397 protein-coding genes, 1 tRNA gene, 3 pseudogenes, 1 riboswitch and 1 other annotated feature (1 of these 403 cut by a window edge) are annotated in these 409,010 nt (G+C 49.7%); of the genes and pseudogenes, 295 read left to right on the top strand and 106 right to left on the bottom strand.

Annotated elements, in window-relative coordinates; translation table 11 throughout:
* Positions 1-249: 249 nt before the first annotated feature.
* The 5 genes from fsa to KNP03_RS05180 all read left to right on the top strand — a co-directional run bounded on the left by fsa (position 250) and on the right by KNP03_RS05180 (position 4,942).
* The gene (fsa, locus tag KNP03_RS05200; protein WP_214826124.1) at positions 250-900 is read left to right on the top strand and encodes a fructose-6-phosphate aldolase; all 651 of its coding nucleotides are present in this window, start codon (positions 250-252) and stop codon (positions 898-900) included.
* Positions 901-927: 27 nt separating this feature from the next.
* On the top strand, positions 928-2,181 hold the full coding sequence (gene murA / locus KNP03_RS05195) for a UDP-N-acetylglucosamine 1-carboxyvinyltransferase (protein ID WP_214826122.1): 1,254 nt from the start codon (positions 928-930) through the stop codon (positions 2,179-2,181).
* Positions 2,182-2,198: 17 nt separating this feature from the next.
* Entirely contained in the window at positions 2,199-3,170 is a 972-nt protein-coding gene (glpX, locus tag KNP03_RS05190; protein WP_214826120.1) for a class II fructose-bisphosphatase, read from the top strand.
* Between the two features lie 85 nt (positions 3,171-3,255).
* Entirely contained in the window at positions 3,256-4,182 is a 927-nt protein-coding gene (locus KNP03_RS05185; RefSeq protein WP_214826118.1) for an ATP-binding cassette domain-containing protein, read from the top strand.
* Positions 4,172-4,942, top strand: coding sequence for an ABC transporter permease (locus KNP03_RS05180; protein ID WP_214826116.1), 771 nt, complete (start codon positions 4,172-4,174; stop codon positions 4,940-4,942). The genes KNP03_RS05185 and KNP03_RS05180 overlap by 11 nt, the downstream gene beginning before the upstream one ends.
* 40 nt (positions 4,943-4,982) lie before the next feature.
* On the opposite strand, the gene KNP03_RS05175 is transcribed toward KNP03_RS05180, so the two are convergent.
* Positions 4,983-5,933, bottom strand: a complete 951-nt coding sequence (locus tag KNP03_RS05175; RefSeq protein ID WP_240544431.1) for a C40 family peptidase — start codon at positions 5,931-5,933, stop codon at positions 4,983-4,985.
* A 380-nt stretch (positions 5,934-6,313) separates the two neighbouring features.
* Between KNP03_RS05175 and rho the strand changes: the two genes are divergently transcribed.
* From rho to KNP03_RS05125, 10 genes are all read left to right on the top strand, one after another.
* Positions 6,314-7,654, top strand: a complete 1,341-nt coding sequence (gene rho, locus KNP03_RS05170) for a transcription termination factor Rho (RefSeq protein ID WP_214826114.1) — start codon at positions 6,314-6,316, stop codon at positions 7,652-7,654.
* A gap of 82 nt (positions 7,655-7,736) precedes the next feature.
* Positions 7,737-7,979, top strand: a complete 243-nt coding sequence (locus KNP03_RS05165; protein WP_214826113.1) for a type B 50S ribosomal protein L31 — start codon at positions 7,737-7,739, stop codon at positions 7,977-7,979.
* A 99-nt stretch (positions 7,980-8,078) separates the two neighbouring features.
* On the top strand, positions 8,079-9,311 hold the full coding sequence (locus KNP03_RS05160; RefSeq protein WP_214826110.1) for a cation:proton antiporter: 1,233 nt from the start codon (positions 8,079-8,081) through the stop codon (positions 9,309-9,311).
* Between the two features lie 97 nt (positions 9,312-9,408).
* Positions 9,409-10,020: a thymidine kinase gene (locus tag KNP03_RS05155; RefSeq protein WP_214826108.1), complete on the top strand. Its 612-nt coding sequence runs from the start codon at positions 9,409-9,411 to the stop codon at positions 10,018-10,020.
* Positions 10,021-10,101: 81 nt separating this feature from the next.
* Positions 10,102-11,172: a peptide chain release factor 1 gene (gene prfA / locus KNP03_RS05150; RefSeq protein ID WP_214826254.1), complete on the top strand. Its 1,071-nt coding sequence runs from the start codon at positions 10,102-10,104 to the stop codon at positions 11,170-11,172.
* The gene (prmC, locus tag KNP03_RS05145; RefSeq protein WP_214826107.1) at positions 11,169-12,044 is read left to right on the top strand and encodes a peptide chain release factor N(5)-glutamine methyltransferase; all 876 of its coding nucleotides are present in this window, start codon (positions 11,169-11,171) and stop codon (positions 12,042-12,044) included. Before prfA ends, prmC begins: the two co-directional genes overlap by 4 nt.
* Entirely contained in the window at positions 12,010-13,020 is a 1,011-nt protein-coding gene (locus tag KNP03_RS05140; protein ID WP_214826105.1) for an L-threonylcarbamoyladenylate synthase, read from the top strand. Before prmC ends, KNP03_RS05140 begins: the two co-directional genes overlap by 35 nt.
* A 21-nt stretch (positions 13,021-13,041) precedes the next feature.
* Positions 13,042-13,542, top strand: a complete 501-nt coding sequence (locus tag KNP03_RS05135; RefSeq protein ID WP_214826097.1) for a low molecular weight protein arginine phosphatase — start codon at positions 13,042-13,044, stop codon at positions 13,540-13,542.
* Positions 13,543-13,546: 4 nt separating this feature from the next.
* On the top strand, positions 13,547-13,987 hold the full coding sequence (gene rpiB, locus KNP03_RS05130; RefSeq protein ID WP_214826095.1) for a ribose 5-phosphate isomerase B: 441 nt from the start codon (positions 13,547-13,549) through the stop codon (positions 13,985-13,987).
* Positions 13,984-14,526, top strand: a complete 543-nt coding sequence (locus tag KNP03_RS05125; RefSeq protein WP_420827877.1) for a TIGR01440 family protein — start codon at positions 13,984-13,986, stop codon at positions 14,524-14,526. Before rpiB ends, KNP03_RS05125 begins: the two co-directional genes overlap by 4 nt.
* Before the next feature lie 51 nt (positions 14,527-14,577).
* Here the strand turns inward: KNP03_RS05125 and KNP03_RS05120 are convergent, their stop codons facing one another.
* The 4 genes from KNP03_RS05120 to KNP03_RS05105 form a co-directional block, all read right to left on the bottom strand.
* On the bottom strand, positions 14,578-15,105 hold the full coding sequence (locus tag KNP03_RS05120) for an NAD(P)H-dependent oxidoreductase (protein WP_214826091.1): 528 nt from the start codon (positions 15,103-15,105) through the stop codon (positions 14,578-14,580).
* Entirely contained in the window at positions 15,102-15,755 is a 654-nt protein-coding gene (locus KNP03_RS05115) for an SDR family NAD(P)-dependent oxidoreductase (RefSeq protein WP_214826090.1), read from the bottom strand. Before KNP03_RS05115 ends, KNP03_RS05120 begins: the two co-directional genes overlap by 4 nt.
* A gap of 49 nt (positions 15,756-15,804) precedes the next feature.
* Entirely contained in the window at positions 15,805-16,242 is a 438-nt protein-coding gene (locus KNP03_RS05110; RefSeq protein WP_214826088.1) for a MarR family winged helix-turn-helix transcriptional regulator, read from the bottom strand.
* A gap of 82 nt (positions 16,243-16,324) precedes the next feature.
* Complete coding sequence (locus KNP03_RS05105) at positions 16,325-17,110, bottom strand: alpha/beta hydrolase (protein ID WP_214826081.1); 786 nt, start codon at positions 17,108-17,110, stop codon at positions 16,325-16,327.
* Positions 17,111-17,241: 131 nt separating this feature from the next.
* Between KNP03_RS05105 and glyA the strand changes: the two genes are divergently transcribed.
* The 21 genes from glyA (at position 17,242) to mreB (ending at position 36,336) form a co-directional block, all read left to right on the top strand.
* Entirely contained in the window at positions 17,242-18,495 is a 1,254-nt protein-coding gene (gene glyA, locus KNP03_RS05100; protein WP_214826079.1) for a serine hydroxymethyltransferase, read from the top strand.
* Between the two features lie 4 nt (positions 18,496-18,499).
* Positions 18,500-19,447 carry a hypothetical protein gene (locus KNP03_RS05095; protein ID WP_214826077.1) on the top strand — a complete coding sequence of 316 codons (948 nt, stop codon included), beginning with the start codon at positions 18,500-18,502 and terminating at the stop codon, positions 19,445-19,447.
* Between the two features lie 139 nt (positions 19,448-19,586).
* The gene (locus KNP03_RS05090) at positions 19,587-20,282 is read left to right on the top strand and encodes a response regulator transcription factor (protein WP_214826075.1); all 696 of its coding nucleotides are present in this window, start codon (positions 19,587-19,589) and stop codon (positions 20,280-20,282) included.
* Between the two features lie 2 nt (positions 20,283-20,284).
* Positions 20,285-21,520 carry a sensor histidine kinase gene (locus KNP03_RS05085; RefSeq protein ID WP_214826073.1) on the top strand — a complete coding sequence of 412 codons (1,236 nt, stop codon included), beginning with the start codon at positions 20,285-20,287 and terminating at the stop codon, positions 21,518-21,520.
* Between the two features lie 114 nt (positions 21,521-21,634).
* On the top strand, positions 21,635-22,111 hold the full coding sequence (locus KNP03_RS05080) for a hypothetical protein (RefSeq protein ID WP_214826071.1): 477 nt from the start codon (positions 21,635-21,637) through the stop codon (positions 22,109-22,111).
* A gap of 140 nt (positions 22,112-22,251) precedes the next feature.
* Positions 22,252-23,466, top strand: coding sequence for a hypothetical protein (locus KNP03_RS05075; RefSeq protein WP_214826069.1), 1,215 nt, complete (start codon positions 22,252-22,254; stop codon positions 23,464-23,466).
* A gap of 109 nt (positions 23,467-23,575) precedes the next feature.
* Positions 23,576-24,205, top strand: coding sequence for a uracil phosphoribosyltransferase (gene upp / locus KNP03_RS05070; RefSeq protein WP_214826067.1), 630 nt, complete (start codon positions 23,576-23,578; stop codon positions 24,203-24,205).
* Between the two features lie 658 nt (positions 24,206-24,863).
* On the top strand, positions 24,864-25,091 hold the full coding sequence (locus KNP03_RS05065; protein WP_214826065.1) for an AtpZ/AtpI family protein: 228 nt from the start codon (positions 24,864-24,866) through the stop codon (positions 25,089-25,091).
* On the top strand, positions 25,088-25,495 hold the full coding sequence (locus KNP03_RS05060) for an ATP synthase subunit I (protein WP_214826063.1): 408 nt from the start codon (positions 25,088-25,090) through the stop codon (positions 25,493-25,495). The genes KNP03_RS05065 and KNP03_RS05060 overlap by 4 nt, the downstream gene beginning before the upstream one ends.
* Complete coding sequence (atpB, locus tag KNP03_RS05055; protein WP_214826061.1) at positions 25,495-26,232, top strand: F0F1 ATP synthase subunit A; 738 nt, start codon at positions 25,495-25,497, stop codon at positions 26,230-26,232. The genes KNP03_RS05060 and atpB overlap by 1 nt, the downstream gene beginning before the upstream one ends.
* A gap of 65 nt (positions 26,233-26,297) precedes the next feature.
* Entirely contained in the window at positions 26,298-26,519 is a 222-nt protein-coding gene (atpE, locus tag KNP03_RS05050) for a F0F1 ATP synthase subunit C (RefSeq protein WP_012727360.1), read from the top strand.
* 71 nt (positions 26,520-26,590) lie between these two features.
* Positions 26,591-27,118 (top strand): F0F1 ATP synthase subunit B, encoded by a 528-nt coding sequence (gene atpF, locus KNP03_RS05045; RefSeq protein WP_074035884.1) that lies wholly within the window; start codon positions 26,591-26,593, stop codon positions 27,116-27,118.
* The gene (locus KNP03_RS05040; RefSeq protein WP_214826059.1) at positions 27,118-27,651 is read left to right on the top strand and encodes a F0F1 ATP synthase subunit delta; all 534 of its coding nucleotides are present in this window, start codon (positions 27,118-27,120) and stop codon (positions 27,649-27,651) included. Before atpF ends, KNP03_RS05040 begins: the two co-directional genes overlap by 1 nt.
* 18 nt (positions 27,652-27,669) lie before the next feature.
* Positions 27,670-29,178, top strand: a complete 1,509-nt coding sequence (gene atpA / locus KNP03_RS05035) for a F0F1 ATP synthase subunit alpha (protein WP_214826057.1) — start codon at positions 27,670-27,672, stop codon at positions 29,176-29,178.
* Between the two features lie 36 nt (positions 29,179-29,214).
* Positions 29,215-30,072 (top strand): ATP synthase F1 subunit gamma, encoded by an 858-nt coding sequence (gene atpG, locus KNP03_RS05030; protein ID WP_214826056.1) that lies wholly within the window; start codon positions 29,215-29,217, stop codon positions 30,070-30,072.
* A gap of 34 nt (positions 30,073-30,106) precedes the next feature.
* Entirely contained in the window at positions 30,107-31,525 is a 1,419-nt protein-coding gene (atpD, locus tag KNP03_RS05025; protein WP_214826054.1) for a F0F1 ATP synthase subunit beta, read from the top strand.
* Positions 31,526-31,553: 28 nt separating this feature from the next.
* Entirely contained in the window at positions 31,554-31,964 is a 411-nt protein-coding gene (locus KNP03_RS05020; protein WP_214826052.1) for a F0F1 ATP synthase subunit epsilon, read from the top strand.
* Positions 31,965-32,112: 148 nt separating this feature from the next.
* Entirely contained in the window at positions 32,113-33,303 is a 1,191-nt protein-coding gene (locus KNP03_RS05015; RefSeq protein WP_214826050.1) for an EAL and HDOD domain-containing protein, read from the top strand.
* Between the two features lie 203 nt (positions 33,304-33,506).
* Positions 33,507-33,725: a DUF1146 family protein gene (locus KNP03_RS05010; RefSeq protein WP_214826048.1), complete on the top strand. Its 219-nt coding sequence runs from the start codon at positions 33,507-33,509 to the stop codon at positions 33,723-33,725.
* A gap of 241 nt (positions 33,726-33,966) precedes the next feature.
* Positions 33,967-35,268, top strand: coding sequence for a UDP-N-acetylglucosamine 1-carboxyvinyltransferase (murA, locus tag KNP03_RS05005; protein WP_214826046.1), 1,302 nt, complete (start codon positions 33,967-33,969; stop codon positions 35,266-35,268).
* Positions 35,269-35,349: 81 nt separating this feature from the next.
* Positions 35,350-36,336 carry a rod shape-determining protein gene (mreB, locus tag KNP03_RS05000; RefSeq protein WP_214826044.1) on the top strand — a complete coding sequence of 329 codons (987 nt, stop codon included), beginning with the start codon at positions 35,350-35,352 and terminating at the stop codon, positions 36,334-36,336.
* Positions 36,337-36,449: 113 nt separating this feature from the next.
* Here the strand turns inward: mreB and KNP03_RS04995 are convergent, their stop codons facing one another.
* Positions 36,450-37,226, bottom strand: a complete 777-nt coding sequence (locus KNP03_RS04995; RefSeq protein ID WP_214826042.1) for a LytR/AlgR family response regulator transcription factor — start codon at positions 37,224-37,226, stop codon at positions 36,450-36,452.
* A 354-nt stretch (positions 37,227-37,580) separates the two neighbouring features.
* Here KNP03_RS04995 and KNP03_RS04990 point away from each other — a divergent pair, with 354 nt between their 5' ends.
* The 4 genes from KNP03_RS04990 to KNP03_RS04975 all read left to right on the top strand — a co-directional run bounded on the left by KNP03_RS04990 (position 37,581) and on the right by KNP03_RS04975 (position 42,342).
* Positions 37,581-39,512, top strand: coding sequence for a HAMP domain-containing sensor histidine kinase (locus KNP03_RS04990; protein WP_214826040.1), 1,932 nt, complete (start codon positions 37,581-37,583; stop codon positions 39,510-39,512).
* An 89-nt stretch (positions 39,513-39,601) separates the two neighbouring features.
* Positions 39,602-40,375 carry a flagellar hook-basal body protein gene (locus KNP03_RS04985; RefSeq protein WP_214826038.1) on the top strand — a complete coding sequence of 258 codons (774 nt, stop codon included), beginning with the start codon at positions 39,602-39,604 and terminating at the stop codon, positions 40,373-40,375.
* Positions 40,376-40,386: 11 nt separating this feature from the next.
* Entirely contained in the window at positions 40,387-41,169 is a 783-nt protein-coding gene (locus tag KNP03_RS04980) for a flagellar hook-basal body protein (protein WP_214826036.1), read from the top strand.
* Positions 41,170-41,235: 66 nt separating this feature from the next.
* Positions 41,236-42,342 carry a glycerate kinase family protein gene (locus tag KNP03_RS04975; RefSeq protein WP_214826029.1) on the top strand — a complete coding sequence of 369 codons (1,107 nt, stop codon included), beginning with the start codon at positions 41,236-41,238 and terminating at the stop codon, positions 42,340-42,342.
* Between the two features lie 17 nt (positions 42,343-42,359).
* Here the strand turns inward: KNP03_RS04975 and mscL are convergent, their stop codons facing one another.
* Positions 42,360-42,740, bottom strand: coding sequence for a large conductance mechanosensitive channel protein MscL (gene mscL / locus KNP03_RS04970; RefSeq protein ID WP_214826027.1), 381 nt, complete (start codon positions 42,738-42,740; stop codon positions 42,360-42,362).
* Positions 42,741-42,935: 195 nt separating this feature from the next.
* Between mscL and KNP03_RS13595 the strand changes: the two genes are divergently transcribed.
* The 5 genes from KNP03_RS13595 (at position 42,936) to KNP03_RS04945 (ending at position 46,749) form a co-directional block, all read left to right on the top strand.
* Positions 42,936-43,220: a DNA-directed RNA polymerase subunit beta gene (locus KNP03_RS13595; RefSeq protein WP_214826016.1), complete on the top strand. Its 285-nt coding sequence runs from the start codon at positions 42,936-42,938 to the stop codon at positions 43,218-43,220.
* A 13-nt stretch (positions 43,221-43,233) separates the two neighbouring features.
* Positions 43,234-43,656, top strand: coding sequence for a 3-hydroxyacyl-ACP dehydratase FabZ (gene fabZ, locus KNP03_RS04960; RefSeq protein WP_214826014.1), 423 nt, complete (start codon positions 43,234-43,236; stop codon positions 43,654-43,656).
* Between the two features lie 11 nt (positions 43,657-43,667).
* Positions 43,668-44,117, top strand: coding sequence for a hypothetical protein (locus KNP03_RS04955; protein WP_214826012.1), 450 nt, complete (start codon positions 43,668-43,670; stop codon positions 44,115-44,117).
* 99 nt (positions 44,118-44,216) lie between these two features.
* A complete protein-coding gene (locus tag KNP03_RS04950) occupies positions 44,217-45,635 on the top strand; it encodes a methyl-accepting chemotaxis protein (protein WP_214826010.1) in 1,419 nt (472 codons plus the stop codon).
* Positions 45,636-45,699: 64 nt separating this feature from the next.
* Positions 45,700-46,749, top strand: a complete 1,050-nt coding sequence (locus KNP03_RS04945; RefSeq protein WP_214826008.1) for a C45 family autoproteolytic acyltransferase/hydrolase — start codon at positions 45,700-45,702, stop codon at positions 46,747-46,749.
* Between the two features lie 36 nt (positions 46,750-46,785).
* On the opposite strand, the gene KNP03_RS04940 is transcribed toward KNP03_RS04945, so the two are convergent.
* Positions 46,786-47,010, bottom strand: coding sequence for a GNAT family N-acetyltransferase (locus KNP03_RS04940; protein ID WP_214826005.1), 225 nt, complete (start codon positions 47,008-47,010; stop codon positions 46,786-46,788).
* Positions 47,011-47,091: 81 nt separating this feature from the next.
* On the opposite strand from KNP03_RS04940, the gene KNP03_RS04935 reads away from it, so the two are divergent.
* Positions 47,092-47,370 carry a hypothetical protein gene (locus KNP03_RS04935; RefSeq protein ID WP_214826003.1) on the top strand — a complete coding sequence of 93 codons (279 nt, stop codon included), beginning with the start codon at positions 47,092-47,094 and terminating at the stop codon, positions 47,368-47,370.
* Between the two features lie 4 nt (positions 47,371-47,374).
* Here the strand turns inward: KNP03_RS04935 and KNP03_RS04930 are convergent, their stop codons facing one another.
* The gene (locus tag KNP03_RS04930; RefSeq protein ID WP_214826001.1) at positions 47,375-48,001 is read right to left on the bottom strand and encodes a class I SAM-dependent methyltransferase; all 627 of its coding nucleotides are present in this window, start codon (positions 47,999-48,001) and stop codon (positions 47,375-47,377) included.
* Between the two features lie 322 nt (positions 48,002-48,323).
* Here KNP03_RS04930 and KNP03_RS04925 point away from each other — a divergent pair, with 322 nt between their 5' ends.
* Positions 48,324-48,500 (top strand): hypothetical protein, encoded by a 177-nt coding sequence (locus KNP03_RS04925; protein WP_214825999.1) that lies wholly within the window; start codon positions 48,324-48,326, stop codon positions 48,498-48,500.
* On the top strand, positions 48,497-49,588 hold the full coding sequence (locus KNP03_RS04920; RefSeq protein WP_214825997.1) for an ABC transporter ATP-binding protein: 1,092 nt from the start codon (positions 48,497-48,499) through the stop codon (positions 49,586-49,588). The genes KNP03_RS04925 and KNP03_RS04920 overlap by 4 nt, the downstream gene beginning before the upstream one ends.
* Before the next feature lie 55 nt (positions 49,589-49,643).
* Here the strand turns inward: KNP03_RS04920 and KNP03_RS04915 are convergent, their stop codons facing one another.
* The 4 genes from KNP03_RS04915 to KNP03_RS04900 form a co-directional block, all read right to left on the bottom strand.
* A complete protein-coding gene (locus KNP03_RS04915) occupies positions 49,644-50,732 on the bottom strand; it encodes a GGDEF domain-containing protein (RefSeq protein ID WP_214825995.1) in 1,089 nt (362 codons plus the stop codon).
* Positions 50,733-50,820: 88 nt separating this feature from the next.
* Positions 50,821-50,964: a hypothetical protein gene (locus KNP03_RS04910; protein ID WP_214825992.1), complete on the bottom strand. Its 144-nt coding sequence runs from the start codon at positions 50,962-50,964 to the stop codon at positions 50,821-50,823.
* Positions 50,965-51,053: 89 nt separating this feature from the next.
* Complete coding sequence (locus tag KNP03_RS04905; protein ID WP_214825990.1) at positions 51,054-52,223, bottom strand: sensor histidine kinase; 1,170 nt, start codon at positions 52,221-52,223, stop codon at positions 51,054-51,056.
* A gap of 152 nt (positions 52,224-52,375) precedes the next feature.
* Positions 52,376-53,896, bottom strand: a complete 1,521-nt coding sequence (locus KNP03_RS04900) for a multicopper oxidase family protein (protein WP_420827876.1) — start codon at positions 53,894-53,896, stop codon at positions 52,376-52,378.
* Between the two features lie 123 nt (positions 53,897-54,019).
* Between KNP03_RS04900 and KNP03_RS04895 the strand changes: the two genes are divergently transcribed.
* Positions 54,020-56,050 carry a heavy metal translocating P-type ATPase gene (locus tag KNP03_RS04895; RefSeq protein WP_214825988.1) on the top strand — a complete coding sequence of 677 codons (2,031 nt, stop codon included), beginning with the start codon at positions 54,020-54,022 and terminating at the stop codon, positions 56,048-56,050.
* 58 nt (positions 56,051-56,108) lie between these two features.
* A complete protein-coding gene (locus KNP03_RS04890; protein WP_214825986.1) occupies positions 56,109-57,083 on the top strand; it encodes a F510_1955 family glycosylhydrolase in 975 nt (324 codons plus the stop codon).
* Between the two features lie 78 nt (positions 57,084-57,161).
* On the opposite strand, the gene KNP03_RS04885 is transcribed toward KNP03_RS04890, so the two are convergent.
* Positions 57,162-58,568: a sensor histidine kinase gene (locus KNP03_RS04885; protein ID WP_214825984.1), complete on the bottom strand. Its 1,407-nt coding sequence runs from the start codon at positions 58,566-58,568 to the stop codon at positions 57,162-57,164.
* Positions 58,565-59,239 (bottom strand): response regulator transcription factor, encoded by a 675-nt coding sequence (locus KNP03_RS04880; protein WP_214825982.1) that lies wholly within the window; start codon positions 59,237-59,239, stop codon positions 58,565-58,567. Before KNP03_RS04880 ends, KNP03_RS04885 begins: the two co-directional genes overlap by 4 nt.
* A 415-nt stretch (positions 59,240-59,654) precedes the next feature.
* Here KNP03_RS04880 and KNP03_RS04875 point away from each other — a divergent pair, with 415 nt between their 5' ends.
* Positions 59,655-60,140: a DUF305 domain-containing protein gene (locus KNP03_RS04875; RefSeq protein WP_214825980.1), complete on the top strand. Its 486-nt coding sequence runs from the start codon at positions 59,655-59,657 to the stop codon at positions 60,138-60,140.
* A 93-nt stretch (positions 60,141-60,233) separates the two neighbouring features.
* Positions 60,234-61,091 carry an SDR family oxidoreductase gene (locus KNP03_RS04870; protein ID WP_214825979.1) on the top strand — a complete coding sequence of 286 codons (858 nt, stop codon included), beginning with the start codon at positions 60,234-60,236 and terminating at the stop codon, positions 61,089-61,091.
* A 59-nt stretch (positions 61,092-61,150) separates the two neighbouring features.
* On the opposite strand, the gene KNP03_RS04865 is transcribed toward KNP03_RS04870, so the two are convergent.
* From KNP03_RS04865 to KNP03_RS04845, 5 genes are all read right to left on the bottom strand, one after another.
* The gene (locus KNP03_RS04865; RefSeq protein ID WP_214825977.1) at positions 61,151-62,683 is read right to left on the bottom strand and encodes a methyl-accepting chemotaxis protein; all 1,533 of its coding nucleotides are present in this window, start codon (positions 62,681-62,683) and stop codon (positions 61,151-61,153) included.
* A 156-nt stretch (positions 62,684-62,839) separates the two neighbouring features.
* On the bottom strand, positions 62,840-63,481 hold the full coding sequence (locus KNP03_RS04860) for a TVP38/TMEM64 family protein (protein WP_214825975.1): 642 nt from the start codon (positions 63,479-63,481) through the stop codon (positions 62,840-62,842).
* A gap of 47 nt (positions 63,482-63,528) precedes the next feature.
* Positions 63,529-63,957, bottom strand: a complete 429-nt coding sequence (locus tag KNP03_RS04855; protein WP_214825973.1) for a DUF1801 domain-containing protein — start codon at positions 63,955-63,957, stop codon at positions 63,529-63,531.
* Complete coding sequence (locus KNP03_RS04850) at positions 63,957-64,292, bottom strand: DUF2200 domain-containing protein (RefSeq protein WP_240544480.1); 336 nt, start codon at positions 64,290-64,292, stop codon at positions 63,957-63,959. Before KNP03_RS04850 ends, KNP03_RS04855 begins: the two co-directional genes overlap by 1 nt.
* Before the next feature lie 59 nt (positions 64,293-64,351).
* Positions 64,352-65,038: a haloacid dehalogenase type II gene (locus KNP03_RS04845; protein ID WP_214825971.1), complete on the bottom strand. Its 687-nt coding sequence runs from the start codon at positions 65,036-65,038 to the stop codon at positions 64,352-64,354.
* An 82-nt stretch (positions 65,039-65,120) separates the two neighbouring features.
* Between KNP03_RS04845 and KNP03_RS04840 the strand changes: the two genes are divergently transcribed.
* From KNP03_RS04840 to KNP03_RS04820, 5 genes are all read left to right on the top strand, one after another.
* The gene (locus KNP03_RS04840; protein WP_214825962.1) at positions 65,121-65,711 is read left to right on the top strand and encodes an FMN-binding negative transcriptional regulator; all 591 of its coding nucleotides are present in this window, start codon (positions 65,121-65,123) and stop codon (positions 65,709-65,711) included.
* Between the two features lie 134 nt (positions 65,712-65,845).
* Entirely contained in the window at positions 65,846-66,883 is a 1,038-nt protein-coding gene (locus KNP03_RS04835) for an iron-siderophore ABC transporter substrate-binding protein (protein WP_214825960.1), read from the top strand.
* 8 nt (positions 66,884-66,891) lie between these two features.
* The gene (locus KNP03_RS04830; protein ID WP_214825958.1) at positions 66,892-67,899 is read left to right on the top strand and encodes a FecCD family ABC transporter permease; all 1,008 of its coding nucleotides are present in this window, start codon (positions 66,892-66,894) and stop codon (positions 67,897-67,899) included.
* Positions 67,896-68,927 (top strand): FecCD family ABC transporter permease, encoded by a 1,032-nt coding sequence (locus tag KNP03_RS04825; protein ID WP_214825956.1) that lies wholly within the window; start codon positions 67,896-67,898, stop codon positions 68,925-68,927. Before KNP03_RS04830 ends, KNP03_RS04825 begins: the two co-directional genes overlap by 4 nt.
* Positions 68,928-69,761 carry an ABC transporter ATP-binding protein gene (locus KNP03_RS04820; protein WP_214825954.1) on the top strand — a complete coding sequence of 278 codons (834 nt, stop codon included), beginning with the start codon at positions 68,928-68,930 and terminating at the stop codon, positions 69,759-69,761.
* 72 nt (positions 69,762-69,833) lie between these two features.
* Here KNP03_RS04820 and KNP03_RS04815 read toward each other — a convergent pair whose 3' ends face one another.
* Positions 69,834-70,583 (bottom strand): SDR family oxidoreductase, encoded by a 750-nt coding sequence (locus tag KNP03_RS04815; protein WP_214825952.1) that lies wholly within the window; start codon positions 70,581-70,583, stop codon positions 69,834-69,836.
* Between the two features lie 138 nt (positions 70,584-70,721).
* Here KNP03_RS04815 and KNP03_RS04810 point away from each other — a divergent pair, with 138 nt between their 5' ends.
* The 5 genes from KNP03_RS04810 to KNP03_RS04790 all read left to right on the top strand — a co-directional run bounded on the left by KNP03_RS04810 (position 70,722) and on the right by KNP03_RS04790 (position 73,211).
* A complete protein-coding gene (locus KNP03_RS04810) occupies positions 70,722-71,276 on the top strand; it encodes a TetR/AcrR family transcriptional regulator (protein WP_214825950.1) in 555 nt (184 codons plus the stop codon).
* 95 nt (positions 71,277-71,371) lie between these two features.
* Positions 71,372-71,794: a cytidine deaminase gene (locus KNP03_RS04805; protein WP_276313794.1), complete on the top strand. Its 423-nt coding sequence runs from the start codon at positions 71,372-71,374 to the stop codon at positions 71,792-71,794.
* Between the two features lie 95 nt (positions 71,795-71,889).
* The gene (locus tag KNP03_RS04800; RefSeq protein WP_214825948.1) at positions 71,890-72,207 is read left to right on the top strand and encodes an ArsR/SmtB family transcription factor; all 318 of its coding nucleotides are present in this window, start codon (positions 71,890-71,892) and stop codon (positions 72,205-72,207) included.
* Positions 72,208-72,283: 76 nt separating this feature from the next.
* Positions 72,284-72,712: a DMT family transporter gene (locus tag KNP03_RS04795; RefSeq protein WP_214744477.1), complete on the top strand. Its 429-nt coding sequence runs from the start codon at positions 72,284-72,286 to the stop codon at positions 72,710-72,712.
* 16 nt (positions 72,713-72,728) lie between these two features.
* A complete protein-coding gene (locus KNP03_RS04790) occupies positions 72,729-73,211 on the top strand; it encodes a DMT family transporter (RefSeq protein WP_214825946.1) in 483 nt (160 codons plus the stop codon).
* A gap of 38 nt (positions 73,212-73,249) precedes the next feature.
* On the opposite strand, the gene KNP03_RS04785 is transcribed toward KNP03_RS04790, so the two are convergent.
* Complete coding sequence (locus tag KNP03_RS04785; protein ID WP_214825944.1) at positions 73,250-74,011, bottom strand: MBL fold metallo-hydrolase; 762 nt, start codon at positions 74,009-74,011, stop codon at positions 73,250-73,252.
* A 118-nt stretch (positions 74,012-74,129) separates the two neighbouring features.
* Between KNP03_RS04785 and KNP03_RS04780 the strand changes: the two genes are divergently transcribed.
* Positions 74,130-74,546 (top strand): Lrp/AsnC family transcriptional regulator, encoded by a 417-nt coding sequence (locus KNP03_RS04780; RefSeq protein WP_214825941.1) that lies wholly within the window; start codon positions 74,130-74,132, stop codon positions 74,544-74,546.
* 29 nt (positions 74,547-74,575) lie between these two features.
* Here KNP03_RS04780 and KNP03_RS04775 read toward each other — a convergent pair whose 3' ends face one another.
* Positions 74,576-75,466, bottom strand: a complete 891-nt coding sequence (locus KNP03_RS04775; protein ID WP_214825939.1) for a helix-turn-helix transcriptional regulator — start codon at positions 75,464-75,466, stop codon at positions 74,576-74,578.
* Between the two features lie 75 nt (positions 75,467-75,541).
* Between KNP03_RS04775 and KNP03_RS04770 the strand changes: the two genes are divergently transcribed.
* Positions 75,542-76,060, top strand: a complete 519-nt coding sequence (locus tag KNP03_RS04770) for a dihydrofolate reductase family protein (RefSeq protein ID WP_214825931.1) — start codon at positions 75,542-75,544, stop codon at positions 76,058-76,060.
* Between the two features lie 33 nt (positions 76,061-76,093).
* Here the strand turns inward: KNP03_RS04770 and gntK are convergent, their stop codons facing one another.
* The 4 genes from gntK to KNP03_RS04750 form a co-directional block, all read right to left on the bottom strand.
* Positions 76,094-77,593 carry a gluconokinase gene (gene gntK / locus KNP03_RS04765; protein ID WP_214825929.1) on the bottom strand — a complete coding sequence of 500 codons (1,500 nt, stop codon included), beginning with the start codon at positions 77,591-77,593 and terminating at the stop codon, positions 76,094-76,096.
* A 16-nt stretch (positions 77,594-77,609) separates the two neighbouring features.
* On the bottom strand, positions 77,610-78,953 hold the full coding sequence (locus KNP03_RS04760) for a GntT/GntP/DsdX family permease (protein WP_214825927.1): 1,344 nt from the start codon (positions 78,951-78,953) through the stop codon (positions 77,610-77,612).
* A 99-nt stretch (positions 78,954-79,052) separates the two neighbouring features.
* Positions 79,053-79,934 (bottom strand): phosphogluconate dehydrogenase (NAD(+)-dependent, decarboxylating), encoded by an 882-nt coding sequence (gene gnd / locus KNP03_RS04755; RefSeq protein WP_214825925.1) that lies wholly within the window; start codon positions 79,932-79,934, stop codon positions 79,053-79,055.
* A 137-nt stretch (positions 79,935-80,071) separates the two neighbouring features.
* A complete protein-coding gene (locus KNP03_RS04750; RefSeq protein ID WP_276313793.1) occupies positions 80,072-82,516 on the bottom strand; it encodes a bifunctional diguanylate cyclase/phosphodiesterase in 2,445 nt (814 codons plus the stop codon).
* Positions 82,517-82,687: 171 nt separating this feature from the next.
* Here KNP03_RS04750 and KNP03_RS04745 point away from each other — a divergent pair, with 171 nt between their 5' ends.
* The 6 genes from KNP03_RS04745 to KNP03_RS04720 all read left to right on the top strand — a co-directional run bounded on the left by KNP03_RS04745 (position 82,688) and on the right by KNP03_RS04720 (position 88,167).
* Positions 82,688-83,536: a MurR/RpiR family transcriptional regulator gene (locus tag KNP03_RS04745; RefSeq protein ID WP_214825923.1), complete on the top strand. Its 849-nt coding sequence runs from the start codon at positions 82,688-82,690 to the stop codon at positions 83,534-83,536.
* A gap of 82 nt (positions 83,537-83,618) precedes the next feature.
* Positions 83,619-84,005, top strand: a complete 387-nt coding sequence (locus tag KNP03_RS04740; protein ID WP_214825916.1) for a hypothetical protein — start codon at positions 83,619-83,621, stop codon at positions 84,003-84,005.
* Positions 84,006-84,068: 63 nt separating this feature from the next.
* Positions 84,069-85,655, top strand: a complete 1,587-nt coding sequence (locus KNP03_RS04735) for an FMN-binding glutamate synthase family protein (protein WP_214825914.1) — start codon at positions 84,069-84,071, stop codon at positions 85,653-85,655.
* A gap of 179 nt (positions 85,656-85,834) precedes the next feature.
* Positions 85,835-86,845 (top strand): ATP-grasp domain-containing protein, encoded by a 1,011-nt coding sequence (locus tag KNP03_RS04730; protein WP_214825912.1) that lies wholly within the window; start codon positions 85,835-85,837, stop codon positions 86,843-86,845.
* An 81-nt stretch (positions 86,846-86,926) separates the two neighbouring features.
* The gene (locus KNP03_RS04725) at positions 86,927-87,541 is read left to right on the top strand and encodes a flavodoxin family protein (protein ID WP_214825904.1); all 615 of its coding nucleotides are present in this window, start codon (positions 86,927-86,929) and stop codon (positions 87,539-87,541) included.
* Positions 87,542-87,582: 41 nt separating this feature from the next.
* Complete coding sequence (locus tag KNP03_RS04720) at positions 87,583-88,167, top strand: hypothetical protein (RefSeq protein WP_214825902.1); 585 nt, start codon at positions 87,583-87,585, stop codon at positions 88,165-88,167.
* Positions 88,168-88,229: 62 nt separating this feature from the next.
* On the opposite strand, the gene gnd (KNP03_RS04715) is transcribed toward KNP03_RS04720, so the two are convergent.
* Entirely contained in the window at positions 88,230-89,123 is an 894-nt protein-coding gene (gnd, locus tag KNP03_RS04715; RefSeq protein ID WP_338082704.1) for a phosphogluconate dehydrogenase (NAD(+)-dependent, decarboxylating), read from the bottom strand.
* 49 nt (positions 89,124-89,172) lie between these two features.
* Positions 89,173-89,385, bottom strand: coding sequence for a hypothetical protein (locus tag KNP03_RS04710; protein WP_214825899.1), 213 nt, complete (start codon positions 89,383-89,385; stop codon positions 89,173-89,175).
* A gap of 418 nt (positions 89,386-89,803) precedes the next feature.
* Here KNP03_RS04710 and KNP03_RS04705 point away from each other — a divergent pair, with 418 nt between their 5' ends.
* The 5 genes from KNP03_RS04705 (at position 89,804) to KNP03_RS04685 (ending at position 94,446) form a co-directional block, all read left to right on the top strand.
* The gene (locus KNP03_RS04705) at positions 89,804-90,760 is read left to right on the top strand and encodes an LCP family glycopolymer transferase (protein ID WP_214825897.1); all 957 of its coding nucleotides are present in this window, start codon (positions 89,804-89,806) and stop codon (positions 90,758-90,760) included.
* Between the two features lie 73 nt (positions 90,761-90,833).
* Complete coding sequence (locus KNP03_RS04700; RefSeq protein ID WP_214825895.1) at positions 90,834-91,679, top strand: YihY/virulence factor BrkB family protein; 846 nt, start codon at positions 90,834-90,836, stop codon at positions 91,677-91,679.
* Between the two features lie 105 nt (positions 91,680-91,784).
* Complete coding sequence (locus KNP03_RS04695; RefSeq protein ID WP_214825893.1) at positions 91,785-92,708, top strand: LCP family glycopolymer transferase; 924 nt, start codon at positions 91,785-91,787, stop codon at positions 92,706-92,708.
* Between the two features lie 78 nt (positions 92,709-92,786).
* On the top strand, positions 92,787-93,977 hold the full coding sequence (locus KNP03_RS04690) for an alpha-amylase family glycosyl hydrolase (protein ID WP_214825891.1): 1,191 nt from the start codon (positions 92,787-92,789) through the stop codon (positions 93,975-93,977).
* A gap of 124 nt (positions 93,978-94,101) precedes the next feature.
* On the top strand, positions 94,102-94,446 hold the full coding sequence (locus KNP03_RS04685; RefSeq protein ID WP_214825889.1) for a hypothetical protein: 345 nt from the start codon (positions 94,102-94,104) through the stop codon (positions 94,444-94,446).
* A gap of 22 nt (positions 94,447-94,468) precedes the next feature.
* Here KNP03_RS04685 and galE (KNP03_RS04680) read toward each other — a convergent pair whose 3' ends face one another.
* Together galE (KNP03_RS04680) and KNP03_RS04675 are read right to left on the bottom strand one after the other, a co-directional pair.
* A complete protein-coding gene (galE, locus tag KNP03_RS04680; RefSeq protein WP_214825887.1) occupies positions 94,469-95,488 on the bottom strand; it encodes a UDP-glucose 4-epimerase GalE in 1,020 nt (339 codons plus the stop codon).
* 24 nt (positions 95,489-95,512) lie between these two features.
* Complete coding sequence (locus KNP03_RS04675; protein ID WP_214825885.1) at positions 95,513-96,832, bottom strand: hypothetical protein; 1,320 nt, start codon at positions 96,830-96,832, stop codon at positions 95,513-95,515.
* Positions 96,833-97,031: 199 nt separating this feature from the next.
* Between KNP03_RS04675 and KNP03_RS04670 the strand changes: the two genes are divergently transcribed.
* The 22 genes and pseudogenes from KNP03_RS04670 (at position 97,032) to KNP03_RS04560 (ending at position 123,025) form a co-directional block, all read left to right on the top strand.
* On the top strand, positions 97,032-97,757 hold the full coding sequence (locus KNP03_RS04670; protein WP_214825879.1) for a YveK family protein: 726 nt from the start codon (positions 97,032-97,034) through the stop codon (positions 97,755-97,757).
* A complete protein-coding gene (locus tag KNP03_RS04665) occupies positions 97,750-98,466 on the top strand; it encodes a CpsD/CapB family tyrosine-protein kinase (protein WP_214825877.1) in 717 nt (238 codons plus the stop codon). Before KNP03_RS04670 ends, KNP03_RS04665 begins: the two co-directional genes overlap by 8 nt.
* Positions 98,467-98,481: 15 nt before the next feature.
* Complete coding sequence (locus KNP03_RS04660; RefSeq protein WP_214825875.1) at positions 98,482-99,249, top strand: tyrosine-protein phosphatase; 768 nt, start codon at positions 98,482-98,484, stop codon at positions 99,247-99,249.
* Between the two features lie 214 nt (positions 99,250-99,463).
* Positions 99,464-100,363: a UTP--glucose-1-phosphate uridylyltransferase GalU gene (gene galU / locus KNP03_RS04655; protein ID WP_214825874.1), complete on the top strand. Its 900-nt coding sequence runs from the start codon at positions 99,464-99,466 to the stop codon at positions 100,361-100,363.
* A gap of 15 nt (positions 100,364-100,378) precedes the next feature.
* Entirely contained in the window at positions 100,379-102,271 is a 1,893-nt protein-coding gene (locus KNP03_RS04650) for a polysaccharide biosynthesis protein (protein WP_240544429.1), read from the top strand.
* 17 nt (positions 102,272-102,288) lie between these two features.
* Positions 102,289-102,939 carry a sugar transferase gene (locus KNP03_RS04645; RefSeq protein WP_214825872.1) on the top strand — a complete coding sequence of 217 codons (651 nt, stop codon included), beginning with the start codon at positions 102,289-102,291 and terminating at the stop codon, positions 102,937-102,939.
* Positions 102,940-102,959: 20 nt separating this feature from the next.
* On the top strand, positions 102,960-104,156 hold the full coding sequence (locus KNP03_RS04640) for a glycosyltransferase family 4 protein (protein WP_214825870.1): 1,197 nt from the start codon (positions 102,960-102,962) through the stop codon (positions 104,154-104,156).
* Positions 104,157-105,179: a polysaccharide biosynthesis protein gene (locus tag KNP03_RS04635; RefSeq protein WP_214825868.1), complete on the top strand. Its 1,023-nt coding sequence runs from the start codon at positions 104,157-104,159 to the stop codon at positions 105,177-105,179.
* Positions 105,176-106,288, top strand: a complete 1,113-nt coding sequence (locus tag KNP03_RS04630; protein ID WP_214825866.1) for a polysaccharide biosynthesis C-terminal domain-containing protein — start codon at positions 105,176-105,178, stop codon at positions 106,286-106,288. Before KNP03_RS04635 ends, KNP03_RS04630 begins: the two co-directional genes overlap by 4 nt.
* A gap of 7 nt (positions 106,289-106,295) precedes the next feature.
* Complete coding sequence (gene wecB / locus KNP03_RS04625) at positions 106,296-107,420, top strand: non-hydrolyzing UDP-N-acetylglucosamine 2-epimerase (RefSeq protein WP_214825865.1); 1,125 nt, start codon at positions 106,296-106,298, stop codon at positions 107,418-107,420.
* Complete coding sequence (locus KNP03_RS04620; RefSeq protein ID WP_214825864.1) at positions 107,417-108,556, top strand: glycosyltransferase family 4 protein; 1,140 nt, start codon at positions 107,417-107,419, stop codon at positions 108,554-108,556. The genes wecB (KNP03_RS04625) and KNP03_RS04620 overlap by 4 nt, the downstream gene beginning before the upstream one ends.
* Before the next feature lie 34 nt (positions 108,557-108,590).
* The gene (locus KNP03_RS04615) at positions 108,591-109,694 is read left to right on the top strand and encodes a glycosyltransferase (RefSeq protein WP_214825863.1); all 1,104 of its coding nucleotides are present in this window, start codon (positions 108,591-108,593) and stop codon (positions 109,692-109,694) included.
* Between the two features lie 6 nt (positions 109,695-109,700).
* On the top strand, positions 109,701-111,050 hold the full coding sequence (locus KNP03_RS04610) for a hypothetical protein (protein ID WP_214825862.1): 1,350 nt from the start codon (positions 109,701-109,703) through the stop codon (positions 111,048-111,050).
* A gap of 444 nt (positions 111,051-111,494) precedes the next feature.
* Positions 111,495-112,769, top strand: coding sequence for an oligosaccharide flippase family protein (locus tag KNP03_RS04605; protein WP_214825861.1), 1,275 nt, complete (start codon positions 111,495-111,497; stop codon positions 112,767-112,769).
* Entirely contained in the window at positions 112,762-114,843 is a 2,082-nt protein-coding gene (locus KNP03_RS04600; RefSeq protein ID WP_214825856.1) for a heparinase II/III family protein, read from the top strand. Before KNP03_RS04605 ends, KNP03_RS04600 begins: the two co-directional genes overlap by 8 nt.
* Positions 114,844-114,991: 148 nt before the next feature.
* Positions 114,992-116,407 (top strand): annotated as a pseudogene (locus tag KNP03_RS04595) (nucleotide sugar dehydrogenase).
* Positions 116,408-116,646: 239 nt separating this feature from the next.
* Positions 116,647-117,696 carry a nucleotidyltransferase domain-containing protein gene (locus tag KNP03_RS04585; protein ID WP_214825846.1) on the top strand — a complete coding sequence of 350 codons (1,050 nt, stop codon included), beginning with the start codon at positions 116,647-116,649 and terminating at the stop codon, positions 117,694-117,696.
* On the top strand, positions 117,693-119,558 hold the full coding sequence (locus KNP03_RS04580) for an asparagine synthetase B family protein (RefSeq protein WP_214825844.1): 1,866 nt from the start codon (positions 117,693-117,695) through the stop codon (positions 119,556-119,558). The genes KNP03_RS04585 and KNP03_RS04580 overlap by 4 nt, the downstream gene beginning before the upstream one ends.
* 157 nt (positions 119,559-119,715) lie before the next feature.
* Positions 119,716-121,446 carry an ABC transporter ATP-binding protein gene (locus KNP03_RS04575; RefSeq protein ID WP_214825842.1) on the top strand — a complete coding sequence of 577 codons (1,731 nt, stop codon included), beginning with the start codon at positions 119,716-119,718 and terminating at the stop codon, positions 121,444-121,446.
* A complete protein-coding gene (locus tag KNP03_RS04570) occupies positions 121,433-122,338 on the top strand; it encodes an HPr kinase/phosphorylase (protein WP_214825840.1) in 906 nt (301 codons plus the stop codon). Before KNP03_RS04575 ends, KNP03_RS04570 begins: the two co-directional genes overlap by 14 nt.
* Position 122,339: 1 nt before the next feature.
* The gene (locus tag KNP03_RS04565) at positions 122,340-122,618 is read left to right on the top strand and encodes a lasso peptide biosynthesis PqqD family chaperone (RefSeq protein ID WP_214825838.1); all 279 of its coding nucleotides are present in this window, start codon (positions 122,340-122,342) and stop codon (positions 122,616-122,618) included.
* Positions 122,615-123,025 carry a lasso peptide biosynthesis B2 protein gene (locus KNP03_RS04560; RefSeq protein ID WP_214825836.1) on the top strand — a complete coding sequence of 137 codons (411 nt, stop codon included), beginning with the start codon at positions 122,615-122,617 and terminating at the stop codon, positions 123,023-123,025. Before KNP03_RS04565 ends, KNP03_RS04560 begins: the two co-directional genes overlap by 4 nt.
* Positions 123,026-123,061: 36 nt before the next feature.
* Here the strand turns inward: KNP03_RS04560 and KNP03_RS04555 are convergent, their stop codons facing one another.
* Positions 123,062-123,931 carry a tyrosine-type recombinase/integrase gene (locus KNP03_RS04555; RefSeq protein ID WP_214825834.1) on the bottom strand — a complete coding sequence of 290 codons (870 nt, stop codon included), beginning with the start codon at positions 123,929-123,931 and terminating at the stop codon, positions 123,062-123,064.
* Positions 123,932-123,936: 5 nt separating this feature from the next.
* Positions 123,937-124,389 carry a sigma factor gene (locus tag KNP03_RS04550; protein ID WP_214825832.1) on the bottom strand — a complete coding sequence of 151 codons (453 nt, stop codon included), beginning with the start codon at positions 124,387-124,389 and terminating at the stop codon, positions 123,937-123,939.
* A gap of 293 nt (positions 124,390-124,682) precedes the next feature.
* Between KNP03_RS04550 and KNP03_RS04545 the strand changes: the two genes are divergently transcribed.
* The 11 genes from KNP03_RS04545 to KNP03_RS04495 all read left to right on the top strand — a co-directional run bounded on the left by KNP03_RS04545 (position 124,683) and on the right by KNP03_RS04495 (position 138,372).
* A complete protein-coding gene (locus KNP03_RS04545; protein ID WP_214825831.1) occupies positions 124,683-125,834 on the top strand; it encodes an ROK family transcriptional regulator in 1,152 nt (383 codons plus the stop codon).
* A gap of 163 nt (positions 125,835-125,997) precedes the next feature.
* Positions 125,998-126,441: a hypothetical protein gene (locus KNP03_RS04540; protein WP_214825829.1), complete on the top strand. Its 444-nt coding sequence runs from the start codon at positions 125,998-126,000 to the stop codon at positions 126,439-126,441.
* Between the two features lie 24 nt (positions 126,442-126,465).
* On the top strand, positions 126,466-127,767 hold the full coding sequence (locus KNP03_RS04535; RefSeq protein WP_240544428.1) for an ABC transporter substrate-binding protein: 1,302 nt from the start codon (positions 126,466-126,468) through the stop codon (positions 127,765-127,767).
* A 66-nt stretch (positions 127,768-127,833) separates the two neighbouring features.
* The gene (locus tag KNP03_RS04530; protein ID WP_214825824.1) at positions 127,834-128,790 is read left to right on the top strand and encodes a carbohydrate ABC transporter permease; all 957 of its coding nucleotides are present in this window, start codon (positions 127,834-127,836) and stop codon (positions 128,788-128,790) included.
* A gap of 12 nt (positions 128,791-128,802) precedes the next feature.
* On the top strand, positions 128,803-129,588 hold the full coding sequence (locus tag KNP03_RS04525) for a carbohydrate ABC transporter permease (protein WP_214825822.1): 786 nt from the start codon (positions 128,803-128,805) through the stop codon (positions 129,586-129,588).
* A gap of 18 nt (positions 129,589-129,606) precedes the next feature.
* Positions 129,607-131,595 carry a beta-galactosidase gene (locus tag KNP03_RS04520; protein WP_214825820.1) on the top strand — a complete coding sequence of 663 codons (1,989 nt, stop codon included), beginning with the start codon at positions 129,607-129,609 and terminating at the stop codon, positions 131,593-131,595.
* Positions 131,592-133,658: an alpha-galactosidase gene (locus KNP03_RS04515; RefSeq protein ID WP_214825818.1), complete on the top strand. Its 2,067-nt coding sequence runs from the start codon at positions 131,592-131,594 to the stop codon at positions 133,656-133,658. Before KNP03_RS04520 ends, KNP03_RS04515 begins: the two co-directional genes overlap by 4 nt.
* A 22-nt stretch (positions 133,659-133,680) precedes the next feature.
* Positions 133,681-134,865: a galactokinase gene (locus tag KNP03_RS04510; RefSeq protein ID WP_214825816.1), complete on the top strand. Its 1,185-nt coding sequence runs from the start codon at positions 133,681-133,683 to the stop codon at positions 134,863-134,865.
* Entirely contained in the window at positions 134,862-135,869 is a 1,008-nt protein-coding gene (galE, locus tag KNP03_RS04505) for a UDP-glucose 4-epimerase GalE (protein ID WP_214825814.1), read from the top strand. Before KNP03_RS04510 ends, galE (KNP03_RS04505) begins: the two co-directional genes overlap by 4 nt.
* Complete coding sequence (locus KNP03_RS04500; protein WP_214825806.1) at positions 135,866-137,395, top strand: UDP-glucose--hexose-1-phosphate uridylyltransferase; 1,530 nt, start codon at positions 135,866-135,868, stop codon at positions 137,393-137,395. The genes galE (KNP03_RS04505) and KNP03_RS04500 overlap by 4 nt, the downstream gene beginning before the upstream one ends.
* 14 nt (positions 137,396-137,409) lie before the next feature.
* Positions 137,410-138,372 (top strand): aldose epimerase family protein, encoded by a 963-nt coding sequence (locus tag KNP03_RS04495; protein WP_214825805.1) that lies wholly within the window; start codon positions 137,410-137,412, stop codon positions 138,370-138,372.
* Between the two features lie 48 nt (positions 138,373-138,420).
* On the opposite strand, the gene KNP03_RS04490 is transcribed toward KNP03_RS04495, so the two are convergent.
* A complete protein-coding gene (locus tag KNP03_RS04490; protein ID WP_214825803.1) occupies positions 138,421-139,767 on the bottom strand; it encodes a PDDEXK-like family protein in 1,347 nt (448 codons plus the stop codon).
* Positions 139,768-140,636: 869 nt separating this feature from the next.
* Between KNP03_RS04490 and KNP03_RS04485 the strand changes: the two genes are divergently transcribed.
* Together KNP03_RS04485 and KNP03_RS04480 are read left to right on the top strand one after the other, a co-directional pair.
* Entirely contained in the window at positions 140,637-141,116 is a 480-nt protein-coding gene (locus KNP03_RS04485; protein ID WP_214826244.1) for a transglutaminase domain-containing protein, read from the top strand.
* A 156-nt stretch (positions 141,117-141,272) separates the two neighbouring features.
* Entirely contained in the window at positions 141,273-144,119 is a 2,847-nt protein-coding gene (locus KNP03_RS04480; RefSeq protein WP_214825801.1) for an Ig-like domain-containing protein, read from the top strand.
* A gap of 48 nt (positions 144,120-144,167) precedes the next feature.
* Here KNP03_RS04480 and KNP03_RS04475 read toward each other — a convergent pair whose 3' ends face one another.
* The 9 genes from KNP03_RS04475 to KNP03_RS04435 form a co-directional block, all read right to left on the bottom strand.
* The gene (locus KNP03_RS04475) at positions 144,168-144,848 is read right to left on the bottom strand and encodes a DUF4956 domain-containing protein (protein ID WP_214825799.1); all 681 of its coding nucleotides are present in this window, start codon (positions 144,846-144,848) and stop codon (positions 144,168-144,170) included.
* Between the two features lie 12 nt (positions 144,849-144,860).
* Complete coding sequence (locus KNP03_RS04470; RefSeq protein ID WP_214825796.1) at positions 144,861-145,559, bottom strand: polyphosphate polymerase domain-containing protein; 699 nt, start codon at positions 145,557-145,559, stop codon at positions 144,861-144,863.
* Positions 145,556-147,283, bottom strand: a complete 1,728-nt coding sequence (locus KNP03_RS04465) for a CotH kinase family protein (RefSeq protein ID WP_214825794.1) — start codon at positions 147,281-147,283, stop codon at positions 145,556-145,558. The genes KNP03_RS04470 and KNP03_RS04465 overlap by 4 nt, the downstream gene beginning before the upstream one ends.
* Before the next feature lie 12 nt (positions 147,284-147,295).
* Positions 147,296-148,732 (bottom strand): exopolysaccharide Pel transporter PelG, encoded by a 1,437-nt coding sequence (pelG, locus tag KNP03_RS04460; RefSeq protein WP_214825792.1) that lies wholly within the window; start codon positions 148,730-148,732, stop codon positions 147,296-147,298.
* Complete coding sequence (gene pelF, locus KNP03_RS04455; protein ID WP_214825785.1) at positions 148,695-150,134, bottom strand: GT4 family glycosyltransferase PelF; 1,440 nt, start codon at positions 150,132-150,134, stop codon at positions 148,695-148,697. The genes pelG and pelF overlap by 38 nt, the downstream gene beginning before the upstream one ends.
* Entirely contained in the window at positions 150,131-151,768 is a 1,638-nt protein-coding gene (locus KNP03_RS04450) for a DUF2194 domain-containing protein (protein ID WP_214825783.1), read from the bottom strand. The genes pelF and KNP03_RS04450 overlap by 4 nt, the downstream gene beginning before the upstream one ends.
* Before the next feature lie 9 nt (positions 151,769-151,777).
* Positions 151,778-152,647 carry a hypothetical protein gene (locus KNP03_RS04445; protein ID WP_214825781.1) on the bottom strand — a complete coding sequence of 290 codons (870 nt, stop codon included), beginning with the start codon at positions 152,645-152,647 and terminating at the stop codon, positions 151,778-151,780.
* A complete protein-coding gene (locus KNP03_RS04440) occupies positions 152,637-154,775 on the bottom strand; it encodes an NAD-dependent epimerase/dehydratase family protein (protein ID WP_214825779.1) in 2,139 nt (712 codons plus the stop codon). Before KNP03_RS04440 ends, KNP03_RS04445 begins: the two co-directional genes overlap by 11 nt.
* Positions 154,776-154,973: 198 nt before the next feature.
* A complete protein-coding gene (locus KNP03_RS04435) occupies positions 154,974-155,621 on the bottom strand; it encodes an acetyltransferase (protein ID WP_214825777.1) in 648 nt (215 codons plus the stop codon).
* A 241-nt stretch (positions 155,622-155,862) separates the two neighbouring features.
* On the opposite strand from KNP03_RS04435, the gene KNP03_RS04430 reads away from it, so the two are divergent.
* The 19 genes from KNP03_RS04430 to KNP03_RS04340 all read left to right on the top strand — a co-directional run bounded on the left by KNP03_RS04430 (position 155,863) and on the right by KNP03_RS04340 (position 175,448).
* A complete protein-coding gene (locus tag KNP03_RS04430) occupies positions 155,863-156,708 on the top strand; it encodes an aldolase/citrate lyase family protein (protein WP_214825775.1) in 846 nt (281 codons plus the stop codon).
* Complete coding sequence (locus KNP03_RS04425) at positions 156,705-157,613, top strand: NAD(P)-dependent oxidoreductase (RefSeq protein ID WP_214825773.1); 909 nt, start codon at positions 156,705-156,707, stop codon at positions 157,611-157,613. Before KNP03_RS04430 ends, KNP03_RS04425 begins: the two co-directional genes overlap by 4 nt.
* A gap of 182 nt (positions 157,614-157,795) precedes the next feature.
* A complete protein-coding gene (locus KNP03_RS04420) occupies positions 157,796-158,851 on the top strand; it encodes a glycosyltransferase family 2 protein (protein WP_214825771.1) in 1,056 nt (351 codons plus the stop codon).
* Positions 158,852-158,863: 12 nt separating this feature from the next.
* Positions 158,864-160,021 (top strand): glycosyltransferase family 4 protein, encoded by a 1,158-nt coding sequence (locus tag KNP03_RS04415; RefSeq protein WP_214825769.1) that lies wholly within the window; start codon positions 158,864-158,866, stop codon positions 160,019-160,021.
* A 135-nt stretch (positions 160,022-160,156) separates the two neighbouring features.
* A complete protein-coding gene (locus KNP03_RS04410; protein WP_214825767.1) occupies positions 160,157-160,933 on the top strand; it encodes a YveK family protein in 777 nt (258 codons plus the stop codon).
* Entirely contained in the window at positions 160,896-161,597 is a 702-nt protein-coding gene (locus KNP03_RS04405) for a CpsD/CapB family tyrosine-protein kinase (protein ID WP_214825765.1), read from the top strand. Before KNP03_RS04410 ends, KNP03_RS04405 begins: the two co-directional genes overlap by 38 nt.
* Positions 161,598-161,625: 28 nt before the next feature.
* Entirely contained in the window at positions 161,626-162,897 is a 1,272-nt protein-coding gene (locus tag KNP03_RS04400; protein WP_214825763.1) for a glycosyltransferase, read from the top strand.
* Positions 162,840-163,760: a glycosyltransferase family 2 protein gene (locus KNP03_RS04395; RefSeq protein WP_214825761.1), complete on the top strand. Its 921-nt coding sequence runs from the start codon at positions 162,840-162,842 to the stop codon at positions 163,758-163,760. Before KNP03_RS04400 ends, KNP03_RS04395 begins: the two co-directional genes overlap by 58 nt.
* 18 nt (positions 163,761-163,778) lie before the next feature.
* Entirely contained in the window at positions 163,779-164,843 is a 1,065-nt protein-coding gene (locus KNP03_RS04390) for an EpsG family protein (protein WP_214825759.1), read from the top strand.
* Positions 164,844-164,858: 15 nt separating this feature from the next.
* Entirely contained in the window at positions 164,859-166,400 is a 1,542-nt protein-coding gene (locus KNP03_RS04385; protein ID WP_214825757.1) for an oligosaccharide flippase family protein, read from the top strand.
* Positions 166,401-166,576: 176 nt separating this feature from the next.
* Entirely contained in the window at positions 166,577-167,602 is a 1,026-nt protein-coding gene (locus tag KNP03_RS04380; RefSeq protein ID WP_214825755.1) for a polysaccharide biosynthesis protein, read from the top strand.
* Positions 167,584-168,786 (top strand): polysaccharide biosynthesis C-terminal domain-containing protein, encoded by a 1,203-nt coding sequence (locus tag KNP03_RS04375; protein ID WP_420827875.1) that lies wholly within the window; start codon positions 167,584-167,586, stop codon positions 168,784-168,786. Before KNP03_RS04380 ends, KNP03_RS04375 begins: the two co-directional genes overlap by 19 nt.
* Positions 168,698-169,849 carry a non-hydrolyzing UDP-N-acetylglucosamine 2-epimerase gene (gene wecB / locus KNP03_RS04370; protein WP_214825754.1) on the top strand — a complete coding sequence of 384 codons (1,152 nt, stop codon included), beginning with the start codon at positions 168,698-168,700 and terminating at the stop codon, positions 169,847-169,849. Before KNP03_RS04375 ends, wecB (KNP03_RS04370) begins: the two co-directional genes overlap by 89 nt.
* A gap of 3 nt (positions 169,850-169,852) precedes the next feature.
* The gene (locus KNP03_RS04365; RefSeq protein ID WP_214825753.1) at positions 169,853-170,983 is read left to right on the top strand and encodes a glycosyltransferase family 4 protein; all 1,131 of its coding nucleotides are present in this window, start codon (positions 169,853-169,855) and stop codon (positions 170,981-170,983) included.
* 13 nt (positions 170,984-170,996) lie between these two features.
* A complete protein-coding gene (locus KNP03_RS04360; protein WP_214825752.1) occupies positions 170,997-171,722 on the top strand; it encodes a WbqC family protein in 726 nt (241 codons plus the stop codon).
* 1 nt (position 171,723) lies between these two features.
* Positions 171,724-172,887, top strand: a complete 1,164-nt coding sequence (locus KNP03_RS04355) for a DegT/DnrJ/EryC1/StrS family aminotransferase (protein ID WP_214825751.1) — start codon at positions 171,724-171,726, stop codon at positions 172,885-172,887.
* The gene (rfbA, locus tag KNP03_RS04350; RefSeq protein WP_214825750.1) at positions 172,884-173,861 is read left to right on the top strand and encodes a glucose-1-phosphate thymidylyltransferase RfbA; all 978 of its coding nucleotides are present in this window, start codon (positions 172,884-172,886) and stop codon (positions 173,859-173,861) included. The genes KNP03_RS04355 and rfbA overlap by 4 nt, the downstream gene beginning before the upstream one ends.
* Complete coding sequence (rfbB, locus tag KNP03_RS04345; protein ID WP_214825749.1) at positions 173,761-174,816, top strand: dTDP-glucose 4,6-dehydratase; 1,056 nt, start codon at positions 173,761-173,763, stop codon at positions 174,814-174,816. Before rfbA ends, rfbB begins: the two co-directional genes overlap by 101 nt.
* Before the next feature lie 14 nt (positions 174,817-174,830).
* Positions 174,831-175,448: a sugar transferase gene (locus KNP03_RS04340; protein WP_214825748.1), complete on the top strand. Its 618-nt coding sequence runs from the start codon at positions 174,831-174,833 to the stop codon at positions 175,446-175,448.
* A 55-nt stretch (positions 175,449-175,503) separates the two neighbouring features.
* Here the strand turns inward: KNP03_RS04340 and KNP03_RS04335 are convergent, their stop codons facing one another.
* The 3 genes from KNP03_RS04335 to KNP03_RS04325 all read right to left on the bottom strand — a co-directional run bounded on the left by KNP03_RS04335 (position 175,504) and on the right by KNP03_RS04325 (position 177,708).
* Positions 175,504-175,968, bottom strand: coding sequence for a PgaD family protein (locus KNP03_RS04335; RefSeq protein WP_214825745.1), 465 nt, complete (start codon positions 175,966-175,968; stop codon positions 175,504-175,506).
* Positions 175,926-177,185 (bottom strand): poly-beta-1,6-N-acetyl-D-glucosamine synthase, encoded by a 1,260-nt coding sequence (gene pgaC / locus KNP03_RS04330; RefSeq protein ID WP_214825744.1) that lies wholly within the window; start codon positions 177,183-177,185, stop codon positions 175,926-175,928. Before pgaC ends, KNP03_RS04335 begins: the two co-directional genes overlap by 43 nt.
* Before the next feature lie 283 nt (positions 177,186-177,468).
* Positions 177,469-177,708 (bottom strand): hypothetical protein, encoded by a 240-nt coding sequence (locus KNP03_RS04325; protein WP_214825742.1) that lies wholly within the window; start codon positions 177,706-177,708, stop codon positions 177,469-177,471.
* A 125-nt stretch (positions 177,709-177,833) separates the two neighbouring features.
* Between KNP03_RS04325 and KNP03_RS04320 the strand changes: the two genes are divergently transcribed.
* Together KNP03_RS04320 and KNP03_RS04315 are read left to right on the top strand one after the other, a co-directional pair.
* Positions 177,834-179,075: a UDP-glucose dehydrogenase family protein gene (locus KNP03_RS04320; protein ID WP_214825739.1), complete on the top strand. Its 1,242-nt coding sequence runs from the start codon at positions 177,834-177,836 to the stop codon at positions 179,073-179,075.
* Between the two features lie 281 nt (positions 179,076-179,356).
* Positions 179,357-180,091, top strand: coding sequence for a DUF3784 domain-containing protein (locus tag KNP03_RS04315; protein WP_214825733.1), 735 nt, complete (start codon positions 179,357-179,359; stop codon positions 180,089-180,091).
* Positions 180,092-180,115: 24 nt separating this feature from the next.
* Here KNP03_RS04315 and KNP03_RS04310 read toward each other — a convergent pair whose 3' ends face one another.
* Complete coding sequence (locus KNP03_RS04310; RefSeq protein WP_214825731.1) at positions 180,116-182,815, bottom strand: EAL domain-containing protein; 2,700 nt, start codon at positions 182,813-182,815, stop codon at positions 180,116-180,118.
* A gap of 114 nt (positions 182,816-182,929) precedes the next feature.
* Entirely contained in the window at positions 182,930-184,690 is a 1,761-nt protein-coding gene (locus KNP03_RS04305; protein ID WP_214825729.1) for an SH3 domain-containing protein, read from the bottom strand.
* Between the two features lie 282 nt (positions 184,691-184,972).
* Between KNP03_RS04305 and KNP03_RS04300 the strand changes: the two genes are divergently transcribed.
* Positions 184,973-186,814: a putative bifunctional diguanylate cyclase/phosphodiesterase gene (locus tag KNP03_RS04300; RefSeq protein ID WP_214825727.1), complete on the top strand. Its 1,842-nt coding sequence runs from the start codon at positions 184,973-184,975 to the stop codon at positions 186,812-186,814.
* 50 nt (positions 186,815-186,864) lie between these two features.
* Here the strand turns inward: KNP03_RS04300 and KNP03_RS04295 are convergent, their stop codons facing one another.
* Positions 186,865-187,311, bottom strand: a complete 447-nt coding sequence (locus KNP03_RS04295) for a helix-turn-helix domain-containing protein (RefSeq protein ID WP_214825725.1) — start codon at positions 187,309-187,311, stop codon at positions 186,865-186,867.
* A 319-nt stretch (positions 187,312-187,630) separates the two neighbouring features.
* On the opposite strand from KNP03_RS04295, the gene KNP03_RS04290 reads away from it, so the two are divergent.
* The 9 genes from KNP03_RS04290 (at position 187,631) to KNP03_RS04250 (ending at position 198,121) form a co-directional block, all read left to right on the top strand.
* Positions 187,631-187,843: a hypothetical protein gene (locus KNP03_RS04290; RefSeq protein ID WP_214825723.1), complete on the top strand. Its 213-nt coding sequence runs from the start codon at positions 187,631-187,633 to the stop codon at positions 187,841-187,843.
* Between the two features lie 73 nt (positions 187,844-187,916).
* On the top strand, positions 187,917-188,057 hold the full coding sequence (locus tag KNP03_RS04285) for a YvrJ family protein (RefSeq protein WP_214825721.1): 141 nt from the start codon (positions 187,917-187,919) through the stop codon (positions 188,055-188,057).
* A 26-nt stretch (positions 188,058-188,083) separates the two neighbouring features.
* Positions 188,084-188,296 (top strand): hypothetical protein, encoded by a 213-nt coding sequence (locus KNP03_RS04280; protein ID WP_214825719.1) that lies wholly within the window; start codon positions 188,084-188,086, stop codon positions 188,294-188,296.
* Between the two features lie 27 nt (positions 188,297-188,323).
* Positions 188,324-188,536: a DUF2922 family protein gene (locus KNP03_RS04275; RefSeq protein WP_214825718.1), complete on the top strand. Its 213-nt coding sequence runs from the start codon at positions 188,324-188,326 to the stop codon at positions 188,534-188,536.
* Between the two features lie 110 nt (positions 188,537-188,646).
* On the top strand, positions 188,647-191,361 hold the full coding sequence (locus KNP03_RS04270) for a hypothetical protein (protein ID WP_214825716.1): 2,715 nt from the start codon (positions 188,647-188,649) through the stop codon (positions 191,359-191,361).
* Between the two features lie 120 nt (positions 191,362-191,481).
* Positions 191,482-193,380: a methyl-accepting chemotaxis protein gene (locus tag KNP03_RS04265; protein ID WP_214825714.1), complete on the top strand. Its 1,899-nt coding sequence runs from the start codon at positions 191,482-191,484 to the stop codon at positions 193,378-193,380.
* Between the two features lie 194 nt (positions 193,381-193,574).
* A complete protein-coding gene (locus KNP03_RS04260; protein ID WP_240544426.1) occupies positions 193,575-195,287 on the top strand; it encodes a methyl-accepting chemotaxis protein in 1,713 nt (570 codons plus the stop codon).
* A 240-nt stretch (positions 195,288-195,527) separates the two neighbouring features.
* Positions 195,528-197,261 (top strand): methyl-accepting chemotaxis protein, encoded by a 1,734-nt coding sequence (locus tag KNP03_RS04255; RefSeq protein ID WP_338082703.1) that lies wholly within the window; start codon positions 195,528-195,530, stop codon positions 197,259-197,261.
* 110 nt (positions 197,262-197,371) lie between these two features.
* Positions 197,372-198,121, top strand: a complete 750-nt coding sequence (locus tag KNP03_RS04250) for an SDR family NAD(P)-dependent oxidoreductase (RefSeq protein WP_214825712.1) — start codon at positions 197,372-197,374, stop codon at positions 198,119-198,121.
* Between the two features lie 311 nt (positions 198,122-198,432).
* Here KNP03_RS04250 and KNP03_RS04245 read toward each other — a convergent pair whose 3' ends face one another.
* The gene (locus tag KNP03_RS04245; protein ID WP_214825710.1) at positions 198,433-199,308 is read right to left on the bottom strand and encodes a tetratricopeptide repeat protein; all 876 of its coding nucleotides are present in this window, start codon (positions 199,306-199,308) and stop codon (positions 198,433-198,435) included.
* 126 nt (positions 199,309-199,434) lie between these two features.
* On the opposite strand from KNP03_RS04245, the gene KNP03_RS04240 reads away from it, so the two are divergent.
* On the top strand, positions 199,435-199,659 hold the full coding sequence (locus KNP03_RS04240; protein WP_214825708.1) for a DUF3221 domain-containing protein: 225 nt from the start codon (positions 199,435-199,437) through the stop codon (positions 199,657-199,659).
* Between the two features lie 19 nt (positions 199,660-199,678).
* The gene (locus tag KNP03_RS04235; protein ID WP_214825706.1) at positions 199,679-199,843 is read left to right on the top strand and encodes a hypothetical protein; all 165 of its coding nucleotides are present in this window, start codon (positions 199,679-199,681) and stop codon (positions 199,841-199,843) included.
* A gap of 11 nt (positions 199,844-199,854) precedes the next feature.
* Here the strand turns inward: KNP03_RS04235 and KNP03_RS04230 are convergent, their stop codons facing one another.
* Positions 199,855-200,997 (bottom strand): hypothetical protein, encoded by a 1,143-nt coding sequence (locus KNP03_RS04230; RefSeq protein WP_214825704.1) that lies wholly within the window; start codon positions 200,995-200,997, stop codon positions 199,855-199,857.
* A gap of 136 nt (positions 200,998-201,133) precedes the next feature.
* Here KNP03_RS04230 and KNP03_RS04225 point away from each other — a divergent pair, with 136 nt between their 5' ends.
* The 5 genes from KNP03_RS04225 to KNP03_RS04205 all read left to right on the top strand — a co-directional run bounded on the left by KNP03_RS04225 (position 201,134) and on the right by KNP03_RS04205 (position 204,470).
* Positions 201,134-201,694 (top strand): AAA family ATPase, encoded by a 561-nt coding sequence (locus KNP03_RS04225; RefSeq protein WP_214825702.1) that lies wholly within the window; start codon positions 201,134-201,136, stop codon positions 201,692-201,694.
* A 166-nt stretch (positions 201,695-201,860) separates the two neighbouring features.
* Positions 201,861-202,574, top strand: coding sequence for a GntR family transcriptional regulator (locus KNP03_RS04220; RefSeq protein WP_214825700.1), 714 nt, complete (start codon positions 201,861-201,863; stop codon positions 202,572-202,574).
* 62 nt (positions 202,575-202,636) lie between these two features.
* Positions 202,637-203,338, top strand: coding sequence for an ABC transporter ATP-binding protein (locus KNP03_RS04215; RefSeq protein ID WP_214825698.1), 702 nt, complete (start codon positions 202,637-202,639; stop codon positions 203,336-203,338).
* Positions 203,338-204,111, top strand: coding sequence for an ABC transporter permease (locus KNP03_RS04210; protein ID WP_214825696.1), 774 nt, complete (start codon positions 203,338-203,340; stop codon positions 204,109-204,111). Before KNP03_RS04215 ends, KNP03_RS04210 begins: the two co-directional genes overlap by 1 nt.
* Entirely contained in the window at positions 204,108-204,470 is a 363-nt protein-coding gene (locus KNP03_RS04205) for a VOC family protein (RefSeq protein WP_214825694.1), read from the top strand. The genes KNP03_RS04210 and KNP03_RS04205 overlap by 4 nt, the downstream gene beginning before the upstream one ends.
* Before the next feature lie 64 nt (positions 204,471-204,534).
* Here the strand turns inward: KNP03_RS04205 and KNP03_RS04200 are convergent, their stop codons facing one another.
* Genes KNP03_RS04200 through KNP03_RS04185 form a run of 4 tightly spaced genes read right to left on the bottom strand, consistent with a single transcriptional unit; the run spans position 204,535 to position 206,103 of the window.
* Complete coding sequence (locus KNP03_RS04200; RefSeq protein WP_214825692.1) at positions 204,535-204,924, bottom strand: nuclear transport factor 2 family protein; 390 nt, start codon at positions 204,922-204,924, stop codon at positions 204,535-204,537.
* Positions 204,921-205,253, bottom strand: coding sequence for a DMT family transporter (locus KNP03_RS04195; protein WP_214825690.1), 333 nt, complete (start codon positions 205,251-205,253; stop codon positions 204,921-204,923). The genes KNP03_RS04200 and KNP03_RS04195 overlap by 4 nt, the downstream gene beginning before the upstream one ends.
* Before the next feature lie 12 nt (positions 205,254-205,265).
* Positions 205,266-205,574 carry a DMT family transporter gene (locus KNP03_RS04190; RefSeq protein ID WP_214825689.1) on the bottom strand — a complete coding sequence of 103 codons (309 nt, stop codon included), beginning with the start codon at positions 205,572-205,574 and terminating at the stop codon, positions 205,266-205,268.
* Between the two features lies 1 nt (position 205,575).
* On the bottom strand, positions 205,576-206,103 hold the full coding sequence (locus KNP03_RS04185; protein ID WP_214825687.1) for a TetR/AcrR family transcriptional regulator: 528 nt from the start codon (positions 206,101-206,103) through the stop codon (positions 205,576-205,578).
* 149 nt (positions 206,104-206,252) lie between these two features.
* Here KNP03_RS04185 and KNP03_RS04180 point away from each other — a divergent pair, with 149 nt between their 5' ends.
* Complete coding sequence (locus KNP03_RS04180) at positions 206,253-206,828, top strand: zinc dependent phospholipase C family protein (protein WP_214825685.1); 576 nt, start codon at positions 206,253-206,255, stop codon at positions 206,826-206,828.
* Here the strand turns inward: KNP03_RS04180 and KNP03_RS04175 are convergent.
* A pseudogene (locus KNP03_RS04175) lies at positions 206,825-207,399 on the bottom strand (anthranilate synthase component II). The gene KNP03_RS04180 and the pseudogene KNP03_RS04175 overlap by 4 nt on opposite strands.
* Complete coding sequence (trpE, locus tag KNP03_RS04170) at positions 207,396-208,727, bottom strand: anthranilate synthase component I (RefSeq protein WP_214825683.1); 1,332 nt, start codon at positions 208,725-208,727, stop codon at positions 207,396-207,398. Before trpE ends, KNP03_RS04175 begins: the two are co-directional and overlap by 4 nt.
* A gap of 54 nt (positions 208,728-208,781) precedes the next feature.
* Positions 208,782-209,014: a binding site (T-box leader), on the bottom strand.
* 220 nt (positions 209,015-209,234) lie between these two features.
* Here trpE and KNP03_RS04165 point away from each other — a divergent pair.
* The 4 genes from KNP03_RS04165 (at position 209,235) to KNP03_RS04155 (ending at position 214,632) form a co-directional block, all read left to right on the top strand.
* Positions 209,235-209,609, top strand: coding sequence for a nuclear transport factor 2 family protein (locus tag KNP03_RS04165; protein ID WP_214825677.1), 375 nt, complete (start codon positions 209,235-209,237; stop codon positions 209,607-209,609).
* Positions 209,610-209,818: 209 nt separating this feature from the next.
* Positions 209,819-211,129, top strand: coding sequence for an Ig-like domain-containing protein (locus tag KNP03_RS04160; protein ID WP_214825675.1), 1,311 nt, complete (start codon positions 209,819-209,821; stop codon positions 211,127-211,129).
* A 191-nt stretch (positions 211,130-211,320) separates the two neighbouring features.
* Positions 211,321-211,443: a hypothetical protein gene (locus KNP03_RS13540; protein WP_276313791.1), complete on the top strand. Its 123-nt coding sequence runs from the start codon at positions 211,321-211,323 to the stop codon at positions 211,441-211,443.
* A 651-nt stretch (positions 211,444-212,094) separates the two neighbouring features.
* On the top strand, positions 212,095-214,632 hold the full coding sequence (locus KNP03_RS04155) for a hypothetical protein (protein ID WP_214825673.1): 2,538 nt from the start codon (positions 212,095-212,097) through the stop codon (positions 214,630-214,632).
* A 385-nt stretch (positions 214,633-215,017) separates the two neighbouring features.
* Here KNP03_RS04155 and KNP03_RS04150 read toward each other — a convergent pair whose 3' ends face one another.
* Positions 215,018-217,102, bottom strand: coding sequence for a heparinase II/III family protein (locus KNP03_RS04150; RefSeq protein ID WP_214825671.1), 2,085 nt, complete (start codon positions 217,100-217,102; stop codon positions 215,018-215,020).
* A gap of 294 nt (positions 217,103-217,396) precedes the next feature.
* Here KNP03_RS04150 and KNP03_RS04145 point away from each other — a divergent pair, with 294 nt between their 5' ends.
* The 14 genes and pseudogenes from KNP03_RS04145 to KNP03_RS04080 all read left to right on the top strand — a co-directional run bounded on the left by KNP03_RS04145 (position 217,397) and on the right by KNP03_RS04080 (position 239,220).
* Entirely contained in the window at positions 217,397-219,475 is a 2,079-nt protein-coding gene (locus KNP03_RS04145; RefSeq protein ID WP_214825669.1) for an alginate lyase family protein, read from the top strand.
* Between the two features lie 254 nt (positions 219,476-219,729).
* Positions 219,730-221,793 carry a bifunctional metallophosphatase/5'-nucleotidase gene (locus KNP03_RS04140; RefSeq protein WP_214825667.1) on the top strand — a complete coding sequence of 688 codons (2,064 nt, stop codon included), beginning with the start codon at positions 219,730-219,732 and terminating at the stop codon, positions 221,791-221,793.
* A gap of 158 nt (positions 221,794-221,951) precedes the next feature.
* Positions 221,952-224,600: a glycosyltransferase gene (locus KNP03_RS04135; RefSeq protein ID WP_214825666.1), complete on the top strand. Its 2,649-nt coding sequence runs from the start codon at positions 221,952-221,954 to the stop codon at positions 224,598-224,600.
* A gap of 9 nt (positions 224,601-224,609) precedes the next feature.
* Positions 224,610-224,921, top strand: coding sequence for a hypothetical protein (locus tag KNP03_RS04130; protein ID WP_214825664.1), 312 nt, complete (start codon positions 224,610-224,612; stop codon positions 224,919-224,921).
* Positions 224,922-224,963: 42 nt separating this feature from the next.
* Positions 224,964-228,029 carry a CgeB family protein gene (locus KNP03_RS04125; RefSeq protein WP_214825662.1) on the top strand — a complete coding sequence of 1,022 codons (3,066 nt, stop codon included), beginning with the start codon at positions 224,964-224,966 and terminating at the stop codon, positions 228,027-228,029.
* The gene (locus KNP03_RS04120) at positions 228,026-230,209 is read left to right on the top strand and encodes a glycosyltransferase (protein WP_214825659.1); all 2,184 of its coding nucleotides are present in this window, start codon (positions 228,026-228,028) and stop codon (positions 230,207-230,209) included. Before KNP03_RS04125 ends, KNP03_RS04120 begins: the two co-directional genes overlap by 4 nt.
* A gap of 127 nt (positions 230,210-230,336) precedes the next feature.
* Positions 230,337-231,626: a nucleotide sugar dehydrogenase gene (locus KNP03_RS04115; protein WP_214825657.1), complete on the top strand. Its 1,290-nt coding sequence runs from the start codon at positions 230,337-230,339 to the stop codon at positions 231,624-231,626.
* 15 nt (positions 231,627-231,641) lie between these two features.
* The gene (locus KNP03_RS04110; RefSeq protein WP_240544425.1) at positions 231,642-232,439 is read left to right on the top strand and encodes an ABC transporter permease; all 798 of its coding nucleotides are present in this window, start codon (positions 231,642-231,644) and stop codon (positions 232,437-232,439) included.
* Between the two features lie 7 nt (positions 232,440-232,446).
* A pseudogene (gene tagH, locus KNP03_RS04105) lies at positions 232,447-233,223 on the top strand (teichoic acids export ABC transporter ATP-binding subunit TagH); the annotation flags it as partial.
* 166 nt (positions 233,224-233,389) lie between these two features.
* Positions 233,390-234,490 (top strand): non-hydrolyzing UDP-N-acetylglucosamine 2-epimerase, encoded by a 1,101-nt coding sequence (gene wecB, locus KNP03_RS04100; RefSeq protein WP_214826237.1) that lies wholly within the window; start codon positions 233,390-233,392, stop codon positions 234,488-234,490.
* Positions 234,491-234,567: 77 nt separating this feature from the next.
* On the top strand, positions 234,568-235,044 hold the full coding sequence (locus KNP03_RS04095) for a hypothetical protein (RefSeq protein WP_214825645.1): 477 nt from the start codon (positions 234,568-234,570) through the stop codon (positions 235,042-235,044).
* Between the two features lie 37 nt (positions 235,045-235,081).
* A complete protein-coding gene (locus KNP03_RS04090) occupies positions 235,082-236,512 on the top strand; it encodes an MBOAT family O-acyltransferase (protein WP_214825643.1) in 1,431 nt (476 codons plus the stop codon).
* A 12-nt stretch (positions 236,513-236,524) separates the two neighbouring features.
* Positions 236,525-237,748, top strand: a complete 1,224-nt coding sequence (locus KNP03_RS04085; RefSeq protein ID WP_214825642.1) for a DHHW family protein — start codon at positions 236,525-236,527, stop codon at positions 237,746-237,748.
* Positions 237,749-237,786: 38 nt separating this feature from the next.
* Entirely contained in the window at positions 237,787-239,220 is a 1,434-nt protein-coding gene (locus KNP03_RS04080) for a glycosyltransferase family 4 protein (RefSeq protein ID WP_214825640.1), read from the top strand.
* Positions 239,221-239,277: 57 nt separating this feature from the next.
* On the opposite strand, the gene KNP03_RS04075 is transcribed toward KNP03_RS04080, so the two are convergent.
* Positions 239,278-239,571: a hypothetical protein gene (locus tag KNP03_RS04075; protein ID WP_214825638.1), complete on the bottom strand. Its 294-nt coding sequence runs from the start codon at positions 239,569-239,571 to the stop codon at positions 239,278-239,280.
* 191 nt (positions 239,572-239,762) lie between these two features.
* Here KNP03_RS04075 and KNP03_RS04070 point away from each other — a divergent pair, with 191 nt between their 5' ends.
* The gene (locus tag KNP03_RS04070; RefSeq protein WP_214825636.1) at positions 239,763-240,272 is read left to right on the top strand and encodes a YdcF family protein; all 510 of its coding nucleotides are present in this window, start codon (positions 239,763-239,765) and stop codon (positions 240,270-240,272) included.
* A 20-nt stretch (positions 240,273-240,292) separates the two neighbouring features.
* On the opposite strand, the gene KNP03_RS04065 is transcribed toward KNP03_RS04070, so the two are convergent.
* The 3 genes from KNP03_RS04065 to KNP03_RS04055 form a co-directional block, all read right to left on the bottom strand.
* The gene (locus KNP03_RS04065) at positions 240,293-242,149 is read right to left on the bottom strand and encodes an acyltransferase family protein (RefSeq protein ID WP_214825634.1); all 1,857 of its coding nucleotides are present in this window, start codon (positions 242,147-242,149) and stop codon (positions 240,293-240,295) included.
* 287 nt (positions 242,150-242,436) lie between these two features.
* Positions 242,437-243,621, bottom strand: coding sequence for a chromate efflux transporter (chrA, locus tag KNP03_RS04060; protein ID WP_214825633.1), 1,185 nt, complete (start codon positions 243,619-243,621; stop codon positions 242,437-242,439).
* 4 nt (positions 243,622-243,625) lie between these two features.
* Positions 243,626-243,934, bottom strand: coding sequence for a PadR family transcriptional regulator (locus KNP03_RS04055; RefSeq protein WP_214825631.1), 309 nt, complete (start codon positions 243,932-243,934; stop codon positions 243,626-243,628).
* A 194-nt stretch (positions 243,935-244,128) separates the two neighbouring features.
* Here KNP03_RS04055 and KNP03_RS04050 point away from each other — a divergent pair, with 194 nt between their 5' ends.
* Entirely contained in the window at positions 244,129-246,822 is a 2,694-nt protein-coding gene (locus KNP03_RS04050) for an HD domain-containing phosphohydrolase (protein ID WP_240544473.1), read from the top strand.
* 88 nt (positions 246,823-246,910) lie between these two features.
* Here KNP03_RS04050 and KNP03_RS04045 read toward each other — a convergent pair whose 3' ends face one another.
* Genes KNP03_RS04045 through KNP03_RS04035 form a run of 3 tightly spaced genes read right to left on the bottom strand, consistent with a single transcriptional unit; the run spans position 246,911 to position 250,075 of the window.
* Entirely contained in the window at positions 246,911-248,011 is a 1,101-nt protein-coding gene (locus tag KNP03_RS04045; protein WP_214825629.1) for an ABC transporter permease, read from the bottom strand.
* On the bottom strand, positions 247,998-249,131 hold the full coding sequence (locus tag KNP03_RS04040; RefSeq protein WP_214825626.1) for an ABC transporter permease: 1,134 nt from the start codon (positions 249,129-249,131) through the stop codon (positions 247,998-248,000). The genes KNP03_RS04045 and KNP03_RS04040 overlap by 14 nt, the downstream gene beginning before the upstream one ends.
* Before the next feature lie 11 nt (positions 249,132-249,142).
* Positions 249,143-250,075 carry an ABC transporter ATP-binding protein gene (locus KNP03_RS04035; protein WP_214825624.1) on the bottom strand — a complete coding sequence of 311 codons (933 nt, stop codon included), beginning with the start codon at positions 250,073-250,075 and terminating at the stop codon, positions 249,143-249,145.
* Positions 250,076-250,219: 144 nt separating this feature from the next.
* Between KNP03_RS04035 and KNP03_RS04030 the strand changes: the two genes are divergently transcribed.
* Positions 250,220-250,615: a hypothetical protein gene (locus KNP03_RS04030; protein WP_214825623.1), complete on the top strand. Its 396-nt coding sequence runs from the start codon at positions 250,220-250,222 to the stop codon at positions 250,613-250,615.
* Between the two features lie 29 nt (positions 250,616-250,644).
* Here the strand turns inward: KNP03_RS04030 and KNP03_RS04025 are convergent, their stop codons facing one another.
* From KNP03_RS04025 to KNP03_RS04005, 5 genes are all read right to left on the bottom strand, one after another.
* Positions 250,645-251,400 (bottom strand): ABC transporter permease, encoded by a 756-nt coding sequence (locus KNP03_RS04025; RefSeq protein WP_214825621.1) that lies wholly within the window; start codon positions 251,398-251,400, stop codon positions 250,645-250,647.
* Positions 251,400-252,248: an ABC transporter ATP-binding protein gene (locus tag KNP03_RS04020; RefSeq protein ID WP_214825619.1), complete on the bottom strand. Its 849-nt coding sequence runs from the start codon at positions 252,246-252,248 to the stop codon at positions 251,400-251,402. Before KNP03_RS04020 ends, KNP03_RS04025 begins: the two co-directional genes overlap by 1 nt.
* Complete coding sequence (locus KNP03_RS04015; RefSeq protein WP_214825617.1) at positions 252,245-252,451, bottom strand: PLD nuclease N-terminal domain-containing protein; 207 nt, start codon at positions 252,449-252,451, stop codon at positions 252,245-252,247. The genes KNP03_RS04020 and KNP03_RS04015 overlap by 4 nt, the downstream gene beginning before the upstream one ends.
* A gap of 115 nt (positions 252,452-252,566) precedes the next feature.
* Complete coding sequence (locus KNP03_RS04010; protein ID WP_214825615.1) at positions 252,567-252,980, bottom strand: universal stress protein; 414 nt, start codon at positions 252,978-252,980, stop codon at positions 252,567-252,569.
* Between the two features lie 78 nt (positions 252,981-253,058).
* Positions 253,059-254,540: a SulP family inorganic anion transporter gene (locus KNP03_RS04005; RefSeq protein ID WP_214825613.1), complete on the bottom strand. Its 1,482-nt coding sequence runs from the start codon at positions 254,538-254,540 to the stop codon at positions 253,059-253,061.
* Between the two features lie 203 nt (positions 254,541-254,743).
* Between KNP03_RS04005 and KNP03_RS04000 the strand changes: the two genes are divergently transcribed.
* From KNP03_RS04000 to KNP03_RS03960, 9 genes are all read left to right on the top strand, one after another.
* Complete coding sequence (locus KNP03_RS04000; RefSeq protein WP_214825611.1) at positions 254,744-255,070, top strand: ArsR/SmtB family transcription factor; 327 nt, start codon at positions 254,744-254,746, stop codon at positions 255,068-255,070.
* 19 nt (positions 255,071-255,089) lie between these two features.
* The gene (locus KNP03_RS03995; RefSeq protein ID WP_214825609.1) at positions 255,090-256,376 is read left to right on the top strand and encodes an arsenic transporter; all 1,287 of its coding nucleotides are present in this window, start codon (positions 255,090-255,092) and stop codon (positions 256,374-256,376) included.
* A gap of 16 nt (positions 256,377-256,392) precedes the next feature.
* On the top strand, positions 256,393-258,051 hold the full coding sequence (locus tag KNP03_RS03990) for an FAD-dependent oxidoreductase (protein ID WP_214825607.1): 1,659 nt from the start codon (positions 256,393-256,395) through the stop codon (positions 258,049-258,051).
* 167 nt (positions 258,052-258,218) lie between these two features.
* A complete protein-coding gene (gene pulA, locus KNP03_RS03985) occupies positions 258,219-261,140 on the top strand; it encodes a type I pullulanase (RefSeq protein ID WP_214825605.1) in 2,922 nt (973 codons plus the stop codon).
* Between the two features lie 110 nt (positions 261,141-261,250).
* On the top strand, positions 261,251-262,327 hold the full coding sequence (locus tag KNP03_RS03980) for a nitric oxide synthase oxygenase (protein ID WP_214825603.1): 1,077 nt from the start codon (positions 261,251-261,253) through the stop codon (positions 262,325-262,327).
* 14 nt (positions 262,328-262,341) lie between these two features.
* The gene (locus tag KNP03_RS03975; RefSeq protein WP_214825601.1) at positions 262,342-262,761 is read left to right on the top strand and encodes an RDD family protein; all 420 of its coding nucleotides are present in this window, start codon (positions 262,342-262,344) and stop codon (positions 262,759-262,761) included.
* 125 nt (positions 262,762-262,886) lie between these two features.
* Positions 262,887-263,738: a DegV family protein gene (locus tag KNP03_RS03970; protein ID WP_214825599.1), complete on the top strand. Its 852-nt coding sequence runs from the start codon at positions 262,887-262,889 to the stop codon at positions 263,736-263,738.
* A 19-nt stretch (positions 263,739-263,757) separates the two neighbouring features.
* Positions 263,758-264,084 carry a thioredoxin family protein gene (locus KNP03_RS03965; RefSeq protein ID WP_214825597.1) on the top strand — a complete coding sequence of 109 codons (327 nt, stop codon included), beginning with the start codon at positions 263,758-263,760 and terminating at the stop codon, positions 264,082-264,084.
* Positions 264,085-264,193: 109 nt separating this feature from the next.
* Positions 264,194-265,084, top strand: coding sequence for a DUF5996 family protein (locus tag KNP03_RS03960; protein WP_214825595.1), 891 nt, complete (start codon positions 264,194-264,196; stop codon positions 265,082-265,084).
* 58 nt (positions 265,085-265,142) lie between these two features.
* Here KNP03_RS03960 and KNP03_RS03955 read toward each other — a convergent pair whose 3' ends face one another.
* From KNP03_RS03955 to KNP03_RS03945, 3 genes are all read right to left on the bottom strand, one after another.
* Positions 265,143-265,868: a DUF4261 domain-containing protein gene (locus tag KNP03_RS03955; protein ID WP_214825594.1), complete on the bottom strand. Its 726-nt coding sequence runs from the start codon at positions 265,866-265,868 to the stop codon at positions 265,143-265,145.
* An 84-nt stretch (positions 265,869-265,952) separates the two neighbouring features.
* Positions 265,953-268,274, bottom strand: coding sequence for an ABC transporter permease (locus KNP03_RS03950; RefSeq protein ID WP_214825591.1), 2,322 nt, complete (start codon positions 268,272-268,274; stop codon positions 265,953-265,955).
* 13 nt (positions 268,275-268,287) lie between these two features.
* On the bottom strand, positions 268,288-268,986 hold the full coding sequence (locus tag KNP03_RS03945) for an ABC transporter ATP-binding protein (protein WP_214825589.1): 699 nt from the start codon (positions 268,984-268,986) through the stop codon (positions 268,288-268,290).
* A 161-nt stretch (positions 268,987-269,147) separates the two neighbouring features.
* On the opposite strand from KNP03_RS03945, the gene KNP03_RS03940 reads away from it, so the two are divergent.
* Together KNP03_RS03940 and KNP03_RS03935 are read left to right on the top strand one after the other, a co-directional pair.
* Entirely contained in the window at positions 269,148-269,978 is an 831-nt protein-coding gene (locus tag KNP03_RS03940) for a DegV family protein (RefSeq protein ID WP_214825587.1), read from the top strand.
* 143 nt (positions 269,979-270,121) lie between these two features.
* On the top strand, positions 270,122-271,804 hold the full coding sequence (locus KNP03_RS03935) for a sensor domain-containing diguanylate cyclase (protein WP_214825585.1): 1,683 nt from the start codon (positions 270,122-270,124) through the stop codon (positions 271,802-271,804).
* 42 nt (positions 271,805-271,846) lie between these two features.
* Here the strand turns inward: KNP03_RS03935 and KNP03_RS03930 are convergent, their stop codons facing one another.
* On the bottom strand, positions 271,847-272,488 hold the full coding sequence (locus tag KNP03_RS03930; RefSeq protein ID WP_214825583.1) for a homing endonuclease associated repeat-containing protein: 642 nt from the start codon (positions 272,486-272,488) through the stop codon (positions 271,847-271,849).
* 452 nt (positions 272,489-272,940) lie between these two features.
* Between KNP03_RS03930 and KNP03_RS03925 the strand changes: the two genes are divergently transcribed.
* From KNP03_RS03925 to KNP03_RS03915, 3 genes are all read left to right on the top strand, one after another.
* Positions 272,941-273,753 carry an undecaprenyl-diphosphate phosphatase gene (locus tag KNP03_RS03925; protein WP_214825582.1) on the top strand — a complete coding sequence of 271 codons (813 nt, stop codon included), beginning with the start codon at positions 272,941-272,943 and terminating at the stop codon, positions 273,751-273,753.
* An 80-nt stretch (positions 273,754-273,833) separates the two neighbouring features.
* Positions 273,834-273,976, top strand: a riboswitch (FMN riboswitch).
* A gap of 155 nt (positions 273,977-274,131) precedes the next feature.
* Positions 274,132-275,196, top strand: coding sequence for a bifunctional diaminohydroxyphosphoribosylaminopyrimidine deaminase/5-amino-6-(5-phosphoribosylamino)uracil reductase RibD (ribD, locus tag KNP03_RS03920; RefSeq protein WP_214825580.1), 1,065 nt, complete (start codon positions 274,132-274,134; stop codon positions 275,194-275,196).
* A gap of 229 nt (positions 275,197-275,425) precedes the next feature.
* Positions 275,426-276,241 carry a ZIP family metal transporter gene (locus KNP03_RS03915; protein WP_214825578.1) on the top strand — a complete coding sequence of 272 codons (816 nt, stop codon included), beginning with the start codon at positions 275,426-275,428 and terminating at the stop codon, positions 276,239-276,241.
* A gap of 53 nt (positions 276,242-276,294) precedes the next feature.
* Here KNP03_RS03915 and pruA read toward each other — a convergent pair whose 3' ends face one another.
* Positions 276,295-277,839 carry an L-glutamate gamma-semialdehyde dehydrogenase gene (gene pruA / locus KNP03_RS03910; protein WP_214825576.1) on the bottom strand — a complete coding sequence of 515 codons (1,545 nt, stop codon included), beginning with the start codon at positions 277,837-277,839 and terminating at the stop codon, positions 276,295-276,297.
* A gap of 171 nt (positions 277,840-278,010) precedes the next feature.
* Here pruA and KNP03_RS03905 point away from each other — a divergent pair, with 171 nt between their 5' ends.
* The 3 genes from KNP03_RS03905 (at position 278,011) to KNP03_RS03895 (ending at position 280,863) form a co-directional block, all read left to right on the top strand.
* Complete coding sequence (locus KNP03_RS03905) at positions 278,011-278,814, top strand: nuclear transport factor 2 family protein (RefSeq protein WP_214825574.1); 804 nt, start codon at positions 278,011-278,013, stop codon at positions 278,812-278,814.
* A gap of 12 nt (positions 278,815-278,826) precedes the next feature.
* The gene (bcp, locus tag KNP03_RS03900) at positions 278,827-279,264 is read left to right on the top strand and encodes a thioredoxin-dependent thiol peroxidase (protein ID WP_214825572.1); all 438 of its coding nucleotides are present in this window, start codon (positions 278,827-278,829) and stop codon (positions 279,262-279,264) included.
* 237 nt (positions 279,265-279,501) lie between these two features.
* Positions 279,502-280,863 carry an alanine/glycine:cation symporter family protein gene (locus KNP03_RS03895; RefSeq protein ID WP_214825571.1) on the top strand — a complete coding sequence of 454 codons (1,362 nt, stop codon included), beginning with the start codon at positions 279,502-279,504 and terminating at the stop codon, positions 280,861-280,863.
* A gap of 39 nt (positions 280,864-280,902) precedes the next feature.
* On the opposite strand, the gene KNP03_RS03890 is transcribed toward KNP03_RS03895, so the two are convergent.
* Positions 280,903-282,606: a methyl-accepting chemotaxis protein gene (locus KNP03_RS03890; protein WP_214825569.1), complete on the bottom strand. Its 1,704-nt coding sequence runs from the start codon at positions 282,604-282,606 to the stop codon at positions 280,903-280,905.
* A 217-nt stretch (positions 282,607-282,823) separates the two neighbouring features.
* On the opposite strand from KNP03_RS03890, the gene gatC reads away from it, so the two are divergent.
* From gatC to KNP03_RS03845, 9 genes are all read left to right on the top strand, one after another.
* Positions 282,824-283,114: an Asp-tRNA(Asn)/Glu-tRNA(Gln) amidotransferase subunit GatC gene (gatC, locus tag KNP03_RS03885; RefSeq protein WP_214825567.1), complete on the top strand. Its 291-nt coding sequence runs from the start codon at positions 282,824-282,826 to the stop codon at positions 283,112-283,114.
* Between the two features lie 11 nt (positions 283,115-283,125).
* Complete coding sequence (gene gatA, locus KNP03_RS03880) at positions 283,126-284,568, top strand: Asp-tRNA(Asn)/Glu-tRNA(Gln) amidotransferase subunit GatA (RefSeq protein WP_214825565.1); 1,443 nt, start codon at positions 283,126-283,128, stop codon at positions 284,566-284,568.
* Positions 284,569-284,580: 12 nt separating this feature from the next.
* Positions 284,581-286,011 (top strand): Asp-tRNA(Asn)/Glu-tRNA(Gln) amidotransferase subunit GatB, encoded by a 1,431-nt coding sequence (gene gatB, locus KNP03_RS03875; protein ID WP_214825563.1) that lies wholly within the window; start codon positions 284,581-284,583, stop codon positions 286,009-286,011.
* A 63-nt stretch (positions 286,012-286,074) separates the two neighbouring features.
* Positions 286,075-287,073, top strand: a complete 999-nt coding sequence (locus KNP03_RS03870; protein ID WP_214825561.1) for a diacylglycerol kinase — start codon at positions 286,075-286,077, stop codon at positions 287,071-287,073.
* Between the two features lie 55 nt (positions 287,074-287,128).
* The gene (rlmD, locus tag KNP03_RS03865; RefSeq protein WP_214825559.1) at positions 287,129-288,487 is read left to right on the top strand and encodes a 23S rRNA (uracil(1939)-C(5))-methyltransferase RlmD; all 1,359 of its coding nucleotides are present in this window, start codon (positions 287,129-287,131) and stop codon (positions 288,485-288,487) included.
* Between the two features lie 208 nt (positions 288,488-288,695).
* Positions 288,696-289,829 carry a hypothetical protein gene (locus KNP03_RS03860; RefSeq protein ID WP_214825557.1) on the top strand — a complete coding sequence of 378 codons (1,134 nt, stop codon included), beginning with the start codon at positions 288,696-288,698 and terminating at the stop codon, positions 289,827-289,829.
* Positions 289,830-289,956: 127 nt separating this feature from the next.
* Complete coding sequence (locus KNP03_RS03855; RefSeq protein WP_214825555.1) at positions 289,957-290,547, top strand: dihydrofolate reductase family protein; 591 nt, start codon at positions 289,957-289,959, stop codon at positions 290,545-290,547.
* Between the two features lie 137 nt (positions 290,548-290,684).
* A complete protein-coding gene (locus KNP03_RS03850; protein ID WP_214825553.1) occupies positions 290,685-291,518 on the top strand; it encodes a hypothetical protein in 834 nt (277 codons plus the stop codon).
* 145 nt (positions 291,519-291,663) lie between these two features.
* Positions 291,664-292,470 (top strand): GNAT family N-acetyltransferase, encoded by an 807-nt coding sequence (locus KNP03_RS03845; RefSeq protein ID WP_214825551.1) that lies wholly within the window; start codon positions 291,664-291,666, stop codon positions 292,468-292,470.
* A 132-nt stretch (positions 292,471-292,602) separates the two neighbouring features.
* On the opposite strand, the gene KNP03_RS03840 is transcribed toward KNP03_RS03845, so the two are convergent.
* Both KNP03_RS03840 and KNP03_RS03835 read right to left on the bottom strand, forming a co-directional pair.
* Positions 292,603-293,250, bottom strand: a complete 648-nt coding sequence (locus KNP03_RS03840) for a response regulator (RefSeq protein ID WP_214825549.1) — start codon at positions 293,248-293,250, stop codon at positions 292,603-292,605.
* Positions 293,237-294,445, bottom strand: a complete 1,209-nt coding sequence (locus tag KNP03_RS03835) for a sensor histidine kinase (protein ID WP_214825547.1) — start codon at positions 294,443-294,445, stop codon at positions 293,237-293,239. Before KNP03_RS03835 ends, KNP03_RS03840 begins: the two co-directional genes overlap by 14 nt.
* Before the next feature lie 135 nt (positions 294,446-294,580).
* Between KNP03_RS03835 and KNP03_RS13495 the strand changes: the two genes are divergently transcribed.
* Entirely contained in the window at positions 294,581-295,462 is an 882-nt protein-coding gene (locus KNP03_RS13495) for a CPBP family intramembrane glutamic endopeptidase (RefSeq protein ID WP_214825545.1), read from the top strand.
* A gap of 414 nt (positions 295,463-295,876) precedes the next feature.
* A complete protein-coding gene (gene metG, locus KNP03_RS03825) occupies positions 295,877-297,514 on the top strand; it encodes a methionine--tRNA ligase (RefSeq protein WP_214825543.1) in 1,638 nt (545 codons plus the stop codon).
* A 46-nt stretch (positions 297,515-297,560) separates the two neighbouring features.
* Here the strand turns inward: metG and KNP03_RS03820 are convergent, their stop codons facing one another.
* A complete protein-coding gene (locus KNP03_RS03820; RefSeq protein ID WP_240544423.1) occupies positions 297,561-298,205 on the bottom strand; it encodes an excalibur calcium-binding domain-containing protein in 645 nt (214 codons plus the stop codon).
* 225 nt (positions 298,206-298,430) lie between these two features.
* Between KNP03_RS03820 and KNP03_RS03815 the strand changes: the two genes are divergently transcribed.
* From KNP03_RS03815 to KNP03_RS03765, 11 genes are all read left to right on the top strand, one after another.
* Positions 298,431-298,859: a hypothetical protein gene (locus KNP03_RS03815; RefSeq protein WP_214825527.1), complete on the top strand. Its 429-nt coding sequence runs from the start codon at positions 298,431-298,433 to the stop codon at positions 298,857-298,859.
* A 116-nt stretch (positions 298,860-298,975) separates the two neighbouring features.
* Positions 298,976-299,968 (top strand): tRNA dihydrouridine synthase, encoded by a 993-nt coding sequence (locus KNP03_RS03810; protein WP_214825525.1) that lies wholly within the window; start codon positions 298,976-298,978, stop codon positions 299,966-299,968.
* A gap of 131 nt (positions 299,969-300,099) precedes the next feature.
* Complete coding sequence (locus KNP03_RS03805; RefSeq protein ID WP_214825523.1) at positions 300,100-300,645, top strand: RNA polymerase sigma factor; 546 nt, start codon at positions 300,100-300,102, stop codon at positions 300,643-300,645.
* Positions 300,642-301,385 carry a hypothetical protein gene (locus tag KNP03_RS03800; protein WP_214825521.1) on the top strand — a complete coding sequence of 248 codons (744 nt, stop codon included), beginning with the start codon at positions 300,642-300,644 and terminating at the stop codon, positions 301,383-301,385. Before KNP03_RS03805 ends, KNP03_RS03800 begins: the two co-directional genes overlap by 4 nt.
* A gap of 13 nt (positions 301,386-301,398) precedes the next feature.
* Positions 301,399-301,554, top strand: a complete 156-nt coding sequence (locus KNP03_RS03795) for a hypothetical protein (RefSeq protein WP_214825519.1) — start codon at positions 301,399-301,401, stop codon at positions 301,552-301,554.
* Between the two features lie 160 nt (positions 301,555-301,714).
* The gene (locus KNP03_RS03790) at positions 301,715-302,368 is read left to right on the top strand and encodes an SIMPL domain-containing protein (protein WP_214825517.1); all 654 of its coding nucleotides are present in this window, start codon (positions 301,715-301,717) and stop codon (positions 302,366-302,368) included.
* Complete coding sequence (locus tag KNP03_RS03785; protein ID WP_214825515.1) at positions 302,365-302,835, top strand: hypothetical protein; 471 nt, start codon at positions 302,365-302,367, stop codon at positions 302,833-302,835. The genes KNP03_RS03790 and KNP03_RS03785 overlap by 4 nt, the downstream gene beginning before the upstream one ends.
* Positions 302,836-302,856: 21 nt before the next feature.
* Positions 302,857-303,327 carry a flavodoxin family protein gene (locus KNP03_RS03780; protein WP_214825513.1) on the top strand — a complete coding sequence of 157 codons (471 nt, stop codon included), beginning with the start codon at positions 302,857-302,859 and terminating at the stop codon, positions 303,325-303,327.
* Positions 303,328-303,436: 109 nt separating this feature from the next.
* On the top strand, positions 303,437-303,838 hold the full coding sequence (locus KNP03_RS03775) for a hypothetical protein (RefSeq protein ID WP_214825511.1): 402 nt from the start codon (positions 303,437-303,439) through the stop codon (positions 303,836-303,838).
* Between the two features lie 85 nt (positions 303,839-303,923).
* The gene (locus KNP03_RS03770; protein WP_214825509.1) at positions 303,924-305,039 is read left to right on the top strand and encodes a M14 family metallopeptidase; all 1,116 of its coding nucleotides are present in this window, start codon (positions 303,924-303,926) and stop codon (positions 305,037-305,039) included.
* A 265-nt stretch (positions 305,040-305,304) separates the two neighbouring features.
* Complete coding sequence (locus KNP03_RS03765; protein ID WP_214825507.1) at positions 305,305-305,733, top strand: CBS domain-containing protein; 429 nt, start codon at positions 305,305-305,307, stop codon at positions 305,731-305,733.
* A 34-nt stretch (positions 305,734-305,767) separates the two neighbouring features.
* Here the strand turns inward: KNP03_RS03765 and KNP03_RS03760 are convergent, their stop codons facing one another.
* From KNP03_RS03760 to KNP03_RS03745, 4 genes are all read right to left on the bottom strand, one after another.
* Positions 305,768-306,877, bottom strand: a complete 1,110-nt coding sequence (locus tag KNP03_RS03760) for a low temperature requirement protein A (RefSeq protein ID WP_214825499.1) — start codon at positions 306,875-306,877, stop codon at positions 305,768-305,770.
* Between the two features lie 86 nt (positions 306,878-306,963).
* Positions 306,964-307,599: a DegV family protein gene (locus tag KNP03_RS03755; protein ID WP_214825497.1), complete on the bottom strand. Its 636-nt coding sequence runs from the start codon at positions 307,597-307,599 to the stop codon at positions 306,964-306,966.
* A gap of 16 nt (positions 307,600-307,615) precedes the next feature.
* Positions 307,616-308,563, bottom strand: a complete 948-nt coding sequence (locus KNP03_RS03750) for an LLM class oxidoreductase (RefSeq protein ID WP_214825495.1) — start codon at positions 308,561-308,563, stop codon at positions 307,616-307,618.
* Complete coding sequence (locus KNP03_RS03745; RefSeq protein WP_214825493.1) at positions 308,547-309,776, bottom strand: MFS transporter; 1,230 nt, start codon at positions 309,774-309,776, stop codon at positions 308,547-308,549. The genes KNP03_RS03750 and KNP03_RS03745 overlap by 17 nt, the downstream gene beginning before the upstream one ends.
* Before the next feature lie 263 nt (positions 309,777-310,039).
* Between KNP03_RS03745 and KNP03_RS03740 the strand changes: the two genes are divergently transcribed.
* The 4 genes from KNP03_RS03740 (at position 310,040) to KNP03_RS03725 (ending at position 313,034) form a co-directional block, all read left to right on the top strand.
* The gene (locus KNP03_RS03740) at positions 310,040-310,363 is read left to right on the top strand and encodes a winged helix-turn-helix transcriptional regulator (protein WP_214825491.1); all 324 of its coding nucleotides are present in this window, start codon (positions 310,040-310,042) and stop codon (positions 310,361-310,363) included.
* Between the two features lie 80 nt (positions 310,364-310,443).
* The gene (locus KNP03_RS03735) at positions 310,444-310,947 is read left to right on the top strand and encodes a cupin domain-containing protein (protein ID WP_214825489.1); all 504 of its coding nucleotides are present in this window, start codon (positions 310,444-310,446) and stop codon (positions 310,945-310,947) included.
* Positions 310,944-311,837, top strand: coding sequence for an aldo/keto reductase (locus KNP03_RS03730; protein ID WP_214825487.1), 894 nt, complete (start codon positions 310,944-310,946; stop codon positions 311,835-311,837). The genes KNP03_RS03735 and KNP03_RS03730 overlap by 4 nt, the downstream gene beginning before the upstream one ends.
* Positions 311,838-311,966: 129 nt before the next feature.
* A complete protein-coding gene (locus KNP03_RS03725) occupies positions 311,967-313,034 on the top strand; it encodes a TIGR00341 family protein (RefSeq protein ID WP_214825485.1) in 1,068 nt (355 codons plus the stop codon).
* Between the two features lie 33 nt (positions 313,035-313,067).
* Here KNP03_RS03725 and KNP03_RS03720 read toward each other — a convergent pair whose 3' ends face one another.
* Complete coding sequence (locus KNP03_RS03720; protein WP_214825483.1) at positions 313,068-314,762, bottom strand: M3 family oligoendopeptidase; 1,695 nt, start codon at positions 314,760-314,762, stop codon at positions 313,068-313,070.
* A 208-nt stretch (positions 314,763-314,970) separates the two neighbouring features.
* Between KNP03_RS03720 and KNP03_RS03715 the strand changes: the two genes are divergently transcribed.
* Positions 314,971-315,471: a PTS sugar transporter subunit IIA gene (locus tag KNP03_RS03715; RefSeq protein WP_214825481.1), complete on the top strand. Its 501-nt coding sequence runs from the start codon at positions 314,971-314,973 to the stop codon at positions 315,469-315,471.
* A gap of 90 nt (positions 315,472-315,561) precedes the next feature.
* Positions 315,562-316,161 carry a helix-turn-helix domain-containing protein gene (locus KNP03_RS03710; RefSeq protein ID WP_214825478.1) on the top strand — a complete coding sequence of 200 codons (600 nt, stop codon included), beginning with the start codon at positions 315,562-315,564 and terminating at the stop codon, positions 316,159-316,161.
* A gap of 46 nt (positions 316,162-316,207) precedes the next feature.
* Here KNP03_RS03710 and KNP03_RS03705 read toward each other — a convergent pair whose 3' ends face one another.
* From KNP03_RS03705 to KNP03_RS03695, 3 genes are all read right to left on the bottom strand, one after another.
* Positions 316,208-316,633, bottom strand: a complete 426-nt coding sequence (locus tag KNP03_RS03705) for a hypothetical protein (RefSeq protein WP_214825471.1) — start codon at positions 316,631-316,633, stop codon at positions 316,208-316,210.
* Positions 316,634-316,697: 64 nt separating this feature from the next.
* Positions 316,698-317,891, bottom strand: coding sequence for an ABC transporter permease (locus KNP03_RS03700; RefSeq protein ID WP_214825469.1), 1,194 nt, complete (start codon positions 317,889-317,891; stop codon positions 316,698-316,700).
* Positions 317,881-318,771, bottom strand: a complete 891-nt coding sequence (locus tag KNP03_RS03695; protein WP_214825467.1) for an ABC transporter ATP-binding protein — start codon at positions 318,769-318,771, stop codon at positions 317,881-317,883. Before KNP03_RS03695 ends, KNP03_RS03700 begins: the two co-directional genes overlap by 11 nt.
* Positions 318,772-318,889: 118 nt before the next feature.
* Here KNP03_RS03695 and KNP03_RS03690 point away from each other — a divergent pair, with 118 nt between their 5' ends.
* Both KNP03_RS03690 and KNP03_RS03685 read left to right on the top strand, forming a co-directional pair.
* The gene (locus KNP03_RS03690) at positions 318,890-319,834 is read left to right on the top strand and encodes a ring-cleaving dioxygenase (RefSeq protein ID WP_214825465.1); all 945 of its coding nucleotides are present in this window, start codon (positions 318,890-318,892) and stop codon (positions 319,832-319,834) included.
* 2 nt (positions 319,835-319,836) lie between these two features.
* On the top strand, positions 319,837-320,436 hold the full coding sequence (locus tag KNP03_RS03685) for an alpha/beta hydrolase (protein WP_214826227.1): 600 nt from the start codon (positions 319,837-319,839) through the stop codon (positions 320,434-320,436).
* A gap of 5 nt (positions 320,437-320,441) precedes the next feature.
* On the opposite strand, the gene KNP03_RS03680 is transcribed toward KNP03_RS03685, so the two are convergent.
* Positions 320,442-320,930, bottom strand: a complete 489-nt coding sequence (locus tag KNP03_RS03680; protein WP_214825464.1) for a hypothetical protein — start codon at positions 320,928-320,930, stop codon at positions 320,442-320,444.
* A 346-nt stretch (positions 320,931-321,276) separates the two neighbouring features.
* On the opposite strand from KNP03_RS03680, the gene KNP03_RS03675 reads away from it, so the two are divergent.
* The 5 genes from KNP03_RS03675 (at position 321,277) to KNP03_RS03655 (ending at position 325,419) form a co-directional block, all read left to right on the top strand.
* The gene (locus tag KNP03_RS03675; RefSeq protein ID WP_214825462.1) at positions 321,277-322,332 is read left to right on the top strand and encodes an acyltransferase family protein; all 1,056 of its coding nucleotides are present in this window, start codon (positions 321,277-321,279) and stop codon (positions 322,330-322,332) included.
* Positions 322,333-322,406: 74 nt separating this feature from the next.
* Entirely contained in the window at positions 322,407-322,742 is a 336-nt protein-coding gene (locus tag KNP03_RS03670; protein WP_214825460.1) for an Asp23/Gls24 family envelope stress response protein, read from the top strand.
* Positions 322,743-322,943: 201 nt separating this feature from the next.
* Positions 322,944-323,609, top strand: a complete 666-nt coding sequence (gene pgmB / locus KNP03_RS03665; protein WP_214825458.1) for a beta-phosphoglucomutase — start codon at positions 322,944-322,946, stop codon at positions 323,607-323,609.
* 219 nt (positions 323,610-323,828) lie between these two features.
* Entirely contained in the window at positions 323,829-324,239 is a 411-nt protein-coding gene (locus KNP03_RS03660) for a Rok-like winged helix domain-containing protein (protein WP_214825451.1), read from the top strand.
* Positions 324,240-324,366: 127 nt separating this feature from the next.
* The gene (locus KNP03_RS03655) at positions 324,367-325,419 is read left to right on the top strand and encodes a glycosyltransferase family 4 protein (protein ID WP_214825443.1); all 1,053 of its coding nucleotides are present in this window, start codon (positions 324,367-324,369) and stop codon (positions 325,417-325,419) included.
* 31 nt (positions 325,420-325,450) lie between these two features.
* On the opposite strand, the gene KNP03_RS03650 is transcribed toward KNP03_RS03655, so the two are convergent.
* Both KNP03_RS03650 and KNP03_RS03645 read right to left on the bottom strand, forming a co-directional pair.
* Entirely contained in the window at positions 325,451-326,464 is a 1,014-nt protein-coding gene (locus KNP03_RS03650) for an LCP family protein (protein WP_214825441.1), read from the bottom strand.
* A gap of 41 nt (positions 326,465-326,505) precedes the next feature.
* A complete protein-coding gene (locus tag KNP03_RS03645) occupies positions 326,506-327,147 on the bottom strand; it encodes a YigZ family protein (RefSeq protein WP_214825439.1) in 642 nt (213 codons plus the stop codon).
* 178 nt (positions 327,148-327,325) lie between these two features.
* Between KNP03_RS03645 and KNP03_RS03640 the strand changes: the two genes are divergently transcribed.
* The 17 genes from KNP03_RS03640 to KNP03_RS03560 all read left to right on the top strand — a co-directional run bounded on the left by KNP03_RS03640 (position 327,326) and on the right by KNP03_RS03560 (position 342,172).
* A complete protein-coding gene (locus KNP03_RS03640; RefSeq protein WP_214825437.1) occupies positions 327,326-328,450 on the top strand; it encodes a sensor histidine kinase in 1,125 nt (374 codons plus the stop codon).
* A gap of 22 nt (positions 328,451-328,472) precedes the next feature.
* Positions 328,473-329,165: a response regulator transcription factor gene (locus tag KNP03_RS03635; RefSeq protein WP_276313790.1), complete on the top strand. Its 693-nt coding sequence runs from the start codon at positions 328,473-328,475 to the stop codon at positions 329,163-329,165.
* A gap of 95 nt (positions 329,166-329,260) precedes the next feature.
* Positions 329,261-330,109, top strand: coding sequence for a DegV family protein (locus KNP03_RS03630; RefSeq protein ID WP_214825435.1), 849 nt, complete (start codon positions 329,261-329,263; stop codon positions 330,107-330,109).
* A gap of 51 nt (positions 330,110-330,160) precedes the next feature.
* Positions 330,161-330,868 (top strand): trehalose operon repressor, encoded by a 708-nt coding sequence (gene treR, locus KNP03_RS03625; protein WP_214825433.1) that lies wholly within the window; start codon positions 330,161-330,163, stop codon positions 330,866-330,868.
* Positions 330,869-331,061: 193 nt separating this feature from the next.
* Positions 331,062-332,510: a PTS system trehalose-specific EIIBC component gene (treP, locus tag KNP03_RS03620; protein WP_214825431.1), complete on the top strand. Its 1,449-nt coding sequence runs from the start codon at positions 331,062-331,064 to the stop codon at positions 332,508-332,510.
* An 80-nt stretch (positions 332,511-332,590) separates the two neighbouring features.
* A complete protein-coding gene (treC, locus tag KNP03_RS03615) occupies positions 332,591-334,225 on the top strand; it encodes an alpha,alpha-phosphotrehalase (RefSeq protein WP_214825419.1) in 1,635 nt (544 codons plus the stop codon).
* A gap of 121 nt (positions 334,226-334,346) precedes the next feature.
* On the top strand, positions 334,347-335,504 hold the full coding sequence (locus tag KNP03_RS03610) for a DEAD/DEAH box helicase family protein (RefSeq protein WP_214825416.1): 1,158 nt from the start codon (positions 334,347-334,349) through the stop codon (positions 335,502-335,504).
* Positions 335,501-336,169: a ComF family protein gene (locus tag KNP03_RS03605; RefSeq protein ID WP_214825413.1), complete on the top strand. Its 669-nt coding sequence runs from the start codon at positions 335,501-335,503 to the stop codon at positions 336,167-336,169. Before KNP03_RS03610 ends, KNP03_RS03605 begins: the two co-directional genes overlap by 4 nt.
* An 18-nt stretch (positions 336,170-336,187) precedes the next feature.
* On the top strand, positions 336,188-336,574 hold the full coding sequence (locus tag KNP03_RS03600) for a flagellar protein (protein ID WP_214825410.1): 387 nt from the start codon (positions 336,188-336,190) through the stop codon (positions 336,572-336,574).
* A 23-nt stretch (positions 336,575-336,597) separates the two neighbouring features.
* On the top strand, positions 336,598-336,849 hold the full coding sequence (locus KNP03_RS03595; RefSeq protein WP_214825407.1) for a flagellar biosynthesis anti-sigma factor FlgM: 252 nt from the start codon (positions 336,598-336,600) through the stop codon (positions 336,847-336,849).
* A 115-nt stretch (positions 336,850-336,964) separates the two neighbouring features.
* On the top strand, positions 336,965-337,321 hold the full coding sequence (flgN, locus tag KNP03_RS03590; protein WP_214825405.1) for a flagellar export chaperone FlgN: 357 nt from the start codon (positions 336,965-336,967) through the stop codon (positions 337,319-337,321).
* Positions 337,322-337,333: 12 nt separating this feature from the next.
* Complete coding sequence (gene flgK, locus KNP03_RS03585) at positions 337,334-338,824, top strand: flagellar hook-associated protein FlgK (RefSeq protein ID WP_214825402.1); 1,491 nt, start codon at positions 337,334-337,336, stop codon at positions 338,822-338,824.
* A 6-nt stretch (positions 338,825-338,830) separates the two neighbouring features.
* Positions 338,831-339,766 carry a flagellar hook-associated protein FlgL gene (flgL, locus tag KNP03_RS03580; RefSeq protein ID WP_214825399.1) on the top strand — a complete coding sequence of 312 codons (936 nt, stop codon included), beginning with the start codon at positions 338,831-338,833 and terminating at the stop codon, positions 339,764-339,766.
* A 6-nt stretch (positions 339,767-339,772) separates the two neighbouring features.
* Positions 339,773-340,348: a DUF6470 family protein gene (locus tag KNP03_RS03575; RefSeq protein WP_214825396.1), complete on the top strand. Its 576-nt coding sequence runs from the start codon at positions 339,773-339,775 to the stop codon at positions 340,346-340,348.
* Positions 340,349-340,363: 15 nt separating this feature from the next.
* A complete protein-coding gene (fliW, locus tag KNP03_RS03570; RefSeq protein WP_214825393.1) occupies positions 340,364-340,801 on the top strand; it encodes a flagellar assembly protein FliW in 438 nt (145 codons plus the stop codon).
* Entirely contained in the window at positions 340,801-341,028 is a 228-nt protein-coding gene (gene csrA, locus KNP03_RS03565; protein ID WP_214825390.1) for a carbon storage regulator CsrA, read from the top strand. The genes fliW and csrA overlap by 1 nt, the downstream gene beginning before the upstream one ends.
* An 88-nt stretch (positions 341,029-341,116) precedes the next feature.
* Positions 341,117-342,172, top strand: a complete 1,056-nt coding sequence (locus tag KNP03_RS03560) for a GGDEF domain-containing protein (protein ID WP_214825388.1) — start codon at positions 341,117-341,119, stop codon at positions 342,170-342,172.
* Positions 342,173-342,227: 55 nt separating this feature from the next.
* On the opposite strand, the gene KNP03_RS03555 is transcribed toward KNP03_RS03560, so the two are convergent.
* Positions 342,228-343,142 (bottom strand): YitT family protein, encoded by a 915-nt coding sequence (locus tag KNP03_RS03555; RefSeq protein ID WP_214825385.1) that lies wholly within the window; start codon positions 343,140-343,142, stop codon positions 342,228-342,230.
* 117 nt (positions 343,143-343,259) lie between these two features.
* On the opposite strand from KNP03_RS03555, the gene KNP03_RS03550 reads away from it, so the two are divergent.
* Complete coding sequence (locus tag KNP03_RS03550; RefSeq protein ID WP_240544421.1) at positions 343,260-343,553, top strand: putative quinol monooxygenase; 294 nt, start codon at positions 343,260-343,262, stop codon at positions 343,551-343,553.
* Between the two features lie 35 nt (positions 343,554-343,588).
* Here KNP03_RS03550 and KNP03_RS03545 read toward each other — a convergent pair whose 3' ends face one another.
* The gene (locus KNP03_RS03545) at positions 343,589-344,086 is read right to left on the bottom strand and encodes a hypothetical protein (RefSeq protein ID WP_214825382.1); all 498 of its coding nucleotides are present in this window, start codon (positions 344,084-344,086) and stop codon (positions 343,589-343,591) included.
* Between the two features lie 157 nt (positions 344,087-344,243).
* Between KNP03_RS03545 and KNP03_RS03540 the strand changes: the two genes are divergently transcribed.
* The 13 genes from KNP03_RS03540 (at position 344,244) to KNP03_RS03480 (ending at position 353,650) form a co-directional block, all read left to right on the top strand.
* Positions 344,244-344,729 carry a hypothetical protein gene (locus KNP03_RS03540; protein WP_214825379.1) on the top strand — a complete coding sequence of 162 codons (486 nt, stop codon included), beginning with the start codon at positions 344,244-344,246 and terminating at the stop codon, positions 344,727-344,729.
* A 56-nt stretch (positions 344,730-344,785) separates the two neighbouring features.
* Positions 344,786-345,613, top strand: coding sequence for a GNAT family N-acetyltransferase (locus tag KNP03_RS03535; RefSeq protein WP_214825366.1), 828 nt, complete (start codon positions 344,786-344,788; stop codon positions 345,611-345,613).
* A gap of 9 nt (positions 345,614-345,622) precedes the next feature.
* A complete protein-coding gene (locus tag KNP03_RS03530) occupies positions 345,623-345,952 on the top strand; it encodes a hypothetical protein (protein WP_214825363.1) in 330 nt (109 codons plus the stop codon).
* Positions 345,953-346,074: 122 nt separating this feature from the next.
* On the top strand, positions 346,075-347,364 hold the full coding sequence (locus tag KNP03_RS03525) for a methyl-accepting chemotaxis protein (RefSeq protein WP_214825360.1): 1,290 nt from the start codon (positions 346,075-346,077) through the stop codon (positions 347,362-347,364).
* Between the two features lie 332 nt (positions 347,365-347,696).
* Positions 347,697-348,464, top strand: coding sequence for a flagellin N-terminal helical domain-containing protein (locus tag KNP03_RS03520; RefSeq protein WP_214825357.1), 768 nt, complete (start codon positions 347,697-347,699; stop codon positions 348,462-348,464).
* Positions 348,465-348,770: 306 nt separating this feature from the next.
* Positions 348,771-349,538, top strand: coding sequence for a flagellin N-terminal helical domain-containing protein (locus KNP03_RS03515; protein ID WP_214825343.1), 768 nt, complete (start codon positions 348,771-348,773; stop codon positions 349,536-349,538).
* A gap of 188 nt (positions 349,539-349,726) precedes the next feature.
* Positions 349,727-350,083: a flagellar protein FlaG gene (locus tag KNP03_RS03510; protein ID WP_214825340.1), complete on the top strand. Its 357-nt coding sequence runs from the start codon at positions 349,727-349,729 to the stop codon at positions 350,081-350,083.
* Positions 350,084-350,095: 12 nt separating this feature from the next.
* Entirely contained in the window at positions 350,096-351,574 is a 1,479-nt protein-coding gene (gene fliD / locus KNP03_RS03505; RefSeq protein WP_214825337.1) for a flagellar filament capping protein FliD, read from the top strand.
* Between the two features lie 12 nt (positions 351,575-351,586).
* Positions 351,587-351,961, top strand: coding sequence for a flagellar export chaperone FliS (gene fliS / locus KNP03_RS03500; protein WP_214825336.1), 375 nt, complete (start codon positions 351,587-351,589; stop codon positions 351,959-351,961).
* The gene (gene fliT, locus KNP03_RS03495; RefSeq protein WP_214825334.1) at positions 351,958-352,311 is read left to right on the top strand and encodes a flagellar protein FliT; all 354 of its coding nucleotides are present in this window, start codon (positions 351,958-351,960) and stop codon (positions 352,309-352,311) included. Before fliS ends, fliT begins: the two co-directional genes overlap by 4 nt.
* A gap of 118 nt (positions 352,312-352,429) precedes the next feature.
* A complete protein-coding gene (locus KNP03_RS03490) occupies positions 352,430-352,615 on the top strand; it encodes a hypothetical protein (protein ID WP_214825332.1) in 186 nt (61 codons plus the stop codon).
* Positions 352,616-352,763: 148 nt separating this feature from the next.
* Positions 352,764-353,414: a DUF4352 domain-containing protein gene (locus tag KNP03_RS03485; RefSeq protein ID WP_214825330.1), complete on the top strand. Its 651-nt coding sequence runs from the start codon at positions 352,764-352,766 to the stop codon at positions 353,412-353,414.
* A gap of 59 nt (positions 353,415-353,473) precedes the next feature.
* Positions 353,474-353,650 (top strand): hypothetical protein, encoded by a 177-nt coding sequence (locus KNP03_RS03480; protein ID WP_214825328.1) that lies wholly within the window; start codon positions 353,474-353,476, stop codon positions 353,648-353,650.
* 1 nt (position 353,651) lies between these two features.
* Here KNP03_RS03480 and KNP03_RS03475 read toward each other — a convergent pair whose 3' ends face one another.
* The 9 genes from KNP03_RS03475 to KNP03_RS03435 all read right to left on the bottom strand — a co-directional run bounded on the left by KNP03_RS03475 (position 353,652) and on the right by KNP03_RS03435 (position 359,768).
* A complete protein-coding gene (locus KNP03_RS03475; RefSeq protein ID WP_214825325.1) occupies positions 353,652-354,200 on the bottom strand; it encodes a DUF998 domain-containing protein in 549 nt (182 codons plus the stop codon).
* A gap of 1 nt (position 354,201) precedes the next feature.
* Positions 354,202-354,702 (bottom strand): DUF1572 family protein, encoded by a 501-nt coding sequence (locus tag KNP03_RS03470; protein ID WP_214825323.1) that lies wholly within the window; start codon positions 354,700-354,702, stop codon positions 354,202-354,204.
* Between the two features lie 147 nt (positions 354,703-354,849).
* A complete protein-coding gene (locus tag KNP03_RS03465; protein WP_214825321.1) occupies positions 354,850-355,515 on the bottom strand; it encodes a DUF2225 domain-containing protein in 666 nt (221 codons plus the stop codon).
* A gap of 9 nt (positions 355,516-355,524) precedes the next feature.
* On the bottom strand, positions 355,525-355,968 hold the full coding sequence (locus tag KNP03_RS03460) for a YaaR family protein (RefSeq protein WP_214825319.1): 444 nt from the start codon (positions 355,966-355,968) through the stop codon (positions 355,525-355,527).
* A 23-nt stretch (positions 355,969-355,991) separates the two neighbouring features.
* Positions 355,992-356,816: a flagellin N-terminal helical domain-containing protein gene (locus KNP03_RS03455; RefSeq protein ID WP_214825317.1), complete on the bottom strand. Its 825-nt coding sequence runs from the start codon at positions 356,814-356,816 to the stop codon at positions 355,992-355,994.
* Positions 356,800-357,180, bottom strand: coding sequence for a flagellar protein FliS (locus tag KNP03_RS03450; RefSeq protein ID WP_214825315.1), 381 nt, complete (start codon positions 357,178-357,180; stop codon positions 356,800-356,802). Before KNP03_RS03450 ends, KNP03_RS03455 begins: the two co-directional genes overlap by 17 nt.
* Positions 357,177-357,467: an EscU/YscU/HrcU family type III secretion system export apparatus switch protein gene (locus tag KNP03_RS03445; RefSeq protein ID WP_214825313.1), complete on the bottom strand. Its 291-nt coding sequence runs from the start codon at positions 357,465-357,467 to the stop codon at positions 357,177-357,179. Before KNP03_RS03445 ends, KNP03_RS03450 begins: the two co-directional genes overlap by 4 nt.
* Before the next feature lie 9 nt (positions 357,468-357,476).
* Positions 357,477-359,228 carry a hypothetical protein gene (locus KNP03_RS03440; protein ID WP_214825310.1) on the bottom strand — a complete coding sequence of 584 codons (1,752 nt, stop codon included), beginning with the start codon at positions 359,226-359,228 and terminating at the stop codon, positions 357,477-357,479.
* A gap of 33 nt (positions 359,229-359,261) precedes the next feature.
* Entirely contained in the window at positions 359,262-359,768 is a 507-nt protein-coding gene (locus KNP03_RS03435) for a competence protein ComK (RefSeq protein ID WP_240544420.1), read from the bottom strand.
* 260 nt (positions 359,769-360,028) lie between these two features.
* Here KNP03_RS03435 and cspD point away from each other — a divergent pair, with 260 nt between their 5' ends.
* The 12 genes from cspD (at position 360,029) to KNP03_RS03375 (ending at position 373,977) form a co-directional block, all read left to right on the top strand.
* Entirely contained in the window at positions 360,029-360,226 is a 198-nt protein-coding gene (gene cspD / locus KNP03_RS03430) for a cold-shock protein CspD (RefSeq protein WP_012726946.1), read from the top strand.
* A gap of 312 nt (positions 360,227-360,538) precedes the next feature.
* Positions 360,539-361,102: a ribosome hibernation-promoting factor, HPF/YfiA family gene (hpf, locus tag KNP03_RS03425; protein ID WP_214825308.1), complete on the top strand. Its 564-nt coding sequence runs from the start codon at positions 360,539-360,541 to the stop codon at positions 361,100-361,102.
* A gap of 141 nt (positions 361,103-361,243) precedes the next feature.
* On the top strand, positions 361,244-363,766 hold the full coding sequence (gene secA, locus KNP03_RS03420) for a preprotein translocase subunit SecA (RefSeq protein WP_214825306.1): 2,523 nt from the start codon (positions 361,244-361,246) through the stop codon (positions 363,764-363,766).
* A gap of 54 nt (positions 363,767-363,820) precedes the next feature.
* Positions 363,821-364,921, top strand: coding sequence for a peptide chain release factor 2 (prfB, locus tag KNP03_RS03415; protein WP_214825304.1), 1,101 nt, complete (start codon positions 363,821-363,823; stop codon positions 364,919-364,921).
* A gap of 61 nt (positions 364,922-364,982) precedes the next feature.
* Complete coding sequence (locus KNP03_RS03410; RefSeq protein WP_214825302.1) at positions 364,983-365,840, top strand: YitT family protein; 858 nt, start codon at positions 364,983-364,985, stop codon at positions 365,838-365,840.
* A gap of 108 nt (positions 365,841-365,948) precedes the next feature.
* Positions 365,949-366,284 (top strand): cytochrome c551, encoded by a 336-nt coding sequence (gene cccB / locus KNP03_RS03405; protein ID WP_214825300.1) that lies wholly within the window; start codon positions 365,949-365,951, stop codon positions 366,282-366,284.
* A 107-nt stretch (positions 366,285-366,391) separates the two neighbouring features.
* Entirely contained in the window at positions 366,392-367,999 is a 1,608-nt protein-coding gene (locus KNP03_RS03400) for a BCCT family transporter (RefSeq protein WP_214825297.1), read from the top strand.
* 366 nt (positions 368,000-368,365) lie between these two features.
* A complete protein-coding gene (ftsE, locus tag KNP03_RS03395; protein WP_214825295.1) occupies positions 368,366-369,052 on the top strand; it encodes a cell division ATP-binding protein FtsE in 687 nt (228 codons plus the stop codon).
* On the top strand, positions 369,042-369,944 hold the full coding sequence (gene ftsX / locus KNP03_RS03390) for a permease-like cell division protein FtsX (RefSeq protein ID WP_214825293.1): 903 nt from the start codon (positions 369,042-369,044) through the stop codon (positions 369,942-369,944). Before ftsE ends, ftsX begins: the two co-directional genes overlap by 11 nt.
* Positions 369,945-369,969: 25 nt before the next feature.
* Positions 369,970-371,289: a murein hydrolase activator EnvC family protein gene (locus KNP03_RS03385; RefSeq protein WP_214825291.1), complete on the top strand. Its 1,320-nt coding sequence runs from the start codon at positions 369,970-369,972 to the stop codon at positions 371,287-371,289.
* Positions 371,290-371,390: 101 nt separating this feature from the next.
* Positions 371,391-372,794 carry a S41 family peptidase gene (locus tag KNP03_RS03380; protein WP_214825289.1) on the top strand — a complete coding sequence of 468 codons (1,404 nt, stop codon included), beginning with the start codon at positions 371,391-371,393 and terminating at the stop codon, positions 372,792-372,794.
* Between the two features lie 43 nt (positions 372,795-372,837).
* The gene (locus tag KNP03_RS03375) at positions 372,838-373,977 is read left to right on the top strand and encodes a PDZ domain-containing protein (RefSeq protein WP_214825287.1); all 1,140 of its coding nucleotides are present in this window, start codon (positions 372,838-372,840) and stop codon (positions 373,975-373,977) included.
* 88 nt (positions 373,978-374,065) lie between these two features.
* On the opposite strand, the gene glpK is transcribed toward KNP03_RS03375, so the two are convergent.
* Positions 374,066-375,586: a glycerol kinase GlpK gene (gene glpK, locus KNP03_RS03370; RefSeq protein WP_214825279.1), complete on the bottom strand. Its 1,521-nt coding sequence runs from the start codon at positions 375,584-375,586 to the stop codon at positions 374,066-374,068.
* Between the two features lie 27 nt (positions 375,587-375,613).
* Complete coding sequence (locus KNP03_RS03365; protein ID WP_214825276.1) at positions 375,614-376,321, bottom strand: MIP/aquaporin family protein; 708 nt, start codon at positions 376,319-376,321, stop codon at positions 375,614-375,616.
* A 502-nt stretch (positions 376,322-376,823) separates the two neighbouring features.
* On the opposite strand from KNP03_RS03365, the gene uvrB reads away from it, so the two are divergent.
* The 3 genes from uvrB to KNP03_RS03350 all read left to right on the top strand — a co-directional run bounded on the left by uvrB (position 376,824) and on the right by KNP03_RS03350 (position 382,902).
* A complete protein-coding gene (gene uvrB / locus KNP03_RS03360) occupies positions 376,824-378,794 on the top strand; it encodes an excinuclease ABC subunit UvrB (RefSeq protein WP_214825273.1) in 1,971 nt (656 codons plus the stop codon).
* A complete protein-coding gene (gene uvrA, locus KNP03_RS03355; protein WP_214825270.1) occupies positions 378,795-381,668 on the top strand; it encodes an excinuclease ABC subunit UvrA in 2,874 nt (957 codons plus the stop codon).
* 64 nt (positions 381,669-381,732) lie between these two features.
* Positions 381,733-382,902, top strand: a complete 1,170-nt coding sequence (locus tag KNP03_RS03350; RefSeq protein ID WP_214825261.1) for a DUF4097 family beta strand repeat-containing protein — start codon at positions 381,733-381,735, stop codon at positions 382,900-382,902.
* Positions 382,903-382,945: 43 nt separating this feature from the next.
* Here KNP03_RS03350 and KNP03_RS03345 read toward each other — a convergent pair whose 3' ends face one another.
* Positions 382,946-383,290 (bottom strand): hypothetical protein, encoded by a 345-nt coding sequence (locus tag KNP03_RS03345; RefSeq protein ID WP_214825258.1) that lies wholly within the window; start codon positions 383,288-383,290, stop codon positions 382,946-382,948.
* Positions 383,291-383,438: 148 nt separating this feature from the next.
* Between KNP03_RS03345 and hprK the strand changes: the two genes are divergently transcribed.
* The 13 genes from hprK (at position 383,439) to KNP03_RS03280 (ending at position 394,279) form a co-directional block, all read left to right on the top strand.
* Positions 383,439-384,377: an HPr(Ser) kinase/phosphatase gene (gene hprK / locus KNP03_RS03340; RefSeq protein WP_214825255.1), complete on the top strand. Its 939-nt coding sequence runs from the start codon at positions 383,439-383,441 to the stop codon at positions 384,375-384,377.
* Positions 384,377-385,195: a prolipoprotein diacylglyceryl transferase gene (gene lgt, locus KNP03_RS03335; protein WP_214825253.1), complete on the top strand. Its 819-nt coding sequence runs from the start codon at positions 384,377-384,379 to the stop codon at positions 385,193-385,195. The genes hprK and lgt overlap by 1 nt, the downstream gene beginning before the upstream one ends.
* Positions 385,195-385,845 carry a pyrophosphatase PpaX gene (gene ppaX / locus KNP03_RS03330; protein ID WP_214825251.1) on the top strand — a complete coding sequence of 217 codons (651 nt, stop codon included), beginning with the start codon at positions 385,195-385,197 and terminating at the stop codon, positions 385,843-385,845. The genes lgt and ppaX overlap by 1 nt, the downstream gene beginning before the upstream one ends.
* Complete coding sequence (locus tag KNP03_RS03325; protein ID WP_214825249.1) at positions 385,838-386,320, top strand: acyltransferase; 483 nt, start codon at positions 385,838-385,840, stop codon at positions 386,318-386,320. Before ppaX ends, KNP03_RS03325 begins: the two co-directional genes overlap by 8 nt.
* 296 nt (positions 386,321-386,616) lie before the next feature.
* Positions 386,617-388,089, top strand: coding sequence for a tetratricopeptide repeat protein (locus KNP03_RS03320; RefSeq protein ID WP_214825246.1), 1,473 nt, complete (start codon positions 386,617-386,619; stop codon positions 388,087-388,089).
* Positions 388,090-388,158: 69 nt separating this feature from the next.
* Positions 388,159-389,112, top strand: coding sequence for a thioredoxin-disulfide reductase (gene trxB / locus KNP03_RS03315; RefSeq protein ID WP_214825243.1), 954 nt, complete (start codon positions 388,159-388,161; stop codon positions 389,110-389,112).
* A 123-nt stretch (positions 389,113-389,235) separates the two neighbouring features.
* Positions 389,236-390,108, top strand: a complete 873-nt coding sequence (gene rapZ, locus KNP03_RS03310; protein ID WP_214825241.1) for an RNase adapter RapZ — start codon at positions 389,236-389,238, stop codon at positions 390,106-390,108.
* A gap of 2 nt (positions 390,109-390,110) precedes the next feature.
* Positions 390,111-391,106 carry a gluconeogenesis factor YvcK family protein gene (locus tag KNP03_RS03305; protein ID WP_214825238.1) on the top strand — a complete coding sequence of 332 codons (996 nt, stop codon included), beginning with the start codon at positions 390,111-390,113 and terminating at the stop codon, positions 391,104-391,106.
* Between the two features lie 24 nt (positions 391,107-391,130).
* The gene (whiA, locus tag KNP03_RS03300) at positions 391,131-392,084 is read left to right on the top strand and encodes a DNA-binding protein WhiA (RefSeq protein WP_214825236.1); all 954 of its coding nucleotides are present in this window, start codon (positions 391,131-391,133) and stop codon (positions 392,082-392,084) included.
* Positions 392,085-392,169: 85 nt separating this feature from the next.
* The gene (locus KNP03_RS03295) at positions 392,170-392,406 is read left to right on the top strand and encodes a CopG family transcriptional regulator (protein WP_214825233.1); all 237 of its coding nucleotides are present in this window, start codon (positions 392,170-392,172) and stop codon (positions 392,404-392,406) included.
* A gap of 94 nt (positions 392,407-392,500) precedes the next feature.
* On the top strand, positions 392,501-393,013 hold the full coding sequence (locus tag KNP03_RS03290) for a DUF2179 domain-containing protein (RefSeq protein ID WP_214825230.1): 513 nt from the start codon (positions 392,501-392,503) through the stop codon (positions 393,011-393,013).
* A 76-nt stretch (positions 393,014-393,089) separates the two neighbouring features.
* Complete coding sequence (locus KNP03_RS03285) at positions 393,090-393,521, top strand: hypothetical protein (protein ID WP_214825227.1); 432 nt, start codon at positions 393,090-393,092, stop codon at positions 393,519-393,521.
* A gap of 62 nt (positions 393,522-393,583) precedes the next feature.
* Positions 393,584-394,279, top strand: a complete 696-nt coding sequence (locus KNP03_RS03280) for a MerR family transcriptional regulator (protein WP_214825224.1) — start codon at positions 393,584-393,586, stop codon at positions 394,277-394,279.
* A 41-nt stretch (positions 394,280-394,320) separates the two neighbouring features.
* Here the strand turns inward: KNP03_RS03280 and clpP are convergent, their stop codons facing one another.
* Both clpP and KNP03_RS03270 read right to left on the bottom strand, forming a co-directional pair.
* Positions 394,321-394,896, bottom strand: a complete 576-nt coding sequence (gene clpP, locus KNP03_RS03275; RefSeq protein WP_214825222.1) for an ATP-dependent Clp endopeptidase proteolytic subunit ClpP — start codon at positions 394,894-394,896, stop codon at positions 394,321-394,323.
* A gap of 151 nt (positions 394,897-395,047) precedes the next feature.
* A tRNA-Arg gene (locus KNP03_RS03270) sits at positions 395,048-395,120 on the bottom strand.
* Between the two features lie 117 nt (positions 395,121-395,237).
* Between KNP03_RS03270 and KNP03_RS03265 the strand changes: the two genes are divergently transcribed.
* The 14 genes from KNP03_RS03265 to KNP03_RS03200 all read left to right on the top strand — a co-directional run.
* Complete coding sequence (locus tag KNP03_RS03265; protein ID WP_214825219.1) at positions 395,238-396,383, top strand: RNA polymerase factor sigma-54; 1,146 nt, start codon at positions 395,238-395,240, stop codon at positions 396,381-396,383.
* On the top strand, positions 396,380-396,646 hold the full coding sequence (locus KNP03_RS03260; protein WP_214826221.1) for a glutaredoxin family protein: 267 nt from the start codon (positions 396,380-396,382) through the stop codon (positions 396,644-396,646). Before KNP03_RS03265 ends, KNP03_RS03260 begins: the two co-directional genes overlap by 4 nt.
* 109 nt (positions 396,647-396,755) lie before the next feature.
* On the top strand, positions 396,756-397,784 hold the full coding sequence (locus tag KNP03_RS03255) for a sugar-binding transcriptional regulator (protein WP_214825216.1): 1,029 nt from the start codon (positions 396,756-396,758) through the stop codon (positions 397,782-397,784).
* Between the two features lie 58 nt (positions 397,785-397,842).
* Positions 397,843-398,850 carry a type I glyceraldehyde-3-phosphate dehydrogenase gene (gap, locus tag KNP03_RS03250; RefSeq protein WP_214825213.1) on the top strand — a complete coding sequence of 336 codons (1,008 nt, stop codon included), beginning with the start codon at positions 397,843-397,845 and terminating at the stop codon, positions 398,848-398,850.
* A 97-nt stretch (positions 398,851-398,947) separates the two neighbouring features.
* Positions 398,948-400,132, top strand: coding sequence for a phosphoglycerate kinase (locus KNP03_RS03245; protein ID WP_214825210.1), 1,185 nt, complete (start codon positions 398,948-398,950; stop codon positions 400,130-400,132).
* A gap of 18 nt (positions 400,133-400,150) precedes the next feature.
* A complete protein-coding gene (gene tpiA, locus KNP03_RS03240; protein ID WP_214825207.1) occupies positions 400,151-400,903 on the top strand; it encodes a triose-phosphate isomerase in 753 nt (250 codons plus the stop codon).
* The gene (gene gpmI / locus KNP03_RS03235) at positions 400,904-402,442 is read left to right on the top strand and encodes a 2,3-bisphosphoglycerate-independent phosphoglycerate mutase (protein ID WP_214825205.1); all 1,539 of its coding nucleotides are present in this window, start codon (positions 400,904-400,906) and stop codon (positions 402,440-402,442) included. It abuts the gene before it with no gap.
* Between the two features lie 37 nt (positions 402,443-402,479).
* A complete protein-coding gene (eno, locus tag KNP03_RS03230; protein ID WP_214825203.1) occupies positions 402,480-403,772 on the top strand; it encodes a phosphopyruvate hydratase in 1,293 nt (430 codons plus the stop codon).
* Positions 403,773-404,093: 321 nt separating this feature from the next.
* On the top strand, positions 404,094-404,972 hold the full coding sequence (gene galU / locus KNP03_RS03225) for a UTP--glucose-1-phosphate uridylyltransferase GalU (protein ID WP_214825201.1): 879 nt from the start codon (positions 404,094-404,096) through the stop codon (positions 404,970-404,972).
* Between the two features lie 24 nt (positions 404,973-404,996).
* A complete protein-coding gene (locus KNP03_RS03220) occupies positions 404,997-406,205 on the top strand; it encodes a glycosyltransferase family 4 protein (RefSeq protein WP_240544464.1) in 1,209 nt (402 codons plus the stop codon).
* Positions 406,202-407,542 (top strand): glycosyltransferase, encoded by a 1,341-nt coding sequence (locus tag KNP03_RS03215; protein ID WP_214825197.1) that lies wholly within the window; start codon positions 406,202-406,204, stop codon positions 407,540-407,542. Before KNP03_RS03220 ends, KNP03_RS03215 begins: the two co-directional genes overlap by 4 nt.
* A 48-nt stretch (positions 407,543-407,590) precedes the next feature.
* Positions 407,591-408,478 carry a YitT family protein gene (locus KNP03_RS03210; protein ID WP_214825194.1) on the top strand — a complete coding sequence of 296 codons (888 nt, stop codon included), beginning with the start codon at positions 407,591-407,593 and terminating at the stop codon, positions 408,476-408,478.
* A 73-nt stretch (positions 408,479-408,551) separates the two neighbouring features.
* Positions 408,552-408,776, top strand: coding sequence for a preprotein translocase subunit SecG (secG, locus tag KNP03_RS03205; RefSeq protein WP_214825180.1), 225 nt, complete (start codon positions 408,552-408,554; stop codon positions 408,774-408,776).
* Between the two features lie 100 nt (positions 408,777-408,876).
* On the top strand, positions 408,877-409,010 hold the beginning of the coding sequence (locus KNP03_RS03200) for an alpha/beta hydrolase (RefSeq protein WP_214825177.1). It continues 607 nt past the right edge of the window; 134 of the gene's 741 nt are visible here — the first part of the coding sequence; its start codon is at positions 408,877-408,879; the stop codon falls past the right edge of the window.

Genomic DNA, 409,010 nt, shown 5'->3' with positions numbered 1-409,010 from the left:
CGGGGTTAGCCTGATCAGGTTTCGACCGTTAGGTCGGATAACTCAGGAATCCTCCACCTCTAAGCGAAGCGTAGGTGGGGGTAGTTCAAATAGGTAGACCGGATGCGGTCAGTAAATTGTGGTGACAGGTCATCATCGCAGTCCCTTGCGCCTCAATCGTTGCTCGAATCGGACAAAGGGTAGTAATTCGGGTGCGATTTCCTCATAATAGGGAGTGTAAGCGAATACATCTTAAAGGAGGAGACACACATGCGTTTTTTCATTGATACGGCGAATGTGGAAGACATCAAGAAAGCCCATCAAATGGGTGTAATCGGGGGCGTGACGACGAACCCTTCACTCGTTGCGAAAGAAGGTGTGGACTTCCATACACGGCTTCGTGAAATCTGTGAGATCGTGGGGGATCTTTCAGTCAGCGCGGAAGTTATTGCACTTGATGCGAAGGGTATGGTGGAAGAAGGAAAGGAACTTGCCGCGATCGCGCCGAATATTACGGTGAAGGTACCGATGACACCGGACGGGATGGAAGCGGTGAAGCAGTTCAAAGAACTCGGAATCAAAACGAATGTCACACTCATTTTTAATGCGAACCAGGCCCTTTTGGCGGCTCGCGCGGGTGCGTCATACGTGTCGCCGTTTATCGGACGACTCGATGACATCGGACAAGACGGTCTTGAACTCGTGGAGACGATTGCGAACATCTTTGCGATTCACGGCATCGAGTCAGAAATCATCGCGGCGTCAGTCCGTCATCCTGTCCATGTGACGAAAGCGGCCCTTCTTGGAGCTGACATTGCGACAGTTCCATACAAAGTCATCGAACAAATGATGAAACATCCGCTCACAGACAAAGGGATTGAGCAGTTCTTGGCGGATTGGAACAACGCTCAGTCTAAATAAGTCCGTCGTAGAAAGGTTTTGATCAACGTGGAAATTTTGCATATCGTTGGACAGCAAAAGCTAGAAGGAACAGTGGAAATCAGCGGGGCGAAGCAGAGTGCCTTACCTTGTCTCGTCGCGTCACTGCTGACAGAAGAACCGGTCACCATTGAAAACGTTCCAGCCATTGAAGACGTGGAAGTGATGATCGGGCTATTGCAAGAACTCGGCGTTCGGGTTGAACGTGACGGGGAGCGGATGACGTTTCATTCGAATGAAGCAGTCGCGATGCCGCTCCTCGGTTCAGAAACGAGAAAAGTGCGCGCCGCTGTCTATTTGCTCGGTGTATTTGCCGCGCGTTTTGGGAAAGGCGCAGTCGGTTTACCTGGGGGATATGCGATTGGTCCACGACCGATTGATCTGCATTTAAAGGCGCTCGAACGACTCGGTATCCACGTAGAGAATGAATCGGGTCTCTACCATGTCCGAGTCGAAGAGCTCGCCGGAAGTCGCATTTATTTAGACCTGCGCTCGTTCGGTGCGACGGTGAGCGCCATGCTCGCCGCCGTTCTCGCGAAAGGGACGACCGTGATTGAAAACGCGGCCTGTGACCCCGAAGTCGTCGATGTTGCAACGATGCTGACATCGATGGGGGCACATGTCAGCGGGGCCGGGACCGACGAGATTCGCATCAAAGGCGTCGACAAGCTGCATGGGTGTACGCATTCGCTCATTCCAGACCGGCTAGAGGCCGCCACATACATGATTTATGGAGCCGTGGCGGGGGAAGTCACGGTGCAACCCGTGATTCCGACTCACTTAGAAGGTGTCATCCAAAAGTTGATCGACTTTGGGGCAGACATTGAGGTGGGCGAAGAGTCGGTTACGGTCCGGGCGAATCAGTTCCTGCCGACGGATATACGGGTGTTTCATTATGCCGGGTATCCGAGCGACCTTCAGCCGATTATGTCGGCAGCCCTGCTAAAAGCTGACGGGACAAGTGTCGTCACGGACAAACTGTATGCCCAGCGTTTCCGTCATATCGCGGAGATGCGTCGGATGAATGCGCAAATAACGTTAGAAGACGCGTCGGCCGTCATTCGTGGCGGGAACCAGCTGGCGACAGCGGAAATGGAGAGTTCGGATGCGCGAAGTGCAGCCGCGCTCGTGCTATCTGCTTTACAAGCGGGGGGAGAGTCGACGGTCATCTATGCGGAGAAGTTGAACAATTCATATGTCGACTTTGTCGGCAAATTAAAACAGCTCGGAGCTCTCGTTTGGGTGGAAGAGGAGACCGAGTAACAAAGGGGAGATTTCGGGTGGAACGAAGTTTATCGATGGAATTGGTCCGGGTGACAGAGGCGGCTGCGCTCGCCTCGGCCCGTTGGATGGGGAGAGGTTTAAAGATCGAAGCGGATGACGCTGCGACAACGGCGATGCGTGACGTGTTCGACACGATTCCGATGAAAGGGATCGTCGTCATCGGGGAAGGCGAGATGGACGAGGCACCGATGCTCTATATCGGTGAGAAAGTCGGGAATGGCTATGGCTCGCGTCTCGATGTCGCCGTCGACCCGCTCGAAGGGACGAACATCGTCGCAACCGGGACATGGGGCGCACTCGCTGTCTTGGCTGTTGCGGATGCGGGAGACTTACTCCATGCGCCGGACATGTACATGGATAAGATCGCGGTCGGACCGGAAGCGGCAGGTCTCGTCAGTTTAAACAACTCTATTGAAGAAAACATCGAGATCGTGGCGAAAGCGAAAAATAAAAACCCCGAAGACGTCGTGGTGACGATCTTAAATCGAGATCGCCATCAAGAAATCATTCAGCGTGTCCGCGATACCGGGGCGCGCATCAAGTTGATTCCTGACGGCGATGTGGCGGCAGCGATCAACACGGCCTTCTCCAAAACCGGGGTCGATTTGCTTCTCGGGTCAGGCGGGGCGCCGGAAGGCGTGATTGCGGCGGTCGCGATGAAGTGTCTCGGGGGAGACTTCCAAGGTCGTCTCTTACCGGAAGACGAAGCGCAAAAGCAGCGCTGTCATGACATGGGGATTGAGGATACGGATAAGATTCTGCTCCTCGATGACCTCGTCAAAGGAGAAGACTGTATTTTTGCAGCGACGGGTGTGACCGATGGCGAGCTGTTAAGAGGAGTCCAGTTCACCTCACAGGGCGGGCAGACTCACTCTGTCGTCATGCGGGCAAAATCGGGAACAGTCCGGTTCGTCGAAGGGAACCACTCGTTGAAGAAAAAACCGAAGATGGTCATGAAACCAGAATAACCGATTGCCGTGGACGAACATTCGTCTGCGGCTTTTTAGTTATGAACACATCAAAACGGGAATGGGAAGGCAGGAGGTGTGACCGATGATTGAAGTGGAATCACTGGTGAAGACGTACGGAGAGGTCGCCGCAGTGGATGAGGTATCCTTTTCCGTAAGAGAAGGGGAAATCTTTGCGTTTTTAGGGCCGAACGGGGCGGGAAAGTCGACAACCGTGCAGATGTTGACGACGCTCGTCCGTCCGACGGCAGGACGGGCCGAAGTGAATGGATTCGATGTGGTGAAACAGGAAAAAGACGTCCGGCTATCCATCGGGGTCGCACTGCAAGAGACGGGAATCGATAAAGTGTTGACCGGTCGAGAACTCCTGGTCCTTCAAGGTCGTCTGTTCAAGATGTCGAAAGAGGAAGCAGAAAAACGGGCGGAGGAGCTCCTGGCGATTGTTTCCCTGACGGAAGCGGCAGACCGGCGTAGCGGCACGTATTCTGGCGGGATGCGGCGCCGGCTGGATTTGGCGCTTACACTTGTCCATCGTCCGACCGTCCTTTTTTTGGATGAACCGACGACGGGACTCGACCCGGCCAGTCGCATCGAGATTTGGAATGAGGTACGTCGATTAAATCAAGAGTTTGGGACGACCATTTTCTTGACGACTCAATATTTAGAAGAGGCGGATGAACTCGCCGACCGGATTGCGATCATCAATCACGGGAAAATTGTGAGTGAGGGGACCGCGGATGAGTTGAAGCGACTGGTTGGTGGGGAGACGATTGCCATGGCGTTTCAAGACGCAACGGATGCAAAGCGGGCGGCGGAGCGGTTTGGTCATGAGGCGGAAGGGACGAACGTCTCGTTCGAGCTGAAACAGTATACGTTGATGGACGTCATTCGTTCCTTAGATGAAGCTGGTTTACAGCCGGAGCGCTTGACCGTGAAACAACCGTCACTTGACGATGTCTTCTTGAAAGTGACCGGTGAATCGTACGAAGGAGGCGAGATCCGTGTGGACTGAGACGTGGTTGTTTACGAAACGGAGCTTGTTGACGACGATCCGGAACCCTTTTTCATTTATTCCGAACTTATTGATCTCGGTCTTTTTCCTTCTCGTCTACACGAGCGGATTATCGAGTGTCGCCTCATTGCCGCAGTTTGAAGGGAGCGACTACTTGAACTTCATCTTGCCGGTATCCATCGTTTCGGGTGCGGTCGGAGGTGCGGGCGGTACCGGACAAGCGCTCGTCCGGGATATTGAGAGTGGGTATTTTGCCCGACTGCTGTTGACCCCGGCGACACGGACGGCCATCGTGCTCGGTCCGATGATTGCGGGCATGCTGCAACTGTTCGTTCAGACGCTGCTAATTTTCAGTGTCGCCTTTTTGCTCGGCTTGACGATTCCGGTCGGTGCACCAGGATTCTTTTTCACCGTGCTGCTTGCGATTGGTTTCGGCTTAGGGTTTGCCGGTTACTCGGTCGGGGTCGCCTTGAAGACAAGGAACGCCCAGGCGGCCCAAGCGGGCACCTTGCTCTTTTTCCCGCTCATCTTCTTATCGACAACATTCGTTCCAAAAGAGTTGATTGAGGCGGAGTGGCTGAAAGTAGCGGCGACGTTCAATCCGACAACGTATATTTTCGAAGGGATGCGGGCTGTCTTGACCCAACCCGAGATCGATTGGGGAGCGCTGTCAGCTGGACTGGCGGTCGCTGGAACGATGAGCCTCATCATGATCGTGTTTGCCGCGACGAACGCCCGAGGCGCGCTGAAGCAAAAATAAAAACGACTCGGTTCCCATGAACCGAGTCGTCGTTGATTTTTTAGAGGTAAGTCCCGGCACCGACGTAACGGGCGCCCCAGTAACCTGATCTGAAGCTCGCGTATTTCACGCCGCCTGTTTCTGAGTTGATCATTTGTGTTTGGCTAAGTGCCATACCGACGTGGTGAATCGTTCCGCCTGAATGGGAGAAGAAGACGAGGTCTCCAGCCTGAATAGAAGACGTCGAAATTTTCTTCGCACTTGCGTATTGCTGACGAGAAGAGCGTGGAAGTGTTTTTCCGATTGCTTTCTTGTAAACATAGCCCGTGTAGCCAGAGCAGTCAAAACCAGAAGTTGTCGTTCCGCCGTAACGGTAAGGTGTGCCGAGGTATTTTTTTGACTCGGCGACAAGTTTCGAACGGACGCTCGAAGACGATGTTGAAGCAGTTGCCTTCGAAGTCGTCGATGTATTTGGCTTCAAGTATGAATATTTTGAAGCCGCTGAGATGTAAGCTGCCTTGCCTTGGTAGTTGATTTTATAGAACGCCCCGACTTTACCGAGGTATGTGTAACGTTGTCCTTTATTCATCTTTCCGATGACTTGTGAAGCGTAAGAAGCCGACGAGCGGATGCTCACCCCGTTCATTTTCGAATAAGCGAACGTCGGAACAGTCGGTTGCGATGTCGAAGTGGTCGACATTTTGGAAACGGTTGACGTCCGTGGCTTCAAGTAAGAATATTTCGAAGACGCAGAGATGTAACTCGCTTTGCCTTTATAATTAATTTTGTAAAACGATCCGGTTTTACCGAGGTATGTATAGCGTTGCCCTTTGTTCATCTTTCCAACGACTTTTGAAGACGAGTAGGACGGGGCTGTTCGGATATTCAAACCGTTCACTTTCGAGTAAGCAAAGGTGCCTGTTGCGGCTTCTGCTTGTTCACCGGTTGTGAACGCAAGACCCGAGAAAGCGACAGCGGCAGCGATGACGATGGATGCAATACGCTTAAACATAATGTAATTCCCTCCGTTTTTTAATAAGACCAGACCTATATGACTCAACTATCTGAATGTACGATTTTCAAGCACATCAAAGGGGTGAATAATACCCGATTTAGTGTGCAAATAAACTATATCATGTGGGTGTACACGAACATTTTTCAATAACAAGACAAAAAAGCGTTTTCTTGTAACACGATTGAAACAATATGTGGATATAACTCTTCTTTTGTTACAATGTCGCAGAAAGACGTGTGAGTTTTTGAGAATAAGGGAAATGAGGCGGGAGTACGTCGATTTTCAACCGTGACGACTCTGCAAAAATGTGGTTAGATGATTGCAGACAGCTCAAGTATGATGAACGATAGAATGATGTAGAAAGATAGGTGACTTGAATGAGTCAACAGACTGAACCGAACAAAAATTACACACTCCGTGAACTCGAGACGAAGACGTTGAAAGAACTTTATGAGATTGCGAAAGAAGTCAACGTCCCGAACTATCGAGAGGCTCGTAAACGCGAGTTAATGTTTCGAATTTTAAAGTCGCAAGCTGAATCGAAGGACCTTTATTTCCTCGAAGGCATATTGGAAATCATTCCTCCGAATCCACAGTCCCAAAATGATGGGGGCTTTGGCTTCCTCCGTCCGATCAACTATTCCCAGTCATCCGAAGATATTTATATCGCGGCCTCACAAATCCGTCGCTTCAATCTGCGTAACGGAGACCTTGTCACTGGAAAAGTACGTAAGCCAAAAGAAAATGAACGATTCCAAGGATTGCTCAGTGTCGAAGCGGTCAATGGAGAGTCGACGGAATCGACACGCTCTCGTGATTATTTCCCGGCGTTAACCCCGATTTACCCGGAACAGCAGATGGTGCTCGAGACCGAACCGAACCACTTGTCTGTGCGTGTCATGGACATGATTGCACCCGTCGGATTCGGTCAACGCGGATTGATTGTCGCTCCGCCGAAAGCCGGGAAGACATCACTCTTAAAAGAAATCGCGAACTCGATTACGACGAACCATCCAAATGTCGAGTTGATCATCTTACTCATCGATGAGCGGCCGGAAGAAGTGACCGATATTCAGCGTTCCGTCCCAGGGGCGGATGTTGCCTTCTCGACGTTCGATGAGACACCGGAGAATCATGCACGCATCTCTGAACTGGTCCTCGAACGGGCGATGCGCTTGGTCGAACATAAAAAAGACGTCGTCATCCTGCTCGACTCGATCACGCGATTGACCCGTGCCTATAACTTATCGGTCCCACCGAGCGGTCGGACGCTATCCGGCGGGATCGACCCGGCGGCGTTCCACAAACCGAAGAAGTTCTTTGGTGCGGCCCGGAACATCGAGGACGGCGGCAGCTTGACCATTTTAGGGACGGCGCTCGTCGATACCGGCTCGCGGATGGACGACGTCATTTACGAAGAGTTCAAAGGGACCGGGAACATGGAACTTCACCTCGATCGGAAATTGGCGGAACGTCGGATCTTCCCTGCGATCGATATTCGTCGCTCAGGTACCCGTAAAGAAGAGCTCCTGCTCGGGAAAGACGAACTCGACACACTTTGGACAATCCGTCGCACCATGAACGAGTCGCCGGACTTCGTGGAACAATTCTTACGTCGTGTGCGTGAGACGAAGACAAATCTCGAGTTTTTCGCGGCGCTCGAAGCGGATAAGAAAAAGAGTCGCCGTCCCGTGAAAAAAGCGAAAACGGACTTGTAAATCACATACTGGGGTGCTATTATATTCTAGTGAACTTTCTCTAGGTTGAAAGAATACTTAGGGCCGAAGGAGTTGAAAAGCAATGAAACAAGGAATCCACCCAGAATACCGTAAAGTCGTATTCATGGACTCGACGACAGAATTCAAATTCATCAGTGGTTCAACTCGTTACTCTAACGAGACAATCACAATGGAAGATGGAAATGAGTACCCACTCATCCGTGTCGATGTATCTTCTGACTCGCACCCGTTCTACACAGGTCGCCAGAAATTCGCATCTGCGGACGGTCGTATCGAGCGCTTCAACAAGAAGTACAAACGTTAATCGTCAAGTTGTATGCACACCGCCTAGGGATTGCCCTTGGCGGTTTTTTGTTTACAGGACTCGGGTAAAGAGACGAAATAATGTCGTTAGGGGGCCAACATGGAATTCATACTTATTAGTATCAGCTTATTGATCGGGGTCGGCATCATGTCACAATGGCTGGCTTGGCGATACCAAATTCCAGCCATCATCATTATGACAGTAGCGGGGGTCATCGCTGGACCCATCCTAGGTCTGTTCGATCCGCGTGTGCTGCTCGGTGATTTATATAGTCCAATCATTTCCTTCGCGGTCGCGATCATTTTGTTCGAAGGGAGTCTTGGGCTTCATTTTATTGAAATCAACCAATTCCGAAAATCGATCGTCAGAATCGTGACGATCGGGGTCGCCTTATCGTTTGTCGGAGCGTCTTTGTTGATCCAGTATGTCGGAGGGTTACATTGGGTCGTCGCCTGGACGATGGGGGCACTCTTCGTCGTGACTGGACCGACCGTCGTCATTCCGTTGCTCAGGCAGGCCCATTTGAAAGACCGCGTCGGGGCGATCTTGAAATGGGAAGGGATCATCGTGGACCCGGTTGGTGCCTTGCTCGGCCTGTTCGTCGTCCGTTTAGGCTATATCGTCTATGAGAGCATGGACTTATGGACGCAGCTCTTGTTTGCAGGGGCTTGTATTGTCGGGATCGGCCTCGGCTATATTTTTGGTCACGTCTTGATGGGCTGGTTCGTCGGTGAAAAAGTTCCTCGTTACTTGCGGGCTTCTGTCACACTGACGGCGGTGCTCGTGCTGTTCTCGCTGAGCGAACTCATGATGCATGAAGTCGGGTTGCTTGCCGTGACAGCGATGGGGATGACGATGGCGAACACGAAGCATCGCGATGAAGAAATTATCGAAGAATTGCAATCGTTCAAGGAGGACATCTCGATTTTGCTCATCTCATCCGTCTTCATCTTGTTGACGGCCTCGCTCTCGCGCGAGGAATTGATGAACATCTTCCAGTGGCCGCTCTTGTTGACAATCGCCGGGATCTTATTCCTTGTCCGTCCGATTGCGATTTATTTATCGACGATTCGAACAGACCTCCCGCTCGCAGAACGCGGCTTTATCGGATGGATCGCCCCGCGTGGGATTGTCGCCATGACGGTGGCGGGGTTCTTCGCGGAAGAAGTGGCCCATCTCGGGATCGAAGATGCAAAACAAATGTTGCCGCTCACCCTTGGCCTCGTCTTTATCTCAGTCGCGCTTCACGGGTTGACGATTCGCCCGCTCGCGCGCAAGCTGAGATTGATTGATGTGAAAAAAGAAGCGGATGCGGAAGAAGAACGGAATTAAAGGGAATAGCTAATTTTTGTAAGAAGTCAACCCTTTTCCTAAACGAGAAAGATAGGTATAATCGGATAGCGATTATCGATGGAGAGGGCGAAGAGAAATGATGCATGTGACGAACCGCTATGGTTGGATTGAAGTAATTTGTGGGAGTATGTTTTCAGGGAAGTCGGAGGAATTGATTCGTCGAGTCCGCCGGGCTCATTATGGAAAAATTCCGGTTCAAGTGTTCAAACCAGCAATCGATGACCGGTATCATGAGGAGAACGTCGTCTCACATACCGGAAATTCGGTCGTGGCCGTCCCGGTCGGCTCTAGCCAAGACTTATATGACGCGGTGAAGGAAGAGACCCAGGTCATCGCGATTGATGAAGTGCAATTTTTCGATGAAGGCATCGTTGATGTCATCGAACAACTGGCTTCTGAGGACAAACGTGTGATTTGTGCGGGCCTTGACATGGACTTCCGTGGTGAGCCGTTCACGATGATGCCGGAACTTTTATCGCGCGCTGAATTCGTCACGAAGTTGCAGGCAATCTGTTTGTCGTGTGGCGCACCGGCCTCACGAACACAACGACTGATCGATGGAGACCCTGCCCGCTATGAAGACCCGGTCATTTTGGTCGGTGCTTCAGAATCATATGAACCACGGTGCCGTCATTGTCATGACGTCCCGAACAAACCACGGCCGGTCCGCCATACGGTGGCTGACTGAGTGAACGACGAACCGCCTCTGGCGGTTCGTTTTTTGATATACTGAAGAGAGTTTGATTTGACGGAGAAAGGACGGATCATCATGTTTGACCGTTTGAGTGTATTGGAAGAACGATATATCCAATTGAATGAAATGCTCGCTGACCCTGAAGTGCTCAGCGATTCGACAAAATTGAGACAGTATTCAAAAGAACAGGCCCAGTTGGAAGAAACGGTCCAAGCGTATCGCCTGTACAAAGAGAAAAGCGAGGCGTATAAAGAAGCGAAGCTCATGCTGGAAGACCGGACGATGGATGCAGATATGCGCGAGCTGGCAAAAGAAGAGATGACGCTTCTCGAGCCGGAAGTGAAAGAGCTCGAAGCGAATCTCCGGATCTTGTTGCTCCCGAAAGACCCGAATGACGACAAAAACGTCATCGTTGAAATCCGCGGTGCAGCCGGAGGGGACGAGGCGGCGCTGTTTGCGGGCGACTTATATAAAATGTATACACGTTTCGCGGAACGTCAAAATTGGAAAACTGAGCTGATTGATGCGAACTATACCGAGCTCGGCGGCTTCAAAGAAGTGACGTTCATGATCAACGGGGCAGGCGCCTATTCGAAGCTGAAGTTTGAAAATGGGGCGCATCGCGTCCAACGGGTCCCTTCTACCGAGTCGGGTGGCCGGATCCATACATCGACGGCGACGGTGGCGGTATTGCCGGAAGCAGAAGACGTTGAAGTCCATATCGATATGAAAGACGTCCGGGTCGATACGTTTACGTCATCCGGTCCAGGCGGACAATCGGTCAACACGACCCAGTCGGCCGTGCGATTGACGCATATCCCGACCGGTCTCGTCGTCTCCTGTCAGGATGAGAAGTCCCAACATAAAAACAAAGACAAAGCAATGAAGGTCCTTCGGGCGCGCCTATATGACAAAATGCAGAGCGAGCATATGGAAGAACTATCGGCGCAACGGAAGTCGGCTGTCGGGACAGGAGACCGTTCGGAACGGATCCGGACCTATAACTTCCCGCAAAGCCGTGTTACGGATCATCGGATCGGGTTGACGCTGCAAAAGCTCGACCGGGTGCTCGCAGGCGAACTTGAAGATATCATTGACGCCTTGATCATGGACGAGCAGGCACGTCTGATGGAGGATGCGGAATGACACGAATCGCCGCAGCACTTAAACAGACCGAGCAAACGCTCGCCGAAGCGGGGAGAGACCCGGCAGCGGCGGAGTGGTGGCTCATGCATGTCCTCGAAGTTGACCGGACCGGGCTACTCGTACGATTGTCAGAAGAACTGCCTGAAGCGTCGGAGTCGGTCTTTCAAGAAGGGGTGAAACGTTTGTTGCAGGGAGAGCCGGTCCAGCATTTGATTGGACGGGCCCCTTTTTACGGGCGCTCCTTTGAAGTGAACCGGGACGTGTTGATCCCGAGACCGGAAACGGAAGAATTGATTGAGTGGGTGTTGGACCAAGTCCAAGGAATTGAAGCCGATGACATCGTCGACGTCGGGACGGGAAGTGGAGCGATTGCCATCACACTCAGTTTAGAGCTTGGAAAACGGGTTCAAACCGTTGATATTTCCCCGGAAGCGATTGCCGTGGCGAAACGGAACGCAGCGACACTCGGTGCGGACGTCCTGTTCCATGAAGGGGATTGTCTGGCGCCGATCGCCGATGATTCGATTCGCGTACTCGTCTCGAACCCTCCTTATATCGAGGCCGATGAGCTTCTCGATGAGACGGTTGCTGCGTATGAGCCGCATCTGGCCTTGTTCGGAGGGGTGGATGGTCTCGTCATGTATCGGAAACTGGTCGCAGAGTCGATGCGCGTCTTACGTGCCGATTGGCAGTTGATTGCGTTTGAAATCGGGTATAACCAAGGACAAGTTGTGAAATCATTGCTTTCAGAACGTTATCCTGAAGCAGAAACGGGTATTTTAAAAGATATAAACGGCAAAGACCGTATCGTCTATGCCGTGAGGGAAGGGATTGTACATGGAAACGAAGTGGATCAAGCCAACAGAGATTGAAGAAGGGGTTCGCCTTCTTCAAGCGGGAGAAATTATCGCCATTCCGACAGAAACCGTATATGGTCTCGCTGGGGATGCCATGAACGATGTGGCGATTCGGAAAATTTTTGAGGCGAAAGGTCGACCGTCGGACAATCCGCTGATCGTACATGTCGCTTCTGTCGAACAGACGAAACAGTTTGTCGATACGATTCCTTCTGTCGCCAAGCGCTTGATGGATGCGTTTTGGCCAGGCGCTTTGACGATCATCTTGCCATCGAACGGCCGGGCATCATCGCTCGTAACGGCAGGGCTCGACTCGATCGGCCTTCGGATGCCGAATCATCCGGCGGCGCTGGATTTGATTCGTGCCTCGGGTCTTGGATTAGCGGCACCGAGTGCGAACCGTTCAGGTCGACCTTCCCCGACGTCCGCAAAACATGTGGCGGATGATTTGACGGGGCGAATTGCCGGCATCGTCGACGGAGGACCGACTGGGATTGGAGTCGAATCGACCGTCATCGATTGTACGGGTGAAACGGCAACCATCTTACGTCCCGGCGGCGTCACAAAAGAAGCGATCGAGGCTGTCATTGGACCGGTCGCACTGGACGCCAACTTGAGTGATGAAACAGCAGCGCCACGATCACCAGGAATGAAGTACACGCATTATGCCCCGACCGCCCCAGTGTTCCTCGTCAATGGGGGACGGGACGCGCTCGTTCAAGTCATTGAGGAGCGGCAGGCGGCAGGGAAACGGGTTGGCGCGCTTGTATTCGACGAAACGACGACACCGGCGGAGGTCACCTATTCCCTCGGTACATCGATGGAAGAGGCGGCCAAGCGGTTGTACGACGCGCTTCGGCGATTTGATGAGACAGATGTGGAAGAGATTTATGTGAACCAAATTGAACCAAAGGGGGTCGCACTTGCTGTATATAACCGTCTGTACAAGGCGGCTGGCGGCAAAATCGTACACCCGACTGAAAAGGCCTAAAGACATAGAGGAGGACACGCGATGTCGATGAAACGCGTATTATTCATATGTAGTGGCAACACGTGCCGCAGCCCGATGGCAATGGCTCTACTCCGTTCAAAAGTGACGGAGGATGATTTTGATATCCGTTCTGCGGGTTTGCGGACGATGCAAGGATTTGACGCCTCTGAAAATGCGCTTCAAGTGCTCAGAGAACGTGGCATTGAGCTGGAGCATGTGACCCAGACGTTTGATGAGGTGTTGGGAAGTTGGGCGGACATCATTTTGACGATGACACGTGCGCACCGTGAACAGATCCGGGATACATACCCGGATTTGGCAGAGCGCACATTCACGCTCTATGAATTCGTGACGGGGCTCGAACGGGATATCAATGACCCGTTCGGTGGATCGATGAACGTCTATCGCCAAGTACGGAATGAACTCGAGCCACTCGTCAACCGACTTGTGTTAAAATTAACGAATGATGGGTCAAAGGTGACGAAACCACCGAGACGCCTACCAAAGAAGACGGGGGAATGAACGAATGAAAATTGCAATTGGCGCCGACCATGGCGGCTTCAACTTGAAAAAAGAGATCGTGACATTACTTGAAGAACTTGGTCACGAATATAAAGATTTCGGGACGCATTCGGCGGACTCAATCGACTACCCGGATGTGGCAATCCCTGTAGCGGAAGCTGTCGCAGCTGGCGAATTCGACCGTGGTATTTTGATTTGTGGAACAGGAATCGGGATTGGCATCGCAGCCAACAAAGTCAAAGGGATTCGTGCCGCGCTCGTTCATGACTCGTTCAGCGCGAAAGCGACACGTCAGCATAACGATTCAAACATCATGACGATGGGTGAGCGTGTCATCGGACCAGGTCTCGCAGTTGACTTGGTAGCGACATGGCTGGAGACAGACTTCGAAGGTGGTCGTCACTCAAACCGTGTCGACAAGATGAGCGCCTACGAATCGAAGTGAGTCCGATGAAGACGGAGCTTTTGGGATTATTGACGGAGTTGCACGAACGTTTTCCGTTAAATGAGGACAAAATTCTCGTCATCGGCTGTTCGACGAGCGAAGTGCTCGGGAAGACGATTGGAAAGGCAGGCTCAATCGATGTCGCCGCCGAGTTTATCGAGGCGTTCCTCGAATTCCGTGATCGAACAGGGGTCCACCTGGCGTTTCAAGGATGTGAGCATATTAATCGGGCGCTCACGGTGGAGCGCCGGACACTCAAACAATTCGGACTACCGGAAGTGACGGTCGTCCCGGTCCGTTCTGCGGGAGGGGCAATGGCGGAGAAGGCGTATGCAAGCTTTGATTCGCCATGTGTCGTCGAATCCATCCAGGCGGATGCGGGAATCGATATCGGTTCGACACTGATTGGAATGCACTTAAAACCGGTTGCCATCCCGGTCCGGTTGTCAACCAAGTACCTCGGCGAAGCGTACGTCACGTTCGCCGTCACCAGACCGAAACTGATTGGTGGGCCGCGTGCTCAATATCCAACCAAATAAAAAGGCATCGCATTCAGGTTTGCCGACCGAATGCGATGCTTTTTTCTGTTTTCATACAGGTAATGTAACGACATAGTTGGCAAGACGCATGGCACTCGCTTGTAAAGCTTCATCTGACAATGAACGTACACCGCCCTCGATATAGGGAGGAAGATATGTCATGCCTGTCAGATTTGCCATCGCGTGAAACGGTGACAACAACTCCTCCATCGTGAAACGGTTGTACCCATCCGGTTGATAGGCCTCAGCGGGACCACCGGTTGAGACGGCCAGTAAAAATTCTTTCCCATGTAATTGTGTACCCGATTGTCCGTAAGCCCATCCATAGGAGAGGACGACATCTTGCCATTCTTTTAAAATGGCCGGGCTGCTGTACCAATAGAACGGGAATTGAAACACAATTCGGTCATGAGACAGAAGCAGTTGCTGCTCGCGCTCCACATCAATGTTGAAGTCAGGGTATACCGCATATAGGTCATGAACAGTCACATCATCCAGTTGTTCAAGAACCTCTTTCCATGTTTTATTGACACGAGACGTTTCTAAGTTTGGATGGGCGAGGATGACGAGTGTGCTCATGCTTGGTCTTCCTCGTACATGCGCTCGACTTCGGTTTGCTGGACATGCATGTCATATAACGCTTCCGCGATGCGTTCCGGTGCGAAATAAGTACCCTCTTGTACGAACCCTTTGATGGTCAACGTCCCGACGTAAACCGACGAGTCGGCCAGCTCTTCGTGAAGGCTGTAAGCGAGATTACGAAGTGCGGCTTTTCCGATGGCGAGTGACGCATAGTCTGCCGATGGATAGAGGGCGAGGCCACCACCCGTCAATAAAATCGATCCGCCGTCCATATATGGAGCGGCAAAACGTGCGCTTATCAATGCACCGAGTACGTTCACTTCGAAGTCGCGGATGACGTCCGCAGAAGAGAGGGTGGTCGGACGACCTGGTGTCGCGGCCACAGCGTTGTAGACGACAGCATCAATCGAACCGAATGTGTGATGGATTTGATCCATCACCATTTGTAAATCTGCTTCTGAACGTGTATCGACCTCGAATCCTTTTGCCGTATATCCTTTTTGACTGAGTTGTGTTTCATAGTCTGCTAATCGATCGGCATTTCGGGCGAGAAGTGCGACTTGGTAGCCGTTTTTAGCAAATTGTTCTGCGGTATGGAGTCCGATTCCTGGTCCTGCTCCGATGATGACTGCTGTTTTCAATGACATGATGATGTCCTCCTTGATAGTTGTATATACACATGAAAGTGTAAATTTTTTATTTTTTTTCGAGTTGTTCATTTGCCTCGTGCAAGGTCTTACTGAGAAGTTCGCTTTCTTCTTTCCCGAGAATTGAGGCATAGTTCGCAAATAACGTCTTCAATGATTGGCGGAATTCTGTATAAGTTTCTTCTCCGGATGACGTCAACGTAATGTGCGATTGTTTGCCAATCACCTCGCGTTGAATCAAGCCTGACTTCTCTAATTTATCGAGGAAACGCGTACTCGTTGAAGGCGCGAGTGATAAGCGTTCGCTCAATTCCTTTTGGGTGATCCCAGGATGGAAATGCACGACGAGCATCAAATAATAGTAAGACGGGGCCAATTCGCCATCAATTGCCTCGTCGGCAAGCTTTGAAATGTTGCGTGCGAATCGACTGGCCGTGAAGTAAAGACAATACATCAAAATGTCATCTTCTTCTTGAATAGGTTCCATCGAATCCTCCTTCCTTCAACGTTTGTATATACAACTTAAAATAAAATGAGGCAAGTGTCAACGATGGACACTTGCCTCATTTTTATAACTCTTCCCCAAACAAATACGACACGACCATCGGGAAACGCTCACGCCAGGCGAGCTCGTTGTGCACGCCTTCTTCGATGACCTCGAAGCGGATGTGCTCCACTTTGTCTTTGAGGAGGTTGTATATACGTTCGCTCGACTCACGGTACATCTCGTTCGTCGGGCCGTTCTCCATCGGTTCCTCGACTTCTTTTTCCCCGACGTCCAAATACATCCGCTCGACGCCTTTTAAGTCGTTCGCCTCGATGAACTGTTCCAGTTCGGTCTGGTTGAACCAAAACGCCGAAGACAGCGAAGCGATTCGTTTGAAGATTTCCGGATAGACCGTAGCGGCATATACAGAAATGAGGCCGCCCATCGAGCTTCCAATCATCGCTGTCTCGTCAGGGAGCGTCCGGTAGTCCGCATCGATCTGCGGCTTTAACTCCTGGGCAATATATTCAATGTAGGCGGAACCTTCGCCACCGAGCACGATGTCTTGCCCGAGAAGGCTCTCACCGATATATGGATTCTCCCACGGTCCGTATTCATCGAGCCGTTTTTCGCCCGGGGCGCTGTCGATGGCGACAACAATCAAATCTCGTTTTGAGGCGTCCAAATATTCTCCGACACGCCAACTCATGTTGTAGCTCGCGTCCGCATCGTCAAAACAGTTCTGACCGTCGTGCATGTAGAGGACGGGATAGCGTTTGTCCGACGTCTCGTAATCGGCCGGAGTATAGATTCGGATGGTCCGATCGCGATCGAATGGGGTGATGGTGATTTGCTTCGTTTGAATCATATAAATCCTCCTTTGGGTCACATCTTCTCTAATCATACCCGACTTTCAGACAGATTATTGCGATACCCAAAAAAACGAGCGTGTGGTACGATGGGGGTGTTGATTTTTAGACAATTAGAGGGGGTTTCCACATGGTAAACACGACGAAGTTAAAAGTGCAGGATGCGGAATTGTTCGAGGCGATGCAACAAGAGCTCGGACGTCAACGTGACAACATCGAACTCATCGCTTCAGAGAACTTTGTCTCCGAGGCGGTCATGGAAGCACAAGGTGGCGTATTGACGAACAAATACGCGGAAGGCTATCCAGGACGCCGTTATTACGGGGGCTGTGAATTTGTCGACGTCGCGGAAAACTTGGCGCGCGACCGTGCGAAGGCGTTGTTCGGTGCAGAACACGCAAACGTACAACCGCACTCGGGTGCACAGGCGAACATGGCGGTCTATTTCACGGTGCTCGAAGCAGGAGACACGGTTCTCGGGATGAACTTGTCGCACGGTGGACACTTGACGCACGGAAGTCCGGTCAACTTCTCGGGCGTGCAATATAACTTCGTTGAATATGGTGTGGACAAAGAGACAGAACACATCGACTATGACGTCGTCGCCGCACTCGCGAAAGAGCATCAACCTAAATTGATCGTGGCAGGGGCTTCGGCTTATCCACGTACGATCGACTTCGCGAAATTCCGTGAGATTGCAGATAGCGTCGGGGCATATCTCATGGTCGATATGGCTCATATCGCCGGACTCGTCGCGGCAGGACTCCATCCGAACCCTGTCGAGCACGCGCACTTCGTGACGACGACGACCCACAAAACCCTCCGTGGTCCACGTGGCGGGATGATCCTCTGTAAAGAAGAGTTCGCAAAAGCAATCGACAAGTCGATCTTCCCTGGTATCCAGGGCGGTCCGCTCATGCACGTCATCGCTGCAAAAGCGGTCGCATTCGGTGAAGCGCTCCAGCCGGAGTTCAAAGATTACCAACGTCAGGTCATCACCAACGCTCAGGTGCTTGCGGAAGGATTGGAAGAAGAAGGGCTCCGCATCGTTTCTGGCGGGACGGACAACCACCTTCTCCTCGTCGACCTTCGCGGCATCGAGATTTCGGGTAAAGCGGCAGAGCACGCGCTCGATGAAGCCGGAATCACGGTGAATAAAAACACGATTCCGTTCGACCCGGCCTCTCCGTTCGTCACAAGCGGAATTCGTCTCGGGACGGCGGCGATGACGACACGCGGGTTCAAAGAAGACGATATGCGTGAAGTGGCACGCCTCATTGGTCGTGTCTTGAAAAATCATGAAGACGAGTCGGTCCTTGCAGAAGCGCTCCAAGATGTGCGTGCGCTGACGTCGAAGTTCCCACTCTATCCAGAACGAGGGTAAATCAATGGACGTACGGACACTAGCAGAACGAGAACTTGCTGAATTACCGCTTCTCGACATGACAGAATGGTTGGTCCGAAAAGGGGAACATGACCCTTCGTTCCGTCTCGTCGCAAGCGAATTCGGTGTTGTGACGACGCTCCTCGACCATGGGTATTATGACGAGGCGAGCGAGCGCATCATCCCGCTTCTCGGAATGAAAGTGCCGGCGGCATTCTATCGACTCGGGCTCGCGCTCGAAGTGAAAGCGAACGGGAAGAAGGCGGCGAAACGCCGCTTTCGTTCGTTCTCGTCCGCAGTCATGCAGCATGCAGACCTGTCAGAGTGGAGACAAGCCTTCAAGTTCGAGAAAAAGTGGCTCGGTCTTCCGCTTGCGGTCGCCATCGCGGGCGCCAGTTTGGCGCTTTGGCCGGATACAGAGCCGCCGGTTGCCCCACCTGCCGCTAAGGAAGAACCGGTAGTGGAGACGGTGACAGAAGACGAGGCGTTTGCGAAGCGGCTCGAGGAGCTCGAAGCAGAAGTCGAGCGTCTCGAGAAAGAGAACGAGAAGCTCCAAGCGAAAGAGGAAGAACAGACGGAGGAGGAAGCGCCAGCCGCTACGAAAGAAGAGGTTGCTGTCGTTCCCCTCACGGAAGTCGAACAATTGGTGCAGGACAAACAGTATGAGAAAGCAGATCGTCTGCTTGATGGACAAGCGAAAAAAGGGCAAGAACAAGCCGTGGCGTTTTACCGCCTTCTTGTCGACAATAAGCTGGACCAGGCAGAAATCGCCGATTATGCGGATTACGTGAAGCGCTATCCGGATTCAGGTTATAAAGTGGACGTGCTCTGGATGAAAGGGATTGCCGAAAAGAAAGCGGGCGACCCTGCTTATCGGGACACGTTGACAACCGTATCCGAAATGGACGGGACATATTGGGCGCCGATTGCGAAATCGGTGCTGGAAGAATAGGAGGTACCGCGCGAGCGGTGCCTTTTTGTATGCTTACAAAACTCAGGAGAGGGCCTTCGTTTTTACAGATTTCAATTCGGGAACAGGATAGCGATACGTCAGATGATTTGTCTGGCGATGCCAAGAAAGGATGAGCGAGATGCAGACCATCCTCGTCGTTGAAGACGATTCAAAAATCGCAAGGCTGTTGGAGCTTGAATTGACCCATGCCGGGTACGACGTCGAAGTCGTACAGGACGGGCGGACCGGATTGAAGCGGGCGGTCTCGGGGGAGGTCGATCTCGTCTTGCTCGATATCATGTTGCCCCAGATGAGTGGATTGGAAGTGGTGCGACGCGTAAAAGAAGAGCAGCCGCTTCTGCCTGTCCTGCTGGTGACCGCCCGAGGTGACCGGTACGACAAGATCAGCGGGCTCGATCTTGGGGCGGACGATTACATCACCAAGCCGTTCGAAATCGAGGAGGTGTTGGCACGAATCCGGGCGTTTCTACGAATCCGGGCGTTTCTACGAATGCGTCGTCTTGTTCATCAGGATCGGACGGAGCACGTCCTGACGTACGAGACCTTGAGGGTCGATGTCAACCGTCACGAGGTGCACTGTGATGGTAAAAAAATCGAGTTGACGCGACGGGAGTTTGATTTGCTCGTCTATTTTTTAGAACATCCGGAACGGGTGCTGACACGGGATCAACTGATCGAACGGGTATGGGGATTCGATTATTTTGGAGAGACGAACGTCGTCGATGTCTACGTTCGTTATGTCCGAAAGAAGCTGAATGGATCCTGGATTCAAACGGTTCGAGGGGTCGGCTACATGTTGAAACGTGGTGAATAAAAATGACGTTACGAACTAAAATTGCCTGGGCGATGACGATCTTCATGTTTGTGTTGCTATCGAGTTTGGTTGGTGCGACCTGGTTCATGGCGCGACATGAAATTGTCGGTGCCCGGTATGATGTGTTGCGGCAGGCACTGAATTTATTAGAAGAAGACGTTCGAAACCGAGATGCCGTCCTGTCACTTCATGAGGACAGTGTCGTGCTCGAACGCCAAGAAGGGGGTTCCTGGGTCGTGACGGGCGGAGAGGTTCCAGCAGGAACGACCTTCCCCATTAATTATGACGATCCCGCATTGATCGACGATTGGTTTGTCATGGCGACGACGAATGGGCTCGCCTTTGGATTTCGTGATGAGGCGGTGAGCGGAACGTTACGAACGTTGGCGACGGTACTGTTTGCCATGTTTGTGATCGCGGTATTGTTGACGTTCATTGGGACATGGTGGATTTTACGTCGTGGTCTACACCCGCTTCGCAAGTTACATGACACGATGGAACGGATCACGAAGTCTGGTAAATTGGAGACGCTCGAGGTGGAAGCGCGTCACGACGAAATCACCACGTTATCGCATGGCTTCAACCATATGATTGCCCGGGTAGAAGAGACGATGGTGCAACAACGCCGTTTTGTCGCAGACGTCTCCCATGAACTGAAGACGCCCCTCACGGTCATCGAGGGTTATGCTAGACTGCTTGAACGCTGGGGCCAAACCGACCCGGCCGTTCGAGATGAGGCGATTGACCATATCTTATCCGAATCGAAACGGATGCGGGAGAGCCTGATTGAGCCCATGCTTGAGTTGAACCGTCTCAGTTCCGTGGAAATGGAACAGGAGGCGATTGACTTAACGGAATTGGGTAGGCAGTTGGCGGACCGGTTTGATCACGCTCACGGGAAACGCATCCCGATCGAAGCTGAAGGGGAATGGTGGGGTCATCGCGAGTCGTTGCAGCGGGTGCTCACGATTTTCATCGACAACAGTTTGAAATACGCGACCGAAACGGAAGTTTTTATGACACCGCACGAGATTCAAGTACGCGATTGCGGTCCCGTACTGGATGAAGATCAGAGGAGGAAGGTATTCCATCGGTTTTATCGTCTGGACGAGGCACGAGATCGGAGTGGGAGCGGTCTTGGTCTGTCCATCGCCGAGGAGGTAGCGCAGGTGAACGGATGGACGGTAGGCTGCAAACCGAACGTTCCAGACGGCAGTATTTTCTATGTAATCAGATGAAGAAATGTTCGTGTTCTCTCATCAAACTCTCATGAAACCTTCTCCGTGCTCTAACGTCTTTTGTGTACGATGAACAAGTAGAAGTAGAGTCGGTGGAACGAGGAGGGATCAATGATGAGACGAGCAGGGTGGATTGTCGGGGCACTTGTCGCAGTAATGGCATTGATCGGCATCGGGTTGTATGTCAGTGGCAATCAGACGGACACTGTCATTGTGCCTCAATCGGTGAATCAAAGTGAGGGTGAACAGGCAGGGAATGGAGGAGCGGATGATTCCGCAGATTCAGACGCTACCGCTTCTTCAACGGACGACAGTACGGCACCGGATCGTGAAGATTACAAATTGTATGGCACACTCGTTGCATTGAACGAGCAGGATGTCACAATTAGTTTTAACGGAAAAGAGTCGACTTACCGCTTGGCTGCCAAGCATGAAATCGACGAGGACACACCGCGAGTCGGGGACCGGGTCAAACTGGAATTGAACCAACGTGACGAAGTGACGGAAGTGGACCGTGAAACAGAAGAAGATGGCGATTCGGAGGATTCCACTGAGTCTGAATCGGATTCAGAAAGTGAAGATGATGAGTAAAGGATGCTCTCGATTTTTCGAGGGCATCTTTTTTGTCTGTTCCAAGATTATGGAATCCTCATAAAATTAGGAGTGTGATATGATGGAAAAAGAAAAAATTAGGTGGTTTCCGCCTAATTGGGAATGGAGTGGAGGAATCGATGCGTCCGTATTGGATGTCCCTGGTTTGTTGTTCGTTGTTGGCTGGATGTGGGTCTTACGAAACGAACGCGCTCAATCTGCGTCCGCTTGCCACGTATGCGATTGAACAAGAACCGGACATCTCATTAGATTTAGAAACGCAACAGAAGTTGCTTACATACTGTGAACAAGAACCGACTGACATTTTGCCGACAAGGCGGGCAGAGGTTGCGAGAGCGGTCTTTTATCATCCGTTGTATCAAGACCTGGGGAAGAAGACGATCAAATATTGGGCGAGCGGGGCCGACCGTTACGTCACTTGTCTGAACAGTAATGAAATTGTGGAACGAACGTTTAAAATTGACCCGGTTGACGAGTATGAGACACTGACAGAACGGTTTACAGAAACCGAAGGGACGTCAGAACTCCGGTTCGAAAAAGTGACCGATGTGGCGGAAGTGGCGCGACAATTCCGAATCAATGACGCCCATGAGACGATTCTTCCGGATTCTGCGTACCGTTATGTGACGCCGGACACGGGTTCTTTTTATGTGACGTATGAGACGATACGGGGAGGGCGTACGCTTGATCCGATCCTTGAGCCGGGTTTGCTCCCGTTTGAGAGTGGGAACAACGAAGGGTACGTATTTTTGACGAAGCGGGCGGATGATCGGATCGCGCTTCAAATTGGAAATGCCGGGTCTCTCCGTCGCGTCCTCTTACCGAATCTGTTTATGGGAGAATGGATCAAAATCGATGCGAGAGAAGAGGAAGTCAGCTTAAAGAGCGACCATCGTCAGCTATTGCGACGGGTCGTCTTTTCAGACCGCCCCGTCGACATCGACATAGCACGGGAGTCGTCCGTATCCTTGTCCAAGACATATGGGACGGTCCTTGAAATTTGGGGGCATGTCCGACGACCGGTAGTCAACAAGATGTCTCGCCCGCCGGCGAGCGGGACGACCCGTCTTGCTTATTATTCGTCTGACGGAAAAGGAATGGTGTTAGACGGGCCGAAGACAGAGGAGCTCTTTCAATCTCTAAAACAGGTAGAAACGGCGCAAAAACCTTCGACGGCAAAACGCCAGGGACAATTGACGATTTATGAGGCATTGACGGAACAACACTTTACCGTCTGGTTGTCAGCTGACGACTTGATCTATTTGGTCGATCAGCGAACGAAGTACTCATACGTCCTCCCGGTCGAAGAATACGACGCATGGATTGCGTCGTGAATCGCCAAAAGAGCTTGTCTGACCTTTTGGAAAATAGAAGTTGACTCTACCCATCTCATAAGAGTTAGGGTACAATGCTCGAGAGAGATTGAGAGAGGAGTGAAACAAGATGGGAAAAGTACACGTTTATGACCATCCATTGATTCAGCACAAAATGACGATTATGCGCAAAGTAGAGACGGGGACGAAGCAGTTCCGCGAGCTCGTTGACGAAGTTTCTTCATTGATGGCTTATGAAATCACACGCAGCCTACCCCTCACAGATGTAGAAATCGAAACACCTGTAGCCGCATCGACACAAAAGATGATTGCCGGCAAGAAATTGGGAATCGTCCCTATTTTACGTGCAGGACTCGGTATGGTGGATGGGTTCCTCAAAATGATGCCAAACGTCAAGGTCGGTCACATCGGTCTTTATCGTGACCCGGAGACACTTGAGCCACATGAGTACTACCTCAAGTTACCGACAGACGTCACAGAGCGTGACTTCATCGTCGTGGACCCGATGCTTGCGACAGGCGGATCGGCAGCTGATGCAATCGCCTCATTGAAAAAGCACGGAGCGAAATCAATCAAATTGGCATGCCTATGTGCAGCTCCTGAAGGTGTCGAGCGTGTTCAAGCAGAGCACCCGGACGTGGAGATTTATCTCGCGGCACTTGATGAAAAATTAAACGACCACGGTTATATCGTCCCAGGTCTTGGTGACGCAGGTGACCGTTTGTTCGGTACGAAGTAATAGACGAGATGGAAGACGCGAATGCGGCTTCCATCTTTTTATGTCGAGACGTAATTATTAAAATCTCAACAGACACAGAATAGACACAAAATCCCATGCGGATTTTAAGCAGATAAAACTGGGTAACGACAACCCTCTTCTTATTTAAATATAAACCGCGTAAAACGAGCAGGAGAAGACGGGTGAAAGACAGGTGAGATGGTGTATGATTTTCCTCACTGGAAAATGGACAAAATCACTCGACATAGTAAAAAAAGAATCGTTATACTGGTACAGGACGATGAAAACGATTTCAAAAAGAAGTCAATCGAACATTGCGTACACTTTTGTGAACGTCCTCGGAATTTCATTGTCTTTTCCAAAACGTGGAGGTATAACTGAACTATTCTTCATCTGATTCGCTTTGTGAAATGTTATAAAAACAACAATTTTATTTCAATGTTTTTTCACACTTTCTTTAAAAATAGCGCATTTAATTTAGTTTATGAAGTGCGTAAAACTATTGATATGACTTGATTTAAAGCGCTTTTATAATTGTGAAATTCATTGACTTCTTATGCCATTTCTATTACTCTGAACTTGTGTGACTTTTGACGGTCACGCGAGTGTGAATCAGTGAAGAAAGTGAAAGCGCATGATGCGCGAAAGGGGGACTGGGATGGCGAAAAAAGACAATCGTTACCTGTCCTATGCCTCACTCGCTTCACAAATCTCGACAGCACTTGCTGGACCGATCGTCATCGGTTATCTCGTCGGTCAGTACGGCGAAAGACGTGAATTTTGGGGCACGTTTGGTTGGAATATGTCAGTGATCATCGGGATGATTCTCGGAATCACGGCGTTAGTTCTCACCCTTCGGAGTTTGTTGACAGGAGAGGACGAATGAATACGATTCAAGCAGACAGACAAGCACAAAAGAAATTGATGAAGCGCTATACAAAGTGGTTTACCGTCTGGTTTTCGATTTTGCTAGTCGGAGCGTTCATCGTCCCGGTGTACAAAGCGGTATTTTTAGGGTTGTTCATCGGTGGGGTCGGAAGTCTCATCATTCTACATATGCAGAATCGAAGCGTCATTCGCATGTATGACGTCATCGAGCATGGACGACGACCAAAGTCGCATGGGACCGTTTCAAGAATGGCGGTCGGTGCGTTAGCAGTGATAGTCGGTCTTCTTTACGAAGATCGGGTGTCCGTGATTGCGGTGGTAACTGGTCTAATCGCCGGCCACATCATACAATTTGGCGAGTTCACACTTGCCCAGCTCAGCAGGAAAAGAGGTGAATATTAATGGGTCATGAGTTTCCCACATATTCTCTGCACTTTGGGGACTATACGTTATACGGGAGCTGGACGAACGTCATTACAGTGCTAGTCGCAGCGTTACTCGTCTTCGTATTCGCCATCTGGGGGACAAGACGTTTGGCAATGAAGCCGACCGGCAAACAAAACTTCATGGAATTTTTCGCGGAGTTCGTACGCGGAATCATCGCCAGTGCGATGGACTGGAAGACAGGAGGACGCTTTATCGGATTTGGGATGACGTTGATTTTGTTCATTCTCTTCTCAAACTTGATGGGTCTACCGTTTAACGTCATTTCCGGACACTATCTGTGGTTCAACTCTCCAACAGCCGATCCTTACGTAACCTTGGCGTTGTCGACACTCGTCGTTGCAATGTCGCATTACTACGGGGTGAAACTGCACGGATTGAAGCACTACTCGATGGAGTACGTGAAACCAGTCTGGTTCTTACTTCCGATCAAGTTGATCGAGGAGTTTGCGAACACGTTGACGCTCGGTTTGCGTCTATACGGTAACATCTTTGCCGGTGAAATCATGATTACCATCATCTTGGGACTCGCGATTACAGCCGAAGGGGCATTAAACCCGCTCGGCGCCATCTTTGCGGTCTTCCCAATGATTCTATGGCAAGGTTTCTCAATCTTTATCGGGGTTATCCAATCCTACATTTTCCTGACGCTTGCAATGGTGTACATCGGGCACAAAGCTTCGGCCGAACATTGATTCGGACATCTCGCCAAAGCGTTACAAACAAATTATTTACTTAACTTTTAGGAGGAATATACACAATGGAACAACTTAATCTTCTCGCAACAGCACTTGTTATCGGTCTTGGAGCACTCGCAGCTGGTATCGGTAACGGTTTGATCGTATACGGAACAGTACAAGGACAAGCACGTCAACCAGAACTCAAAAACGAACTTCGTCAAACAATGTTCATCGGTATCGGTTTGGTTGAGGCCCTCCCGATCATCGGTGTGGCTGTCGGTTTCCTTCTCCTCAACTCTTGATTCCGAGTTAACGAGAATAGCATAAGAGGGAGCGCGTCTCCCTCACTTATTTAGTCAAGAGGAGGGTATGCATGGATACGATGATGATTGCAGCTGGTGCTGGCGGCGAAGGCCTCCGCATTCTGGATATGATCTTTACAATTTTCACATTCCTCGTACTCTTGGCCCTGTTGAAGAAATTTGCTTGGGGACCACTCCTTGGAATGATGAGACAGCGTGAAGAGTATGTAGCGAACGAGATTGAACTCGCTGAAAAGAGCCGCAAAGATGCGGAAAACTATGTCGTCGAACAACGTGATGCACTCAGTGCGGCGCGTACAGAGTCGAAAGAAATGCTCGACGCAAGCCGTCGACAAGCAGAAGCGGAACAAGCACGCTTGGTGGAGCAGGCGCGTTTGGAAGCCGAACAAATTAAAATCGAGGCAGAGAAAGCGATTGAGCGTGAGCGCGAGCTTGCGAAACAATCACTTCAAACCGAAGTCGTCACACAGGCGCTTTCGGCAGCACGCCACGTCCTTCAATCTGACCTTAAAGGCGATGAAGCGAAACAACGTGCCCTCGTCACAGACTTCCTGTCTAAAGCGAAAGGTGCGAACTGATGAACGCATCATTAGCAAAACGCTATGCCAAAGCGCTCTTCGACTTAGCGCGGGAACAAGGCACGCTCGACCAAGTCGAAGCGGAAGTGCGTCTGCTCGATGAAGTGCTCCACGCGACTCCTGAACTCATGGATCTCTTAACGAATCCTGCAGTCAGTGACAGCGAGCTTGCACAGCTTTTAAAAGACAGCTTTGGTGATATGACGGCGATTGTCGTAAACACACTTCTAGTCATGGTCGAGAACGACCGTGCGGCGGAGGTTCGCGCATTGCCACGTTACGTCCGCGATTATATCAATGACTACCGTGGGATTGCAGAGGGTATTGTCACAAGCGCCTACCCGTTGTCGGCAACAGATTTGAAAGACGTCGAACTCGTCTTCGGAGAGAAGCTCGGGAAGACGCTCCAATTGAAGAACGTCGTCGATGAAGAAGTCATCGGTGGGCTACGTGTCCAGGTCGGATACACGACGTACGACGACACGATCGAAACGAAACTTACACGCCTCGAGCGTGAATTGTTGAATGCGTAAGAAATAGGGGTGAATTCAATGACAATCAAAGCTGAAGAAATCAGCGCCCTGCTAAAAGAACGAATCGCTTCGTACGGTTCTGAAATCGAAGTCAGTGAAACAGGTACAGTCATTCAAGTAGGTGACGGTATCGCTCGTGCACACGGACTCGATAACGTTATGGCGGGGGAACTCGTAGAGTTCTCTAACGGCGTAATGGGCTTGGCGCAAAACTTAGAAGAAGGTAACGTCGGGATTATCATCCTTGGCGATTACAAAGGCATCAAAGAAGGCGACTCTGTCAAACGTACAGGCCGCATCATGGAAGTACCAGTTGGTGAGGCACTCCTCGGACGTGTCGTTAACCCGCTCGGACAACCAATCGATGGTCAAGGACCAATCGTAACAGACAACTATAACCCGATTGAGCGTAAAGCTTACGGCGTTATGGCACGTAAATCTGTTCACGAGCCACTTCAAACAGGAATTAAGGCGATTGACGCCCTCGTTCCAATCGGTCGTGGTCAACGTGAGCTCATCATCGGTGACCGTCAAACAGGTAAGACTTCGGTTGCCATCGATACAATCATCAACCAAAAAGAAGAAAATATGATTTGTATCTACGTCGCGATCGGTCAGAAAGAATCGACTGTTCGTGGTGTAGTTGAGACGCTTCGTCAAAACGGCGCCCTCGATTATACAATCGTTGTTTCAGCATCGGCTTCACAGCCAGCGCCACTTCTTTACCTCGCACCATTCGCTGGGGTATCGATGGGTGAGTACTTCATGGACCGTGGACAACACGTCCTCGTCGTATATGATGACCTCTCGAAACAAGCGGCTGCTTACCGTGAGCTCTCGCTTCTTCTCCGTCGTCCTCCAGGCCGCGAAGCCTACCCAGGGGATGTCTTCTACCTCCACTCACGCCTTCTTGAGCGTGCGGCGAAGTTGAACGACGAACTCGGCGGCGGTTCATTGACGGCACTTCCGTTCATCGAGACACAAGCATCGGATATCTCAGCATATATCCCGACAAACGTTATCTCGATCACGGATGGTCAGATCTTCCTTCAGTCGGACCTCTTCTTCTCTGGGGTACGCCCAGCGATCAACGCCGGTCTCTCGGTATCACGTGTTGGTGGTTCGGCACAGGTGAAAGCGATGAAGAAAGTTGCTGGTACACTTCGTCTTGACCTCGCGTCATACCGTGAGCTCGAAGCGTTCGCTCAGTTCGGGTCAGATCTCGATAAAGCGACACAAGCGAAGTTGAACCGTGGTCAGCGTACGGTTGAAGTCTTGAAACAAGACTTGAACGCACCGCTTTCTGTAGACAAGCAAGTCATCATCATCTACGCGCTCACGAAAGGTCATCTCGATGACATCCCAGTCGAAGACATCCGTCGTTTCGAAAAAGAAATGAACGCATGGCTCGACCAAAACCGTAAAGACCTCTGCCGTGAAATCCGTCAGACAGGAAACCTTCCTGCAGACGAGGCAATGGTCGATGCAATTACGGAATTCAAAAAGACGTTCTCGCCATCGGTTTAATCCGGTGACGAGCGTCTATTAAGGTGGTGAATCGAAATGGCATCATTACGTGAGATCCAGACGCGGATCACCTCGACCCAAAGCACGAAGCAAATCACGAAAGCGATGAACATGGTGTCGGCATCGAAGTTGAACCGGGCCCAAGGGAACAACGCCAACTTCAAGCCGTACATGGACAAGTTGCAGGAAGTCATCTCGTCGATCGCCGGTGGTACATCAGGCGCGACGCATCCGATGCTTCAAGTACGTCCTGTCAAACGGACCGGCTACATCGTCATCACGTCAGACCGTGGACTCGCAGGCGGATACAACGCCAGCGTGTTGCGTGACGTGTACCGTGAACTCAAAGACAAGCACACATCAACAGATGAGTATCGTCTTTACGTGATCGGAAAAGTCGGTGTCCAGTTCTTCAAATCACGCAACATTCCGGTGTACAGCGCGATGACAGGGCTCAACGACCAACCAACTTTCGTCGAAGTCGCAGAAATCGTCAAACAGACGGTTGGTGCCTTCAGCGAAAGCGAGATCGATGAATTGAAGCTTTGCTACAACTCATTTATCTCGGTCATCAGCCAGGAAGTGAAGATTCAACAATTGCTCCCACTTGGGAATATCGAACAGTCCGCATCAGATATAATGTATGAATACGAACCAGAAGAAGAAACGATCTTAGCGGCGCTCCTTCCACGTTATGCGGAAGGACTCATCTACGGTGCACTTCTCGATGCGAAAGTATCGGAACACGCAGCCCGGATGACGGCGATGTCGAATGCGACGGATAACGCGGATGAACTCATTCGCGGACTCAAACTCAAATTCAACCGCGCGCGTCAAGCAGCGATCACACAAGAAATCACAGAGATTGTCGGAGGTGCGGCGGCGCTTGAATAAGCGCACGCCCTCTAGATTGTAGGAGGCTAACACGATGAACGAATACGGCATTAAAGGCCGCGTAGTCGCAGTCATGGGCCCAGTTATCGACGTTAAGTTCGACAACCATTTACCGAACATCTACAACGCCCTCAAAGTCACACACGTGGCAACGTCGGCAGAAGATGTCAGTGTTGACTTGACGCTCGAGGTAGCTGTTCACCTTGGCGACGATACGGTCCGTACGATTGCGATGGACTCAACCGACGGCGTTCGCCGCGGCATGGAAGTACTTGACTTAGGTTCACCGATTTCGGTACCAGTTGGAGAAGCGACACTCGGACGCGTCTTCAACGTCCTCGGTAACCCGATCGATGATAAAGAAGTGGCAGCTGACGTGCTTCGTGCACCGATTCACCGTCAAGCGCCGACATTCGACGAATTGTCAACGAAAGTTGAAATCCTTGAAACAGGGATCAAAGTCGTCGACCTTCTCGCGCCATACATCAAAGGTGGTAAAATCGGCCTCTTCGGTGGTGCCGGTGTAGGGAAGACCGTCCTCATCCAGGAACTCATTAACAACATCGCGCAAGAGCACAGCGGGATTTCTGTATTCGCAGGAGTCGGTGAGCGTACGCGTGAAGGAAATGACTTGTTCCACGAGATGACGGACTCAGGTGTTATCAAGCAAACAGCGATGGTATTCGGTCAGATGAACGAACCGCCTGGCGCACGTCTCCGTGTTGCCTTGACTGGTTTGACAATGGCAGAATACTTCCGTGATGAGCAAGGACAAGACGTTCTTCTCTTCGTCGATAACATCTTCCGTTTCACACAAGCAGGTTCTGAGGTATCGGCCCTTCTCGGACGTATGCCATCGGCGGTAGGTTACCAGCCGACACTTGCTACGGAAATGGGTATGCTTCAAGAGCGAATCACATCGACTGCTAAAGGTTCGGTTACTTCGATCCAAGCGGTTTACGTACCAGCCGATGACTACACGGACCCGGCTCCGGCAACAACGTTCGCCCACCTTGATGCAACAACGAACCTTGAGCGTCGTCTCTCGGAGATGGGGATCTACCCAGCCGTTGACCCGCTTGCTTCGACTTCACGTGCCCTCTCTCCTGAAATTGTAGGGAAAGAGCACTACGAAATCGCGCGTGGCGTTCAACAGACGCTTCAGCGTTATAAAGAACTTCAAGACATCATCGCCATCCTTGGTATGGACGAGTTGTCAGAAGACGACAAACTCACGGTACACCGTGCACGTCGTATTCAATTCTTCTTGTCACAAAACTTCCACGTAGCAGAGCAGTTCACAGGTCAGAAAGGCTCGTACGTACCAGTTAAAGAGACAGTACGCGGCTTCAAAGAGATCCTCGAAGGTAAACACGACGATCTTCCTGAAGATGCATTCCGTCTCGTTGGTCCAATCGAAGACGTCATCGAAAAAGCGAAGACGTTGGTCTAAGACCTACGCGGAAGGGGGAAACTAGACGATGAATACTCTTCACGTCAACGTCGTCACCCCGGATGGTGCAGCCTATGAAGGGGACGCACGGATGGTCATCGCCAAAGCGGCAACAGGTGAACTCGGTATTTTACCGAAACACGTACCGATGGTGACTCCGCTCGACGTCTCAGTTCTTAAACTGCGCCACGAAGATGGTGGACGCACGCTGATCGCAATCAGCGGCGGTTTCATGGAAGTTCGTCCCGATACGGTGACGATCTTGGCTGAAACGGCTGAACTTGCGGATAAAATTGACTATGATCGCGCTTCTGCGGCGAAAGTTCGAGCTGAACGTCGTCTTCAGGACACGAAGCTCTCAGAACGTGAATTCCGCCGTGCGGAACTCGCGCTCAAAAAAGCGATCAACCGCTTAAGCATTCGCGATATGAACGACTAATAAAAAACTCCCACACCAGAGCGTGTGGGAGTTTTTTTGTGGTACAACGCTAAAGAACGTGCGATGATGGAAAGTGGTGGAAATAGTAGAAAATGTACGGGTTAAAACCGATAATAAAGATGGGAACTATCGTAAAGGAGAGTAAAAAATGAAAGTTTACGTTGCGCGACAACCAATTTTTGACCAAAAATTACGCGTTTGCGGCTACGAGTTGTTATATCGCCGCAGCGAAAAAAATATTTTCGAGAATGTTGATGATTCTTTGGCAACGGCTGACGTCATTCATAACGCCTATCTCGTCTTCAATTTTCGTGAGCTGACAGAAGGGACACGGGCCTTCATTAACTTTCCTCAAATACTAATTGAAGGGGAAGTACCCTCTTTATTACCTCGGCAATCGCTCGTCGTCGAAGTGCTCGAACACGTTGAGCCGACGGAGAAAGTGTTGGATGCGTTGCGGTCATTGAGGAAAAAGGGATATACGATTGCCCTTGATGATTTTGTGTTTGAAGAAAAGTATCGTCCGCTCATTGGACTGGCCGATATCATTAAAATTGATTATCAGGCGACACCGGTCGAACAACAGAAGAAAATCATCAGTGCCCTCGGTCACCGTGTCGAGTTTTTGGCTGAGAAAATCGAAACGAAGAGCGAATATGATACAGCGAAGCGACTTGGATACAAAATGTTCCAGGGCTACTATTTCAGTCGTCCGACGGTCGTGCACGGGGCGGAAGTTCATCCTCTCCGACATACATTGACCGAAGTGTTGAAAGAATTAGACCGTCCGGAGCCGAATTTTAAACGAATCGCCGGTCAAATTGAACGAAGTGTCGATTTGTCTTACAAGATGCTGCGTTCGGTCAACACGGTTTACCAAAAAGGGAGACGTACCATTCGCTCGATCGAACAGGCGATCGCCCGCATCGGATTAGACGAGATGCGACGTTGGTCCTATTTGATGTTGCTACGTGAGATGCAAATTTCAGAGTCGAAGGAATTGATTAAACAGAGTGTCATCCGGGGAAAAATGATGGAATTGATTGCAGAAGAGACAATGGTGGGTGTGGCACCATTTGACGCCTTCATCACCGGAATTTTTTCGTCGCTTGATATCATCTTGGATGACTCGATGCAGACCTTGGTCGAAGAGTTACCAATTGAACGGATGGCCAAAGCGGCCTTACTCGGAGAGCGCAATGTGCTGCGGGAATTACTTGAGAGCGTGATCGCCTATGAACGCTTGACAGTACCGGTAAATGAAGACGCTCCAGACTGGTCCCGGCACTACATTGAAGCGATTCGATGGTCACGTACGCTTGACGAATCCGGAGAATAATGTTTGAAATATGAAAGGTGCGTCAATTAATGTAGTAAAGGCCTTGCGCCGATGACGCCCTTTTCGCATGTGGTTGAAGAGAGAAAGTGAGTTGATAGGATGCATCCATTCGCTCAAACGGTAAGACACTAGGTCTTTTTTTCTCTAACACGTCGTGATATGATTAAAAATGGTACGAATTTTGGAAAAGAGGGGAATCGTCGATGATCAATACCGTATTATCGCTCGTGATTTATGTCGTAGCGATTTACGTCGCCTGGTGGGCTCTTTTACCCGTCAAATGGGACAAATTGCTCAACCAAGTGAGAAGTCCGCAGGCAGCTGTTCTGCGCGTCCTCGTTGCCGTCGTCTTCGGTTCACTGATCGCCCAGTTCTTCTTGGAGTACATCCGATTAGCACAGGCACTCGCACCCATGCAGTAGGTAAAACAACATTTAAAAAATTGTAATCCTGCTGTAACGACTCCTATATGTTTATCATGTAGGATGAATTCGTCTGACATGGTAGCTTGACATCAGATTTGGCTTGATTTTATGATAATTTCTTCTGATGCAAGTACACCACGTTTCGCAAACCATTCTAATAATCGACATACCTACATCCGGAAAACGGATATCGACGCATCATATAAAAAAACAATGAAGTTGGAGGACAAAGAGAGATATGAAGGATTTGATTGTAGTCCGTGGAGGACGTAAACTGTCAGGTACTGTACGCGTTGAGGGAGCAAAAAACGCCGTACTCAAAACATTGGTTGCCACTCTTTTAGCTAGCGAAGGAAAATCAGTACTACAAAATGTACCACGTCTCGCTGATGTTTATACAATTAACAAAGTACTTCGTCACCTCGGTGCAGAGGTTGCGTTCAATGAAGAGAAGAATGAAGTTACTGTCGACGCGTCGGGCACAATCAAAGATGAGGCGCCACTTGAGTATGTTCGCAAGATGCGTGCTTCAATCCTTGTTATGGGACCTCTCCTTGCACGCCTCGGCCATGCACGTGTTGCGATGCCGGGCGGATGCTCGATTGGATCACGTCCAATCGACCTCCACTTAAAAGGCTTCGAGGCGATGGGTGCGAAGACGGTAATCGGGAACGGTTTTGTCGAAGCGTCTGTTGACGGTCGCCTGAAAGGTGCGAAGATCTACTTGGACTTCCCATCAGTCGGTGCAACTGAAAACATCATGATGGCAGCTGTCCTTGCTGAAGGAACAACGGTCATCGAAAACGTTGCAAAAGAACCGGAAATCGTCGACTTGGCGAACTTCTTGAACGGCATGGGTGCACATGTCCGTGGAGCGGGTACAGAAACGATTCGAATCGAAGGTGTAGAAACACTTCGTGGGGCAGAACACTCGATCATTCCTGACCGAATCGAAGCAGGGACATTCCTCGTCGCTGGTGCGATCACAGGAAGTGACATCGAAGTCATCGGTGCAGAACGTGAGCACCTTCGCCCACTCATTTCGAAAATGGAAGAAATGGGCGTGAAATTTGAGGATACTGCGGAAGGTATGCGTGTTATGGCACCGGATGAATTGAAACCGGTTGACGTGAAGACAATGCCACACCCTGGTTTCCCGACGGATATGCAATCACAGATGATGGCGCTCGTATTAAAAGCCGGTGGCACATCTGTCATTACGGAAACAGTATTTGAAAACCGATTCATGCACGTCGAGGAATTCCGTCGTATGAACGCCGACATTAAAATTGAAGGCCGTTCAGCAATCGTAAAAGGCGGGGTTCGTCTCCAAGGCGCAGAAGTCGTCTCAACAGACCTACGTGCTGGTGCAGCTCTTGTCTTAGCAGGTCTCATTGCAGATGAAGAGACACGAGTCGGAGATTTATATCATATTGACCGTGGATACGTTGACTTCCACAAAAAACTTCAAGCGCTCGGTGCAGACATCGAACGGATCGAAGGAACAGTCGAAGTTGCTGAGGAAATGGTCCAGAACTAATTGTTTAGCATGAATTCGAGAGCGAGGAGAGACTCTTCTCGCTCTTTTCAATGAAGAAATGAACGGAGGAACCCACACACCATGTTTTCTAAAGATATCGGGATCGATTTAGGGACAGCGAACGTTGTCATTCATGTCAAAGGAAAAGGAATTGTATTGGATGAGCCATCTGTCGTTGCCATGAAACGATCGACAGGGAAAGTGCTCGCCGTCGGAACGGAAGCGTATGAAATGGTCGGCCGTACACCGGGCGATATCGTCGCCATCCGTCCACTTCGTGACGGCGTCATCGCTGACTTCGCCACGACAGAAGAAATGCTTCGTCATTTCATCGAAAAAATTCACGTACGCGGTTTCTTCGGTGGGATTCGCATGTTGATCTGTACACCGGCGAATGTGACACCGGTTGAAGAGAAAGCGATTCGCGAAGCCGCAGAAAAAGCCGGGGCGAAAGAAGTCTTCCTCGCTGTGGAACCGAAAGCGGCAGCCGTCGGTTCGGGCATGGATATTTGGAAGCCGGTCGGTCATATGATCATCGATATCGGTGGCGGGACGACGGACGTTGCCATCCTCTCGATGGGCGACATCGTCTGTGGCGAAACAATCAAAATCGCCGGAGACCGTTTTGACACGGACATCCTCCGTGCAATCAAAGACAAGCATAAGCTCATCATCGGAGAGCGGACGGCTGAACAAATCAAGAAAGAAATCGCGACGGTCTTCCCGGGAGGACGTAACGGTTCGATGGATATTCGCGGACGTGACATGGTACGTGGATTGCCACGTACAGTGACCATCACTTCGGAGGAACTCCGTGAGGCGATGGCAGAGTCGGCGAATGAAATCGTGGAAGCAACGAAGCGTGTATTGGAACAGACACCACCAGAACTCGCGGCAGACATCATCGACCGCGGCATCATCATGACAGGCGGCGGTTCGCTTCTTCACGGGATCGACCAACTCGTCGCAGAACGTGTCGGTCTTCCGGTAATGATTGCTGAAGAACCAACACTTAGCGTGGCGCACGGTACGGGCATCATGCTCGAGCATTTAGACAAAATGAAATAATGACGCATCCCGATTCTGTTCGCCGGAATCGGGATGTTTTCATGTCCCAGGGAATAATAACCGAAAAACATGACAAAACAGGCAACGTTCCAATCAAAGGAAGTTGCCTGTTTTTAATGCCAGCTATAATCTTTATCGACAAAGAGTCGCGTATTGACCTCCGATATAGGAAACGGTTTGTCTGTCGCGGCGAGCCACTCATAATAGTCACACCGGCAAGTATCTAAATGAAGCGAGTACCCGTTGTTCATCGTTTGGACGGAAGCGTCCATTTGATATTCAGTGAGCGTTTTCTTCAAGCGATATACGAGATTGTACACATTGTGGAGCGCGCGTTGCGGATCGTCGATGTTCGGATAGAGTGCCTCTGCAATCAACCATTTGTTCATGACCTGATTCTGGTGGAAGAGCATATAGGCGAACAATTCCTCCGTTTTCTGTGTCGGCCATTTAATAAATTCACCGTTTGACGTTGTGACCGAAAAATGGTCAAAACATTGAATCGTACAGGAACGCGTCGGCTTCGTACGGTGTGTCGCCTCGTATCGGCTCGTGACCCGCGGAACGAGGTCACGAATCATTTGGGACGTGATCGGTTTAAGCAGGTAGTGGGTAGCGTGAAGTTCAAACGCTTCGACTGCATAATGGCGATGCGCCGTCGTGAAGACGACCTGGGTTTGCGCCGGTAAGCGTTTCGCCAGTTCAATCCCGTTTATCTGTGGCATTTCAATATCTAAGAAAATGAGGTCGATTTCTTGTGTGTTCAAGTAATCGAGTGCTTCCATCGGATCGGAAAACGACCCCATCCAATCGAAAGCAGGCTCCTCGTATATGAATCGTTCCATCATGTGAAGGAGGAAAGGCTCATCTTCAATCAAAATCGTACGCATTATCGGTTCCATCCTTTCTATAAGTGAAGGTCAGAAGAGACCATCGGATGTGAAATGTGTGCTACACCTTGCGTTCGTGCGATTGCCTTGCCTTTTGTGACGGGTGACAAAGTCGTGAGGTTTGACAACAAGTCATGAAAAGAAGACGGCTACATCCTTCAAGCATTTCTATTAGGTATATCACCGAGAGCTTGTGAGTTTTTTGTGAGAAAGACACGTTATACTCGACCTTGGCGATATATTGCTTATTCAGAGAATGTCTCTTTAGCGTACAGGAAATCATCTGCTTTGAACAGCTAGACGGGTTATCTCGATAGATTGGAACGAAAGAATTGACTGAAGGAAGGGTTAATCATGAAACAATGGATCGAACAGCGAATCAGTCGCCAAGTGTTTGCCGTCTTTTATTTATTGATTGCGTTGGTTACACTCACGTCGATTGGGACGTATTTATATACACAGAGAACGATTGATACGACGACTGCCGAATTGGAACGAATCAGTTCTCAACGGTCGCATGCCACGAACCTTTTTGAAACGTGGCAATCGATGCAGTATGAGATGCGTGGACACGTCCTCCTCGGGGAGCAGGCATTGCTCGACCGGGCCCGGTCGGCTGCCGCTGACATCGAGGAACAGACCGCCTGGTTTGAAGGACAGGCGAATACAAAAGAAGAACAGCAATTTGCGGAAGATGCGCGACTGCTCTTTACGATCTATTCCACACGGGTCATGCCCGCGTTGGAGCAATACGTCAGGTCGAAAGAGCGGGGGGAGATTGACGAAGAGTTTTTACAAATGAAAACGGTCGGGCAGTTCATGCCGAGAAATGACACGTCTACTCAGACGCGATTTCAATTGAACTCAAGCGGTGCGGCGGACATGAGCGCGAGCATCGTCGACATGGAGTCGGTGTTCACGGATTACCGGACGACGTTGGACGGGCAGGAGACGGCATTACGTGCCGCCTTATCCGGACAGCTGGCAAACGCGCAGTGGTTATGGTTGCTCATCTTGCTTGGTTCTATCCTGATCTTGTTTGCGGCGATGCAACCGTACATCATACGATTGACGCGTCATATCCAGGTGTTGATTCGAAACAGTGAACGACTCGCAGCGGACCCTTATGCGGCCCTCGTTCCGGTCAAACCGCTGAAAAATGAAGTCGGCCAGCTGGCAAGCGCGTTCACGGACATGGCAGAATCGCTTATCGCCCAGCATGTTGAAATCAATCGGGAGCGTGAGAAGACGGCACGAATCGTCCACACGATGCGGGACTCCGTAGTGTTTGTCGAGCTGGCGACGAATGAACGGTACGGGAACAGTGCACTGTTTGATTTGTATGATTGCCCGGTACCTTCTGAGGATCGGCATGATTTGTTTTCTCTAGCCCCATACTATGAACAGTTCTATAAAGAAATCGACGATCCGGAAGGGTTGGACCGCTTTACACACCGTACGAAAAATTTAGGACTGTTCGATGAGACGTTCACATACACGATGCACGGCGGAAAACGAACGGTTCGCATGTATGCCGAGCCGATTGAGGTGCAACAAGTTCGTGTGGGTGTCATGTTCGTCTCCCGGGACATCACGAAAGAAATGGAGACGGATCAATTGAAGACGGATTTGGTCTCGACGGTCTCTCACGAACTGAGAACGCCGTTGACATCAATTTTAGGATTCGCCGAACTGTTGGAGAAGCGGGAAGTCGAAACGGAGAAGCGAACGAAGTATGCCCAAATGATCAGCCGTGAGACAAGACGGTTGGAAGAACTCGTCAACGATCTATTGGATGTGCAGAAGATGGAGGCGGGGATTGGGAACGAAGTATTCACGGTTGAACGATTGTTCGATTTGCTGTCGGACGTCATCGAAGTCCATGCCGGGTCAACCGAGCTGCACTTCTTCCATTTCAATTGTGATGAGTCGATTTTCGTTGCCGGAGACCCGGCGCGACTGAAGCAAGTGTTCTCCAACATTGTGAACAATGCCATCAAGTATTCTCCTGCTGGCGGGAATATCACGATCGATGTGACGTGTGACAGCCGTTCGATTCAAATTGCGTTTAAGGACGAAGGTCTCGGTGTGGGCGCGGGTGATTTGGAACGATTATTCGACAAGTTCTACCGCGCGCAGTCTGATGATCTCCGGGACATCCGGGGAACGGGTCTCGGTCTGGCCATCTGTAAAGAAATCGTGGAACGACATGGTGGCACGATCTCTGCTCAATCCCAAATCGGGGAAGGAACGACGATGCTCGTTCAACTTCCAACGGTCAAATAAATTTGAGTTTTTTTAAAAAACGGTGAATGCTTCCTTCCTTTGGTACGATATAAAGAGTGAATACGTTAGAGGACGAAAGGAAGACGATCATGTTACGCGGATTATATACGGCGGCGGGCGCAATGAACGCTTTGCAGCGCCAACAAGAGATATTGAGCAATAACCTCGGCAACGTACGGACACCAGGTTTTAAAGCCACAGACGGTGTCGTCCGTTCATTCCCGGAAATGTTGCTCGCCCAAGTGAGTAACCCGGATAATGGAAAGTCGCGTGTCCAAGGTGAAGTGGGGACCCTCTCGATGGGTGTCTACTTACAGGAGACGATGCCTCAGTTCACAGCGGGCAGTGTGACGGAGACGAGCAGCCCGACGGATGTGTATTTAAGACCGGCAGCCGGTACAGCCGGCGTCCCGATGTTTGCCGTCGAGCAGGAAGGGGAGACACGCTATACGACGAACGGTCGGTTCTCGATTGATGAGGACCGTTTCCTCCGCTCATCAGACGGCGGGTACATCCTCTCGAGCGAAGGTGAACGCATCCAGTTGCCATCGAGTGAGTTTCAATTGGCTAAAGACGGGACCATCACATCGCTCGGTGAAAACGTGGCGACGCTCGGAGCCTTCCAAATCGATGATTTGACGACACTTGAACAGGTCGGGAATGATTGGCGTGTGACGGGAGAGGCCCCGGCTCAGGCACCGGTCGAGTTCCAGCAAGGATTCATCGAGGAAGCAAACGTCAACCTCGACCAGACGATGGCCGATCTCATGATGACGTATCGCCAGTTCGAGGCGAACCAGAAAGTCGTGCAAGCATATGATAAAAGTGCCGAGCGTGCGATTGAAATCGCTCGGGTTCGTTAAGGAGGAACGGCATGCAATCGATTTATAACTCGGTCAACTCATTATCGCAACTTCAGCGTCAGTTGGACGTGACGGGACATAACCTCGCAAACGTTGACACGGTCGGCTTTAAGCGCCAACAAGGTCATTTCGCGTCACTTTTATCGCAAGCCTATGACAACCAGCCTCGTCCTGAGTATGAGGTCGGACGCGATACACCGAACGGAATTCGGATCGGGGTCGGTGGGCATGTGGCCGACATCACCCAGCAATTCAATATCGGACAAGTCCGGACGACCGAACGGGGACTCGACGTCTTCTTGAAAGCGAGTCGTCAGTTCTTTGTCGTCGAGACACCAGACGGGGTGGGCGTGACCCGGAGCGGGAACATGCAACTCTCTGTCGGTGAGGAGACGACGCTCGTCGATGTGAACGGAAACGCGTTACGCGGTACCGATGGCAATCCAATCACGATGCCGAACGATGCCACGAACCACCGTGTGCGTCAAGACGGCGTCGTCGTGGCACGTGTGAACGGCGTCGAGCAGGAATTCGGACGTCTCGATATCGTCGAGGTCCGCAATACGTCTGAGCTCCGTCCACTCGGTGAGAACGTCTACGCAGCCGATCTGGAGGCCGACGTCGACCGTCCGCTCGGTAACTTGTTGATCGAAGGAGCACTCGAGTCTTCGAACGTCGATATGACGAAAGAGCTGACCGATATGACGATCACGCAACGCGCCTATCAGATGAATTCACGGGCACTCTCCATGAGTGATCAGATGATGGGGCTCGTCACCTCATTACGTCCGTAATAGAAGCCGCTTCTCCTTGGAGAGGCGGTTTTGTTTTATACTGAAATGGAAGAGAGGGGGATGGAGATGGAAATCATCGTGGCAATGGATTCGTTCAAAGGGTCGCTTTCGAGTATAGAGGCGAACCGGGCCGTCGCGCAGGCGCTCGTGGGGCATACCGTTCATGCGATTCCGGTTTCGGATGGCGGGGAAGGTTTTTTGGATGCTTGGCTATTGTCGCATCCACATGCCGTCGAGATTGCAGGAGAGGTACGCATGCTTGACGGGACGACGCGTTTGGCACGATATGGCTGGGACGCGGAGGACCGTCACGCCGTGATCGAAGTGGCCGAGGCGACCGGACTAACGCGGGTCGATCACTTGGATCCCTGGCGTTACAGCTCGTATGGTACGGGGATGCAAATCGTTCAGGCATTGGACCGGGGAGCGAAACGGGTGACAGTAGGATTGGGTGGAAGCGGCACAATCGATGGTGGGAAAGGGTTGCTTGAGGCGATGGGCGCCCGTTTTTTGGACAGCCGGGGCCAGACCTTACCTACAATTCCACATCGACTGGAGGAGGTCGCCTCAATCGATTGGTCGAACCTGCACCCGGGTGTGAAGGACGTCGATTGGTGGATGGCCTCAGACGTGTCAAACCCGCTGATTGGAGAACATGGAGCAGCGGCTGTATTCGGACCTCAAAAAGGGCTCGTTCCGGAAGATGTGGCGCGATATGATCATATCCTGCAAACCTATGCGGCATGTTTTGATCACCCGTTCGCTGAATCGAAGGGAGCAGGAGCGGCTGGAGGGATTGGTTTTGCGCTCCTTCAGTTAGGTGCGACATATGTAAGTGGGATCGAGGAAGTCATCCGTTGGTCGGCGCTTGAAGAGGCATTGAAGTCGGCAGACTGGCTGATCACAGGGGAAGGGATGTTTGATGCGCAGTCGCTCAACGGGAAGGCGCCATATGGCCTGGCCCGGCTGGCCAAACTGTATGACGTACCGACGCTTGTCTTTACCGGACAGTCGGATTGGACCTCCCACCCGGAGGCGGGGATTGTCGCCGTCTTTCCGATCGTCTCCCGCGTCATGACGCTTGCGGAAGCGAAGTGGGAGGCAGCCCCATTGTTGACGGGAGCGGTAAGGCGCGTCTTTCACGTGATTGAAAACACGCCTGGACCAAAGTAGTCCAGACGTGCGATTCATTAGAGGGTGCGATCTTTTAACAAGTCGCGGATCTCCGTAAGAAGCTGTTCTTCCTTTGTAGGGGTAGGAGCCACTTTTTCTTCGATTTCTTTTTCCTGTTGCAACCGGTTGATGACTTTGACGATCAAGAACAGGGCGACAGCAATCAAGAAGAACGAGACGATTTGCTGAATGAAGTTCCCGTATAGCACATCGACCCCGAGGACGGAAGCTTTCAGGCTTGAGAAGTCGATCCCGCCGATCACGATGCCGAGAAGCGGCATAAAGATGTCATTGACGAGCGAGTTGACGATTGCCGTGAAGGCTGCACCGAGTACGACAGCGATGGCCAGGTCGATGACATTGCCCCGCATCGCGAACTTTTTAAATTCTTTCCACATACACAATCCTCCTGTCAGTGAATACCATAAGGGTAGCATAGGTAGCGGTCGAATCGAAACAGGAGAGACTCCGCCTCGAGGGTGCGTGCTTGTTCGACATTTCGCAATGGGGTACACTTAATAGGTAGCAATTTATTCGTTTTATTACCAGGTACTAATATGTTATAATCAATTCAGCTGAAAGGATGGTTGGACGTGGCGAACGAAGAACAAAAAGGTTCTGAGGAACAGACGGGTTCGAAAGTAGAACAGACGAGTTCAACAGAACAAGAGCCGAAACAACGGACAGAACGGGTACGATTATCGAACAATCGCCGCTTCCCGATTTTGTTGCGGGTGCTCGTGGTCTTATTGTTAGCTGTTGCGATGCTCGCGCTAGGAGCGGTCATCGGATATAGCGTCATTGGCGGGGGAGAGTGGAGAGATGTGTTTGACATCGACACGTGGCGCCATATCACCGATTTTTGGCTAACCTCTTAAAGGCGGTGAACCCATGTACACAATCGAACAAATAAAAGAAGTCATTCCACACCGGTATCCGTTTTTACTGATTGACCGAATCATCGAGGTCGAGGAGAAGAAACGAGCTGTCGGATTGAAAAACGTCACGGCAAACGAAGAGTTCTTTAACGGGCACTTCCCGGATTATAACGTCATGCCAGGTGTCTTGATCGTAGAAGCACTCGCACAAGTCGGGGCATTCGCGATGTTGAAAGACGAATCGAATCGAGGCAAGCTTGCCTTTTTCGCCGGAATCGATCATTGTCGATTCAAGCGTCAAGTCGTGCCAGGCGACCAGTTGCGCCTCGAAGTCGAAATCATGAAAATTCGTGGTCCGATCGGCAAAGGACGTGCCATCGCCACGGTGGACGGAGAAGTCGCTTGTGAGGCAGAACTCACTTTCGCCCTGAAGTGAGGAGAAGCAGGATGCGTGCAATCGTAATAACCGTGTTGGTCGGCCTGATGACTGTCGTAGGCTGCCAACAATTACAGACAGAAAAACCGAACGACGAGAACGTGGTGTACGAGCAAAACGTGGAGGAAACGATGATTGCAAAACGGGCGGGTCAATCCGATGCCATCGCCGTCTCTCTCGAACGGACGAACAGCTCAACGATGCTCTTCACGATCCGGATGCTTGAAAATCGTCGTCTCGATCCGACAACGGTCATCAGTTACGAGGTCGATGGAAATCGCATCGCCATTCCGTTTGGCGAATTGATTGCGGAGCGGGAAGAAGATATTCGGACGTATGAGTATCAAGTAGACGTCGACCCGGATCTGTTCGTGGCCGAGACGCTCCCACTCTTCCATATGGCGGAAGAAGGCGAAGCGGAAATCACGGTCCCTCTTGAAGTGGTCAACGGAACGAATTGAAATATTGTGACGGACAATTCACAAAGATTGTCCGTTTTTTTGTGTAATCATTTCCATTTTTACCGATAAAAACAGTGATTAGACTGTGGAGGGAATAATATGAAAAAAGCACAAGGACCATTGCTTCAAACTCAGATTTTGGCGATGATGATTGTATTTATCGTGCTATTGATTGGATCGATCGGCTGGTTCCAAGCCTACAGCACAAAACAGACCGTTCTCAGCACAGTACGTGCCGTGTCTCTCGAGGACGATACACGGATGAGTGACACGATTGATGCGGATACATACGAGGCGTTCATGGCGAATCCGGAGAAGATTGACGCAATCACCTCGAACATTTTAGAAGACAGCTTTTTGACCATTGCACTCGGCATTGCGCTCCCGCTCGCGATTGCAGGTTTCTTATTCTGGCTGTATTTTGTATGGAAACTGCGACCGCTTCAAGCATTGGAGCGGGTTGCCTCGTCGATTGCAGATGGGGATTTAGTGTCCGCCTCGCTAGAGGTGGAGCAGATTCGCGTCCGATCAAATGATGAAGTCAAACGTCTCACGTCCTCGATGGACCAAATGACTCACATTTTGCGAGACCTGATCGCCAATTTACAAGCATCCGCCCAGACCGTACATGATGAAAGCGGGCGTGTATCGAGCGTCTCAAAAGAAGTAAATGAGGCATCGAGTCAAATTGCAGGGACGATGGAGACCATCGCCAGCGGAGCCGAGGCTCAGAGTGAATTGACGATGAAGCTGTACGGCCATATGAATGAATTCTCTTCGTTTGTCGAACAGACAACAGCAGACGGACAGGATGTCAGCAAACAGGCCGATGTCGTCAGCAACATGACGACAGACGGATTGGCGTACATGGACAATGCTGTTGAAAAAATGATGAACATCCGGAATCAAGTCCAGCGCTCGCAGACTCAGGTGAAAGATTTTGAGCAGCAGGCAGACGAAGTGACGGCGCTCGTCACGATGATTCATCAGATTTCACAGCGCACGAACTTGCTGGCATTAAATGCGGCCATCGAGGCCGCGCGTGCCGGGGAGCATGGAAAAGGATTTGCGGTCGTGGCCACTGAAATCCGTAAACTTTCCGACAACGTCGCTGAGTCGGTCGGCGAGATCTCGGCAATCGTCGGCAGCGTGAAGCAAAACTCCATCACGCTCGGCCAGACGTTCCAGGAGAGCGTCGAAGCTGCAGAAGAAGGAAAAGTGACGCTCGAGTCGACGAAGCAAGCCTTCAATGAAATCGAACAAAGCGTCCGTCACATGCAACAGTTGACGGGTTCGATGCAAGGTCAGTTGGACCAGGTGAAGGCAAACCAACACAACATTCAGCATGGCCTGTCCGAAATCGCCTCGATTTCAGAAGAGAGTACGGCCGGCAACGAAGAAGTCGCGGCGTCGACCGAACAGATGTCCTCGACGAGCGAGACGATGAACCGTCTCGTCGAAGAGTTGTCGCACACAGCCGCTGCGATGCAACAGATGAGCCGGCAGTTCAAGATTTGAAGCAGGCTCACTTCAGACAGACCTCCCGCGTGTCCGCTATAATGGGCGCAAGGGAGGTTTTTGCATGCAACGGGTCTCAAGTGAACTCACACAATTTCGCGGCAGTCATTATGACTTTGGCCGCTTTCAGGGAGAATATATTAAAAGAAGTAAACTGCTCGAGAATCGGACCGACCAATGGAAGCTGCGTGTCCCGCGTTTTGAAATCGATGCGACTGCGGCGAAAGAGGCGTTCGACCGGTTTGCCCCGAAAATTTGGGAGGAGCTGCTCGGTCTTCAAGACGAACTGAAGCTGTCTCTCCAGGAGACGCTCCTGCACTTCGGACATTTCCGGGTCAATAATCCGGTGAGTGGTTGCTCGATTTTGACGGGGGACAACTTCCTCGTCCGGAACTATGATTACCATCCGATGACCTATGACGGACGCTTTAACGTCTTCCAGCCGGACGAGGGGTATGCGGTGATTGGACCGGTTTCCCGCGTGACCGGTCGCATGGATGGGATGAATGAAAAAGGACTGACAATGGGATACAACTTCATCAATCGCCGTCGTCCCGGGGACGGATTCGTCTGTCAGATGATCGGCCGTCTCATTCTCGAGACGTGTGCGAACGTCGAGGAGGCGGTCGACCTGTTAAAAGAGATCCCGCACCGCGGCTCCTTCACGTATGTCGTGCACGATCGCTCGTCAAAAACGCGCGTCATTGAAGCGACACCGCGTGACATCAAAGTTCGGGAGTCGACTATTTGTACGAATCATTTCGAACTTCTCCAGCACGAGAATCGTTACCATCTCGACGACTCGACACGACGGATGATGGAAATCAAGATGGTCCATCATTTGATTCAAGATGCCGAGAGTGCGTTCCGGCTCATGAACGATTCCGATAAAGGCGTGTTCTCCGATTTATATAAAAGCTGGGCCGGTACGATTCATACGGCTGCCTATTTCCCTGAGACGCTCGAGACATGGTTTGCGCTCGGTGGGGACCGGGAACCGATCGTCTTTCAATTTCAGGAATGGCTCGCCGGAAAGGATTTCGACTTGGATACCCTCGACGGGGAAATCGAGACGGACATCGAGTTTGCGAATTCGGTACAGTTATGGCGCTGATTGAAGCAGGCGAAGGAGACAAAATCCTTCGCCTTTTTACGCCTCAAACGTGAGGCAATGCGTAGCATTTAGATATTCTGTTGCAGGTGAGAATCCAATCGCTCCGTAAAATGCGTGATCCCTTGCCGTATCAGTATGGAGGACGAGGTGGAGAAAATAAGGCTTCGTCTGCTCGATGATCGCAGAAACGAGCGTGTGACCGATACCGGACCGTCGATGATCGGGATGTACATAGAAGCGACGAATGGTGTGGTTAATCATCGGGTTCTCCAATCGGATGAACGCATTTTTTCATCATATGTAGTCAAAATTAGGGAATAGAGAAAAGAGGAGGAGATATTCATGAAAAAAATAGGACTGATCACAATCTTAATTGGCATGGTGTTCGCTCTCGGTGGATGTGTGCCCGGAGACGGCACCTACACGTCGGACCCGGCCGGATTCTTCTGGGGCATCTGGCACGGATGGATTGCCCCGATTTCGCTTATCCTTGCATTATTCAATGACTCGTATCGCATTTATGAAGTGAATAACACGGGCTGGTTTTATGATTTAGGCTTTTATATCGCGGTCATCAGCGGATTTGGCGGCTTGGCATTGACCCGGAAAAATCGGATGTGACGACTCAGTCGGGCTTTCTTCCGGTAATTGCGGCTGTATGATAGTCACGGGAATCGGGACCACGCTCGATGGAGACATCATGATAACCCATTTTTTGAACCGAAGGGATGAACTGGTCATGGACCGACGTTTCAATCCCATCCCAGTGGATATCCCCTTTACCGTCACAATACGTGATGACAAATGTTCCACCCGGTTTCAACACACGATCGATTTCAGCTAACACCAGCCCGATGTCCTGCCAAAAATAGAGGGTATGGACGCTGAAGATGCAACCGACTGACGCGTTTGGAAGCGGAATGGATTGAAACTCACCCTGCAGAACGTTTACCCGTTTAGCTTGTAGCGCACGGTTGTTTCGTTTTTTTGCGGAAGCAACCATGGTCGGAGAACGGTCGAGACCGATGACTTGAACGTCCGGCCATTTTCGCAGGCTCGAGGCCAATGCGTCTCCTGCTCCGCACCCTAATTCAAGGATGGTGGAGGATGGCCGAACGGAAAGTTGATTGAGCGTCCACGCTACCTCGATACGATGTTGACGGACCATTTTTTCTCCGATATACGTACCGACGATGCCGCGAGGGCGCTCATATTGACTGTCGATCCATTGCTTGAAAACCTGTGGGAGCATGACAAACTCCTTTCTTAATATGGAAGTAGACTGATTGTAGCATATTTCATCATAAGGAGTAGCGGAGCTTCAGCTCATGTTGACGAATTCGAATACTATTCAATCTAAGGCCGATTCACGATGAATCGGTTTTTTACGTGGGATTTACGAAACTTATCTGTTCCTTCATGGTCATTTAACAAATAAACCTTAGTATAGAACGTGTGAGACCCCCTCACAATCGTACATCATCGTGTAGAACCTTTGAGTGATCAACAGAAGCCCGTACGTCGATGACGTCTCGTTTCGGTTGGTCCTTTTTTTTCAGAAAGGATGAATGAACGTGAACAACAAGACCGAAAACACCACATCCCTTCAGGAAGAGCGTCTCTCAATTGAACCTGTGACTTTCCCGATTATTGCGCATCAGGTCATCGTTCAACCGATTCTTACAGACCCGACGTTCTCGGACGCTTTCCAAGTGTCGCAGGGGGAATGTTCGTTTGAGAAGCAGACATGACCTCCCTCCAATTACAGCATGTATCCAAATCGTATCGGCAAGAGGAAGTCGTTCGTGATTTCACCAGTACGATTGAGGCAGGGGAATACGTGGTCGTCACAGGACCTTCCAATGCGGGAAAAAGTACGTTGCTGAAATTGATAGCTGGCAAGGAGCTTGTGTCGAGTGGGGTGATTCGCATGAATGGCGTGGCGACGAACCGACTGGGTGCGAAAGAACGGACCTTGCCCATCCTGAATCGAATCGAACCGCTCGCTCACTTCTTCAGCGTACAGCGATATCTCATGGGGAGCAGATCCAAAGAGGAAGCTTTTGCGGGAGAACGGCAGCATCGATTTCGAAAGGTCAAGCAGTTGCTTGAACTTGAGGAGGATTTACTTAAAAAAAGAGTGGGGCAACTTTCATCAGGGGAGCGTCAACGTGTCATGTTGGCGAAACTATTCATGAATGAATCATCAATTTTTATAGTGGATGAGCCACTCACGCGCGTTGATTTGTCACAGCGATTGCGTATCTTTCGCAAGATTCGGGAGTGGCAGAGACAGCAGGGGATCACTTTGATTCATGCAACGAAGAATGAACAAGAAGTGATGTTGGCCGATCGGGTGATGATTCTGAACAAAGGGAAGATTCAACAAGTCGGAAAACCGTTAGAAATATATAATCGACCGTCGAACATTGTCGTGGCTTCCTGGTTAGGGTCGCCACCGATGAATCTGGCTGCTGTCACCCGGAACAATCGGGGATGGACGACTACAGATGGTCGTTTCTTTCCGATGAACACGAAAACGGAAAAACGAAAAGCCATTTTAGGGATTCGACCGGAACATATCCAACCTGCCGGTGATGAAGTGACGTTTTATGCGATAATCAAGCGGATTGAAATCTTTGGGGCTGAAACCGTCCTGACCTTCCCAATCGGGGAGGATGAGTGGAAGGCGAGATGGACAGGGGAATGGCCACTATCGATTGGGGAAAAAGTCGGTTGTCATGTCCTGGCGTGTCACATGACATGGTTTGATGAGGAGGGTGAACGACTGGAGAACCCGCGTCAGAGACTATTCGATTTACTTGAATTCACTCATTGAGCCCATAGAAGCGTATACGTCAAATCCCGCCAGGACAGCGCCTTGGCGGGATCAATTATGTACAGGGCACGAGTGGACGCGAGTCGACTTTAGAGATGACGACACGGTTTCGGCCATTTCGTTTGGCTTGATATAATGCGGAGTCCGCGACATCGACCATCCGTTTGATGGGAAGGGCGGTGCCGTGAGAGACGCCGACGGAAGCCGTGATGTGAATTGGCGGGAAATCGTTCAAGAAGAAGACGGCAGCCGCAATCCGTTCCCGAATCCGGTTCGCGACTTGATCAACTTTGTCCGGTGTCAAATCGTACATGAGGATGACAAACTCTTCGCCGCCGATGCGTGCGACCGTGTCATGGACTCGCGTCTCGGCCTTTAAAATCTCGGCGAACTGTTGGAGGACAAGGTCTCCGTTCCCGTGTCCATACGTATCGTTCACATGCTTGAAATGATCGATATCGATAGCAAGTACGTTATATGTACGGCTCTCCTCTTCGAGGGACTCGGTACGGCGATCCCAGACCCGGCGGTTGAACAGGCCGGTCAAATGGTCGCGCTCGGACGATTGTTTATATTCGATGGCCCGTCGTGTCGTACGTTCTAGATCGAGTGTCAACACACTGGAGAGCGTCCCGACGAGGAGCCCGACCGTCCACATCGGAAACATGAGGGAGCCATAGATCGGACTCCAACCGATGTTGATCCAGACGACAACCGAGATGACGAAAAGGGCCCACACATTCAAGACGATGCTCTGTAAGAAAAGCCTCTCTTTGAAGCGTTGGTGCAACCATACCATGCCGAGACTGAGAAGGAACGTCGCGACAAAGGCGAGTGCGGCTTCCTTGTTCACGCCAAACAAGAAGCGTGTGCTGGCGATGATCGACGTCGCCAACATCAATGGACGCCGTTCTCCGTAAAACGCCAATAAAATGAGGGGTAAGTAACGTAAATCAACCCGCATCGTCGTATTGACTTCAACTGCATTGTACATGAGAAAAAGCCCAAGTCCTCCCGCCAGAAGACCGTTCAGCATTCCGCGTGCGCCAGCTGAGTAAAACAGGTCGGAATGATAGATTTTCGAGATGATGTAAAACCCGGTAAATGCGATACAAGCGTTAAAGAGTAAAGCGGTAACCGTCATGCTTTCACAACCTTTTAGTGAACTATACTCTAACGGTATCAGGCTTCAAAAAAATGTCAATTCATTATTGCCAAAAAACAGTGATTTATTACGCTTTTTTCTTCGTTCCGCGAAACGCAAAAAACATCGCAAGTCCGATGCCGACGCCGAGCCACCAGTTGTCGAGTGTCAAACCGAAGATGACTGCGAACACGACGGCGACCGGTACGGCTAAATAACCTCGTTGTTTCATCACTTTCACCCTTTCCGTTTCCTTATTCACATTCGCCTATTCCCTCTCTCAAATGTAGCGTAACCGACTCCACAAAACAGGTTTGGTCCTCATGAACCAAACCTGTTTTCATAGATTTCTTTTTCAGAAGCCAAAATCGAAGGTCTTGTGTGGAGCTCAATCGAAAACTTTGTACCTTCCCCGTAGACGGAATCAGCATGAATCCCCCATCCGTGAGCTTCAGCGATCCGTTTACAAATGCGTAGCCCGAGCCCGGTACCTTTGATCGGACGATGGGCATCGGAGTCGACCCGGTAGTATTCATCGAATACGTGGGGGAGGGCATCGGCCGGGATCCCGATTCCGGAGTCTTGAACCGACAACACCAGTGTTCCGTCCGCTTCATGTACCCGTGTATGGACGGTGCCGCCTTTTGGTGAGTACTTGATGGCATTGCCAATTAAGTTGTGGAGCATCTGCCGGAACTTTTCTTCGTCTGCCTCGACGGTCACATCCGGTGCTTCCCACGTCACTTCGTGTTGAGGAGAAGTCGTTTGGTAGCTCTCGGTGACGTCTTCGAGCACGGGTTGAACCGGGAACGTCGTCACGGTCAGCTGTTCAGCCGAATAGCTGACCTTTTGATAGTCAAGGAAGTTATCGACGAGCCGCTCTAACCGTTCGGCCTCATGCTTGACGTGTGCCAGCATGTTGTACGTCTTCTCGTCCCCGTCATGGTTGGACATCAACAGCTCGGTATACCCGTTGATCGCGGTGAGCGGGGTGCGGAAGTCATGGGACAGTTCGGCGAGGAACGAATCCTTTCGCTCTTCAAATCGAACGGCATCCGTCTGGTCACGCCACATGATGAAGACACCTCGTGGCGTGCGCGTGAAGTTGAAGATGAGCTGGAACGTCCGGTCTTTCAAGTGCAGGCGACGTGACGTCATGCTTGGGTAGTGACCGGATTCATTTTCAAGCAACTCCTCAAGCAAGTGAGCGACCTGTGTTGAATCGGCGTTGTGGCGAGCGAATGCCTCAAAGAAAAAATGCATCATCGTTTCCGTATTGGCGAAACGCTGCGTTTTCATCGATGGACAGAGTCTGCGAAGGTGGTGGTTCGTATAAAGTTGATGGCGGGCAAAATCGATGTAGCACACGGCATCCTGTACCTCTTCTACAATCGACGCGATTGAAAAAGCGCGCGGTGCTCGCTTCTGCCGGGCAGATTTTTTCTGCCGGGCGAGCCGTTTTCCAATTGGCGTAGGTCGTCTGCGACTCATCGAATGACCTCCCTTCTGAACATGTATAGTCCTTCACATCTAGTATACGCTATTCGGGCAGAATTCCCTACATGGGCGAAGGTCCTATGAAAAAAGTGTCGTATTCGGGACAAACGCACAAAAAGCATGCTGGAAGACAGCATGCCTGATTTTTACGGATTGACAAGAAGTTGACCCATCATACCATTTTCTTCGTGTTCAAGAATATGGCAGTGGTACATAAAGAGACCGGGTTCAGTGAAGGTCATTTCAATTTTGACTTTCTCGCCCGGTTCGACGGCGACCGTGTCTTTCCATCCGCGTTCGTTATCAGCAGGCGGTTGACCATCCCGGCTGAGGATCCGGAATTGTACCCCGTGGATATGGAACGGATGAGTCATCCCGCCCATCATATCTTTCCGGTTGTAGATTTCCCATACCTCGGTGCTTCCTTGCTTGACCGAAATGTCGATCCGGTCCGGATCATACGTTTTCCCATCGATGCTCACCATGTGTCCCATCCCGAACAAGGTCAATTGCCGGTCCGCTTTGACGGAAGGTTGGTCCTCGGCAGGAGTCTTCGATCTCAGGTTGACCGGTTGTTGGGTCAGGTCCCCGATGTTGAATGTTGTGAAGGCGACTCCGTTTGCTTCGATTGCAACCGTGTCCCCGGTTTGTTGATCAGAGAAATCGAGTAAGAGTTCAGCCCGTTCTCCAGGGGTAAGCGTTAACGTATCAAGCTGCACCGGTTCATCCAACAGCCCGCCATCTGTTGCGATTTGGGTGAAGGATTGTCCGTTTGATAGCGAAAATGAAAATTTGCGGGCATTCGATCCGTTGACGAGCCGGACGCGTAACGTTTCGGTCGTCACGTCAAATGTCGTGTTGATGGCCCCGTTCGCGAGGAGCGTGTCGCCTACTGTACCGTCTACATTCATCTGTGCATCGTAATCGAGCTGTCCATCTTTCGTGAATAAACGGTCTTGTACAATGAGAGGAATGTCATCGACTCCGTACTCATGGGGGAGTGCACCCTCTGTCTTCGGGTCGGTCACATAAAGGAGACCGGCCAGCCCTTTATATACCTGTTCGGCGGTTGCCCCCATCGGATGGGGGTGGAACCAAAGGGTCCCCGGGTCTTGATTGACGTCGATTTTGACCCGTGCCTGTTCACCTGATGCCACACGTTGATGGGGTCCCCCGTCCATCTCGCCTGGAACAACTAATCCATGCCAGTGGAAAGAGGTCTCCTCCTTCAACCGGTTCACCGTATCGATATAGACAGTTTTTCCTGTCGGCAACTCAATCATCGGCCCGAGCAAATCTCCATTGTAACCGAGAGTCTCAGAGGGTTTTCCGCTTCGGAAGAATTGGTGCGTGCCTTCGTTCGCTTCCAGCGTGTAATAAACCGCGCCGTCCGTGACCCGGTCAGCTTTTAATCGGTTCGGAATCGGGAGTGCTTGCTCGGGTTCATCGGACGAGGAGAGCGCGGAGCTCGACCCGTCCCCCATAAAACCAAAATCGTCCATCATGTTTCCGTTCATATTTTCATCAAACGACCCGTTCTCCATCATATGGTTCATCGGACCAAAATGAAATCTCCCATTGAAAAGTAATAACATGAGCACGAGGATGATGCCAATCAAAACCCCCGTCACGATGAGCCAAATCGCTCCTTTTCTCAATCGAAACACTCCTTCGTAAATCAGACTTCATTCTACATTTACCACGTAATTGTGAAAGAAACATGAAAGTCAAAATCCGTTTCATGATATACGGGATAGGGGTACAAACGTCTCTATAAGGAGGAGATGGGAATGGAACAGGCACATCACCACGAACATCATGAAGAGACACAAGAATCACATCATCAGGATCACCGTCAAGGCGGACATCACGGACATCATGATCATGAGCATATGATCGAGGACTTCAAACGGCGATTCTTCGTCTCCGTCGGATTGATGATTCCGATTCTGATTTTGTCCGATATGATTCAGGAGTGGTTCGGTTTTGAGCTGGACTTCGCCTATGAAAAGACGATCCTATTCGTGTTGGCAACGATTGTTTACGTGTACGGAGGTTGGCCGTTCTTAAAAGGAAGTCTGGACGAGCTGAGGGACAAGAATCCGGGTATGATGATGCTGATCGGTCTGGCCATCAGTGTTGCTTACTTTTACAGCGTCGCTGTCGTCTTTGGATATGGCAGTGGACATGACTTCTTTTGGGAGTTGGCTAGCTTGATTGTCATCATGCTCCTCGGGCACTGGATTGAGATGCGTTCGGTCATGGGAGCCTCGAATGCGCTGGAACAACTCGTCAAGCTGTTACCGAGTGAGGCACACCGCATCGACGGAGACAAGACAGAAGACGTACCGGTGTCTGAGTTGAAAGAAGGCGACCGCATCCTCGTCAAACCGGGAGAACAAGTGCCGGTCGACGGGACCATCATCAAAGGACGGTCGACGATTGACGAGTCGATGTTGACAGGGGAGTCGGTGCCGGTTGAAAAGAATGAGGGGGAGGAAGTCATCGCCGGGTCCATCAATCAGGAAGGAAGTATGACGATTGAAACGACCGGAACCGGAGACAGCACGTATCTCTCGAAAGTCATCGAGTTGGTGAGTGAGGCCCAACAATCGAAATCACGCGCCCAAGGATTCGCCGATCGGGCTGCCAAATATTTGTTCTATATCGCCGTAGGAGCAGGTGTCATCACGTTCATCATTTGGTTCCTTCTCGGCTATTCTGTTGGGACCGCTGTCGAGCGGATGGTGACGGTCATGGTCATCTCGTGTCCGCACGCCCTGGGGCTTGCTTCTCCGCTCGTCGTGGCGGTATCGACCGCACTTTCAGCGAAGCAGGGACTCTTGATCCGCAACCGGACACAGTTTGAAGAAGCCCGTCGCCTGAACGCGGTCATCTTTGATAAGACCGGGACGTTGACCCAAGGAGACTTCGGTGTCACGGATGTTTATCCGAGTGCATCCTATTCAGAAGAAGAGGTATTGCATCTTGCGGCATCGATCGAGACAGAATCACAACATCCCCTTGCCCGGGGTGTATTGCGTGAAGCAGAAAAACGGGAGCTGAAACTGTCAGAGGTGGACGACTTCGGGTCGATGACGGGTGTCGGATTAGAAGGGAAGGTAGAGGGGGCACATGTTCAAGTTGTCAGTCCCCGCCATATCCGTGACAACGGGATTGATATCGATGAAGAGACGTTCGCGAAGCTTTCAGAAGAAGGGAAGACGGTCGTCTTCGTCTTGAAAGACGGGGAATGGGTCGGCATGATTGCCTTGGCCGACATGGTGCGTGAGGAGGCGAAAGAAACCGTCGAAGCACTTCGTGAACGCGGGGTGCGCTCGATCATGTTGACCGGGGACAATCAAAAAGTCGCACACTGGGTCGCGGAACAACTCGGCATCGACGATGTGTATGCAGAAGTGTTGCCGGACGACAAAGCCAATCAAGTGAAAGATGTGCAAGCGGACGGAAGCAAAGTCGCGATGGTCGGGGACGGGATCAACGACGCGCCAGCCCTCGCGCAGGCGGACGTCGGGATTGCGATCGGAAGCGGGACAGACGTGGCGGTTGAGACTGCGGACATCGTCCTCGTCCAGAGCAATCCGAAAGACGTACTGTCCATCCTGGACCTGTCAAAAAACACGTATAGAAAAATGGTGCAGAACCTATGGTGGGCAGCGGGCTACAACATCGTGGCGATTCCACTCGCCGCCGGGGTCTTGGCTCCGTTCGGCATCATCCTCTCGCCTGCCATCGGGGCGGTGCTCATGAGTCTCAGTACGGTCATTGTCGCAATCAACGCGCGAATGCTCCGGATTTAACAACTTTTTCACCTTTACCAAATATGCTAGGATGGATGGCATAGATGGAGGGATTAAGATGAAACATAAAGTGATCATACCGTTGCTCATGACACCGCTCTTGCTCGCCGCGTGCGCTGCAGACGAGACGAACGTCGAGCAATCGGAGGATGTGTCAGAATCGCAATCTGAAAATCAAGCTGAACAGACAAATCAGGCAGAAGAGGACAACTGGCAACTCCTGAAGGGGGAGGAGACCGTTTCGCATATCCACGGGGCCGGCTTTTGGCAGGAAGATGCGCGTCCGGTCATCGCGACGCATGCCGGTCTGATGGAACATCGTGAGGACGGCTGGTACGTGTTGACGAAAAACCGGCACGACTATATGGGCTTTGAACTCGTCGAAGGCGGGTTCTATGGAAGCGGGCATCCGGACCGACGGACAGACTTTAAAAATCCGATGGGCGTCATCCATGGTCAACACCACGGGTCGACTCTCGAGGAACGGTCTCTTGCAGGTGAGGCGGACTTCCACTATATGAGCGCCGGATATGCAGCGGATAGCTTGTATGTGTATTTAGAAGAGGCGACGAGTGAACTCGAAGCAGGCTTCTACCGTTCATTCGATGGCGGTGAGACGTTTGAACCGATGAAGTTGGATGGCGTCGACGGACGTCAGCTCGCAGGCATCGTGGCGGACGCGACAGAGCAAGAACGTGTCTTCATGTATGGTCCTTCGGGGATGATTGAATCGACGGATGGCGGCGATACGTTTGAACCGCTGATCGAAAACGAAATGATCGTGACGGCCGCTGCCGACGCGGGACGTCTTGCCTACGTTCGGAAAGTGGACGCATCGTTTGAAGGGGTCCTTTACGATATCGAGGAGAAGAAGGCGACGCCTTTCGAACTCCCGGAATTGGCGGAAGGTGCTGTACCGATTAAAGTGGCCGTTAAAGGCGAACGGATTTTACTTGTGACGTCGGATAACAGCGTCTATGAGTATGCGAATGACAAGTGGAAACCGTTGTTAGAAGCAGGTGAAATAAAATAAATCAGACATCCCTCGTGAAGTGAGCGATGTCCGGTGAAAAGACGAACGGGTGCGTTTTGCACGATTCCGTTCGTCTTTTCAGTTTGGTGTCGATTTTAAGAGTGGCAAGCTGACGGTGAACGATGTGCCGGTCTTATCCGATTGGACGTTTAACGAACCGTCATGGAGATGGACGATTTGATCGGCGATGGCCAGCCCGAGTCCACTCCCGCCAGTCTGACGGGAACGGGATTTCTCGACGCGATACAGACGGTCAAAGATGTGAGGCAAATCTTCCGGTGGGATTCCTTTCCCGTCATCGCGTAACGTCAACCGGAGCTCATTGGTTGTGACATTAGAAGAAAACGTCACATGCTTGGCCTCACTGTGCTCGATGGCATTATGTGCGAGCGAGCGAAACACTTGCAACATGCGGTGGCGGTCCAAGGAAAGAGACAACCCGTTCTTTTGACCGGTAGGCTGATGCTGGAATTGAATCGATGTCATCCGGAACATGGTGCTCATCATGCGACCGACGTCCGCACAAAATGTGTCGACGTCGACTTCTTCCCGTTGCAACAAAAACGTGTTCTCATCGAGCTGGGCGAATTGAAACGCGTTCTCCACGAGTTCTGTCAGGGCACGGCTTTCTTCAAGAATCGTCTGGATGGACTGTTCTTTCAATGCATCAGGTGTATTCGCTTTCGAGGCGATTTCTGCATAGCCGCGCAAATAGGTGAGCGGGGTCTTAATTTCGTGTGACAAATCAGACAGGAATTGATTCCGTTCTTTTCGAAGACGTGACAGCTCGGTCGACATGGATTCGATGGACCGGGCGAGCTCACCGATTTCGTCGACCCGGTTCGTCGGGAGTTGGAGATTGTCCGGGTCGGTCAGGACCCGCTCGGTCGCCTGTTTGAGTGATTGAATCGGTCGTGAAATCAAGCGGCTCAACAGGATGAACGTCAGGATGGTCGTGACGAGAGCAATCGCAGTGATATAGATGAATCGTAATTGGAGACGGTGACTGATCCCGTGAATGATTTCAGTCGGCATGAACATATAGACATATCCGTAACGCGTGCCCGCCGTCTCACCGATCGGTGTCCGCACGGCCAGATACGCCTCGTTTTCCCAGTCCTCCTCGAGGACGGTCGTCTCATCCATCACCCCGGTGGCGGCTTTAGCGTCCACGATTCCGCTCAAGACGGACGGGAACTGACGGGAGGTGCGTAAGATTTCCTGATCCGGGCCGGTGATGGCGACTTTTGTATCGGTCTCGCTTTCCATTCTCGCAACGTGCCCGATCGTCTCGGCATTAAAACTCGTGCTCAAGACGCTTGCGTGACTCTCGGCCCGCGATTCGAGACGATCAATTTCTTCGACGACGCGCTCCCCGAGCAAGGTGTGATAAAGCAATAAAAAGAGCACTCCTTCAATCAGTAAGGTCGACAACAAGAAGATGAGGCTGATTCGGAACGGAAGACTGTTACGACTCGCCTTCATCCGGAGCGCTCCTCGGTCCAGCGATAGCCGCGGCCCCATACCGTCTTCAAATAGTCATCAATCGGGAAACCGGCTTCGCCGAGCTTATCCCGAATCATCCGGATGTGGGCATCGACCGTACGTGGGTCGGATTCAGCGGAATAAGGCCAAACGAGATCGTATAAATCCATCCGGTTGAATAGCCGGTTCGGGTGCTGGAGGAACAGCTTTAAAATTGCCGTCGCTTTCGGTGTCAACACGATTTCGTGTTCCTCGTACAGGACCCGGCCGCTCTCCTCGTCATAACGCAGAGGTCCATAACTGGCACTCGTCACCCGGCTTCGGCGCAAGACGGCACGGATACGGGCCAGCAGCACATTTCCGTCAAATGGTTTGGTTACGTAGTCGTCCGCTCCGGCATCGAGTCCGCGGATTGTCGTCTCATTATCCGACCGGGCAGTTAAGAGGACGACCGGTAAGTCCGGGTCAAGGGTCTTTAACTGTTGGCAGAGCGTGATGCCATCGACTCCAGGCATCATAATATCGACAATAACTAAATCAGGTCGTTCTGAAAGTTTTTCGAGCGCGGTTGGGGCATTGCTTGCCTCGATGCAGGAATACCCGTCTCCTTCTAAAAACAGGCGCAACAAATGCCGCATCTTCTCCTCGTCATCGACAATCAGGATGTTCACATATGTTCCTCCTCGTTTGGTTCCCTATCGTTTTTGTTCGTGTCATTTCTCTTAATTCCTGCCGCAGAGAACAGGGACATGAATCGTAACTTGCTCATCGTGACCGTATCTGTTCTCGAAAAAGACAGCGAGAAAGAAAAAAATATTTTTTAGTGGTTTTCCCTGTGATGGAAGCATCACTTCTAGATTCATTCGGTATAGGCGCAAGCAGGTTGTATCAGTGCATTGCGTCCTATTCTGTGGATTCAGCCCTTCTTCTCTAAAATCTCTTCTCAATTCTGACAGTGTACCCTTCAATTGTGAAAAAGACGTGAAAGCCCGCTCCGAAGCTATTGTGAGGTAAGTCACGCATGTTTTAGCCGTTATGAAAACGGTAAAAGAACTTCTAGACTCATAACAGAAGGGACGGAGTTAGATGAAATCTTACGGTAAATTCGGGATTATGATTTTTGTATCCACATTTCTCATGTACTGGCTCATGTATTTGAACGTTTTCCAAATCAGTCATATTTTCTATAGTCAAACCCGCCTTTACATGGCGCTCATCATGGGTTCGGTCATGGCGTTCGTCATGCTGTTGTTCATGTGGGGCATGTATAAAAATAAAACGGTCAACTTCATCATCCTCGGAACGAGTGTTCTTGTCTTCAGTGTATCGCTTTGGCTCGTTCGAAGCCAGACGACGGTGGACGATGTCAGTTGGATGAAAGCGATGATTCCCCATCACTCGATTGCGATTTTGACGAGTGAACGTGCCCAAATCGAAGATCCGCGTGTCCGGGAGTTGGCGGACGGGATCATCGAGACACAACGCCGCGAAATCGATGAGATGAAACAACTGATCAAAGATTTGGAAGAAAAAGAAGAGGCGAAAGAAGAGCAAGAGGAGAATGAAGAATAAGCGAGACGTGCGGCATTTGACCGCACGTTTTTTGTTATAGCAGGAAGGATAACGGGAATAAACGTACAATCATGGATCAAAGGGGATGAACGAATGAAATATTTAGTGACCGGCGCGACCGGGAAGCTCGGGTCGAAAATTGTAGAGAAGTTATTGCTCTCCGTCGCACCCGAGGATCTCGCTGTCAGCGTCCGGGACCCGGAAAAAGCGGACGCCTTGAAGGAAAAGGGAGTCGATGTCCGGCACGGTGATTTCGATCAGCCGGAGTCGCTCGACAAAGCGTTCGACGGGGTCGAGCGGTTGTTGATCATCTCGACGGACGGGGACAACGATACCCGGGTCCGCCAACATACGAACGCGGTCGAAGCGGCGAAACGTGCCGGTGTGCAGTTTATCGCCTATACGAGTATCGCGGACGCAACGGACAGTGAAAATTTGATGGCGCCTCCTCATGTCGTCACGGAAGAAGCGATTCAGGAGTCGGGCATCCCTTACGCCTTTCTTCGGAACAACTGGTACTTAGAAAACGAGTTACCGAGTATCCAGGGTGTCATCGCCGGTGCGCCGTGGGTGACAGCGGCCCGTGATGGAAAAGTCGGATGGGCACTTCAGGAAGACTACGCCGAGGCAGCGGCGAACGTGCTGCTCAAAGAACAGCAGGATAGCGCCGTTTACGAGTTGTCAGGCCCGCTCCTCACGCAACGGGAACTGGTCGATGCACTGAGCGATGTCCTTGGGCGCGACGTCCCGTTCCAGGAGTTGAATTTGGAAGCATACGAGGAGACGATGCGCGGGGCAGGGGTCCCGGAATCGATGCTGCCGCTCGTGGTCGGGATTCAAAAGAGTATCCGGCAAGGAACTTTGGAAGTAAGCGACAGCGACTTCGAACCGGTACTCGGCCGTCCGGTCACACCGATCCGGGAGGCACTTCGACAATTGATCGAGGACTGAAAAAAGTAACGAAAAAGACGATGAGCGCGCTCATCGTCTTTTCATGTGTTGCCGATGTGTTATTCCGCCTGTGATCGTTCTTCCAATTGCCCAGTGACGTCTTCGAGCGTGTTCGCCGTGGCGGCGAGACGGTCGGACATCGAGCTGAGCTCTTTTTGGATGGCGACTTGTTCTTCCGTGGCTGCGGCGACGTGATGAATTTGTTGTTGCAATTCGTTCGCAGCATGTTTCGTCGATTCGAGACGGGTTTCGAGCGCCTCCATTTGTGACGTGACAGCGTGGCGTGTCTCCTGAATCGATGAGATTTGACCATCGATTTCGACGACGTCAGTGCTCAATCGACCAAAGACCGCGGTCACGTCCTCGGATACCGTCTGACAGTTTTCTGTCGCTTGTTTGAAGGTTGAGGCTGATTTCGAGACGATTGTCGTGTCTTCCATCAGTCCGCCAAGTACACGTGTCATCTCAGACGCATATTCACGCGACTGTGCAGCGAGTTTCCCGACCTCTGCTGCGACGACGGCGAAGCCGCGCCCGGCTTCCCCGGCACGGGCTGCTTCGATGGATGCGTTCAAAGCGAGCATGTTCGTCTGTTCGCTGATCGTGCCGACTTGTTGCAGGATGCCTTGGATCTCGGTCGAGCGGTTCACCATCGTGGCGACGACCTGTTCAAGCTGTTCGGACTCGGCGATGATCTCATTCACTTTCGCTTCCATGAGACGCATATCTTCATTCCCGGCGTTGGCATCTTTAGCGATGCGGGAAGAGGCGGCTGCGGTTTGCGCCATCCGTTCCTGGATGAGGGCAGTGAGCGAACGAATCGATTGGATCTCGTCAGCGCCTTTGACCATCGATTCCTGTTGAGACGAAGCGTGGGCGACGATTGGGTCGACCGTGACCGCAATCTGTTCACCGGACTGGAGCGACTGGTTGGCAGCGGCCTCGAGTTCATGTGCATGCTCTTTCAATGATGAGACGAGACGGCTCGCGTCAGCAACCGTCTGTTGAAGCAAGTAGCGTGTCTCCGCCTCTTGTGCTTCCGCGCGACCCGTTTCCGTATTGCGGACCTTGATCTGTGCGACGATGGAGATGCAGAGTAACAGCAGGTACATCGCATGGATAAGTAACAAACTGAACGGATAGTCGCTCGTCCCGCAAATCATTTCAGGGAGCAGGAAATAACCGGCCAAGTGCTGGACGACAAAAATAGACGTACTGATGATGATCAAATCCATGCGGCGCATGTAGGATAAGACGGCTAGGACGACAAAGATTGAGAAGTGATACTCCGCAAGTCCCTGTCCACCGGCGATGGTCGAGATGCTCGTGAACGTGAGGGTGAGCATCATCCAGTAAGGGAACGTGTGCGTCCACTTTTTCGTCGTGACGACCATGAACCCGTAGAACAGGATCGGGATGAAGAACAGCACCCATGTCAGACCTGAGTAGGCATACCCGTCCCCTCCGTTTTGAAGGATGGTATAGGTGTCAGCGAAATTGGTGAAACGGTGTAACACGTGAACGATGATCGACGTGAATAGCATAATAAACGTCGACAACAGCATCAATGAATTTCGTTTGTTAGAGCTCATGTTCATTCCTCGCAATCTGGTCATAGTGTGTGGGGTAGCTATGTTATTATCGGACAAACGTCCCGATTGTTTACCGATTTTGCACATTGGCGCAAAAAGAAAAGGAAGCGGCGGCTTCCCGGGTGGTTGTGCGAGCGAATGGGTGTTTTTGGATGCTTATTTAAGTCCGAGCCAGCGTTTGACCGGCTCGCGGAACAAGTACGTGATGACGAGCAGACTGACGAAGACGGAGACTGCGATCAGGAACGTTTTCATGCTGCCTGAGGCGAGACTCGCCCCAAGGAAGCTATAGGCAAACGTCCCGGGAATCATGCCGAAAAACGTCGCAATTAGAAAGGCGCGAAAACGAACCTTGGCGATTCCGCCCGCATAGCTCAGTAAGTCAAAGCTGACGATCGGGATGAGCCGCAAAATAAAGACATACCAGAATCCGCGCTCCTCCATTTGACTGAACATCTTTTCTGACCAGGGATAGCGTTCGACGTTCAGGACGGAGCGCCCGAACAAACGCCCCATTACGTAACCGGTCGTCGCCGCGGCCGTTGCACCGATGAGGATGTAGAGGACACCGGGCCAGACGCCGAACGCGAGTCCGGCCCCGAGCGAGAGGACCGATGTCGGAAGGAACGCGACCGGTCCGATGGCGTACAGGAGGATGAACAAGAGCGGACCCCACCAGCCGAACGATAAGACGAGATCCCGGATATCGGCCGGACGTAGATCATAATGAAAATGGGTGATGTAGAAGATCACACCGAATCCGGTCAAAAACAAGCTGATTTTGAGCCAGCGTGGCATCCTTGTCCCTCCTTTCTCCAATCGGCTGTGAAAAAACCGAGGCTGTTCTAGCCTCGGCTTCCTGCGTACACGTCAATCCATTGCGCGGGCGTCATCTGTTCGACGAGTTCCCCGACCAGGTCGAACGGGATTCGTTTGACGTTGTTGAACCGGATACAGCTTTTCCCCATGTCGAGCTTCGTCGGGACGCGCTCGGCGTACTGTTGCTCGAACCAACGGAGCAGTTCCGGATTCGAATAAATCCCCATATGATAGAGTCCGATGTGCCGCTTTTGGGCAATCACACTGATGAACGGTAAAGGCTTCCCCGGGGTCACATGATAGCCGGGAGGATAAATCGAGAGCGGGACGACGTAATGAACCCCATGGCCGTCGGTCGTTTTCTCGAACCCTTCCGGTAAATGCTCGTCGATCACGTCAATCAGGTGTGTAAAGGAATCGAGTCGTTCCGCATCGACCAAAGTCGTGTAATCCATCACATCTCACTCCCTCTCAAAATCTTGGTCATGGCTTTTCCTTTGGCCAGTTCATCGATCAGCTTGTCTAAATACCGGATCTCCCGCATGAGCGGCTCTTCCACTTCTTCGACGCGGACACCGCAGACGACGCCTTTGATCAGAGAGCGGTCATCATTCATCACCGGTGCGTCGTGGAAAAACGTTTCAACATCCACATTCGCCTCGATTTGGCGATCGAGTGCGGTCTGGTCATATCCGGTCAACCAGCGGATGATCGTATCGACCTCATCCTTCGTCCGTCCTTTTCGCTCGGCTTTCGCGACATAGCTCGGATAGACGCGTGCAAACGGCATAGTATAAATACGATGTGCCACTTCAATCCCCTCGTTTCCATCGTGATAGATTGAGTGTCTCATATTTTGTCGGAAGATGGGGAGACCCATTCCAAAATTCCGGACAAATCATCATAGACAGCATCCGGCTCCACATCAAACTGTTCGAACGGCAAGTGATTCCGGTTGATCCAGGCGGCATGAAAACCGAAGTTTTTCGCTCCGGCGATGTCCCATCCGTTTGACGACAAAAACAGCACTTCGTCGCGTCGGAGTCCGGACGACTTGAACCAGTGCATATAGGAAGCAGGGGACGGTTTCGCCTGTTTGATCCGATCGATGCTGACGATGTCGTCAAAGTACGATGTGAACCGGGCGTTTTGAATCAATGTCGTGAGCATCTCGTCTGTACCGTTTGAAAGGACGACGGTCTGATGATCGGTTAGCTTTTGAAGCACCGATTCGACTTCGTCGTATGGATTCAAATGCGCGTACGTTTCAATCAGACGTTCTTCCATCGTTTTATTCGAGTTCACGTCATGAACGGCGAGTGCATAACGGAGGGCATCGCGGGTCACCACGTCAAAATTCTCGTACCGGCCCATGATGTGTCGCCAAAAGAAGTATTCGAGCTGCTTCGTGCGCCAGACGCGGCTGATGTCCTCACCTTTACCGGGAAACGCTTCATCGCAAGCATCTTTCACGGAATGCACATCAAATAACGTGCCATACACGTCGAACACGAACGCCTTGATCGTCGGTTTCATCAAAATTCCTCCTTACATCCTATTCTCTCTCGTTATACCCGTCTTTCAGGAATATAATGGAGTAAAGAAAAGGGGGTTCATCATGTATATCCAAAATCGCTATTCCGTGCAGGAACAAGAGGACATCATCGCGTTTATCAAAGCCCATCCGTTCGGCATCGTCGTCACACACGACGGTGGCAAACCGATTGCGACACACGTACCGCTCCGATTTCATGAAGAGACGCGCCACATGACGACACACGTCTCAAAAGCCAACCCGCAATGGAAGACGATCGAAGGACAGGACGTTCTGGTCATCTTACAAGGGCACGACGCCTACGTATCGGCTTCCTGGTATGGCCATGAGGACGTGTCGACGTGGAACTATCAAGCCGTTCATCTATACGGGAAGGCGACATTGTTCTCGGAAGACGAACTGATTGCTGATTTGGCCGGGATGCTCCGGGAGCATGAAGGGGACCGGGAACAGGCGATTGTTTGGGAAAACTTGTCCGAGTCGGTGCAGCGACAGATGAAAGGGATCGTCGGTTTCCGGATTGAGATTGAGGATATTCAAGCGACGTTCAAACTGAGTCAAAACCGAAACGATGCGGATCATGAACGAATCGTCTCGGAGCTCGAAAAAGAAGGAAAGCCGATTGCGGACGTCATGCGTAAGCAGAGAAGATGAACGAAATCCGTCTTGTTCAAGGCGGATTTTTTTGTTTGGACGCCTCTTTGACATATTGACAGGGCAGAAGTCGATGTCTATACTCTTAATTGATAATGATTATCAATATCAAAAAAAGAAAAGAGGAATGAGGCATGAAACAACCTTTTAAGAAAGCGCTACATACATTAATTTTTACGTCACTTTTGACGCTCATCCTGGCAGGGTGCGGCTCGGACGACATTGGGTCTACCACAGAAGATGAGAACAAGGCAGAAGGCTATCCGATTACCATCCAGCACGCGTTCGGTGAGACGGTCATCGAAGAAAAACCGGAGCGTGTCGCCACCATCGCCTGGTCGAACCAGGACGTCGCACTTGCACTGGACGTCGTGCCGGTCGGATTCTCGGCCGCGAACTACGGTGTCCAGGACGGCAGCGGCATGCTGCCTTGGACGGCTGAGAAATTACAGGCTCTCGGGGAAGAAAACCCGAATATCTATCAGGATACGGACGGTCTCGACTTTGAGGCGATTGCCGACTCAAATCCGGACGTCATCCTGGCCGCCTACTCCGGTATCACGCAAGAAGACTACGATACGTTGAGTCAGATCGCACCGGTCGTCGCTTATCAAGAAACGCCATGGGTATCGTCATGGCAGGACACGGTTCGCTATGATTCGATGGCGATGGGTATGGCAGAGGAAGGCGAACAGCTCATCGAGGACACGGAACAACTGATTCGGGACAAGGCGGCGTCTGTGCCCGAGATGAAAGGGAAGAAGGCGGCATTCGTCTCGTTGAGTGAAGACGATCTGTCGAAGTTTTATATTTATACTACGGGAGACCCACGCGGCGCCTTCATCGAAGAGCTCGGTATGGAATATCCACAAAACATTCTCGATGAGGCTGAAAAAGCGAACAGCTTTTACTTGGAGCTAAGCAAAGAGAACGCGGACCTGTTAAATGACGTCGACCTATTCGTCACGTATGGGAATGAGGAGACGCTCAAGGCGTTGCAGGCAGACCCGTTGTACAGTAAAGTACCGGCCATCGAGCGCGGATCGGTCGTCTTGATCGAGAACAACACACCGCTCGCGGCTGCCGGGACCCCATCCCCGCTTTCGATTGAATACACGATTGATGCGTATGTATCACGTGTATCGGACGCCCTCGCGAAAATCGGAGAGTGACGTCAAACATGAAAGCGATGCATGGACCGAAGCATTTGCCCATCCTCTTGACCGGAGCGCTCATTCTGCTCGTCGCCTGCATTTTTGCTTCCCTTGCCTTTGGTTCCCGGACCATCGGGTGGCATGAACTGTTGGACGGTTTGTTTCGTCCGGCCGTTCAGTCCTATGAGGCGGACGTCGTCCGGCAACGCATCGTCCGCACGATTTTCAGCCTGATGTGCGGGGCGGCGCTCGGTGTGGCTGGCGCGCTCATGCAGTCGGTCACACGGAATCCGATTGCCGACCCGAGCATCCTTGGCGTCAATACAGGTGCGGCGCTCGCGGTCGTCATCGGGCTCGCCTTTTTCAATCTCACGTCGGGGACTGCGACGATTTGGTTCGCACTCATCGGAGCGCTTGTGACGGCGAGTTTCGTGTTTGGGATCGGGTCGCTCGGAAGGGGGGGGGCGACACCGCTCAAGCTGGTCCTGGCAGGTGCGGCGACGAGCGCTGCGTTGTCCTCACTCGTCATGGCGCTCATGATCCCCCGTTCGAACGTCATGGACCGGTTTCGATTTTGGCAGGTCGGGAGCGTCGGGGCGGGGAATATCGACTCGATTTGGACATTCTTCCCGCTTCTCGCGTTCGGGCTGTTGACGGCGTTGATCGTGGCGCCCTCTTTGAACGCGCTGGCGCTCGGGGAGGAGATGGCAAGAAGTCTCGGCGTTCGAACCGGTCTCGTGAAGCTTCTGGCTTCAATGGCAGGTGTCGTCCTCTGCGGGGCGGCGACAGCGCTTGCCGGACCGATCGGGTTCATCGGGCTTTTGGCCCCGCACGTGATCCGTCTCGTGATCGGACCGGATGAACGAATCCTGATCCCGATGTCGGCGATGGCCGGGGCCGTCATCTTAACTTTCTCCGACGTCATCGGACGATGGATTGGCAGTCCGGGGGAGCTTGAAGTCGGGATCGTCACGGCGTTCGTCGGGGCACCGACGTTGATTTTCTTGACGATGCATGTGAAAGGACGAGAATGATGCAACAAACCATCGATCAAATCAGACAAGGCAGGGTGCGTCGACATCACCGATTCACTTTCGTGACAGTACTGCTTGCAGGACTGACGCTCTCCTTGAGTGTTGTGATGATCATGCTTGGAAACACGGTCTACCCATTCGCTGACGTCGTCCGTGTCCTTCTCGGTGAAGAAGTGCCGGGAGCGAGATTTGCGGTCGGTGTGCTCCGTTTGCCGCGCCTTTTGGCCGGTTTGTTCGCCGGGGCCGCGTTCGGCGCCGCCGGAACGGTCTTTCAGACGATGCTCCGTAATCCGCTCGCCAACCCGAACGTCATCGGCATCACGACCGGTTCGAGTGCGGCGGCTGTGTTCAGTATCGTCGTCTTACAGGCGAGCGAGGCGGTCATCTCGATCGCGTCCGTCGTCGGGGGACTGCTGACGGTACTCGTCATTTATCTGTTGTCCAAGGGTGCGTCCTTCTCGATCGGTCGTCTCGTCCTGGTCGGCATCGGCATTCAGGCGATGCTGTCGGCGGTCATCAACTATCTGCTCCTCATCAGCAGGCAACAGGACGTCGCGATGGCGATGCGATGGCTCACCGGAAGTTTGAACGGGGTGAAGCTGGATGAACTGCCCCCGCTTATGGTGACCGTCGGGATTGGGCTTCCGGTCTTGCTCGTGTATTCACGTCAACTTGAGATGCTCGAACTTGGCGAGATGACGGCGACGAGTCTCGGAATCAATACGAATCAGACCCGCATCGTCTTGCTTCTTGCGTCTGTCCTCATGCTTGCCCTTGCGACAGCGACGACCGGACCGATCGCCTTCATCGCTTTCCTGGCAGGTCCGATTGCGAAACGACTCGCCGGTCCCGGTCATTCCTCCATCATTCCGGCGGTGTTCGTCGGCATGCTGATCGTGCTCGCGGCCGATTTGATCGGTCAGTTCGCCTTCACGGCACGGTATCCGGCCGGAGTCATCACCGGAATCATCGGGGCGCCTTATCTATTGTATTTATTGATACGCATGAACCGGAAAGGAGATTTGTAAATGCCGGGGATCATGAAAGTGGAACACGTGACTTCAGGGTACGGGGAGCAGATGATTTTAAACGACATCAGTCTCGAGATCCCGAGTCACCAAATTAGCATCATCATCGGAGCGAACGGGTGTGGGAAATCGACCTTATTGAAGACGATGGCCCGTCTCATCCATCCGACGTCCGGGCACGTGACGCTGAATAACAAACCGATCACGAAAATGGCACCGAAGCGATTGGCCCGTGTCCTTGGCATGTTGCCGCAGTCTCCGATCGTCCCGGAGGGGATCACGGTCTCCGATCTTGTCGGACGGGGGCGATACCCGTACCAGTCTTTCATGAAAGGGTGGTCGCAAGACGATTACGAGGCGGTCGCCGAAGCGATGGAGATGATGAACATTACCGAATTCGCCGACCGTCCGATTGACGAGCTCTCGGGTGGGCAGCGGCAGCGTGTCTGGATTGCGATGGCGCTCGCGCAACAGACCGACATTCTATTTCTGGATGAACCGACGACGTTTCTCGACATCACGTATCAGGTGGAAATCCTGGATTTATTGACCGACCTGAATCGAAAGTTCGGTACGACGATCGTCATGGTCCTGCACGACATCAACTTGTCGGCCCGATATGCGGATTACCTGTTCGCGCTCAAACAAGGGCGACTTGTCGCGGAAGGGAAGCCGGCGGACATCGTCACATCTGACTTGATCCATCAGGTGTTCAACCTGCGCTGTTCGATCATGGTGGACCCGGTGTCAGGGTCCCCGTCGGTCGTGCCGATCGGGCGCCATCATGTCCGGGAAGATGAGGATGAGCTGGCGACAAAGCTCGAGTGGGTGTAGCGGATCGGTTCAATGAAAAAAGGAGTGTGGTTCGACTAGGCGGACCATACTCCTTTGTTTTATATGAAGAAATCAATAAGCGGTCCAACCACCATCGATCGCCACGACCTGTCCGTTGACGAAGCTGGACTCATCCGAACCGAGGAACAAGGCAAGCTGGGCAATCTCTTCCGGTTGTCCCACACGTGGATTGAGGGCCATCCCGAGCTGTTGACGTCCGATGCCGACTTGGCTAATATCGGTCATCGTCGAACCGATATTGGTTGCGACTGCGCCGGGTGCGATCCCGTTACAGCGAATATTTTGGTCGGCGTACATAAAGGCTGTGTTTTTCGTCAATCCGACGACGGCGTGCTTCGATGCCGTATAAGCTGCGCCGGCTCGTGCCCCGTATAAGCCGCCGGCTGAAATGTTATTGACGATCACGCCGTGCCCTTGCGTTGTGAATAGATCGACGGCGATTCGCATCGCCTTCATGACAGAGACCGTGTTGACGGCGAACACTTTGTCCCACCGTTCATTAGAGATTTCGCCGACCGGCTCCATCCCGTCCATGATTCCGGCGTTATTGACGAGGATGTCCACCTGACCATACGTTTTCACCGTCTCATCGAACAAATGCTGGAGTGCCTCTTCTGATGTCACATCCGTCTGGATGGCGACCGCTTCACCTGATATGCCTTCGGCGACCGCCTGGGCCCCTTCGAGGTTCATGTCCGAAACGACGACCTTTGCGCCTTCTTTCGCATACAGCTCTGCGATTGCTTTCCCCATCCCGGATGCCGCCCCGGTAACAATCGCCACTTTTCCTGATAACCGCATGTAAACTCCTCCTTTTATTGAACAAGTGTTCAATAACTATTATAATAGTCTTTAGAAAACGCTTACAATCATCAATAAAACGAGATGTGTTCAGTAATCAACAGTTCTCCTAAGAAGTGTTGAAAGGAGTGAAAAAAAATGAAACCGGACTTGCGTGTCCAGAAGACGAAACAAGCGCTCCACACGGCACTCGTCGAGTTATTGACGCATCGTTCGATCGATCAGATGACGATCTCAGAGCTCTGTCGCGTCGCGAACGTCAATCGGGGGACGTTCTATTTACATTACGACCGGGTCGAGGATGTGTTCGAGGAATATTTTCAAGAAATCACGGCCGACCTGGCTACTTCCTATGAGGAACCCTATCGCCACGTGAAGTTCCTGAATCCGCGCGAGCTCGAACCGTCGACGGTTCGCATCTTCCACCACGTCAAGACGTATGTTGACTTTTATCGAATCGTGTTCTCAAAGCAGGTTCCGCTCGCCTATTACTACTTATTGTTCGAAGAAATTCGAAAACTGCTCCTCCGTGACACGGCCGCCCATCAAGTGGAGGAAATCGATCACGAGTTGTTTTGTTCGTACCAGGCGAATGCGATTGTCGGCATGATCATCTGGTGGGCGGAGCAAGGCTTTCAAAAGGAGCCGGCACTGCTCAATGAGCAATTGGTGAAGATTTTGCGACAATCGTGAAAGCGTTCCAGAAAAGCCGTTGACTTCTCCATAGGCTAGGTGTATGCTAAAAATCCTGCCCAAAATCGAGGCACGGGAACTGGCAGCAGTTCATTATGAATCAGAGAGGACATGATTCCATGAACCAACAACAATTAGTCGAGCGCGCACGCCAATTAAAGGACAATGCGTATTCACCATATTCGAAGTTCCGCGTCGGAGCGGCACTTCTCATGAAGGACGGCACGGTCATCGATGGCGTCAACGTCGAAAACGTCTCGTTCGGAGCAACAAACTGTGCAGAGCGTACAGCCATTTTCACAGCCGTCGCGCAAGGATACAAAAAAGGTGACTTCGAAGCGGTTGCCGTGTCTGGGGATACGGAAGACTTCTTGCCACCTTGCAGTATCTGCCGCCAGGTCATGGTTGAGTTCGGAGGTCCTGACTTTAAAGTACTCCTCACAAACGGCAACGCCGATGTGAAAGAAGTGACGCTCGGGGAGCTCGTCCCGCTCGCGTTCACAGATTTGGATATGTAAGTATCGATCCCTCAGACTTCTGAGGGATTTTTTTAGTTGGATTGATGAAAGCCATTCCTTTTGACATTTCGAGAATTATCGAATAACATGAGCGTATGAAAAATGCTGTGGAACTATTTAAAGTGTTGGGAAATGAGACGAGGCTCGAAATGTTGCATTGGTTGAAAGAACCGATGCGTCACTTCGACAAACCGACAGCGCATCTTACGAAAAATATGAGCGAGAAAGGAGGCGTATGCGTTGGGGATATCCAGGAAAAGACTACGTTATCCCCATCGACGGTCTCACATTATTTAAAAATGATGCAAAGCGTTGGCTTGTTAGAGTCTGAGCGACACGGGCAGTGGACGTACTATCGAAGAAATGAAGAAGTGCTCCAAGAACTGTCTCGGTATATCGGAGAAGATCTTTGACTCTTTTCCACGCTTTTAATTTCGACTTTTCTCGAAATGTAGATATAAGCAGTGTATGGAAATGGAGGAAGGCAGTATGAAATCAATCTTTTATGTCCTCGCTTTTTTAGCGGGTGTGGCGCTCAGCCTTGAAGGAGCGATGTATGCGAGTTTAGGAGAAACGATTGGAAAACTTGAAAGTAGTCTATACAACTTTGCCGTCGGTACGATTATTTTAGGTGTGGCGTTATTATTCTTCGGTAAAGGCAAATTGTCGTATACGAAAGAAGCGCCGAAGTGGCAGTTGACAGGTGGACTACTTGGATTGATTTATCTCACGATTCTTGTCGTCGGGATTCCGTTGATTGGAGTCGGTATGGCAATGAGTAGTGTCGTCGTCGGTCAATTGATCATGTCGATGGTAATCGAACACAACGGTTGGCTTGGAAGTCCGAAAGTGACAGTACGAAAAGAAAAAATCATTGCGGTCGCACTGATGATCGTATCGTTATTCTTAATCTATTAATCGGGAGGTTGCAAACATGTCTATCTTATTATTGCTCGTCACCGTTCTTGGAGGCGCGCTCCTCAGTGCTCAATCTTCTGTGAACGGCGCGTTCAGCCGTAAAGCCGGTACATTAGAAAGTGCATTTTTAACATTCATTACGGGAGCCATGATGTTGTTCTTACTCGTTTTGTTCTTTGGCAGCGGGAAGATTTTAAGCATTTTAGACGCTCCGATTTGGCAACTTAGTGCCGTGTGGCTCGGGGTAGGTTATTTATTTTTGACGATTTTAGCAGTACCAAAAATCGGTGTCATCGCAGCAAATCTAGCCGCTATCATCGGTCAACTGTCGATGGGAATGGTAATTGACCATTTCGGATGGTTCGAAGGTGCTGTGATTCCATTCGACACGAAACGGTTGATTGCGTTGATTTTGATGATTGTCGCATTGCGGTTATTGTATGTAGGGAACGTAAAACAAGCGAAAGAAGGGCCTACTTCCAAATCGATTGCCTCATAATAAAGTCTCCTGGAAGGTCATCTTCCAGGAGACTTCTGTTATAGACTGATTGATTCACCGTCTTCAGGAACAAATAGTTGGTTGGCAAATTCATGTTCTTGTGCATAAGAGCGTAAGTCAGTCCGTGACAAGTTCCAGTGGTTCACTGCCTCCATATGGACCGCAATGATGCTAGCTTCCGGGGCAGCTTCTGCTACATGACGTACGTCCACTTCATTCATGACGAGCGAGCCACCTTCTAAGAATTGATTGTCTCCCGCATTGACGACGATCACCTCTGGGCGATGCGATTGAATGGTTTCAGCGACACCATCATACCAAACTGTATCCCCAGCAACGTATAACGTTTTTTCAGTTTTATGTGTAAAGACGACACCGCACACTTCACCAGTCAACGATAAGATGTCGCCTCGACCATGCTCACCGACCGTTTTGGAGAGATGAACATCTTCGAATTCGGTCGATTCAGTCAGCACGCGAACGTCTTTGAATCCATCCTGTTGAATCGTGTTCTGGTCTGCCTCGTTTTGAACGAAAATCGGAAGCTCTTTTGAAAGTGCTTCTTTTGCGACTTCGTCATAGTGGTCGAGATGAAGATGAGTCAAGATGACGGCGTCAATTCCATGTAGAAGATTTTCAATCGAAATCGGCAATTCAACGAGTGGGTTGTGCTCATCTTGACGTGCCGAGTTTGGGAAAGGTGGATATGTGCCTTTCTTCGCAAGAAACGGATCGATGAGAAACGTCTTTCCAGCATATTCAAGGCGGAGTGTCGCATTTCGGATTAATTGAATGTTCATAGGTGATTCTCCTTTTTCCATGTAGTATATATGTAGTGTAGAACGTACCCGTTTTGTAAAACATCACTTCATTCAAGTCTTTTTATCGATTTACTTGAATGATGAAAGGAGTGAACACATGGACGCAACAGATCGCCGCATCATTGAAGCCTTGCAACAAAATAGTCGGATGACGATGAAGGAATTAGGAGAACTTGTTCACTTGACGGGGCAAGCAACAGCCACACGGGTTAAAAAGTTAGAAGACCTTGGAATCATCGAAGGGTACACGATTCGAATCAATGAAGAACGAATCGGTCTGCCGATTCATGCGATGATTACGATTTACACGACAAGTACATTTCATGATCCGTACCTTCTCTTTCTTAAAGAGCATCGGCAATACGTGCGACATAACTACAAGGTGAGCGGGGATGGCTGCTATCTACTCGAGTGTCGCTTCCCGACGAATCAAGAACTGAATGCTTTTTTAGATGGACTCAGCAAATACGTGAACTACAAACTATCACTCGTCATTGACCAAAACACCCAGTGAATCGTTGGATTGGATTCACTGGGTGTTTGTTAAATGTACATATTCCTTAAACGCTCCGCATGCCCCTTCATCATTTCTCGCAACTTACTTGGCGATTTGACCTCCACTTCAGCCCCTGCTTTCAACAACTGCCTCGACAAAAACGGCAGTTCTTCTTCGGGTACCGCCCACTCATTTAACTCATCGATATCGGGTAATACATCTTCAAGCAAACGACGACCGAGTGGGGTTAGTTCGAGTTGAACGGTCACACCGCCCCGTTCATCATTTGCCTGGATTAAGGTCAGCAAATCCTCCGATTCAAAAGTCTCCTCTAGAAGACGAACCGCCTTCACTCGATCGATTCGGTATTGCCGGAATCCGAGTTCGGAGAGCCCGAAGACGTACCATTTTAAATCGAGGAGTGCCATGCCGACCGGAGCGACGGTGAACGTACGTGATCCGTTCGTCGTTCGATACGTCATCTCTACCTTGTTTCGACGTTCGACCGCCTGATAGATGTCTTTCGTGAACGGAGCCTTTGGAATCTGTTTGTTCCCGAGCCATAGGATGTTTCGTTCCAATCGATGAATCTTCGTCTCCAAGTCTTGCGGTAGCTCGTTCACGTACCAATCGGACAGCGTATTTCTTACATCACCAAATGGCACGTCCGAGATTTGTTCCATCCATTTGAGCGTGAGGTATAGGGCGACTGCTTCTTGTTCGCGGAGGTGGAGCGGTGGCAACAACCGGTTCGGTAGCATCTCATAGCCACCACCGATCCCGGGCACACTCCAGATCGGATAACCAAGTCCCTCGAGCGACAGCATATCCCGCTGAATCGTCCGGATAGAGGCGCCTGTCTCTTGAGCCAGTTCTTCAGCGGTGAAACGTCGTCCGCGATTGAGTAGTCGAATCAGTTGTAGATGTCTTTTTTTCATACTCATCATTCCCGTCATCTTTTGTCGTATTTAGTCGTTAAGCTGAAGGTATCACGAATCAAGGAGGAACACATGATGCCGAATGTCGTATTATACATTGCGATGAGTCTCGATGGGAAAATCGCCCGGTCGAACGACCAGCTCGACTGGTTGTTTGAAGTAGATGGGGAAGGGGACAACGGATACGCCGAGTTTTTCAAGACGGTCGGTGCCGTCGTCATGGGACGGAAAACCTACGAGGAAGTGCTGCAACTGTCACCTGAGCAGTATCCGTACCCGGACATCCCGAATTACATCCTGACACGGAACTCGAATCGGGAAGCCGAGTACGTCACGTTCACGGATGAACCGATCGAGCAACTCATGGAGCGTTTGAAAGAAGAGGTCGAACAGGATATCTGGCTCGTCGGGGGCGGAGAAGTAATCCAGTCCGCAATGGAACAAGGGTTGATTGACCGCTACGAGATCGCCATCGCCCCGGTCGTGCTCGGCGAAGGGATCCCGCTTTTCCCGGAAGGCACGAAAGAGACGAAGCTGAAGCTGATGGGTCAGCGAACGTCTGGACAGTTCGTCATGATGACGTACGAGAGATGAAAAAAAAGCCGAACCCTATGGGCTCGGCTTTTCTCATACATGCTTCCGCTGAAACGCGGAGATGGCATCATACTCTTCCTTGAAGTGGCGTGACAGCCGAATGTAGATCGGCAACAGCTCCCGATAAATGCTCGTCGCTTCAGCATCCGGACGATGTTCATGGGTCACTTGCGGGACGGCGGTGAAGTCGTCGATGTCGCCGAACGCATAGTGCCCGAGCATGACCGCACCGAGGCACGAGCTCTCATGACTCTCCGGGACGACAACCGGCGTGTCGAAGATGTCAGCCATCATCTGGCGCCAGAGCTTCGATTGGGCAAAACCGCCCGTCGCATGGATTCGGCTCGGTGCACCCGTCATCTCGTCTAGTGCCAACATGACCGTGTACAGGTTGAAGATGACCCCTTCGAGCACGGCGCGGATAAAGTGCTCGCGCTTATGATGGATGCTCAGCCCAAAGAAAGAACCGCGTGCGTTTGAATCCCATAACGGGGCCCGTTCGCCCATCAAATACGGATGGAAGAGTAAACCGTCAGCCCCCGGCTTGACCGTCTCGGCGATTCGGGTCAACACGTCATACGCATCGATCCCGAGCCGTTTCGCGGTCTCGACCTCACTCGCCGCGAACTCGTCGCGGAGCCAGCGCAGGATGATCCCGCCGTTGTTGACGGGGCCCCCGATGACCCAATGCTTGTCGGTCAAGGCATAACAGAAGATCCGGCTTTTCGCATCCTCGACCGGCTCGCGGACGACTGTCCGGATGGCACCACTCGTGCCGACGGTCACGGCGACGACACCCGGTTCAAACGCCCCGACCCCAAGGTTCGAGAGTACCCCGTCGCTCGCCCCGATGACGAGCGGGAAGTCCCAACCGAGCATGTCGGCGATGTCTTCTTTAAGAGACAGGATCGCGGTCGTCGGGACGAGCGTCGACAGACGGTCCGGAGTGACGCCGGCGATGGCGAGCGCTTCCGTGTCCCAATCTGTTTCCTTCAGATTGAACAAGCCCGTCGCCGAGGCGATGGAGTGGTCGACGACGAAGTGACCCGTCAGACGGTAGAAGACGTACTCTTTGATCGAGACGAACTTTGCCGCCCGCTCGAACAGGTCGGGCATCTCGTGCTTCATCCAGCGGAGCTTGGATAATGGGGCCATCGGGTGCACCGGTGTGCCGGTCCGCATATGGAGCCCCGTCGCATCGAAGTCGCGTTTGATTTCTTTCGTATAGCCGTTCGCCCGGCTGTCCGCCCAGGTGATACTGTTCGTGAGCGGGTGACCGTGTTCATCGAGGGCGATCAAGCTGTGCATCGCCGAGCTGAACGAGGCGAAACGGACCGGTCCATCCGCCTTGGCCCGGACGGAGCTGATCGCTTCAAGCACGGCCCCGTAGATGACGACCGGATCTTGCTCGGCCGTCTCCGTATCGGGAGTGAGGAGCGGGTACAACACGTTGTGCACCGCCAGTTGGGTTTCGTTTTCGAACAGGACGGCTTTCGTGCTCGTCGTCCCGATATCGACACCGATTGTATACATGCAGTCACTTCCTAACTTAGATAATGAACAAACTGATCAAGAACACGACCGCGAAGCCGGTGAGTCCGATGATGGTCTCCATGATCGTCCATGATTTGAGCGTATCTTTCACATCGAGCCCGAAGTAGCGGTTGACGAGCCAGAATCCTGAGTCGTTCACGTGCGAGAGCACGGTCGCACCAGACGCGATGGCGATGACGATCAAGCCGAGTGCAGCCCCTGTGATGTTTTGAATTTCAAGTAGCGGCGTGATGAGTCCAGCCGCTGTGACCATCGAGACGGTCGCCGACCCTTGGGCGACACGGACGACGGTCGCAATCAAGAAGGCGAGGACGATGGCTGGGAGCGGAGAGTCGGCCATCATGTTCCCGAGCACTTCGCCGACGCCTGAGTCGATCAACACTTGCTTGAACACGCCGCCGGCACCCGTGACGAGAATGATGATCCCGGCCGGTTCGAGTGCTTTCGTCGCGATCTCCTGTACTTCGTTGCGTGAATAACCACGGCGTGTCCCGAGGAAGATGAACGTCAGGAGCGTCGCAATCGTCAAGGCGACGAACGGGTGTCCGAGGAACGTCAGGATCGAACGGACTGTGTTTCCTTCTTCTAACAATACCGCAGATAACGTGTTCGCGAGAATCAGGACGAGCGGGATTGAGATGAGCGAGACGATCAATTTGAATCTCGGCAATTCTTTTGAGTCATCCAACGGTTCGAACTCCATATAGTCCGGAATCGTGACATGAATCTTCTTAGCGATATACTTCCCGAAAACCGGTCCGGCTAAAATCATGGCTGGGAGCCCGGCGAGCGCACCGAACAAGATAACCCAACCGAGGTCGGCACCAATCAAGTTGGCGACGGCAATCGGACCCGGTGTCGGTGGGATGAAGCTGTGTGTGACCGCGAGACCGGCGAGGAGCGGAATACCATAGTAAAGAAGCGAGCGACCTGTCTTTTTAGCAAGTCCGTAGACGATCGGTACCAAAATGATGAAGCCGACATCGAAGAAGACCGGGACGGCGACGATGAATCCGGTGATCCCGAGCGCCCATTGCGCTTTGTCTTCACCGAACTTGTTCACGAGTGTCTGGGCGAGTCGTTCGGCACCGCCTGATACTTCAAGCATCTTCCCGAACATGGCGCCGAGACCGACGACGACGGCGACGAAGCCGAGCGTGCCGCCCATCCCGTTTTGGATGGAGCCGATGACGTCCCCGAGTGGCATGCCTGCCGCGACTCCGACGAGAAGACTGACGAGCAGGAGTGAAACGAATGCGTGTAATTTCGTGCGGATAACTAAGAATAAAAGTGCAAAAATGCCTGCTAAGGCGATTAAAATCAATGTAGAGCCAGACATATGTAGTTCCCCCTTTGAATGTGTTGTAACCGTTTACAGCTTTTCATAAAGGAAAAGGCCAGCCCCTGACCCTTTCCTTTCCCCATTCTAAAATCCTGTTTACTTCTTGACGACGGCATGGCCCCCGAACTCGTTACGGAGCGCGGCGACGACCTTGCCGGAGAACGTGTCCTCCTCGAGCGACCGGTAGCGCATCATGAGCGACAAGGCGATGACCGGTGCCGCTGCCTGCAGGTCGAGTGCCGTCTCGATTGTCCATTTGCCTTCGCCGGACGAGTGCATGACGCCACGGATGTCATCGAGCTTGGCATCTTTTTGGAAGGCGCTCTCCGTCAACTCCATGAGCCACGAGCGGATGACCGAGCCGTTGTTCCAGACGCGGGCGACTTGTTCGTAGTCGTAGTCGAACGGGCTCTTCTCCAAGATGTCGAACCCTTCGGCGATTGCCTGCATCATGCCATACTCGATGCCGTTATGAATCATCTTCAGGAAATGACCGCTACCGGCAGGTCCTGTGTACAAGTAGCCTTTTTCGACCGACAAGTCCTTGAAGATTGGCTCAATGGTCGGCCATGCCTCCTTGTCCCCGCCAATCATCGTGCAGGCGCCATTTCGGGCACCGTCCGTTCCGCCACTCGTGCCGCAGTCGAAGAATTTGATGTCTTTCTCGGCGAACTGTTCCGCCCGAGCGACAGACAGCTTGTAATTCGAGTTCCCGCCGTCGATGACGATGTCACCAGGTTCGAGTCGGTCATACAGCTCGGCGAGCACCTGCTCTGTGACCTCTCCTGCCGGGACCATCGACCAGATGACGCGTGGTGTGGACAACTGGTCAATGACGTCCTCGATCGACGACACGATGGTGAACGCCTCCGACGTGACGTCCCCGACGTCCGTCCCGATGACGGTATGCCCGTGGTCGCTCAAATTGAGCGCCAAGTTGTAACCCATCTTTCCTAATCCAATCAAACCGATTTCCATTTTTTCACCTCTGAAAAAGAATTTTTTTCCGTCTCTCCATCATCATATCAAAATAATTTCGATTTTCAAGTTTAATTACGGAATTTTTTTCTTTTTCTATATGAAAACCCGACCTCCATGAAGAAGGTCGGGGGTCATCAGCCTTGAATCGTTTGACGGTGTGTGCGGAAAAATCGTTCGATTTCGTCTGCCGGGAGCGGACGGTTGTAGTAATACCCTTGTGCCTGATTGCATGATTCGGCTTTCAGGAAGGCGACTTGCTGCTCCGTCTCAACACCTTCGGCGATGACGTTCAATCCGAGCTCGTGCGCCATCCGGATGATGGTTTTGACGAGCGCGGCGTCTTTCAAATCGTTCTCGATGTTTTTCGTGAAGTGTTGGTCAATCTTCAGCGTATCGATCGGGAAGAGTTTCAGGTAGCTGAGCGACGAATAGCCCGTACCGAAGTCGTCAATCGATAAGTGGATCCCGAGGGCGACGAGTTCATTCATCGTCTCGATGGCCCGGTCGGCGCTCTGGATGACGCTCTCGGTCAGCTCGAGCTCCAGGTACTGCGGCTCGAGTCCGGACATGTCGAGTGCCCGGGCGACGACGTCGGATAAATCCTTTTGTGCGAACTGGACAGCCGAGATGTTGACGGCGACGCGGAACGGATCGATGCCCGCATCCTGCCACGCCTTCGTCTGGCGACAGGCCTCGTTCAGGACAAACTCGCCGAGGCGATGGATGCTTCCGGTCTCTTCTGCGATTGGGATGAATTCCCCGGGGGAGATGAAGCCGTACTCGGGGTGCGTCCATCTGACGAGTGCCTCGACGCCGATGACCGTCTCGGAGTCGAGACTGATCTGTGGCTGGTAATGGACGGTGAATTCTCCGCGGTCGATTCCTTTCCGGAGCGCCATCGACAAGTTTGACCGTCTCGAAACGGACGCGTTCAGTTCATCCGTGAAGAACTGATAGCCGTTCTTGCCGTCGGCCTTCGCCCGGTACATGGCGATGTCGGCGTTTTTGATCAGCTCTTCCGCTGACTCTCCGTCTGACGGATAGAGACTGATGCCGATCGATGCCCCGGTGAATACTTCATCTTGTTCCAACGTAAAGGACGGGAGCAGGACATCAAGCAACGCCTTGGCACGGTGGGCGGCGAGGCTGCTGCCCGTCTTTGGAGCGAGGAGGATGAATTCGTCTCCTCCGAGCCGGGCGAGCGTGTCCGTCTTTTGAATCACCGATTGGATCCGGGATGTCACTTGTTTTAAGAACTGATCACCGATCGAGTGACCGAAACGGTCGTTGATCACTTTAAAGTTGTCCAAATCGATATAAAAGAGAGCGAACGGTTCTTTTTGAGCTTGTCCGAGCAGGGCATCGAGCCGGTCACTGAAGAGGCGACGGTTCGGGAGTCCGGTGAGCGGGTCCAAATAGACGAGGTCGTTGATTTGCGCCTCGATCCGTTTCCGTTCACTGATGTCCCGGATGATGCTGCTGAAGAAGACACCTTGATCGGTCTCCCATGTGCCGAGCGACATCTCGATTGGGATCTCCGATCCGTCTTTTTGAAGGCCGATCAGCTCGACCGTCTGACCGATGACACGTTTTTCTTTCGTTTCCTTGTAGCGGGCCATCCCCCGTTCGTGCGCTTCCCGAAACCGTTCCGGGATAATCGTGACGATGGAGGCCCCAATCATCTCTTCAGACGGGTAGCCGAATAGTTGCTCGGCGCCATGGTTCCACTGGATGATGCGGCGGTCCTGGTCGGCGACGATGATCGCGTCAGAGGCGGATTCGATGACCGATTCAAATTTGAGTTCGAACGCTTCGGACTGCACCTCGATTTGTGTCGCGGTCCGAATCGAAATGTAAAGAAGCAAAAACAGCGTCATGACGCTTGCGGCGATGACATAGGCGAGCAGGGTGCTGTCGACCGAGTAGCCGCTGTTCGAAGCGGCCGGCGCGTCAAGCGGGGTGAAGCGGGCGGCACTCATCCCGATATAGTGCATGCCCGAGACGGCCAAACCGATCAAAACCGAGCAGACGACACGGCGCCAGTGGAAGCGCGGGATGTTCGGCAAATAGAACAGGATATAGAGACCGACCAGCGAGGCGGCGAATGCCACGACAACGGAAGCCGTCCACATGACCGGGTCATACGAAAGCACCGCGTCCATCTGCATCGCCTCCATCCCGATATAATGCATCGAGACGATCCCGAGACTGATGAAGACCGCACCGATGACGAGCTGATGCGGGCGAGTTGTCGGGTGACTGATCATCCAGAAGGCGAGAGCAGACGAGATGACGGCCGGAACGATCGAGACGAACACGATGCCGAGATGATAGGAGACGTCGACATGAAGATGAAACGCCAGCATGCCGATGAAATGCATCGCCCAAATCCCGAGTCCGAGACTGAACGCGCCGGCGCTCACCCAACGGAGGCGTGAGGCGTGTTTGGCATATTTTAAACGACTGCTTATATCGAGCGAAATCGTTGCGGAGAAGATGGCTACCGCGACGGACAGAATGACGAGTGTGATGTTATAGGAGCTACTGAGGTGATGTTCGATGGATAACAGTCCTTTCAATTCAAATAGTACAATGAGTGAACAAATTCAAAAATGCTTTCCTAGCGTAGCACATTCACAAAATTGTCGAATCCTCATTTTTTCAAGGCGGGTCAATGGTTTCTGCAGGTCGCACATTGCGGAATTTTTTTCGAAACGGTATCGTAAAAGGAGAGAAAGGGTGATTCCAAAATGGAGACGATGAACGGGACGGCCCGCATCCGCGGCGCCTATTCGACACTGAGTAAAAAGGAACAACGCATTGCCGATTATATTTTGAAACAACCGGAACAAATCATTCACCATACGATCAACCAGGTCGCCGACGACCTCGACGTCGCCGAGTCGACCGTATTCCGTTTTTGCCAGCGTGTCGGCTTTAAAGGATATCAGGCGCTGAAAATCGCGCTCGCCTCGGATATCGTCGCACCGCTACAGGACATCCATGAAGACATTACGCCGGAGGACACGGTACTCGAGATCGCCGAGAAGATTTTTGCGACGAACGGGAAAACGATCGAGTCGACCCGGCAAATCCTGGACGGTGAGGCACTCGAGCGGACGACTGAGCTGATGCTTTCGGCGCGCCGCATCGAATTTTTCGGAAACGGCGGGTCGGCCGTCGTCGCCTTGGACGCCTACCACAAATTCGTCCGGAGCGGTCTCTTCGTCACGGCGAACCTCGAGTCGCACATGCAGCTCATGTCGGCGTCACAACTGACGACAGAAGATGTCGCGGTCCTCATCTCGCACTCAGGAGCGACGAAAGAGACGCTCGACATCGCCAAGCTGCTCAAAGAGCGGGGGATTCCGACGGTGGCGATCACGAACTATGCGAAGTCGCCGCTCTCGAAGCTCGCCGACGTTTCCTTATATACGGTATCGCAAGAGACGGCTTTCCGATCGGAGGCGCTCGCCTCGCGGATCGCGGAGCTCAGTCTGATCGACGCCTTGTTCACGGTCGTCATGATGCGTCGCGGGGAGGCGGCACGGACGTCCCTTCAACAAATGCGTGAGGCGATCTCGATGCGTCGAATCTGACGAAAAGAGGGTTAGGTTCCGTCAAAAGGTGGAAATTATAAACCTTGAGAGTAGCGCGAGGCCTATAGAGAGAGGTGTACCGATGAACCATATCGATTTTTTGTCTACCGACCATTACAACGAGTTCAAACGGTTGGCGCAACGGCTCACGGATCCCGGAAACACCGGACGGGAATATTTTGCTGCGCTCTACGTCATCGCCGGAAACGAACATGTACGGGACCATTTGCTCCCTTACATGGATCTGGAAGCAGGAAAGATTCGCACATCGACGATTATCGATGAGAATACATTTACGAAACAGGAGTTCGTCCTCGCGAAACTCGTGATTCATCTATATAACCATAAAGAGTGGGTCCTCCCGACCGAGCTGATTTCCCTTTCGACAGAGGATTATAAGCTTGCGATGCAAGCCATCACGCTTTGCCGGAACGAACAGTTTGACGGAGTGACCATCCCGAACGCTTGACGGCACCCTGTTCCCTTTATCGGGGACGGGGTGTTTTTGATTTCGAATGAAGGAGGAGAAAAGATGGCCTTAAACACATCGATGCTCGCGATTTTGCTGGTGCTTCTCGTCATCATGATGTCGACCCCGCTCTTGTTCGTCTTCTATATCTGGCGGCGTGACCGGCATCAACGGGAGCATGCCGTCCTTCGTAACTTTCCGATTCTCGGGAAGATGCGCTACGTGTTCGAGATGATCGGTCCCGAACTCCGGCAGTACTTATTTTTGAACGACAATGAAGCAAAGCCGTTTTCGCGGAACGACTATGAGGCGGCCGTCATTTCCGGGAAGTATAAATCCCGCATCATCGGGTTCGGATCCGAGCGTGATTTCGAGGAAGGAGGCTTTTACCTGCAAAACGTCCTCTTCCCGACGAACCGGGAGGAGCTCCGGATCGACAACCGGAACAAAGTCCGGACGTGGCTGTATGAGGTCGATGAGAATAACTTGTTCACACGGAAAGAACATCTCGTCGAACGGGACGTCTCGCCATATCTCTTGCGGGAAGAAGATGCAATCATCATCGGCGAAGGGACATGCCGGGAGCCGTTCCGGGTACGCGGACTGATCGGACAGTCGGCGATGAGTTTCGGCTCACTCGGGGAACGGGCGATCTCGGCCCTGTCGATTGGACTCGGTCGGGCGACAGGGACGTGGATGAACACGGGGGAAGGGGGGCTCTCTGAGTATCATTTGAAAGGCGGCGTCGACATTATCTGTCAGATTGGACCGGCGCTCTTCGGTGTCCGAAACGAGGACGGTTCGTTCTCGGTCGAGGCGTTCAAAGAGAAGAGCGAGATCCCGCAAGTGCGTGCTTTTGAACTGAAGCTCGCCCAAGGCGCGAAGACGCGTGGGGGACATATTGACGGCTCGAAAGTCACGCCCGAGATTGCCCGCATTCGGAAAGTGAAGGCCGGGGAGACGATTGACAGCCCGAACCGCTTTTCCCAGTTCAAGACGAATGATGAGATGCTCGCCTTCGTCGAACAGCTCCGTGAGATCGGGGGCAAACCGGTCGGCATCAAACTCGTCGTCGGAAAGCTCGAGGACATCGAGTCGCTCGTCATCGAGATGGCGGCGTCGAACCGCGTGCCTGACTTTATTACCATCGACGGGAGCGAGGGCGGGACGGGGGCGACCTATCTCGAACTCGCCGACACGGTCGGTCTGCCGCTCAAGGCGGCCCTTCCGTTTGTACATCGTCTCCTAGTCGAGCACGGTCTCCGGGACCGGGTCAAGCTGTTCGCTTCCGGCAAGCTGATCACGGCGGACAAGATTGCGATCGCCCTTGCGCTCGGGGCGGACCTCGTCAACATCGCCCGGGGACTCATGTTCAACGTCGGGTGCATCCAGGCCCAGGTCTGCCACACGAACCGCTGCCCGGTCGGGGTGGCGACGACCGACGCGAAACTACAGCGTGCCCTCGTCGTCGACGAGAAAAGTTTCCGGGTGACGAACTACATCATCTCGCTACGGGAAGGATTGTATAACATGGCGGCCGCCGCCGGGGTGGATTCGCCGACGAAACTGTCGGCGGAGCACGTCCTGTATAAATATCCGGACGGGGAGACGGCAGCAATCGAGGCGCTATTAAGATATAAAAAAGAGTAAGGAAAACCCAATCAAATCAACATAACGCCGACATATTTGAAAAGATGCGCGGGTATAATCAATCAACGGAATGGGATGCTTGGATTTTTTGACAAGGCATCCTTTTCGATTACCTCGTACATCTCTCGGGGAGCAGTCTTTCTTCGCAACCGATGAGGCATCACAGAAGGGAGTCTCACATGAAAAGGTATAACGTTTTGCTGTTAAGTGCCGGAAGACGCGTCGAACTTGTGCAATCTTTTAAACAGGCTGCCGAGAGACTCGGGATCGCTTCTACCATCATCGCAGGGGACGTCTCGGAGTATGCCCCGGCGTTATTCATGGCAGATCGTGCAGTCCAATTGCCGCGAATCAGCCACCCCGACTATATCGGGCGCATCATGGCGGTTTGTCGGGAGGAGGACGTCTCCCTGGTCATCCCGACGATTGATACGGATTTGTTGCTGTTGGCTGAGAACAAACAGATGATCGAATTGGAGACGGGGGCCATCGTCCTGATTTCTCCAGTCGAATCCATCAAGATCTGTCGGGACAAAATCCGATTCCAACGCTTTTTAGAAGACCATGGATTCGGTGCACCGAGAATGATTGAGGTCGAAGGACTGGACCCTACCCAGATGCAGTTTCCTTTGTTCATCAAACCAAAGAGCGGCAGTGCCAGCATCCATACATTCAAAGTGAACAACGAGGGAGAACTGCGGACCTACTTGAACGTGATCAAAGATCCGATCCTGCAGGAGTTCATCACGGGTGAGGAGTATACGGTGGACGTGTTCGTCGACTTCAACGGAAAGATCATCTCGGTCTGTCCACGTCTCCGCATGGAAACACGTGGCGGAGAGGTCTCAAAAGGGAAGATCACAAAAGACCGCGTCATCATCGAGGACGTGAAGCGACTTGTCGCGGCCCTCGGCGGCATCGGACATTTGACTGTCCAATTAAAGAAAGACGGTCAGGACATCAAATACATCGAGGTGAACCCGCGTTTTGGCGGGGGTGCGCCGATGAGCATTCAGAGCGGGGCGGATTCGTGTGAATACCTGTACGCCCAACTATTGGATCAGGAATTGACGTATCACGAGGATTACGAGGACGGTTTGATCTTTTTGCGTTTTGATTCGAGCATCTGCATCGGACCGGACGGAAAACGAATGGACGGACCGGCGGCTGAGGTCGAGTCCCGTGTATAACTAGGCAGCCACTCGTGAAGAACGGGTGGCTGTGTCTTATTGGTACATAGACCGCTGTTCAACACAGGAAGGAGAATCACGATGAAAGCATTGTTTTTGAACTGCACGCTGAAAGGGGACGAGACGAGATCGCACACGGAAGGATTGATCCGTGACATGATCCCGCATTTGGACAGACTCGGGGTCGACTCGGAGATTGTCCGTGTCGTCGATTACAAGGTCGCCTTCGGGGTCACCGAAGATGAAGGCGCCGGAGACGAATGGCCCGTCATCTTTGAAAAGGTGAAGGCAGCGGAGATCGTCGTCATCGGCACGCCGCTTTGGCTCGGTGAGAAGAGTAGCGTCGCCACCCAAGTCATCGAACGGTTGTATGGTGGGAGCGGATTGAAGAATGAGAAGGGACAGGCCATCTACTACAATAAAGTCGGCGGCGTGGTCGTGACGGGAAACGAAGACGGGGCGAAACATGCGTGTGCCTCCATTTTGTACGGCCTGTCCCATATCGGGTTCACCGTGCCGCCGAACGTGGATACGTACTGGGTCGGGGAGGCGGGTCCGGGAGCGTCCTATCTCGATGCCGGCCGCGACAATGCGTTCACGAAATCACACGCGAAGACGATGGCGTATAACCTCTATCATTTCGCGAAGATGTTGAAGAAAACACCGATTCCTGCAGAAGGGAATACGATGCGCTGACGGGAAATCATTCTGTCAGTGAATGAAGAAAGGAGCATGCAATGAATACATTTCCGGATCTACATCAATATAGACAGATGCTTGAACTGTTTCAAGGAGCGAATGAGCGTTTTTTAGGGGAACAAGAAAATTTAATCGCCAGTCGTGTATCAGAGAGGACATTATGTGGTCAGCTCATGATTTACCTCAACGACCGGTTGAGAAGGTTGGAAGGCTATGATCGATACTATGTGGATGTGGAATACAACAGAAATTTCAATCGTCAAATTAAAAGGATCCTCAATCACAGAAATGAAGCGGTAAGCGTTACTTGCGACTTAATCGTGCATAGTCGGGGAGAAGTTTCGCAGCAGGACAATTTAGTGGCAATCGAAATGAAAAAAGTAAAAAATCGTGCCGGTGAACGCAGTCGGACAATTATGACTGACCAGGAACGTTTGAAAGCTTTAACACGGCCCTCATACGACAATGACTGGCATTTTGATGGGTATGCATTACCTGAATATATTTGCAGGTATGTTTTAGGTGTCTACTATCAAATCAATTATCATCAACGGACGATTTGGATTCAGTATTATCGGAATGGAGAAGTAGTGGACGAACAGACGATAGAAGTGAATATATGAGTCTCAATCACATGAAAAACCTCAGTCATTCATTTATCTGAACGACTGAGGTTTTCATGTGATTATTCTTTCTTCTCCACCGCATGCCCCCCGAACTCGTTTCGGAGCGCGGCGACGACCTTGCCGGAGAAGGTGTCTTCTTCGAGCGAACGTTGTCGCATCATGAGCGACAGTGCGATGACCGGGGCCGGCACGTCGTACTCGAGTGCCGTCTCGACCGTCCATTTCCCTTCACCGGACGCATGCATGACGCCCCGGATGCCGTCCAGTTTCTCGTCCTTATGGAACGCGCTCTCGGTCAACTCCATGAGCCATGAACGAATGACCGAACCATGATTCCATACACGGGCAACTTCTTCATAGTCGTATTCGAACGGACTCTTCTCGAGAATTTCAAACCCTTCCGCGATGGCCTGCATCATCCCGTACTCAATCCCGTTGTGGACCATCTTCAGGAAATGCCCGCTTCCGCTTGGGCCTGCGTACAAATACCCGTGATCGGTCGAGACGTCGTCGAACAGCGTCTCGATCTTGCCGAACGCCTCCAAATCCCCGCCAATCATCGTACAGGCTCCGTTGCGGGCCCCGTCCATGCCCCCGCTCGTCCCGACGTCAAAGAAATAGATGAGCTTTTCTTTGAAATGTTCCGCGCGTCGGATCGACTGTTTATAGTTCGAATTCCCACCGTCGATGACGATGTCACCGGGTGAGAGTAACTCATGTAACGTCTGTAACACGTTTTCGGTCACCTCGCCGGCAGGGACCATCACCCAGACGACGCGTGGGGGTTTCAGTGCCTCGACCACTTCTTCTAACGATGCTTTCGTCTCGAACTGACTCGTCGCCACGTTGCCCGGGTCGTACCCGATGACCTCGTGACCGTAGTCCGTCAAATTCAGGGCGAGGTTCAGTCCCATCTTCCCTAGCCCGATCATCCCGATTTCCATTCGTTCCACCCCTTTTAAAAAGTTGTCCTGTAAAAGGGTTACCCGAAATCGGGCTCATTCAAAAGAGCGGCTTGACCGGATCGACCCGGAAAGCGAGAATCGACTTCATCTCGATTTTCCGTCCGTCACTCAAATCGATGTGGTCCTTCATCGGATTCTTCATCTTCAGCGTCTGTTCAAACGTTTGGATCGCATCATATTTCGAACTGCCATAGACGATAAACTCGCACTCCTCTTGCTCTACTAGAAAACACGTGACGACATAACGCATCGACCAATCCCCTTTTTAATAGTATGGAATGACAATACAAGTACGTTTCAACCATATTTTACAAGAAATAATGCGAATGTACCAATCGGTTTTCTGAAAATAAGGAAACAGTCCTAAATTTTCCACTAAACTTTCACGATGCGGTACAACATGCCTACAAATCCGAACACGAAAGTGCAACTTTTCACATCTATTAAGAATAAATGCGTTCAGGTAAAGTCAGGATAGAAGAGGAGAATCGGCAGAGAGGGTAAAAAAACCATACAATTTGCCGATGAATGACATAAGGAAAGGTTCGACAGCTACCGACGTCATTTACCTAATTTATAAATTTTAGGGAAAAACGGAAAGTGCTGCGTGTTAGAATAAACTTTGTGTCACAGGATGATTCAATACAGGTTCGGAAAGGTGCTACGTCATGGAAGAGCAAAAACCTAAAAAAAGAGTCAAGAAACGTCGTAGAAAAGTATCGCCCGTTAAGCGAATCGCGCTCATTGCGGGCTTGGTGATCGGGGTGTTCCTGCTCGTCGGAGTCGGGATGGCCGCTTATTTATACAATCAAGTGGATTCGACGGTCGATCGATTGAACGAGTCGGCCGGTCTCAGTGAAGAACGGATGAACCAGCAGACGATTGTCGACAAGAAGCCGACGTCGGTGCTGCTTCTCGGGGTAGACCGCCGTGCCGAGGAACAGGGTCGGAGCGACTCGATCATCGTCATGACGCTCAACCCAAACTCGGATAAGAGCGCGATGCTCAGCATCCCGCGCGATACGAAAACGGAGATCATCGGGAAAGGGACGGAAGACAAGATCAACCACGCCTATGCCTTTGGTGGTGCCGAGATGGCGATGGACACGGTCGAAGACTTCCTCGGCATCCCGATCGATTACGTGGCGGAAGTGGACATGAAAGGGTTCCAGGACGCGGTCAACCTGTTCGGTGGCGTCGAAGTGACGAACAAGTTCGCCTTCACGTCAGGGGAATACACGTTCAACCCGGGTTCGATCCAACTCGACGGGGCGGAAGCGCTCGCGTACACACGCATGCGTTATGACGACCCGAACGGCGACTTCGGTCGCCAGGAGCGTCAGCGTGATATCATCACGGCGCTCGTCGAGAAAGGGAAAGACGACTTCTCGATCGCCCGCTTCAACAACATGCTCGACGTCCTCGGCAACAACGCCAAGACGAACATGACATTCAAAGACCTCCGGACGTTATCGAAAGATTATATGGAAGCGTTCAAAGACCAGGACGTCCTCCGCCTCGAAGGTAGCGGCGGTAAGGAAAGCGACGGCATCTATTACTGGCATCCGGACGAGGCCTCACTCGAAGACGTGAAGGACTACCTCGGTGAATTGATGGAACAGTGACAGACGGCACCCGATTCAGCGGAATCGGGTGCTTTTGTTTGTGGCATAATATAAGAAAAGAGAGGTGACCCGCGTGCTCGACAGACTGACCCGACTCGCCATCGATATCCGGCATCGCTTTAAAGACCATCACATCAACGATTACAGCGCGACGCTCGCGTTCTTTTGGTTTCTCGCCATCTTCCCGACATTTTTCGTCCTCTTCGCCGTCATGTCGTGGTTTCAGATAGAGGAGGCGCTGTTGATCGAACAGATCGAGACGCTCGTCCCGGGCTCGAGCGTGCGGGAGATGCTCTCGATCGTCTACGACGTGAGCGGCCGACTGAACAGCGGCCTGTTGTCGGTGAGTGCGATCCTCGCTTTCTGGTCGGCCTCGAACGGGGCGGCCCGGCTCGTCAAACTGACCGTCTTTGCGTACGGGGAGTCCGAGGCACGGAACTACTTTTGGCGCCGCATGATCGGGGTGTTGACCATCCTTGCCGGCAGTATCGGTGCGGTCATCCTCATCGTCTTTCACGTCTTCGGTCAGGAGTTCATCGAGCTCATCTATACGTTCTATCCGGAAGTCGAGGAGTTCGACCGGCTCTCGACGCTCACCCGGTATTCGGTGTCGACCGTCGTATTGATCTTCGCCTTCTCGCTCTTTTATAAGATTGCCCCGCAGCAACGAGTCCGGTTCATCGAGACGCTCCCCGGAGCGGTCTTCGCCGTCATCTCATGGCAGCTGTTGTCGACAGGGTACAGCATCTACGTCGAGCGCTTCTCGATCCTCGGGGACACATACGGGACGATTGGCGTCGTCATCCTGCTTCAGATCTGGCTTTATTTGACGGCGGCGACGATGTTGATTGGCGCGGAGATCAACGCCGCCTGGCCCCATCATATGATTCGGGAGCCAAGAAGGCGTCACTTCCCATAAAAAGGGGAAAGAAATGATTAGCATTTTTTGGGGACATGCTATAATCCCACGGAGTTGGTGGGAAAAGGATATTATCATTTTATTTTAGGGGGAAGGTGTGACCAAATGGAGCAACCAAAGAAGAAATCGAAGTGGAAACGTATACTCGGGATCACGCTAGGCGTCCTTTTCGTCATGCTCGTCGCCGGGGGACTGTTCGTCTGGTCGATGGTCGACGAGGTGAGCGATACGGTGACGAAAGTGAACGACAACCTACAGATCAGCCCGGAGCGAAAACAGGTCGAAACGATCGAGGAGGAGCGCTCGGTCTCCATCCTCCTGCTCGGGATCGACCGGCGCGGCACGGAACAGGGGCGGAGTGACTCGATCATCGTCATGACGCTCAACCCAAACACGGATGAAGGGGCGATGCTCAGCATTCCACGTGATACGAAGACGGAGATCGTCGGACGGGGCGTCCGTGACAAGATCAACCACGCCTACGCCTTCGGCGGAGCCGAGATGGCGATGGACACGGTCGAGGATTTACTCGATATCCCGATCGACTACGTCGTCGAGGCGGACATGCTCGCCTTCACGGAAGCGGTCGACGCGCTCGGCGGTATCACGGTCATGAACAAGTTCGCCTTCGACTCGGACGGCTATTCCTTCCCGGTCGGGGAGGTCAACCTCGACGGGGACGCGGCCCTCGCTTACACGCAGATGCGCTATGATGATCCGAACGGTGACTTCGGACGCCAGGCCCGCCAGCGTGACGTCATCACGGCACTGATCGAGAAAGGGCGCTCGGACTTCTCGATCGACCGGATGACGAAGCTGCTTGACGTCGTCGGGGAGCGGGCGAAGACGAACCTTGAGTTCAACGAGCTCGTGGCGCTCTCAAAAGACTATATGAAGGCGTTCCGCAACGCGGGCACGCTTCAAATCGAAGGGAGCGGCGGACTCGAGTCGGACGGCATCTATTACTGGCATCCGGATGACGCCTCGCTCGCTGACGTCCAACAGGAATTGAAACGTTTGATGGAATAAGTCGTCCTCGCGGGCGGCTTTTTTGTGTTTCAAAACGCTTGAGATGTGGGAGAAATAAAGAGATAAGGAGGGAACGAGATGGACTGGAACCGGATTGACGCAATCATCACAAAATGGGGTACCCCTGAAAGGGACGAGTGGCGCCGCCTGTTTGATAAATGGGATGGGCACCATTGGCACGACCGCGACCGACCGAACGAAAAAACGAACGTGCTCCTCGTCGACGCAAGTCTCGTGACGACAGACGGACGACCCGACATGGGTGCGCTCTATGAGTTTTTAGAAAGTCAGGTCCAGGCCTCGGTGAGTGACTTATACCTCGTCTCGCTCTTCCCTTACATCGGACGGCAGACGGACACCGCGGTCGACCCGCGCATCCGGCTTTATGAAGACCTCGGGCATTTCGCAGACGATTTCGGTCTCATGTACGACCTCGACCCGGTCATCTTCAACGAGCGGCAGTTCGACGTGCTCGCCGAGACGAATGCCCTCATTGAACGACTCGCCTACGGGGCGACGAAGATCCGTGTCCACGCCCGGTCGTTCCGGGGCATGACGACGGAGCAGGTGAAAGACGTGCTCGCGCTGTGGCATGAGGTGCTGCATCACTATAAACCGAACGGACAGCTCATCCTCGCGGACGACGCGATGGACGATGCCCATCCGTTTTTCAAGGAAGTTGACGCAATCTGTCACTTCGATTTGGCGAGCCATATCATTCTTGCTTTCGCGCAAGGGGACGCGACGCGGCTCGTCAATCGTGTCCGAAAGATCGATGCACCGCCGGAAGGAAAGACGTACTTTAATTTCCTGTCGACGGCCGAGCGTGACCCGTTCGAGAAAAACTTGGTCGAGGCACCGCCGGAGGCAATCCTCGCCGCCCACAGCATCCTGTTCTCGCTTCAAGGCATCCCGTCGCTCGACTACCGGACCGTGTTCGGGGTAACGGGTCCGACCGACCGCGACACGCTCGTCCATGCTTTGAAGACGGATGGGGAGCGGTTGAAACTGTTCTCGGGCGTACTCAGTCAGGCGAACGTCAAGCGGGTGCAACGGGCGTTGTCCCCGTACGCCTCGCAGCGCGTCCTTGACACGGACACTCGTTTGTTCGCGATCGAACGGAAGATGGAGGGCGAGACGATTCATTTGTATACAAATGTCAGTGCCGACGAAGTTGAGCTCCACGTAGAAGGGACCAGTTTATTCACGGGTGAGCCGGTCGATGCGGTGACGCTCCCACCGTACGGATATATTTGGCTCGAGATTTAGGTCTTTTGAATCAAATGTTCTGAAAATTCAATAGGTGTATTGACGCATGGAATCATTTGGGTAGAAAATGGAAATGTAGGGATTTATTACGCAACTTAGAATGTACATCAAAGGAGCGGATTTCATGGATTCATCTTTGTTTTTGATGTTGTTTCGTCTCACGATGCAATCATTTCTGTACTGGATGGTCGCTACCTTGTTCCTTGCCCTAGCCGTTTATGTCGTCATGTACTTCTTTGACCGGGAGCGCGCGACAGCATACCGGTCCCTCTGGCGAAGAGTCTACTACTCCGCCTTCATCGGCTTCACGGTCTTCGGGTACCTGTTCGGAGAGTTCGTCCTGAACGATACGTGGAAGCTGATCGGTGTGGCGTTACTCATCGTCGCCTTCGATTTCGGTTTGATGCCGTCCCAAGCGGACGCAGAAGTCGAAATGGAAACAAAAAACCGGCTTACGAAAGAACCTTGAGGTTCGCGTAAGCCGGTTTTTCTTATGAACGGTAACCGTTCGGGTTGTGGGATTGCCATTTCCAGGCGTCACGGCACATCGCGCGGACGTCATGACGTGCTTCCCAGCCGAGTACTTCCTTCGACTTCGTCGGATCGGCGAAGCAGGCCGCGATGTCACCGGGGCGGCGCGCCGTCACTTTGTACGGGATGGCACGGCCGCTTTCAGCCTCAAACGCCTTGACGAGGTCAAGCACGCTATAGCCGGTGCCGGTCCCGAGGTTGAACGCCTCGGCACCCGTATGATTCATGACATAATCGAGCGCCTTCAGGTGACCCTCGGCGAGGTCGACGACGTGGATGTAGTCGCGGACACCGGTCCCGTCCGGTGTGTCGTAGTCGTCACCGAACACGCTCAACTCATCGAGTCGGCTGACGGCGACTTGCGTGATGAACGGCATCAGGTTGTTCGGGACATCGAACGGGTCCTCTCCGATCTGACCGGATACGTGGGCACCGATTGGGTTGAAGTAACGGAGGAGGGCGATGCTCCAATCGCCATCCGAGACGGCGACGTCGCGTAACATGTCCTCGATCATCAGCTTGGTACGTCCGTAAGGGTTCGTCGCCCGAAGCGGGAACGACTCGTCGATCGGGGTGCGCTCCGGCATCCCGTATACAGTCGCCGATGAACTGAAGACGATCCGTTTCACATCGAACGCCTGCATCACTTCGAGCAGGACGGTCGTGCCGACGACGTTGTTCTCATAATAGCGAAGCGGTTCACGGACCGATTCACCGACCGCCTTCAGACCGGCGAAGTGGATGACGGCATCGATCGTGTGAGTCAAAAAGATCTGTTCTAACAAAGCACGGTCTAATATATCCCCTTCGTAAAACGTCACGTCTTTCTCTGTCAGCATCTCGACGCGGGACAACGCCTCGCGGCGGCTGTTCGATAAGTTGTCGATCACGATGACGTCGTGATTCGACTCGAGTAATTGCAGGACGGTATGGGTACCGATGTAGCCGGCACCGCCCGTCACGAGAATGGTTGGACTCATATTTTACATTTTCCTTTTAGTCAATTAAATCTCAGATAAACGGATCCGGGTCGTGCCGGATGCGCCGATGAACAGGCGGAGCGAATAGCGGTCGCTTTCAAAGACGACGGCGTCTTCGGTCACATACGTTGGTTCACCGATTTGAAGCAAGACGTCTTTTGTCTGCCCGGTGTTCGTCCAGTCGATGGCCATCACCTCGCCGTTTTGAATGGTGAAGAAGATGCCGGAATAAAACGCGTAGTCGTTTAACGCGTCTTCATCGCGACCGAACGGTTCACCGATTTCGGCATACAATTCTTCCTCGGTCATCTGTAAGTAATCTTCGGCGGACTTTTCGATATACGTCTGGTCGACACCCGTCTGAATCCAGGTGAGGAGTTGCGGGTCACTCAGTACGGGCCCGGTCCATTCGGTCGTCACGTCAGATTTTTTGGCCCAGGCTGTTAAGTCGTCTGTACCGAGGTCGAGTAATATGTAGTCTTCTTGTTCCTCAAGCACCGGATAGTGGTCACCGATATCCGCGATGTACGTCACGTTCGTGCTGTCAGGGGCGCTCAAGAGTGACGTGTTCTTCACATTGATCCAGACGTCGTTCGTTTCCGGAACGGCCACGACAGGTTCGTCCTTGACAGGAGGTGTCGTCGTTGCGGTCTCATTCGAAGTGTTGAACAGATCCGCGAGTAGCGGGTAGGCGAAATAGCCGCCGCCGAGCAGGATCATCGTGATGAAGATCCCAATCATCAATCCACCGCTTTGACGCCGGCGCGGGCGGGCCGGTTCGATATGACGCTGGTACTTCAAACGTTCCGCGCGGGATGGCATCGGCGTTTCGGCGACGTAACGTGGTTTGACGGTCGGTTGGACCGGTTCCTCATCAGGAAGGAGCGTTGTCGCGACAGCCTGATCGGCTAATAATTCTGAATCGGTTTGCTCTTGTTGGAGAGAGGGTTCGTCCGTCGGAATTGGTGCTGGACTGGATAAATCTTCTTTTTCAATAAATGGACCTTGATGAGTCGGAACGTCCTCAATGGAATGTTTCGGAACAGATGCGTTTGCATCATTTTCAAAAAAAGGTAAATGATTTTCGTCATGTCGCTCGAGGATCGCGACGTAATAAGAAAGAAAAATGAGGTCTGTCTTGCCGCTTTTAAGCCAGGATGTGAAGTCATCAGCCGTCTTCGACTCGTTCGAAATCGTCTCGTCGGTCTCGCCGGTCAGTTCATTAAATGAATCGGAAAGTGGCTTTCCATCAGCTAAATTGCTTGTGATTTGTCGTTGAATCGACACACGCGTTTTGGTGTCGAGCGTTGCGTACAATTGGAGTAGGCGCTCACTTACATGCACTTCGGGTCTCCTCCTTTTCATAAGTTCTACTATTAAAAGTTTAACAAAGTTTACATGGCAAAAAACCCATTTTTTTAAAATTGGGTCATCATGAGGAGTGGATTTTTGCTATAATATTTTGGGATTGGTAGTTTAAATATTATCTGCGGGATTTTTCCAGTAGTTACCTTACAGGGTTAAAGGAGAGAAGGACGGACATATGAACGAAGAAACGATTTCCCTAGGAGAATTGTTCTCCATCTTAAAGCGTAGCAAATGGTTGATTTCAAGTTTAACGATTTTAGCGGCAATTATTGCCTTTTTGGTCAGTTCATTTATTATCAGCCCGACGTACGAGGCCTCAACTCAGGTGCTGGTGGCCCCTAAACAATCACAGAACAATATGATGGTCGATACAAGTCAGATCCAATCGTCGATCACGCTTGTGAATACATATCGAGTCATTATCCAAAGCCCGGCTATTCTGGAGCAGGTACAGGAGAACGTCGTCGGTGCCCCGGAAAATATCGGGAACTTGATTTCAGTAAACAGCGAGCAAAACTCGCAAGTCATCAACATCACCGTCCAGCATACGAACCCGATTATCGCGACGGATATCGCGAACGAAATCAGCCGGGTCTTCTCGAAAGAAGTACCGGAGCTCATGAGTGTCGATAACGTCAAAGTCTTATCGAGTGCCTCGGTTCCGATGTTCCCGGTTAAACCGAACATTGTCTTGAATACAGCGATTGCAGCTGTTCTCGGAATGATGATCGGGGTGGCGATGGCGTTTCTCAAAGTGGTGCTCGACCGCCGAATCAAGACGGAACAGGATGTCGAGACGATTCTTGAACTCCCTGTGCTTGGGTCGATTCCAGTCATCGAGCGTGTCGAAATGATGCAACAACGTCAAGCGAAAGCGAAAGGTGAAGAGGTCCATGTTTAAGTTGTTTAAGAAGAAAAACAAGCGGATTCAATATGATAAAACCGGGCGTGACTTGATTACGGTCCATAAACCGAAGTCTCCCATCTCGGAGCAATACCGGACGATTCGGACAAACCTCGAATTCACAGCGGTTGACGAAGATTTTCAAACGGTAGCCATCACGTCCTCTACTTCAGGGGAAGGGAAATCGACGACGTCATCAAACCTTGCGGTCGTCTATGCTCAGCAAGGGAAACGTGTCTTGTTGATGGACTGCGACATGCGCCGTCCGACAGCACACTTCACGTTCCGTCTTCCAAACGGGATTGGACTTTCAACGGTCCTTGCGAAGAAGACGACGATGGAGAAAGCAATCCATTCGACACAAGTCGAAAACTTGGACTTGTTGGCGGCGGGACCGATTCCGCCGAACCCGTCAGAACTCTTATCTTCAAAAATGATGGACCGCGTACTCACCGAACTAAAAGAGCACTACGACATGATTATTCTTGATGCCCCGCCAATGATGCAGGTAGCGGATACCCGACTCCTCGCACGAAAAGTCGACGGTGTCGTCCTCGTTGTAGGATGTGACAAGTCAGATCGGCAGATGGTCGTCAAAGCAAAAGAACAGTTGATGCTTGCAGATGCCCACATTTTAGGGGTCGTATTGAACAAGCGGGAACCACAGGGCAGTGACGATTACTACTATTATTATGCGTACGAATAAAAGGAGAGACACGCCATGATTGATATCCATTGTCACTTGCTTCCGGCCGTCGATGACGGTCCGGGCACAGTCGAACAAGCAGTCGAGATGGCGAAACGCGCAGCACAAGAAGGGGTGACCGCGATTGTGGTTACCCCTCACGCGTTTCACCCGCAATTTGAGACAGAAGACTTAAATGTTCAAAAAGCGGTCGACAATCTACAACAAGTGTTGAACCAGGAAAACATTAAGATTGACCTGCACCCGGGACAAGAGATCCGTGTGTTTGGCGACCTCGTACAATCATTGGAAGATGGAAAAGCGTTGTCACTTGCCGGATCCCGGTATGTCCTCGTTGAATTCCCGAGTGACACGGTCCCGGCGTATGCCGAACAGCTTTTCTTCACTTTGCAGGCGGAAGGCTATACCCCGATCATCGCGCATCCAGAGCGCAACAAAGAGTTTGCGACGAATCCGAAGCGTTTGATGGATTTTGTTTCGTCAGGTGCATTGTCTCAAGTGACGACGGGGAGTCTTACAGGTGAATTCGGGCAAACCGTACAAGAGCTCGCTTTTGTATTTTTACGAAATGGACTCAGCCATCTCGTCGCATCGGATGCCCATAGCACGGGTCGTCGGACATTTTATTGGGAAGCGGCACAGGATGCGGTAACGAACGAACTCGGACACGAAAAATGGGAGACCCTCCTGACGAACGCTGAAGCGGTCATCAAAGATGAGTTCGTTTTCGTCGATCCACCTGTCTTGCCCACAAAAAATTGGCGAGGAAAATGGAAAAAATAAAAACACGTTATTTTTTGTAATTTAAGTAAATGAATATATAAAAATAGGACCATTGTCGAACATTGTCGAGAAAAGTTAGGTACTAATTCCCTTTCTTTGGTTTTTAAGTTGGGTCAATCGTGATACTATTAAAATATATTTTAAAAGGATGTTGTTCACATCCTTTTTTCTATATTTGACGAAATTATACATAACTATTCATAGGAGGGGCATGATGACCGTTAAAAAAGTAAAAAAAGCAGTCATTCCGGCAGCGGGTCTTGGGACACGTTTCTTACCGGCAACGAAGGCGATGCCAAAAGAGATGCTACCCATTGTCGATAAACCAACAATTCAATACATCATTGAAGAGGCAGTCGCTTCAGGGATTGAAGACATTCTAATCGTGACGGGGAAAGGCAAGCGTGCAATCGAAGATCATTTTGATTCAGTTCCGGAACTCGAACAGACGCTCATTGAAAAAGGGAAGTCAGAGTTTTTAGCGCTCGTTGAAGAAACAACGAATATCAACATTCATTTCATTCGACAATCGAAGCCGATGGGGCTCGGTCATGCGGTGCTCCAGGCGAAGGCTTTCGTCGGCGATGAACCATTCGTTGTTATGTTGGGGGACGATATTGTTCAGGCGGAAGTGCCATGCACACGTCAGCTGATTGAGGAATATTACAAGACTGAGAGATCGATTATCGGAGTCCAACCAGTATCTCGCGAAGTAACGCATCGTTATGGCATCGTCGACCTAAAAGAGTCGATTGCAGGTGGGTTACATAAAGTTGAATCATTCGTAGAGAAACCAGCGCCGGGTACTGAGCCTTCGAATCTAGCGATTATGGGACGCTATCTATTCACTCCGCAAATTTTTAAATTTTTAGAAACACAAAAGGCAGGTACTGGTGGTGAGATTCAATTAACAGATGCCATCACAAGATTGAATGAGATGCAAAATGTGTTTGTTTATGAATTTGATGGCAAGCGCTATGACGTAGGCGAAAAACTCGGGTTTATTCAGACGACGCTCGAATTTGCATTGAATCGAGAAGATTTACGTGAAGATGTATTAAAAATGATGACACAATTGATTGAAGAACAAACGACAGTAAAAATCACTATTTAGAAGGAGGGAGAATAGTTGTCGATACCCCAATTAGGTAGAAAATCTTTGCGTACGGGTGTACTTGTTGTTTTAGATATTGTTGCAATCTTATCAGCGATGCTCATTTCTTATTTTTTCTTGTATCCACTAGAATTTATTCAAAATATCGATCGCAATCATTTTATGGAAACGGCGATTTCGTACAGCGCCATCTTTATCGTAATGGCAGGGTTCAGTCGCTTATATCGTGTCGCATGGCGATTTGCGAGTATGACGGAAGCAATTCGCTTAGCATTGACACTCGCCTCTAGCACGCTCATTTTATACATACTTCAGTTTGCCGTGTACGGGGAAGCAATGGAACGAATATTGTTCCTAAGTTTTAGTCTTTCATTGTTGATGTTAGGTGGCATTCGTCTTGGGTCGCGCATTTATATCACGTGGAGACAGGACCAACTTTCAATATTGCGTGGACGAAAAATGAAGCAAGGAAAAGACGAAAAACGGACGTTAATCATTGGAGCCGGACAAGCAGGACGGATGCTGGTTCGCCAGATGAAACATTCAGATAATCACCGTATGAATCCAGTGGGCTTTATTGATGACAATAAACATTTGCAAACATTAACCGTGAATGATGTCGCAATACTCGGAACAATCGAGCAACTCGAAGAGGTTGTGGAGAGTGAAGCGATTGAAAAGATTGTATTTGCGATTCCTTCGATGGGTTATCAGGAACGACTGGCAGTCATTCAACGGGCAAAACAAGTTTGTACGAATGTACATACGCTTCCGATGATTGAAGAAGTAGCTGCGGGTAAAGTTTCAGTCAATCAGATGCGTGAAGTTTCCATTGAAGACCTCCTCGGCCGTGAGCCGGTCGAGTTAGACATAACAGGGATTCAAGCAGAGGTCGAAGGGAAGACTGTTTTGGTGACAGGTGCTGGGGGATCGATTGGATCCGAAATCTGTCGCCAAATCTTAAAATTTAAACCAGACCGGTTAATACTTCTTGGTCACGGAGAAAATAGTATCTACCTAATTGAACGAGAATTACGCGAAGCAAAAGTGAAGGCAGAACTTATCCCGGTTATCGCGGATATTCAGGATGTCGATCGTTTACGAGAAGTATTTATGACGTATTCGCCACATCTCGTATTCCACGCTGCTGCGCATAAGCATGTTCCTTTAATGGAAGCAAACCCGCACGAAGCGGTGAAAAATAATATTTATGGCACGAAAAATGTTGCGGAGATGGCCGATGAGTATGGTGCCTCACGCTTCGTTATGATTTCGACTGATAAGGCGGTCAATCCAACGAACGTGATGGGCTCAACGAAACGGATTGCGGAGATGGTCGTACAGCACTTGGCAAAATCGAGTGAAACAAAGTATGCGATTGTTCGATTCGGTAACGTGTTAGGTAGCCGTGGATCGGTTATTCCGCTATTCAAATCACAAATCGCAAAAGGCGGACCGGTTACAGTGACACACCCTGATATGACACGCTACTTTATGACGATTCCCGAAGCAAGTCGACTCGTGATTCAAGCGGGAACGCTCGCGAATGGCGGTGAAGTGTTTGTTCTTGATATGGGTGAACCTGTCAAAATTGTAGATTTGGCACGTAACATGATTCAACTAAGTGGTTTTACAGAAGAACAGATTGCGATTCAGTTTAGTGGAATTCGTCCTGGCGAGAAAATGTATGAGGAGCTGTTGAAGGAGGGGGAAGTTCACCCTGAGGCAGTCTATCCGAAAATTTTCACGGGGATTGTTACAGAAGAGTCTGATTTACAAGGGAAGCTAGAAAACATGAATCAATTAATGACAAGTGAGGGACTCAGTTTGTACCTCGTAAACTGGGCCAATGATAGCCTTGATTTAGTTGAACAGAGCGAGACAGCACATTTAAAAGAAACAGTTTAAGGCTTGGAGTGTGAATGATGACATATATTAAGTCAAAAAAGAGGCTGGGATTTTTATTATCTTTGATAGGGCTAATTATCTTATTGCCTCTATTTATCGGAATAATGATTGCGATTAAGTTAGAGTCAAAAGGACCTGTATTTTTTAAGCAAAAACGTGTAGGCATCCATCAGTCACATTTCAATATACTGAAATTCCGAACAATGCGAATTGATACACCTAAAGATACCCCAACCCATCTACTTTCTAATCCGGATCAATACATCACGAAGACTGGGAAGTTTTTGCGTAAAACCAGCCTGGATGAGTTACCACAAATCATTAATATTCTTAAAGGGGACATGGCTGTGATTGGCCCTCGTCCTGCCCTTTGGAATCAATACGATTTAATTGAAGAGCGTGAAAAATATGGGGCAAATGATGTTCTTCCTGGGCTTACTGGGTGGGCTCAAATCAATGGTCGAGATGAATTACCCATTGAATTTAAGGCTCAACTTGATGGGGAATACACCAAAAATATGTCGTTTTGGATGGACGCAAAATGTTTTGTTGGAACAATATTAAGTGTGGTAAAGAGTAGTGGTGTTGTAGAAGGTGGAACTGGAACGATGATTAAGCAAGTAGCTAGTGGATTAGAAAACATACCTACAGAAAAAAATGAACAGTAATTTAGGAGCATATTGACTGTATGAAAATATTAGTGGTTTGCCAATATTATTACCCGGAACCATTTAGAATCACAGACATCTGTGAATCGTTAGTAAAAAACGGGCATGAAGTGACTGTGCTAACGGGGCTTCCGAATTATCCTGAAGGTATTGTGCTAGATGAATATCGATATGGCAATAAAAGAGTAGAGAAAATCAATGGAGTAAATGTTATTAGATGCTTCGAGATAGGGCGAGGCAAGAGTAATCTCAGGTTATTTATTAACTATATTAGTTTCATTATATCAGCTTCAATCAAATCACTTTCTTTGAAAAAAAAATATGATGTAGTCTTTGTTAATCAGCTTTCACCGGTCTTAATGGCTATCCCAGGTATTATTTATAAAAACAAAAATAGAAAGAAGCTCTTGTTATATTGCCTGGATTTATGGCCAGAGAGTTTGGTTGCAGGCGGAATTACTGAAAAATCTTATATATATAAATTTTTTAAAATAATCTCTAAAAGAATTTATAATTCCGCAGACGAGATTTTTATTTCTTCAAACTTATTCAGAGATTATTTTGAGGAAATACTAAATATAAATGATAACAATATATCATATTTACCACAGTATGCAGAGAATCTTTTTTTAGAGAATGTAGAAATGGATCGAAATGAAAAAATAAACTTTGTTTTCGCTGGGAATATAGGTGATATGCAAAGTGTAGATACAATTGTGAAAGCAGCCAATGAAGTGAAGAATAATAAAGACATAGTATTTCATATCGTCGGGGATGGTTCGAAGTTGAAAGAATGTAAAAACTTAACCGAGAAGCTGAATCTGAAAAATATCGTATATTATGGAAGGTTACCGCTTTCAAAAATGCCTCAAATTTATGGAATGGCAGATGCCATGCTAATCACTTTGAAAAACAATTCTAATATTTCATATACTTTACCGGGGAAATTACAGTCATATATGGCCGCAGGTAAACCCATAATTGGTGCTATAAACGGAGAAGCAAATCAAGTGATTAAAGAGTCTAAATGTGGATTGGTTTGTGAGGCAGAAGATTTTAGTGCTTTAGCTCATTTGATTACAAATTTTCACAATAGTACATCTAGTGAAAAGCTGAGTATGTCGAAGAATTCTTATAGCTATTATGTTAATCACTTTTGTAAAGCACATTTTATGTTGAAGCTGGAAGAAAAATTATGTGAATTAGGAGAAAATTAAATGTTTAAAGGTAAAGTACTACTTATTACTGGTGGAACAGGCTCTTTTGGCAACGCCGTAATGGAACGATTTCTTGAGACGGATATCAAGGAAATTCGAATTTTTTCTAGAGATGAGAAAAAACAAGAAGACATGCGAAAGAAATATCAAAGTAACAAATTGAAATTTTATATCGGTGATGTTCGCGATCAAAATAGTGTGAAAAATGCAATGTATGGTGTAGATTATGTATTTCATGCTGCTGCGTTGAAACAAGTTCCTTCTTGCGAATTTTTTCCTTTAGAGGCTGTTAAAACAAACGTGTTGGGAACTGAAAATGTTTTGAACGCAGCAATTGAAATCGGAGTCAAAAAAGTTATTTGCCTTTCGACTGATAAAGCGGCTTATCCAATTAATGCAATGGGAATTTCAAAAGCAATGATGGAAAAAGTGTTCGTTGCAAAGGCTAGAACAATCGATGCTACACAGACATTAATTTGTGGAACTCGTTACGGAAACGTTATGGCTTCTCGTGGCTCAGTCATTCCGTTATTTATTGAGCAAATTAAGAATGGTGAACCACTTACGGTAACAGATCCTAACATGACTCGCTTTTTAATGAGTTTAGAAGAGGCTGTTGAGCTTGTTGTGTTTGCATTTAACAACGCAGTGGCAGGGGATATTATGGTTCAAAAGTCTCCAGCATCAACTGTAGGAGACTTAGCGATAGCTTTAAAAGAATTATTTGAAGTTGATAATGAAATCAAAGTGATTGGTACGCGTCACGGGGAAAAAGCCTTTGAGACTTTATTAACTCGAGAAGAACACATTGTAGCTGAAGATTTAGGCGGATTCTATCGGGTCCCTGCGGATACTCGTGATCTAAACTATGATAAGTATTTCAGCGAAGGAGACGAACAGCTTACTCAAGAGACTGAATACAATTCGAACAATACAGAGCGTCTCTCAGTTGAGGAGATTAAGCAGAGATTGTTGACATTGGATTACGTACGGAACGAACTCGAAAAGCGGATTAATGTATGAATATTTTAATTACGGGTTCGAATGGGTTTGTCGGTAAAAATCTAGTTGCTGAATTGAAGAATCAAGGCTATGAACACTTGATGCTTTGCAATCGTAACACGACAGAAGAAGAACTACTTTCGTTTACACAGAAAGCTGATTTTGTTTTTCACTTAGCAGGTGTAAATCGACCTAAAGAGGGTGCTGAGTTTAAGTCAGGGAACCAAGGTTTTACACAGAAACTAGTAACATTACTTTCAAAGCGTACTATTAAACCGTCAATCATGTTTGCTTCTTCAACTCAGGCAGAGTTATCTAATCCTTATGGAGAGAGCAAACGTGAGGCAGAAAAAATTGTTAGAGAATATGGTCAAGAAAATGGTGTGGAAGTAATGATTTACCGATTCCCCAATCTTTTCGGGAAATGGTGTAAACCGAACTATAATAGCGTAATCGCAACGTTTTGTCATAATATTTCTCGAGATATTCCTATTCAGGTGAATGATCAATCGACAACTTTGACTGTTGCCTACATAGACGATGTGATTACAAGCTTGATTGCTTTGCTGAGAGAAACAGCACTAGAAGGTGTAAATGAATTCTATAATGTTACACCAACATATGATGTAACACTTGGACGTTTAGTCGATTTGTTAACATCCTTCAGACAATCAAGAAACGATTTATCTATTGCCCAACAGGATGATGTATTGGTAAAGAAATTATATAGTACATATTTAAGCTATTTACCTGAACGAGATTTCTCTTATGAATTGAAGATGCATAAGGATGAAAGAGGTTCATTTACGGAATTTATGCGAACATCAGATCGAGGTCAAGTATCCGTCAATATTTCTAAACCAGGCATTACGAAGGGGAATCATTGGCACCATACTAAAAATGAAAAGTTTCTTGTAGTCAGTGGGCAGGGAGTGATTCGGTTTAGAAAAATCGAATCAGCTGAAGTCATTGAGTATTTTGTGAGTGGAGAAAAGCTTGAGGTAGTTGATATTCCAGTAGGTTATACACACAACATCGAGAACCTGGGTAATCAAGACATGGTTACATTAATGTGGGTAAATGAGCCTTTCGATCAAAATCGACCAGATACATATTACTTGGAGGTTTAAGTTTTATATGAAGAAATTAAAAGTTATGACGATTGTAGGTACAAGGCCAGAAATCATTCGTTTGTCCGCGACAATTAATCGTCTTGAAAGTTCAGAAGCAATTGATCATGTGTTGGTCCACACGGGACAAAACTATGATTATGAACTAAATGAAGTGTTTTTTGAGGATTTCAATTTAAGAAAGCCAGATTATTTCTTAAATGCAGCTAATGGAACGGCGACGGAAACGATTGGACATATCTTAATTGCGATTGATCCAATTTTAGAGAAAGAACAACCCGAAGCAGTATTAATTTTAGGAGATACAAATAGTTGCTTATGCGCAATCGCAGCGAAGAAACGTAAAATTCCAATTTTCCATATGGAAGCGGGAAATCGTTGTTTTGATCAACGTGTTCCAGAAGAAACGAATCGGAAGATTGTTGATCACATTTCCGATATCAATTTAACGTATAGCAGTATTGCCCGTGAATACCTATTAAAAGAAGGGTTATCAGCGGATCGAGTTATTAAGACTGGAAGCCCAATGTACGAGGTACTAGAATCGAAACGTGAAGAAATTTATAAGTCTGATGCACTGAGTCGTTTGAACTTGGAAAAAGATAAATATTTTTTGGTTTCAGCTCATCGAGAAGAAAATATAGGATCTGAAGAAAAATTTTTTCAGTTAGTTGAGTCTCTAAATGAGATTGCTGAATTATATAAATACCCAATTATTTTAAGTACACACCCAAGAACACGGAAAATGGTTGAAGAGAAAAATGTGAAATTTCATGAAAATGTCCAATTACTTAAGCCGCTAGGTTTCATTGACTATAATAACCTTCAAATTAATGCGAAAGCGGTACTTAGCGATAGTGGAACGATTAGTGAGGAAGCCTCTATTTTAAATCTTACAGCGTTAAACTTAAGGGCAGCGCATGAAAGACCAGAAGCAATGGAAGAGGCAGTAGTAATGATGACTGATGTCAACGCCAAGCGAATCTTGACGGCATTAAAGTTCTTAGAAGAGTCTGATTACCAGCCTCAATTGGTTAATGATTATAATGTTGAAAAAGTTTCTGAAAAAGTAGTGAAAATTATTCTATCGTATACACAATATGTCAACGAAGTTGTTTGGAGAAAACAATGAAGAAAATTTTAATATTCACAAGCGTATACGAACCAGGAATAAAAGGTGGAGGACCAATTAGGTCAATCAAAAACATTGTTGATAGATTATCTAATAGATTTGAATTTAGTATTGTTACTCAAGATCGAGATTTGGGTGACACTCAACCATTTGAAGAAATAGAAACAGAAAAATGGGTTTCATTAGGTAAAGAAAAAGTATTTTATACAAGAAAATCAAAGCTGACTTTCAAAAAAACTTTAAAATTAATTAAAGAATCACAGTGTGATTATATTTATCTTAACAGCTTTTTCTCTTTCAAATTTAGTATCTTGATAGTTATCCTTCAAAGACTAAAATTTATGGACGCTAGTATAGTGTTAGCTCCAAGAGGAGAGTTTTCCCCGGGTGCTTTAAATATTAAGAAAAATAAAAAAATGCTATACATTTACTTAATTAAAATTTTTTCAATGTACCGAGATGTTTATTGGCATGCAACGAATGAACTTGAAGTGGAATATATTAAGAGGATTATTGGTAATACCAATAAAATTCATATTGCGTCCAATTACATAGAATTTTCTGCGTTTTCACCAAAGGTTTCCTTAAAGGAACCTGGTAGTTTAAAGCTTCTGTTTATATCTAGAATTAGTCGAAAAAAAAATTTATATGGCGCACTAAAAATACTTTCTAAAATTACAACTAGAGGGAACATTGTATTTAATATTTTTGGTCCTCTCGAAGATATAGAATATTGGAAAGAATGTGAAACTGTAATTAACACTTTCCCGGAAAATATCAGAGTGAATTATTGTGGGGTTTTAAAAAGAGAGTCCCTTGATGATGTTATTAAAAAACACGATTTTTTATTCTTCCCGACCTTTGGTGAAAACTTCGGACATGTTATTGCTGAATCACTTATGTCTGGGACACCAGTAATATTGAGTGATCAAACTCCATGGAGGAATCTACAGGAATATAATGTGGGGTGGGATATTTCTCTTGAAGACTTGGAAGAGTTTGAAGAAGTAATTACGGAATGCTTAAATATGGATCAAAAACTGTATTCAACCATGATTGAAAATTCTCAAGAATTTGTTAAGAGTATATGTAATCCTAAAAATCTAGATGAGAAATATATAGAGCTTTTCACATGATGAATTATAAATCAAAGGTGATGACCAGACTATTATGACTAAAATGTTAATGCTTGTATACAATGATTTAAACCGTGATGCTAGGGTCCAACGTTCATATAAATCTTTATGCGAAAAATATGATATAACAGTAGTTTCAGTGGGAAATCAAGAAACAGAACTTTACAGTAAAAACAATATCGTAATAATGAATGCCGGAAAAACATCTATTTCAAATTATTTGAGTTATGTGAAAGCAGTTATCAGAATTTCAAAGAGTGAACAATTTGACTTAGTATACGGTCATGATTTTTATTCGGCTTTACCAATGTTCATGATGAAATTAAAAAGAAAAACTTTTAAATTAATCTATGATGCACATGAGTTGTATTTCCCAAATAGCCAAGAATTTTTTTCAATGAGAGATTACTTTTTTTACTTCTTTGAGAAAAAAATAATTAAAAAATCAGATTTAGTAATTTGTGCCCAAGAAAAACGTAGTGAAATTATGAAAAAACACTATGAATTGAAAGAATATCCTTTGGTAGTCGAAAATATTTCTATTTTAAGTGATCGAGAAAGTGATAAAACCAGACAGATATTATCAGATAATAAATATTTTTTCAGTACCGAAGCAACCTGTATTGTTTATGCCGGTGTGGTTACAAAATCTAGAAGAATTGACAAACTAATTGATGCAGTAAATGAATTGGGGGAGAGTTACAAACTTCTCATTGTAGGAGAAGGCGACTATTATGGGGCTTTACTTGAAAAAATAGAGAAATTGAATAACAAAAATATTATTGCTGTTGGTAGCATGGCATATAATGAATTAGGTGCATTGTTAAAAAAAGGAGACGTTGGATATCTTTATTATCCGAACGAAGGACTTAATAATAAATACTGTGCACCAAATAAGATATACGAATATGTAAGTGTAGGATTACCGATAATATGCAATGAAAATATTACATTAAAAAATATTGTCGAGGATAAGCAGATAGGTGTAAGCAGTGATGATATAAAAAAAGCTATAAAGCTAGTTGTACAAAATCATGAGATATTTAAAAAAAATACTATCGAATTTAATAACTCAATAGTTAAGAGTAGTGACGAAAAAAATGTAATATCTTATATAAATGAAGTATTAACGAGGTAATTTCAAATGGGAAACTTAGAGATTTCAGTTTTAATTATTATTCTCATGTGTAATGTGTTGGTGTTTTTCTTGTGTATATCTCAAATTCCTAAGGGTATGAGAAGAGTATATTTTGTGTTTTCAACAGTCCCGATATTCTTTTATTCTGGTTTAGGAATTGCATTCGATACAATTGAAAATGATTACCTTGGGAAATATATTGTATTTTCTTCTGTCTTTATGATTACTCTCTCATTTGTATTAAGAAAACATATTACTTTAATGAATGAAAAAAAAATAAGTGAGAACCTTAAATTTGTTACATTACACGAATCAAGCCTATCAATTCATGAATATGAAATAAAAAACAAATGGATATTCAACATAGGAACGTTTATCTTTTTCATGACATTGTTTATTTTTTTAATTATTCCAGAAATTAGAGTAAATCAACTTTGGTCTCCTCCCACATCTTTAGTCAAAGATATCGTTGGAAGGAGAGAGGCCATAAAGAGTAATACAATACTTAATATTGCTCTAATGCTGAACACCGTTTTTCTTCCGTTCTTTATGGTCAAACTGTGGGATCTAAAACAGAATAAAAGAAAGGTAAGCATGCTGGCATTAGTGGGATTATGGGTTTATCTTGAATTCTTGCAAGAAGCATACTTAGGTAGATATGAGATGATTCTATATTCTATGTTTGTATTTCTAATTTTGACTTTAAATACAAAAGAAAGATTTGATATATCAAAAAAACAAATATCACTTATTTTGACGGCCATTGTAATTTCCGTACCTTATTTATTAACTTATCAATATTCTAGGATTGGGATGTCGATGACAAACTTTTCTTTTGCAGACGCGATAGTAGAGTTAATGACTATTGAAGTTTTGTTTCCGAAGTATTATCCAGAAACCAGCTACTTATCAAGTGCTATTTCGCCAATAAGTTATCTATTATGGATTTTATTACTTCCTATTCCGTCATTTATTTTCCCGGATAAGAGTCAGCTAGGTGTACTGATAAATCAACAATTTTCAACTTTCATTCTAGGCGTAGATTACGGATCTGATGATTACTATGGGTTATTGCCTTCCATATTGGGAGAAGGAATTTTGATATATGGGGATTACTTTTATTGGATTCATGCAGTTTTTTTAGCAACATTTATAGGTTTTTTATGCAAAGTGATGGAGAGGAAACCGGAATTGATTATATTGAGTTTGTTTTTTGCAATAAAAACAATAACTATAGCTCGGGGTGGAACTCAAGGATATATTGGTCTAGTAGTAAACTCCCTATTTATCTATTTTCTTATGGAATTTCTGATTATAAATTGGCGAAAAAGTGTTAAAGGGAAATTCTTTGTCTAGGTTTGTCTATAATGAAGAAGATAAATTATAAATCAAGCGCAATAATAAGGCGTATTATTATAGAATGCTTCGTGTAGAATGGGTCACTACAACTTATATTATTAAGTAAATCTTGAGACAAGGTCATCCATCTTTTAACATTAGAAAGTAAAACAGAAGTTTACCGAGAGGTGGTGAGGTCCAAACTGCATATTACGAGAAAGCTTGGACTTGCTCACTCGATCGTCTTGTGAGTGAACTTCACGACAACTCTTCGGACAGTGATTTCAAGACGATGACAACGCGACAGAGGCGAGCCATGGGTGATGGATATTTTATCCACCTAAGTGAACTCCTATATTTTTTATGTATAGTGAGTTTTTTAATAAACCTTTTTTGTAAATAAGGTGTTAAAAAACTCAATTCATGGAATTACGTATTAGTATATATTAGAAAGGGACAACAATGATTCCAAAAGTTAGTGCAATATATAATAAGAATAATCACGATTTTTTAAAGGTATTTTCTTTTGACATATTATCGAAATTATTTATGGGGTTATCTGCAATAATAATCATAAGAATATTGACTCCTATAGAGTATGCTCAGTTCGTAAGATTTTCGACACTATCCAATTTCCTTTTAGGCGTTTTTGGATCTGGAATTGCACTTTCATTTGTGAGGTATGCTTCGGAACAAATCTCTCGTAAAAATAGAGAAGTAGTTTTAAGTTTATATATCCTCTCATCAATATTTATATTTAGCGTTTTTTTAGTCACATCATTATTTATCCCTTTTATCAGCTTAGGATTTAATGCCTCTGTAACTGTAGTTTCTTGTTCGATAATATACGGATTTCTTTTGTCCATGATTCGTTTGAATCAATCATATTATCAAGTTCAAGAAGCATTCTCAAAATCCGGCATTGTTGACAATATGAAAAATATCATTATTTTTTTGTTATTGCTTTCTTCATTTATATTACTTGATATTAGCATTTACCTAATTATTGGATTTTATCTATTCGCAGGAATAATTACACTTATTGTTAGTTTTCAAAAAATATATTATCCCCAAAAAAATGAGAGAAAAAAAATAAAGCTGACTCTTTTGACAAAAATGTTTCGAGAAAGTTATTGGCTAATAATTTACGGCGTCATACTGAATTTATTTAATCAAATGGATATTTTTATGTTATCCAGTTTAGCCGATGACCATGATGTTGCCGTGTATGGTGTTGCTTTTAGGTATTATGCTCTTCTTTTGACATTATTACCATCGATTCAAGCTGTTTTAAGAGTACGGACTTCCAAGAAAGAATATATAGATAATAAAAACATAAGATATGAGTTTACAATAAAATGGATTAAAAAAACATCTAAGGTCGCAATACCTTTTTGTTTATTTGTTATTGTGGTAAGTGAGTTTTTATTTCCAGTATTGAATGGGAACGGTTACAATGATGCTATTTTGGTGTTTCAAATTTTAACATTAGGTGTCGGAATGAGCTATATTTTCGCTCCGAATGTGAATATTGTGATGTCATCTAAAAAGTATAAAGAACTATGCTTCTTTGCTTGTATATCATTATTTATTAACACCTTTGGTAACCTTATTTTCATCCCATTGTATGGAACGACTGCTGCTGCGGTATCAACGATTATATCACAAGCGATTCTAAATGTTCTTTCTACTTTATTGGTACTTGTTGATTCAAGAAAGGATTATAAAAATGGATAAACTTAAACCGTTGATTACATTTTTGGAATCGAGCGAAATAATTAAAAGAAATATGTTGATTAAGCTGGTAAGAAATAAAAAAATAACTCGTCTGCTTAAAAGAATGAATTACATAGGGGATATCTCATCTCAGTTAGTAACAATAAACAGAATGATTGATATTAAAAAAGTTGATTTGAAAGAAATTGAGACTGAAAAGTTTGATTTTTTAATGAGAATGTATTTGTCTCACCGTTTTGACGTTCTAGGTAGTGGATGGGTTTCAGCTTCATATGATTCAGTTCCCCTCGGTTTAGAAGGAATAAAGTATAGTAACCAAAAGAAGACATCACAAATTATTAATGAGCTTGATATAACGGTTACTCCTGATTATAGAAGAATCGATTGGAGTAGGGACTTAAAAACAGGTTTTAGTTTTGACAATAGGGTACATTCTGATCGAATTAGGTCCAAAATTCCTCGTGGTGTAGATATAAAAGTTCCTTGGGAACTTTCTCGTATGTACCATCTTCCACAAATTGCATTATACGCTGTGAAAAGAGTAGAAGTTAGATCCAAACTTATAAAAGAATATAAAAATCAACTTATCGATTTTTTCGAAACGAATCAAATTGGCTTCGGGGTTAATTACTCTAATCCAATGGAGGTTGCAATTCGTTCTGCAAATATACTATTAAGCTATGACATTATTAAGCAAGTAGATGATAATAACGATTTAGATGATTTATTTAAAGCTGTTTTCATTGAGCAAATGGTACTTCATGGGAGATTTATAATTAATAATTTAGAATATAATTATCGGGGTGGAGAAAACGGAAACCACTACTTGGCCAACTTATGTGGTCTAATTTTCATCAGTTCCTTCATTGAAACAGAAGAATCACAAAAGTGGATGAGTTTTGCTGAAGAAGAACTTCGGAAAGAAATTAGTAATCAATTTCTAGAAGACGGGTCTTTTTTTGAAGGTTCTACTGCTTATCACAGATTGTGTACAGAAATGGTTTTTTATTCTATAGCGATATTGATCGAGAACAATCGAGACATAGCTGAAGAAATTATAGTGAAGGTTAATAAGATGATAGATTTTTCTTTGTTAATTAGAAAGGGAAATGGGGAGTTCGTGCAAATTGGCGATAATGATAGTGGTAGGTTGTTCAAGTTGAACCCTCGAGGTCAATTTATTGATGTTTATAAAATAGCAGATATAAATAAAAATCTCCAAGAGTACACGAATCTGTATCAAGATGAAAATGTGATTTTTAATGAAAATGAGTTATTAATAGACTCCGTACTTGCCAGTGCTTATGCTCTTACAAGGTATAAGTCATTGTCTACAATAGCTGAAAACTATAAACTCGAGTACAGCTTGCTTAATAGCATACAAGGAACTAAAAAAAGGATTTTATACAAAGACTCGCATGAGAATTCAATTGACGTGATTGAAAAGGAGATTGATTTGAGAGAGTTATCATTTCAAGATTCAACAATAATAAAGTTTAAAAACGACAAAATGAGATCAGTTAGCGTAAGGCACGCACCAGAATTCGGAGTTCATGTTTTTGAAAGTGAAGGCGTTCAATTGTTCATTCGAAGTTATGTCGACTATAAGAAGTTAAGAACTGGTCATGCACACAATGATTTGTTGCACTATGAAATTTATTGTAATGGACGAAGTTATTTTTCGGACAGCGGGAGTTACATTTATACACCGATTATAGAAAAAAGAAATTCCTTTAGACAATCGAGTGCACATAATGTTCCGAAATATAGTGAAGAGATTACAGATTTTGTAGGTCTATTTAAGGTAAGACCACTATGCTCTGGAGAAATAATTGTATTAAACAACAATGAGATTGGGATTCTTCTTGAATTTAGGAACATAAAGCACTATAGACATTTTTATATACACGAAGATTATATTGTAATTAATGACTATGGGAGTGAAAAATTCACTTTAGACTACGAGAAAAATGCATACCTTTCAAAAGGTTATGGGATTTTACAAGAGAGGACTGATAATGTTTCAACTGAAGATATCGAAATTATCAAATCTAACGTGTGTGTTTATTCTTAAAAATAGAATATTAATATGATGTTACTCTTGTATATCAGAAGATAGAGAATTAATGGCGGTGATACCATAAATAGTAAAGGATTTTTATGTAACTGATGATTTTTTGGCGCATTTTGTACTGAACCAGGACACGGAAGGAGAAAAAATGTTGAAAATCACAATTGCTGGGATTGGTTATGTTGGATTATCTAACGCAATTCTATTAGCTCAAAAGAATGAAGTGGTAGCTTTTGATGTTGACAAAAATAAGGTTGAAATGGTAAATGAAAGAAAATCTCCAATACGTGATACTGAAATTGAGTTGTTTTTAAATACTAAGGAATTGAACATAGTTGCAACAACGGATAGTTTACTAGCGTATAGAGATGCAGATTATATAATTATTGCTACTCCAACCGATTATGATCCTGTACGGAATTATTTTAATACGCGCACGGTTGAGAGTGTAATTGCGACAGCTATCGCTATTAACCCAGATGCGATTTTGATAATAAAGTCTACTGTACCAGTTGGTTATACGGAAGCAATTAAAAAGAAATTTCATTCTAATAATATCATTTTTTCACCAGAATTTTTGCGTGAAGGTCAAGCGTTACATGACAATCTTTATCCGTCTCGCATCGTTGTCGGTGAGCAATCAGAGCGTGCGGAAGTATTTGCGAGCCTATTAAAAGCGGCTGCCATTAGAGAAGATATACCGGTATTATTGACTGATTCAACTGAGGCGGAATCAATTAAGTTGTTCTCGAACACCTATTTGGCAATGCGCGTTGCCTTTTTCAATGAGCTGGATACGTATGCAGAAGTGCGTGACCTTAACTCTAAACAAATTATAGAGGGGGTTGGTCTGGATCCACGTATCGGCGTACATTACAACAATCCTTCATTTGGTTACGGCGGTTACTGTTTACCGAAGGACACGAAACAACTTCTTGCTAATTATAAAGATGTTCCGAACAATATCATAGCAGCGATAGTCGATGCGAACCGGACTCGTAAAGATTTCGTCGCCGATTCTATTTTGAAACATAATCCGAAGCGTGTTGGGGTGTATCGACTAACAATGAAAACTGATTCTGATAACTTCCGTGCATCTTCTATTCAAGGAATTATGAAACGTATTAAGGCAAAAGGGGTCGAAGTAGTTGTGTATGAACCTGCTCTAAAAGATGACTTGTTTTATAATTCACCAGTCATTAAAAACTTAGATACATTCAAAGAAATAGCTGACGTGATTGTGACAAATCGCTTGCATCCTGAACTCGAAGATGTTGTTGAAAAAGTGTACACTCGTGATTTGTATACTCGAGATTGAAAAATGAGGTGGATGGTTAATCATAGCCAATAGTATGTTTTTTTTGATTCTTAACCTTTGGAGGCGAGTTTCATTCTCGTTGACCACAATGAGTTCAATGCGTTTGATTTCGCGGAGCTTCAGGCGTCAATGCGTCGTCCGATGATCTTCGACACACGCAACATCGTCAAAGCGAACGGTGAAGACGTGGCAGTCGTCAACTATGGTAACCCTCATATCTTTAAAAACAAAACAACTGTTAGAATATGATAATCAATCGGGGTTAGGATGACTTTTTCATCCTAGCTTTTTTTTAAAATTGAACAAATTCTAACGCTATTATCAAGTGTTTTCTGTTAAAAAATTACTGAAATAACATCGAAAGTGCTAAAGCTTCTACGTTTCCTTCCGATATAAAAAGTATGAAAACTTTAAAATTAACAAATCAGGGGAATCAGAAATTCATACGTTTGCAATCTTTTATCTCTCAACTTCAGAATGAACCCCCTATGAATCAAGATAGTTACTCCACGCAAGAGTTTAACGAAGATTTAACCTTCCATCGAATTCTGCCAAACTCACTCAACCAAAGTGCTATCTCAACAGACATAAAAAAAATACAAACGGTTACTTCATTTCAAACGCTCCTCTCCAAACGACAACTGCTCTACTTGAGTGCCGCCTTTCAACAGGCGGACTTACCGATGCTTTGCTTGAAAGGTCCTGTCATCTTAGAGAAAGCATATGCGGGACAAGCTAATCGCATCATGCGGGATTTGGATTTACTCGTTCATTCGGATCGACTTGAAGAAGCGGCAAGCTTACTCCTACAACAAGGCTATGTGACGGAACATGATTTAGGCGATATCGAGTTCCGAAAAAAGGAGAATCACTACGTTTTTGTACATAAAGATCACCGTCATGTCGTGGAATTACATTGGAAACTATTTCCAAACATTCTTGAAGAGCCTGACTTTCACTTGTTGTGGGATACGCGAGGCTCCATACAACTCGGCGAACAGTCCGTTTATTGCTTGAACAATGAAATTCTATTCGCGTACTTGATTATTCACGGGACGAAACATGGCTGGTTCCGTCTTAAATGGTTATTTGATATTCATCAGTTCTTGAAGCTGCCACTCGATTGGTCGCAAGTTTCGGCATTGACGGATGCTTGGGAGATTCAACATATGATGGGACAGGCGATGATATTAGTTCAAGAGCTGTTTCATCAAGATGTTCCCCGCGAATTACAACCGTACATGCATTCTAGTAAAAGCAAGCGGATGACACATAGTGCGTTAAAGATGATGAGCGAAAAGCTTGATGCTGAACAAACGAGTCTACACTTCAAGAACTATCTGATTTGGAAGAAGTATTATTTCTTGATACGGTCTCCGGAGAAAAAAAAGCAGTTTTTCTTGTATCACTTTATCCCGACTCAACATGACCGAGAAGTACTTCCGCTACCGAAATCGTTACACGCACTGTATATCCCGCTACGCCCACTTACTGTGTTGATGAGACGTTACCAGGCGAAGCGAGAACACATGTCATGAATGCAATTTTTGGCGTCTTTGCCTCGTCACCTTCATCGAGTGTCAAAAGAACGGTATCGACCCTTCAATCGACCTATACGAAACGTTATGCCTTTGACCGCTCCCGAACAGAAATCGGAGAAACATGGGGAATGGGTGCGATGGAGCAATGGATTACCGGTGAGGCGGAACAGTCACCACAACCGTATCGATTGGATTCGATTGTCGTTGTCGCCGACGCGATGCTCGATTACCGGGATCAACTCATCAACCAATTGGAACTTTCGCATGAGGATGAATACGCTGACGTGGAACTGATTGCGCATGCGTATCGAAAGTGGGGCATCGATTGTGTCCAGCAGTTTCAAGGGATCTATGCGTTTGCGATTTATGACGAAATGAGTGACGAACTGTTTATCGTTCGTGACCGGTTGGGGGAACGGGCGATTTGTTACACCGTTCAAGAAGGTGAGCTTGCCTTTAGCACGACACCGAAGCCGCTCGCGACGCACTACCATTGTGAAATCGATGAGGCATATGTAGAGCAATACGTGGTGTTTCCGTTACGTCTAACGAGTCACGATGCATTCCGCACGCCTTGGCAAGGGATTCGCTATATTCCACCTGGTCACACATTGCGCTATAAGAACGGACGAATTCGCTTGGATCAATATTGGACTTATCCGAAACATTCCAAACGGGAATTCGCTTCCGAAGAGGCATGCTATCAGGAGTTGGACCAAATATTGAAGGATGCGACAGCGACCTGCATGCGAACGGATGGAGAAGTCGGAATCATGCTGAGTGGGGGGCTTGATTCAACGACAGTCGCTGCATTCGCTGAACCAACGTTACGACAACAACATAGATCACTGCATGCCTTCACCCATGTGCCCCTTGCTGAATATGAAGATTCTGAAGAAGTGCTGGGAAATGAACGTCCTCTAGTGGAAGAATTGCTATCGAATTATCCAGGTATTCAGCCGAATTGGGTTGAAAATCGGGAACGAAATAGCTTCAATACGATAGATGATTGGTTACATATCCTTGAGATACCATATATCTTTTTTATCAATGCACCGTGGATGCTTTCGATTCATGAACAGGCACAAGCCACTGGCGTAAAAGTCATGCTGAACGGTAAACATGGGAACTTCACCATCTCATACGGTCCTCTATCGACGTACTACGCGGAAATTATAAAGACGATGCAAATATCAAAAATCATGACCGAGTTTCGTGAGCTTGTACGGATGAATCAAAATCCGCTTCAATCGTTGAAGCAAATGATAGGTCCTGTGTTGTTTAAACATAGAGAGTATCGCAACGTGAAGAATTTCTTTCAACAGCACACATCTCAAGTACATTCAGAAAAGGTCCAACAAAAACTATCGTACAGTCATCTCGATGTGTACACACCAGATGTGAAAAAGAGAAATGAACGCATGTATGAAGCAGATGATTTACATCTCCGCGGGGTCCTATCGACGATGATTTCACTTCATTTTGGATGTGTCATTCGCGATCCGCTGTCGGATATTAATCTGATTAGCTTCTGTGCGAGTTTACCGTCTGAGTACTTCGCATCAAAAGGAGTCTCTAAACGGCTCGTCCGTTCATTGATGAAAGAACGTCTGCCGCATTCAATCTTAAAGTCGACACGAAGCAGGGGCAAGCAATCTGCTGATTGGAGTGTGCGCCTCGCTCATGAAAAAGAAAAAGCTCTGTCTGAACTAAAGACAACAAGTCTTTCTCAACCGTATTTTCAAATATTTGATATATCGATTCACCCTTGGGAGTCTTTGATGAACGATGTCTGGAAAACAAGCTTGCTATTTCGGATGATTGCAATTCAAAAATTTAAAGGAGGTGATTCGTTATGAAATTAGAATGGACAACACCGGTTGTTGAAGAATTGGATGTAAAAGAAACTGCAGCTGCAGGAATGTTTACTATGGACGCAACCGATTTCTCATCATAATTAAAAGGAGCCTTCTCACATCTGTGACGAAGGCTTCTTCCTTAACAGAAAGCGAGTAGATGATGCACGGATTAAATCATTTTAATGACGCCAAGGCGTTCATTCAACATATACAGCAACAAGTGAACAAACAAATCTGGTACGTGGTTGCGTGGGGGAGTCTGAACGGTTTTCTGACCGGACTCGGGATCTTACTCATCCTCCCGCTATTATCCCTGACAACGATCGAGGTACCGAATTCGGTTGATTCGATTGGGTTCCGCTTTCCGGACAACTGGTCTTTCGGTGTACAACTGACCGTCGTGCTCGGCCTCTACTTCCTTTTGATCAGTCTGAGCGTATGGGTCAATCGAAAAGCGACGCTGGCGAGTGTGACCCTTCTGCAAAAGTACGTAAAACGGTTGCGGGATGAGCTATTTCAACACATTTTCCAGTCCAGTCTCGCGGACGTGTGGATGGATTCGCAAAGCCGCTATTCGAGTCTGTTCACGGTAGAAATCGGACGAATCAGTCTTGGGGTACAAGGGATCGTTAACCTCGTGACGACGCTTCTCGTGGCGCTTCCACAGATTCTAATTGCCTTTTATTTATCCCCCGGATTGACGACCTACGTCATGATCGGCGGAATCCTGTTATTTATCGGGCTCTATCGATCGATGAAGCGGGTGCGCCAGCTCGGGCACTCGTTGCAGCACTTGAATCTCGGCTTACAGCAGGCCGTCCAGGATCAACTGAACGGACTAAAAGAGATCAAAAGCTATGGGGCCGAAGTCCAGCATGTCGCAGACTTCCAACGTACGACCGACCAGATTCAACAGAATCTCATCGACTATACGTCCCAGCAGACGAGAGCGGACAGTTTCTACAAAGTCGGCGCCGCACTCCTTATCAGCCTGTTCTTAGGGATCGGGTTGTTGGCATTTCATTATGAAATGGCCTCACTTCTCGTCATCCTGCTCATCTTCAGTCGTTTATGGCCGGCCTTCTCCAGTGCGCAGCGTCACATCCAATCGGTGCTGACCGCACTCCCGAGCTTTGAGGTATATCAACATACGGTCAGTCGATTGCATCAGGAAGAGACTGGCGAACCTTCTGAAGCATTGATGTTTGAACAGCAGTTACGTTTTGAGAAGGTGTCTTATCGCTATCCGAATCATGAGCAGGATGCGTTGAAGGAAATCGATGTGACGATTCAGGCGGGGACGATGGTGGCACTCACGGGTCCTTCCGGTGCAGGGAAAAGCACAATGGTCGATCTGTTGCTGCAATTTATCGAACCCGACTCCGGTCGGATTGTAGTGGACGGTCAGCCGCTCACGACAGCGGATCGCGCCGCCTGGCTTTCTTCCATCGCGTATGTCCCGCAGCATCCATACTTGTTTTACGGGACGATCGAAGAAAACATTCGCAAGTGGAACCCTGATCTGTCGGATATCGAATTAGAGCAGGCACTCCAAATGGCGGACGCGACGTTCGTATATGAGTTGCCGGACGGTCTCCAGACACGGATCGGAGACTTCGGTCACTCTTTATCCGGCGGGGAGCGGCAACGCGTCGTATTGGCCCGTGCTTTGGCGAAGCGACCACGCTTATTGATCATGGATGAGGCGACGCGCGCCGTCGATGAAGCGCAGGAATCAAAGATTTTTGAGACGCTCCAAGCGTTAACCGGTGAGATGACGATCGTGTATATCACGCATCGCCGTGACATCGCACGTCTCGCCGATCAAGAGATTTGTCTGACCGGTGGAAGGATTGTTGAACGAGGTGAAGTGATTGAATCAGTATAAAGTATTCGGATTGCAGGTGGCATCGGAGATCGAGCTGGACGAGGTGCCAAAAGGGAATGGAGAAATCGACGTACATATTCGGAGAGCGGTCGTCGAACGACCGAAGGACGCGGTGTATGAAAATGAGGTATTCGGAGTAAAAGAACAGCTGTTTTATCTCCAAATCGAAGGGGTCGGGCGATTCCAGGTGGAGGACGGGGTGCGAATACTCGTCGATTCGGACCCGGAGGCGACAACCGAACAGTTGAAGTTATACCTCCTCGGTTCTTGTTTAGGGAGTTTACTTCACCAGCGTCACGTGTTGCCTTTACACGGCAGTGTGCTCGACGTGGCAGGAAGTGGAGTGCTTATCACAGGTTTATCCGGTGCCGGAAAGTCGACGATTGCGAATGCGTTGATCGCGAGAGGCTATCCGTTCGTGACAGATGACGTGGCAGCGGTGACGTTTGAAGCGGAGACACCGTTCGTCCATCTCGCCTATCCGTCGCAAAAACTATGGGAAGACGTCGTCGCAAGGTGGGATATCGGAGCGGAACGGATCGTCAATCGCCACGTCGAAGGACGGACGAAATTCTCAGTGGTTCGTAAACGCGATTTCGCGACACATGGTGTCCCGTTACGCTATATGATCGAAATCGTTCCGACGGATGACGTGACAGATCTCCAAATGACAGCCGTCACGGGGATGGAAAAAATCAAGACGCTGATTTCGCATACGTATCGGACCGAGCTGGTGGCGCACCTGCGTCCGAACGGGGCGTATTTGCAACACATCATGCAACTCGCCGGTCAGATTCAACTATTTCGTGTGAAGCGACCAATCGGTGTGCCGTTAGAGAATGAGATTTGTCATCAAATTTTAGAACAAGTACAAGTAGGAGTGGAAGTATAAGATGAACGTAACGGAATCAACAAAAGTGAAACAAAACCCGAACATGCTGACGACAGAAATGGACGGCGAAATCGTCATGATGAGCATCACGCACGGGAAATACTTCAGCATCGGCAAGACCGGCGTAGCAATCTGGGAGCAGATGGCGACGGAACGTACGATTGGTGAAGTCGTAGACCAATTGTGCGAGCGATATGAAGTGGAGCGTGGCACCTGCGCGCAAGATGTCATTCGTTTCGTAGAAAAGATGGCATCGAATGAGATTGTCCTCACGCAATGAGGAAACGATACACAGTCAAAGAGTGGGGGACGGCGTTTGAGGCGTTTATCCTGCTAGGGTTCGCCAGAGCAATCGTATTAACGCTCCCATTCTCTTTCGTCTCGAAAAGTTTGGGCCAGACGACGCCGGTCGAGAGAAAAACGCAAGCCCGTTCTTCCGCTTCGCTTCGTCTCGCAATCCAACGGGCGAGCCGCTACACGCCGTGGACGAGCAACTGTCTCGCGCAATCGTTGACGGCTTCATGGATGATGCGGGTGCGGGGTATGTCTTCGGTGACGTATCTCGGCGTGCGTCGGGATCACACCGGCGCACTCATCGCCCATTCATGGACACAATCAAATGAAGACTTTGTCACAGGGGCGAAAGGGCATGAACTCTTCCATGTGACGCAAACGTTTTATCGCTAAAGAACGGACGGCAAATCAATGCCGCCCGTTTTTGTTTTATCCGTTCAACCCTTCGATCGCCTTTCGTGTCTGTTCACGTGTCACGTGAAGATAACGCTCGGTCGTCTCGACGCGTTCATGCCCGAGCAGTTCTTTCACGACCATCAAGTCATGCATGTTGTTGTAGACGGTCGTCGCGAAGCTGTGACGGAGCTGGTGCGTCGTCAGTTCGATCCCGAGGTGTTTCTCGGCGATTTTCTTTAAATCCTCATTGACGAAGTTCGCGCGGACGGGTGTCCCTTTCGGCATGAGGAAGACGAGATTGGAGTTCCCTGCTTGCGGACGGTCCTTCTCGATATAGTGCGACAGTTCCTTGGCGAGGCGCGCGCTCATCGGGACATGCCGCGCCTTGTCGCCTTTCCCGTTAGCGACCAAAATCATCTGATGCCGGAAATCGAGGTGATGGAGCTCGAGGGCGAGCGTCTCACTGATCCGCAGTCCCGCGTCGCCGCCGACGAGATAGATGGCGTAGAGTGTTGCGTTTCGTGCGTAATGGAGAATCGTCTCGAACTGGTCGCGGGAGATGATCGTCTGTTGTCTTTGGACCGTCGAACGCGTGACGATATGCTGGAACGGGTTTTGTTTCACCCAGCGTTTTTGAAGCGCGAACGTGAACAGGCTCCGGATTGCCATGATATACGTCCGGACCGTGTTATCCGCGAGCCCGTTCAAGGACGCCTTATACGGACGGGCGTGTTTATCTTCCATGACGTCCTGGATATAGACGACCCCGCGTGCGGATACGAACGTCTCGAAACGACCGAGCGTGTTGCGGTACGTCTTCAGTGTCGTCTCCGGCTTTTCTCTCCGTACTTCCAAATCCTCCAAAAAGCATTGAATCGCGTCATGCAGCAGCATCTTCTTCATGTTCCTCACTCCTTCATTAGAATCGCTTGTCTCAGCTCCCGCTGCACGTCCGCCTTATACGCCCGGAGTCGGCTCGGCGAATAAGGGAGGGTGCTCTCGGTCCCGTCGATCAAGTGGCAAAGGAGCTCGAAATGCCGTGGGGACAACACACTTCGTTGCTCATCGAGCCAGTCGAAAAACCGGCGTTCGGAGTCGATACAGGACTCGGGCAGACGCTCGGCCGCGACCTCGTGTTTCAAGTGCCGGGCGTTCTTCTGTTGCTGGTTCAAGATGGCCCCGCGAATCCGTTGAAAGCAATACGTCTTCGATAACGTGCACCCACGGTTCAGCGCCTCCCATAACGCGATCCGTCCGATTTGGGCGCAGTCATCGATTTCGTTCGGATGGATGTTCAAGTGGCGGATGACGTAATGGATCATCGGTTCCCACTCCTGGATTTGTTCGTCAATCGTCTTCATCGGTCTCTTCTTTTCCGAGCGCTCTATCCTGATTCCTAGGTAAGACCGAGTATAATCGTTGTTCTTCCCGCTGTGCGAACGCCCCTATGCGCCTCAAGCGCAGGGCGGCTGTCTGAAATCCACCTATGATGAGTGTAGGAGCTCGTGAGGCTGGCGGTGACAACACGTAAAAGGTAAAGAACAACGATTCTTTCCTTTTTTAACGGGGATGTTATATTTTGGACAAAAGCGCTTTCATTAAATCTTGACATGCTATAATGGGAGGAAAATGAGAAGAAATGGGTGGAATGGTTATGGGGAAAACGACACCACGCAACTCGAAATGGATGCGGACATATAATCGGGCGCTCATCCTCCGACTGATTCGGCTCGATCAACCGGTGTCACGGGTCGAACTTGCGAAAAAGACGAACCTGACGAAACCGACAATTTCGAACATCGTCAATGAACTGAAAGAGGAGGGGCTCATCAATGAGCGGGAGCTTGGCGTTTCCAGTGGGGGACGTCGTCCGATCATGTTAGAACTCGCAGCGAGTGACCGCTTTGTCATCGGCATCGATGCGACGCAACGTCGACTGCATGGTGTTGTGACGAACATTCATGGCGAATTACTTGATGAAGCATGGCACGGTGAGCGATTTGATACGAACGAGGAATTCATCGACGCGATTGTGGCGCTTTACACCCAACTCGTAAAACGGACGACGGGAGAAGTCATCGGACTAGGCGTATCCGTCCACGGCATGGTTGAGGCGGGTGCTGGAATCGTCTTGTTCGCGCCGCGTTTCCACCTTCACGACATCCCACTAAAACGTGAACTCGAAGCACGTCTTGGTCAAAACGTATTTGTCGAGAACGACGTAAGGACACTTGCCCTTGGGGAGTTGTATTTTGGTGAAGCGATCGGCATTGACGAGTTTTTCTATATTTATGCCGGATACGGGATCGGGGGAGCATACGTCCATGGTGGTGAGCTGATTGACGGAGAGCATCATATCGCCGGAGAGATTGGGCATATGCGGATTATGCTTGACGGACCGATCTGTTCATGTGGCAACCGGGGCTGTTTGGAGGCGATTGCAGGAGAACGCGCGATTTTGACTGAAACTCGCCAACTAGCACACGACCTGACACTCGACGCACTTCGCGAATCGGTCAGCACGAATCCAGACGTCAGAACGTTATACGAGAGAGCGGGCGAGTATATTGGGATTGCTACGCTCAATATGATTCATTTATTGAACCCGGGGCGTATTTTGCTTGGCGGTCCTCTTTTCAGTTACGCGCCACACGTCGTGACGAATATACAAGAACGGGTTGCCCAGACCGCGCTCACGCTCGATGCCCGACAGACAGATATTCGAGTCGTTCCTTGGAGCGCAACTCATGGCGCACTTGGAGCCGCTGCCCTGATCACGAATCAAATGTTCGGTGAGATTCAATAAAGCAATCGTCTTTCCAAAGTGGAGAGACGATTTTTTATCTTTCTCAAAAGAAAGCGTTTACAGAACGAAATAGCGCATGGTATAGTCTATGTGTAGTTAGATAATAAAATTAATTTACTAAGTAAGGGGTGACACTCTCAAAGGTACGTCTGGAGGGGTAACGATGCAAAAAGAGACACCATTGAAAGATCAGTTCCATCAGATTTTCGGTCGCTACGGGGCGACTCGCTTGTTTGTCCGACAGGATGCGCACTTTGCTGAGGTGGAGACGTTCACCGGGAATGCGAACTGTGTCATCACCCGCTCACGCCGGGACGGTATTTTTCGTCTCTATGACGAGGAGACACGTGATATCCGACTGTTTCGGGCATCGAACCTCTCGCATGATGTGACGTTCGACGACATGGACAGTTTGTTCGAACGTCTCCTTTGGCTCTTAAAAGAACAGGATGCGTTACCGTTCGGGGCGGATTTATATGTTGTCGGACCATACATAGGTAGATCGAAATTAGACTTGGAATTGATTGCGTACACGTTGACCCGACTTGGAGACCTACCGATTCCGGAAGAGCTCATTCGGGAACTATGCCACCATCTTGTGGCGTGACTACACATCCAAAGGAGAATGAACATGAAAAAAACGACGATCGCACTTGCATCATCTGTACTTGTCCTCTCATCTTTGCTTGCCGCATGTGGTGACGATGAAACATCAGCTACGACAACTGAGGACGGAAAACCGGTCATCAACTGGTGGGGCTGGGCACCGCAGCCAGAAGTCGGAGAAGCGCTCGCGAAAGCGTTCAATGAATCGCAAGATGACTATGTCGTCAAATTTAAACGTCTCGAAGACTATGAGCAACAGCTCCAGGTTGCGATGCTCGGAGGAGATGGACCTGATGTCATCGGTCTGAAGGAACCAATGATTCCACAATATAAAGACCGTCTCGTGCCAACGAAAGACTACATGGACAAGGCAGCAGGAAAAGGATGGAAAGATAAATTCATCGAACTTGGAATTGAACAGACAACCGTGGATAGTGAACAGTTGGCAGTGCCAGTTGGCTTTACAGGACAGTCGTACCTCATGTACAACAAGACGCTCCTCGACAAATACGGTGTGACACCACCAAAGACATATGATGAGACGGTAGCGGCTGTTGAAAAAATCAATGCGTCTGGTGACAAAGTGATTCCGATGCAACTCGGTGCGAAAGACGCGTGGGTGGATGTAGACGTATTTAACGTCTTGAGCCATCAGGTCGCCCCAGGATACATCCAAAAAGTACTCGCAGGAGAGGCAAAATGGACAGACAAAGAAATGGTGGAAACCGCTGAACTTTGGCAGCAGTTGTTTGAGGATCAAGTGTTCCAGGAAGGGGCATTAGGTCTCGCCACATACATGGACGGAATGAACAACTTCTTCGACAAAAAAGCGGCGATGTGGATCATCGGATCGTGGGAGGCCCATTCGATGACTACAGCTGAAAAACGTGACAAATGGAACAATTTCGAAGATGAAATCGGTTTCGTTCCAATGCCGAACTTGGCTGGAGGAACAGAACAACCGGTAATCGCCTCAATTGATATGGCGCTCGGGATTAACAAAGAGTCTGAGCAAAAAGACGGAGCGGCTGCATTCATTGCCTACATGACACAGGGTGAAGGTCAGTCTCTCTACATGGAAAAATTCGAGATGGCGCCTGCGGTCAAAGACATCAAGGTGTCTTACGAGGACAAGTTCACGTCTGATGTGGAGCGTCAATCGTATGAAATCTTGAACGAAACGGTCAAGAACGCGGTGGCCGGACGAGGAATTCGTGATCCGAAAGTGTATGATACGCTTGGTAAAGAACTCCAAAACATTGCGGCAGGTCAGGATGCAAAAGAAGCACTTGCAAGAATCCAAGCCATTGCCGACCAATCTAAATAATCAAACGAGCGCCAGTAGCCAGTCTTGCTGGCGCTTCATTTTTTGAACCGAAAGTGAGGGAAATCCATGCAACACGCAACCGATTTGACAAAGAAGTCGAAGCCGAATCTCTCAAGTGTGCCCCCGGCCACACCGAATAAGGTAAGGAAACAGGAACGGCTAAAACAGAATTTAATCGGATGGGCATTCGTTGCCCCGACTGTACTGTTCGTCATTGCTTTCATTTATTACGGAATCTTCTATAATGCCTTTCACTCGCTCTTTTCCTGGGACGGGATTTCGTTTGAAAAGACGTATATCGGATTCGAAAACTTTGGTCGTATGTTCCAAGACCCTGAATTTTATAATGCACTGAAAAACACTGGAATTTTCACGGCTCTCACGGTGACTGTTCAGGCCGGACTCGGTTTGGTGTTGGCGTATTTACTTCATACAAAAGGGGTCGGACGCACTTTCTTCAAATCGGTGTTCTTCTTCCCGGTCGTACTCAGTCCGGTTGTACTCGGTGCGGCATTTTCCCAGATTTTCGATTTTCAGTTCGGCTACATTAACGAATTCTTAAGAATGGTTGGGCTTGGTGCTTTCGAACAAAACTGGCTCGGGGACCAGGATGTCGCCCTCTATTCTATTATCTTGATTAACATCTTCCAGTGGACAGGCTCATCGATGATCATGTACTACATGGCGATGCTCGCCATCGAGCGGGAAGTGTTCGAGGCGGCAAATATCGATGGGGCAGGCTTCTGGCGCACGCTTTGGAGCGTCGTCTTCCCGAACTTGAAAGGGACAACATTCACGCTGACAATCCTCGGGGTCATCGGTGGACTAAAGACGTTTGATATCGTCTGGATTTCAACACAGGGCGGGCCGGGTAACTCGACCGAGGTCATCTCGACGTACCTGTTCCGAAAATCGATGCTTCACCAAGAGGTCGGTTACGCCAGTGCCGTCGCCATCATCTTACTTGCGATCGCACTCAGCATCACGTACTTCCAAATGCGTGTACAGAAGAAAATGGACTGAGGAGGAGAACGGATGGAATTGCAAACGAAAAAAGGAAGATGGTTCACGAATATCGGTTTGTCTGTCATGGCCGTGATTTGGTTGTTCCCAATCTTCGTCATGTTCAAAGAGAGCTTACGTGTAAATGGATTCGATAACTATATCGCGACGCTCGAAAATCCAAACTTCCCACAGTTCGTCTTTAACAGCTTCATTGTCGCATTTTTCATGATTTTGCTTTCAATCTCACTTCTCGCCTTCGCGGCATTCGGATTTTCAAAACTTCAATTTGCCGGTAAGCGACTCCTTTTCAATCTCGTGTTGGCTGGTCTTATGTTACCGGTCGCTTCACTCATCGTCCCACTCTTTTTCACGTTGCGAACGCTTGACGGGCTTAACAGTTATTGGGGATTGATCGGAGCAGAGATTGCATTCTTCCTGCCGTTTGGATTGATGCTCATCAAGAGCTATTTTGATGAATTGCCGAATGAATTGATGGAGGCCGCACACATCGACGGGGCATTGACTCTCCAAATCTTTTATAAGGTCATGTTGCCGCTCGCAAAACCGGCGCTCGCTACGGCGACAATCTATGCATTTCTGAATTCGTGGAATGAATATCTAATGGTACTCACGTTCATGACCAATCCGGCTAAACAGACGGTCACGATGGCACCGACCTTCTTCACAGAAGCGCTCGGTGGTGACCCCGGAAAATTGTACGCCTCGCTCGTCTTGATCAGCTTGCCGACGATGGTGTTTTATATCTTCTTCCAACGCTTCTTGCAAAAAGGAATGACTTCGGGAGCGGTCAAATAATCGATTGAGGTGAACAGTATGTATTTAGGAGTAGACTACTATCCAGAACAGACAGACCGTGTACTTTGGGATGAGGACATCCGCTTGATGAAAGAGCTTGGTGTCAATGTTATCCGAATGGCCGAGTTTGCATGGACGATGATGGAACCGGCCGACGGCGAGTTTGACTTCTCGTTTTGGGACGAGGTCGTCGAGATGTTCGGCGAACACTTTGACATCGTCCTCGGCACGCCGACGGCGACACCGCCCGCGTGGCTCATCGAGAAGTATCCGGATATCCTCCCGGTGACGAAAGACGGCGTCCGTATCAGCTTCGGTGCCCGCCGTCATTATACGGTCAACAGCCCCGTCTACCGCGAGTACTGTGAACGAATTACCCGCAAGATGGCGGAACGGTACGGAAGACACCCGCGTGTCATCGGCTGGCAGACGGACAACGAGTATGGACACGAACAGTCGGACCGTTCGTACGGTGACGTCGATCAAGTGGCGTTCCAGGAATGGCTGAAAGAACGTTACGAGACGCTCGACGCGCTCAATGCGGCTTGGGGGACCGTCTTCTGGAGCCATACATATACGGCATGGACACAGATACCGGTCCCTCGCACCGTGTTCCAGGAACATAACCCGTCGCTCCTCGTCGATTTCGACCGGTTCTGCTCGGACGCGTACCGCTCGTTCAACAAACTTCAAGTCGACACGCTCCGTCCACTCATCCACGAGGACGCGTTCATCACACATAACCTCGTCTATAGTGACATGGCGATCAACCAGCAACAGATGGCCCAAGACCTCGACTACGTCTCGTTCGACAACTACCCGGTCTGGGGCGGGTTGCCGGAACCGAACCGTTTCGAGAAGACGGCGCACGACCATGACCTTTGCCGCTCGTCGAAACAAGGGAAAGGATTCTGGGTGATGGAGCAACTCAGTGGGGCACAAGGATGGAGCCGCATCGGCTACTTGCCGCGCCCAGGACACATCCGCCTATGGACACATCAAGCCGTTGCTCGTGGCGCAGAGGCGATCGTCTACTTCCGATTCCGTGCCGCCGACTTCGGGACAGAAGAGTTCTGTCACGGCATCATCGACCATGATGGGAAGCCGAAACGGAAGTTCGAAGAAGTGAAGCACGTCATGTCAGAATTGCACGCGCATGGCGACATGATCAACGCGGCTGCTTATAACGCGGACGTCGCCGTCTACTTCGACCAGGAGAACCTATGGGCGTGGACGCACCAACCACACTCGGACGCCTTCCACTTCAAACAAGAGTTCGTCCGCTTCTACGGTGCGGCTGTCCGCCAAGGTGTCAACACGGATATCGTCTTCCCAGGGGACGCGCTCGACTCGTATAAACTCGTCATCGTCCCGCTCTATTTCCTCGGAAATGACGTATTCGATGAGACGCTCATCGACTATATCGAGAACGGTGGGAACGTCATCTTCACATATCGTACAGGTGTGAAAGACCCGCTCAACCGTTGCCACAACTTGACGCTCCCAGGCAAGTTCGCCGAATACGCCGGGATTGAAATCGATGAGTATGAGAGTTTACAAGCTGTCCAGTCGAACGAGGTCCGCCTCGGCGACCAAGTGTCTGAGGCGAACATCTGGTGCGACCTGGTCACGCCAAAAGGTGCCGAGGTGCTAGCGACTTACGGGCAGGCGTTCTATAAAGGGACGGCAGCCATCACGCGCCATACGTATAAAGGCGACGTGACGTATATCGGCTCATCGGTCGACGATGCGATGCTCGACACGGTTTATCACGAGGCGTTCACACGCGCCGGAATCGATGCGCACCGACTTCCGGACGATGTCGAGAAAGTCGATCGCCACGGCGACGGACAGTTAATCCGTTTCTACTTAAACCACTCGACCGAAGTCACGTCGTCCGTCGAACTCGACGGCACGTGGCAGACGCTTGACGGGGAGACGATGACGGGGACACTCGAACTTGAACCGCTCGCGGTCGTCTTACTCAAACGGGAGGTGGAGGCATGATCGTTCATCACGACAATCGTTTCGCTCTCATCGGGACGAATCTCACATACGTGTTTGATGTCGATGCACGAGGTCGTCTCGTCCATCAATATCTCGGTGGACGCCTGCATGAGTCAGATATCAAAGAACTACCGGATGCGCGCGTGTTGCACTCGTCGTTCGAGACACCGGAAGGGGTGGCCGCTTACGAGTTCACCTCGTTCGGAGACCTCGTCTATACGGAACCGACTTTGAAGAGTCATACCGAGACGGAACGGTTGCACGCGTTCTCGCTCGGGGACGTGCGGATCGAAGGAGAGACGCTCGAGATTGAATTGTTCGATTCGATTCAATCCCTTCACGTGACGCTTCAGTTCACACTCTATCCGGCGTACGACATCATCGCCCGCCAAATGACGGTCAAAGCAGGCGAAACGGTCACGCTCGAAAGCGCGCAGTCGTTCAGTCTCGGACTCATCGAGCGCGACATGCGACTCAGCCATTTCAGCGGTGCATGGACGAGCGAGTTCCAGCTTCAGCAAGGACCACTCCTCCCGGGCAAGAAGACGATCGAGAGCCGGCGCGGGTTGACGAGCCATCAGAGCAACCCGTGGTTCGCACTCGACAGCAGCGCGACGGAGACACATGGGGAAGTCGTCTACGGATTTCTCGGTCACTCCGGCAACTGGGCAATTCATTTCGAGAAAGACCAGTTCGGCTTCACACAAGTGACGGGTGGGATTAACCCGTTCGACTTCGCGAAGACGCTCCAAGCGGGTGAATCGTTCACGACCCCACCGGGCTATATCGGTTATACGCAACGCGGGTTCGGCGGTATGAGTCAGAACGCCCACGACTTCGAGCGTGACGTCATCATGCCGGAAGCGACGCGTGACATGTTGCGCCCGGTCCTCTACAACTCGTGGGAGGCGACCTATTTTGAGGTCAGCGAGGACGGACAGAAACGTCTCGTCGACGAGGCGGCCGCGATCGGCTGTGAGTTGTTTGTCGTCGATGACGGTTGGTTCGGTGAGCGCCATTCGGACGCGGCTGGACTCGGGGATTGGCACGTCAACGAGACGAAGTTCCCGAACGGGCTCGACCCGCTCGTCCGCTACGTCGAGGAGAAAGGTCTCCAGTTCGGGCTATGGGTCGAACCGGAGATGGTCAACCCGGACTCAGACCTGTACCGGGCTCATCCGGAATGGATTTACTATACGGACGGACGCCCGTCGACGACGTCACGGAACCAGTTCGTCTTGAACCTCGCCTTGCCTGAAGTTGAGGCACACGTGACGGCATGGCTCGACGAGTTGCTCGGACGACACGACATCCGTTACATCAAATGGGACATGAACCGTGCCTTCTCCGAGCCGGACAGCCCACACCTGCGTAACGCCAAGGAATTATGGCTCCGTCATGCGGAAGCGGTATATCGCATCCTCGACACGTTACGGGAAAGACATCCGAGTGTCGCGTTCGAGTCATGTGCCGGTGGCGGTGGACGGATCGACCTCGGTGTCCTCTCGCGAGTCGAACAAGTTTGGACGAGCGACAACACGGACGCACTCGACCGTCTCGCCATCCAGGAAGTCTTCTCATACGCCTATAACGCCAAGATGATGAGTTGCTGGGTGACGGACGCGCCGAACTGGTTGAACAATCGTTCGTTGCCACTCGGGTATCGGTTCGTCAGCGCCATGCAAGGGACGCTCGGCATCGGCGGCAACCTGCTCGAATGGACGAAAGAAGAATTGACAGAAGCGAAAGAATGGATCGCGACGTATAAGAAAATTCGCCCGCTCGTACAACACGGGACGAGCCATCGTCTCGCCTCGCTCAAACGGGACGGCTACCACGCCGTCGGCTATACGGACGGGGAAGACTACGTCGTTCTTGTCAACGCCGACCGACGTCAATACGGGAAGAACCGCTTACGCGTAAAACTGCGCGGACTTGACCCGGAACGAACGTACGAACAAGAAGGGCGTCGCGTGAGCGGACGCTATTTGATGGAACAAGGCATAAACCTCACACAACAAAAAGACTACGATGCGTATTGCCTGGTCATTCACCCGGCATGAGCGATGGAAGGGATGAAGCCGTATGCTTTCATTTGACATGGAACAGCTGAAACAACAATTCGAGGAGGTGTTCACCGCATCTGCGGACCGGGTGTTCTTCGCACCGGGTCGTATCAATTTAATCGGCGAGCACACCGACTATAACGGAGGGCACGTCTTCCCGTGTGCGATTACGTTCGGGACGTATGGACTCGTCAAAAAAAGGGAGGACGACTTGATTCGTGTCTACTCACGCAACTTCGAGGATGTCGGCATCGTTTCGTTCCCTGTGACGGACGGGACGTATGAGGTGAGCCACGACTGGGCGAACTATATTAAAGGTGTCGTCACGTTCCTTCGACAAGACGGGCACGACATCCATGGGTTCGACTTTCTCCTCGCAGGCAACATTCCGAACGGGGCGGGTCTCTCGTCATCGGCCTCCCTCGAACTCGTGACGGCTTATATGTTGAATGAAGTCTACAATCTCGGTATCGAACGGCTTGACCTCGTCCGCCTCGGACAACGAGTCGAAAACACGTTCATCGGCGTCAACAGTGGCATCATGGACCAGTTCGCCATCGGGATGGGCAAGGCCGGGCAGGCGATGCTCCTCGATTGTGAGACGCTCCATCACGACTACGCGCCGATTCAGCTCGATGGGTACGATATCGTCATCATGAACACGAACAAACGACGCGAGCTCGCCGACTCGAAATATAACGAACGTCGACGTGAATGTGACACGGCCCTCGGCTTGATTCAACCAAAATTCGAAGTGGAGTCACTCGGACAGCTGTCGATGGAGGCGTTTGAAAAAATCGCGATTGACTTGCCGGAGACGCTTCGCAAAAGGGCCCGTCATGCCGTCTCGGAGAACGAACGAACGAAACTTGCGTATACCGCTTTACAAGAAGGACGACTTGAGACGTTCGGTCAGTTGATGAACGCGTCACACGCGTCGCTTCGTGAAGATTATGAAGTGACGGGGCTTGAGCTCGATACGCTCGTCGCAGCCGCGCAAGGATGTGACGGTGTCATCGGTGCCCGCATGACAGGGGCCGGATTCGGTGGCTGTGCCATCGCCATCGTCCGACAGACAGATACGAGCGCTATGATCGAACAGACGTCCGCGAAGTACGAAGAGACGATTGGTTACGCGCCGACGTGTTACGTCGCCTCGGTCGGGGACGGCGTCCGAGAACTCGTAGAGGAGGAAGTGAAATGAGTGTACTTGTCGTCGGCGGTGCCGGCTATATCGGATCACATGCCGTCCGAGCCTTATTAAAAGATGGGGAGGACGTCGTCATCCTCGACAATCTTCAGACCGGACACGTCGAGTCGATTCCGCAGGATGTCCGTTTTTATGAAGGGGACTTACGTGACCGCACGTTCGTGAAGGATGTGTTTGCGAAAGAAATGATCACGGACGTTCTCCATTTCGCAGCAAACTCGCTCGTCGGCGAATCGATGACGGACCCGCTCGCCTACTATGACAACAATGTCTTCGGAACTCAGGTGCTCCTCGAGACGATGCGGGACGCAGGGGTGAAGCGAATTGTCTTCTCCTCGACGGCTGCGACATACGGCGACCAGACCGTCATGCCAATCGACGAGACGGCGCTGACGAATCCGACGAATCCGTACGGGGCGACAAAGCTCGCGATGGAGTCGATGATTCGCTGGTGCGACCAGGCACATAGCATTCGCTCGGTTGCACTCCGTTACTTTAACGTCGCCGGCGCGATTGCGACCGGTGAAATCGGAGAAGACCACGACCCGGAGACACACCTCATTCCGATCGTCTTACAGGTCGCAAACGGACAGCGTGACGCCATCACCGTGTTTGGCAACGACTATGCGACAGAAGACGGCACATGTATCCGTGACTACATTCACGTCCAAGACCTCGTTGACGCGCATCTGCTAGCACTCCGTTATTTAAGGGAGGGCGGTGAGAGCGACGTATTCAATCTTGGAACGGCGAACGGACTGTCGGTGCTCGAGATTATCGAAGCGGCACGACGCGTGACAGGACATGACATTCCGGTTCGACTCGGGGAACGCCGCGCCGGTGACCCGGCGAAGTTAATTGCCTCGTCCGAAAAGGCGAGACATACGCTAGGCTGGATGCCGAGCCGCTCAAATGTCGAGACGATCTTGACGGACGCGTGGAACTGGCATGCGACGTATCCTGATGGATACCGGACTGGAAAGGAGGTTGAGAAATGATTGATGCGACGATTGAAACGCTTGTCGAAGCAGCCATCCGAGAAGATTTGATTGAAGAGCAGGATCGAATTTATTCCCGGAATCGCATTCTTGCCAAGCTGAGAAAACTGGATTTTACATTACGGAGTACGAGGCAGAGAGCGGAAATTCCTGAGTTGTTAGAGATCCTGACGCTTAATGCGATAGATGCAGGGATCATCGAAGACTTATTAGAAGAGAAAGACAGATTCAAGGCAGAGGTCATGGACGTATTCGTTTCAAAACCTTCAGAAGTGACACGTACATTCAATGTTTTGCGTGAGATTGATGTGAAATCAGCAACCGATTACTTCTATCAAATGAGTCGAGCGTCAAACTATATACAGACAGAGCGAATTGCCAACAACATCACATATCAGGCACCGACCCAATACGGCACACTCGATATCACAATCAATTTGTCGAAACCGGAGAAAGACCCGCGTGAGATTGCACGAGCACGCCTTCAACCAACACCGGCGTCAAATTATCCGAAGGGCTTGCTTGCGATTGAAAATGAGGGATATTCCGGTCATATGAACCATCCTGCAAGGGCAAATCATCGAATCATTCCACTTACTTTGGGTGGAGAAAAGTGGTCTTTCCAATACTCTCCATACTTATATTACAATGAGCACTCCATTTTGTTGTCGAATGAAATACGCGATATGGTCATCGACCGAGGAGCATTTGAGCGTTTACTCGACTTCATCACGCAGTTCCCGCACTATTTCGCAGGATCGAACGCGGACTTGCCAATTGTAGGTGGCTCGATTTTGACACACGACCATTATCAGGCCGGTCGTTATCGGTTTGCGATGGATGATGCGCGCGTCGTTTCAACATATCATTCTGAACGGTATGATCAAGTCGATATCGAAACCTTGTATTGGCCACTCTCGGTCGTCAGACTTCGTTCCCGTCAAAAAGAGCAGCTTGTCATGTTAGCGAACCAGTTACTCGGCTATTGGCGCAACTATGAGGATGAATCGAGCGAAGTCATTCCTTATACGGACGACGTCCCGCATAACACGGTCACTCCGATTGCGAGACGGCGGGACGGGTATTATGAACTCGACCTCGTCCTTCGGAACAATCGGACGAGTGACGTGCATCCGGACGGGATTTTCCATCCGCATGCTGACGTGCACCACATCAAGCGTGAGAATATCGGCTTGATCGAAGTGATGGGACTCGCCGTGTTACCAGCACGCCTGAAGACAGAACTCGAACAAGTCGTCCGTTATGTGGCGGGCGAGGATGTCCATGTTGAAGCGATGCATCAGGAATGGGCCGATGCGTTGCGGAAGAAGTCCGGCGACCCGAAAACGATTGTCAATCAGGCGGTCGTCGACAAGTTCGTGAAAGGACTAGAAGACGCCGGTGTCTTCAAACAAACGGAAACGGGGCAGGAACGGTTTGATGTGTTCGTACGTTCGCTCCTGAGTCATGTCGATAAAGTGGAGTACGGAACACCAAGGTCGGGAATGAGAGAGAAAACGAACTAAAGGTGGTTGTACGAGTGAAACAAGCGACGATTCAAAACGCCAACGGCATGGTACTATCCGCCATCGATTATGGTTGTGCGATGACGGATCTGACGGCCCCGGACCGAAATGGAAAACTCGACTCGGTCATCTTGAAGTATGGGGACGTCTCTCAATACTTAGAAAACCCAGTCTATCTCGGATCGGTCGTCGGGCGAATTGCCGGACGGATCCGTGACGCGGAGATTGATGGCGTCGCCTTGACCCCAAGCGAGGCGCCCCATCATATCCACGGAGGAGACAAAGGCATCACGGCCCGTCACTGGGAGATGGATGCCGACGAGCAGTGCATCCAGTTCACATATGTGAGCCCGGACGGGGAAGAAGGGTATCCCGGAAACGTCTTCTTCAAAGTGTTGTATGAACTGACAGATGACAATGAACTGATCGTCACGATGACGGCGGAGACGGACCAACTGACGTGGGTCAACCTGAACCATCACAACTACTTCAATCTCGGGGGACACCCGACCATCCACGACCATGAGCTGACGTTACCAGCCGATTCGGTCGGGGTGCTCGATGCGGAATCGCTGCCGACAGGAGAGTTGCGTGACGTAAGCGGGACCCCGTTTGATTTCCGGTCCGGGAAAGCGGTCCGAGAGGCGCTCGAGTCAGGAGACGATGCCATTACAAAAGCCGGAGGGCTCGATCATCCGTTCATCTTGAGGGACGGGGAGACGAGGCTACATGACCCGGTGAGCGGACGGACGATGACAGTCGAGACGAACCAGCCGGTCATGGTCGTCTATACGGGCAACTTCCTCAGTGAAGAGACGCCGGTGACGCTCGACGACCGACAAAAACATAGCGCGATTTGTCTCGAGGCACAGGCGTTCCCGGATGCCCCGAATCATCCAGATATCGCGACCTCGATCGAACTGAAACCGGGTGAATTGTATCACTCGCGGACGGTCTACCGGTTTGAGGTGGAATAAAAAACAGGCACCAAAGCAGGCGGATCCGCCATGCTTTGGTGCCCTTTTTTATAGAGTCGGTAAGACGTCTACAACCGTCATGTCGAGTTGTTTGAACGATTGGCTTGTGACAAGCGATGTCATCGCCTCTTTGACCTTCATCGGATTCATCCAGTCCGAGACGGGAATCGTTGCGACGTGGATCTTCGTATATTTCTTTCCTTCGAGCATGCCCGATGGTCGGAACGTGACACCTCGTTCGCTAAGAGCCTGAAGCAACTTCAACCGGACCGGATAGTCGAGCGGACCGACCTCGACATGGATTTTCAAGTCATCGTTCCACTCCCGGGAGAACCAGACGATCAAACCGTAACCGAGCCAGTAAGCTTTCCCGAGTCGTTCCATCTGGGACAACGGTTCAACCCAGGCCGGTGGGATGAAGTTTGGGACACGGGCGTGGGGACTATATGTCCCTTCGGCGAGCTGTTGTTCTTGTACGAACGACAGGAATCCTTGATACATAATGTTGCTGCCGGTCTTGAAGACATAGTCGATCGTCTTCTGTTTCTTCGCATAGATTTTCGCCAGATGCTCTCGCTGGTTCGGAGTCATGCCATGGAGTGCTTGAACGGCATCGCGGAGCTCGATTTGCTTTTGCCGTTGCGTGTTCGCATAGGCATTCGCACAGATCAAATGAATCGCGCCCGCATGATTTTGATAAATCTTCATGGCCGTCTCCATCATCTCGTCGTCCTCGACGTACCGTTCTTCCAACAACGCGATGTAGTACGTCAAAAAGTCATAGATGCTGTCGGCGATCGTCTCTTTGTTCAGGCTCAGCTCCTGGCTGATGATGTGCAGAACATCCTCATATGCGAGCATCCAATAGGCCTCATGGGACGGGGCCTCACCGGACAAGGTCAGGAAGACAGGGAGGACCTGCCATTTTGAATAGCGTTCCGTCACACTCGTTAAATAGCGGTCAAGTTGGTTGTTTGACTCGGCGGAGTGGAATTTGTTCTCGATGAGTAAGATCAAGTTCATTGACGGGATTTCAATCAACAAGTCGATCGCCCCGTTCCCGTTCGTTGACCATTCCCGATGGACGACGACGTCGGATAAGGGGGCATGGAGGAACGGAAGATAGTCGATGCCGTCAATCTTGTCTTCGTTCTCTGACTTGGTCACGAGATTCATCAAGACTTTTCGTAAGAAGAAGCTTCCGAGACGATGGTTCTCGTTCGGATCGAACAGCCAGGCGAGAACGTTCGAGTGGCGGATCTCATACTGATCGACGCGTAGTACTTTTAGTGGGTTGAACTGATGGAACTGTTGATGCAGACGGTTGAAGTCTTCATCATTTTCGAGTTGGAGGATTGTATCGAGTTGCAACTTGTTATTGAGGACAGGATTCATACAGTAGCTCCTTTTTATGTGATATCGGATTAATTAAATCATATATTCATTTGATACCGACGCAAAAAAATGTATTCGGTTCAATGCCATGATGATCCATCGATTTCTCTACGAAATGGTTTATAATGACAAATGAAGAACTTTATATTGAATGAGGTGGATGTCATGCGCTCGGTCATTTTTGGAATCGGTCTATTCTTAATGTGTCTTTCGTTGAGTTACCTGTTAGTGAAAAGTACGCTGCAATACTGGATGATTCATCGACGATTACGGATCAGCATGGCGTCCTTTCGAAAAGAGTGGAATGACGTAAAGCACCCCCCAGCTGGTCAGTTCGACCTTCTCAATCTTGTGTTCCGGTCAGCGATCTTCCAGTTGTATCCGAAGATGAAGATGAAACGGAAACGCTTGGAGCAACTCGTGAGTGGTGAGTTGAAGCGGATGGTGAAATACGGATGGGGTGCCTCCTTTTCAGTGTTCGGTCGAGGACTGCTTGCAACGGTGATGATTGGGATGAGTGTGTTCAGTGGGCATGTTGTCTGGCAAGACGCGAAACAGTTTGATGTCGCGGCCTGGCTCGAGCCAAAGCAAGTGAACAGCGAGGCAAGTGCCCTCGGTAAGACATTCAAATTGCCTTATGAAATCCGCTCCCCCAAGACGCTTGGTACGGCAATCGCGTTTCATATGAGTCGTTTTGATGATCACTTCACGATTCAGTACACAGGGGATGCGACGAATATGAAGCAAACGCTCGATGCCGCCTGGGAATGGGTGGAACAAAACCACATCTATATCTATCGATTGCAGCGAGGTGGTGAATCGGAATTTCGTGAACAGAATGGGTCCGTCGACATCACGATTCGACTTGAATACGATATGACCGCAGAAGAGGCCGAACAGGTACAGGCTCGCGTCGATCAAGTCATCGCCCAAATGCCAAAACAGCTCAGTCAAGTGGAGAAAGTGAAGTATATCAACGACTACGTCGTCATGAACACAACCTATCATTTGGACAGTCAGGCGAGTCCCTACACGCCTATTCGATTTTATTGAACGGAGAAGGCGTCTGTGAGGGATATGCGTTGACGACGCTACTGTTGCTGGAGGCGGCAGGGCTGGATACGAAATACATATCAGGAAAAGCGGGGGATGGCCTCCATGCATGGAACCTCGTTCAAGTAGACGACGAGTGGTACCATCTCGATACGACGTGGAACGACCCCTTGCCGGACCGTCCGAACGAGGTCGGATACGATTATTTCTTAGTATCTGATGCGACGATGCGTCAAAATCACACGTGGATGACGGATAACTATCCGGTGACGGCAATCGATGATTACATTGAATAAAAGTGAAAAGAGTGGGAACACCACTCTTTTTTTGTGAACTATACACCTGTTTTTGCAAAAAATGGTCAGTTGGTTTTTGAGAAAAATGATATATTATTATATGGAAATTATAGGGGGTTTAATTAGACATACTTCGATGAGAAAAGAGGAGAACGAATGAAGAAATGGTTGATTCAAATGCTCATCATCGTCTTCGTGATGAGTTCGCTGTCACTAACCGGAATAGCGATGGAAGACACTGAAGCACCGGAAGTCATAAGTTACACGTTGCCAAACAAAGCGTTCACAGTTGGAGAAACGATTGAGATTGAGGCACATGTAGTAGACAACGTTACGGAAACGCCTAGAGTCAATTTTTACTTGCTAAAACCAGTCACAAAGACACCCCTTCACGTAAGTATGAAAGCCGTGGGGAATGGAATTTACAAAGGAAGTATTCAAGTGACCGAAACAATGCAGGCAGGTCGTTACAGGATGGAAGATGTGTACGGAGAAGATGAATTCGGTAATCGTGATTCCTTACGGTATCATGGTGAAGATCAGTGGTTCGAAGTGTATGGAACGACATCGGATATCGAACCTCCAACATTATTGGACTATACGCTAGGGAATCGTGCCTACACGGTCGGTGACGTCATCGAAGTGACCGCTCATGTTGAAGACGACTATACAGAAACCCCTCATGTGTCTTTTTCAGTTAAAACACCGATTACCGGGAAGCGGCTTTATATCCCCGTAAAGAAACAAGAGGATGGGCTTTTTAAAGGAACACTCGAAGTGACAGACAATCTGGAGTCAGGCCGTTATGTCATAGACCAAATATACCTCATGGATATTGAACGTAACTTTATTCATATAAATCGAGAAGAAGGGGATGACCGGTGGTTTGATATATCGGGTACGAATCCGGATGTGGAAGCTCCGAAACTCTTGAGCTATTCGTTGGAAAATAAGAAGTACACAATTGACGACATCATCAACGTAACAGCTCGAGTCGAGGACAACGTAACAGCTAAGCCACGCGTGTGGATGACACTGATCAATCCGGTTACCGGGGCAAAGATTAACCATGAAATGGACGCACAAGGAGACGGTGTCTATAACAAGATGATCCCAGTGAAAGATGGAATCGCGACCGGACGTTTTGTCTTACTCGAGGTGTGTACCAAAGATGATCAATCGAATTTTGCCTGCCATAAGCCGGAAGAAGGAGATGATCAGTGGATTGAGATTCAGTATCCAGAAACCGATACGATTGCGCCGGTATTTGATCACATTCCAACGCAAACAATTGAACTGTATGAAGGGGATGTGAAACCTTTTCAGATTGTTGCGACGGATGATTTAAAGTTAAAATCGGCTACGGCACGATTCGTAAATGAGAAGAATGAGACCGTCACCGTCACTAGTTCAAATGTCGTGGCGGAGGGATTTTATTTTGATGTGGCTCACAGTGATTTTCCACAACAGGATGGGGAGTGGAAACTGCAATCACTGAGTCTATACGATTTAAACGAAAATCAATCAACTGTGACAGAAGGATTGGATGTAGTGGTCAAGACGTGGGACAAGATTGAACCGCTTGACGCCATCATTGTCACATCAAACGAAACTTGGGAACGGACGACGATTAATCAAGATGTGTACCTCATGCCAGGTGTCACTTTGAAGTTAGGAGAAGGAACGGTTCTGAATGGGACGCTTCATAATGAAGGACGTTTACGTTTACTCGGAGGCGTTAGTGGAAGTGGTGAGATTCGAAGTGGTGGCTATATGATCATCGACAGTAACCCGGGATCAGATAGCTTGACTACGATGTCAGGAACGAACAGCATCACGAAGAAACACCGGTTTTATGACCATCTACCGTTTCGTTTAAGCGTGAGTCCCGTACCGGGGGAAGAGAATCTGATTTCTGTATCAGGGGTCTTTATTCCACTCGCGACGCTTTATCTCAATGGAGAGCCACTTCAAACGAAAGCGGATAAAACATTTGGATTGACGATGCCTGTACCGGAAGATGGCTTGCTGCGCTTTTCGATGACTTCGCAATTTAAAGAGTCCTATCAATGGACGCATCGCGTGACCGCAACGGACTTACCTGTGTTCATGGATTCGGTTCCGCTCAAAATAAGCGGGTTTACCGAAGGACGGAAATATTATCGATACATTACCCCGAGATTCGAAGAAGGGACCGCCACATTGAACGGACAGCCCTATACGTCGGGGACGACCATCAAGGAACCGGGCAAGTATACACTCGAGTTGGATGATGGGTTTGGGAACAAGCTGGTCAAACAGTTCACGATTGACCGGACACCTCCTGTCATTGATGGAATCAAGCATCGACAAGTCACGAATCAAGATGTCTTCATTCACTATAACGAAGGCCTTGCGACCTTGAACGGGCGACGAATTTACAACAACAGAACGGTCAGCGAGGCAGGTCATTATATCCTGCGCGTCACCGACCAAGCCGGTAACATAACAGTTCGTGAGTTCACAATTGATACGGTAAGACCGGATCGGCCGACGCTCCGTACGGTGACGGACCAATCGACACGCGTCACAGGAACAGCCGAAAAAGGAGCGCTCGTCTATATTACTTACAATGGGCAGACGTACCGGACGAGAGTGAGCAGCAGAACGGGCATCTACAGATATTACTTGAATACGACGAGAGTCGGAGCGACCGTGTCTGTAAAGGTTCAAGATCGTGCAGGCAATTTCTCGCTCCCACGATCGATGAGGGTGCTGAAAACGTTCCGAACGTTCACGGTCAACCCGGTGAGATCCCATCAGTCCGCAATCACAGGGAACGTGCGCCATGGGGCGTTTGTCCGGGCCTATGTCGGATCGAAACTGATTGGAAGGTCAGGAGGCAACTCGCGAGGAATGTATACAATGTACATTCGTCCTCAAAAGGTAGGGACCCCAATCACGATCTATATCAGCAAACAAGGTTATCAAACGATCAAGAAAACAATCATCGTCACGCGATAAATGGCAAAGGCATCTCCCGAAATTTCGGGGGATGCCTTTTTGGTTTCATTACACCGCATAATCTCCGTTGTACTGGACAAGCGAAACGTCGCGGACTTCTTCGATTTCGTTCAAGCGGTTCATGAAGGCCGTGTTGTCGATCTTCAGACGCACCTCTGCCGTCAATTCGACGACATCTTTGCGGACGATCTTCGACTTGAGCGTGTAGTCGAGCTGTTGGAGCTCACGGCGGACCTCGTCATGGCCGTCCTCATAATAATGGATGACGAGCAGGTACAGCGTGTCCGTATGCTTTTTACGGGAAAGACCGACGATGACCCCGCCGATCACGGCTGCCCCGAAGAGTGTCAGGAAGTAGAGCCCGGCACCACTCGAGATTCCCGCTGCGATCGCCCAAAACATGAAGACGACGTCGAGCGGGTCTTTGATCGCGGTCCGGAAACGGACGATACTGAGCGCCCCGACCATCCCGAGGGAGAGGACGACGTTCGTCGAGATCGTCATGATGACGAGTGACGTGATCAACGTCATAACAAGGAGCGTCGCGTTGAAGCTCGGGCTATACAACACGCCGCGATACGTCGTCTTATAGATCATATAGATGAAGCTCCCGGCGACGAACGCGGTGAGAAGCCCCAGCATGACGTCCACGATTGACAGGTTACCGAACGTGAACTCGTTTAAAAAGCTGTTTTTAATAATGTCATTGAAGTTAACTTGTGTATCCATATGTTCTCACTTTCATAAACCATGATATCGGATGCTAGCCATGCGGCAGTGGACGTACTTCGAGATGGAAGAACGTTGATGGGCGTCGAGTTGAAGCACCTGGCGGATATAGTCCGGCAAAAATTCATCGTACTTCACTTCAAGAATCGTCTTCGGATAGTCGAGCACTTCCTCGGACACCGGTGACGGTTCGAACAGGTCGATGCTGTTCGTCACGAAGCTTAGTTCTTTATCGAAGGTGATGCGGACGTTCCCGAGACTGCCGATGTACGCCTCGCGGACGTAATCGACGATGACGCGGGGACGCATGACCGTACTCGTCAAATACGTATAAAACTCGTGATAGAGCGGTTCTTCCTTTTCGAGCAGGAAGTCATACTCCCAGTCCAGGATCTGTTCATATTCGCCCCGTGTGATCGGGACGGAAGATTTTAAGATGTACTCGCCCTGACGGCTCTTTTTCTCGAGTTTGATGACGTCTTCCGAGTAGTTGTACGTGCGGATACGGAATTTTTTACGACGGAAGATGCCACTGTTCTTTTGGATCAGGTCGTGGTCGTACACGTTGTCAAAATAGAGGCTGCGGATCAAATAGCCGTCCCGTGTGACAGAGTGCTTGTCCTGCGTCAGGATCGTCGCAACTTTATCACGGAGCGAGGCATAGTCTTTTTCATTGATAAAATATTTTAATTCATGTCGAAATCGTTTCATGATGCTTCTCCTGGTATGACAATTTGCTGAATGCCCCAGTGGAGTTTCCGGTCGTTGTCGCGATAGTAATCGAACGGAATCTGTTCGTTGCCTTCGGCGTCTGTAACCGTGACACGCCAATAGTAACGTCCAGGGTCAAGTGCAGACATTTCATAGGCGAACGTTGTCATGTCGTTTTGCTCGGCGATGAGTGAAGTGAAGTCGGGGGTCCGGCTCAATTCGAAATGGTATGTCAACTCATCGTTTTGTAAGTCGTACGAAGCATCCCACCGGAAGACATCCTTCTCTTTTTCACGTGCGTATTGCAAGAATATCGGCATCGGTTTTTCAAGGGAGAGGAGGAACTCCTCTTCATACATCGTCGTGATGGTTTCGAGTTTACGGAAGCTCGGTTCATACGCTGTGGCTTCGATATCCAAGAATCGAAGGTCCGGCTCACTCGTCACCACCGGTTCAACGACCGGATAGAATCCGTCGATGAGTTGCTTCGTCGTCTCCGGATTGATCGTCTCGGTCAATTCTTCCACTTTCGCCTGCAATGCCGCTACGTTTTTAGGATCTTTCAAATAACGACGGTGGAGGACCGTTCCCCAGTAGCGTTGAATGCCCCGTTGCCAGCTCGGCATCGGGTCAGTCCGTTCGGTGTCCCGGCCTAGCGCTTTATCGAAGTCCCACGGCATGAAATACCACTTCTCCGAGTTGAGCGGGCTATATAAATAGTAGTTCGTCGACATCGTGTCATAGTTTCCGAACAGGATGTTCGTCCCGAGCCACGTCAAATAGTTGTCTTCGTCGAAATATTTGTCAAACACTTTGTCGAACGGCTGGGACAGGTCATTCAAGTCGTCGAGCATCGTCAACAGTTCCTCGTGATTGTCCGAGCCGTTGATTTTTAAGACGGACTCGAACGTCTTCTTGTCGTAATCCGGGTCACTCTTCAACTTCAGGGCATCCGGATAACGGTGGAACTCAAAGTTTTCTGCTTTATACAAATGACCGTCCGGGTTCAACCCGCGGGCGGCGAGCCCGTCCTCGTTCAATTGCTCGACATGCGTAAAGAGTCCGTAATCGACGAACTCGTCGGCGACTGCAGGGTTCGTCATGTCGCGTACGTGCAACTGAACGAAGTTTGTGCGAAGACTCGAGATATCGTCAAGCATCTCATAATAAGAGAAGGCGAGACGGTTCCGGACCCGGGTCCGGTCATCGGCATGCTTGTTCAAGTTGAGTACGCTTTGGCCATACCATAGTCCGGCACTGTCCTGGAGACGGATCTTGTAAGATTTTTGAGGCTCGAGGCGGCTCGAACGCCCCCGCAGTTGAATCGTGGCGTTGACCGTCTGATCATCCAACCAATGAATCCCGTCCGGTCCTTCGGCATCTCCGGTTTCAAAATGGATGAACAGTTTCGGGCCACTTTCGAGGTTGCTGTATTGCTTGTAGGACTCATTTAAATCGAACAGCGTCAAATCGTTTTCCGGGACGGAGGCTTGGTCGAACACGGTCACGTAGACGTGTTCGAGTTTATTTCCGTCGTGACGGTCATACACGCGTTTATCTTCTTTAAAAGTCGGATCCAGGACAGCCGTCTCCGTGTCCGTCTTCTTTTCGGAAGAGACGACAGTCGGTGTCGAAGAAGATTTCAAGGCGGCTTGTAAAGCCAATAAGATAAGGAACAGAACAAGGATTCCAATCATTGTCTTCGGATAAGGCAAACGCTTCATATCATAACTCCTTTAAGACAAACTGCCGATGCGTCGCAGGAATGTCTCGGTCTTCGTGGTGATTTCTTGATAGACGATTGGTTGCGAACAGAACGTCGTATAGTCGATCTCGTTTAAGCTCCGGATCAAGAGGCGTGTTCCCCATAAGAAGGAGAGGAGCGCCGAGATGAACATGCCGACTCCATAAATGTTGTAGCCGAGAACGAGCCAGAGGGTGACCCCAAAGCTCGAGAGCGCATAAAACGCGGTCAACTGGATCGCCGCACGCCGTTCATCGAAGTAAAGCAAGATCAGGAAGATGGTGATGACCATGCTCAAGAACCAGCTTCCGAGGACGACGATGATAAAGATGTCGATCTGGTTTTGCGTCATCCCGAGGAACGGGAGAATGCGTACGCCGAGGAAGAGGAAGATGAACGTGACGAGCATCTGGACTTGCGCCATGAGCAACAGTTCCGAGCTGAGGACACGGTACATCTCCCGCTTGGCGTTTTGGATGTCCTGGAACGGATAGCCGTTCAAGATGCGTCCATAGTATTTTTTATACGACGTGTAAAACGTCGTTTCGAGCGTCACCATGAATAAGACGAGCGATGGGAGGACACTCAAATACGCATAAAACACGGGCGTATCGTAGTAGGGTGCCATCAAGTACGTCTCGGCGACGACGATGGCCCGGTCCCCGAACCAGGTCGCGAGGTTGTGCCCGTACAGTCCGAAGTAGTAAGCCGTCCCAATGAAGAAGAGGAGCGGGTACTTCTCGAGATAGACGAGGAAATAAAAGTAGTTGCGGTCATTCACCTGGAAATAGTGGTGGATGTCACGGAACAAACGGATCAGGATGACGAAGAACCCGATGTTCAGCCCGATGAAGACCGAGGTCGCCGACGGATGGCCGAGCGGTGCGGTCAACAACCAGATGAAAAACGCGGCGACAAGCGTTCCAATCAAATAGCTCGACACGATTTTTTTAAAGTCCTTCAAAGCAGAAACATACATCGATAAAATCCAGATCACGGATAATTGCGTGAAGTACAAGTATGTAACGAGCTTATAACTGAACGGAAGCGGAGAACCCGCATAAAAAATGACCGTGATGATCAGTCCGAGCGTGACGATCAGACTGACGAGTCCATATAAGGAAGACAGGACGTGTTCTTCTTTTTCAAGAAACGTCTGGTCGGCGACAAAACGGGAGATCGAGAACAAAAATCCGCCCGTCAACAGCTGGGAGAAGATGAACGTGTATTGAACGGCCGCCATATAGACGTTCACTTCATGTGCCCCTACGTTCAAGTATAACAGCCATTCACGGGAGGCGGTGATCAATAAAATGGATAAAAACATCGGACCGACGGCCGTGATGGCCGAATAGCCATACGCCCGAAGCTGTCCGAAAAATCCTGATTTGTCATAGAGACGCTTCAACTGAAATCCGATTCCGGCCATGACGTTCTCCTTTCTCATAATACGAGCGGTACGCCTCGATCATCATCGGCAAGGTGTAATGGTTCGTGACACGTGCCCGTCCATTTTCCCCGTAAGTCTGACGAAGTTGCGGTTGCTCCAATAATTTGATGATCTCATGGGCGAGCAGGTGGAAGTGCATGACCGGGACGGTCGTACCGGCTCTGCCGTATACATCTTCCGGTCCTTCGAGGAGCTCGCGGCATCCTCCGACGTCTGTCGAGACGAACGGGATTTCCATGGCGAGCCCTTCTAAGATGACGAGCGGCTGCCCTTCACTGATACTCGACAGGACGAGGACGTCCATGAAGGACAGGTAGTCTTTGACGTTGGCCGGTCCGGTGAAGTGAATATTTCTCAGCTCGAGCATCTCGACCAATTCGAGACACTCTTCGTAGTACTCTTCATCCTCATCGAGCGGGCCGATGATGTGAAAGTGTGCCTCGGCGAACGTCTCTTGGACGATGGCGAACGCCTGGAGCATCGTCTTGATGTCTTTGATCGGGACGACGCGCACGATGGCCCCGATATGAAGACCGCTCCGTTTCTCCCGTGTGTCGGGAGAAAACCGGGTCACATCGATCCCGTTCGGAATGAGGAACGTCTTCTCAGGTGGGCACCCGAGCTCCAGCTGAATCTCGCGATTGCCTTCAAACAAGGTGCTGACGTCGTCCGCATAGCGGTACGCACAGTTCGAGAGACTGTAGAAGTAGTCGATCCAGACATCTTTGAAGTACCCCTTGATCCAGGAGGCTTTGATGATTTCTTCTTCACGCTCGCGCGTGTAAATCCCATGCTCCGTCAACAGGAGCGGCTTGTCGTATTGGTATTTGGCGAGTGCACCGAGCACACCCGCGTATCCCGTCGACACACTGTGATAGACGTCGGCCGGCGGGAGCTTTTGGTCGATACAGACGAACAGCGGCAGTAACATCGAGCGGAGTGCCCAGAACATGTCCGTGAACGGGACCTGCATGAAGCGCTTCTCACAAAGGATCGTCACGATGTCAAAAAAGTCCTTACTGCCTAGGAAGTTCATGACCGAGTCGATGCGTCCGCTCGTGAAAAAGCGGAAGAGGACGTCCCAGTCCGTTTGCCGGTCTGACATGAGCGATAGGAACGCATTTTTTTCTTCCTCGGTCAATTTATACCGTTTCCCCGTGACGATTTCCTGGTCCAAATAGTCCCCGAGATGAATCTCCCGCAACTCCACCAGGTTGTTCGGGAGCGTGTACTTCGGCTTACTTCCTTTTAACTCTTTCGCAGAAATCGAAAAGACGATGAATTCGTGCTCGGGCATTTCCGTGATGAGCGACTGGATCCAACTCGAGACGCCACCGGTCACGTGAGGGTAGGCCCCTTCTGAAATCAAACAAATTTTCATACGTCTCCCTCCAATCGAATCGTGAAGGACAACGCGTCGGTCCGGACGAGATACAGGTCGGGTCCGATTCGTTCCACTTCACAGTTTTCTACATCGGTGACCCGACTTGCGGCGTGGAAGTAAAAATAGGTTTCGCCCGCCATCTCGTCGAGTGTATACGTGTAGCTGTTTCCAGACTGTTTTGAATAGATTTTACCGTTATAGAAGTGGTGGTTCGCACGGGCGTCCGAGGCAGTCATCGTCCGAATCCATGGCACTTCTTTCTGTTGAGCGGTCAACAGCTGTTTAAATGATTTTATATACGCCTCTCCTTCAGCCGCCGACGTGAGGGCTTTCGGATTCAGCTCCATCGAGACGAAACCGCTCGAGACGAGTTCGTTGAAGAGCCCCCATTCCGTCCATGCCGGGTCTTCGAAGTCGAGTGAGGTCGTCGACAGGGCGAGGGTGCCTTCTTCTTCAAATGGCATTTGACTCAATCCGACCTCGACCGAAGCATCCGGTAACGCATCAGGGACAGCGACGTCCGCAGTCAGATAGACCGATTGTACGTTCAAACCGGGAAGGGCGTAGTCAAACTGTTGTTTTGTTGCTAAAAACTGAGCGTCGGAAGCGCCGAGGGCGGCAATCTCTCCACCGGACCGGAGCGTTTCCCGGCCGTAGAGTGCTAAATCTTCGGAATACGCCGACGTCGAGCGGGTCGGGTTCAATGACGGGCTTGTCGTGGCGAGGACATAGTTCAAATCGTACTTCGCCTCTAAGCGTTGCATGTCCGCCCAAAACACGTTTCGATAATAGTCGCGGTCGGTCATCGACTTCGACAGCCGCCGTTCGTTCGAGCTGAGGAACGGGAACTCCTTGACGGTCGTCACTTTCGCATTGATCACGGGGCGGAGGAACGGGGCCCCCTGGTCCAATCCGATGAACAGTGGTGCCTGTTTCGTCACTTCGTGCATCATCGTCCCGTTGAAGACGATGAATCGGCCTTCCCCGTAAACTTGCGACCATAGGAGCGGGATGTCTTCTGAAGACGTCGCCATCAAATGGGCACTCGGGTCGAGACGGACCGCGAGTGATGAATTGAGGAGTGCCTCCGTATCGAATGACTGACTGGTCGATTCATTGAAATACGGTGAGGTGAGACGAACCCCGGTCGTCTCGACAAACGTCCCGATTTCAATCAATCCGATCTGACGATACACTTCCATCAACCGTGTGCTCGGAGACGGACGTGTCGCGAAAAAGACGGTCCCGCCCTCATTCACATAGTCGAGCAGGATATCCCGGTCTTGAAGCCGATCCAAATGCTCCGTCGCAATGATGACCGCATGGACCGGAGGGAGTGCAGTGACGTCCTCGATATGGGCGGTGGTCACTTGTTTTCCAGTATTCTCAAGCCGGTCCGTCAATATCTCGCCGAGCCGGACATCGCCTTTACTGTCCAATAAATAGAACGTATCGACCGTACCATCGTTGGCAGATATGGTCTGTGAGGCCACCGGTGGGTATGTTGCCTCCATAAAAAGAGGGATCTTCAATACATAATCCGAACGGATGATGGCGAAGACGATCCCGATAAGGGCGATGAACGCCCCGATTAAATACAGTCCTTTTTCAATCGTGAATGTATGCTTCATAGCTTACCCCTATATCCAAAACCGTAGTTGATCGAGCCCTTCCGGTGAGAGACGGATATCAGAGGCCCGGAGTGCGTCGACAGTTTCGTGCAGTTGTTTGACATTTTTCATCGCGTAGTGGACGTGCATCGCCTCGAAGTACGCCATTTCCCGGTGCGGGTGTTGGCGTAAAAACAGTTCGCTCGCTGAAAGCGCCTGCTCATACTCGTCGAGGGAGAGGGCGGTCCGGATGCGTTCGACATGATACTCGGGGGCGATGGTTCCACCGAGCTCGATTAAAGCGGTCAGTGCATGCAAGTATGTGTACGTATATTTCATTTGTGTGCGGCGGTCCAAAAACTCCATGTCGATCATCTGTTTTAAAATTTGAAGATAAGACGTCAACACATCCAAATCTTCCGGGCGTTCATTCAACTCTTGTTCGACGTGGCGGAGCTGCTTGGCTAACAGTGTCTTTGCCTGCTGCAAGGCGGTCGCCGCATAGTGAGATGTCTCATTGTCCTCGCTCTTCAAAGCCGCCGCCAGGAGCGGGGCTTGTTGGAGGAAGTCGTTTTTCAGGACGTTCATAAGCGTTTTGCGTTTTACCTGGTTCGAGTTCAACACGAGTGCATCCTGTAAAGAGATCAAGTTCGTCTCGATCGTTACGTCCGGACGCTGAAGGGAGACGTCTTCATACGTCTCCTTTCGTAGCAACCAATCCGGTAACTCCGCGTCCTCCCCTTTAGAGCGTTGCAAATAATAGATGATGCCCCAGCTGAAAATGGGGATCGCCAAGAGTAGAAGAAAGCTCGGTAAGAAATCTTTCCGTTGTTTAAGGACGAATAGGATCAGGACGATCAAGGCGACGAAGTAATGGGCGTACAGTAAATTAATCCACATAAAGCGCATCCTCCACCACGTCCGCTTGAATCGCTTTATGAGCGAGACGGTCGATGACGATTTGAGACTCCTCTCGCGTAGCGTTCGACAAGAGCGCATAGAGACGGCCATCGGTACGATATCCGAGGTAGTCGGTCGTTCGTAGCGTCGTTTCAACACTTCGCGCGACTTCTTCAGACGCGGCTTCCTGAATGTGGAGTAACGTGTACGGGATGTGTAACTCCCGTTTCGCTTGCTCTTTTTGGACTAAAATCCGTTCGAAGTACTCGGACTTCAAGGCGTTCGTGTCGGCAACGTAGCGGTCAAATTGAACCGCGTCAATATAACCGAACGAGCGATCGAGCGATGTATTGATCAAACGGGTCATGACATCGATCAGGTTACGGTAAGACAACGTCAAGTTTTGGAACGGTACGTCATAACACAAGATGATGGCGAACACCTCGCCTTGTCGAACGAGCGGAGCACCAAAAACAGCCTCTCCCGGAGAGAGGGACGTGTTGAAGACGATGTCTTTCGAGCGGATGACGTCCTGGACGACCGAATGTTCATCGATCTGCAAGGAGTTGTGCGGTGCAAACGATGAGGCGGCAGACTTCGCCGCAAGACGTGCGAATGAAGACTGATTAATGACATAAATCGCGAACTGGTCGGCCTTCAACGTCTTCTCGAGGACGGAAATCGATCCGACGAACAAGCCTTCTGGCTCCAGGCTATCGAGCGACCGGGTCGCTTCGTACACACTGCCGATACTTTCTTCTGAGTGAAGGATTTGCTGCTGCAACTGGTTTTTAATCGTGAGTGTTTCTTCATAGATATCGTTCAAAAACACGTGTCGCTCGGTTGTCGCGGCTAACTCGTCTTTTAAAAATTGAATCTCGATTTTGCGACGTTCCATCACGTAACTGACGACGAGACCGATCAATAAGTAAATCGTGAACACGGCGAGAATCGTGTTGTCGACGAATAAGGACAAGACATTGCGTCCCGTGGCGGCATGTTCATAGAAATGGACACCGACCGCCATAATCGACGCCAACAAAGCTTGCGACTTGCCAAATAACAGGGCGGCGAGCAGGACATAGATGAACCAATAGTCTGGTGTGTCGACGATTGGGGTCATGATGAGCGATCCGACGAGGAACATCGCAAACAGTGTCAGGTTCTCGACGGACCGTAAAATCGGATTCGTGAACAGTTGTTTCCATCGGCCCGTGGACGTTTCCGTCGCTGCTCCATCTGTCTGTTCAGTTTTTTCGTAATATTCGCGTGTGATGGCGAATCCTTCTTGTGGCGTAAAGCGCGGCACCCAGTCCAGGTCCGCTGTCAGCTTGCGATTCTCCAATTGAAGACTGTGTTGCGGTAAATCGGTATTTTGAAATACCGGCGTGACACCAAGTAACGTTGTCACGTCTTCGGCAGAGGTCAAGGTGTTCGACGACAGGTTGTATACCCCTTGCAGTTGACTGATGACACTGCGGTACATCGCATCGACGACGTCACCGACAAAAATCAGGTCGAACCGGTCATCGCGATGTGCGGACAAGGTGATGTCTTCGTCTGTCATAGTTGCTTTCATCACATGGTGCAGGAATCGGCTTTCGTGACTCGTCTGCTGTTTTGGTCCATATACATGGGGGAGTCGGAATACGAGTGTAGACAGTTGATGCAACTCTGACCATTGCGCACAGTAGGCTTCCCCGTGAAGTGCGTCTAGTGCCATCGGTGTAAGAGGATTCGAAGGAGAGTGTTCGGTGACACGGTCGTTTGAAAGGTGTCCGTACACCTCACTCGTTGAGCAGTAGAGGAACTGTTTGACATGGTATTTTTCAGATAAAGTCAGTAAGTTCAAGAGCCCGTTCATGTTGGATTGGTTACTTGCGCCCCCAACGTTTGGAACCCTAGGGTTTGCGCAGTGAATGACGACATCGAACGAGTACGTCCGGAAGAATGATTCACATTTGTGATCGGCGACATCTGCAATCAACGAACGATGCTTAAAATCGATGTGTTGCTTTGATCCCGTCGACAGGTTATCGAGGATGTGGATATGGTGACCTTCTTTGAAAAAGCGTTCCGCTATGGCGCTCCCCAGGAAGCCATAACCACCGGTGATTAATATGTTCATAAGATGACCCCTTCATCGTTCTTGATCAGGAAAAATGTTAAATATGTATGAAATATTATAATATGAAGAAGAATTCATTTACCTGATACTCAAAAGATTGTCATACTTTTTGTCGAGAATGGTCGAAAAACTATTTTACATTAAAAAATATAAAATAAAACGGTATTTCTCATGACGCTTGAGAAATACCGTTTTTGTTTATAAATATTTTTCGTCCACGAAGCGTTGTTTCACCGGTCGAGCGGGGGTGCCGTAGGCAAGGACGTTGTTCGGCAGGTCATACACGACCGTGGCCCCGGCACCGACGACGGTGTCGTGACCGACGTGAAGGTTGTGGATGACGGTCGCGCCCATCCCGACAAAGGAGCGTTCGCCGATCGTCACGTTGCCACCGAGGTGCGCACCGGGCGCGACCGCAGCGAAGGGTTCGAGTGTACAGTCATGGTCGACCGAGGCCATCGTGTTGACGACACTATGGGCGTGGAGAACCGTATTCATATTGACCACACTGCCGGCCATGACGGCGACGCCTTGTTCAATCTGAACGTGTTTCCCGATGATGGCGTTCGGATGTACCGCGCTAATAAATTCGAAATCCGGCATTCGTTCTAAAATTCGTTGCGCGACTGCAGCCCGCTGATCATTATCCCCAATGCCGATGATGCCTTTTCGAATCACCGAGGTGACACCAATCGATCCGAGAATGGGGTAGCCGTAAAGAAATTTTCCGATGAGATGCGGGCTATCGTCATAAATGCCGGCAATCTTATAAATTCCCTTGAGTTCAATCATGTCGATGATGACCTGTGCGTGGCCGCCTGCGCCGAAAATGACGATCCATTCCATCCGACGTCACTCCTTTTGACGAAAATTGTCGAATTGTAATTGTGTACGATATATATTGCCGAATCCCTTGACTTCAAACAAAACGAAAAAGAAATAGCGACCACAAATTTGTGGCACATTTCTTGTACATCTTTGTGAAAAGACTCACTCATTTGTGAAAACATGTTACGTATTTCTGTTTCATTTTTTTAGGCGCAGGTTATCAATTTAAGGTAATGAATCGAGGAGGGGAGAAACGGTTATGTCACTGTCATTTATGTACATCACGAATCAGCCGGCAATTGCGCAATTAGCTGAACAAAATGGGGTTGATTGGATTTTCGTGGACTTGGAGTTGAATGGAAAAGTAGAGCGTCAAGGGCATTTGGATACGGTTATTTCGCGCCATACGATGCGGGACGTTAGTCGGCTACGTTCGGTGTTGAAGCACGCGAAGCTGCTTGTACGGGTCAACCCGATCTTTCCGGGGTCCCGTTTTGAAGTCAATGAAGCCATCCATCGTGGGGCGGACATGATTATGCTTCCTTATTACAAGACGGTTGGTGAAGTAGAAACGTTAATTGAGCTTGTAGCCGGACGTGCGCAGGTGTGTCTGTTGTGCGAAACGAAAGAGGCGGTCGAATGCATGCCCGAAGTCCTTCAATTACCGGGCATTGATTGTATTCATCTCGGCTTAAACGATCTTCATTTAAGTTACGGACAATCCTTCATCTTTGAACCGCTCGCTAACGGTCAGGTCGATCAAATCCTGTCACAAATTCGAAACGCCGGTATTCCATACGGGTTTGGCGGGATCGCTCGAATCGGGGAAGGGAAGTTACAAGCAGAAAGAATACTTTCGGAACATATTCGCCTCGGTTCATCGCTCGTCATTTTGTCCCGTAGTTTCTGTAATATCGGAGCAGTTGAAAACGTGACTTCACAGCAAGCGCAACTGTTCCAGCAAGAAGTATGGAAAGTACGGGCATACGAACAACGGCTCCGAAATGCATCGCCGGAATGGCTCGAACAGAATCGATTGGCTCTGATTGATGATGTCCAAAGCATTACGGCAAGTATTCTCCAGAAGAAAGGGATTTTATTATGAACGCTTTGGTGACAGGGGTCCGGTTGTCCCCTGCTCAACAACACATGCTCGAACAGTTCGGTTATGAAGTGACTCTTTTAAAGTATGAGACAGAGGTCACAGACATCGAAGTGTCAGATGTTGAGGTGCTCATCTGTCAAAATGTCTTTGCCTATCGGGATGTGAGTGATTTTCCACGTTTACGTCTCGTCCAGGCAGTGAGTGCAGGTCTTGATCGGCTTCCGCTTGATGAGCTCCGTGAGCGCGGCGTTCATGTGTATAATGCCGGGGACACCTATGCGGTACCGATGGCGGAATGGGTCGTGTGGCAATTACTTGATTTTATGAAGCATGGATCGGTATTTCGTGAAACGCAAATGAATCGGGAATGGAAAAAAGAACGACAATTGCGTGAGTTGACGGGGAAAAACGTTGCCCTTTTGGGAGTAGGAAATGTCGGTCAGGCAGTGGCGAAACGACTACATGCCTTTGACATGGTGATTACGGGAATCGGGCGCCGGGAACAAGATGTTCCGTTCGTCGACAGATATGTATTGATGGATCAAATGATTGAAGTGCTGCGTGAGAGTGACGTCATCATTTTAGCGCTTCCTCTAACAGATGAAACCTATCACATCATTGATGAGACAGCGATTGCTGCGATGAAAGAGGATGCCATATTGATCAACGTTGCCCGTGGTGCCATTATCGACGAACAGGCACTCGTGTCCGCTTTACGGGAAGGGAAATTTTTTGGCGTCGCCCTTGATGTGTTTGAATCAGAACCGCTCTTACCGGACAATCCATTGTATGACTTTGAATGGGTGACCCTCACCCCGCACAACTCTTATGTGTCGGATCGGGTGAATGACCGACTGTTTGAGAATATTATGGGAAACCTGAAATGCGAACAAATGAAGCGATGAGTTTGAGCCGGCTGATGACAGTCGGTTTTTTCATTTGTGATAATTCACTAAAAAATTATTAACGACTCATCCCATTTCGGATTTATCCAAAATTTTGAATGGGAACAACGAGATAGAGTACTTCGTTCCAATATGACGTAAAACTTCATCATGATCTTACATCCTAGAAGGAGTGACCATTCATGCAGCGTGTTGAACCGCTCGTCAGTATTATCGTCCCTGTCTACAATACAAGTGATTATTTACACCAGTGCTTGGATAGCCTGGTCAATCAAACGTATCCGAATCTCGAAATTATTTGTATCAATGATGGTAGTAGCGATTGCAGCCTCGACATCATGATGGAATACGATGCGGATTCGCGTGTTCGGCTCATCGACCAGACCAATCGCGGCTGTTCTTTTTGTCGAACCCGGGGATTGGAATTGGCGAAAGGGGAGTACCTGATGTTCGTCGACAGCGACGATTGGCTCGACTTGGATGCCATCCGGGTACTCCTTCGTCATGCAGAACGGGAACAAGCGGATGCGGTGATGGGCACATATGTCCGTGAGTACGGGGACCGGTCACTTCGGAAGAAAATTTTTGAAGAGTCTTACTTATCGTATGACGCAAAAGGCACGAGACGTTATGTTCACCGTCGTTTATTCGGTTTGATTGGAGAAGAATTGGCCCACCCTGAAAGTGTCGATTCCTTGAATTCGAATTGTTTCACACTGTATCACCGGGACCTCGTCAAACATCTCAAATTCGGAGCGGGTCCATACGGGACATTCAAAGACCTCTACTTCCAAATCGAGGCACTCGAACATTGTAAGCGATTCGTTTACATCGATTATCCAGTTTATCATTACCGGAAAACCGATGCCCGTTCCGTGTCGAGCGCCTATAAGAAGGATCTCGTCGAATCCCGCCTGCATTTCTTCCATGTCTTAATGCACTATATCGAAACGCACGATTTAGGCGAGGAGTACCTAAAGGCGCTCTACAATCGGATTGCCCTCAGTATGATTGGAATCGGCTTAAATGAGTTGTCTTCTTCCAAATCGCTTTGGGCACAGGCTGAAGCGCTCCGCCAAGTGTTGCGTCAAACAGAATACAAGCGGGCCTATTCCCAAATCGATTTTCACTACTTTGATATGAAATGGCGTACGTTCTTCCAGTTGTGCAAACGGGAGCAGACCGTTCCACTCGTCTTAATGTTGCATGGGGTCGATTATTTGCGGAAGCGGGTTTAAGGAGGGGATCGTATGAAACGGATGCTCATGGTCGCCTCGGTCGTCTCGATGATTGAGAGCTTCAATCGTGATAATATCCGGATGCTGCAAGACATGGGGTACGAAGTACATGTCGCGACGAATTTTGAATGGGGAAGCATGTATTCCGAAGAAAAGATTGCCCGAATCAAGGAGGACTTGAGACAAAACGATGTGATGCTCTTCCAAATTGATTTTGAGCGGGACGTCAAAAAAATGAATGGACACGTACGGGCTTACCAACAATTAAAACGTGTCATGACCACACATGACTACGACTTCGTCCATTGCCATTCGCCAATCGGCGGTGTCATCGGTCGGCTTGTCGCGAGACAAACACATACGCCCTGCATGTATACGGCGCACGGGTTTCACTTCTTTAAAGGCAGTCCGTCCCTCAACTGGATGCTCTATTACCCGGTTGAACGGACGCTTGCCCGGTTGACCGACACAATTGTCACGATTAACGAAGAAGACTTTACACGTGCTCAGTCGTTTAAGACGTCGCATACGTTTCGAATTCCGGGGATTGGAGTCGATACGAAACGAATCGAACAAATTGCCATCAATCGCCCGCAAAAGCGCCGTGCACTCGGTATTCAAAGGGAAACAGATTTTGTACTCCTGTCTGTCGGTGAACTGAACGAGAACAAAAATCATGAGACGATCCTTCGAGCGATCGCTTCTTTGAACGAACCGACCATTCGATATTTAATTGCCGGGACAGGGGAGCATCAATCCAATTTAGAACGTTTGATTCGTGAACTCGGTCTGACGGATCAAGTGCGTTTGCTCGGTTTTCGGGACGATGTCATCGAGGTGATGAAAGCATCGGATTGTTTCGTCTTCCCGTCGAGACGAGAAGGACTGGGGATGGCCGCGCTCGAAGCGATGGCCGCCGGTCTCCCGCTCATCACTTCAAACGTGCACGGCATCAATGATTATTCGGTGGAAGGGGTGACGGGTTATAAATGTGCACCAAATGATGTTGCAGGTTTCGCCCGGGCGATTCAAACGATGCAACTCGATTTTGATTTGTCTCACCAGATCGGACTTCGTAATAGTGAGTCGGTGAAAGAGTTTGATGTGACTCGATCCCAATCGGAAATGAGACGGATTTATTCAGAGTTCGGCCGTCACAAAGCGACATGATAGTTTATGAAAAGTTGGTTAGCATTTCTTTCGAATTACGACAAAGTGAAGGGTAAGTAGTAACAATACAAGATCGGAACAGACCATAAACCACACTACTACATGCAATCTATTTGTTCGAAGGAGGGTTTGACTGTGAACAGCCAGACGATGTTATTATCTGAACTACTCGCTGTATTCAAAAAAAGCAAATTGCTCGTTTTCATCACGATTTTATTGATGGGGGGCGCGGCTTATTATTTGAGCCAGTATGTAATTGAACCGAAATATGAAGCATCCACTCAGGTCTTGATTGTTCCGAAACAGGAGGCCGGTTCAAATGTAGTGGACAGTACGCAAGTTTCATCCTCTCTGTCATTGATCAACACGTATCGGGTCATCATGCGGAGTCCGGCAATCTTGAACGATGTACAAGAGCGGGTCACAAATGCGCCTGAAGACATTAGTGAAGTACTTGTCGTCGAGAGTGAAGAGGACTCGCAAGTCATCAATATCGTTGTGGAGTACACGGATCCAGTCGTCGCCGCGGAGATTGCCAACGTCATCACGGACGTCTTCGCCAATGAAATTCCGGCACTCATGAACATCGATAATGTCCGTGTCTTGTCGCTCGCAGAAATCCCGAACTCTCCTATCTCACCGAACATCATTCTGAATACACTGGCCGGTCTGGTTGTCGGATTTGTCGCGGGTGGCGTACTCGCTCTCATCCGTTATACGTTCGATAAACGGATTCGAGACGAACATGAATTGGAACTACTGTTGTCCATGCCTGTTATCGGAACGGTTCCTGTGATTGAAAAGCGAGACATGGCGCCATCTCGGGCGCAAACACCGCCGGGGGCGGTGACGACGACGAAAGGAGAGAAGCCACATGTTCAATCCCCTAAAAAAGCACGACAAAGTTCGTGAGACACGCCGCAGTTTGATCACGTTAACGAATCCACAGTCTCCAATCTCTGAACAATATCGAACCATTCGTACGAATCTTCAGTTCACGGCTCTTGGGGAAAAACTGCAAACGATTGTCGTGACGTCCGCCTCTCCGGGTGAAGGCAAGTCGACAACCGCGTCCAATTTGGCTGTCGTCTATGCACAACTCGGTAAACGGGTGCTGTTGATTGACTGTGACATGAGAAAACCGACGGTTCACTTCACGTTTCAACTCCCGGCGCGATTTGGTCTGTCGACCGTCCTCGCGAAACGGGTCACGTTTGATCGATCCGTCCAATCGACGCAAGTATCGAAACTACACTTATTGCCGGCAGGACCGATTCCACCTAACCCGTCTGAGTTGTTGGCCTCCGACATGATGACGGAGATATTGGAAGACGTGAAAAAACATTATGACCTCATCATCCTAGACGCGCCACCTCTGATGCAGGTAGCGGACAGTCGCATATTGGCGAGTCAGGCAGACGGTACGATTCTCGTGGTCAGTTCGGATAATTCAAACCGCGATTACGTCGTGAAAGCGAAAGAGCAGCTCGTCATGTCAGGAGCACACATGCTCGGCGTGGTCATGAACAAGCTCGAAAAAGGAAAAGATCGTCACTACCATTATGCTTACGATTAAGCTACGTCCGGAAAGAAGGTGAATGCTTATGCGAATCATTCACATCAATGCAATCCACGAGGAAAAAAGCACGGGCAGGATTTGTAAAGAGCTTTCCGTCATTGCGGAACAACAGGGGCATGAGAGTTCGGTCGCCTACGCGACCGGACCGGAGACAGGGACCGGCTTCCATATCGGATCGGATTTCGATCAAAAACGCCACGCCTTGCTGTCGCGGATTACAGGGAAACAAGGATACTATTCCAAACATGCTACGGAAGAACTCGTCGAGTATTTAACGGATCAGCGACCGGATATTGTGCATTTGCATAACTTACATTCCAATTATCTACACTTTGAGACGCTGTTTTCCTGGTTATCGAAAACAGACACTGCGACCGTCATGACGTTACATGACTGTTGGTTTTACACCGGAAAGTGTACCCACTATTCGAAAACCGGGTGTGACCGTTGGATGACAGGGTGCGGGAGTTGTCCACGACTTGCCCTCGACAACCCGAGTTGGGTGTTCGATCGTACGGCCGAGATGTGGGCAGATAAAAAACGGTGGTTTGAACAGATTCCACGCCTTGCAGTCGTCGGTGTATCCGACTGGATCACGAATGAAGCAAGACTCTCATTTCTGGGACAGGCGCCGATTTTACGGCGGATTTACAACTGGGTCGACACCTCACTGTTCCACCCGCGCGATACGAGTGTCCTTCGTCATCGGCTCGGTTTAGAGGACCGTTATATCCTTCTCGGAGTGGCCAGCTCCTGGGACGATTCGAAAGGATTGGCCGACTGGATCACCTTAGCGAATCGTTTGCCGGAAGTCAGTATTTTGTTAGTCGGAGAGATGAAGGAGGAAAACCTTCCATCGAACATCCTCTCCATTCCCCCGACAAATCGTGTAGAGGAACTGGCTGAATATTATGCGTTGGCAGACTTGTTTTTGAACTTATCGCAGGAAGAGTCATTCGGAAAAGTGACGGCAGAAGCACTCGCTTCAGGGACGCCGGTCATCGTCCTAGAGGCGACAGCCAACCCGGAACTCGTTCCGGCCGCTTGCGGCTTTACCGTTCCACCAAACGATTGGAAAGGTTTGATTGAAGCCATCAGACACGCCAGAAGCAATGGAAAAGCAGCTTACGGCGATGCTTGCGTCCGACACGCGCATCGTGAATTTAAAATGGAGGATCGCATTAACGATTATTTAGCGGTATACGCACAGCTCATGAATGGGAAAGGAAGGGATTCAACATGGCACAGCCCCTCGTCTCCATCGTCATCCCGGTCTACAATGGAGCAGACTATTTAGAAGAGACGATTGAAAGTGCGCTCGCCCAGACATATGAACGGGTAGAAGTGATTGTAGTGAATGATGGGTCGACCGATGCCGGTGCGACTGCAGCGATTGCCCGAAGCTTCGGTGACCGGATCCGTTATGTCGAAAAAAAGAATGGAGGCGTGTCGACCGCTCTCAATCGGGGCATCGAGGAAATGAAAGGGGAGTGGTTTTCCTGGCTTAGTCATGATGACTTGTACACCCCGGAAAAAATTCAACATCAAATCGACCAACTTGAGAAACTGGGTGAGAAAGCCGAACACACGATTTTATCGTGTGGCACAGACTTGATTGATGAGGTCGGCCGACCGATTTACCGTCCACGAAAGCGGCCAAAAGGTGCCTTTACAAGTGAGGAGATGTTCGACTATTTACTTCTCGAAGCCTGTCTCTCCGGATGTGCGCTACTTGTGCCGAAACAGGCATTTGAAAAAGCCGGCGGTTTCCCGACCTCCTATCGATACATCCAGGACTGGGTTCTTTGGGTAGAAATGGCGTTGGCGGGCTATTCATTTGTAGTCACAAAAAATCCTTACGTCAAATCCCGTGTCCATGCTAAGCAACAGACGAAGCGTATCGCTGATTTGGCACCGATCGAAACCACTCAGTTTTTCGAAGGGTTGTTAGGACGGTTGCAACACGCCGGTTTAAGAAAGACCGTGTTTCAAGCTATCTACCGTTCTACTTCTCCAGAAACCCGAGACGAATTGATTCAGCGATTTCGGGGGGATGAATCATTGTCCGTTTGGGAACAGCGATGGTTACAGGGGAAATCGTTTATTTACCATCGGGCACGGCATATGTACCGTGGCGTCATGAACTTACGTTATCGCTAAAGAAGGGAGGCGGTCGCCATGCTCATCTATCTTGTGAATATTGTCCTCCTCATCGCCTGGGCGGCCCTGCTTTTGCGTGACGATGGGATCAAACACGGAAAATTGTTATTTGTGGCGATTGCGACAGGGCAGTGGATTGTCCTTTCAGGATTTCGGCATTTTAGTGTCGGCGCAGATACACTCCAGTACAAATGGATGTTCGACCAGACGAAGTTCGCGTCGTGGGAGCATCTGATGGATAATTTCGTCCGAGGGGTGACCTCAAGCGGAGAAGATCGTGACCCGGGCTATTTTCTGTTGCAAAAGGCGACGCAGCTGGTGACGGAGAACTACCAATGGTATCTCCTGATCGTGGCTATTCTATTTCTTGTTCCATTCGGGATTTGGATTTATCGGAATTCGACAGAACCGTTACTTAGTTTCTTGATTTTCTCTACACTGTTCTATGCATTTTTTGCCATCACAGGACTTCGCCAGACCATTGCGACGGCAATCGCCGTACTGATTGGGTACACATTCATCAAAACGAGACGATTCTGGCCATTTGTCGCGGTCGTACTGGTGGCGGCAACAATCCATAAATCGGCGCTCGTTTTCTTACCCTTCTACTTTGTGGCCACCAAACAATTGACGAAGCGATACTTGTTGACGGTAGGGGTACTCGTTCCGGTACTCTTTTTGTTCAAAGGGCAGTTGTTCGAATTATTCCGTTTGATCAGCGGTTATGATCAATACGACTATTACACTGGGGCAGGGACGTTAAATTTCTCGCTCATTCTGATTTTAATCACCGTCGTTTCCCTATGGCGACGGGAGGAGATGATTGCCAACAATCCGAACGTCGTTCACTATTTGAACGCGATGATTCTTGCACTCTGTTTCCTTCCACTTACGTTCATCAACCCGTCGATGATGCGAATCGTTCAATACTTCTCGGTGTTCATTATGCTCCTCATTCCTGAGTTGCTGCGCTCGTTCGAACGCCGTGAACGTCTACTCGCCTATTACGTGGCCATCACGATGTTGTTATTCTTGTTTGTACGAAATGAACCGGTCTACTTATTCTTTTGGCAAAACAAGTAAAGGAGGCGAGAGCGGATGGCGACAAAAGTGGAATTCGATGAACAGCGCAGTTCCAGACAAATCAAAATCGGAGCCTTGATGTCCTATGCCGCCATCGGCTTCAACGTATTGGCAGGGCTCATCTATACGCCTTGGATGATTGCCGAGATTGGACAGGCGAGCTATGGGTTATACATGCTGTCGATTTCTCTTGTCAGCATGTTTGCACTTGATTTTGGATTGGAAGCCGCAGTGTCCCGTTTTTTATCAAAATATCATGCACTTGGCGACACGGAGGGTGCGTCCAGGTTTCTCGGGGTCGCATTTAAGCTGTTCGCCGCGATCGCGGTCGTCATCGGCTTGATCCTGACTGGGGTCTATCTCATGATTGACACGATTTATGCCAGTCTCTCCCAGGCAGAGGTCGCCACCCTGAAGACGCTCTTTATCATGGTCGGGTTTTATATCGTCGTCCTCTTCCCGATGAAACCGTTCAACGGGATTCTCGTCGCGAACGAACGATTTGTCGTCTTGAACTGGTTCAATCTGTCTGAAAAAGTGTTGACCGTACTGTTGATGATTGGCGCCTTATTCCTGGGATATGGTCTATACGCGCTCGTATTCGTCAACGCCTTCGTCGGACTGTCCATTTTCATCGGTAAAGGGTTTTACTTGATGCGCCGTACAGATACCGTTGTAGCGCTACTCTATTCAAGTCGCAGCATGTACCGTGATATTTTCTCCTTCTCCTCCTGGACAACGTTGATTGCGTTGGCACAACGTTTTATCTTGAACATCACTCCGACGATTCTCGGGGCGGTGGCGGGCAGTGCCTCGATTGCGCTCTTTTCTGTCGGGATGGTGATTGAGGGATATGTGTGGACCATCTCGTCTGCGATTGGTTCGCTTTTCTTGCCGAAAGTGACACGGATGACGACGAGTAACCGACAGAAGGATTTAGAAAATCTGTTGATTCGGGTCGGACGGATTCAACTGTATATTGTCGGCTTGATCATTGTCGGTTTTGCAACGATGGGACAAGAATTTGTAAGATTGTGGGTTGGAGAATCATTTAAAGCATCCTACATCGTTGCGCTCTTGTTGATTGCTCCTGGGTTCATTACACTGACGCAAGAAATTGCCTATACGACGCTGATTGCAATGAATCAAATCAAATACCGGGCGTTTGCTTCGATGATTGTCGCCTCGATCAGTGTCGTCTTGTCGCTTCTCTTATCTCCACATTACGGTGCAATCGGAGCAGCTGTCGCCATATTGATTGGAAATGTGTTCGGCACAATCCTGTTCATGAACTGGGTGTATATTCGAGTCTTACAGTTAAATATGTGGCGCTTTTTCAAAGCCAGCCACTTAAAAATCTTCCCTGCGCTTCTATTGTTAGGGGCAGGTGGATGGCTGATGCAACGATATGTTCCCGTAGACTCTCTATTCCTCTTCCTGGTTAAGGCCGGGTTGCTGGCAATCGGTTATGTGTCGTTCCTCTGGCTCTTTGTATTCCGACCTGAAGAGAAACGATTATTGTCGAGTTTAATCCCCGGTTTATCCAAAGCATCCTGAACAGGATGCTTTTTTCGTTTGTTTATGAAAATTCGACAGCATCATATTTCAAAAAAATGATACACATATCTTTCCAATTATTGAACGAGAAGGGTATCACGTAACTATCTACTTCATTGCAATAGTTTTCCAATCAAGCGTAGAACCATTTGACATCAAGAAGGAGAGGATCTGCAATGTTCAAAGATAAGACGTTACTGATTACAGGAGGGACTGGATCATTTGGGAATGCCGTGATGCAGCGCTTCTTGAAAACGGATATTAAAGAAATCCGAATTTTCTCCCGCGACGAGAAGAAACAGGATGATATGCGCAAACTGTATCGCGACGACAAGCTCAAGTTTTACATTGGGGATGTTCGCGACATAAACAGTGTGCGAAACGCCATGTATGGTGTCGATTACGTCTTTCATGCGGCAGCGCTCAAACAAGTTCCTTCTTGCGAGTTCTTCCCGTTAGAGGCCGTCAAAACGAACGTCCTTGGAACGGACAACGTACTTACAGCAGCGGTTGAACAACAAGTGAAAAAAGTAATTTGTCTCTCAACAGACAAAGCCGCCTATCCAATCAATGCAATGGGGATTTCGAAGGCGATGATGGAAAAAGTATTCGTGGCCAAGGCGAAAGCCGTTCGAGATGACCAAACCCTCATTTGCGGAACTCGTTACGGCAATGTGATGGCGTCACGCGGTTCGGTCATCCCTCTCTTTGTCGAGCAAATCAAGCGAGGAGAGCCGTTGACGGTGACAGATCCTTTCATGACACGCTTCCTGATGAGTCTAGAAGACGCAGTGGAGCTCGTCGTCTTCGCCTTCAATCATGCCCATGCGGGGGACATCATGGTACAAAAAGCTCCCGCTTCAACGATTGGAGTACTCGCCCAAGCTTTAATCGAACTATTCAAAGTCGACAATCCAATCAAAGTGATTGGAACACGGCATGGTGAAAAAACATACGAAACGCTGTTGACCCGAGAAGAGAACGTCGTCGCAGAAGACATGGGAGGCTTCTATCGTGTACCGGCCGACACGCGTGACTTGAACTATGACAAGTATTTCAGTGAAGGAAGTCGGGAGTTGACTGTGGAGGGAGAATACAATTCGGCGAATACGGAACAGTTGAACGTCGAGCAAGTGAAGCAACTTTTGCTCACACTCCCTTACATTCAACAGGAATTAGCGAGATGGGTGAAAGTATCATGAACGTACTCGTGACTGGAGCGAACGGATTTGTCGGGAAGAACATGGTCGCCAGTCTTGAAGCAGCCGGGCATCGTGTACTTCCATATACTCGTGAAACAACACGGGAAACGTTTGATCTGTATTGTCGACAAGCAGATTTTGTTTTCCATTTGGCCGGAGTGAACCGGCCGGAGACGGAAGCGGAGTTTTTTGAAGGCAACGCGGGGTTAACAGAACGCTTACTCTCAACCCTGACGTCCGCTGAGAATATGGCGCCGGTTGTTCTCTCCTCCTCTGTTCAAGTCGAGTTTGATAACCCGTATGGACAGAGCAAGTTGGAAGCAGAGCGTCTTCTGTTGCGGGAGCATGAAGAAAATGGACGTCGAATCCACATTTTCCGTCTTCCAAACTTGTTCGGGAAGTGGGGAAGACCGAATTATAACAGCGTCGTCGCGACGTTTTGTGATCGGGTAGCGCATCATCAGCCTGTAGACATTCATGATCCGGACAAAACCATTGAACTCGCCTACATTGACGACGTGGTGGCGGCGTTTATGAATTTATTAGAGACGCCAGGAACCATCTTTCAAGAGGTAGCCACTCATGAGCCAATCACATTGAAGCGGATTGCAGACTTACTGTATGCGTTTCGGAACAGTCGCTGTGACTTATCACTTCCTGAGTTCGACGACGTGTTCGTGAAACAGCTCTATAGTACGTATGTGAGTTACTTGCCGGTCGATGCGTTTGCTTATGACTTACACAAACATGAAGACGAACGGGGGTCGTTTACCGAGTGGGTCCGAACGCCGGATCGGGGGCAAGTGTCGGTTAATGTCACGAAACCGGGCGTCACGAAAGGAAATCACTGGCACCATACGAAAACGGAAAAATTTTTAGTCGTCAGTGGGGAGGCGAAAATCCACTTCCGTAGAGTTGGCGAAGAGGCGGTTCATACGTTCTTTGTGACAGGTGAGATGGCGCGTGTCGTCGATATACCAGTCGGTTACACGCATAGTATCGAAAATGTTGGAATCACCGATCTGGTGACGGTCATGTGGGTAAATGAACCGTTTGACCCGGCCCATCCCGATACTTATTTCATGGAGGTGCAAGATGAAGCGACTCAAAGTCATGACCATCGTCGGGACACGTCCCGAAATCATTCGGCTATCGGCCGTCATCCAAAAACTCGAACAATCTGAAGCCATCGAACATGTCCTCGTGCATACGGGTCAAAACTATGACTACGAATTGAATGAGGTGTTCTTCCGAGACTTTGGTCTAAGAAAACCTGATCATTTTCTAAATACGGCAACCGGCAGTCCGATGGAGACGATCGGCAATATTTTAATTCATGTGGACCCGGTGCTGGAACGTGAACGACCGGATGCCGTGTTGATTTTGGGAGACACGAATTCCTGTCTAAGTGCCATTGCCGCCAAGCGACGGAAAATTCCAATCTTTCATATGGAGGCTGGAAACCGGTGTTTCGATCAACGGGTACCGGAAGAGACCAACCGAAAAATTGTCGACCACACAGCCGATATCAATCTGACCTACAGTGATATCGCCCGTGAGTACTTATTACGAGAAGGTCTACCGGCAGAACGGATCATTAAGACGGGCAGTCCGATGTTTGAGGTACTCACTGCCAAACGAAAGGAAATCGAACAGTCGGACGTTCTCGAACGGCTTGGTCTCATACAAGAACGATACTTCGTCGTCTCAGCTCATCGGGAGGAAAATATTAATTCGGACGTAAACTTCATGGCACTTGTTGAGAGTTTGAATGCGATGGCCGAAACGTATGATCTGCCAATCATTGTGAGCACACACCCCCGGACGATGAAGCGTATCAATGAAATGAACATCTCGTTTCACCCACACGTACATCTGTTAAAGCCGCTTGGATTTATCGATTACAACCACCTCCAATTGCATGCGAAAGCTGTACTGAGTGACAGCGGGACAATCAGTGAGGAGTCCTCGATTCTCGGATTGCGTGGACTCAACATCCGTGAGACGCACGAGCGGCCCGAAGCAATGGAAGAAGGGGCAGTGGTGATGGTCGGTCTTGAAACAGAACGGATTTTGCAGGGGCTGTCGATCGTGTTGACTCAACCGAAACCACGAATCGTCAGCGACTACAGTATGCCGAATGTATCGGACAAAGTCGTTCGAATCCTGCTCTCTTACACGGATTACGTCCGGAGAGAAGTTTGGAAAGGCAGTGTCGACCCGAGGCAAACGGTGAAGGAGAGATAAACGATGAAACAAAAGCTCGTATTCATTAGTAACATCGCTTCCCCATACCAGGTGAAACTTTGTTATGCGTTAGAGGAATACTTTGACGCTGAGTTCTGGTTTTACGAATATACCGATTCCAACCGACCGGACTGGTGGAAGATTCCGCTCGGAGACAAGTGCAAAATCTTGAAGTACTCCAAACGGTTTCCGAAATTAAGTTATTTGTCACTCAGCTTGCTTCCTGAACTACTCCGATTCAAACCGGATATCATTTTACTCGGTGGATTTATGCCGGCCCATGCATTGATCACGAAAGTAGCCAAGCATCTTGGCATTAAAACGGTCGTGATGAGCGAACCGTTGCGCCCCCTTCAAAATGATGATGACCCGTCCGACAATCTGATGAACCGGGTCGAACATCCAACAAAAACGAAACTGCTTCATTGGATGTTTAAAGATGCGGATCTTTACTTCGGAATGGGAACGGTCGCGGTGGATCAATTCAAGCGGGAATTAATGTTCGATCCAAATAAAGTCGTGCATGCGACGTACGCACAAGATATTGATGCCTATTTCGACCACGGATTACGTCGTAAAACATCTGGAGACACCTTTAAACTCTTATTTGCGAATCGACTCGTCGAAAGGTATCAACCGCTCCTCGTCCTAGAAGCGTATCGAAATTTATCGAAGCGCTATTCTCTTGAACTTTACTTGAACCATTCGGGTCAGCAACTCGAGGCGTGTAAAGCATATATCGAAGAACATCAACTGGAAAACGTTCATTTTCTCGACGAAATCAAGGCGTGGGATGAGATGCCACGGGTGTATGAACAAGCGGATATCCTAATCTTGCCTGCGACGTACTCAAATGGGAACGGAACGATTATCGAAGCCCGTGCTTCGGGGATGGGGGTCGTACTCAGTAAACAGATCAACAACATTTCGCACCACTCGGTTGACGGGAAAAACTGCTACATGTGTGACGTGTCTGTTGAGTCAATCGAACAAGGGATTGAACAATACCTGGCACATCCGGAACGATTGATTGAACACGGGAAGTTATCACGGGAATTGGTGAAATTTCACCGTAATGACGTCACGGCGAAAGGATACTACGAGACGCTACGAGACAAGCAAATCATTTCATAAAAGGAGAACGCTTATGAACGTCGCAATCATGCAGCCTTACTTTTTCCCGTATATCGGATATTTTCAGCTGATCCATGCCGCCGATACGTTCGTCGTATACGATGATGTGCACTTCATTAAAAAAGGGTGGATTCATCGAAACCAGATTTTGCTGGACGGTGAGCCTTACCCGCTTGTTCTCCCGATTCGAAAAGCGAGTCAGAATCGATTGATTAGTGAGCATGAGCGGGCACTTCCAGACGAAACGGTTGAAAAACAACTGGTTCTCATCAGGCAAGCGTATCGAAAAGCTCCTTGTTTTGATCTGGCGATGCCGATTATCGAGAAAGTACTCCGTTATCCGGAAGTCAATGTGGCGCGTTATTTATTGCATGGCCTCAAAGAGGTGGCTGAATATATCGGACTCCAAACAAACTTTCTTCTCTCGTCCGAATTGGAATCAACCGGTGAATTGAAAGGGCAGGAGAGAATCGTGGAACGCTGCCGGCAACTTGGGGCTACCCATTACATCAACGCAATCAACGGCATGTCGTTATACGATGCAGAATCGTTTGAACGTCACGGCATAGCGCTCTCTTTTCTAAAGTCGGAGAGTGAGCCATATGAACAAGGAGACGGCCCGTTCTATCCAAACCTCTCTATCCTTGATGTGATGATGTACAACCACCCGCAGGAGATTCGTAAACGGATTGAACAATACACATTGCTCTCATCACATCGCGTCACTGAGGAGGTGTAACATGGCACACACTGTCGGCATACCAAGCGGGACACGCTCATCCCTTCCCAAAAAATCATCAGAGAAGATTGCTGTCGTTCAATCCGCCCTCCCTGACTTCGATGAGTATGTAGAAGAAATTCGTGGGCTGTGGGAAACAAAATGGCTGACGAATAACGGGGAGAAACATCAACAGCTCGAGGAAGGACTCCGTTCCTATATGAACGTCAACAACATTGCGCTATTCACAAACGGCCACTTGGCTCTTGAAGCCGCGATCGAGGTGTTAGGACTGACCGGCGAAGTCATCACTACGCCATTCACGTTCGCTTCGACGAGTCATGCGCTCGTTCGGAAAGGGTTGACTCCAGTCTATGGGGACATTCGTCCAGACGATTATACGCTTGATGCGACAAAACTCGAGAAACTGATTACGTCGAAAACGTCTGCCATTATGCCGGTACATGTATATGGAAACGTCTGTGACGTTGAAGCCATCGAAGTCATAGCGAAAAAGCATGGGTTGAAAGTGATCTATGATGCGGCGCACACGTTCGGTGTCACGGTCAACGGAAGAGGGATTGGAACGTTCGGGGACGTGTCGATGTTTAGTTTCCATGCGACGAAAGTGTTCCATACGATTGAAGGAGGGGCGTTGACGTTTAACGACCCTGAATTGAAAGAACGCTTCGAACGTATTAAAAATTTTGGAATCACGGGTCCGGAGACTGTTCACGAACCTGGTGGAAACGCCAAAATGAACGAGTTTCAGGCGGCGATGGGACTTTGTAATTTGCGCTACGTCGATGAGACGATTGCGAAACGAAAAGTTGTTCGTGACGCCTATGACGAGTGCTTGAAAGAGGTTCCTGGCATTCGACTATTGAAGTCACAGTCTGGTGTCGAGACGAACCATGCCTACTATCCGATTGTTTTCACCGGTGACCAGAACCGAAGAGATGAGCTGTTCCAAGTTTTCGCTGATGCGGGCATCTTCACACGGAAGTATTTTTATCCGCTCGTGACGGATTATGAATGGATTGGAAACCGCTACGCCAGTCAACGAACGCCTGTCGCGAGATCGATCGCAGAACGTGTCCTGACACTACCACTTTATCCCGACCTTGCGCTTGATGACGTCAAGCGGATTTGTGACATCTTGGCAGAAAGGATGATGACGACATGAAAGGAATCATTTTAGCGGGCGGAAACGGTACACGCCTCTATCCGATGACAAAAGCCGTATCGAAACAATTACTGCCGATTTACGATAAACCGCTGATCTATTATCCAATGTCTGTTCTGATGTTGGCCGGCATTCGCGAGATTTTGGTCATCTCTACACCGAAAGATATCGGTGGCTATGAAAGGTTGTTTGGAGATGGCCATCAGCTTGGGGTCGACATTTCTTATAAAGTGCAAACAAAGCCTGTCGGTTTAGCGGATGCCTTTATCTTGGGAGAAGAGTTCATCGGGGATGATTCGGTATGTCTCATCCTTGGAGATAACGTTTTTTACGGGCCAGATTTAACGAGTTTCTTACGGGACGCACAAGCGAAAACGACAGGAGCAACCATTTTTGGTTACCCAGTCAAAGATCCCCGGGCCTTCGGGGTCGTCGAGTTTGATGAATCGCATCGTGTTGTCTCGATCGAAGAAAAGCCCGCGCATCCAAAATCCAACTATGCTGTACCGGGCCTTTACTTCTATGACAATCAAGTTGTGGAATTTGCAAAAAATGTCGAACCTTCGCCCCGGGGAGAGTTGGAAATCACATCGATCAACAATATGTATCTTGAGCGAGGGGAATTGAATGTGGTCTTGTTCGGAAGAGGGATGGCGTGGCTTGATACAGGAACACCCGAGGGCATGATTAAAGCATCCATTTTTGTTCAAACCGTGCAGGAGCGACAAGGCTATTACATCGCCTGTTTAGAAGAAATTGCATGGCGTCGAGGATTCATTACGCGTGAACAGTTATACGATATTGGATTGACGTTAAAAATGACGGATTACGGACAATATCTTATCTCACTCGTGGAGGAAGGGGAGCAGGCGAATGCGTACGATCCTAGTGACTGGCGGAGCCGGGTTCATCGGTTCGAATTTCATAAAACACTTACGGGAAAAACATCCGACGTACCTCATACTAAACGTTGATGTCTTGACGTATGCGGGCAATTTGGAAAATCTCAGTGAGTTCGAGACGGATCCACTATATGAGTTTCATAAAATCGATATCCGCAATCGTGATGCGATGGAGGCGCTCTTTCTTTCTTACAAAATTGATGAAATCGTACATTTTGCTGCTGAGTCGCACGTTGACCGCAGCATTTTGGAACCGGAATTGTTTTTAACGACGAATGTGCTTGGGACACAAGTGCTGCTAGATGCTGCTCTTCGTCATTGGAAGCTCGCTCCGGATGATAAACATAGTCGTGCCTATCGAGAGGGGGTTTGTTTCGTTCATGTCTCAACGGATGAGGTATATGGTTCGCTCGGGGAGACGGGCTTCTTCACCGAAGAGACACCTCTTTCCCCGAACAGCCCGTATTCGGCTTCAAAAGCTAGTTCGGACCTTCTCGTTCGCTCTTATCATGAGACGTATGGACTCCCTGTGAAAACGACACGTTGCAGCAATAACTATGGCCCGTATCAATTCCCGGAAAAGCTGATTCCACTCATGATTCATAACTGTATGACGAACCAGCCGCTCCCGGTGTATGGGGACGGGGGACATGTCCGGGATTGGTTGCACGTGCGCGACCATTGTGAGGCAATCGATCTCGTTCGTGAGAACGGGCGGTTTGGAGAAGTCTACAATATCGGGGGACATAATGAGAAAACAAACCTTGAACTTGTACGTACTATCATTCAGGCGTTTGGTCTCTCGGAAGATCAGATTCGGTTCGTGAGCGATCGCCCGGGTCATGATCGTCGCTACGCAATCGATCCTACCAAAATGAGGATGGAGTTGGGGTGGAGTCCGCGTTATCGTTTCGAGGAAGGAATTGAGGAGACGATTGAATGGTATAAGACGCATCCTGAGTGGGTGGAGTCGATTGTATCGGGAAGTTATCGTTCATACTATGAATCGATGTATTCATCGCTTTAGGAGGTGAGAGGAGTATGTATGCACGTTACATCAAGCGTCCACAGGATTTGTTGCTAGCCGTCCTTGCCCTGGTCGTCCTCAGTCCGCTCCTCCTCATCGTCGCCTTGCTCATCAAATGGAAGCTCGGTGGACCAGTGTTATTCAAACAAAAACGTCCCGGTAAAGACGGGGTCCTCTTTGAGATGGTGAAGTTTCGGACGATGACGGATGAGCGCGACGAAAACGGTGAGCTGTTGCCGGATGACCTTCGATTGACGGCATTCGGGAAGACGCTTCGGGCGCTCAGTGTAGACGAGCTGCCAAGCTTGATCAACATCGTCAAAGGGGATATCTCGATCGTCGGACCACGTCCCTTACTCGTTGAATACTTGCCCCTTTATAACGAGGAGCAACGCCGCCGTCATGAAGTGCGGCCGGGTCTCACCGGATTGGCGCAAGTGAACGGGCGTAATCGGGTGACGTGGCCGGAACGTTTTGCCTTGGACGTCCAATATGTCGATGACATCACGTTTTGGAACGATTGGCAAATCATCTTCCGGACGGTGTATAAAGTGTTCAAACGGGACGGCATCTCCTCCGAAACGTGTGCGACGATGGAATGGTTTACCGGCAATGAGACGACAACCAAATAAGACGTCCCCGTTCAATCGAGGACGTCTTTTATGATGCAACGGCAAGTTCCGCTTTTTATTGATCCAGTTCTTTCACCGGATTCTTCTCGAACACAATGACTTTGTCCCGTTGGAGACGGTCGATCTCATCGGGCTCGATCAGCTCGAGTTTCAACCAATCTTCGCGCGTCGTGTCAGTCGGAGCCTTTCGTCGAGCGAGGGGGCCGAACCGTTTTTTATTGTAGGTACGCCATACGTAGAGGGCGCAGGCCGAGATGAGCAGGGCCAAAGCACCGAAGCCGAGCAGTTCCCGGATGTCGCGGTTCGTCACGTTCAGCATCGCCTTCAACGAAGCAATCAGACCTCCGTCTTGGTTGAAGAGGGCGCTCCCGAAAAACCAGGTGACGACGAGCGTGTAGGCCCAAAAGATGAGCGTCAAGGTGATCTCGATGAACGAGCGGACGAATGAGCGTTTCGTTTCGACGAGCACGTCCTGTCCTATAGGCTGCTCCGTCTCGTGCCGCGGTCTGGTGAATTCCATGTGGCATACCCTCCTCTCAAAGTAGAACGGATGGCACGTGGTGTCGCGGCGATGACGACGAACGTGTTCAACATCCAATAAATGGCCGGATACCAGGCAGCCCATACATAGTAGCGGAACACCTTGTCGTACCGGGCGTCATTCCAAAGGGAGATGATCAATTGGATGTGACTGATCAACACGAGAGCGAACGAATTATACGTGAACCATATGAGCATGTCCCGAAGCGTGTCGGCGGTCACGAACAAGTAGAGTGTGACGATGAGCCAGGCGTATGCCCAGATCACGCTGATGACCTGTTCAACATAGACCGGCCAGATCCGGCGTTGACGCCAGTCTTTGAAGATATCGAAATGGCGTAACACGACTTCCTGTCCGCCTTGGGACCAGCGGACACGTTGGCGCCAAATCCCGGACAAGGATTCCGGGACGAGCATCCAGCAGAGCGCACGCGGCTCATAGCGGATGTCCCAAAATTGACGTTGGAGCTTCCATGAGACGGCGATGTCTTCTGTGATCATGTCACGGTCCCATAACCCGACCGAAAGGAGGGCTTTTTTCCGGAACATGACGATGACCCCGGAGACGGTCATGATTTTACCCATGACGCGTTGGGTCCGTTTGATCGAGCCGATGATCGAGGCGTATTCGACGATCTGCATCCGGCTGAGTAGCGTATCCCGGTTCCGGATTCGTGGGTTGCCGGTGACTGCACCAACCCGCTCTCCTTTTTCTAAGAAATGACGAACGAGATAATACGGAGCTTCTTCAGCCAGGAAGGCATCCGAGTCGACACAGAGCAAATACTCCGAATGCGCAGCATGCGCGGCCATATGTAGGGCGTTGGCCTTCCCGCGGTTTTCATGGCAGTCGATGACACGCAGACGTTCGTGCCGGTCCGCCAAATCGATGAGGATTTGACCGGTCTGATCTGAACTTCCGTCATTGACGGCGATGATTTCAAGGTTCGGGTACGTGAGGCGATCCAAATAAGTGATCGTCTCTTCGATTGTTTGTTCCTCATTATAGCAAGGGACGAGGATGCTGATGAGCGGCCATTCCCGTTCATTCAAATCCAGTTCCTGCTCACGTTCGCGCGTGGCGCTGAACAGGAGAGCGCCTGAAATCCAAAAGAGCGCCATGATGAATGGATACCAAAAGACGAATTGCGCCAACGGTTCAATCCATGGGGCGAATTCTAACAAATAAAAAGTCATGAACAGATTCCTTTCCAAACAACAAAGGGCAACGGTGATGGAAAAAATGCTTTTTTACACATTTTACCTAATTTAAGAAAGATTATACGGAATATAATCTGCATCTGTCCATTTCAGTGATCTCAAAAACCAGAAAAGTTTTTTGTGACGAAGACGTTTTTCTCCTACCGTGAAGGGGAGCCTGTCGAGACAATGGTCTGACTCATGTCTTGTCTAAAGATTTTGAACAGGAGAATAGCCGGTTGTGTAGAATGATACAAAAAGAAAAAGCGTTCGACTGACGTCAAACACTTTTCTTCATACGTCGTTTCCGATCAACCTGCATTTTCCACACCACCAGACCGACTACCAGCAGAAACGGGGCGAATGCCCACGGTTTTGCCTCAAGAATGGCGACGAGCTCAAAGATGGAGAGCCATCCGCTCACCATCATCAAAATGAGAAGAAATGTTTTCAGTCCCCCCCGGACCGGTAACCAAACGTACACCACTAACGTAACCAAGAAAAAAGCGATTAAAGCCATGCGTCTATTCCTTTCGCGCACCATTTTGACTCATTATAGCAGAGAACATCGGGAGAGTGTTAGAAGCTTCCCTTCGCTTATTCCTTTCACTATGCTAAAGAAAGATGATTGAAGGAGGAACTTACGTGAAATTTGGAATCATTGGTTTAGGATATGTCGGGTTGGCGACGCTCTGTGGTCTCGCCAAAGCCGGACACGAAGTCATCGGAATCGAGGCGGATGATACGAGGTTACGTCTCCTTCGGGCAGGTCATGTGCCGTTTCATGAACCGGGTATGGCGGACGTGCTGTCGGAGCATGCGGACCAAATCACCTTGACGAATCAAATCGGTGACGCGGAACAAGTCGATTATCTCGTCCTGGCCGTCGGAACACCGAGGAAAGAGGATGGCAGCTCGGACTTGTCCGCAATTGATGCGGCGTTGTCTGCCGTCACGACAAGACAAAAAGTCGTCATCCGGAGTTCGGTACCACCGGGGACGACGGATCTGTTATCCGTCATGTATCCGGCCCATACTTTTGCGGTCGTTCCTGAATTCTTACAGGAAGGACGTGCGCTTGCCGACGTGTTGAAACCAAGCCGGGTCGTGATCGGCTGTGAGGATTTAGAAATATCAGAAGAACTTGCCTCCATTTACGGTCGACTTGGGGTCCCGATTGTCTGTACGACACCGGTCAACGCCGAGTTGATCAAATATGCGTCGAATGCCTTTTTGGCGACGAAAATCAGCTTCATGAACGACTTGTCTCAGCTCGCCGATCAAGCCGGTGCTGACATTTCGGTAATTGCCGACGGGATGGGGCTCGACCCCCGGATTGGACGGTCGTTCCTGAACGCGGGAATCGGATATGGCGGTTCATGTTTTCCGAAAGACATGGAGGCACTTCTCCATGTGGCCGAAGCGAACGGGGTCGATTTACCGATCATTCGCACAGCGGCCAAGACGAATGACAACCAGATGAAATATGTGCTATCGAAACTGGATATCCAACCTGACATGCGCGTGGCCATCCTCGGACTGGCCTTCAAGCCGGGGACAGACGATTTACGCGACGCCCCGTCTCTCCAGCTCGCGCATCACCTCACCGTAAAACAGGTCGATGTCATCGGCTATGACCCGATTGCGAAGTGGCGGTATCCACAAGCTGAAACTGTCGAAGAGGCGTTAAAAGATGCCGATTATGCGATATTGGTGACCGAGTGGGACGAGTTGGTGAATTTGACGCCTGACGTATTTGCTGGCATGCGGAAACGTCGACTCATCGATGCCCGTAATGCCTGGAAGTATGCCCGTGACCCGGGAGAGGTCGAGTATGAGGGAGTCGGTCGGATGCAGCGTCCGTCCAACACACCGACGTCCAATTGATAAGAGCGAGACCGTGCCGAACGGTCTCGCAGACTGTGGATAAAGTATGGGTCTACGGTCTTTTTTTGTGCCCAATCCTGAAACGGCTCGCTTTGCTTGCTGTTCCCGCAGGAGTCTCGCCTGCCCGTGCTTGGGCCCCTCCTCCAAGAGGATCCGACGATCAACAAATCGACACACTCTGAGCCGAATCGAACGTCGTTGGAGATGGTCTTGTTTTTGTCATCACTTGAGGGAACGTTTCATCTCCTGTTCACGTATGATAAGGAGAGGAGGGATGTAGGATGTGGATTTTGGCCATTGTGGCACTGTTTCTATTTTTACTCGGCTTCGCGGTCGACCGACTTGGATGGCATAGACTCATCTCGGGCTATCATACGATGACAAAAGAAGAAAAAGAACGTGTCGACTTTAAGAAAGTGGCACGGCTTGTCGCGTGGATGTGTTATGGGATCGGATTAACCTTTTTGTTGATAGTGGCAATCGACGTGTATCAGCTCAACCTGCCACTCGAACCGGTCTTTGTTGTCTTGTTCGTGTTCATCGTGGCGATGATGTGGCGCATGCAGCGATATGACGGCAACATCTACGATGAGGACGGTCGCATCCGACCGGGCGGGAAAAAACGTCTCATCCCCGTCGTCCTCGTCTCGCTTCTGCTTCTCGTCGGAGTGCCGGCGCTTTTTCTCTGGTTCAGCCAACCGACAGAAGTGACCGTGACAGTGGACACCTTCACCATCGAAGGCGCATACGGACGGGAAGTACCGATTGACGACATCACGAATGTCTCGTTGACGACGTTGCCTGACATGAAGCGACGGACGAACGGCGCGGCCACAAGTACACGATTGACCGGACACTTCAAGTCAGAAGATGACGAGGACGTCCTCCTGTTTGTCGACCGGTCCGTCGATGAGGTGATCCGGATTGACTGGACGGACAAGCCGATTTATATGAATTTGGCGACGACAGATGAAACGGTTCAATTGTACGAGACGTTAGCAAATCAGCAAAAGTAAATCGGTGCAAAAGAAAAGGGGCGCTCACGTAACGGAGCGTCCCTTTTCTGTGACCCACGTCTCGAACGTCGCACTGTCGAGAGCAGGGGAGAAATAATAACCTTGACCGAGTGCGACCCCTTCGCGAATCACGCGATCGAGGTCTTCCTCCGTCTCAATCCCTTCAGCGAGAGAGGTCAAGCATTGTTCGTTCGCAAATCGCGAGACGGCACGCAGGAAGGAGGTGCTTTCTTTCGCTTTTCCACTGACATACATGCGGTCGATTTTGACTTCTTGAATCGGCAAGTGCCAGATGGCTTCGAACGAGGCATATCCTGTACCAAAGTCATCGATGGACAGACAGAAACCGAGGTCGGCAATGTCTTCGAGCCGTTCGAGCTCGCTGGCATACGACATGATATCGGACGATTCGGTCAACTCGATTTTGAGAAGGTCCGGCAACCATGGGTAAGCCTCAATCGACTCCTGCAGCTTCGTCACAATCGACGGGTCGACCGAATGGGCGGACAAGTTGAAGGAGAGCGAGATGTCTGCAAACGGTGTGTCACGCCAGGATACGAGCTGCTTGATCGTCATGTCGAGAATATGATGGGACAGCCAGAGAATCTGGTCTGAACGCTCGGCAATCCGGATGAATTCGTTCGGCGGTACGGTCCCGAGCTCTGGATGATGCCAACGTGCGAGCACCTCGGCCCCGACGATCCGTCCGGACTTCAACTCGACTTGCGGTTGATAGACGACAGTCAGGTCACGTTTTCGAATCGCATCCGGAAGCGCCTGTTCAATCTGTGCTGCCCACTGCATTTGGGCAAGAATCTTGGAATCATACCAGACAGACGGTGTCCGGGTCTCTTTGGCGTGTTGCAGGGCTTTCATCGCTTCAAATAAGCAATCGTTGTAGGTTGATGACGTCTCAGTCGCCCCGATTTGGATATGGACGTTTTGACGCTTCTGATTGATGATGAGTTCTGTCGGGAAGAGCTCCATCAGCTCATGCTCATCCTCGGCGGTAAATCCTTTCACGTAAAGCATGAACGTATCATCGCGGTAACGTCCGAATAAGTGCTGGGCATACTTGCCGAGACGGTCTTCCACATGACGCGCAAACTCGGTCATCATCATATCCGCGTAGACCGGGTCATACCAATCGACAAGGTGATGGTAATCATGGAGCCGGATCAAGACGAACGACCCGTCGATCTCCTGTTGCTCCCACGCCTGAATGAAGCCGTATTCGTTGTACAGGTCAGTCGCCAGGTCGAAGCGGACGAGCCGATCGACTTTTCGCTCCCGCTCCACACGATCGGTCTCATCTTCGAAGATCAAGTAATACGTCATCATCTCTCCGCGTTTGAGCGGGGTGATTTTCACGTTCAAGTAACGGACATGCTCACCTTTCAGATGCAAAATGAACTGGGCGCTCGTCACCTGGTCCCGTACGCCTTCGATCGCCTGCTCGAACAGACGGCGGCCGGTGTCCGTGAACAATTGATTGATCTCATATAAATTCCGTTCCCCGAAGAACTGACGGAACATCTCATTTCGTTCAATCAAGTTGTAAGAATCGTCCATCAACGCGATTGCCAGCCCGGTCTCGGAGAATAGGGACGACCAGCGCTCGTGATAACGGACTAGGTCCTGCGACTGGGTCTCAAGCTCATGTACGGTCGAGTGGACACTGACGGCGATCTCCCGTAGCTCGTCCTCGATGCCGCGGAAGTCGTGACTTTCCGGAAACATGACATCGATCGGCTCAAGTCTCGGGTCGATGGCGAGGGCGCGTGCCTTCAAATGTGCCAAGTCGTGATTGTACCGGTTTCTCGTATAATACAAAAGCCCGATCAAGGCGAAGGAGAGTAGCACCGTGAAGATGAAGGATGAAGTGGCGAGTGTGCTGTACCGCGTGCGCTCCTCGAGCAATTGTGTCTCCGCGAGGGAGCGAATCGACCGAAGCGCCGTGTAGGCATCTTCGTAGACGTTCGTCGCATTGACGTAGCGCGCCTCGAGTGTCACTTCTCGGTCAGCCATGCGGGAAAACGATAAGCCGCTCTCCACGAGGTCCGTCACCGCTTTTGTTTGGAGTGCAGGATTCGCCTCGACAATCTCCTGAATCAGTTCCGCTTCATTGACGATCAAGTTGACCGCGTTGACGAACCGTTCTTCATTCAGCTTCTCGTCGAGTAGGATATCCGTACTCCGCATAAAGATCATCTGGATCCGCATGATCGCGTCCGTCAGTTCATACGCGATGTTCGGCTGATTCGTCTGTTCGAGTGCCTGGTATAACCATCGACGGTTGATGGACTCGATGACGTCGACAGGGGCCTCATCAAAGTTTTTCTCTTCAAGGATTTGGTCAAAGTTAGAGGAGAAGGCGTGTAAAATCTCACGCTCCCGTTCATTCATCCCGGAATCTTCACCTTCCCGGAGACGCTCGTTGTATTGAACGGCTCGTTCCTGGTAGGGCGTCGATAAGAAAGAGGTCGTCTGCTCCGAGCTCTCCTCGTACATCGTCGCCGCTTGGTAGAGGACGAGATAAGACTCTGCCCCTGCCAAGTCCGTCGCTTGATTTATATTGGTGATCGTCCGGTCGACCGCCTCGTTCTTCTCGTGCCAGTAAAAACTTGTCCCAAGCCCGAAAAGTAAGACACCGATCAAACAAGCGATCGCAAGGATCATCGTATAAGTCCGATATGGAATTTTTGCAAAGTGGGGTTTACCCATTTGGCACCTCCTTTTTCTCTTCATTAGTTTACTGCCGATTTCGAGTCGTGCGGATAAAATCCTGCGAAACAACAAAAAACCCGACTTTCGTCGGGTTTGTGTTCGTGACTTTTGTCACGGTCTCTTATAGCCGAGAAGCCGTGACTGCCAATACGGCTCTTTACTTAATTGGTTATATCCGAGACCGGACGAGCCTGCATGGATGAACGTATCGGAATTGATCATAATCCCCATGTGCGATGGACCGGAAACATACGTATTTTCGAAGAAAATGATATCTCCAGCTTGCGGGACGAACGATTTGTCCAGCTGTGGACCGAAGTACGTGCTGTTCCAATAGTGCGAGACATTCGTCCTCGGGATGCTGACACCTGCCTGATTGAAGGCGTAATAGATGATGCCTGAACAATCGAAGCCTCCGTTTTCAGGACTCGATGAGGCCCAGACATACGGCGTGCCGACGTAACGCTTCATCACTTCGATTGTCGCAAGACGTGTCGCTTGGGCGCTTTGCCCTTTCACTTGGGTGACCGTTGACTTGGCGACAAACCCTGTCGATAAACGATAGTGTGTTGCCGTTTCGCCGATGACGTTCAACAGTTCACCACGGAGTGTCGTACCGACGACTTGACTCGTCTCACTCGCTTGTGCACGGATTGCTGTCGGACGGTACGTATAATACGTATGTGCGTCATACGCCCCGTCGACCCATTGCTGTTCGGATCCGGATCCTTTCGGGACAGTCTTGACGTAATCCGACGAGACGAACCCGGTCGTATTGCCGATATAAATTTGATGCCAGCCGTTTGATGTCTGGACGACGCGGAGCGTTTCACCGGCTTTCACGCTACCGATGATGGTCGCGTTTGTCGAGGCACTGGCCCGTACATTGAGTGACGGTGTGTTGACGACATAGTCGACCTCGGCATTTCCCGCACCGGCGTCCCCGTCGTTCGGCGTGACCGGGGCAGTTGGTGAGGTCGTCGTTTGTTTCAAATACCCGGCGCTCACATAGCCCGATTTCCCGTTATACGTGACATAGTACCAGTCCCCTGTCTTTTTCGACGCCTGGACCGTCGTACCGTTCGGGATGGTCGTGACGAGCGCGTAACCGATGCCGGCGCCTTGACGTACATTCAAGTTCGCTGTCGTCACGTAGGTTCCTTTGACACTGTCTTCCGGGGTTGATGCCGGCTTCTCCGGTGTGACCGTCGATGCTGAAGTCGTTAAATATGTACTCGCGACATAGCCTGTACGCGAACCGTATTTCACTTGTGACCAGGAGCCTTCCACTTTCAAGACAGTGACCGTTTTTCCTTTTGGGATGGTCGTGAGGACGGTCGTTTTCGTCGACTTCGCCGAACGCAAGTTCAAGTTGGCTTTCGTTGTGGCGGTCGTGACCTCAGTAGGAGCGGACACCGGTGTCGCCGGTTTGTTCGTTGTTTCTTTTTGTAGATAGGCGTTATGTACCCAACCCGTTTGACCACCGTAGGTCACTTTCGTCCATGATCCTTTCGTTTGAATCGGCGTAAGCGTCTGACCTTTCGGGATGGTGAGGAGGACACGGTGCCACGTCCCTCCGGCGAGCCGCATGTTCAAAGCAGCGGTCGTCGTCATACGTGACGTACTGGCAGTCGTCATCTTGGACCCGCCCGAGAGCCGGAGCGTCTGCCCGATCCGGATCCGATCGGACGTCAAACCGTTCAACGATTTGAGCGTGCTGACCGAGATGTCATAGGTGCGGCTGATGGACCAAAGTGAATCACCAGAGCGTACGGTGTGTGTACTTGCGGCTGCGGCTTCGTCTGTGTGAGCGAGTACGCTGACAGTGGCGAGTGCTGCGAATGAATACATGAGACCGGACTTTGAATCCATAAAGTCACTTCCTTTCTGAACCTTACAACGTATACGAATCGACAAGTGAGACAATACAATTTCATTGTACGTTGTGACGAAATCAGGAAGCAATGGGAGAACGGGTCATGAACGGACAGATAATTGAAAAGAAGGTCAATTTTTTATAAAAGGTAATAAATGGTATTTATAACGGTTGAGAATGTGACAAAGCATTGACTTTCTGTTGAATTTTGGAAAACGTTGTAGGCATCAATTCATGCTATTATTAGTTCAAATAAAATTTGATGAGGGAGCAGACAGATGATCGAGAAGAACTTTTCCACCCGAACCTATCGACAACATCAAGAGAAGCTGTTCGAACTCGTTCGTATGCCCGAGGTGACGGAGGAGGGCGTTCAGGAAGCCATCCAGGCCATGTGTCAGATCGTCGTCGACATGCTGGCGGTCGATGTGGTATCTGTCTGGCAGTTTGATTCCTCTTTTAAGACGTTGACACGTCAAGTTACCACCTCTCGGGAAGCAGAGATGGGTCATCCGGAGCTCAAAATCCATCGCGACGCCGCTCCAACCTATTTCGAGGCACTTCAGACGAATCGCGTATTGTCGTTTGAAGACGTCCATCGTCAACCATGGGTGCGGGAGCTGTACGAGGCGTACTTTAGTGAAGGCAAACCGGTACATTCCATGCTGGATGCCCCGATCTATGTCAACAACCGGGTAAAAGGGGTCCTGTGCTGCGAAACGTTTACGCCCCGGGAATGGACATATATTGAAGAGATGATTGTGAGTACGTTGACCGACTTTATCGCAATCCTTTATTTCCGTCTCGATCGACGGAAGGTGGACGAGCATGTGCGACGCCTTGCATACACGGATGAGTTGACAGGTCTATGGAATGACAACGGGTTTATTGAAGAAATCGATGCGTATCGTCATAGACAAACGGATCGTCCCGGGTCGCTCATTTATATGAAAGTGGACGACTTCCGGTCGATTGAGGACGCGATCGGTCTCGAAAAATCCGATGTCATCGTGAAGGAAGTGGCCAGACGATTACGTCATCTTGTCGATCCGTCGCGCTTATCCCGAATTTCACAATCAGGATTCGCCATCTGGACGCCGTTTGGTGACCGGGACGAGGCGTATGCGATGGCCGAACGGTTATGCGAGGCGGTTGTCCGTGATCTATTCGTGATTGATGAACTGGAGGTCATTTTGACGATGAGTGCGTTCATCTCCATGGAGCATGTGGGGCGCTCGACGCTCGAGATGATTCATACGACAAGGGTGGCGGCGAGTGAACACGGGTCGAAACGAGCGGGTATCGTGTTTTATGAGGAAGAGATGGGGATGAAAGCGGCCAACCGGCTCCTGCTGGAGATGAACTTACGAAAAGGGATTGCCGGGGAGGAGTTCCTCCTCTTTTACCAGCCGAAGATCGATGCGGCGACAGGTCGTTTGAAAGGGTTCGAAGGATTGATGCGTTGGATGCATCCGGAGAAGGGATTGATTCCGCCGCTTGACTTCATTCCGCTCGCCGAATCGACAGGTGTCATCATCGACTTGGAGGAATGGGCCTTCGTGACAGCCTGCCGTCAGCTGAAACAATGGCATGACCGGGGAGACCGCTATGAGTTGGCGCTAAACTTATCCGCCCGCCACTTCTTATCTGAAGGGGTCGTCGAGAAGTTCGTTGAAATCGCCAGAGAAGAAGGGGTGTGCCCGAAATATTTGACGCTTGAAATCACAGAGAGCGTCGGAATGGAGAACCAAAAACATGTCATCGACCGATTCGTGGCTTTTCGGGAAGAAGGCTTCTCGGTATCGATTGACGACTTTGGGACCGGTTTTTCGGCATTCGTCTATTTGAAGCACTATCCGATCCATGAAATTAAGATTGACCGGCAATTCATTCAAGTGACCGAGAACGATCCGACGGGAAACGTCATCGTCCAATCCATCGTCGAGCTCGCACGCGGTCTCAATCTGAAGACCGTATGTGAAGGGGTCGAGACGAGTGAGCAGCGGGATACATTGCAGGCGCTCGGTTGCGACGAAGTACAAGGGTATTACTTTTCGCGTCCGTTACCTATTCACGAACTCGAACAGTGGATTGACCTCTATGAAGTCAGTCCACAATAAAAACCATTCTGCAGGACGAGACGTCCCTGCGGAATGGTTTTTTTGTGCAATCATGCGAGCGACGCTTCATACTCATCGAGCTCAAGTTGTAGTATGTACGTTAATTCTTTATGCGCCAATTCAGAGAACCCCGTCTTTTTGACGTGCGTTCGTGGACGCAATCCGCATTCCAAAGCGATGTCGACAATCGTGCGAATCTGATTTTCCGTATAAAACCGTTTGCGCCCGAACGTAAACGGCGTCGGTGGCAATACACCATCGGTTTCCCATTTGATCAACTGCTGCTGGCTACGCGGAATACCCGCCACACCGAACGCGCGACTCAATTCTTTGAGGGGATAGACGATCAAATGTTGGTCTTTATACGAAATTGGTTTTCCGTGAACTGGACGGTAAGCATCCCATTTGGTTGCCGAAAACGTCAAGTCGTTTTTTTGGTCGATGTCGAGTTGAGCGGAAGGAATGGAAGAGGTTCGTGCAAAGTCTAAGCTGTTCATGTTACATGTCTCCTTCTTCAGGACTGACTGGTCATTTCAAAAATGTCCTCTACCGTATCGTACCCCATTTTCAAGTTTTTAACTGACAGTTTTTTCAAACCGGGGAAATGATTCGTAGGACTTTAGACGTATTTTTGAACAAAGTCAGCCGAAGAATAAGATACCCTAATTGGTATGAAAAAACAAGCGAAGTCGCCAATAATCGGAAAATGAATAAATATTCAGATAATATAGGACTTCTGTCACGGAAAAGATTTCTAAAATAGAATGAGCAATTACCACCTCCTTCCGGTTAATAGGGGCGAAGGAGGTGAGACAAATGGCGATGTTTCGAGAGTATACGACTGTGTTTTATTTGGACACGCAACGGCTGGTCGACGGGAAAGAAAAACGGCGACGCGTCCGTTTCGGTCCGCTCAATGAACAGATGGATGAAGCGGCCATCAAGCAATTCGGAGATCAGCTCTCCCCACTCTTGGCGGTCGAGTCGGTCACGTATGTCGTGTCACGCGAGTTTGGCGTGACAGTCTAACATGGAGGAATTCACTTATGACAATCCCCACTCGTCCCGCCGCCGGTTGCCGGCACGATGAGCAGGTGGTCACATGAGTTGGCCAGAACTCATCTCAAACCTCGGGTTTCCAATCGTCGTCTCACTCTATTTGCTCCATCGGATCGAGACGCGGCTTGAGCGCATGATTCAGCTGCTGGAACGATTGGATTCCTCGTATTCACCCGAATCCTAATTCATGACTGAAAGGAGCCATCCCCTATGGCACTCTTAACGGAAAAGAAAGCGACTCTTGTCTTGACGACGCATCACGATCTCGAAAGTGTAAAACCGACGAAAAAAACACAACGTTTCGGTCCGGTTCGTCCGTCCCTCACCGCGGATGAAGCGGATGCATTCGGGCAACTCGTGATTGCCTTGGTCGTGCAGGAAGAAGCGGACCTTCGTGTCGTCCGTGAATACGATTTAGTCTAACCCACACCCCTAAGGAGGAAATAAACCATGACTGAAACTAAATTAGAAATTTCATTTGTAGATGCCTTCAACAAAGTTGTTCGTTTTCGTTTGAACAATGTGAAGCAGCCGATCGATGCGCTCCAGGTCGAGGCACTTGCGGACTTTATGGTCGCGAATGACCCGCTCGCAAAAAACATTACGAAGTGGACAGAAATCAAAATGATTGAAGACACGCAAACCGTGTTGAGCGCGAAATAACGTGAAGGGCACCGTCAAAAGACGGTGTCTTTTTTTAGCTTTTAAATTTTCTATTTAGCAATTATATTAAGAAGAGATAAAATTAATTAAAATAAGGAAGGTATTGTAAATTGAAACATAAATATTTTTTGATTCTATTGTTTTCACTGTTCTTCTTCGGTTCAGCGAACGGCGTGAGCGCCACAAGCAAATTTGAGACCGGTGTCTACATGGACCAGCCGGTCAGCCCGATTAAAGGAACTTCCTATTATCTTGACGAACGGGCAGGAACGACACGTATACATGACCTTAAGTCCAACACGACGATCCCTGTCGATTATGAAGGGAATTTAGCAGTGTATGGAGAGAGCGGATTTAACGCCATCTATACATATACGCCAAGTGCGGACGGGACAGAGTTTGTCGTCGACCCTGAACAAGATGACTGGCTCCTACGTGTGAAGACCGACGGTTCGACGATGCCGATGATTCAGCCGACGCATTCGGCGACGCTTGAATTGCAGGCGTATGATGTACAACGTAATGTGGTGATTTGGAAAGATGCGAGTACCTATGCGGTGACTGTGAGCGACCTCGAGGGGAATGTTCGTTGGCAACAGGAGGCGACACGTAAAACGAAGCCTTTTCTGTCGCAGACGACGGATGAAATCGTACTCGTCGAGCAGTATGAATATAGCGTGACGAAGGTTTCGCTCTTGACGGGAGACGTTGTGTCCACGTCAACGATCCCGAATTTCATTCAGCAGATGCGTGTGGAAACTTCGACGAACAAGCTTTTTTTGACGACATCCGGCGATTTATTCGTTTATGACATCGAGACGTCTACGCTCAGTCGAGTGGACAGTCGTTATGACAGTTTCTCTTCAATCTCCTCGGTGATCTATCATAATGGGCTATATTACGCTTTTAATTCAAGCGATCGACTCTATGTGATTGACCTTGCCAAAGGTACGATGCAGGAACGGAGAATGAACTCTGGTGACGGGTACGTCCTCCTGGAAGGTGGGTTCATGATCCAGGACCGTCGCTGGTTATTAGACCTTGATCGACTGGATGACATCCCGACCGCGGTATACGCTAGTTTGCAGGCTGTCGAACCAGAGGGAGACGGGAACTTCTGGCTGGGAGAGGCGTATCGTTTGGCTGCCATTCTGTATACGAGTGACGGGACGCGGCACGCCGTCCCGATTTCTGAAATCGGTCCAGCCGCCGAAGTGATTGACGCAACGCGAACATTTGAAGAAGGGGGAATCGTTCCTTCTTTTGATGCCCCGTTCGGATTTTCTGTGCAAATAGGGTGGTTGGAGAGCAAGTATGTGTGGCTTAAGCCGGTCGAGAAATGGCCACTTCAAATCGATCCGTTGCTTGACGGAGGTCCCCTAGGAGAAATCACGGGGACGACCGTACCGAATGCGACAGTTTACGTAACGTGTGAAAAAGCAACGTATTCGGATTGTTCCGGAACAGTTCAGTCAGATGAAGACGGTCGTTTCACATTCTCGCGAGGCATCATCCTGGATAATCAAACAATCAAAATCTATGCGGCTGATGCACGGGAATATCTTGATGCGACAAAAGCATCGATCAAACAGGAACTCGTTCTTGCTCCGAAAGTAGTCGATCAACCGACAGAGGTGTTATCAAATACCCGGATTGAAGGCGTGACGATCCGAACTGAGCCGTTTGCTACCATTGAAGTCCGTCAAATCAACTCGAAGACGGACTATACCGTAAAAGAAGTGAAGGCCGATGAGGACGGGATTGCTCACTTGACGACATATGACTCGAGTCAGCCGTGGACGTATTACGTCTTCTTCCGAATCGTTGGAACGGACCGCCCGTATGAAAAGGTTGCGGTTATTCAAGATTATCCGATGCCGTCCGTCACGTGGATGAAGCCGCCTAAAACGGGTGACACGACGTTGACGGTATACAATGACAAGCTGAATCCGTTGCTGGCCCTGTATCGGAACGGCTGGACGGAAACGACGAAACGACTCGTCCCCGGATTGAATGTCATCACATTGAAAGAGCCGCTCCGTGAAGGACAGACCCTCAAATTGGTCGCGAGCTTCCGTCCGGAACTCTCTCAGACGTTCGAACAAAAAGTGACGAGTGATCTACCGAAGACGCTCTCTGTAAAGGACGTGCTCCTCACATATTCGACAGCGACGTTTACGATTGTGACGGACCCGAATGCCGATGTCCGTTTCCTCCTGAATGGCCGAACGCTTGGCACAACACTAGTCGGAACGAATCGATACCGGGTGCTCGCCAAATCGGGTTCGACCATTGTCATCGAATCCGCATACGGTACGAAGCGGAAGACGCTCACGTATACCTTGCCGCGAGCGACCATCCAAGCGTTTAAACCGACAGATGAATTGACGAAATGGACGGGCAAGACGTTGCCCTATGCGACTGTCCGTTTAAAAAATGGAACGAAAGTCATTGCGACGGCTAAAGCAAATTCGACGGGAACGTACACGCTCAAATTTAGTCGTCAACGTGCGGGGACGAGGTTAGTGTTCGAAGCCAAGGCCGGCATCCATCGCGATGCCAAGTCGGCAATCGTCAAAGCGGGGGTACGTCCGACGGTTCGTGTCGGGACGATCCGTTCGACGACGAAACGAGTGGCTGTCCTTACGAACGTCCCGTATGGAACGGTTTACGTGTACAATGGGAAGAAACTCGTCGCGAAAAAATCTATTGGATCAACGACGACGAGTGTATATATCGGTTCGCAACGACGAGGCTCGAAACTCACGTTTAAAGTCGTGACGCCGGCGAATCGCTCGAATCAAACGACAAAAACCGTATATTAAGTTGGAAGGAAACTCTTGCTGTTTGAGTTTCCTTTTTTTATTTTGGTCAATCCTCTTCACAATTTTCTGATAAAAGTCGATAAAAGAAGAAACGTTGCAAAATGAGAGGGGTATACATAGATGGCATGGAAACAGAGATGGTCTCAAGCCGTTAACCGATTGAAGCGGAAGCCAACCTTTAAATGGAAACCGACATTCAAACGGAAACCGGTCCTCAAGTGGAAACGATTGAAAAAAGGTGAACTACAGACATCGTTCGGTGCGACCTTTATGAAACTGGTGAAAAAAATTGACGAGATGAACATCGGGAAGGATTTGACAATCCGCAAGAAATTGTGGGGGCTCATCGTCCTGTCACTCGTGATGGTCATCGGTGTCGGCGGCTACGCGCTCGTGTCTTTAAAGGATGCGAACAACCAAGCGGACGACATCGTCAATAATTGGAATAAAGGGCTCGACTATGCCCATGAACTGAATACGCTCGCGGCGAACTATCGCACGCTCGAACTCGACCACATTGTCTCAGACGATGCGGCGGTGAAAGAGGAATTGCGAGGAAAGATGACAGCGATTCGGGAAAACATCAACACAATCGCCCCGAAATATGAAGCACGTGCTGTGAACGAGGAAGACAAAGAACTCTTCCACAACTTCTCGCGTCAATGGGAAATGTACCAACGGGTTTCCGATAATATGCTGAAGTTCAGTGATTCAGGGAACTTGGGAATGGCGCGTGCTTACTACGACGCGCAATCACAGTCCACGTACGATAACTTTACACAAAGATTGACAGAGCTCGTCACATATAACTCGGAAGGTTCGGCACGTGTCGGGCAGGACATGGAGAAAGAGTTCATGCAGTCACTTGCCGCCCTGTTGGTCGTTACAGTCGGCGCGCTCGCCATCCTTCTATTCTTAGGGTTCAGCTTACTTCGTTCAATCGTGCGTCCGATGCAGACACTTCAGACGCGTTTTGACGAACTTGCGACACAGGGCGGAGACTTGACGATGACGATCCCGGTGACGTCAAACGACGAAATCGGACAGGTGAGCCGTTCGTTCAATACATTCCTCGGGACTCTCCGGGAAATCATGATCGATGTGGACGAGACGGCAAAAGTCGTGCTCACTTCTTCAAAAGAAGTGTCCGCGGAAGTGACGCGTCTTAGTCATTATATGGAAGAAACGTCTGGCACTGTCGAAGAGTTGACTGCCGGTATGGAAGAGACGGCAGCCTCTTCTCAAGAGATGAGTGCATCGACGACCGAGATGGGAAGTTCAATCGACTCGATCGTTGACTTGTCGAATGAAAGTGCGGAGACAGCGAGCCAAGTCGAGGCCCGGGCCCATGAGATGCGCCAACAGGCGATCGGTTCGAAGACTGAAGCCGTGTCTATCATTGAGAACAAACAGGCAGAACTCGCAGAAGCCATCAAAGGGGCGCAATCGGTCGAAGAGATCCGCGTCTTGACGACCGCGATTCTTGCCATCGCCGACCAGACGAACTTACTTGCCTTAAACGCTTCGATTGAAGCAGCGCGTGCAGGGGATGCGGGACGAGGTTTTGCGGTCGTCGCTTCCGAGATTCGTAAACTCGCGGAGAACTCACGTCAGACGGTGAACGAGATTCGTACGGTCTCCAATACAGTAATCGATTCGGTCGAGCGGTTGAATACGAGCTCGGCAGATATGTTGTCCTTCTTGAACACGAGTGTACTCGCAGACTACGATCGCCTTGAGGCGGCGGCGACGCAATATGAACAGGATGCGACCGTGTTCGGACAGACGGCGAAGACGTTTGAAGGGAATGCCCTCCAACTTCGTCATATGACCGACAACATCCTCGGCGTCATCCACGAAGTGGCGACAACGGTGACGGAAGGGGCGGACGGCACACAGTCCATCTCCGAGAAAGTACAGCTTTCAGTTGAACGCTTCAACGACGTCCAAATGCGGATGGCGGAGACCGAGCAACGCGCAAGTGAGCTCTCAAACCGTGTCGCACAATTTAAACTGTGATTTACCGAAAACATTCAGACACCTTTTGTGTCTGAATGTTTTTTTGTGTCTAGTTTTCGACCGATTAAATCTAAAATTTGGTCAATGAGTTGTCGAATGTCAATAGATTGGTATAAATTAGGTCGATGCGTCCGATAAAGGGAATGCAACACACAAAAATAGAGAAAAAGAGGTGGAAGAGGTAGTATGCCTCGATGAAAGTGAAAAAAATGCTTAGACAGCGTACATTGACGCAAAAAATGTTTGGTGGGATCGGGTTGATCCTCCTATTGATTGCATTCGGTATGGGGTATAACCTCCTGACGCTTCATAACACGACGAGTCGCTATGAAGAGATGATTGCAAAAGATGTCATGCGAATGAAGGCGGCCGATGCTTTGTCCCTCGGGATGACACGACAAGCCTATGGACTCCGTGGCTACATGTTGAACCAGGACCCGTCGCATCTGGATAAAGAAAAATTAGGTTCGACAGGGAAGGAAGCAGCCCTTCGTGAGCTGATTGACCTTTCCATCTCGCAAGAAGAAAAAGAAACGTTTGAAAAGTTATTAGATTTCGCCCTCGAATACGATGGGATGTCAAAAGAATTGATTGCGGCCATTGACGCGAAAGACGACCGCGAGATTGAACGGCTAGGACTTGAAGTCATGCCGGATGTGACCGTATTCATTACCGAGCAAGGTCAAATCATCCAAAAAGAAACGGCAGAGGCAATGCTGTTGAAACAAGAAGAGTTGACGAAGTCGAGTCAACAGTCCTTCCTTTATTCGTCCATCATCGCCGTTGTCATTTTTGCGCTGACGATTTTGGCCGGCTACATGATCAAACAAATGGTGACGTCCCCGCTTCGTCAATTGGCAATCGAAGTGGATGTCGTCGCAGAAGGCGACTTGACGCGGGACGATCTACAAGCACTCACCCAAGATGAGATCGGACAACTCATGACCGGATTCAACCGAATGAAAGGCAGTCTGCGTGAGTTGATTGAACGCGTCAGTCGCAACACGCAAGAAATCACGGCGCAATCGGAAGAGCTGTATGCGAGCACGGAAGAGATGTCTTCCCAAACGGAAGAAACGACCCGTTTGATCGACCGGGTCGTCGAAGAGACGATCGCGCAGGCGAAAGAGGCAACAGGCAGCGCGCAAGCCGTTGCTGCGGCTGACGAAGGCGTCGGTCAAATCGCAGGTGCCATCGGTTCAATCAATGAAGATGTATCGAGAAGTCTCCAACTCGCCGAGGATGGCGGCTTGACGATGGAACAAGCGAAGCAGGAAGTGCTCGCCCTCGATCAGGAGACGCGGGTGACCGGAGAATCGATCGCGACGCTAAAACAACAGTCGGATGAAATCGCCTTGATCACGGAAGTCATCCAGTCTATCACGGACCAGACCAATCTGTTGGCGTTGAACGCGGCCATCGAAGCGGCACGTGCCGGTGAACAAGGGAAAGGGTTCGCGGTCGTCGCAGAAGAGGTGCGGAAACTGGCCGAACAATCGAAGCAATCCGCGACCCAAATCGCGGGGTTGATCGAATCGATCCAAACCCAGTCGAACGCGGTATTGGACCAGCACGCAATCAGTGCGAAACGCGTCGAGACGAATACGGTCTTGCTTGAAAAAGCGACCACTGCCTTCCAGCAAATCGTGCGTCAGTTGCAGACTTCGGTCGACAACACATCGCATATTCGTGTCGCATCGAATGAGATTGCGGTGACAACGAAACAGGTCGCGACTTCTTCACTCCAAATCGCCCAGGAAAGCGAGGAGATGGCCGAAACGATGCGTAACGTCGGAGAGACGGCGGACGCGCAGCTTGCCATGATTCAGGAGTTGAACGGGGTCGCCGAATCACTCGGAAACATGACGAGTGAGTTGCAGGGTCTGATCGGACAATTTACAACTTGATCGCTGAAAGCCATGGTTTTTTCAAGCCATGGCTTATTTTGTTACGAATTCATGAAAACCCTTTCAAAAATTAGGGAATGTTTTTGGTTATTGGTACAAATCGAAGTTGTTCAACCGATATATAGGTTGTACTGATTATTTTTTATAGGAATCGAGGTGGAATGAGGATCTGATCCTCATATGTACATGAAACGACTGAAAAAGCTATCCTTGAAGACCCCCTCTTTCAAGAAGCCTAAGGTGAAAGAGAAGAACGGAACGTCGAAGAAACCTTTCTTCCTGAAGCGACTGTCTTTGACGAAGAAACTGTTTGGCGGGATCAGTGTCATTCTTCTCGTCATTGCTTTTGGGATGGGTTACGCTGTATGGAACTTGCAGCAAATGACCGGTGAGTATGAGCATGTCATCGAGCAAGACGTGATGAAGATGAAGGCGGCGGAACAACTTTCGCGTGGCATGATTCTTCAGGCGTACGGTGTACGTGGTTATGTCCTATCACCTAAAGAGGACCGGCTCGCCCAAATCGAACAAGGCGGGAAGGAAAAGAAAGAAGCCATCATTCAGCTCCTCAATTTAGCTGAAACGGAAGAAGAGACGAACGAAATGAACACGCTCTTGTCCTATGCGAGTGGATATGACGATTTGACGGTTCAATTGGTCGATGCGGTCGATGCCGAGGACACAGAGAAAGTGGAACGGTTGATCACGAAAATCATGCCGGATATGACGGTCGCTATCACCTCAAAAGGGGAGACGATTCAAGCGGAAGCTGAGAAAGCGATGACTGATAGCCAACAGGAATTGGCGGCGATGAGTGAGCTCTCGCGCTGGTACATGATCGGAATCGCTATCTTAACCTTCATTTTGGCTCTTGTCGCGGGTGTGATCCTGCAACGAATCGTGACACGTCCGCTTCGTGCCTTATCAGCAGAGGTCGGTGTGGTCGCAAACGGCGATTTGACGCGCGAAGATTTGCAAGCGCTTTCGAAAGATGAGATCGGTCAACTCATCGTCGGCTTTAACCAGATGAAAGGAAACTTGCGTGACCTGATTGACGAGGTCAGTCGAAACGCGCAAGAAATCACCGCACAGTCCGAGGAACTGTACGCGAGCACCGAAGAGATGTCTTCCCAAACGGAAGAGACGACACGCCGCATCGAGCAAGTCGTTCAAGAGACGATTGTTCAATCTGAGGAAGCGACACGAAGCGGTCAGGAAGTGGCAGCGGCAAACCTTGGCGTCGAGCGGATCGTCACATCAATCGGGACGATCAGTGAGGACGTGGAAACGAGTCTTCAACTGGCCGAACAAGGGGAACGTTCGATTCGTCAGGCAAAAGATGAAGTTCTCGCGCTCGAGGCGGAAACGATTGCGACGGGTGAATCGATTACCGCACTCAAGCAACAATCGGATGAGATTGCTTTGATCACGGAAGTCATCCGATCCATTACCGACCAGACGAACTTACTCGCACTGAATGCCGCCATCGAAGCGGCACGTGCAGGTGAGCACGGCAAAGGGTTTGCAGTCGTGGCCGAAGAAGTCCGGAAACTTGCGGAGCAATCGAAACAATCTGCTATGCGAATTGCCGGCTTGATCGAATCGATTCAAACCCAGTCGAATGCGGTACTCAACCGTCATGCGATGAGTGCGAAACGTGTCGAGACGAACACCGAATTGCTCGAGGAAGCGACGACATCATTCCGACAAATCGTCGGTCAGTTACAGGCATCGGTTGAGAATGCTTCCCATATCCGGGCCGCTTCGAATGAGATTGCCGAGACGACACGACAAGTCGCATCCACGACGGCTTCAATGGCGTCTGGAAGCGAATCGAACGCTTCGGCGATGCGTGAAGTCGGTGAAACTGCAGACGCGCAGCTCGCGATGATTCAAGAATTGAACGGTGTCGCGGAATCACTTGGTCATATGACGGGTGACTTGCAGACACTGATTGGAAAATTTACAACGTAAACGATGAGTCCCGACCAAAAGTCGGGACTTTTTTTGAACCGGTCGGTGCGATTAGTCTCTCAAAAAGAAGGGAAATGAAGAAGGGTAAAAAACATAAAGGAGCGGATCTGATGAAATATACCGTCATTACAGGAGCAAGTTCCGGAATCGGCTATGAAACGGCGAAGCTACTCGCTGAAAAAGGCAAATCACTGGTCCTCGTCGCGAGACGCACGAAAGAGCTCGAGTCGTTGCGTGATGAAATTAAATCGATTTCACCGGACAGTGATGTGTTGATCGAGTCAATCGACTTATCCTATAGCGAGAACGTGTATGCGCTATATGAATCTTTGACAAACCTCGATATCGAAACGTGGATCAACAATGCAGGATTCGGAGACTTTGACCTCGTCCAGGACGTAGACTTAGGAAAAATTGAGAAGATGCTCCGCCTGAACATCGAAGCGCTCACGGTCCTTTCGAGCCTTTATGTCCGCGATTACCATGACGTCGAAGGGGCGCAGTTGTTGAACGTGTCTTCAGCTGGTGGATATCGCATCGTCCCGAATGCCGTCACCTACTGTGCGACGAAGTTTTACGTCAGCGCCTATACGGAAGGACTCGCTCAAGAATTGATTCATAACGACGCCAAGCTTCGGGCGAAGGTGCTCGCACCGGCTGCGACGGAGACCGAGTTTGCGGATCGTTCCCGTGACCAGGAAGGATTTGACTACAGTCAGAACGTGCCCAAGTATCATACCGCACGCGAGATGGCTGAGTTTTTATACCAGCTACTTGAAAGCGATCAAATCGTCGGGATCGTCAATCATGAGGACTATTCGTTCAACTTACGGGGACCAATCAAACCGTATGCGGGATAAATAAAAAAATCTCGTCCGGAGATGGACGAGATTTCAGACTGTAGACAATGTATAAGTCTATGGTCTTTTTTTGTGCCCAAAACGGGCGTGGCTCGCTTTCCTAGGGGCAAGCAGGGAGCCGCATCGCGACTGCGACGCTGCTGGGTCTCCCTTTGCTTGCTGTTCCCTCAGGAGTCTCGCCTCCACGTTTTGGTCACTTCTTTGTCGCCCCTCCATATATAATGGTGTGAGAAGAAGACATGGGGGGCGAATCAAACGTAGTAGAAGAGACGATCCCACGACGGGAACTAATCTTCGGACGAGTTTTTTGTTTAATTCGAGTGAATCGAATACCCTCCGGTGAAACGATATGTCAGGCGACGAATCCAGTAGCGGATTTGCAGGTGTGTGACATAGTAGCGTGAAGTGTTCGGCAAAATGACATTGTCGACATACTCTTTAAACATCGTTCGAAACACCTTGTCTGAACTGTGATCATAGGTCGCACTCCACATGCCGTGGTCTTCTACTTCAAGCAAGAGCCCGATCATTTCATCAGTCAACGGCTCCCCTTCGTTCAGTTGACCGGTTAAGGCACTGACCCGGCTACTGCACAGCTGGGCATAGAGGGAGTGGGCACGAGGGTCATGCGGATGGGCGAACAAATAATTGAGCGCGACTCGGGTCAACTCCTCATTCATCTCGAGTGGTACGTCGTCAAATACTTGGAAAAATTCTAAGAGCATGCTCACGGTATCATCCGCGAATCCGGCGAGGCGGACATAATGCAATAAGTGAAGCCCCGACTCTCCGTAAAACTTCCGATTGAAGTAATGGATGGCGAGGGCACGTCTTGGCATCGGCACATCGGGATAACGCTCGACAGCCCGAAGGAAATGCTGTTCTGCTTCAAATGTGAATCCAGATTCCTCACTGATGTGACCATTCATTAAGTGAATCAGTGGGTGGTCACCGAGCAAACTTGCCTCATCGACGAGGCGTTTCGCCTGGTCGAGCTCTCCTTCACGGATGAGTGGATAGGCACGGACGACTTTGAAAAACGGATCGTCCGGAAATGCCGTCTCGCCGTTAGTTGCGAGCCGATCAATCGTTTCGGCGTTATACTCGTCCACCAGTTCTTCGAGGAGGATCATTTCCCAAAAAGTGCGCTGGAGTTCCGGCGTATGTAAATCGATGGTGTGCTTCATTCTGTATTCTCCTCACGAGTAGTGGTGTGGCTTCATTATACTGGTTGGGGAAGAGGGAAGATAGAATGGTTTCGAGAAAAAGGGGAAAAGTTAACTAATCGGATTATCAGGAAAGGAGAATCGAAAATGGCAAGCTTCACCGGATATATCGTCGAGGTGACAGAGGAATTTATACGCGTCGCACCCCGACCGGATACAGACCGGTTCGACGGTATCGTGTTTCGCATGGATGAACAATTCACACATCGGGAGCCGCTCGTCGTCGGCCAACAGGTCCGGGTCAAGCATGATGAACAGTTGACGCGTTCCCTGCCACCACAGGCGACGGCGCACCGAATCGATGTGTTATGATGAAGTCGAGGTGAACGAAATGGGACAACGAAACTTCTTATGGCTCGGGGTGGTCATCGGCTTCAGCGCCCTTGTCGTCTGGCTGTTGCAGGACAAAATACCGTTTTGGCTGCTATCGATCCTGCTCCTTTCACTCGGAGCCGTGCTCGGAAATCTCCAACGACGATTCACGCGAGACAAATGACAAGCACACCATCATGCGGATGGTGTGCTTGTTGCTTCTTCTTCGGCCGGTGGATCGTTCGTCGCGTCCTCACCTGATCCATCTTCTGGATTGTCTGGGTCTGCCGGTTCGTCGGGCTCGGTTGTCGGCGGATCGTCCTCTACAGGTTCATCTGTTTCCGGCGGATCAGCCGGTTCGGTCGGCGGTTCCTCCGGATCGGTCGGTTCGTCGGGTGTGACGTCCGGTTCGGTCGGTTCTTCCTCGGTTACGTCTTCATCTGATGTGTCGTCTTCAACCGGGGTTTCCGGTTCAACCGAGTCTTCTTCAGCCGGCTCTTCGGGTTCAGCTGCCGGTTCTTCAGATTCGGCAGAGGGTGTGTCCGTTGCGGGTGCATTTGGTTTTTTATCAGGTTCATCTGTCAAATCAGGTGTGATGGGTGCAACAGGTGCGAGTTCGACGGGAGGTGGAGATGGGGTGTCGGCCTCTAACAATTTTCGGACATCATTTTCAAATAAGGCTGTCGGCAAGGCGATTCCTCGCAAGTGGATGGCGACGACGCGGCCTGAGTCCGAGACGAGCGGACTGCCGATGGCGTTGCGTGGAAGGTCGAAGTTGCGTGTGTATCCATTTTCAGAAAAGCTGACGGTACCCGTGATGCGTTCTTTCATCGTAAGGGTTAACAAGGTTTCTTTTTCAGAGGCGATGGCTTGGGTGAAAAGGAACGGGGTCTCCTCGGTTTCTGCGATTCGGATGACGGCGATCAGCGGAGTTCGTCCGACGACTGTACCCGACACGGATTTCCCGTCGTGGTACATGATGATGTTCGTCAATCCCGCAACGTTTGACGCGGCGGTCAACACGTCACGCGGACTAATCAAAAATCCGGTCCCGTAACTGACGGTGTATAGACTGCGCTGGAGATTCGCGAAATCAACGGTCGTCGCTTCATCCGCTGAAGCGGTATCCTCCCCGAAATTAAGGGTGACTTTATCTGCGAGCGAGTCACTTGAGCGCAACATATCCTCGAAATAGGCATTCCCAACGACAGCGACAAACGCAATCAGAACGACTGTGAGCGGGAGGGCAAGTAACCAATAAGGGCGACGTGAGCGATGACCGCACGCCGGACAGACAAGTTTGGAGCGGGTCTTTGTTCCACAACGGGGGCAAGTCACAACGACACCTTCTTTCTAAAAAGTTCGATGTTATGCATATACCTTCAAACAGATAGAGGTAAACAAATATTTAGGGTGGGTAACACACCCGGCATCGCGTGTTAAGATGGAGAGAAAAGTAGGTAGGGGAGACAGCATGAAATTTGTAATCTTGATTGGTCCACAGGCAGTCGGAAAAATGACCGTCGGACAGAAACTGGCCGAGCGGACCGGATTGACCTTGTTCCATAACCATATGACGATCGATCTCGTCGGACAATTTTTCAACTATGGGACGGAGGAAGGACGCCGGCTCGTGAAATTGTTTCGTCAGGAATTGTTCGAGGCCGTGGCTAAAAGCGATTTACCGGGAATGATTTTCACGTTTGTGTGGGCGTTCGACATGAAAGCGGATTGGGAGTATATCCAACAGGTGACGGCTTTGTTTGAAGAACACGGGGCCGAAATCTATTATGTGGAGCTCGAGGCGGATATGGAAGAACGGCTCGTTCGCAACACGACCGAGAATCGCTTGTTACATAAACCGTCGAAACGGGACATCGTTTGGTCGGAAAATGATTTAAAACAGTCGATGGAGAGGTATCGATTGAACTCTTATCCGGGAGAGCTTGAGGTCAAACACTACTTACGAATCGATAATACCCATCTCGATCCCGAAGCGGTCGCCACAGAAATCGAGCAATATTTTGGTCTATAAGGAAGTCCCCCGTCGTATGTTTTGGCATGCGACTTTTTTGTGTCATCTCGAAAACGTGACAAAATAATCGGGTAAGAACAATTGAAAATACAAATTCAATGTTTTGTATCGACATTTGTATGGTAATAAAACATGTAGAGTACGAAAATGAAAAGGGGATGGCGGCATGTCTCAATCGACACTTCAAACGGCGATCAAAGAAGAGCTATTGTCTCGTATCAAGGACGGACGTTTTAAAGAAGGCGAAAAATTTCCGACTGAGCATGCACTTTGTGAGGAGTTTGGCGTCAGCCGAACGACAATCCGGGGAGCGCTAAATCAACTGACAACGGAAGGGTATCTCTTACGTCAACAGGGACGGGGTACGTATGTTGCCGGTGAGACGGGACAATCTTCAGCTGCCTCCACGCCACATTACTCAGCCCAACTGGCTTTTCAAGGGAGTGAAGGACAAGTGTCGATCCTCGATTTGTCTGTCATCTCGGCGACGGGACAACTCGCCTCTGTTTTTGAAGTGAGCATGCAGACACCGATTCAAAAAATCGAACGGCTTCGCCATGTGGACGAGGAACCGACGCAATATGAATTATCCTTTATCCCGTGGAACGTCGCCCCGGGGATCACGGAAGAACAGGCGGCGTACCCACTCTATCAGACCCTGTCTACCGGTCACGGTGTCCGGGTCGCCAAGACGACGGAAGCGCTCGAGTTTGTCCTTGCAGACGAACGGCTCAGCGAGTTGTTGAACTGTCCGGTCGAGACACCCTGTTTCCATATCGAGACGGTCACCGAAGACGAGATGGGAAGGACGATTGAATATTCTCGCTCCTATTTCCGTGGTGATAAAGCGGGATTCGTCATCGAACGGAATTACATGTGAACCATCCTACCTGATGCACGCATCAGGTCCTTTTTTGTACAAGCATTGTAGGAGGAAACGATATGCATATTATTGAATTCAAAGAGGTAAGCCACCAGGACATCCTCCATCACGTGAGCGGTTACTTCCGAGAAGGACGGATCACGACATTCGTCGGACCGAGCGGGGCCGGCAAAACGACTTGCTTAAAACATATCAATGGGCTTCTGTCCCCGGATGAAGGCACGATTTTATTCAAAGGGGAAGACATTCGTGAGATGGATGTGCTTGAGTTACGTAAGAAAATCGGCATGGCGTTTCAAAGTGCGCCGATGATCCAAGGGACGGTGTATGACAACCTGAATTTACCGAAAGCCATCTTTCATGAGACGCTTGAACGGGACCGGGCCGAAGACTTATTGCGTCGTGTCGATTTGAGTGAGGCGATGCTCGACCAGCCCGTCAAGTCACTTTCAGGTGGGGAGCGGAGTCGGGTCGCCATTGCCCGGACACTTGTCAACAAGCCGGACGTGCTCTTGCTCGATGAGATCACGGCCAGTTTGGACTACCGGACGGTGAAAGAAATCGAACGGCTCATCCGGAAACTCCAGCAATCGTATGGGGTGACGGTCATTTGGATCACCCATGACCTCGACCAGGCGCGACGTGTCAGTGACGACATGTGGTTCTTGAAAGACGGGAAATTGGTGGCGTTCGGAGAAGCCTCATTCATCGACGAGTCGGACGACCCAGCCATCCAACGGTTTGTAAGGGGGGAAGCGTGATGACATTTCTGGAGCTTGCCACGGCGCTCGTGTTCGTCGCGATTCCGATTGCGTTGACGCTGATCTTGAAGCTCGGGCTCGAGCGGGATATCGTCATCGCGACGGTGCGTTCGACCGTTCAACTTTTGATTGTGGGCTATATCCTGACGTTTGTGTTTGAAAGTGAGAGCCCGATCTTTATGTTGCTCATGATTGTGCTCATGATCGGGGCGGCGACGCAAAACATCATCAAAAAAGGGGATGGTATCCCGGGCATCACTTGGATGATTCTATTGTCCCTCGTCGTCATCGAGACCCTCACGATGGGACTCATGCTCGGACTTGGGATTATCCCGTTCGAGCCGGAAAAGGTGATTCCGATCAGTGGGATGGTCATCGGGAACAGCATGGTTCTCTCGTTGCTCTTCTTAAACAAGTTCAAGGACGAGGTCGAGCGGAGTGATGAGGTCATCGAGCTCATTCTCTCGCTTGGCGGGACACCGAAAGTTGCCATCGACCGCAGTCTGAAGAATGCCATCCGCACGAGTATGATTCCGACGGTCGAGGCACAAAAGACGATGGGTCTCGTTCAACTGCCGGGGATGATGAGCGGGCTGATCATCGGTGGGGCTGACCCGATGGAAGCGGTCCTGTATCAACTGTTGATTCTATTCTTAATTTTGACGACGGCCTCGATCTCGGCGACGCTCGTCGGCTATTTGGCGTATCCACGCCTATTCAATGATAAAATGCAGTACGTCGGTTTGACGTACCGGAAGGGGAAAGCATCATGATCACAGGAATACATCACGTCCAAATAACGATTCCAAAAGGAGCGGAGGAACAAGCGAAAGCTTTCTATTGCGACGTCCTCCGCCTAAAAGAAATCGAGAAGCCGGATTCATTGAAAGGACGCGGCGGGTTTTGGCTCGAGGTCGGTGACCGCTCGGTGCACGTCGGAACGGAAGATGGTGTCGACCGTTTTTCGACAAAAGCGCATATCGCTTACTCGGTGACGAACTTGTCAGAGTGGGGACCGATTTTAGAAGCGGAAGGGATTGAACGGATGGAAGGGATTCCGATTCCCGGGTTCGACCGGTTCGAATTCCGTGATCCGTTCGGAAATCGGGTCGAGATGATTCAGGCGCTGTGAGGCGGGTAGAGCGATGAAGAAATACTTGTTTGTACTGTCGGATTAAAACAAAGGAAGACTGAGATCAAAAATCCTCAGTCTTCCTTTGTTTTGTGGTACGGATCTCATCCGGAACGACGGTCCCTTGATGAAACCGCATCTTCCACCGGCCCTCGTCTTTGGTCCAAATCGAGCTGCGGAGCGTTTCCCGATCCAGTTCATGGTTGAGGATCCGATAGGTCACGAGGACATGTTCTTCAGACAATGGATGGATAGAAAAGTCAGAGAGCGTCGCGTCAATCGAAGGAAGCTGAAACGTCTGAGCGTCCCAGTCCTGAAACAACAAGCGACCGGAGCTACCGATTTCAAAAAAGTCTTCTGTTAATAACGTTCGGAGTTTTTCCGTGGAGGAACGGACCTCCGGCGTTAAGAGTTGTTCCTCAAGAGACTGGAGGTGGGCGGACAATTCATTCATGTGGTGACCTCGTTTCGGTTTTGATTCATGACGATGACCCCAAGTACGATGAACAGAAGGCCTAAGCTGTTTAAAACGGACAATACTTCTCCATAGATGAACACCCCGATCAATCCGGTCGCGACCGTCCCGAGTCCTGCCCAGACACTGTAGGCGATACTGAGCGGAATTGTTTTCAAAACGATGCCCATTAGTGTGAACGAAAGGGCAAAGCTGACAAGAAGAACGACGCTCGGAATAAGATTCGTGAATCCGTCTGACAGTTTCAACATCGATGTCCCGAGCACTTCAAATCCGATGGAAACGAATAAGAGAATATACGCCTTCATTTCAATCACTCCTCACACTTTCATCAACACGAGACCCAAAATGACCAAACCGATGCCGACGACACGCTGCCGATCAATCCGTTCTTTGAACACGAGGAATCCGATCACGGCCGTGAGTGCCGTGCCGATCCCGCTCCAAAACGCGTAGGCGAAGCTGAGAGGGAGAGAAAAAAGAGCCAGCGATAGTAAATAAAACGCCGTTCCGTAACCGAGAGCGACGCCAAGGACCGGAAGGCGGCTCGAGACGGTCGTATTCCATTTCAGCATGCTCGACCCGAATAATTCGGACAAAATCGCCCCCATCAAATAGACAAAGCCCATCTCAGGCACCTCCTTGCATTAACTCCTCACACGCCTCCCGAATCAACTTTGCCGCGCGGTCTTTGAAGGACGCGCTATATCCATAAAGGACGGCGAACCAGAATCCGTCACATAATAACCGAAGCTTCAAAATCGCATCCTGGTCCGGACCATCCGCTTTGAACTGCTGGTCCCACGTTTGGTAGGCGTCCTGCCATAAAGCCTCACTTTCCGGATCTTCCTGCGACGAAATGAAGACCGCAATCAAATCGGTGTCTTCCCGGTCGACGTCCCGAAGTGTCGCTTCCGCATAGGCGCGGGTGAACGGGTACGGACCGTCTGTCAGATGTTCATCGATTCGCCGTTCGAACGTGTCGAGGGCGAGTGCGTTCATCTGACGCAACAAGTTCGCCTTGTTGGTAAAGTGATATAAGACCCCTGCCTTTGTCATACCGGCACGTGTAGCCAAACGTTCTAAAGAGAGCTGACTGATCCCATCTTCCCGAATCATCTCAGCAGCGAGATGGAGTAACCGTTGTTTGTTGTTCATAACATCACCTCGATAACGTAACTTTACTGACCGTTTAGTAAAGTCTACATTAACAAATCGGAAACAGAATGTCGAGCGGGAAGGAATCGGTGAGTGGGATGAGAATGAAGGTGAGTGGGATGAGAATGAAGAGGAGAGGAGGAATGAAGATGGGATCACATTTGATGCACCTCGTCATTGCGAATGAGGTGCTCTCACATTTAGAAGGGATGAATGAGATCGATTTTTTACTCGGCAATCTCGCACCTGACGCAGTCGATGCAAAAGCAGGGACGCATTATTACGCGGGACGGCATGATGACTTGTCACGCCGACTCGACATCGAACAATATTGGATTGACAGTGAGGGAGAAGAACTGTCCTATCGTCTCGGTGTGTATTGTCATCTCGTGGCCGATGAGATTTGGCTTCAGGGATTTTACAAAGGGTGGCTCAAACAGCTTATTTTAAGCAATCCATCAAAGCAGGCAGCGTATTATAAAGATTTTGATGCGTATAATGCGCAACTTGCGAATCGTCTCGGAGGATTTGACTTTGACAGATTGAAACGACAAGCAGTCGGGGGAATGCATGATCTTGTATCGAAAGTAGAACGGGATGCGCAGGAGACTGAAAAAGGGCAAATGACAATGTTTTTGCCCCATCAGTTTGAAGGATATGTCGACACGTGCGTACTGCGTTGCAGACAGATGGTTCAGCGGAAAATGGAAGAGGTGAGGGGTTAGACCGAGGTGACGTTCCTCGGTCTTATTTTACATTCATCGACGAATCGTTTGATCATCTCTTGTCCATCCGGTGTGCCAATCGACTCCGGATGGAACTGGACGCCATACGTCGGATGAGTCGGGTGTTCAAGGGCCATGATGACGCCATCCGTCGTCTCCGCGGTCACGATGAGCTCGGTCTCTTTTACGACGAGTGAGTGATAGCGCATGACGTCCATCGATAACCCTTCAAATAGGACGCCTGGAACCGTATTGATTCGTGAAGCTTTCCCATGCATGACCTCATTCGCCCGACCGACGATGCCGCCGAACGCCTCGGCGATTACCTGATGACCAAGACAGATTCCGAGAATCGGAATGAATCCGGACAATTCCCGGACGACTGCAAGCGAGACATCGGCGTCTTTCGGACCACCGGGACCGGGGGAGAGGATGATACCGTTCGGGTTCATGCGACGGATTTCTTCTATAGTATGCTCATCGTTCCGGATGACACAGACGTACTGAAGCGGGCGACGTCCTGATAGACGTTATACGTGAACGAGTCGTAATTGTCGATGAGGAGAATCATGCGAACACCTCCAAAAGAGATTTGGCTTTATGCAACGTTTCTTCATATTCCGATACCGGGTCTGAGTCATAGACGATGCCGGCGCCGGCCTGAACGTGGGCCGTGTCGCCTTGGATGACCATCGTCCGGATGGCGAGAGCGAAGTCGAACCCGCCCCGGACGTCGAGATAGCCGACCGCCCCGGCGTATACTTCCCGTTTCACGGTCTCGAGCTCATCAATCAATTGCATCGCCCGAATCTTCGGAGCACCCGAGACGGTACCGGCCGGAAGACAGGCACGGAGCGCATCAATCGGCGTGACATCCTCCCGCAGTTCACCTTCGACTTCGGAGACGAGATGCATGACGTTTTTAAACCGTTCGAGCTCGATGTGTTTCGGGATGGTGACCGTGCCGACTTTGGCGACGCGTCCGATATCGTTTCGACCGAGATCGAGAAGCATCCGGTGCTCGGCGAGTTCCTTCTCGTCCTTTAGAAGTGACTCCGCGTGACGCACGTCTTCCTCAACGGTACTCCCACGCGGACGGGTCCCCGCAATCGGATTCGTCGTCACTTTTCCGTTCTCGACACGGACGAGACTTTCCGGCGAAGCGCCGAGGACGATGGCTTCTCCGAGGTCGATGTAGAACAAATACGGACTCGGATTTTGTTTACGTAGCGTCCGGTAAAAGTGGAACGGGTCACCGGTGAATGTGGCATCGATGCGTTGTGATAAGACGAGTTGGAACACCTCGCCCGCGAGAATTGACTCTTTCGCCTGAAGGACACGGTTGATGAATTCATCTTTCGTCGTCAAAAGCTGTTCGCTCGTCCGGACGACCGGTTCGAGTTGATGCGTCTCCGGCGTCTCGAGCTGTTCGCGGATGGACTCGAGTCGATCGGTCGCGTCGGCTTCACCCATATCGAGCAAGATGACTTGTTCCTCCAGGTGATCGTATAAGACGACGGTCTCATATCGTTGGAAGAGGGCGTCCGGTAAACCACGTGTCTCGGTCGGTGTATTCGGAATCGGTTCATACACCCGTAGTAGATCGTAACCGATATAGCCGACGGCACCCCCGATGAACGGATACGGTGCCTCGATATCGTTACGCATGATGCGTTCAGATAGGGCGTGGAGCGGGTCGTCCGCATAGATGGTGCCAGTCGAATCTGTCACGTCGTTCCCGTCGATCCGAATCGTCTCGACCGGGTTCGCTGCGATGATTGAATAACGACCGTGCTTACCTTCTGCCCGGCTCTCAAGCAACACCTTTCGTTCACCTTGTAGCCGATGGAAAATTGCCACCGGTGTCAGTTCGTCGCCATTGATGATGAGTTGTTGCATCGAAATCTCCTCCTTAAACTAAAAAACCTCCCCGCCCTACATGTCCGATTGGACATGAAGGACGAGGAGGTTTCCCCGTGTTGCCACCTTCGTTGAAAGACGCCTTGTCTTCCCACTCATCGCGAACCATCATTCGCTGTCCCCGATAACGGGAGGACCCGTCAGAGCCTACATGTCGGTCTGAACGCTCAAAAGCCCATTCACGCAAGACACGACACCGGTTCGCATCGACCACCGGCTTTCTGGAGACGTCCCTTCGCGTTACTCTTCTTTTTCATCGCGAGTTCGTATAAATGTTAACGTAACTTTATCGAGATAGGAGGGAAATGTCAACTGCCAATCGTGTCGAGTTTCATACGAAATTGCACGCTGTCACCACGGAGACATAGCGAAAAAGATTGTTCATTTCGAAAAAGGGGAATGAAGCAGTGAACGAACGTTCAGAATTCGACTCGTTCGTCGTAAAAAAAAATATGCTATGATGGACGATGAAAGGAAGGGACACCAATGGAAACACTCAACATGAAACAACTTTCTGATGACCGTTCCACTTATCAAATAGGTGGAGATCTCGAGGCGATGCGGGCAATCATGCACGATTCATTCCGTTATGTCGATTCGAGCGGACGTCAGTTCGATAAAGAAACATTTTTGGATCAGTTTGTCGACCCGGCAACGATTCAATGGATTACACAGGAGACGGTGACATTCGATGAAACCGTGAAGGGAGATCTTGCTGTCGTGCAGTTGCTCCTTGAAGAGCGCTTCATCCTCGGGACGAATGCTTATGAGGGACGCTTCTGGGCGCTGCATCTCTATGTGAAAGAAAATGGCATCTGGCTTTGGCAAGGTGGTCAAGCCACGATGATCAACGAAGGATAATCGTGAGAACGATCCGTTGATTTGTGAACTACCCTATGAAAGTTGGCATGAAGCCCCAACTTTTATAGGGTGTTTTTTATTAAATGAAAGGAAAGGAATTTTCAAAAAAAAGTACCTAATTTAGAAAATTCTTGTACACTTTTTTATCAGGGGATAATATAATAATATTGTAAACGATTGTCATTAATTTTTAGGAGGACTTATCCAGAATGAAGCAACCAAAGTATTTAGCTCTTTTCCTTGCGGGAACGCTCGCGCTCGGAGGCATTGTCCCTTCAGCAATCGTCAACGCTGAGACGACAGAAGACGTCACTGCACCTGACACCCCGGTTCTATCAGCACCATTACATACATCCTCTTCTCTCACGATTACAGGTGAGATTGGTACGAAGGCGGAAATTCTCATCAATGGGAAAACGTATGTCCGTCTTGTGCAAGACAATGGTGAAGCGATTTTTAACATGAGCCCACAATCTGTCGGCAAAGTCATCGATGTTCGTCTCGTCGATGCAAGCGGCAACATCAGTGAAACAGCACGTGCAATCGTGGCTGAAGACCCTGCAGCACGTCCGGCAGCACCGGTCATCAAACCATTGACCGAGACATCACGTGAAGTACGTGTCGTCGGTGAACCGGGACAATACGTTGTCCTCACAGTAGGTGATAAGACATATAAAGGGAAATTCGATGCGAATGGCCTTTACCGTCGAGTCATCACACCGCAACCTGCAAAATCTTGGTTAGAGGCACAGACGATTTCGACAAAAGGCGCAAAGAGTGACACGTCGCTTCGGAGCGTATACACGGATCGTTATGCACCAAAACCTGCCCGTCTCACGAAGTCTGTCACGGCAGCCATGCACGGGGTCTTCGGGAAAGCAGAACCTTTCTCGACAGCAGTCGTGACAATCGGGGACAAGACTTACTCGGCACCGGTTATGTCACATGGCGGTTTCATTGTAGAAATCCCTTACCAAAAGATGGGTCAAAAGATGTCACTCGTCATCGTGGATGGCGCCGGTAACGTCAGCAAGCCAAAAGAGATCACGGTTCAGCATAAGCTTTACCATGACTTCCATCGGGTCTACTTTGACGGCATGAAGTTGACACTTCCAAAAGAGGCATTCCGTGCCTCAGCTGACACACGATATACTGAGACGTTGGCACCTGTCTTCCTCGGTCATCCATCGAAGGCGAACATGAACTTCCTTCTCAACTATATGGCGGAGGATGGTGAAGTCATCGGATTTGAGAAGATGACGATTCGTGTCGGCCGCGCGGTGTACACGCAAGACATCCCGGCAGATGAAGTCGGATATGAGGCGTACGAAGATGGAACGGTGGAAGAATCTTATGTGTTCAAACCAAACGCAGACCTTATCCGTTTCGTAGACCGGTACGTCCGTCCGGAAAACCGGATCGTCGTGACAATCGAAGGCAGTGACTACGACCTCGAGTTCAATCTTGCGGGTGGAGAAAAGCGCGCGTTCATGCAGTCTCTTGAATACGCAGGATACTAATAACTAGGACCGGTGGAAACACCGGTCTTATTTTTTTTGACAATTTGAAATGGGAACGAATCGAAGTGTAAAAAGGATTCACTAAATAGAGAAGAAACCATTCATTTTTTGAAGAACTTATTCGTAAGTTCAATTTGCGGAGACGCTTGAATGAATTTGGAAAAATGAATTTGAAAAGGGGAGCCGTATGCATGGGCGGACGTCACAATCGGATCGTTGTGAAAGTCGAAGGGGCTAACGGCGATCTGGAGTTCAAACTTGCGGGTGCAGAGAAGCGTGCGTTTATCAAATCACTCCAATATGCAGGATACTAACACAGGAGACCGGTGGGGACACCGGTCTTTTTGTATGGACGGAAAGAAGTCACTCCACCTTCACGAGTCAAAATGGAGAGATGACCTGAGAGGGCGAAACACAAATTCCCTTTGATTGGGATTGGGGTTTGATAAATGGTTTATAATGGTTTTAACAATCAGGTCAATGATTTTGATAAATGGAAATCTTTAAGGTAATCATTGGACTTTCAAAAACTATAATGTAAATTAAATGCTAAAGGTAATAAATGGTATATTTATATCGATAAATTCAATTTTGATACTAAATCGCATGAAATCAACAAAAAACGACTTAATTCGACATTTCCAAAAAAGGTAAAAAAGAAAATGAATTAAACTAAATTATCCAAAATTCAAAAACGTTACCAAATTTGCGAAAAAAAACGCTTGTGCCAATTGGAAGTGTTATGTATATTATGGATGTAAGGTTTTCCAAGAACAGTCTTGGTAAATTGTTCAAGAAAAATTCTTGAAGAGACTTCTACCGGGGGAGAACGCTCGGTCTTGGGAAGGGTCGGATACATAATCATTAATTATTTTATTCGTTGTTATGGACGCTCGACTCCAAACGGGATCGTTTGTGCAAGGACGGTAGAAAAACCTATCTACCTAAGGGAGGATTTACATCAGATGGCTAAGAAGAAACAATTCGTTACTGCAGCGGCAGCGTTCGCAGTAGCAGCATCAGCAGTAGCGCCTGCAATCACAGCAGACGCGGCATCAACAACGGTCCGTCTTTCATCGGACTACGTGCGTGGAGGAAACCTTGACGCAGCACTCGACAAAGAGTACCACGGTGGCGAGATCCACTGGTACAAATCATCAATCGACATGAACAAACTTGGCGTGTTCCAAACTGCTAAAGGTTTTGTAAAAGGCCAAGGCATCCGCGTTGAGAAGAAACTTCGCGTTTTGAACCACGCACAAGAAATCGTTCCAGCTGAAGAACTCGTTTTCGAACAAGGCGTTCCTGTATCAGGAATCCGTATTCAACCAGTTCGTTTCGCGGATGGCGTAGAATACAACAAGGTTGTTTCGTACCGCGGATTCTCAACTGAAGAAGCGGGTGAGTTCGAAGGAACATTCACATACGCAAACCGTGCATTCGGTACAGTTACACAAACTGTCAAGTATAAAGTCGTTTCATCTGCACCTGCATTGGAATCAGTTACTGCAGTAGATGTAAACAAAGTAGAAGTGAAGTTCGACAAGCCAGTCGATCCAGCTAAAGCAACTGTGAAATTGACTAAAGGTCTTGCGAACTACAACGTAACAACTGAGTGGAACGAAGCGAAAGACGCTGTCGTCATCACATCAGTATTGAGCAAACTCAGCCCAGCTGACTACACTGTAGTCGTTACAGGTTTGACTGACGAAGCACTTTCTGCTGACGTGAAATTCGAAGCAGAAAAAGCAGCTGCACTCGAAATGTCTACTGAAAAAGTTGACATTGCTGGTAATGCAACTATTTACTTCAACGTTCTTAACCAATACGGTACGCCGTTCACAACTGTAAAAGCTTCTGACCTTACAGTTGCGCTCAATGAATCACTCGAAGGCGTTACTAAACTAGAAGCAGCAATGCCGGCTATTTCTACTGATAAAGCTGGAAACCTTAAAGTTGCTACAACTATTTCTTATGATGCAAGCAAATTGAAAGCGGGCGAGACATTCAACGTTACTGCGGTATACAAAGGAATCGTTCTTTCTGGAGACGTGACATTCGTTAACCCAATCGACCTCGAAACACTTGCGTTCGGTGCAGTATCACCATTGAAAGACAAAACACGCATCACGGTCGGCGAAGAAAACCTCGTTGTAGATTACACAGCTGTTGATCAGTATGGTGCTGCTTACGAGTTAACTTCAACAGACTTGAGCGGAATCAAATTCGTATCTTCTAACTCTGCAGTCGTCGATGCTTCTTCGATCGAAATCGTAGAGAAAAAGTTGACGCTTGATGCTGGTTCTGAAGCTGGAACTGCAATCATCACTGCAATCATGCCTGGCGGTAAGACAGCTCAATTCTCAGTAACAGTTGAAGCAACTGCTGCTGTGAAGACGGTCGTACTTTCAGCTCCAACGGCATTGCTTGCTGATGAAGAAACAGCTTCACTTGACCTCGTTGCTTACGATCAATTCGGTCAAGTCATCGCCAACAAAGACCTCTCAGGTGTTAAATTCACTGAAGGTTTCGCAATCAACGCGAAAACTGGCAAGTTAGAAGGTGCTGTTGAAGAGAGCAGCGCATTCAAAGTGGCTGTCCTTTCAACTGAAGATAAGGAACTTGCAGCAGTAACATTCGCAGTTGAAGCGAAAGCTGTTGCGAACACAATCTCTGCAATCAACTTCGACTCACTCTTTGAGGTCGGTGCTTCTAAAGCAATCACACTTGATGATGTTTCAGTGAAAGACCAATACGGTCGTGACTTCGAACCTACATCGATCACGGTAACTGCAGTTGACGCTGAAAACGACAACTTCACAACTTCTGGTAACACATTCACAGCTGCGAAAGCTGGTAAAGAAACGTTCACTGTCAAAGTTGAAAACAGTGAAAGTGCAGTGAAAAATATCACGTTGACTGCGATTGAAGCAAAAGATATCGTTTCATACGAATTGGCTTCACTTGGCACAATCTACAACGCTGCTGATTACTCAGTTGACGCTCAATTGATGGGTAAAACTGCTGACGGTAAATCAGTCATCCTTAAAGATGACAAGATTGCGAAGTTGACTTCAAGCAACGAAGCGGTGGCAACTGTTTCTGGCGTTAAAGTAACTGGATCACTTTCTACAGATGTTGCTTCTGGAACTTCTACAATCAAGGCGTGGAGCGCTGACGGTAAACTTCTCGGATCTTCAGTTGTAACGGTTACAAACGCAACTCCTGAGTTGTACTCAATCGTCGCTAATGAACAATTTGAATCAAATGTAGCATCGGTATTCACTTCTAAAGACCAATACGGTCACGACTTCGATGAAGCGGGTACTTGGTACTTCACAAGCACAGCTGCGAACGGTGGTACTACACCTGCAACTGCTGGTACCCAAACTTTCTCAAACGCTGATACGGATGGATTTGAGCTTGAGGCTGGCGACTACGCAGTGAAGTTTGTCTCAGAAGACGGACTTACTGTTGCGACGACAACAATCTCAGTAAAATAATTGGATTTGCCGGTTTGAATAATCTGGTGTTAAATCCCTAGAGACAAGGGTTTCCTTCAAAAGTGAAGGGAACCCTTGTTTATTTTTCTAATGATTACCTTCGAGTTTGTCAGGTGGCTCTCATGTTGAACCAATGTCTTCGATAGAAGCATCGATTCGCCGTTGTTTGAGGCAGTCGCAATTACTACAGAGAAGGGTTGGCTTCAATGACGATCTACTTTGGATGCTGTACGGAAAGTTGTGAAAACAACCATCTGTTTTACAATCTATATCGTTTCTGGCAACGCCGAAAACGGCCTCAGATCCTTTAAGTTCAGGACTGAAGCCGTTTTGACGTTTGTTATTTATTGATCAGAGGGCACATCATGTAGCAGTGGCTCTGTTTTTACATCGGTACTTCAATTTGTCGTTTTTCGTTATTTGAGAGGGTGTACGTCACGATATAGTTTGAACCCGATCCCTTCACGCTGGCCGACCGGATTGTCGTGTTCGACTGGTCGAGCCGGATGAGCGTGAGGTAGCGTACGTCTTTCCCGGTGTTGTACGAGATGACTTGCGGGCGTGGTTTCCATTCGTAATCCTCGACGGCGACGAAACTGGTGCTGTTTCGCATCGAGGCGTTCTTCAAATTGAGCTGCATGAGCTGGATTGTACGCCCGCTCGTGTCCCCATATAGTACGTTCTGTGTCGCCATCGAGCTTCGGAGAAGTTTCAACCCTTCCGCGAGATGGAAACGTTGCACGTACTTCGCTGAGGCGGGGGAGGTGATCCGGTCGTAAACCACGAGAGTCTGCTCCCGGTCATAGACGAGCGTCCGGCGGTGTGTCGCGTCTTTACCGATCAACTGACTTTCACCGACGGAGATCAGCGTCGAACCGGTGTTGCGGACCTGGAGGATTCGACTTTTCTTCCGCATGGCTGCCGAGAGGTCGAGGTTTTCGCCTTCTCGATGAACCGTATTGTGTGCCTCGACCCCGAAGACGCTTCGACGTTCCGGTCGGTTCGTGTAACCGTAGCGTCCCGTCTCGATGATGAAGTCGCGGCCGAGTCCGTACACATCGATGCTTAAATCGTCGGCGTGCTTATGGGCGTTGCTGTGAAAACCTGCCGTCATCATGACTTGTGTCGCCTGATTGAACGCGCGTGGAGGAGAAGACCAATACTCACGCATGAAACTGAACTGATTGCTGATTCGTTTTGCAGTAAACGGCGGGCGTGTTCCGCTCTTTCCTTGGGTGACCGCATAGGTGAGTTCGGGGAAATCTCCGATATGCGGGATGATTGACGTGGAGCGCTTGCTCCCTGACGTGTCCCCGAAAATCGGCAGCGTCCCGTTCGGTTTTACCATGTAAGTCAATTGTTTGGGCATCTGTTCAACCCGCTCCATACTTGCCGGCAGGGAGAAACGGTTACTGTCTGCCCAGATGACGAACCGGTCCAGCACGCTGTACATATAGGCCTGATAACCGGGGGAATGCTCTAAATGAACGGCGTCGGATGTGATGCTATGACGGATTTGTTTATCGAGCCGACGGGTGGCGAGTGTTTGCCACCAGGTGCTGCGATCAAATTGTGGGAATGTCTGGGCAATCGCGGTCAAAGCCATGTCCTGGAAAATCCCGTGATTATGGTAAGTCTTATAAAATCCTGAGGTCGCCAACAAGGTGCCGTGGTCATGGATCGTCCGCAACATCAACCCGGTAAATGCCGTGTCTTTATACAAGGATGAAGATTTATAGGACTCCCAAAAATTCAACAAATGGAACGTTCGAATGGCGGTGCCGTGGTCATTATATGCCCAACGGTTCTGTTTATAAGTATTCATCGGGTGCGCTTTCGTCCAGCTTTTAACGACACGCATCCCGTATTTTAAATAGGCTGTATCGCCCGTATCATCATACGCTTGCGTTAATTGATTCAACACCGTCAAATAGTGGATTTGAAACGGATAGGAGTTGCTCGGCGTACTTGGGATATCCGTATGCCAGTTGAACGTGTCGATGTTTTTGACAATCAGTTGATTCGGTGCAGACGGGATGTACCAGTCTCCACGAATGGCACGGTCGGCGTATTGGATCGCTTTCGATGATGGCAGACGCTCGTACTCATACGGTACGTGGGGAGCCTTCTGTTTCATATATTCGTGAGTGAGCCGCTGCATCCCACTCGACTTCAAGCTCGTTTCGGACAAAGGTTCTACGAACAGGAGCTTTGCCTGGCTTTTCTTTATGTAAATCGTTCGATCACCAGTTACTGCGACATAATACCAGCCCGATGTACTGATCGCCTTGTACCGTTTTGTCGTCGGATAGGAGGTGACTGCGGTCAATTTATGATTTTTCACCTCGTAAACCGTCGCATTCGGGATGGACCGGATATGAAAATGGTTTGTGGAAGCATGAACTGATCCTTCAAGGGTAACGAAACTCCATATACCGCTCAAGAAAAGGATGAGAACCATTCGTTTCATAGCTACACCTCACTAGAATTAGATTTACTTCTTTTTCAAAGTATACCATGAGAAGAATATATTTCCTTAAACTCGAAAAAGTTGGTCGTTTTCAGTGATGCCCGTAACACGCTGCTCAGGTCTTTGCATTTCGAATATTGGATCTACCGCCCGCTCCGTCCAGACCTGACTTTGAGAAGCGGTGCGATGTGGACTGATATTGGCGAATCATTAAGTAATAGACAGCGCCTCTTGATTTCCACCTTTTTCTAAGTTAGAATTTTCAAATATGAATACTTACAAATGAGGGAACGAATGGAATATTCAATTACAAAACAACTCGTCGCACAAATCAGTGACTCGGTCCTGTCGCGGGGGGCTTCAGATTGGGAAGTCGTCATCTCGAAAGGGACGATGCTGAAGCGATGGAGGGGTAGACAAATCGTATCAGACGGCTATTTGGCGGTCACCCGAACAGGCCGTGTCATTCGACCTTTTAAAGGATACTATGTCGTTCGTCTTCAAGACAGGCAAGTATTGGTGAAAAGGAGTGATGCCATGCTCGTCATGACGCATCCTTTTACAAAGACGAGACTGTCGGACAAGATGGACCAGGTGCTCATTCATGACTATATCCATCAAAAACGTTTACTTGCCCCGTATGTGTACGAACGATTAACAAACGAACAGGCGGTGCGGTTTGCCGATCAGGCACTTGAAGGAAAATGGTACATCCCGGCGGCGCGGCAGGCGCTGGAAGTAGAGGACGTAGAGGGATTTAATTGTGCCGTCACAGTGAATGAAGCGAAAAACAACTCGTTTCGGCTTCAACTCCATTACTTGACGGTCGTCAACCAACTGACGCGTGCTTACGGGGTAACAAACGAGGAAGCGTATTTGGACTATGCACTCACTGTGATCCTTCGTTGGACGGCAAAGCATCCGGTATCCATGCAGCAACACAATCAGGACGCCTATCACGAGCACGGGACAGCGATTCGGGTCTTTCACCTGATTGGGTTTATTGAAGCGTTTCGACAGTCTTCACGTTGGCACGACCATGAGGTGACTGGGCGACTGCTGAAAGTCGTTTACGATCATGCGGTCCTGCTGTCGACAGCGGATTTTTACCGTCCCCGTCACAACCACGGCCTGTTTCAGGATATGGCACTTTTCGCGATTGCGTCTCACTTTCCTGAATTTGACCGAAGTGAGGAATGGGAACGGATTGCGCGTGCCCGGTTTGAGGACCAACTTGCATCCTGTTTATCGGAAGATGGCACGCACCTCGAACATTCTCCTGGATACCACGTTTACGTTTACCGTACGCTGACCGGCTTCAGTGAATGGGCGCACATCAACGGCTTCGAGTTACCCGAACAGTTTGAGCGAATTCATCAAATGCCGGGACGTCTCTTGCATCTGGTGAAACCGAATCGAACCCTTCCGATGCTCGGGGATACAGGGGGACAGATTCGTGGACTGGATTTAATACCGGACATGGCGTCACATCCTGATCTCGCGTATGCGGTGAGCGGGGGGCAGTATGGTGTATGTCCGACTGAACGGATGATGAATTTGGGATCGCAGTATGCAGTCATGCGTGAATATTGGCAACACCCAAAGCGTCCGATGCGCGATGCGACACACCTCGTCATGACAGCCGGTTATCACGGGAGTGCTCATAAACATGCGGATGACTTAAGCCTGGAGTTATACGGGTTAGGACGTGACTTTATCGTCGAGACGGGGCGGTATGGTTATGCCGATTGTTCAGAACGCGCACAGGCGTTACGGGTCGCTGCTCACAATACGGTGCACCGACTCGGAGATGAGCTTGACCTGGCTGTCGAGTTTGTCGGGGAGAGTGGGATTTTGTCGGTGGAAGAGGCGGGGAAGGCGATGGTCGCGACCGGTATGAGTCGATTAATTGGGAAAGGCGCGATTCATACACGTACCATCGCTTATGATCAGGCGCGTACCCTTGTGGTTTACGATCAGGTCAAATCACCCGAAGCGGATTTGTTTGTTCAACGCTTCCATCTTGCACCGGACCTTCGGCTCGTTCGAGGGTCATGTGAAGAACAGGACGTTCGGTTCGGTGATGACTCTGGACGGACTATTCAAATTGTTCAGCTGTTCCGTGAAGAAGAATCGCATATGTCAATAGAAGAGAGTCACATCTCAATCCGGGACTTCCAGTGGATTCCGCGCCGTCAAGTCGCTTCTATTGAATATGGAGATGAGATTCGGTATTTGACATTGATTCGCCTTGACCGGACCGGGAAAGCAGTCGTCGATACGCAAGTCAAACGATTGTCTGATTGTTATGAGGTCTCTTACTGGCTAGAAGGAGGGACAAGGCATCGGATTTGTGTTCCGTTGAACGAATAGGGGATAAAAGGGCATGCACTTTTTTATCATCAACTCACTGGAATTTTTTTGTATGTAAAAAGTCTGTAAAAAGTTAAAAAAATTAAACTTATGATTGTTAATTGTTTCAATATCCGTTACGTTAGAACTAGAGCGGATTGTACATATGGGGGAAGAATGAACGACTTTGGGGCAATTGAATCAAAAATGGAGTCGAACAGTGTAAGCGCTTTCTTCAATATGTCCTCTTCGCAAATTCGAAAGGGGAACTGGACATGGCAAAGAAAAGAACACGCAAGTTGTATACAGCGCTCGCAGTAGCCGCTGTATCGACGGCATCACTCACACCTGCTGTTGTAACGGAGGCGGCATCGAAAGTACCGGTTGTAAAAGCGAAATCAGCGTATGTTTATAGTGGGGATTTGGACAAGACGTTAGATGATACATACATGGGAGCTCCGATCCATTGGTACAAATCAGGTGTCGATATGGAGAAATTAGGGACTTTCCAAACGGTTCGCGGTGTTGTAAAAGGGATGGGGAAATACATCGAAAAACGTGTTCGTGTACTTGACCATCCGATTGAAATCATTCCTCCATCTGAGCCACTCGTCTTCAAACAAGGTAAACCGGCTCTTCGTATTTTGATGCAGGAAGTTCGGTTTGCGAGTGGGACATATACGAAAGCTGTTCGTTGGAGCGGTATTCATACGGATGAAGTCGGCGAATTTGTCGCGACGGCTACATACACAAACCGTGGCAAAACCGTCACTGTTGAAGTGCCGTACACGGTCGAAGGATATAAACTCTCGCTCATGCACACAAACGATACGCACGCTGCATTGAAATATGCACCAAACCGTGCGACAGCGATCAAGCAAGTGCGTGCTGAAAATCCGGATACCCTCTTGATCGATGCAGGGGACGTCTTCTCAGGGTCGCTTTACTTCAATGAGTTCAAAGGCCAAGCGGACCTTAAATTGATGAACTACATGAAGTATGACTTGATGGTACCAGGGAACCACGAGTTTGACCTCGGCGAAGCAGATGGAAACGATGAGCTTGCAGATTTCGTCAAATATGCGAACTTCCCGTTCGTCAGCTCGAACGTAGATTACTCGAGCGACCAGTATATGAACAGCCTCTTCCGCGACCAAACGACAGAGAAGCCTTATAATGGCCGACTGTACGAAGGTGTCATCAAAGTTGTAGACGGGAAGAAAATCGGATTCTTCGGTTTGACAACGGAAGAAACCGCAACGATTTCTAGCCCGGGTCCAGTTCAGTTCCAAAACTACATTGAAGAAGCGAAAAAAGCGGTTGAGACGTTCGAAGCGATGGGTGTCCATCAAATCGTTGCCGTCACGCACATCGGCTTCAATGACAACCCGAACGTGGATAACGACTTGTTGCTTGCAGAACACGTGGACGGCATCGACGTCATCGTCGGTGGACACTCGCACACACGTCTTACGGCACCGGTCGTTATCACAGAAGGCAAAACAGAGCCGACGGTCATCGTTCAGGCAGACCAATACAGCCAATTCCTTGGGACGCTTGATGTCGAGTTCGACAAAGACGGAAAAGTTATCAAGCACGCAGGTAGCTTGATTGACGTTCGTGGTCTCCAGCCAGATCCTTATGCGGTCAACCTTCTTGCACCATTTAAAGAAGTGGTTGATAAGATCAGCAATGACCCAATCGGCGTCTCGCTCTTAGCACCACTCGAAAACCCGCGTGACGAAGGTGATGTCAACGCACCAAGCGTACGTAAAAACGAAACACCGCTCGGTAACTTGATCACAGACGGTATGTTCGAGAAAGCACTTGAATATGATGCAAATGTCATCGGTGCTGTTCAAAACGGTGGCGGGATCCGTGCGGCCATCGATGCAGGAGACGTGACGACTGGTGAAGTGTTGACGACCCTTCCGTTCGGTAACACGCTTGCCATCATGGACTTGAAAGGTAGCGAGTTGCTCGCAGCATTCGAGCGTAGCGTCAGCGTTTACCCAATCGAAAGCGGTGGCTTCCTCCACGTATCTGGATTCAAAGTATTGTTCGACAGTTCGAAACCGGCTGGCGAACGCATCGTCGAAGTAACGTATGACGGCGACAAGAAGATCGACCCGAACGCAATGTATAAAGTGGCGACGAACTATTACACAGCTCAAGGTGGCGACAACTACCAAGAGTTCAAAGCTGCATTCGAAGATGCACGCGTAACGGACCTCGGTCTCATCGACTGGGAGAACTTCCGTGATCACTTGATCAGCCTTGGAAATAACATCGACCCACAAGTAGAAGGACGCATCGTAGACGTAAACGTTGCCCCATAATGAAAAAACACGCGCCATACACTTGGCGCGTGTTTTTTTTGTCGTTTTCGGGAAGAATCAAACCGTTGCGGTTGAGCGAATTGCGACCGGCATATAACTCTGTTAAGATACGGGAAGATAAAGAAATAATGACTACTTAAAAAAGGTGGAGCGGACGTATGGATGTAAAAACGACGTTGCGGGATGTGCAGGCGCACATCGCGTGGTTGAAAGAAGAGAAAGAACGGCTGAATCGAAATGAGGCACTCACCGGTGATGACCTGATTGCCCTAGACGAATTGCCTTCTTTGTCGAGACAGGCACAACGCCTGCGTCTTGACGACAAATTGTTCGCCGAGCAACAAGAAAAGTTGACAGAAGAACTCGAGGCAGCTCGCGCCCGTTTCCCGAAGGTGGAAGCGAGAGGGAGCAAGTCAAACGGTACCCGTTTTTATGAGAAAGCAAATGTTCATGTCGCTTTCGTCGGACCGACGAAGCGGGCGGCAGAGCTTGATCGTCTTTGTCATGTCCACTTGTTTGACAATGTGACAGGATTTTTAGAGATCGAGGCGACACATCACCTCGACTTTCTTTTGATTTCAGCTGCACTCGTGAAAGATGAGACAACGGCATTCCATCATATGGGAACACCGCGCTCGCATTCACGCCATTGGCTCGGCAACTTAATTCGTAAAGCTCGACAAAAAGATATTCGTGTCGTTTTCGAAACCACGCTCGACACGAACCACTTCGATCGTTTTTCCTCTCTGGCTGCTCAATGTGACTATATTTTCACTGCGAATGAAGAACGTGTAAACGATTATATAGAAGAGGCCGGGCATGAGCGTGTCTTTGTCATTCGCCCCGGTGTCGATCCGATCCGCTTTAACCCAATCGGGATGACGAAGCAACAAGCAGATCGCGTCGTCGCCACGAATGACTTCCCGGTCCGCCGTTTCTCAAAAGATTTGGAAACGCTGGCGAAAGGTGTGCTTGATGCAGATAAGCCACTTTATGTAGTGCGTGAGGCGGATGAACAAACAGTTTCTCTAGCCCCGGCATCGCTTCGAGATGCTTTGGTCCATGGGTCAACCGAGGACATCGAAGAGCTCAAAGCATCGTCAAACTGGATCCTTCATGTCAATGAGGTGAAAAATAGTCCGTCGATGAGTGCCCAGGCCATTTATGATGCACAGGCACGAGGGAACCTGGTCTTAACGAATTACAACGTCGCTGTGAACAACGACTTCCCGAACGTGTTTATCGCTACGAGTGCGCTTGATGCGAAAGGGATTTTAGAGATGTTCCAAACGGATGAAGCGCGCCTTGAACACCAGCTGTCAGGCGTACGAAACATCTTCTCGAACCATACGATCTATGACCGGTTCAGTGAGATGTTGTTTGCGCTCGGAATCAACCGTGAGATTCGCCGTGAAGTTCTCGTCGTCGGACGAGGGGATGAGGCCACGCTGAACGAACAGTTCGAACGACAGTCTTATCCATACAAACGCTTTGTACTGGAGTCTGAGTTAAAAGAAGAAGACCTCGAAGATATCGATTTTGTGACGGTGTTCGATGATCGCTATCATTATTTAGACTACTATGTAGAGGATCTGATCAATGCCTTTAAATATACGGATACGCCGTTCGTCACGAAAGGCAAGGCGGGGGCTGAACACGAATTCGTTGATGGCTACGAGGATGTTGCGCTCACGGTCTTTGCCTCCGATGTGTTTACGCTTGAACTTTTAAACGGCCAGGCGGTTGTCGAAGGAACAGGCTATGCAATCGACCGGTTCGAACTGCTTTCAGCAGAGGACACACTCGTTCCGAATCCACCGGGGGATTACGCACTATCGATGATTGTTCCGATTTATAACAATGGTCGTTATTTGTATAACAAATGCTTCTCGAGCCTGCTCCGTAGCTCGATTTTTGAAGACATGGAAATCTGGCTCGTCGATGACGGTTCGACCGAACGTGAAACAACCGGCTATATCGAACGTCTCGTCCGGAAGTACCCGAATGTGTATACGTACTCGTTCAATGATGGCGGAAGCGGGAGCGCCTCGCGTCCTCGTAACAAAGGGGTCGAACTCGCGACCACGCCGTATATCGCCTTCCTTGACCCGGATAATGAAGCCGTCAACGATGGGTATGCCGCCCTATATCAAATTATGAAAGATGATGAAACACTCGACCTTACAGTCGGAAGCATGTTGAAGCTTGCCGCAAATGAAGCGATGATTGAGTTGAATGACCTCGAACCGGGAGGGGTACGGGTATTAGAAGACCCACGTAGCTATCTGCTCGAACACCACTTCAAGGTTCAAAGTATCCAAACGATGGTCATCCGCAAAGACTTCCTGCAACAGAATAACTTGGAGCAAGTCATCGGGGCAGTCGGACAAGACTCGCTCTTCTTCCAGGAGATGTTCCTCAATGCAAAACGGGTTGCGTTACTTGATTTGACGATTCACGATTACTATGCGGCCGTTGCCGGGTCAACTGTGAACACGATCACGAAGAAATACTTCATGAAGTGTGTCATCCGTGAGACGGCGCGTGCTAAAGCGTTTGCCCGGGAAGGGGTACTGGATGAGTATCGTGACACACGATTCGAGCGCTTTTTCTCGATGTGGTATCTCGTCTTCTTACGTCGAAGCAAGCCTGAAGAGTTTTTCGAGAATGCGGAACAGCTCTATCAAATCGTTGAGCAATACCGTCCAATTGAATTGAAGTCGCCAATCGTTCGACAGTTCGTCGACTTGTATGAGGCAGGGCAAAAACAGGAATTGAAGCGTCTCTATTTTGACGCATACTTGTGAGGTGAGAGCATGAGCAGTGAGCTTGAAAAAGAAATTGGTCTATTAAAGCAGCGGGTCAAGCAACAAGATGAAGAGATTCGTCATTTAAAGCATGATGAGCGGATGCTTCGTCAAAAACATCGTCGACTCGTCCAAAAATATGGTGATTTATTGTATACGTTCGAATGGACGGCCAAGACGATTGAACAAAAAGAACGCGCCATACAGGATGCAAACAAAAAGTATGATGCGTTGAATCACAAGTACCGCCGTCTCGTGAATTCAAAAGCCGGAAAAGCGATTTTGAAAGCGCAGGCTGTCGCAAGACGCATTCGCAAATAAATGACATGATTCGATGAAATCGATGATTTGGAGGATATGAGGATGGATTGGCAGAAAAAAGCACGTCGCGCCGCTTACCTTGGGGTACAACGGTCGAAGCGACTTGGGCGTAAAGTGTTGAACAAACGTCCTAAACGATCACATACGTTGCGAGAAGTCGTACCGAACTGGTATGCACGTTCCCCTTACGTACACGTAGAAGGAACAGACCTTGTTTTCTCAGGAGACGAACCGGTCACATTAACGTACCGTCCGAATGCAAATTCAGATATCATCTCGGCGAGCGACCTGGTCGCGTCAGGCGACAAGACATTCACCGTAACGATGCGTGTCAAGTCACGCGAGGGACTGCTCCCGACGCTACGTCTCGAAATCGTCCGAAAAGGTGGCCGTCAGCGTTTCGTGACGGTACATGACGGTGATCAGGTGGATGTGACGCTCGGGATGGGTGAACAAATCGTCCGGGCACACCTAGAGGTCGAAGGGAGCGGGGCGTTCAGTCTTGTCGAGCTTATGCTCGGCCAGCGCTCTCTTTGGACGGTAGAAGGTACGGCGGCGAACGTGTCTCTTGATGCGTTTGACTTCTTGTATCCGCTCACCTCCACGTCGCTTCGTTCGCTCAAACCGCAAAGCGAGGTCGCGCACTTTGAAGGCGAAACCCTCGTCGTCAAGGCAGAAGGCAATCAATATACCCATTACGGTGTCGATGAAGTCGCGTTGCCGAACGTGGACACTGACCGGGGTATTGACTTTGAAACAGGGGACATGGACGACGATTTATATCGTTTCTATCTAAAAGGAGACCGGACGGGAACGGCCGACGCGTCCCTTTTTGTGGCGACCTACACGAAGTCGGGTCAGGATCGTCTGATCGAAGTACCGCTCGGCTTGAGCGGGATCGTCCGCATCGCCCCATCGCATTCATCCATCCGTTATTTCGTACGGGTGAACGGTGCCGGCTCGCTTGAGAACCTTCATATCGGAATGATTCGGGAGAAGAGCGTACGACGTGAGGACTTGTTGTCACTCAAACCGGACATGTGGACAATCCCAGCGCCAGACCTGATCAAATTGAAGAGCCGCGACGACCAACTCGTCGTCGATTTGAAAGGGAAGGATGATCAGCGCCGTTATATCTCCTATGCCGAGATGAACAACAGCTTCAAACTGCTTCCGACTGAGTTCCCTTACGAGGTGAAGGCGAACAGCCGTTACCGCGTCACGCTTGACGGTGTGGCAGATGAAGGGGCGAACGTCGTCCTCTATATCATCGCCTACTCGGCGACAGAGCGTCAGATCATGCAGCAGGTTCAAATCGGAAGCGAGAAAGTGTTCTACTTCGATCGCGGGATCCGCTTCCTTCGCTTTGCTCTCCGAGTCGACGGAATCGGAGAGGCCCGGATCGATCGGATCCGTGTCGCTGAAGAGCTCGTCAGTGACGGGACTGAAAATCCGACTTGGGTCGACGTCCGGGAAGCACGCTTCTTCGCACCAAAACCACGTGAGCTCCACGAATTGAAAGTGGCTGCCATCTTCGATGAGTTCACGATGGCCTCTTATAAACCGGAGTGTCAGCTCATCACGTTCACTCCGGACAATTGGAAGACCGTGCTGCTTGATGAACAGCCGGACGTTCTCATCGTCGAATCGGCGTGGAAAGGTAACGGCGGTTCGTGGGAGAAGAAAGTCGTCAAATACGGTACAAACACTTGGGAAGAGCTGGACGCTCTTCTGGCGTGGTGCCGTTACCATAATGTCCCGACCGTCTTCTGGAACAAGGAAGACCCGATCCATTACGACCGCTTCATCGAGACCGCGAAACGGTTTGATTACGTGTACACGACCGATTTGAACCGTGTCCCTTCCTATAAGGAAGATTGCGGACATGACCGGGTCGACGCGTTACCGTTCGCGGCACAGCCGAAAGAGCATAACCCGATTCGCCTGCCTGGCACGCGTGAGCCGTATGCCTGCTTCGCCGGATCTTATTATGCGAACCGTCACGAATCAAGGAAAGCAGACATGGACCGTTTGTTCGCTGCGGCGGACAAATACGGACTCGCCATTTATGACCGCAACTACGCGGTCAACCAACGTGGCGAGAGCGACCAGCTGCAATTCCCGGAACAGTTCCGTCACGCGATTCGCGGCAGTTTGAAATATAATCAGATTGCAAAAGCGTATAAAGGGTATAAAGTGATGTTGAACGTGAACTCGGTCAACGATTCACCGACAATGTTCTCACGCCGTGTTTTCGAAGGTCTTGCCTGCGCAACACCGGTCGTCAGTACCCGTTCGGTCGGAGTCGATGCGATGCTTGGGGAGTATGTGTTCCTCGACGACGGCTCGTCGGACTTGGATGAGACGTTCCGTCGCCTGATGACAGATGACTCGTTCTACGAAGACATTGCGATGCGAGGAATGCGACACGTGTTGACGTATCACACGTACACGCAACGTCTGGCAAAAATCATTCAGGATGTAGGAATCCCGTACCGGGTCGACCATGAGAAGATCGCAGTCGTTGCGTTCATCAAATCGCGCGAAGAGGCAGAACGTGTTGTCGCTCAATTCGAGGCGCAAGCTTACGAACACAAGCACTTGATCCTCTTCCTCGACAAGTTCGAAGACCATATCGATGTGTATAATACGTACAACACGCCATCGGTCTCGACTTATATGCGCAGTTATTTGACGCATTACACGTCCTTCACGGAAATCGTCGAGTCATACGATTGGGTCGCACACCTCAAGGCTGACGATTACTACGGTCCGAACTACTTGAGTGACTATTTGCTCGCGGCACGCTACGCCGAAGCGGACATTTTGACGAAAGAGGATTATTACTCGTATGAAGGGGAGCTCGTCAAACACGATCACGATGAATCGTATCGTTACGTCTTTGACGCGACACCATCACGCTCGATCGTCAAACCGACGGCACTCCGTTTCTATACGGTCGATGAGGCACTCTACTTGTTCGAGCAGGATGACAGTCTGAAGGAGCTTGCCCGGTCTGGAAAACGCATTTTCAGTGTCGATCCGTATCAATACGTGAAAGCCGGTGCCGCAATGGATGAAGCGGCCCGCCAGGAGGTAACGTTATGACGCAACAATCACTTCGTATCCTTGTCTACGGAGACGTTAATTTGAATTTGATCGATGGCTCGGCGATTTGGCTCACATCGGTCGTTCACATGTTGAACCAGGACCCGAACATCGAGGTCGATGTTTTGCTCAAGCGTTCAATCGTCAAACCCGAAGTGACAGCCTCCATCAAAAAACTCGACCGTGTCCATTTCATCGATGTCTTCAGTGAAGACTCTCCGAAGAAAAACGAGCCGTATTATGAGAAGAAAGTGCTTCAACCAGAAGAAGCGGCCCAACTCATTCACGAGCTCGTCGAGACGAACGGGTATGATATGGCGTTCATTCGCGGTTTCCAGTTGGCTCACGCATTGACAGAGTATGAAGACACGATGAAGAAGACGTGGACGTATCTCACAGACTTCACGCACGATTCTTCTGCGGCATCGCAAGAGGAGCTGGCCCGTTTGAAAAAAATCGCGGACCGTTCTGCACGGATGCTCTGTCAGACGGCCGAGATGAAGGCGTACTTCGAGACGTTTTTACAGACGCCGAAGCCGTTCCTCATCTTGAACCCGATGATTCCGAACATGCGCGAAGAAGCGCCGGCGTTCAAACGTCAGGGGAAACGCCTCGTGTATACAGGGAAGTTTGCGCCACTTTGGTACTCGGCTGAGATACTCGATGCCCTTCAAAAGGTACGGACGCGGATGACGGATGTCGAGTTGAAGGTCGCGGGTGACAAGTTTAACCAGGACCCGAACAATCCGAATTTCCGGAAAGAAGTGACACATCGTCTGCAACATGATGAAGGGGTGCACTGGTTGAAAGGGATTCCCCGGTCAGAGGTTGAGACGCTGATTGAAGAGAGCGACCTTGGCATTTCGTGGCGTCATCCGGATCTGGATGACAGTCTCGAACTCTCGACGAAACTCCTTGAGTACGGGGCGCTCGGAAAACCGGTTCTCCTCAACCGTAACAAGATGCACGAAATGCTTCTTGGGTCGAGTTACCCGCTCTTCGTCAACTCGGAAGAAGAGTTCATCGAAAAAGTCGAGCTCGCCTTTACGCATCCGGCGATTTACCGGGATGCGGCGGAACGCTTGTACAACATGGCGAAAAACTATACGTTCGCAAGCACGTTCTCTCGTCTCCGCGACGCAATTTGGGAGATGCGCAAGACGACCATCTTGTTTGCAGGACATGATTTGAAGTTTATCCGCATGTTCATGGAGCGTTTTGAAGCGGACCCGGGCTATCGCGTCATTGTGGACGAATGGGACGGACACAAGATTCATGATGTGAATCACAGTAAAGACTGTCTTGCTCAGGCGGACATCATCTTCTGTGAGTGGGGACTCGGTAATGCCGTTTGGTACTCACAGCACAAGTTGCCACATCAGCGACTGATTGTCCGGATTCATCGGCAGGAGAAAGAGACGCCGTTCCCTCGGGAATACGCACTCGATAACATCGACCGGATCATTCTCGTGTCACCGTATATGTTAGAAGAGATGAATCGACTGTTCGCGATTCCGCGCCATCAGATGACGGTGATCTATAATGCGGTTGATGCAGAGAAGCTGGATCGACCGAAGCAAGAACAGGATTTGACGTTCCATCTCGGCATGATTGGCATGAATCCGAAGCTGAAACGTCCTGACCTTGCACTGGACGTCTTAGAGCGGTTGCTTGAGACGGACGACCGTTATCATCTCTATTTCAAAGGGCATCATCCAAAAGATGTGTACTGGATTGGGAAGCGGGAAGAGGAAAGTGCTTATTATGAGGCGCTCCTGAAGCGAATCGAGGAGTCGAAGCTTCGGGATCACGTCCATTTCGACGGACATGGAAGCGATGTCGACACATGGCTCCAAAAAATCGGGTTTGTCTTCTCGACGAGTGACCTGGAAAGCTTCCACCTTGCGCCGGCTGAAGCGATGGCATCGGGGTCTTACCCGCTGATTCGTCACTGGACAGGGGCCGAGACGATTTATCCGGATGAGTTGCTTGTCGAGGATCCAATGGAATTCGTCGACACGATTCTCTCTTATAAAGAAGATTCGAAGCGATTGATTGAAGATGCCCGGACGCATCAACAGTACGCCCGCAAGCATTTCGCACTCGATCGTCTCTATAAAGAGATGGAGCAAATCATCTTAGGAAAAACGCACGAACAATTTGCGAAGACATTGTCATGAAAATGTAATTGCACCAAAGAATTGTTCAAGAGTATAATGAGTATTGTTTTATTATCGAATGTGAAATAAAATGATGGACAATGCGCTGTTTAAAAAGCGCATCAAAACATTTGGAGGTTACGACACAATGAAAGTATGTACAGTAGGTCTTGGATATATCGGATTACCGACATCGGCTGTCTTTGCGAACTATGGCGTCGACGTCGTCGGAGTCGATATTTCACAACATGTTGTTGATAAATTGAACCGTGGTGAAATCCACATTGAAGAGCCAGGTCTCGGCGAAATGGTCGCAGACGTCGTGGCAAAAGGGAAGTTCCGTGCATCACTCACACCTGAGAAAGCAGATGCATTCATCATCGCCGTCCCAACACCAAACAATGCGGACGAGCATAAATCTTGTGACTTGACGTACGTCTTGGACGCGACACGCAAAGTGTTGCCGTTCGTTGAAAAAGGCAACGTCATCATCGTCGAGTCGACAATCGCACCACGTACGATGGACGACTTCGTCAAGCCGCTCGTTGAAGAAGCTGGCTTCGTCGTTGGTGAGGACATCTTCCTCGTTCACTGCCCAGAGCGCGTATTGCCTGGACAAATCCTTCATGAGCTCGTACACAACAACCGCATCGTCGGTGGGATCACGACAGAATGTGCAGAAGCAGGCGCACGCGTCTACGGCACATTCGTTGAAGGTGAGATCGTGAAAACGGATGCGAAGACGGCAGAAATGTCAAAACTCATGGAAAACACGTTCCGTGACGTCAACATCGCACTCGCGAACGAACTTGCAAAAGTATGTAACGACCTTGACATCAACGTCCTTGACGTCATCGAGATGGCGAACAAGCACCCACGTGTCAACTTGCACAGCCCGGGTCCTGGTGTCGGTGGACACTGCCTCGCGGTTGACCCATACTTCATCGTCGCGAAGTCACCTGAGCTCGCGAAGATCATCAACTTGTCACGTGAGACGAACGTCTCGATGCCACACTACGTCGCAGACAACGTTCAAAAGTTGACTGCTGGAATCGAAGACGCGAAAGTCGCGGTCTTTGGTGTGACATACAAAGGAAACGTCGACGACATGCGTGAGAGCCCAGCGGTTGAAATCGCTGAAATCTTGCTCGACCGTGGTGTGAACATCTCGGTTCACGATGCACACGTCGAGAAGTCGACATCTAGCCGTTTCGAGCTCGTCTCGAAAGAAGAAGCGATCAAAGATGCGGACCTCGTCCTCGTTCTCGTTGACCACAATGAGTTCAAAGCGCTTGATTTCGCGGAGCTTCAGGCGTCAATGCGTCGTCCGATGATCTTCGACACACGCAACATCGTCAAAGCGAGCGGTGAAGACGTGGCAGTCGTCAACTACGGTAACCTTTACAAATATACAAAGGAAACGAATCTCGTTCTTTGATTCAGGTGAATGAACATGTTTAAATCCGCGAAAGCTATTCTTTCAGAGCTAAAGTCGAGTCTCTACTTGATTTTCCGTCTCGCCACGTACGAGACGAAAAGTAACAACTCGATGCAGTACCTCGGATTTTTATGGGAGTTCGTCACACCGTTATTGCAGATTGGAGTTTATTGGTTCGTATTTGGATTTGGTATTCGAAGCGGCAGGCCGATTGATGGCGTGCCGTTTCTGCCATGGTTGGTCGCCGGGATTGTCGTCTGGTTCTTTATTGCCGCGGCAATCACCTCGACGGCCCGGTCCGTGTATTCAAAAATTGGCATGGTCTCCAAAATGAGCTTCCCAATCTCGACGATTCCGGCATACGTCCTGCTCGCGCTCTTCTACCGCCACGTGGCGTTGGTCGGCGTATCGTTTATTTTAATGTGGGCGTTCGGATTCCCGATGGGGCTGCATTCGCTTTGGTTTATTTATTTAGCGTTTAGTGCACTGGCACTACTCTATTCACTTGCCTTGATCACATCCGCGCTTACGACAATCGTGCGCGATATTCAAAACCTGCTCCAGTCGATGATGCGGATGTTGATGTATTTGACACCAATTTTTTGGGTGCCGCCGGCGAAGCTCGCGAATATCCTTCAAGTCAATCCACTTTACTACTTAGTCGAAGGATATCGGTCTATGTTCCTCGGGACAGACTGGTTGGCGACTAACTGGGCTTACGGCCTCTATTATTGGGCCATCGTCCTCGTTCTCTTCTTCGTCGGGTCGATGATTCACTTACGATTCCGTCGACACTTCATCGATTATATTTGAGGAGGACATTATGTATCAGGTTAAATTCGAAAACGTATCGAAGCGATATACCCTATACAACAAGCCGACCGATAAGCTGAAGGAAATTTTCTTCAGCAAGGCGGGAGGCAAACAGTTTTATGCACTTCGGAATGTCTCGTTTGAAGTGCCGCCAGGAGAGGTAGTAGGGATTATTGGAATCAACGGGTCCGGAAAGTCGACGATGTCGAACTTGCTTGCGGACGTCATGCCCCCGACTCATGGGAAGATTGAGCTTCACGGAAAGACGGCACTGATTGCCATCTCTTCCGGACTCAATGGGAACTTGACGGGACTCGAGAACATCGAACTCAAAGGGTTGATGCTCGGGATGACGAAGCAGGAAATCATCGATCTGACACCGACGATCATTGAGTTCGCCGATATCGGGGACTTCATTCATCAACCGGTCAAGACGTATTCGAGCGGAATGAAATCCCGTCTCGGGTTTGCGATTTCCATCAACGTTGACCCGGATATCCTGGTCATTGATGAGGCGTTGTCTGTCGGGGACCAAACGTTCACAGACAGATGTCTCACGAAAATGAACGAGTTCAAAGATCGCGGCAAGACGATTTTCTTCATCAGCCACTCGGTCTCACAGGTACGTCAGTTCTGTACACTCGGGCTCTGGCTCGAGTTTGGCGAAGTCCGTGAGTACGGTCCGGTCAATGAAGTCGTCCAGGAATACAATAAATTCTTGAAATGGTTCCGCAGTCTATCGAAAGAACAACAGGATGCGTTCAAAGCCGACAAGTTGAAACGTCGTACAACAGTCGTCGACGCAACAGAACTCGGTGAAACGTACATTCTGCCACCGCATACGGAAGAACAACTAAAAACACGTCATGCCTCGGTCTCCGTATCGAGCGATGTGACGTAAGGATTTGGGAGGAGGAAGCACGGGGATGTTATACCGTGCGAAACGACCTATGAAAAAAGTCATGACCGTCTTTGGGACGCGACCAGAAGCCATCAAAATGGCACCACTCGTACTCGAGTTGAAGAAACGTGAAGGGGTAGAACCGATTGTTGTCGTAACGGCACAGCACCGTCAAATGCTTGATCAGGTGCTTCAGTTGTTTGAGATCAAACCGGACTATGACCTCGACATCATGAAAGATAAACAAACACTTTACGATGTCACGTCACGTGTACTGAAAGGAATGGGCGAGGTCATCGCCGAAACGAAGCCGGATATCGTCCTAGTCCACGGAGACACAACGACGACATTTGCGGCGTCGCTTGCAGCTTTCTACAACCAAGTCGCTGTGGGTCACGTCGAAGCGGGTCTTCGCACGCATAACAAATACTCGCCATTCCCGGAAGAAATGAACCGCCAATTGACAGGTGTCATGGCCGACCTTCATTTCGCTCCAACCGACACGTCACGCGATAACCTCCTTCGTGAAGGGAAAAAAGAAGAGACGATTTTCGTCACAGGGAACACCGCGATCGACGCGCTTAAGACGACGGTCCGTGATGACTATGCGAGCGAATTGCTCGACAGCATCCGTTCACAAGGTCGCCGTCTCGTCATGTTGACGGCACACCGCCGTGAAAACTTGGGAGAGCCGATGCGCAACATGTTCCGTGCCGTGCGTCGCTTGATTGAAAAATATGACGACATCGAAGTCGTGTATCCAGTCCACATGAACCCGGTCGTCCGTGAACTCGCGAACGAGATTCTACACGACATCGACCGCGTTCACTTGATCGAGCCGCTTGACGTCTTTGATTTCCACAACTATGCGGCGACGTCACACTTGATTTTGACAGACTCAGGCGGCGTTCAGGAAGAAGCGCCATCACTCGGTGTACCTGTCCTCGTTCTTCGTGACACGACAGAGCGCCCGGAAGGTGTCGCAGCAGGAACGCTCAAGCTCGCGGGAATCGAAGAAGAGAACATCTTCTCGCTCGCGGACGAGCTCTTGTCTGATGAAGCAGCGTACAAAGCGATGTCACAAGCATCGAATCCTTACGGTGATGGTGAGGCGTCACGCCGAATCGTCGATGCCATCCTTGCTAACTAAATGAAAACGAATAGAGTTGTTTTGTGCCCCGCACAGCAACTCTTTTCTATATCATCCTTACATTTGGAGGTGCTTCCATGACAACGAAGCGGATTCGTCCCGCGATTTATCACTATTATCCACGCGGAACTCAAAAGAACAACTTGTCAATGCGCGAAGAAGAATACAAGACGGAAGTCACATTCTTACCACAAACATTAAAAGACTCTATTTATGTTCAATTGTTCGACTTAAAGTTTGAAATCCCACCGTCTAAAATCTTCCTGAATGATGCCAAGATGGAAGAAGGCGAAGAGATGGAAGTGAAGACGTCCATATATGTCGAAGGCGATCGCACCGTTCGACTCGAACTGTACGTCATGCAGTACTCAGATGATGAGCGATTATCGAATAAACGTTTCCCGCTCACGTTAAACCCAGGGAATAATCCGATTGAGGAAGTCGTCTTGCAAGTCGATGGGGCCAAATATTTCAAGATGTCTTATAAATACATCGTCGAAACACTCGACCCGGCCACTGTACGATTTGATGACCTCTATGTAACATTTCATTAATCGGAACAAGTCTTAAAGGAGAAAGGGACCACTCGGTATGTTATTTAGTTCCACGGTATTTTTATTTTATTTCTTACCCGTCGTGCTACTCGTTTATTTTGTGTCACCACGCTGGTTAAAAAACACAATTTTACTTTTGGCAAGTTTATTCTTCTACGCCTGGGGTGAACCGAGATTCGTCTTAATCATGCTTGCTTCGATTTTGATGAACTATGTGTTCGGGTTTATGGTCGACAAGTATCGGGACGATGCGAAGAAAATCAAATGGACGATGAGTCTCATGGTCATCGGGAACTTGGGAATGCTCGGAGTCTTCAAATATGCGAGCTTCTTCGTGGAGAACGTCAATTCGGTGTTCGGTTTCTCACTGAATGACCCGGAGATTCCACTTCCGCTCGGAATATCCTTCTTTACGTTCCAAGCGATGAGTTACGTGATCGATGTCTATCGGAATGATGGACGACTACAGAAAAACCTATTTGATTTGGCACTGTACGTCTCGTTCTTCCCGCAGTTGATTGCCGGTCCGATCGTACGCTATCAGACGGTAGCCGATGAAATTGTGGACCGTCGGGAGACGGTGGACGATTTCGTTTCGGGAATTCAACGCTTCGTCATCGGACTCGGGAAGAAAATGATCCTGGCGAACAGTTGTGGATATGTCGCAGACCAGGTATTCGGGCAATCGGCAGGTGATTTGTCGACGACGCTCGCCTGGATTGGAGTCATCGCCTATTCCCTTCAAATTTATTTTGACTTCTCAGGTTATTCGGATATGGCCATCGGTCTCGGACGGATGTTCGGTTTCCACTTCCTTGAGAACTTCAACTATCCATATATCTCGAAGTCAGTATCAGAATTTTGGCGTCGTTGGCACATCTCACTCGGGAGTTGGTTCCGTGACTACGTCTATATTCCACTCGGTGGGAACCGGAACGGGGCATGGAAGACGTATCGCAATCTGACGATCGTATGGTTACTGACCGGGGTATGGCACGGAGCGAGCTGGACGTTCATCGCGTGGGGACTTTATTACGGGGTCTTCATCATGCTGGAACGGGCATTTCTCGGAAAATGGATTGCGGCGTGGCCGGCGTGGTTCGCCCATGCGTTTACGCTCTTTATTGTCATTATCGGTTGGGTATTCTTCCGTGCCGATGACTTCACATATGCCATCGATTATCTCCAGGTCATGTTCGGGTTACATGGTGGTGAACTGTTCGACCAAACGGCCTATTTCTATATCGTGCAGTATGGAACGATTCTCGTACTTTCGATGATTGCCGCGACGCCACTGCCGAAGTATGCGGTCGCGCGTTTCATGCGTCATGAAGTGAATACGGACCGTCCTGTACTTGCGGTGAGCGCAGGGTTAGCCCGTGCGGCGTACATCTTATTCATCTTCGGAATTTCGATTTCGTATGTCGTATCGAGCACATTCAACCCATTTATTTATTTCCGGTTCTAAGGAGGGCTGACAATGGAACAACAAACCAAAAGCGATTTAGTTCGTTCAAAAAAACGACGCATCTCTTGGGTGGTCAACAGTATTCTATTGATTGGCTTCCTCGGAACACTGTTTTACGGATTGGCCGTATATGCGTTTGGGACAGAACAAGCGCGTTCTTCCAGCGAAGGGCGGATGCTTGCCCAGCGACCTGAGGCATCGGCTGAAACCATTTTAGACGGCACGTATATGGAACAATTCGAGAAGTCGGCGAACGATCAGGTTTTCGAACGCTACTTCTGGATTGAAACGCAGGCCTGGGTACAACGAAATGTGTTGCAGCAACAAATGAATAATGGGGTCATCAGCATTGATGGCGTATTATATGCACCAGCCCCGCGCGCAAGTCGTTACTCTTCACTCGGAGTGTTCTTCAAAGACTTCAAGAAAGAAATGGATGAAGCCGGGATTTCCTATTACTTTGCTTCGGCACCGAGTAAGCCGGTTTATGCAACGCGACAAAACTTATTCCCGCCGTATATCGAATCAGCGGACGGAGCAAACCGCGGCCAGCTCCATGAACGGATTGAAGAGGCGGGCATCCCGCTCATCGATTTAGAAGATACGCTCGGGGACAAGCCCGGAAAAGAAATCTATTTCAAAACCGACCACCATTGGCGTCCTGAAGGAGCATTTTTGGCATACGGTCAAATCATGGAAGCGTTGAAAGAAGAGTTTCCGGATGCGCCGGTGTTGACAATGGACGACATGGAGCAAAAATCGGTCGATGGCCCATTCTACGGGTCTCACGCGCGTGAGATCTCGATGCCATACGTCGAATCTCCAGATACATTCACTTACCTCGAGCCAAAAGGCGGCGTCACGACGACCGTGTGTCATAATGGGGATGAGGATTGTGGGCATAGCGTACTGGACAAAGATGTCTTGAAAAATCCGAAGAAGTTCACGAATTACTACAACTTGTTCATGGGTGACAACTATGCCCAGGCGAAAATCGAACAGACTGACCCGAAAAACGATTATCATATTCTTGTCTTAAAAGACTCGTATGCCAACCCGGTACTCGGTTACCTCGGTGAATCATTTGGAACGGTCTCTGCGCTCGATGTACGCTACTTCGACGATTATGACGTCAGTATTTCGGATTACGCAAAAGAGAATGATGTCGATGCTGTGGTATTCGTACACAATGACCGGATTACCGGTCTCGGTTCAATGTATCGAGCAGGTTTGTAACGCGGCAGTTTAACTTGAAAAGAAAGTAGGTAGCGATGATGAATATTTTGCTTCCGGTATTTTTCCATTCCGCAATGGGTGGTCTTCATTTACACATTTTGTCCTCAGTCAAACATGTATTACGTGAAGGACATGACGTGACTGTAGTATGTAAACCAGGCCCGTTCGCCGAAGAAGTTCGAACATTAGGTGGACAAGTCATCGAGACAGATTATTCAACCGATGATGTGAAACGTGTCATCGAGCAGGTCCGAGTTCAATCTTACGATGTGGTCTATGCCCATCCGTTCGATTCTCGTCAACTCGGACTGGCGGTGGCGGAAGCGAACCAAATTCCGTTCGTCCTTGTCATCCATGGCATGTATCACGATGATATTCAGCAATACCACCAAAGTGTATCGCGCATCATTGCTGTCTCCGAACAAATTGCTGCTTACTTAGTTGAGATTTGTCCGGAGGTCGAAGAAAAAGTACAAGTCATTACAAATGGTGTGTCGGATTCATTCGTTCCGACTGACGAATCACAACCGTCGGAACGGCTGGTTGGATTGTTCACATCACGTCTGGATGCAGACAAGCTCTTTATTTTAGACGTCTTCTTAGATGCGCTAAAAGACGAACGTGTGAAATCGTTACCGATTGATTGGATCGTCATTGGTGACGGCACACAACGCGAGAAATACGAAGCCCGGTATGAAGAAGCGCTCGCAGGAACAGGACAGAGCATGGAATGGCTCGGATGGTTGAATCAAGAAGAGTTACCACAGGCCATGCGTCGTGCGGACTTCATCATAGCGCCAGGACGTTCAGCCCTTGAAGCGATGGCTGTCGGAAAACCGACAATCGCTGTCGGAAGCAAAGGGTATCAGGGACTCGTTACACCGGAGACGTGGCAATCGATTGCGGGTACGAATTTTGGTGGTATTGGAACAAAGTATGATGGCTATACGTCTGGTCAAATCGGAGACGAGATCCTGCGATTAGTGGACGAGTCATTCAGACGTGAGATTGCATCTTTCTCTGTTAAATTAGTGGACGAACATTTCCGTGACGAGCAGTCACAACGACAATTGGTCGAACTGTTTCAGGCAGTGATGAGTGAAGGCGGTCCTGTTGTGGATTTTCATGACATGTACCCATTCCATCGTTACGAACAGTTACACTATTTCCGTTCTTCCCACTTGTTGGAAGGGAAGCTTGAAACGAAGGAAAAGCAACGTGTTAAAATCCGTGACGAACGGGACGAAGCACGTCGCAATACGAATCAAGTCAAACGTGATTTAATCGCAGCAAATCGAACGGTTCGCGAACAAGAAAAAACAATCAAAGCACTGGAAAAAGAGCTTGAAACGTTGAGACAGTCAGCGCAAGAGACCGTACAGCAACGTGATGAGTTTCAATTGAGTGCTGAAGAATTGAGATCCCAAATCGAACGTGTCAAAAAGCACCCAATCGGGAAGTTTTTTGCATGATGGAGCGGGGATAAAAAAATCCGGAGAGCCTTTGCAGGCGTCTCCGGATTTTTGATATCAATGGAAGGTAAAGCGAGCGGATCCGATAGATGACACAAGTCGTGTTGCGGCCCGCAAGCAATCCAGTTGTTTGCTGTATACACGGTTTACATCCTCGAAGTCGGAAGGGAGCTGTGCAGAGTCGAGTGGACCGTGTTGCATATAAGGCGATTCCCCTGCACCGAACGGAGTCGGGTGAATCACGAACTTATATTGTGTCGGGTCGAGCTCGATGACCTCGATCTCGGCAAATAATTGCGTGTCCCGCTTGTACAAAAAGCGGGTCGATAACCATTTTTCTGAATTCTTCACACTTCACCAGTTCCTCCCTGAAAAGTATTACCTCTCTCATCATAAAACAAATTATGGATGTTTGGAACTGAATTTTCATAGAAGCTTAAATAATTTTTACTATATTTTGAAACAGTTGTTTGGATTGTGTGCAAATTGACCGCAGTTTGAGTAAAGTGAGGACAGAGCAAATATGAAGCGAGGGGTTTGGAATGACGAAACAACAGGCGGATGGGACGTATCGATACGTCCTCGTCCTCGGGGCGAAGGTAAATGGCAAGTCCCCGTCCCGGGCACTTCGTCGGCGAATTGACGCTGCGGCATCTTACGCAAAACGGTTCCCTCATGTCGAACTGATTGCTACAGGAGGACAAGGACCGGATGAAGGAATGGCCGAGGCACTTGTGATCAAGCGTGAACTTCAGGTCCGGGGGATTGCACCGGAACGCATTCACATCGAGACGACATCGACTTCCACGTATGAAAATTATGCGCACAGTCAATTGATTTGGAAAGGCGAGCCTGGGCTTACCATCGTGACGAATGACTTTCATGTCCGGCGCGCCCGATTGATCGGCAAACTATATTTCGGACTCAAAACAGATGCCTTATATGCCTCGACGCCTTCACTTACGAGGGTGAAGTATACCGTTCGAGAGGTTCTTGCGTACGTGAAGCTTTTTATCCGTTATTTCATCTGGAGGCGGACCATCAAAAAATAGGCGTTTGCGAGAGCAAACGCCTATTTTGTCGTACATTCAATATGTTCAGTTAGCAGGTCACCGAACGCTGTTGCCCCTTCAACGTTGAGATGGACACCGTCTCCTTCGAAATAGGCCTCTTTGCCAATCGAGGACTCGTGCCAATCGATGAGGTCGACCTGGTCATGAAGTTCGCTCGCGCGTTCAAGCTTTTCATTGACCTCACTTTCCCATGGTCGCGGGACACGGGTGTTGATCAAATAAATTCGATCTGCCCGCTCAAACTTCTCAATCAATGTTTCAAGTTGTTCCATCTTGAAGGCACCGTTTGTTCCAAGGTGAAGGAAGACGACATGCCCTGGTGCGTTATACGAACCGTATTGATCGGCTACGTCCAAGGCGTCCCTCACTTGTCTGCCGATTTCTGCATCGATTTCCATGTTCGGGAATGCGTCGGCAAGATACTCGTTCAATCCGAGCATGACCGAATCCCCGATGGCGAGCGCAGGTGGACATGCCTGAGCCTCAGCAGATGCTGGCTCAGACGGTTCGACCGGTAGTTTTTCTTCTTCATCCCGTGGTGAATGGTTTTCAGAAGAATCATCTGTCGGGTGTTCCGGCTCTTTTTCATCTGGAACGTCCTGTTTGATGGCAGCAGGTACTTTGACGATTGGAATCTCTTCTTTTTCTTCCTTCGGCTCCGAGAATGCCAAAATCGTCAAGTTGCCAACGAGAACGAGCGAGAGCGCCGTGACGAGGGTCGTCGCAGCAATTCGCCCACCCGGATGTGACGCCGTAGAAACCATTTGACGAAGTGTCGCTTTGAACCCGTTCTTTCGAATCGGCGTTTCTATGAAGCGGTAAGAACCTTCTGCAATCAGGAGGGTCAACACGACTTGACTGAGCGCAAGTACCGGTTGAAACGTCCCGAGCTGTTCGAGCGGTGTCGATAGGATGATGACCGGGTAATGCCACAAATAAATCCCGTACGTACGTTGCCCAATTGCGCGCAGCCAGGTATTCCCGAAGAAACGGGACCAAATCGTCGACGGGTGGGCGCTGGCGGCGATGAGTAAGCCGGAAGCAAAGGCGATCAATAAAAAGCCACCATAGTACAAGAACCCGTCATAGGCGCTCACGTTCACCATAATGATCAGGAGCGTGAGAAGCGACAATCCACCGGCGACATTCAAAATGTGGCGACCGATCGTCGGCATCTTATGCTTGAAGGTGTCAGGCCGCCAGCCAAAGGCGAGCATGGCGCCAACGAGGAGCGCGAATAAACGGGTATCTGTCCCGTAATAGACGCGACTCGGATCTGACTCAGGCACGTAACGAAACGCCATCCATCCGGCGGATATGAACAACAGCATTGCCCCGAGCTGAAGCAATCGTTTGCGGAACGCGAGCCCGAAAAGCAACAAGAGCGGCCATACCGCATAAAACTGCTCCTCGATTGAGAGCGACCAAAGGTTTTGGAGTGGTGACGGTTTCCCAAAACTCTCAAAGTACGAGACGTCATGGAAGATGTACCACCAGTTGTTCACGTAAGCCAGTGCAGCCAGCGAATCCTGACGTACCGTCTCCAACAGTGCTTGATCAACTATCGTCACATACGACATGACGAGCGACAGCATGAGAAGAAGGGCAGGCAAGAGACGACGGAAACGGGCGATATAAAACCGCTTCAAATCAATCGTGCCGGTTTTCGTCCATTCCCGTATCAAGATGCCGGTGATCAGGTAACCGGATAGGACGAAAAAGACATCCACACCGAGGAATCCTCCCGATATGTAAGGTGCATTTAAATGATATAAAATCACGGACAGGACAGCGAACGTGCGCAAGCCGTCGAGTCCAGGCATGTAGGTCGATTTTGTATGATGCAACGGTTGCATGTCCCCACTTCCTTTCTATCTACTAAAAGTGGACATTTCCCTTTTTTTAGAATCCATTCTTCAGTATAACGAGCATCGATTGCGCAAAGGTTTCAAAAGATTAACAATCAAATATCACGTCCTACTTAAAAAACTGGACAGATGATCAGACAGGCTTGTGCACATAGAAACAGGACGAGTCGTCAAGGCGAGATGTCGTCTTAATGGTCCTGGTGTCATACGATTGATCGACAAAAAACCGTAGACGAAGGATGTCTACGGTCGAAGCGGGAACAGGTTCCTTAAATTTAGAGTGTGCCGATGATCATCCCGCCGACTACACCGACGAGTACAAGGACCCAAGGCGGGAGTTTCCAGTAAGCAATCATGACAAACAGGAAAGCGGCAAAGACGAAATCGACTGCATCGTGAATCGTACTCGTAAAGATTGGTTGATAAAAGGCTGCAACGAGGATTCCAACAACGGCGGCGTTCACCCCAACCAATGCGCCGGCCACTTTTGGATGATGACGAAGGGCGTTCCAAAAAGGGAGTGCCCCGAGAATGAGGAGGAACGCCGGTAAAAAGATGGCGAACGTCGCGAGCAGTCCACCCGGGACACCGGCAATGACCGTCCCGAGATAAGAAGCGAACGTGAAGAGCGGACCAGGTACGGCCTGGGCAGCCCCGTAACCGGCAAGGAACGCTTCTTCACTTAAAAAGCCGGCAGGCACAAGCTCGCGCTCAAGGAGCGGCAAGACGACGTGGCCGCCTCCAAAGACGAGTGCTCCCGCACGATAAAAGCTGTCAAATAACGCGACGGCCTGCAGCTCCACCGTTTCCCGTAACAGCGGTAGCACGATGAGCAAGGCGCCAAAAATCGAAAGAAGCGTCGCGCCCAGACGTTTAGAAAGTGGAAAGGCTGTCGATTGACCGGTTGAGCTCTCCGGTTTGAATAACCGGTATCCGACCAGTCCGGCGATGAGAATGACGAGTACCTGACTATAGGTGGTCTGCCATAACAGGACCGCGGCGAGAGCGAAGAAAGCGATCGTACGTGTCTTCGTGTTTGTCGTCAATTTTCCGGCCATTCCCATGACCGCATGGGCAACGATGGCAACAGCGACGACTTTCAACCCGTATAACCATCCGGCATCTGTCACATCTAAACCGGATACGAATAGGGCGAACAAGATCAAGGCGATGACGGATGGGGTGGTGAACCCGATGAATGACGTGATGCCCCCTAAAACACCGCCCCGCACGATCCCGATGCCAATCCCGACCTGTGAGCTCGCCGGTCCGGGAAGGAACTGACAAAGCGCGACGAGGTCGGCGTAGGCTTTCTCGTCCATCCATTTACGACGTCTTACATACTCCTCGTGAAAATAACCGAGATGGGCGACCGGCCCACCGAACGAGGTCAACCCGAGTCGGGTCGATACGATTAGAATTTCGAGTAACGTTTTAAGCGTCACACGTTGTGTAGTCATACCATCACTCCTTGATTTCTTTGAATAGCTCATAAGCTTTTTGACGGGCCTCTTTTAAAATGAGGAGTCCTTTCTCCGTCGTCGCATAATTCTTTCGGACATGACCGTCGACCGTCTCGTTTGTTCGAACGAGAAGACCGTCTTTCTCCATTCCATGTAAGATCGGATACAAGGTTCCGGCACTGATTTCATAGCCGTGGCCTTTTAATTCTTCGACCATCCATGCCCCATATACCGGATGTTCGGCAGCATGATGCAAAATATGAATATGAATAAAACCTAAAAAGAGCTTACGCAGGACGCGGTCTTCCAAATGAATTCACTCCTTAAAATCGAATTTCGATATCGGATTTCGAAATCAGTATAACGTGAATCAAAAACCGGAGCAACAGATGAATGTTTGGAATTGAAGCGGTCATCGAAAGGTTGTTTCGGAAAAAATAGGGAATGAAGCGAATATGCGGTAAACTAACATAGAGAGATAACGTGAAGGAGTGAACGGACGTGATGAATCAAGATCAATCTTCATACACCACGCTGTTGCGGCATATGCCACAAGGTTACGTCGAGTTCAAAGTCATTTACGACGACACTTCTGAGCCGATTGATTATGAGTTCCATGAAGTGAATCCTTCGTTTGAGAAGATCATGAAAATGAAGCGAGATCATTTTATCGGTGCACGTGTGACAGAAATGTTGAAAGACTTTGAATACAGCGAACGGGAATGGCTCGTCCAAGTCGCCCGGGTCGTGAGTGATGGGGGAACGGTGACGTTTGAGCACTTTTCACGTCGTAATAAGGCCTGGTTTGAAATGTCTGTTTTCAGCGAACGTCCCGGATATGTCACGACGACTTTTCATGACATTACACGTCATGTCCAAGAGAACAATGCCCTCAAGCAACTCGTCAACGTCTCCCATCGGTTTGTGTCGACGGGACGTGATTTACTGATTAACCAGCATTTTCTCGATCAAATTCGGGATTTCACCGGAGCGAAGGCGGTCTCACTCAACTTGATGGATGAGGATGGAGACCATTACACGACCGTTGCCTTGTCTGGAGTCGATGAGATGATTGAGAGAAGCTTGGACATTCTCGGATTTCATCCGGTTGGGAAAAAATGGCCGATTACTGCAGAAAGACGGAAATTGTACGAACAAAATAATCCGCTCCAGTTTGAGACGCTCGATCCGTTGATTGATGGAGTATTGCCGAAACGGCTCGTCCGGAATCTGATGCGCATTTTCTCGTTCGGAGAGATTGTGCTCTTTAAGATTGAAAAAGACGGCATCTTTTACGGCGATTTGACGATTGTTATGGAGAAAGACAAGCCGGCGAACCGGTTGGGGCTCGTCGAACTGTACTTGGTCCATGTCCTGGAACAATTGACAAAAGCGGATCATCAGGTGGGCGAGACGAAACAATCCATGTTTGAAGGGTTTGCTACCGTCGACCTCGAATGCATTCTCTCCCTGGAAACAAGAAGTGTACTTCATCTGAGCAAGTCTTGGGAGCGAATCCTCGGGTTCACGCTGGAAGACTTGGAGAACATGGATATACGTGAATTGGTTCACCCGGACGATGTCGAGAAGACTGAAGCTTCCTTCCGGGCACTGAAGAGACATGGAGAACAGTTCCGGTTTGTCAATCGTTACCGAACGGTGGATGGGGAATACCGTTCCATCGAGTGGCATAGTAAAGTACAAGGAAATTATATTTACGCAGTCGCAAAAGATGTGACGGACCGGATTCAACTGGAAGAAAAGCTCGCGGAACGCGACCGCTTACTGACGAAACTCTCCGATCAGGTACCGGGAGCGATTTATCAGTTCGAACTGTTACCGGACGCGACGTTCAACTTTCCGTTCTTTAGCCGGGGTTTGGAAGAACTGCTCGGGATCACGTCAGAGGAGATCATGGCGGATGCAGATGTGGTATTTAGTCAAATCCATCCCGAGGATTTTCCGCGGGTCATGCGCTCAATCGAAAAATCTTATTCTGAATTGACGATTTGGGACGCCGAGTTCCGTGTCTACACACGGGACGGGCGTTTGGTCTGGATTTTAGGGTCGTCACGTCCGGAAAAGATTGCGGACCACCACGTGCTTTGGCACGGATACATCGGTGACATCACCGAGAAGAAAAAATACGAAAAAGAAATCGAATACTTGAGCTATCACGACCAATTGACCGGTGTCAAAAACCGTCGTTACTTTGAAGAGACACTCTCTGAATTCGATGAAGAAAGACATTTTCCGCTCTCTCTCATCGTCATTGACATCAATGGTCTGAAATTGACGAATGACGCGTTCGGTCACCTGATTGGAGATGAGCTGTTGGTCAAGGCGGCCAGCATCTTAAAACAGGAGCTCCGTGTGAAGGATCAAGTCGCCCGCATCGGAGGCGATGAGTTCGTCATCCTGTCTCCGGACACGACGCTCGAAGAGGCGAAACAGATTTCAGACCGGTTGAGCCGACTGTTCACACAACAGACGGTGGAAGGTCTGCCGATTTCCGCTTCCTTCGGTGAAGCAGTGAAAGAGGATTTCACACTTTCGCTAACGGACGTCTTTAACTTGGCGGAAGACCGGATGTATCATCATAAAGTGTCGGAGAAACAGAGCCGACGTCACCATTCGATTCAACTGATCATGCGAACGCTTTACGAGAAAATACCACGCGAGGAGGCGCACTCCCAACGTGTCGCGAACTACTCCGGGATGCTCGCGGAAGCGATGGGATTCACGGGATCCGAAGTGAATGAGATTCGGACAGCCGCTATCCTGCATGATATCGGGAAAGTGGCCATTAGTAACGAGATTTTAGACAAGTCCGGTCCACTGACAGATGCGGAGTGGCGGGAAATCAAGCGCCACCCCGAAATCAGCTATAATATTTTGAGCACGGTGCCCGAATACATGTCGTTGTCAGAAATCGTGTTGGCCCATCACGAACGGTGGGACGGGAAGGGTTATCCGAAAGGGCTTAGCGACTACGAGATTCCACTCGCCTCGAGAATGATCGCCATCGCCGACACATTCGATGTCATGGTGACGGGAAGACCGTACCGTCAGGCAAAATCATTAGAAGAGGCGTTACAACTGATTCAGAATGAGTCCGGGGGACAATTTGACCCGGCGCTTGTCGAAATTTTCTTCAAAAAAGTTGTGCCGACAATAGACCTTGCAAAGACCGACTAAATCTGTCGGTCTTTTTTGATGCGGGTGATTGTGAAGAAATCAAAACGAAAAATCGAGTCCTCCTCTAGACAGGGGGACTCGATTTGATTTAGGCAGTGAGCGGGCGTTTTTTCAGGACGAGCAACGTAGTCAGGAAAACGACTCCCGTCATCATAATCAAAACGCCGAGAGACAGGAACGGGAACTGCCCTTCATACATCGTAATGACCCCGTCGTTCAGCCAATACGTCGGCAGGAACCGTCCGACAAGCGTGAGTGATTCAGGGAGCCAATTGAGGCTGATGAACGCACCGCCGGTGATGGCGGAGGCCATCGTGACAGAGATTTGCCAGATGTTCGCTTTTTCCCGATTCGAGGCGGCAACGGCAATCAAGGAGCCGATGGCGAGACATGTGAGCAAATAGGTCGAGAAGAGCGCGAGTAATGTCGGGAAGTGTTCATACACATCCTGACCGTATAAGGCAAGGCTCACACCGAGGAGCAGCAGGACATAGACGAACCCGACGATGTAAAAAGCGAGCAACAATGAAGCGAAATAGCGCCGCGGCGTGACGGGTGAGGCGAATAAACGTGCATAGATGGACTCGTCCCGGTCGTCTGCGACAAAAATCGGGATAAACTGAAGAAACGCCGACATCATAATGAACGACAGCAATCCGAAGAAAGCTTGGGTACGAGCCGTCGTGGCGACACTCTCTTGAAACGGTTCAGTCGACAACGTGTAGCCGTTTTCGCTTTCCCGGTCGGCGAGGGCGATGAATTGATCCGGATCGTAATCGCTCGCGATGAGTAATTGGCGTTCCCGGGAGAGGTGTCCGTTTAACGCTTGTTCGATGAGCGCGGCGTCACTTCCTTCGATTGCGGAGAAGGATAGTGTCGGTTGTTCTCCGGCGAATAGCTGATCTGTGAAACCTTCCGGGATGACAAGGACGATGTCTTCACCTTCTAGTAACACATCTTCACTGTTTGATTCGAGCAGGGTGACGCGTCCGAAACGTTCTGCCTCTTCAATCAATCGTTCTGCCATCAATCCTTCATCCCGGTCGACGACGCCGACGGAGGCGTTCAAGCTCGAAGTGCCCCCGACGAAGGAGAGGATGAGGGCGAAGCCGAACATCGAAACGAAAGTGAAGACCCAAAGTCCTTTCTTCCTCAGCATTCGTTTGGCGACGTGTTTAATGAGCACCATGGCGTTTCGCTCCTTTCGCGAGAAGATAGCTGATCGTGCCAAGGATGATCAAATGAATCCCGAGGAGTCCGAGGCTTTGCCAGAAGACGGTGGTGTCCCCGTCACGTAATAGGATGGCAAGCATACCGTCCCGCATAAAGATCGGCATGAACACGTACTCGGCCCACGGTGCGTAATGAAGCGTGACTTGATCAAATCCCGGCACGTACCCGCCGGATAAGATCATGATGATCGCGACAAATCCATTGACGACCGCGTCTTTCGTCGTATAGCTCAATTTCGGCAGGCTGACGATGACAAACCCGACCGTGACACCATAGGCGGTAATGGCCAGCCAGGACAGGAAAAGGGTCCCGAACTGGACGTTTGATAAATCGAACGTGCGGTAAACGAAATGACTGAACCAAAACAACAGAATGAGCTGGAGCAGAATGATGACGTAACGGCTGACGGTTCGGGCGAGCCGATATTGAATCGTTTGGACCGGTGCCGCCTGAATCCGCAAGTAACTTCCTGTATTCGGTTGTTCTTCCCGCGCCATGGCCGTGATGTAAAAGGAGCCGAAGAGGGCGGTCATGATCGAGATGGTGACTGTGAAGTACTCAAGTGAACTCGGTGTCTTCCCTGATAGGTCGACGCTCTCGCTGTCGAGCCAATTTTCGTTTTCATACGGGGCAGCGACACCAGACTCGGCAAGAGAGATCTGTTGGTTGGCAATCGCGGTGTACTGCGTCAGAATGGCCTCCAGCACGTCAAACTCGATTGTGGCCGGTTCTTCGTAGAGGAGCGTCAAATCACTTCCGTCTAACTGCAGGATGACATCCGCGTCTCCATCATTGACGCCCGTTTCGGCTTCTTCGAGACTGTCGTACGGGACGAGGCGAATGAACGCTTGAATGTCCTCATCCGTTAAAAACGATTCGAGCGGTTCGCGATATTGGTCGGTCGAGGATTCGACGTAGGCGACATCGGTAACGGGAAGTTTAAATTCGTCGCTGAAAACCGCCGACAGCATCGTCCCCAGTCCGAAAATTAAAATCAAAGGGAAAATCAGCATCCAAAAGATTGTCGCCCGGTCACGCATCCGCTGTTTGACATCGTATTTGATGAATGTCCACATAGGTGTGCCTCCTATTCCCGGAGCGTCTTGCCCGTCAAAGCGAGGAAGACGGTGTTCAAAGAGGGACGGTCGACGGTAATGGATGTGAAGTGAACATGTTCTTGATGAAGCGTGTCTAGAAGCGGGGCAAGCGGAGTATCTTTATCGAGTGATACTTCGATGAAGGGTTCCTCATACTCGACTTTTTGCACGTGTTCGAGTGATTCGATGCGTTCGAGTAAATTTGGCGTCAACGCGTCCACTTTGATGCGAGCGGTCTCGAGCGTCATGACGCGGTCCTTCAACTCATCTTGTGTGCCTTCTGCGATGATTTTCCCTTCATCGACGATGGCGACGCGATCGCACAGCATCTCGACTTCTTCCATATAGTGTGACGTATAAATAATCGTGGCACCGCGACGGTTCAATTCCCGGATGTTTTCAAGAATCGTGTTGCGGGATTGCGGGTCGATGGCGACGGTCGGTTCATCCATGAAGATGAGTTCAGGCTCGTGAACGATGCCGCATGCAATATTGAGGCGCCGAAGCAGACCACCGGACAACTCAGGCGGCCGCTTTTTTTGATGGGCCGTCAATTCGACGAAAGCGATGGCAGCCTCCGTTTTTTGTTTTGCTTCCGTCGGACTGAAGCCATACAACTCCGCAAAGAATTGAATGTTTTCATAGACGGTCAATTGATCGTAGACGGAGACGTGTTGCGGGACGATCCCGACCCGGCGTTTGATGGCGAGCTCATCTTTTGGCATCGATTGGTCGAAGATTCGAATGGTGCCGCTGTCGGCCGGGTACAGGTTGAGCATGACCGAGATGGCGGTCGTTTTGCCGGCGCCGTTTGGTCCGAGTAAACCGAACAGCTCACCCGGCTCCACCCGAAGGCTAAGATCGTTCAAGGCGACGGTGTCACCGAATCGTTTTGTAATGTGGTCGAGTTCAATAATCGGCATGAGGATGCTCCTTTCGCTGAAGCAATAACGGGGAGGACGTATAAAGTTTTCTTCCCGTTTGCAGGAATTTTGAATAGTGTATCGAAAGAGGTATAATAGTCGAATAATTCAGAAAATTAACCGTTGTGAAGCGAGGGACCCGACATGAAAGGATGGCAGTTCAATAAAAAAGAAGGCGAGTCGTTCCCAGACGAAATGGCATGGGCCTTATTTTGTACGGTCGAACCGAAACGAATGGATTCGTCGTTACCGTTTTACTACGATGAATCTATCTTTCGGTTCACCAACGGGGAAGAGACGTTTTATTTTAAAATTTCTCCGAGTTATCATGAATTCGAGGTCAATATTAAAAATCGGGATGGCGATTTATTGTACTATCAGTTGCTCCGTACGGTCGGGAAGGTCGAGATTTTGGAAGACCGGCGTGATCATGGTGAGCTGCTGATTGTCATGACAGAAGACCGTAAACGGACCGTGACGACAATCGAGTTGATGGTCCGTCCGCGTTTTCGTGTGTTGATCAAAGAGCATGATATGTAAGAAAACGAGCTCAAATCGAGCTCGTTTTCTTATGTCTTACTTAAAAATTGCAACTTCTTCGACGCGAGTGTAAGGGCAATGCCCATCACGAGAAGACTCGTTAGAATCGGCCACAATGGCTCGATGTCCCCAATCAGTACTTCGCCTGACAGTGGACCGAGTCGCCAAGGCATCCAGTCAAGGTCAATCCAACCGATCAGAATCGACATGATGAAATGAAGTCCTAGCGTGACGACCACTGCGACGACACCACTCTCTAGAAGAGCGGCGACGAGAAAGAAAATGGACAGTTGGACGACGAAATGCAGAGAAAGGAGTAACGTCGAAATGAAGAAATCACCCACATCAAATGCATCAAACAAAATCATCGTATAGTATGCGGCCGAGGCTTGAGCAAGGACGAGTCCGCCGAGCGTCAACAACGCATAATGCCCCCATTTACTGATGACGATTCGTGTCGCAGGAATATGGAGCGACTTCAGCCAGGCGAGTGTCCCGTTTGTCCGTTCTTGACTGAACGTGTGCATCGCAGACAATAAGACGACGAGCAGACCGATTTGTCTCAATTGCTCACTGACGGCGACGAGTACTTCTTCCGGCGTCGGTGTCGGGATTTCAATCACCGACCCGTCCGGGAAATTACCGCCTGAGGCGAGGATGTCCGGAAGAAAATAAAGCGTGACCGGCTGCATTGCTGCCAATAGCATGAGGGCGATCGGAATCCAAATGAGTCGTTTGTTTGACCAGGCCTCTCGCCATTCGTGTTTGAAAATGGCCATACGCATCAGGCGTTCACCTCCAGGAAGAGCGACTCGAGGCTAGGATGCCCGACATGGAGCGATTGAATGGAGACACCCAGTTCAAGTACACGATTCAAGATCGCACGTTCAGACAAGTGGCGGTCAACCGTTTCAAATCGCCAGGTCGTGCCGGACCGGGTCACTTGTTTCACGCCGGAAAGGTTTTCCCAATCCTTCTCGGTCGTCGGATCGTCGAACAAACGCAGCTCGATCGATGACTTTTCCCCGAGAAGGTCGGTGACGGTCCCTTCCATGAGTAACTTCCCTTGCCTTAGCAACATGACCCAGTCACTTGCTTCCTCTGCGTCCGGTAACACATGTGTCGAGTATAGGATCATCCGCTCACGCTTCAAATCGCTCAACAAGTCAAGGACCTCCCGACGACCGCGCGGGTCAAGGGCGGAGACCGGTTCGTCCAGTAGCAATAATTCAGGATCATGGACGAGCGCCTGCGCGATGCCCAGACGTTGCCGCATGCCTCCGGACAAATTCGAAGCCGGGCGGTCAACCGGTTCCAAACCAACCCGTTGCAATAATTTGACCGGGTCGACCTGTTTTGTGCCGGTCAAATCCGCCGCGTACTGAAGCGTCTCGACTGGTGTGAGGGACGGATACAGGGCAGGTCGCTGCGGTAAGTATCCGATTCGGATGGATTCATGGCCGTCGATGTCGCCGGCTGTCGGTGCGGTGACACGAGCGAGGAGATTGAGGAGCGTCGTCTTGCCGGCACCATTTTCACCGAGTAACGAGGTGCAGCCGGGGCGCAAAGTAAAGCTGACATCCTCAAGTGCCGTGAACGAACCGAAGCGTTTGGTGAGATGGTTCACCTTCATCGTTTCGTCCGTCCCCATAAGAAGTAGACGATTGGCCCTAAAATGTTGATAAAGAAGATGACGAGCAACCAGACCCATTTCGGTCCGTTCGTTTCTTCCCGTTTCGACAAGTCGATGAGTGCGACGACGAGCAAAACGAGTTGAAGGATAAAGATCGGTAACAAAATAAGGAGCATCCTGTTCGGATCATTCAGAATTTCCATAACCATTCCTCCTGGTTCTATATATGTACTCTTACAGTGTACATTCAACACATAAGTGATTTCACCTGTTTTCAATAGAAAAAATCCCCATCTCCGAAGAGACAGGGATGGTTTGTCATTTGACGATGATGACCGGTGCGAGCGCACGCTTTGCCATTTTGTGACTGACACTGCCGAGAACAAATTCCTGGAAGGTGTTCAATCCACGGGAACCTACGACGACGTATTCGTACGGTTCGTGATTCGCATACTTGACGAGCTCGACGTCTGGTTCGCCGCGAAGCTCGATATATTCGTACTCGACGCCTTCCGCTTCTGCCAAATCAAACAACGGTTTGAGCATCTGCTTCCGTTTCGTCTCCAAGTCAATTTTTCCAGTCGAGTTCAAAGCGGCCTCTTTTGATTCTCTTGCACTGATCACATGCACGATATCAATCGATGCGTTTGCCGCCTTGGCGAGCTGAATCGCTTTTTCAAGCGCACGTTTCGAGTGGGCAGAACCGTCTGCCGCTAAAAATACCTTTCCCATGAAAAACGCCTCCTCTTTCGCACGTACTACTTATAGTATAGGCGATGTGATGCAATCACGGACAGAGAAAATGGAAAATCAGTGTCCGGCGTTTGCATCCTGCTGTTTCAAGTGAAGGGCGAGTGTGTTAAGAAGTTTCTCTGAATCCTTGTTCAAGTTGAGGAGCTCCGGCTCGATGCCGACTTCCCGATATTTGAAAACGACTTTATCGATGGCGCCGATGGCCGAGTCGTCCCATAAATGTGTGTTGGCGAAATCGATGGTCACCTGTTTGACGCCTGCTTCCACATCTTCCGAGATGTCGAATTGGTTGACGAACTCAGAAGTTGACGCGAAGAAGAGCTGACCGTTCACCGTGTATTCCGCGCGGTCGGCAGACACGTGTCGACCTAAGTCGATTTTTGAAATCTTGGCTGCGAATAGAACCGCCGCCGTCAAAATCCCACCGAGTACACCGAGTGAGAGGTCATGCGTGAAGACGGTCACGATGACGGTGACGAGCATGACGACGGTGTCTGATTTTTGAGCCGTACGCATCGCCTTTAATGAACCCCAATCAAATGTCGCATAGGACACGAAGAACATGACGCCGACGAGGGCACCGACCGGGATGAGCATGAGCACATCACTGATCGTCATGATCATGATAAAGAGGGCAAGTCCGGCGGTAAATGTCGAAAGACGACCCCGTGCACCGGAAGAAACGTTGATGACCGACTGTCCGATCATCGCACATCCTGGCATGCCGCCAAAGAAGCCGGCAATGATGTTCGCGATCCCTTGTCCGCGGGATTCACGATTTTTGTTCGAATCTGTGCCTGTCATGTCATCGACAATCTGAGACGTCAAGAGCGATTCGATCAATCCGACAAACGCGAGTGATACAGAGTAAGGCAAGATAATCGTGAGGGTTTCAAGCGTGAACGGTACGTCCGGGAATAGGAAGTCCGGTAGTGTTGCCGAAATCGTCCCCAACTCTCCGATATTTTTCGTATCAAGTCCGAGCGTGATTGCGAGAATCGTCATGATGATGATGGCAACGAGTGGCGCCGGAATGGCTTTCGTCACGCGTGGGAATAAGAAGATGATGGCAAGCGAACCGGCGACGATGGCCCAAATGATCCAGTTCTCCCCTTCAAAGTTTGATAACTGCGCTTGGAAAATCAAAATGGCGAGCGCATTGACGAACCCGACCATGACCGCCCGTGGGATGAACTTCATCAAACGTGCGATACCAAGATATCCGAGAACGATTTGAATGATTCCGGCTAAAATTCCGGCTGCGAGCAGGTACTGGAGTCCGTGGTCCGATACGAGCGAGACGACGACGAGCGCCATCGCACCGGTCGCAGCAGAAATCATGGCAGGACGACCGCCGGCGATCGAGATGACCATGGCGATGATGAACGAGGCATACAGCCCGACCATCGGATTGACTCCTGCGATGAGCGAGAAGGCAATGGCTTCTGGGATGAGCGCGAGTGCGACGACGATCCCGGCTAAGATGTCGGCTCGGACATTTCCGAACCATTCGTGTTTCAACGTGTTCAATCTTTCCAAAAAAACACACCTTTCTATAGATAGTAAATGATTTGATTCTCGACTCTCACGAAAATCAAATGAAAGCATCCGTTCATTTTCAACGTGTTTCATCATACCCAATTCTTCTTGAAATGACAATTGCTTCGATTAAAAAACTATGGTAATTTCATAACGGGAACGTTATATAACGATTTCGTTATACAGAAAGGAAGGGAATGGACATGCATACGGTGGAAGAATTGAGTAAAGTGCTGAAGGTGCTCGGTGACCCGACACGTTTAGCGATGCTCAAACAGATGGAGACGGATGAGCAGTGTGCCTGTAGCTTCGTCGACTGCTTCGACATCTCACAACCGGCCATCAGCCGTCATTTAAAAATGCTCCGTCAAGCGGGATTGTTACTCGAACGTCGGGACAAACAATGGATTCATTATCGGTTGAACGAAGCGAGTCCATTCTATCCCCTCGTCATGGAGTTGCTCGGACAAGTCGAACTTCACGACCCGACCGGTACGTCTGCTTCGACGTGTAACGTTAAATCATCATAGTTAATTGGAGGAAGTTGTTGTGCAGTGGATTGCTAGTTTGATTTTTGTTGTTACCCTGTTTTTGATCATTAAACAGCCGAAAGGTCTTGGCATCGGCTATTCAGCGATTGGGATGGCTGTCATCGCCTTACTCACCGGGGTCGTCCATCTCGACGACGTCGCCACGGTTTGGGGCATCATTTGGAATGCGACCTTCACGTTTATCGCCGTCATCCTCATCTCTCTTATTTTAGATGAGATTGGATTTTTTGAGTGGGCGGCACTACATATGGCGCGGATTGCCGGTGGCGGTGGCGAGAAACTCTTTGTCTACATCACGCTGCTCGGTGCCCTCGTTTCGGCTCTATTTGCCAACGATGGGGCAGCCCTCATCTTGACGCCGATCGTCCTCGCGATGGTACGGGCACTCAAATTACCGGATGCGGTCGTCTTGGCTTATGTCATGGCCTCCGGATTCATTGCCGATACGGCGAGTTTGCCGTTTGTCGTCTCAAACCTTGTCAATATCGTCTCGGCTGACTTCTTTGGCATCGGTTTCGCAGAATACGCGGCACGAATGGTGTTCGTCAATGTGTTTGCCGTAATCGGGAGTTTGCTTGTCCTGTATCTCTACTATAAGAAGGACATTCCGAAGCAATATGATTTATCGAAACTCGTCGAGCCGGCTTCGGTTATCAAAGACCATACGATGTTCCGTTTATCATGGGTCGTCCTCGGTCTTCTTGTGATCGGATATTTCACGAGTGATGTCATCGGGATTCCAGTCTCGCTCATCGCGGGTGTCATTGCCTTGTTCTTTTTAGTGATGGCGAACCGTTCGTCAGCGGTCGAAACGAAACAAGTCGTCAAAGGCGCACCATGGGCCATCGTCTTTTTCTCCCTCGGGATGTATATTGTCGTGTACGGTTTGCAAAACGTCGGCCTGACACAAGTGCTCGCGAACTTCATCGACTGGTTCGCCGTGAATACGTTTGGCGCGACCTTCGGCATGGGCTTTTTGGCGGCCATCCTGTCTTCGGTTATGAACAACATGCCGACCGTCATGATTGATGCGCTTGCGATCGATTTGACGAGTACGACGGGGCAGATTCGGGAAGCATTGATTTATGCGAACGTTATCGGATCAGATTTGGGTCCGAAAATCACACCGATTGGGTCCCTTGCGACGTTACTATGGTTACACGTCTTACGCACGAAAGGCGTCAAGATTGGCTGGGGACAATATTTCAAGGTCGGTATCATCCTGACGGTCCCGACACTCGCGATTACGTTGATTGGATTATATATCAGCTTACTACTATATTAATGAAGGAGTGGATTATATGAAGTTAGTCATCATTGGTTCGGTCGCAGCCGGTACATCGGTCGCAGCGAAGGCACGGCGTAACAACGAAGAGGCGGAAATCACCATCTACGATCGGGATTACGATATCTCGTACTCCGGCTGTGGGATTCCTTACTATGTCGGGGGAGAAGTCGAATCGCGAGACGATTTGACACCGCGAGACGCCGCTTTCTTTAAAAAACGTTATAACATTGATGTCTTGACGCGTCATCACGTGACATCCGTCGATCCGGAAGCAAAAACACTCACGGTTGAAAACCTCGAGACGAACGAAACGTTTACAGACACGTATGATGTGCTTGTGCTCGCGACGGGGGCGACGAGTGTCGTACCTCCGATTCCGGGTGTTCAGGCAGACAACGTCTTCCCGATTCGAAACATTCAAAACGCGGAAGCGACACGGACATTTGTCGATACGACGAATCCGAAGCATGCAACCATCATCGGGGCCGGTTTTATCGGACTCGAGATGGCGGAGCAACTGAAGCTTCGCGGTATAGACGTCACAATCATCGAACGTGTGCAGCAAGTGATGCCACCGCTCGACAAAGACATGGCATGTCGTGTCGAGGATCATCTTGAGAAAAACGGCATCGAGCTCATGCTCGGAGAGACGGTGACGGAGCTTACAGGAGACGGGCATGTGGAGCGCATCGTCACAGAGAGTGGGAAGACGATTGACACCGACATGGTGATCTTGTCGGTCGGGGTTCGTCCGAACGTTGAACTCGCGATGTCGATGGGGGTCAAGATTGGTGAGACCGGTGCGATTGCTGTCAACGAGCGGATGGAGACGAATCTGCCGGGAGTCTATGCAGCAGGAGATGTGGCGGAAAGCTTCTCCATCGTGACGGGCAAACCGATTTGGCGTCCGCTCGGATCGACGGCGAACAAGATGGGCCGGACTGCCGGAGACGTCATCACCGGAGGCGACCTCGAACACCGGGGAATTCTCGGTACGGGTATTTTCAAAGTGTTCGGTCTTGCGGTCGCCCAGACCGGTCTATCTGAAAAAGAGGCACGTGAACTCGGTTATGAGGTGGAAGTGCTACACAATACGAAACCGGACAAACCGGAATATATGGGTGGCAAAGAAATGACAATCAAAGCGGTCGCTGACCGTGCGACTCGTCGTCTGCTCGGAGTTCAAATCGTCGGTTTCGAAGGAATCGATAAACGGATTGACGTCTTCGTCACGGCCATCACGTTCAAGGCGAAAGTGGATGATTTGTTCCATCTCGACCTCGCCTATGCACCGCCGTTCTCGACAACGAAAGACCCGGTCATGTATACCGGGATGGCTCTCGCGAACAGCATGAACCAATCGGCTCGATTGATCACGCCGGCTGAACTTCAAAAGCGCATCGATGCTGGGGAAGACATGCAAATCATCGATACGCGTGCCGCTAAGCAATACGAGGTGACCTGCGTCGACTGCGCGGTCAATGTCCCGCTCGGTAAGTTGCGTGAAGCGGCACAAGACCTCGACAAACAGAAACCGACCGTCGTTTACTGCAACAAAGGCGTGACTGGAAATGCGGCACAAAATGTGCTCCGCAACCTCGGATTCACAGACGTCTATAACTTGTCAGGTGGAAACAAGAATTATCAATTGTTCAAAAAATACGGCAATTGATTGAATATCAAGACGGATTTGAGACTGTAGGCGAACAAATCGCCTACAGTTTTTCATGTTAATCCAGTTTAGCACTTTATCAGAATAACGTTGAAGTTGCGAAGGGAAACGTTTACAATTTTTAATGTAAGCGTTTTCTTAAATTTGTGCTACAAGGAGGGACCCTCATGGTCAAAAAACATTGGAAACCAGTGTGGGCAGTTGTGCTAACGTTTGCACTAATTCTGTCGATGTTTCCACTGGCAACGTCTGCCTTGGATAAAGGGGAGTCGACTTTGGTCGTCGTTCACTACCAAGAAGCACCAGACAATGAAACGGATTGGAACTTATGGCTTTGGGCGAACGGCCCGGATTACTTCCCGAATAAAGGATTTGCCTTCAATGGCGAGGACGAGTTCGGAAAAGTGGCGGCGTATGAATTCCCGATCGACTCACCTGAGCGAATCGGTTTGATCGTCCGCACAGATAATTGGGAGAAAGACAAAGGGTCAGAGAATGACCGGTTCATCACGAACAGCATGATCCAGGACGGCGTAGCGGAAGTGTGGATCAAGTCAGGTGATGCGACGGTCTATCCGATCAACCCGAACGGGGAGACGTCCTCGACGGAAGTCGATATGAAAGTTCACTATTTCCGGTACGACAATACATACACGGACTGGGGTCTTTGGACTTGGCCGGACGGCGGTAACGGACAGAGCACCGCATTCGAGGAAACCGATGCATATGGTGCGGTCACGACCGTGAAGATGGCAAACCCGGAATCAAAAAAATTGATGGGATTGATCACGAAAAAAGGTGAATGGACAGAGAAAGATGGTGGGGACCGGTTCGTCCTCAGTGCCGCGCAGGAGATTTGGCTCGTCGAAGGCGATTCGACCATCTATTATTCTGAGCCGGTGATTGACCGGTCTCCAAAAATCGTTTCGTTCGTAGCGGATACGTTCCGTCAGGCGACACTCACAACGAACCGTGTCATCGATGATTCGTTTATCGATGGATTGACCGTTGAAGGGGCGAAAGTCGCTTCTGTCGAGCAGACAGATGACAAATCGGTCACGCTTCAATTCGAAGAAGACATCGATTTATCGACGGTCATCACGGCGACACATTCTGAGTTTGGAATGGGCGTATTGCAAGCAGGGAAAGTACTTCGTTCAGAAGAGTTTGACGCGAAATACGCCTATGACGGCAAGCTCGGCGTCACGTATCAGAAGTCAAAAACGAACTTTGTCCTATGGGCACCGACTGCACAAAACGTCGAGCTCGAACTTTGGGACATGCCGGCCGACCGTCCGGCGACGGATGCCGATTTGACGAAAACGATTGCCATGAAGCGTGGCGAACGCGGGACGTGGGTGGCCGAAGTTCGTGGTGATTTGGATGGAACGGGTTATACGTACCAGGTCACACATGCGACAGGAACCGTCCGCGCGGTTGACCCGTATGCGACAGCCGTCGGCGTGAACGGTGATCAGGGTGTCATCGTCGATTTGAAAGAAACGAATCCGAAGCATTGGAACTCGATGAAGCCGAAGCTTCAGCAATCGACAGATGCCATCATCTACGAGACGCACGTTCGTGACTTCTCCATCTTTGATGTGACGTCAGATTCACTCGACTCAGGCATCACGAACAAAAAGAAATTCCTTGGCGTGATCGAGACGGGCACGCGTCTTCTCATCGATGGGAAGAAGACAACGACAAAAACAGGACTGGACCATGTGAAAGACCTCGGCGTGACACACGTCCAGTTCATCCCAGTCTATGACTTCAACACGGCTTCTGTCGATGAGACGAACCCGATGGCGACGTACAACTGGGGCTATGACCCGAAAAACTATAACGCACCGGAAGGTTCTTACTCAACGAACCCGTACGACCCGAAAGTACGAATCACGGAAATGAAACAAATGATTCAAGGGCTGCATGACAACAACTTACGCGGTGTCATGGACGTCGTCTACAACCACATGTTTGACGGCCAAGCCTCAAACCTTCATAAGATTGTTCCGGGTTACTATTACCGCTACACGGAAAATGGTGATTTCGCGAACGGTACTGGGGTCGGAAACGATACGGCTTCTGAACGGAAAATGATGCAAAAACTTATTGTGGATTCAGTCGTCTATTGGGCGAAGGAATATCATTGGGACGGATTCCGATTCGACTTGATGGGTATCCATGACGTCGGCACGATGAACAAAGTACGTGAAGCACTCGATCACGTCGATTCATCCATTCTTGTTTACGGTGAGGGTTGGGATCTCGGCACACCGCTCGCTGCGGAACTCAAGGCAAACCAAAAGAATGCGGCTCAAATGCCGGGAATTGCGCACTTTAACGACAACATCCGCGACGGCTTGAAAGGCAGCGTCTTCTTCGACGGAGACAAAGGTTTCGTCAACGGAAAAGCGGGTCTCGAGAACCGCGTCAAGACGGGAATCGTCGGGGAGATCGCCTACAGCGACACTATCCATGGGTTCACTGCAGAGCCGACTCAAGCGATCACATACGTCGAAGCGCATGACAACCATACACTTTGGGACAAACTTGAATTGACGAATCCGGAAGCTTCGGAGGCGGACCGCACGAGCATGCACCGTCTCGCGTCAAGCATCCTCATGACGAGCCAAGGGACGACATTCCTTCACGCGGGACAAGAGTTCATGCGGACGAAAGAAGGCGACCACAACTCGTACAAATCACCAGACTATATCAACCAATTGGATTGGAAACGGGCGGCAGACCGCGAGGCGGACGTCCAGTACATGAAAGGGTTGATTGCCATGCGGAAAGACAATCCGGGTCTTCGTATGACGAAGGCGAGCGACGTCAAGCAGTTCCTGACGTTCCTCGATTCAGATCCTGCTGTCATCACATACGTGATTGATGAAGAGGCGCCAGGACAGAAGACAGATTTGTTCGTAACGCATAACGCCAATCCGACTGCGGTCGACATCACACTTCCGGCTGGGAAGTGGAACGTCATCGTCGACGGGGACACGGCGGGAACGGCGACGCTCGACCGCGTGTCGGGTACCGTCACCGTACCGGCATATCATACGTATGTCTTGTCACAATTTTAAGAGAAGAGGCGGTCCGAACGATTCGGACCGCTTTTTTATGCACGAAAGTGGCGAAAACTCATGGTTTTCACTAAGATGAGGGAGACAGACTAGAAGAGGAGCGCGACATGATGGACCGATTACAGGCAGCCCGACACTTTTTCTCACAACTCGACGGGGACCAAAGCGAGCGGCTCGAGGCGATTGAGCTCGAATTGGCGACGACCGGCACGTACACGCTGACAACAGAAGAATTGACGGCCGGAGCCATGCTTGCATGGCGCAACTCGAACCGCTGCATCGGGCGCTTGTTTTGGCAGACGCTCCATGTGATCGATGCGCGAGAGGCCAGTTCGAGTGATGAGGTGTTCGAGAAAATCGTTGCGCATCTGCGTTATGCGACGAACGGTGGAAAGATCCGCTCGACGATGACTGTCCTTCCGAATGAATATAAAATCCTGAACACCCAACTCGTGCGTTATGCCGGCTATGAGACCGGGGAGGGGGTTATGGGCGATCCTTTATCTGTCCGGATGACAAAACAGGCACAACGACTCGGGTGGGTCGGAGAAGGGACGGCGTTTGATGTCCTCCCCCTTATGATCACGGACGGACAGGACGTCCGCCTCTACGAATTGCCTGAAGACGCCGTACTGGAAGTGGAAATCGTCCATGAAGCGTATGATCTGTTTGACGGAAAAACAATCAAATGGCATGCTGTCCCGGCCATTGCGGATATGGAACTCGAAATCGGGGGACTCCGCTTCACTTCGATTCCGTTTAATGGGTGGTATATGGAGACGGAGATCGGGGCGCGCAACTTGGCGGATGTGGACCGGTACAACCTGCTTCCGCTCGTCGGGAAGTCGCTCGGTCTTGATACATCGAAGGAACGCACACTTTGGAGAGACCGCGCACTCGTCGAATTGAACCTTGCTGTGTTGCAGTCGTTCGAGCGTGAAGGTGTCACCATCGTCGACCATCACACGGCGACCAAACAGTTCAAACGGTTCGAGAAAAATGAAGCCGATGCCGGGCGCGACGTGACGGGGCAGTGGAGTTGGCTCATCCCACCGCTTTCCCCGGCGACGACGCACATTTTTCACGGGCATTATGAAAATACAATCAAGACCCCAAACCTGTTCGCAAGGAGCGGGTGTCCGTTCTCAGGGTTTCATCAGCCGGCAAAAGAGGAATTGAAAGGCTAGAACCGAGAGAAAGGATGATTGCTGTGGCAGTCCCATTATGGAAACGCGCCGTCGCGGGTCAAATCGACCAAGTCATTTTTCAAACACCGGCGAAGTTGATCGAAAAAGCTGTCCGGAAAAAGATTTGGCCTGACAAGGACGTGAAGCGCTACTATTTACCGACCGTCGTGACGATGGCAGGAGAGGTTTGCATGTTGTTGAATCAACACGGACAGACGATCGGCGATCGGGTCGTCGGGATAAAAGTGGTCAGTGCGGACGGACGCCCCCTCACTCTTGAGCAAGTCGTGAAACGTACGCTCTACAAAGATGTCGTTTATCCGGCGACACTCGGCATCCCGCTCATTCGTGCCGTACAGCGGATGAAGTCAAACAAAGACCTCGAGTTACCACATGATGAGTTCGCCGAGACGAAACTGATTTCGACGCGATAAGCGCGGGCAGAGCGACCGAGGTCGTTCTGCTTTTTTGATGCTGACCTGTCGGGTAGGAATAGGGCGATCAAATAAGGTATAATGGTAGTGGAAAAAAATGAACGACCATTGGAGGATTTTCAGTTATGACAAAAATCGCATGGATTACCGATAGTATGGCCAATTTCTCAAAAGAAGAGGCAGCCCAACTCGGTGTCGATATCGTCCCGATTCAATTGATTGTGGACGGGAACGGCTACAGTGAGACGGACCTTTCGCTTGAGAGCCTGCATCGGTTCATGATTGACCAAAAGAAAGAGGCCAAGACATCTCAGCCGATCTTCGGAGATTTTATCGCGCGATATGAGCGTTTAAAAGATGAGGGATACGATTGTGCCATCGCGGTGCATTGCTCGAACGGGTTGAGTAGTACCGCGAAAAATTCGAGCGCGGCGGCAGAAGCAGCTGATTTCAAAGTATATGCGATCGATTCGCATGCAGCGCTTGAAGCGCAACAAGAACTCGTTCGCATCGGGATTGCGGCAGAAAAAGAAGGAAAATCGGTCGAAGAAATCGTTGCCTTGCTTGAAGCGTGGCGCGATAAGAAAAACTTCTTCATGATCATCGGCAACATGGAGACGATGCGCCGTGGCGGTCGTGTATCCTCAGGTGAGATGTTCCTTGCGAACATTTTAAACATCAAGCCGATCATCACCCTCGATGAGACGGGGAAAGTCATCCCGTTCAAAAAAGCCCGCTCGATGAAAAAAGCGTACGCGGAAATGATTTCGGAGCTTGAACGACGTCATGCCGAAAAAGGCGTCAAAGACAATCGTGTCTTTGTCCAAACGGCGCTCGCTCCAAAAATGCAGGACGACCTCGTCGCCTTGATTCAGTCAAAATTGCCCGACCTCGAAATCGTGAAAACCCGGTTCTGCCCGTCAATCGCGGTCCATGCCGGATTTGAGACGGTCGGCGTCCTTTGGCTCGACGCATAAATCTGAGGAGGAATGAAAGATGGAAGCCGTGACAACCTTATCCGGATTGAACGAACGGATTGCGAGCACAGAACAACTGCTCGTCTACGTTTCACATCCGGGTTGCAGTGTCTGTCATTCGCTGAAGCCTCAAGTGAAAGACATGTTAGCGCAGTTCCCGCAAATTGAAGCCGTGTCGGTCGATTCGGACGAAGTGCCGGATATCGCCGGTGCGTACTCCATTTTTACGGTCCCGGTCGTACTCTTTTTCATCAACGGAAAAGAGATGTTGCGGCGCGCACGATTCGTCCCGATTGGTGAACTTACTCACCAGCTTGAGCGAATGCAGGAAATGAGAAATGCATAAACCAGCCCTTCTTCCTAAACAGGATGAAGGGTTTTTTTGTAGGTGAACGGGTAAAGACCTGCATCGATGAATAATTGAATGGGAAGACGTGCAGAAAGGAAGGTAGAACATGCAACTTCTGACACACTCGGAGTGGGATGGGACGAAACAGACGCTCCATTTGATTTCACAGTTGCTCGGGAAGATTCGACTCCAGCTCGCACCCCCAGAACCGCAATGGGGACATGTTTCCTTACCAATCACGGTGAACGGCTTTACGACCGGTCTATTGTTTGAAAAAGAACGTGCCCTGCAAATTGATGTCGATGTGCTGACGTCGCGAATCGAGGTGTGCGTCGACAATCGAACCCATTCCATCTCAATTGAAGCTGGCAAGTCAATCAAATCGTATTATGACGCATTATTCAACAAGTTACGATTTGAAGGGATTCAGGTCACCATCAATCCGAAACCGCAAGAGATGGCATTTACCGGTCTTCTTGATACCGATGAGACCGCGTTATCTTACGATGCGTCGCATGCGAGACTTGGATTAAGAATGTTTCAAAAAGCTGCGCACGAACAGCTCATCTATTTGTCTAAGCTTCGTTGCCGTAAAGTGAAGCCGGCTTTGTTTTGGGGGACGTTTGACGTATCCTCCATCATCGTCTACAGTCGGGAGCACCCGTATCCGGAGAACAAAATCATCGAGCGCGTCGCCTTTGATGAAGCCATGGTGGAATTCGGTTTTTGGCCTGGTGATCCCATGACTGAGCGTCCGAGTTTTTTCATATTGCCGTATCCGTTTCTCTTCAAACCGCTTCAGCAGAAGACGTTAAAGCCGGACCCCGCATACTATGATCCTGAGAAGAGTGAGTTCTTTTTGCATATAGAGAAGTGGTCGTCAGAACAAATTCAGGAATTTTTTAGTTCTTCTTTTGAGATTTTGATGGGGGAAGTGGGGTGGGAGCGTCATGAGTATTTCTTTTTGCCGCTCAAATTGGAGGATGAAACACGCTGAACAGATAAAAACGAAAAAACGATCCGTCAATGTCTCGAGGCATCGACGGATCGTTTCATTATTCTGCTGCTTGCGGTACGAGGTAGATCAAACCGAACGGGTTATGCAACAAGTTGTCGATTGTCGTCCGCTCATCTTCACCCATCTCGACCGTGAAGGCACGTCCGTCCTCGAAAGTGAAATGGTCGCCATCACCGAACATCGCTCCTCCTGAAATCAGGTGGAAGTTGAACGAGTGAATCACGTGGATGGCATCCTCGATGTCGAGTGTCATCGGTACGGCCACGTCCGCATGACCGAATGCTTTCATTCCCCACGACATATAGGCATTCTCCTCTTCCGTGATCGCTGTAAGCAAGGAGTAGTCGAGGGCGAGGTCCTCTTCTTTTGACTCCTGCCATTCGTCTTTCGAGAACGCAACACCTGCCGACTCGACCATGACGCCAAGTCCGCCCGCGTTCAAGACGGCGTTCGCTGCACGACGGGCTGCGGCAACGTCACTGATGTCATTGACATCGACAATCAAATACACGATATGCGTATGGCGGGCGAGTCCTTTCGCGATTTTCGGTGTGAATCCACCAGAGCTCGCGTGAATCATCGCCTCGGCAAGTGCCGGGTCGCGATCGACGACTTCAATGGTGAATGCTTTTCCTGTCTCATCTTCTACTAATAACAATCCGGCCATCGTATAGCCTTCACTATGTAAACTGATTTGTTCGCTGACGGCATCGGTCGATGACCAATTCCCTGGAATGGCGAGCATGACTTGTGTACGGTTCATTTCAATCATCCTTTTCTGAAGAAGTTAGGCCCCTCCTCGGGAGAGGCCTAGTCTATCTTCTATTATGCCCTATTTTCGGACAAATTATTCTTGATACGTCTTCAATACTTCCTGGAGTGGGATTTGGTCAATCTTCCGGCGGCTGACGAACGTGCTCGTGAAGAAGAGCACAGCGACGGCGCCGAGTGTGTAGACGACATAAATCCATTCGAATTCGAGCGGTAAGACCAGACCGTAGTCCTCAGCAAAGACGACGATGATGATGCGCAGTGTCAGAAGCGCCAGCGGAATGCTGATCAGCGCCGATGCGAGCGCGTACATGAAGTAGCTATTTAAAATCATCGAACGCACTTCCCGTTTACTGTAGCCGATTACTTTCAAGAGTGAAATGACGTAATAGTTCTTCTCGACGGTGAGTGCGGTCAAGACGAACAGGATGCTGAAGGCGATGAGGGATGCTCCGCCGATCAGGACGTTCATCATGAAGCTCATATATTCATTGATTGACTTCGACTGCTCGATCAGTCCTTCGCGTGAAACGATAGTCGGGTAGTCCGCTTCATCGGGTCGTGCGGTCGAATAAATTCCGTTGAAAAAGTCACTTGTGGCGCCGTTTGTCAATTGTTCGCTCAGCGTGGAAAGCGGCAAGTAGCCGAAGTCACCGGAGAATTCATTCACGATTCCGATAATCGGGTACGTCAGCGTTTCCCCGTCAAGGTCGACGTCAATGTCTTGCCCTGTCTCAAGTCCGAGTTTCATAGCCAGTGGCATCGAGATGATGATGCCGTCGTCTTCAAGTGTCAGTTCGTTTCCGTCCTCGTCGCGAAGCGGATAGAGCGTGTTGTCATCACTGAGACCTTTTAAGGTGATGAGTTTATCCTCGACGAAAGCGAACGGATACGTCAGGAACGGCTCTTGCCCATCCTTTAATACAGGTGCCCCGTTCGTATACGCTTCATATTCGTAATCGGCATCGTTCAAACCACCGACCGTCATCCGATCGACCGCACCGTTCATCATGAGTGCGAAGATGATGAGGAGGGTTGAGAACAATATACCGAGGAAGAAGATGAGGAAGCTGCCGGTGCTTTTTACGGCGTATAGATATTTGAATTTGGTCTTCCCGCTCGCGCGCTTCAACATCCGGCTGACGAGGCGACTCAAACGGTTAAGCGAAACATTGTCGCGAGGGGAGAGGAGGGTGAGTGCACTTTCTCCCATAATCTTATAGATGACTGCCCCGGCGACGAGCGCGAAAAAGAAGAGCGGGGCGAATACTGCCGTCAGGAAGACGAGCGGACTTTGGGCAATTGTGATGGATGGCAATAAATAAAAGTCGAGATAAAGATTTTTCAATGGATCTGCGAAATAGAGTCCGAGGAAATAACCGATGACGAGCATGAACAGCGAGAAGACCAGGATCAAAAGCAAATACGGTGCGGCGATTTGCCGACGGCTGTATCCGATTGCCTTCAATAATCCGATTTGTCCACGTTCGGCCTCGAGCATGTTTGAAATCAGGATGGCGACGATGATGACTGCGATGGAAACGATGAATAAGCTCAGTCCGAGCGCCATCACTTTTCCGGAAGAAATCTCACTATAAATCGCCCCGCTCCGAATGATGTTCTCGGTCTCCATAACCGAAACGACGAACGGTAAATCGATATCGGTGTTCACTGTCTCGTTCGTCGTACCGGACAGACGGAACGACTCAGGAGCATTCGTCTTTTCAAACGCATCATCCGTCATCAAGAGTAAGGTTTGAATCCCCGGATCGAGGTTGAACAGATTGTCATCGAATAAAGGGAGTGTGTAGTCAGGGAATAAGACGAAACCGCTCACTGTGAAGGGAGATCCGAGATCGATCGTATCACCGATGGCGATTCCATTTTCTTCAGCATATTTTTTATTGATCGCGATTTCGTCATCCGCGGTCGGGCGTTTCCCGTTTTCCAGATAAGATGTGTTGATTGAATCCGCCTCTTTTAAGATGAGTCCGCGATGCTCCGCTTCATCGAATGAATAGGTGACGGATTTAAACTCGCGAAGTTCGAGTGTCGCCTCCGGCATTTGATCCGATACGGCATCGATCCGTTGGTTGATCAAACGCTCGAAGGTCGCCATGTCCGCTTGTTTGATGGCATCAAGAGTGAAAATACCAGAAGCCGCGAGTGCGGCGAGTTCCGGATCTTTGAGTTCTTCTTCGGTGACCCGGTTCAACATCTCGACGGCGAAGTCTTCTTGGTTCGATTCATCAAGGTATTCCTCTGTCGGTACCTCGATGCCGCTGATGCCGTAAAACATCATCGTATAGGTGAGTGAACTCATGACGATAATGACGGCGATGGCGAGGAGCTGCATCCATTTTTTACTGAGTGTCTTCAATACGTTTTTATAGAGCATGCCGTCACCTCCTTTATCCCCAAGGAATATCGCGTGCCGCGATGCGGGTCTCGTTATGCGTCAACTCGACGATGCGTCCGGAATTCATTTTAATGACGTCGTCTGCCATTTCGCTAATGCCGGTGTTATGGGTAATCACAACGACCGTCTTGTGGTACGCCTCGTTCAATCGCTCGAGCAGTTCGAGTACTTTTTTCGAATTGTCCTCATCGAGTGATCCGGTCGGCTCGTCACAGAAGACGATGGCCGGATTTTTGGCAAGACTTCGAGCGACGGACACTCGTTGCTGTTCACCACCGGATAGTTGATAAGGATATTTATCGTGCGATGTGGAAAGTCCGACTTGTTCAAGTAATTCGTCGATGGGGAGTGGGTCCTTCGTCAGATCGGCGCCGATCTGGACATTCTCGTGAACCGTCAAGTTTTGGAGCAAATTGTATTGTTGGAAGATGAAGCCAAGGTGTTCGCGCCGGAATGTCGTCATCTGTTCCGGTGAGAGATCGGTCAGCACGGTGTCATCAAACGTGATTTTACCTGACGTCACGGTGTCGAGTCCGCTGATCACATTCAATAACGTACTTTTTCCGCTACCGCTCGGTCCAAGAATGACGACGAACGCCCCGTCCTGGATCGTCAAGTTAATGTCTTTCAAGGCAGCCGTTTCGACGTCGCCTGTTTTGTACACTTTATTGACGTGCTCGATTTGAATCATGCACTAAACGCCTCCTTTGCTCGTTACTTATAGTGTACCCCTTTCAATCTATGAATGGGCAAAGGGCTTCGAGTTGTTTTGAAAAATTAGTGAAACGGTTACAACTGTGATAAAATAATAATACCAGGTACTAATAAACTTTTTTTGAGGAGAATTATTTTATGAAGATTGCTTATATTACGGATAGTACGGTTGTTCTTCCCGACGCTATTCAGAATCATCCGGACCTTTATATTGTTCCGCTCTATGTGGTCAAAGGGGATCAGCCTTATAAAGACGGAATCGAAGTCGATGCGGAGACCGTATACGAATGGATCGATGCGGGAGAGCGCGTCTCGACGAGTCAACCAGCCATTGGAGACTTCGTTACGTTATATGAAGAATTGAAGCAGACATACGACATGGGTATCGCGATTCACTTGTCATCGAATTTGAGCGGGACCTATTCGGCATCGGTACAAGGGGCGGATATCGCCGAGTTTGACCTGGTCGCCTTCGATTCGAAGGCCGGGATTTACACGATGGGACTCATGCTCGAAGAGTTGATTGAACGTGTGGAGCGCGGGGACGAGCTGGAGGCGGTCAAGTCCTACATGAACGAACGGGTCGAGGATGTCCGAATCGAGTTGACGATTCAAAACTTGACCCAGATGCAAAAAGGGGGGCGCATCTCTAAATCGAAAGCGCTCATTGGAAACATGCTCCAAATCAAGCCCGTACTTCGATTCGAAGAGGGATTGATTGTCCCGTATCAGACGGTTCGCACGTATAAAAAAGCACAGGCTCACTTGTTCGAGGTCATTCGTACTGCCATCGAAAAAGGGGAATGTAAGGAACTCTCCATTTTCCATGGAAACGTCCCGGAACTCGCTGAGGAATGGAAACGGAAGCTCGGAGAGACCATCCCGATTCGAGTCGACACACTCGCCCCCCTATTAGGTGCACATACGGGATCAGGGTCGATTGGGATTTCGTATTTAAAGGCAAGATGAATGGACAGGGCGAGGTCAAATGACGTCGCTTTTTCTTTTGGTAATTATTTGAATTTTTCATTGTCTAAACTTTCAAACATTTGCTGGAATGTTGTGGAGTAAACGTTCATACTAGAAAAAATGGGCGAAAAGGAGGGAAGACGATGCGATTTCGAAAATATTTGATTCGTAGCTGGCTATCGTGGTCGCTCGTCTTCATCGGCGTCACGTATATGACGGGGACGCACCTCGATTCATTTGAATGGCCGCTGTTTTGGTTCATCTATACACTTGGCGCGCTGTTCGTCATGAATCCGCTCAAGCGGCGGCATCTCCATTTTACGTTTCATGAGATGTTCGTGTTCATGACGTTTTTCTTATACGGTCTCGCACCGGCACTCCTGATGGGACAGTTGCTCCTATTGACGTTTCAGGCACGCGCGTTCAATCGAAGAGTCGGTCGCCGGCGTTTTCTGCATTTTTATCCGCTCAATACGGTCATTGAGTCGTTGCTCGTTCTTCTCCCAGGGCTTGCCTATCTTCGAATGGGGGGCGATATTGGGGTACCGGTTCATTTGATGCAGCAAGGAGGCGCGTTGCTGGCGTTCCTGGGTGTTCTGTTCGTCGTCCTCGGTCTCAGCTTCTCCTTGTCTTACTTCATGGTAGGTGAGCGGATCCCACTTCCGATTATGTGGCGGCTTCTTCGCTTTGATTGGCTCGTCGTCTCCGTCGAGCTGTTGTTCACGATGCTTGCCATCGAATCGTACCATTTGTTCGGATATGTGGGAGTGACCATCACATTCTTCGTGTTGTCACTTCTTAAGATGACGTTGTCCAAAGCGACAGAGACCGAAGAGACCAACTCGAAAGTCGATCAAATCGAGCGGTTGAAAGAGCAGCTGTATCGTGTCGACAGCGAACAGTTGCTGATTGAAAAATTTTGGAACGGATTGCGGGAAATCGTCGAAGTTGAACGTGGCTGGCTCCAGGTGAACCGGGGCGGGGAACGGGTATTTTATGATTTGGCAGGGCGAGTCATTGGACCGGTCCAGGATGCGTACACAATTGAACGATATCACGACGAGAGTGAACCATGCTTCGTCTATGACTCGTTGCATGAATGGCATCCGGAGCTTCAGCTCCACCAGTCAGAGTTGCATCATTCCGCACTGGTCATCCAACCGGTTTGGAGTGCCGAAACGAGCGTCAGCTGTATGATCTCGACAACAGCGAACGGTGCTTATGAAACGCCAATCGCGATTGAGATCCATCGACTGCTCAAGACATTCTCTTGGTCGATCGAGCGGATCGATGAACGGAAGCGGCTCCAACATGAAAGTTTGACGGACCCGCTTACGAGCCTGCATAATCAACGGGCGCTGCGTCGTTGGACGAAGGAGCGATTGGGCGATCCGTCCTCTTATCCACTGTCACTCTTTTTGATCGACCTCGACCATTTTAAAACAATCAATGATACATACGGTCATGCGTTTGGGGATGAGGTGTTGATTGAGGCGAGCAACCTGTTTCAACGAAATGTCCGCGCGAGTGACTTAGTGACCCGTTACGGCGGCGAGGAGTTCGTGTTCGTCTTTCCAAGAATGGATGAGGCCGCAGCGATTCTGGTCGGGGAAAAAATTCGATCCGGCTTGAAGAAACATGATTTCGGGACGGAGACAAAGCCGGTCCACGTGACGGCAAGTATCGGAATCGAGACCATTCATGAATTCGAAGAACTCGACACGATTCTGCGAAACGCAGACCGAGCGATGTACGTCGGAGCCAAGTTCAAGGGGCGTGACCGGGTGGCTCATTACCGGGACTTGTCGTCCGAAACGACAAGATAAAAAAGGAGAATCCGAGTCGGATTCTCCTTTTACTATAAAAAGTTATGAGTTCAAATCAAAAATTTCAGATTCAACCGCGTGAACGGCGGCTGACCAAGAGCCGTAACGATGTAAGATGGCTTTTGTAGAGGGTTTATTGTTGCGTTTTGCCCATTCCCGGTACGCTTCGAATGAAAGAGAGAAGCCCATTTCGTGAATGGCCTCGCGTAGCGCAGTTGAAAGTTCAGACTTCGAATACGTCACACTGGCTTCAAGACCAGCTTCGGCACAGGCATCATGCCACGAACCGAACGTCTTGACGATGTGATAATGGCTCGGTGCCTTCGGATGAAGCTTCCGCCATTCCTGGTACTTCTTCAACGTGATAATCGATCCCATATCGCGCGAATAAAGCGCGAGCGTCTCGATAATATCCTCACGTGTGTATTTTGGCATTTTGTCCGGCACTTCGACAGTAGATTCTCCATGCCATTCATAACCTGCGATGGCGAGGGCTTCAGCCCATGACCCGAACTGACGAATGATGGACTCCGGAGATGGCCAATTTTGTTCCATCGCGAAACGGCGATAGACAGATCGGCGTGGTCGCTCTTTCAACAAATCCCCGAGAAGGCGGATGCAGTGGATCATCCGTTGTTGTTCGGTAGACAAGTGATGCGACTTAGTGGATAGCGATTGACTCAATGATGGTTCCTCCTTCCGTGGACTCAATTTCGAACCGACAATGGTGACTAAAATGCTTCTACAATCATACTATCGGATTGTTTTTTAGATTTATTAACGTATTTTTGAAGTTTTTTGGACATCTTCCAACAAAGTGGTAGGTCAAAAGTCACAAAAATGTATTTTAAAAGATGGTAACAACTCTATTACAAATTAAATCGAATTTGGACTGAAATGTAAACAAAAAGTTTTATACACACATAATTGTAATATTTTTTCAAAAAAGTACCCAACTGGAGAAATGGGGTCATCGCCTTCGCTCCAGATGAGTACCTCTCTATAATAAATTTAATTTTCAGACTAATCAATCAAAGAATTGAAATTATACAAAAAATTTTTAACGACTGGTCAATGAAACCGTCGTTCTGCTAAAATAATCGCATTGAGTGAAAAAGAAAAGAGGACAATTGATCATGACCATTTGGTTATTTTATACGTTACTCGGATTGATTCAAGGATTTACTGAACCGATTCCGATTTCGTCAAGCGGACATCTTGTTATTTTCCAAGAATTATTTAACATCGATTTACCTGGTTTATCATTTGAAGTGTTCGTCAACTTCGCATCACTTCTCGCGGTGTTGACCGTCTATCGAAAAGATGTCGTCCGTCTCATCGTCAGCCTATGGACGTTCTTATTTAAGAAAGACCGCACAGACGAGACGATGGTCGATGTGAAATTCATCGGGTTGTTGCTCGTGGCGACTGTACCAGCCGGTGTACTCGGTGTCGTATTTGGAGATTGGATCGAAGAAGCGTTAGGCGGGGTTGCGACCGTCGGATATACGCTCATCATCACGGGGCTCGCCTTGTGGTTCATTCGAAACATGCGGGGGAACAAAGGAGATGGGAGTATCACGCTGCGTGACGCGGTGCTGATCGGTTTAGCCCAGGCGGTCGCGCTCATCCCGGGAATCAGTCGTTCAGGGGCAACGATCGTGATGGCGATGCTCCTCGGAATCAAACAGGAGTCAGCGCTTCGTTTCTCCTTCTTCCTCTTCATTCCAATCAGTGTCGGGACGATGCTTTTGGATGGACCGGAACTCTTCACGAATCCGGAGACGAGAGACTTGTTCGGTCCGCTCATCTTGGCGTTCATCGCCTCATATTTATTGACGGCGATCTCCTTGAAATGGTTCCAACACATCATGGCAAAAGGCGAGTTGAAATACTTCTCTTTCTATTGCTGGATTGTCGGGCTGCTCGTCGTGTTATTTCTCGCATAACGCGGGCGTCACTCTTTGGAGTGGCGCTTTTTGTTTTGTCAAAACAGAGGAATTGAGATAAAGTGAGGGCGTACAAACAAATATTCCTTCGGGGTCGGGTGCAATTCCCAACCGACGGTGATGGGCCATTGCCCTCAGTCCGTGACCCGGGCGCACGTGTGCGAACGGTGGATCTAGTGAGATTCTAGAGCCGACAGTATAGTCTGGATGGGAGAAGGAAACATAAAAACAGGTCCGCGTGACCTGTGCTTCGTCGTACGCTTTTCTGTATGAAAAACGTTTATTTGGGGTGACCGAAAACGACGAAACCCTCCCACCAAGACCCTAAGGAAACGATTTCTTAGGGTCTTTTGTTTGTGCAAAAAAGGAGGGAGAACGATGGAACAGTACATGCAACAAGCCATTCAGTTGGCTAGGACCGGGGACGGTCAGACCGGTATCAATCCTCTTGTTGGGGCAGTGCTCGTAAAAGACGGTCGAGTGGTCGGTCTCGGTGCCCATCTGAAGGCGGGCGAGGCGCACGCTGAAGTACACGCCATTCGTATGGCCGGTGCGTCCGCATACGGAGCGACACTCTATGTGACGCTTGAACCTTGCTCGCATTACGGAAAAACACCGCCTTGCGTCGATCTGATTATCGAAGCCGGGATTAAGCGTGTTGTCGTAGCGATGGAAGACCCGAATCCGCTGGTTGCAGGAAAAGGAATCAGAAAGTTGAAGGGATCGGGCGTCGATGTTCACGTCGGTTTGCTGGAAGAAGAGGCGCGTGCGTTGAATCCGGCATTTTTACGATCGATCGAGACGAAGCGTCCTTACGTCATCTTAAAAACTGCGACCAGTCTCGACGGAAAAGTGGCGTTGGACTCGGGTGAAAGCAAATGGGTGACAAGCCCTGAAGCCCGTCGTGACGTACATGAACTCCGCTCGTCCGTCGATGCGATTTTAACCGGGATTGGGACTGTGCTCGCAGATGACCCGGATCTCACGGCACGCCTCGAACGACCAGCACCTCAACCGCAGCGGATTGTCCTTGACCGTGACCTGCGCTTGCCTTTATCGAGCAAACTTGTTCGAACGGCAGACGCCATTCCGGTACATGTGTTCACGACGTCAGACGATCAAGAACGTCTGGCGCATATGGCCTCCACCGGGGTTCACATTCATGAGTACTCCTCGCTGGGGCAAGTACTTGAACAGCTTTATGCGAACGGGGTCGGCCGATTGCTCGTCGAAGCGGGTCCGACGCTCGTCACCTCTTTACTCGATGGTGGGTATGTGGACGAGTGGTGGGTCTATCAATCACCACGGGTATTTGGTGGAAAGCAGAGCGTTTATCGCTCGCATCATGATGGACCGATTCAGGCGATTGAGCGGTTTGATGTGCAATCAACCGAAATCGTTGGACCTGACATCAAACTCGTTTTACGAAAGGGGCGCGTTTGATGTTCACGAGGATGCTCGAAAAAGTCGGAATGGTGAAAAAAAGGTTAGGTGAGCCGGCGACGTCAGCAATTGAAATGGCAAATTTATTGCGAACGGTATAAATCATTCCGATGCATTACGGGAGAGCGGATTCGCTCTCCTTTTTTGATTTAACGGAATAGGGATTATGTCTCGTTAAAGAACGGGAAAGGAATAGCGATGGATGATTCGGTGGAAGGAGAGGAGCGCGATGGTGGAGTGGATCGCTGAACAGAACCCTGTCGTTCAGGCGCTACTCGGGACACTGTTTACATGGGGATTGACTGCGCTTGGGGCAGCTGTCGTATTCATGACGAAGACGATGAATCAACGGCTGATGGACGGCATGCTCGGGTTTGCAGGTGGTGTCATGATTGCCGCGAGTTATTGGTCGCTATTGGCTCCGGCCATCGAGATGGCCGAACAGGATCCGTTGCCGGCCTGGTTACCGGCGACCGTCGGCTTTCTATTAGGGGGCGCGTTTTTGTCAGGTGTCGATAAGTTGCTCCCTCATTTGCATCCAAATGCCTCCATGATGGAGGCGGAAGGAATTCATCCGCAACGACGGAAGCGAAGTACGTTGCTCGTCTTGGCGATCACGTTACACAACATACCGGAAGGATTGGCGATCGGGGTGGCTTTCGGAGCAGTCGCCTCCGGATTTCCGTCCGCTTCGATTACAGGGGCGATTGCCCTTTCCATCGGGATTGGGATTCAAAACTTTCCAGAAGGAGCGGCGGTCTCGCTTCCGCTTCGTCGGGATGGATTATCTCGCCGTAAAAGCTTTTTCTACGGTCAGCTATCGGGGATGGTTGAGCCGATAGCTGCGGTCGGCGGTGTCTTGGCGGTCCTCGTGATGGAGCCGTTGTTGCCGTTTGCTCTTAGCTTTGCGGCGGGGGCGATGGTATTCGTGGTCGCGGAGGAAGTCATCCCGGGCTCACAAGAGAACGGTCATAAAGACTTGGCTTCCCTTTGCCTGATGCTCGGGTTCACCATCATGATGATTTTGGATGTGGCGCTCGGATGAACGACTCAACAAGAAAAGCCCGACTCATGCGAGCCGGGCTTTCCTGCTTGGACTTAGAATGTCTCTGAAGTTGTCTTCGCTTGCATGTGGAGTTGGATGTAATCCGGACCACCTGCTTTTGAATCCGTTCCTGACATGTTGAATCCTCCGAACGGCTGGTAGCCAACGATGGCACCTGTGCAACCACGGTTGAAGTAAAGGTTACCGACGTGGAAGTTTTGACGAGCATATTCTTGGTTCATGCGGTCACGTGTGAGCACCGCGCCAGTCAAGCCGTACTCTGTGTTGTTCGCGATGTCGATCGCTTCTTTGAAGTCTTTCGCTTTTGTGAAGGCGACGACTGGTCCGAAGATCTCTTCTTGCATGAGACGCGCTTTCGGGTCAACGTCTGCGACAACAGTCGGCTCGACGAAGTAGCCTGTAGAATCATCAGCTTTCCCACCTGCGACGATGCGTCCTTCTTCTTTTGCGACATCGAAGTACGATGTGATTTTCTTGAAGGCCGCTGCATCGATGACCGGACCCATGAAGTGTTCATTCTTCTCCGTGTTCCCGACAGTGAGGTCGTTCGTGAGTTCGACGACACGGTCGAGCACTGTATCATACACGCTGTCGACGATGACGGCGCGTGAACAAGCTGAACATTTCTGACCAGAGAAACCGAAAGCTGATTTGACGATTGATTGTGCAGCGAGTTCGAGATCCGCTGATTCGTCGACGACGATCGTATCTTTTCCGCCCATCTCTGCGATGACGCGTTTGAGCCAGATTTGACCTTCGTTCAACTTCGAAGCACGTTCGTTGATGCGCAAGCCCACATCACGCGATCCTGTGAAGCTGATGAAGCGTGTCTTCGGGTGGTCGACGAGGTAGTCACCGACTTCTGCGCCTGGTCCCGGGATGAAGTTGAGGACGCCTTTTGGAAGACCTGCTTCTTCCATCACTTCGACGAATTTTGCAGCGACGATCGGTGTCGTCGAAGCTGGTTTCAAGAGAATCGTGTTACCGGCAACGATTGCCGCGACTGCAGTCCCTGCCATGATCGCGAACGGGAAGTTCCATGGGCTGATGACGATCCCGACCCCGAGTGGGATGTAGTCATAACGGTTGTATTCGCCCGGACGGCTCTCGACTTTCTTACCAGGTTTAAGTTCGAGCATTTGACGTGCATAGTACTCCATGAAGTCGATTGCTTCTGCCGTATCCGCATCTGCTTCGTTCCATGGCTTACCAGCCTCTTTGACGAGATAAGCCGAGAACTCGTGCTTACGTTTACGGACAATGTTCGCCGCTTTGAACAAGACGTCCGCACGTACTGCCGGATCGACATGGCGCCACGTGTCAAATGCAGTGAGTGCTTCTTGCATCGCACGTTCTGCGAGTTCTTGGTTCGCTTTTGAGACGCGACCGATCACTTCTTCTTTGTTTGCCGGGTTATAAGACGTGATTTTCTCATCCGTCGTAACTTTTTCCCCACCGATTACGAGCGGATAGTCCTTCCCGAGCTCACCGTTCACTTTCTCGATTGCCGCTTGAATCGCCGCGGCGTTCTCTTTGTTTGTAAAGTCTGTGAATGGTTCGTGTTTGTATGGAATCATTCTCGTTCCCCCTTTAAGTGATGTTGAGCGTTAAAGCGCTTACGTCTGTATTGTATCGAAATTATGGGCGAAATCCTAGTGAAACAATTTTCCAAAACCACGTGCCGTTGGAGTGAAAAAACGAGTCGTGGTAGGATGAGAGAGAACATGGTTGAAGAAAGGAAGAACTTCATGAAAAAGTGGCTCATTCCGTTCCTGCTCGTCTTCACGCTCGGCGCTTGCGGGAACGCTGAAGAGACCTCGCCCGAAGAGGTGAAGGCACCGCTGCCTGAGTCTGTGGAGGAAGTATATGCGGCGTATCAGGAAGCACTTGAAAAAGGGGACGCCGAGTCGTTGGCGGCACTCGATTATGACGGGGAACGGACCGATATTCCGGCAACGGGTGCCGTCACCCGGGAACTGTCGCCGGGTGACATTTTCGAGAGCTGGGTCAATGAGGAAGAAGATGTGGCCTTCCTCGTACATGAGATGGTCGATGAGGACGGTAATCCGCTGCCAAACCGGTTATCGAAAGTCGCCGTCAAACAAGAAGACGGATGGAAGCTCGTCGTGACACCGGCCGCCCTGCCGAAACGAATCATTGCCGAAGTCGGGGAGATGCTCGTTGGAATCGAGGCGAGCGAGTACGGCGTGAACGCGGAAGCGAACGCGCGGCTTGCCGAGGTGCCGGAGGAGGAAGCGGGACCGATTTATGACCGCGTCAACGCCCAGACAGACTATATCGCGCTGGAGGCGGACAATAACGTCTTCCTGCTGCTGGCGGAAACCCTTACTGTCGAAGAGAATCAAGAAACGATGGAAGGATATTTCGAAGCGTACGAGGCGTGGTATATACAAAATGAACAGGCGCTTCGCGATGCAGCGTCGATTGAAGATCCGGTAGCCTACCTGGAGGCGCTGGATCCGTTGAAATTAAAATTAGAACAAGCGATTGACGGATATGACGAGGAACTCGTTGAACCGTCCTTTGGTTAAGGAGGAGACAGTATGCGCGCACCAACATTCACATTACCGAACCAATCGGGAGAGAACATCTCCCTAGAGGATTACCGGGGTCAACACGTCGTTCTATATTTTTATCCGAGAGATTCGACACCGGGTTGTACGACTGAGGCTTGTGACTTCCGTGATGCGATGCCGAAGATGAAAGGGGCGGTCGTCATCGGGATTTCTGCGGACAGTCAAAAGAAACATCAAAACTTTATCGCTGAGAACGACTTGCCGTTTGATTTGCTCGTCGATGAGGAGCATGAAGTGTCAGAGTTGTATGGTGTCTGGCAGTTGAAGAAAAATTACGGGAAAGAGTATTACGGCATCGTCCGATCGACTTTCCTGATCAACGAAGAAGGCGAAATCGTCCGGGAATGGCGCAACGTTAAAGTGAACGGACATGTGGAGGAAGTCGTCGAAGCATTGTCTAACTAAATCTGATTGAAGGCACCGGTTTCGTAGAGAAATCGGTGTTTTTGTAAATTCTTATTTTACAATCATATTTCAACAAAGTAATTTTAAAGCCTATGATACTGGGGATGAAGTACTTTTGTTACAAATAGATGACATTAGAATAACGTTTCTTCACCATGCCTCACCTTGACTCATTTGTGAATGTTCTGAAAAATAATAGAGGAGCGCTCAAATCAGATACAGGAGGAGAGCAACAACGTGAATCAAATTGAAAGTTGGCTGTCGAGTTTATCCAATCTCGTATGGGGGCCACATTTACTGATCTTACTCGTCGGGACCGGAATCTTCTTGACGATTCGTCTTGGATTTATACAGGTGACGCGACTTGGGGTCGGGTTGAAAGAAGCATTTATTCCAAAACAAGAGAAAGAGCAGAAACGGCAACGTGGAGACATCTCCCACTTCCAGGCACTCATGACCGCTTTGGCGGCAACGGTTGGGACAGGGAACATGGTCGGGGTCGCGACTGCGATCGTCCTTGGCGGACCGGGAGCCGTCGTGTGGATGTGGTTATCCGGCTTCGTCGGGATGGCGACGAAATACGCCGAGGCCATTTTGGCCGTGAAGTACCGGGTCGTCGATGAACGAGGCGAGATTGCCGGTGGACCGATGTATTACTTAGAACACGGGCTAAAGAAAAAGTGGCTCGGGATGTTGTTTGCCCTATTCGCCTCGGTCGCCGCATTCGGGATCGGGAACGGGGTGCAGACGAATTCGATCAGTCTCGCCTTGAACAACTCGTTTGACGTGCCGATGCTCGTCACCGGAATCGTCATGATGGCGTTAACGGCATTCGTCATTTTAGGCGGTGTCAAATCAATCGGGAAAGTGGTCGGTGTATTTGTACCGTTCATGATTCTAGCATATGTCGGAAGCGGGCTCGTGATTCTCATCATGAACCTTGAATTGGTACCGGGTGCCTTGTCGACGATGTTCTCGAGCACGTTCAGTGCGGAAGCCATTGGCGGGGGTGCGTTAGGTGCCGCGATTCGCTACGGGGTCGCGCGCGGTGTGTTCTCTAACGAGGCAGGACTTGGATCTGCACCGATCGCGGCCGCGGCAGCGAAGACCGACTTCCCGGGACGGCAGGCGCTCGTCTCGATGACACAAGTATTGATCGACACGCTCATCGTCTGTTCGATCACCGGGCTCACGATTGTCATGGGCGGACAGTATACGGAAGGACTCGAAGGCATCGCCTTGACCCAAGCGTCGTTCGCGCACTTCTTAGGGCCGATTGGTGAGATCATCGTCACCGTCTCGCTCGTCTTCTTCGCGTATTCGACCGTCCTCGGCTGGTGCTATTATGGGGAACGCTCAGCCTATTATTTACTAGGGGAAAAAGTCATCGTCCCGTATCGGGTCTTGTACATCTTAGTCGCCGGACTCGGTGCGATGACGACGAACTTGAATTTGATTTGGTCCATCTCGGATGTGTTCAACGGTCTCATGGCGATCCCGAACTTGATCGGGCTCCTGTTCTTATCAGGTGTGGTCGTCGCCGAGACGAAACGGTTCGAACTTGAACGAACAAAAGAAACGCAGCAGACGGCTGCATAAAAATAGGCCCTTCCGCTTTTATACGGAAGGGCCTATTTTTTAAACTCTGAACTGACGAATTAGCGTGTCGAGTTCTTCCATCTTCTGTTGAGATTCTTCCGTCGCACGGTTCAGCTCACTGAATCGCTCGACAGACATCGTCACTTTCTCAGCGATTTCCTGCGTGCCGAGCGCCCCGTTGTTCACGGTCGTGGCGACGTCTTGGATGACACCGATCATGTTTGACGTCAACATCTCGAGTTCGCCAGCTGCCGCTGCGAACTCCGTCGCGGTCGTTTCGAAGCGTCCCGCGTCCTCGCTGTACTGCCCGGCTGCTTCCTCGAGCTGATCGTAATCTTTCAAAACGTTCGTATCGAGGAACTGTAACATCTCCCCGGCGCTTCCGTTCAAATGGTCAACCGAGTGCAGGACGGTCGTCGAGATAGCCTGGATCCGCTCGACGGTCGCGCGACTCGTCTCAGCCAGTTTCCGGATCTCATCAGCGACGACAGCGAAACCTCGTCCGGCTTCCCCGGCACGTGCGGCTTCGATTGAAGCGTTCAATGACAACAGGTTCGTCTGCGCGGCGATGTCGAGAATATCGTTTGTGAGGGTGGCGATCTCACGGACGGCTTTCGCGTCTTGCATCGCTTTTTCTAAGTTTTGTCGCGTCGATTGAAGGACGCCGAGGGCATTCGCTTTAGCGTCGACCGCATGAGACTTCAATGCGATTGCGCGTTCGTCGACACGTTTTGCCTCATGTTTCCGTTCATCCGCCATCGTCACGATGCGGTGAATCGTCCGTTCCATGTCAGAGGCGGAAGCATTCATTTCCTGCGCACTGGCGGCTGTCTGTTGCATGCCGGCCGTCAAGTCTTCTGTTGTGGAGGCCGTCGTCGCCATGTATGTATCAAGTTCTTTCAATTCGTCATACATATGCGTCGATTGCTGCGTCACACCGGTCGTCACGTCATTCACCTGCAAGATGAGCTGGCGGAGGTTGGCGATGAACTGGTTGAAGTCGCGGGCAAGCCCTGCGAACTCATCCCGGCGTTTCACCGGAATCGCGGTCGTCAAATCGCCTTCACTTGTCGCAAGCTCATGCATTTTCGTCTTGAACTCTTTGAGCGGTTCGAAAATCGAACGGAAGATAAAGAGCATCATGAGGACGGACAAGACAGCTGCCACGCCAAGGACGATGATCAAGGTCATCTGGACGCGCTCGAATAACTGCTCTGCGGCGGCCGTGTCGGTTTGAATCTCACCCCGGTTCAAGTTGACGAGAAGACCGAGCGAGTTGGAAAGCGTGTCAGCACTCGCGTCGGCCGTATCCCGAATATAGGCCTCTGCTGCTTCGGCACCTTCTTCATTTGAAATGCGAATCAATTCGGTCGCAATGGTCTGATAATTGGCCCAATCGGAACTGGCCTGATCGAATAAGTCCTGGTCTTCCTGTTCGATGATGGTCGCCTCGTAGCTGTCCATGCGTTGTTCGAGGATCGAGACAGAGGCCTGGATGTCACGTTCGATGTTTTGTTTCGTCACCGGGTCCTCGACGAGGGAGTGACGAATCAAGTGGCGGCGGAGTTCCAGCAATTGTTTGTCCACCTGATGGATTTGGTCAATCCCCGGCACCCACGACACCGTCATGTCATGTTGCGCCGCTTTTGAAGCGTTCAATGCATACCACGAGAAACCGCTTACACCGAGCAAAATTAAAAACATGATGGTGAAGGCGGCAATCAGTTTATTCCGAATCGACATACGATTCCTCCTCACGAAAAAAGTCTACTATAATAAGAATAATCAGAATGACAGAGTTACCGAATAGTGGATTTGGGAAATGGGTCAATGTTCGGGCTGTATTTACTTACTTTGTTAAAAAGATGTCGATTTTTGACGAAATAGATTTCCTTTTTTGTCTTATAAAAAAGTGGTATGATAATGAACGATGTATTGAAAACTGTTGGAGGTGGGAATTATGGCTCGAATCACAGAAGCTGAGGTTCGGCACGTTGCCGGACTTGCCCGACTTGCGATCACGGACGAAGAAGTGACGCACTTCACGGAGCAATTGACAAAAATCCTCGAGTTCGCCGAACAACTCGATGAGCTGGATACAACGGGCGTCGAACCGACGACCCATGCCCTAGATTTGAAAAACGTAATGCGCAAAGACGAGGTCCGTCCATCGCTTCCACGTGAGGAAGTTGAACGGATGGCACCTGACTGGGAGAACGGCCAAGTCCGTGTCCCTGCGGTCTTTGAGTAAGGAGGCCCTACATGAGTTTATTTGACCACGGTGTAGCCAAGCTGCATACGTTATTAAAAGAAGGCGAAGTCACGGTCACGGACCTCGTCAAAGAGTCGTTCGACCGGATCGAAGCGACAGATGACAAAATCGGTGCGTTTTTGACGCTCAATGAGGATGCGTTTGAGCAAGCGAAGCGCATGGATGAGCTCGCGAAATCATCAGACAACCCGCTCTTCGGGATGCCGATCGGCGTGAAAGACAACATTGTCACAAAAGGGATGCGCACGACATGTGCCTCGACGTTCCTCGAGAACTTCGTCCCGGCCCACGACGCGACGGTCGTCGAGCGTCTTCATGACGCCGGTTCCGTCACAATCGGGAAGCTCAACATGGATGAGTTCGCGATGGGTTCTTCAAACGAGAACTCAGCGTTCAAACCGGTCCGTAACCCATGGGACCCGACACGTGTTCCAGGAGGTTCTTCAGGCGGTTCAGCAGCATCGGTCGCAGCTGGACAAGTCCTCTTTAGCCTCGGTTCGGATACGGGTGGTTCGATTCGTCAACCGGCCGCTTATTGCGGTGTCGTCGGAATGAAGCCGACATACGGTCTCGTCTCGCGTTTCGGCCTTGTTGCCTTCGCGTCTTCACTCGACCAAATCGGTCCGCTCACGCGCACCGTTGAAGACAATGCTTACTTATTGAATACGATTGCGGGACATTGCGACATGGATTCGACGTCAGCCGAGGTCGAGGTGCCGGATTATACGGCAGCGCTCAACCAAGATTTGACGGGGATGAAGTTCGCCCTCCCGGAAGAGTTCATGGCAGAAGGCGTCGCGCCTGGTGTCCGCGAACAGATTGAAAAAGCGATTGAGACGCTCAAGTCTCTCGGTGCGACAATCGAGACGGTATCGATTCCGACCGTGAAGTACGCACTCTCGGCTTACTACTTGCTCGCATCATCAGAAGCCTCATCGAACTTGGCTCGTTTCGACGGCATCCGTTACGGACGTCGCGCCGAGGCGGACACGCTCGAGGAAGTGTTCACGTATTCTCGTGAACAAGGTTTCGGGGACGAGGTCAAACGCCGCATCATGCTCGGGACATATGCGCTCAGCTCTGGTTACTACGATGCGTTCTACAAGAAAGCCCAACAAGTCCGTACGCTCATGAAGCAGGACTTCGCAAAAGTGTTCGAAGAGTACGATGCCATCGTTGGACCAACAGCTCCGACGACAGCGTTCAAACTCGGCGAACAGCTCGACGATCCGCTCACGATGTACGCGAACGATATCATGACGATTCCGGTCAACCTGGTTGGTATCCCGGCCATCTCGGTCCCGGCAGGTCTTTCAGAAGGACTTCCGGTCGGTCTTCAAATTATCGGGAACTACTTTGATGAATCAACACTTTACCGCGTGGCCCATGCTTTTGAACAAGCAAACGGCGGTTTCAAGATGCCACAGCTCTAAGGAGGACGTACGATGAACTTTGAAACGATCATCGGGATCGAGGTGCACGCCGAGCTGAGCACGAAGTCGAAGATTTGGTGTGGCTGCTCACGCACTTACGGTGCCGAAACGAATACACAGACGTGTCCGATTTGTCTCGGACACCCGGGCGTCTTGCCTAAATTGAACGAAGAAGCGGTCAACCTCGCCATCAAGGCGGCAATGGCACTCAACTGTGAAATTGCGACAGATACGAAGTTCGACCGGAAGAACTACTTCTATCCGGATACGCCGAAAGCGTACCAAATCTCGCAATTTGACAAGCCGATCGGCTCGAACGGTCACGTCGATGTCGAAGTCGATGGCGAGATGAAACGATTCCGCATCGAGCGCGTGCACTTGGAAGAAGATGCAGGGAAGATGAACCACACGGGCGAGAAACACTCGGTCGTCGACTTCAACCGGACCGGTTCACCGCTCATCGAAATTGTCAGTGAAGCGGACATGCGCTCACCGAAAGACGCGGTCGCGTACCTCGAACGTTTGAAGGAAGTCCTTTCGTTCGCTGGCGTCTCGGACGTCAAGATGGAGGAAGGGTCACTTCGCTGTGACTGTAACATCTCGGTCCGTCCATTCGGACAGGAGAAGTTCGGGACGAAGACGGAGCTCAAGAACTTGAACTCGTTCTCAAACGTCTTGAAGGCGCTCGACTATGAAGAAACGCGTCACCGCAAATTGCTTCTCGCAGGTGGCGTCATGCGTCAAGAGACGCTCCGTTACGATGAAGCGGCGAAAAAGACGATTCTCATGCGTGTCAAAGAAGGGGCAGCGGACTATCGTTACTTCCCAGAACCGGACCTCGTCCGTCTTGAAATCGATGAGGCATGGAAAGAGCGCATCCGTGCGACGATTCCGGAGATGCCTGCGGTCCGTCGTGAGCGCTATATGAGTCAGTACGGATTGTCAGCGTACGACGCAAAAGCCCTCACGTCATCGCGCGAGTTCTCGGACTTCTTCGAGGCGACGACAGCAGCCGGTGCCGAACCGAAAGCAGCGGCGAACTGGCTCATGGGTGAAGTGCTCGGACACTTGAACAAGTCAGGTGAGACGGTCGAAACGATGAAGTTGACGCCGGACGCGCTCGCAGAGCTTATCCGTTTGATCGCAGAAGGAACGATTTCGTCGAAAATCGCGAAACGTGTCTTCACGGCGATGATGGAAGAAGGCGCAGAGCCGAAAGCGTATGTCGAGGCGAACGGTCTCGCACAAATCTCGGATGAGAACCTGCTTCGCGGTTACATCCTTGAATTGTTCGAAGCGCATCCGCAAATGATCGAAGACTTCAAGAACGGGAAAGACCGTGCGAAAGGCTTCATCATCGGACAAATCATGAAACAGACGAAAGGGATGGCGAACCCGGCACTCCTCGATGGCTTGTTCCACGAAGAGATCGCAAAACGCTAAGCAGACGGCGAGACACTTGTGTCTCGCTTTTCGCTCGAGTTGAGCATAGGGGAGAGAATCAATATGCAACGGAAACGTGCACGGGTCATCTATAACCCGACATCTGGAAAAGAAGTGATCAAACGGGAACTCCCGTATATATTGAACCGCCTTGAGGATGCGGGTTATGAGACGTCGACGTATGCGACAAAAGCAATTGGTGACGCCACATTAGAAGCCAAACGGGCATCGGAGGCTGAGTTTGACCTCATCGTCGCCGCTGGTGGCGACGGTACGTTGAACGAAGTCATCTCCGGCCTCGCACCGCTCGAGAATCGACCAACGATCGGACTCATTCCGGTCGGGACGACGAATGACTTTGCCCGCGCCATGCGCATCCCGCTCAGTGTCGTCGGCGCGCTCGACGTCATTTGTGACGGTTTCGAGATGCCGGTCGACCTCGGTGAGATCGAAGGCGAGAAAGGTGATATCCACTATTTCATCAACATCGCCGGAGGAGGCATCATGACCGAGCTCTCGTACGAGGTCCCGTCGAAGTTAAAGACGGCGCTCGGTCAGCTTGCCTACTACGTGAAAGGGATGGAGAAGCTCCCGCTCATCAAACCGACCTATATCGAGCTCGAGCACGATGAGGGGACGTTCCAAGGGGAAGTTATGGTCTTCCTGACGTCGAACTCGAACTCGGTCGGTGGATTTGAGAAGATTTCTCCGCACGCTTCATTGAACGACGGACTGTTCGACTTGTTCGTCCTGCGGAAATGTAACTTGTTCGAGTTCATTCAAGTCGTTCGACTGTTGCTCCGTGGCGAGCACTTGTCGAGCCCGCTCGTCGAGCATGTGAAAACGAGCCGTGTCAAGATGAAGACGACCGAACCGATGAGCTTGAACATCGACGGGGAGTACGGCGGGGAGTGTACCGGCGAGATGCGGAACTTATTCCGTCATTTGACGGTGCTCGCACCGAACGCCCGCATCCGGGAGATGGAAGAATTGAATGCCCAATATGAGCGCGAACAGATGATCAAGCAATTGTTCAATGTTTCGCTCGACAAAGCAGAGTGAAAAGATAGGAATGACGACATCAGTCATTCCTATTTGTAATGGAAGGAGCATGCATATGCTGCCAGTGAAAAAGAATGACCGTCTCGACGTCCACATCCATGACTTGACGCACGAAGGAGCGGGTGTGGCCCGTGTTGACGGCTATACGTTGTTCGTACCGAACGCCCTGCCGGGGGAGACGGTCGAAATCGTCGTGACGAAAACGAACAAACAGTACGGGTTCGCCCGTTTACTTGAAGTGAAAGAACCGAGTGCGGACCGGGTTGAGCCGCCGTGCCCGATTTTCTATCAATGCGGAGGCTGTCAGCTCCAACACTTCAGCTACGAGGGACAACTCCGTCAAAAACGGGCCCGCGTCGTCGAGGCGCTTCAGCGACTCGGTCAATTCGACGTGCCGGTCCATGACACGATTGGGATGCCGGAGCCATGGCGCTATCGCAACAAGGCACAGGTCCCGTTCAAGCAGGAAGGCGAGCGTCTCGTCGCCGGATTTTACCGTCCACGTTCGCATGACATCGTCGAGATGAACGAATGCCTCATTCAGGACGAGCGAAATGATGAAGCGGTGCAGGTCGTCCGCGACGTGTTAGACGCGCGCGGTGTGCCGGCGTATGATGAGAAGACCGGGCGTGGCGTCATCCGTCACGTCATGGCACGCTACGGGTACCATTCAGGTGAACTCATGATCGTCCTCATCACGAAGACGACAAAAATCAAAGGTGTGAATGAGATCGTCGCCGAGATCGTCGAGCGTCTTCCGGACGTGACGTCGATCATGCAAAACGTCAACCCGGACAAGACGAACGTCATCCTCGGGTCAACGAACAAGCTGCTCTACGGTCATGAGACGATCGAGGATAAGATTGGTGGACTTACGTTCACGATTTCCCCGCACTCGTTCTTCCAGGTGAACCCGGTTCAGACGGAGAAGCTGTACGGGAAGGCGCTGGAGTACGCACAATTGTCTGGTACAGAGCAGGTTGTCGACGCCTATTGCGGCATTGGGACGATCAGCTTGTTCCTCGCCCGGAAAGCGGCACACGTGTACGGTGTCGAAGTCGTACCGGAAGCAATCGAGGACGCGAAACAAAACGCCCTCGTCAATGAGATCGACAACGTGACGTTCGCGTGTGGAGCGGCAGAGGAAGTGCTCCCGCAGTGGAAGAAAGACGACATCGACCCTGAGGTCATCGTCGTCGACCCGCCACGTAAAGGGTGTGCCGAGTCGTTCCTCGAGACGATGGTCGAGATGGGACCGAAGCGGATCGTCTACGTGTCATGTAACGTCGCGACACAAGCGCGCGATATGCGTTACCTCGCTGACCGCGGCTATCGCTTGATGGAAGTGACACCGGTCGACATGTTCCCGCATACGGCGCATGTGGAGACGGTGGCATGGATGGAGAAAGAGTAGAAAAGGTATATAGTGAAGCGTGTTATGAATTCCTCCAAACAGGTAGTTTGGGGGAATTTTTTAGTGCAAATTTGTACGAGGGACAAAAAGGTTTAATATTTTTTACCTTGCGTTTCAACTATCCTTAATTCACCATTATTTATAGATATAAATCCATAATGTTACAAATGAAATTGGATTTCAACAGTTGAAAAAGGGGTGAATATAAGTGGTTGACGTTTTTAAAGTTGCCGAAGTACTCGTTGAGAATGCAAAAGAAAACTATGGGAAGGACGTTGGAATAATAGCCTATTACGGATCCTATGCTATTGGAGAAGCATCGGAGACTTCTGACCTGGACATGTTTTACATTCCGGATGAGGGAAAAACGGTTCCGCTCTACAGCTCTTTCATCTTTCAAGAACTGCCTTTCGAGTTTTGGCCGGTCTCCTGGGAATACGCTGAAAAAATTGCTTCTGGAAAGCAAAGCTACGCGGTGGCACCCTCACTGATCGCAAACGCAAAGGTGCTTTACGCAAGGTCTGAAGAAGATTTGAAAAAGTTTAACGCTCTTCAGAAGCGGATAGAGGAGTTACAAAAACCTGAGAATAAACGAGCGATGATGAAAGAGGCAGAGGAAGTGTACAAAGTCATCCCGTTCTACTTTGAAAAACTGGCCTTGTCGATCAAAGAGAACGATGTCACTTCGATCAAGACGGCCGCATTAGAATTTATTGATACATCTGTAGATTGTCTGGCTCTCATGAATCAAACCTACTTCAACCGAGTGTGGTGGGCGAATGATGAAAAGCTTCAATCCTTTAAAATTAAACCTGAAAAACTATTGGAATCGATCCGGACCATATCAACTTCTGAGAATTTTCATGAAATTGAAGAAACGGCACTGAGGCTAAAGGAAGAGATAAGGGAATTGTTACTGGCCGAACAAAAACGACTCGGGGAAAGAGAGCCGTTTCAAGAGGTATTCAAGGGGTATTATCCTGGAGTTTTTGAATATACGAATAAAGTACGTTCAGCATGCAACAAGAAAAATGAAATCGCTATGTTCGCAGCTGCGACGAAACTACAGAATGAAATGTCTTTGATGCTTTCCAGTTCTTATGATGAAACAGACGACTCAAGCCTTCGCATCTATAAAGAATACAGAAAAACCTATGATGATTTGGAACTACCGGATGTAGCATCTCATTTGCACCGTGGTGATTTTGATATCGTTTCTGAGAAAATACAGGCGCTTGACGAGCGGGCCATGAAACTGATGAAGGGAAATGCGGTCGCAATCAATCAGTTCGAAGAATTAGAAGACTTAAGAGTATATATAAACGAAGCATCCAATGAATGATTGACGCATTCTTGTAACTGCATGTGAATGCGGTGGTGATGATGGAGAAAGTAGAATAAGATGAGATAAAGCAGCCTTCGATTGTTGGAATCGGAGGCTTTTACAGTCAAATGAGGGGGGATTGAAAATGAGAAAAATTATTGTGTTGGAACATCTGTCGTTGGACGGCGTAATCCAGGCACCGGGTGGGAAAGACGAAGACTTGAGCGGAGGGTTTACGCACGGAGGCTGGACGGCGCCATTTGCGAGTACAGAATTAGGGCGACTGGTCCGGGGGCAGATGCATCGTGAGTTCGATTTGTTGTTGGGAAGAAGAACCTATGAATTATGGGCAGACTATTGGCCAAATCATGCAGAGATTTGGCCGGAAGCGAACACTGCCACCAAATATGTGGCTTCAACGACACAAAGTAATTCGTTGTGGGGACCGGACGTATTTCTATCCGAACCGGTTGAGGAATTAAAAGAATTAAAGCAAGCTGATGGACCGGACTTTCATGTATGGGGAAGCAGTGAACTCGTGCAGACCTTGTTGCACCACAATCTCGTCGACGAGTGCTGGTTCATCCACTACCCGATCATCATCGGTTCCGGAAAGCAGTTGTTCCCGAATGACGGTCTGAATCCTCTTACTCTCGAGGTGATTGAGCATCATTCCCTTCCGAACGGGGTATCAGTCGTGCACTATAAGCGGAACGTTGATGTAGAGAGTGCGTGAATGAAATGACATGGATAGACGTCAACAAGGCGTCTGTCCATTTTATTTAACCCAGAAAGAAATTTTACCTAGATGAACCGACCGGATTTTGTACACTGATTTTACGAAATTAACTAAACAAGATCGGGGATTGGAGCATGAAACATCATCAATGGATTAAACGGATATTGAAAAAGGGACGCGAGTTGTTCAGCAATCAAGGTTCAGAGAATGAAGCGACGTGTTCAGGGCAAGGCGACGCCCCGTCCTCTCAACAAAACGCGATTCAACAGGTTGATGTCGAGACCTTGCACGTGTTTACGTTAGAGGACACCAAGCCGGAGACGGCAATTGAGGAAGCTTCTCCTAAAGAACGGGAAATGAGAGTGTATTCGAATGGCTGGAGAAAGTCCTATGATGATCCGGAACGCGTCATTCGTGCATTCTCAAGACTTCGTGTGAAAGAAGAATTCAAATTAGAGGCCTACCAATTCGTAGAAGGAGACAATGGGAACGGGGTCGTATGGGCCATTCCGGCAGAACAATCCTTGCCGGAGCCTGAGGCGTGTGAACGATTAACGGAATATTTTTTGTCTCCACCGAAGCCGCGTGTTGCGCTCGACGATTTCATGGAGGCGATTGAAGGGGACGCGAGTCCGCTGTCTTATCTCCAGGCTGCCATCGCCTATCACGAGCTTCATGAATTTGGCGCGATGTGGCACGGGGTGTCCTGGTGGGAGTTTGAAATTTTGACGTCAGACAATACGTACGAATGGGAATTCACAGAGGGGTATTCGATGCCAGACTTGATGGATCCGCATTTTTATTATAATTCAGCAGGAAAACCGGTCGTCGTCTTCCATACATTGAACCCGATTGGGAGTGCCTCCCTCAGCCGCTATGAACATACATTTGAATCGAACCGTTACGGGATGAAATGTGAAAGAATCGAGCTTGGTTATGCCAAAAACGCTAGAATCATGATTTTTTAATCAATTCGTGACGACGATCCCTATTCACATACGAATAGGGATTTTTTTTGCCGTGATATCCGAAAGGAAAGAACTCCCCGACTAGCGAATTCTTTCTTATCCGAAGAAAGCTGTGCACGTACTTTAAACGAATGGGGACCATCGAATGAACATTCAAATCATCAATCCGAATGAGGACCAGTACGGCAATGCGATGGAAAATATCTTTCTGGCTTTTGATGAGCGGGAAGAGTTTTTGGGGAACGCCTTTGTCTATCCTTCAATCAACATGCATCAAACGGGTGACACGCCTTATTTATTGTTCATCCAGGTAAACACGGATCAGGAAGACGTACGGCAACCTCTTTTTGACCAAGTGTACAATCGGGCCAAAGCGTTGCGAGCATTGCAGCCTGACTTGAAGGCACGTATTTATACAGGCTTCGAGCCGGATGAGGAGAAGCTTGCGTTTTACGTGAAAAACGGATTTGACCCGCAATACACCGTTATCATGGAAAAGGAATTAGAGGCGATGCAGACAATCCGTCTTTCAAAAAAACTGAACGTGGAGGAAATCGACACGGAAGACGAGGACGTGCTGGCAAGCTATAAGTCGATGTATGATGACCTATTTGTCACACCACTCGACCTTGATGACTATGAAGCACAGTCCGAAAAAGAGCATTTCCGAAACTTCGTATTCTCCATCGACGGTGAGGTGGTCGGCGGTTGTACCATCTTCGAGGATGAGGGTTATGGGCATGTCGAGACGTTATATGTGATGCCGTCGTATCGCGGACAAGGCATGGGGAAACAGATCATGCAGTTTATCTTCAATTACTTCAAGTCGGTTGGTTTAAGCAAGTCGAAATTAGAAGTATGGGAGCTCAATCAAGCGGCGGTCAAGCTGTATCAAGGATTGGATTATAAAATCGTAAACACACATCTGATGTTCCCGGGAGTGGACGGGTGAGGTAGAAGTATTTAAAAAACTCCATCACGAAACAAGAAAAATACGGAATTTTGAACTTTACAACCGTCTTAAAACGTAAATGTATACAAAAAACCATGCCTCTTCGCATCCGTGAGCGCATGGTTTTTCGACTTAAATCAATTTTTCTTCTTGTGCTTTTAAAATTGCCTGGACGCGGTCTTTGACATCCAATTTACTATAGATGCTAGATATGTAGTTTTTAACCGTCCCTTGAGACAAGAACAGCTTTTCAGCAATTTGTTTGTTTGAAAGACCGATTGCTATACAGGTAAGCACCTCTTGTTCTCGATCAGTCAATTGAAAGTCAATCGTTGAAGACGGGTTGCTGGACACAGGAGTTTGTAGTTCCTGTACGAGTGCTTGCGCTAAATGCTGAGGTAATAACGTACCGCCGCGATGAATCAATTTGATGCCCGCCATCAAATCATTTGGATGAATAGCTTTCAATAAATAGCCTTCCGCCCCGATAGAAAGGGCTTCGACAACTTGATTCACTTCATTGAACGTAGTCAGCATAATCACTTTGACTTCGGGCCACCGCTGTTTCATCAATTTCGTTGCTTCAATTCCGTTTAACAGTGGCATATGGATGTCCATTAAAACGATATCAGGTAATTGTGTTTCACAACATTGAATGGCACTGCTCCCGTTATCGGCTAAGTCAATGACAATTAACTCTGGGTCTGTATTTAAAACAAATGCCAGACTTTCACGAATCAGTTCTTGGTCGTCGACCAACAATAGTTTAATTTGATCCAAATGAATCCCTCCTAATCGGAATCTGACAGCGGATGGTGACCCCGTCTTCCTGTTTAATTTCGAATGTTCCGCCTATTTCTTGGAGTCGTTGTTTCATCTTGGATAATCCGAATCCTGGAGTCGCTGACGACATGGCTTTCCCGTTATTATAAATGGATAAGGACAGATGGTCAGGTTGGAAGTGGAGCGAGACACGGATGTAGGTTGCTTCTCCGTGGCGTTTAGCATTCGTCAGACATTCCTGCAGATATCGTTGAAAGACGTGTTTTATATGTGGTGGAGCTTCATATTCAGTACCGGACCATTCATAGTCGATTGGTGTTTCGGTATGTGTCGAGAAGTCCAAGGTCAGCTTTTCAAGCTGCTTGGTAAGGAGCGACTCTTCATCTGCAGGTGCGATTTGATGGATCGTTCTTCGTATTTCGGAGAGTCCGGTTCGGGCAACCTCGGATAACGTAGCCAGTTTCTCCTTAGCCAACTCGGGTTGTCTGTCGATCATAAAGATTGCGGCATCGAGACCGATGGCGACTGAAGTGAAATGATGTCCGATGGTATCATGCAAATCTCTGGCCATTCGATTTCGTTCCTCCGTCAAGGCTAACCGTTCAATCTCATTTGCGTAGTGTTGAAGTACTTTATTTTGTTGCTCAATTTCATTTAGTTGTTGAGCATTGGCAGCAAGAAGTTGTTTGAAGCGTTTTTGAGATGCAGTAATCCGGTTAAATCCAATTCCGATACTGAAGAAAAGCAGGATGTCGATGTACTGAATGAAAAATGTGAAACTGTGATCCATCGTCCAAATTCGATTGAGCGGAATTGCGATGAGAAAAAGGGGGATGGTCCATTTTGAGGTGTCTCTAGTCATCATGTATCCGACCATCAACATCGGCATCAAAATGACTGACGTGCTCAAGTAAACACCCAAGATATTGTTCACGAGAATAGAGAAAGCTCCCGTCACGACCAACTCGGTCAACAGATAATGTTTAACATGAAAATAATGAGGGCGCCAAAAGAAAAGTGGCAGGAAGAAGCCGAGAGAGGTAAACAAAAAGAAGGTTTGATAAGAGAGTTGTCCGAGCTGTTCCTGTTCCACGTAATAATAGATGAGTCCCGTTCCATACCAACTGGAACGTAAAGCAAAGATAAACCAATCCGTTCGAGTCCAGTGCCAGGCAACGCGAGTTGTTTCCATCTTCATCCCTACCTACTTAAACAAATTTTATCTATTTATTATCGTATCACACAAAAAATATGACTCCAATCACTACAGTCATATGACTTTTGGGCGATACGATTGAGATAGAAAAAGTGAAAGGAGATGGTTAACGTGAAACGTTTTGTAGCGACATGGCGCATTGTGCTGGCAATCGTCATCACCTTTTTGATTTTTGGAGTGATTGCGGGGGGACTTCAAGCTTTCGGAAAGTTTGATGACATGCTAACTAACTACGTGTGGATGCAATCGATGTTTGCTTTGGTCGGGGCGCTCAACACATTTGCCCTGCTCGTGTTGTATCAACGGGTCAATCGGAAAAATCCTATACAATTGGGATTTTTGTTAAACCGAAAACATATGGTGTTCAGTTTGTTTTGTGTTATCATCACACTTTTTACAGTCGTCGGTTTTGTTATCATTCTCGATTTACAGAATAAGGTGAGCATCACATTCGAGTGGGAAACGTTTTTAACCGCCAACTTTATCAAATTTCTATTTATTGGTATGGTCGGCTGGTTCCTTGCAGCACTTAAAGAAGAAGTATTGGCAAGAGGGTACTTTATGGCGAATTTAAATTCGTTCGGTTTTTGGAAAATGCTTTTCATCTCATCTTTCCTCTTCATGGCGATGCACTTTGTGACGAACGGATTTGATGTCATGAAAGCAGGAAGCTGGTTTCTCGGTGGGATTGTGTATGGATACATTTACTTGAAAAGTGGGTCGCTCATCGTGAGCACGATTGTCCATGCTGCCCATAATCAATTAAATGATTTGGTTATCCACGGATCAGAAGCCGCTTTTATTTGGTTGGATGCAACGGTTTCATTATCGGACAAGCTCGCTTATGAATTCGTATTGAGCGCACTTCTCATTCTCTTGACGAACGTCATGTATGGTAAAAACGGGTGGGTCACACCAGCTGAAAACTTACAAACGTTATGGCAATCAGAAGTTCGTGAAACCCGATCAGATACGACTACTGTCGTTTTGTGAGATTGAAAAGGAATCGAGATGCATGCTGACAAAAAAGTATTGCGGTAGGAAAATCTCGTTTGCTAAACTAATTAAAACATCATAACCCAATGCGTTGAAGAGAAGAGTAGGTCGCTGAATACATGTACAGAGAACCCCAGTAAGCTGAGAAGGGGGAATGGATACGTGACTGAACATGGTCTTGGAGCATTCGCACCGACAACTATACAGTTTAGACTGCGACGGATGCACCCGTTATCGTGCCAGGATATAATCAGGTTTTTCTGACGTATCTGTTGAGGTCTGTCTCGTAAGGGGCGGACAAACCGGGGTGGTACCACGAAGCGTCAGCTCTCGTCCCTAGGAATATTTCCTGGAGGTGAGAGCTTTTTTGTATTGAATGGAATGAATCCAAAAACTTCGGAGGTGCGAAAGATGAATGTATTGATTGGAGGAGCATGGCCGTACGCCAACGGTTCCTTACATGTAGGACATGTCGCAGCTTTACTGCCGGGCGATGTGTTAGCAAGATATTATCGATTAAAGAATGTGGAGGTTTGTTATGTTTCCGGCAGTGACTGCCACGGGACACCAATCCAAGTCCGGGCGACTCGTGAAGGCGTAACCCCGTCTGCAATTGCGAATCGCTATCATGAAGAGTTTAAAGACTGCTTCGAGCGACTCGGTTTTTCCTATGATGTTTACAGCCAGACAACGGACGAGGCGCACAAGCAGTTTGTTCAACAATTTTTCCAAGCGCTTGTTGAAAAGGGATTTGTTTACCCAAAGACCGTTGAACAGGCGTATTGCGGGTTCTGCCAACAATTTCTTCCGGATCGATTCGTAGTCGGAACGTGTCCGGATTGTGGGAGTGGGGCAAGAGGGGATCAGTGCGATCATTGTGGAAAGATTGTCGAACCAATCGACTTACACAATCGGCGATGTAGCATTTGTGGCGATACACCAACGTTCCGAGAGTCAGAACAATTTTATTTTGCCTTGTCTACCTTGCAAAAATTTATCGAAACTTATGTAGATTCGGCGACAGGTTGGAGAGAAAATGCGTACAATCTGTCTCGACGATATATAGAAGAAGGATTAATTGATCGGGCTATCACCCGGGATTTGGATTGGGGCATACCTGTACCGATTAGTGGATTTCAACAGAAGAAAATTTATGTATGGGTCGAGGCGGTATTAGGGTATTTATCGGCAAGTCAGCAATGGACGAAACAACATTACACGGAAACGAAGCGATTTTGGTCGGATGATTCGCTCCATTATTACGTACATGGTAAAGACAACATCCCATTCCACACGGTGATCTTACCGGCACTACTTGAGGCACATGGAGATTACCATCTTCCAGACCGCATCGTTTCGAGTGAATATGTCACGTTAGAGGGAAAGAAGCTATCCACGAGCAAGAACTGGGCAGTATGGGTACCTGACTTGCTTCAACAGTATCATCCTGATTCAATCCGCTATTTTTTGATTGCAAATGGACCTGAAAAAAGGGACGGGGACTTTTCATGGCGTGAGTTCATCCATAGTCATAATGGAGAATTACTTGGGGCATTCGGAAACTTCGTCAATCGAAATCTCGTCTTCATTCAAAAGTCATTTGACGGTCGCATTCCAAACGGTACGTGTGAGTTGAACGTCTCCAGACAACTAGAAGAAGTCTACGATACAGTCGGGGCTTTGATTGAAGAGGGACGATTTAAAGAGGCGTTGGAAACGATTTTCACGTTGATTCGATTTGCGAATAAATTTTTTGATGATGCAAAACCTTGGGTCACCGTGAAAGGGGACAGGCAAGGCTGTGCAGACACGTTATATACGTGTGTTCAAATCATCGGAAATCTCTCAATCTTGCTGTCACCATTCTTACCGTTTTCTGCGAAAACCATTCAAAGAATGCTCTCCATAACAGAAGAAGAGTGGCAACCGATTGTTATTGAGGGCGGTCTACAATTGGAACATGTCGAGGTGTTATTCGAACGAATTGAGAAAGAAAGGATTGCTGTCGAATTAGGAAAGCTAAAAGAAACCTTGAGCGTACAGCGTTGAACAAATCAAAATCGGCCCCTTACGGAATAGGAGGCCGACTTTTTAATCATTCACATGCCCAACCGTCTTTGTCACGGTCCATCTTCGACTGGTAGGCCGGATGGCTGGAAGAGACGCCTCCCGGATACGTGCCACGTAAGTCGGTACAGTTTTGGAAGTATTCGGTCTTGGTCGTGGACTGAGCATTCGATTGCGTGTTGGACTGTGTGTTCGTGGAAGCTTGAGCTTGTTGTTCGAACTCTTTTTTCGCCTTGGCGATTGCGGCCTCCGTTTTGGCGGCCTCCTCTTGACGGACGGCTGCAATCTCTTCATCGGCCCGTTCTTCCGCGGCGGCTTTTGCGCTTTCTAGGTCTTCATCGAACTGTTCCCGCAATTTCTGCTCCATGTCTTTAATAGTTTGCTCGGTCGCGTTTTTTGCCTCTTCTAGCTGCTGAAGCAGTGATGCGTTCTCTTTCTTGAAGTCATCGAGCTGCGTTTGCAGGTTATCTTTTTCGGACAAAAGTGTCGTCATTTTCTCTTCAATCGTAGCCAAATCGTCTTCGTATTTCTCGGCACTGATCATGTCCTCCCCGCTACATGCACTTAACAATAAAACGGTCAGGATAACAGAACCCATCACCCATGCCTTCTGTCGCCGAGCGTAGAAGAACACTATTCCGATTAGTAAGACACCAAACCAACCCCACTCCATCTGAAGCCCTCCATTCCTCATGCCAAATTCGCCCATCTCGTTATATTAATCGTATATAGAATTTATCTCGTAATCACAAGCGAATCTGAATGTTATGAATGGGTTATTGTGATTTCACGGGAATTGTCACGAACGTCACGAGGAGTTTGATTCCGAAGAAGCGAAATGGAGAAGGGACACGACTTTTTTGGTGCAGACGAGCGATTGGGACAAAGGAGGAGGACAATGAAACAATATGTGATGAAACAACCGAAACGGCCCTTGTCTTTTCAAGGTGCGGTTGTGTCCGACGTCACCATCATGAACGATACCATCCGACTTGAGTTTGAAAACGGGATTGAAGATCGGTTCAAACAACGTGCCGAATGGACATCCCGTGCAGTCGTGACCATCCCGCGAATCGATTGGAATCAATCGACGCTCACAAGGTTTGCGGATACGACATATGAGATGCTGTCGATGAAGACGGTGCGTGACATCGTGAAGAACGGGCGACTGGAGATCGTCGGAGAATTGTTCGGACCCAACCGATTGTTGTTGAGTTGCATGTGGATGACCGACACAGCTTATTTGACGATGGAACTAAGCATCTACTACACGGGGGATTTCATTGTTCAATGGGAATCAGCCGAAGTCGAAGGACTGGTCTTATAAAACGACCGGTCCTTATTTGTGTGCGGAAGTAAAGTCAGTTGATACAATCCGGCAGACATAATAGAATAGATAAGTGATTTTATTGGACTGTATTTTAGAAAGGAACTGATTTTACGATGAAAGAGAACTTCTGGCGCGACCTTCCGCGTCCATTTTTCATACTTGCACCGATGGAAGACGTGACCGATGTCGTCTTCCGCCACGTCGTCGCCCATGCCGGCCGACCGGACGTGTTCTTCACCGAGTTTGCGAACTCAGACAGCTATTGCCACCCGGAAGGGAAAGGTAGCCTCCGCGGTCGCTTGACGTTCACTGAGGACGAGCAGCCGATGGTCGCCCATATTTGGGGAGACAACCCGGAATATTTCCGTCAAATGAGTATCGGCATGGCCGAGATGGGCTATAAAGGGCTCGATATCAACATGGGTTGCCCGGTCCCGAACGTCGCACGTCGCGGGAAAGGGAGCGGCCTCATCCTTCGTCCGGAAGTCGCGGCAGAGCTCATTCAAGCGGCAAAAGCAGGCGGACTCCCGGTCAGTGTCAAGACGCGTCTCGGATATTCGAAGCTCGACGAATGGCGTGACTGGTTGACGCACATCCTGAAGCAGGACATCGCCAACTTATCGATTCACTTACGGACGCGCTCTGAGATGAGTAAGGTCGATGCCCACTGGGAGTTGATCCCGGACATCGTCAAGCTGCGTGACGAAATCGCACCGGACACGCTCATCACAATCAACGGAGATATCCTCGACCGACAGATGGGACTCGAGCTCGTTGAGAAATATGGTGTTGACGGAGTCATGATCGGTCGCGGGATTTTCAAAAATCCGTTCGCGTTCGAAAAAGAGCCGCGTGAACATTCGATGGAAGAACACCTCGATCTGTTACGCCTCCAGCTCGACCTGCAGGACAAATTCCAGGAGGAAGTGCCACGTTCGATTTCGAACTTGCACCGTTTCTTCAAGATTTATGTCAAAGGATTCCGCGGGGCGAGCGAGCTCCGTCACAGCCTGATGGAGACGAAGTCGACGGACGAGGTCCGCGCGTTGCTTGACGCCTTCGTCGAAAAGTATAAACAAGAAGAGGCAGCGCTCGCTGCAGAATAATATCTAGGGTTCAGCCTCGGCTGAATCCTTTTTTGTATGGAGTTTAACTTTTTTACGAAAAGTTGTGACGCCTTAAGGGGAATATCGGTCATTGATAGTGAAGAACGTTACGAGAAAACGAGGTGGACGAAATGGACGATCAAGTGATCATCGATTGGTACTGGCAACGCTCCGAATATGCGATTGTTGCGACGAAGCGGAAATATGGCCGGTACTGTCAGACGATATCATACAATATTTTACATAATCGGGAGGACGCTGAGGAATGTGTGAATGATACATATATGAAAGTGTGGGAGGCGATCCCGCCGACCCGCCCTCGGCGATTAGGCGCATTTTTGGCTAAGGTTGTCCGTAATCTATCGCTCAATCGCTACGAGCTGTATCATGCGAAAAAGCGAGGAGTCGGTGACGTGCCGCTCGTCTATGAAGAATTAGAGAACGTGTTGACGTCCTCGAGTCACAATGATGAGGACATCGTCGAAATTTTGAATGATTTTTTGATGACACTTCCCGAACAGACACGGCGTGTCTTCATGCAACGATATTTCCATTTTTATTCAATCAAGGAAATCGCCAAGATGAATCGGATGGGAGAGAGCAACGTCAAAATGATATTGATGCGGACACGTACACAGTTGAAACAAGTGTTGGAGTCGGAAGGAGTGGCGTTATGAATGAGACACGGTTGGCCCGATTGATCGGTGAGGTCGATGAACGTTACGTGGAAGAATCAATGCCGGCGCATCAAAAAAGACGACGAGGTGTCATATTGGGAGGCGGACTCGTGGCGGTGGCGGCGCTACTTTTTTCCGTCATCACAGCGGATATTTGGAAGGAGGAGTTGGCGCTATCGAACTCTTCGAAAAGCATGGCTGTGTACTACGTGGACGAGTCTGACGTAAATCGTGAGGTGAGTCAAGCGAGCTTGGTGAGTATGACCGAGGAGGAGCTGTTCACGAAGTGGAACCCGCAGGTTATTAAAGGTGAAGTACAGAAAATCGACCATATCGAACTCGACTTCAACGGTCAATCTGTCTACCAGTCACTCGTGACGCTCCTCGTGACGGACGTCTATCGCGGGGATATGAGAGCGGGAGAAAACATCGTCATACGAACGCCCTACATCGGCTCAGACGTGTATCAAACCGACACGGATGTTGTCTCACAACTACAGGTTGGGATGAATGGTATTTTTATGCCCATACGCTATGATGAAACGTTCATTTGGGAGCAGAACGGGGCGACCCTTCAAGTGAGGGACGTCTCGGAGTACGGATTCCCGGACGGGGAGCGTTATCTATTTTTAGATACGGCAGACGGGCTCGTCTTCATGCGTGACGCTTATCCGTCGCTCTCCGAAGCGCAGACGCTGAGTGATGTAGAGGTGTTCATGCGTGAACGATTCAAAAAATGAGGAGATGAAAGGGATGGACTCAAAAACTGCAATTGGACTCGGTATGGTGATGGGGGCTGGGATTGGTCTTGTCGTGTCAATCGTCGTCGGATTTGACATCGGAATCGGGATTGCAATCGGCGCAATGATAGGTCTTTTAGCGGGCACGTGGAAAGCAAACCATCCTTAACTTTTCCAATTTTTAGTATGAAGAAGGATGAGTAGAACGGGATGCCGAATAACGTAGTGACAGAAAATCAATCCGTAACTTCGATAAAGTGGGGACTCGTTGTGATGACGCTATGTACGTTGACGCGTGGGCGATTAACGGGTGGGAGGAGTAGATGAGAATGGAACGGACAATCACGGTAAGAGGAACAGGGAAGGTTTCATTGAAGCCTGACCTGATCGTCATTCAAATGGAGATGGTCTCCAGAGATCCGAACTACGAAAAGACGATGACCCTGGCCGCGACGACTGTCGCACAACTTCAAAAAGCAATCGTGAAAGCCGGGTTTAAAAGAGAGGACCTCAAAACGAGCGACTTAACCATCGATACGGAGAACGAACATTACCGGGACGAAAACCATGAATATAAGACGCGCTTTGTCGGCTACGTGTGTAAACAGAACATGAAGTTAGAGTTTGAGCTGAATACGAAACGATTGTCGCACCTCATCGTGCAAATCGGGGATTCAGCTGTCGAGCCGAAACTATCGATTCGTTTCACGGTGAAGGATCGAGACGTCGTTGAGGATCAGTTACTCATGAGTGCGGCCGAGAGTGCGAAAAAACGGGCTGCTTTGTTAGTGAAAGGGGCCGGAGCCGAATTAGGTGAGTTGTTGACAATTGATTATTCCTGGAACGAGCTTCGCCTGCATTCGCCTACGCTCATCCAATATGAAGAAAAAGTTTCGCTTTTTGCAGAAGAGAGCATGCCGGAGATCGAACCCGATGACATCAATGTGAGTGATTCGGCGACATTTGTCTGGAGTCTAACATGAAACGCGTCATTGGGCTCCTCCTGTTCCTGTTGTTCCTGTCCCGTACTGCATCCGCATTATCATGGGCATACGCTTTTGTCGTCTATGACGGTCGGGTGTATGAGGTGCTGAATATGCCGATTGCGGTTTCCGAATTGGGGGATGTAATTGGAAAGGTGGAGACCGCAGTGAACGATGAGACGGGACGCTATTACGGGAATGCATCCAACTTTTATGAAGTCGGTACAGAATATCGGGAAGTGCGCGGACAATCGCCCGACCAGGTCATCGCGGTCGAAGAGGATGGCGTGTGGAAGCGAGCAGAGTATCGTTTTGATTCGCCGTACCACGTGAGAGAGCTACTCGATTTGCTCGGATACGTCCTGGTTGGCGTCGGTTTGTTCGGAATGATTTATCTCTTGATCAAATGGCGACGTTCCCTCAGAAAACGTGATTTCTCCTCGGATGAAACGGGAAGGGATTCATAAGTGCAAGAAAGGGGAACTCACATGAACGTTTTAATTATTTTTGACTCACTTTATGGTCATACGGAAAAAATCGCGCATGCGATGCAACAAGAGCTAGAAGGAGAGCATAAAGCAAGAATGGAACATGTCCTGCACTACGGGTCATGTGATTTGGCGCATGTCGACTTGGTCGTGGTCGGTTCGCCGACACATGGGGGATATGAGACAGAGGACATCAAAGTGTTTCTCGATGCGCTATCGGACAATGCGTTGCGAGGGAAGCGGACAGCAGCCTTCGACACGAGCGTCGTCAAAGAGGATCAAAATCCACTCATCAGTAAAATCATCGACTGGTTCGGTCACGCGGTCAATCGAATCGAAGGGGAGATGGAGGAAAAAGGTGCAGAACACGTCATCAAACAATCCTTTTTCGTAGACGGGGAGACCGAGGCACTGAAGGAAGGGGAATTAGAACGAGCTCGGGCTTGGGCGCGTGAACTCGTCAAACCGTAAGAAAACGTATTCTGACACAGAATGCGTTTTTCTTTTGTTTCTGACGCGGAGCATAGAAAAACGGGTAAATATATATAAGTAATCGAATTCCTATAAGGAGCTGAGGAGAATGAGAAAGATGGAGCGGGATGTCCTTGTCGGTTGGTTTGTCGTCTTGCTTGTCGTCGTCGCTCATTTTTTGATTACCGTGTCACTCGGAAACACATACTTCGCTGAATCGACGTTGAACCGTATGCTTTGGTTCACGAGCTTTCCGGCGTTCTTGATTGCTTTTGGCATGGCCTTTTTCAAAAAGACGAATACCGTGACACAAGCAATCCGCCGGGGTGTGATTTGGACAGCTGAGCTGATTCTTGGGTTTAGCGTTGTGGCATGGGTGTTTGGGTCGTTCGAAGAGTTGTTCGTCAGTCCTGGTGTCTATTGGATGTTTGGCGCCGTGCTCATCGCACCGATTGTCTTTTTGATGGCGTTTCGTCGTCAACAGCGGGGCGGGAGACTGCGGACACCGTGAAGCGATGCGCCTCCTTACAAGGGGGCGTTTTTAGTTGGCGTCTGTTTGGGAATGGAATAGGAAGGATAGAATGGAGGAGAGTGCGATGAGCCATTATTTTTCATCATCATACGAAGAATCACGGGAGAAATTTATCAACTTGTTACCGCACGTCAAGCGCTATTATCCGAAAGCTGAAGTCATTTCCCATTCCATCGGTGAAGACACGATTGACTTGATTCTAGGGGAGCCGACACAGGGCCGGGAATCGTTGCTTCTCATGACAATCGGGGAGCATGGGATTGAAGGGTACGCTGGAGCGGCTGTCACCCATCAATTCATCGAGACGCAATTATCCAACGTGCGTCACGAGACGACCGGAGTTTGTTTCATTCATGCGATTAATCCATGGGGGATGAAACATTTTCGACGGGTCAACGAGCATAACGTGGACTTGAATCGGAATTATGTCATTGACCGCGATCACCTGCCGCGGAATATCAATCAGGAGTATGAACGGATGCGCCACCTGTTCGTGCCGGATGGTGTGATTGACAATTATCATGAGGCGCGTGAGCATATCTATTCGTTTCTCGGATCTGGGATTAAGCTAGATGGGTTTGAGGCGATGAGTTCCGCAAAAGGGATGGGACAGTACCAATTTCCGAAAGGTGTGTATTACGGCGGTGAGGAGGATGAGCCTTCTGCCATCTTCTTGAAAGGTGTGCAACAGGATTTGCTGGAGCGTTACGACAAGGTGATCCATATGGATTGGCATACCGCTCTCGGACCGACGAACGAAGTGACGATGGTCATCAGTGAGCGGGACGGACGGAACGAGGATGATTTGAAGCAGACGTATAAATTGAAAAATGTGAAGACATTTGACCCGGACGAGGTGCTCGGCGATTCGACGAATCATTTCTACTACGTACGAGACACAGAGTTTCCTGAGAAACGGCTCGTGTCGGCGTTATTTGAATTCGGGACGTTCGGGACGTCGACGAAAGCATCGATCCGTGAATTTCTGACCATCATTCTTGAGAATCGTCTGTACTTTGAAGGAACAAAGGATCCGGAAGCACGAAACGGGATCCGTAACGAATTTATGGCGATGTTCTACCCAGACGATGCCTCATGGCGGGAAGCGGTCCTTCGGGAAGGGGCGTCTGCCATCGAGCATGTGTTAAAGGCAGAATCTCTATGGAAAACAGGAGAATGATTGCACAAAAAATGTCTCGATCAGGGGCATTTTTTGTGTGGAGACAAGGATAAGAAGCGGCGGTTCGGGGTATAAACTAATTGGAGTAACTTTCCAAATTATAGGTTGTGAAACAGAATGCTGTAATTGAATAGAAGGTAGCCATCTTATGACGTTTTTTTGTGAAAGGCGGGTGAAATTTAGATGGGATGGCTCATATATTTCAGTCTGTCCCATCATTCATGTTACAATAACGAGGTGGATTACAGATTGAGGAGAGATTTAAATGAATATCGCTTTCTTTTTATATCCGAAAGAAGACGTCAAATATCTGGACCCTGAATCAACGGTACGACAAGCATTGGAAAAGATGAAACACCATCGTTTCACCTCTGTACCGCTCGTATCGGAAAATGGGTTTTATGCAGGGACGATGACTGAAGGGGATTTGTTGTGGGCGCTCGCTGAACAGCTTCGCGGGGAAGAAGACTATGAGAAAGTGCTCCGGACACGTCTAAAAGACATTAAGCAACGCGTACGTTACAAACCGGTCGCGATTACGGCTCAAATCGAAGAGCTCGTCGATGCAATCACGGATCAAAACTTCGTACCGGTCGTCGATGACGGAAAATATTTCATCGGCATCATTCGCCGCCGTGACATTATCGAGTATTACTCGTCAAAGTTGAAACAACTTGAAAATGAAGTGAGATAAAAACAAGCCAGAACCGGCGCGGTTCTGGCTTGTTTTACATTTCCTCTCGTTTTGTTTTTAGAAAGGGAAGTGGGGCAATCATTGCAAGGTAGTAAATAAAGGTGATGACGAGTAATAAAATGATTGCGGGTAAATATGGGGCGATGAGTGGGATGACGAGTAGGACCGCGAGAGCCGCGAGTCGCTTCCAGGACACCTTGAAGAACAGACGATTGAAGTAAATGACACCATATCCAAACAAAACAATCGCGACATACAACGTGATCCGGTGTGCTAAATCAAGTGTTTGCATCGGATCGTGTACGATTGTGATTTTGACGACAGCGAGCAAGATAATACCGAGGAACATCGCAAAGTGGGACCAATAGAATCCGGCTTTTGCAGCTTGGTCTCGTTGATTGATATCCATCTCGTGAAACTGTTCTTCTCGCTCTGTATCATCTTTAACGTAGGAGTACCATAACAACACGGTCAAACCGAGAGCGAGTACCATTGTCAAGACGACATCGGAAGTTAAATCTTCATCAATGGCGGCTCGACCAGTCGAAGCAATCGTTTCACCAAGAGCGATAACGAGAATCAGGTAATGTCGCTCTAAAAAGTGCCAAGGGGAAACAGCAAATTGTCCTTTATTTTTTTGAACGAGTGGTCCGAGAACAGCGACTGCTGCGACAATTCCCCATACAATTAGTCGCACGTCACCACTAAATAAAGAGGAGACAAGGACGATGATTGCAAAGATTAAATTGTAGGGTACAATCGCAGACATTGCTTTCTTGGTCTCATCGTTACTGTGGAGTAAGAACAGAAGGGAATGTGTGGCGACAATGCTTAAAAAGCCTAATCCAAAAATGAAACCATTTTTCCCGTATGCTTCAGGAATTGCGACCGAAATCAACATAAAACCAACCATACCGAGTGCTAAAAAGATCCGATGATTACGCTCGGTCAATTCTGTCGTATTGGTCAACCAAATATATCCTTCAAAGATGTACCAAATAAGTGCTAAAAGCACGAAGACCTCTAAAAATGTATGAAAATCTAAGTGATGTTCTAACTTTAAAGTCAACTGAATGAATGTGAAGACGAATACCAAATCAAAAAACAGTTCAATCTTATCGACTTCTTTGTTTTGTGTAGCCATAGAGTCCTCTCCTTTTCCTAAGTCACTACTTGTTTACCCACCTCGGTATAAAAAAATCCTTCATTTTTGAAATGAAGGATTTTTGGTCAAGTATCTTCAAGGTGTGAGATGTTAATTCCGTATGAAAAGTTTCTTTCTGGTGCAAGCAATCTTGCCGAAGAATCTAAACGTAAATGTTCAGGAACGGTCGTCCACATCAATTGTGTTGGTCGTTCGTTAACAGAAGTCATTACATTATTTGAGAAACGAAAAATGTCCTCTGATGTGTATAGATATTCTTCGCGTCTCTCCACTACTTCGCGAAGTTTCGCACCCGAGTCTTGTAACGAGACACCTTGTTTGCGAAGCTCGATTGCCTGATCAACAATGAACGCCTGCCCGTACAAAAATGACTTTGTATCAATCAATTGTAACGGAACATCATACTCCTTTGAAATCAAAAGAGATTCTTGATAATTGACTGTATAGTGAGCATTCGATGTTAAATAGAGAATCCCACGATTAAGACGGCGTGCCTTACTAAACATACGATGAAGTTGTTCTCGAAGGTCAGGAAGTAAAACAGCATTCCGTTTTACGGCTCGTAACCGTTCTTCAAAGAAATGATGTCTTTCTCCGTTCTCGTATAAAAAGCAAGTGAGTGCACCGGAAACGGGGAGTATCTTGTCCGCATGATGCATATAGCGGATTGATGCGGCATCTGTAATGACTTGATAATCCATGAAATCTCACCTTTCTTTAATCGAGTGGTGGAAAATGTGGTAACACATATTCTCCTAATTCATCGATGACTTCTTCAGCCGGACGTTCTCCGTCGAAGAGGGCGAAGAAGAGGTGATTCACGCCGATGGCACGATACGCTTCGAGCAATTTGATTAAATGATTGCGACCGAGGCGGAAACCGAGACGAATCGGTGTCGGGGGCTCGTCTGGGTCATGCGTCAGATCAAGATGCATCGGCATCGAAAATGGACGGAAGGCGCGGCCATTCGCTTCACCGCTCGCGCGCCAAGCGTCGAGCACTTGTTGCTGCGCGAAAGGTGCCTGCGGATAATACATCCAACCGTCACCGTTCGCTCCGAGCCAGTCCATGTCCTGTTGTGCGAATCCGGTAATCATCGTCGGGATCCGTTTCTTTGGACGCGGTACGAGGGTGGCCTGTTCGACTTTCCCATAAGGTGAGTCAATCGTTGGGTAGTTGTAGTAGAGCGCCTGCTCCATGACACGAAGCGATTCTTTGAACTGGTCGCCGCGTGTCGGGTGATCGACTCCAAGTCCTTTGAAATCGGCACGACGGTCACCCGAAGAGATGCCTAAAATCAATCGTTCCGGGAACAACGCTTCAATCGTTGCGACTTCCTTCGCTGAGCGAAGAGGGTGACGTAGCGGCAAGACGAGCGCGGACGTACCGAGCGCGATGTTTTTTGTTTGACCGAGTAAGTGTGTGCCATAAATCAACATGTCATAGATTTGACCGACGGCAGGGTCTAAGAAGTTCGGGTCTTTTAGTAAGACGTCCCGTAACCATAGCGCTGTGAAGCCATAGTCGTCTGCTTTTTGGGCAAGCTCGACTTGGCGTTCGAGTGTCGGGGTACGCATTTTGAAATTTTCTAACGGGATGTGGAGGCCGAGCGTAAGCTCGCCCTCCCGATACATCCGGTTGTAGCTTTTATGATTGTTGAACATAAGCGCCTCCTTCGTTTGCTTCCAAACGACGTGAGATGGCAGTCAAGATGACAGCAATGATGACCATGATGCCACCGACCCAAGGTGTGTGGACGAGTCCGATTGAATCGGCGACGATTCCACCGATTGTCGCGCCAAGGGCAATCCCGACGTTGAAGGCCGCGATGTTGAGTGCGGATGCCACATCGACAGCAGCGGGTACATATTTTTCAGCCAATTGCACGATATACAGTTGAAGTCCAGGCACGTTCATGAAGGCGAGGAGTCCCATCAAGACGATGGCGATCAGACCGGCCACTTTGAATGGAATCATGAACGACATGAGGACCATGACCGCTGCATGAACGATAAACATATAGAACAACGCTTTCGCCGGATTTTCATTTGCGAGTTTACCGCCGACCGCGTTCCCAATCGCGACCGCGATTCCGTAAACAAGTAAGACGACACTGATCATACTCGGACTGATGTTTGTCACGTCTTGCATGATCGGTGTCAAGTACGTGAACGCGACGAACGTTCCACCATAGCCGAGTGCTGTGATCAAAAATCCGAGCAAAAGACGACCGTTTGTGAGTAGTTTCTTCATATCTGAGAATTTCGCCGGTGGTGACTGTTTCAAATCCTTCGGAATCAGGAAGACGATTGCGATGATGGAAATGACACCAAGAGCAGCAACGGCAAAGAATGTCGCGCGCCATCCGAACGCTTGTCCGATGACCGTTCCGAGTGGGACACCTGTGACGGTCGCGACAGTTAAACCGGTAAACATGAGTGCGATGGCACTCGCTTTTTTATGCGGTGGTACGAGCTGTACGGCAATCGTTGCACCGATTGAGAAGAAGACACCATGCGAGAAGGCGGTGATAAATCGGGCGACAATCAAAAGTTCAAAGCTGGTCGACAGGGCAGAGACTAAGTTTCCGCCGATAAAGACGACCATGAGTGCCATGAGTAATGTTTTCCGGTTCATCCGGTTCGTGAGTGCTGTTAAAATCGGTGCACCAACGGCGACGCCAATGGCATATCCTGAAATAATGAGACCCGCGAGTGTGATCCCGATGTTTAAGTCACTTGCGATGGATGCGAGCAATCCGACAGGAACGAACTCGGTCGTCCCGATGCCGAAAGCGCTAATGGCGAGGGCGAGTAACGCCAATCCTCCATTTTTAGGTGCCTGTTCTTCAACAGGTTGCGTGTAAGGTTGATTCATGAGTAGTTCCTCCTGGTTGATGAAAAATGTTTTGGAAGTCGAGGGCCCTTCGTCTCCGGATAGCAAAGACATTTCGCTTTCCTCAATCGTTCAGTACGGTCGAAAAAGTACCTTACCGTCTCAAGAGGATGCTACGAGCGAAATGAACTTGTATGGATTTGCTATAGTTGCTATCATAAGTGCATGAAAATTGTTTGAGAAGTACGTACTTTTTAGTGCGGTAGGCACCAAAAAGTGCCTATGGAGGAATTGGAGGAACAAACATGGCATATAACATTCCGGTTGAAGCGACACTTGACGTCATCGGCGGCAAATGGAAAGTCGTCATTATGTGTCACTTGATCAAAGGAGAGCGTCGGACGAGTGAACTTCGTAAACTCATGCCGAACATCACACAAAAAATGCTCACTCAGCAGCTTCGGGAACTGGAAGCGGACGGAGTCGTCGTGCGTACGGTGTACGAACAAGTTCCCCCGAAAGTCATCTATTCATTATCCGATTACGGTTGGTCACTCAAGCCCATTTTAGACGCGATGTGCGCCTGGGGAGAGTGTCATATCGAGCAGACCGGGGAAGATATTTCATAATGAAGTCGGTCGTCCATCACGGACGACCGTTTTTTGTTGCGTCAACTCGGGTACAAAATCAGAGACAAGGAGGGAGTAAGATGGACATGGTCACCTTTATGTTCGGGGACGATGGGTCGATTCCGAACAATCCAAACTTTCCAGTGTTGATTTATCGAGCCGTGTTCGACGACCCTGGAGGCATGCAAGGGACGTTCGAACATAACGAGTGGACGAACAGTTGGGTAAATGGAGTCTTCGATTACCACCACTATCACAGCAACACGCATGAAGTGCTCGGGGTGATAAACGGAAGTGCCACCCTGCAACTCGGTGGCACGAACGGGGACATCGTTCGAGTGAAGGCCGGGGACGTCATCATCTTACCAGCAGGAACGGGACACCGCCGTCTTGAGGCGAGTGCTGATTTTCAAGTAGTAGGTGCCTATCCGGAAGGGCACGACTACGACACGTTGACGGGAAGACCGGAAGAACGGCCTGACAATGTGAAGCGGATTGAGCAATTAGGGAAGCCGCGATTCGATCCTGTCTTCGGGACGACAGGACCGATTCATGAGGCATGGACGAAGGAGGAAAACGAATGAACGATCGACTTCCACATTCATTACTACTAGCGGCATTGAAACAACATACCGTCCAATTGAAGGACGGGCGGGAAATGCGTGCCCTCGGACAAGGGACGTGGCGTATGGGAGAGGACCAATCGAAACGGGATGCAGAGATCGAGGCGCTCCGCACCGGGATTGACTGTGGTCTCCATGTCATCGACACGGCCGAGATGTATGGAGAAGGGGAATCGGAAAAACTAGTCGGCGAAGCGATTCAGGACCGGCGAGAAGACGTCTTCCTTGTTTCGAAAGTGTACCCGTATAACGCGTACGGGGACAAGTTGGTGAAAGCGTGCGACGATACGCTTGGACGACTCGGGACAGATTATTTGGATCTTTACTTACTTCATTGGCGGGGGGACGTACCACTCGAAGAGACGATCGAAGGAATGGAAAAATTGAAAGAAGCCGGGAAAATTCGGGCGTGGGGCGTCTCAAACTTCGACGTGGATGATATGAAAGAATTACTGGCGCTTCCGAACGGGAAAAACTGCGCGGTCAATCAGGTACTTTATCATCTCGGGAGTCGAGGCATTGAGTATGATCTCCTGCCTTACATGGAAGAACAGGGAATTCCGGTCATGGCCTATTCGCCGCTCGCCGAGGGGAGTGACGCGAAAGACAAGGTGTTCGAGAGTAAGGAAATCAATCGCCTTGCCGACATGTACAGTGCCTCGGTCGCACAAATTCTTCTCGCGTGGACTGTGCGCAGTGGGAACGTGATTGCTATTCCGAAAGCCGGGCAGGCGGGTCATGTAGAAGAGAATGCTGCGGCCATGCTCCTTGATTTGGAGGAAGAAGACTTTGAAGTTCTCGATGAAGTCTTTCCACCCCCGACAGAAAAAGAACCGCTTGACGTGATTTAATAGTCTGAACCGAGTCGAATCTGACTCGGTTTTTTTGAATGGGAACCGATTGTTGGTGGTGAGATGGGGGTACAGATTAGCAATTGCCTGTGTGACGTGCGACGACATGACAAGGGAGCTGTGAAATCTATGGAACAGACGTTTACCGCGGAAGAATTCAAAGAGAAGATGTACTCGAATTTGAAAGTGCGACCGAGTGATTCGGTCATTTTGATGTGCTCCATCTTTATCGCGTCGATTGGACTAAATATGAACTCGATTCCCATCATTATCGGGGCGATGTTGATTTCACCTCTCATGACGCCGATTTTAAGTATCGGTCTCGCCCTTTCACTTTATGATATGAAACTACTCCGGGCAGGGGTACGTCTGCTTCTCGTCCAAGTATTCGTCAGTCTGACGGTCGCCACAATTTATTTCGCGATTTCCCCCATCACGTATCCGAGTAACGAAATCATCGCCCGGACCGAACCGACGATTTGGGATGTCATCATCGCGTTTGCCGGAGGGACTGCGGGGATTATCGGGGCGCAAAAGAAAATGAGCAACAATATCGTCCCGGGTGTCGCCATTGCGACAGCGCTTATGCCCCCGCTTTGTACGGTCGGGTATTCGATTGCGACACGCAACCTTGATTATTTGATCGGTTCGAGTTATCTCTTTATCATCAATTGTTCGTTCATTGCGATTGCCACGTTCATCGGGGTCAAGTTCATGGGCATTTCACAGGAATTGACCAAGCAGGATGTGAACCATAAAAAGATTAACCGTCTGTTGATCGGACTGTCTGTTCTAATCGTCCTGCCGAGTATTGCTTCTGCGACCACGCTCGTACAAGACAGCATCATCCGGACCGGGATCAACAATTTTGTCGAGAACGAGTTCTCAGACGCCATTATCATCAGTCAAGATTATGAAGAAGACCAAAAGCAGCTACTCCTGACGACGACGGGGAAACGGATCAGTGAGGAGGAGTTGGCCGAACTGGACGCGAAACTACCCGAATACGGGTTAAACAGCATTGAATTGACGGTGACGCAAGTGCCTGACTTCACCGAGTTATCCGGAGAACAGGCAACGAGGATTTTACAACAGTATTTAGAGAGCCGACTGCAACAGTTCAACCTGTTCGACAGCCGTCAAATCGATTTAGAAGACTTGCCGTTCGAGCTGCAAAATGAACTCAATCCAAACTAAAAGACCATCGATTTTTTTCGATGGTCTATCTTGTTAGTTCGCGAGCGGGTGCTTCAAGAGGTAGTCTTCGATCTGGTCGATTGTTTCTTTTAACACGCCGTCTTTGAACGGAGATTTGAGTCCTGCGAGTTCGACGAGCTCGAGGAATGAACGGCTGCCGCCTGCCTGACAAAGTGTGAGGTAGTCGCTCCATGCCGCCTCGCGGTCTTCATGCATGCGCACCCAGAACTGGAACGCACATACTTGCGCGAGCGTGTAGTCGATATAGTAGAACGGGCTTTGGAAGATGTGTCCTTGCTGGTGCCACCATGCGCCAGACTCGAGATAGTCGTTTGTCTCGTAGTCACGGTGCGGAAGGTAGACCTTCTCCAAGTCGCGCCATGCTTGACGGCGTTCTGCCGTCGTCATGTCAGGATTCCGGTAGATGACGTGCTGGAACTCATCGACGAGGACGCCGTAAGGGAGGAACGTCATGCTGCCTGCCAAGTGATTGAACTTGTATTTGTCGACCTGGTCGCCGAAGAAAAGCTCCATCCATGGCCAGCAGAAGAACTCCATCGACATCGAGTGGATCTCACATGCCTCGTAAGTCGGGAAGGCATATTCCGGAGTAGTTAAATGACGGCTCTCATACACCTGGAAGGCGTGACCGACCTCGTGTGTGAGAACATCGATATCACCAGCCGTCCCATTGAAGTTCGAGAAGATAAAAGGTAAGCCCTCTGATGGTAAGTACGTGCAATAGCCACCACCGGCTTTGCCTGGCTTCGCCGTCAAATCGAGAGCACCGCGTTCCTGCATGTACTGGAAGAACTCGTCTGTCTCTTTTGAAAGCTCATGATACATCTTGTTCCCGCCCTCGATGATGAATGACTCATCGCCTTGCGGTGTCGCGTTGCCATCCGGGAAAACGAATGACTCATCGTAATAGTAGAGCTTGTCGACGCCGATTCGTTGCGCCTGCTTTTCTTTTAATGAAGAAGCGAGCGGGACGATGACGTCGCGCACTTGTTTACGGAAATTGTCGACCATCGACTCGTCATAGCCGACACGTTGCATCCGCGCGTAGCCGAGCTCGACGAACGACGGGAAACCGAGCGTGTGGGCGATTTCGGTACGTACCCGTACGAGTTCCCCGTAGATCCGGTCGAGTTCTTCGCCGTTGTCTGCAAGATATGTATAACGGGCGACGGATGCAGCTTTTCGGACGTCACGATCGGGTGATTGAAGATATGGACCGAACTGTGACAAGTTGAGCGTCTTGCCGTCAAACTCGATTTGCGCAGCAGACATGACTTTTTGATAAGCTGTCGCGAGACGGTTTTCCTCCTGGAGTTTCGGGATGAGCGACTCTTCAAACGTTTCGAGCGCACGCTCGGCGAGAGAGAACAGTTGACTGCCCCATTCCTTTTCCAGGTCTTGGCGAAGATCGTGATTCGTCAAGACGCGATAATACGCCTGAATCTCTTTTTCATAAACCGGTAAGGCATCGTCGAAGAAAGCTTGTTCTTCTTCATAGAACGTGTCGCGTGTATCGACCGAGTGTCGGATCGCGATGAGCTGACTTTGTGTCTCAAAGTCGTTTCGTTCCTTGTTGATTTGGCGAATCAATTCATTCGCTTCTTCGAGTGTGCTCGCTTGCTGTAATTCGGCAGAATAGTCCGACAATCTGCTGTTCAAAGCGTCCAAGTCGGGCCGTTCGTATGACAATTTTGTGAAAGTCGTCATTGTAAGCGCCTCCATTGTGTGAATTTTTTACAAAGTGTAAAAAGGGCTTGCAAAAGCGATTACACACTCGTATTCTTACGATGTGTAAAACGAATTCGCGCTACCTTATTATCACTATACCGTGAATCAGGTAGGGATTGAAGTAGGAGCTTTTCGGGTATAAAAGCTAAGACTTTGATTGAATAGAACATGTTGGAGGGATTAAGCTATGGGATTCTTTAAAAAACTTTTTGGTGGTAAAGAAGAACAACTCAACGCGGTTTCACCGCTTACAGGAAAGGTCATTGACATCACAAACGTTCCTGACCAAGTGTTCTCACAAAAAATGATGGGTGACGGCATCGCGGTCGAACCGACAGAAGGTAAAGTCGTCTCACCAGTAAGCGGAACGATCGCAACGGTCTTCCCGACGAAACACGCGATTGGAATCAACGCAGACAACGGTGCGGAGTACTTGATCCACATCGGTCTTGATACAGTTAACCTAAAAGGTGAAGGCTTCGAGACTCACGTCACAGAAGGCCAGGCAATCAAAGCGGGCGATACGCTCGTCACGTTCGACCTTGACTTCATCAAAGCGAATGCGCCATCAACAATCACACCGGTCATCATCACGAACCATGACAGCTTCGGCGTGAACAAACTTGTTGCAGAAGGCGACAACGTCACGGCTGGATCGACAGAAGTCGTTGAATTGACGAAAAAATAAGATGAACCGACTTACTCGGAGGCGCTTGCTTCCGAGTATTTTTTTGTGGTTTCGGGAATTATACTATACATAGAAAAGGGGGAGAACGAGATGGACGGAAAAAATGCACCCTACCGGGGATATGGGGATCGGATTCGGATTTTACGCGAGCGGGCCGGCTTGTCAATCGAGACACTTGCGGAACGGATTGGTGTGGCCCCGTATTTTATTCGCCGCACCGAACTGAGCGAGGTGTATCCGACGATGCCTTACATAGAGGCGCTCGCCGAAGTGTTGAAGATTGACCCGAACTATTTGGCACGTCATATTTGGACCGGGGAATCGTTGAAAGTATTGATGAAAGGAAAGGTTCCGGAGCTCGAACAGATGAAGTTGGCCTATGAAGAGGCGATGCACGGGAAGTCGGTTGAGGAGATGCAGCGACAGCTCGAGGAGCGGATGCGCATCTTTGACTTGATGCACGAGGAAGAGCTGCATCGCATTTTTAAAGAAGATGAAGAACCGACGACGCACCACGCACTCGAGGCTCTCGTCGATGCGGTACTCGATGTGGGCCGCTCGCACGGCACGACTCGTCGTATCGTTCCGTTTGCCCGATACGTGGAACAACTCGTCCCGGACCCTGTTTCGGACAACTCGTTCCAATATGCAGAATTCGGGGTCGTTGAGAAATCGTATAAGCTGCAGTAAATCAAAAGCGGGTCAGGAGCAGTTGCTCCTGACCCGCTTTTTCGGATTAGCGCATTGGGCGCGCTTCATACCGTACTTTCGGTCGTGTCCCAGCAAGTAAGAAGCCGAGGACGATGTTCAAAATTGTGAGCACCCATCCGACATAACCGAACGTATAGGCGAGACTTGCAAGCACGGTCTGCCAGTCGAGCAGGTTTGCGGCGTCACCGCGGAACGTGAAGCGGATGACGGTAAAGCCAATGAGTGTCGTTGCTGTAATCATGATACCGACCCATGCACCCCCGAAGCGAGATGTTCTTGGACGTCGGCTGACCGGATACCAAAAGGCAAGCGTTCCGAGGAACGTGCTACCCGCATAAGCGAGCAGGATTTGCCATAAGGCGTCCGCATCTAAAAAGACTGTATAACAGATGAACGTCGCGAGCGTCGTCATAAACGTAAAAATCAAAGCTGCGAGTAATCGTGATCGCATAGTTCGTTTTCCTCCTCATTTTGCACATTCTTTAGAGTATACGAAAACGAAATGGCTGTAAACGCTATTGACGGTTTTGTAATATTTGTCGCCATTGTTTAATGGCATTCGTTCCGTAGAACAGGACCCCGCCGCGATAGAATTTCGACCCGATCCAAAGCGTCAGTCCGATGGTTCCGACCAAAAGACCGATGGATAGTGCGACTTCCCATACCGCCACGTCCACGAGCATGACACGCAGGAACATGAGCATCGGGGCGAAGAACGGTACGAAGGATAGAACGGTGACGATGGTCGCATCAGGATTGTTCAATCCGAAAATGGCGACAAAGAACGCGACGACGAGTAACATGACGACCGGCATAATCATCTGCTGTGCCTCTTCAACCCGGCTGACGAGTGAACCGAGGACGGCGAAGAGAGAGGCATACAGTAAGTATCCGAGCAGGAAGAAGATGAGCATGTATGCGACGGCGCGTGTATTTCCGGCATTCTCGATGACCGATGTTGCCAACTCACTACCGCTGGCGCTCACGTACCCGAACCCAAGGAAGAAGCCGATCTGGAAGATGGCAAGTGTCCCGATGGCTGTGATTTTCGCCAGCATGTGCGTGATCGGGTGGGTCGTCGAAATGATGAGCTCCATGACACGGGAAGATTTCTCTGTCGTGACTTCGGTCGCAATCATTTGTCCGTACGTGATAATCGAGATGTACAGGAGCATGAGCATCGCGTAGACAAGCGCTGAAGCGGAAGACAACTCATCCGAGTTCTCCCCCCCGCGGCCGAGATAGGACTCATCGAGCTGGATCGGCTCATTCAACGCGGCGATCACAGTTGGATCGACGTTCGACGTTTCAATCAATTCGGTGTTTCGTAATTGTAAAAGGGCGGTCTGGAGCATCGTCGTGAACTCTGTCTCCGGACGTTCCGAAATCACGCGGACCGCATATTCATCGATGAACGCGACGACGTCTACTTCTCCGTTGTTGATTTCATCCCGTGCTGCCGCTTCGGAAAGGTCACGGGACGTGACATCCTCGTAGCCGATGGCTTGTAATGTCCCGACCACGTCCGGATTGTCCGTGACGACGACGGCACTGGCTTGTTCCGAATCCTCAAACACGGAAAAAATCTTATCGGCGTTTGTAAATGCGAAAATGAAGAGAAGGGTCAAGACTGTTGAAACGACGAATGCTTTGGAACGAATCCGTGACTTCAGGGTAAAGGTATAAAGGGGTCTGAAATTATGAAGCATGTTCGCCGACCTCCTTGATGAAGATATCATTGAGTGAGACGGGTTGGCGCATGAACGTCTGGACGTTCGCACCATGACGGACGAGCGTTGCCAAAATGGCGTCACTGTCCGCAAACGAATGAATGCGGACGAGATGCCCGTTCTGATAAGGGGTGATGGACTCGACGACCGGCAGTGCTGCGATTTTTTCAATTTGGTCCGTTTCGATGAAGAGGGCCGGTTCAGCATAGCGCCCTTTGATTGTCGGGACGTCGCCGCTGACGACAGCCCGACCGGCTTTTAAGATGCCGACATGTTGACAGAGTTCTTCGACGTGCTCCATCCGGTGACTGGAGAAGAGGATCGTCGTCCCCGTGTCGCGTAGGGCGAGGACCTCCCGTTTTAAGATTTCCACGTTGACGGGGTCCAGTCCGCTGAACGGTTCGTCTAAAATGACGAGCTCCGGATTGTGAAGCAAGGCAGCGATGAGCTGGATCTTTTGCTGGTTCCCTTTTGACAACTGCTCGACCCGCATCGTCTCATATTGTGGAATCTCAAGACGTTCGAGCCACGTTTTGACGGCTCGCTTTGCTTCTGCCGCGCGCATCCCTTTCAGACTTGCCAAAAATACAAGTTGCTCACGAATCTGGGCTTTAGGATAAAGTCCCCGTTCTTCCGGTAAATAACCGACGAGACGATGGTCGACTGCTTTTCCGTCCCACGTAATTTGGCCTTCCGTCGGCTTCAAAATGTCTAAAATCATACGAAATGTCGTCGTCTTACCGGCCCCGTTCGCCCCGAGCAGGCCGAACATCTCGCCTTTTGGGACATGGAACGATAAATCGTCGACGGCCGTGAAGTTCCCGAACTGCTTCGTGACCCGTTCGATTTGTAATGCCATAATATGTACCTCCTTTTGATTTTCCCTCTACACTCTATGGTACGACAACGCGAGCAAAAAGTTTCACATTTTCGTGAGAATGAATTACCTTGAAGTTAAGATAAAGGAGTGGGTTTGGATGAACACACAATCAACGGGGATCCATCATATCTCATCGATGGTGAAAGACCCGCAACGAACGCTTGATTTTTATGGACAAGTGCTCGGGCTGAGGCTCGTGAAGCAAACGGTCAACTACGATGACCCGGGGATGTATCACTTGTATTTCGGGGACGAGGTTGGGACACCCGGCACAATCATCACGTTTTTCCCAATCCCGGGAATCGGACAAGGACAAGTCGGGAGCGGACAGGTCGGAGTGACGGCTTATCTGGTGCCGCCGGGAAGTTTATCGTTCTGGGAAGGGAGATTGCAGGAGCAGGGAGTACAGACAGTGGCGACTGAACGTTTCGGTGAAGCGTCCCTGCTGTTTGAAGATCCTGATGGTCTCGTCGTTGAACTTGTTGAACGGGACAGTTCGAAACGGACGAAGTGGCACGTAGCGGGTGTATCAGGTGAAGAGGCCATTGTGGGGTTTGCCGGGGCGACTCTTCTTTCAAAAGACCCGGAGGGGACGGTTCGTCTTTTGACCGAGCTATTCGGTTTTGAACGACTCGAAGAAGATGAGGAATGGATTCGTTTGAAAGGGTCGGCAGACTATGGAAATATCATTGACGTGAAAAAAACTGTGTTGCCAAACGGAGTACCGGGTGCAGGGACCGTACACCACATTGCGTGGCGTGTAGCGGACGGTGAACATTATGCGACATGGCAAGATGCGATTTTTGACCTTGGGCTTCGACCGACAGAAGTGAGGGAGCGGAATTATTTCCAATCCGTATATTTTCATGACACCGGACGAATCCTTCATGAACTTGCGACCGATGTACCAGGATTTCAAATTGACGAAGAAATCGAAGAACTCGGCCAGGAACTACAACTTCCGTCCTGGCTTGAAAAAGAACGCGCTCAAATTCGTCAATCTTTACCCCCAATCGTAATCCCGAAAGGAGAACACAAATGAGTATGATTCATCAATTTATAAAAGGTTCGACCGACACGACGTTAGTCTTATTACATGGTACAGGCGGGTCTGAACAGGATTTGATTCCGCTTGCGCGTGAACTATCGCCAGAGGCGAACATTTTGACCTTAAGAGGGGATGTCATGGAGAATGGCATGTCTCGTTTCTTCCGTCGCCATGCAGAAGGTGTGCTCGATCTTGAGGATTTGAAGAAACAGACGGAGCGCTTCCTCGACTTTTTGGATGAAGCGGCCACGAAGTATGAAGTGGACCGGAATCGCATGATTCCACTCGGGTACTCGAACGGGGCCAACTTGATCGGCTCGGCGCTATATCGTCAGAATGCATTCAAAGCTTCGTTATTGTTTCATCCAATGGTCCCGGACCGGTCGCTTTCGGTACCGGACTTGTCCGGGGCGAACGTATTCATCTCTGCAGGTGAGCGTGACCCGATTTGTCCCAAAACAGAAACAGAAGAGTTGACGTCTACACTCCGACAGGCGGGAGCAGAAGTCGAACTCTTCTATCATTCGGGTGGTCATGAGCTGAGAATGGAGGAAGTCACAGCTGCACGGACATGGATTGACCGTTTCATCGACTGAAAAGGTCAGGCCATTTTCTTCGGTTTGTTAGACCCGGAGTAGACAACGAGGACACCTCGATCAATTAAATAAGCGGCAAACAGGTGTTTTGCCTCTTCTGCTCGTACGGTTCGGTCGATTTGCATAAACAATCGCCCGAGCTTTTTTTGTGACGTGCGGGTGAGGAGCCAAATCGAGTCGAGGGTGTACTGCCAGCTTTGAAGGGTGTCACCTCCGATGTAGAGGTAGCGGTTTTGAGTACGTTCAAGTAAATAGTTGAGCCACCAGACATCCCGAGAGAGTTTTGCGGCAATGCCGATTAGGAAAGAAATACTGACGAAAGTGAGCCCGGACAGCACAGGGTGGAGGGCATAGAACCAAGCGCGAACCGGCTCGAAGGCGACGAGTAGAAGTCCGACGGAGAGGGCGCTGATTAACCACCAAAATCCGAAGTTAGAGAATGAACGCTTAGGATCATGCACCATGTGATGTCGATTTCGAATGACGGAAGCCATTCTCTACACCTCCTTTTTAGAATATTCTGAATATTTAGTATCACTACTATACTATACTCTACCCTGTCTCGTCTATTTGAATACGCGCTGAACGTGTTGAATTGGAGTATTTTTTGTTGAACGGGCATGTGAACGATGAAAGAAGGGAATCATGACAGGGAAGACATAAAAATTTTATCAAAACGATATGTCACAGCAGAGAAGGATTCAGTATGATGATTGAAGGATTTTTTTGCGGGTACATTAGATGAGGACGGTTTTGCCACTTGATCGGATGAATCATCTTAGGATCGAAGGCGAGGCGCGGTTCATTTTCTGACTACTTTAAAGAACTAGAGGGAAGATTATGCGAAATCATTGGTACGATAACATTAAAGGGGTGCTCATCCTGCTTGTCGTGTTCGGTCACTTATTGACCGATGTACGGGGCGCATATGATGATATTTTGCCGAAATGGGTGTATTTGTTCTTATACACATTCCACATGCCGTTGTTTATCATGTTGAGCGGTTACTTCTTCCGGGAGAACCGTTATTTGCGCGTCATTCAGTTGTTCGTCGTCTATGTGATCTGGCAGGTCATATTAGGTTCTTGGTTCGCTTTCACAGAAGGGATTCCGATTTTTTCGATTGAAAATCCGGGCTTGAATCTATTAAGACCGTATTGGGCGCTTTGGTATTTGATGGCCATCATCGTATGGTACATCATCACTCCTTACGTGACACAACTGAAAGGATACGTGCTCTATGCGCTCCTTTTTGCCTTGCTCTTCGGGTTTCAGGCAGAAGCGACAGGCTTTTTCGCCCTTCGAAAAGTGATCATGTTCTATCCATTCTTTTTAATCGGGAACTGGATGTCCGAACGAAACACGCTCAACTTTTTCGAGTTGCCGAAACGAGCCGAACAGCGAAATCGGTACAGAATCGGGGGGGCCGTTGTGTTTACGTTACTCACTCTGGGGCTCTTCGTGTCGATGAGCGTCCAGCAAGCCGACGCATTTTACCATATCGGCAACTTGTTCAAATTCCGGTTCGCCTATGACACGGCGGTCCCGGAGGCGATGTGGAGCGGTCCGTTCGCGTTCATCATCGTCTATACCATCTCCATCCTGATGTCGATCAGCTTTGCGCTCATGATCCCGGGACGTGAGTTGCCGGTCTTTACCCGGGCCGGAAGGTACAGCCTCTATGTGTATTTAGTTCACGTCTTTCTTGTTGTGGCGTGGCGGGCATTCGTACCGGCAGGATTCATGCCGACGTCATGGATGCAGTTGCTTGTTCTGTTAGGCGTCGCCTTCGCGATTGTCGTGATTATCATCAGTCCGCCGGTGGTGCGTCTCTTGCGCCCGCTCGTCGACATGGATATACGAAGAGTCCAGAACACAAAAGGTGTAAAAGGGTAAAGTCTTTTCTAAACGCTTGTTTTCCGCTACACTTTATAAAGAGGAATCGAAACTAGAGTTAAGGAAGTGACACCATGCCATACGAACACGGAATGAACAGCACAGAAGGTGACGTAAACGTCTCACGCCACGTCGTCGAAATGATTGCCGCGGTCGCGGTCAAAGAAACAAAACATGTATCGTTCACCCAAGAAGACACGAAATTGTCGGAACGGGCACTCATGAAACATGTGAAAGTAGAGGAGTCTGAAGAAGGAATCACGATCAACTTCTCGGTTTATATCGCATACGGTCAGTCCATCATCAAAACGGTGACGGCTGTCCAGGAGCGGATTACACAAGATATGGACACGATGCTTGCGATGGCCCCGCTCTCAGTTAACGTGAAAGTGGTCGGCATTCAATTATGACAAGTGAGGGGAGGCGCGCCTTCCCTCGCTTTTTTTGATTTTTAGCGAAAGCGGTTGCATCAAGATAACGTTTTCATTTATAATAGAAATCGAACAAGTGCAACCGTTTGCATCACTGACCAAACGTGCGACGGGTACTTGTCAAGTTCCCTAAATGTAGTCAGACGACACAAGCAGGAGAAGGAAAGGCGGAAAGTATGTATGTCAACGATTGAAGCAGTCATTTTTGATTTGGACGGTGTCATCACTGACACTGCGGAGTACCATTACCTCGCTTGGAAACAGCTCGGTGAAGAGCTCGGCATTCCATTTGATCGCGAGTTTAACGAGACGCTCAAAGGCGTGAGCCGCACTGAATCCCTCGAACGTATTCTTGCGCTCGGCGGGAAACAGGACGCATTCACACCGGAAGAGAAAGAACAACTCGCACAAAAGAAAAACGAGCACTACGTTGAACTCATTCAGCATATTTCATCTAACGATTTGCTTCCGGGCATTGTTTCATTCCTCGATGAAATCAAAGGTGCTGGACTCAAAATCGGAATGGCTTCCGCTTCAAAGAACGCATTTGCGGTCGTTGACGCACTAGGTGTCCGTCATTACTTCGATCACATTGTCGATGCAGCAACTGTCGCCCAATCAAAACCACACCCCGAAGTGTTTTTGAAAGCCGCTTCTGCCCTTGGCGTGAAACCCGAACTCGCGATTGGCGTTGAAGACGCGGCTGCAGGCGTCACTGCGATCAAAGCGGCAAACATGTTTGCTGTCGCCGTCGGGGAAGAATCGATGCTCGGTCATGCGGACCTCATCGTCTCTTCTACTGATGAACTATCTCTCGGACGAATCCTCGAACGCGTCGGAGTGTAACAAGACTACAATTATCTTCCGTGAGATGACGACTGCCCCGAACAGTCGTCATCTTTTTTTGGGTCAAAAGTCCCGAATATACAAAAATGCCCAAAAAGAGATGACAAGTTCATTACAAATCCGTTACACTTTGATAGAACTAAACAAGGGATAAATAGGAATTCCTGAATTAAAATAGGTAAAAATTATACATTAATGGATTTAGAAGGGGATTTATGTATGGAGTCTGTAAACGCTAATGATCACATTTATCGCGAACTCATGGAGATTGAAGAATCTTATCGTCAACTGCAACGACGGGCAGAATACCTGATTGCTGAGCTCAGTCGCGGCGCGAGGGAAGACGAAATGACAGAAGATTCAACGAAACGCATGCGTCCACGACGAGTGAATCAGCGGTACCCGCTTGAAGTATATGTTCATCAAGTCACGGATTTATTAAGAGAGAGAAAGACGATGAATGTACGAGACATTCAGATGGAACTCGAACTTCGGTACCGTCATCATATTAGCAACATATACCAATTGATGGTTAAAATTGAAGGGTCGAATCCTGAAGTGAAAAAAATCGGACGTGGTCTTTATACATATGAGCCCGTACCAGAAGTTGCGGCGACAACGTCCTTATAATCTTTTGAACCGACGAGGGACGCCTCGTCGGTTTTTGAATGTAAACGGACTGACACGGACGCCTTTCTTTAAAATATGATATAATTCGCCCGAGTCTATTTTTTTAGAAGAGAGGAACTGTCGGCCCATGCTTTGGATTGCCATGTTGGTCAGCTTCGTTATGGCCATATTGATTACACCGCTCGTTCGTCGATTTGCTTTCCTGATTGGGGCAGTCGATCATCCGAACGCACGAAAAGTTCATTTGCGAACGATGCCACGAATTGGTGGTCTGGCGATTTTTATCGCTTTTTTTATCGGGTATGCACTTTTGCTCCCGACGAGTCGATATAACGATGCCATCTTGATTGGGGCGGTGGTCATCTTGATGACGGGTCTGATTGATGACCGGTTCCAGTTGTCGGCCCGGGTTAAGCTCATGGGACAAATGATTGCAACGGTCGTCGTCTTACATTCAGGGATGCGCATCGAGTTGATCAATCTGCCGTTTGACCAACAATTGTACCTTGGTTCATGGAGTATCCCGATCACGGTCCTCTGGTTGATTGGAATCACGAACGCGATTAACCTGATTGACGGTCTCGATGGTCTCGCGGCGGGGGTTTCGAGCATCGCACTCGGGACAATCTCGATTTTGGCCATCATTCAAGGGAACGTTTACTTGACGATGATGGCGTTGCTTCTCTTAGCGAGTACACTCGGGTTCCTTGTCCATAACTTTTACCCGGCTAAAATCTTTATGGGAGATACAGGGGCACTGTTTCTCGGATATATGTTGGCGGTCTTTTCTTTGATTGGTTTCAAGAACGTGACACTTTTCTCACTCGTCGTGCCGGTCTTGTTACTTGGGCTTCCGATTTCCGACACGATCTTTGCGATCGTCCGACGGATTGTCCAAGGCCGTCCACCGATGTCTCCTGACAAATCGCATATGCACCACCAGTTAATTGATATGGGCTTCACGACCCGGCAAGCTGTGCTCTTGATGTACGGCATGACCCTGTTCTTTGGAATTGCGTCCATCCTATTTGCAAAGACGACGATGGTCGGAGCGGTGGTCACGTTTATCGTGGTGCTTCTTGTCATTGAATTGATTGTTGAATCGACAGAGTTGATTCATCCCAACTATAAACCGATTATTCGATCATCCCGGCGACTACTCGGTCGTCCGAAAGAATAGGAAAAAGCGTCCGCTCGAAGCGGTCGCTTTTTTAGTAGGTCGTCGTCTCGGTCATCGAGTCGTCCGTCTCCTCGGATGGGGTCTCTTCTGCTGTAACAGGAAGACCAAGTTCGGTTTGTAATAAGGCCTGCTTCTCCTGGAGGTCAGTCGAGTCAAGTTCATAATAGTACACACCGTCGAGCGTCAAATCGGTCCCTTTCAATGTCTCACGATTGAAGGCGCGAAGAGACTTCGCATAAGGCTGAAGTTGCGACGCCTCGGCGAGTGACATGTTCGTTCGAATGTTTTCGCCGACGGCGTTCATGATCCGGTTGAGTTTCGTGAATGAATTGATCGTCGTTGCCTCGTTGATGATGGCCTCAATGACTTGCTGTTGACGTCCGGCGCGGCCGATGTCACCTGCGGGGTCCTGTTTACGCATCCGTGCATAGGCCAATGCCTCTTCTCCGTTGAGCGTCTGGACACCTGGTTCGAGTTCGACATTTCCGGTCGCTTGTCCAGAAATCGGAATGAGCACATCGACTTCCACACCACCAACGGCGTCGACGAGGTCTTCGATCCCATCGAAGTTGATGGTCGCATAGTAGTCGATTGGGATGTCGAGCAAGTTTTCCACCGTGGCGATCGTTGCGTCAATCCCGCCATAAGCGTAGGCGTGATTGATTTTGTCTTTGAACGGGGTGTCTTCCGATTCGAGGATGATATCGACATACGAGTCACGAGGGATACTGACTAACGTAACTTGGCGGGATTCCTTATTGAACGTCGCCACAATCAAAGAGTCGCTCCTTCCTTCCTCCAGCGAGGCGCCGCCATCGACGCCGGCGAGAAGGACAGAAAAATGATCTTTCGTCAGATCGACCGTTTCCTCTCGTCGTTCAGACTTATCACCGCGCTCCAGTTTCTCGTTCGTGTTCTCGGCCGTCTCATTCGCCTTAAAGACGAAGTAGCCGAACGCGGAGCCACCAACGAGCAAGAGCACGCCGAATACGATGAGGACCACCTTCCAAACATGCTTTTTCTTGCGGGGGGGTGTTGGTTCCATGTCAATTCCTCATTTCAGTCGTTTCTTTCATTATAGGTGTTTTATCGTTTGAAATCACGTTCGATGATGCGAACGTCCTGGGTCTCGAGTACCCCCTGACCGTTTGTTAAGTCGACGAGCCATGCAAGAGCCTCCTCGGTTTCTGCCACCGGTACGGAAAGGTGAAATGTGACGAGGTCGGCGTACACCATATCGTCCAACAGGTAGGTCGATTGTCTTACTTCATTTTCGACCTTTCCAATCCATGTGTAGTCGACTGTGAGCGTGAGTTGTTGCATGGGGAGGCGCTCGACGATTCCGACTGCATCCAGTCCTTCACTGACCGCACCGCCATAGGCACGGATGAGTCCGCCACCCCCGAGCTTGATGCCGCCGAAATAGCGGGTGACCACGACGACCGTGTCTTTCAGATTTCGTTTCCGTAACACCTCGAGCATCGGCATGCCGGCCGTGCCACTCGGTTCACCGTCATCATTGGCTTTTTGGTGTTCACTTCGTTCTCCGATGATGTAGGCCGAACAGTTGTGGCTCGCGTTCCAATGTTCCTTTTTGACTTGTTGGATGAAGAGTTGGGCCTCTTCTTCGGTCGAGACTCGTTTGAAATGTGCGATAAATTTTGATTTTTGGACAATGACTTCGTATTCTCCGGTTTGTTTTATAGTATAATTTGGTTCAATAGACATTTCTGAAAATTCTCCTTTCCATTTTTTAATATTTTTTTTAGAATTCAAGTAGGCGCAGTCGCTTCGTGCGACGAATGGATTTATGAGAAACCTATCAAATCAACTGTAAACGAATGTTTATATTGACGATACATAGGAATAGATGAGGACTAACTACCGAACTTTAGGGGATGGCATCGTGAATCATATTACCGATCGTACAGCATTAGAACACATCATAACAAATATGATTGAAACGGTGACGGAAAGTAAAGAGGAGATCGTCCGTATAACCGAAAGTTCAGCTACTGAATATTCCGAGATTCAAAAAGAATTGAAGGAATTGACGGATAAGATCGAGTTCTATATCGAGGAATCTGAACGTCTCGACCGACTCGTGAAAGCCGCAAAAAGTAAGTTGGTACAAGTTAGTAAAAAGTTTCACATACATAGTGAGCAAGAAATCCGTGAAGCTTATGAAAAAGCGAACCAAATGCAGCTTGAACGATTTTTGATCCAAAAAGAAGAGATGGGTGCCCAACAACGACGCAATGACTTGGAACGGCGCCTGCTTATTCTCGAGGATACGATTGAACGGGCCGAAAAACTGATTGGTCGGGTCAGTGTCGTCTTGAACTTCCTGCGCGATGACTTGCAACAAGAGTATTCGGATATGATGAAAAAGCAAGAGATGGCAATCGGCGTTTTCGAAGCGGCGGAACGCGAGCGGCGCCACCTCGCACGAGAGATGCACGACGGCCCGGCGCAATCGCTTGCCCATATCTTGATTCGGGCAGACTTGATTGAAAAGACGTTTGATAAGCGTGGAAAAGATGAAGCATTCGCAGAGTTACACGAATTAAAGAGGCTGATTCGTGGCGCACTCGTCGACGTTCGTCGTTTGATTTACGATTTGCGTCCGATGTCATTGGATGACTTAGGGTTCTTGCCGACACTTGAACGTTACTTGCATCAGACGGAAGAATATACGACGATTAAAACACGACTCAACTATCGCGGGTCGCGGGCACGGTTGCCAGAAAAACTGGAAATCAACGTGTTTCGTCTCGTGCAAGAAGCGGTACAGAATGCCATCAAGCATGCGAAGACGCCTGAGATTGTCGTGAACGTCGAACAGGCAAGCGATGTGATTCACATTCACGTCCGGGACCATGGGGTTGGCTTTATTCCAAGTTCAATTGGAGAAGAGTCGTTCGGTATCGTTGGGATGCGCGAACGTATTGAATTGGTGAACGGAAGTATCACCATCGATTCGGAAGTCGGCAAAGGGACGGTCGTCCGGATGTCGATTCCGATTCCGTGAGCACACAAGGGGGAAGACAATAATGGAAATGACACAGACACGCATCGCCATCGTCGATGATCATGAATTATTCCGTGAAGGATTGAAACGGATTTTTGATTTGGAGGACGAGTTCGTCGTCGTCGCAGAGGGCCGTACCGGTCGTGAGGCAATCCGCATCGCGGGAGAAATGAAACCTGAAATCTTGATTCTCGATATTAACATGCCGGACATGAACGGAATCGAGGCGACGAAGCAATTGTCCGTCTTGTCCCCGGAAACGCGTGTCCTCATCTTGTCGATTCATGATGATGAGTCATATATTACCCATGCCTTAGAAGCAGGGGCTTCGGGCTTTTTATTGAAAGAGGTAGCGTCGACTGAGCTCATCTCAGCCGTCCGTTCTGTGGCACGTGACGGGGCATATTTGCATCCGAAAGTGACGACGAACGTCTTAAAAGATTACCGCCGTTTGCTTCAATTCAAAGGCGAACAGGCAGGACGAAATATCGAAAACCGAACGGACGACCCGGTCTATCAATTGTTGTCACGTCGTGAAATCGAAGTGTTGCATCTCTTGGCGGATGGTCGCTCGAACCGCGACATTAGTGACATGTTATTTATCAGCGAGAAGACTGTGAAAAACCATGTCTCTTCTGTCCTTCGCAAAATGGAAGTAAATGACCGGACACAGGCCGTTGTCGATGCGATTCGACGAGGGTGGGTCGAGATTTGAGCGTCACCGATGCTTTACCTCGTTTTTGTGTTACAATATGGAATGGAATCCTAACATAATTGGAAAAATGAAACGACGTAAAGTGAGGATATAGTATGGGAAACATTGCGATTTTGACCGACAGTACCGCCTATTTGTCGGACGATTTTTTGACGCAACATGACGTCCATGTTGCACCGCTCAGTGTCATTTTTGACGGGGAGTCGTACCGGGAATCAATCGATCTGTCGACCGAGGCGTTTTATTCGCGAATTGAGGCAGGGAACTTGCCGACGACTTCTCAACCGATCATCGGTGAGACGGTCGAGTTGATCGAGCGCTTGCCTGAAGATGTGACAGACGTCATCGCCATCACGCTCTCGAGCGGAATCAGTGGCACGTACCAGTCGATGGTCGCATTGGATGATATGGTCGATGTAAACGTCCATGCGTTCGACTCTGAGATTTCTTGTATGCCACAGGCGTTTCTTGTCGAAGAGGCTGTCCATCTTCGTGACACCGGTGCATCGGCGGAAGAAATCATCGCCCGTTTAGAAGCAGTGCGTGAATCAATCCGTGCGTACTTCGTCGTTGATGACCTTGACCACTTGCAGCGGGGTGGCCGTCTCAGTGCGGCTCAAGCACTTGTCGGTTCATTCTTACAAATTAAGCCGGTTCTTCACTTCCAAGACAAACTGATTGTTCCTTTCGAAAAAATCCGGACCTATAAGAAAGCGGTCCGACGAATCGAAGAAATGATGGATTCGTCAATCGAAGGTGATGGTGAAGGATACTGCATTGGAATCATTCATGCGAATTGTCCGGAACGGCAGGCCGAAGAGCTTGCTGCGATGAAACAAAAGTTTCCGAAAGCACACATCACGGGTAGCCATTTCGGACCGGTCATCGGTACACACCTTGGACCGGGTGCGATCGGCATCACATGGTATCGCCGCGAATGGTAAACAGAAGACGACCGTTCACGGTCGTCTTTTTTTGATGGGGGAGGGAGAGCGATGGCGAAATATCGCCAGATTTTTGAACGGTTGGCAGAAGAGATGCGAAACGGAACGAGACCGGCAGACTCCAAGCTTCCGTCTGAGACGGAGTTGATGCATCAGTTTGACGCGAGCCGCGGCACGGTTCGAAAAGCGCTCGATTTGTTGCAGGAAAACGGCTACGTCCGCAAACATCATGGGAAAGGCGTCTTCGTCCTGAAACGGGATCAGATCGAGTTTCAGTTCAACGGAATCGTCAGCTTCTCGGAAGTCTACGCCAGCATGCTTGGGCGGTCGATTCAAACCAAAGTGACGTCTTTTGAGGAGTTAGAGGCACCAGCATGGCTCGCGGAACGGATGAACATCGCCCCAGATACAATTCTTTACCGGATCGAACGGGTCCGGAATTTCGATGGGGAGAACGTCATTTTAGATATTAATTATTTCGTCAAAGATCTCGTTCCGGGGCTCACCGAGGAAATTGCTGGACGTTCCATCTACTCGTATATCGAGAGCGAGCTCGGACTCCAAATCAGCTACGCCAAACGGAAGATTGCGGCTGAAAATGTGACCGAGTTGGACCGGTCACGACTCGACTTGCATGACTATGAATATGTAATCGTTATTACGAACGATACGTTTCTTTATGAAGGCCAACAATTTGAATATACCGAATCCCGTCACCGACTCGACAAGTTCCAGTTCAGTGACGTGGCGCGTCGTTGACCCTTTTTCTTTGGAAAAGGGTCTTTTTGTTTCAAGAAAAGGAGATAGGGAAATTCAGGAAGGGAGACCGAACGGGACTTCAAACTTATCTATATAAGTTGTTGACGCAACTTATATAGATGAGTTATACTTTGTTTGTACTCATAAGTAACCGTTTTCAAAACATGTTTCCAAACAAAGGAGGACAATCGAAATGAAGGCAGATTATCGTCAAATTGCCGCGGAACTGTTGGAGGCCGTCGGTGGAAAAGAGAATGTCGACAAGGCGGCACATTGTGTCACACGTCTTCGTCTTTCGTTAAAAGACCAGTCAAAAGTCGATGAGCCGAAAGTGAAAGAAGTCGATCTCGTTAAAGGGGCTTTCGAGAATTCCGGCGTCTATCAAATCGTGATCGGTGCCGGTGATGTCGAACGCGTCTATGCCGAGTTCATCAAATTGGCGGGGCTTGAGGCTGCAACGGTCGCAGAAGTAAAATCAGCAGGTGGCAAAAAAATGAATCCGCTTCAAAAACTCGTCAAAGTGTTCTCAGACGTCTTTATGCCGATCATTCCAGCCATCATTGTGGCCGGTCTTCTCATGGGGATCAACAACTTGCTCGCGTCAGAAGGACTCTTCATCGACGGAAAGACGTTGATTGAGGAATACCCGAACTTACAAGGGTTATGGGATCTCATCAACATGATGGCGAACACGTCCTTCGTCTTCTTACCGGCGCTTGTCGGTTGGTCCGCGACGAAACGTTTCGGAGGAAGCGAAGTGCTCGGGATCGTCATGGGTCTCTTGCTCGTTCACCCGGACCTATTGAATGCATGGGGTTACGGTACAGCGGCGCTTGAAGGGGAAGTGCCGACATTCGATATTCTCGGCTTGTTCGAAATTGAAAAAGTCGGGTACCAGGGTCAAATCCTACCGGTCCTTGCAGCGGCCTATATTTTGAGTCAGATCGAGATGTTCTTGAAAAAACGTGTACCGAACGCAATCCAGCTCTTGGTCGTACCGATTACGACCATCGTTGTCACTGGATTCCTTGCACTCGCAATCGTCGGGCCAATCACACGTGGTCTTGGTAACTTGATTGCGACTGGACTCGTCAACACGTTTGAAGCGGTACCGGTCGTCGGAGCACTTCTATTCGGATTGTTCTATGCACCGCTCGTCGTCACAGGGATGCACCACTTGTTTATCGCCATCGACCTTCAGTTGATTGCCGATACAGGCGGTACGTTCATCTGGCCAATGATTGCACTCTCAAATATCGCGCAAGGTTCTGCTGCACTCGCTATGTTCTTCGTGTACAAGCACAACGCGAAGCAAAAGAGCATGGCATCGACTTCAGCAATCTCGGCATATTTCGGAATCACGGAGCCGGCGATGTTCGGGGTGAACTTGCCGAACAAGTTCCCGTTCTACTCTGCGATGATTGGTTCGGCGACAGCCGCGATCTTCATCACGTTGAACGATGTGCAAGCCATTGCCATCGGGGTCGGTGGACTTCCTGGATTCCTTTCGATTTTCACAGATAAGATCCTTCTCTTCATCGTCGGGATGTTCATCGCCATCATCGTGCCATTTGCGCTCACATTTGTCTTGTCGAAGCGCTACATGAAGAAAGGTGAACTTGAAGAAAATAAAGTCGCATAACGATTACTCGGGAGGGAGGGACGGCAGTTCTTCCCTCTTTTCAATTGGAATGAAAACTCTTACAAAAGGAGATGTCGTCTATGACACAGAAAAATTGGCGCAAATCAGTCGTCTATCAAATTTACCCGAAAAGTTTTTATAGCCCCGAAGGAAATGCCACCGGGTCAATCCGCGGGGTGACGGCGAAGCTCGATTACTTGGCAGAGCTCGGCATCGAATATATTTGGATGACGCCGGTCTACAAATCACCCCAGCACGACAACGGATACGACGTGAGCGATTATTATGACATCGACCCGTCATACGGGACGATGGAGGATTTGGACGAGCTCATCCGGGAAGCCGAGGCGCGGGGCATCGGTCTCATGATGGACATCGTCGTCAACCACTCGTCGACCGAGCATGAATGGTTCCAAAAATCGCTCTCCGGTGATGAACGGTATCGGGATTACTACATCTGGCGCGATGAACCGACGAACTGGGAATCGAAGTTTGGCGGCAACGCGTGGAAATATGACGAAAAGAGCGGACAGTACTATCTCCATCTGTTCGATGAAACCCAAGCCGACTTGAACTGGGAGAACGAACAGATGCGTGAAGACGTGTATGAGATGATGCGCTTCTGGCGTGAGAAAGGAATCAAAGGGTTCCGTCTTGACGTCATCAACTTGATCTCAAAAGAACAGGACTTCCCGGAAGATGACTCGGACGGACGAAAGTTCTATACGGACGGACCACGCATCCATGAATATTTAAAAGAGATGAACCGGGAAGTGTTTGACGGTCATGACGTCATCACGGTCGGTGAGATGTCTTCGACGACGCTCGATCACTGCGTACGTTACTCGAACCCGGATGAGAACGAACTCAGCATGACGTTTAGCTTCCACCACTTGAAAGTCGACTATCCGAACGGGGAAAAGTTCGTCGCGGCTCCGTTTGACTTCATCCAACTGAAAGACATCATGTCGACGTGGCAACAAGGGATGCACGGAAAAGGATGGAACGCCATCTTTTGGTGCAACCATGATCAACCGCGTGTCGTCAGTCGTTTTGGAGACGATACAAACTACCGTGTAGAGAGTGCGAAGATGCTCGCAACGGTGCTCCATGGCCTTCAAGGAACACCATATATTTATCAGGGCGAAGAAATCGGAATGACGAACCCGGGCTTCGATGACTTGAATGAGTACCGTGATATCGAGACACTCAATATTTACAAGCTGAAACGCGAGGAAGGCGTGTCGCATGAAGACATGATGGCCGCCATCAAGCAGAAGTCACGGGACAATTCACGTACACCGATGCAGTGGGATGCAAGTTCGCATGCCGGTTTCACCGATGGCAAACCGTGGATTAACGTGGCACCGAACTATACGGAAGTGAACGTCGAGAAGGCGCTCGATGATCCGAACTCGGTGTTTTATCACTACAAGAACTTGATTGCATTACGAAAAGAACTTGACGTCTTGACGGACGGGGACTATACGTTACTCACACCCGATTCGTTGGATGTTTGGGCATATACCCGAAAGACCGACCGCGAGGAACTCCTCGTTGTCGCAAACTTTTATGAAACCGAAACGACGTATGAGATGCCAGAAGGCTTCGAGCGGGTGAACGTTGTCAGTCATAACTATGACGTGCCTGAGCTCGACGGGAAGACGCTATCTCTCCGTCCGTACGAGGCGATCATGTTCTATAAAAAAGTTTGAGGAGAAGACCTGACTCATAGAGTCGGGTCTTCTTTATTGATTGCGGGTCTATATGGTAAACAAACGAGTTAGTCAGTCGACGGACAGGTGTGCTAGCGTGTGTCTGAAAGGAGTGCTTTGAATGGGGGAACTTGTCATTGCGCCGACTGGTAAGCGGGCCATCCGATTTGGAGTTTGTCAACGATGCCTCAGCACGGACGTTCGTCACTTCACTTGTCATCATGGACGCTGCCGTTATTGTCGCAACTGTCTCTTTCTCGGTCGCGTCTGTGCGTGTGACCGTCTTGAGGAACGAGATCTCTCGACTGCTGCTCAATCAACCGAACTGACGATGCCCTTTGAGTTGGCACCAAGACAACGAGCCGTGTCTGATCAGTTGCTCTCTTGGTGGGAAGAAAAGAAAACCGGACTCGTCCATGCTGTCTGCGGTGCCGGGAAAACCGAGATGACGTTTCCTGTCATTGAGCGGGTTGTCAATGAAGGGAAGCGCGTGCTGATCGTTTCCCCTCGAAAAGATGTCGCGATTGAATGGGCGGAGCGGCTTGAGCGGGCGTTCACCGTACCGATCACCCGAAGATACGGAGGAGGGGACCGGGACTCCATCGGCATGATTACTGTCGCGACGGCACCGCTTCTGCTGAATTTGCGGAATCTGTTTGACTACGTCCTAGTTGATGAGTCGGATGCTTTTCCGTTTGCGTTTGATCTGACGCTCTGGCGGACAATTGTTCGCGCCGGAACTGGTGTCTTTCTATTCGTGACCGCGACGCCGACTGGATGGCAACGATTATTTCCAACCGTTCATCTGTCACGTCGATATCATGGACATGACTTACCGGTGCCGCTACTGATTAAACAGACGGATCGTTCAATCATTGATTTTTGTCAACGTCACGAAGGGAAACCGCGATTGTTGTTTGTCCCGACAAAACCGGACCTCGGCCGTTATGCCGATCGACTGAGGGCGTGCGGATTGACCTGTCGGACCGTCTCCGCCGAGACCGAAGACCGGGGTGAAACACTTCAATGGGTGCAGGAAACGTCCGGCATCGTCCTGGCGACTTCGATTTGGGAGCGGGGGATGACGATTCGTAACGTCCAGGTGGGAGTGTTAGAAAGTGAGCACCGTTTGTTTTCGATGCGGGGATTGATTCAAATGGCTGGACGGGCAGGGCGGAAACCGGATGCACCGACAGGCGAGGTCACATTCTTTTATCAGGAACGGACCTATCATCAAGATTTTGCAATCTCTGCCATCAAGGAGGCGAACCGACGTTGAATTGTATCGTTTGCAGAAAACCGATGCAGGCGTCTTGGAGTCCGGCAACATTCTTTCAACGAGATTGGGTGTGCCCGGAATGTGAGAACCAGTTGACTCCGCTAGGAACGGGTTGTCCAGCCTGCGGTCAACCGAATGACACGGGCGGCGTTTGTTCAGACTGCATCCGATGGTCTGCGCTCGGCTTAGATCTGTCAGTGCGCTCGCTATTTGCGTATGATGAGCAAGGGATCAACTGGCTTCACCGTTTCAAATTTGGTGGAGACGTCGCCCTGGTCGAGCAGGTCCGATCAACTCTCAGGTCTTTGCGAGAGCGGGGAACGACCTATGTACCGATTCCGCTCAGTGAAAAGCGACTTCGAAGCAGGCGGTTCAATCAAGCGGAATACCTTGCGCGGATGATCGGTCCGACTCAAAACCTGCTCCTTAAAGAAGAGGTTTTGAGTCAACGAGAATTTGGGAAAGAAAGAAGACGACATCGTTCCAATCCGTTCACTGTACAAAAACAAGTGAAGTGTGGCAAAATCGTTCTCGTAGATGATGTCTATACGACGGGGACAACGCTCCACCAAGCCGTTTTTGCATTGCACCAAGCTGGATATAAAGAAGTTTCGGCGATTTGCTTATTCCGGGCGCTAAACAAATCGAAAACACGTCCGATATAAAGAGCAGAGGTGAATGCAATGGATGCAGCAACATGTCACATGTGCGGACGTTTATTTATGAAACAGACTCGTTCGCCATATTGTCCATCATGTAATGAAGTCGATTATCAAAACTTTTTGAAAGTCCGCGATTTCATTCGTGAACCAGTCAACAAACAAACGACAATCGGAGGACTCGTCGAAGCGACAGGTGTCTCTGAACTTGATATCACGCGATATATCCATGAAGGACGCTTGATTATCAAGGATAACCCGGCGCTAGCCATTGGCTGCGTTCGTTGTGGTCAACCGACAAATGAAGGAAAAATTTGTGCGCGATGTCAGGACGACATGCACAAAGAACTTTCGATTTTACAGGAGAGTATGACCAAGCAGTCAACTGTCCGCGCTTATCGTTTGGATTAACAATAGGAAGAGGGGGGAGACGCATGCGCATCGATTCAGCCAAGTGGGTACATTTACCGAACACTTATGAAAAGAAAACGCAAGCCGAGCCGAAGCCCGAGCCGTCACGCCAAACGGACCAACTGTCAATATCGGCCGAAGCCCGCGCCCGGTTTGAAGAACCGGTGAAACATCCGGATCGTCTTGAGAAAATCAACGCCTTGAAGGCGGAGATTCACGCAGGGACGTATTCACGGGACGCGCGCGAAATCGCCAAACGCTTTCTACAAGGATGAATGGAAGCAAGGTCCGCTTGAGGCCTTTGCACTGAATAACACGGCACGGAAGCTGACTAAATGAGGGGATACCCTTTCTTTAGTCGGCTCTTTTTTTGAAAAAAGGGAGAGACCTATGCTCACATTACATAAACGACTATTAGAACTGGCTTATGAAAAAGAACAATTGCTCATCCGAAATGACATGGCCGCCTTTAGTGCGCTTGTGAAAGAGGAAGCGAAACTCGTTCGACAAATCTCACAAAAAGAAACAGAACGACTTCAAGGTACGGTTGTTTTGGACGATGAAGAGAAAGAAGAGCTAAGAACAGTGGTATTCGAGTTGAAACGGCAAAATGAGTTGAATGCGCAATTACTCGAACAATCGCTTCGCTATATCACATGGCATTTAGACATGCTTATGCCGGAAGCAGATGATTTCACATATGGCCAGCAAGCGTTCGAAACACGCTCGTTCAGCCGGGATGTTTAAGGAGGAAGTTTGATGGGTTCAACATTTATGGGATTAGAGACGGCGCGTCGCAGTCTATCGACGCACCAATGGGCACTCCAGGCGACCGGGAACAACGTCGCCAACGCCTCGAACCCGGGGTATTCGCGCCAACGCCTCACACTCGGGATGACCGAACAATTAAGTGTCAACTTTGGCGGCACGAAAGTGGGGCAATTCGGGACAGGGGTGCGAGGAGAGACGCTGGCTCGAATCCGAGATTTGATGATCGATCAACAATATCGTGACGAATCGGTCAAAAATGCTTTTTATGCGACAAAAGAAGCGGCATTCGGACGGATGGAAGACATCATCAACGAACCATCTGAGACTGGACTCGCCAAGTCACTTGATTTGTTTTGGTCGTCACTGCAAGACTTGTCGGTCAACCCTGAAGACACAGGAGCACGTAGTGTCGTCCGCCAACGTGCGATGACGCTTGCTGAGACATTCAACTACATGTCTTCTTCACTGACGAAAGTGCAGGATGATTTGAAGGCAGAAGCGAATGTCGTCGTGAAAAAAATCAACGACTTGTTGACGAAAATCAGCGACGTCAACCGTCAAATCGGCGATGCGGAACCGCTCGGCGCGCTTCCGAACGAACTGTACGATGAGCGGGACCGCTACATGGATGAATTATCTCAGTATGTGGATTATAAACGCGTTCCTGTCGACTATTTAAATGGGGAGACGCGCGGAAACTCACAGCGTGTTGCCGAAGGGCGGATTGACATCCGTGTGGTCATCGGTGGAACCGAAGTGAAGCTTGTCGATGGCATCGCAGGAACGGTCGGGAAGTTTGAAGGATTGACGATGACGGATGCAGGTGGCACAAGCACAGCATTGACGCAAGCGGACATGCCGAACGGAAAATGGAAAGCACTTGTCGAGATGTACGGTGAAGCGTCGGGTCCGGAATCATACGATGGAGCGTTTACGATGATGCTGAAAGACTTGGATGAGATGGCTAGCGTATTTGCGACAGCGTTCAATACAGCTCATGGGAACAATTTAGATGCAGACGGTCTGCCGGGTACGACAAACTTCTTCGTCGACACGACAAGTGCCGCGACGATTCGTGTCGGTGACGGGATCATGACAAACCTTGATAAAATCGCTGCGTCAAAGGATGGCAACATCGGGGACGGAAGCGGGGCGCTCGCCCTCGCGAATTTGAAGGCGTTGCCGCTTAGTTTTGCGGGTTCGGTCACAACATCGACTTCAATCGGCAAATATTATCAAAACGTTATCGGAAACATGGCAGTAGCGGCTGATCAAAATGGTCGTCTGGCAGCAAGCACCTCTGCACTGATGGCAAGTTCTGATCAGCGTCGGCAATCGGTAAGTGCGGTGTCGCTCGACGAAGAGATGACGATGATGATCCAATACCAACATGCATATAATGCTGCGGCTCGAAACATCACGGCTGTAGATGAGATGCTCGACAAAATCATTAACGGCATGGGTGTCGTAGGGAGGTAATGACTGATGCGTGTCACACAAACGATGCTCACACAGACGAACTTAAAACACTTATCGAGTAGTTATAACACGCTTGCCCGCGTTCAGGAACAACTCATTAGCGGGAAACGGATTCAAAAGGCATCGGAGGACCCGGTCGTCGCGATGCAGGGAATTCGTTACCGGACAGAAGTACGCGAGGTCGACCAGTTCCGTCGAAACGTTAGTGAGGCAACGAGCTGGATGGATTTGACCGACTCGACGCTCAATGAAGTGACCGAGGCGATCAAGCGAATTCGTGAACTGACGACACAGGCAGCGAACGATACGTATGATGCGTCACAACGGGCGATTATGAAAAGTGAGGTCGATCAACTCGTTGAACATATCGGTTCACTCGCCAACTCGAAGGCGGGAGAAAAATATATTTATAACGGGACAAAGACCGACCAACCGCTTGTCAATCTAGACAACTTAAAAGCATATTTGAACGACTCGACGCTTGATGTCAACTCAATCTACACAGATGCCGCCGGTGCGCCGACAACTTCAGGGAAAATCGAGTTCGAAGTGTCGAAAGGGATTACGATGCAAGTGAATATGCAGCCTGAAACGGTATTTGGTAAAGAGTTGTTTGAAGGGCTCCGGAATTTAAGTCTGTTGTTAAACAATCCGGCGACGGGTGGAGCCGATTTGTCAGCCGAGCTCGAAACACTTGATACGCTTGGACAAAGTTTGATCACCGAGCGTGCCGAACTTGGAGCACGTGCGAACCGGTTGGAGCTTGTGGATAATCGACTTCAAGATCACGAAATCATTGCCAAGACGATCATGTCTGACAATGAAGATATTGACGTCGAGAAAGTCATCATGGAGTTGAAGTCTCATGAAACGGTTCACCGCGCCGCTTTATCGGCCGGTGCCCGAATCATTCAACCGACACTCCTCGATTTCTTACGGTAATCTGCGATGAATCTCGCTAGACTTGACATGCGGCAAACGTATGCCGCCATCCAAATGACGTCGAATCGACCGGTTCTTGAGATGCGTCAAGGTCGCGCCGACCTGTCGATTACACAAGGTAAGGCGGAGATGACACAACAGACGACGGCCGGGACCCTTGAAATCGATTCTTCGGTCGCCCGAAGTGAGAGCAACCTGAAAGGTGCGTTCGAGTTGGGGCATTATCTCGCTCAAAAAGGAGAACAAGGAGCTCGGGAGGCGGCGATGAACATCGCACGTGATGGCGACCGTCTGATGCGTATCGAGAACGGGAATCCGATTCCGAGTATCGCAGCCGAGAAAGTGAACGACCCCTATCCAATCGTTGAAATGGGCTATATGCCGAAATCGCTTGATCGCGTGAAGTTGACGTATACGCCTGCGGATGTAAAAATCGAATGGAACGTGACACCACCCCAGATTGATGTATCACTCACCCCGACGGATATCTCGTTCACACCGTGGACGACGGAGATTTCGCTTCGACAGGAAGCGTCTCTCGAGATGTGGCCGGTTGGGGGGATGTATGATGAGACGCGTTGAAAGTGAGGACAATCCATGTTCATTGAAACAGATTATTTTGGAAAGATTGAAGTGAGTGAAAACGAGACCATCACATTCGTCAGTGAGATTCCCGGTTTTCCGGAGTCGAAGACGTTTGTTTTGATCCCATACGGCGACGAGCTACCGTTTTGGTCACTTCAATCCGTTGACGAACCGTCATGTGCCTTTGTCGTGACGAACCCATTTTGGCATAAAGCGGATTATGCATTCGAATTGACGGACGGTGCGAAGGATCAACTTGGCATCGAAGAGGCAGAACATGTGTCTGTCTACTCGATCGTGACACTTCGTGACCCGTTTGAGACATCGACCATCAACCTACAGGCCCCGATCGTGATTGAAACGAAAGAACGTCGAGGGAAACAAGTCATCCTGGATGACGCCTACCCATCTCGTTATCCGCTTAGTGGCGAGAAAACGGAGGTGCGCTGATGCTCGTATTGAAGAGAAAACAAGGAGAAGCGATTCATATCGGTGACGATGTCACCCTCACTGTCCTTGCGATTGAAGGAGACCAGGTGAAGCTCGGTATTGATGCTCCGCGTCACATCGATATTCATCGACATGAAGTATACGTTCAAATGCAAGAAGAGAACGAGACGGCACGGGAAAGTGCGAACTTGATGAAACAAATGGTCCAGAAAAAATCGGAAGCATGAGCTTTCGATTTTTTTCATACGGACACCTTTTTATCGTGACAGCGCTTGCTTGTTTGGGATAGGATGGAAACCGGAAGGAGGGGAAGCGATGGGATCGGTCATCAATCATTTTTTTATTAATATCAGTATCATCTTCCTTCTCATGTCGCTGACCTTATATGTGATGCGGAGCGTATTGCCGATACAGCCGACGTCACCTTTGTTCGTCCGTTTCTGGTTTGGGGTATCGAACGGCATGACGGCGATTTTACTGGCGATCAATTCGTTTGAACTCGGAGAGGCACGAATTGATTTACGTTTGATTCCAATCGCGCTGGCGGCAGCTTATGCTGGACCGTTCGGTGTGCTCGTCACGCTTGCCATGATTTTCATCGGGCGGATGACGTTGGATGGAATGAGCGCACCATTTATCGACTCGATTATCTTATTTGTGGTGTTATTCCTCTTTTCGCTCATGCTCGCCCGTCTGACCATCCATCGGCGACGTTTGTATGCGGCATATATTGCCATCGGTTCTCTTCTCGTCTTGATTCGTGTGACCGGAAGCATCGATTCGCATATATTTGTGAAGGTGTTCATTCCGTACTTTATTATGTTGTCTCTCGGTGCATGGCTCTGCTATTGTGGGGCGAAGAAATTGGAGACGCACCTTTGGATGTTTCTTCTACATACCCATCGGGCGACAGTCGATGAGTTGACGGGTCTTGCGAACCGCTATCGCACACTGGAGCATATGAATGAGTTCGAGACTTCGGGGCAACCCTGGTCTTTACTCGTCATCGACGTGGATCACTTCAAGCAATTAAACGATACATATGGTCACCGAGCAGGCGACGACGCATTGCGTCATATCGGTCAGACACTGCAACACCATTGTCCGTCAGACGGTTTTGTGGGCCGTTATGGTGGCGAAGAGTTCATCCTTGTGATGGAAGGAACGGTAGATTTGAAGTCCGTTGCAGAAAATCTGGTTCAGAAGGTACGATCCACACCGTTCCTGTTCGGAGAAACAGAGATCCCGATGACCGTTTCAATCGGGGCCGCGATGACGAGCCACGAACCGAGTATGGTCGTGTTCGAGCGAGCGGACGGCGCTTTGTATCAGGCCAAACGGAATGGTCGTAATCAGGCTTATCTTGCCTAAAAAATCCTCATAAACGTTGGCGCGTGTCGTCCAACGTTTATGAGGATTTTCGTGTTTAGTGGATGTTTTTCTTTTTAAATTGTCCGCCACGCACATCGTGAATGTTGCCAATGGCGAGAAATGCTTTTTCATCATAATCGTCGAGGATATCTTTCAGTTTGGTTTCCTCTAAACGGCTGATGACGGTGAAGACGACTTTCTTCCCGTCCCCGGTGTAGGCTCCTTCTCCATGAAGGTACGTCACCCCCCGACCGAGACGGTCCATGATGGCCTGACCGATATCATCGGGTGCTGAAGTGATGATCCATGCGGCCTTCGACTGATCGATCCCTTCGAGGACGACATCAATCGTTTTAAATGCGATGAAGTAGGTGAGGAGCGAGTACATGGCCCGGTCCCAACTGAAAACGAAACCAGCCGTCCCGAGGATGAAAATATTGAAGAACATGACAATTTCCCCAACGGAGAACGGGAGGCGGTTCGTGAAGGCGACCGCTAAAATTTCAGTACCGTCCAGCGATCCGCCGGCCCGGATGACCAGTCCGATCCCGGTTCCGAGCAAAAATCCGCCAAAGACGGTCGAAAGCAATAAATCGTCCGTGAACGGTTCAATATGATGAAGGACGATGGTGAAGCCTGACATGAGTAAGATGGCCGTCAACGTGACGACAGCGAATGTTTTCCCGATTTGACGATAACCAAAATAGATGAACGGGAGATTGAAAAGAACGAGCCAAAGGGCGAGTTTTGTTTCGGATAAGTAAGAAACGATGATGGAAACCCCGACGATTCCACCATCAATGATCTGATTCGGCACGAGGAATGCCTCGAGGCCGACTGCGAAAACAAAAGAACCGAGCAGCAAAAGGACAACTTTTGCGAAAAGTTCAGATGCTTTGATGGGATTGTGTTCGCGCCTTAAACGCTGCACTTCCTCCGGGGATGGGGAAGGCATGACCGTACGCTGCATATCCATTCGCCCCTTTCCATTTTCTTTAGTATAACAAACCTCACATCAAAGTGAGGTCGGAAGGCAGGAAATCTGACATAGAAAGTGGAATGAATCAGTGCAAGGAGAAAGGGGAGAATGAAGATGTATGCATTGATTGGAAAGTTAGTGACACGTTCGGGGAATCGTGACAAACTCGTCTCCATCTTATCGGAAGCCGCAAAAGAAGTAGGGGGGATTGCAGGGTGTGAGGCGTATCGGGTCCACGTCTCACTCGATGAGCCGGACACGGTGTTCGTCTATGAAGTATGGAAGAGTGAAGAGACACATCAAGCGTCACTCACTATTCCTGAAGTGAAAGCATATATCGATCAGGCAAGACCGATTCTTGAGAATGTCGAACGAATCGCCACACTTGAACTCCGGTCATAAAAAATCCTCGCCCGATTTCGGGCGAGGTTTCAACATCATGACGTCGCTAAGCTGTCTTTGACTTTCTCGTAAAATTCGTCCATCATGCCGGTGCGGCTACCGAGCTGGCAGATGAGTTCGAGCGTCTCTTTATAGAATTTTTTAACGAGACCTTTGTTTTTAATTCCTTCCATTGAAGCGAGCGTCTTGTCGAGGTTTGTCAAAATCTCTTCAATCTGCGCATCAGAATCCGGTTTGACGACTGTCATGTTCTCCGGGATGCTGACGACTTTTTCTTGACCCTGATGGCGGAAAGACGCACCGAAACCGAGGTTTTCAATGAAAAGGTGTGGCATCACTTTCTGGCCGAAGAAATGCTTATGCCAGTCGCTCGCCTTCATCGTATCCATATCCTGTTTGAATGTAGATGCCGTTGAAACATATTGTTTGAACAAATCCGTCATGAATTTTTCGATGACCGGGATTTGAAGGGCGAAGACGTTTTTTAAGAGCGCGTCAAGCTGTGAGCGCGTCAATTGTGATTCATTTGACATGTCAGTTCCTCTTTTCTATTAATACGTTACTTCCATGGTATGGGATTGATGGACAGGCGTCAACGCATCGCTAAAAGTTTTTTCAGAATATTTAATGAAAATGGAGAAAGTTGTGGGATAATCAAATCAAGACATCGTTCAGTGAGGAGTGATTCAGGTGAACAAGACAATGAAATGGGCAGTAGCTCTCGGTGTAACAGGCGCGTTAGTGGCCACAGTCGGAGTCGTCTCGTCCCGGGGACGGACAGAGGAGGCGACGCAGACGATTCGTGACCATGCACTCGGATACGAAATCATTTTGCCATCCAAAATTGTTGCAGCCATCGAGCGCGGGGATGTTTATATTGAGAAAGCACAAGACGTCGTCGATATCGGAGACACGAAAAGCTACGGCACGTTCGACCTTTATTACAATGTCGAAGACGGGGACGATCAGCTCTTGTTCCATTTGGACTTGATTGACCGGGAAATGTCGCAACAAGCGTTCGTGCAGGAAATTGGCTACGGAAACTACCTCGGATCAAACGACAAGACATTTTTCTGGGTGGAACCGACTGAAGCCGTTCCAGGAGCAGAAGCCCATACAGACGCAATCTCTGAACTGCTCGAGACACTTCCTGACCTTGAATTTCGGACGATTTAACAAGCTCGCGAATGCGGGCTTTTTTCTTTGTGCTACAATACGGGTGAGGTGATGTTATGAATTGGACAGTAGAAGAAGTGAGACAGGCAGATGACGTGAAAATGCTCGAGGAAGCGGTCAATACGCACGACGGAATCGACGTGAAACTCGGTCATGAGTCGATCGGACAGAACGACTATGCAATTTATGAAGGGGAGACACTCGTCGGGTACATGATGCTCTTCCCGTATCTTCCGAATGAGTACGAGGTGAATGCCCTCGTGCATCCGGAATATCGTAAGCAAGGCGTCTTCACGGCGCTTCTCGGGACGGCACAACAAGATGCGAAATTGAACGGTTGTGAGGCATTCACGTTTGTGATCGACCGTAACTCGAAGTCCGGAAAAGCGGTACTCGACCATCTTGGGGCGACCTATCAGTTCTCTGAATACAATCTGATCTTGAAAAAAGCCGAATTGTTTTTAAAACCGGACGAAGTGTCGCTCCGTGAAGCGACAGCAGAAGACCGGCCGCTCATCATCGCAACGCTAAGCGAGGCATTCGGCGACCCTGTCGATGTGACAGAGAATATCTACCAGCAGATCGATACGCCGGACCGGGTGACGTACATCGGGGAAGTGGTTGGCAAGCCGATCGGTGTCATCCGTGCCCTCCTCACTGGAGACGACGCGGCGAGCATCCATGCGTTCGGTGTTAAAGCGGGTGAACAAGGAAAAGGCTACGGGACAAAGATGCTTAAGCAGATGGTCCAACAACTGTTCCGCATGGGGCGTACGAAGGTCGAGCTTGACGTCGAAACAGAAAACAAGGCGGCGCTTGAAATTTATAAGCGGGCTGGATTTGCAGAAAATGGCGGGTATGAGTTTTACATGATCGAACTGTGAGGTGAAGACATGTTGAAAAATTTAAAATGGCTCGGTGCGGCGTTCGAAGCATTTCTCGGCATCCCGATTCTCGGTGGACTGTTCATCATCGGAATGGGCTATTCACCGCTCGGGTTCATGTTTTTCTACCATCTCGTCGTGTTGATTTTATCGTTTAGTCGCCATGATCGCTTCTCGTATGGAGCGGTCGTCGGGCTCACGGCTTCCGTTCTCGGGTTTATCCCGATTGTCGGGATGCTCCTTCACTGGGCGGCCTCCATCTCGCTTGCTGTCGATGCAGCAACGACGCGACGGGAGTCCCGTTTGGACCAAAAGGATTCATACGACGACCCGTTCTAAAAACGTGCTCCGCGTGAGCACGTTTTTTCTCATTGACCAAACGTTCAACTGAAAACGCTGTACAATCCAACGCAACCGGACGATATAGTAGGTGATGAAAGACAATGGAGGAGGAACATTCAGTGAAAGTATTTAAAAACTTTACGACGCAGCTGCTCATGTGGATTTTGGTCACATCCTTTATTACAGGTGGCGCGGTCGGCTTCATCACGCTTCAATTAACCAAGATGGATATGGTAGAAGGGGAAGTCATGCTCGTCGGGACAGGCGTGGCCTTACTCATTTCAGTACTTGGCGGAATCATCATTTACTTGATCGCGCGGCGTCCGTTAAAGGCGGTCGAATCGGCTTCTAAGAAAGCGGTCGAAGTCGGGAACGGGGATTTAACGGTCCATTTCGCAAATGAGAAGACGACAGAACGGACAGAAATCGGACGTTTACTTCTTTCGATGGATGACATGGTGGATCACCTTCGTGAACAAGGATCAAACATGCGTTACACAGCCGATCAGTTGACGGGTTCGGCGCAAGAAATTGCAGCGGCTGTACAAGAAGGGAATGTCGCCGGAGAAAGCATCCGTACAGCGATGGATTCACTTAATAAGATGTTAGAAGACAATGTCAGCGCCACGTACAATTCGATGGATTTACTCGGGGCCGTTGCACGTACGATGGAGAACATCCGTAAAGAAATGTCATCTGCGCTCGACTCAGCAAGTGAGATGCAGCAAGAGGCAGAGAGTGGGAAAGGTCTTGCTTCATCTTCAGTCAATGCGATGCATGCGATTGCGGGTAAAGTGGAACAGTCTTCGACACTCAACAGTCAGTTGACAGAAATGACGGGAGAAATCTCGCGTATCACAGACGTCATCAGTGATATTTCGGCACAAACGAACTTGCTCGCATTGAACGCATCGATTGAAGCGGCACGTGCAGGGGAGCATGGTCGCGGTTTCGCGGTCGTTGCGGCGGAAGTGAAAAAGCTTGCGGAGCAAACCGCGAATTCGACTCAAGAAATCACAGATCTCATCGTGGATGTGAAGCGTCTCGTAGGCGATACGTCTTCTTCGATGGCAAACGTGAAAGCGGAAGTGGAGACTGGTGTCGGTCTTGTTGAGAAAGCAGGGGGCGCATTCGCGTCAATCCACAACTCAGCAAACTCGGTATACAGTCACGTGCACTCGGTCGATGCCCTTCTTGACGAGTCACGCGCTCAAATCGACTCAGTCGCGACGAATTCAGCAGGAATCGTCGGTATGGTTGAAGATGCATCCCGCTATGCGACAGAAGTCACGTCGGCAGCAAGCCAGCAAGCGGCAAGTCTCGGTGAGGTGAACGGTGCGATGGGAGAACTCGTACGGGTTGCAGAGAGTTTGCAAAATGAGACAGAACAAATGAAAGTCGAAGCATAAGATAGTGAGAGGAAACGGCCCAGCGATGGGTCGTTTTTTTTTATATGATGATTTTTTTGAAATGATGGTCGCACGATTCGAAAGCCCGGTGTAGATCGTACTTCGAGAGAAGCTGGAGGTTTTAACAACGCCTGAAGTGACGTAATGAAAAATAAAAGAAAATCAAAAAATGGTATAGAGACTAAACAATCAGTTCTTCACTCCGATATAGAGTATGGGAGCGATCAATCGTTCCAACAAATGTGAGGCGAGGGGCCGGCCTAAACCTTACATGCTCGGACAAAAGGATTTGGAAGGGCAGAAAAAACTCAAACCTATGGAGGGAACTTACAATGATTATCAACCACAACCTTAACGCAATGAACGCACACCGCAACATGGCATTCAACACGACAAACGCTGGTAAAGCGATGGAGAAATTGTCTTCAGGTCTCCGCATCAACCGTGCTGGTGACGATGCTGCAGGTCTCTCGATCTCTGAAAAAATGCGTGGCCAAATCCGCGGTCTCGATCAAGCATCACGTAACGCACAGGACGGAATCTCATTCATCCAAACAGCTGAAGGTGCATTGAACGAAGTCAGCGCGATCATGACACGTATGAAAGAACTCTCAGTTCAAAAAGCAAACGGCACATACAACGCAGACGACGTAGCAAACCTTGACCTCGAGATGGACGAAATCGGTGCAGAAGCAGACAAAATCATCACAGACACTGAGTTCAACGGAACAGCAGTCTTCGCTGGTACGATCAACGTAGTCGTCAGTGACGATGACACAGACGTATTCGCAGTCGGTGTCGCTCAAGCTGCGCTCGGTTTGACTTCAGGTTCTGCAACAGCTGATATCGAAACAGCGATCAACACAGTCAACACGTCACGTTCGACACTCGGTTCGCAACAAAACCGCCTCGAGCACAAGATCAACAACTTGAACGTTACTGCTGAGAACCTTCAAGCTGCGGAATCACGTATCCGTGACGTTGACATGGCGAAAGAAATGATGAACTTCACGAAGAACAACATCCTCAACCAAGCTTCACAAGCAATGTTGGCTCAAGCGAACCAACAGCCGCAAGCTGTTCTTCAATTGCTCCGTTAATCCTTTCGGATCAAACAATGCATGACCCCGTCCACGAGACTCTTTGTCTCGTGGATTTTTTTATGGGAATTGGCGAGGCGAAAGAAGAAAAATCGCTGGATTTTCTAAATGCTTCATATGATTTTTAAAGCTGAAATGAAAAAGATAAAAAAGTATTAAACAGTTGTGCGCTTGAACCGATATAGAGTATGGAAACGCTAAACCGTTCCAACAAATGTAAGGTGAGGGGCCGGCCTAAACCTTACATGCTCGGACAAATGGATTTGGAAGAGCAGAAAAAACTCAAACCTATGGAGGGAACTTACAATGATTATCAACCACAACCTTAACGCAATGAACGCACACCGCAACATGGCATTCAACACGACAAACGCTGGTAAAGCGATGGAGAAATTGTCTTCAGGTCTCCGCATCAACCGTGCTGGTGACGATGCTGCAGGTCTCTCGATCTCTGAAAAAATGCGTGGCCAAATCCGCGGTCTCGATCAAGCATCACGTAACGCACAGGACGGAATCTCATTCATCCAAACAGCTGAAGGTGCATTGAACGAAGTCAGCGCGATCTTGACACGTATGAAAGAACTCTCAGTTCAAAAAGCAAACGGCACATACAACGCAGACGACGTAACGAACCTTAACCTTGAAATGACTGAAATCGGTGCAGAAGCAGACAAAATCATCACAGACACTGAGTTCAACGGAACAGCAGTCTTCGCTGGTACAATCAACGTAGTCGTCAGTGACGATGACACAGACGTATTCGCAGTCGGTGTTGCTCAAGCCGCACTTACTTTAACTGCAGCATCTACAACGGCAAACATCGAAACAGCGATCAACACAGTCAACACGTCACGTTCGACACTCGGTTCGCAACAAAACCGCCTCGAGCACAAGATCAACAACTTGAACGTTACTGCTGAGAACCTTCAAGCTGCGGAATCACGTATCCGTGACGTTGACATGGCGAAAGAAATGATGAACTTCACGAAGAACAACATCCTCAACCAAGCTTCACAAGCAATGTTGGCTCAAGCGAACCAACAGCCGCAAGCTGTTCTTCAATTGCTCCGTTAATCCTTTCGGATCAAACGACGCATGACCCCGTCCACGAGACTCTTCGTCTCGTGGATTTTTTTAGTTTTATATGAGTCAAAAGAAGAATTTTGTTTTCTGAATGATTTTACTTTGCAGGAATCACTATAAACTCGCTGCATCTGTGTCGATATAGTATACGAGAACCTAATGATGAGGAGTAGAGAATGATGAACTCGAGTATTTCTGAAATCCGACTTCACCTGCCTCCTTCTGTATTGCCATTTGAACAAACCAAAAACGTGTTCGTCGAAGCGAATCAGAATCGTCTTGCAGACGAAGGGGTAGTCATTCTACCTACACCTCAACACGTCACGAAGTTGGAAGTGGCAATCGAAAAGGCAAACCAAGTGCTAGAACAACAACATACTGGTTTAAAATTTTTGAAGCATGAAAAGTTAAATGATTATTATGTACAGATCGTAGATATGAATGATGAAGTGATTCGGGAAATCCCGAGCAAAAAGTCGTTAGATTTCTTTGCGGCGTTCATGGAGTTCAATCGATTGTTTGATGAACGAGTATAAAGGAGGAGACCTATGACGACACCTATCCGATTCGGGGGTATGGCGAGTGGGATTGACACGGATTCCATCATAAAACAGCTGATGACAGTGGAACGGATCCCGGTTGACAAACTCGGTCAGAAAAAACAACTGACGACGTGGAAAATCGACGCCTATCGAGAAGTGAACCTATCTCTTTTCAATTTACGGAACACAGCCGTCGACTTATCATTGAGTAGCAACTTTTATGCAAGAACGGCTACGTCGTCCGATGCAGGACGGGTTGCGGTCACGGCGAAACCGGCCAGCGGGACTTCGTCTTTACAAATTACATCTGTCGATTCATTGGCAAAAGTGGCATCTACGTATAGCAACTCGGCAACGAATCTTGTTGATAAGAATGGTGCTGCCATCACAAAGGCGACAAAGCTCACAGATTTAACGGGTGTCACGGACCCGACCGCCATGACGGTCAAGTCTAGCGTCAGTGGTTCTGCTGTTTCTCTCGGACTAAGTATCGATGCGACAGTCGAAGACTTTTTGACGGCAGTGAACGCGAAAACGACAGGAGTGTCTGCGTTCTTTGATGATGCGACGGGAAAACTGTCACTTACGTCAAGACAAACCGGTGCAGACGCGACGATTTCGTTTAACGACGCAAACTTCGTTTCGGCGTTTAAAATTACAAACGATGTGACCGGAACAGACGCTCAATTCACGGTCAACGGATTAGCTCTCTCAAGACCAAGTAACAGTGTGACGATTGATAATGTCACATTTACGTTGAACAAGGCCTTTACGGCTGCTGAAGGTCCTGTCACGATTTCGACGAAGACCGATACACAGGCAGTTTTTGATAAAATTAAATCGTTCGTCACGCAATACAATGAAACAATGGATCTTATGAATTCGAAGTACAGTGAAGAACAGTATCGTGACTTTCAACCGTTAACCGACGCTCAACGGGACGAGATGAGCGAGGATGAGATTAAAAAATGGGAAGAGCGGGCGATGAGTGGTTTGTTACGCGGAGACTTCATGCTCCGTTCGGGTACAGACCAGCTTCGCACGGCATGGTCGTCAACCGACGTCACAACTTCTGGACCGAACCAATTGTATCAAATTGGATTGTCGACAGGAAAAGACTTCCGGGCAGGCGGTAGAATCGAAATCGATGAGACGAAATTGAAAACGGCAATCGAGGACGATCCTGAAGCGGTCTATAAGCTATTCACGGATGCCACCAATGGTCTTCTACCAAAAATCCGGGACATCGCGGGTGATGTCCGGACCAATATTACAAGTGTCGCTGGATCCAGTGGACGAACGCTCAATGCCTATTCACTAGGTAGAGAGCTTAGCTCACTCGATACGCGTATCGATCGAATGAATCGACAACTCATTGATAAAGAAAATGCTTACTACCGTCGCTTTGCTGCGATGGAAAAAGCAATGAACCAAGCAAACGCGCAGGCAGGGTATCTCCAGCAATTCATGGCTGGTGGAATGTAAGGAGGAGTACACATGGTAGCCAATCCGTACGCGGCATATCAAACAAATGCAGTCACAACTGCGAATCCACAGGAACTCACGCTCATGCTCTATGATGGAGCACTCAAGTTCACACGACTTGCTAAGCTTGCGATTAGTCAAGGAAATCCGGATTTGAAAAACGTCAACATCCAAAAGACACAAGCGATTTTTCAAGAGCTTCGTTTGACACTCAATAAAAACATCGCCATCTCAGCGAACCTGGATTCGCTCTATGATTACTTACTTCGTCGATTAGTAGATGCGAATGTCAAAAATGACATGACAATCCTTGACGAGGTGCTTGATTTCACGACAGAACTTCGTGACACATGGAAGGAAGCGATGAAACTCGCGAAAGAGTCATGAGACCGATTGATGAAATCATCCTTAAAACGCAGCGGTTAAAAGAGTTACTTGCGAAAGTGCCGGAGGAGCCGACATATGACCAATGGATGGGGCAAATCCATGAACTGTTGGACGATCGGGACCAACTGTTATCTGCGCACGGGCCTGATTTAGAAAAGGCGGACCAAGGCGTTATCCGACAACTGGTTGACGATAGTCAAAAGATTGCCCGTTTGATTGAGGCGGAACATCAACGCCTCGGGATGACGCTCGGGACAGCACGACAAGAACGGAAGACGGTCAAATCGTATGTCGATCCGTATGAGGATGTCGAATCGAATTTTGCGGGATTGTTTGACCAACAAACATGAGAGTCTGGGATTTTTCCAGACTCTTTTTGTCTAGATGCAAATAAGACTGTTTTCCGCTATAATCGGGTAAACATCACTGTAGCCGTTGCTTCTTTTCTGGAAAGAGGAGGGAAACGAGATGCGTGAGAAAGAGGTAAAACCCGTATCGTCGCGAAAACGCCGTTACTTCGTCTACGGTCCAGAGGGAGCGTACGATGAGTATGTGGAGCGTGATCCGAAACTCGAGGCGTATACTGAGGATGACGCACCACTTGAGGACGGTCCCGACCCATATGAAGAAGAAGAGCTGAAGTCAAGAGGATAGATGGTCAAGTCAAGGTTCATTTATGGACCTTGACTTTTATTTTTATAGGGGAGGGACCGTGTACTTTTTCTTCCCACGCTAAACGTTGTCAATTCGTTATATTCATCCTATCAACCACCACTTTTAAATTCAAAAGGGAGAGATGAAGATGAATATGAAACGATTTGGCTTTATGATGACGGTACCGTTCGTGTTACTGGTCGGATGTGGAGACGGAGAAGAATTGAAGACAACCGTGACGGATTCTGAGGAAGTTGTAGAGACAGACGCAGAGACAGAGACAGAGACAGGGACATCATCAGTTGAAGACTCAGGGGCAGAAGAGACGGAAACTTATGAAAGTGAGCTTGGCGTCAATAAGATTCATATGAAAGACAAAGAACTTGCCATCACTGAAACGATGGGGTCTGTTCAATTTACGATCAATCAAGTTCAAACATCCCGTCTGGCAGTTTCACAAGAGTATCAGGATATGTTTGAAGGGGAAGAAGAAGTGACGGTTATCGCTCTAAATATGATTGCCGAAAATACGGTGGATGACACAGTCAGTTTCCATCCTAATCAGGCAACACTCGTTACCAATACAGGAGAGCAAGTAACTCCGGATCTTTGGTTTTCGGATGATGTCGGGGGAGAGTTTCTTGGGAAAGTGAAAAAAGAAGGGAACGTCTTGTTCTTCGTGAAAGCACAACCGGAAGAGTTGACAGAATTAAAGGTAGTCGTCGATGGTCCATTTGATGAAAATTACAATCAGTTGGCGAATGATCGATACGAATATAAGGTGGACGTAACCAAGTAACTAGAAACGTGCCGAACGATGGTTTCGGCACGTTTTCTCATTATCCGAATGCATGAAGGATGGTAGATGAAGAAGAATTTGAAAGTAATCGCATCCGTTATCATTATTCAGAACAAATCATTTCACATGTAGAAGAAGCAGTCGATAAGGTGATGACAAGGATTCGAGATCAGCAATTTCCTTTTGACGGATCATTGGAAGAAAGAATAATCGATCTTGCCAATTCGAAAAAATAAATCATCTTTGGTAGTGATTCGGCACTTTCATATAAAAGAACAACCACCAAAACGCACTGATGAACATGACGCGTTGGAGTATGCCCATGACTTCGGGTATGGCAAACATGCCAATCGGGATGATGATGGCGACACCGGCAAGTACAAAGGCGATGATTCGCTGTGCGCCTTGAGTCATGAACCCATGTCCTGCCGTTAGTAAGGTGAACAGAAATCCCGTTGCTGTCGCGAATACAGAGTGCCATGTATCTTGCCACGCAACCGTCTCTACCCCATCGACGAGGGGTGCGTGGTGAAAGACCCCGGTTAAGATCAGGCTAAGACCAAATAATCCGCCAAGCACACGATGATACCAGACGTTCGTTTTCCAAGCCGCGTATCCTGCTGTCGCGCCGAGCAAAAAGAACGTGCTGTTCATCACCCAGGAGTGTGGAGAGCCCTGAGCTCCCAGGTGACTCGTTGTATGACGGAGGAATGAGTAACCCTCAAAGCTGAAGAAAGGGAGTACCGTAGAGACAATCAGAAACGTGAGGAAGGCGAGACGTCGCATGTTATTTACGTTGATGGGGAAGTGGGATCGTTAAGACATCCCATTCGTTCCCGGCAAATAGCTTTGATAAGTAGACGATTTGTCCGACATGATAGCCGTAATGCGACACTTGACGTTCGATTGCATCGATTACGCCATGTGATTCGCCACGAATGAGGACCTCTTTCCCTAGATCTTCAGGGGAGAGGGCGGCCAACACATTATCCAACAGCTGCCACCGTTCCTCCCAGACGGTCATCAACTCATCCCGAGACAAATGCTGGTCTTCAAATTCTGCATCCCGGTTCCGGTCCGGTTTTTCTCCATCTGTCGTCAAAAAATCAGTCCAGCGTGACTTCATGTTGTTCGCCATATGCTGAATAATCAGGGCGAGGGACAGTGTGTCCGGTGCGAGCGTGCGATGCAGGTCTTCATCGTTGACTTGAACGAGGGCCCGCTCGGCGAGTTGTTTTTGACTCTTGAATGTAGCACGGACCGTGTTGAGATACTGGGTTTCAAACATCGTATAGCCTCCTATAAAAGATTTCTGTAATCATTCCTCTATACCCGAAAGCTGAATACGCGAACAGCATTTTCGTTATTTGTCAGAGAGCGGGTGAGCGTGTCTTGTTGCGTAAAAAAACGTGGAGCAAGTGCTCCACGCCGATGTTTATGTATGTTCCAGTCTAAAATCTTCCCAATGACTCCGCGCCTGGTTACGAATGCGTTCTGATACTTCTTTTGTACTCAACAGAATACCGTACCAGCGTCTTGCGTCTTCATAAAAACCGAGTGCGGCAGACAGATCTGCAATTCTCAGCATGAGTTGGTCATAAGGAAGTCCGGTTCTGACCGGGTCGGTATATCCTTCTTGCACCTCATTGTATTTATCGAGCGTTCGCTTCATCCATTCTCTTTCTGCACGTTTGTCGCCAATTAAGCGGTGCATCCAAACGAGTCGCATTCCGAGCATCGCGACCACAGAAGGCTTTTGTCCACTCAATTGAGCGGTCATGACCGCAAATTTATAAAGCAGAATGACGTGCTCAGGAGTCCGGTCCCCTTTCAGCACGTCAGCGTTCACTAGTTCAAAGTAGTGTGTCTCAAGTGCCTCGCGGTTATGTTTCCGGACTTTGTCGAATGAGTCATGGAAAACGAGATGACAATGGTCACACACGGTTGGTTCGTATAAATATGGATTCGGTCCGTCATACGTCGTATAACCGTCTTTCTCAACTTCTCGAGGACGGATGTGCCGTGACAAGACGCGTGGTGTCTTACTTTCTTTCAAGCAATACGGGCATTTCACTTTCTTCGAAAATATATGTTCTGCCATACCTTCACCTCACACGTATACGTTAACGAGGAGTCCACGGATCTCCCCGACTTGATCGAGCAAGGACAAGCGCGAAGCTTCTCCTGAGATGACCTGGTCCGTCAGCGCGAGCAGTTTTTGGTCAACCTGCTCAACAATCTTATAGATTTTCGCCCGACCTCGACGATTGAAACCCCGTTTGTCTTCGAGCCGCAATGCGGCGTCCACGGCGTCCTTCATAAAGTCTTTGATCATCTGTTTGTATTCGGCGAGCGACTCGACCGTTTGGCTTTCGGCTAGTAGCTCACCTTGTTCGTGAATCGCGGCGATTTGCCGTTGGAAGCGTTCGTGCTCACGGTCCTCCCGCTTTTGTCCGATGACGTTTTGAAATGAGATGCCAGGTTCGGTCTCAGGGCGTTTTGCTTTGCTGGCCCCGAGTAGCGATTGTGTCTCCATGATGCGACGAATGTCCATGTGGCAACCGTCCTTTCCTTAGATTAGTTCAATAATTGTAACACGCCTTGCGGTAAAGCGTTAGACTGGGCAATCATCGCCATCCCGGATTGATTCAAAATGTTGAGACGGGCAAAGTCCATCATCTCACGAGCCATGTCCGCGTCGCGGATTCGGGATTCGGAAGCTGTCAAATTTTCTGAGCTGACCGTGACCACGTTGTAGCTCGCCTCGAGTCGGTTTTGGATGGCACCGAGCTTCGAGCGTTCGAGTGAAACTTTGTTGATGGCTTCATCAATTTGATCAATTGCAGCCATCGCACCACCCATTGTCGTCACATCGACGCCGTCAATACCGAGAGCAGTAGAGCGCATGTCTTCGACGTTTAAAATGACCGCCTCATCTTTTCCGGCACCGATTTGGAAGAAGAGGGAGTTTGCACCTTGCATGTAGTCCCCGTTCATAATCTTTTTCGAGTTAAACTCCGTCGTCTCTGCGATTCGTGTCACTTCTTCACGTAATGAAGAAATCTCTTCTTGGATCGCCTTTGAATCCTCGGTGTTCAATAATTCATTTGATGCTTGAACTGACAATTCGCGCATCCGTTGAAGCAACGCGTGCGTCTCGTTCATCCCGCCCTCAAGCGTTTGTGTGAGCGAGATCCCGTCAAGCGTATTGCGTTCTGCCATCGAGAGGGAGTCCAGCCGCATCCGCATCTTCTCGGAAATCGCAAGTCCAGCCGCATCATCCGAAGCTTTGTTGATGCGAACACCGCTCGATAAACGGTCCATCGTCTTCTTCATCGTCGCCTGATTGAGTGACAAAGACGTATACGCTTTTAATGCCTGAACGTTATTGGTAATTTTCATAACCGTTCCCTCCAGTCGTTACGGGTTGTTTTTTTGCTCGATCCATTGCCTCGCTCCATGTTTGGTCCAGCTCATGAGCGAGCGTGTGGAGTTCAGAGATTTTACTTAAGTCCTGGTCAATGATCGCCTCTACGCTGGCGTTTGCCATGTACAGGTAAATTTCATCAAGCTGTGCCGAGATGATGCCGCCCCCGTCGTGCAGTCCTTGATGGAGCTTCGCAAGCAATTCACGAGCTTGACGCAAGTGGCGGTTTCGCTCGGCGATGGTTGTGTTTTTTGCGTTCTCATAATGATATACGAGCGCATGCAACATCGCTTGCGTTAATTCTTCTGAAGTCATTTCATATAAGCGGGTCGGGTTCATCCTTCGTCTCCTTTAATCGAATCCAATTCTTCAATCAACAACAACACTTCTGCCATCACATCGTAAAGCTGTGGGGGGATGGCGTCCCCGAGGTCAAGGTCGAGAAGATGACCGAGTAAGGAATGGTCATGCTCGACGGCAACTCCGCGTGCGCGCGCCTCGTCTAAAATTTTATCGGCGAGGGCCCCTGTACCGCGTGCGACAACGACGGGCGCTTTGTCCGTCGTTTCATCATAGCGTACAACCGCGGCCGTCTTTCGCTTCGTTAAATCCATGCGTTGATACATATTGTCCTCCTACACTCTGAAGTCGTAGCCGGTTGTCGGTGCGACTTTCGGTTCCTCTACGACTTTTTCAGCTTTCGTAAGGGGTTTAAATTGCGTCGTCACACTTTTATATCCGACCGCCGTAAGCGTCTCCTCGATTTTTCCAAGAAGAGGGCGTGCGAGCCGCTCGACCGTTACATCATCATGTTCGAGCGTGAGTCGCAAGTTGCGGTCTTTCGCTTCGAGTTTGACCCCGATTTCACCAAGCCTTGGTGTTTCGAGGCGGATATAAAGGACGCTGTTTTCCCAGTCGACGACGTCTCCCGATTCCTTATTCTGAATGTGGACGTGAATCCCGGTATCGACTTCCTGTACTTTCGCCGGAAGGGCGAACAGAAGTTGATGGAGCTGTCCACCATCGAGCCGGTTGAGTGTTTGTTGAACCTGTAAAAACGAGGCGAGCCGCTGTGCTTCCGGGTTCGTTGTATCACTTCGTACAGACAGTGCGGAAGCCTGTGCATTTGATGCTTGCGCTTGTGCCTGAACACGCTGTGCCGTCTCTTGAACGATCCGTCCCGATAATGTCGAGTCGAGCTTCAGTGGCATGATGGCAGGCATCTCGCCGGCGCGTGTCGCACCAGTCGGAATATATTCCAGTCGAACCTGATTTGGTGCGTAACGGAAATCATTTAAGGCGGACCGGACTTCTTTGACGATTTTCGCACTCTCAGCAGGTTGTGAAGACAAAAGCGACAACGCGACATCGAGCTTTGCCGTCATGGCGACGAGCTGTTTTTCTTGGACAGCATCTGTATGCAGGAGCGCCTCTGTCTTTTGTACGAGTTGTGAAAGTCGTGTTGACACGGTTTCGAGAGCCGGTCGTGCCGCGTGGGGATTGGACTCGACCAAAGAGGCGACTTGTCCAAGCTGTTTTGTCAATGTCACCTGTTCGTTCCGGAAAGTGTTCGTCACGGTAGCAAGATGGTTCGTCACTTCTTTCACCATGACCTGACGTCCCCCGGATGCAGGTAATTGTGGGAGTTCACGCGGTTCGGGACGGTTCATTGGAACGGAAAATTCCTGAATGAGGCGATTCGCCGTTTCAGGAGTCGGTGTCACACGCTCGCTTACCGGTCGGGAGAGGTTGACGAGTTCAATGTAGCGCTCCTTTTGTGGATAGGGTGCCTCCACCGGTGGGGGCGTTATATGTTGCTTCGCCTCACTCAATGACAAGACAGCGATTTCTCGAGCCATGTCACGTGGCACGGTCGGTGTATCAAGCGTCTTCAAATGCAGCATGACGTCACGCATGTCCCCTTTGAAAGCGGACTCGAGCAAGCGGATCGTATCCTCGTTCATCGGCAATCTCCCTGATTGGAGAAGACGGCTCACAGCACTTCGCACTTCCGGTGGAAGACCGGATAACAGTGTCTGAATTTTGGCGTCGAGTTTGCTGGTGGATGTCGTGGTTGATTGCTCGACGGTTTCCTCTTTCGGTGGGACGACCGTTGCAATCAAGACTCCGTCCTGCTCGGCGAGTGTCACTTGGAATGGGTTCGTCTTCGGGAGCCCGTCTTTAAACGTCAGCTCGACTTCTTCCCCGTTGATTTTTACGATAGCTGAGTCGGGACCGGTTTGTTTGACCATCTCAGCCTTATAAGTACGGTTTGTCTGGATACCGGGCAAGACCGAGCTGATTGCGGTCGTCTGGGCTTGGATTTGCATAGTTGTCACCTCGAATACTATATCGACCTCTTTTTGAAAAAATGAAGTGTTACGCATGAAAAAACCTCCCGTCTTTTGACGGAAGGCTGATCAGGATTCGAGCACGGGGCTCATGTTCAGTTGTTGGAACCTGGCGACAAGTTCGCCTGTCGCTTTCAATTGGTTTCTGAGGACATATGGCGTCGCATTTGTCGGGATTTCTCGACCATCTTTTGTGAGGATCGTTCCAGTCGGTACTCCTTCAACGGTTGAGATATCTCGAACGTGGGACCAGGCGTACCATTCACAATCGTCTCGCTTCGGAGATTTTGTCGGGAAGAAGACAAGTCCGGACGTCGGTTCGATGACGACGGGAACTTTTCCTTTTACGCCGGCGACGCGTTTGGCGACGAAGATTCGTTCCTCGATCGAGCTGTTGTACTGTCGGCAAGAAAGCTGCAGCAACTGGTACGGTCGGAGCGGGGTCGAAATTTCGGTGCCATCCTCGAGAATGATCCGTGACTGCATAATGAGGTCGAAACAAGGGAGTATCGCCACGGTTCGCTTTGTGATGCGGTATTTTTCCTCGGAATAGTAGGAGCGCATACGCTGCACCATCCTCCTCGTATTGGATTTTCAGGATCGGCTAATTGTTCTGTGGCACAAACCTAAATCATCCTCTATATGATATATCACAAAAAATGTAAATTCAATAACGCTATATGAAAAAGAGGGAAAAATAATTCCAATGAAAACCAAATAACAAAACGTTTACAAAAAATTGAGAAAGTATTTGTCACGCTTACAAGAAGGTGGTAAAATTACCGATAGAGGGTAAACCTCTGTATTCTCCAATGGTGAAAGGAATGGATTTACACATGGTAGGTAAAGTAAAATGGTTTAACTCAGAAAAAGGTTTTGGATTCATCGAAGTTGAAGGCGGCAAAGACGTGTTCGTACACTTCTCAGCAATCCAATCTGAAGGCTACAAATCACTTGACGAAGGTCAAGACGTAGAGTTTGAAATCGTTGATGGCGAGCGTGGCCCACAAGCGGCTAACGTTGTAAAATTATAATTTCAAACCTGTAAGCCAGCTCCCTCGGGGGCTGGCTTTTTTATTTTGTTCGAATAATAAAAAAGCAAAAATTTTGAGTTTAAAAATAAAGAGATTGGGTAATCTTCTTTTATACCTTCCGTCGGAAAAGGGAACGCAGGATTCGGAACAAAATTGTCATTATTTTCTGATGATAACGTTTTCATTTACGGCGAAATCAGGGTATACTAATAGTGAGCCACCTGGTTCCACTTTCTTTTCGAAATGAAGCAGGAGATTCCGTTCAATATGACGAATCATTGGTTCAAGCGGTTATTTTAAGGAGGAGTTCAGATGATTTATAACATTCGCGGCGAAAACATTGAAGTCACACCAGCAATCAAAGACTATGTCGAGAAAAAGCTGGAGAAGTTGACTCGGTATTTCACAACTCCTACGGATGCACAGACGGCTTACGTCAACTTGAAAGTGTATAATGAAAAGCAAAAAGTAGAAGTGACGATCCCGATGCCGAACTTGTTGCTTCGTGCCGAGGACATCAACCTTGACATGTATGCGGCAATCGACCTCGTCATCGATAAATTGGAACGTCAGATTCGTAAACACAAAACGAAGCTCAACCGTAAAGGTCGCGGAAAAGAAGGTGGCGTCGGTGAGTACTTCAAGTCACTTGAAGGACCTGAAGACGAACCGGTTGTCTACGATGAGGACGAGGCAGAACTCGAACTCGTCCGGACGAAGCGATTCACGCTCAAACCGATGGACACAGAAGAGGCGATCCTTCAAATGGACATGCTCGGTCACAGCTTCTTCGTCTTCTCTGATGCAGAGACGGGAAACACGAACGTCGTCTATCGTCGGAAAGACGGTAAGTACGGCTTGATCGAACCAGAATAATTGAATTTGAACTTATACGGCCCTCCGGCTTCCGGAGGGTCGTTTCGTTGTGCCTTTCCTTGAAAGGAGGCATCACTTCGGTTAAACTGTACATTAGGGAAAAAACATGCATTTTTTAGTAAGTGCAGAGGAGATATGAGTATGGCGAACTTTTTGAAAGAGTTATTTGCTCCACAGAAACGAATGTTGAAAAAAGCAGAGAAAGCGGCCGACCTGGTCGAGTCGTTCGCCGAACCGATCAAGGCGTTAACGGATGAACAACTTCAAGCGAAAACTGAAGAGTTCCGGGAACGTCTCGCCAAAGGTGAGACACTCGACGATATCCTGCCGGAAGCGTTTGCGGTCTGCCGTGAAGCATCGGAACGCGTGCTTGGCATGCGTCATTATCGCGTACAGTTGATCGGGGGCTATGTCCTTCATAACGGTGACATCGCGGAAATGAAGACCGGTGAAGGGAAAACACTTGTTGCGACGCTTCCAGTTTATTTGAACGCACTCACTGGCCGTGGCGTACATGTCGTAACGGTCAACGAATATTTGGCGAAACGAGACAAAGAACTCATGGAGCCGCTTTACTTCGCGCTTGGTCTTTCAGTCGGACTCAACGTCTCGAACATGGACCGTGTCGAGAAACAGGCAGCCTACAACTGTGATATCACGTATTCGACAAACAACGAACTCGGTTTCGACTACCTCCGTGACAACATGGTGTTGTATAAAGAAGACCGTGTACAGCGTGAGCTTTACTTCACGATCGTCGATGAAGTCGACTCAATCCTCGTCGATGAAGCGCGGACTCCGCTCATTATCTCAGGATCTGCTCAAAAATCGACGGAACTCTACACTCGTGCGGATGCTTTCGTGCGGACATTGAAAGAAGAGGAAGATTATACAGTCGACGTGAAGACGAAATCTGTCCTGTTGACGGATAAAGGGGTCGACCTCGCGGAGAAATTCTTTGGCATCGACAACTTATTTGCCATCGAACACGTCGCGGTCAACCACCACGTCGGACTCGCGCTCCGTGCGAATGCGGTCATGCATCACGATATCGACTATATGGTCCGCGATGGACAGGTCATGATCATTGACCAGTTCACGGGACGTGTCATGGACGGACGCCGTTATTCTGAAGGGTTGCACCAGGCGATTGAAGCAAAAGAAGGCGTCGAGATTCAACGTGAATCGATGACCCTCGCAACCATCACGTACCAGAACTATTTCCGGATGTATGAAAAACTTGCCGGGATGACGGGTACGGCGAAGACGGAGGAAGAAGAATTCCGTAACATTTACAACATGCAAGTCGTGACGATCCCGACGAACAAGCCAATTCTTCGTGAAGACCGTTCTGACTTGATCTTCAAGTCGATGGAAGGGAAGTTCAAAGCCGTCGTCGAGGAGATTGCTGCGGTTCATGCGACAGGGCAACCGGTACTCGTCGGTACGGTCGCGGTTGAAACGTCAGAATACTTGAGTAAGCTCTTGACGAAGAAAAAGATTCGTCACGACGTCTTGAATGCGAAAAACCACGCACGTGAGGCTGAAATCGTTGAAAATGCCGGTCAAAAAGGATCGGTCACAATCGCGACGAACATGGCTGGTCGTGGTACCGACATCAAGCTCGGTGAAGGCGTCATCGAACTCGGAGGTCTTTATATCATCGGGACAGAACGACATGAGTCACGCCGGATTGATAACCAGCTCCGCGGTCGTTCAGGTCGTCAAGGGGACCCGGGTAAATCCCAGTTCTACTTGTCACTCGAAGATGAGTTGATGCGTCGCTTCGGAACAGACAGTCTCCAAAACATGATGGAGCGCCTCGGGATGGATGACACGCAACCGATTGAGAGCCGTATGGTATCGAAAGCGGTCGAATCGGCTCAAAAACGGGTTGAAGGAAACAACTATGATGCCCGGAAACAACTTCTCGGGTACGATAACGTCATGGCTGACCAACGGAAAGTCATGTATAAAGACCGGGCGAGCATCCTCGAGAACGATTCTGTTTCAGACATCGTTCGTTCGATGATTGCCCAGACGGTCGAACTCGGTGTCGGTCAATATACGCCGATTGAACTCGTTCCGGAAGAGTGGAACATCGATGAGCTTGCGCACTGGTCGAACCAGACGCTCGCACTCGAAAAGCCGGTTGAAGGAAAAGACTTCTACGGGAAAGAACGGGAAGAAATCATCGAACTCCTCATGGAGCGTACAACGGAACAGTACGAGGCGAAGCGTCAAATCGCACCGCCTGAACGCTTCAATGAGTTCGAGAAAATCATCGTTCTCCGTGCCGTTGACTCTCACTGGATGGCTCATATTGACCACATGGATCAACTACGCCAAGGAATCCATCTTCGTGCATATGGACAAAATGACCCGCTCCGTGAATATCAAGCGGAAGGGATCAACATGTTCGATGCGATGAACGCGGCGATTGCGGAAGAAGTGACAGGCTTTGTCCTTCGTGCCGAAGTCGGTGACAATCTCCGTCGTGAGAAAGTCGTCGAGGAGGAAGTCGCAGTCTCCGGTAAAGACGAAGCACCGGTCAAGAAGAAACCGGTCCGTCGTTCGAAAGAAGAGAGCATCGGGCGAAACGACCCATGCTGGTGCGGTTCAGGCAAGAAATATAAAAACTGTCACGGTAAACAACAGGCTTGATTTTTAAAGAGGCGGGTCCGCTCGCCTCTTTCCTACGGAAAGGTGAATCACACTATGGAAATTTCAGATATTCGGAACGAACTCGAGGCGATGGCTAAACGCCTCGAAAACTATAAGGCTTCCCTCAACTTGACGGAGAAGCAGGCTCGGATCGCCGAGCTCGAGAATGAGATGACGTACCCTGATTTTTGGGACAACCAGGAAAAAGCGCAAAAAGTCATCGATGAATCGAATGGACTCAAAGCGATGGTCGACAAATATCAGGACCTTGCGAACAAGCACGAAGACGGTGAAGTGACGCTTGAGCTCATCAAAGAAGAGCCGGACGCTGAGATGCAGGAAGAACTCGCAGAGACGATCAAAGCGCTTAAAGGAGAGTTTGACGAATTCGAACTCGAGATCCTCTTGAACGGACCGTACGATGCAAACAATGCGATCCTTGAGCTCCACCCGGGTGCAGGCGGTACCGAGTCGCAGGACTGGGCATCGATGCTTCTTCGGATGTATCAACGCTTTGCGGACAAGCAAGGATGGAAAGTCGAGACGGTCGATTATCTTCCAGGTGAAGAGGCGGGCGTCAAGTCGGTCACACTCCGTATCGTCGGACACAATGCTTACGGCTACTTAAAAGCGGAGAAAGGGATTCACCGTCTCGTTCGAATCTCGCCGTTTGACTCGTCAGGCCGTCGTCATACGTCGTTCGTATCATGTGACGTCATGCCGGAATTCGATGACGACATCGAGATCGAAGTGCGGACAGAAGATCTTCGCATCGATACGTATCGCGCGTCAGGTGCCGGCGGTCAGCACATTAACACGACCGATTCGGCCGTTCGGATCACGCACGTGCCGACTGGCGTCGTTGTCTCGTGTCAGACCGAGCGTTCGCAGATCAAGAACCGTGAGTCCGCGATGAAGATGTTGAAAGCGAAGCTTTATCAACGTGAACTCGATGAGCAACAACGGAAGCTCGACGAGATTCGTGGGGAGAAGACAGACATCGGTTGGGGTAGCCAAATCCGTTCATACGTCTTCCACCCGTATTCGATGGTCAAAGACCACCGGACGAACTATGAAGTCGGAAACACAAGCGGTGTCATGGATGGCGATGTCATGCCGTTCATCGATGCCTACCTACGCAAAACAAATATGTGACGCAAGTGGCTCAAGGGCGGATGTCCTTGAGCCACGTTGTGTGTAAAGGGGAATTTCTTTAATGAAGCAAATCGTCAAAGACTATCTTTATTTGTTGACCGGTTCGATTTTTGTCGCCTCGGCGTTCAGTTTGTTCCTCCTTCCGAATAATTTGGCTTCAGGTGGGGTGAGCGGGATCTCGGTCATCACGTATGAACTGTTCGGGATCTCCCCGGGGGTGTTCCAACTCGTGGCTAACGTCCTGTTGCTGATCATCGGCTGGGTCATTCTCGGTCTCGGCTTTGGTGTCAAATCGCTCGTCGGTTCGATTTTCCTTCCGGGCGTTATTCTTTTTTATGAAGTGATCGATGCGGGAGCGGCAGTCAACGAGCCGATGCTTGCTGCCATTTTTGGAGGGGTCGGCGTCGGCGTCGGATTGGGTCTCATTTTCCGTGGACGGGCCTCGACCGGGGGGATGGACTTGATCGCCCAGATCTTACATAAGTTCACCCATATCCCGCTCTATTTATGTATCGCAATCCTCGATGGGGCGGTCGTGTTGACCGCTGCGCTCACATTCTCGTTCACAACAGGTCTCTACGCCTTGATCGCGTTATTCATCACGGTAAAAATGATCGACTTCGTCCAGCTTGGCTTTACGCAGGACAAGATGGCGTACGTCATCTCCGAGAAGCGTGACTTCATCATCCGGGCGGTCTTTGATGAGCTCGATCGCGGGGCGACTGAAATTCAGGCGATCGGTGCCTACTCGCGTCTCGACCGGCCGATGCTGCTCATCGTCGTTCGTCAAAGCGAAGTGAGTCGATTGAAAGAAATCATCCGCCGAATCGATCCCGATGCCTTCCTCGTCTTCAGCGAAGCGCACGAAGTCATGGGACAAGGATTCACGTCGGATAAACGGTATATTAACGTCCCGTAAGTTGTGGAATATTTGTGTACTTTTCGTGAGATTAGGTTAGAAAGCGATTAGGAACGGCTATAATGGTAATTGTAGGTTATTTCTACAACTTAGGAGGGGAACGTGGTTATGAAAAAATGGATGATGGCCATCGGTCTCGGCGCGATGCTTACGCTTGGCGCTTGTGGCGGCGGCGACGAAGGAAACACATCGAGTGACGGGGATTCGGACTCGAACACAGCATCAGTTGACGCAGAAGCGGTGTTTGCACAAAACTGTGCAGCCTGCCACGGTCAAAACCTTGAAGGGATGAGCGGTCCCGCTTTAACGGATGTGGGTTCACGCTTGTCAGCAGATGACATTGAAAATATCATTCGAAACGGTCAAGGCGGAATGCCTGCGAACGTGATCCAGGATGATGAAGAGATCACGGCCGTTGCTGCATGGCTCGCTGAGAAAAAATAATGGATGAAAACCACGGGTCAACCCCGTGGTTTTTTGTTTGGGGTAGGAGAAAGGAGGGAATTATTGTTAGGGTAATCATAGATGATGCAGAAATGGAGTGAGTAGAATTGAAGACGAAACTGATTGACTGGCCGACTTTTATCGGCTCTTTTGTATTGCTATTGGGGGTGACGTTACCGCTAATATTCTTCCCGGAAACAGGGAAAGCCTGGGTTAGTGCCGCTAACGAGTACATGACGTCTAACTTCGGGATGCTGTACTTAGCGATGGGACTTGGCGCGTTCGGGTTTTTGATCTTTATTGCCTTTAGTAAAAATGGACATGTCAAGTTAGGACGTGAAGATGAAGAACCTGAATTTAGTACATTCTCATGGGCTGCGATGTTATTCGCGGCCGGAATCGGATCCAGTATCTTATACTGGTCGGTCATCGAATGGGTGTACTACTATGAAGGACCGCCGTTCGGATTGACACCGGAGTCGACCGAAGCAATCCAATGGTCGACGGCGTACGGGATGTTCCACTGGGGGCCGATTGCCTGGGCAATCTACACGTTACCGGCCCTTCCGATTGCCTACTTTTTCTATGTCCGGAAGAAATCCGTCTTGAAAGTGAGTGAGGCGGTTCGGCCGGTGCTCGGGAAATGGGCTGACGGTGCAGTCGGTAAAATCATTGATATCTTATTCATTTTCGGTCTGTTAGGAGGGGCAGGGACAACGCTCGCGCTAGGTACACCGATGATTGCAGAAGGCGTGAATGAGTTGACCGGAATACCTGTCACACTCGGGATGCAAGCCGTCATCATGCTCATTTGTACGGTCATTTTCGCGATTAGTTCCTATATCGGACTAAAAGGCGGGATCAAAGTGTTGAGTGACTTGAACATCTGGCTCGCACTCGGGATTTTGTCATTCGTATTCGTCTTCGGTCCGACCCGATTCATTTTAGAGACGACATTCAACGGAATGGGAATCGTCATGGATAATTTCTTCCGCATGGCGACATGGATGGAGCCGTTCGGAAACTTCGGCGGATTCGCGGAAACGGGCTTCCCGGAATCATGGACTGTCTTCTATTGGGCTTGGTGGCTCGTATATGCACCGTTCGTCGGCTTGTTCGTCGCCCGGATTTCACGTGGCCGGACGATTCGAAACATGATTTTTGGAACGATGGTTTACGGAACGCTCGGTTGTATCCTGTTCTTCGGGATTCTCGGGAACTACGGACTATACCTCCACTTGAGCGGAACGTTTGACGTCGTCGGATACATGGCAGCGAATGGTCCGGCACCGACGATTATCGCGATCATCGGACAGCTGCCATTTGGTAAAGTAGTCGTCGGGGTATTCACAGTGCTTGCTATCATCTTCTTGGCGACCACATTCGACTCGTCCTCTTATATCTTGGCGTCGGTCACACAGAAGCACGTGGAAGATGAGCCAATCGTTTGGAACCGTCTATTCTGGGCGTTCGCTTTGGCAATCATGCCGCTCACGCTCATGTTCCTTGGGGGCTTGGACACTTTGCAGACGGCGAGTATTGTCGGAGGGTTCCCGTTGATTTTCATCATGTTCCTTCTGGCCTGGTCGTTCGTCCGAGTATCGAGTCGTGATATTAAGGCTTCTGAGGATTATGAATCACCAACGATTCATATTAAATATCGCAAACGGAAAAAATCTCCGTTCGATGCATTGAAAGAAAAACCGCATGATTAAATAAGGCGATTTTGTGAAAGGTGTTCCTTCGGGGACGCCTTTTTGAATGTCCGCTTCAAGGTGGAGCAGACAAGGATGAAGCCGTCTTTCAACGTGACAATTTCCCATTGAACTCAATTGAACTGAAATACTCCTGTAATGGTGTTTTAAAAGTCGGGTTGATATAATTATAGTCGCTTGACCTGTAGCCTAGATGAATTTTTGGTCAGGCATAGGGAAGAAAAGAGACCTTGACAGCTGAGGTGTTTTTCCTGTAAAAAGGATGCTAGGCGAAATATACAGTAACTAAAACAAAATCATTCAATGTCATTATTCAACTTCGTCATAGATGCATAAAAAAATTCGAAAAAGGGTAGGGAATACGTTATGATCTCGATGCAAAAAGTCAGTAAAGTATATCCGAACGGTGTCGTCGCTATGGACGACCTCGATCTAGAGATTCGCGACGGTGAATTCCTTTATGTCGTCGGTCCTTCCGGCGCCGGGAAATCAACGTTCATGAAAATGATTTATCGCGAAGAAAAACCGACGGGTGGTCAATTGTTAATTAACGGCCTTGATGTCGGAAAATTGAAAGACCGTCATGTGCCAAAACTTCGTCGCCAGCTCGGCGTCATTTTCCAGGACTTTAAATTGCTTCCATCACTTACAGTGTATGAGAACGTCGCTTTCGCACTTGAGGTGGTCGGTGCCGATACGTCTTCTGTGCGCAAACAAGTTATGGATGTATTGAACCTCGTTGGATTGAAAAACAAAGCGCGTAACTATCCGGATGAACTTTCGGGTGGGGAGCAACAACGGGTTTCAATCGCACGAGCGATCGTCAACAAGCCGAAGCTCATCATCGCCGACGAGCCGACCGGTAACCTTGACCCGGAAACGGCATGGGGAATCATGGATGTGTTTGAAGAGATTCACCGCCGCGGCGCTACAATCGTCATGGCGACACACAACCGTGAAATCGTCGACAAAATCCGCCATCGCGTCATAGCGATTGAGAACGGAAAAGTAGTACGCGATGAAGAGAAAGGAGCATATGGCTATGATGTTTAAGACAAGTTTGCGCCATTTGCGTGAAGGGCTCAAAGGAACACTTCGAAACGGCTGGATGTCGTTTGCGGCCATTAGTGCCGTGACGATTACGTTGTTGCTCGTTGGGGTGTTCGCTCTCATCATGTTCAACGTGAACGAAATTACAGATAACGTTGAAAACGATGTTGAAGTTCAAGTATTTATCACACGTGAAGCGGATGAAAGTTCGGTAGAAGAACTGGGACAAAATATTGAACAAGTACCCGGCGTTTCTACGGTGACATTCAGTTCGAAAGAAAATGAGTTGAAGAAGTTCCAAGCACAACTCGGAGAGAACGGCGAAGCATACGGAACGGTTGAGAAAGACAACCCGCTGCATGCCCGCTATATCGTGAAAGCGCAAGATCCGGAAGAACTCGAGGCAGTTGCAAAATCTGTCAGTGAGCTCGACAATGTTGATGAAGTGGCATACGGACAAGAGTATGTCGATAAGATGCTTGCCTTCTTCAATGGGATCCGCATCGGTGGACTCGCATTGATCGTCGGTTTGACATTGATGGCGATGTTCTTGATTTCAAACACGATCAAGATGACAATCTTCTCACGTCGCCGCGAGATCGAAATCATGCGTCTCGTCGGAGCGAAAAACAGCTTTATTCGCTGGCCGTTCTTCATCGAAGGACTTTTCCTTGGCGTCTTCGGTGCATTGATTCCAATCGCCGTCATCTATTTCGGATATGACGTCGCATATAGTGCTTTACAACCATCGCTTGATCAATTGAATAGTGATATATTTAAGTTACTTGATCCATCGACGCTCACGATGCAAGTGTCAGGCGTTTTACTTGCACTTGGCGCGTTCATCGGAATTTGGGGATCGACGACATCACTTGGTCGTTTCTTGAAAATTTAACTTAAATATAAGGAGGAGTTGGCGAATGAAACGTTCGCTTGCGCTAGGGTTATGTGTATCATTGATTGCCATGCCGGTCATGGCAACGGAGAAAGACACGTTAAAAGCTCGACAAGACCGACTTTCCGATCAATTGGAGGAGTCGAAAAAAGCGCAGGCGGAAACAGATGCCGAGCTGAAAAGTACGGAAGCAGAACGGGAGGCGGTCGCGACTCAACTTCGAGTCGTCGATGAACGCTTGAATGATTTGAGTGAACAAATCGCCGTCCAACAGCAAGAAGTCGATTCGGCACGCGACAGCCTGGAATCCACTCGCCAACAACTCACAATCCAAGCGACATACTTGGATGGACAGAAGGCGCTTCTCAATGAACGCCTTCGTGTCTTACAAGTACAAGAGGACCGGTCCTACTTGCAAGTCATCTTTGAATCCCGTTCATTCGGTGATTTTGTGACAAGGTTTATGACAGCCAGGACGATTGCAGAACAGGACCGGGAACTCTTACATAACTATATGGGTGAAGTCGAGCGACTCGAATCACTCGAAACGACACAGCAGACACAACTTTCGTTTTTAAAGCAAAAAGAACGGGAGTTAGTTGTCACCAAACAAGACCTTGACCGTATGGCTGAGAAAAAGCGGGGGCTCCTTTCCCAGTTGGATGAACAAGTTGAATCGCTCGAGCTCGAAAGAATGACACGAGAAGAAGAGCAGTCGGTCATGGCGGAACAGAACCGAATCATCGAAGAACAGCTCGCAGCCATCGCGACGGCAGAACGGGAACGGGCGGAAGCTGAAGCGCGAGCGAAGCGGGAAGCCGAGGAACGTGCGCGAGCAGAAGCGAAAGCGGAAGCGGCTCAAGAGAAGGAAAAGGAAACGTCGACCGATCCATCGACTTTGCCGGAGTCGCCGACGAATGTATCGACGATCACCTCTTTGGTGCGACCGGTTTCCGGGTATGTCTCCTGTTCGTTCGGTCCGCGGAATAATCCGTTGACGGGAGTGGCGGAGGTTCACACCGGCATCGACCTGGTCAACGCCCTTGGCACGCCGATTGTGGCGGCTGCTCCGGGAGTAGTCATCAAAGCGGCACCTGCGACAGGGTATGGAAATGTCGTGTTTGTCTCTCACGTGATCAATGGAGAAATTTGGACGACAGTGTATGGTCATATGAACTCGATATCGGTTGTTCCAGGCCAGCAGGTTGCAGCTGGACAACCGGTCGGTACTCTCGGAAGTACGGGCTGGTCAACTGGCCCCCACCTTCATTTCGAGTTGCACCGTGGGAAATGGGCACCTGGACAACCGAATGCCATCAATCCGGGTCCATATATTGGCTACTGACTGAAACGGACGCTTCCCAAATATGTGGAACGCGTCCGTTTTCTTCTCTTTTTTTGCTATACTAATGAAAAGACTGACAAAGAGAAATGAGGGAACTACCCGTGAAAAATTCAACCGCAGGACTACTCGCTGGCGCAACGTTCGTGGCTGGGGCTGGTGCAGGCCTTGCGACGATGGCGTTTACCGATTCACCACTCCCGATCCGCACGTCGGATGACGAGTGGGATAAAATTGAACAAGTGCGAGATTTGATTGAAGAGCATTCACTTCAAGATATCTCAGAAGAGGACTTGTTGACAGGAGCCCTTGATGGGATGACTGCAGCCCTCGACGACCCGTATTCAGATTTCCTCGATGCGGAGGAAAGTTCTCAATTCAATGAATCGATTGAATCGAGCTTTGAAGGAATTGGAGCGACTTTGGAGAAGAAAGGGGAAGACATTTTGATTGTCGCCCCGATCAAAGGGGCTCCGGCTGAGGCGGCTGGATTGCGACCGGGGGACGTCATTACCGCGGTGGACGGTGAATCCATCGAAGGAAAGGACGTACAAGACGCAGTTCAACTCATCCGTGGGGAAAAAGGGACGGTCGTCACACTGACGATTCGCCGAGGCGGTCAGGAAGCAGACTATGAAATTACGCGAGATACGATTCCAATCGAGACAGTCTTCTCTGAACTGAAAGAGAAGGACGGGAAAAAGATTGGCTATCTTCAAGTGACGCAATTCTCAGACCCGACGGCAGAAGAGTTTTTAAATCAGTTAGAACAACTCGAGGATGAAGGGATGGAAAGCCTCATCATCGATGTGCGCGGAAATCCTGGCGGGTTGTTAAATCGTGTAATCGAGATGGTCGAAGGGTTTGTACCGACTTCGAAGCCTGTCGTGCAAATCGAATATGCGGACGGGAAGCGCGAGGCCCAAAACGGAAGCGCGCGTGAAGCGAAACCATATGAGATATTCGTCTTAACAGATGAGGGATCGGCGTCGGCGTCTGAAATTTTGACGGGTGCGATGAAAGAAGGTGCCGGTGCAACAATCATCGGGACAAAAACGTTCGGTAAAGGTGTCGTCCAGACGGCCTTTGACTTAGAAGACGGCAGCAACCTCAAACTGACGACGAGCAAATGGTTGACTCCAGACGGCAACTGGATCAACAAGAAAGGGATTGAGCCGGATATCGAGGTAGAACAGCCGGATTACTTCCGGGTGAATCGAATCTTGGCTGAAGACGACTCATTGAAAGTCGGGGACTATGGGGACGGCGTCTCGAACCTGCATACGATTTTAGAGGGACTCGGATATGAGCCGGGAGGTCAGCCGGGTTACTATGGAGACACGATGGCGAGAGCCGTTAAGGCGTTCCAAAACGATAACAAGTTGTCTCCAACCGGGAATGTGGATCAAGAAACAGCATCTGCGCTCGAATCACGTTTGTTAGAAGCGATCCAGGACGAGGCGAACGATGCCCAGTTGGAACGAGCAATTGAAGAAGCAGCAAAATAAACTTTCATGAAGGAAAGGGTTGGACCGTGTGGACGTTGTACGAATGAGTGTTACAGCTTTATTGACTTTGTTAGGCAGTCCGCTACTATGGGCGACATTCGTCGCCCTCACTTACATATCAATGACACGGATTAAACGCGAGCGGGCGATGTTCCGCTCACGCCGGAGACCGCCAAAATCAGAATGGCAACATTTTATCTGGCCGAGTTTACTGCTCGCCGTTGTTGCCTCTGTGGCGATGATTCTGCTTGAAACAACGATTACGTTGGAATGGGCGATTTCTTTTACCGTTTTGTATACACTCGTCGTATTGACGATGCACCCGCGTTTTTTCAATCCGATTTTCCCGCTCTTCATCTTGTTTGCTGTTGTAATGTTACGGGATGTGATTCCATATGGGGAATGGAGTGACTGGGTGTCGCAGATGGCACGGGTCGATTGGACGGTTTATGCCCTCGTGTTCGGGGTGGTCACGCTTGCGGAAGCTATCTTACTCCGGTGGGACGGACCGAAGGAGACCTCACCGACTTTGATTTTATCGAAGCGTGGTCAATTTATCGGGGGGCATGTCGTCAAACGGGTATGGTTCTTCCCACTCGTCATCTTTTTGCCACCCTCATTCGGATTTGATTTTCCGATGTTCCCGATCGTTTTGCCGATTCCAATCGGAGTCAGCCTGCTGTCGACGGGGGCACTACCGGGGACACTTCTCGGTCGTCTAAGTAACTTCCGTGGAGTACTCGCTTTGATTGCACTTGCATTATACGGAGCATCGTTTGCCCTTCAAATTCCTTATGTCGATTATGTTTTGTTTGCCCTATTCATTTTGTATGAGCTCGCCCTTCAATGGATCAAACGTGAAAACCGGGGGACGACACCTGTCTTTATTAATGGAAACCGCGGTGCTGTCATCATCGATACGCTCCCGAATTCACCGGGGGAGGCGATGCAACTCATTCCAGGCGAATCAATCTACAAAGTGAACGGTACCGTCATTACGGGCGGGCACAGCTTCTACGAAGCGCTGCAACAACATAAGCCGTACATTAAGTTAGAAGTGCTGAACCTGAATGGTGACATTCGCTTCGTGCAGCGGGCGATGTACGAGACCGATCCGCATGAACTTGGCATTCTTTTTGTCAGCGAGCCGACGAGTCCACGTGTTCGGTTGCGTAAATTGTAAATTGAGGATATACCTCGGCAACACGGCAAAGCCCCTTGAACGGATGATTCCGTTCAAGGGGCTTTTTTCGTTAGATATGACAATACACTCAATCTAAATCAAGCTTAGATGGTTTGAACGCCATCGTTGCTTCAACGGCATGTTGCCAGCCTTTGTAGAGTGCTTCACGGTGTTTCTCGTCCATTTCCGGTTCGAATTTATGGTCGAGTTTCCACTGTTCTTTGATCTCAGCCTGGTCTTCCCAGAATCCGACAGCGAGACCGGCGAGATAAGCTGCTCCGAGGGCAGTCGTTTCGCTCACTTCCGGACGTTCGACCGGAACGTCTAGAATGTCTGACTGGAATTGCATGAGGAAGTTGTTGTTGACGGCCCCGCCATCGACACGGAGTGTCTTCAGGTTGATTCCTGAATCGTTCTCCATCGAAGTGAGTACATCACGTGTCTGGTAGGCGAGTGATTCGAGCGTGGCCCGAACGAAATGTTCTTTCTCCGTTCCGCGAGTGAGACCGAAAATGGCGCCTCGTACGTCAGAGTTCCAATACGGAGCCCCGAGTCCGACGAATGCCGGTACCACGTAGACGCCGTCTGTCGTTTCTACACGGTTGGCGTATTGTTCCGTATCTTTCGCATTTTTCAGCATCCGTAATCCATCGCGGAGCCATTGGATGGCAGAACCGGCGACGAAGATAGATCCTTCGAGGGCGTATTCGACTTTGCCGTTATACCCCCAAGCGATCGTCGTCAAGAGACCATGGTCAGATTTGACGGCTTCTTCGCCTGTATTCATGAGCATGAAGCAACCTGTACCGTACGTATTTTTTCCTTCTCCTTTTTCGAAGCAAGTTTGACCGAAGAGGGCAGCCTGTTGGTCACCGGCAGCTCCGGCGATTGGCACTTCGAATCCGAAGAAGTGATAAGGAATCGTGTTGGCGTAGACTTCACTCGACGGTTTGACTTCAGGGAGCATCGATTTCGGTACCGTCAAAATGTCGAGCAATTCGTCATCCCATTTTTGTTCATAGATGTTGTACATGAGTGTACGTGAAGCGTTCGAGTAATCCGTGACGTGGGCATTTCCGCCTGAAAGTTTCCAGATGAGCCAGGTGTCGATTGTCCCGAATAGGAGTTCACCGTTCTCGGCTTTTTCACGCGCACCATCCACATTATCCAGGATCCATTTAACTTTTGTTCCTGAGAAGTAGGCGTCAATCAAGAGACCCGTCTTGTCGCGGAACAAATCAGCATGTCCGGCCTCTTTCAGTTCCTCACAAATTCCAGCAGTTTGGCGAGATTGCCAGACGACGGCGTTGTAAACCGGGCGACCGGTTTCTTTTTCCCACACGACAGCCGTTTCACGCTGGTTTGTGATTCCGATGGCGGCAATTTCATTCGGGTCAATATCCGCCGAACCGAACGCCTCGGCCATGACAGCAAGGACTGAACCCCAAATCTCATTGGCATTATGTTCGACCCAACCTGGTTTTGGGAAGTATTGCTTAAACTCACGTTGTGCGACGGTGACAATTTTTCCGTCATGGTCAAAAATGATTGCCCGTGAGCTTGTAGTCCCTTGGTCAAGCGCTAAAATGTAACGTTTTTCTTTCGCCATATGTGATTTCCTCCTTAGAATATGTGGTTACGGAACGAGAATTCCATAGATGAGAGCAGCAATGACTGCGCCGATGATTGGACCGACGACAGGGATCCATGAGTACCCCCAGTCCGATGAACCTTTTCCTTTGATCGGAAGCACCGCGTGGGCGATACGAGGACCGAGGTCACGCGCAGGGTTGATGGCGTATCCGGTCGTACCACCGAGTGAGAGACCAATCGAGACGATCAAGAAACCGACGATGAGCGGGTTCAATCCGTCTGCGAACGTATTGGCACCAAATGATAAGAGAGCGAAGAGAAGCACGAACGTTCCGATAATCTCCCCGATTAAGTTGAAGGCCGTATTCCGGATACCAGGTGCTGTCGAGAAGGTCGCTAGTTTCAAACCTGGATCATCCGTCTCATCATAGTGCGGTTTGTAATGGATATAGACGAGACAGGCTCCGATGAAGGCACCGATGAACTGTGCAAGAATGTACATCGGTACATCTGCCCAGTCAAACGCACCTGCTGTCGCGAGTCCGATTGTTACGGCAGGGTTGATGTGCGCCCCTCCGTAAATACCGGCAGCGTACACCCCGACCATAACAGCGAGACCCCAACCCATTGTGATGACGATCCAGCCAGAGTTCTCTGCCTTAGAATGGCGGAGGACGACGCCTGCGACGACACCGTTACCAAGCAAGATCAAAAGCATTGTACCGATAATTTCACTGACAAATGCTGACATATGATACTCCCCTTTCTCCTTATACAATTTGGACTTGCCACTTCATTATATGCCCCAAATGTAAGCGTTTTAAAACCAAGACATTTAAAAATGTTACTTTTTTCCTATAAGCTGTCACATTTACAACTGTAAACCTCTTTTTATATAGGGGGAAAATTCGCTTCATATCAACGTTTTTTCAGTCACTGAATTGATGGGGGATGGAAAGGACTTGATTTTTTGAACAATAGGGAAAGGTTATTAAAAAAAGATTGCTTTCACCTTTTCGTTGTAAAAAATCTTTGCTGGGATAACGGTTCGCGCAGGAAGGGAGGCGAATGCGATCTCGCAGTGACCGTATGTTTTCTTTCTCCAGGTAACGGAAAAAGAATGAACAATGAGACGAGAGTGTTTGCGATTCAATTAATGAAGAAAACAGCGAATCGAGAGGATTCGGAAGCGAATATTTGTTCGTGTATATGTTATAATCAAACTATTATGAAACAGAAGGTGAGGAGTATCCATGGAATCGATCCCGTTTGCATTACAATCTGAATTCAAACCAGGTGGGGACCAACCTGAGGCGATTCGGCAGCTCGTAGAAGGTGTCGAGCGAGGGGAACGGTATCAGACCCTCCTCGGGGCGACGGGTACCGGGAAAACATTCACCGTGTCAAATGTCATTCAGGAAGTGAAAAAGCCGACGCTCGTCCTGGCCCACAACAAGACGCTCGCCGGTCAGCTCTACTCGGAGTTCAAAGAGTTTTTCCCGAACAACGCGGTCGAATATTTCGTCAGTTACTACGATTACTATCAGCCGGAGGCATATGTGCCGTCGACGGATACGTTCATCGAAAAAGATGCGTCAATCAACGATGAGATTGATAAACTTCGACATTCGGCGACCTCGGCTTTGTTCGAACGAGATGACGTCATCATCGTCGCTTCGGTGTCGTGTATCTACGGTCTCGGTAATCCGGAAGAATACCGGAGTCTTGTCCTCAGTCTGCGGGTCGGTAAAGAGATGGGGCGTGACGAGATGCTTCGTAAGCTGATCGACATCCAATATGAACGGAATGATATCGATTTCCAGCGCGGACGTTTCCGCGTCCGGGGCGACGTCGTGGAAATCTTCCCGGCATCGCGTGACGAACATTGCATGCGCATCGAGTTCTTTGGAGATGAGATTGACCGGATTCGCGAGATGGACCCGCTCACCGGTGAGATCATCGCCGACCGGGACCATGTCGCCATCTTCCCGGCATCCCACTTCGTCACACGTGATGAGAAGCTGCAAAAAGCGATTGTCAATATCGAAGCGGAACTTGAACAACAATTGGAGAAGTTCCGGGAGGAAGGAAAACTTCTCGAGGCGCAGCGTCTCGAACAACGGACCCATTATGACCTCGAGATGATGCGCGAGATGGGGTATTGCTCCGGAATCGAGAACTACTCCCGTCACCTGAACTTGATGGAGGAAGGGGCGACGCCGTATACGCTTCTCGATTACTTCCCGGAAGACTTTCTACTTGTCGCCGATGAGTCGCACGTGACGCTGCCGCAAGTACGGGGCATGTACAATGGGGACCAGGCCCGTAAGCAAGTGCTCGTCGATCACGGATTCCGTTTACCTTCGGCGAAGGACAACCGACCGTTGAAGTTCGAAGAATTCGAAGAAAAAGTATCACAGGCAATCTTTATCTCGGCGACACCGGGACCGTTTGAGCTTGAACATACACCGAAGATGATCGAACAAATTATCCGTCCGACCGGTCTTTTGGACCCGACGGTTGAGATTCATCCAATCAAAGGTCAAATCGATTACTTGATGGACCAGATTCGGGACCGGATCAAACGTGATGAGCGTGTACTTGTCACGACACTCACGAAGAAAATGGCCGAGGATTTGTCCGACTATTTGCGTGAGGCCGGTATCAAGGTCAATTACATGCATTCCGAGATCAAGACGCTCGAACGGATTGAAATCATTCGTGACCTCCGACTTGGGAAATATGATGTGCTCGTCGGGATCAACCTGCTTCGGGAAGGGCTCGACATTCCGGAAGTCAGTCTCGTGACGATTCTTGACGCCGATAAAGAAGGCTTCCTACGTTCCGACCGTTCGCTCATCCAGACGATTGGCCGGGCGGCCCGTAACGCGAACGGGCACGTCATCCTGTTCGCCGATAAGATGACTGACTCGATGAAGCGGGCAATCGACGAGACCGACCGTCGTCGAACGATACAGCAGGAATATAATGAAGAGCACGGCATCACGCCACAGACGATTCGCAAAGACGTCCGTGGTGTCATCCGGGCAACCGTCGAGGCGGAAGAAGAGGCGCTCGAATCGCTCAGTACGATGAAACCAGCCGAGCGGGAAGCGGCGATTGCCAAACTGGAAGAAGAAATGAAGCAAGCGGCGCGCGACCTCCAGTTCGAGCGTGCAGCCGAATTGCGTGACTTAATCTTGGAGTTGAAGGTAGGGAATTAAATGGCTGAAAAGAAAAATGCGATTGTCATCAAAGGGGCACGCGTCAACAACTTGAAAAACATTGATATCGACATCCCCCGTGACCAGCTCGTCGTCTTGACGGGCTTGTCCGGCTCGGGGAAATCGTCGCTCGCGTTCGACACGATCTATGCGGAAGGACAACGCCGGTATGTCGAGAGTTTATCTGCGTATGCCCGTCAGTTCCTCGGACAAATGGACAAACCGGACGTCGATACGATTGAAGGACTAAGTCCGGCCATTTCAATTGACCAAAAGACGACGAGCCGGAACCCGCGCTCGACCGTCGGAACGGTGACCGAGATCTACGATTACCTACGCCTTTTGTTCGCACGGATTGGGAAACCGGTCTGTCCGAATCACGGGATTGAGATTTCGAGTCAAACCATTTCTCAGATGGTCGACCAGGTGATGGAGCTTCCGGAACGCTCGCGTCTTCAAATTCTGGCCCCGATCGTGTCGGGAAGAAAAGGGACGCACGTCAAAGTATTTGATTCGTTGAAGAAAGAAGGGTTCGTCCGTGTCCGTGTCAACGGAGAGACGATTGAATTGACGGATGAAATCGAACTCGATAAAAACAAGAAGCATTCCATCGAAGTCGTCGTCGACCGCCTCGTCGTCCGGCCCGATGTAGAAGGGCGTCTGGCGGATTCACTCGAGACGGCACTTCGACTTGCGGACGGTCGCGCGATCATCGATAAGATGGATGGTACGGAACTTCTCTTTAGTGAACATCACGCCTGTCCGATTTGCGGCTTCTCGATTGGTGAACTCGAACCTCGGATGTTCTCGTTCAACTCGCCATTCGGGGCCTGTCCAACATGTGACGGACTCGGTACGAAACTGGACGTCGACCCGGATCTCGTCATCCCGGACCCGTCGAAGACATTGAAAGAAGGCGCGATTGCGGCTTGGCAGCCGACGAGTTCCCAATACTATCCGCAACTTTTGGCTGCGATGTGTGACCATTTCAACATCGACATGGACGTCCCGTTCGAGCGGTTGTCCAAACGTGATCAAGAACTCGTCTTGAAGGGGTCCGACAGTGAGTCGTTCGTCTTCCGTTATGAGAATGACTTTGGACAAGTCCGGACGAATACAATTTTCTTCGAAGGCGTCCTGCACAATATCGAACGACGGTATCGTGAGACGACATCGGACTATATCCGGGAACAGATGGAGATGTACATGGCGACACATGCCTGTCCGACGTGTCACGGCTATCGCTTGAAAGAAGAGTCGCTCGCCGTCAAAATCACCGGTCAGCACGTCGGACAAGTGACGGAGAAGTCGGTCGTGAACGCACTCGCGTTCTTCGAGGGGCTCAATGAACAGCTCAGTGAGAAAGATATCGCCATCGCCCGACTGATCCTTCAAGAGATTCGGGAACGACTCAGCTTCCTAAATAACGTTGGTCTCGACTATTTGACGCTATCTCGTGCCGCGGGAACACTCTCGGGTGGGGAAGCGCAACGGATTCGACTCGCTACGCAAATCGGTTCACGACTCACGGGTGTCTTGTACGTCCTCGATGAACCGTCGATTGGTCTTCATCAACGGGATAACGACCGTTTGATTGCGACGCTCAAACAGATGCGCGACATCGGTAACACGCTCATCGTCGTCGAGCATGACGAAGACACGATGATGGAAGCGGACTATTTGATCGACATCGGACCGGGTGCCGGGGAACACGGCGGTCAAGTCATCGCTGCCGGTACGCCGAAACAGTTGATGCGAAACAAGCAATCATTGACCGGGCAATATTTGGCCGGGAAGAAGTTCATTCCGCTCCCGGCCGAACGAAAGATGCCGGACGAACGGTTCTTGAAAATCATCCAAGCCGAAGAGAATAACTTGAAAGATGTCGACGTGTCGATTCCGCTCGGGATGTTCGTCGCCGTGACGGGTGTATCCGGTTCGGGGAAATCGACGCTCATCAACGAGATTCTCTATAAATCGCTCGCGCACAACATGAACCGTGCCAAAGCGAAACCAGGGAAACATAAGAAGATTGAAGGTCTCGAGCATATCGATAAAGTCATCGATATCGATCAATCCCCGATCGGCCGGACGCCACGTTCGAACCCGGCGACGTACACAGGGGTCTTCGATGATATTCGCGACGTCTTCGCCTCGACGAACGAAGCGAAGATGCGTGGCTATAAAAAAGGCCGCTTCAGTTTCAACGTGAAAGGCGGACGCTGTGAGGCGTGCCGCGGGGATGGGATCATTAAAATCGAGATGCATTTCCTTCCCGACGTATACGTTCCGTGTGAGGTCTGTCACGGAAAACGGTACAATCGCGAGACGCTCGAAGTAAAGTATAAAGGGAAGACGATTGCTGACGTCCTCGATATGACGATTGAGGAGGGGCTCGAATTCTTCGACAAGATTCCGAAAATCAAGCGGAAAATCCAGACGATCTATGATGTCGGTCTTGGCTATATGAAACTTGGTCAGCCGGCGACAGAACTTTCAGGTGGGGAAGCCCAACGTGTCAAACTCGCCTCGGAGCTTCATAAACGGTCGACCGGGAAGACGATTTATATTCTCGATGAACCGACGACCGGATTACATGTGGATGATATCGCCCGCCTCCTCAAAGTATTGCAACGTCTTGTCGAGAACGGGGATACGGTGCTTGTCATCGAACATAACCTCGACGTCATCAAGTCGGCAGACTACTTGATCGACCTTGGACCGGAAGGTGGAGACGGGGGCGGTATGATTGTCGCGACCGGCACACCGGAAGAAGTTGCTGAAGTCGCAGCCTCTTATACCGGTAAGTATTTGAAGCCGGTGCTCGAACGTGACGCGGCTCGTGTGAAACCAAAGGCAGGAAAAAAGAAATAAGTATAGAAATGGTGAGAAAAGGGAAGGATATTGACGTGTAACTAAATCGAAGGGGGAAATGAACGTGAAACAAGAAATGCGTGAATTGATTCTCCAGCAAGTGAAAGAAGGCAAGATGACAGTCGAAGAGGCGATGACGCAACTCGAGCGGTTGGAGCGGCTTGATACGCAAAGCTCCAGCATGACGGACGAGCGGCAACCGACGGAAAAAGTCGATGCGTATTCGGTCGAGTCGTTGACGACGAAATTGACGTCAGCCGTCGAAGGCCTCGTCACGAAGCTTCGGGACAGTGATTTCTCTTTCAGCTCGAACTTCGGGCCGGAAGTGACGTATTCAAAATCATTCCCATTCAGCGGCACTGACATCACGCTCGATTTGTTCAATGCATCCGCGACAATCGTGTCATCAGATGTCGAGGAGTGCGAATTGATCGTCACAGGTCGTCCGCTCCGTCAACAGGATGCCGAAAAAGCACTCGAACAGTTACAGTCCGCTGTTAAACATTCGGTCATTGGCGACCGTCTCGTCGTCTCGCTTCGGGACAAGCTGGTCCGGGCCCATGTCGAATTGTACGTCCCGCATCACCATTTCAATCATCTGCACGTACAGACGTTGAACGGAGAAGTCCGCGCAGATGGGCTCGACGTCGAAAACGTCCGGGTTCAAACGGCGAATGGACGGGTCGTTTTGCATGAGGTTCATGCATCAGAGCTTCTCTTGAACACGGGGAACGGTACTGTGGAAGTGGAAGGTGTGGAAGCAGAACTCGTCCACGTCCGCACAGGGAACGGAGCCGTCATCGTCGGAGGAAAATACGACAAGGCGTCTCTCAAATCAGGAAACGGCAATGTGCGGGCTGAACTCTCGGTCGCACGTCCGGCGAAGTTTGAACTGGCCTCGCTTGCGGGGAACATCCGTCTCGTATTGCCACACGGCGTCGAAGTCGAAGGAGAGCTCGAGACGAACTTCGGAGGATTGCATTGTTTGCTTGATGACCTGGAAATCATTCGGGACCGGAAGGATGTCGCACAGCGTCGACTCGAATTCTTATCGGGACGCGGTCAAACCCCACGCATCGAAGTGGAAGCGGGCACGCGTACCGGGACGATCGACTTGGAGCACGGCTCGCTCCACACGCCGTCGACGTTCCTTGAGGAAGATCAGCACGAACCGACGGACCCGGTCGATCCCGTCGACCCGGGTGATTTGAACAATCCGTTCCATCAACAATAAACGAGCAAATCCGAAGGTCATCACGACCTTCGGATTTTTTGTGTCAATAATTCATCTGTTCCCACTCCATGATTTGTGTATCGAACATCATGAAGGCACTAGCAGCGAAGACGATGAACAGGACCGGTCCGGCAATGAGCAAGACGATGCCGAGCGTACGCATCGATTTCGAACGATTCCAATAGAAGATAATGGCGACGATCATCGATACGAGGGCACCGGATAAGAACAATCCGACGATGTTTAAAATGAAGAGCAATAAGACCGTATCGTTCTTCGTCGTGCTATAGTCGCGCCACATATCAATCAATGATTTGATCAAATAGGCGAGCGTGGCAATCCCTACTACGAAAGCGAGTAAAATGAAAATAATCAATACTGCATCCATAACAATTCACCTCCTTTTACGTTCTATCCTATTTACGGACTATTTCTACTTATAGTTTCAACAAGTTTGGCCATTTTCCTTGTCACTTCCTTCACACTTCTTCGAAAGAGCTATGATACAATAATGAGCGTGAAAGGGGCAGATCATTATGCAAAATATCGTACGAACGGCTCAAGTCGTTGAGCGCTTCAAGCTTCAAGTCATTGCCGGAGGAGAAGGACTACATCGTCCCGTTGCCACTCCGGACCTTAGTCGCCCGGGCCTTGTCCTTGCCGGCTACTATACTCATTACGCAAAAAATCGTCTTCAAGTACTCGGTAAAACGGAATTGACCTTCTTCGCCAGCTTGTCAGAAGAAAAGCGTCGGGAACGTGCAAAAATCCTCTGCACAGAACTCACGCCGGGTATTTTGATCACGCGTGGATTTGATGTCCCGAAAGAAATCGAAGAAGAGGCCGAGTCGGCGAATGTCCCGCTCATGCGGACAAACGCCGTGACGACGTCGATCGAATCACAAATCACGAACTTCCTCGAGATGGAACTTGCGCCGATGACGGCGATGCACGGTGTGCTCGTCGATATTTATGGTGTCGGGGTTCTCATCAAAGGACAGAGCGGTGTCGGGAAGTCGGAAACGGCACTTGAACTCGTCAAGCGCGGGCATCGCCTCGTTGCGGACGACTCGGTCGAGATTCGTCAGACAGGCGATCAGCTCCTCGTCGGGTCAGCCCCGAAACTCATCCGTCACTTGCTTGAGATCCGGGGAATCGGCATCATCGACGTCATGACGTTGTTTGGAGCGGGTGCTGTCCGCTCACACAAAAAAATCAGTCTCATCGTCAATTTGGAAAACTGGGACGCAGGCAAGGTGTATGACCGCGTCGGTCTCGATCACAATACGATGAAAATCATCGACAGTGAAGTGCCGTTACTCACGATTCCGGTCCGCCCAGGTCGAAACTTGGCGGTCATCATCGAGGTCGCGGCGATGAACTATCGTCTGCAAAACATGGGAATCAATACGGCTGAAGAGTTCGCGGAACGCTTGGCGAACGCGATCCACGATACTGAAGGAGACTTAGGATAATGGTAGAACCGACATTTGATCGTGTAGCGTTTGAAATCGGGTCACTCCCGATTTACTGGTACGGAATGATCATCGCATTCGGTGCGATGCTTGGACTATTTCTTGCTTTATTCGAGGCGAAACGGATCAACTATGATTCAGAGCGACTCGTCGACATCGTCATCTGGTCGATTCCGATCAGTATTGTCTTCGCCCGCATCTACTACGTCATTTTCCAATGGGACTACTATAAAGAGAACCTTGGGCAAATCATCGACATCCGGCAAGGCGGGATTGCCATTCATGGCGCCATCTTTGGTGCGCTGCTTGTCGTCATCGTCTATTGTATGCGAAAATCGATGTCATTCTGGAAAGTGACGGATATTTTGGCGCCGTCACTCCTGCTCGGCCAAGCAGTGGGTCGTTGGGGGAACTTCATGAACCAGGAAGCACATGGCGGGGAAACGACACGCAGCTTCTTAGAAAATACACTCATGCTACCGGACTGGATCGTCAATCAGATGTATATCGACGGAGCATACTACATCCCGACCTTTTTATATGAAAGTGTTTGGAACATCATCGGAGTCATTCTCCTCGTCGTCTGGCGTATGGTCGGCAATCCGCCGCGAGGTTATATTTTCTTGTCGTACCTCGTCTGGTATTCGATTGGACGCTTCTACATCGAAGGCTTGCGGACAGACAGCTTGATGACTGGTGACCTTCGGACGGCGCAGCTCGTCTCGATCGGGATGATTGTCTTTGGAGTTGTCGTCATGGTCGTTCGTCGTAAGGCGAAGCGCTACGACGACCCGTCGGAGAAAGGATTGTTTGATTAATGGATACATTATTGTTTGATTTGGATGGAACATTGCTTGATACGAATCCGTTGATCATTGCGAGCTTCCGTCATACATTTTCCTATTATTTCCCGGAAAAGACGTTCCACGAGGAAGACATTTACCGTTTCATCGGACCGACGCTCGAGAAGTCGTTTCGAGAACTGAATGAACCGGAATGGAAGGAAATGCAGGCGTTCTACCGAAGCTTCAACATTGCGATGCATGATGAACTCGTCGCCGAGTATCCGGGCGTCATCGAAGGCTTGAACCGTCTTCACGCAAAAGGATACAAGATGGGCATTGTCACGTCGAAAGGGCGACCGGTTGTCGAGCGTGGTCTCAAATTGTTTGGAATCGACCATTTGTTCAACGTCGTCGTCACGGCGGATGATGTCGAAAACGAGAAACCGCATGCCGAGCCGGTTGAACGGGCGCTTCAGGCGCTCGGGTCGAGACCGGAACGGGCGGTCATGGTCGGCGACAACGATACTGATATCTTCAGCGGGAAAAACGCGGGAACAAAGACGGTCGCTGTCGGTTGGGCACTGAAAGGACGGGCGTTCCTTGAATCGCTCGAACCGGACGTCATCATCGATTCGATGGAACATTTCGAGGCATGGCTCGTCGAGGTGTCGGGTAATGCGTAAGACGGAACGCTTCCGCATCGACGGACCGAATCCGTTATGGCAGATGTATCGGACGATTCGATTCCTTCGCGTGTTCAAAAATACGACGGTCGTCTTGATCGGACGCTACTTCCCTTCGGTGAAAGCGAAACGGTGGCTCTACCGGACGTTTCTTGGAATGGAGATCGGCGAGTACAGCGCACTTGCCCTCATGGTGACGCCGGACGTCATGTTCCCGGAGCGGATCAAGATTGGCCGCAATACGGTCATCGGATTTAACTCGACGATCCTTTGCCACGAATATCTCGTCGATGAATATCGGATCGGAGACGTGATCATTGGAGACAACGTGTTGATCGGCGCGAACGTGACCGTGCTGCCAGGTGTGACGATTGGTGACGGGGCCGTCATCGGAGCTGGGGCCGTCGTGCATCGGGACGTCCTCCCGGGCGAACGGGTCTTCGGTTCGAAACTGCAATCGTCGACACATATTTGACACAATTTAGCGCAAAATCTTTTTACGAACATCTTATATACATCTGTTTGGAATTACTTGAGCGGTATCACTTTTTTTAAGGGTGATACCGCTTTTTTGCCCAATTTTATCTACTCTTTTGCAAATCATATTTTTGTCAAAAAACAATTTTTCCACCTATCAAAAAATTTTCATTATACGGGGAATATAGTCGATATTTTTTTTAAGTTTTTCAGTTGCTCTCGCTGTTGGAGTGCGGTATTCTTATCCCTGCAACTAAAAAAAGATTTTCAGAGATGATGTGGAGGATTTAGAATATGGAAGCGAACTATGAAGCAGTAATGACGCTACCCGAACCAGAATCTCCGCTCGCAGCGGAGCTCCACTACTATAGAGGTCGTCGTGCGTTACGTGAAGGTCGCCTGGATGAAGCGACTTTTTTCATGGCCGAAGCAACGGCTGCGGCCACGCATCGCGTCGACTACCATAAACAGTATGCAGAACTGTTATTCGAAGTAGGGGAGGTCTACCACGCCAATGACGTGTGGAAACGAGTGTTAGAACTCGATGAAACAGCAACAGAGGCCCTGTATCACCTTGCCAGCAACTGCGCCTATATCTCTCAATATGAAGAAGCCGCGGCATATGCGTCGGAATATCTTGCGCGTGAGACGAGAGGTCAATATACGGAAGCCGTTCAATCACTCCTCGAGCTGATCGAACTTGAACAGGAGTTTGAAGATGACGAGGAAGACGAATTGATTTCGTGGCACAGCGAAGCACAACGTCAAATCGATAAAGGTCGCCTGTTCGCGGCTAAAGGAACGCTCGAGCGGTTGATTGAGCACTATCCGGAGTTTTGGCCAGGCTATAATAATCTGGCCATCGTCAACTTCTATCTTGGAAACGACGAGGCCGCCTTTCAGACGCTTGAGTACGTATTGGATGAAAACCCGGGCAACCTGCATGCCTTGTTAAATACGATTTTACTCTTACACGAAGCAGGGCAGTCCGAAGCAGCTCTCCAACTGTCATCACCGCTCACACGTGTCCGCCCACTCCAATTTGACCTGCGCTATAAATTGGCGACGACGCTTGCGCTCGTCGGACAGTACGACCGTGCCTATGAAGAATTGCGTTTATTAAAAGAACGTGGCTTCCATGGTGATTCATTGTTCGGGCATTGGCTCAGCGTGTCTGCCTACAAGACTGGACGTCTTGAAGAAGCAGCCAGCTATTTGAACAGTGAGGAAATGAAGCAAATCGAAGACAAACAAGCATTCGACATCCGAGAGAACCTGGAGTTCCGCTCGGCGCTCGTTCAAGGCCTTCGCCAAGAAGATGATGTGGCCCGGGTCGAAATCATCCGAATCATTTCAAATCTCGCCGACGACGAGGCGTTCGAAGCACTCGCATTGACGAACAAGGTGACGGAAAACGAAACGGTACGCGCCTTTGCAGAAAAATGCCGTGCCGTGTTGTGTGATCAACCCTTTACTGGGGATGTGAAGATTCACCGTGCGTATGAAGCGCTCCTGCTCGCCGAAGAACAAGTGTCGGAAGCAGAACGGATGAGTCTTGAAGGAGACTTTTATGAGCGGTTCGCCAAACTGCTCCTGTCACAAGAAGGATTTGAGGATGTATCTGCCTCGGCCGCAGCGCTTGTCTGGATGTTTTATGCGAAGCGTGACGCCTTGATTCTTGAGGACTGTGCGCAGGCATTCATGGTACCGGTCGAGACACTGACTGAGACCATTCGTGCTTTCAAACGGACACTCGAACAGGCATAAAGATAGACGATACCCTCCCAGGTTTCTTATACTAAAGGCAATCAATTTCATTGCAGAGGTGGAATCAACATGACAGAAGAAAAAATTTATGACGTCATTATCATCGGTGCCGGCCCAGCCGGAATGACCGCTGCACTATATGCTTCACGTGCGAACTTGTCGACACTTATGATCGAACGCGGAATCCCTGGTGGTCAGATGGCCAACACGGAAGACATCGAAAACTATCCGGGGTATGACAGCATCCTCGGACCGGACTTGTCACAGAAAATGTTCGACCATTCGAAAGCGTTCGGCGCAGAGTACGCATATGGGGACGTGCAACGCATCGTAGACGGAGAAGAATATAAAATCGTTCATGCGCACAACCGTGATTATAAAGCACGGGCGATCATCCTTGCCTCTGGTGCTCAGTATAAGAAAATCGGCGTACCGGGTGAAGAAGAGCTCGGCGGTCGTGGCGTATCGTACTGTGCGGTATGTGATGGGGCGTTCTTCAAAGGAAAAGACCTTTTCGTCATCGGTGGCGGTGACTCGGCGGTCGAAGAAGGCGTCTTCTTGACTCGCTTCGCGAACAAGGTGACAATCGTTCACCGTCGCGACGAATTGCGTGCTCAAAAAATTCTTCAAAAACGTGCTTTTGACAACCCGAAAATCGATTTCCTTTGGAATCGTACGGTGAAAGAAATCATCGAGAAAGACGGCAAGGTCGGCAGTGTCCGACTCGTCAGCACGGTAGACGGTTCGGAAACGGACCACGACATCGATGGTGTCTTCATCTACATTGGGATGAACCCGATCACTGGATTCGTCCAGGACCTGGGCATCACGAACGAACAAGGATATATCGTCACGAACGAAGAGATGGAAACGAAGATCCCTGGGATCTTCGCAGCCGGAGACGTTCGGGAGAAGACGCTTCGTCAAGTCGTCACGGCGACAAACGACGGATCGATTGCGGCTCAGAACGCGCAACACTATATCGAGGGACTCCTCGAGTCGTTGCAAGAACAAAACGCGTAATGTAAGAAGCTAGGACTGCGGGGAACCGCGGTCCTTCTCTTTTTTTCAGACGTTCGTTATACTAGATGAAGAAGAGAGCTACACACACGGCTCGGTTGTCAATTTTAAGGGGGCGTCAGCGATATGGAAGATTTTAAAGGATTAGAAGAATTGATCATCATCAGCGGGATGAGCGGAGCTGGGAAATCGGTTGCGATGAACAGCTTTGAGGACCTCGGCTATTTCTGCGTGGATAATTTACCACCGGTCCTGTTACCGCAATTGATTGGTGTCATCAGTTCGGTCCGACCGAAAATCGCGGTCGCCATCGATACACGGACGCGGGACTTCATCGATAGTCTGTTCATCGTCATCGACGATTTGGAGCAACAAAACGTCCATCCGCATTTGTTATATCTCGACACGCGCGACGATGTGCTCGTCCGTCGCTATAAAGAGACGCGTCGTTCCCATCCGCTCGCACCGGAAGACGCACCGCTCGTCGGCATCAAGATGGAGCGGGAATTGCTCGAAGGGTTCCGGGACCGGGCACATACGCTCTATGATACGAGCGAGCTCAAACCGCAAATGCTGAAAGACCGGATTTTGCAACAGTTCAACGAGGAGCGGATTCCGTTCACCGTGAACTTCATGTCGTTCGGCTTCAAGCATGGCGTGCCACTCGACATCGACCTGCTGTTTGATGTCCGTTTCATCACGAACCCGTTCTATATTCCAGAACTTCGACCGCTCACCGGTCAAACGACGGAAGTCCAGGATTACGTCATGTCTCATCCGGAAGCGCGGGCGTTCTATAAAAAATTAATCGACATGCTCGAGTTCCTTCTTCCGCAGTATAAGCGCGAAGGGAAAACACAGATTGTCGTGGCGTTCGGCTGTACGGGTGGGAAACACCGTTCGATCACATTCGCCGAGAAAGTGTCGGAACACTTCGCCGAACGGTACAACGTCAAGACTGTCCATCGTGATCTCGTTCATGCGACGAAGGAGAAATGAGAATGAGACGGGAGCGAAAAGTAGTCGCAATCGGCGGTGGGACAGGATTGTCAACACTCGTCCGCGGATTGAAACACTATCCGCTTGATATTACGGCAATCGTCACGGTAGGAGACGACGGAGGAAGCTCCGGACGTCTTCGTGATGAGTTCCACATGCTGCCCCCGGGCGATATCCGTAACGTCATTCTGGCGTTGTCTGAAGTGGAGCCACTCATGGATAAAATCTTGCAGTACCGCTTCGATACAGGATACGGCCTTGAAGGGCACTCGCTCGGTAACTTGATGTTGACGGCTGCGACCCATATATGTGAAGGGTCGTTCGTCAAAGCGATTGACGTCATGTCCCAGCTGTTGAACGCACAAGGGAAAGTGTTGCCGGTGACGGAGACACTGATGACACTCGCTGCCGAATTTGAGGACGGGACGATCATCCAAGGCGAGTCGAAAATCCCGCTCGGCCAAAAGCCGATTAAGCGCTTGTTCTTACTCGAGGATGGGATCAAGGCGGCACCCGGTGTTGTCGATGCGATCGAACGGGCGGACGTCATCGTACTCGGTCCGGGAAGTCTCTATACGAGCATCATCCCGAACTTGTTGATTAAAGACGTGCGGGAGGCAATCGTACGCTCAGGTGCCCCTGTCGTATATATTTGTAACGTCATGACGCAGCCGGGAGAGACGAAAGGGTACGATGCGATGAAGCACTTGAAAGTGATCGAGTCGTATCTCGGAAAGTCATCGATCGACACGATCGTCGTCAACAATGAGCCGATCGAAGACGATTATTTGAACCGGTACCGTGAGGACGGCTCAGAAGAGGTCCGATTTGACCGGAAAAAACTTCGTAATTACGGCACAAACGTACTCGCGGGGGATATCGTCGATTATAACCGTGACTATATCCGTCATGACTCGGATGCCATCGCAGGACTTGTGATGCAGCGCGTGCTACGAATTAAAAAACCACGCTCGTTCCAGGAGCTTGAACTAAAATAGATTGATAGAAAGGAGGGGAGTCACATGAGTTTTGCTTCAGAAGTAAAAAAAGAATTAACGCAGCTTGAAGTGAACGATGCGGAAGCGAAGGCGGAATTGTCTGCGCTCGTCCGTATGAACGGTGTCATCTCCTTGGCGCTCGGTAGAGGGATGACGCTCGACGTCTCGACGGAGAACGCATCGATCGCCCGGCGCATGTATTCCCTCATGAAACGGTTGTATGACCACCCGCTCGATTTGTTCGTTCGAAAGAAAATGCGTCTGAAAAAGAACAACGTCTATATCGTCCGGGTCTCACAGCATGCGGAGACGATGCTGCGTGACTTAGAGATCCTCGGGGAGAACTATGAGATGATTCGAACGCTGAATTCGGACATGACGCGGGATGAAGCGTTGGCGCGCGCCTATTTACGTGGAGCGTTCCTTGCCGGCGGGTCGATCAACAATCCGAAGACCTCGTCGTATCATTTGGAAGTGTATTCGTTATACGAGAACCATAACCATGCTCTTCGCGATTTGGCCAACCGGTTTGACCTGAACGCGAAGACGCTCGAACGGAAAAAAGGGCATATTCTTTATATGAAAGAGAGTGAGAAGATCTCTGACTTTCTCAAACTGATCGGTGCGACACGAGGCATGCTCGAATTCGAGGACGCCCGCATCCTGAAGGATATGAGAAACTCTGTCAACCGGCTCGTCAACTGTGAGACGGCGAACTTGAACAAGACGGTCGGGGCGGCACTCCGCCAGGTCGAGAACATCAAGTTCCTTGAGCGTACGGTTGGACTGGAGATTTTACCGAAAAAACTCCGGGAGATTGCTGAGCTTCGCGTGACACATCAGGACGTATCGCTACAGGAACTGGGTGAGATGCTCGAAACGGGACCGATTTCGAAGTCCGGGATCAATCACCGTCTTCGTAAAATCGACCAGATTGCAGAGCGTGTCCGTAACGGGGAAGAGATCGGTTCTTCGTGACGCGGTTGCGCCAAAACCATTCTTCCTATATAATAAGCAACTGTGTATAGATTATTGAAAAGTGAACTAAAGGAGCTTCATCATTATGTCGAATGAAAAGAAACGAGTATCGCTCACGATTGACGCGAAGCTAGACCAAGTCATGACAGAGCGTGCAAAAGAAATCGGGATTCCGAAAAGCGCCCTCGTGACGTTTGCGACGAGCCTCTTCTTGAACCAGCTTCGTGCTGAAGAGTTGTTAAACGGGGACAAGAATGCAATTTACGAAGTAATCCGTAAAGACTACGAATTGCTCACGAGCGTAAAAAATCTTGATAACTAAGAGAGGTTGGCTTCGGCCAGCCTTTTTTAGTTGCATCTGGTCTTAAAATTTGGAATAGTGGTGGTAATGAATTTGAACGGAGGTCGATGAAGGTATGGGAATCTTGCTTATCTTATTATTACAATTGATTTATGTCCCGGTGCTCACGCTCCGGACGATCATGCTCGTGAAAGGGAAAACGGTCATTGCAGGGTTGTTTGGGACACTTGAGACGCTCATCTACATCTTTGCACTCGGAATCGTCTTCCAGGACTTGACGACACTCGGGATGATCGTCTACGCGGTCGGGTTCGGACTCGGGATTTTACTCGGCGGATTCGTTGAGCGTAAGCTTGCGATCGGTTATAACATGATTCAAGTTCATACGAAGGAATTCCCGGCGGAACTGCTTCAAGAGATGCGTGACAACGGCTACGGGGTCACCCACTACGAAGGACAAGGTCGGGACGGCGTTCGCTATCGTCTGGACGTATTGGCGGCACGGACCCGGATGAAGGAACTGCGGGAGCTCGTTGAAAAATATGAACCGAAGGCGTTCCTCGTCGCATTCGACCCGATTGATTTCAAAGGCGGGTATATGATGAAAGGACTTCGTCGACCAAAATGATCGCAAGGACTCACGAAAGTGGGTCCTTTTTATTTTTCATTAGAATCGGGAATAAGGTGGGAGAGGGGGAGAGACGATGACAAAAAATATGAAGTTTTGGATTGTACTTATTATTTTATTGGTGATTGTCGGAGGATTATATATCGCCTTCTCCGAAGCTGGAGAGTCTGTCAGTCCGCCGCTCCCGACCGTTAAAGTCGGATCGGTCTCTGCTGAGGTGAAGCAGTCGACATTTTGTTGGGCAGTTGACGGGCATGGGGTATGCGAAGATCACGGGTTGCCGGAAGCGGATGATTTGCAGCTCGTCCCGGTGAAACCCGGAGAACCCATTGAAATCACGTTTCATGAAGAGCCGAAAAGCTTCTCCTTCCACCGGATTGAGAACGGAGAGCTCGTTCCTGCCGAGCAGGTCGTCCCGAATGAAGCGGGCGTATATTTGTTTGAAACCGGCGGAAAATGGGAGAAAGGTGACAGCCGATACGTGTTTGGCGTCGAAGTAAAAGAATGAAAAAATAGGTTGACCTGCCTCTAAGGGATGACTGTACAGTGAAAGGAGGAGGTGGGGGAACTGTGATTCCAATCGGGAAAGTATCGCACGTGACAGGTCTTTCAATCAAAGCCATCAAGTTTTATGAGGAACGGGGATTGATCTCCCCTTTGCGGCAAGAAAATCAGTATCGCATGTATGGGATGAAGGAGATCCGGCGATTGAGTGAAATCAAACAGTTGCGCCAAATCGGGCTCAGCATGGAACAGATCCAGTCAGGACAATCCATCGAGACGCTCCTTGAAAGTCGACTGGAAGAGATTCAACATGAGATGACAAGACTGCAGCAGATCGAGGCACACATCCGTCTGATGCAGACAGGGGGAAAAGAGATGAACATTCGATATGAGACATTAACCGAGCCTATTCCGGTGCATGGCTACTGGAGTCGACTCGACGATATTCCGCGTGTATGGTCCCGTCTGCAACCGGAGCTGACGACGGAAGTATCGTACGGTGTTTGTTTGGCGCAAGAAGAGGGGTACGTCGCCGGCATGACACAACCGGTGTCAGGGGAAGATGCTCGCCTGGTTGAACTGACGGAAGGAAACTATATCGTCGCGACGGTTGAAGGCGGGATTCCGATGATTGCGCCTACGTATGAGCAACTGTTGGCGATTCCGGACATCACGTTACGTGACGCGGTCGATTTTGAACGGTATGTCTATGGACAGGAGGGTGCTGAACTGTTGATTGAGGTATGGATGCCGATTGAATAAAAAAGACGTTTCCCGATTAAGGGAAACGTCTTTTCGTGTGTTTAGCGAGTCATGACTTTGTCGATGAGACCGTAGTCTTGAGCCTGGTCTGCTGACATGAAGTAGTCGCGCTCTGTGTCGCGCTCGATGACTTCGAGTGGCTGACCTGTGTTGTCCGCCATGATTTGGTTCAATTTCTCACGCATGCGGATGATCCGCTCTGCATGAATCTTGATGTCCGATGCTTGTCCTTGTGTGCCGCCGAGCGGTTGGTGAATCATGATCTCTGCGTTCGGGAGAGCGAAACGCTTCCCTTTTTCACCAGCTTGGAGCAAGAAGGCACCCATCGATGCGGCCATTCCGATACAAATCGTCGACACGTTCGGTTTGATGAAGTTCATCGTGTCATAAATCGCCATTCCGGCTGTGATCGAGCCACCTGGGCTGTTAATGTAGAGCGAGATATCCTTATCTGGATCCTCGGCTGCAAGGAAGAGAAGCTGAGCAACGATTGAGTTGGCGACGTTGTCGTCAATCGCACTTCCGAGAAGGATGATGCGGTCTTTGAGCAAGCGTGAGTAGATATCGTATGCGCGCTCCCCACGGCCTGTCTGTTCGATAACTGTTGGAATTAACATTGAATCTGCCTCCTTTTATGTAGGTTGTAAGTTCATCATACCTGTATAGTCAATGTTGGTCAAACGATAGTCATCGTTTTTCATCTATTCCACAAATTCGATTGTCTAAAACGACAAAAGAGGCCAGGCAAACGCCTGACCTCTTAAATGATACACCCGGAGAGATTCGAACTCCCGACACCTGGTACCGGAAACCAGTGCTCTATCCCCTGAGCTACGGGTGCATGTCACTGACACGAATTTATTATACATTTGTTTTATTGAAAAAGCAATCCCGTCCGTTCGACTTTTTTAAGCGTCTTTGGCGCGAGTTCGTTACAATAGGGGAAGGGGGGAGAATGATGCAACGGCAACATCAGGAACAAAAACAAGTCCAACAACAGCAAATGACGCAAGATCTCGTTCAGCGTCTTCCGGTGCTTGAAGCGAACCGGGTCGCGCTGTCCTTTCGACTCGCCCGTCTATCGAGACATAATGCGCATGTCCATTTGGGGAACGGCAGCGTGGAATGGATTGCGGACGCGGCGGCCGGGTTTGAGGATCGATTGTTTGAACAGATCCAGGAAGGCAGCGGGTCGGAAGAAGAAAAACGTATCCAGCGTCAGCTCATCATGTTGCTCGACCATCGGGGATTTCTGCCGGAATCGAACGAACGCCTGGCGAACCGTCTGCAGGTCGATGTCGATCAAATTGAAAAGGCGAGGCAGGCTCTGTTGTTTCTCGAACCGACGGGGATTGGGTCGAGAACAGAGAAAGAATGCCAATATCGCCATGCCATCGAACACGATGACCCTCGCGTCGTCGACGTCTTCGAGGGATTGGCGCATGGCATCGAAACGATTGCAGCAAAACTCGGGATTTCGGAGGAAGAATTGAAGCGACTGGAACGTATCGTCGCGACCCTTCCGAAACGTCCTATATTATATGAAGAAACGAGTCATTTATTTCCGGAGGTTGAAGTTCAAATGATTCAAGGTAAGCGCGTCACGACGTGGTTCAGTCCGGAGCTCGATGTCTCAAGAGTCGGACAGGACAGCGAGGCGAAATGGTGGCTTGCTTCCCTCTCGATGCGAAACGAGACCCTTCGGGCGATTTGGCGCGTCATCGAGGAGCGGCAAGCCGAATGGATGAACGGCGAACTGATCCTTCATCCGCTTACGCGACGGGAAGTCGCCCGTGCCATCGGCAAGCATGAATCGACGGTCGGTCGGGCGGTGCAAGGAAAGATTGCCAAAACAGAGGGCGGAATGATGGAATGGCGGCATTTTTTCGTCCGTTCCACGGTGCATGGACATTCTCCGTTCATGATTAAACGAAAAATCGCGGAACTCCTTCAACACGAGACGTCTCCGCTCAGCGATCAGGCGATTGCCCACGAACTCGCCCGGTATGGATATAACGTGACACGGCGAACGGTGACGAATTATCGGGAGGAACTCGGGTTTGGCAACTCCCGTGAGCGTGAACGCCAGTTATGGAAAGGATGAAGAATGTGAAGTTAACATTATATAAACGTGAAAACTGTTCCCTTTGCGATGAAGCGGTTGTTATGCTGGAGTGGCTCCAGGAAGACTATCCGATTGAGCTTGAACAGATTGATATTACGGGAGATGAGGCGCTTGAGGCGGCCTACCTGTTCGAAATCCCTGTCCTTATACACGAAGGACAGGTCATCAGTCAAGGGCGATATGATGACAACAAAGTTGAAGATTTTGTTAAGTATACGCTTACATCGAAAAAAAACGTTTGAAGGGGTTGTCAGACGGAAAGGTGATTGATAAGATGAAGTCGTAGCGGTGGGACGCAAAAATAAAAGTGGGACAAAAGTTGTCCACAATGAAAGTCGAGGTGGGTTGAGTATGATCCAGCAACTGATTCACGTTCAGAAGCAAATCGTCCCTGACCTGCTCGATACGCTCCGACATCGTTACGATATCTTACACTATGTCCGCTTGATGCAGCCGATTGGCCGCAGGACATTGGCTACGAGCCTCGGGCTGACGGAACGGGTATTACGGAGAGAGGTCGACTTCTTGAAAGACCAAGGTCTACTCATGGTCGCCACTCAAGGAATTTCCCTTACCGAGTCAGGTCGAAACGTTTTGCGGGACTTGCACGAGATCATGGGAGAAATCCTAGGCATCTCAGAAGTGGCAAGAGAGCTCGAGCAAAAACTTGGTGTTCGCCAAGTCGTCATCGTACCGGGTGATTCAGATGAGACATTCTGGGTCCAGCGGGATATCGGCCGGGCAGCCGTCACGCAGCTGAAAGCGCGACTGGCACTGGACGACAATGTCATCGCGGTAACGGGCGGGACGACGATGGCTTCGGTCGCGGCAATGATGTCGCCCGACAAAAAAGAACGCCCGATGCATTTTGTGCCGGCACGCGGAGGTCTTGGTGAGACGCTTGAACTGCAAGCGAACACCGTCTGTTCACGAATGGCAGACCGGGCCAACGCTGACTATCACCTTCTACATATTCCGGATGAGGTGTCACAAGAAACATTCGAACGGATGGTAGAGGAACCTAGCATAAAAAATGTGCTGGAAATGATTAGAGCGGCGCGAATTGTGGTACATGGAATTGGTGAGGCGGAAACGATGGCAAAACGCCGTCACGCATCACCGGAGCATTTGCGGATGATTGAACGACACGACGCTGTCGCCGAGGCGTTTGGCTACTATTTCAACGCCGACGGAGAAATCGTTCATCGCGTCAAGACGGTCGGGATCCAATTGGAGGAGCTCGACGACATGGACGTCGTCATCGCAGTCGCCGGAGGAAAATCAAAGGCACAGGCAATCGCCGCTTATGCGAAACATACGTCGAACATCATCCTCGTCACAGATGAGGGTGCGGCGAAAGAATTATTAACTTGTTATTAAAGAGTTGACCCCCGTTGGCTCTTCAATAAATAGCTTCTACCCTAAGGAGGAAATTAACATGGCAGTAAAAGTTGGTATTAACGGATTTGGACGTATCGGTCGTTTGGCATTCCGCGAGATCATCAAAAACGAAGGAATCGAAGTTGTCGCAATCAACGATTTGACAGACACGAAGATGCTTGCTCACCTTCTCAAATACGACACAACACAAGGTCGTTTCGACGGAGAAGTTGAAGTACACGACGATCACTTCCTCGTAAACGGCGAGAAAGTCATCACACTTGCTAACCGCAACCCTGAAGAACTTCCATGGGGCGACCTCGGAGTAGACATCGTTCTCGAATGTACTGGATTCTTCACTTCGAAAGAAAAAGCTGAGCTTCACTTGAAAGCTGGCGCGAAGAAAGTTGTGATCTCGGCTCCTGCTACAGGTGACATGAAGACTGTTGTTTACAACACAAACCACGACATCCTCGATGGTTCTGAAACAGTCATCTCAGGTGCTTCTTGTACAACAAACTGCTTGGCACCAATGGCTAAAGTACTTCAAGACCAGTTCGGAATCGTTGAAGGTCTCATGACGACGATCCACGCTTACACTGGTGACCAAAACACGCTTGACGCGCCACACCCGAAAGGTGACTTCCGTCGTGCGCGTGCAGCAGCAGCGAACATCGTACCGAACACAACAGGTGCTGCGAAAGCAATCGGTCTCGTAATCCCAGAACTTCAAGGTAAACTTGACGGTGCTGCACAACGTGTACCAGTTGCTACAGGTTCACTCACTGAGCTCGTAACTGTACTCGACAAACAAGTATCTGTTGACGAAGTAAACGCGGCTATGAAAGCAGCAGCGAACGAATCATTCGGTTACACTGAAGACCAAATCGTATCTTCTGACATCGTCGGAATCACTTACGGTTCACTCTTCGATGCGACACAAACTAAAGTAATGACAGTTGGCGACAAGCAACTCGTTAAGACAGTTTCTTGGTACGACAACGAAATGTCATACACTGCACAATTGGTTCGCACACTCAAACACTTCGCTAACATCGCGAAGTAAGTTCGTGAACTAAATAGAACCAAATAGGAGCGGAAACAAGAGATTGTTCTCCGCTCTACTTATGAAATGACATGCACGACATATGGAGGCGAAAGTTATGAACAAACAGTCTATTCGTGACATCGATGTAAAAGGGAAACGCGTCTTTTGCCGCGTTGACTTCAACGTTCCACTCAAAGATGGCGTCATCCAAGACGAAACTCGGATCCAAGCAGCACTTCCAACGATCAAACACTTGATCGACGGTGGCGCGAAACTCGTCCTTGCGAGCCACCTTGGGCGTCCAAAAGGCGAGAAAAAATCGGAGTTCTCTCTTGCACCAGTAGCGAAGCGTCTCGCTGAGCTTCTCGGTAAAGATGTACCGCTCGTCGAAGAAGCATACGGTCCGGTCGCTGAAGAAGCGGTCGCTAAACTCTCTGAAGGCGATGTCGTCGTTTTAGAGAACGTTCGTTTCTACCCTGGTGAAACGAAAAACGACCCTGAACTCGCGAAAGGATTCGCAGCACTTGCTGACGTTTACGTCAACGACGCGTTCGGCGCGGCGCACCGTGCGCACGCTTCAACTGAAGGGATCGCACAGTACGTCGATACAGCCGTTGCCGGTCTTTTGATGGAGAAAGAACTTGAAGTACTCGGTAAAGCTCTTTCGAACCCGGACCGCCCATTCACGGCGATCATCGGTGGATCGAAAGTTGCTGACAAGATTGGGGTCATCGACCACCTTCTTGACATCGTTGACACACTCATCATCGGTGGCGGACTCTCGTACACGTTCTCGAAAGCACTCGGGCACGAAGTCGGAACGTCACTCCTTGAAGAGGACAAGCTAGACCTCGCTCGTCAATTCATGAAGAAAGCAGAAGACAAAGGCGTGAAATTCTTGATGCCTGTCGACTGTGTCATCACGAAAGAATTTGGCGAAGAAACGTATGTCGGCCCAGTCGATATCGACTCGATCCCAGCGGATCACATGGGTCTTGATATCGGACCGAAGACAGTCGAACTTTACGCGGATGCGATTCGCGAATCGAAACTTGTCGTTTGGAACGGACCGATGGGCGTATTCGAACTCGATAAATACGCGAACGGAACGAAAGGTGTCGCTCAAGCACTTGCAGACAGCGATGCATACTCAATCATCGGTGGTGGCGACTCAGCCGCTGCGGCAGCCAAGTTCGGCCTTGCTGACAAGATGAGTCACATCTCAACTGGTGGTGGCGCGTCACTCGAATTTATGGAAGGTAAAAAACTTCCAGGTGTCGAGGCGCTCAACGACAAGTAATCTAGAGGAGGGTTATCGATGCGTAAACCGATTATTGCAGGTAACTGGAAAATGAACAAAACGCTCTCGGAAGCTGTTGCTTTCGTGGACGAAGTAAAAAACAACATCCCGTCTACTGATAAAGTAGACGCGGCGATCGGTGCTCCGGCACTTTTCCTCGCACCAATGGTAGAAGCTGCTAAAGGGTCAAACTTGAAGCTTGGTGCACAAAACATGTACGACAAAGATAGCGGTGCCTACACTGGCGAAATCAGCCCAGTGATGCTCGCTGACCTTGATGTGACGTATGTCATCCTCGGTCACTCAGAACGCCGCGAATACTTCGGTGAATCCGATGCGTTCATCAACAGCAAAACGAAAAAAGCGTTCGAACACGGTCTTACGCCAATCGTTTGTGTCGGTGAAACACTCGAGGAGCGCGAAGGCGGCAAGTTCGAAGAAGTCATCAAAACACAAGTCGAAGGCGGTCTCGCTGACCTCTCTGCTGACCAGGTCAAACAACTCGTCATCGCGTATGAGCCAGTTTGGGCAATCGGTACAGGTAAATCAGCAGATGAAGCTGACGCACAAAGCTCTTGCAAATATGTTCGTGACGTGGTGAAAGGTCTTTACGGTGAAGACGTGGCGGCTGCAGTACGCATCCAATACGGCGGATCAGTAAAACCTGAGAACATTAAAGAGTATATGGCGCAAGAAGACATCGACGGCGCACTCGTCGGCGGTGCTTCACTCGAAGCCGCTTCGTTCCTTAAATTGTTGGAGGCGATTTAAATGGCTAGACCAGTCGCCCTCATCATCTTAGATGGTTTCGGTATGCGGGACGAATCTTACGGTAACGCGGTCATGGCTGCGGACAAACCGAACTTCGACCGTTACTGGGAGCAGTATCCACATACGCTCTTAAACGCAAAAGGCGAGTACGTCGGTCTTCCGGAAGGACAGATGGGGAACTCGGAAGTCGGTCACTTGAACATCGGTGCCGGCCGGGTCGTCTATCAGTCACTCTCACGCGTCAACAACGCGATTCAAGACCGTTCGTTCTTCGACCGTCAGGCGATGAACCATTTGGCAGGACATGTGAAGAAGTATGATTCGAGCCTCCACATCATGGGTCTCGTCTCAGATGGCGGGATTCACTCGCACATCAAACACATGTATGCCGTCGTTGAGTTCGCGAAACTCCACGGCATTGAAAAAGTGTACATTCACGCGTTCACGGACGGCCGTGACTGTGATCCGAAGTCAGGGGCTGGTTTCCTCAAGGAAACAGAAGAGAAGCTCGCTGAACTCGGTGTCGGTCAAGTCGCTAGCGTGTCTGGCCGCTACTATGCCATGGACCGCGACAACCGTTGGGAGCGCGTCGAGAAAGTATACGACGTCCTTGTAAACGGAAAAGGCGAAGTCGGTACGGACCCAGTCGAGGTTCTCAAGAAGTCGTATGAGAACGATTTGACGGATGAGTTCGTCTTACCGACAGTCATCGAAAAAGATGGCAAGCCGGTCGCAACGATCTCTGACAACGACGCAATCATGTTCTTCAACTTCCGTCCGGACCGGGCGATCCAGTTGTCGAAAGTGTTCAAAGAGAAAGCTGGATTCGAAGGCTTCACACTCTCTGAAAACCATCCTGAGAACCTTCTCCTCGTCTCGATGACGAAGTACTCAGATGACATCGACACGGATATCGTCTTCCCACCGGAAGATTTGAAAAACACACTTGGGGAAACACTGTCTGCGCAAGGATATAAACAGCTCCGCGCTGCAGAAACAGAGAAATACCCACACGTCACGTTCTTCTTGAACGGACAAAAAGAAAAACCATTTGAAGGCGAGGATCGTCTCCTCATCCCTTCACCGAAAGTCGCGACTTACGACCTTCAACCTGAAATGAGCGCGTACGAGCTCACGGACGGATTGCTTGAGCGTATTGAGTCGGATGAGTACGACGCGTACATCATCAACTTCGCGAACCCGGATATGGTTGGACACTCAGGTAAGCTCGAACCGACGAAAAAAGCGGTCGAAGCGGTCGACGAGTGCCTCGGTAAAGTAGTGGACGCACTCCTTGCTAAAGGCGGCGCAGCGATCATCACGGCTGACCACGGGAACGCAGACATCGTCACGAACCCGGACGGCTCACCGATGACGGCGCACACAACGGAACCTGTTCCGTGTATCGTCACACAGGAAGGACTCGAATTGAAGCCGAAATTAGAAGGCGCACTTTGCGACCTCGCCCCGACGCTTCTCGACCTTCTCGGAGCAGACCAGCCGACTGAAATGACTGGTTCATCAATCGTTACGAAGTAACCTAAATTAGTTTTCATACGAAAAGGAGCGAATCAATATGTCAATGATTACAGAAATTTATGCACGCGAGATTTTAGACTCACGTGGTAACCCATCAGTAGAAGTAGAAGTCTTCACAGAAGACGGCGGTTTCGGCCGTGCCCTCGTCCCATCAGGCGCATCAACAGGTGAGCACGAAGCAGTTGAGCTTCGCGATGGCGACAAGTCACGTTACCTCGGTAAAGGTGTCTTGAAAGCAGTTGCGAACGTGAACGACACGATCGCACCAGAACTCATCGGCTACGATGTATTCGACCAAAACGCAATCGATGCGAAAATGATCGAACTCGATGGTACGCCAAACAAAGCGAAGCTTGGTGCGAACGCAATCCTCGGTGTGTCAATGGCAGCCGCTCACGCAGCAGCAGATGAGCTCGGTCTCCCACTTTACACTTACCTCGGTGGATTCAACGCGAAGACACTTCCAACACCAATGATGAACATCATCAACGGTGGTTCGCACGCGGACAACAACGTGGACTTCCAAGAGTTCATGATCATGCCTGTTGGCGCGCCAACATTCCGTGAAGCGCTCCGTATGGGTGCTGAAGTATTCCACGCCCTCAAATCAGTTCTTTCTGGTATGGGTCTTAACACAGCTGTTGGTGACGAAGGTGGTTTCGCACCAAACTTGAAGTCTAACGAAGAAGCGATCACTGTTATCCTTGAAGCGATCGAAAAAGCTGGTTACAAACCAGGTGAAGACGTCTACCTCGCAATGGACGTTGCATCTTCTGAGTTCTACGACAAAGCAACTGGTAAATACGAACTCGCTGGCGAAGGCAAGTCACTCTCAACTGCTGAGCTTGTAGACTTCTACGCTGAGCTCGTTGACAAATACCCAATCCTCTCAATCGAAGACGGTTGCGACGAAAACGACTGGGATGGCCACAAACTTCTCACTGAGAAAATCGGTAACAAAGTTCAACTCGTTGGGGATGACCTCTTCGTAACGAACACAGCGAAACTCGCTGAAGGGATCGAAAAAGGAATCGCAAACTCGATCCTCATCAAAGTTAACCAAATCGGTACGCTCACAGAAACATTCGACGCGATCGAAATGGCTAAAAAAGCTGGTTACACAGCAGTTGTCTCACACCGTTCTGGTGAAACAGAAGACGCAACAATCGCTGACATCGCGGTTGCGACAAACGCTGGACAAATCAAAACTGGTTCACTTTCACGTACAGACCGTATCGCGAAGTACAACCAACTTCTCCGCATCGAAGACATGCTCGGCGATGTAGCGAAATACGACGGCATCAAGTCGTTCTACAACCTCAAAAAATAATTGATTATTTTCAGGCTCACCGTTACGGTGGGCCTGTTTTTTTGGACTTTAGAGATGGAAGCCTTCGGACGAATAAACAGGCATGCAAACTCTATTATTTGGGAATAGGGATAGTAGAGAATTCCATAGGGGGCGATTGCGATGATGATGCTCGGTCTGATTTTGCTGCTCGCATTCATTGGACTTGGGATCCTGTACGCTTATCACTCTAGAGAGGATAAGGATGACGATTGGTCGTGACGGTGACGTCACGACTTTTTCGTGTATGAATCGCCCGACATTGGGTATACTCTCTACATACTGAGTAAAGGGGCCATGCTTATGACACGTGTACGAAAAGCCATCATCCCAGCCGCCGGTCTTGGCACCCGCTTCCTTCCTGCGACGAAGGCGATGCCAAAAGAGATGCTCCCGATCGTCAACAAGCCGGCCATCCAATTCATCGTGGAAGAGGCGGTCGCCTCGGGGATTGAAGACATCATCATCGTCACCGGGAAGAACAAACGGGCGATCGAGGACCACTTCGACCGCGCGCTCGGCCTCGAACAAAATCTCGAGGCGAGAGGGAAGACGGCGCTTCTTGAGGCGGTGCGTCATTCGACGAACTTGGCGAACATTCACTACATACGCCAGCAGGAGCCGAAAGGCCTCGGTCATGCGATATGGTGTGCCCGCAAGTTTATCGGGGACGAGCCGTTCGCCGTCTTACTCGGGGATGACATCGTGGAGGCGGACGTTCCGGCGACCCGTCAGTTGATGGACCAATACGAACAATACCACCGCTCCATCATCGGGGTGCAGCGCGTCCCGTATGAAATGACCAAGCGATATGGTATAATTGACCCGCTTGCCGTCGACGGGAGGCTCATCCCGGTCCGGACTTTCATTGAAAAGCCGCCGGTCGAGGAGGCCCCATCGAACTTTGCGATTCTCGGGCGCTACATTTTGGAGCCGGACGTCTTCAAGGCGTTATCGGACCAGGTGGCGGACGACAGCGGGGAGATTCAATTGACGGATGCGATCGCGCGCTTGAACGAACAACAGACGGTTTACGCCTATGAGTTCGACGGACGTCGCTACGACGTCGGTGAACCGATCGGGTATGTCGAAACGGTCATCGCCCATGCGCTCAGCGATCCAGCTTTAAAAGATGACGTCCACGCGTTGTTGAAACGCTTCGTGGACGAACTTGATCAATAGTAAGGTGTGTTTCTTTTGAAAACAATGCTTATGGTGTGTCAAAACTATTATCCGGAGATCGGCAGTGCCGGCAACCGGATGCAAAACATCACGCACTTGATGAGACAGCGCGGGTATGAAGTCGAGGTCATCACGGCCGCCCCTTCGTACCCGAGCTTTGATATGTATCAGGACGACCGCTTCTGGAATGATGATGAGCTGAACGACCAACCGTTCATCAAACGACTCATCACGAAGAAGCGGAAGCATACGTCGAACATGGTCAGCCGGCTGTTCCTGTTTCTCGAACAGATGGTACGGGGAGTCGGGGCGGTCCGCCGACTCGAATTGAAGCCAGACGTCGTGTTTGCGACGACCCCGTCTTTTTTTATGGCGTTCGTCGGTGTCTATGCGAAACGAAAATATAAGGTCCCGTTCATCCTGGACGTCCGCGACCTCTGGCCGGAGTCGGTGAAAGGGGTCGGTGTGTTCAAGCACGACTGGGTGCTCGCGCCGGCGTTTTGGTTCGAGAAACGATTGTACCGGGCGGCCGATGAGATCATCATCAACTCGGAAGGTTTCCGGAGCTACCTGCGTCAGCGCGGGGTGCCGAACGAAAAGATTCACTATATGCCGAACTCGATTCGAAAAGAGGAGCGGGAGCTCGAGCGGACGATCCCGCCGGACGACCGGATGGAAATCTTGTACGCCGGGAATATGGGACTTGCTCAAGACGTGTCGCTCTTACTCGAACTTGCAGAGCGATTCCGTGACGAGCCGCGCGTCCATTTCAAACTGATCGGCTACGGCTACCGGAAGGACGCCTTGAAACAGACAATCAAGGACCGCGGCTTCCAAAACTTCTTATTCTTAGAGGCGATGCCACGGACGGAGGCGTTTCAGGCGATCAAGAATGCGGACGTCGCGTTCGTCAGTCTGATCGAACAGGAAGTGTTCGATACGGTCATTCCTGGGAAGCTCATCGACTATATGGCGGTCGGAAAACCAATCGTCGCGGCGGTGTCAGGCCATGCGGCGGACGTCATCGAAGCGGCGGAAGTCGGATTCGTCTCGCAAAAACGCGACATCGAGGAAATCGAGCGGATGCTCCGGAAGTTGCTTGAACGACCGGACTTGCGTGAATCGCTCGGCGCGAACGGAATCCGTTATGTGAAAGAAAACTTGTGTTGGGAAGAGAATATCGACGTGCTCGACCACGTCGTACAACAGTTAGTGATGGAGGAAACACGATGAAGTCAGTATGTATGTTTGTATGGAACCATTTTACGAATGATGCGCGCGTCCTTCGCGAATGCTCGGCACTCGCCGAGGCAGGGTATGAAGTCGATTTGATCGCGCTCCAGGACCCGAAAAACAAATCACTTCCGAAAGAAGAGATGCGTCCGGAAGGCTTCCGCGTCATCCGCGTGAAACGTCAGCCGTCGATTCTTGTCAACGCGCTCAAGTTCGCGAAGAAGTCGTACCAATGGGTGAACGAGAAGCGCACGCGTCAAATCGGTGCCGGTCTTGCCGGTGCGGGTTTGTTCCTGCTCGCACCGATTGCGATGCTCGCGATTGGGGCAGCCGTCGGTACCGTCTTGTTGCCACAGGTCCGTAAGCAGATCGTCAATGCGAGCGCGATGCTCGAGATGGTGTTCGCTTCGACGAAGAAATCGTATGATTTCTACCACGCGAACGACTTGAACACGCTCCCGCAGGCACTCCTCGCAGGGAAAGTGTTCAACAAAGGCCGGATCGTCTATGATTCGCACGAGGTACAGACGGACCGTACCGGTTACGGCTATATTCAAAGTAACCTCGAGGGCTGGCTCTTGCCGTTCGTCGATACAATGATGGTCGAGAACCACACGCGTGCGGCCCATAACGAAGAGTTGTACGGATTCTACCCGTACGTGCTCCACAACTACCCGTTCTATCGTCCGCTCGACTTCTCGCTCCGTAAGGACTTGCATGCGCTCCTCGACTTGCCAAAAGACGAGAAGATCCTCTTGTACCAGGGCGGGATCCAGGCGGGACGCGGCTTAGAGCAGCTCGTGCTCGCGGCAAAAGACTTTAAAGAAGGGACGCTCGTCATGATCGGGGACGGGAAACTCAAACCGACGATTCAACAGTTGATCGAGACGGAAGGCGTCGGCGACCGTGTCAAGATGATTGACAAAGTACCGGTCGAGGCGTTACCGTACTATACGATGAACGCCTATCTCGGCTTCCAAGTGTTGAACAACGTCTGTTTCAACCACTATTCGGCCTCTTCGAACAAGCTGTTCGAATATTTGATGGCCGAAGTGCCGGTCGTCTCATGCGATTTCCCTGAAATCGAGCGCGTCGTCGCCGGAAATGACGTCGGGGTGCTCGTCGACTCGCACGATCCGAAGTCGATCGCAGACGGCGTCAACCGAATGATTGAAGATCAAGCACTCTATGCGCGTGTCAAAGAGAACACGAAGACCGCGCGTGAGAAATATAACTGGGATTTGGAAAAAGAGGCACTCTTGAACGTCTACGCGGATGCCGCGGAGCGGAAGTTGCCGATTATGAAAGACGGTGCGCCAAAGCCAGTACAAGCATAAGACTGCGGCTTTGGCCGCGGTCTTTTTTCTGTGAAGGGAGGAAGTATGATGAAACGTCAACAGCAACACCTGTTGCGCCAGCAAGTGTGGCGCAAGTTACAATCGATTTCATTGAAGGACATCATGTGGATCATCGGGGGCTCGTTCATCCTGTCGTTCGGGGTGAACTACTTCACCGTACCGAATGATTTCTCGGAAGGCGGCCTGCTCGGGGTCACCATCATTTTGTACTACTTGTTCGGATGGGACCTCGGGGTCACGTCGATCATCGGGAACGGACTGCTCTTCATCGTCGGCTATAAGCTACTCGACCGCAGGACGATGGTCTATTCGGTGGTTGCGGTCGTCTCGACATCATTCTTCCTCAGCCTGACACACAACTGGGGCAGCCCGACCGAGGACAAACTGCTCGCGGCCGTTTATGCTGGGATCTTGATCGGTGTCGGGATCGGCATGGTGCTCCGTGTCGGCGGGACGACCGGCGGCGGGGTCATCATCGCCCGCCTCATGGAGCGGTATCTCCACTTGAGCGTCGCTGTCTCGATGTTCATCATCGATGCCATCGTCGTCGGGACATCCGGTTTCTTCCTCGGGGAGCAGGTCGTCCTCTATACGCTCATCGCCATCATCATCGGCTCATGGGTCATCGACCTCGTCGCCGAGGGTCTCAACATCCGGAAGGCCGTCACGATCATCAGCGACAAACAGGAAGAGCTTGCCGTCGTCTTGACGGAGACGCTCGGACGTTCGGCCACGATCATCCACGGTCACGGCTATTATACGAAGCAGGATAAGAACATGCTGTATATGATCGTCGACAAGCGTCAAATCGGTCCGCTCAAAAAAATCGTCCAAGTGACGGACGACCGTGCCTTCGTCGTCATCCACCAGGTGAAAGAAGTCATCGGGGAAGGGTTCAGCTATCCGTCCCGATAATTTGAATGCTGGTGTTTTATTGATAACTTCTATATAATAATAAGCGTGTAAATAGAAGGAGGAACTGACTACTATGCAAACGATCGCTACAATCAGCCTACTCGTCGTGGCTGTCTTATTGATTGTCGTCGTACTGCTCATGTCAGGTCGGTCGCAAGGTCTTGGAGCGATTGCAGGTGGCGCGGAGCAGTTGTTCGGACGCCAGAAAGCACGCGGCTTCGATGCTGTTTTGAACCGGACTGCAGCTGTACTAGGCACTTTGTTTTTCATTTTAGGATTACTAGTCGCATCATTCTAATGATAGGCTGATCGTTCTCGATTTTACGTGAGGCGGTCAGCTTTTGTTTTTTTGGATTATTTTTTGGGAATAATGTAGATACGAGGAGTTGACGTAGGAAATGAAAGTGACTGCACCGAAACCGTTCTTCTTCGAGGGCGGACCACGTGCCGTGTTGATGTTGCATGGCTTTACCGGATCGAGCGCGGATGTCCGCATGCTCGGTCGTTTCCTTCAAAAAGAAGGCTATACTTG

This window comes from Exiguobacterium algae (genome assembly GCF_018617875.1).
Lineage (GTDB): Bacteria > Bacillota > Bacilli > Exiguobacteriales > Exiguobacteriaceae > Exiguobacterium > Exiguobacterium algae.
The sequence above is the reverse complement of the archived record's forward strand: the minus strand, read 5'-3'. Positions and strand labels throughout refer to the sequence as shown.

What these genes read in the sequence shown, in the direction of transcription:
- KNP03_RS04660 (WP_214825875.1), top strand. Translation starts at nt 98,482, where the DNA reads ATGATTGATATCCATTGTCACTTGCTTCCGGCCGTCGATGACGGTCCG.
- ribD (WP_214825580.1), top strand. Translation starts at nt 274,132, where the DNA reads ATGGAACAGTACATGCAACAAGCCATTCAGTTGGCTAGGACCGGGGAC.
- fliW (WP_214825393.1), top strand. Translation starts at nt 340,364, where the DNA reads ATGTTCATTGAAACAGATTATTTTGGAAAGATTGAAGTGAGTGAAAAC.
- KNP03_RS04480 (WP_214825801.1), top strand. Translation starts at nt 141,273, where the DNA reads ATGAAGAAATGGTTGATTCAAATGCTCATCATCGTCTTCGTGATGAGT.
- KNP03_RS05115 (WP_214826090.1), bottom strand. Translation starts at nt 15,755, where the DNA reads ATGTCATTGAAAACAGCAGTCATCATCGGAGCAGGACCAGGAATCGGA.
- KNP03_RS04580 (WP_214825844.1), top strand. Translation starts at nt 117,693, where the DNA reads ATGAATGCAATTTTTGGCGTCTTTGCCTCGTCACCTTCATCGAGTGTC.
- KNP03_RS04335 (WP_214825745.1), bottom strand. Translation starts at nt 175,968, where the DNA reads ATGGAATTCACCAGACCGCGGCACGAGACGGAGCAGCCTATAGGACAG.
- KNP03_RS03700 (WP_214825469.1), bottom strand. Translation starts at nt 317,891, where the DNA reads ATGCTTCATAATTTCAGACCCCTTTATACCTTTACCCTGAAGTCACGG.
- KNP03_RS04610 (WP_214825862.1), top strand. Translation starts at nt 109,701, where the DNA reads ATGGGAAACTTAGAGATTTCAGTTTTAATTATTATTCTCATGTGTAAT.
- KNP03_RS04840 (WP_214825962.1), top strand. Translation starts at nt 65,121, where the DNA reads ATGTATATCCAAAATCGCTATTCCGTGCAGGAACAAGAGGACATCATC.
- KNP03_RS03750 (WP_214825495.1), bottom strand. Translation starts at nt 308,563, where the DNA reads ATGTTCAACAATCATAAAAGCTACAACCGGATGTATCGGGAGGGCGAG.
- KNP03_RS04015 (WP_214825617.1), bottom strand. Translation starts at nt 252,451, where the DNA reads ATGGAAATTCTGAATGATCCGAACAGGATGCTCCTTATTTTGTTACCG.
- KNP03_RS04280 (WP_214825719.1), top strand. Translation starts at nt 188,084, where the DNA reads ATGGCACTCTTAACGGAAAAGAAAGCGACTCTTGTCTTGACGACGCAT.
- KNP03_RS03220 (WP_240544464.1), top strand. Translation starts at nt 404,997, where the DNA reads ATGCTTATGGTGTGTCAAAACTATTATCCGGAGATCGGCAGTGCCGGC.
- KNP03_RS04930 (WP_214826001.1), bottom strand. Translation starts at nt 48,001, where the DNA reads ATGCTCCCACAGGTTTTCAAGCAATGGATCGACAGTCAATATGAGCGC.
- KNP03_RS05155 (WP_214826108.1), top strand. Translation starts at nt 9,409, where the DNA reads ATGATGCATGTGACGAACCGCTATGGTTGGATTGAAGTAATTTGTGGG.
- KNP03_RS04145 (WP_214825669.1), top strand. Translation starts at nt 217,397, where the DNA reads ATGGAATATTCAATTACAAAACAACTCGTCGCACAAATCAGTGACTCG.
- KNP03_RS04540 (WP_214825829.1), top strand. Translation starts at nt 125,998, where the DNA reads ATGCAAAAAGAGACACCATTGAAAGATCAGTTCCATCAGATTTTCGGT.
- KNP03_RS04150 (WP_214825671.1), bottom strand. Translation starts at nt 217,102, where the DNA reads ATGAAACGAATGGTTCTCATCCTTTTCTTGAGCGGTATATGGAGTTTC.
- atpE (WP_012727360.1), top strand. Translation starts at nt 26,298, where the DNA reads ATGGAACAACTTAATCTTCTCGCAACAGCACTTGTTATCGGTCTTGGA.
- KNP03_RS03515 (WP_214825343.1), top strand. Translation starts at nt 348,771, where the DNA reads ATGATTATCAACCACAACCTTAACGCAATGAACGCACACCGCAACATG.
- KNP03_RS04310 (WP_214825731.1), bottom strand. Translation starts at nt 182,815, where the DNA reads ATGGGTAAACCCCACTTTGCAAAAATTCCATATCGGACTTATACGATG.
- secG (WP_214825180.1), top strand. Translation starts at nt 408,552, where the DNA reads ATGCAAACGATCGCTACAATCAGCCTACTCGTCGTGGCTGTCTTATTG.
- KNP03_RS04805 (WP_276313794.1), top strand. Translation starts at nt 71,372, where the DNA reads ATGAATCAGAGAGGACATGATTCCATGAACCAACAACAATTAGTCGAG.
- KNP03_RS04895 (WP_214825988.1), top strand. Translation starts at nt 54,020, where the DNA reads ATGGAACAGGCACATCACCACGAACATCATGAAGAGACACAAGAATCA.
- KNP03_RS03660 (WP_214825451.1), top strand. Translation starts at nt 323,829, where the DNA reads ATGGAGTCTGTAAACGCTAATGATCACATTTATCGCGAACTCATGGAG.
- KNP03_RS05010 (WP_214826048.1), top strand. Translation starts at nt 33,507, where the DNA reads ATGATCAATACCGTATTATCGCTCGTGATTTATGTCGTAGCGATTTAC.
- KNP03_RS04760 (WP_214825927.1), bottom strand. Translation starts at nt 78,953, where the DNA reads ATGTCTGGCTCTACATTGATTTTAATCGCCTTAGCAGGCATTTTTGCA.
- KNP03_RS03470 (WP_214825323.1), bottom strand. Translation starts at nt 354,702, where the DNA reads ATGTTTGAAACCCAGTATCTCAACACGGTCCGTGCTACATTCAAGAGT.
- KNP03_RS04010 (WP_214825615.1), bottom strand. Translation starts at nt 252,980, where the DNA reads ATGGGAAAGGTATTTTTAGCGGCAGACGGTTCTGCCCACTCGAAACGT.
- ftsE (WP_214825295.1), top strand. Translation starts at nt 368,366, where the DNA reads ATGATCTCGATGCAAAAAGTCAGTAAAGTATATCCGAACGGTGTCGTC.
- KNP03_RS03345 (WP_214825258.1), bottom strand. Translation starts at nt 383,290, where the DNA reads ATGGATGCAGTATTGATTATTTTCATTTTACTCGCTTTCGTAGTAGGG.
- KNP03_RS03255 (WP_214825216.1), top strand. Translation starts at nt 396,756, where the DNA reads ATGATCCAGCAACTGATTCACGTTCAGAAGCAAATCGTCCCTGACCTG.
- KNP03_RS04210 (WP_214825696.1), top strand. Translation starts at nt 203,338, where the DNA reads ATGACATTTCTGGAGCTTGCCACGGCGCTCGTGTTCGTCGCGATTCCG.
- KNP03_RS04235 (WP_214825706.1), top strand. Translation starts at nt 199,679, where the DNA reads ATGGGACAACGAAACTTCTTATGGCTCGGGGTGGTCATCGGCTTCAGC.
- KNP03_RS04465 (WP_214825794.1), bottom strand. Translation starts at nt 147,283, where the DNA reads ATGAAGCGTTTGCCTTATCCGAAGACAATGATTGGAATCCTTGTTCTG.
- KNP03_RS04545 (WP_214825831.1), top strand. Translation starts at nt 124,683, where the DNA reads ATGGGGAAAACGACACCACGCAACTCGAAATGGATGCGGACATATAAT.
- KNP03_RS05105 (WP_214826081.1), bottom strand. Translation starts at nt 17,110, where the DNA reads ATGATTCAAACGAAGCAAATCACCATCACCCCATTCGATCGCGATCGG.
- KNP03_RS04825 (WP_214825956.1), top strand. Translation starts at nt 67,896, where the DNA reads ATGATGCAACAAACCATCGATCAAATCAGACAAGGCAGGGTGCGTCGA.
- KNP03_RS04070 (WP_214825636.1), top strand. Translation starts at nt 239,763, where the DNA reads ATGACGAAACAACAGGCGGATGGGACGTATCGATACGTCCTCGTCCTC.
- treC (WP_214825419.1), top strand. Translation starts at nt 332,591, where the DNA reads ATGACACAGAAAAATTGGCGCAAATCAGTCGTCTATCAAATTTACCCG.
- KNP03_RS04975 (WP_214826029.1), top strand. Translation starts at nt 41,236, where the DNA reads ATGGAAATCATCGTGGCAATGGATTCGTTCAAAGGGTCGCTTTCGAGT.
- KNP03_RS04250 (WP_214825712.1), top strand. Translation starts at nt 197,372, where the DNA reads ATGAAATATACCGTCATTACAGGAGCAAGTTCCGGAATCGGCTATGAA.
- rfbB (WP_214825749.1), top strand. Translation starts at nt 173,761, where the DNA reads ATGCGTACGATCCTAGTGACTGGCGGAGCCGGGTTCATCGGTTCGAAT.
- KNP03_RS03720 (WP_214825483.1), bottom strand. Translation starts at nt 314,762, where the DNA reads ATGACGACTTTCACAAAATTGTCATACGAACGGCCCGACTTGGACGCT.
- KNP03_RS04745 (WP_214825923.1), top strand. Translation starts at nt 82,688, where the DNA reads ATGGAGACGATGAACGGGACGGCCCGCATCCGCGGCGCCTATTCGACA.
- KNP03_RS04125 (WP_214825662.1), top strand. Translation starts at nt 224,964, where the DNA reads ATGGATTGGCAGAAAAAAGCACGTCGCGCCGCTTACCTTGGGGTACAA.
- KNP03_RS04360 (WP_214825752.1), top strand. Translation starts at nt 170,997, where the DNA reads ATGAACGTCGCAATCATGCAGCCTTACTTTTTCCCGTATATCGGATAT.
- whiA (WP_214825236.1), top strand. Translation starts at nt 391,131, where the DNA reads ATGAGTTTTGCTTCAGAAGTAAAAAAAGAATTAACGCAGCTTGAAGTG.
- KNP03_RS04795 (WP_214744477.1), top strand. Translation starts at nt 72,284, where the DNA reads ATGAAATCAATCTTTTATGTCCTCGCTTTTTTAGCGGGTGTGGCGCTC.
- KNP03_RS03820 (WP_240544423.1), bottom strand. Translation starts at nt 298,205, where the DNA reads ATGGAGTGGGGTTGGTTTGGTGTCTTACTAATCGGAATAGTGTTCTTC.
- KNP03_RS04080 (WP_214825640.1), top strand. Translation starts at nt 237,787, where the DNA reads ATGAATATTTTGCTTCCGGTATTTTTCCATTCCGCAATGGGTGGTCTT.
- KNP03_RS04405 (WP_214825765.1), top strand. Translation starts at nt 160,896, where the DNA reads ATGTTCAATCCCCTAAAAAAGCACGACAAAGTTCGTGAGACACGCCGC.
- KNP03_RS05075 (WP_214826069.1), top strand. Translation starts at nt 22,252, where the DNA reads ATGCGTCCGTATTGGATGTCCCTGGTTTGTTGTTCGTTGTTGGCTGGA.
- KNP03_RS03285 (WP_214825227.1), top strand. Translation starts at nt 393,090, where the DNA reads ATGACAAAAAATATGAAGTTTTGGATTGTACTTATTATTTTATTGGTG.
- KNP03_RS04300 (WP_214825727.1), top strand. Translation starts at nt 184,973, where the DNA reads ATGATCGAGAAGAACTTTTCCACCCGAACCTATCGACAACATCAAGAG.
- KNP03_RS03775 (WP_214825511.1), top strand. Translation starts at nt 303,437, where the DNA reads ATGAGAAAGATGGAGCGGGATGTCCTTGTCGGTTGGTTTGTCGTCTTG.
- KNP03_RS04225 (WP_214825702.1), top strand. Translation starts at nt 201,134, where the DNA reads ATGAAATTTGTAATCTTGATTGGTCCACAGGCAGTCGGAAAAATGACC.
- KNP03_RS04690 (WP_214825891.1), top strand. Translation starts at nt 92,787, where the DNA reads ATGGACTGGAACCGGATTGACGCAATCATCACAAAATGGGGTACCCCT.
- KNP03_RS05110 (WP_214826088.1), bottom strand. Translation starts at nt 16,242, where the DNA reads ATGGAACCTATTCAAGAAGAAGATGACATTTTGATGTATTGTCTTTAC.
- wecB (WP_214826237.1), top strand. Translation starts at nt 233,390, where the DNA reads ATGAAAAAAGTCATGACCGTCTTTGGGACGCGACCAGAAGCCATCAAA.
- KNP03_RS04425 (WP_214825773.1), top strand. Translation starts at nt 156,705, where the DNA reads ATGAACGCTTTGGTGACAGGGGTCCGGTTGTCCCCTGCTCAACAACAC.
- prmC (WP_214826107.1), top strand. Translation starts at nt 11,169, where the DNA reads ATGACACGAATCGCCGCAGCACTTAAACAGACCGAGCAAACGCTCGCC.
- KNP03_RS03870 (WP_214825561.1), top strand. Translation starts at nt 286,075, where the DNA reads ATGCAACGGAAACGTGCACGGGTCATCTATAACCCGACATCTGGAAAA.
- KNP03_RS03815 (WP_214825527.1), top strand. Translation starts at nt 298,431, where the DNA reads ATGAAACAATATGTGATGAAACAACCGAAACGGCCCTTGTCTTTTCAA.
- KNP03_RS04295 (WP_214825725.1), bottom strand. Translation starts at nt 187,311, where the DNA reads ATGAACAGCTTAGACTTTGCACGAACCTCTTCCATTCCTTCCGCTCAA.
- KNP03_RS03965 (WP_214825597.1), top strand. Translation starts at nt 263,758, where the DNA reads ATGGAAGCCGTGACAACCTTATCCGGATTGAACGAACGGATTGCGAGC.
- KNP03_RS03440 (WP_214825310.1), bottom strand. Translation starts at nt 359,228, where the DNA reads ATGCGTAACACTTCATTTTTTCAAAAAGAGGTCGATATAGTATTCGAG.
- trxB (WP_214825243.1), top strand. Translation starts at nt 388,159, where the DNA reads ATGACAGAAGAAAAAATTTATGACGTCATTATCATCGGTGCCGGCCCA.
- KNP03_RS03945 (WP_214825589.1), bottom strand. Translation starts at nt 268,986, where the DNA reads ATGATTCAAATCGAGCACGTCAATAAAGTGTACAAAACAGGCGACGTC.
- fliS (WP_214825336.1), top strand. Translation starts at nt 351,587, where the DNA reads ATGGTAGCCAATCCGTACGCGGCATATCAAACAAATGCAGTCACAACT.
- KNP03_RS04130 (WP_214825664.1), top strand. Translation starts at nt 224,610, where the DNA reads ATGAGCAGTGAGCTTGAAAAAGAAATTGGTCTATTAAAGCAGCGGGTC.
- KNP03_RS04835 (WP_214825960.1), top strand. Translation starts at nt 65,846, where the DNA reads ATGAAACAACCTTTTAAGAAAGCGCTACATACATTAATTTTTACGTCA.
- gntK (WP_214825929.1), bottom strand. Translation starts at nt 77,593, where the DNA reads ATGTATACAATCGGTGTCGATATCGGGACGACGAGCACGAAAGCCGTC.
- prfB (WP_214825304.1), top strand. Translation starts at nt 363,821, where the DNA reads ATGGAAATTTCAGATATTCGGAACGAACTCGAGGCGATGGCTAAACGC.
- KNP03_RS04935 (WP_214826003.1), top strand. Translation starts at nt 47,092, where the DNA reads ATGAAAAAAATAGGACTGATCACAATCTTAATTGGCATGGTGTTCGCT.
- KNP03_RS04120 (WP_214825659.1), top strand. Translation starts at nt 228,026, where the DNA reads ATGACGCAACAATCACTTCGTATCCTTGTCTACGGAGACGTTAATTTG.
- KNP03_RS03265 (WP_214825219.1), top strand. Translation starts at nt 395,238, where the DNA reads ATGCAACGGCAACATCAGGAACAAAAACAAGTCCAACAACAGCAAATG.
- flgN (WP_214825405.1), top strand. Translation starts at nt 336,965, where the DNA reads ATGCTCACATTACATAAACGACTATTAGAACTGGCTTATGAAAAAGAA.
- KNP03_RS04160 (WP_214825675.1), top strand. Translation starts at nt 209,819, where the DNA reads ATGAAGCAACCAAAGTATTTAGCTCTTTTCCTTGCGGGAACGCTCGCG.
- pgaC (WP_214825744.1), bottom strand. Translation starts at nt 177,185, where the DNA reads ATGACTTTTTATTTGTTAGAATTCGCCCCATGGATTGAACCGTTGGCG.
- upp (WP_214826067.1), top strand. Translation starts at nt 23,576, where the DNA reads ATGGGAAAAGTACACGTTTATGACCATCCATTGATTCAGCACAAAATG.
- rfbA (WP_214825750.1), top strand. Translation starts at nt 172,884, where the DNA reads ATGAAAGGAATCATTTTAGCGGGCGGAAACGGTACACGCCTCTATCCG.
- KNP03_RS04525 (WP_214825822.1), top strand. Translation starts at nt 128,803, where the DNA reads ATGGAATTGCAAACGAAAAAAGGAAGATGGTTCACGAATATCGGTTTG.
- KNP03_RS03970 (WP_214825599.1), top strand. Translation starts at nt 262,887, where the DNA reads ATGACAAAAATCGCATGGATTACCGATAGTATGGCCAATTTCTCAAAA.
- KNP03_RS04855 (WP_214825973.1), bottom strand. Translation starts at nt 63,957, where the DNA reads ATGGATTACACGACTTTGGTCGATGCGGAACGACTCGATTCCTTTACA.
- KNP03_RS03305 (WP_214825238.1), top strand. Translation starts at nt 390,111, where the DNA reads ATGAGACGGGAGCGAAAAGTAGTCGCAATCGGCGGTGGGACAGGATTG.
- KNP03_RS04530 (WP_214825824.1), top strand. Translation starts at nt 127,834, where the DNA reads ATGCAACACGCAACCGATTTGACAAAGAAGTCGAAGCCGAATCTCTCA.
- KNP03_RS04550 (WP_214825832.1), bottom strand. Translation starts at nt 124,389, where the DNA reads ATGAAGACGATTGACGAACAAATCCAGGAGTGGGAACCGATGATCCAT.
- KNP03_RS04065 (WP_214825634.1), bottom strand. Translation starts at nt 242,149, where the DNA reads ATGCAACCGTTGCATCATACAAAATCGACCTACATGCCTGGACTCGAC.
- KNP03_RS04615 (WP_214825863.1), top strand. Translation starts at nt 108,591, where the DNA reads ATGACTAAAATGTTAATGCTTGTATACAATGATTTAAACCGTGATGCT.
- fliD (WP_214825337.1), top strand. Translation starts at nt 350,096, where the DNA reads ATGACGACACCTATCCGATTCGGGGGTATGGCGAGTGGGATTGACACG.
- gnd (WP_214825925.1), bottom strand. Translation starts at nt 79,934, where the DNA reads ATGGAAATCGGTTTGATTGGATTAGGAAAGATGGGTTACAACTTGGCG.
- KNP03_RS04490 (WP_214825803.1), bottom strand. Translation starts at nt 139,767, where the DNA reads ATGAATCCTGTCCTCAATAACAAGTTGCAACTCGATACAATCCTCCAA.
- galE (WP_214825814.1), top strand. Translation starts at nt 134,862, where the DNA reads ATGAGTGTACTTGTCGTCGGCGGTGCCGGCTATATCGGATCACATGCC.
- KNP03_RS05080 (WP_214826071.1), top strand. Translation starts at nt 21,635, where the DNA reads ATGAGACGAGCAGGGTGGATTGTCGGGGCACTTGTCGCAGTAATGGCA.
- KNP03_RS03850 (WP_214825553.1), top strand. Translation starts at nt 290,685, where the DNA reads ATGAAACATCATCAATGGATTAAACGGATATTGAAAAAGGGACGCGAG.
- KNP03_RS04775 (WP_214825939.1), bottom strand. Translation starts at nt 75,466, where the DNA reads ATGAAAAAAAGACATCTACAACTGATTCGACTACTCAATCGCGGACGA.
- KNP03_RS04185 (WP_214825687.1), bottom strand. Translation starts at nt 206,103, where the DNA reads ATGAACAACAAACAACGGTTACTCCATCTCGCTGCTGAGATGATTCGG.
- KNP03_RS03795 (WP_214825519.1), top strand. Translation starts at nt 301,399, where the DNA reads ATGGACTCAAAAACTGCAATTGGACTCGGTATGGTGATGGGGGCTGGG.
- KNP03_RS03715 (WP_214825481.1), top strand. Translation starts at nt 314,971, where the DNA reads ATGGGATTCTTTAAAAAACTTTTTGGTGGTAAAGAAGAACAACTCAAC.
- KNP03_RS03545 (WP_214825382.1), bottom strand. Translation starts at nt 344,086, where the DNA reads ATGTCAAATGAATCACAATTGACGCGCTCACAGCTTGACGCGCTCTTA.
- KNP03_RS03530 (WP_214825363.1), top strand. Translation starts at nt 345,623, where the DNA reads ATGTTGAAAAATTTAAAATGGCTCGGTGCGGCGTTCGAAGCATTTCTC.
- KNP03_RS03215 (WP_214825197.1), top strand. Translation starts at nt 406,202, where the DNA reads ATGAAGTCAGTATGTATGTTTGTATGGAACCATTTTACGAATGATGCG.
- KNP03_RS03730 (WP_214825487.1), top strand. Translation starts at nt 310,944, where the DNA reads ATGAACGATCGACTTCCACATTCATTACTACTAGCGGCATTGAAACAA.
- KNP03_RS04885 (WP_214825984.1), bottom strand. Translation starts at nt 58,568, where the DNA reads ATGAAGGCGAGTCGTAACAGTCTTCCGTTCCGAATCAGCCTCATCTTC.
- tpiA (WP_214825207.1), top strand. Translation starts at nt 400,151, where the DNA reads ATGCGTAAACCGATTATTGCAGGTAACTGGAAAATGAACAAAACGCTC.
- KNP03_RS04040 (WP_214825626.1), bottom strand. Translation starts at nt 249,131, where the DNA reads ATGTGGACATTCATCAAATACGATGTCAAACAGCGGATGCGTGACCGG.
- KNP03_RS04600 (WP_214825856.1), top strand. Translation starts at nt 112,762, where the DNA reads ATGGATAAACTTAAACCGTTGATTACATTTTTGGAATCGAGCGAAATA.
- KNP03_RS13540 (WP_276313791.1), top strand. Translation starts at nt 211,321, where the DNA reads ATGGGCGGACGTCACAATCGGATCGTTGTGAAAGTCGAAGGGGCTAAC.
- treP (WP_214825431.1), top strand. Translation starts at nt 331,062, where the DNA reads ATGAAGGCAGATTATCGTCAAATTGCCGCGGAACTGTTGGAGGCCGTC.
- KNP03_RS04025 (WP_214825621.1), bottom strand. Translation starts at nt 251,400, where the DNA reads ATGCGTATGGCCATTTTCAAACACGAATGGCGAGAGGCCTGGTCAAAC.
- KNP03_RS04635 (WP_214825868.1), top strand. Translation starts at nt 104,157, where the DNA reads ATGTTTAAAGGTAAAGTACTACTTATTACTGGTGGAACAGGCTCTTTT.
- cccB (WP_214825300.1), top strand. Translation starts at nt 365,949, where the DNA reads ATGAAAAAATGGATGATGGCCATCGGTCTCGGCGCGATGCTTACGCTT.
- KNP03_RS03655 (WP_214825443.1), top strand. Translation starts at nt 324,367, where the DNA reads ATGCTTTGGATTGCCATGTTGGTCAGCTTCGTTATGGCCATATTGATT.
- KNP03_RS04555 (WP_214825834.1), bottom strand. Translation starts at nt 123,931, where the DNA reads ATGAAGAAGATGCTGCTGCATGACGCGATTCAATGCTTTTTGGAGGAT.
- KNP03_RS04215 (WP_214825698.1), top strand. Translation starts at nt 202,637, where the DNA reads ATGCATATTATTGAATTCAAAGAGGTAAGCCACCAGGACATCCTCCAT.
- cspD (WP_012726946.1), top strand. Translation starts at nt 360,029, where the DNA reads ATGGTAGGTAAAGTAAAATGGTTTAACTCAGAAAAAGGTTTTGGATTC.
- pgmB (WP_214825458.1), top strand. Translation starts at nt 322,944, where the DNA reads ATGTCAACGATTGAAGCAGTCATTTTTGATTTGGACGGTGTCATCACT.
- atpD (WP_214826054.1), top strand. Translation starts at nt 30,107, where the DNA reads ATGAACGAATACGGCATTAAAGGCCGCGTAGTCGCAGTCATGGGCCCA.
- glyA (WP_214826079.1), top strand. Translation starts at nt 17,242, where the DNA reads ATGGTAAACACGACGAAGTTAAAAGTGCAGGATGCGGAATTGTTCGAG.
- KNP03_RS03960 (WP_214825595.1), top strand. Translation starts at nt 264,194, where the DNA reads ATGCAACTTCTGACACACTCGGAGTGGGATGGGACGAAACAGACGCTC.
- KNP03_RS04085 (WP_214825642.1), top strand. Translation starts at nt 236,525, where the DNA reads ATGGAACAACAAACCAAAAGCGATTTAGTTCGTTCAAAAAAACGACGC.
- uvrA (WP_214825270.1), top strand. Translation starts at nt 378,795, where the DNA reads ATGGCTGAAAAGAAAAATGCGATTGTCATCAAAGGGGCACGCGTCAAC.
- KNP03_RS05175 (WP_240544431.1), bottom strand. Translation starts at nt 5,933, where the DNA reads ATGTTTAAGCGTATTGCATCCATCGTCATCGCTGCCGCTGTCGCTTTC.
- uvrB (WP_214825273.1), top strand. Translation starts at nt 376,824, where the DNA reads ATGGAATCGATCCCGTTTGCATTACAATCTGAATTCAAACCAGGTGGG.
- KNP03_RS03855 (WP_214825555.1), top strand. Translation starts at nt 289,957, where the DNA reads ATGAGAAAAATTATTGTGTTGGAACATCTGTCGTTGGACGGCGTAATC.
- KNP03_RS05060 (WP_214826063.1), top strand. Translation starts at nt 25,088, where the DNA reads ATGAATACGATTCAAGCAGACAGACAAGCACAAAAGAAATTGATGAAG.
- KNP03_RS04740 (WP_214825916.1), top strand. Translation starts at nt 83,619, where the DNA reads ATGAACCATATCGATTTTTTGTCTACCGACCATTACAACGAGTTCAAA.
- trpE (WP_214825683.1), bottom strand. Translation starts at nt 208,727, where the DNA reads ATGCAACAACTCATCATCAATGGCGACGAACTGACACCGGTGGCAATT.
- KNP03_RS03810 (WP_214825525.1), top strand. Translation starts at nt 298,976, where the DNA reads ATGAAAGAGAACTTCTGGCGCGACCTTCCGCGTCCATTTTTCATACTT.
- pelG (WP_214825792.1), bottom strand. Translation starts at nt 148,732, where the DNA reads ATGGCCGGAATCGGATTTCAGTTGAAGCGTCTCTATGACAAATCAGGA.
- KNP03_RS04640 (WP_214825870.1), top strand. Translation starts at nt 102,960, where the DNA reads ATGAAAATATTAGTGGTTTGCCAATATTATTACCCGGAACCATTTAGA.
- KNP03_RS03490 (WP_214825332.1), top strand. Translation starts at nt 352,430, where the DNA reads ATGCGTGAGAAAGAGGTAAAACCCGTATCGTCGCGAAAACGCCGTTAC.
- KNP03_RS03680 (WP_214825464.1), bottom strand. Translation starts at nt 320,930, where the DNA reads ATGGCTTCCGTCATTCGAAATCGACATCACATGGTGCATGATCCTAAG.
- KNP03_RS03455 (WP_214825317.1), bottom strand. Translation starts at nt 356,816, where the DNA reads ATGAAAATTACCAATAACGTTCAGGCATTAAAAGCGTATACGTCTTTG.
- gatC (WP_214825567.1), top strand. Translation starts at nt 282,824, where the DNA reads ATGGCTCGAATCACAGAAGCTGAGGTTCGGCACGTTGCCGGACTTGCC.
- KNP03_RS03980 (WP_214825603.1), top strand. Translation starts at nt 261,251, where the DNA reads ATGGACCGATTACAGGCAGCCCGACACTTTTTCTCACAACTCGACGGG.
- KNP03_RS04980 (WP_214826036.1), top strand. Translation starts at nt 40,387, where the DNA reads ATGCAATCGATTTATAACTCGGTCAACTCATTATCGCAACTTCAGCGT.
- KNP03_RS04790 (WP_214825946.1), top strand. Translation starts at nt 72,729, where the DNA reads ATGTCTATCTTATTATTGCTCGTCACCGTTCTTGGAGGCGCGCTCCTC.
- KNP03_RS03990 (WP_214825607.1), top strand. Translation starts at nt 256,393, where the DNA reads ATGAAGTTAGTCATCATTGGTTCGGTCGCAGCCGGTACATCGGTCGCA.
- KNP03_RS03480 (WP_214825328.1), top strand. Translation starts at nt 353,474, where the DNA reads ATGGTAGATGAAGAAGAATTTGAAAGTAATCGCATCCGTTATCATTAT.
- KNP03_RS03950 (WP_214825591.1), bottom strand. Translation starts at nt 268,274, where the DNA reads ATGCTCTATAAAAACGTATTGAAGACACTCAGTAAAAAATGGATGCAG.
- KNP03_RS04340 (WP_214825748.1), top strand. Translation starts at nt 174,831, where the DNA reads ATGTATGCACGTTACATCAAGCGTCCACAGGATTTGTTGCTAGCCGTC.
- KNP03_RS03890 (WP_214825569.1), bottom strand. Translation starts at nt 282,606, where the DNA reads ATGTCGATTCGGAATAAACTGATTGCCGCCTTCACCATCATGTTTTTA.
- wecB (WP_214825865.1), top strand. Translation starts at nt 106,296, where the DNA reads ATGAAGAAATTAAAAGTTATGACGATTGTAGGTACAAGGCCAGAAATC.
- KNP03_RS04565 (WP_214825838.1), top strand. Translation starts at nt 122,340, where the DNA reads ATGAACGTAACGGAATCAACAAAAGTGAAACAAAACCCGAACATGCTG.
- KNP03_RS03650 (WP_214825441.1), bottom strand. Translation starts at nt 326,464, where the DNA reads ATGGAACCAACACCCCCCCGCAAGAAAAAGCATGTTTGGAAGGTGGTC.
- murA (WP_214826046.1), top strand. Translation starts at nt 33,967, where the DNA reads ATGAAGGATTTGATTGTAGTCCGTGGAGGACGTAAACTGTCAGGTACT.
- KNP03_RS04630 (WP_214825866.1), top strand. Translation starts at nt 105,176, where the DNA reads ATGAATATTTTAATTACGGGTTCGAATGGGTTTGTCGGTAAAAATCTA.
- KNP03_RS03670 (WP_214825460.1), top strand. Translation starts at nt 322,407, where the DNA reads ATGCCATACGAACACGGAATGAACAGCACAGAAGGTGACGTAAACGTC.
- KNP03_RS04810 (WP_214825950.1), top strand. Translation starts at nt 70,722, where the DNA reads ATGAAACCGGACTTGCGTGTCCAGAAGACGAAACAAGCGCTCCACACG.
- KNP03_RS04140 (WP_214825667.1), top strand. Translation starts at nt 219,730, where the DNA reads ATGGCAAAGAAAAGAACACGCAAGTTGTATACAGCGCTCGCAGTAGCC.
- KNP03_RS03375 (WP_214825287.1), top strand. Translation starts at nt 372,838, where the DNA reads ATGAGTGTTACAGCTTTATTGACTTTGTTAGGCAGTCCGCTACTATGG.
- pulA (WP_214825605.1), top strand. Translation starts at nt 258,219, where the DNA reads ATGGTCAAAAAACATTGGAAACCAGTGTGGGCAGTTGTGCTAACGTTT.
- KNP03_RS04890 (WP_214825986.1), top strand. Translation starts at nt 56,109, where the DNA reads ATGAAACATAAAGTGATCATACCGTTGCTCATGACACCGCTCTTGCTC.
- KNP03_RS03410 (WP_214825302.1), top strand. Translation starts at nt 364,983, where the DNA reads ATGAAGCAAATCGTCAAAGACTATCTTTATTTGTTGACCGGTTCGATT.
- KNP03_RS04245 (WP_214825710.1), bottom strand. Translation starts at nt 199,308, where the DNA reads ATGAAGCACACCATCGATTTACATACGCCGGAACTCCAGCGCACTTTT.
- KNP03_RS03695 (WP_214825467.1), bottom strand. Translation starts at nt 318,771, where the DNA reads ATGGCATTACAAATCGAACGGGTCACGAAGCAGTTCGGGAACTTCACG.
- KNP03_RS03835 (WP_214825547.1), bottom strand. Translation starts at nt 294,445, where the DNA reads ATGGAAACAACTCGCGTTGCCTGGCACTGGACTCGAACGGATTGGTTT.
- secA (WP_214825306.1), top strand. Translation starts at nt 361,244, where the DNA reads ATGGCGAACTTTTTGAAAGAGTTATTTGCTCCACAGAAACGAATGTTG.
- KNP03_RS03295 (WP_214825233.1), top strand. Translation starts at nt 392,170, where the DNA reads ATGTCGAATGAAAAGAAACGAGTATCGCTCACGATTGACGCGAAGCTA.
- KNP03_RS03450 (WP_214825315.1), bottom strand. Translation starts at nt 357,180, where the DNA reads ATGAACCCGACCCGCTTATATGAAATGACTTCAGAAGAATTAACGCAA.
- gpmI (WP_214825205.1), top strand. Translation starts at nt 400,904, where the DNA reads ATGGCTAGACCAGTCGCCCTCATCATCTTAGATGGTTTCGGTATGCGG.
- KNP03_RS04510 (WP_214825816.1), top strand. Translation starts at nt 133,681, where the DNA reads ATGCTTTCATTTGACATGGAACAGCTGAAACAACAATTCGAGGAGGTG.
- KNP03_RS03740 (WP_214825491.1), top strand. Translation starts at nt 310,040, where the DNA reads ATGGCATATAACATTCCGGTTGAAGCGACACTTGACGTCATCGGCGGC.
- KNP03_RS03975 (WP_214825601.1), top strand. Translation starts at nt 262,342, where the DNA reads ATGATTGCTGTGGCAGTCCCATTATGGAAACGCGCCGTCGCGGGTCAA.
- KNP03_RS04400 (WP_214825763.1), top strand. Translation starts at nt 161,626, where the DNA reads ATGCGAATCATTCACATCAATGCAATCCACGAGGAAAAAAGCACGGGC.
- KNP03_RS05160 (WP_214826110.1), top strand. Translation starts at nt 8,079, where the DNA reads ATGGAATTCATACTTATTAGTATCAGCTTATTGATCGGGGTCGGCATC.
- KNP03_RS04560 (WP_214825836.1), top strand. Translation starts at nt 122,615, where the DNA reads ATGAGGAAACGATACACAGTCAAAGAGTGGGGGACGGCGTTTGAGGCG.
- KNP03_RS04670 (WP_214825879.1), top strand. Translation starts at nt 97,032, where the DNA reads ATGAACGAAGAAACGATTTCCCTAGGAGAATTGTTCTCCATCTTAAAG.
- KNP03_RS04090 (WP_214825643.1), top strand. Translation starts at nt 235,082, where the DNA reads ATGTTATTTAGTTCCACGGTATTTTTATTTTATTTCTTACCCGTCGTG.
- KNP03_RS04380 (WP_214825755.1), top strand. Translation starts at nt 166,577, where the DNA reads ATGTTCAAAGATAAGACGTTACTGATTACAGGAGGGACTGGATCATTT.
- KNP03_RS03925 (WP_214825582.1), top strand. Translation starts at nt 272,941, where the DNA reads ATGACCATTTGGTTATTTTATACGTTACTCGGATTGATTCAAGGATTT.
- KNP03_RS04995 (WP_214826042.1), bottom strand. Translation starts at nt 37,226, where the DNA reads ATGCGTACGATTTTGATTGAAGATGAGCCTTTCCTCCTTCACATGATG.
- KNP03_RS04355 (WP_214825751.1), top strand. Translation starts at nt 171,724, where the DNA reads ATGGCACACACTGTCGGCATACCAAGCGGGACACGCTCATCCCTTCCC.
- KNP03_RS05135 (WP_214826097.1), top strand. Translation starts at nt 13,042, where the DNA reads ATGTCGATGAAACGCGTATTATTCATATGTAGTGGCAACACGTGCCGC.
- KNP03_RS03320 (WP_214825246.1), top strand. Translation starts at nt 386,617, where the DNA reads ATGGAAGCGAACTATGAAGCAGTAATGACGCTACCCGAACCAGAATCT.
- KNP03_RS04915 (WP_214825995.1), bottom strand. Translation starts at nt 50,732, where the DNA reads ATGACGGTTACCGCTTTACTCTTTAACGCTTGTATCGCATTTACCGGG.
- KNP03_RS04860 (WP_214825975.1), bottom strand. Translation starts at nt 63,481, where the DNA reads ATGCCACGCTGGCTCAAAATCAGCTTGTTTTTGACCGGATTCGGTGTG.
- KNP03_RS04045 (WP_214825629.1), bottom strand. Translation starts at nt 248,011, where the DNA reads ATGGTGCTCATTAAACACGTCGCCAAACGAATGCTGAGGAAGAAAGGA.
- KNP03_RS04275 (WP_214825718.1), top strand. Translation starts at nt 188,324, where the DNA reads ATGACTGAAACTAAATTAGAAATTTCATTTGTAGATGCCTTCAACAAA.
- KNP03_RS04165 (WP_214825677.1), top strand. Translation starts at nt 209,235, where the DNA reads ATGGAAACACTCAACATGAAACAACTTTCTGATGACCGTTCCACTTAT.
- KNP03_RS04940 (WP_214826005.1), bottom strand. Translation starts at nt 47,010, where the DNA reads ATGATTAACCACACCATTCGTCGCTTCTATGTACATCCCGATCATCGA.
- KNP03_RS05040 (WP_214826059.1), top strand. Translation starts at nt 27,118, where the DNA reads ATGAACGCATCATTAGCAAAACGCTATGCCAAAGCGCTCTTCGACTTA.
- rlmD (WP_214825559.1), top strand. Translation starts at nt 287,129, where the DNA reads ATGCTGCCAGTGAAAAAGAATGACCGTCTCGACGTCCACATCCATGAC.
- KNP03_RS03245 (WP_214825210.1), top strand. Translation starts at nt 398,948, where the DNA reads ATGAACAAACAGTCTATTCGTGACATCGATGTAAAAGGGAAACGCGTC.
- KNP03_RS04205 (WP_214825694.1), top strand. Translation starts at nt 204,108, where the DNA reads ATGATCACAGGAATACATCACGTCCAAATAACGATTCCAAAAGGAGCG.
- KNP03_RS04395 (WP_214825761.1), top strand. Translation starts at nt 162,840, where the DNA reads ATGGCACAGCCCCTCGTCTCCATCGTCATCCCGGTCTACAATGGAGCA.
- atpB (WP_214826061.1), top strand. Translation starts at nt 25,495, where the DNA reads ATGGGTCATGAGTTTCCCACATATTCTCTGCACTTTGGGGACTATACG.
- KNP03_RS04720 (WP_214825902.1), top strand. Translation starts at nt 87,583, where the DNA reads ATGAATACATTTCCGGATCTACATCAATATAGACAGATGCTTGAACTG.
- ppaX (WP_214825251.1), top strand. Translation starts at nt 385,195, where the DNA reads ATGGATACATTATTGTTTGATTTGGATGGAACATTGCTTGATACGAAT.
- KNP03_RS04435 (WP_214825777.1), bottom strand. Translation starts at nt 155,621, where the DNA reads ATGGAATGGATCGTCATTTTCGGCGCAGGCGGCCACGCACAGGTCATC.
- KNP03_RS03210 (WP_214825194.1), top strand. Translation starts at nt 407,591, where the DNA reads ATGAAACGTCAACAGCAACACCTGTTGCGCCAGCAAGTGTGGCGCAAG.
- bcp (WP_214825572.1), top strand. Translation starts at nt 278,827, where the DNA reads ATGCGCGCACCAACATTCACATTACCGAACCAATCGGGAGAGAACATC.
- KNP03_RS03325 (WP_214825249.1), top strand. Translation starts at nt 385,838, where the DNA reads ATGCGTAAGACGGAACGCTTCCGCATCGACGGACCGAATCCGTTATGG.
- KNP03_RS03560 (WP_214825388.1), top strand. Translation starts at nt 341,117, where the DNA reads ATGGGATCGGTCATCAATCATTTTTTTATTAATATCAGTATCATCTTC.
- treR (WP_214825433.1), top strand. Translation starts at nt 330,161, where the DNA reads ATGGCGAAATATCGCCAGATTTTTGAACGGTTGGCAGAAGAGATGCGA.
- galE (WP_214825887.1), bottom strand. Translation starts at nt 95,488, where the DNA reads ATGAGTCCAACCATTCTCGTGACGGGCGGTGCCGGCTACATCGGTACC.
- KNP03_RS04415 (WP_214825769.1), top strand. Translation starts at nt 158,864, where the DNA reads ATGAAACGGATGCTCATGGTCGCCTCGGTCGTCTCGATGATTGAGAGC.
- KNP03_RS05095 (WP_214826077.1), top strand. Translation starts at nt 18,500, where the DNA reads ATGGACGTACGGACACTAGCAGAACGAGAACTTGCTGAATTACCGCTT.
- KNP03_RS05140 (WP_214826105.1), top strand. Translation starts at nt 12,010, where the DNA reads ATGGAAACGAAGTGGATCAAGCCAACAGAGATTGAAGAAGGGGTTCGC.
- KNP03_RS04780 (WP_214825941.1), top strand. Translation starts at nt 74,130, where the DNA reads ATGGACGCAACAGATCGCCGCATCATTGAAGCCTTGCAACAAAATAGT.
- KNP03_RS03475 (WP_214825325.1), bottom strand. Translation starts at nt 354,200, where the DNA reads ATGCGACGTCTCGCCTTCCTCACGTTTCTGATTGTCTCTACGGTACTC.
- KNP03_RS04190 (WP_214825689.1), bottom strand. Translation starts at nt 205,574, where the DNA reads ATGGGCTTTGTCTATTTGATGGGGGCGATTTTGTCCGAATTATTCGGG.
- KNP03_RS03260 (WP_214826221.1), top strand. Translation starts at nt 396,380, where the DNA reads ATGAAGAATGTGAAGTTAACATTATATAAACGTGAAAACTGTTCCCTT.
- KNP03_RS04735 (WP_214825914.1), top strand. Translation starts at nt 84,069, where the DNA reads ATGGCCTTAAACACATCGATGCTCGCGATTTTGCTGGTGCTTCTCGTC.
- KNP03_RS04375 (WP_420827875.1), top strand. Translation starts at nt 167,584, where the DNA reads ATGGGTGAAAGTATCATGAACGTACTCGTGACTGGAGCGAACGGATTT.
- KNP03_RS04705 (WP_214825897.1), top strand. Translation starts at nt 89,804, where the DNA reads ATGGAAGAGCAAAAACCTAAAAAAAGAGTCAAGAAACGTCGTAGAAAA.
- KNP03_RS03690 (WP_214825465.1), top strand. Translation starts at nt 318,890, where the DNA reads ATGAACACACAATCAACGGGGATCCATCATATCTCATCGATGGTGAAA.
- mreB (WP_214826044.1), top strand. Translation starts at nt 35,350, where the DNA reads ATGTTTTCTAAAGATATCGGGATCGATTTAGGGACAGCGAACGTTGTC.
- KNP03_RS05065 (WP_214826065.1), top strand. Translation starts at nt 24,864, where the DNA reads ATGGCGAAAAAAGACAATCGTTACCTGTCCTATGCCTCACTCGCTTCA.
- KNP03_RS05085 (WP_214826073.1), top strand. Translation starts at nt 20,285, where the DNA reads ATGACGTTACGAACTAAAATTGCCTGGGCGATGACGATCTTCATGTTT.
- KNP03_RS04910 (WP_214825992.1), bottom strand. Translation starts at nt 50,964, where the DNA reads ATGAAACAACGAGGTTATTTAGCCGTACCGGTCGCCGTCGTGTTCGCA.
- KNP03_RS04865 (WP_214825977.1), bottom strand. Translation starts at nt 62,683, where the DNA reads ATGAGCTCTAACAAACGAAATTCATTGATGCTGTTGTCGACGTTTATT.
- KNP03_RS03735 (WP_214825489.1), top strand. Translation starts at nt 310,444, where the DNA reads ATGGACATGGTCACCTTTATGTTCGGGGACGATGGGTCGATTCCGAAC.
- KNP03_RS04260 (WP_240544426.1), top strand. Translation starts at nt 193,575, where the DNA reads ATGAAAGTGAAAAAAATGCTTAGACAGCGTACATTGACGCAAAAAATG.
- KNP03_RS04520 (WP_214825820.1), top strand. Translation starts at nt 129,607, where the DNA reads ATGTATTTAGGAGTAGACTACTATCCAGAACAGACAGACCGTGTACTT.
- KNP03_RS03575 (WP_214825396.1), top strand. Translation starts at nt 339,773, where the DNA reads ATGAATCTCGCTAGACTTGACATGCGGCAAACGTATGCCGCCATCCAA.
- KNP03_RS03610 (WP_214825416.1), top strand. Translation starts at nt 334,347, where the DNA reads ATGGGGGAACTTGTCATTGCGCCGACTGGTAAGCGGGCCATCCGATTT.
- KNP03_RS04220 (WP_214825700.1), top strand. Translation starts at nt 201,861, where the DNA reads ATGTCTCAATCGACACTTCAAACGGCGATCAAAGAAGAGCTATTGTCT.
- KNP03_RS04325 (WP_214825742.1), bottom strand. Translation starts at nt 177,708, where the DNA reads ATGGCTTTAATCGCTTTTTTCTTGGTTACGTTAGTGGTGTACGTTTGG.
- KNP03_RS03770 (WP_214825509.1), top strand. Translation starts at nt 303,924, where the DNA reads ATGAGCCATTATTTTTCATCATCATACGAAGAATCACGGGAGAAATTT.
- KNP03_RS04950 (WP_214826010.1), top strand. Translation starts at nt 44,217, where the DNA reads ATGAAAAAAGCACAAGGACCATTGCTTCAAACTCAGATTTTGGCGATG.
- KNP03_RS03905 (WP_214825574.1), top strand. Translation starts at nt 278,011, where the DNA reads ATGAAAAAGTGGCTCATTCCGTTCCTGCTCGTCTTCACGCTCGGCGCT.
- KNP03_RS04820 (WP_214825954.1), top strand. Translation starts at nt 68,928, where the DNA reads ATGCCGGGGATCATGAAAGTGGAACACGTGACTTCAGGGTACGGGGAG.
- KNP03_RS05015 (WP_214826050.1), top strand. Translation starts at nt 32,113, where the DNA reads ATGAAAGTTTACGTTGCGCGACAACCAATTTTTGACCAAAAATTACGC.
- KNP03_RS03935 (WP_214825585.1), top strand. Translation starts at nt 270,122, where the DNA reads ATGCGATTTCGAAAATATTTGATTCGTAGCTGGCTATCGTGGTCGCTC.
- KNP03_RS03745 (WP_214825493.1), bottom strand. Translation starts at nt 309,776, where the DNA reads ATGAATCAACCTTACACGCAACCTGTTGAAGAACAGGCACCTAAAAAT.
- prfA (WP_214826254.1), top strand. Translation starts at nt 10,102, where the DNA reads ATGTTTGACCGTTTGAGTGTATTGGAAGAACGATATATCCAATTGAAT.
- atpG (WP_214826056.1), top strand. Translation starts at nt 29,215, where the DNA reads ATGGCATCATTACGTGAGATCCAGACGCGGATCACCTCGACCCAAAGC.
- KNP03_RS04830 (WP_214825958.1), top strand. Translation starts at nt 66,892, where the DNA reads ATGAAAGCGATGCATGGACCGAAGCATTTGCCCATCCTCTTGACCGGA.
- KNP03_RS03705 (WP_214825471.1), bottom strand. Translation starts at nt 316,633, where the DNA reads ATGCGATCACGATTACTCGCAGCTTTGATTTTTACGTTTATGACGACG.
- flgK (WP_214825402.1), top strand. Translation starts at nt 337,334, where the DNA reads ATGGGTTCAACATTTATGGGATTAGAGACGGCGCGTCGCAGTCTATCG.
- gatA (WP_214825565.1), top strand. Translation starts at nt 283,126, where the DNA reads ATGAGTTTATTTGACCACGGTGTAGCCAAGCTGCATACGTTATTAAAA.
- KNP03_RS04585 (WP_214825846.1), top strand. Translation starts at nt 116,647, where the DNA reads ATGAATCAAGATAGTTACTCCACGCAAGAGTTTAACGAAGATTTAACC.
- KNP03_RS03685 (WP_214826227.1), top strand. Translation starts at nt 319,837, where the DNA reads ATGATTCATCAATTTATAAAAGGTTCGACCGACACGACGTTAGTCTTA.
- KNP03_RS04685 (WP_214825889.1), top strand. Translation starts at nt 94,102, where the DNA reads ATGGATTCATCTTTGTTTTTGATGTTGTTTCGTCTCACGATGCAATCA.
- galU (WP_214825201.1), top strand. Translation starts at nt 404,094, where the DNA reads ATGACACGTGTACGAAAAGCCATCATCCCAGCCGCCGGTCTTGGCACC.
- KNP03_RS03800 (WP_214825521.1), top strand. Translation starts at nt 300,642, where the DNA reads ATGAATGAGACACGGTTGGCCCGATTGATCGGTGAGGTCGATGAACGT.
- KNP03_RS04365 (WP_214825753.1), top strand. Translation starts at nt 169,853, where the DNA reads ATGAAACAAAAGCTCGTATTCATTAGTAACATCGCTTCCCCATACCAG.
- KNP03_RS04020 (WP_214825619.1), bottom strand. Translation starts at nt 252,248, where the DNA reads ATGAAGGTGAACCATCTCACCAAACGCTTCGGTTCGTTCACGGCACTT.
- KNP03_RS04535 (WP_240544428.1), top strand. Translation starts at nt 126,466, where the DNA reads ATGAAAAAAACGACGATCGCACTTGCATCATCTGTACTTGTCCTCTCA.
- KNP03_RS03555 (WP_214825385.1), bottom strand. Translation starts at nt 343,142, where the DNA reads ATGCAGCGTACGGTCATGCCTTCCCCATCCCCGGAGGAAGTGCAGCGT.
- clpP (WP_214825222.1), bottom strand. Translation starts at nt 394,896, where the DNA reads ATGTTAATTCCAACAGTTATCGAACAGACAGGCCGTGGGGAGCGCGCA.
- glpK (WP_214825279.1), bottom strand. Translation starts at nt 375,586, where the DNA reads ATGGCGAAAGAAAAACGTTACATTTTAGCGCTTGACCAAGGGACTACA.
- KNP03_RS03460 (WP_214825319.1), bottom strand. Translation starts at nt 355,968, where the DNA reads ATGGACATTCGTCGCATCATGGAGACACAATCGCTACTCGGGGCCAGC.
- KNP03_RS04710 (WP_214825899.1), bottom strand. Translation starts at nt 89,385, where the DNA reads ATGCGTTATGTCGTCACGTGTTTTCTAGTAGAGCAAGAGGAGTGCGAG.
- metG (WP_214825543.1), top strand. Translation starts at nt 295,877, where the DNA reads ATGAATGTATTGATTGGAGGAGCATGGCCGTACGCCAACGGTTCCTTA.
- KNP03_RS04155 (WP_214825673.1), top strand. Translation starts at nt 212,095, where the DNA reads ATGGCTAAGAAGAAACAATTCGTTACTGCAGCGGCAGCGTTCGCAGTA.
- hprK (WP_214825255.1), top strand. Translation starts at nt 383,439, where the DNA reads ATGCAAAATATCGTACGAACGGCTCAAGTCGTTGAGCGCTTCAAGCTT.
- KNP03_RS04985 (WP_214826038.1), top strand. Translation starts at nt 39,602, where the DNA reads ATGTTACGCGGATTATATACGGCGGCGGGCGCAATGAACGCTTTGCAG.
- KNP03_RS04445 (WP_214825781.1), bottom strand. Translation starts at nt 152,647, where the DNA reads ATGTGGATTAATTTACTGTACGCCCATTACTTCGTCGCCTTGATCGTC.
- KNP03_RS03675 (WP_214825462.1), top strand. Translation starts at nt 321,277, where the DNA reads ATGCGAAATCATTGGTACGATAACATTAAAGGGGTGCTCATCCTGCTT.
- KNP03_RS04000 (WP_214825611.1), top strand. Translation starts at nt 254,744, where the DNA reads ATGCATACGGTGGAAGAATTGAGTAAAGTGCTGAAGGTGCTCGGTGAC.
- KNP03_RS03465 (WP_214825321.1), bottom strand. Translation starts at nt 355,515, where the DNA reads ATGGCAGAACATATATTTTCGAAGAAAGTGAAATGCCCGTATTGCTTG.
- KNP03_RS03780 (WP_214825513.1), top strand. Translation starts at nt 302,857, where the DNA reads ATGAACGTTTTAATTATTTTTGACTCACTTTATGGTCATACGGAAAAA.
- KNP03_RS03365 (WP_214825276.1), bottom strand. Translation starts at nt 376,321, where the DNA reads ATGTCAGCATTTGTCAGTGAAATTATCGGTACAATGCTTTTGATCTTG.
- fabZ (WP_214826014.1), top strand. Translation starts at nt 43,234, where the DNA reads ATGTACACAATCGAACAAATAAAAGAAGTCATTCCACACCGGTATCCG.
- wecB (WP_214825754.1), top strand. Translation starts at nt 168,698, where the DNA reads ATGAAGCGACTCAAAGTCATGACCATCGTCGGGACACGTCCCGAAATC.
- KNP03_RS04265 (WP_214825714.1), top strand. Translation starts at nt 191,482, where the DNA reads ATGGCATGGAAACAGAGATGGTCTCAAGCCGTTAACCGATTGAAGCGG.
- KNP03_RS03510 (WP_214825340.1), top strand. Translation starts at nt 349,727, where the DNA reads ATGAACTCGAGTATTTCTGAAATCCGACTTCACCTGCCTCCTTCTGTA.
- KNP03_RS03550 (WP_240544421.1), top strand. Translation starts at nt 343,260, where the DNA reads ATGAAGATGTATGCATTGATTGGAAAGTTAGTGACACGTTCGGGGAAT.
- KNP03_RS03520 (WP_214825357.1), top strand. Translation starts at nt 347,697, where the DNA reads ATGATTATCAACCACAACCTTAACGCAATGAACGCACACCGCAACATG.
- KNP03_RS04785 (WP_214825944.1), bottom strand. Translation starts at nt 74,011, where the DNA reads ATGAACATTCAATTAATCCGAAATGCGACACTCCGCCTTGAATATGCT.
- KNP03_RS05090 (WP_214826075.1), top strand. Translation starts at nt 19,587, where the DNA reads ATGCAGACCATCCTCGTCGTTGAAGACGATTCAAAAATCGCAAGGCTG.
- KNP03_RS03595 (WP_214825407.1), top strand. Translation starts at nt 336,598, where the DNA reads ATGCGCATCGATTCAGCCAAGTGGGTACATTTACCGAACACTTATGAA.
- hpf (WP_214825308.1), top strand. Translation starts at nt 360,539, where the DNA reads ATGATTTATAACATTCGCGGCGAAAACATTGAAGTCACACCAGCAATC.
- KNP03_RS03535 (WP_214825366.1), top strand. Translation starts at nt 344,786, where the DNA reads ATGAATTGGACAGTAGAAGAAGTGAGACAGGCAGATGACGTGAAAATG.
- atpF (WP_074035884.1), top strand. Translation starts at nt 26,591, where the DNA reads ATGGATACGATGATGATTGCAGCTGGTGCTGGCGGCGAAGGCCTCCGC.
- KNP03_RS03435 (WP_240544420.1), bottom strand. Translation starts at nt 359,768, where the DNA reads ATGGTGCAGCGTATGCGCTCCTACTATTCCGAGGAAAAATACCGCATC.
- KNP03_RS04645 (WP_214825872.1), top strand. Translation starts at nt 102,289, where the DNA reads ATGACATATATTAAGTCAAAAAAGAGGCTGGGATTTTTATTATCTTTG.
- KNP03_RS04240 (WP_214825708.1), top strand. Translation starts at nt 199,435, where the DNA reads ATGGCAAGCTTCACCGGATATATCGTCGAGGTGACAGAGGAATTTATA.
- KNP03_RS04110 (WP_240544425.1), top strand. Translation starts at nt 231,642, where the DNA reads ATGTTTAAATCCGCGAAAGCTATTCTTTCAGAGCTAAAGTCGAGTCTC.
- KNP03_RS03635 (WP_276313790.1), top strand. Translation starts at nt 328,473, where the DNA reads ATGGAAATGACACAGACACGCATCGCCATCGTCGATGATCATGAATTA.
- KNP03_RS03385 (WP_214825291.1), top strand. Translation starts at nt 369,970, where the DNA reads ATGAAACGTTCGCTTGCGCTAGGGTTATGTGTATCATTGATTGCCATG.
- KNP03_RS04850 (WP_240544480.1), bottom strand. Translation starts at nt 64,292, where the DNA reads ATGCCGTTTGCACGCGTCTATCCGAGCTATGTCGCGAAAGCCGAGCGA.
- pelF (WP_214825785.1), bottom strand. Translation starts at nt 150,134, where the DNA reads ATGAAAATTTGTTTGATTTCAGAAGGGGCCTACCCTCACGTGACCGGT.
- KNP03_RS04575 (WP_214825842.1), top strand. Translation starts at nt 119,716, where the DNA reads ATGATGCACGGATTAAATCATTTTAATGACGCCAAGGCGTTCATTCAA.
- KNP03_RS03805 (WP_214825523.1), top strand. Translation starts at nt 300,100, where the DNA reads ATGGACGATCAAGTGATCATCGATTGGTACTGGCAACGCTCCGAATAT.
- KNP03_RS04695 (WP_214825893.1), top strand. Translation starts at nt 91,785, where the DNA reads ATGGAGCAACCAAAGAAGAAATCGAAGTGGAAACGTATACTCGGGATC.
- KNP03_RS04180 (WP_214825685.1), top strand. Translation starts at nt 206,253, where the DNA reads ATGGGATCACATTTGATGCACCTCGTCATTGCGAATGAGGTGCTCTCA.
- rpiB (WP_214826095.1), top strand. Translation starts at nt 13,547, where the DNA reads ATGAAAATTGCAATTGGCGCCGACCATGGCGGCTTCAACTTGAAAAAA.
- KNP03_RS03785 (WP_214825515.1), top strand. Translation starts at nt 302,365, where the DNA reads ATGAAACGCGTCATTGGGCTCCTCCTGTTCCTGTTGTTCCTGTCCCGT.
- KNP03_RS03915 (WP_214825578.1), top strand. Translation starts at nt 275,426, where the DNA reads ATGGTGGAGTGGATCGCTGAACAGAACCCTGTCGTTCAGGCGCTACTC.
- KNP03_RS05165 (WP_214826113.1), top strand. Translation starts at nt 7,737, where the DNA reads ATGAAACAAGGAATCCACCCAGAATACCGTAAAGTCGTATTCATGGAC.
- KNP03_RS05185 (WP_214826118.1), top strand. Translation starts at nt 3,256, where the DNA reads ATGATTGAAGTGGAATCACTGGTGAAGACGTACGGAGAGGTCGCCGCA.
- rho (WP_214826114.1), top strand. Translation starts at nt 6,314, where the DNA reads ATGAGTCAACAGACTGAACCGAACAAAAATTACACACTCCGTGAACTC.
- pruA (WP_214825576.1), bottom strand. Translation starts at nt 277,839, where the DNA reads ATGATTCCATACAAACACGAACCATTCACAGACTTTACAAACAAAGAG.
- KNP03_RS04450 (WP_214825783.1), bottom strand. Translation starts at nt 151,768, where the DNA reads ATGAAGCATACATTCACGATTGAAAAAGGACTGTATTTAATCGGGGCG.
- gap (WP_214825213.1), top strand. Translation starts at nt 397,843, where the DNA reads ATGGCAGTAAAAGTTGGTATTAACGGATTTGGACGTATCGGTCGTTTG.
- KNP03_RS04050 (WP_240544473.1), top strand. Translation starts at nt 244,129, where the DNA reads ATGAATCAAGATCAATCTTCATACACCACGCTGTTGCGGCATATGCCA.
- KNP03_RS04030 (WP_214825623.1), top strand. Translation starts at nt 250,220, where the DNA reads ATGAAAGGATGGCAGTTCAATAAAAAAGAAGGCGAGTCGTTCCCAGAC.
- KNP03_RS04420 (WP_214825771.1), top strand. Translation starts at nt 157,796, where the DNA reads ATGCAGCGTGTTGAACCGCTCGTCAGTATTATCGTCCCTGTCTACAAT.
- KNP03_RS03955 (WP_214825594.1), bottom strand. Translation starts at nt 265,868, where the DNA reads ATGAACCGTACACAAGTCATGCTCGCCATTCCAGGGAATTGGTCATCG.
- fliT (WP_214825334.1), top strand. Translation starts at nt 351,958, where the DNA reads ATGAGACCGATTGATGAAATCATCCTTAAAACGCAGCGGTTAAAAGAG.
- fsa (WP_214826124.1), top strand. Translation starts at nt 250, where the DNA reads ATGCGTTTTTTCATTGATACGGCGAATGTGGAAGACATCAAGAAAGCC.
- KNP03_RS03940 (WP_214825587.1), top strand. Translation starts at nt 269,148, where the DNA reads ATGAAGATTGCTTATATTACGGATAGTACGGTTGTTCTTCCCGACGCT.
- KNP03_RS04605 (WP_214825861.1), top strand. Translation starts at nt 111,495, where the DNA reads ATGATTCCAAAAGTTAGTGCAATATATAATAAGAATAATCACGATTTT.
- KNP03_RS03290 (WP_214825230.1), top strand. Translation starts at nt 392,501, where the DNA reads ATGGGAATCTTGCTTATCTTATTATTACAATTGATTTATGTCCCGGTG.
- KNP03_RS04990 (WP_214826040.1), top strand. Translation starts at nt 37,581, where the DNA reads ATGAAACAATGGATCGAACAGCGAATCAGTCGCCAAGTGTTTGCCGTC.
- KNP03_RS04390 (WP_214825759.1), top strand. Translation starts at nt 163,779, where the DNA reads ATGCTCATCTATCTTGTGAATATTGTCCTCCTCATCGCCTGGGCGGCC.
- KNP03_RS04470 (WP_214825796.1), bottom strand. Translation starts at nt 145,559, where the DNA reads ATGAAACGATTTCGACATGAATTAAAATATTTTATCAATGAAAAAGAC.
- KNP03_RS03845 (WP_214825551.1), top strand. Translation starts at nt 291,664, where the DNA reads ATGAACATTCAAATCATCAATCCGAATGAGGACCAGTACGGCAATGCG.
- KNP03_RS04870 (WP_214825979.1), top strand. Translation starts at nt 60,234, where the DNA reads ATGAAATATTTAGTGACCGGCGCGACCGGGAAGCTCGGGTCGAAAATT.
- flgL (WP_214825399.1), top strand. Translation starts at nt 338,831, where the DNA reads ATGCGTGTCACACAAACGATGCTCACACAGACGAACTTAAAACACTTA.
- KNP03_RS03765 (WP_214825507.1), top strand. Translation starts at nt 305,305, where the DNA reads ATGAATATCGCTTTCTTTTTATATCCGAAAGAAGACGTCAAATATCTG.
- KNP03_RS04430 (WP_214825775.1), top strand. Translation starts at nt 155,863, where the DNA reads ATGTCACTGTCATTTATGTACATCACGAATCAGCCGGCAATTGCGCAA.
- KNP03_RS04285 (WP_214825721.1), top strand. Translation starts at nt 187,917, where the DNA reads ATGAGTTGGCCAGAACTCATCTCAAACCTCGGGTTTCCAATCGTCGTC.
- csrA (WP_214825390.1), top strand. Translation starts at nt 340,801, where the DNA reads ATGCTCGTATTGAAGAGAAAACAAGGAGAAGCGATTCATATCGGTGAC.
- KNP03_RS03645 (WP_214825439.1), bottom strand. Translation starts at nt 327,147, where the DNA reads ATGTCTATTGAACCAAATTATACTATAAAACAAACCGGAGAATACGAA.
- KNP03_RS04305 (WP_214825729.1), bottom strand. Translation starts at nt 184,690, where the DNA reads ATGGATTCAAAGTCCGGTCTCATGTATTCATTCGCAGCACTCGCCACT.
- KNP03_RS04730 (WP_214825912.1), top strand. Translation starts at nt 85,835, where the DNA reads ATGAAAAGGTATAACGTTTTGCTGTTAAGTGCCGGAAGACGCGTCGAA.
- KNP03_RS04875 (WP_214825980.1), top strand. Translation starts at nt 59,655, where the DNA reads ATGAAATCTTACGGTAAATTCGGGATTATGATTTTTGTATCCACATTT.
- KNP03_RS04845 (WP_214825971.1), bottom strand. Translation starts at nt 65,038, where the DNA reads ATGAAACCGACGATCAAGGCGTTCGTGTTCGACGTGTATGGCACGTTA.
- KNP03_RS04195 (WP_214825690.1), bottom strand. Translation starts at nt 205,253, where the DNA reads ATGAAGGCGTATATTCTCTTATTCGTTTCCATCGGATTTGAAGTGCTC.
- KNP03_RS04500 (WP_214825806.1), top strand. Translation starts at nt 135,866, where the DNA reads ATGATTGATGCGACGATTGAAACGCTTGTCGAAGCAGCCATCCGAGAA.
- KNP03_RS03445 (WP_214825313.1), bottom strand. Translation starts at nt 357,467, where the DNA reads ATGTATCAACGCATGGATTTAACGAAGCGAAAGACGGCCGCGGTTGTA.
- KNP03_RS04200 (WP_214825692.1), bottom strand. Translation starts at nt 204,924, where the DNA reads ATGAATGAATTGTCCGCCCACCTCCAGTCTCTTGAGGAACAACTCTTA.
- KNP03_RS04920 (WP_214825997.1), top strand. Translation starts at nt 48,497, where the DNA reads ATGACCTCCCTCCAATTACAGCATGTATCCAAATCGTATCGGCAAGAG.
- KNP03_RS03755 (WP_214825497.1), bottom strand. Translation starts at nt 307,599, where the DNA reads ATGGATTATCAAGTCATTACAGATGCCGCATCAATCCGCTATATGCAT.
- KNP03_RS03600 (WP_214825410.1), top strand. Translation starts at nt 336,188, where the DNA reads ATGGATGCAGCAACATGTCACATGTGCGGACGTTTATTTATGAAACAG.
- galU (WP_214825874.1), top strand. Translation starts at nt 99,464, where the DNA reads ATGACCGTTAAAAAAGTAAAAAAAGCAGTCATTCCGGCAGCGGGTCTT.
- chrA (WP_214825633.1), bottom strand. Translation starts at nt 243,621, where the DNA reads ATGACTACACAACGTGTGACGCTTAAAACGTTACTCGAAATTCTAATC.
- KNP03_RS04315 (WP_214825733.1), top strand. Translation starts at nt 179,357, where the DNA reads ATGTGGATTTTGGCCATTGTGGCACTGTTTCTATTTTTACTCGGCTTC.
- KNP03_RS04035 (WP_214825624.1), bottom strand. Translation starts at nt 250,075, where the DNA reads ATGCCGATTATTGAACTCGACCACATTACAAAACGATTCGGTGACACC.
- atpA (WP_214826057.1), top strand. Translation starts at nt 27,670, where the DNA reads ATGACAATCAAAGCTGAAGAAATCAGCGCCCTGCTAAAAGAACGAATC.
- rapZ (WP_214825241.1), top strand. Translation starts at nt 389,236, where the DNA reads ATGGAAGATTTTAAAGGATTAGAAGAATTGATCATCATCAGCGGGATG.
- KNP03_RS04515 (WP_214825818.1), top strand. Translation starts at nt 131,592, where the DNA reads ATGATCGTTCATCACGACAATCGTTTCGCTCTCATCGGGACGAATCTC.
- KNP03_RS03725 (WP_214825485.1), top strand. Translation starts at nt 311,967, where the DNA reads ATGGAACAGACGTTTACCGCGGAAGAATTCAAAGAGAAGATGTACTCG.
- KNP03_RS03760 (WP_214825499.1), bottom strand. Translation starts at nt 306,877, where the DNA reads ATGGCTACACAAAACAAAGAAGTCGATAAGATTGAACTGTTTTTTGAT.
- KNP03_RS04800 (WP_214825948.1), top strand. Translation starts at nt 71,890, where the DNA reads ATGAAAAATGCTGTGGAACTATTTAAAGTGTTGGGAAATGAGACGAGG.
- KNP03_RS03630 (WP_214825435.1), top strand. Translation starts at nt 329,261, where the DNA reads ATGGGAAACATTGCGATTTTGACCGACAGTACCGCCTATTTGTCGGAC.
- mscL (WP_214826027.1), bottom strand. Translation starts at nt 42,740, where the DNA reads ATGTGGAAAGAATTTAAAAAGTTCGCGATGCGGGGCAATGTCATCGAC.
- KNP03_RS04905 (WP_214825990.1), bottom strand. Translation starts at nt 52,223, where the DNA reads ATGAGTCGCAGACGACCTACGCCAATTGGAAAACGGCTCGCCCGGCAG.
- KNP03_RS04290 (WP_214825723.1), top strand. Translation starts at nt 187,631, where the DNA reads ATGGCGATGTTTCGAGAGTATACGACTGTGTTTTATTTGGACACGCAA.
- lgt (WP_214825253.1), top strand. Translation starts at nt 384,377, where the DNA reads ATGGTAGAACCGACATTTGATCGTGTAGCGTTTGAAATCGGGTCACTC.
- KNP03_RS04095 (WP_214825645.1), top strand. Translation starts at nt 234,568, where the DNA reads ATGACAACGAAGCGGATTCGTCCCGCGATTTATCACTATTATCCACGC.
- KNP03_RS04945 (WP_214826008.1), top strand. Translation starts at nt 45,700, where the DNA reads ATGCAACGGGTCTCAAGTGAACTCACACAATTTCGCGGCAGTCATTAT.
- KNP03_RS05020 (WP_214826052.1), top strand. Translation starts at nt 31,554, where the DNA reads ATGAATACTCTTCACGTCAACGTCGTCACCCCGGATGGTGCAGCCTAT.
- KNP03_RS04955 (WP_214826012.1), top strand. Translation starts at nt 43,668, where the DNA reads ATGCGTGCAATCGTAATAACCGTGTTGGTCGGCCTGATGACTGTCGTA.
- KNP03_RS04135 (WP_214825666.1), top strand. Translation starts at nt 221,952, where the DNA reads ATGGATGTAAAAACGACGTTGCGGGATGTGCAGGCGCACATCGCGTGG.
- KNP03_RS04440 (WP_214825779.1), bottom strand. Translation starts at nt 154,775, where the DNA reads ATGAACATATTAATCACCGGTGGTTATGGCTTCCTGGGGAGCGCCATA.
- KNP03_RS04385 (WP_214825757.1), top strand. Translation starts at nt 164,859, where the DNA reads ATGGCGACAAAAGTGGAATTCGATGAACAGCGCAGTTCCAGACAAATC.
- KNP03_RS04725 (WP_214825904.1), top strand. Translation starts at nt 86,927, where the DNA reads ATGAAAGCATTGTTTTTGAACTGCACGCTGAAAGGGGACGAGACGAGA.
- gatB (WP_214825563.1), top strand. Translation starts at nt 284,581, where the DNA reads ATGAACTTTGAAACGATCATCGGGATCGAGGTGCACGCCGAGCTGAGC.
- KNP03_RS04770 (WP_214825931.1), top strand. Translation starts at nt 75,542, where the DNA reads ATGCCGAATGTCGTATTATACATTGCGATGAGTCTCGATGGGAAAATC.
- KNP03_RS04620 (WP_214825864.1), top strand. Translation starts at nt 107,417, where the DNA reads ATGAAGAAAATTTTAATATTCACAAGCGTATACGAACCAGGAATAAAA.
- KNP03_RS04665 (WP_214825877.1), top strand. Translation starts at nt 97,750, where the DNA reads ATGTTTAAGTTGTTTAAGAAGAAAAACAAGCGGATTCAATATGATAAA.
- KNP03_RS03790 (WP_214825517.1), top strand. Translation starts at nt 301,715, where the DNA reads ATGGAACGGACAATCACGGTAAGAGGAACAGGGAAGGTTTCATTGAAG.
- KNP03_RS05120 (WP_214826091.1), bottom strand. Translation starts at nt 15,105, where the DNA reads ATGAGCACACTCGTCATCCTCGCCCATCCAAACTTAGAAACGTCTCGT.
- KNP03_RS03710 (WP_214825478.1), top strand. Translation starts at nt 315,562, where the DNA reads ATGGACGGAAAAAATGCACCCTACCGGGGATATGGGGATCGGATTCGG.
- KNP03_RS04815 (WP_214825952.1), bottom strand. Translation starts at nt 70,583, where the DNA reads ATGCGGTTATCAGGAAAAGTGGCGATTGTTACCGGGGCGGCATCCGGG.
- KNP03_RS04115 (WP_214825657.1), top strand. Translation starts at nt 230,337, where the DNA reads ATGAAAGTATGTACAGTAGGTCTTGGATATATCGGATTACCGACATCG.
- KNP03_RS03485 (WP_214825330.1), top strand. Translation starts at nt 352,764, where the DNA reads ATGAATATGAAACGATTTGGCTTTATGATGACGGTACCGTTCGTGTTA.
- ftsX (WP_214825293.1), top strand. Translation starts at nt 369,042, where the DNA reads ATGATGTTTAAGACAAGTTTGCGCCATTTGCGTGAAGGGCTCAAAGGA.
- eno (WP_214825203.1), top strand. Translation starts at nt 402,480, where the DNA reads ATGTCAATGATTACAGAAATTTATGCACGCGAGATTTTAGACTCACGT.
- KNP03_RS04475 (WP_214825799.1), bottom strand. Translation starts at nt 144,848, where the DNA reads ATGGATACACAAGTTAACTTCAATGACATTATTAAAAACAGCTTTTTA.